The organism is Francisella opportunistica (assembly GCF_003347135.1).
Lineage (GTDB): Bacteria > Pseudomonadota > Gammaproteobacteria > Francisellales > Francisellaceae > Francisella > Francisella opportunistica.
Genome location: NZ_CP022377.1, coordinates 692,058 through 1,153,430, shown reverse-complemented (window position 1 = coordinate 1,153,430; position 461,373 = coordinate 692,058). Strand labels below are relative to the sequence as shown.

Sequence of the window (461,373 nt, the reverse complement as noted above, 5' to 3'; positions counted from 1 at the left end):
ATATTCCATACATTCGTTTAAATGATCAATCTTTAGTTCAGTTTGGTTATGGTAAATATCAACAAAGAATTAGGGCAACAATTACTGGTAAAACAACTAGTATTGCTGTTGATTTATCATGTGATAAAGAACAAACTAATAAAATATTAAGTAGCTTAGGTTTGCCTGTACCAAAACAAAGAATGGTTACAACAGAAGAAGGTGCTTTAAGAGCAGCTAAAATCTTAGGTTTTCCTTTAGTTGTTAAGCCATTAGATGGTAATCACGGTAGAGGTATTTCGATAAACCTTAAAACAATGGAAGAAATAAAAGAAGCATTTGTTGAGGCTAATAAAGTTTCACGTTATGTCTTATTAGAACAATACATAACAGGTTTTGACCATAGAATGCTTGTTGTTGATGGTAAGCTTGTAGCAGTTGCAAAGAGGGTGCCTGGGCATGTCGTTGGTGATGGTAAGCACACAATCGCAGAATTAGTGGATATAGTCAACGAGGACCCGCGTAGAGGTATTGGACATGAGAAAGTGCTAACAAAATTAGAGTTAGATTACCAAGCAAGAACATTATTAAGAGCAGCTGGTTACAATGAAAATACTGTTCTTAATGTGGGTGAGGTATTTTACCTAAGGTCTACAGCTAATTTATCAACTGGTGGTACTGCTATAGATGTGACAGATATTGTTCATCCAGATAACAGAGACATGGCTGAGAGAACTATTAAGGCAATCGGTCTAGATGTTGGTGGTGTAGATTTTCTTATTGATGATATCTCACAATCGTATCACGATATTGGTGGAGCAATTTGTGAATGTAATGCTGCTCCAGGATTTAGAATGCATGTAGCTCCAAGTGAAGGTAAGCCAAGAGATGTTGCTGGTGCTGTTATTGATATGCTTATACCTAGAGAGTATGGCAATGCTAGAATCCCTATCGCTGCAATCACAGGTACAAACGGTAAAACTACAACTTCACGTATGGTAGCGCATATGTGGAAAAATGCTGGTAAAGTTGTTGGTTTGACAACTACTGATGGTGTTTATATCAACGGTAAACTTACAGTAGCAGGTGATACTACTGGACCAGCTTCAGCACAAATGGTTTTAAAAGATCCATCTGTAGAAATGGCTATTCTAGAGACAGCAAGAGGTGGCCTATTAAGAAGTGGTTTAGGTTATGACTATTGTAATATCGGAGCTTGCTTAAATATTTCTGCTGATCATCTAGGTTTGAAAGGTATTAATACCTTAGAAGATTTAGCTAAAGTAAAAAGTATAGTTGTTGAGGCTGCAAAAGATGTAGCTGTTTTAAATGCTGATGACCCTAATGTACTGAAAATGTCAGCTAAGGTTACAGCTAAGCATATTTTCTATGTGACAATGAATCCAGAACATGCTTTAGTTAAGCAACATATCCGTGCTGGTGGTAAAGCATGTATTATTGAAAAGGGTGTAAATGGAGATATGATTACAATCTTTGATAATCATATACACATACCGGTATTATGGACACACCTAATTCCAGCGACTATGGAAGGTAAAGCTATCCATAATGTTCAAAATTCGATGTTTGCTTTAGCTATATGCTACAGTATGGGAATGAGCTTAGATGATATGCGAGATGGCTTAAGAACTTTCGTAACATCATTCTACCAAGCTCCAGGACGTATGAACTGGTTTGAAGAACATCCGTTCAAAGTACTAATGGATTATGGCCACAATCCAGCTGCTATCAAGCTAGTTAGTCAGATGATTAGTAATATGGAATTTGCTGGTAGAAAAATATGTGTCTTAGCTTCTCCAGGAGATAGAAGAGATGAAGATATTGTCGAATTAGCAAAAACTGCAGCGCCTTATTACGATTACTTTATTTGTAAGTGTGATGATGATACAAGGGGTAGAGCTCCAGATGAGGTACCGAGAATATTAAAAGAAGCATTAATTGAAGCAGGTATATCTGCGGTTAATATTGAAACTATAGAAAGTGAAAAAGAAGCTGTAGATGCGGCATTATCTATGGCAGAAGAAGGTGACTTAGTAGTAATATTTGCTGACAAGCTAAAAAGAACTTGGAAGCAGATTATATACTTCAACAAGGACCAAGAGTTCGATAGTAAATATAAAAAACTTGAAAAACAAAAACTTGAAAAACAAGAAATGTTTTCTGCTTCTGTAATAGCTCAAGACCCTAGTTTATCAGAAGAAATATCACAAGTGATAAAAGCTGGGATAATTTCAGATGATAGTGGTGTTAGAGTGGTGTATCATGAAGAAGATAATGATTAATAGTCTTTTTTAGAAGGAGACTTGTATGATTCCTGAGGGTTATTCACGTAGACTTGTTGGTCCTAATTTGTTCTTTAAAGAAACTGGAACAGTATTAGATGTACCTTTAGTAGAGAATAGAGATGAGCTGACAAAAATTTTTTATCAAGAAGCTAATAGAATTTTATTAGCTCTCGATTGGCAAGATATTAAAATCACTCATAAATTTTTTAATAATGGGGTTAGATTTGCAATGACAGCTCCTGTAGACATAACTATGCCTGCTTGTGACGTTATTGATTTTATCTGGTTATCCACTCGAGAGGGTTTTGAAACTGGTGTTTTTAAAACTATTGAAGAGGCAAAGCATAAGCTTATTCCATTGATAGATGAGGATAAAAACCTTAGGTATCGTGAGCTTTATGAGCTAGCTAAATCTAAGGGTTTTAATGCCTTTAGAGATAAGAATAAAGCTTTTATTGGTTCTGGTAGAGGCTGCTATGAGTTTGATTTAGATAATGGCTCGATAGATAATATCCCGTGGCAGGATATTTATGATATTCCAGCAGTTATTGTTACAGGTACAAATGGTAAGACTACTACAATTAGACTTACAGATTATATTTGTCGTGTAGCAGGTAAACTTACAGGATATACCTCTACAGATTGGGTAAAAGTAAATGATGAGCTAATTGATGAGGGTGATTATTCAGGTCCAACTGGTCATCAATTTGTTCTTACAAATAAGAAAGTTGAAGTAGCGCTTTTAGAATCTGCGCGAGGCGGCCTACTAAAAAGAGGTTTGATAGAAACCTATGTAAATGCTGCAGCAGTGACAAATGTGTCAGCAGACCATTTAGGTGAGGATGGTATTGAGACAGTTGCGGAGCTTGCCGAAGCTAAATCAATAGTTTTTCGTGCTTTAGGTGAGGGATCACATGCTGTTATTAATCTTGATAACTCATATATGAAACAAAGATTTGATAAACTTAGCTGCGCAAAAATAGTAGTTACTCAGAATCCACAACAGCACGATATGGACTATTATTTATCAAAAGCAGATTATGCTTGTATAGTCGAAGACGGTAATTTTGTCTGGGTTGAAGCGAATTCTAAAAAAGTAATATTACCAATTATAGAAGCACCATTAACTGTTAAAGGCTTTGCTAAACATAATATTGAAAATGCTATGATAGCTATAGCTTTATCATTTAAGTTAGGTATTAGTTTTGATGTTATAGAAAAAGCGCTTAGAAGCTATTCGAATGATCCAAAAGTTAATAGAGGTCGAGCTAATGTTTTTGAGTGGGATAATAAAGTTGCTGTACTTGATTATGCTCACAATGAAGCTGGAATGGAAGCTCTCTTAAGCATGGTAAAGGCTTATGATAAGGGTGGTAAGAAATATTTAATGGTCGGTACAACTGGTGATCGTAAGTATTTAATCTCTGGCATTAATGATATAGTTCTTAAACATAATTTGGACTTTATCGTTATAAAAGAGACAGAAAAATATTTGCGTGGTGCTAAGCCTTTGGAGCTACCATTATTAATTCGTAAGGATTTAGCAGATAAAGGTTATGATATTTCTAAAACATATATTTCTCATGGTGAACTTGAAGGTGTTAAGTATTTAGTTGAAAAGCTAGAAAGTAACGATATAGCAATTTTCTGCTGTCAAGCTGAACTTGAAGAAGTAGCAAATTATCTTGAAGAGTGTACAAAAAAATAACTATTTATCTGTACAACAAACAAACAGCGTGGGTTGCAATACCTTCTTCTCTACCAATAAACCCTAATCTTTCAGTTGTAGTTGCCTTAATATTTATTTGGCTGATTTGTATTTCAAGAATATTTGCTAAGCATGCTTTCATTTTTTCAATATGTGGCAGCATCTTAGGTGCTTGAGCAATTATAGTACAATCAATATTGCTTATGGAATATTGTTTTTCATCAAGCATTTTTTTTATTTCAGTTAAGAAAAATTTACTATCAGTATTTTTGTATTGACTATCGGTATCAGGGAAATGTTTACCGATATCACCTAGTCCTAAAGCACCAAGAATCGCGTCACAGAGAGCATGTATTAGGACATCGCCATCAGAATGTGCTTCAAGGCCTAGGTGGTAAGCAATCTCTATTCCGCCAATAACAATATTCTGCTTTGCTGAGGTAAATTTATGGACATCATAACCATGACCTATACGAAATGACATTTTTTTCTCCTTCTTAATCTTGAGAAATTGGATAGTTATTAGCTAGCCAACCTTCTTTGATTCCTCCACTCATAGAATAAACATTCTTATAACCCATTTTTTGCAAATTAAAGCCAGCTAGTAATGATCTGTAGCCGGAGCCACAATAAAGATAAATTTTTTGCTCTTTATTTGGAATAAGGTTTTCAATTTTAACTTCAATTTGTCCTTTGCTTAAGTGTGTAGCTCCTGGAATATGGAACTGAGCAAATTCAGAATCTTCTCTAACATCAATAACAATACCATCAAGGTTATTATTTTCATACATGCTATAAAGGGTCTCCGCTGAGATTTCAGGGACTTGATGCTTAGCTTCATTAATTAGGTTTATATATTGCGTTGGTATAAAATCTTTTGGTTTTTGAATAGGATAGCCATTTGCATTCCATGCTCTCCAACCACCATCAACGGAAATAACATTCTTATAGCCCATTTTCTGTAATAGGTCAGTAACCAAAGCAGATCTAAAGCCACCACCACAATAAAAATACATTTTTTGGTTTTTATTAGGTACTAGCTGCTCAATGCGACATTCAATTAGCCCTTTACTTAGATGAATGGCATTTGGGATATACCCATTAGCTACTTCTGATTCTTCACGAGTATCTATAAGTAAGCCATCAAGTGTTTCTGTCTCATTCATTTTTTGAATATCATCAACAGTACACTCTTGTATTCTAGATTTTGCATCATTTACTAATTTTAAAAATCCTGATGAGTGTTGCATAATTTTCACCTTATAAATTTTATGGTTGTATTATTAAATATTTTATATTTTTATCTGCTTAAAGAGAATAATTAAAGGATATAATCTACAATTTGAAAGATAATTATTATGATTGCGCTAAAAACTATTGAGTTTACTATTTTGCATAGATTTGTAAATCATTTGATAGTTGCGTTTACGTAAAATTCTAACCATATAATAAAGGGCAAGATACAAGCAGAGACTGTTGATTTAATATTTGTTCAAACCTAAAAAAACACAGTCATCTTCGTGCTTGACACGGAGATCTCTATACTATTTAAAAGTTTCCCAACTGCGTGAGAATGACAATAAATATTAATTCAACAGTTTTAAGCATTATCAGCGAGAATAAGACAATGCTTATAAGTTTGAGTAATGTAAAGCATATAATTACAAGATTATAAAATAATAAATCAATAAATGTTACCAAGCTGGTATAGCAGCATCATTTGGATAAAGTTTTTCAGCTAATTTCTTAACTTGATTAGTGTTGAATGCTTTGACATATTCTTTAAGCTTAGGGTTATCTTTTTGAGAATCTTGAACAGCAATTACATTCGCAAATGGAGAATCTTTAGGCTCAACAAAAAGAGCATCTTTTAAGCTTAGGCCAGCTTTAGGGATGTAGTCATTGTTAACTACGCCGATATCGACATCACCTAAGTTGTTAGGTATCTGATCTGCTTGTAGAGCTACTATTTTTAGATTATTAGGGTTGCTAGTTATGCTATCAGGAGTTGCTTCCCATGTGATGCCATCCTTTAGCTTGATTAAACCGGCATCTTGGAGGATCATCAAAGCTCTACCTTGATTTGTAGGATCATTAGGAATCGCGACAGTTGCTCCAACCGGAATTTCTTTAATGTTATTATATTTCTTTGAGAAAACCCCCATTGGATATAAGAAAGTTTTACCGATATAAGTTAGCTTATAGCCGAACTGTTTGATTTGATTCTCTAGAAATGGAATATGTTGAAATACATTTGCTTGCAGTTCACCATCATTAAGAGCTCTGTTAGGGATATTATAATCACCAAAAGTTACTAAATTTACATCGAGATTATACTTTTCTTTAGCTATTTTTTTAGTAAGCTGCATAATCTTGTCTTGTGGTGGACTTGTGATATAGCCTACAGTTATTTCATTAGAGCTAACTGTAGCTGCAGCATTTAGATACAATTGAGTAGCGCTAGCAACTAGTAAAATAGCGGTGATAATCCAAAGTGAAGTTAGTTTTTTGGCTAAAACAAGGTAATTACCAAAAGATTGTGTTAGTTGCACAAGTATAACTAGCATAATTACACCACCTAATAGTAGCGTATAATTACCGTAGTTATAACCTTTAAAATAGGTCAAATCACCAAGACCACCACCACCGACAATACCAGCCATAGCAGAGAAACCAATTAGTGAAATACATGTCAAAGTAGCAGCATCTATCAAGAGGTTTTTTGATTCTGGTAATAGTACTTTGAATATTATCTGACTTTTAGTTGCTCCCATTGCTTTTGCTGCCTCAATAAGCCCATTATCAACCTCGCGTAGAGCTGATTCTGTCAAGCGCGCATAGAATGGTAGGGCTGCTATAGCAAGAGGTACTATCGAAGCAGTAGTGCCTATTGTTGTTCCCACAATTAATCTGGTTAAAGGATATAGTAAAATCAGCAGAATAATATACGGGATACTTCTAGTAATATTTATAATGACACTAAAAGTTTTATTAAAGCCTTTAACAAGTACATTTTTACTATCTTGAGTGATATAGAGCAAAATACCTAATAATATGCCACCGATTACAGCTACTAAAGTGGCAATGAAAACCATAAAAATAGTTTCCCAAGTTGATTGAGCTATCTGGCTAAGCTCATGTAAACTAAATATTGTCTGCTGTTGCATAACCTAGCACCTTTAAATTAACATCTTGATTTGAAAGAAATTTTAGCGCATTTTCCCAGTCTTGGCGTTCACCTGTAATATGACAAATTGCAATCCCAACAATTTGATCTTGGATAGTCTCAATATTAGCTTGGATAATACTTGCTGTGGCATTAAACTGGCGAGAAATCTCAGCAATAATTGGCATTTTACCTTTATCACCATAAAAGGTTAGTTGTACTACAGGATAAGTATTATCATAACTATAAGGATTATCATGAAGTTTTTTGGCAATAAAGTCAGGAACTTTTGTATGAATACTTGTCTCAACAAATGATCTAGTAACAGGTGCTTGAGGATTTAGGAAAACATCTAAAGTTTTGCCCATTTCTGCAATTCTACCTTTATCAATAATCGCAACACGATCACAAATTTTTCTGACTACATCCATCTCATGAGTAATTAAAACTATTGTTAAACCAAGCTCTTTGTTTAGTCTTTTAAGTAGAGCAAGGATTTGTTTGGTAGAAGTTGGATCTAACGCAGATGTTGCCTCATCAGATAGTAATACAAGCGGATTTAAAGCAAGTGCTCTAGCTATAGCTACTTTTTGCTTTTGACCACCACTGAGCTCTGTTGGATATGCATTTGCTTTATTTGGTAGCTCAACTAGTTCTAAAAGCTCAAAAACTCTTTTCTTGATCTCGGCCTTTGGTATACCTTGGATCTCAAGTGGTAGAGCAATATTCTCAAAAACATTGCGTGATGATAGTAGATTAAAATGTTGAAATATCATCGCTACTTTTTTACGAAATTCACGCAGCTGTTTTGAGTTTTTCTTAGTGATATTCTCATCAGCTATAAAAATTGATCCGTCAGTAGGCTGCTCAAGTAAATTTAAGCATCTTAAAAGAGAACTTTTACCAGCGCCACTATGACCAATTATGCCAAATATCTCACCTTGTTTGATTTCTAGATTGATGTTATCTAGAACAAGGTTACTAGTGTTATTTGTTTTATATTCTTTCTTTAAGTTTTTAATTTGAATCATTTTTTGCCTTTGCTTTGTCACCAATTTTACTTTCTTGCCCACTAATTAGTCTTTGGATATTTCCTCTATGCTTTACAAGTATTATTATTGCTATTATAAGAAATGGCACAGCTACTTGTAATTCTGATGTAAATATTACTGAGAAGCTTGCTATAACAGTAGCTACTAAAGCTGATAGTGATGAATAGCGTGTAATTACAGCGACACATAACCAAGTGATTACAAAGATTGAACCTAATATCCAGCTAAAACCAAATAGTGTACCTATAAGTGTTGCAACTCCTTTACCTCCTTTAAAGCCGAAAAATATCGGAAAAATATGGCCAAGAATTGCATAAAGTGCTGTACATGCAGTAATAAACTCATTGTCTGTTAGGACTTTTGCGATAACTACTGGAGCTAAACCTTTGAGAATATCAAATATTAGCGTAATTGCAGCTGGAACTTTGCCACCTATTCTAAGAACATTTGTTGTACCAGGATTACCAGAACCAACACTCCGAGGTGATGGCAACCTAAATATATAACAAACGATAATAGCGCTATTTATAGAGCCTAATAAGTAAGCAAATATTAGGATACTAAAATTTAAAAAGTTCATAATCTTCCTTTACGATTCTAAAATTATTTAAACTATTATAGAAGATAATACTATCTAGACAATATCTTAGCTAGCTATTTTTGTTGCTTTATTATAGGATTAATAGCTTAAAAAACTTATTGGTTAATTTTTATTTTAAAAGGTTGGTTTTTATGACGGTAATGAAGTTTGAATTGATTAAGAAAGAAGGTAAAGCTAGAAGAGCAAAAATAAGTTTTCCTCGCGGCGATATTCAAACACCTGCATTTATGCCAGTAGGTACGTATGGTGCTGTTAAGTCACTATCTCCTGTCGAGCTAAAAGAAATGGGGGCAGAGATTATTTTGGGTAATACATTTCACTTATGGTTACGCCCAGGAACAGAAATTATCAAAAAACATGGCTCGCTGCATGGATTTAATGGTTGGGATAAGCCAATCTTGACAGATTCTGGGGGTTTCCAAGTATTTAGTTTAGGCAAAATGCGTAAACTTACCGAAGAGGGTGTAACATTTAAGTCACCAATTAATGGTTCTAAAGTATTTTTATCGCCTGAAATATCAATGCAAGTACAAAGAGATTTAGGCTCTGATATTGTAATGTGTTTTGATGAATGTACACCATACCCAGCTACTGAAAAAGAAGCTAAAGAGTCTATGGAACTCTCAATGCGTTGGGCAAAAAGATCAAAAGACGCTCATGGTGATAATCCATCGGCGTTATTTGGTATTATTCAAGGTGGTATGTATGAACATTTACGTGATGAGTCATTAGCTAAGTTAAAAGAAATTGATTTTGATGGTTTTGCTATTGGTGGTTTATCTGTAGGTGAACCTAAAGAGGATATGATTAGAATACTCGATTATACTGCTCACCAAATGCCTGAAGATAAACCAAGATACCTAATGGGAGTGGGTACACCAAAGGATCTAGTTGAAGCGGTGTATCGTGGTATAGATATGTTCGATTGTGTTATGCCATCACGAAATGCGCGTAATGGCCATATCTTCACATCACAGGGCGTGATTAAAATTAGAAACACTAAGTATAAAGATGATACCTCACCATTAGATCCAAATTGTGGCTGCTATACTTGTAAAAATTTCACTAAGAGTTACTTACATCATCTTGACAAGACTAAAGAGATTTTAGGTTCTAGATTAAACACTATTCATAATTTGACTTTTTATCAAAACCTTATGAAATCTATTCGCAAAGCTTTGGATGAAGGTGGATTTGCAAAGTTTAGAGAAGATTTCTTAGCAAATTATGAATAGTATTAACTATCTAAAAATGAAATTAGTAGCTGTTTTGCTTTTATAAATAAATCTGATTCTGAATTTTTTGCTAGTAAGTAGTAAGATCTTTCTGTTGGAGGCTTCTTCTGATTTGAAATATATAAAAGGTTATTTTGGATATATTCTTCTATTAAAAGTTTTTCCGTTACAAAAAAGCCAATTCCTGATAAACAAGCTTTGATTGCTTGGAGTGAATTTTTAAAGATAATTTCTTTTTTGTGCTGATATTTTTTATCTATATTATTGTATTTACGCCACTTGCTATAATCATTAATACGAATGTTATCATCAACATAAATTAGATTTTGGTGGGCTATTATTTCAGCAACTGTTTTCCCTCTATAATTGTTGCTGCATACTAGAACTAATTCACCATCAGTGAGCTTATACTTACTTAAATTATTAAAATCACTTTCAGTACCATATTCAATACTTAAATCTATATCATCAATATCAAAATTAACTTGCCTTCCTATTGTTATTAATTGTATCTCTATATTTTCAAAAGTTTCTATAAAGCTATCAAATCTTGGTATTAGCCAGTTTGCACATAAGGTAGTCATACAGTTTATAACTAATTTTTTTGTTTTTGGTTCTTTGAAAATTTTTGTTGAATGATATATTTCAGTTATTAAAGGTTCAATTTTTGCATAATATTCTCTAGCTAAATTAGTGATAACAAGATTTCTTTTCTCTGTTATAAAAAGTTTCTTATCGAGGTGGATTTCTAATTTTTTGATAGATTGACTTACTGCTGAATGAGTCATAAAAAGTTTCTCTGCTGCCTTGGTATAACTTTTGGTTTTCATCACCGCTATAAAAACAGGTAGCGAATTTAATGGAGGTAGGTCGTTTCTTTTTATCATATCAACTGTAAGTAAAACTTACTTTTTATGTAAGAATAATACATTTTACATAATTATGCAATGTTTGTATTATTCACCATAATTTTTCAAAAAATGGTGAAACTATGATTTCTATAAATAATTTTATAAGTTTAGTTTTAATGATATTATCAGCAACTTTGATTGCCTTTGCATCTTTTGCTATGAAATATTTAGTTGCGGGTGTTGGTATTTATTTATCGATGTTTATTAGCTTTATTGGTGGCAGTATCTTAATGTGGTGGATTGTAAGTATTTCTTCCTTTACAAAAATTATTCCCAATGGCTGGAGATCAATATCTGCTAGAGTAATATTTTGCTTTTTGGCGCAAATATTCCTTTTTGTTAGCTTAAGTAAAGGGTCATTGTTAATCACAATATTATTATTTAATACTAGCCCACTATTTATCCCTGTTATACGTTTTATATTTCTTAAGCAAAATATTAGTCATTTTAATTTTATTTGTATATTAGTTAGTTTCTTAGGGATTTATCTGATTTTAGGAAATGGTGATGATAGAGTTAATATATATGCATTGACTGCTCTTTTTTCTGGTATATTAAATGCAGCTTCTCAAGTTGTATTACATAATGGTAGTCAAAAGGAGGATGTATTTATTATGAATCTTTGGATATATACATTTATAGGATTAATAATGTTAGTATTCTTACCATTTAATATATCTTCTATAGCTAATTTAAATAATTTATTGACTCAACCTTTAATAATATGGATATGTATAGCTATAATAGTATTTAGCATTAGTGCACAGATATTCAGAGTAAAAGCTTTTAAGTATACTAAAGATCCTTCTTTGGTTGCACCAGGGATGTATTTTTCAGTAGTGGTTGCGGCAATATTAGATATTGTTTTTTATAATACATCAATTGGTTATTTAGAAATGTGTGGAATCTTAATGATATGTATCTCTAGTATATTATCGATAATTAGAAAATCTTAACTTGGAGAGTAAAATGGAAAATACATTTGTAATAGTTGCTGATTTTATAAATGAAATTGTTGATGAAAAAGGCGCTTTCGGTGCTCATAATGCTCAAAGAATTAAAGAGGATAAAACTATACAAAAAGCAAACAAGTTAATAGCTTGGGCTAGAGCAAATAGTATTCAAATAGCTCATGTACGTGTTGGTTTTAGTAAAAATTACCAAGAATGCTCTAAAGTTTCACCAATGTTTAAACTAGCGCCTAAAAATAAAGTTTTAGAGCTTAGTACTTGGGCGACCCAGTTTCATCCTGATATCGATATTCAAGATAATGATGTAATTATAACAAAACATCGTGTAAGTGCTTTATATGGTACAGATCTAGAGCTTATATTACGAGCAAATAATGTTGAACATGTGGTTGTTTGTGGTGTCTCTACTAGTTATGTAGTAGAGTCTACTGTCAGAGAGTTACATGATCGGGATTATAAAGTTACTGTAATAGCAGATGCATGTAACGCTGCGAGTCAAGAGGTACATAATGCTAGTCTAGCAAACTTAAGCAGAATTGCTGATATCGTAAATATTGATGATTTTATTTTATGCTAATTATAATGTGAATAAAACTCACTATTTACACTGTATCATAGTATAATACAATGCATCATTAAAATAATAAAAAAATAATAAAAAGCGAGAAATCATGAAAAAGAAAATTGTAGTTTTCATGGCAGTATTGATATCAATGTTACTATTTAATTGTTGTTACTCTTTAAATGATACTGAGAATTTATTGTATTTGCAGGCTTATTTTAATAATCGTAATGTTAAGAAAGTTAATGATTATCATCAAGAGATGAACCGTTATCCTGCAAATTTAAAGATGAGTCGTTATTCTGCAAATTTAAAGATTAATGATTATAAATAGATTTTGTTTTGCTGTTCTTTTGATATATTTTTGTTAAATCACAATTGACCAGATTAATCTAAAAATATAGTATCTTAGTAATGTAATTACTGACTCTTTAGTATCAGTGCATCTTGTGCTAGATTCTAAGAAGTTATATTAATTAAGGATTTTAATGGCTCGTGTGGATATATCAGCGCAACTTAAGAGAAGTTTGTTTGATACTGATTTAGATCGTAAAAAAGCACTATTTTTGACATTTGTAGCATTTTTGTTTACGGGGGTTCAGTGTGCAATATACGGGATGTTGACAGTACCAATTTCAGCGCATTTTAATATTGATTCTAATACAATTATATTCTTTGATGGTTTTGGTCTGTGGGGTCAAATATTAGCAATGGCAACAGGTGGTATTATTATCAAAAAAATCAAAGGTAAGAACACACTTATATTAGCTGCTATATTAATGATTGTTGGTTCTATGCTATCTATATTGGCTCCTGATATTTATGTATATACTGCGATGACTTTTATTTGCAATATGGCGGTTGGCTATGTTTTAGTTTCTTGTAATTATATTGTAATGGGAACAGTTGAGAAACAAGGAGAATCAGAGGGTAAACTCAGTCTTTTAAATGTATTTTTCAGCTTAGGCTTTTTGTCTAGTGCTTTTATAGTTGGGAATATTATTTATTATGCTAGTTGGCAGGTAGTATTTATCATGATTATGATATTGTTTGTGATTTTTATAGTATTTCTATTATCTCTTAAGATAGATGAGAAGGTTGAGCAGGGTGTTATAAATAAGCACAAAAATACTACCAAGACTAAATTTATATTTTTACGTAAACCAATAATCTTAATGGCGATAGCACTATTTTGTATAGTATATACCGAGCAAATTATGAACTATTATAATCAGCCTCATTTGCATTTTGATCTTGGTTTTAATATGAAAGATGTTGGATTTTAGTCGCTATTTACACTGGTTCACAACTTTTAGGGCGAATATTTTTTGGCAAATTCTTGTTGCCTAAGGTGAGGATTGAACGTTATTTGATAGTATCAGGATTAATATTTGCTGTTGCTATATTTGTATTCATATATATAGATTCGTTTATGCTTGTTGCGATCTTAATGGTTGTATTAGGCTTAAGTGATTCATGTATATATCCTTCTGTACTGGGTTATGCTATGGATAAGCTGCCATATGTTTCAAGTGGAGCAACGTCATTTTTAGTAACAATAGGTGCTATTGGTATTCCTCTTGGGACATCTTTATCAGGGATGCTAGGAAATTTATTAGGGCGTCAAACTGCAATGCTAGTTGGACCAGTTATGCTCATAGTATTAGCAATTTTAGTTATCGTAGTACATAATTCAAAAACTCTAATAATAAAGAGGCCAGTATGTCTAATATAAATCAAATCAAAAAATTTATCGCAAGCTCAGAATATAATTGGTACAGTATTGAGATTCCTGAGGGTGGTAAAGTTAACTATAGTAATAAATCTTTAGAAATCTATTTAAGTAAAAAACTCACTTCAGCACAAGCGTTAGCAATACTCCAGCAGTTTCACAAGACTTTTGATATAGCTTTGACACAAACAGGTTTTGCCAAAGCGGCTGAAAGAGATATAGATGATGATACTACTAATTATGATGCAGTTTGGGTTCGTGACGCTGTATGGGTTTATTATTATTTGAGTGAATTTAATCAAAGACAAGCCAAAGTCTTGATTAATAAGCTTTTTGCTTATTATGATTCTCCGCAACAGAAACAAAGGTTTGAAGCTGTTATCAAAAATCCAAAAATTGCTGAAGATAAGATGGCTGTGCCACATGTTCGTTTTGACAGTACAAGTGCTAATTATGATGATGTAATCATAAATGGTAAGCCACAGGTTTGGAATCACAAACAAGTTGATGCGTATGGACTATTCTTATTAGCTTTAGAAGATGCCTATCAAAAACAAATATTAGATACTAATGACTCACAATTATTAATTTTTCTAGAGAGATTTTTTAGTTTCTTTAAGTCAATAAATTATAGTGAATATGCTGATGCTGGTGCTTGGGAAGAAATCGATAGAGTTAATACTAGTAGTATATCCCTAGTAGCTAATGCATCTAAGCGTTGGAAAGATAGCTTAAGCAAAAAAAATCTTAAGCTAAAAGTAGACTTAGAATTACTTTATACGCAGGGAATTAACAAAGTTAAGAATCAAATAGCTTATGGTGGAGAGTCACCACTTTATGATCTTAATGATATTCGTTATCGTCAAAGTGATGCTGCAATGTTGCACATTTTTACACCATACTTTATAGAAGGTCTTGATTTTGCAGAATATCAAAAAAGTTTAGCATATATAGATGCTTTAATTAGAGATTATGGTGTAATTCGCTATGTAAATGATAGTTATCAAGCGGCTAACTTTTGGCTTGATAATAGAAATATCGAAAAAGAAAGTTTAACTGATGATGCATCAACCCCAGAGCAATTCATACAGAGAGCAGTAGGTCAGTTAAGAGACTCAGAGGCTCAATGGTTCTTTGACAGTATGATTGCCTTAGCAATGATGAATTTATATGATAAATATCCACTGCAAATTGATAAAGTTAGCTTTTTTAATAAGATTGTTTGGCATCTAAAAAGAGCTCTAGCGCAGATGACAGGTGAAACAGCTATCGCAGCTGACGGTCATGCTGTAGCTGCAGAGCTGCTGCCAGAGAGTATAAATACTGTTATATTTGCTGATAAAAAATATTTTTTAGCTTCACCAATTACACCACTAAATTGGGCAAAAGCTTCATTAGCTCTAGCACTCAAGAAGTTTAGTACTTATACTGAGTAAGCTAATTGGAGTTTTTATTTTTTTTAAAAAGTCTGAAAGTTAGAAGTACTTTTATCAGCTTATTACTAGTCTTTAATTGATAAAGCATTACTACTAAGGTAAAATTCTTACGTTTAAAATTTAAAATCTTTAGGAGAAAAAATGAAAAAATTATTATTATCACTATCTGCAATTGTATTATTTGTATCAACTTCATTTGCACAAGAGGCAGAGCAAGGTGTTGGTAGCCCATTAAGCTCAATTTTAATGCTTGTGGTATTTTTTGCTATATTCTGGTTCTTGCTAATTAGACCTCAGCAAAAGAAAAACAAAGAGTTACGCAAGATGCTATCTGAACTATCAAAAGGTGATGAGGTTGTAACTAATGGTGGTATGGTAGGCAAAATCGCTAAAATAGATGAGACATTTGTTGATTTGGAAGTTGCAGAGAATGTTACTATAAAAATCCAAAGGAATGCTGTAGCAAATATTTTACCTAAAGGTGCTACTAAAGCTTAATTAACTATTCTACAAAGTCTTTTTAATTTTTTCTTTTTATATAAAGGAATTTTCAATGAGTAATAACAGAAGTCTACCTATAAACCAGTTCCCAATGTGGAAAAATCTTTTAATCGTAATTGTCTTAGCATTAGCGATCTTTTATGCTTTGCCTAATATTTTTGGTAAAAGTCCAGCTTTGCAGATATCGCAAAAAGATGGTGATGTGACTACCCAATTATTGGTAAATATTGAGAAAACACTATCCGAAAATAAGATTAGCTATCAAAGAGCTAGTACAGCTGATGATAAAAGTAATATTGCAATAACATTTAAAGATGTACAAGAGCAGCTAAAAGCTAAAAAAGTACTAAAAGATAATTTAGGTAATGACTATATTATTGCGATGAATATGCTCTCGAACTCACCAAGTTGGTTAGCAGCATTAGGCGCTAACCCTATGAATCTAGGACTAGACCTACGTGGTGGGATGTATTTGATGCTAGAAGCTGACACAAAAACAGCTATCGATGCTCAACTAGATAATTCCTTAAGTATAGTTCTAAGTGCTGCTAAAGATAATGGTATAAATATATTAAGCTCAACAAAAGCTGAAGAAAAATCAACTATTAAAGCACCACAAAATTACCTTGATAATGGTTTTGTGTCTATAACTTTAGCAACTTCAGCAGTTATTGATAAGCTTAAGCAGTATTTAAATACTGATTTTACTAAGACACAAGATCCTAATATAATCTACACCAACAAAGATAACACAGTATTTATTTCTTATAACAGTGCTAAGATTCTCCAGCTCAAGCAAGATGCAATATCTCAGGTTGTAACAGTTATGCGTAATCGCATCAACGCTTTAGGTGTGGCCGAGGCATCTGTTGCACAGGCAGGTGATAATCGTGTTGTCATCGAAATACCGGGTCTGCAAGATGCTACCCAAGCTAAGCAAATCTTAGGAGGTACTTCTACAGCGAGTTTCTATTTAGTAAGTCCTGTTGCAGATAGATTAGCAGCTGAAGAGCAGGGTTATAAAGTTTATGCTTTAGATAATGGTAGAGGCTATCAAAGCTACTATAGCCTAAAAAGTGCTGCTGTTGCTGGTGGTGCTGATATTATCAGTGCTAGTCCATCTATTGATCGCCAGACGGGGACACCGATTGTAATGGTTGAGCTAGATAGAAGTGCAGCAAGTCATTTTAGGCAGATTACAGCCAAGAATATTGGTAATCCAATGGGTGTAATGCTTGTTAATACTACTTATGAGAAAGTCAAAGATAAAGATGATAAAGAGAAGAATGTAGTTACTAAAACAGAGAAGCTAATCAATGTTGCTACAATCCAATCTGCACTAGGCTCACAATTCCAAATCACTGGTCTAAATCAAAAAGAAGCAAATAACCTTGCCTTAATGATTAAATCAGGAGCGTTACAAGTTCCTGTACATATAGTTCAAGAGCAGCAGATAGGTCCTAGTCTAGGTAAGGACAATATCGAAAAAGGTATTCTATCTATCGTGGTAGCACTTATCGCTGTTATAGTATTTATTTTAGTTTATTATCGCGTTTTTGGAGTTATAGCTAATATTGCGTTAGTGTTGAACTTAATCTTAATTGTAGCAGTGATGTCTATTATTCCTGGTGCTACTTTGACACTACCGGGTATTGCTGGTATCGTCCTAAACTTGGGTATGTCAATAGATGGTAATGTACTTATATTTGAGCGTATTAGAGAAGAGATTCGTGCTGGTATGCCACGCCAAAGTGCGATACATATTGGTTATGAGAAGGCGTTTACAACAATTGTAGATTCAAATATTACAACTTTGATTGTTGCGGTAATACTTTTCTTCATCGGTAGCGGCGCAGTCAAAGGTTTTGCGATCACATTGATGATAGGTATTGTCACATCTATGTTTACTTCTGTTACTGTTTCAAGAGCGATGACAAATTTTGTTTACGGTAAGAGAAAGAAACTAGAAAAAATCTCTATAGGCATATAATTTTAGGTTGGGTTTATAATGGAATTTTTTAAGCAAAAGACAAACATAGATTTTTTAGGAATTAAGAAATATACAACTGCTTTTTCTGTAATAATGATTGTTGTGTCATTATTTTTTATCTTTACTAAAGGTTTAAATCTTGGTTTAGATTTTACAGGTGGTTATCAAGTACAAATTCAGACATCTAAGTCACAAGACTCTGAGACAATGACAAAAAAATTAGCAACGGCTGGATTTGAGCATACAACGATTACAACTTTTGGTGATAATAATAATTTTCTTATTAAGTTTGCGCCTGATGAAGTTAATATAAAAGCAAAAAATTTAGAAGATGCGCAACAATATCTCAAACACCAAGTTGAAAGCTCGCTAGATGCAAAAGCTCAAAGTGTTAACTATATTGGTCCACAAGTTGGCAAAGAGTTGGCAAGTAATGGTGTCTTAGCGATCATAATAGCTATGGTATGTATCTTAATATACATAAGTGCTAGATTTGAGATGAAATTTGGTATTAGTGCTTGTTTGGCGCTCTTGCATGATCCAATTGTTATTTTAGGTGTGTTTGCGGCGTTTCATTTAGAGTTTGATTTAACTGTGTTAGCAGCGGTATTAGCTGTGATCGGCTACTCATTAAATGATACAGTTGTGATATATGACAGAGTTCGTGAGAACTTCAGAAAAATGCGTAATGCCAGTGTTGTAGAGGTAGTTAATAGAAGTATTAATGATACTTTATCAAGAACTATATTGACTTCTGGTCTAACAATGTTGGTTGTAGTTGTATTATATCTATTTGGTGGTAGCTCAGTACATAACTTCTCGTTAGCTCTAATCTTGGGAATTATAGTAGGTACATACTCATCTATATATGTTGCTGGTGTGGTGGCTGTTGCCCTGGGTTTAAATAGAGAATCTTTACCTCCAAAGCAAATATCTAAAGAAGATACTCCTATCCTATAAATCATTATTGTGGCTGCTAATCACTAAATAGTGTATAATTAAAATGAAGAATTAATAAAAGGAGTATTAATGAAAAAATTAGTTTTAACAGGTTTTATGCTTGCTTTTGGCGTAAGTTTTAGTTTAGCTATGTCTGATAGCAAACCAGTAGAATCTCCAGCACAAAAGCAACATGCTGATCACCCACACAAGTTAGTTGATATCTATATTAAAGATGATCAGAATTCTAAAATATTTGGTCAAATAACTCTTAAAAATCAAGATAATTATAATATCTTTTATTGTAAGCAAAATAACTGGTGTGAAGTTGTTGATAAAAATAATGGTAATACTGGTTGGATAAGCTTAGATAAACTAAAGCAAGCTCAAGAAAAATTTGCTAAGTACATACATAAGCAAAATACAATAAAAAGGTTAGAAGAGTATACAAAGATTCAAGATCAAAAAATAGCTCAATTACACGCTATGATGATGCAGATGCACCAAGAATTTGCTTATGCGTTAGAGCAGCAACAAGCTCAGATTAATCAGCTAAAACAAACATACTATTATCAATAGTGTAAGCTAACCATAGGAGCCATATGGCCAACAAAAAATTATTACCAGCTACGAAAACGAAAACTCTACCGGTTGTATCTGATAATAATCTCAGTACGTATTTAAACTTTGTTAATACCTTACCGGTATTATCACTTGAGCAAGAGCAAAATTTAGCAAAACGCTATAAATACAAAAAAGATTTAGATGCTGCACAGCAACTTGTATTATCACATTTACGCTTTGTCACTAAAATAGCGAGAAACTTTTCAGGCTATGGACTTTCGATAGCTGATCTTATTCAAGAGGGTAATATTGGTCTTATGAAAGCTGTAAGTAAATTTGATCCTGATCAAGGTGTCAGATTAGTATCATTTGCAGTTCACTGGATCAAGGCGGAGATGCATGATTATGTCCTTAAAAACTGGAAAATTGTCAAAGTTGCTACTACAAAAGCACAGCGTAAATTATTTTTTAATCTTAGAAGTAGCAAAGGTAAAGTTGGTTGGTTAAGCTCGGAGGATATCAAACAGTTAGCCGAAGAGTTAAGTGTCAAAGAAGAGACTGTCATCGAGATGGAAAAAAGAATGTGTCAGGGCGATGCAAGTCTTGATTTACCATATACAGATGATGATGGTGAGCAAACTTCGCAGCAAAGTTTATATTTAGAAGATAAATCTTCAAACATTGAGCACCAAATTGTCCAGCAAGATTATTATGATAACCTCAAAGCGGTTGTCAAAGGTGTTTTGAGCAGTTTTGATATACGCACAAAGGATATTATCATGTCACGTTATCTACTTGAAGAGAAAGCAACTCTCCAAGATTTAGCCGCTAAATATAATATCTCAGCTGAAAGAATACGCCAGATTGAAGAGGATGCTCTAGCTAAGCTTAAAAAAGCTATCAAGAACCGCTCTTAAATTTTAGCTTTTTAGTTAATTAATTATTCAAAAAAATAGTATTAGTTATGTTAATATAAACATCAATGTAATTTTTTGAACTAAATAAATGAAAGATTTTATCCCACAAATAAAATCAAAGATAAATCAGCAAGTATATTTAGATGGCTCAAAGAGTATCTCAAATAGATCGCTGATAATCGCAGCTATGGCTCAAGGTCAAACAAAGTTTGAGAATTTGCCAAATAGTGCTGATGTATTAACTTGTGTTGCGGCTTTAAAAGAGCTAGGCTGTCAAGTTGAGCATAATCAAGCAACTAAATCGCTGCTTATCAACGGTTGTGCGGCAAAGTTTAATAATCATGACGCAAAGATATTTTGTAACGAGTCAGGTACTTTGACGAGATTTATAATACCAATGTTAGCAGTGCAGCCTATAGGCAAATATTATGTTTATGCGAAACCAAGAATGATGAATAGACCCTTAGCAGATCAATTAAAACCACTTGAAAAGTTAGGTATGACAGCAAGCTACCACCAAAAGGATCATACTATGCCTTTGACGATAGCGGCTAAATCTTTAAGTGGTGGTAGTATAGAAGTAGATGGTGAGAAAAGCTCGCAGTTTGCTTCAGGTTTGCTGATGGCAGCACCTTTTATGCAACATGGCCTGAGATTAAACTCTATCACAGATCATAAACAGCCATATTTAGAGATGACGACAAAGGTTATGGCAGAGTTTGGCGTGATGGTTGATGTTGATGAAAATATCTATATTGCCAAAAAATCTCAATATATCTCACCTAGTAACTATGTTGTTGAACCAGACGTTTCGACAGCATCGTACTTTTGGGCATTTGCGGCTATTACAGGTTCAACTATCAAGGTTATGCATGTTACTAAAAAGTCTAAGCAAGGTGATATCAAATTTTTAGAAATACTTGAGAATATAGGTTGTCAAGTTAACTACTTTGATGATGGTATAGAGGTTATAGGTAGTGATGAGCTTCATGGTATAAAAATTAATATGCGTAATTTCTCTGATACCTTTATGACACTTGCAGCTATTGCTTGCTTTGCTAAGGGTGATACATATATCTCAGGTCTTAGTCATACACGTGGTCAAGAATCAGATCGTGTCGCAGCTATGGCAGAGGGACTTACTAAGCTTGGTATCTATGTAGAGACTACTCAAGATAGTATCTTAATATCTCCTGAGAGAAGCAAATTTAAGCCAGCTGAAGTTGATAGTCATAATGATCATCGTATCGCTATGTCTTTAGCGCTTTTAGGGTTAAAATACCAAGGTGTAATAGTAAATAATGCAGCGGCTGTAAGCAAAACTTGTCCTGATTATTTTGATAGAATGAGAGCATTGGTAGAGTAGTTATGATAAAAAAAGAGCGCGTTATAACCAGGTATTTAAGTCAAAGATGGTATAAAAAAGCTCTTATTATCACAGCTACTGAGAGTAATTATTTTCATAAGATAAATGTCCTAAAACTTGTCGCGTGCTCAGGATATTTGAAAGTTGATTCACCTTTGGGATGTATTTTTGATATTGAGGCTTGGCCTTTTGAATATAAGTACTTTGATCTTATTATTCTTGATGAGAGCTTTGTCAGTTGTCCAAAGCAGATGAAGGCATTGTTTAATCAATTACATTTCTGCCTGGCAGATGATGGTGAGGTTATAGTAGCATGTCTTGGTGGTATTAGTCTATATGGGTTATTATCACGGTTTTTAGCGAATGGCTTTAGTAGTAAAAAAGTTAGGTTAATAAACTACACTAATAACTTTATAGTAAATATGCTCAAGAGAATAATTAGTAAAAATTATGTTGTAGTCTTTAAGAAAGATAATTATTTTAGAGTTGATGCTTTGAATGTCAGTGAACTTGTCAATGAACCAATAAAAGCTAAAATCTATAGTGGTGGTTGTGCTAGGAAAGTGTATGGAAATTTTCAAAAAGAGAAATAGTGTTATTGCCTACACAGATGGTGCTTGTAAGGGTAACCCTGGAGTTGGTGGCTGGGGAGCTATCCTTAGTTATAATGGTGTAGATAAAGAAATATATGGTAGTGAAAAAAATACTACAAATAATAGAATGGAGCTAATGGCAGCAATCAAAACGCTTCAAGCACTTAAAAGAAAGTGTGATATAACTATCTATACTGATTCTAAATATCTACAAAACGGTATTAATCAATGGCTAGCAAACTGGAAAGCTAATGGTTGGAAAACAGCTGCTAAGAAAGAGGTTAAGAATAAAGATCTCTGGCAAGAGCTGGATATTCTGACAAACAAACATAATGTATCTTGGGGCTGGGTAAAAGGTCATAGTGGTAATATTGGTAATGAAAAAGCAGATGAGTTAGCAAACAAAGCTATTGCTGAGCTAATGGGAAAATAAAATGGAAAATCGTGCTCATAAAAAAATTCTAATTTTATATACCGGTGGTACTATAGGTATGGTTAGTACTGAGCAAGGGTACGATGTCAAACCAGGCTACCTTAGCAAAACAATTGAGGGTATTAGAGATTTTTATCATTATAATATGCCGCAATTTGAGATTAAAGAGTATAGTAACCTTATAGATTCATCAAATATCAATCCTAAAAAATGGTTTTCTTTAGCTTTAGATATTATTAGAAATTATCAAAATTATGATGGTTTTGTAATCTTACATGGTACAGATACCCTTGCTTATACCGCTTCTGTATTATCATTTATGCTTGGTGAAATTCAAAAGCCAGTAATTGTCACAGGGTCGCAAATTCCGATATCAAAGATTAGATCAGATGCAATATCAAATATTCTTAATAGCTTAATATTTGCATGTAGTGAAGTTATTAAGGAAGTGTGTGTTTATTTTAATCAAAAACTAATGCGTGGTAATAGAACTACAAAAATATCAGCAACTGATTTTGATGCTTTTGCATCCCCAAATTACCCTACTTTGGCTAGAGTTGGTATAGATATAGTTGTTAAACAAAAAAGGTTATGGCAGCGAGCAGATGTATTTAGTCAACTTAAGTTAGAGACTCTTGGTGTGCCAAAGATTGCTATTTTGAATGTCTTTCCTGGTATGGGTAATGATATTCTAGATGCTGTACTTGAGCCACCATTACAAGGATTAATTCTCAAGACTTATGGTTCTGGCAATATGATTAATGATCCAAATATTCATGCTACGCTAAACAAAGCCAATGATAGGGGCGTTGTGATAGTCAACTGTACTCAGTGTTTGTATGGTAGTGTTAAGATGGATGCCTATAAAGCTGCTAGAGGACTTATTAAAGCGGGTGTAGTTTCTGGTTATGATATGACAGATGAAGCAGCATTAGGTAAGCTTTTTTATTTATTAAGTCAGCCGAATATGACACAACAACAAGTCAAAGATGCATTTAATGTCTCTTTACAAGGTGAAGTAACAATACAAGAGAAATATGAATAGATAAAAATTTGCTTATCGCTCCATATTAAGTTATTATATGAATTTTAATATATGAAAAAATATTCATACAATTTGTGAGAGAGATCAAATGAGCAATATTTCCGAGTTAATAAAAGGTAATAGGCAATGGGCCGAAGAAATCAAAAAAACTAATCCAGACTTTTTTGCAACATTATCGAAGGGACAATCGCCTGAATACCTTTGGATAGGCTGCTCAGATAGCCGTGTGCCAGCAAACCAAGTTTGTGGTTTGATTCCAGGTGAAGTATTTGTGCATCGTAATGTTGCCAATGTCGTTTCACTTACAGATTTAAACTGTTTGTCAGTGCTACAATTTGCTATCGAGGTTCTTAAGGTTAAGAAAATCATAGTTTGTGGTCACTATGCTTGTGGTGGTGTTGAGACAGTCGTCAAAGATAAAAGCTATGGTCTAATCGATAATTGGTTAACATCTATCCATGAAGTTAAAGAGCAAAACAAGCAATTTATCGAAGAAGCTTTAGTATGTTTTAAAGATAATCAAGAAGAGTATATGAAGAAAAAAGTTGATATGATGTGTGAGTTAAATGCGTTACATCAGGCTCTAAATCTTTGTAAAACTACAGTTGTCAAAAATGCTTGGGCAAAAGGTCTTAAGTTTACTATCCATGCGGCTATTTACGGTGTTAGTGATGGTAAGCTTTATGAGATTGGTGGTGGTGTGGGTTCTCGAGAAGAGATGGATGCTACTTATGCTCAAGCTATCAAAGATATCAAATCTAGATATTGTCAAAACCAATCTTGATCACTATAACTTTTAATTTTCTATAGAAAAATCTCACCATTAATCATATTATTAGAGTATATATGTTTAAAGCTATTTTAAATGTCGTATTCTGAAGCAGATACCAAAGCCAAACTTATAACTCCAAAGCTACGCCAGAGCGGTTGGGATGAACGCTATATTACACGTGAAAAGTACTATTTTACTGATGGACGAAAGCAGGCAGGTGGTGCTAGAGGTGAAAAAAAATATGTCGATTATTTATTACGTTATCAAGATATAAATTTAGCAGTAGTAGAGGCTAAAAAAGAAGATGTAAACTATAAACAAGGTTTACAACAAGTTATCACCTACGGTAAAGCCTTAGATGTAGAGTATGTCTACTCAACTAATGGTCATAAAATTTTAGAGTATCATATCCCAACTGGGCAAAGTAAAGATGTTGAGGATTTTCCAATGCCTAGAGAGCTCTTTGAACGAAAGTACCCAAATATTAACAAAACTAGGCAAAATGTAGTAACTCAAGGTTTTTTTGCTGATAGTGTTAAAACTCCACGCTATTATCAAAAGATAGCTGTACAAAAAACTATAGATGCGGTTAGTAGCGGTAAAGAGAGGATACTGCTAACACTTGCCACAGGTACTGGTAAAACATATATAGCATTTCAAATAGCCTATAGACTACTAGAAGCTAGATGGCGAAAAAATGATATAGGGCAGAAAAAGCCAAGAATTTTGTATCTAGCAGATAGAAATATTCTAATAGAACAAGCCATGAATGAGTTTAACCCTATAGAGAATGATTGTAAGAGATTACAAGGCGTATCGATTAAGAAAAATGGTGGTAAAGTGCCACTTAGTGGCAATGTCTTTTTTGCGATATATCAAGCAATCTCAGATAACCAAAATCGCCAATATCTTGATGATGAAAGCTTAACAGCCTACTATAAACAATACCCAACAGATTTTTTTGATTTGGTGATTATAGATGAATGTCATCGAGGCAGTGCAAGTGATGATAGCTCTTGGCGAGATATTATTGAGTATTTCTCAAGTGCGGTACATCTTGGACTAACAGCTACGCCAAAGAGAGATGTCAACGGTGATACTTATGACTACTTTGGTGAGCCGATTTATGAGTATTCGCTCAAAGATGGTATAAATGATGGTTTCCTAACACCATACAAAGTCAAACGCATAACTACAAATATTGATGAATATCGACCTAACACACATGATAGAGTTGACGGGGATTTGCCAAATAAAGTCTATGGTATAGATGACTGGGAAAAAACTATCACATCTTTACAACGTCATGAGCTAATTGCAAAAACTGTACTAGATAACATCAACAAGATGGATAAAACTATAGTTTTTTGTAAAAATCAGCCTCATGCTTTAGAGTTAAAGCTAGCAATAGATAACTTTAAAAAGGTCAAAAACCCAGATTACTGTGTGCGTGTAACATCTGATGAAGGGCAAATAGGTAGAGATTATCTAGAGCAGTTTCAAGATAATGACAAGGATATTCCTGTAATTCTAACATCATCAAAGATGCTAACTACTGGTGTCGATGCGAAAAATGTGCGTAATATCGTACTAACAGCACCGATAGAGTCAATGATAGAGTTTAAGCAGATAATCGGACGTGGTACACGTATTTTTGAGGGTAAAGATTGCTTTACGATTTTGGACTTTGTAAAGGCTAGTGATAAATTCTATGATAAAGAATGGGACGGTGTCGCCGATGTAATTACAGATGTCAAAGCAGATGGTAAGCCCAAAGAAGATATAAAAGAGGTCAAAGAAGTAGACCCTATAGAAAACCTCAACGATGAGAAAGAGTCAAAAAAGCAAGAGCCAATCAATATCACTATAAAAGGGCGTAAGCTTAAAGTTCTAGATATAGAAACTAGCTATGTTGGTGTAGATGGGCGACCGATTGCAACACAAGAGTACCTAGAGCAGTTAATCGGTGTATTAGCTAAGTATTGTCAAAATAATGAACAGCTTCTAAAAGATGCTTGGGCAAATCCACAGTATCGACAAACACTACTAGACAAGCTCGAAGAGATGCTAAGCTTTGGGCAAAACATCGACAATATCAAAGCGATATTTAAAGCCAAAGATAGTGATATCTATGATGTACTAAATCATCTAGTTTTTAGTAAAGATATCCTAACGCGTGAGCAAAGGGCAGTTGCTGCAGAGTCCTCAGAATTTATGCAACAGTTACAAAATGCTAAGGCTAGGGAGTTTCTGTTATTTGTCTTAGACAAGTATAAAAAAGATGGTGTAGTTGAACTAGAGCAAAAAAGGCTACCATCATTAGTTGAGTTAAGTGGTCTTGGGACAGTTTCGGAGCTTGCTAATGATTTTGGTGGTATGGCACAGTTAAAAGAAAGCTATTTGCAGTTGCAAAGGGAGATTTATAGGTGAGTGATTTAAAAGAAATTTTTTCATATATAAGTCTAGAAAATATTTCTCAAATATCATCAATTATATTAGCAATTGCTTCAATTTATATATTGTTGTTGACTCATTGGATAAAAAGGATAAGAGTAATAAATATCACTAAATTTAAAGATACTATAAAAGGTTTTGGGCACTCTGTAAAAATAGAAAATACTTCATTAAATGATATTTATATTTCTAAAATCTATTTGGTTGATAATGGTAAGTATATAATTTTATTTAAAGATGAAAATTTAGATAGCTTGAAAAAACTATCATATAAAGAGTTTACTCTTTATCATAATAAACTAGGTGTTGAAAAAGAAGATAGATCTATTTTTTTAAGTAAAAAAGCTTACTGTTTAATAGGTATATTTAGAAATGGAAAAGAAATATTTATTAAATCAAAAAAACATTCAAATTTCATAGATAAAATACTAGCAAGCATAAAAATAGTTGTATTAGGTTATAATTGGAGTGGCTCAGTAAAGTCAGTACTATATAATTTTGTACTAAAATGTATATATCTATATGCAGTTGTTAGAAAGGATGATTATCTAAAACATAGAATAAAAGAAAATTCTTTTTTTCTTTCTAGAGCTTTAGAGAAAGTAAGTATGGAGCAAACTGTTTGTAATAATCAAATTGTTCATCAAAGCACATTATACATGATTGATATCCCTATTTTAGAATTGCAGATTCTTTTAGGAAAAACAAATAAGAAAAATCTGTATAATTCTTGGGGTTTGCTAAATAAGAAAAATATATGTGAAATAGATTTAAAGATAGAAATTGATTTATCAAAAGACAGAAGTATAGAAGAACAAAACAAAAGCATAGAAAAACAAATCAATAAATATATGTTAGAAAATTATTCAGGATTAGAATATCAAATATATAAGGCGTCTGTAAGACATGTATTTTATTAATATGAGGTAAAGGTCGAATCCATTTCGACCCTAATTTAAAAATGTGTGGAATATAATTATAAAAGGGCAGATATAGAATCTGCCCCTACAATAAAACACTACCCCGTCAGTCTAGCGACTGCCACCCCTTCAATATTTTGAAGGGGAATTGGCTAGTAGCTAAAATTTGGGTTATTCCCCTTCGAGTGTCGAAGGGGTGGGCTGCGAAGCAGGTCGGGGTAGTTTGACAAAAGCTATACCCCGCGACAAGTCGCAACCCTCTCAAGAGGGGATTGTAAAAACAAACATTTGTCATACTACGGCACCGACCGTAGTATCCATGGACAAAATGATAATGTGGGTATAAAAAAATGGATTCTATGGTCGAGCCATAGAATGACGATGATTTTATGTAGGGGTTGACCTGTGTGTCAACCTATTATGAAATATAAACCAAAATGTAGAAGAGGGCTAACACATAGGTTAGCCCCTACAATAAAACAAAAAAAATACAGTCATCCTGAACTTGTTTCAGGATCTCAATGGGATTGAGAATATGGTGAGATGCTGAAATGAATTCAGCATGACGATAAAATGTTATGGAAAAAACAGAAAAATGAGCGAATTATATAAATTGCCAGCAGGGTGGGAGTGGATTGAGTTAGAAAAAATATGTGGTAAAGCTTCATCAAATTTATCTTTAAAAAAAATAGAAAATGAAGAAGGCAAGTACCCTCTATATGGAGCAAAAGGATTTATAAAAAATATTAGTTTCTTTCATCGTGAAGAGCCATATATCTCAATAATTAAAGATGGTGCAGGTGTTGGTAGAATAATGATGCTAGATGGTAAGTCATCTATTATTGGAACTTTGCAGTATTTATTACCAAAAGATAATGTAAAAATTAAATATTTGTATTATATGCTTTTAGTAGTTGATTTTAGTAAATATATAAGCGGAACAACAATACCTCATATCTATTATAGAGATTATAAAGAACAGTTAATCCCTCTCCCACCACTAGCAGAGCAAAAGCGAATAGTTGCCAAGCTAGATAGTCTTTTTGAGAAGATTGATAAGGCGATAGAGCTACACCAGCAAAATATCACAAATGCTAATACTCTAATGGCTAGCACCCTTGATAAGACTTTTAAAAAGTTGGAGGGGGAGTATAAATCTAAATTGTTATCGCAACTTACTAAAACAACTAGTGGTGGAACTCCTAAAAGAGATACTAAAGAGTTTTGGGGCGGTGAAATTGGTTGGCTTAAGAGTGGAGAATTAAATGATTCATACATAAATGATGTTGAAGAATTTATAACAGAAGAGGGAGTAAAAAAATCTTCAGCAAAGATACTTCCTAAAGGTACTCTACTTATGGCCATGTATGGTGCTACTGTTGGTAGGTTAGGAATTTTAAATATTGAAACAACTACTAATCAAGCGGTGTGTGCAATATTAAACAATGAAAATAATTTTGAGACAAAGTATTTATTTTATTTCCTAAAAAATATTAGAAAGGATATGCTTAGAGATTCCTTTGGTGGAGCTCAGCCTAATATAAGTCAGACATATATAAAAGCAATTGAAGTACCAACCCCACCACTACAAATCCAACAACAAACCGTAGAGTATTTGGATAGTATTGCCACAAAGGTTGATAAGATTAAGCAATTAAATGAGCAGAAATTAGAGAATTTAAAAGCACTAAAAGCCAGTATTTTAGACAAGGCATTTCGTGGGGAGTTGTGAATCTCCTCTCTCTTGTGAAGAGAGAGGTAGGGAGAGAGTTTTTAAAATACTCCTCCTAACCTCCTCTATAATAGAGGAGGGATGAACTACGGTAATAAACTTAGTATCCATAGACAAAATAGTAGTACAGGGATAAGAAATGATAAACGCACAAGAAGTATTCATAAAATTTTCAGAAGATAAAATATATGAACAAGGTATAGCAGATATAAGAAAACTTTTAACTAGGTTTGTAAGTAATAACAGGTTGTCTTTATCTGACTTAACATTTTTGGCTTCAGTAGCTAATTACTATATGCAGGCATCTATAGTAAAAATGAACAAAACTATAGATCCTTTTTTTAATGAAGAATCAGATAGCCCATTATTAGATAGTTGTGCAGAGTTTAGACATTTATGTGATCTGCTAGAGTATCCAACTGATATTAAATTTATCAAAAGCTTAGCAAATGGTAAGAGAATATCATCTAAGAAAGTTTTCTTAAATCTTAATGCAGACCAAAATATAGATGAGTGTATAAGCGAAATCAGGTCAATTTTAACATTATTCAAAAAGTCTGAAATGATATCGTTATATGATATTTGTGTGCTAAATAGAGCATGTAATTATTTATTAGCAAATAGTGTAGTAATGCTAAGAACTTTATTAAATAACTCATTTGATGAAAAAAAAGAAAAGTGCCCAATATTAGAATTATTAGTAGAATATTCTATGTTGTGTGAATATTTGCTAAATATTGATTCTGTTCTTGAAAGTATGCCAGGTACAGATGAAGAAGAACCTGTACAGTCTAGTTTGACATTGCACTAATAAAAAAGAGAGAACAAAAATGCAATCAAAAATAAATAGAATAACAGACATACTAAGAAGAGATGACGGAATCAGTGGCGCGATGCACTATACCGAGCAAGTCAGCTGGATACTTTTTCTAAAATTTCTTAATGACTATGAAAATGAAAAAGCTTTAGAGGCGGAGCTCATAGATCAGGACTATACATTTGTTCTAGATAAAAAATACCGCTGGAATACTTGGGCAGCTCCTAAAGGTGCAGATGGCAAGCTAGATATTAGTGAGATTAATAGTGGAGCTGATTTGCTAAATTTTGTTAATAAAGAGCTTTTTCCATATCTTAAATCGTTTAAATCTATTGATGAAAATGTCAAAACGCTTAAATATAAAATTGGAGCTGTATTTGAATATATAGATAACCGTATTGCTAGTGGTCATACTTTGCGTGATGTTATTAACGAGATTGATGAGCTGAATTTTAATAAAAAAGAAGACCTGTACCAACTATCGCAAATTTATGAAAATCTGCTTAAAGAAATGGGCTCTGATGGTGGTAATAGTGGTGAGTTTTATACACCTAGACCACTGGTTAAAGCTATCGTAGATGTAGTTAACCCTAAGGCTGGACAAACTGTCTATGACCCAGCAGCTGGGACTTGTGGCTTTTTGATAGATGCTTATGAACACATGTATAGCAAAGAGCTATCTACGACACAGCTTAAATTTCTCAATGAAGAGGCTTTTTTTGGTAAAGAAAAAACGCCATTATCGTATGTAATGGGTATGATGAATATGATTTTGCATGGTATCACATCACCGAATATTACCAAGGCAAATACACTTGTAAAAGATATTCGTAGTCTTGAGGAAAAAGACCGTTATGATATTATCCTAGCCAATCCACCTTTTGGCGGTAAAGAAAAAGCAACTATTCAAGCTAATTTTCCAATTAAATCAAATGCTACAGAGTTACTATTTTTACAACATATTTACAAAAGTCTAAAACTGGGTGGTAGATGTGGTGTGGTTGTGCCAGAGGGCGTGTTATTTCAAACCAACAATGCTTTTAAAAATGTCAAAAAAGAACTATTAGAAAATTATAATGTTCACACTATAGTTTCACTTCCTGCTGGGGTGTTTTTGCCATATAGTGGCGTTAAAACTAATGTGATTTTCTTTGATAGAGATGGTAGCACTACAGATATTTTCTACTATGAAGTAAACCCCCCATATAAACTCACCAAAAACAAACCTATTCAGTTTGAGCATTTTGCTGAGTTTTTAGAGATTTGGCAATCGCGTAAGCTTACAGAAAACAGCTGGATAGTAAATGTCGCGGATATCAAAGACTATGATATATCAGCAAAAAACCCTAATAAAGTTGAAACTATTGAGCATAAATCACCACTTGAGTTAGTCAATGAGATTAAGCAAAATACTGCTGAGATAGATAAATTAATAATAGAGATTGAGAATATTATTCAATAAGCATCAATATATGCTGAGCATTCCTGACACCTAGTTCAGCAGCTTTTTTGTAGTAGTACATGGCCTTTTCTTTATTAAATGGTACGCCATTTTGCTCCTCATTATAGTATAGTGAAGCTAATTTGTAGTATGCTTGACCATAACCTTTATCAGCAGCTTCATTGAAGTATTTGAGTGCTTGTTTATATTCTTTGATATTGTAATAATATTCGCCTGTATAGTAGATTGCGTAGACATCACCAGCTTTTGCCGCTTGCTCAAGTTTATAGAATTGCCTAAAATCTCCTTTTTGGGCAAATACCTGCATTCTATGGATTTTCTCCTCATGTGTTAGTTGGATTTTTTCAGCTTTTGATTGTTTTTTCTTCTGCTGCTGTTTTGAGGAGTCAGCTTGTTGAATAGCCTTTGACTGTTTTACTGGAGTCTCTAGCTCATCATACAATTTAGGTAATAGCGAAGAGGCTTTAGGTTTGTTATTTTTGATGATAGTTGCCAATAGATCTTGGCTAACTTTATCTTTGCTATTGTAATAGTAGTAGACTATACCTTCGTATTTATTGTTGTCAGCTTTATCAGCAAAATCAAATCGCAGTGATGATTGATTGTTTTTGAGTTTAGCTAATATCAAAAAGTCATCAATATAACTATTATCTAGATTCTCACCTGTTTTTATAAAGTTTGTATCAACTTCAACCCCAAGAATATCTTTATAGAATTGCTGAAGCTGACCTTTATTAGCATTAAAAAGGTTTATATATATCAAACCGTTCAGATTGTTAAATTTTTGCTTAGGTGTTGATAGCCCAATTTCTTTCTTTTGCTCAATTTGATCAATTTTTTTAGCTTGTTCGATTAGCTTTTGGCGTTGTTGCATCTGCATTTTTATTTGTTGTTGTCTTTGCTCTTCAAGCTCTTTTAAACGCTGTTGTTTTACGCGGTTTTCAACGGCAACAATTTCTTTCTTAGCAAGTTCTGATACATTAGGGTTAGAGCTGTATAATAATGTTTGCCATAGCATTAGTGCTCTATAGTTATCACCAGCTTGGCTAAAATCACGTGCTTGAACAATTATCGCTGGTTCATAACCCTCAGCGGCGGCAGTCATAAGGTATTTATTTGCCATTAATGAGTTATCAGTATCAGTAGCGATAATAATGTCATCTTTGTAGCCTAAATATATATCGTACAAAATTTCTGGTTCGACTACCGAAATTATGTGGTTGTTAGAATTAATAAGATCAGCTAATGCTATTACAGAATCTTTGTAACCAAGATCATAAGATTTCTTAAAATACTCTATGGCTTTTTTATCGCTTTTATTAACACCTAAACCATCTCTATACAAAGTGGCTATTTGATAAAAAGCTCTTGGGTAGTTTGCATTAGCTGCTTTTTTATAGTTTTTGTAAGCATCATAGTAATTTTTTTCTGTACCTAAGCCGTATTGATAAATATAGCCTAGATAAAAGTAGTCTTTAGCTGTAGCTTGATCGTCTTCGGCAAGTCCTTTGAGAACTTCAAAAGCGTTTTTATAGCCACTTTTGTTTTGGTTTTGGATATCTGCAAAAGCCGCAGCATAGCGCTCTAAGAAAAGCTGATGTCTATAGCTTAGATAACTATTGATACCAAAAGCACAACTACCAATCACAGCGACTGAAACTAAAGCTTTGATAATATTTTTTTTAGTAAGCGCTATAGGACCAATTTTCTTTGGCTGTTTAGGGATATTTTCTTGCTCAGACATCAACTATATTTTTATAATAAGATATTTACTTAGATTATATAATAGTTTTAGCTTAGATTTAAGCCAATTAGAGATTTTGTTATAGTTGTTGTTGCTCGAGCAGCATTTGTTCTTTCTCAGCTTCGATGGTTTGTGGATTTTCTAAAGATAGTTTGCCAAAGTGCCCAGCACGGAAATCATGGACTATATTTTTAGCAGCTTGTTTGATGTTTGAATTAGTTTTAGCAGCTGAGATATCTTTGAGAATCTCTTGAGGGTACTTTTCTAAAAAATCTTTTTGGTTAATGAAATTATAGCGAGCTAGGAAATTTTTTGTATTTTTTTCTTTAAAAAAATTTAGTAGATAACAAGCTGTACCTTCATAATCCATGGCAGTATCACGGATAGAGCCGATAGATGCGATTCTAAAAGCGCTACTTTCACTTTTGGGACTAGGAAACATAATCCCTGGAGTATCAAATATCATAAAAGTTTTGCTAATATCGATGCGTTGCTGTAGTTTTGTCACAGCTGGCTCATTTCCCGTCTTAGCTACTTTACGACCTGCTAGTTTATTTATCATTGTAGATTTGCCTACGTTGGGTATCCCAAAGATAATTGCTCTAATTGGTTTTAGCACTGTACCTCTATTTGGACATTTTTTTTGAGCTAAAACAAGAATTCTTTTGACAATATTTTTATCCTCAAGGGTATTTAACGCGATAGCACTACCTTTGTAGAAATCTAGCCACTGTTTGGTAATCGTAGTATCTGCTAGATCATTTTTTGAGAGAATTTTTATAATCGGTTTGTCACCAACGATTTGTTCTAAAACATGATTGCTACTAGAGTCTGGTATGCGTGCATCAACTATCTCAATAGCGATATCAATCGAAGCCATTTTTTTGCGAAATTCTTTAGTAGCTTTGTGCATATGCCCAGGAAACCAATGTAACATTGTAGATAAAAATTATAAATTTAGTTAATATAGGACAAGATTTTACCGATTAGGGCTGATATATGCAAAGCTATATTCTAAAAGGTGGCAAAATTTATGCTCAAAATGTTTTTGAGGCTAAGGATATTGTCGTCAAAGATAATGTTATCAGTGCTATAGTTGAGGATGCCAAGGCAGCAGATTTTAATTTACCTACGATTGAGCTAAGTGGTGATGATTATGTGATACCTGGTTTTATCGATATCCATATCCATGGTTCAAAAGGAGCTGATGTGATGGATGGTGATGTTGATGCTTTAGAGGTGATTTCAAAGTCACTATATGGTCAAGGGGTTACTAGCTATCTTGCAACTACAATGACAGCAGCAAATGAGCAAATACTCAAAGCAATGCACGCTATCAAGAATTATAATTCTCAAGCTCACTTAGATAGTGCAAAAATCGTTGGTGTTCATCTTGAAGGTCCGTTTATATCATCAGGTAAAATTGGTGCACAAAACCCGAACTATCTCCAACAAGTAGATATTACTAAAATGGTAAATTGGCATAATGCTTGTGATGGCTTAATCAAAAAAATTACCATTGCGCCAGAGATTAAAAATGCTAATAAGTTAATCAATTTTTGTAATTCTAAAAATATAATTAGCTCAATAGGCCATACTAGCTGTACTATGGCTCAAGCTCTAGAGTCGATAGAGCAAGGTTGTTCACATGCGACACATTTATTTAATGCGATGAGCCCGATTGAGCATCGTAACCCTGGAGCTGCAACAGCTTTATTAATGTCAAAAAAAGTTTTAGCAGAGTTGATAGTCGATGGCATACATCTGCATCCCGATATGGTTAAATTTACCTATGCAATCAAGGGTAGTGATAATATTGCGCTAATCACTGATGCGATGTCTGCCCAAAGTGCTGGTGAAGGTGTTTTTGAATTAGGTGGTCAGAAAGTCATAGTCAAAGATGGTCAGGCAAGATTAGAAAACGGAGTGCTTGCAGGAAGTGTCTTGACGATGAATAAGGCATTAGAAAATGTCTTGAAATTTACAAATTGTAATCTCTATGATGCTGTGAAAATGACAAGTACAAATCAAGCTAAATCACTAGGACTAAAAAAAGGTCAAATCAAAGTAGGCTTTGATGCTGAGTTTGTAATTTTAGATAAAGATTATCAAGTTAAACAAGTTATTGGTTAGAAAATGAATTTTTTAGTATTAGATACATCAAGTAAATCTTGCTCGGTGGTGTTATCAGCCGCGGGTAAGCTATATAATGATACACGTGAGATACCACGCCAACACAACAAATATCTACTCCAGATGATACAAGGTGTGTTTGCTAGAGCAGCAGTAGATATCAAAGCCTTGGATTTTATAGCTTATGGCGTTGGCCCTGGTAGTTTTGTCGGTGTTAGGCTTGCTGCAGCAGTTTGTCAAGGTTTTGCTGTTGGTTTAGATATACCAGTAATTGGCTTTTCTAGTATGTTTGCTCTGGCAAAAAGTGTCACAACGGTATCTCAAAAAGTAGCTGTTATCCTCGATGCGAAGATGGGTGATTTTTATCTTGGGCTTTATGATAAAGATACAGATCAGGTAATCAAAGAAAATGTTTATAAACTAGAGGAATATTCTCAAGATTTATATGCTGGTTATCAACTAATTGGCGAGTCTATCGCAGAACTACAAGTAGAGAATAATGATTTTAAAATAGATGTTGCTAATGTAGTAGAGTATGTCTACGAGCAATATCAAAAACAAAAATACAATGGTACTTTAACCCAAGAAACATTTCCGGTATATCTTAGAGGTACTAGTCATTGGCAGGCTAAAAAGGAGTAGGCTATGTGTAGATGGCTAATGTATCATGGTGATAAAATTAAAATTAGTGATTTGCTCGTCGATCCAGAGAACTCCTTAATACATCAAAGTATTCACTCATCACAAGGAGCAGTACTAGTTAATGGTGATGGTTTTGGTATCGGTTGGTATACAAGCTTGCACAAAGAACCTGGAGTTTATAAAGATCCTCTTCCAGCTTGGAATAATCAAAATCTAATATCATTAGCAAAACATATTAAAAGTAAAAATTTTATGGCACATGTGCGTGCTAGCACTATTGCACCAACTGCTAATGTAAATTGTCATCCATTTGTATTTAAAAATCATCTATTTATGCATAATGGTTCAATTGCTGATTTTGATGATATCAGGCAAGAAATTGAGCGGTTGATAAAACCACAATGTTTTAAAGCTAGATTTGGCTCTACTGATTCAGAGGCGATGTTTTTGCTAGCAGTATCAAATGGTCTAGAAAATGATCCAAAAGTAGCAATAGTAAAATCTATCGAACAGATTAATAAAATTCAGGCGAAAAATGGTTTCAAAGAAAATATTAAAGCAAGTATTGCCTACTCAAATGGTGAAACTTCGTATTCGCTAAAAATCTCTACCATTGGTAATGAGCCATCGTTATACTATATTAGTTATAAAGATATTATAGAAACTCTTGATTTAAAAAAGAAAAATAAATTAAAGAGTGGTTTTGTGGTATTATCAGAGCCGCTAGTGGCATCTGATTTGTATAATTATATAAATAATTATACTTGTATTGAAATTAAGCAAAATGAATTTAGAGTAGAAAAGTTATAAGGAACAAAAATGGCATCGCTTAACACAAAGATTCAAAATGTTTCGACTTCACCAACTAATGCTATGGCAGCATTAACAAAGCAAATCAAAGATCAAGGTAATGACGTAATCTCTCTTGCTATCGGTGAACCTGGTTTTAGTACGCCAGATATTATCAAAACAGCTGGTATAGAAGCAATAAACAAAAATATCACCAAATACACAAATGTCGATGGTCTTAAAGAGCTCCGTGAGGCTATAGTTGCTCGTTATAAGCGTGAGTATGGCGTTGAGTTTGCTGCAGATCAAGTTTGTGTTACATCAGGAGCTAAGCATGGTTTACATAATATTTTTAACTGTATTCTAGAAGCAGGTGATGAGGCAATTTTCTTTGCACCATATTGGGTATCGTATCCAGATATGATTGCGCTTACAGGGGCAAAACCAGTAGTTGTAGAAACTAAGTTTGAGAATAACTTCGAGATAGATGTTACAGATTTAGAAAAGCATATTACAGCAAAAACAAAAGCTGTGATTATCAACTCACCTAATAATCCTACAGGCTTGATTTATTCAAAAAAATGTATCGAAGATTTAGCAAATTTACTTAGAAAATATCCGAGTATCTGGATTATTGGTGATGATATTTATGATCAATTATTTTTCAAAGATAGAATTACACTAATAACTGAAATTGCACCTGATTTAGCTGATAGATATGTAATTGCCAGTGGTGTATCAAAAAACTTTGCAATGACTGGTTGGCGCGTTGGTTTTACAATAGCACCAAAGCTTCTAAACGATGCCATAAAGAAATTTCAGTCGCAATCGGCTACTTGTGCTTGCTCTATATCACAATATGCTGCAATTACTGCTATGAATATGCCAGCACAAGATTTACAGTATTTTGTAGATTCTTATAAACAAAAAGAGCAGTTTGTTACTAAGTGTTTAAAGGCTATGCCACATATTGATGTTAAGAGTGCTGATGGTACTTTCTATCTTTTTCCAGATCTTAGAAAACTACTTGAGCATACTAATTTTAATAGTGATATCGAGCTATGTAATGCATTGCTTGCAGAAGAGTATGTAGCTATGATGCCTGGTGTGGCATTTGGTTTATCAGGTTTTGCTAGAATTAGCTGTGCTAATGAGATGCCAGAGCTTGAAGAGGCTATGACTAGAGTAGCTAGGTTTATTGATAGACATGTTTCAAAGTAATACATTTTCGTTGCTTACTGCGTAAGCTATAACGACATACTTTTTTCATGGCATCCCTTTGGCTTTAACCATTTGTTTTAATAATTACTAATCGCTAATGTGTTTGCTATAAATTTATCAAATATAATAAATATTTTCGACACAAAAGCAGATAGCTGTTACAATCAATAATTATTTCTCTTTATAATTTTTTTATGAAAAAATGTGGCTACATCTCAATTATAGGTAGACCTAATGTCGGTAAATCTACTTTATTAAATAATATACTTAAATACAAGGTAAGTATTACTTCACGTAAACCTCAGACAACTAGACATCAAATTACTGGTATTAAGACTGTTGGTGATACACAGTTTATCTATGTTGATACTCCTGGTATTCATATCAAAGAGCCTAAAGCTATCAACAAATTTATGAATAAAGCAGCAACAACAATGGTAAAAGACATTGATGTAATCTTATTTATAGTCGAGTTAGGTAAGTGGACAGAGCTAGAGGATAACATTGTCGAAAAGCTTAAATATTCGCAAATGCCAATATTTTTGGTAGTTAATAAGGTCGATAAGAAAAAATCACTAGAAGCAACAATGTTTATCGAGTCTATTAAAGAGAAATTAAGTTTTTATGATGTGATTTATGTATCTGCTAAGCAGGGACATAATATCAACGAACTAGAATCAAGAATTGAGAAGCTTTTACCAGAGTCTGAGTATTTTTTCTATGAAGAAGACCAAATTACTGATAGAAGCATTAAATTCATGGTAGCTGAAATTATCCGTGAGAAGATTATGCGTACTATAGGCAGTGAGGTACCATACCAGATAACTGTAGAAATAGCTAGCTATAAGATTGATGAAGAAAAAAACATTGTCGATATCTATGCTAGTATCCTTGTTGAGAGAGAAAGTCAAAAAGGTATTGTCATAGGTGCTAAAGGGGCCAAACTCAAAAAGATTGGTATAGACTCGCGTATAGATATCGAAAGATTAGTTAGTATGCAGGTTAATCTTAAAACTCATGTAAAAGTCAAAAGTGGTTGGTCAGATGATGATCGAGCTCTGAAATCACTTGGTTATGATCTAATCTAAATACAGCTTTATCTATGCAACTACTAGAACTCAAAAAATCACTAAGATATCGCAACTTAATTTATGCTGGTTTAGTTTTTTTGACTAGCTTTATTGTAGCTATTTACTTTCATGATAGCGTTATTATTTATCTTGGCTTTTTACTAATCTTGATATCGATATTCTTTGCAATAATAGATGATAAGTTTTCTCTTGAAGCTATCATCATACCGGATCAATTAGAGAATAATTCTTTAATATTTATAATCAATGGTAACGAAACTGATTTTTGGATTATTAGAAAACACATCATCATAAATAGCTGGGTATATTTATATGCTATACAACAAGGTTCAAATAAAAAAATAAGAGTGTGGTTGCATAAATCTAATTTCAAAAAACAAAATGATATTAGAGCCTTGGCTAGGTATATTTTATTTAACCGAAAATAATTAATCTTTGGTATGTTGTTATGTATACTTTCAAGTAGTATATATCAAAAAAATTTTTAATGCTAAATACGTTTAAAGCTAAAATAACTAACTTTTTAGCGCAGCAACAAATTGTTGAAAATGAACTGTTAAAGTATGCATATTCAACGGATGCTAGTCTATATAGAATGGTCCCTAAACTAATACTAATTGTCAAAAATGAAGTTGAAATCATAAAGATTATTAAGTTAGCTAATCAATACAATATTAAACTAACTTTCCGAACAGCAGGAACTAGCCTCTCCGGCCAGGCTGTGACTGATCAAGTATTAGTGGTTTTAGCAGCAGATGCTTGGTTAGATTATCAAATTATTGATAATGGCAACAAAATCAAGCTTGAACCAAGTATAATTGGCGCACAAGCTAATAACTATCTTAAAATATATAAGCGTAAGATAGGTCCTGATCCAGGTTCAATTAATAGTGCTAAAATAGGCGGTATTATTGCCAATAACTCAAGTGGTATGTGTTGTGGTATAGCAAAAAATTCTTATGCAACATTAGACTCAATGCGAGTAGTTTTTGCTGATGGTAGCTTACTTGATAGTGCTGATACAAATAGTGTCGAAACATTTAAAAAAAATAATAAAGATTTTATAAATTCAATTTTAGATATTCATCAACAAATAATCCAAAATCAAGAGTTAGTTGATTTTATCAAAAAGAAATTTGCGATAAAAAACACTAGTGGCTATAGTTTAAATGCCTTTTTAGATTTTACTGATCCTATCAAGATTATTGAAAGGTTAATCATAGGTTCTGAAGGTACACTTGGGTTTGTTAGTAATGTTACGCTAAATACTGTTGTGGATTATAAATATAAGGCTTTAAATCTTATATATGGTAATTTAGATGAGTTGATAATTCTAACAGCAAAATTACAAGCTTTTGCTCCCTCATCTGTTGAATTACTTGATTATTTATCATTAAAATCAGTGTCTGGAATAGCTGAGTTACAACCTTTTCTGATTAAGCTTGAGGATACTAATATAGCAGCAATAATGATTGAGCTGGCTGAGGATAGTCAACAAAGCTTAGAATCACAGTTAAATGCTGTAAATCAATGTATCGACGCTGCAAATATACTTCATCAAGTTGGCTTTAGAAAAGATGAGCAGCAAATGCAAACTCTTTGGAAAGCACGTAATGGTGTACTGCCAACTATCGCGGCTCAAAGACCTAATGGCAGTAGTGTACTAATTGAAGATATCGCTGTAAATATCCTAGACTTACCTAAGCTTATTAGCGACGTCAAAAAGCTTTTTGTTAAATATCACTATACAAACGCGGCTATTTTCGGCCATGTTTTAGCTGGCAATATTCATTTTGTCCTGACTCCTGATTTTAATGTTCAAAAACAGCTAGTTGAATATGATGAATTTATGCATGAGCTTACTACACTAGTAGCAAAAAAATATAATGGTTCTCTCAAGGCAGAGCATGGCAGTGGACGTAATATTTCAACATTTGCAATAGTAGAGTGGGGTGAAAAATGCTGGGATATTATGTGGCAAATTAAAAACCTTTTTGATAAACAAAATATCCTAAATCCAGATGTCAAGCTTACTAGGGATACAAAGTTACACATCAAAAACCTCAAAGAGCTAAATAGTGTTGATGAGCAAATAGATAAATGTATGGAATGTGGTTTTTGTGAGCCGGTGTGCCCGTCAAGAAACCTTAGTCTTACACCACGACAACGCAATACAGTTGCCCGTAAAATCCAAACTCTTGATGACCAGCAAAAACAACAATGGCTTAAAGATTATGAATATTACGGTATCCAAACATGTGCTACCACTAGTTTATGTAAAATGCGTTGCCCAGTAGATATTGATACTGGAGCATTTATTCTTAGTAAAAAAGCTCCTCAAGATAGACTAGTTAATCATAGTAAAGCAATAAATATCGCTAAACAAAAAGTTAGGCTGGGAAACTTAACTGCTAATATTATCGGTAAGCACAATTTACACAGTATGACCCAAAGCTTGCATAGTAAGTTTAAATCTATACCAGTTTATTTAGAAACTATGCCCAAAGTACAGAGTTGTAGTTTTATTAATTCAAATGTTGCTACAAAGCAAAAAGTGCTGCTAATCCCAGCATGCCCAAACAGAATCTTTGCTGGAAGTAGTAAGTATGCTAAATATCCTAGTCAGTTAATCCTTGAAAAGCTTGGATTTGAAGTTAATTACCCAACTAAGGTAAATAGTCAATGTTGTGGTCAAATGTATCATTCTCAGTCAAACTATAGCCAACAACAGAATTCTCAAGAGTTGCTGCAACGAAGTATTGACCCTACTAAATATAGTTATATTGTTACTGATAATAGTTCTTGTGCTAATTTTGTCAAAGATCAAAATCTTAGTATCACCAATATAAATAATTTAATTATCGATAACTTAGTTAATTTAAAGTTAACCAAGAAGTTTAGCAAAATTGCTTTGCATATAGATTGTTCTACGCGTAAACAAAATATTGATAATAAATATATACAAGCATTACATAAATGTTGTGATAAGGTAGTAATTCCAGAGCAGATATATTGCTGTGGTTTTGCTGGTGATAAAGGTTTTACAATCCCTGAATTAAATGCTACTAGTTTAGCGCCACTAAAACCACAAATCAAAGACTGTCAAATAGGCGTTAGCTTTAATCGTAGCTGCCAGATTGGACTGTCTTACCATGGCCAGTTAGAGTATATATCTTTTATAGAATTATTATTAGAGTGTTTAAAATAGAAAAGGCTGTTGAATTAATATTTATTGTCATTCTCATGCAGGTGGGAAACTCTTAAATAGTATAGAGATCTCCATGTCAAGCACAAAGATGACTGTGTTTTTTAGGTTCGAACAAATATTAAAATCAACAGACTTAGTAATTATTTAAGCTGGTCAAAAATATCTTGAGATACTTTTTCGACAGCTTGTTCACCATTTATCTTAATGTATTTTGGTGTTTTAGTATTAGCTGATGAAAAATTTCTATAAAAATCAATTAACTTAGCAGTTTGAGCATGATACACAGTTAGTCTTTGTCTAACTGTATCTTCATTATCATCTGTACGAGTTATTAGCGGTTCACCAGTTATGTCATCTTTATCAACTACTTTAGGTGGATTAAACTTAGTATGATAAGTTCTGCCAGAAGTAGGGTGAACTCTTCTACCTGTAATCCTCTCAATAAGAAGACTATCAGCAACATCTATCTCAACTATGTAGTCAATATTAACACCTAGTTTATCTAGCTCTTGTGCTTGAGGTATAGTTCTAGGTACTCCATCTAATAGGAATCCATTTTTACAATCATCTTTTGAAATTCTGTCTTTAACAATTTTTATAATAAACTCATCTGAAACTAGCTGTCCAGCATCAAGAACTTTTTTTAGCTCTTGACCAAGCTCACTACCTGATTTTATAGTCTCTCTTATCATGTCTCCAGTAGAGATATGAGCTATATTATATTTTTGTTCAATTATTTTTGCTTGAGTTCCTTTACCAGCTCCAGGTGCACCTAAAAGTATTATACGCATTATTTAATTAACCCTAACGTTTTAAAACTACAGTTTACTTAATGTGGATTTAATTATAAAATAAACAACGTTATATATCTAGAAATAGAGTATCTAATTTTTGAGCTATAATATACAAAGAAGAGTTTTATGATATCGTTATTACTTGAGAAAAGACGCAAACAAGCACAAAAAACAGTTTTAGGTATTGAGTATGATAAGTTCTCACTTGCTGCTGTTAAACTTAATAAAAAGGGTGAAAAATACTCGTTAGTTTGTTGTGATAGCGATTTTTTTCCACCTGAAGCATATTTTGAGGATGAGCTAACAACTGAATATGTTGGCAGTGTGGTTGCTAATATCGTCAAAGAAAATAACCTTGGACGTTTCGTAAAACTAGGATTTACAAGTTATAATGAAATAGATGTTGCAAAAGAACAAATTGTCTGTGATAAGAGAGCTCTTGAAATAATTGAAAAAGAGGGGGTACATTTTTATATTAGAGAGAATTTTCTAAAAAAGCGCTTTCCAGAAAATTATCCTGATATAGCTTATGATTACTATGATGAGTTAGAAGAAAAAGGAACTCTGACTATGTATTATATATCTGATAGTTATAAGGTTAAACAATTATATAGTATCGCAAACAAAGCCAAAAGAGCGTTGTCAGTATGTACTCTAGACACGCTGGTTATTAGTAGTTTTGTTTCAGAACTTTTCTTGTCAGAAATTTCTCAGTATTCTAGTGATAGCATATTTTTAGGACTATATTCTGATAAAATATCTGTATATAGTTTTTCTCCTCAGGGCGAGTTAAAAAACTACGAGTCTGTCAAAATATTTGGTACAAATATTATTGGGGCTAGTTATGTTGATGAGGTTATACAATTATTGCTAAGATTTATGGATTTTATGTCATTAGATTTTAGCGGTAATGATTTTGATAAATTTGATGAAGTCCAAGATAATAATGTTTATATCTATGGTATTAAACAAGACTTTGAGAGTATTTTTGTATCGATAAAAGAGCTATCACAAAAAAATTGTAAAATACTTAATCCATTTATAAACATTGATATTGAAAAAAATGGCAAGATAGAAAAACCTTACCGATATGTTTTACCAATAGCAATAGCTATGAGGGAGGCATTATAGTATGAAAGAACTTAATTTTATACGTGGTAGATGGAGAAAAAAACAACTAACATATATCGGTATAGATCTAGGCTTCATGGCTTTGGTTGCTTTTATATTAATGTTTATTCTGTCGATAATATTCTCTTGGTCTAGTGAAGAAGATATGAAAGTTGAGAGTTATATACAGTCTCAAATTACTAAACTAAATAAACAAGTAGCAGAATACTCAGCGGTCAAAACACAGAGAGATAAGCTACTAGATATGTCAACAGATTTAGCAAATATTAAAGCTAGCCAGTACTATATTTTATTAGGTATAGAAAAAATTTCACGTGCGATTACTGATCAACTTTATATTACTAATATCAAATATGTATCTAGCTCTGATACTATAATTCTTACCGGAGAAGTTAAAGATTTAAGGCTTCTTTCGATATTTATGAAAAATTTAGAAATAGAATTTAGAGTAAAAAAAGTAGAACTTAAAAATTTAGGTTCAGAGAAAAATGGACAAAGGAGCTTCTCTTTAGAGTTTAAATTTGGAGAGGGTAATGCATTTAAGGGAGAGAGTGTTAAATGGTAGATAAAATACAAGGCTTTTTATCTAGTAAGCACGTAAACAAAATTATAAATGCGCCCTTAAAAATTAAAATACCAGTAATGATAGTGGTATTTGTATTATTTGTGTTTATTTTTTATGGTATGTTGGTCGGACCAGTCCTTTCAAAAGCAAATCAAGTACAAAACCATATTCAGACAATGGAGGCACAAATCCCAAGACTTGTTAAAAAAGACAAAGATTTAGCAGCATTAAAAGAACAAGTAAAGATGCTAGAGCAGCATAATGTTGAAGAAAGATTTAGCATTCCTGAGCGCCATTCGGTGCCAATCTTTTTATCTGCGCTTAATGAGGCTATTAGTAGTTCAGATGTAACTATCATAGATCTATCGCCAGCTGGAGTTGAGAAAAATAAATATTTAGACTTGTATGCTTTAGATTTCAAGGCAAAATTATCTGGAAATTTCTCACAATTAATTAAGCTCTTCGTTGCTTTAATTGATATGAAAGATATTACTGTAATAAGAGATATAAGTATCAAAAAAGAGTCTGATGATAAATTAGTTACAGAACTAAACTTGCAGACCTATTCACGACAACGAGTGGGGGCTTAGTTTAGATGATAAAAAATCAAAAATTTAAAAAAATATTTTTTATAGTATTAATTAGTAGTTATAATTTAGGCTTTGCTAGTTATGATTCGAGGGTAAATGAGGTAAATCAGTTAATTCAGGCAAATATGAAAAGTGTTAAAAGTACGGAAAAACTTGATATACCTGAGTATAAAGGAGATATATTAACTTTTGAAAGATTATCAAAAATCCGTAATGTCTTTAATATAGAGCACTATTTACCATTTGAAAAGAAAGTACTAATTATTAAATCGCAACAAAATAAAAAAATTGAATTAAAACCAATAATAATACCTCCTGAGTTACAAAAGATTATGGATACGAAAGCTACTGGTTTGCAGCGTTATCCACTAGATTCTTTCAAGTTCAAGGGGGTTGTTTACCAAAATAACCAAAAATGGGGAATTGTTGAGAGCTCATTGGAGAACAAGCCTATGTATTTAAAAAAAGGTGAGCTGATTGGTCAAAATTATGGTAAGGTTGAAAATGTTACAAAAGAAGGTATCGTTGTTGATGAATGGAAGAAAAACGACCAAAAGAGAATCTGGGAAAAGATTCAAGCTGTTATACATTAGTAAGGTAAAATGATGTTTTTTGCAAAAAAGAAGTTATTAGCTGTTCTAACAATACTAGGTGGTGTCCTTGGCTATGATGTTTCATTAGCTGATTCTAAAGAAACCCAAGTGTCATCTACTAGTCAGTCGCAGACCTCAGAGCAGCCTGAAGCTAAAATTATTGGAAGAGAAGAAAATAAAGATAAAAGTAGTGGTAAACATATAAAAGATCTTGAATTTCATCGTAGTTTAAATGGTAGTGCAGTCTTTGAAGTTGCTTTTGAGGAGAATATAAGTAGTTCCTCAGGTTACAAAACTAAACTATCTCAAGATGGTTATACATTGACGATAACTTTTAGTGATACCACCATATCTGATAAATGGGTTAGCAATATTGATACTAAAGTTTTCAATACGATAGTTGATTCTATCAAGGTTTTTAAAGAAAATGCTAACGTAGTCTTTGTAATTCATTCTCTTGATAGGATTTCTCTAAGTGACTTTAAAGAGGGCAACGTATTTAAGTTTAAAATTGATAGACGCAACAGTCGTGTTGAAGGATTTAATGTTAATGAACCAATTTCAATATCCTTCAAAGATGCTCCAGTACAAACTGTGCTACAAGTTTTATCTGAATTTGCAGGTTTAAACCTTGTTGTTAGTAGTAGTGTGCGCGGTAATATTTCTATTGATTTAAAAAATGTACCGTGGAATGAGGTAATGAATATCGTTTTAGTTAGTAAAGGCTTAGCTACGAAAAAAATGAGTAGTATCCTGTATGTAGCTACTGCAGCTGAAATTGCTGCTCAAGAGCAATTAGAGTTACAAACAAAACGATCGTTAGAAAATAATGCTACTTTAGTGACTGAATTTATACCGCTAAATTATACTACTGCTCAATCTGCACAAACGGTTATTACTTCGATGGCAAAACAAAATGGTGGTATTATGTCACCTCGAGGTAGCATTACTTCTGATGCGCGGACAAATACTTTAATAGTAACAGATACTGAAGAAAAGATGCCACGTATCAAAGAGGTTATCAATGAAATTGATATTCCCAATGATCAGGTTTTGATAGAGTCTAGAATCGTTGAGGTACTCAGAACAAGTAAGCTTGAGTTAGGTTTTAATTATGGTGTTAGTGATTCGGCCGGAAGGGTAAATGTTGGTTTAGATACTTTCAATAGTGGTACCACACCAACTCCACCAACTCCTCCAGGGCCAACCCCAGCAACATTTATCGGTACTACTGCTGAGTTAGCATATACTCTAGCTGGTGGGGTTAAGTTGAGTATGGAAATTAGAGCTCTAGAGAGTGAGTCTCTAGCAAATGAGGTAGCATCACCACACCTGGTGGTTGCAAATAACCAAACAGCTTTTATTAAAGATGGTTCAGATGTTCCATATAATCAAGCAACAGCTTCTGGTGCTGCTGCTATTGCTTTCCAAGAGGCAGTTTTAGAATTACAAGTAACACCACAAATTGCTCCAGATGGTAATATTATTATGGATATCCTTGTAACTAAAAACTCAGTAGGTGCCTCTCCCGGAAAGACTCCTGATGGAGGTGACTTACCACCAATTATCAAAAAGAGAGAGATAACTACAAAAGTTATGACAAAAGATGGTGACACTGTAGTAATTGGTGGTATATATCAAAAGATTCAAAAAGAAGAGCGTAATAAGATTCCGTTATTAGGAGATATTCCTTATCTAGGTTATTTGTTTAGCTATACAAAAATCGATGATCAAGATTCGGAGCTTTTGATTTTTATTACCCCAAAAATCATTGAGTCACGAGTCCAAAAATGATAGCAGATAATAGTTGCAAAAATATGAATATTTAGGTATCTTATAGCCTATAATTTTTTATGTACAAGGGGTGATTAGTAACTAACTATCACAGTGTGTAATCAACTTACAATTTTGAGTCAAAAATGATAAGAACAAAAAATATTTTCTTAATTGGTCCAGTTGGTGCTGGAAAATCTACTATTGGTAAGCAGTTAGCAAAACAATTGAAATTAGAATTTGTCGATTCTGATGATGTTATTGAAAAAAAATGTGGCGTTGATATTAACTGGATCTTTGATTTAGAGGGGGAAGAAGGTTTTAGAAAGCGTGAAAGAGAAGTTATTGCTGAGATTTTAGCTGAAAAGCAAAATATAGTTTTAGCTACAGGTGGTGGAGCTATACTTGATTCAGATACAAGATCATTGCTATCATCACGCGGTAAAGTTGTGTATCTTGAAGCGACAATCGAACAACAACTTGAAAGAACTTCTAAAGATACAAAAAGGCCTTTATTGAGAGTTGATGATAAAAAACCTGTTCTTGAGCAGCTAATGATGGAGAGAGAGCCGCTATACAGAAGCATTGCTGATGTGGTTGTAGAAACTAATGGTGCAACAGTTAAAAATATTGTTAATAAAATATCGACATTCTTAGTAGAAGAAACAATTCTGTGATCAGTAAGTTATTGGTGAATCCTACTTTTAGTGCTAGTTATGATATCGTTGTTGATTCGGCACTAGATTTTTCGCATATTCTTGCAGCTGTCGCAAACAAACAAGTTCTAGTCGTTACAAATACCACGGTAGAAAAACTATATTTAGCTAAGCTTTTAGCTGCTTTGCAAGGTGATTTAAATGTCAAAACTTGTATTCTAAATGATGGCGAGCAGTATAAGTCACAACAAAGTTTAGATAAAATACTATTAACTTTATTAGAGAATCAGTTTACGCGTAACTCGACAGTTTTAATCGCTTTAGGAGGCGGAGTAATAGGTGATATTACAGGTTTTGCTGCTGCTATATATCAGCGCGGTGTTGATTTTATCCAAATACCTACAACTTTGCTTTCACAAGTTGACTCATCAGTAGGTGGTAAAACTGCTATAAATCATTCGCTTGGTAAAAATATGATAGGTGCTTTTTATCAACCTAAAATTGTTTATACTTCAGTAGAGTTTTATAAAACTTTGCCGCAGCGTGAGTATATTGCTGGTATGGCTGAGGTTGTAAAATATGCTTTTATCTCAACGGATTTTTATACTTGGCTTGACTCAAATAGAGATAAAATATTAGCAAAAGATAGTAATACTTTGATAGAGATGGTAAAAAGAAGTTGTCAGATTAAGGCTCAAGTTGTTGCTGCGGATGAAAAAGAAATAACAGGAGCTAGGGCTATACTTAACTTTGGTCACACATTTGGCCATGCTATAGAGAAATGTCAGAATTATCTTGGTCTAAAGCATGGTGAAGCTGTAGGTGTTGGTATGGCTCAGGCTATTGATTTTTCTTATTTTTTAGCAATGATAACAGTTCAACAGGCACAAAAGTTTAAAGACTTTATTTGTAGCTTTGATATATCTATAGAGTTTCCTAAGGATATTGATAAATCTGAATACCTAAATGCAATGTTAATAGATAAGAAAAATAGTAATAATCAACTAAAGTTTATTCTGATTAGTGATATAGGAAACTTAGAATTACTGGCACAACCTAAAATTAAGTTAGAGTCATTTTTAAATACTTATTCAAGTTTAAATTGAAATTAATTTCAACCATATGATAATTTGTCCGTACATGACTTTTAAGCATTAAAGTTTGGTGAATAGTAAAATATTAGTTAAAGGGCATTGCTATTTGCCTTAAGAAGCTATATCACAAGTAAGATATGCTGTAGTTAGATGATAAAGGTACAAAATACCAACCTGTGATAGTTTGAAAATAAAAAAGATAATCAAAATCGATTTTAATAGAGCGATTTTCTCAAAGTGTAGAAACCAAGAAGTTTTTTCTTATATCGGTGGAAATTTTAGACATAGAGAAAGTTAATGGATCTTAACTTCTATTATCAATTAGGTTACGAGTAGCTTTTTTTAGCTCATTCCTGTAGTAGTCTAGATTTTTTGCAGATTCAACTTTTAAATCTTTAATTTGTTGAGTTAGAAAAGTAATTTGGCTTTCTAAACTTTCCTTTAGATCAGATATTCTTTGTTTAGCTTGCTCTTGGACAAGATCACAATATGATTTAGCATCTTTAGCTAATCTTTCGGCTGTTTCACGACGAATACTTTCTTTAACTAAAGCAGAATATAATTTTTTGATTTTAATCTCGTCATCAGATTCATTAAGAAGAGTTGACCATTCATCTGAGATGTTGCTAAATAAATCTAGCTCATCAATATCTTGAAGTATTTTTATAACATTTTGACTAATAGCCATTAGATTTTAATCCTTATAATATTTTTGTTTGAAAAAATTATTTTAGATAAGCAATAGTGTTTTGAATAAAACTATAAATTCTAACGCAAATGATACCGGATTGTTTAGTCAATTAAAAGAGTATTTTTTCAAATAATTTATAGAAGTATATTGGTTGTCTTAAGCGTATAGTATAAACTAATGTAATTCTTATATTTATGCGGCTGTTAAATATGTTAATAAAGAATGATGATCTTATATTTAGTTCGGTTGAGAAAATAAAGTACTCTGCACGCAGAGGTATGCTAGAGCTTGATATAATTTTAGCGCCATATTTAAATAATTGTTATTTGCAGGAGAATCTTGCCGGTAAAAAGCTTTTTGTTGAGTTTTTAACGAGTGAAGATAGTGATATGTTTGACTGGCTTTTTAAGGGAGTTACTCCTCCGCAAAGATATCAACAACTCATAGTCAAAATTATCAAAGAAAAGAAAAAATTTAATCAAAATAAATTAAAGTAAGATAAAAAGGTGTTATATGAATAACTTATTAAATCACTCAGGAGAATATCCTATTTCTAAGGAAATAATGAATATATCTAAATATTGGCTTATTGATGAAAAAGAAGCTATGACAAAGCTTGTTGAAAAAGTCCATTTGTCAAGTGTTCAAAAAGCACAAGTTAGAGAAAGAGCTTATGGTTTGGTAGAAAAAGTTAGAAAAAGTAGACTCAAAAAATCTGGTATTGATGCTTTTATGATTGAGTATGATTTATCCTCAGAAGAGGGAATAGTGCTGATGTGTTTGGCTGAGGCACTGTTAAGGGTACCTGATAAATATACTATTGACCTACTTATTAAAGATAAGCTTACAAGTGCTGCATGGAAAAGCCATGTTGGTATGGAAAAGCATTTATTTGTTAATGCAGCAACATGGAGCTTGATGCTAACTGGTAAAATTCTCAAAGATCCACATCGCTCTTATAGAAAAGTTTTTCAAAACTTTCTTAAGAAAACCAGTGAGCCTGTGATTCGTCAAGCAATGAAACAAGCGATGAAAATCGTTGGTAAGCAATATGTACTTGGCGAAACTATTGAAGAAGCTCTCAAAGTATCACAACTTAAAGTAGCAAGAGGCTATAGTTATTCTTATGATATGCTTGGTGAAGCTGCGATGACGATGGATGATGCTGAATATTATTATAGTCAGTATCTCCATGCAATACATGAATTAGCTAAGTATGCAACAAATACAGAAATCAAAAAAAATCCAGGGATTTCTATTAAACTATCTGCTTTACATCCACGCTATGAGATTATAAAGCACCAAAGAGTTCATACAGAGTTATATCCAAAGCTGCTTAAGCTTACTCAATTAGCAAAAGAATATAATGTTGGTATGAATATCGATGCTGAGGAAACAGAAAGATTACAAATATCATTAGAATTAATCGAGAGACTAGCTCATGAACCATCCCTGGATGGATTTAATGGGATTGGTATTGTTGTTCAAGCATATCAAAAAAGAGCTCCTTATGTATTAGACTATTTAGTAAATCTTGCTAAGAAAACTAATAGAAGATTTATGATTCGTTTAGTTAAAGGGGCATATTGGGATGCTGAGATTAAGCATGCTCAAGAGCAAGGTTTAGAAGGTTATCCAGTATTTACACGTAAGTATCACACGGATGTGTCATATCAAGCATGTGTCAAGCAGCTTTTTGAGAATCATCAATATATTTATCCTCAGTTTGCAACTCACAATGCTCAAACTGTAGCCGTAGTTTTTGAGTTAGCTAATGGCAATAAAGATTTTGAGTTTCAGTGTTTACATGGTATGGGTGACCCTCTATATGACAATGTTGTTGGTAAAGAAGGCTATGAAGATATCCCATGTAGGATATATGCTCCAGTAGGTGGGCATAAGCATCTTTTAGCTTATCTAGTAAGAAGACTACTCGAAAATGGTGCTAATAGCTCTTTTGTTAATAGAATTGTAGATGAGAATTTACCAATTGAAGAGTTAATTGAAGATCCAGTTAAGAAAGCTATTGATCATGGTTGTGGCCAGCATCCTAATATCCCATATCCAAAAGATATAGTCGCACCAAGGTTAAACTCACAGGGTCATAATACTAATGATTTTGCGGTTTTGGCTGATATGTACAAGCAAATAGAAAAATATACGCTTAAAAATACATATAAAGCAAAACCTATAGTTTCTGGTGTTGAGCTTGATAAGACAATAGCTGAAGATGTTATAAATCCAAATACTAATGAAATTATTGGTAGCGTAATTAACGCTGATGCTAAAATTGCTAAAAGAGCGCTAAAAAATGCTCAAAGTGCTTTTGATGATTGGAATAATACACCTGCAGCAGAAAGGGCAGATATTTTAGAAAAGTTTGCTGTTTTATTAGAAAGAGATACTAACAATTTTATTGCTATAGCAATGATTGAAGCTGGTAAGACTTTAGCTAATGCTATAGATGAGGTTAGAGAGGCAGTAGATTTTTGTCGTTATTATGCAGCGCAAGCTAAAAAAGAGTTCAATGGTGCTATTGAATTACCAGCTTTATCTGATCATCTTAAGCAGATAGAGTTTACTGGTCGTGGAGCTATGGTATGTATTAGTCCTTGGAATTTTCCATTAGCAATATTTTTAGGACAGATTACCGCTGTATTAGCAGCTGGTAACACGGTAGTTGCTAAACCAGCTGAGCAGACATCAATAATTGCTTACAAAGCAGTCAAGCTTTTATTTAAAGCTGGTTTACCTAAGAATGTTTTACAATTTACACCTGGTGATGGTGCAACAGTTGGTAGTGCTTTAGTTAAAAGTCCAGTATGTAAGGGTGTGATTTTCACAGGTTCTACAGAAGTTGCGGCTATTATAAATCAGACTTTAGCAAATAAATCTAGTGAAATAGTACCATTTATTGCTGAAACAGGTGGACAAAACGCTATGATTGTCGACTCATCATCACTTCCTGAGCAGGTTACAGCAGATGTGATACGTTCAGCTTTTGATAGTGCAGGGCAACGCTGCTCGGCATTGCGTATTTTATGTCTTCAAGAAGATATTGCTGATAATTATATCAAGATGATAGTTGGTGCAATGAAAGAGCTCAAAATAGGTGATTCTAAATACCTTGATACAGATGTTGGACCTGTGATTGATAAAGAAGCCGCTGATAATCTAAATGCCTATATTGAAGAGAAAAAAAGCCAGTTTAAGCTTATATATCAAGTTCAGCCTAATCAAGATACGCAAAAGGGTACATTCGTGATGCCTACTGCTTTTGAGATAAGTAAAATATCTGACTTAGGTAGAGAGCAGTTTGGTCCAATTTTGCATATATTGCGCTTTAAGGCTAATCAACTAGATAAGCTTATTAAAGATATTAATGCTACAGGATATGGTCTGACAGCTGGGGTGCATAGTAGAATTAATGAAGTAATGAATTATGTCAAAAACAACATCAAAGCTGGTAATGTTTATGTAAATAGAAATATTGTTGGAGCTGTTGTTGGTGTTCAGCCATTTGGTGGACAAGGTAAATCTGGAACAGGTCCTAAAGCTGGTGGTCCTTACTACATGCACCGTTTAGCTAATGAAAAATTATCAGGAGTTGGGGCTATTGAAGAGATTTATAATCCTGAAAAAATAGCTGAAGATGAAAAACACACTAACAAGCTTATCAAAGATAAATATACTATTACAAATATTGTCGCTGGTGAGAGAACTAAAAAAGATAAATATATTAATCTTAAGTCAACTAATGGTAAAACGCTTGGTAAGAAATATATAGCTTCTGTAAATACTGTAGATACCGCTATAGAAATAGCTAGCAAAGAAGCAGAGCTATGGAATCATGTTAATGCTGAACAAAGAGCTGCTATTATTGAGAAGTTTTTGGAACTATTAGAGAAAGAGCGTCATCTGATAGCTTCATGTCTTGTTGTAGAGTCGAATGTTTCAGTAGAAGATGCACATATCCAAATAGATAAAACTATTCAGCAGGTAGCATACTACTGTCTTCAAGCTAAAAAAGAGTTTGCTCACCCGCAACTTTTACCTGGACCTACAGGAGAAATTGATGAGTTAAGCTTAAAAGGACGTGGTGTTGTAGTAAGTATGTGCTCAAGTTCTGATTTACTCATCAGATTTGTTGGTCAGACAACTGCAGCTTTATTGGCAGGTAATACTGTAGTAGCTAAACCAGCATATACTGGTAACTTAACTGCTTATAACATTGTTAAATTAATGCTAAAAGCTGGGATGAATCCTAAGGCTCTTCATTTAGTTTTATCAGATGATGAAGAGATAACATCGGCATTATTATTTAATAGTAAAGTTGCACTAGTTGCCTTCTCTGGTAGTGTCTCTGCGGTTAAACAGGTTCATCAGGCTTTAGCATTGCGTAGAGGGGCGATTATACCTTTTGTTGCTGAGAGTGTGGCTAAAGATGGTAAGTGTACAAGCTTAGCTATAGAGACAGCTTCGCCATTATACTTACGCAGGTTTGTTGTTGAAAAAACTGTAAGTGTTGATACAACCGCTTCTGGTGGTAATGCTTCTTTAATGAGCTTAGAAGAATAAGGTACAAACTAACAAGAGCTAGGGCTTAGATAACTTTAGCTCTAGGACAAGTTTATCTAATTAAAATTATATCTAAAAATTAGAAATTTTTTCTCAATTGTGAGATTCACAGCCACGGTTTCAACTTCTCATATTTATAAATGCTATTTATAACAACAAAATATTGCAAACTTATTTTCTTGATGATAATTTAATTCTTGTGTTATTAACTTTCTACTAATTTTAAAGGTTAGTCATTATCAAATAATCACAATGAAAGCAGAAGTATAAATACCCGTACTTTCATCTAATTTAAAAATTAATATAAGGAAAGAAAATGAGTGATAATGTATCTGTTAAAAAGATGTCGTTGTTTAGTGCTATTCTTATTGGTATTACATCAATGGTTGGTTCTGGCTGGCTCTTTAGTGCGCAAATGACAGTTAGGAATGCTGGTAATTGGGCTTTTGTAGCATGGATTCTTGCTGCAGTGATTATTGTGATGATTGCACTTTGTTTGGGCAAAGTCGTATCTATCTATCCAGTTCGAGGTGCTACTACTAGATCTAGTGCAATATCGCATAACAGTGTTTTTGCGATGCCATTTGCCTTTGCAAACTGGTTTGGCATTGTTGTAGTGATTTCATCTGAAGCTTTAGCAACTACTCAATACCTTTCTGGTGTGAAATCTATGGGCTGGTTGATGCAAGATGGTATCTTAACTAATTCAGGTACAGCATTTTCTTTATTTGTATTATTTATATATCTTGTAATTAATTTCTATGGAGTTAAGCTTCTAGCGGGAGTTAATAATGCTATCACTACTTTTAAAATGGCTGTACCAGTTATTATTGTTTTGATATTTATAGCATATGCACTTATGCATAGTTCTGATCATGTGAGTATCTTTTCGGCTGATATACCAAATAATAGTCAATTTGGCTTCTCATCAGCATTGACTGCTATAGTTGCAGGTGGTTTGATTTATACATTTAATGGTTTTCAAACTGTTGTGGCATATGCAAGTGAAGTCAAAAATCCGGGTAGAAATGTACCATTAGCAATTATATTGGCTTTAATTTTAGTATTGGCTTTGTATCTTGGTTTACAATATGCATTTATGCAAGCTGTGCCACACCAGTATTTAGTAAGTAAAGGTGGGTGGGCTGGCTTAGATTTTGATTCACCTTTATTACAATTAGCATCCTTATTAGGGCTTGGCTATATCTCTTTTTTACTTATTATTGATAGTGTAATTAGTCCATCTGCAACAGGATATACTTATTTAGGTGCTTCTTCGAGAATGTTATATGCAATGTCATCAGAAGGACAGATGCCAAGATATTTTGCTAAAATTACTCCAATTGTTAATATTTCACGCAGATCTTTACTTGCTAACTTTATCTTATCGGTAATATTTTTATTCTTCTCTGATAACTGGGCTGGATTAATGTTAGTAGTGACAGGTTTTCATATTATAGGCTATATGGCTGCTCCTGTTAGTATGGGTGCATTAGCTCCACGAACTAGAGTATTTGGGTTAGTTGTATTTGTGGTTTTAACTTTATTACTTAATACCGTACAAGTAGAAACTCAGATTAATATGAGTATTATACTAATAGTGTTAATGACTATATATGGAAGTATTGAATATAGAAGAATAGGTATCAAAAAACTTTTAATGCTTATATTGCCATTTATAATCTTTGTATGTTTAGTTACTCCGATAACAAACTATATTGCTGATGGAATTGTTGGAGCAATATTCTACTGGTTTGTTACAGATAAGCGTTATGTCGCATTTTGTAGATCTACAGCAAATGAGAAAAATATTATTGTTGATTAATGCTTATTATGTATAGTCTTTAAGTTTTTATCTATTTATAATACAACTCTAATATTATCAATTTTTTTTCAAACAATGAAAAATACAAAGTGGATTTTAGTTATTCTCTGTTTGGGATATTTTATAGATTTTTATGATCTGACAGTATTTAGTGTTTCTTATGTTGATCTATTAAAACAACAGTTTGGAATATTTGATTCTACTAAAATTCAACAAACATATTACCTGATAAGTAATATTCAGATGACAGGTATATTAGTAGGGGCGATTTTTTTTGGTATTTTAGCCGACAAATTTGGGCGTATTACAGTTATCAAGTATAGTATATTACTTTATTCAGTAGCAACAATATTATGTATCTTTGTAGATAATATTTATGTATTTATGCTATTAAGGTTTTTGGCATATCTTGCTTTAGCGAGTGAATTTGCGGTTTCAAGCGTTTTAATCGTTGAGTTTTTTCCAACTAAAATAGCTGCTTGGGGCATGAGTCTTTTATATATTTTAGGTGTTTTAGGTGGTGTGGTTGCAACACTTTTTGGTGTATTTTCTTATAAGGCGATGTTTATTTTTGGTGGATTTGCTGGCTTGGGTATATATGCCTTTAGAAGAGTTCTCGAGGATTCCCCATATTTTATCGAGTTGTATGCATCAGATAGATTTAAAAATGCTGGGAGTATAGTTTTTCTTTTTAGAAACTATAGTAAGCCCTTGATATTAAATTTTCTAATTACATTACCTTATTTTTTTGTAATCACAGTAATGTTTGCTTTAGTCAAGTTTATTGCTTCTGACATTGATTTTGCTAGTTTAGTGAAGATATTTTTGTTTGGCTTTTTTGCAGGGAATATTATTAGTTGCATTCTCAGTGGCATTTATAACCAGTATTTCAAGTCACCAAATTTATTTTTCATCATAAATATTATTATATTCTTAATAAGTATTTTTGCTTATAGATATATATCGAGTAATTTTATCTTCTTATATGGAATATTTATTGGTTTAATTGGTGGTGGTTATAATATTATGTGGGCTCAATATGCCGCTACTGAGTTTCCGACAGAGGTTCGTTCATTAGCTTGTAATATGATATTTGCCTTAGGTAGGACAAGTAGTATTTTCTTTGGAATTATTTTTGCATCTTGGCTTGCTAGTGAAGAACTGTTTAGACAAAGAGTTAATATTCTTGCTATTGCTGTAGCAATTATGGTTTTATTAATTATTTTCTTTTATAAAAGAAAAAAAGTTTTAGTTAAATAGAGAATAATATTTATGGCAAATAGGATTTTGTTTGGAATTACTGGGAGTGTGTCAGCTTTTAAGACAGTAAATCTAATCCGTCTTTTTATAAAAAACGGTACTCAATGTAAGGCTATTATTACTAAAGGTGCGCAACAATTTATCAAAGCTGAGCTTTTAGTAGCTTTAGGTTGTGATGTTTATACAGATGAAAAACTAGAGATGTTTTGTTATCAGCAAAGTATGGCACATATAAATTTACCACGCTGGGCAAATAAGATATTCATAATTCCAGCATCAGCAAATACACTAGCTAAACTAGCTCATGGCTTAGCCGATGATTTACTTAGTCAAGCTATCCTTGCTAATAATAATAACTCTAAGGTATATCTTGCTCCAGCTATGAATGTAAATATGTGGCAAAACCAACTAACTCAAGATAATGTCAAAAAACTTCAAGCTCTAGGATTTAATTTGATATTCCCTGATGAAGGTCTTCAAGCTTGTGGCGATAGTGGTGATGGTAGACTGCATGAGCCTGAAGAACTTTTTAAGTTGTTAGCTACACCACAAGACTTCAAAAGTAAAAAAGCTCTTATAACATTAGGGGCAACTATAGAAGATATAGATGGCGTTAGGTATTTATCAAACTATAGCTCAGGTAAAATGGGCTTTGCTTTAGTTAAAGAACTCCTTGCTAGAGGCGCAAATGTGATTGTGCTTAAAGCTAAAACCTCAATTAATTTTGATATTAATCATAACCAGCTAAAAATAGTTAAAACTCTAAGTGCTGATGAAATGAATCAAGCAATGTTAGAACTAGCAAAAGATAGTGATATCTTTATTGGTTGTGCTGCAGTTGCTGATTATAAAATCAAGAATAAATTTACTAATAAAATTAAAAAAACAGCTGATAATTTAACTTTAGAGCTTATAAAAAACCCTGATATTTTGGCTAATTGTAAGCAGCATTATCCACAAATTTTTGCGATAGGTTTTGCTGCTGAATCACAAAATATACTTGAATATGCTCAAGCTAAGCTTATCAAGAAGAATCTAAATATGATTGTGGCAAACTCAACGAATGTTTTTGGTAAAGATGATTCTTCTGTGACAATATTATCTAAGCACCGAAATAAACAATATAACAATAAATCGAAGTCAGAAATAGCTAAGTTAATATTAGATTTTGCTAAGGAAATAATATGAGTGTTAGAGAAGTTTGTATAGCTGGTAAATGCAATAACTTGATAACATTAAAAAATGATAATATTGAGCTGACACTTTTGGATTTAGGTGCAGCTGTTTATTCACTTAAAACTCAAGATAAACACGGTAAGTTTGAGAATATAGTCTTACAGTATCAAGATATAACAGAATATTATCATAATCCATCGTATTTTGGTGCGACTGTAGGCAGAGTTGCAGGCAGAATCAAGGATGCTAAGATTGTACTTGATGGTAAAACATATTATCTAGAAAAAAACTATCAAGATAAACATACCCTACATGGTGGATTTAATTGTATCACACATCAGAAGTTTGCTTTTGAACTTATAGATACTAGCAAGGTTAAGTTTACAGCTACACAAAGATCTATAACTGATAAATTCCCAGCCGATGTAACTATAAGCGTGACTTATGAGCTTTTAGAAAATGCTATAGTTATCTATTTTAATGCTGTAGCTACAGCAGATACAATCTTAAATATGACTAATCATTGCTATTATAATCTATCAGGAGATTATAAGACAACAATTGTTAATCACCAGCTTGAAGTTCCAGCAACACAATTTGTCAATGTAGATGTTAATTTGATACCAACAGATATACAAAATTTGCCTCAAGAAATGGATTTTAGACAAAAATCATGTATTGGTGATAAGTTAAAACATCACGATTCTAAATATTTCCGTAAAGGAGGCATTGATCATTGCTATATTGTCGATGGCATGGTAAAGCTTGAAGATAGTAATAGCGGCAGGAAGTTAAAACTTTCAAGTTCATACCCGGCAATGCAGATTTACACCTGTAATGTTAGTAGGGGTCATACTCTTTCTAATGGTAAAATACTCAAACAATATGGTGCAATATGTTTTGAGCCGCAATATATAGGTGCTTTTGATGGTAATTATGATAATCATCCAGCAAAGTTGAGAAAAGGTCAAGAATACCAGCATTTCATAAAATTAGAATTCTGATTTTTTTAAAAAACTTTAAATAAATTAGTAATAATTTTTTGTTAAACTTTTAGATAATAAGGCTCTAACAGGACACTAGAAGTATATGATAGAAATTCACAGTTTCAGACTCATTTTGTGTAAATAAATTGTGCTCTCAAACTAGAAATTCTGCTTATAAGTACTTGATATGATTACTTTTGATACCATTTTCCTGTTTGTTCATCTTTATAATATTTTTTTTTGACAGCTGACCAAGCTACTTCATGTGCTATAGTTTCAAGGTCATCATCTGTTCTTCTCTTACTTTTATCTTTGTATTCTTCCCAGGCATTGTTAAAAGCTGCTTGGTATATTTCTTGTGCATGATATGGTAACACATTTTTTACCCCTTTGGGTAATTCAGCTAGCTTGTTATAAGGCATCTTATTTCTCCTTAACCGTTTACTATTTCTCCGCCATTCGGATGTAACACTTGACCTATAAAATAGTTACTTTCTACATTATTAGCAAGAAATACATATGCCGGAGCTATATCAGCTGGTTGTGCTGGTTCTCCCCACAAACAACTCTCACCAAAATGCTCCACTTTTTCTTTACTAAAACTAGATGGTATTAAAGGCGTCCATACTGGTCCTGGAGCAACAGCATTAACCCTTATACCATCTTTTATTATATTCTTAGCTAGTGAACGAGTAAGTGCCACAATTGCTCCTTTAGTAGATGAATAGTCTATTAAATCAGCTCTACCTTTATAAGCAGTTACAGAAGTAGAATTTATAATACAAGCTCCTTTTTTCATGTATTTAAGAGCTGCTTTTATCATGTATACATAATGATAAAAGTTTGTTTCGAATGTAATTTTTAGTTGTTTAGTTGATATATCAGTTACATCCTCTTTTGGAAACTGAACGGCAGCATTATTTACTAATATATCTATGCCTCCAAAATGATTATATACTTTATCAACAAACCCTTTACATTCTTCATCATTTTTAAGTTCAACCTCAATTGCTAAAATATCCATGGTATTTTCAGTTAATTCTTGAAGTTCTTTTAATGTTTTATCAGCGTCTTCTTTTTCTCTTTTATGATAAGTAAAAGCAACTTTTGCTCCTTCTTTAACATAATGAAGAGATATTGCTTTACCTATGCCACTATCTCCTCCCGTTATAATTGCTACTTTATTTTTAAGCTTATTAGCTGGTTTATAACTTTCATAAATGTGGATAGGCTTATTTACCATCTCTGAAGTTAAGCCGGGCTGATTTTCTTGGATATTTTCTTTTGACTTTTCCATATTTTCCCCTTTTTCTTCAATTTGATAAAAACTTTTAGATTATTTTTTTAAGTAAAAAATTGCTTAAAGCTTTACTTATTCCAGTAACCAGAAGAGGTAGCAGGCTAATTATTTTTATCAAATTCAGTTGCTTCTTTTAACTCCTCTTTTGATTTTCTAAGTTTAACTGTGCATTTGAGTTTTAACGTTGAAAGCTTTTATTGCAAAAGCGAATAACTTATCTCCTATTCCTAAAAAAACCATAGGATACAACTACATATGCAACTTTATCAGTATTAGTATTAAGCATAATCTCTTTTACTTGTTCTAGATTCACACTATCATAATTGGCAATATTGTCAGCTATTATTGTATTTGCTGATAATACTAAATTTTTCATAATTTGCTTCCCCTTATCCATGTAATTAAATTATTAATTAACTTTTTCTATTACAGCGCATCATTTGCTTTTGTTAATTTATCTGCAGGGTCCGGTGTCATTGCATCTTTGGTTTTATAGTATGCTTTCTTTGTTTTAGTAGCTGCAGCATCTCCAGCATCACTTACTTTTTCTTTAACAGTGTCCCAGTTTGATGAGATATCTTCTTTGCTTAAAAATGGTCTAACAGCTAGTATCACCACTAAGCATACACCTCCTACTACTAATAAGATGATTGCTAGTTTTTTGGGGTTAACTTTTTTCATAAATCTCCTTCTCCTTTTTTCTTAGTTTTATATAAGATATCGAATTATTTTTTTAAATATAAAATAAATACTTGCTTAAAGTTTTTTACTTATTCCAGTAATCAGAAGAGGTCTCTGGCCAATTGTTTTTATCAAACCCAGGCGCTTCTTCTAACTCCTCTTTTGATTTTCTAAGTTTAAATTGCGCATTTGCCGTATCAATGTTGAAAGCTTTGATTGGAAAAGCAAATAACTTATCTCCCATTCCTAAAAAACCTCCATAAGATACAACTACATAGGCTACTTTACCTGTATTAGGATTAATCATAATCTCTTTTACTTTTCCTAAGTTTTCACCTTTGTAGTTAACTACCTTTTCTCCTATAAGGTAGCTTGCTGGTAAAGCTAAATTGGCTACATTTTGTTCATTATGGTTGGCAGTTTTTAACATTGAGGTACTACTGTTTTCATTTGAATAACTGGAGCCTAAACCACCAACTAATAATATACTCACTAGAATTAGTTTTGCCTTTTTCATATTAAACTCTCCTTACCATTTTTGACTTTATAGTACTTAGTACTTATTTTGCTAAATTTAGCAAAATAGTTATCTTTATTATTTATTTGTAAAATTCCCTTATAAGATTGTCTTTCCAATATTCCGAATTAGTCTCTGGCCAGTTATTTTTATCAAATCCAGGTGCTTCTTTTAACTCTTCTTTTGATTTATCAAGTTTGAATTGTTTGTTTGCAGTATCAATTTCGAAAGCTGTCATAGGAATAGCAAATAATTTATCACCCAATCCTAGAAACCCACCGAATGATACAACTACATATTCAACTTCACCGGTGTTAGTATTAAGCATAATCTCTTTTACTTCTCCTAGATTCTCACCGTCATAATTTACAACATCATCACCTATAAGTGTAGTTGCTGATAATATTAAATCTTTCATAGCTTATTTCCTTATTGGTTTATACATTGTTTACTTTTCTTGCATTAGATTAAATCTAATACTACTAATCATTTATTTCAGAGATTTCCTCTGAAGGGTCAGGTGTTATAGCATCTTTAGCTTTATAATATGCTTTCTTAGTTTTAGTAGCTACAGCATCACCAGTATCACTTATAGCATCTTTAGCTTTATAATACGCTTTCTTAGTTTTGGTAGCTACAGCGTCACCAGTGTCACTCATAGCATCTTTAGTTTTGTAGTATGCCTTTTTGGTTTTAGTAGCTACAGCATCACCAGCATCACTTACTTTTTCTTGAACAGTGTCCCAATTAGATGAGCTATCATCTTCAGCTGAATAACCTGCAGAAAATAGACTAATAGCTAATGCTACGATTACAAATTTTCCTATTCCTGAAATGCTTTTTGACTTGGTTTTTTTCATAAGTCTCCTCCTTTCTTCCACATTTTAGGGTGTTATTTTAAGCTTTTCACTCACTTCAGATTTGACAACCATTTGTGTAATCTCCTCTTTTTTTAACGATACTTTATATACATCCTAACAGTTATAGAATGTTATCTAAACTTTTTATACAGCATATTTTAATTATTACAAATTTATAATTAATAAAAAATATATATAGATTTAAATAATTGATTGTAGTCGTACAAAAAAATTTATATAAAAATTATTTATTTCTCTGCTGAAAACATCTTATTTCATGTAGCCATTTTAATTAATTTACTTAACTTAAAGTTTAAAGTTAAATTCTTTAATTTATAATTATACTTATAATTATAAATTAATTTAAAAATTTATTTTTAGTATATCTAAATTTTAAAGCTTAAAAATCACAGATACCTTTATTAGACATTTAGGACTATTTTTAATAATAGCCACTAATCATAAAGGTTTATTGACATTGCTGTAGAAACTATAAAAATATTGTTCTCTATGTTAGAGTTTTCCTTGAAAATATAAATCAAAATTAATAAATGATTTATATTTTTTAAAGAAGTCAATAAACAAGAGAAGGGGGATTGGTTATGGCTTACAATGAGAAAAATAGTTCAAATAGAGCTAAAGAAGCAGCTCAAACCAGAAAAGAGCATGATCCTAATGCATTTTCTGAAATGGGTAAAAAAGGGGCTCAAGAGCGACATAATAAATCTGCTGAAGAGGAGAGCAGCATAGCTAAAGAAGCGGCTCAAACTAGGAAAGAGCATGATCCTAACGCATTTTCTGAAATGGGTAAAAAAGGGGCTCAAGAGCGACATAATAAATCAGCTGAAGAGGAGAGCAGTATAGCTAAAAAAGCAGCCCAAACCAGAAAAGAGCATGATCCTAATGCATTTTCTGAAATGGGTAAAAAAGGAGCTCAAGAGCGGCATAATAAATCTGCTGAAGAGGAGAGCAGCATAGCTAAGAAAGCAGCTCAAACCAGAAAAGAGCATGATCCTAATGCATTTTCTGAAATGGGTAAAAAAGGAGCTCAAGAGCGACATAATAAACCTGCTGAAGAAGAGAGCAGCATAGCTAAGAAAGCAGCTCAGACCAGAAAAGAACACGATTCTAATGCATTTTCTGAAATGGGTAAAAAAGGCGGCTCTGCAAATAAAAAAAGTTGATAAAAAACTCTTCATAATTTCTAAACTAGAATTCTAAAACAAGCTTTAATTAGTAAATACAGCTAACTACATATAAAAAAGTCATGCTGAATTTATTTCAGCGTTTCACTATAAGTATTGATTTTATTGAGATCCTGAAACGAATTCAGGATGAAAGAATGTACTATTTTTATTCCTAGTAGGCTATATATAGCCTAATAACAAGTTCCTTAAACTTGTGATATTTTTTAAGAAAAGAAACCTCATAGGAGGTAGCTAGAATTACTGTATTTGATTATGTAGTTGCAAAGCTCTGTCGCGAGATTTTTTGAGATCTACTATTGGTTTGGGATAATTTTTACCAAGGGTTATATTAGCTTCTTGTAGAACTAACTCGCTTACTTCCCAGGGTTTAGCAATTAGTTTATTAGGCAAAAGCTTTAATTCAGGTACATACTTGCGGATATATTCATAAGCTTCAAATTTTTCAGCTTGTAGTACGGGATTAAAAATCCTAAAGTATGGTGCTGCGTCTAAGCCACAGCCAGCTACCCATTGCCAGTTAGCATTGTTACTTGCAAAATCAGCATCAAACAAAGTATCAAAAAACCATTTTTCACCTTGTTTCCAGTGGATTAGACAGTTCTTGATAAGAAAACTTGCTACTATCATACGCACGCGATTATGCATATAACCAGTTTGCCATAGTTGGCGCATACCTGCATCAACTATAGGAATTCCAGTTTGACCTTGCTGCCATTTTTTAAGTAAAATAAGATTATTGTCCCATGCAAAATTATTGAACTTTTGATTAATATTTTTATCATGTAACTGTGGATAATAGTACATCTGATAGTATGAAAAATCACGCCACACCAGCTCTTTGATAAATTGCTCTTCATTTTTGCCGATATGCTCTAAATTTTGTACGGCATTGAAGATTTGATTTGGAGATATTTCACCAAAATGTAAATAGGGTGATAGAGTCGAGGTTGCATCTATATTCATATAATCACGAACAGTCTTATAAGCTTTAATCTTAGTAGTTAAAAATTGCTCAAGTAACTGTGCTGCGGCTTGTTCACCAACTCGCCATTGTTTGATGATGTTTTGCCAAGTCAGTTTTGGTTTTAGTAGCTTTAGCGAATCTAAAGTAGCAGAGCTAGCTAATTTTACTAGCTTATTAAAAACAGTTTTTTTGAGATTTGGTTGATATTTTCTAATTTTAATAAGTTCTTTGTAAAAAGGTGTATAGACTTTATAATGACTACCATCACCTTTTTTGCATTGCCAAGGTTCTATAAGCAAACTGCCATTAAAACTACTGACATTTATATTTTGCGCTTGAAGAAAATGTTTAATTTGAGTATCTCTATCTATGCTATATTTGTCATAGCATCTATTCCAATAGAAATCAGTGATATTATTTTCCTTGACAAGTTTTTTTATAATCTCTAGAGGATTTCCTTTGTAAAAGTTTATTTTTTCAGCCAAAGATTTATTTAGATTAGCTAAAGAGTGATGCAGCCAAAGTTTACTAGCACCACCAATATCTTGGTTTTCATCTTGAATAAATATTGTTATAGTTTCATCAGCTTGGCTAGATTGAGTAAGAGCTGGATTATCAGCTAAGCGTAAATCTTGGCGAAACCAGTGTATTGCTATTTTTTTAGACATATTTCCTCTTTTAGTATGTTATATAGCATTTCAACATGTGTATCAGAGTCATTTAAACACGGTATTAGGCTAAAATCTTTGCCACCTTTTTCAATAAAGTTACGTTTTTCTGTAATTGCTAATTCCTCCAAAGTTTCTAAGCAATCAACACTAAAACCAGGAGCTATGACAACAACTTTTTTATTTTGTTTTGCTAGCTCCTCAAGCTTAACTTTTGTATATGGCTCTAGCCATTTTTTAGGACCAAAACGCGATTGAAAAGATAATATAAATTCAATATCAGAGTATTTATATTGAAGAGTCTCTTTAACTAAGCGGTAAGTTTTATGACAATGGCAGTAATAAGGGTCACCATTGTCAAAATATTGTTGTGGTAAACCATGAAAAGAAAAAACAACTGTATCAGGCATATAGTTCAAACCATTAATATGGGTGTCAACTTGTTGGCTAATGGTTGATATATGATATTTATTATCGTAATAAGGATTTGTACCTTTAATAGTTGGTTGCCATCTTAATTTAGTTAGAACTCTATAAACTTCATCATAAACTGTAGCTGTAGTAGTTGCGGAGTATTGTGGATATAATGGTAATATTATAATCTCAGATGCTCCTTGATCTTGTAAAATTTTGATCTTAGTTTCGATACTTGGATTACCATAGCGCATTGCACAATTAACCATATAACTATCTAATCTAGCATCTAACTTTTTTGCAAGATTTTCGGTATAGAATAATAGCGGAGATTTATTGTGTTGTTTATCCCAGACTGCTTCATAAGTATGAACATTTTTTTTAGATCGGATTGGGAGGATAATTAGATTTAAGATTAATTTCCATAATATTGGATTAGCTTCTATCACTCTACGGTCAGATAGAAATTCTCTTAAGTATCTTTTGATTGATTTAGCATCATAATTGTCTGGAGTACCAAGATTTACTAATAAAATAGCTCGTTTGTTATATTTGCCACTATATTGTTGCATGATTTTACTAAGTTTAATCTTAATCTTAGAGTAATTTTAACAAATAATTTGATTTCTAAAGTTAAATTTTTTTCATATAAGCTTATAAACAGGCTATAATGAGGTTAGACTAATAAGTCTTTCTAAGGAGATTATGATATGAAAAAAATAATTTTGGTAGCAGTTGGATTGTTAAGTGTAGTTATGAGCTATGCTTATATGCGCCCAGCAAACCCGTATACTATGTATTATGGCCCTGAGGTTGAGGAAGAACGAGCTCAAGGAGCTGCCTATGTGCCGCCTGATAGAGAGTTTATTAACTCAAGATATGGTGAGTATATAGACAACAGGCAAGTAGAGTTTAGCCCAGGGGATGATGCAAATAGATTATTCTGGTCTTATAGCCAGCCATAGTTTTAGGGAGACTAAGATGTTAAGAAAAAGTATTGTTTTTACTGTTTTCTGCGTATTTTTTGGATTTGCAGTGGCTTGCTCACATGAAAGTGGCAAGCATTTTAGCTTTAATTTAGATATAAAAGTCAACGGTGATAAGAAAGAACTCTATATTCAGAAATATAAAGAAATAGAAGACTATGTTAAAGAATTTAATGATAAAAATGCTACAAATTATCAAATAGAACGAGTGGAATTCTCTAAATCTTATCAATATGAAAACGTTGAGACCGCATTAGTAACTTTAGTAGAACCTTCTGCAAACAGTGGTAATAAAGATAAATGTAAATGTCATCATCATAATAAAAATTCAAATTAAAATTATTCTACATGCTTAAAGTATTAGCTATAAATCATTATCGTTCATTATTTGACTTAGTGATTCCTTTGAAAAATCTTAATATAATCACAGGAGCAAATGCCAGTGGTAAGTCAAATTTATATAAGGCTCTAAGGCTTTTAGCTGAGACTGCTCAGGGAGGGGTGACGCATTCTTTAGCTAAAGAGGGAGGTCTTAATACGACTTTTTGGGCAGGTCCTGAGAAAATATCTAAACAGATGTTAAAAAGAGAAGTTCCTATACAAGGAGGACCGAAACAAAGAGTTCCTAGATTACGTTTAGGTTTTGCAGATGAGGTATTTGGCTATTCAATATCTTTGGGTTATCCTGAACCACCGTCATCATCAGCTTTCTCACTTGATGCAGAGATAAAAAGGGAAACTATCTGGACAGGTGATGTATATAGAATTCCTTCCGCTTTAGTAGATAGAATCGGTCCTTTAGTTAAAGTCAAAGATGGACGTAAATGGGAAGTCATTGAGCAGTATAATCCAGTGTTTGAAAGTATATTTACTCAGGCCATGTATATTGATAAAACTCCAGAAGTTATCCAATTACGTGAAAAGGTGAGAAGTTGGAGATTTTATGATCATTTTAGAAGTGATAAAGAAGCTCCTGCAAGATTGCCTCAGCTAGGTACACGTACACCTGTATTAAGCCAAGATGGACATGATTTAGCAGCTGCTCTACAAACTATTATTGAAATAGGAGATAGACAGGCATTAGAAGAAGCCATAGAAGATGCTTTTCCAGCAAGTAGACTAGAGATAAAAAAATATGAGAATGGTCACTTTATAGTTGAATTATATCAAGAAGGGCTTCTAAGACCATTATCTGCTTCTGAGCTTTCAGATGGAACTTTACGCTATTTATTGTGGGTTGCTGCGCTTCTAACGCCTAGACCTCCTGAATTAATGGTCTTAAATGAGCCAGAGACTAGTTTGCATCCTGATCTGTTACCAGCGTTAGCAAAACTTATTGTTAAAGCCTCTGAAAAGACTCAAGTATGGGTAGTTTCTCATGCAAATAGATTAGTATCAGCTTTAAAAGAAGCTTCAGAAAGTAATTTAATACAACTTGAGAAAGAGCTGGGTCAAACCAGAGTGCTAGGTCAAGGTTTACTAGATAAACCAAATTGGCATTGGCCAGATGTTAAATAATTAATTTAATGTAGCTGTTAATTACTATATTTAGTATTATTTTATAGTATATAAAATTTTAAGTTTTTTTATAAAATGCAACAATGGCACCAGTTAGAGTTTACGCTAAAATCTAAGTTTTTTGATATTGTTGAAGATTATCTTTTTAATAATCATGCTGGATCTGTAACAAGAATCGATAAGTCTGATGATATAGTGAGTATAGTAGTACTATATGAAAATCATCATAATATAGAGCTTATTATTACAATTCTTGAACAAGAGTTTAAAGATATCTTAACAAGTCAGATAAATTACGAAGTTATCAAAGATCAGCAATGGGAAGCTGCTTGGCTATATGATTATGAGCCAATAGAGATTGGAAAGAATATCGTAGTTTATCCAAATTGGCGTCAACCGCCTCAAGATAACAAGCATACATATATAATAGTTGATCCAAGTATTGCTTTTGGTTGCGGTAATCATGAGACAACTAAGATGTGTCTTGAGTGGTTAGAAATGTATGTAACAAAAAACTCAACAGTCTTAGACTATGGTTGTGGCACTGGAGTTCTAGCTATAGGCGCTGTTAAGCTAGGAGCAAAATATGCCGAAGGTATTGATATCGACCCAAACTCTATTGAGTCATCACAAAAAAATGCTCAAGAAAATGATGTAACTGAGAAAACTCAATTTAGTGATAATCCACCAACACAAAAGTTTGATCTAGTAGTAGCTAATATCTTCTCAAATGTATTGATAAGCTTAGTCGAGAATATCACAACTAGTTTAAAACAGGGTGGCAGGCTAGCTTTATCTGGAATCATAGAGAACCAAGTAGATGAAGTCCAGGAAGTATTTACTAAGCATGGTATTTCATTTGAGCAGCCTAAACAGTTAGGGCAATGGTTCTTATTAGATGGAATAAAAAATGGGTTTTAAAATTGCAGATATAGAAATTGAAAATAATGTTGTACTTGCACCGATGGCAGGTTTTTGTGATAGTGCATTTCGTACTATATGCAAAGAGCATGGGGCAGGGCTAATATATACTGAGATGGTGAGTAACAAAGCTGTAGTAGAGCGTAACTGGGAAACTATGGAAATGCTCTATATGGAAAATAGTGAAAAACCATTAGGTATACAAATATTTGGTACAGATCTTGAGAGTTTTGTTGAGGCTACAAAATATATTGCTGAGAATACAGAATGTGATTTTTTAGATATAAATATGGGTTGTCCAATGCCTAAAATTGCTAAGAAGCTACAAGCTGGAGCGGCACTTCTAAAAGATGTAGATAGAATCCATGAGATACTTACAGCAGTTGTTAAAGCAGTACATAAACCAGTAACTGTAAAAATGCGTATCGGCTGGGATGACCAAAATATAAATGCCGTTGAGATTGCTATGGCTTGTGAAGATGCTGGCGTAAGTGCTATAGCAATTCATGGACGTACTCGTGAACAAATGTATACTGGTAAAGCAAATTGGGATATTATTAGAGATGTCAAAAAAGCCGTAAATACAGTTGTAATTGGTAACGGGGATGTGTTTTGTCCACATAGTGCTAAGGCTATGATAGAACATACAGGTGTAGATGCTGTAATGGTAGGACGTGCTTCCCGTGGTAATCCTTGGATCTTTCGACAAATTGCTGAATATCTAAATACAGGTGAGTTAATACCACCACCGACACCAACTGAGCGAGTTGAGGTATTAGGTGAGCATTTAAGACGCCTTATAAAACTAAAAATCGCCAAAGTAGCTGTCAAAGAGATTCGCACACATGCTAGTTTCTATCTTCAAAATTTACCCAGCTCAAAAGAGTTTCGTATGAAGTTGAATCAATTAGAGAATGAGAATGAGATTTTTAATTTGTTGAATAATTATAAGGAGTATTTAGATGAAAGAAGTATTATATCTAATTTTAGCACTTATTATTGAAACTATCTCTATGAATCACACAATTTTAAGCAATCTTCTTTAAAAAATTCTCAACAAACTCTATTCTTTGTTCTGCAGTTTTTGTTGCTTTTATAATTAGCAGATCTTGCTCTTTAGTGAGTCTAAAATCAGCAGGCTGTGATTGGATAAGTTTTATTAGTTTTTGTGGTTCAAATTTTGCACTATTTGAGAAACTAATTTTACCAGATGTAGCAAACATTTTTATTTGAGCAATTCCTAGTGCTATTGCATCTATTTTTATATGTGCTACTTTTAGTAGATAAAGAACTTCTAAAGGTAGTTTACCAAAGCGATCAATTAGCTCAATCTTGATATTAACTAGCTCTTTGTGATTAGCTTTGGAGATGCGTTTATAGATGTTCAAACGGGTATTGACATCATTAATATAATAATCAGGAATTAGTGTTGGAATATTTAACTCAACTTCGCAGATTGTAGAGTTAATAACCTCTTCAATATTAAGTTCTTTACCAGCTTTTAGATTTGCAATAGTTTTATCAAGTAAATCAATATATAGATTCAGACCAATACCATCGATATTACCACTTTGTTCCTCTCCAAGTATTTCACCCGCACCACGAATTTCTAAATCATGATTAGCTAAGGTAAAACCACCTCCTAATGATTCAGTGTTGCTAATAGCTTCAAGCCTTTTTAGCGCATCTTTGGTGATACTTGCTTCATTAGGTATCAGCATATATGCGTAAGCTTGGTGATGTGAACGTCCAACTCTACCTCTTAGTTGGTGAAGTTGAGCTAAACCTAAGTTATTAGCATCTTCTATAATTAAAGTATTTGCATTTGGTATATCTATGCCAGTTTCAATAATTGTAGTACATAGTAATATGTGATACTTATTATGTTTAAAATCAAACATAACTTTCTGGATTTCTTTTTCGCTCATTTGTCCATGAGCTATAGCTATCCTTAGGCGCGGGAATAATTCTTGAAGAATTTCTTTTTTCTTTTGAATAGTCTCAACTTTATTATAAAGATAAAAAACTTGTCCACCACGAATAGTCTCACGACTTACAGCTTCACGAATTATATTATTATCATATTCTTTGACAAAAGTTTTAACTGATAAGCGTTTTGCAGGCGGTGAAGCGATAATTGATAGGTCTCTTAATGCGGAGAATGCCATACTTAAACTACGTGGAATAGGGGTTGCAGACATAGTCAAAATATCTATTTCGGCTTTTAGAGCTTTTAACTTTTCTTTTTGTGCAACGCCAAAACGATGTTCCTCATCAATAATTAGTAAACCTAGGTTTTTAAAATCAATTTTTGATGAAATTAGTTTATGGGTGCCAATAATTATATCTACACTACCTTTTTTAAGGTTTTCAAAAAGTTGTTGCTGAGCTTTTGGCGTTTTTGAGCGAGTAATTACTTCGATATTAACAGCGGTATTGGCAAATCTATCTTTGAAACTATTGTAATGTTGTTGGGCTAAAATTGTTGTAGGTACTAAGATTGCTACTTGTTTTTGATTTTGTGTGGCTAGAAAAGCTGCACGCATCGCGATCTCTGTCTTACCAAAACCAACGTCACCACAGATTAGTCTATCCATAGGTTTAGTTGCAATCATATCTTTAAATACATCATTAATAGCTAAAAGCTGATCAGGAGTTTCTTCATAAGGAAAATCTGCACAAAATCTCAGATATTCCTCCTCATTTAAGCTATTGCTAAAACCTTGGCGCATTTCTCTTTTTGCATAAATTTCTAGAAGATTTGCTGCTATATCAATGATCTTTTTGATAGTTTTTTCTTTTTGCTTTTTCCATTTATCTGTACCAAGCTTATTTAGTGCTATTTTTTCATTGAGTGAAGAATTATAAATAGAGATTAGATTTAATGACGTTATAGGCACATAGATTTTGGCGTCATTTGCATATCTGAGCAATATAAATTCATCTTTTTTGCCATTTAGTTCAACACTTTCTAAACCTTCATATCTACCTATACCATGATCAATATGCACAACATGCATTCCTGGTTTTAAATCTGTTAGATCTTTAAGATCAATAGTAGGATGGTAATCATGCTGTGAAACTTTGGAGGCATTATAAGTATGCTCAGGGAATAAATCTGCTTCTGTAATTAGAACTATCTTTTTATCTATAATTACACCTTCTTGAAAAGGTGAAACTATTAGGCAGAATTTACCAGTTACTTTTAGAGCCTCACTAAAGCTTTTACAGCTTTGTATATTTAGATCAAGCTTACTTAAATGCTCTAGAAGTACTTCAGCGCGTCCATTTGAATCAGTTGAGAAAATAACTTTATCGAAGTTAGATTTATCAAGAAGTTGCTGTAAATCTCTAAATGGATTTGCCAGCTTGTAGTTTGCAGAAACCTTTTCTAAATGATCTACTTTGAGTGTTTTAGATTTCGATTTTGGCTGCTGAAACCATTTGATATTTTTGTATTGCTCATAAATACCTTTTATCTCTTTTTGTGAGTAAAAAATCTCTTGGTAAGGTAGGATTGGTCTATCACTATCATGCTTAAGCTCATTATACCTAAATTTTACTTCTTCAGAAAAAGCCTCAATCGAATTATTAATATTATCAACTAAGTGAATATTTGTTGATTGTGGTAGATATTCATAAAGACTGGTAAGCTTGTCATAAAACAAAGGTAAATAAAACTCAATCCCACTGAAATATTCGTTATTTTGTATATATGTTGCAATTGTTGAATTAAGAGCTTTCTCACCACATAATCTCTCAAGTTTACCTAAAGCAAAAGCAGTATTTTGATGGTTATATACTAGCTCATGTGATGGCATAATGTTGATAGATTGTATTTCATTACCAGAGCGTTGTGTTTCAGTATTGAGCTCTTTGATACTATCAACCTCATCATCAAAAAGATCTATCCGAAAAGCAATTTTTGAGCCGATAGGGTATATATCGATAATACTACCACGAATACTAAATTCACTTTTCTCAAAAACATTGTTTACTAAGGTATAACCTGCTTCTGTAAGGAGCATTTTATATTTGCTGATATCTAATCTATCACCTGTCTTGAGTATAAAACTATGCTCTTTTATAAAGCTTACTGGAGCAAGTTTTCTTAGTGTATTTGATATACTCGTGATTATTAGAGTATTTTTTGGTCGATGTGTCATTTTATGTAGAATCTCTTGGCGTCTAGAGATGATATCTACAGCAGCTGAGAATCTATCATAAGGGAGAATTTCTAAGTTTGGAAAAAATAAAATCTCTATCTTTGATTTATCTTTATTGAGATATTTTAATTCTTTGTATATTTTATGCGCCTGTTGTGAATCTTCAGTAACTATTATATTAAACTCGTTATTTTGCTTGAGGTATTCATTAAACAAAATACTAAAAGCAGAGCCATAAGCATTAGATACAATAGTATCTTTAGCAGATATCTGGTTATTAAGCATTAGAATATTGTTAGATTAGAAATTTTAAGATAAATGATAATATAAATTAGTCTCTATCGCCAGCTACAGCACCAAAGATTTGTAATAGAGTTATAAAGATGTTAAATAAAGAAACATAAATGTTTACAGTAGCTAAGATGTAGTTAGTTTCCTCACCTCTTACGATAGCATTTGTCTGCCATAAGATAAAGCCACCGGATATAAATGCAAATACTAGTGATATAACTAAAGCTAAAGCAGGAAGCTGTAGGAATATATTAATAATTAGAGCAACTAATGCTACAATAGCACCTATAGCACAGAATGACCCCAATCTGTTAAAGTTTCTCGCAGGACTCATCGCAACTACAGATAAACCAAGAAAGATAAGACCTGTAGTTCCAAATGCCATCATGATTAGCTCAGCACCGTTTTTAAACATAGTAAGATACATGTTTAATATAGGACCTAATGAATAGCCTAAAAGACCTGTTAGAGCAAAAGTTAAAACTATTCCCCATGGTGAGTTTTTAGTAGCATTAATACCAAATAGTAAACCAATATAAACTACTAGCATTAATAGTGGATTCATGATGGTTGCGCCTGTGCTCATCGCTATAAATGCTGTAAAAGCACTAAATAGTAGTGTCATAGAAAGCAACCAATATGTGTTTCTAAGAACTCTGTTTGCTCTTAGTACAGACTCTTGAGAGAGTGAGTTTATTACACGAGTGTTATTACCAAAGTTATTCATTTTTTCTCCTTTAAATTTGTCTTGTATAGTCAATAAAAGTTTATTTGCAATTAATTATAGCATAATTTATAGTGTTAAATATGGGGCATAAAGCTAAATTTACAAGAAAATTATTTATAAACTAATAGAAATATCATATAAGAAAGATACAAATATTAGTGATGAGAATATTAGATAGAGTAGCGTTGTAGTGATAATTTCATTTTTGCCACCTGCAAGTATTTTGCCAAGTGAGAAATATATTGGCACGATAAAAATATTTAAAGTCAAAGCTAAAAGTGTAGCGATTATAAGGATTATATTGCTAACTAGGATGTTATTTGTAAATATTGCTATCATCAAAATAAATACTCGGATAGCTTCGATATAAAGCATGGTTTTTATAATATGCGAGTTAGTGATTGATTCAACACGTAGAGTTATAAACTTAAACCTCCAACCAAAATACATTATTATGCATAATAAATAGCCAGCTAATAAAAATAAAAAAGTACTTATTGCAGAGTTTAGATATATTGTATTTACTACATGTTCATACCTGAGGAAACTTAGATAAAAGACTTTATTTATAACTATAAGTGCTAAACTAAAGTAGATATATTTTAAGAGATTTTTACCATTTTCTTTGTTATTAGAAACTGTAAGGATATGTAAGTATATCAGCGATAGAGGAAGGATAACTAAGTTTAAACTACTAAAAACATTTAGATTAACAAGCAAATAAAAAAGTATAAAAGCAAATATAAAGAAAATCAAAAGTACCCCATAAAAGCTTAAGTTGACTCTTTCTGTTTGGCTTGTTAATGAGGTATTGAGCTTATAGCTATTTTTGAGGAAAAATAATAATAAAAAGATAACTATAAAAAGATAAAAAAATTTAAAATAATACATATCCTTAAGTACAATAAAGTAGATAACAATACCTATAGCAATTCCAAGTAAAGCACTTGAATATACCCCAATAAAACCATATATTCTGCGGATATCTGTCTTAAGATAAAAAGCACTTAAGTTAAAAAGTAGATTAACAATAGCTATAGCTAGTCCAATCCACAACACAGCACAACTAAATAGAACCATATTGTGAATAAAAGATAAAATAATCGCTATTATAATAAACTGTAGACCATGAATAATTGACTTGGTTGAGCCAAACATATAATTACTAATACAGCCAAAGATCCCAGCAAAAAATATTACAAAAAGATGGTCATTACGATTATAGAAGAAGTTAATATCACCATAGTCATTCAATATAGTTATAAAAGGGGTAAAGCATAAGCATAAGCAAAAAATCATAAAAGCAATAATATGTAGGCCTTTAGGTTGCTTAAAATTAATATTTGCTTTTGAAATCTTTATAGAATTTCTCATTATATAAGTACTAATTTTTGTAGTTTGATTAAATAGCTTTGTTCATCTGGGAGAATATTATATTTCTGTGATTTCCACATCTCCTCTGCGAGATAGTCTATCATAAGATGATGTACTTTATGTTCATCATTATTATATTTCTTAAGAAGTTGCTGATAAACATTATTTATGCCAAAGGGGCGGTTTGTCTGAACTTGTTCAATAATAGCTAAATGCAGGCTTATGTGCAAAAAAGGATTAATTTGCCCCATTTCTAGTGAATAGTCTTTATCAATGTTATTAAGAGTAATCTGTTTGTGATATTCTGGATGTAGCTCTATAATTCTAGCTATTTGCTCTTCTAAAGCTGTCAAAGGCTTGTTGTTGACAAACTTATCCCAGCTATCGATAAAAAGTTTGCGCAGTTGGTATCTATCTTGAGAGAGAATCATCGATATTTTTCCTTATCTTTAAATTCACAGTAGTCATAAATTATACAATTACGACACTTAGGTCTCTGTGCTGTACAGATATAGCGACCATGCAATATTATCCAGTGGTGAGCATCATGTAGATATTTTTTAGGAATCACTCGCAGAAGTTTTTTTTCAACTTCATTAACGTTTTTACCCTTAGCTAAAGGGATACGATTTGCAAGCCTAAAAATATGTGTATCAACCGCGATTGTTGGTTGACCAAAAGCTGTATTAAGAACTACATTTGCAGTTTTTCTGCCTACGCCTGCTAAAGATATCAGGTCATCAAAATTATCTGGTACTTTACTACCAAACTTTTCAATTAAATCTTTACATGTCGCTATAATATTTTTAGCTTTGGTTTTGTAAAGTCCAATAGATTTTATATACTCAGCTAATTTTTGCTCACCTAAGGTATATATTTGTTCTGGAGTATTAGCAACTTTGAACAATACTTTAGTAGCTTTATTGACACCAATATCAGTTGCTTGAGCTGATAAAATTACTGCAATTAGAAGTTCAAAATTAGATGTATATTCAAGTTCTGTTGTTGGTTTTGGATCATTTTTTTTCCAAGTCTCAAAAATTTGGATTCTTTTTTGCTTATTCATTGGTTGGTGAAGATTTCTTTTTATTTCTAAACTTGGTTAATGAAGCGGCGATATAGGCTTTTTTATCGATTTCTTGAGCTGTAGCTATATTCTTATAAGCTTCTCTTTGTTTAGCTTTTATTTGACTTACTCTTTGCTTATGATATTCGTATCTACCACGATAGTGATTTTTTTGTGCTGTATAAATATTATCACTTAGGTTATTAGGTTGTTTATCTGCAGCTAAATCCACCAAAGATATACAGTCCATTGGGCATGGCTCTACACATAGCTCACAGCCTGTACATTCTACTTCAATCACAGTATGCATGAGCTTTTTTGCGCCGACTATAGCATCAACAGGACAGGCAAGTAAGCATTTCTCACAACCAATACACATTGATTCATCAATCTTTGCAACAGCACGGAGTTTTTCTTGTCCTAGTGAGCTATCTAAAGCTATTTCAGTTTTATTTAAAAGTTTCATTAATTCTTTTAAAGTTTTCTCTCCACCTGTGATACATTTATTATGCTTTTCGCCATTTGTAATTGCTTTAGCATAGCTATAACAGTCAGGATAACTACATTTTTGGCATTGTGTTTGTGGTAATACTTTATCAATTGCTTCTATGGATATAATCATTTTAGTATAATTCTATGTTTGTTTTAGCTTCGATATTTTTTATATAGTTAGTAATATTTGCTGGTATTTCAAGCAAATCCCTAGCCATTGTTAAGATAAAAAATATTGGAAAAATATTTATATCATCCCAAGAAAACTTCTCACTATTAATAAAAGGAGTTTTTACAAAAGGATCAATTTTTGCAAGTATTTGGTTTATTGCTCTGATTGAGTCATAAGGAGGATTTCTAAGTAGAGCATCAAAATCACCAATATATTGCGTTTTTTTATTTATAAAATATTCTTTAGCACTTTGTGTTGGGAAGTCACATTCATTACGCGGATGATGAGGGATTCGTGGGTATACAATTCTGCGATAATGTGGTGCTAGTTCAGCAATACAATCTTTGACAAAACTATCAATAGTTGACTCTGCAATTTCAAAATTCTGGGTTTTGGCAATAAACTTACAGATTTCATCACTTTCTTTGATAAATGTGCCATCATCTTTTTCTAGAAATGGTACTTGTTTCGAGCCAATTCTATCAATATGAGCTTTTTCATCGTCATTTGCTAAGATTATCATCTGATAGTCTAAATTGCTTAGGTCAGCAACTAGTCTTACTTTTATGCAGTAAGGGCAATGGTGATATAGATATATTTTCATGATTGTTTATTTATACATTTATATTTTGCTTAATTATATCATTTCTTGAGATTAGATAAACTTGTTTAGTTAATCAGATGCTATGTTAAAAAATACAAAATTTGCTAATTTTTTATTTTTATTTCTCACAAAAGACATTAGTATAAAATTTATTACCTTTAGGAAATACTATGTTAAAGGATCTAAAATCAAAACAAAGTTTCACAATTGCTGCAATTACATTCTGGGGACAGTTTGCAACTTATAGTTTCAATGCTATCTTAATTCTTTATCTCACAAAATCTGTTATGGAATATGGTATTGGCTTCTCTGAGAGTTATGCCTATTCATTTCAGGGTATATATAAAGCTATGAATTATGCAATTATTATGTTTGGAGGTTATATAGCAGATCGATACCTTGGATTAAGAAGGTCAATATTTTTAGGAAGCTTATTACTTGCTTTTGGTTATTTAACTGTGTTTTTAAGTGGTTTTTTTGTTAAAGTAAGCAATGAATTCTTTATTTTTGCTTTTGCACTAATCCCAGTATGTGGTTCATTGCAAATGGGTACAGCCTCTGCAATGGTCTCTAAAATATATAGTGAAGATCCTGTAAATGCTAAGGGTGCTATGACATTGTTTTATATATCGATTAATTTAGGCAGTTTATTAGCATTTATTATTGCACCTATGTTAATTGGTTATAAATTTGGTGCTTTGGCAGTGTTGAGTGTAGTGTTTGTTGGTAAATTACTAGCAATAACTAATTTTGCATACCGATATAAAATATATAACAATGTTGTTGATGAGATTGATAAAAATCCAATGACAACTATTGCTAAACAAATTGTTATTAGTTACTTGATTATAGTCTATATTTTTACCCTTATTTGTTATCACTATCCAGACTATGCAAATATTGTTGTAGCTGGTATAAGTATGTTGTGTTTAATACTGTTTTTATTGAGAACTATATTTTTCTTAGGCGGTGATGTACGTATAAAACAAATAGTAGGGCTGATATTGATAATTGTGGCTGTAGTATTTTTTGTTATTTATAATCAAATGGAATCAACGCTTGTTATGGCAGCAAAAAACAACTCAGATCTATTAATGTTTGGCTTTAAAGTTAATGCTGCGAGTTATCAGATGGTTAACCCGATTTTGATAATATTTGGTGGTATGCTTTTAATAAGAATATATCCAATGTTTCCAAGATTTTATATACCATATCAATTTGCAGTAGGAGTTTTATTAGCTGCTGCAGGTTTATTTATAATGTACTACGGCTTCTCTGTAGTTCGTGATGGTATTGTAAATGGTAACTATATTACATTCTCATATGTTTTAATTTCTATTTCAGAGTTATTTGTAAGTGCAATAGGTCTTAGTATGATTGGTATATATTGTGATAATAAAACTATTGGCTTTGCAATGGGAGCATGGTATATATCCTCTTCTATGGCAAATTCTATAACAGGGCTATTAAATCAAGTAGTTGCTCTCCCAAAAGATGGAGTTAGTGCTTTAGAAAGTGCTAATATGTACCAAGCTTATTTCTTTGATACTAGTGTAAGTGTTATGTTAATCGGACTTTTAGTGCTGATATTAGCGTACTTCTTGATAAGATTTATGAAAATAAGAAATATAGATTTTGTATAAGATTAACTTAAACTAGGAGCATTAAAGTTTCTTTTAGCAGCTTCTTGATCTAATAGATATAAACCACTGTCTTTGACAAGTTTGATTTTATTAATCATATCGCCAATTGTTGCTTCTTCTTCGACTTGTTCATCGATAAACCACTGTAGGAAACTCTTAGTAGAGTGCTCTTTCTCTTCTAAAGCTATATTCATTAAGTTGTAAAAGTTAGCAGAGACTTCTTGTTCATGTGCAAGAGTTGCCTCAAAAACTTCAAGTAATGAATTAAAACTATTTTGTGGTGCCGCAACAGATTTGACTTCAATACGGCCATTTTTATCATTTATAAACTTCATGATTTTTTTTGCATGAAAAAGTTCCTCTTCATACTGTGCCATAAACCAATTAGTAAAGCCTCCAAGACCAAGGTCTGCAGTATAACCAGCCATAGCTAAATAAATATTTGCAGACTCTAACTCGTAGTTAAACTGATCATTTAAAGAATCTAATAATTTTTTTGATATCATAGGATGTCTCCTTATTTTTTATACTTTATTAAAGTCTAAAGGTTTTTCAGAGTATCTGCAAATTTATAATATTATAAAAAATTGTTTGATAGAGATATTAGATTATAAAAAGATTTAGTAATAGAGACAAACTTAAACTAATTATTTATAAATAGGAGTTTATCTTTTATAATGTAGGGAAATTATAGCTTAAATAAATATGCTAAAAATTATTATGAAGGAAATATCTAGTATAAAAGTAAAAGTCGAAAGTGGCAGTAAATATACTACAGATCATGGTTTTTATGCTGTTAAAGATGGGGTCAGAAATAAGAAAGAGAATTCTGTGCATGTGCGTAAACCAGATTGGTTAAAGGTGCAAAGACAAGACTCTAAAGAATATTTAAAAGTTAGATCTATAACAAAAGAACATAAACTTTCGACAGTTTGTGAAGAAGCAAAATGTCCAAATATCAATGAGTGTTGGTCTCATGGTACAGCAACAATTATGTTAATGGGAAGTGTATGTACCAGGGCTTGTAAGTTTTGTTCTGTAGACACAGGTAATCCAAAAGGTTGGTTAGATAAAGATGAGCCTCTAAATGCTGCAGAGAGTGTCAAGCTTATGGGACTTGAGTATGTAGTGCTAACATCTGTAGATCGTGATGATTTAGAAGATGGCGGGGCTGGACATTATGCAGCCACTATTACAGCTATCAAAAAACTTGATGAGAATATCAAAGTAGAAGCATTGACTCCGGATTTTGCTGGCATTAAAAAAAATATTGATAAAATTATAAATACAAAAGTAGATGTAATTGCACAAAACATCGAAACTGTAGAACGTCTGACTCATTTGGTGCGTGATCCACGAGCAGGGTACTGGCAAACATTAAACTTCTTAAAATATGTTAAAGAAAAAATACCAAATGTGCTTACCAAGACTAGTATTATGGTTGGTTTAGGAGAGACTGATGAAGAGATCTACGAGGCTATGGATGATGCGCGAAGTGTCGGTGTTGATATAATTACTCTTGGGCAATATATGCAACCAACAAAGCATCATTTGAGTGTTGAGAGATTTGTGACTCCACAACAATTTGAAGAGTATCGCAAAGTAGGTCTTGCAAAAGGTTTCCTAGAAGTAGCATCAGGTCCTATGGTTAGATCAAGCTATAGAGCTGATAGAGTTTTCAAAAGAAATAACCTAGATTTGTAGAATCAAAAAATATAAAGGTGAATAAAATGATAAAAGTAGCGGTAGTATTATCTGGATGTGGTTATCTTGATGGTTCAGAAATATACGAAACTGTACTGACAATATTAGCATTAGAAAAACAAGGTGTAGTATGGCAAGGTATTGCGCTAAATAAAGATCAAAAGCAAGTAATTAATCATTTGCATCAATCTGTAGATAACAAAGCTTCACCACGTAATATTCTCGAAGAATCGGCACGCCTAACAAGAGGTAATGTCATAGATATAACTGAGGCTGATAGTGATGACTACGAGGCTGTAATTTTCCCAGGAGGTTTTGGTGCAGCTAAAAATATCATGGATTTTGCTTTTGTTGGTGATGATAGCTATCAAATGGATGAGGAAGTTTTAAAATTCGCGCGAGCTTTTTATTTAGCGGATAAACCAGCTGGTTATATTTGTATAGCTCCATTGATGATACCTTTGGTATATCCGGAGGGCACAAAAGCTACTGTTGGTACTGATGAAAACACCACGGCAATTTTAGCAAAAAAAGGTGCTGAAGCTATAATTATGGACGCCACAGACATTTGTGTTGATGAGGGTGTCAAAGTTGTATCAACTCCAGCATACATGTGTGCGAGGAATATCTTAGAAGCTTCTCAAGGAATTGAAAAATTAGTAGAAAAAGTAGTTAGTTATATTTAGGTAAAAGGTGTAAAAATGGCAGGTCATAGTAAATGGGCTAATATTAAGCATAAAAAAGCAAAAGAAGATGCAAAACGTGGCAAAATTTTTACAAAGCTAATCAGAGAAATAACTGTTGCTGCAAGATTAGGTGGTGGCGATAAAGATGCTAATCCACGTCTAAGAGCTGCAATAGCAACTGCTTTGGCGCACAACATGAGTAAAGACACTATTGAAAGAGCAGTAGTAAAAGGTGCTGGTGGTGATGAAAGTGCAAATGTAGAGGAGGTTCGTTACGAAGGTTATGGTCCAGGAGGTGTAGCAATTATTGTGGATTGTATGACTGATAACCGTAATCGTACTGTTGGCGAGGTTCGTCATGCATTTACAAAAAGTGGTGGTAACCTCGGTACAGATGGTTCTGTAGCATATATGTTCACTAAAAAAGGGATCATTTCATTTGCACCAGGTTTAGAGGAGGATGCCTTGATGGAAGTTGCTTTGGAAGCTGGTGCAGAAGATATAATCACTCATGAAGATGGTAGTATAGATGTATACACAGATCCACATGACTTCTCTGATATACAAGAGACTTTAATTAAAAAAGGTTTTAATTCTGAAAGTGCAGAAGTTACTTTTGATGCTGAAACAAAGGCAGAATTAGATGCAGAAACTGCAGAGAAAGTTATGGCATTGATTGACAAGTTAGAAGATTTAGATGATGTACAAAGTGTTTATTCAAATGCTAATTTTACTCAAGAGCTAATCGAGCAATTTGGTTAGATTTTCTTATTCGACTATAATTAATGATATTGATAGTTTTCTATATATTCGTATTAATTTATAGTAAAATCTTGTAGTCATAGGATGATAATAAGTATTAAATGGTTATTTTAGGAATAGATCCAGGCTCAAGGATAACAGGTTTCGGAGTCATAAAAGTCCAAGAAAATAAAATCTATTATGTCGCAAGTGGCTGTATTCGTATTACAGAAGCAACTACCGCAAGAAGGCTTAAGCAGGTTGCTGATGGTATAACACAAATTATAAGTATTTATGCACCGACTGAGGCTGCTATTGAGCAAATCTTTATGTTTCAGAACCCTATGGGGGCTATTAAGCTAGGTCAAGCTAGAGGGGTGGCGATGTGTACGCTAGCAATTAACAATCTAGAGGTTAGCGAATACTCAGCCAAACAAATCAAACAAGCCGTAGTAGGTACTGGAGGTGCTGCTAAATCACAAGTCCAGCATATGGTACAATCTTTGTTAGGGTTGAGTAAGAAACCTCCAGAAGATGCAGCAGATGCCTTAGCAATAGCAATATGTCATTATCATAGTAGTAAATCATTGGCAAAAATCTCTGGAGCAAGTCGGGTTTCTCAAAAGAGAGTTAAATAAATATCAAAAAAATCATTTGTCTAAGTTCGGTGGCAAACTTATAATAGCCTTATCATAAAAATTTAGCAGTGTTTTTTTATATGGGCACAAAGTATTATATTAGAGCTTGTACAGTATGGCTTATTGGCGCTACATTTTTCTTTTATGAATTTTTCCTAAGAGTGTTGCCAAACTCACTCCATCAAGATATAGTTGTTAGTTTTCATGCAACGGCTTTTAGTTTTTCGTTATTTGGTGGAGCTTTTTATTTGTGCTATTCATTATTACAGGTGCCGGTAGGATTTTTATTTGATAAGTATGGTATAAAAAAATCACTATTTTTTGCAACCATCACATGTGCTTTAGGAGCATTACTTTTTTCGCTAACATCTAGTCTATATGTTGCTGTTTTTGCAAGATGCTTGATGGGCATTGGTGCAGCTTTTGGTTTTTTAGGTTTATTAATAATATCAACACAATGGTTCCCGATGAGATATATGGGAATTTTATCAGGATCAACTCAGATATTAGGAACTATGGGGCCAATCCTTGCTGGTGGGCCATTGTTGTTTTTTGTAAATTACTTAGATAGTTGGCGATTGGTAATATTAATTTCTGCTATTTTAGGAATTTTGTTAGCTGTATTGATTTTAGTTTTTGTCAAAGAAGGTTCAAAAGCTAAACAAACTTTAACTAAGCAAGAATTAACTAGTGATATAAAAGATAATCTTTTAAACAAAAAGCTAAATAGTATATATTTTTACGCTTTCTTTATTTACTGTTCTATACCTACATTAGGAGCTATTTGGGGAGTGAACTTATTACAAACTAAAGGACTTACTATTACTCAGGCATCTTATTCTGTGGCTTTTTTATGGCTAGGGCTTGGTATCGGTAGTCCTTTTTTTGGTTTAATGTATGATAAGTTTAAAGACAAGATCAATATGCTATTTATAGTTTCTCTATTAGGTCTTATCTGTGTTTCTTTATTATTATTTTTACGGTTAAATCAAATGATGAGTATGATAGTGTTATTTTTAATTGGTTGTGCTGCTGCTGGTCAGACACTTTCATTCACTGTAATAGCAAATTATAGAGGGCAAAAGCCTAAATCCATATTTTTTGGTATAAATAATACTGTAGTAATGTTTTCAGGTTTTATTGTTCCCCTCATTGTTGGTCTATTAGTTAATAGTTTTAATCTAGATATTTCTCTAGCTCTTTCAATTCTTCCTATCGCTTTTTTAGTAGCACTTATAGTAAGCTTAAAATTATCAACAGTTCAAAGGAACTAAGGGAATATTATTGATGATAAGTTTTATAAAAGGTGTATTGATAGAAAAAGATCCAACAGCTTTACTTATTGATGTAAATGGTATTGGTTATGAGGTTTTTGTACCAATGACAACATTCTATACACTAGGTGAAATTGACAGTCAGGTTTGCCTTCATACACATTTTGTCGTTCGTGAAGATGCTCAGCAGCTCTATGGATTTAAATCAAAAGTTGATAAGAAAGTTTTTCAAGAACTAATTAAAGTAAGTGGGGTAGGAGCTAGAACAGCTCTTGCTATTTTATCTGGTATGGATTCAAAAACTCTGTTACATTGTATCGAAAACAAAGATTATACCTTATTAGCCACAGTGCCGGGGATTGGTAAGAAAACAGCAGAGCGCCTGGTTGTTGAAATTTATGATAAATTATTGAAAATGGCTAATGAGATTTATGCTCAATCTACAGGTTCTAGTACAGCTACTCTAGGTTTACAAGCACAACAAGTATCAACACCTACAGTGTTAGCAAACTCCATATTTAACGAATCTGTCGATGCATTGTTAGCTTTGGGTTATAAGCAAAAAGATGCCGAAAAAATGATTCGCTCTGCTATGGGAGATGCAACTACAGCAGCAGAGGTAATTCGTAGAGCTTTACAAGGGTCAATAAGATCAAAAAGATAATATTTAGAATATAAAGGGGGGAAGATAATGATATTAACTATAGCATTAACAGTGCTATTAATTACTTTTGGTATAATATTTTTTTTAATAATTAACAAAAAATCCACAGAAGTTGGTAATATTCGCCAAGCATTTGAGCAATACAAAAACTCCACACAGCAAGAGTTGATAACACTGCGAAGTAAAGAAGTAACATTTGATACACTACTAGATCAAGAAAAACAAAAGAACGCAGAATTAAAGCATGATAGCGCACAACGCATAGATGAGTTAAAACTAGAGTTAAAATTAGAGAGAGATAAAGCATATAACTATATTGATGAGATAAAAAATAATAAATCGCAAATAGCAATGCTTGAAACTCAACTCAAAGAGCAAAATAATGCGCTGCGAGAGAAAATAGAGTTGTTACAAAATAGTGAAGCAAAGCTTAAAATTGAGTTTGAAAATTTAGCTAATAAAATTTTTGAAGATAGTTCTAAGAAACTAAATGAACGAAATCAACAAAGTTTAAATAGTGTCTTAAATCCTGTTAAAGAACAACTAAGAGATTTTAAACAAAAAGTTGAAGATGTTTATGATAAAGAATCTAATGCTAGAAGTGCGTTACAAAATGAGCTTAAGACTCTTAAAGAACTCAATCAAAAGATGACTACAGAAGCACATAATCTCACCAATGCCCTCAGAAGTAGTACTAAACAACAAGGTATATGGGGTGAGATGGTACTTGAAAATGTTCTTGAAAAATCGGGACTTAGAGAAGGTTTTGAGTATTTTAGAGAGAAGCAAACTACAGATGATCAGGGTAAAGTATACCGACCTGATGTGGTTGTCAAACTACCTGATAATCGTGATATTATCATAGATGCTAAGACCTCACTATTTGCTTATAATGACTATATGGCGGCTGATGATGATCACAAACAGTCTCACCTAAAAGCTCATATTAGATCAATCAGAGAACATATCAAAGGTTTAGCAAATAAAAGCTATGAAAATCTAAAAGGTATAAACTCATTAGATTTTATCTTTATGTTCATACCAGTAGAGGGGGCTCTGTTACTTGCTCTTGATAAAGATACAAGATTATATGATGAGGCATTCAAACAAAAGATAATCCTAGTAAGCCCTACAACCCTGCTTGTAGCATTACGCGCTGTTGAAAATACTTGGCGATATGAAAAACAAGCTCAGAGTATCTCAGATATATATACTAGAGCAGAGGAACTATACAAAAAATTTGTTGGTTTTGTTGAAGATTTAGAAAAAGTAGGTAAGTCTATAAATGATGCTAATAAATCTTATGAAAATGCTTTTAGTAAACTAAAAACTGGTCGTGGCAATCTAATTAGTCAAGTTGAAAAACTTAAGCAAGTTTCGAATATAAAACCAAAAAAGGAACTTGATAATAATTTAGTTGATAATGCTATGAGTGATAGCTAAATATATATTTATATATTAGCTAAAGTTATTAACTCTTAAAGTAAAAATATAAAATACGATTTTTAAAAAACTATATTTTTTCTTAGAATCATTTTGGCAATACTTAGGTCAGTCGCAGGATAAGAATTTTCATCGTCTTTTATATATAGCTATAGCTGTTTTGGTTATTATTCAAATTCTTAATAGTAAAGACTGTTAATTTAATGTTTGTTCAAACCTAAAAAAACAGGGTCATCTTCGTGCTTGATACGGAGATCTTATACTATTTAAGAGATTCCCACCTGCGTGAGAATGACAATAAATATTAATCAGCAACCTTTAGTAATTTTGTGCATATTTGTTATGGTCTTAATTTTGGGGCTTATATACATATCTGTGGTGGTGTGCTTATCGTTGTTTTAATAGAGTTGTATATTTATGCTCATGTTTTTATGGGTGTAGTATATTACCTGATACCAAGATAACTTACTGGATTTATGAGTAAAGCTAAGAATTAGTATGTATAGTGATAGAGTGATAGGCAAAATTTATTAAAATGAATTTTTCATTGCAAGAGGTTTTAAGAAATCATCAATATTACAATGACTTTCGATAGGATGCCTAAGCTTTTTGTTTTTATTGATAGTATAGTGATTATTTCTACCAATCTTTGTGACTGTTAGATAGGCTGTCTCAGTTAGGTCACTTAGAATATTTAAGACCGCTCTTTCAGTGATTCCAACCTTGATAGCCATATCTCTAATAGTGATGTTTGGGTCACTATTGATGAGACATAACACATGAGAATGATTAGTTAAGAAAGTCCAACTTTGTTGTTTATTTGTAGGCATTAGTATCATTTTAAAAGTTTTATTTTATACTTATTATACTGGAGTATATGGCAAAGATGAATGGTGAAGTACGATTTGTATTTCATCTTTATCATTTGGTTTGAATCCCATTGTGTAGTTTGCTATTACCTTGTTACCATTAGTTTGAGTTAGATGTTTGTTACCCATAACTATACTTATATTGTCTTGAACTATATATCCAGCATTTTCAAATTCTAAGTTTGCCCAAGGACCGATAGCAAAGCCATTATCTTCAGGGTATTTATCATTGCCTGCAACAAAATAAGATATCGCACCCTCTAATTCACCTCTAAACATCTTTTTAGAAGCTAGAGTCGGTTTAAAAAGAACTTGACTATTATCATAAGCATACATCTCTTTAATAAAATCATGAGCTAATTTCTTATAGTCTCCTCCTTCCCTATAAGTTTTAGAAATCTTTAATAAACCATTTTTCCACTTAATTAGTGCATTATCTATATCTTGTTTAGTCATATTTTTCTCCTCTCTTAAAATACGAACTTATATATATGTATTAATATTCACGTATTTTAATTCATAAAAATTATTTGTAAAGCTTTTATATCAAAAATCTTTTAAAAATTTTTGTTAAGATAGATAATCTATTAAGGCAGCTATGAAGGATATTATTAAGCTATGGATATAATAGATTCACATATCCATTTTTGGGATATAAGAAATGGTTATAACGATTGGGTTAAAGATACAAACTTACCAGAACTAGTAATACCAGAGCATCTGAATGCTAGTGCATTTGTACATATAGAAGCTCATAGTGAAAAATTTGATCCTTTATGTGAGTATAACTGGTTAAAATCTAAATTTAATAATAAAAATATTAAAATAGTAGCTTTTGCTGATTTTAATTTAGAAATTTCTCAGTTTGAAAAAAAGATTACATATTTAGCTAAACACAATGATATTGTTGGTATACGCCAAATTATGTCAAAAACATATAAATCAAAATATAGTCCATTTGAAAAGTCTATACCAAAAGATTTAGAGCAAAAGTTAAAAATTCTAAAGAATAATGATTTTATTTTTGAAGCACAAATGTATCCAGAGCAGTTTTTACCTATTTTAGAAAAAATAAGTAATTCTAATGTGAAAATGATGGTAGAACATTTTGGTTTACCTCTATTCGGACGTGATAATAACTTGATAGAATGGCATAGGTTTATAAAAGAATGTGGGCAAAATACTAGCTGGAATCTTAAGCTTTCTGGATTTGATTTAAATAATGGTATGTCAAATGTAGAAAAAGCACTAGATTTTGTTTTTGAGAATATTTCATTTCATCAGTTATGTTATGGTTCAAACTTTCCTGTGTCAAATCGCGATGATTATAATTATTGGCAGAAATTTTTATATAAATACATTAATAATAATGAAATATCTAAACATATCTTTAAAAATGTAGCACGTAGGGCTTATTTCAAAGAGGGGTAATATCTTCTGCAAACCTTTTAGCCTTAGAAAAGTCTATTTTATCAGGATTTCTTATATCGAAAATTAATTCTAATAGCATTTGCTTAGTTAGCTTAGGTAAACAAGTTATTGTCGCTTGGTTTTTATATTTAGGCATATGCCATTTATCAAATATTTTTTTGTCAATATCCTCTAGAACTATAGTAATTGCTTGTGGGTTTTTCCATGCTTTTATGTTGTTTTTCTTTAGAATTTCTAGGAAATTTTTACTTTTATCTAGACATTCTTGGTACCTTTGCGTAAGTCCTTTTTTAGACCCTAAAGATAGAATTCTATTGTACAATAATACTGCTGATAAACCATTTCTACTGCCTCCTATAGTCATATCATCATTGTCGATGTATTCTATATAGTTTTGTGAAATATATTTTTTCTGTATTAGTAATATTCCCGAGGGCATAGGGCCACCTAGGAATTTATGCCCACTAATATTTACTGATTCAAAATCTTCTCCAATAATATAAGGTTCTTTTAAAGGTAGGAAAGCTCCATCAAATGCGCCATCTAGATGTACATAAAAATTATCTGTATATTTCTTTAAAATATTTCTGGCTTCTTTATGCTTATCTAAAGAAGATGTTATAGTTGAACCAATAGTTGCAACAAAAATATATGCCTGATTTTTTTTATTATTTTCTTTTAAGAAATGCTCTAATAATTCTAGATCAATCTCTCCATTACTACGAGAACCTATAACTTTATTTTTGATCCCTAATATGTTTGCGGTTTTATTTATACAATAATGAGCGTAATCACTATAAATTAAAGTTACATCATAAGTTTTAAAATAGTTCCTAGCATTCCATACAGCATATAATATAGCTTCTGAGCTACAGCTTGCTATATACCCCCAAGAATCATTTGTATTAGTCATATATAAGCTAAGAAAAAAGTTTATAACAGCTCTCTCATGGCCTAAAGTACTAAAAGGAGAGCCTTTACTATATGGATTACCAATATTATTAAAATGTTCAGATACCAGTTCTTTACAACTATCATAGTTAAAATCTGTAGCAGTGGGATAACCAATATATACTTTTTTATTGTGTGCTAGCCTAAATTTTAAATTTTCAATATTCTTCATTTATTATATTCAACTATCTATAACTTTTTGTTAGTGTCTTAAATACTTCAAATTCTAAATGGCAAGTATTTATTTTGGCAAATTGCGCTGCAGTTTTTTGACATATTTCTTGAGGAATTCGTCTAATTTTTTGTCCTGTAGCTAGAGTTTTTACTTCAAGTTCAATAGCCTGTTCAAAATAGTAGTGCTTGTAAATTGCTTTTTCAATAGATTCTGCAGTTGTGATAATTCCGTGATTATCTAATATCATCATACTATTTTCTTCACCAAGACTAGCTGCAATGGCTTTACCTTCATCATCTAAAGCTAATCCAGCATAATAGTGATAGGATACATCGTCATAGAATCTTAAAGATTGTTGATTAGTAAACTGCATGCCGCACTCTAGGGATGAGAGGATTACTGCATACTTACTATGTGTATGAATAATAGCATTAACATCCTTTCTAGCCTTATATGTTTCTAAATGGATATTAGCAGCTTGTGGCATTACTTTGTAACCATTATCTGAAACTATTTCTCCATTAGGTGTTATTGTGACAATATTTTTCTTAGTAACTTTATCAAAGGTTACATTGTGTGGAGTAATAATTATGTTTCCATTTGGAAGCCTTGCTGATATATGTGTAGCGAGGAGGTCATCCCAACCATAATAATGTATTAGATGGTGACAAACTGCTAATTTTTTTCTGAGAATTTTTTCTGTAGACATAATTTAATAATTTACTTATAAATTGCATATCTTAATTTTATCACTGAGATCTAAATTTAATCTAGCTTTTAATGATTATATGACTAAAGATTATTTCCTAGATACAAAACTACTATCTTTGACATAGAACCTATATGGCATATCTTTTGCCTTTGATATACCTATTCTTTGTGTTTGTATTATATTAGTATCATCTATCAACTCACTATTATATCTAAGATGAAGAGGGCTACTTATATCAAGTAGGTCAATACCATTATCTTTTAAAGTAATATTTAACGCTTGTGTTAATTTTGCTGGACCTGAACATAAGTCTGTTAAACTTATTTTTGATCTATTAATCCGCATTTGCTCAATTCCAGCTATTGGTTCGAGTGCTCTTATAAGTACGGCCTCGCCAATACCCAAATCTGATGTCACAACATTGATACAGTAATGCATTCCGTAAGTAAAATATACATAACTAGTACCTGCTTGTGCATACATCATTGAATTCCTCATTGTTTTATTGTTATATGAGTGGCAAGCAGGATCATTATGTAGGTATGCTTCAGTTTCAACTATTTTCCCTACTAATATTATATTATTATGTTTACTTACTAAAAAATGTCCTAGTAATTTCTTTGCAACATCAATAGTTTCAAGCTCAAGGATTGCTTCTAAATTACTCATAAGTTTTAAATTAATACTCTCTATTTATTATAATTTTAACAAATCCAAAGATATTATATTGATTAAGCTGCAAGAATTATATAGTATCTACTAAGATATAACTAAGTAATCATGGTATATATGTCTAAATTATTAGTTGTCATTGATATGCAAAAAGGCTTTGACTGCACTGAAGCTAGAGCTGTAATAGCAAATCTCAATAAGTCTTATTCTTATTTTGACAACGTCAGTTTTGCGATATTCGAAAACAGAAAGAATTCACTTTTTGAAACACAACTAAAATGGGTTGATTTTCAAAATGAAGAAGATAGAAGGCTTATTGATGGTGTAGAAGTACCAGAAAATGCGTATTTTACAAAACATCATAATTATACGGTATATAATGATGAACTTAAAGCCTTAATCAGAAAGCTTAAGCCGACAGAAATTTATCTCGGTGGGCTGTTTTCAGATGTTTGTTTACTAAAGACATCTATGGATATGTTTGATGATGGAATAGTACCATATATTATCAAGGATCTAAGTGGATCGCCACATGGCATTGTCGCACAGGAAGTTGCATTTGCAGCTATGAAAGAAGGTTTAGGTGATGATCGTATTGTAATGACCAGTGATCTTAAATAATTTTATTACAAGTTTTGAGCTGTTTATTTTATTGAATAAAGTTAAATCATCAAGTAGTATCTTTCTAAGTTTTAATATCTAAACCTGAGTAAAATTATTAATGTCTAAGTTATTGATTGTTATTGATATGCAAAAAGGCTTTGAATGCCCGCAAGCAAAAAATATCGTTGAAAAGTTTAATAAAGCTAGCGAACTTTTTGATAATGTTTGTTTTGCAATGTTTGAGAACACAAAAAATTCATTATTTGAAAGACAATTAAAATGGTTTGGTTTTCAGAATGAAGCTGATAAGGCGCTAATTGATGGTATACAAGTACCACAAAAAGCAAGTTTTGTTTGGCACTCAACTTATACTGTTTATAATCAAAAGCTTAAACAACTGATACAAAAAATCCAACCAACAGAGCTATATTTATGTGGCTTATTTTCTGAGGTGTGTCTTTTAAAAACAACCATGGATATGTTTGATGACGGTATGCTTGCCTATGTTGTCAAAGATTTGAGTGCTTCACCACGTGGTGATGGTGTGAGTGATGTTGCCTTTGCAACTATGAAAATGGCTATAGGAGCTGATCGTATAATATCTACTAGAGAGATAAGCTAATGGAAAGTATATATCACTGGTTAGTATCATCATTTTATGACTACCAATCATATTTTGAGTTAGTCGCTGCTGCAACTGGCGTAGCTGGAGTGTATTTTTCGTATAAGAGAAATATTTTGGTATATATCGTCAGTTTTATATCATCAGCAATATATGTATGTTTATTGTATGATTGGGAGCTTTTTGGTGATATGTTACTGAATTTTTATTATTTAGTAGCAAATGTTATAGGCTTTTTTGCCTGGATAAAGCACTTTGAAGGCGATAGTAAGATTCATGTTTATGTAACAAAAGCAAATAAACATCAGCAAAAAATTTCTTTGTATATATTTATAATTACTTTTATTATTACACCATTTATTTACACACTGCAAAAACAAACTTCTATTATAGATTTACCTTTATATTCATTTATAGATGCATTTGTTACAGCAATATCTTTTGCTGGAGTTTATTTGCTGATAAAAAGAGCGATAGAGAGTTGGTATTTGTGGGCTATAGCAGATATTATTTCGGTACCTTTATTTATTTATAAGGGTTATAATGTCACTGCTCTGCAATATGCAATATTTTTAATATTAGTCTATCTAGGCTATAAAGAGTGGTTGCGTGATTATAATCAAAATAAACAAGCACTGAATAATAAATAATTTAGAAAAAATTAATTGTCTTAGTGTAATTTACTCGATATATGCAGTATCATTATTGTAATTAATTTCAGAATATATGAGTATGCATAACGAACCTCTAATTCCAATTTTTGTTTTTGTAATGCTAGGTATTCTGGTAGTTACAATTGTCTTGAAAAAAATAAAGCAACCATGTGTAGTTGCATATCTATTAACAGGGGTTTTACTAGGACCATATGGTTTAAAATTGATTCAAGACCAAGAAAATCTTGCGAGGTTAGGGGAAATAGGGGTTATTCTATTACTATTTTTTGCAGGGATGGAGATTTCACCACGCAAGTTTGCTGAAAACTGGAAAGTTCCAACTATTGGGACAATGCTGCAAATGCTCATAACAAGTCTAATTGTTTCTATAATTGGTGTAGCTTTAGAGTGGAGTCTTGCAAAAATATTACTTTTTGGTGCTGTTATTAGTTTGAGTAGTACTGCCGTTGTGCTTAAATTATTAAATGATAGTGGCAGTATGAAAACGCGTCTGGGACAAAATGTACTTGGAATTCTTCTAATTCAAGACTTAGCAGTAGTACCTATGCTTATCCTTGTAAGAATAATAAGTGGCGAGCAACCATCAATTAGTCAAATAATAATTCAAATTTTAGGAGGTATTTTTGTAATATCTATAGCAGCATTTATGGCAGTGAAAAAGAATATTAAAATATCTTTTATTTCCGTTTTAGGAAAAGATGAGGAAATGAGAGTTTTTGCAGCTTTAGTAATCTGTTTTGGTATGGCAGCACTTACTGAGTCATTAGAACTTTCATCAGCACTTGGCGCTTTTGTCGGTGGTATGATTGTTTCTACTCTTGAAGAGACGGAATGGGTTGGCCATAGTCTTTCAACTGTTAAGACAATATTTATGGCACTGTTTTTTATTTCTGTAGGAATGTTGATAGATCTAAAATTGTTTTGGGAGCATATTTTCTTATTTATGGCACTTTTATTAGTGATATATTTTTTAAATACAACTATTAATGCCTTGATATTTAAAGCACTTAGACAAAGAACAGAAGAGGCGTTGATTGGTGGAGCGATGTTATCGCAAATAGGAGAGTTTAGCTTTGTACTGATTTCTATGGGTTATGTTTCTGGAATTTTAAGTGCGACAATGTATCAGTATTGTATTACATTAATATCTTTATCGTTATTATTTAGTCCATTATGGATTAGTGGAGTTAATTTTTACATTAAAAAATTTATCAAGAAGAGAGCTCAGAGTTAATTTCTTTAATAAGCTCTTGGGTATAGAGTTGTTCGATTTCTTTTTTATGTTCGACATAACAATAAAAACTAGCTTGAACATTTAGAATATTTTCTTTATCAGCCAAAGTTTTTACTTCAATATACGGGGTGAAATCATGAATGCCACAATTCTTGAGTTTATTTTTACTGATAACTGAGCTTTTTGAGAAATCACTACTAAAAAAATATTTATCGGCAATAATTCTTTTAATTAGTTGCTCAAGCTTTTTAGCAATCTCGAGAGGATTTTTTTCTGCAGTAATAAGCCAAGGCACTTTATGCAAAGCAATATTTTCATCACTAGTAAAAGTCGTAATAATACTAGTAATTACTATAGCATTAGGAAATTTTAAGAGTTTTCCAGTTGGTCTTTTATCGCCATGTTCAATAGTTTCATACATTCTAAAATAAAATAGTTTTATCTCAGTAACATAACCGTGGTAATTTTGTACTTGGATATAGTCACCCTCAGAAAATAAGCTACGCCAATTGATAATAACCCAGCCAACTAGATTCATAATAGTTTCTTTATTAACTATTATAAGACCGGCGGCAACTAAACTTAGCATAGTAAGTAGATTAGCGATTCCACCAAGCCAAATTTTTATAAGAGCTAGGAAAAAAACAATTATACTTACATAAATTACGCGTGATTTTATTTTTTTGATCTGTTTAGTGGATTTTGCACGCTTTTTTAGTAAGTAAAAAGCTAAGCTAGCGACTATAGTTATCAATATTATATTGATAATAGTTGATATTATGTTGAAAAGCATTTCATTATACAAAGGCATATATTAATTTCAAAACTACTAATTACTGCTTACTATATTATAACTTAAATTGTAAACCTTAGTGATTTAATTAGTAGCAGTGATACCTGTATTTTATAAGAATTTAATTGATTGGTGCTCACGCATATCTAAAAATATTTTTCGGGCAAAAACTAGTTTTACTTGCCACATCACCATGAAGCCAGAGTGGTAAAAATGTCTTAGAGATTGCTAAAAAATCAGCACAAATATTTAATGGACAATTATGTTTTGCTATACCATTTGCAAATTTTTATAATAGTTTTGAGAATTAATAAACTAGTAATTAAGATATCAAACAACAGCTTTTTGCTCAGTTGGCTAATTTAGGCTGAAAATTTCTGTTATTTAATCGCAAATTAGGATAATTTTCTATATCCTATATAAATATCGATTAGATAATATTTTCTATATTAATACAACATGAAGACTACAAAATATAGTCTAGTCATAGGTTGGGGTATTTGGTGTATTGCTGCAATTTTTTATGGGTTAGATTATTTTCAACATACTGCACCAAGTGTTTTAGTTAAAACGATAGCGTCAAGTATGCAGGTAGGAATAGAAGATATCGCCTACGTTATGGGCATATATTTTCCTATTTATGCGGTATCGCAAATTCCAGCAGGTATTTTACTTGATAAATATGGCTCAAAAGTGATGTTATCAATATCATGCTTAGTGATGAGTTTAGGGATACTGCTATTTAGCTACGAACCAAGTCTAGCAACTATGCTTATAGGTAGAATTCTTATAGCTGTTGGATCTGCTGTAGCCTTTATTGGTACGTTAAAGGTAGCCGCGGATATTTTACCTGAAAGAGTGTTTCCAATTGCCGTTGGTCTTACAAATAGTGTAGGAGTATTAGGTGGAATATTTGGTCAGTTATTTTTGAATTATCTTGTTATGCAGCATGGTTGGCAGTTAGCTTTAGCATTGATAGGATATTTTGGTATTTTTTGGAGCATTGTAATTATTGTACTGTTAAAGTCTCCGGCGACTGGTGTTAGTGATAGTAGTAATTATAAGTTTAAATATCTAAGCTTTGCTCAAAGTTTAAAATTATTATTAAATAAAAAACTTTGGCTCTTGGCTGTATACGCTGGCCTAATGGTCGGTATAGTAGTTAATTCTTTTTCTGAGTTATATGATGTGTTATTTTTAGAACAAGCTTATGGTTTGTCACAGCATCTAGCAGCTAAAGTAAGCGTTATGATGTTTATAGGTATAGCAGTTGGAGGGCCAACTCATGGTTTTATTGCTAGCTTATTTGGTGAGAAAAGGGTATGGATGCTAGTTTGTAATATAATTACAATAGTAGCATTTTCAGTAGTAATAATTTTTGCTGATATTATTTCAGCAGATAATTTATATATAATCTTTTTTGTAATTGGCTTTAGTGTATCAAGTATGCTTCTGGTATTTTCAGTGGTTGAGGAAATATTCCCCCCACAGGTTAAAGCAACTGCATTAGCTATAGTTAATATGGTCATAGGTCTTTGTGGGGCTATTTTTCAATATCTAATCAGCTATATTAGTGTATATCTAAATGATGGGCCTTTGACTGGAAAAATAAACATTGATGTTTTTGACCGAGCTTTTATATATTTGATAATACCACTTTTATTAAGCACTATTATAATTTTGGGTATTGTAGTACAAAAATATAGAACTAGGCAAATTAGTATTGATAACTTAACTAATTTATAGAATATTTACTGCATCTTACCTAAAAATATAACTTCTTTTGTTGAACGGCAGAAAGTTTCTTTAATAAAAAATACACTAATTAAGATACCTAAAGCTGTAAATCCTAGGAGGATACTTAGGCTGGTTTGATAAGCGTGGATTGTTGGTGTTTTACTTTGATTTGATACTAAGTCAAAAATGCCACTAATTATAGGTGAGCCAATACCCACCGATAACATAATCAAGAAATTATTGACTCCAAGAGCAGCAGCTCTACAACTAGATTTAGATTGCTCAGCGATTATTGCAAAACCAATGCTTTGTCCGCTAGCACCTATACCTAGACAGATAAAAGCTAAATAGAGTACACCTTGGTTGATTGGTAAAAATATTATTGTTAGTAACGATATAAAACTTAGACAAATTGCAAAAATCATCACAGGTTTTCTTCTTTTTATACGATCAGATATCGCACCTAAACTAGGGCAACCAATACCATATCCAAGCCAAGCTAGAGTTATCAAATATGAGCTAAATTTTGCATCAAAGCCATTTAACTGTAAAAAACTTTTAGTAGCATTTTCTGATAAATATTCAATTGCTAAGTAAGTTGTCGCTGAGAAAGTTGCAATTAACCAAATTTGTTTGTTAGCGAATATACTTCTCATTTCAGTTAATAGTGACTTTGGTGTTTGTAAAATGATAAATTTGGTTTTACCAGCACCATTTGACTGATCATTATTTCTAACTATTAGTATGGTTATAGCAGCTAGAACTATACCAATAATTGCTAAGGCAACGAAGACATAGCGCCAGTCTACACCACCAGCTTGAGAGAGTGATTCTAATGGTCCTGCTGCTAACATTGGGCCTAGTACTCCGATAAACTGTGATAGTCCAATAAATAGACCTATATGCTGATGTGGCAACCAGTCATAAACAGCAATCAGCAGACATAAAAAGCCAAAAGAAGCACCAAAGCCTATCATTACTCTATAGATTAATGCAGCAGCAAAACTATTGCATAAGCCAAATAAGCCAACTCCTAAAGTACAAACTAATATCGCTAGAGTGAGAGCTTTTTTTAGCCCTAATTTATCAGTGATTATGCCAACGGGAATTTGCATAACCCCATAGGTTAGCTGATATGCTGTAGAGCTTAAAATACTAAACGTTAAGACGGTTAAATCTAGATCAGATATTATTTGGTATTCAAATGTTCCTAATATTGTTCGAAGCAGGAATTCGTACATAAAAAATGCAGCGCATGTGAACCATATAACTATCGCTAAAAAAGATAATCTATTATTCATCACTGAAGTTTTCTTTTGTTATTTCTTCCCAATCTTCTATTTTTGCTTCTGCTTTTTCATCGTCTTGGAAAGATGAAACTTTAAATACTAGGTCCCCTTCTTTAATCATCGGATAGTTATTTATACCGAGTATAATGCCATCAATCGGCGATTTTAGATAAATACTGTCATCATTGCTAAACGGGTCTATTAGTTTACCTATTTTCTGGCCTTCTTTGACTCTTGTGCCAAGTTCTATTTCTGTTCTAAGTATCCCTGGTTTATCAGAGACTGTCCATTCAGTATCTTCTGATACTAATGGTTTGACTTGTTGGAGAAACTCTTGATCTTTTAGCAGGTCTATTTTACGCATAACATTTTGTATTCCGGCAATGCCAACATTAATAGCTTCTTCATCAAATTTATTCGCCTCACCAGCTTCATAGCAGATAAAAGGAATATCTAAATCTTGGTGAATTTTACGAATACTTGATTGATTCATGTTTACTGCGGTAATTACTGGTGCTTGGAAAGCTCTAGCCATTTTTATAGATTCTTGATCTTCACCGTTGAAATATACTTGTGGGAGTATTTCGTGATTTATAGCTCCTGTTTTAATTTGGATAGAGTAGTTGGCTTTTTTTATAATTTCTTGGGTTATTCTATAAGCATAACGGTGCATATATGAACCATTCTCATCACCTGGGAAAGCTTGCTCTAAGTTAGGGTTATGCTTGATACTATGAACTAAACCAAAGACGTTTAGTACAGGGATTGCTACGATTGTACCATTTAGTTGTTTAGGGTTAGTTTTTTCTAAAAGAGAGTTGATAATTTCAATACTGTTAAATTCATCGCCATTAACCATACCAAAAATCAATATACAAGGACCTTCATTGACACCATTGAGAATTTTTATCGGTAGGTACATTGGTGCACAAGAATATTGACTTGGTAATGGCATTGCTAAGGTAGCCATTTCTCCAGGTTGAAAAGTATTGTCAAAAATTTTAAATTTCATAAGTTTTAATATTTAGATTTAAATTATCTGATTTAAAGGTAACGATAGTATAACAAAGCGAAAATATTAATTCAAAAAGCGCCACAGCCTGAGTATTGCTACATAGACCCTAAAATAATTGCCGAAATATTCTATTTAGGCTTTTTAAAAATTGAAAAAAACATTAAAATTAGTATTTTGTAGGGTGTGTGAATTTAAAGGTTTATGAAATGTCAGAAGATTTGATGATTTTTAGTGGTAATGCTTCTAAAAAGCTTGCTAGCGAAGTAGCTAAAGAGCTAGGAGCAACTCTCGGTAATGCAACAGTTGATAGGTTTAAAGATGGTGAAATACATGTTGTACTAAACGAGAATGTGCGTGGTAAAGATGTTTTTGTGATTCAATCAACTTGCCCACCAGCTGATAATCTAATGGAGCTTATTCTATTGATAGATGCGCTTAAAAGATCATCTGCTGAGAGAGTAACGGCGGTGTTACCATACTTTGGTTATGCTAGACAAGATAGAAGATCAAAATCAGCAAGAGTACCAATATCTGCTAAAGTTGTAGCAAATCTTCTTCAAGCAGTTGGCTTAGATAGGATACTATCGGTAGATATCCATGCCGAGCAAATTCAAGGATTTTTTGACATACCTTTTGATAATGCTTTTGCTACTAAAATATTTTTAGAATATGTGCGTAAAAATCCAGAAAAATATCAAAATATTAAAATAGTATCACCTGATATGGGCGGTGTTGTAAGAGCTAGATCTGTAGCTAAAAACTTAGGTGTTGAGATTGCTGTAGTTGATAAAAGAAGACCTAAGCCAAATGTTGCTGAGGTTATGAACATAATTGGTGAGGTTGATGGTAAACATTGTATACTAGTTGATGATATCATGGATACCGGTGGAACAATGTGTCAGGCAGCACAAGCATTAATGGAGAAGGGTGGAGCTGCTAAAGTATCAGCATTTTGTGTACATCCATTACTCTCTGGCGATGCAATCAAAAATATCGCAAGTTCAGCAATTGATGAGCTTATAGTTACTGATTCTATACCTCTTAAACCTCATGCTGAAGCGTGTAGCAAAATTAAGGTTATAACATTAGCACCATTACTTGCTCAAATTGTTGAAAAAACTAATGGTGAAGAATCGGTTAGTGATATTTTTCGTACTGATGGTTTAGTTGATTAATTACTTGCATTAATAAATATAATTTAATACAATACAACAGTTAATCTAGGGTCGCATAGATTAAATTTATTTGTTTAAAAATTAATAAGGAATCTAACAATGGCAAATTTTATTCTTAAAGCTGAAAAGAGAGAAGACTTAGGTACTGGTGCGAGCCGCCGTCTAAGAAGAGCTGGTAAAATTCCAGCTGTTATATATGGTGGTGACAAAGAAGCGGTATCTGTAGTACTTGATCATGATAAAGTTCTACATTCAACAGAAGATAAGGCATTCTTCTCAAGTGAAATAACTTTAGATATCGATGGTAAACAAGAGAAAGTAATCATCAAAGCTTTACAAAGACATCCATATAAAGTTAAGCTTATTCACGCTGACTTTATGAGAGTATAATTATTTTATCTTTACATTTATTTCCTATATATTTTTCTATTCGAAAAATTCTTGTGTTAAACTAGTATTTAGTTGTAGCTATACATTGATTAAATGAGCACTTATACTGTAGTTATTATTATATTTATACTTATTTGTACATCTGCTTTTTTCTCAAGCTCTGAGACGGCTATGATGGCATTGAATAAATATAAACTTAAACATTTAGCTAAAAAAAATCATCGTGCCGCAAAGAGAAGCCTATCTTTAGTACGCAATCCTGAGAGGTTGCTGGTTGCTATTCTTATTGGTAATACTTTTGCAAATATCTTTGCCGGAACTGTTATTTCATCTTATTCTGAAAATCATTTTGGTGATATTGGTCTGCTTATTGCAACTATTGTTGTAACTATTTTAGTTTTAGTTTTTGGTGAGATAATCCCTAAATCTTTTGCAGCGATTTACCCACAAAAATTGGCTTTTCCTTTTTCATTACCCTTAAAAATAATCATGTTAATCTTATACCCAGCAGTAATATTTTTAAGTATGGTTTCAAAAGTGACATTAAAACTTTTTGGTGTCAAAATAGAGGCTGTGAATAATGAGTCTTTGGATAAAGAAGAAATTCAGACAGTTGTCAATGAGTCAAATGCAAAACTTGGAGCTAAAAATAAAAATATGCTCTTGGGAGTTTTGGAGTTAGATAAAGTTTTAATTCAAGAGGTAATGACGCATTTCAATAAGGTTGAATATATTGATTTAAGCAATTCAATTGATAAAATTTTAGCCAGAATTGCAAAAATGAGATCATTAAATATTATTCTGTGTGAGAATGGTGTAAATAATATTATTGGAGTTATTAGGTTAAAAGAGATAACTAACCTATTAATCTCATTAAAAAAAGATCAGATAACCAAAGTAGCATTACGCAAAATTGCCCAAGAAGCATATTTTATCCCTGAAACTGTCTCGTTACAAACACAACTGCTAAACTTTCAACAAAAAAGTAAGCGCTTTGCAATTGTTGTCGATGAGTATGGTGATGTATGTGGTACGGTCACGATTGAAGATATTATGGAAGAGATAGTTGGTGAATTCTCTGATAGGTTTGATGTCAATAATAATATCCGTAAACTCGAAGATAATAGTTATCTAATAGGTGGTAGTGCTACCTTAAGAGAGATTAATCGTCATATTGGTATAGAATTTGAAAGTGAAGATGCTAAGACTTTATCTGGACTTATAATTGAAGAGATAGAGAATTTACCATCAGGACCTTGTTGCATCAAATATAATAATACTCTACTGGAGATAACAAATATTAGAGATAATAAAATAGCCTCAATAAAGTTGACTAATATTTAGATTATTTCTTTTGAATTGTAGAGTTTTAGAAATTATACTGAGTTAGTAGCTGAAATTCCTAGATTTAATTTAGTGTTAGTTGTGATATTAGCAGCTATTATATATGTATTTTTAGGTTTTAGTAGTTTGTTAGTTTTTGTAAAGCTATAACTATTAGTGTATAAATTATTATCTATAATCTATACATTCATTCTGTTCCAGTTAATATTTTGCATAAATGGACTTGGCTGAGTAAATCCGGTTTCTTTATAATATTGACCTTGATAAGTATAAGGGCTAGTTTCCATTTGCTCAACGCTCTGTTGAAAGTAGCTATGAATTAGGTCATCTTTATTATAATCTGGATTATAATATGTACCACTTAATTGATAGTTAGGTAGTGTAAAAGTAGTATTACAACCTATAATACAGCTAAGCACTAACCAAATAAGTCCACTATGAATTATTTTATTAGCCATATAAAAGTGAATTAGACATTAAATCTGAAGTTAACTACATCACCATCTTTCATGATATATTCTTTACCTTCAAGGCGAGCTTTACCAGCCTCTTTGGCACCTTTCTCACCATTATATTTAATATAGTCATCGTATGCGATAACTTCAGCTCTAATAAAACCACGCTCAAAGTCAGTATGAATTACCCCAGCTGCTTGTGGTGCAGTTGCTCCTACAGGAATTGTCCATGCTCTTACTTCTTTGACACCTGCTGTTAGATATGTATGTAAGTTTAGTAATGCATAACCTGCTTTGATTACTCTATCTAATCCAGTTTCTGATAGACCCATATCAGCTAAAAATTCTAGTTTTTCATCAGGTTCAAGTTGAGAAATTTCTTGTTCCATAGCAGCACAAACAGGCACAACATTTGAGTCCTCTGCTTTAGCATACTCTATAACTTTATCAAGAAGAGGATTATTTTCAAAACCATCATCAGTAACATTAGCAATATACAATACAGGTTTGCTAGTTAGTAGAGGAGTTTGCTTAAGCCACTTAGCTTCATCATCTGTTAGCTCAAATGTTCTAGCAGGTTTTTCTGATTCTAAATGCTCTTTTAGTTTAGTGTAAAAATCTGCTTTAGCTAAAGCTTCTTTATCACCAGATTTTTTCATTTTAGCGAATCTTTGAACTGCTTTATCACAAGATTCAATGTCAGCTAATATCAATTCCATATTGATAGTGTTAATATCATCAATAGGATCAACCTTTCCACTTACATGAATAATGTTATCATCTTCAAAACATCTGACGACATGAGCTATAGCGTCTGTCTCACGGATATTTGCAAGGAACTTGTTACCTAAGCCTTCGCCTTTACTAGCTCCAGCTACAAGTCCAGCAATATCTACAAACTCCATCGTTGTTGGTATTATTCTTTCTGGCTTAACAATTTTTGCTAATTCGTTAAGTCTTTGATCTGGTACAGAAACAATACCAACATTTGGATCAATTGTACAAAAAGGGTAGTTTTCTGCATCGATTCCTGCTTCTGTAAGAGCATTAAAAAGAGTCGATTTACCAACATTTGGCAAACCTACGATACCACATTTAAATCCCATTATTTTATTCCTTATATATTATTGTGTATGTAGCTTCTGCATTACAGGCTCTAATTTGTAGTTTATTATATCATCTAAAAAACAGATACCATTATCAATAGCATCATCTATATCTTTTTTCTGAACTATAGATGGGTTTGATAATACATAGTTAGCTACTTTTGATTTATGTCCTGGGTGACCAATACCAATTCTAAGGCGTAGATAGTCATTAGTACCTAAGTGTTGGTTAATACTTCTAAGTCCATTATGGCCACCGTGCCCCCCACCTTTTTTTAGGCGGATTTGTCCTGAGTCTATATCAAGCTCATCATGAACAACGAGTATTTCTTCTGGCTGAATTTTATAAAAACTAGCAACTTTTGTTACAGCTAAACCACTATTATTCATATATGTCGTAGGAAATACTAGTATCACATTATTATAATCAATACTAACTTTAGCTAGTTTACAATTAAGTTTAGGATTAGAGTTGAAACTTTGATTTTTATCTTGAGCTATTTTAGCAATAAACCATTCACCAACATTATGGCGTGTATCTTGATATTCTTTGCCTATATTACCTAGGCCAACAATCATTTTTATTTTAGGCATTTTTCGTAGTATTATTTAGTTGTAGTCTGTCTAGGAGTATCTTAGTTACTTCTCTGAGAATTTTACTGTTTGGCTTAGCATTTTTCTGTGACTGGGTATAAAAAATTGCCATTATAACAGCTCTATTATCATCAGGCCAAATAATAGCAACATCGTTTGTTGTACCATATTGACAAGTTCCAGTTTTATCACCAACTTCCCATTCATCAGGTACTTCAGCAGCGATACGATTGTTACCAGTACTACTAGCTATAAGCCATTTTTTAAACATTAAGCGATGTTTTTTATCAAGTAGATCATTACTAAAAGCAAGCTTATTAATATCTTTAGCCATAACTTTTGGTGTAGTTTTATTCTCGTTTGTCGTTAAGCTAACATGATTGACTTTAGGTTCTAAATTAGCAATTTTTGTCGCATGATCTTGAAGCGATAAAATAAACTTATTGAGATTTTTCAAACCACCTAGTTTTTCGATGAGAATATTTGTTGCAGTATTATCACCTTGCATAGAAGCTTTGCAAAGTTCTCTGACAGTCATTGTTTGGTTGATATGTTTTTTTGTAATAGGGGAATAGCCAACAATTTGATTTTTAGAAATTTTTACTTGTTGATTGAGTAATTTATTATCAGTCATACTTTGTTTAAGGAGTGCACCAACTACAAGAAATTTATAAGTACTACATATTGGAAAATAGAAACTAGCATTAACTGCAAAGTTACTCCCGTCATTTCTATTTATGGTATAGACACCAATTTTACCACCATATTTTTTTTCTATATTTTGAATATCATTATTAACTTGGATATCTACTTTGGTAATAGCAAAGCTCAAAGTTACAATTAATATACTAATTATTAGAGTAATTATTTTTTTCATATCTTAATTTAGAAGTTATTTGAGGTTAAAAGTAAAAACTCGTTAATTTTGTTGATATTGTCTTTTGCTGCTATAGTAGCATCTGTGAGTGGAAGTTTGTTACCACCTGAGATTTTTAAAGCTCCTTGAGGTGTTTTATAAACAATCGTAGGGAACCCTTCAATATCACTTGATAATCGTAAGTTATTTGCAGCTTTTTCATTTTGCTGCGTCAAGTTTTGGTCATATGTTTTTGTTTTGTGATATTTAATCAACGCTTCTAGAGGGTCTTTTGAGTTAAGAATACTTCTAACAATCTCTGGACTATTGCGAAGTACACCTAAAGGAATCCAGCGTACTGCAAGTTCTCCAGAATTAATAGCTGGTTGGGTTGCATCAAATAGACGATTACAATAACTACAACTAGGGTCTATGATAGCATAGAATTTATGTGGAGCATCATTACTACCTTGTTGGATGTATGTAGCATACTTTTTGATATCTAGGTAAAGATTATTTGCTTGAGGTGAAGATGTGAAATAGTTTGCATAAATATTATTTAAACTAGTTAACTTGTTTTGACTTCTATCCCAAGCTAAAAGTTCACCATTAACAATTACACCACCATCTCCACTAGTGAAAGTTACACTATGTTTGGTAGGGTCTTTTTTGTCTTGTAGAATATATGCTTGTAGATGAATACCTGTATCAAAAGTTTTTATCACTTTATATTGTGGGAAGGCATGCTCAACAAGATATAACCCTTGTTTGTTATCTGGTGAGATTTTATTAAGGTTAGTAGTGCTAAAAATATACAGCACAACTAATAGTATAACCACAAATAAAATTAGAATAGAAAAACTTTTTTTTTGCATTAGCTATAATTAAAATTGAATTAGCATAATGTGATTATACCATATATAGATATTATCTTTAGTTAGTAGATAAAAAAATGTTGCCAAAATTATTGCAGGTCCAAAAGGTATGACATTAGTGCGCTTAGCAATAAGGTTTATAATAATAGCAATTAAAATCCCAAAAATACAACTAATAAAAATTGTATATAATAGCATTGAGTAACCAAACCAAGCTCCTACTGCTGCTAAGAGTTTAAAATCACCATGGCCAAAGCCTTCTTTACCTGTAAAAATTTTATATATCCAAAAAACTGACCATAGTGAGAGATAGCCAATTATAGCTCCCCATACAGCTTGCTCTAGAGTAGTAAAAACATTGTAATAATTAAGTATTATTCCAAGCCATAGTAATGGCAGTGTCAACGAGTCTGGGAGAATTTGATGTTTAGCATCGATAAAAAATAGCGGTATAAAAAAAATACTTAAAATTACTAGGGCTAAACTCTGAAGTGTAAAACCAAAATAATAGAAAATAGCTACGAATAAGCTAGCACTAATAAACTCTATTAGTGGGTATTCAAAAGATATTTTTTCTTTACAGAAGAAGCATCTACCTCTGAGTAAAAACCAACCAATTATCGGAATATTATGACGGTATTGTAGTTTATTATGACATTTTGGACATTTTGAGGGTGTTAATAAACTAAAATTCTGTGAAGGTTGTTGCTTATCAAGCCCAAGTATTTCTCGAGCAATAGCTTGTTCATCGGAAAATAGTTTATTAGGCACCCGATATATCAAAACATTTAAAAAGCTACCGATAGCAGCACCAAACAGAAATATAAACAAGAAAATTATATAGATATCGTAGTGCATATATTAGTTATGTTCTGGTACACATTGCTTATTTTTAGGTTTAAGTTTATTAACACCATCAATAGCAGCTATACGATAAGCCTCAGCCATAGTAGGGTAGTTAAATGTAGTGTTCAAAAAGTATCTGATGGTATTATGCTTACCAGGCATTGACTTGATAGCCTGACCAATGTGAATAATTTCAGATACCCTATGACCAAAGCAGTGGATGCCGAGAATTTCTAGAGTCTCTTTATGGAAAAGTATCTTTAGCATCCCTGTTTCACTTCCTGAAATTTGTGCACGAGCTAGATCTTTAAAATAAGCTCTACCAACTTCGTAAGGAACATTCTCAACCGTTAATTGTTCTTCAGTTTTGCCGATACAGCTGATTTCTGGGCGAGTGTAGATACCTGTTGGAATATCTTCGACTAATTTATCATTACAAGAGCCATCTATAATATGTGTAGCTGCAAATCTGCCTTGATTAAAAGCCGATGAAGCAAGTGAAGGAAAGCCAATAACATCACCAACAGCATAGATATTCTCTTGAGTAGTTTGGTAATTGTCATTAATTTTGACAAGACCTCTTTGTGGATCGTACTCAACACCAATCTTATCTAAATTAAGACCATTTGTATTGCCAGCACGCCCAAGAGCAAATAAGACATAATCTGATTCGATAATTCTACCTGAGTTAAGTGTAGTGACTACTTTATCGCTTTTTGGTTTGATGCTTTTATAAGTTTCATTGTGCATCAGGTTAATTTTCTGGTTAACCGTGAAGTGATTTGTTAATGTTTCGATAATTTCGTCATCAAGAAATGACATTAATTTGTTCCTAGTATTTATAAGATTCACTTGGATATCAAGTGTTCCAAGTATAGAGGCATATTCACAACCAATTACACCAGCACCATAAATGGTAATTGATTTGATATTTTTGTCTTTTAATTCTAGAAGTTTATCACTATCTAAAATTCTTGGATGAGTAAAGTCAATATCATTGGGCTGATATGGGCGAGAACCAGTGGAGAGAATGAACTTTTTCGCGGTAATGATTTCTGTGGAGCCATTTTTGCGTGAGATTTTTATTTTGTGCTTGTCGATAAAACTAGCAAAACCATAGAAAACGTCAATTTCATTATTAACAAAACGGTTTTTCTTAATTTCTCTTTGTTTGATAACTATTTCATAAGCAGTATCAAGCATCTCCGGGAAATCGAAGCGTTTTTTGTTATACCAAACTTCGCGTGATAGTTGTCTTAAAGCTTTACTTGGAATTGTTCCCCAGTTATTACAACCACCGCCAATAGCATCATCCTCAATTATAGCTACTTTTTGCCCGTTTCTAGTTGCTTTCATTGCAGCCCCTTCACCACCAGGGCCACTGCCTATAATAATAATATCGTAATTATATTCCATGGTTTTACTCCACACTCTATTTTCTTAAAAAATCGGCAAACATATTGTTAAAATAATAACATAGTATAAGTTTATATTGAGTAGTTTTAGTTAAACTATTCATATTTTATTAGCATTTCGGCAATTTTCTTAGTAGGTGAGACGATTTGATCAACACCAATATTGCTAGCAATATTTATGCTTTCATCTTTATCAAGCTTGACTGAAATCTTAGGTTGATTAGTATTTTGGTTACCTTGTTTAAGTACTTCTTTAATTGCTAGAAGCGTTAGGATATTATCAGAATCTTTTTCATTAAGGATAAAAATGCTTTTTGCTTTACTGATATTTGCTTTTATAAGCGCATCGTAGTCATGTGATTCTGCATCAATGAAATGTTTTCTTTGTTCTTCATCAATATTAATAAATTTTTGCTGATAATTTTTTTCGATAACAATAAGATTATCAATATGAGATTTTAGGTAGTCTTTGATTAGGCATTTAGTAATTTCGGTATAGCCACAAATTATTATATGATCCTTCATATACGAAACTCCGTTTTTTTGTTTAAATTTATCAGTAACTTTATTTATGATACTACCAGCTAATACAGTAATTATTGTTGCAAATAAACCGATACCTACAATCATAATCGATATTGTAAAGAGTTTTGCCTGTTGTGTAATAGGGTGAATATCACCGTAGCCAACGGTACTAAAAGTTACGATAGTAAAGTAAACAGCATCAGAGATATTTTTAATACCCTCAAACTCATCTCTTAAATAGTACAAACCTAGTACGCTATAGCTAATAGCTAACAAAAATGTAATAGCAACAACAAACTGGTAGAAGCTAAGGTTTTTGGTATTTTTTTTGTTAAAAGCTTTCCTAAAATAAAGCAACAAGATAATTTCTAAAGCATGGGTTAGGAAAGTTATCTTATCGGCTATGTGTTTATCCTGAATATAATCACCGACCATTGATAAACTGATAAATATAACTGCTAAAAACCAAAATGTTCTTTTTCTTTGATAAATACCTTTAGCGATGATTATCATAAAGTAGCCAAGAACCAAAGGTATTATCACCCCAAGCCCAGAGTTATATCTCATACTTATGTTATAGACATCAGAAGGTATTTCAGTATCAATGTTTATTGAAAAGATTTTATTAATAATTGGTATTGCAACAGCTAGTATTGTAATAATACCATTTAATGTCATTGTAATGGATATAAAAAGAGGAATATAGTTGGAGTATTTTTCTCTAATAGTCATTGATAAATGATATTAAGATAATTCAAAGAATGAGTAGATTATAAGGTATACGCTAAAGAAAATATAGCTATTATTTGTTTAGATATATGCAAGTTTTCTAATTTTTGGGATTATCAGATACATAATAAATGCTGCAACAGTAGCTACTAGCGTTAGGCCAGTAAACAAAGTTAAATAGCTGGGGTTTGTCTCAATAGGTGTAGCATTAATATCTGGTGATGCTACTAATATTGATAGTAAGCTGGCAATAACTCCAGAAGTGCTTCCTGTAACAACCATCCAAGATCCCATCATTAAGCCTTGAAGCTTTGGTTTAGCAAGTTTACCAACCATAGCATAGCCAGTAGGGCCTATGAGTAACTCACCTATAGATTGAAATACATAGCTTAGGATTAGCCAAATTGCAGCTGTATAGCCATAACTATTAGCACATAGTATACCAATGATGAGCGTAGCAAAACCAATTGCTATAAAAATAAGGCTAAAGCAAAATTGCATTGGAAAGGAAAAGATGAAGCGTTTGCGTATAATTAATAATATACTTGGAAGCAACATACCACCTACAGCTATAACAATTGTATTTACATTCTGAAACCATTGTGTTTGTATTGTAAAATTTAATAAGTGCTTATCTACATTTGCCTCAGCAAACACTGTTAGAGCCATTGGTGCAAGTTGATATGCTGACCAAAATACTAAGCCAAAAGTTGCTAATATTATATAAGCATAAACCTTATCCTTTTGCTCTTTGATATTTTGAGCTTTAGCAATTGGAATAAACATTAATAGGAGTAATATCCCAATAACAAGAGCAATATAGTTTGTATTAAGTGGATATTGTAGCGCAACAAACAATAATAATACTGTTATAAAAATTATCAAAAATGCGAAGAAATTATTTTTGAGTAATATGCTATTGCCCTTTTGCTGGATTTTCTTAACTAGAGGGGTAGTTCTATCAGCGACTGTCTTCCAGCTAGTTGCTAAAAGTACAAAGGCAATAATATTTGTAAGTGTTGTTATAAGAAATAGCGTATTATAACTTTGTTTACCTTGATATATCCCAGCAATTGTAAAACCGATAAAAAAGCCAATGTTCATACCAGCATAATTCCAGAAAAATGCTTTTTCTCTAATGCCATCATTGTTCTCAAACTGTTGTGTTAACATCATGTTTATACAAGGAACATTTAAACCACAACCTGTTAGAAATAGTGCTAAAGCTATATAAAGATGCGCTGTTGATGGAAATGCTAAAAATAAACACGCAAATATTTGTAAGACCATTCCTAACAAAAATAGCACTCTATAACTGATTAAGCGACCACCAATATAGCCGCCTAAGATATGTAGACCATAATTAAAAGCGACAAAAACACCCATAACAGCGCTAGCTTTAGTGACAGTAAAGCCAAGTGCTTGTGTCATAAATAATACTAAGGTTGAATATAAAACAGCGAAACTAACTGTTGAAAAAAGCTGAGTTATTAGCAAAAGTCTCGAGGCTTTTTTAAACAAAGTAATACTCATAGGCATTTTAAGTTAATCAAATAGTAAACAAGATTTTATCGCTAGAACTTAAGAAAATATATAATCTAGGCGTAAAAAAATTATAAAATCAGTTTCGAGCTTATAGGATATATTGACTTAAATCTTTATTTTTAACTAGATTTCCTAGTTTTTCATTGACATAGTCTGTAGTTATATTAATATTTTTGTCTGTTAGTTCTGGAGCGTCAAAAGAGATTTCCTCAAGAAGTCTTTCCATAACAGTATGAAGTCTTCTAGCACCAATATTTTCAACTTCTTCATTAACTCTGTAGGCAATTTCAGCAATTTTTCTGATTGCATCTTCTTCAAAGCTTAAATCAACTCCTTCAGTTTTCATCAAAGCAATATATTGTTTAAGAATAGAGCAGTCAGGTTCTCTCAAGATTCTCACAAAATCTTCTATTTCTAGAGATTTTAGCTCAACTCTAATCGGTAACCTACCTTGAAGCTCTGGTATAAGGTCAGAAGGTTTGGCAACATGGAATGCACCAGATGCTATAAACAGTATATGATCTGTTTTGATCATACCATATTTTGTTGATACTGTAGAACCTTCAACTAATGGTAATAAATCACGCTGTACGCCTTCTCGAGACACATCAGCACCAGAATTATTTGATTTCCTACATACCTTATCAATCTCATCCAAGAATACGATACCATTTTGCTCAACAGCTTCTAAAGCACGAGCTTTGATATCTTCTTCATTAACTAGTTTTGCAGCTTCTTCATCTTGAGCTAGTTTGATAGCATCTTTGATGCGCATTTTCTTATTTTTTTTCTTATCACTGCTTAAACTAGAGAAAAGATCTTGTAGTTGACTTGTCATATCTTCCATACCTGGAGGGCCCATTACACCGATAGTTTTCGGGGCAATAGCTACTTCAATTTCAACCTCTTTATCATCAAGTTCACCATTTTGGATTTTCTTTCTAAAAATTTCACGGGTTTTATTTTCTTTTTCTTTTTTAGTAGCAGCATCTTCTGTTGGTTCATTTGCAAAACCGACTTTTGATTCTGAAGCCCTTGCAGGCGGGATTAGAACATCTAGGATTCTATCTTCTGCTAATTTAACTGCTTTCTCCGTAACTTTCTTTTTAGCTTCTTCGCGCTTCATCTTCACAGCAGTTTCTACTAAATCACGAATAATAGATTCGACATCCTTACCAACGTAGCCAACTTCTGTAAATTTAGTTGCTTCAACCTTGATAAACGGAGCATCTGCTAATTTTGCTAGTCTACGCGCGATTTCTGTTTTACCAACGCCTGTTGGACCAATCATAAGAATATTCTTAGGAGTTACTTCTTGACGCATCTCACTATCAAGTTGCATTCTGCGCCATCTGTTACGTAAAGCAATAGCTACTGCTTTTTTAGCATCATTTTGACCAATTATGTGTCTTTCCAATTCGTGTACAATTATTTTTGGAGTCATTATGTGTGTCATTGTATAACTATCCTTTTTTATTTTCTAAACTTTGTATCGTAAAGTTATGATTTGTGTAAATACAAGTATCAGCTGCTATTGTAAGGCTTTTTTTGACGATATCTTCAGCTGATAAATCTGTATTTTCAACAAGGGCAGTTGCTGCAGAACGAGCATATGTTGAGCCTGAACCAATAGAGATAATATCATTTTTATCAGCTGCCATTACATCACCAGCACCTGATATTAACAATGAAAGCTTCTCATCAGCGACAATAATCATAGCTTCAAGTTTACTTAGCATCCTATCTAGACGCCATTCACGCACCATCTCAACAGCTGCTCTTTCAAGGTTACCTTGATAGAATTCTAATTTTTGTTCAAACTTTTCAAATAGTGTAAATGCATCGGCAGTTGAGCCGGCAAATCCTGTAAGTACTTTACCATTATTTAATTTTCTAACTTTTACTATATTATCTTTTGCTACTGTATGTCCGAGAGTGGCTTGGCCATCACCACCGATTACTACTTTATCACCTTTTCTAACGCATAGAATAGTAGTTCCTTTCATTGCTTCCATAATTATTCCTTTATTAGGAGTTGTTAAAATAATTTGTTTAATATAATTAAATGGTATTGATATCAAATTTTACAAGTTTTTATTATGTTTTTTTATATTTTTAAATATTAGATTGGATTTTATAGCACAAAAATAACAACTTTTATGTTATATTTTAGCTTGTTTCATTTTATTAACTGAGTGTTTTAAATATGAGTAATTTAAATTTTAAAGAAACTATTTCTCAAGCAGCAAGTATATATAAGAGAGCTTTTAAGATAACTTTTGCATTAGCCTTTATGCTTTCATTTATCTCTGAGTTTTGTTTTGTCTACTTGATGAATCATGGAATGGATAAATTTATCCAAAGTAATGGTGAGGTTGATGTCTCCCAGCTACCATCTGCGAATATTTTAGTAGTTATGTTTTTGATAATTATGATCGCTACAATATTTGTTTATGCGATGATAATTAGCTTACAAGGAATTATGATCAAGCATGAGCTAAAAGTATCAGATGCGCTAAAAATTGCTCTACAAATATTTTCCAAACGAGTTTTTGTGTTTGTTGGTGCATTTTTGCTCTCAATGATTGTAACGGCTATATTTACGATGTTTTTACAATACATTGGTATCTTTTTAGCAATATTGCTGTTCTTAACAGTTATGCCTTCGGTACTTTTAACGCAGAAGGGCGTTTTTGAATCACTTTCAGCTAATTTTTATATAGTAAAAAATAATTTTTTCTATATGTTTAGAGTTTCAATAACGATATTAGCATTTATGATTATCAAGCCATTGTTAACATTTGGCCTAATATATATTCTAAGAAGTTTAAATGTCGAAATGAATTCGTTAGAAATGTCAGTACAAAATATCGTTGTAACAGTAGTTGACGCTTTTATTTTACCTTTTATTTTTGCTATCAGTGTGGCAACATTTTTTGCGACAAATTCAAAATAAAAGAGCGTAAAATTAAAGATTATCATGCATATGTAATCGAGTTGAGGTTCTAAATCAACTTTTAAAATTGGTTAACGGTTTATTCTTCTAAGATTTTTTTTAAGAAATTAAAATCATAACTATTTTCAAAACGAATATTTTTGTTAGCAAGATTTGTATTTTTATAGACATTGTTGATCTCTGTAATAATTCCAGATTCAATTTTGATTTTGATTTCTTCACCACCTTTTGTATAAGTTTTTGTAAAAGGTAGAGTTTTACCAAAACGCCATTTCCAATCTTTTAAGTTTTCAATTTCTTTGGTTATTAGCTCTTTATTCACTAGTGGTGTGTCTTCATTAATCAAGCTTAAGTTAACGCTTCTAAAACTTTTGATAAAGGATCTAGTTATATCCTGAGTTTGTATATCTGCTTTGAGTTGGCAAAGGTTAATAACTTTTGAACGATGAGATTTGACTCCTTTGGTATCAAGGGATTTATCTATTGGCTGATGAAGGTAGTCATAGAGTTTTTTTGTATTGGCATTAATCAAAAATGTACCATGATGAAATGCTCGATCTTTCTTCTCCCTAAAAGCACTACCTGATATTTTATAAGTGTAGTTATGATGATCAACAACAATATCATTTCTTTGGTTAGCATAGACTTCGATACCTAGCTTTCTAACAGTATTGCAAACTAATTCTAAGTTAGCTTGGATATCATGATCTTTTTTAGGTGAAATAATCGTGTAATTTAAATTACCAAAATCGTGATAAACAGCGCCACCACCGCTTTGACGTCTAACCATAGGAATTTTATCTTGTTGCATTGCTGTGAGATTACATTCAAGCCAAGGATTTTGGGCTCTACCTATGACAACACAAGGAGCATTTTGCCATAAAAATAGAATTTTTTTATCATTTAGCTTTTCTAAAAAAAGCCAGTTTTCAAATGCTAAATTAAAATAAATATCATTGCTTTGAGATATATATATATTCATCGACTATTAAATATTTTTAGTTTGTAACAAGTATAAGGTTTTATTGGTTCTATAAAAGAGTTTTGTGCTATAATTTTGCTTTATTGAATGAAATTTATTAATACAAAATATAATGTTGACTATACAGCAGACTTTAGAAATTATTAAAAGAGGGGCTGAGGAAGTCCTAATCGAAGAAGAATTAATCAAGAAACTCGAAAAAAATACACCTATGGTGATTAAGTTTGGCTGCGATCCAACAGCACCAGATATTCATTTAGGTCATACTGTGGTTATTAATAAGCTAAAACAATTACAAGATTTAGGCCATGAGATCCATTTTTTGATCGGTGATTTCACTGCACAGATAGGTGATCCTAGTGGCAAAAATGCGACAAGACCACCGCTAACAGCAGCAGAGGTTGCTGCAAATGCTGAGACTTATACTAAGCAAGTATTTAAAATTCTTGATAAAGACAAAACTATCATTCGTCGTAACGGAGACTGGTTTAATCAAATGACTGCTAGTGATATGATTAAGCTTGCTTCTAAATCAACAGTAGCAAGAATGCTTGAAAGAGATGATTTTTCAAAAAGATACAAAAATGGTCAATCGATATCAATCCATGAATTTTTATACCCTCTAGTACAGGGTTATGACTCTGTAGCTATGAATGCTGACATTGAGCTAGGCGGTACAGACCAAAAGTTTAATCTACTAATGGGTAGGGAGTTACAAAAGCAACAAGGTCAAGAACCACAAGTTATAATTACAATGCCACTTCTAGAGGGTTTAGATGGTGTCAAAAAAATGTCTAAATCTAGCCAAAACTACATTGGTATCGAAGAGCCAGCAAATGAAATCTTTGGTAAAGTAATGTCGATTTCAGATGAGCTTATGTGGCGCTATTATGAATTACTAAGCTTTAAAACACTAGAAACTATTGCTAATTTAAAGCAAGATGTTGCAAATGGTACTAATCCGCGTGATATTAAGATAGAGCTTGCTAAAGAGTTAATCGAGAGATTCCATTCGAAAGTCGAAGCTGAAAACGCTCACCAAGATTTTATTCAAAGATTCCAAAAAAATCAGATACCTGATGATATAAATGTTGTAGAATTAAACCAAGAACTACCTATAGCAAACTTGCTAAAAGAAGCAGGCTTAGTTGCAAGTACTTCAGAAGCTAATCGTATGATTCAACAAGGTGCTGTTAAGATTGATGGTGAAAAGATTAGTGATAATAAGGCTGTTTTTGCTAAAGGAACAGATAATGTTTTCCAAGTAGGAAAACGTAAATTTGCAAAAATTATTATAAAGTAAGGGGTTTTAAGAATGGATAAGTTTTTATCAATATTTGTAGGCGTATTAATTATAGTAACTATTATAACTGTATTTATTCATCTGTTTCCAATTGCTATAAAAGTATGTGTTATTTCGGCGATTATTAGTGCAATAATTTACGTTGTGCTTAAAATGATTGAGAAGTTTAGTAATTAGATTGCTTGAATTTACTAGTAAAAATAAGTCTGTTAAGAATTTATTATCAAGATATATACAAAGTAAAGAGTTTATCGTTCAAAAAGCAGAGAACCTAAGATTTTATATGGCTTGGAAAGGTTTTTTTAATAAGTATTTAAGGTAGAGTTATGAAAATGAGAACTCTAGAGTATGTGATTGCATTATATGAAACAGGTAGTTTCAAAGAAGCTTCTGAAAGATGCTTTGTATCTCAACCAGCCTTAAGTATGCAAATAAAAAACTTAGAAGAATGGTATGGCGTAAAAATTTTTGAAAGAACAAAGAAAAAAGTCTATACAACAGAAATCGGAGAGAAAATAGTTGGACAAATATATATTATTTTAAATGCACATAATAGTTTAGATAGGCTTATAAGAAACTATCTAAATAACGATAAAATACCTATATCAATAGGTGCTTTCTCAACTTTATATCCTTATCTTATGCCTAAAATTATTTCTATAATTAAAAAAAATTATCCTAATTTTGAAATTTCTGTAATAGATAACAACTCTGATAAGTTAATCGATATGCTCTATAAGGATCAAATTGATTTTGTTTTTTTAGCAGAGCCTATAGAAGATATTAATCTTCATATTGAAAGAGTTTTTAAAGAGAGATTTTACTTATCAGCAAGTGTTGATAATCCAATATCACAGAAAAAAACAGTGACATTAAAAGAGCTTTTACAAGAGAAGTTAATCTTCCTAGATAGTGAAATGGGTCTGAAAGGATGGATTTTAGAAACTTGTAAGTCAAATAATATTGATTTTAGTTTCATCAAGGGATCTAGCTTACTTACAATAAGAGAAATGGTTAGAATTAATGAAGGTGTAACTCTTGTACCAGAGCTTGCATGTGTCAACATAGAGGGATTGGTGTACCTTACTATAGAAGATATAGATTTTTATAGAAATATTTGTTTAGCCAGGAAAAAAAGTAACGTATCAAGAGAAGAATATTTAACTATAGTCAAATTAGTGAAAGAGAAGATTAATTTAGAAAAGTAGATTTTATTATAATTTCTTATTCAAACTAAACTTAAATATTTATCATAAAAGAAACTTATTATAAACATAAGATTAAAGTATTTCACTTAGTTATTTGTTTCTTGTATTCTGATATAAGTTGTTATTTTTATTAGCTTTCAAATACGGGAAAAATAACTATGAATATAAAAAAAGTTTATGATATTACAGATATACACAAAGCATCACAGAAAAGATTACCAAGAGTTTTTTTAGATTATATTGATAGTGGTTCATATCAACAACAAACAGTGTATGAAAATGAGCAGGCATTTAAAAAAATTAGAATAAATCAAAGTGCATTTAAAGATTGTAGCAAGAGAAATCAGTCTAAACAGATATTTGATTTTAACTCTAGTGTACCATTTGCAATAGCTCCGACCGGTATGGCTGGTATGTTTTGGCCAAAAGGTGAAATAGCATTAGCTCAAATAGCTGAAAAGGTTAGTATTCCATATGTTTTTAGTACTATGGCTATCTGCTCTTTAGAAACTGTAAGAAAAGAAGTTAATAATCCTTTTTGGTTTCAACTTTATCTTATGAAAGATAGAGGCTTTACCAAATCATTAGTTGAAAGAGCAAAATTAGCTGGTTGTAAGACAATTTTTGTTAATGCTGATTTACCAGTCAATGGTATTAGATATAGCGATATGCGTAATGGTTTGTCGATTCCGCCAAAATTTAGGTTTAAAGACATTATTAATATTACCACTAAGCAAAGCTGGTTATGGGGATATTTACTAAGTAAATACAAACAGTTTGGTAATTTAAGTGGACACATTCCAACTGGTGAAAAAGGGATGAAAAGTGTCATAGATTTTATGGATTCACAATTTGATCCGAGTGTTACTTGGAAAAACGTAGAATGGCTGAGAAAAATTTGGGATGGTAATCTGGTTATAAAAGGAATTTTAAATACAGAAAGCGCTGAAAATGCAGTAAAAGTTGGCGCTGATGGAATTGTTGTATCTAACCATGGTGGAAGACAACTTGACGGTGTTTTGCCAACTATAGAAGCTTTGCCAGCAATAGCTGAGAAAGTAAAAGGGAATACAAAAATAATTTTAGACAGCGGTATTAGATCGGGTCAAGATGTCATAAAAGCTTTAGCATTAGGTGCAGATTTCACTTTAGTTGGTAGACCATTTTTGTATGGATTGTCAGCATTTGGTCAAAAAGGTGTAGAAAAAGTTTATGATATTCTCAAAAAAGAGATAGATAACACAATGGTTTTGGCAGGAATTTCAGATTTAAATAATATTTCAGTCGACGTTGTGATTTAAATAAATTAAAGAGGTAAATTATTATGGAAATGATAACAGTAAGTGAGTACTTAAGAAGAAGATTAAATGAGTTGGGAATAAAAGATATTATTGGTGTTCCTGGGGATTATAATTTAGATTTTGTTGAACAAATTGAGCACGATAATAGATTTGAATGGCGCGGTGACTGTAATGAACTATGTGCTAGTTATGCTGCTGAGGGTTATGCTAGAACTCATGGCATTAGTGCTATGGTCACTACTTATGGTCCTGGAGAATTAAGTGCTATAAATGGTATAGCTGGGGCCTATGCGGAAAATTCAGCTGTGATTAAAATTGTAGGATCTATTGGTTTAGCTAAAGAGGAAAAACAACTTCCAGCTCACCATACACTGCTAAATAAAAAATATAGAGAATTCACAAAAATGTATTCTCATATAACAGTAGACCAAGTTGAACTTGATTTTTATAATCCTGGTGAGCAGATAGATCGAGCTATTAAGTCATGTTACTATCATAAACTTCCTGTGTATATTAAGCTTCCACAAGATATTTTAAATTATTTAGTTGCTGCTCCACATGGAAAATTAGATATAGCTTTACCTAAATCAGATGCTAAGCTGTTGGAGAATACTTTTGCTACTATAAAGGAGCGTATCAATACTAGAAATAGCTTAATCATTGTGGGTGAAATGGCAGATAGGTATCATGTTTCTGATAAGTTAAATAAGTTTTTAGAAGAAAGTAATATTCCTTATATGACTATTTGGGGTGCCAAAGGTGCTGTAAGAGAAGACTTACCTAACTTTATGGGGACTTATGCCGCGGTATTTTCTAATCAAAATATAAATAAGATATATAATGAAGCTGAAAATATTATTTGTCTTGGTGTTAAATGGTGGGAAATTAATGCAGGCATATATACTGTTAATCTAGATCCTAAAATAGTAATTCAAGTTGATCCAGAAAGTATCACAGTGGATGGAAAAACTATTTTTGGAGTTACATTAAGTGATATTTTAGAAAAAATGTTTAGCTCTAGTATTAAATATACAAAAGCTATTCCTCAATTAACTGTTACAAATGGTATTAAAAGAGAGCAACTTAAAAAAGGTGAAATAGAACATAATAACTTGATCTTCCATTTAGATAGATTTCTAAAAGAAGATGATATGGTGGTAGTTGATACTGGTACAGTTTTAATGGATTGTGGAGAGTTTACGTTACCAAAAGGAGCTAAAATTATTAATGGTGCTGTATGGTCATCGATAGGTTTTGCAGTTCCAGCAGCAAATGGTGTAGCTTTAGCAAATAAAAAGGGTAGAACTATAGTTTTAGTTGGTGATGGAGCTTTTCAGATGACAGCTCAATCACTATCAACTGCTTTTTATTATAACTTAAAGCCTATAATTTTCCTAATAAATAATGATGGCTATACAATTGAAAGGGGTTTTGTGGGAATGCATTCTAAGTATAATGATATTAATGCATGGAAATATTTAGATTTAGTAAAAGCATTTAATGGTGAAGCATTTACAAAAACAGTAGTAACGGATCAGGAGCTAGAAGCCGCAATGGAAGAAGTAAACCAAAATTTAGACAAGCTTTGTATGATTGAAATTATTATGGATAAGTATAAGCAACCGGAACTTTTAAACAGATTGACATCATTAAGTAAAAAGGTTTAGTAAGGTTTTGTGTATGAATTATGATTTTTATATTTATCTAACAGTTTTAATTTGTTAATATGAGAGGAATCGATGATAGACGATGAAAAAAAAGTAAATGGAGATAATAAACATAAATAAAACTCATAAGAAAAAGAAAAAAATGGGTAATGTCCTTATTAACAAAAATGACAGATAAAAGTGGAGATATTAGTTTATCTGGGAAAAACGATTCTAAATTCGAGTTCACTAACCCTTTTGTAGTTGACACGGGTCATGCTTCATATATAGTAATCAAAAAAATATTTAGAGATAAATTTGTAGCTGACATCTAAATTCTCATCAACCCATTTTTGAGGGCTTTCTAATAGTAGAACTTGTGAGATAGGTTTAAGTTATCATTCTGGATTAACTTACTCTTATGCATTTGATTTATCAGATAAGCATTCGGTAGTTAAATAAGGTTTAAGGAACACATATGAATAATTTTATACTTTACAACCCTACACGTATATTTTTTGGTGAGGGTGAAATATCAAAGCTAAAAACTGTGATCGATAAAAAATCAAAAGTTTTGATAGTTTATGGTGGAGAGAGCTTTAAAAAATATGGAGCATATCAGCAAACTCTAGAGGCCTTAGCAGGATATAGTATTTTTGAGTTTGGTGGTATTGAGCCCAATCCTGATTATAGTACCTGTCTGAAAGTTGTTTCATATATTAAAAAGCAAGATATTGATTTTATCTTAGCTGTTGGTGGAGCATCTGTAATTGATGCTGTTAAGTTTATATCAGCAGCGGTATATTTTGATGGTGAGCCGTGGGACATACTAGCTAAAGCAGCTGCAATTAGTAAAGTTATGCCTTTGGGTACTATTTTAACAATTGCTGCAACAGGTTCAGAAATGAATTGTGCATCGGTAATATCAAGAAGAGAAACTGGTGAAAAGAGAGTATTTTTTAGTGATAAGGTATTTCCTAAATTCTCTATCTTAGATCCAGTTGTAACTTACACTTTGCCCAAAAAACAAATATCAAATGGTGTGGTTGATGCGTTTGTTCATGTTATGGAGCAATATATGACGTTTCCTCAGCATGCCGACTTACAAGATGGCTTTGCTGAGACAATTTTAAAAAGTTTAATAAATAATGGACCAAAAGCTTTAGAGAATCCAGAAGATTATAATGTGCGTGCTAATATAATGTTTTCAGCGACTATGGCATTAAACGGTTTGATAGGTTCTGGAGTTGTACAAGATTGGGCAACTCATCAGATAGGACACTCTTTGACAGCATGCCATAACTTAGATCATGGTCAGACTTTAGCGATAGTCTATCCAAGTGTACTTAAATATAAGAAAGCTGAAAAAGCAGATAAATTAGTACAATATGCTGAAAGAGTTTTAAATATCGATAGTAGTTTGCTAAAAGAGCAAAAAATAGATTTAGCTATAGCTGAAACAGAAGAGTTTTTTAATATTATGGGGCTTGCTACCAAACTAAAAGATTATAGTATTACTCAGAAAGGTATCGATGCTTTAGTTAATAATGTTGCTAGAAATTCAATTTTACCATTAAGTGAAAGACAAGATATTTATCTTGATGATGTTAGAAAAATATTAGAAATTAGCTTATAAAATTAATCATTTCTTTTAAAATCAATTATTTGCCTACGTTGCTTTTTAGTTGGTTTTGCTGGACTTAGTAAGCTAACTGTTTTTCTAAGTAGTGCTTCTTTTTCTCTAGCTTGTATACTTTCTGAAGTTTCTATATAGAGTTTTTGTGCTTCTATGGCAGATTTTCTGACTTCATCTAAGGCTTGGGCAACTATCGTTTTTCGAGTATGTGATTGTTGTACTTGATAGATATCTCCTATATTTACTGTTTTGCTAACTTTAGTTTTTTGCCCTTGAAAATGAACTTTGCCACCTTCAATAGCTTTTTTTGCTAAAGCTCTAGTTTTATAAAATCTAGCAGCCCACAACCATTTATCTAGTCTTACATTCATATTTAGAAAAAGTTTATTCTTTATATTGTATAACTAATTTATCATAAAAATGATATAGGTAGAATCCTTCAGTCATCCTGGACTCGCTTTAGAACTTAATAAAATTGACTCCTATAATGAGATGCTAAAATAAATTCAGCATGGCAATTTTATGATGGATTTGATTATAGCTAATAACATCAAGCATTTTAACTGGTTTTAAAGTTTGATATTCTAAAGGCAGTTTAATCTATTTTAAAAAAGTACAAAATGAATAAAACTATCAATTTGCATAAAATGAAAACTTCTCTAGATGTAAGAAATAATGCCCTGTATGAGATAGAAGATATTTGTCTAAATGATTATATTGGTCAGAATTTAAAACTTGAGTTTTTAAATGAAATTAACTGTGTCGCCTGTGGTGCTAATACAAAAAAAAGTTATTCACAAGGATATTGTTTTATGTGTATGCGTAGACTACCTGAATGTGATATCTGTATCGTTAAGCCGGAGTTATGCCACTTTGCAGCAGGTACTTGCAGAGACTCAAGTTGGGGTGAGCAAAACTGTATGAAAACGCATATAGTATATTTGGCAAATACTGGTGATATTAAGGTTGGTATTACTAAGCTGAAAAATATTCCATCACGTTGGATAGATCAGGGTGCTAGCCAAGCTATACCAATTTTTGCTGTTGAAAGTAGACTAATATCAGGTTTAGTTGAGGTCGCTATCAAAGAACATATATCAGATAAGACAAATTGGCGTAAAATGCTCCAAGGTGAACCTGATAATAATATTGATTTTGTGAGTCTAAGAGATGAGCTAATTCAAAAATCTAGTCAAAAGATAGTTAAGATAAAAGCTAAATATGGTGATAATAGTGTTGAGCCAGTAGAAGGTAAGATACAACACATAAATTACCCAATGCTAGAATATCCACCTAAAATAAAACCACTCAATCTAGATAAAGATCGCATGATTGATGCAAAACTTATGGGCATAAAAGGTCAGTATTTAATATTTGATAGTGGAGTTATAAATATTCGTAAATTTAGTGGTTACAAATGTAACTTATTGACAGAGAAAAATGCAAAGTAGTAAAAATCAAAGATTTAAGTTTGGTAGTACAAATTTGAAATATTTTCCATATGCTTGATGTTGAGCAATGGGCTTATAATCTAAATTTACCTGAACTTGTTGGTAAAAAAACCTAGATGGAGAAGAAAAGGTTGATAAACTCAATCTGATCTGACAATAAATACTTGTCTAAAACAGGTAATTGTCGCATCAGGTCTAGACTTTTATATTACAACCATATTGTGTCCTTTTATAGCAAATTATTAAATTAATTTATAATAATAAATAATCTGCTAACTAATCAACACTTTTATGATACTCTGTATTGTAAAGTGATACAATAAGTTTGGTTATTTTTAGTCAAAATGTGTAAACTTAAACAAAATTAATTTTTATGAACAAAGATAAAAAAATCCAAGTAATTAGTAGAGCTATAAATGTACTAAAAAGTATAAGTAATGAACCAGGTGGTATGAGCCTAGGGGATATTGCTAAAAAGGTTGAATTACCACGCTCTACGGTGCAAAGAATAGTTGCTGCTTTAGAGGCAGAGGGCTTTATAAGAAGCGAAGGTGCTGGAAAATCTTAATTGGATCAGAAGTATTTAGGTTAGCCTCATCATCTTATGCTGATATTGTATCTTTGACACAAAGATTATTAAGAAATTTAAGTGAGAAAACACGTGAGACAGTGGTGCTAACACAATCAGATAAAGCTGAACTTATTGTAGTGCATCGATTTATCGCTAATAGAGAATTACAAGTAATACCAAGAATAGGAGTTCTTGAAAAGCCTATTTATGATACAGCTCCAGGACGGGCACTGCTAGCTTTGTATTCAGATGATGAAATTATTGAAATATTAGGTAGGGAAATTTCTAATAATAAAGAATTATTTAAAAGATTAGCACAAATAAGAACTAATGGTGTGGGGTATGATCATGGTAAGACTATAGAGGGTATAGTTAGTACAGCAATAGCGGTAAATACTTTCTTAGGTAGTTTTGGAGTTTCAATACTTGTACCACAAAATCGTTATGATGAAAATAAGGTTTTTTATATAAATGAACTCTTAAAAGTAAAAGCCCAAATCCTAGCTGAAATTGGTGTTAAAGATTCTAAAGACTATTAGGACATTTTGATGATTTAATACTGGTCATATAAAAAAAACAGCTTATTGAGATTAAAGATTTGTATTTAGAAGCTATAGCTCATTGAATTTTTAGCATTAAATTTATACTTTTTTCATTCAACTATTAGCAACTTCCTAGAGTAAGTTTCTAATTTTTAGAGAATATTTTTATTTAAAAAATTGACAATTTAACGCTATATGAGAGAATTGGTAAACATTTTAAATAAATTCTGCTAACAACACAGTAAAATTGAAAGCAAATATATGTCTAGTAATGATTGGAAAAAAGCACTCAAAGAATCTTTCCACTCACCTTTAGAATTATTAGAATTTCTGCAAATAGTTAGTGATCAAGCTAGAGTTTCACTAAATATAGCAAAGAAGTTTAAGATGATTGTGCCTAGATCTTTTGCTAATAGGATGCAAAAAGGTAATATCAATGACCCTCTCTTAAAACAAGTCTTACCGACTGTAGATGAGGAAGTGATAGATCAAAACTATACTTGTGATCCATTGGAAGAAAAAAACTATAATAAAGTTCCTGGCTTATTACATAAATATCACGGTAGAGTTTTATTAATTGCACAAACAAGTTGTGCCGTACATTGTAGATATTGTTTTCGTAAAGAATTTGATTATAAAGATAATATTCCAGGTAGAAAAGATTGGTTGAAAGCTTTTGATTACATAACAAATGATAAAAGTATTGAGGAAGTTATCCTAAGTGGTGGTGATCCTTTATTAAATAATGACGAGATCTTAGAATTTTTCTTAGAAAACATCCAGCAAATACCTCATATCAAACGGCTTAGAATTCATTCGAGGATACCTGTAGTACTACCAGTGAGGATAACTACTAAGCTATTAAAGATTCTCTCAGAGCATAGATTAGATACTATATTAGTTATACATGTAAATCACCCAAATGAGATAGATGATAATGTTATCAATGTTTTAAAAGAAATACATAAATTTGGTATAATTATTTTAAATCAAAGTACGTTACTAAAAGATATAAATGATGATGCTGATGTGTTATATGCTTTAAGTACAAAGCTGATAAAAGCTAAGGTAATTCCATATTATATACATTTATTAGATACTGTTTCAGGAACTAAGCACTATAATGTTGACAATGCTAGAGATATTATGAAAAAACTTTCAGAAATTTCATCAGGATTTATGGTTCCTGTCTTAACCAAAGAAATTCCAGGCTACCCATCTAAAAAGTGGCTATCTTTCCATGAATAAAGTTTTCATACTTTAGATTCCATGAACAAAAATTTACCTTAACCAAATAAAAGTGCTGTCTAAGTATATAAAATCTAAGCAAGTTTTATCAAATCTAGAGAATACTCTTCTAAAGTGTTTAATTTTAGAAAAGAAATTTTCTATAAGATGCTTCTCTTTATATACATGCCAATCAATAAGAATATTGATTTAATAATTTTTTTAATAGAAATAAGCTGGCTGAGTGTAAGTCAAAGCTATTACATATTTTACTTAGATTGAAAAAGACATTTCGATAAGCTTAATGATCTTTTTCATATTAAATCAACAGTCTCTTAGATTCAGATATGTAGAATTTTATTATTACTTGATGTAGTTATTTAGCTTCAGAAACTATATTTAACTACATCTCGTATTATTTATAAATAATTTCGTTCACGGAACTATATTAGATAGATTTAATATTAATAGCAGCTATTTTGCCTCTGTTTTCTTCAGTTTCAAAGCCTACTTTTTCACCTTCGCGTAAAGAGCTTAAACCAGATTTTTCTACTGCACTAATATGAACAAATACATCTTTACCACCATCTTGAGGTTGTATAAATCCGAATCCTTTAGTTGTATTAAAAAATTTAACAGTGCCTTGTCTCATTATTTTATTTCCTTTTGTTTGTTGTTTTATAGAAGTTAAATCACATTGGTCTTAGTTTTAAACTTTAACGATTTAGTTATAAAGGATAGAATATTGGAAATAAACTTCTGATATATTTAGTCTCGTAGTAGTCAAATAAAGTTACAATATAAATAACTATTACTAATAATATAGTAAGAAAGGATTATTTGAAAGCTTTTTAGTGAAAATTAGGTATTTTAGTTAAATCAAAATCATTTTCATATTTATCTATGTTTTTTATATATAAGCATAAATCTTGAAAATCTAAACAACTTTCTATCATTGAGGATTCTTTACCATCATTATAATCGTTGTCTGTCATGTGATTAATTAAATTAATGAACTGCTCCATGATTTCTGTATTTAATATGCTCATCTCTGCTGCTTGAGCCATACTTATTTTTTTTGATTTTTTTATTTTCTTAACTAAACTGGCTATATCATTAAAAATAATTTCTAACATTTTATTGTTTTTAAAATCAATAAATTTACTCTTTGGATCAATCATTTAAATGACCATTATTAACTAATAAAAGGATATTATACTCTTAAATATGTCAATATTCTTAGCTATATTCATCTATCTTGCAGATATTTGATAAATATAATATCTTTAATAGCTAATTTGTATTACTATTAGTTAGGTATAAATAAAATAAAGCCTCTAAATCATTCTTTAGATACTTCATTCATTATTTTGCTAATAATCATTTTTAACCTAAAAAGAACTTAAATGTTCTTAATATTCTAAAATTAAGAGAGGATAATATGCCGAGAATAATAGTTGATCCCAAAAAGCCTTTTGATATTAGTCTAAGAAACTTTAAAAGAGCTTGTGAAAAAGCTGGTATTAAACAAGAACTTAGAGATAGAAAAACTTTTATAAAACCAACAGAGAAAAGAAAAATTGCTAAAAGGGCTGCTATCAGCAGAGCTAAACAAGCAGCAAGAAAAACTTATTCTTATTAATTTTTTTATTTTTTAATAAATAGAAATGCAAAGATAATTATTGGTTTGGTTTTATACATGTAAATTTGCAAGTCAAATTAAACTTAGCTGATTGCCAGCACTTTCAGAAAAACACAGTTTCCAATTTGGCTTACACGTTATTATGCTATTAGTAAAAGTCTTTTTATCTAGGTTCCATGAACAAAAAAATTGAATAAAGCAGTTAAGTATATTTAAATAGTTTTGTGAAACAAAAAAACATACTTAACATATATGGAATATTACATATCAGAAACAAATTGGTCAACTATTTTAACTTTTCTAACAGCTCAAAAAGGATTGCATACAAAAGATGTAGTTAAGCTTAGAAGATTCATAGAAGCAGTATTTTTTATCCTAAAAACAGGAGCTCAGTGGAAATATCTTCACAAGGATTATGGTAATAGTAGAGCCATCCATAAGCGTTATAAATACTGGGCTGACAAAGGTATTTGGAATAATCTAATGACTTATGTTTCAGACATTGATTCACAACAGTTCATGATAGATTCACTATCTGTTAAAGCACATGCGTGTGCTAGTGGTTATGAGATAAATGGTAATGAAATCAATGCTTTGGGTAGAAGTGTTGGAGGTTTAACAACAAAGATTCATACTCTTACAGATGCTTTAGGAAATCCTGTTAGATTTATAATAACTGCTGGTAATGTCCATGATATTGTACCCTCACAACAACTCTTAGAAGGAATAACAAATGCTTATATTCTTGCTGATAAGGCATATTTCTCTGAAGAAAATATAAAATTCCTTGAGGAAAATAAAAATAAACCAGTCATTCCTGCTAGAGAAAACTATACCAAAGGCCATAATGTTGACTGGCATATTTATAAGGAAAGACATTTGATAGAGAACTTTTTCTCTAAAATTAAGCATTTTAGAAGGGTTTTCTCTAGGTTTGATAAGACTTGTTCTGCTTTCCTCGGCTTTATAGCATTAGCAAGCACCTTTATTTGGCTTAGATGATTTTTTTGTTCATGGAACCTAATCACTCAATTCTTTAATTTTTGATTTTTAACATGTGAGTATATAGTTAAGAAAAGAAGCCCAATAATAATAGAAAAGCCAGAAGCTAATAATATAGCAATTTTGATACTATTCATAAATTGCTCCGTTGAAGTTAAATTGGTAATAAACAATGCCATTGTAAATCCAGTACCAGCTAATATTGCTCCTCCTATTAAAAGTCCCCAATTTAGATCAGATGGAAAAGTAGCAACTCTTGTAACTACAGCAAGCCAACTAAATGATAATATACCAATAGGCTTACCTAATACAAATGCCACAAATACAGAAAATATAAGATAGCTATTTATATCTTTAAATGAGAGATTTATGCTTGCATTTGCTAGTATAAAAAGTGGAAGTATAACAAAATTAACCCATGGATGAAGGGCTACTATCAATCTTTCTATAGGTGATAAAGATTCACGGATAGCTATTTCGGCCATATATAAGGTATGCCTATCTTTAGTATCATAACTACTTTGTTTATTTGTAGGATGAGAAGTTACATTATTAAGAATATTATATAACCTTGTATCATCAATCCATCTTCTAGAAGGAGTCATTAAGCCTAAAATCACTCCTGCAATCGTAGCATGAATTCCAGAAGCATCAAACAAAACCCATGTTACACATCCGATGACAAGGTATATTTTTAGATTACGAATACCAGCTAAAGTCATTAAACGAATTATTATTAATACTCCTATCGCTAGTATAATTACCAACCAATATAAATGATGACTATAAAAAAAAGTTACTACAAGTATTGAACATACATCATCGACAATTGCTAAAGAAAGAAGAAAAATACGTAAGCTGTTATTAATTCGTGAACCTAATATTCCCAAAGCTCCAACCACAAAAGCTGTATCTGTCACCATTACAGTACCCCAAGAGGATACTTCCGAACTATCTCGCAATAAAATAACATAAAATATTACAGGTATTAACATTCCACCAAATGCTGCTAAGGTAGCAAACATTCCTTCGCGAAACTTAGCTATTCCCCCGAAGGCAAAATACCTTTTCAATTCTAATGATATAATGAAAAAAAACAGAGTCATTAACCCATCATTTAGCCATTCTTTTATTGATTTTGAGAAACCATAAGAACTTATATGAAACCCAATTTTTACTTCCCAAATTTTCCTGAAATCATCAGCCCAAGGAGAATTAGATAAAATTAAAGCTATTATCATAGAAAGTAAAAGAATTAATCCTCCTATAGCTTCTATATGTAAAAAGCGAGATACTGGATTTGTTAATTTATTTATAAATTCTTTAGGTAAATGTGCTAACTCTACTTCAAATTCATCTTCTTTATTCATGTTAATAGCCCTTAATAACATAGTTATTAGTATATATAAGGACTCAAATGCTAGATTTATTACTTTCTAAGTGCCAATCGAAGTTTTTATAATTAAGTCTTTAATTCTCTTACATAATCTTTTGTTTTTCTTAAACCTTCTGATTGATTATTACATACTTCTGGTCTCATATTTTGATCCTGTGCATCCATCTCTAAAGAGCAATCTATAGCATTTGTTCGAGTGAATATATTTTCCTCTTTTTATTGATTCCATTCTGTATATTAGATTTTGCTTCTTTAAGCATATTCATTTGATTACCTAATTTAAATTATTTTATTTAGATAATCTTTCAAATAAAAGATTGGTTTCCTTTGTTATTAGAATCATTATGACATTGTATTGCTAGATTAACAAATAAACTTCACTGCAAAAAAATAAATAAGTTTGTATTTGTTGAACTTATATCGAATGTTTAGCAGATTCATCTACGCTAGATGCTGAAGAATAGGCTATTCATGATTATGAAGATTTTGTTAACTTAGGTTTATCAGAGTATTAAAGCTTAGAAACTATTTCCAAAGTGGCTGAAAATATAGTGGAACTTGGGGGGAGCTTTTTATAGAAGTTTTAAGTATACAAATAGCATTGATGAAGCAATCGAAATAATAGATGATCATTTTATAGGTTTACATGATTCAATTGAAGATTATGCAAAAGAAAAAACTGATATTCCAACAGTTCCAGAATATCTAAGATACTATATCGACTTTGAATCTTTAGCTAGAGATATTGAGCTATCAGGTGAAATCACAACCTTTGAAATTGATAATCAGATAGCTATTTTTATTCTATAATTAATAAACATTCACTACAAAAGGGCAATCGAGATGCTCTGTATATTAACAACTAAAGTTGCTTAAATAATGAGTAGGATATTTTAAATACTAATAATTTTATTTAATTGCATAGTTGACGTAATCAAATGACCTTCTATATTTGAATAATAGTAATCCCTAAATCACATAAGCTATCTTTACAATTAACTAACTTTTTCATTATCAGAAAAACAATAAAGTTCTCACATTTAGTTTTTTAATTGAAATAAAAACATTATCTAAATTTGAAAGTGGTCCTTAGCGCACATAGGTTCCAGAGTCCAGGATATAATTATCAAAAAAACATATTTTTAAATGTATGAAGTATAATAATGGGACTTAATTCAAGGCAGTATGTGCAATCAATCATTCTTACCAATATTTGCGATAGAAACTTTAAATTTCAATGGGTTTTATTTACTATATAAATCGTTTCCTGAAATTAAATTAGTTAAATCTATGTTTATTAAATTGAGTAATTTAAAAATAAATTTTAATATTAATTATGGATATAATTAGTGAAGTGTTTGAGCTTGAAAAATTTAAATCTATAAAAATTTGTAATCAGCCAGTCGATTTAGGACTATTTTTAAATAGTTTTGATATTGGTGATATATCTATAATTCCTAGTGAACAGAAAAATGATATATACAAATATACAAAACTCGAGGATAGAAATAAAAGGCTTATTGCTAGAAAAAAATTGTATCTATTTTTGAAAGAAAAGTATGGGTTGCAGTATTTTAATTTTCATTTTAATAATTACAATAAACCAAAATTTAAACATCATGAAAGTATTCATTTTAGTTTTTCTTATGCCAAAGAATATATATTTACTGGAATATCGAGTTTAGAAATAGGTATAGATATCGAATATATAGATAAATCCTTAAATGTAGGAAAATTAGCACATATAATAATGCACCCAACTGAGTTTGATTATTTTAGTTCTCTAGCTCCAAAACAAAAACAAGAATTTTTTTTTAGAGTCTTTAATATAAAAGAAGCTATTATAAAAGCGATAGGAATGGGACTTTATTATGACGTAAAGGCTATAAATGTCTTAGATATTGGTAAAGATCATACTTATTGCTTTGAAAATTACAAATTGAATATTAGAGAATTTGAACATATTAGTGGATTTAGGCTATCAGTCTGTTTAATTAATGTGTAGCTGAATCCATATAGAAGTTAGTACGTATAACGTTCTGTTACAAAGCATTTATGTTTTCTAATGAAAACCTTTTTCTCAGCCCATTTATTCTCTATTGGATTCAAATCTGGAGAATAGCAGGTAAAAACTCAATAATATGTCTGGCATCTGTAATAAGCTGTAATACATCTTTGTTTTTATGAAAAGTAGCATTATCCATAACAACAACAGTTTTTGTCTTTAGGCTAGGAGGTAAGAAAAGCTTAATCCAAGTACTAAATATATTTGCATCTATATTACAGTTAAACAATCCAACTGCAAATAAAACCTTATTAATCAGAGCCTATAAAATTAGCACGACCTTTAGCTCTCCAGTCACATAATCCATAACATCTTGTTTTGATTTAACTAAATCAAGGTTGGTATTAGGCTTATTTCTTGTACCTTTAGGTAAATTGCTCTTTAACCATTCTTGAATACTTCTTACACTTATGTTAAATTTTTTGGTAGCTTTAGAAAACGAATTTTAATGCCTTATTCATAAAATGATGAGGATACGAAATAAAAAAGTTAGTGTACTAATTTTACCTGTATTTAGCTATAGTATTTTATATCAAAAGTAGTAATAACCCAATTATTCTATATATGGTTTTATATCAGGGTAGAAACAAAAAAGCCCGCTACAAAGTAGACGGGCTCTATGTTCATGGCGGAGAAAGAGGGATTCGAACCCCCGGACCTGTTACAGTCAACGGTTTTCAAGACCGCCGCTTTCGACCACTCAGCCATTTCTCCGAACTAATGAAGTATATTATACAAATATTTATAAGCTTTGCAAGGCAATTTTTGTCAAAAAATTAAAGATATTTATAGTAATTTTGATAAAAGATGGTATATCATCGGTACAAAAGTATCTTAAGAAAGTTTATGTGATGTTAGATTATTTGGCGAGAAATCAAAATTGGGCAAAAATTACGCCATGGGCTGGTATACTATTTTCGATATTATTATTTACTAATTTTTCTGTATATGATCCACATTTTTGGGGTTTGATTAATATTCCGTTATATCTGTTTCATCAAACTGAAGAGCACTATGTTCCTGGTGGTTTTAAAAATTTTATGAATCGTGTAGTTATGGCATTACCAGTAAGTCAAGAGAAACTAACAGATATTAAGATCTTTTGGATAAACATCCTTATGGTATGGCTTGCATTTGCGATTTTTGGTATTTTGAGCTTTATTAATTTAGGCTTTGGCTTATTGATTATAATTTTTAGTATTATCAATTGCCTGACACATATTGCTGAAGGATTTAAGCATAAAAGTTGGAATCCAGGTTTAGTAATGGCAAGTATACAGTTTATGTTATCTTTATTTGCAGCATATTATGTTACAGCTCATGGTTTAGATAATCCTATAGCATGGTGGTTAGGCACTTTCATATTTTCAATAGTTGCACATATTCTATTATTTAATTTAGTTATGACTAGAGATTAGTTATATTTTTACTATTATCAATAGACTTTATTTATTCTAAGCATTATCATCTTGTTAAAAATCTATTTATAACCTGATATGAGGTTAAAAATGTCAGATAACAGATATCAAATTTCCAAAAAGGTTACTCTTGTTGGAATGTTTATAAATGCTTTGCTTGCTATATCTAAAACTTTAATAGGTATAATAGGGTGTTCACCAGCATTATTTGCTGATGGTATACATTCGTTTTCGGATCTTTTAAGTGATTTCATGGTTTTATTTGCAGCTAAGTATGCAAATAAAGGTGAAGACCATAATCACCCTTACGGACATGAGCGACTAGAGACTTTAGCAACACTGGTATTATCAGGATTGCTGATATCTATTGGTTTTATGATCGTGTATCATTCTCTAGGAAATTTGCTTAGTGGTGAGTATGTTATACCAGATAAATTTACTGTTTATGCGGCTATTTTCTCAATTTTAGGTAATGAATTTATTTACCAATATACAATGAGAGCTGCGAATAAGGTTGACTCTGATATGTTAAGAGCTAATGCTTGGCATAGTCGTTCTGATATGTGGTCTTCAGTAGTTGTATTAATCGGTTTAGTTGGAGCTTTTTTAGGCTTTGCTTGGATGGATGCTATAGCTGCATTCATCGTCTGCTTAATGATTGTCAAAATGGGAGTTAAATGGGGTTATTCAGCGGTAGCAGAACTTATAGATGAAGGAGTTGATGATCAAACGCGTCAAGATATCAAAGCAATAATTGCAAAAACTCAAGGTGTTGAAGACTTTCATTATCTTCGCACTAGAAAAATGGCAGGAAAAATTGTCCTAGATGTACATATCTTAGTAGATAAGTTTAGCACTGCCTCAGAAGGTCACTATATCGCTGAGGTAGTTAAAAGTAATATTTATCATAATATTGATAACATAAAAGATATAACAGTGCATGTAGATGTTACAAACCATGAAAGTGGAGTTATTAAACAAGATAATTTTGAGCCTTCTAGTGTTGAAATATTAAGTAAAATAAAAGAGATTTTTGCTGAAAATAATATTGATGAAAGTGTTATTTTAAATAAAAAGATGTCGATATATTATTTGGATGATGAGATTTTGGTAGATCTGTATGTTAAAAGGTCTAATGATTTAAAAAGGCTCTCAAAGGCATTGAGTAAAATTTCGTTTAAGGATTATAATATCTGTGTCACATTATATTGTAACCTAGCTAATAGCTAATCCAAAGGAGCTAAAATGAAAATTAAAAAAGCAGTGTTTCCTGTGGCTGGATGGGGAACTAGATTCTTACCAGCAACTAAATCATGTCCTAAAGAAATGCTAACAGTTGTTGATAAGCCTTTAATCCAGTATGCTGTTGAAGAAGCTATAGAGGCAGGCTGTAAAGAGATAATATTTGTTACTAGCTCAAATAAAAAATCTCTAGAGGATCATTTTGATAGAAACTTTGAGTTAGAATATTCTTTGGAAAAAAAACAAAAGTATGAACTATTAGACTTAGTAAAAAATATAATTCCCAAAGATGTAAGTTTTTTCTTTGTGCGTCAGCCAGAAGCTCTAGGACTAGGCCACGCAGTTTTATGTGCAAAACCATTGGTTGGAATTGAAGATTTTGCCGTTATACTTCCTGATGATTTAATCTATAATCATGATTGTGGTACTGGTACGCTAAAGCAAATGGTTAAAACGGTAGAAGGCACTGACATTAGAGGCTGTATCGCAACCCAACAAGTTAAGAAAGAAGAAACAGATTCATATGGTATTGTTGCAAAAGATAATGATAACCTTATAAAAGCAATTGTTGAGAAACCAGCTCCACAAAAAGCACCATCAACTAATGCAGTTGTAGGCAGATACTTATTACCAAATAAGATTTTTAGGTGTTTAGAATCAACCTCAGAGGGCGCAGGTGGTGAGATTCAACTAACTGATGCAATCGCTAAATTATTAGATCAGGATGAGAAAATTTTATCTTATGAATTTAAAGGCACACGTTATGATTGTGGTAGTAAATTAGGTTTTTTAATTGCTAATTATGAGATAGCCTTACAGCATAAAGAGTTAGGTCATAAATTCAAAGCATATTTGCAAAATAGATAGTACTTATCAAATATTAATCATTGTTGTTAAATTATTAACAATTTTTATTTAGTAACAAGATATTACAATTTTAGCTGAATATGCTAATATGAGATTTAGTATAAAATTTAAAGACAAAGTGTATGCCATACTCAAAGTTTCAAGTATCTCAGGATTTTATTGATCAAGCGCATATTAATTCCGAACTATATGAAAAACTTTATAAACAATCTCTAGAAAATCCAGAGCAGTTCTGGGCTAAACAAGCGAATCGTATATATTGGCATAAACCTTTTACTAAAGTCTATAATAGTAGTTTTGCTCCGGTTGATATCAAGTGGTTTGAGGATGGACAATTAAATGTATGCTATAATTGTGTTGACAGGCACTTACCAGCTAGGGCAAACCAGGTTGCTTTTATATGGCAGGCTGACAATCCAAGAAAATCTAAGAAAATAACCTACAGAGAGCTATATCATCGTGTGTGTGAAATGGCTAACATACTTGAAGCTAATGGAGTTAAAAAAAGTGATGTTGTAACTATCTATATGCCTCTAGTGCCAGAGTCGATATATGCTATGCTAGCATGTGCGCGTATTGGTGCGATCCATTCTGTAGTTTTTGGTGGATTTTCAGCAGAGTCGCTAAAACAGCGTATTGTCAACGCTAAGAGTGATTTTATTATAACGGTTGATGAGTCTGTCAGATCAGGCAAAAGAATAGCTATGAAAGCATCCGTTGATAAAGTTGTTGCTGAAATTGATTTTATCAGAAAGGTCTTAGTTGTGCGTAACACTGGCACAGATAATATTAGCTGGAATGATAATAAGGATATTTGCTATACACAAGAGCTAAAAAAAGGTTCAAATGAGCATCTGCCACAAGCTTTTGCTGCTGAAACACCTTTGTTTATGCTCTATACATCTGGCTCTACAGGTGCTCCTAAAGGCTTAGTGCACTCTTCAGCTGGATATTTGGTTTATGCAAGTATGACACATAAACTTGTTTTTGATTATAAAGATCATGATGTATATTGGTGTACTGCAGATATTGGTTGGATAACAGGGCACACTTATGTTGTTTATGGGCCTCTTGCAAATGGCGCAACATCAGTGATATTTGAGGGTGTACCTACTTATCCAGATGCTTCAAGATTATGGCAGGAAGTTGACCAACATAATGTTAGTATTTTGTATACTGCACCAACTTTGGTAAGATCTTTGCTAAAGGTTGGCGATGAGTTTTTAGCTAATACTCGTAGAAATTCTTTAAGGGTATTAGGCTCAGTTGGTGAGCCAATAAACCCAGAAGCTTGGAATTGGTTTGTTGAGAAAGCTGGTAATAACCAAGCGCCACTTGTAGATACATGGTGGCAAACTGAAACTGGTGGTCATATGATAACCCCGCTACCTGGTGCACATAAACTTAAGCCTGGTTCGGCTTCTAAACCTTTCTTTGGCGTTGAAGTGGCATTGCTTGATACTGATGGCAATGAGATAACAGGAGTTGGTAAAGGTGCTTTATGTATAAAAAGAGCAACACCTGGTATGGCAAGAACAATCTACGGTGATCATGATAGATATCTTCAAACTTATTTTTCTAGTTTTAATGGTTATTATTTTTCAGGTGATGCCGCGCGAAGAGATGAAGATGGTTATATTTGGATTGAAGGGCGTATGGATGACGTTATTAATGTCTCTGGGCATAGGATGGCAACTGCAGAGATTGAAGCAGTGCTAAACACTCATCCAGATGTTGCAGAGAGTGCAGTGGTTGGTATGCCACATGAGATCAAAGGTGAGGCCATATATGTTTACTGTATACTTAAACAAGGTAAAAATGGTACTAAAGAGGCTTTAGATGAAGTTAGAAAAACTTTGGTTAAATACGTCAGACAAGAAATAGGTCCAGTTGCGACTCCAGAGTTTATCCAATTTACTCCAGAGCTACCAAAAACTCGCTCAGGTAAAATCATGCGTAGAATCTTAAGAAAAATAGCTGCAAAAGATTTCGAAAATTTTGGCGATACCTCTACACTATTAAACCCAGATATAGTAGAGTATCTGATAAAAAATAGATAACCATAAAAATCATGAATTCTTCATTAGTAAAAGGCTACACTAAGATAGTTCTAGCTTTGGTGTTTTGGGCAAGTTTATACCATATAGCTCCTTTACCACTTAGATATGTGGATATATATCTGGTTGGCCTGATTCGTTATGCTTTTGCATCTTTGATTTTTATTGTAATTCATTATTTTTTTACAAAGACATTTTTTCCACGCTTGAATCTAAAGCAGTGGGCATATGTTATTGCTGTAGGTTTTTTCGGCGTTTTTTTATATAATATAACATTCCTATGGGCTGAGAAATTAATCTCAGGAAATATTGTAGCTATTATTTATGCTTTTACCCCTTGTCTGATAACGATTTTGTCTAGCTATATTTTTAATCTCAAAGTAAATCAACAAGCCAAGATCGGTATACTTGTAGCATTGCTTGGTACGATTGGCGTGGTTTTATTCTCTAATGGTGCAGCAGAATGTTTAAATGGTATCCAGATTAATTTAGGTGAAGTATTAAGTGTTTTAGCTGTGGTATGCTTTGCAGCTTATGCAATCTTAGGCAAGTGTTGTGTCAGAGAAGGCGTACATATGATTACGATAAACACTTATGGTGCTATAGTCGGTATGACGATGTTTGCTATTGTAAGTTTATTTAAAGCGGATTTTTCGCAGTTAGCGCATACAGATTTTAAATTCTGGGGAAGTATGTTTTATATAGCTACTTTTGCAACTGTAGTAGCATATGTATGGTACTTAGGAGCTCTTGAAGAGATTGGTGTATATAAAACAGCAGTGTTTCAAAATACGTTACCATTTTTAGTTATTTTTATTGGTTTTCTTTTCTATGGTGAAACTATTTCAACTTTATCTTTATTATTTGGTGGGGTAGTATTTTTAGGTGTTTACATCACTAATGCTGCAGTTAATCGCAAGTCTAGCAATTAGTTTTATAGTTTATTACGAAAATCTGCCCTATAAGGTGAATATGTAAAGGCTAAACTGTCACGATTATGGACTTTAACTAGCTTTGAGTGTAGTTCAGAGCTAGTTGATGTTTTTTTATGATATTTATTCCATAAATTATTTTCATAGGCATCTATAGATGAACAAGATGTTAGCATAATAATCAAAGATAAAAAGGTGGTGATTTGTTTAAGCATATTTAGATATCAATAGGTTAGTTTTAAGTTATATTTTTCAAATAATATTTTATCAGATTAAATAGGTAATGATTAGAGATGTTTTATGGTTTTAATTGTTGTAAATACCTCTTATCAAGTAATATTACACAATTATTATATTTAATAGCTTGATAATTTCTACCTTTATAAGTTGAGGCAATATTAGAATATAGTTTATCACCGCTATTTTTTGAAACTTTTAATATCATGATTTTGTACATCATTTAATTTTGTATCATATATTTGCATTTGTGATTTAATATATTGTTTGATTTAATAACTAATAGGACCATAGGGAACGAATGAACAGAAAGTTACGGTTTTATAAAATTTTGTAAAAAGAGTTAATAAATTATTGCTTTGTTTCTATGAAGGTCATCATTCCAGAATGCATGTGATATAGCATATGGCAATGTATAAACCATTTTCCTAATTGATCTGCTTTTAATGCTATTGTTACACTAGACTTAGGTGCGACATATATAGTATCTCTAATAACACCATCTTTTATAGGTTTATCATTTATATCAATCAACTTAAATACATGACCATGAATATGTATAGGGTGAGACATCCCTGTATCATTCTCTATTTTAAATAAATAAGTTTTTCCATACTTTAACTGTATTGGAGATATATTTGGCCAAGTTTGTCCATTGATTTGCCAAATATAATCTTGCATATTCCCAGTTAGTTTCAGATTTATAGTTTTTTCAATTTTAGAGCTATTTATATCATTATTTTTAGCATGTAATTTTCTTAATTGCTCATAATTAAATGCTTTAGAGTTAGAAGTAGCTTGCTTTTCTATAGTTAAGTTTTTATCATCGTTTTTAACATCTGTGGTCAGAATAATCCCTGTTTGCTCTTTTTCTCCTTCAACTTGTCCTATGATAGGAAAAATTCCAGAACTAGGTATTGTAATTTCTATATCCATTCTTTGTGCTATTGCTAGTTGAAAAAGACTACCTTCAAATGGTTTAACATCTTGACCATCTACCGCTAGAACTTTACCTTTTAATTTGCCTAAGTTGATCCAAAAGTTAGTTGCTGAAGAACCATTAATAAATCTTAAACGATATTTTTGCCCAGGAACTACTTTTTTAATTTCTGGATCATCTGTATTCTTATAGTTTGTTAAAAATGCATCATATTCGACATCATTTAAGTCTGGTTTCATTTCCTCACCCATTGTCATAGCCATGTTATGCATATGGTGCATATAATGATTTTTAGTACCATCACTATGTTTAAGATCATTCATTATTTTTTCTGGAGCCTTATAGCTAAAATCTTGAAACATTATTACAATATCATTCTTATTATCATAGTTTCTTGGATAAACTATAAAAGGTGCCTCAAGAAGGTTTTGTTCTTGAAAACCATAGTGAGAATGCATCCAAAATGTCCCGCTATGTTTTAATTTGAAATGATAATTATATGATTTTCCTGGATTAATATTTTTTTGTGTTAGTTCAGTACCATCATCTTTATTTGGTAGTATTAAGCCATGCCAGTGTATAACAGTTGGATCTTTTAATTTATTTTCAACTGTTACATTGAAATCACCTCCTACAGTTCCATAATAACCCCAAGTACCATCAGCTTGTTCAATTGTATTTACAGTTACATTTTTGCCATCAACTTGAATATTTTTATTAGTAACTTGCAACTTTATGTTTTTCTCATTAGTGTTTTTATAATAAAAAAATGTTATAAAAACTAACGTTATTACTAATATTATAAAAAAGATTGCTTTTATTTTTTTCATTTAGTCATTTCTCCAGAATATAAGAAACTTATTTATGCAAATAGCATCCAGACACCCATAATTATCATCATTATATTTTTAGTTAATGATAAAAAACAAGAGGTACTTTACTGTTTCCACCAACACAAGCACATTTTAGCTCACGTTTTTGAATATATACCTCATAATAAACAGAAATAGCTCCTATAGAAAGGGGTTGTTAAAAGCTTATCTAATTTGCGTGTTTAAAGTTTAATTCTTTAATGCTGTATATCTTAGGCCACTATTCTAAAGTTTTTCTTTATGTTTTATTAATATTTCCGATATTTGGATACACGTATCCTAGTTCAAGCACAAATTGAGGGGTTCAAGCACTACAGCATGCTCTTTAATTTCTTAGCAACTTTTTTTTCATAGTTTTAAATCCTTATAAGATTTATATTTCTAATATATAGCTATCTGAATCAATAAATTCATCAATTTTATTTTTTTCTGTAGTTGTTATAAAAACTTGTGATTTAAGTTGTTTAAGATAATTAAATAATGTTTGTGTATGAGTATTATCAAGTTCAGAAGTTATATCATCTATCAGATAAATACATTTATTATCATTTTCAGAGTTATGAATTTCTCCTTGTGCTAATTTTAGTGCACAAATAAGTAATTTTTGTTGTCCACGCGAGAAAATATCTTGGATAGGTTTGTTATTAATAGTTAGAACTATATCGGCTTTATGTGGGCCATGATTAGTGACTTTATATCTATTATCATAGTTAAAAGATTCTTCTAGCACTTGAGATAGATCTTTATGTAAATTCCAGCCTCGAAAATATTCTATATCTAGCTCTAGCTCGGGATTAAACTCAGCTAGAATTTCATAGACTTTTGGTTTGAGTTTTGCAAAATATGTTTGTCTTTTGTAATCAAGTATTTCAGCAAACTCACAAAGTTTTTTGTCTATACTGAGTATATAGTTATAAGGGTAGTTCTGTTTTAAAGCAGAGTTTCTTTGTTTTATGAGAAATTTAGTTTGTTGCCATATTTTTAAGAAGTTTTTATCAAGGTAAAAAGCTCCCCAGTCGAGCACTTTGCATCTTTGTTGTGCTCCAGAGTTGATGATGTTGAAGCTCTCAGGGTTTATTAGTTGTATAGGGAGATTACGCGTTATTTCAGTATGATTTTTCTGTATTTCAGAATTAAATTTAGAGATATTATTAGTATTTTTTTTGCGTGACAGCGATATAGTTATCTCATTAGGATTATAAGCTTTAGTATAGATTATAAATTCATCAGCATTCTGATTAACAATCCTGTTTAACTGCGAGCTACGAAATGAGCGACTATGTGATAAAAAATATATTGATTCAAGAATCGACGTTTTACCTGAGCCATTTTTACCAACTATAAAATTTAAACTATTTTTAAACTCAAAGCTTTTAAAAGGTATATTTCTAAAATTTTGTAAGCGTAAGTTAGATATATACATTTTCTAGATAAATTCTAAGCTGGTAGTGTAAATTTGTTGTTTTAGTATATCAGGATTTGTTTGATAAATATTGCTTATTAGCTCAAAAATCTTAGGGATATTTTCTGGAGTATTAATATTATCACTACTATTGTAAAGCTGCATATCTGGTGAGTCTGTTTCTAAAACAATATTTTGCGGCTTTATTTTTTGTAGAGTCTGTTTAAGTTTTGTTTGGGGATGAGAGATTATTCCACCAATTCCTAATTTAAAACCAAGATCTATATATTTTTGTGCAATATCATAATTTGCATTAAAAGCGTGGATAATTCCACCATTTTGAAATTTTAAGTCTTTAATAATTTTTATTATCTCATTATGCGATTTTACAGCATGAATAATTACTTGTTTATCAAGGTTTTTAGCTATTGTTATTTGTGCTGAGAAAAATTCTAACTGTTTGTCAAAATTTTTAAGTCTTTTATCTAGACCAATTTCGCCAATAAGTTTTGTCGGGTAATCTAGGCTATATGATTCTAAATCTTTTAAGTTAGTATGAGTATGTTTATCAATAAACACAGGATGTAAACCAAAACATACGGTAATTTTGCTAAACTGTCTATTAATCTCTATTAGCTTGTTCCAATTACTTCTTTGGGTAGCAGGATTTATAAAGTAGTTAACACCTAATTTATTACAGTTTTGCAGTATTTTTTGACGAGTTTTATCAAAAATATCAAAGTCTAAGTGACAATGTGTATCAATAAACATCGAAGTCTAGTTAAATTCTTTAGGTTATTAAGTTATAATACACCAAACTATTTAGACATTAAAAATAAACATCTATTTATAAGGTTTGTAAATGAGTAAAGTTACAAAAGATTTTTTATTTGAGTTAGGTACAGAAGAGCTACCACCAAAAGCATTAAGAAATTTAGCACAGTCTTTATTAACTAGTGTAGAAAGTCAGCTAAATGAGGCAAAAGTTAGTTTTGGTAAAACTAAATGGTTTGCCTCACCAAGAAGATTATCGTTTATAATCAAAGGCTTAGCTGCAGCTCAAGCAGATATAGTAGTAGAAAAACAAGGTCCTTTAGTAAGTATCGCTTATAAAGATGGTGAGCCTACGCAGGTAGGGTTAGGTTTTGCAAAATCTTGTGGTGTCGAGCTTGAGGCATTAGATAGGGTAGCTACGCCAAAAGGTGATAAGCTTTTTTATAAAATGATACAATCTGGTCAACCAACGGTTAATTTATTGCAAGAAATTATCATCAAAGCACTTAAGCAATTACCAATTCCAAAGATGATGCGTTGGGGAGCTTCAAATGTTGAATTTGTAAGGCCTGTGCATTGGGCGCTAGCACTATATGGTAATGATATTGTTGATATCGAAATTTTAGGGCATAAAGCTGCTAATATTACTTATGGACATAGATTCCATCATCCACAAGCTATAGTAGTTGATAATATTGCTGATTATGTGAAATTATTAGCAGAAGCAAAGGTTTTTGTAGATTGGCATCAGCGCAAGCATATATTAGTTGAGCAAGCTAAAGATATTGCCAAAAAAAATAATTATCAGGTAGTTTTAGATGATGATTTAGTCGAAGAAGTTTGTGCTATAGTTGAGTATCCAAATGCAATACTATGTAGTTTTAATAAAGATTTTCTAAGAGTTCCTCAAGAGGCGTTAATATCAGCTATGGAAGAGCATCAAAAGTGTTTTGCTCTTTTAGATAAACAGGGTGATTTAGTCGCTAATTTTATTACAATTTCAAATATCGAAAGCAAAAAGCCGGAGTTAGTAACATCAGGTAACCAAAAAGTTATGAATGCTAGGCTAGCAGATGCTACATTTTTCTATGATACTGATTTGAAGACTCCTTTAGAACAGCTATTACCTAAACTTGAATATGTAACATTTCAGAGTAAACTTGGTAATATGTATCAAAAAGCTCAAAGAATAGCTAATACAGCGCAAAAGTTAGCTAAGGCGAGTAATGTTGATTCACAACAAGCATATAGAGCTGGGCTTTTAGCAAAGGCTGACCTAATTTCAAATATGGTGTTTGAATTTACGGATTTACAAGGAATTATTGGTAAATACTACGCAAAAGCTCATGGTGAAACAGATACAGTAGCAGAGGCAATAGAGCAACAATATTGGCCAAAGTATTCTGGAGCAGAGTTGCCAAAAACTGATGTTGCTGCATGTGTTGCTCTAGCTGAGAAATTAGATACTTTAGTTGGTATATTTGCAATTGGTCAGAAACCAACAGGTAATAAAGATCCATTTGCGCTAAGAAGATCAGCAATAGGTATCTTGCGTATATTAAGAGATACAAGTGTTGATATATCTCTAGAAAAGGTTATTGATATAACTCTAGAAAGTTATAAAAAAATTAATAATTTAGAGTTTAAAGCTGATGTAAAGATAGAACTAATATCTTTCTGCCTAGATAGACTAAAAAATCTCTATAAAGAAGAGGGTGTCGCTGTAGATATTTTTGAAGCTATTAGTAATACTAATTATGATTCAATTAAGGATTTTGCGGCGAGAGTCCAAGCTGTAGCTAAGTTCTATAATTCAGATAAAGCTCAGAGTCTAATAGCTTCAAATAAGCGTGTAACTAATATTCTTAGTAAGAATGCTATAGATAAAGCTTACTGTTATGATATTGAACTTGCTAAAGCAGTGGGTAATGAATATGAGCTAGCACTTGCTTATAGTGTTGAAGAAATTACTCCTGATCTTGAGAAGTATCTCAATAATCGAGAATATACTTATGCTTTAGAGTTATTAACTTGTCTTAACAAAGTAATTAGTGAGTTTTTTGAAAATGTAATGGTAATTGATGAAGATATCAAGATAAGAGAAAATAGGATTGCTTTGCTTGCTAATCTACATATGATGATTACAGATGTTGCTGATATTTCTAAATTATAGTTTTATTGGTAAATCATTAATAAATTGTTTAAAATTAACTAAGGTTATAGTTTCTGGATATTTTTTAATAAAGGAAAATAAATAAATGAATAAAAAAGATGAATATATAGAAATAAATGTGATGAGTTTCTTCATTTTTTTGTATAAAAACCTGAGAACATTAATTTTATCTTTTATCTTGTTAACGATTTTAGCTACGGTTTTTTTGTATCATCAAAGCACCACTAGTAAAGGAGTTGTATTAAAGCAGATGATACAGGCCCCCTCATATTTTGATGGTAGTCAAACTCTTCATGTAATAATAGGCTATGATAAATTAAATCTAATTTTGCAAAATATTCTTAGTGAGCTTAAACAAGCTAATCCAAAAGATAAATTATTACAGAATGTAACTCTACTTTATCCATTTGACAAGTATGAAATTGGTGATCAAAAGCAATTTGTAACGGCAAATGGTCAAAATAGTGTCGAAACAAAAGCAGTTGTTAAAAATGCCAATTATAAATTAAAGAAAAATTATGATGATCAAAAAACATACTTTACCTTACTAACTCAATCAAAAAAAGCTGATAATAAAGATATAACGCAATTATACCAGGATATAATTAAGAATTTTTCTGAATCAACTCTTATAACACAAGAGACACAACTTTGGAAAAAAAGTATCGAAACAAATATACAACAATCCTCTGAAAAGCTAGTTGAATATAATAGATTACTAAAGCAAGATGAAATAACTTTAAAAGATCTTATGGCTAAAAAGTCTAATGATAATGTTGTAAATAGCCAGACTCAAGCAATGATAATAAAGTATATAACTATGGTGAATGACTTAAAGATGCAAGTGTTCTCGTTAAAACAATCTATAGACACTAATAAGCTATGGCTTAGTACAGCGAATCTGAAAATAACAGATTTTGGTGGTGTCGTGGCAGAGCCAATGATATCAGGAGTGTCCTATAAGTTACTTTTAGCTGTTTTACTGTTGATTGTGTTTGGCTCATTATTTATAACAATGATTATAGGTTTATTAAAAAAAGTTGCGATTGAAGCAAAAAAGCAATCTTAAGTAAATTCTATAATTATAATATTGGTAGCCCTAGATAACTCTATTTCAAATGGTCTTAAATATTATCGACAAAGTGTTTATAATGAATACAGTTATAAAGTTATAAAGATCTTGATTCTTTAGTAATAAACTCATATAATATGAACCCTACAACAAAGGAAGCATAAAATATGAGTACCGGTAGTAAACCCTTAAAAAAAAAATGGTATCTGCCAATTCTAACTATTTTGAAAAACGACTCAACATACGAGATAGAAGGCAAGAACTTCAGTCCGAGCTTCGAAAGGACTTTTGGTGGGTACGAACCACCATCCGGGCCTTCTTAAATTAGCATTTTGTGTCTGTATTCAAACAAAGTATTTAGAGACAAATTTGTAGTAACTGTTGAAGTGTTTTATTTGTTTGGTAATAGATTATATAATTTGTATTTCTAAATCAGTATCCGTATTAGATTTATTTATTTTTATAGTCTACTAGGCATAAAAGTAGTACATTCTGTCGTCCTGAACTCGTTTCAGGGTCTCAATAAAATCAATATTTATAGTGAGATGCTGAAATAAATTCAGCATGACATTTTTGGGGCTGTTGAAAGCTTACCCAATTTGTGTGTTTAAAGCTTAATTCTTTAATGCTGTGCATCTTAGGCCACTATTCTAAAGTTTTTCTTTATGTTTTATTAATATTTCTGATATTTGGATACACTTATCCTAGTTCAAGCACAAATTGAGTGGGTCAAGCACTACAAGTCGCTTAAGATTGAAGCAAATAGATTTCATCAGTTCAGCAAAGTGATTTTTTGAAACTCCTCTATATCTAACACGTTTATCCTGATGAGCAAACACTCTTTCATAAGGTGAACGTATAGCACTAAACCAACTGTCTTGATCATGATTTTTACCAAGCATATTATTCTTCTTTATGGCTTTAAGGTCACAACAGTTATCCCTGGCAGTTTTGTTAGCATATTTTGTACAGTATCCCTTATCAGCATAAATCGCACCACCATCAGGGCAAACATATTTTATACCCTTTGCATCTGTAACGTTGGCAGGTGTCACAGCTACTTTATTAATCAGTCCACTCTGCATATCTACACTAGTATGTTTCTTATAACCATACCAAAATTTATCTTTACCTTTACAGCCTATACGTGCTTGCTTATCTATAGCTACTTTAGGAAGTATTTCATTATTTAACTTTTCATATTTCTCTTTGATAGCTTTATCTCTTTCTTTCCAAAGATTAGCTTTAGCTATTAAGTGACTAGCATCAACAAAACTAAAGACTTCATTGATAAATCCTTGTTGTTTTAATTGCTTTCTTAAATCATTAAAAATTTCCGATATAAAACGAGTACCTATATTCTTTCTAAATTTACAAAATACACTATGATCGGGAGTTTTTTCTAATAATGTAAATTCACAAAACCATTTTGCTGCGTTATTTTCTTGCAGATATTTCTCTAATTCTCTATCGCTAAGATCTTCCATAAATTGTAATAGCAAACATTTAAATAAACGTAGCATTCCATAACCTTTATAAGGGTTATCTTTTTCAAACTTCTTTAATTTCTTAGCAACATTTTTAAAATCCCAAATCGATACAAACTTACGATATATATGATTTCTCGGTACTAAGTCATTAAGACTTATCATCTCTAGTTGATTCATCAGATAAGCATATGAAAATTAATATAACTATATTTTAACAAATATTATTCTATATATAGCTAGTTTTCAACACGCCCTTTTTATATGTAGTTAGCTGTAATTTTGTCTTTTATATTTACTACACGCTAAGAGAGATTTTGCTACCTAGGAATTCAAAAGTTTTAGCATTAGGATTAAATATTTTTGTACTTTAAATATATTAAGATTCTCTTAATGGTTATAGGTAGTAATAATATCTTCTACTATATTGATTAACTTTTCAATTTGAAAACCAAATTTATTAGCAGGTCTGATAATCTTGTATAAAGATATATTTTTAGCAAGTTGGCTATTTAGTTTAAAAAATTGTTGTTGATATCCCATTCTTTTGACATAAAATTTACGATAGGTATGTTTTTGCAGCTCGCTTAGTTTTGCTATACTTTTTATTTCTTGTATTTCAAAATTATTATGTTGATGATTTTCGAGTAAAAATATTGCTGTAATAGGTTTAGGATTTAGACAGATATTTTCTTCAATAGGGTATGAATATTTATCTACAAGCAACCTTATTTGATTAAGGTCTCTTGTATTAATATTTAGCTGATTTGCAGTATCCTGCCAGATTTTAAGTCTTGGTATTCCAGGTTCTACTTCGAGTTTATTATTTATAACTGCTAGATCATCAGCTATAAAAGAATATCCTTTTTTATACATAGCTGTTGCTAGTGTAGATTTACCAGCTCCTGAGTCGCCTGTGAAAACTACACAACCATTATTGGTTTCAATAGTATTACCATGAATTATGGCTTTGCCTTGTTGATGAATCAAAGCACCAATTCCTGAGCCAAATAGATATAGGCATATAGTTTGTAAATCTGCATTTGCGAGTAATTCAACTGTAATGTATTTACCATCATGTATATGTATCCAAGCATTTTCTTTTATATGTAGCCAGATATTATTTGGTTTAACAAAAGTATGTTTATTTAAATCCTTAATATCATTGGGTAAGTATTTTCTTACTTCATCAAATTTTATGAAAACATTTGCTTGATTTTCAAGTTCTGGCTTTTCTTGGCATACTGGTAATTGTATTTCACTAGCTATTATTAGTCCAAAAATTTTATAAATATGCATATTTGTAATTTTACCTTTAAAGATTTTCTAACCATATCTTTGCAATATGATCTTTTTGATTATAATTAAAAGCTCGATATAGTATTTCTATATCCCAATTATAATTTGCTTCTATAATCACTACCTCATTTGGTGATATGATGATATCAAAAGCTATTGCTCGCATACTTAACTGTTTATGTGCTTTGATACATTTATTTATGGCAAATTTTATTTTTTCTTTGAGAGGTTTTGGTATTTGTATATTTTCAAATTTTGCTTTACTTTTGAATGGGGCTGTTGAAAGCTTACCCAATTTGTGTGTTTAAAGCTTAATTCTTTAACGCTGTGCATCTTAGGCCACTATTCTAAAGTTTTTCTTTATGTTTTATTAATATTTCTGATATTTGGATACACTTATCCTAGTTCAAGCACAAATTGAGTGGGTCAAGCACTACAAGTCGCTTAAGATTGAAGCAAATAGATTTCATCAGTTCAGCAAAGTGATTTTTTGAAACTCCTCTATATCTAACACGTTTATCCTGATGAGCAAACACTCTTTCATAAGGTGAACGTATAGCACTAAACCAACTGTCTTGATCATGATTTTTACCAAGCATATTATTCTTCTTTATGGCTTTAAGGTCACAACAGTTATCCCTGGCAGTTTTGTTAGCATATTTTGTACAGTATCCCTTATCAGCATAAATCGCACCACCATCAGGGCAAACATATTTTATACCCTTTGCATCTGTAACGTTGGCAGGTGTCACAGCTACTTTATTAATCAGTCCACTCTGCATATCTACACTAGTATGTTTCTTATAACCATACCAAAATTTATCTTTACCTTTACAGCCTATACGTGCTTGCTTATCTATAGCTACTTTAGGAAGTATTTCATTATTTAACTTTTCATATTTCTCTTTGATAGCTTTATCTCTTTCTTTCCAAAGATTAGCTTTAGCTATTAAGTGACTAGCATCAACAAAACTAAAGACTTCATTGATAAATCCTTGTTGTTTTAATTGCTTTCTTAAATCATTAAAAATTTCCGATATAAAACGAGTACCTATATTCTTTCTAAATTTACAAAATACACTATGATCGGGAGTTTTTTCTAATAATGTAAATTCACAAAACCATTTTGCTGCGTTATTTTCTTGTAGATATTTCTCTAATTCTCTATCGCTAAGATCTTCCATAAATTGTAATAGCAAACATTTAAATAAACGTAGCATTCCATAACCTTTATAAGGGTTATCTTTTTCAAACTTTTTTAATTTCTTAGCAACATTTTTAAAATTCCAAATCGATACAAACTTACGATATATATGATTTCTCGGTACTAAGTCATTAAGACTTATCATCTCTAGTTGATTCATCAGATAAGCATATGAAAATTAATATAACTATATTTTAACAAATATTATTCTATATATGGCTAGTTTTCAACACGCCCTGAATTCAGGGATATTAGTTAAATCGATGTCTAGAGTATTTATATTTAGCGGTAATATATTATAAAATTGTTGTTTGTTATTATTTTCTAATATAGGTATTTCTAATTGAGCATATATGGCTTGTGGTGCTAGTTTACTTGTTTCTATCGAAGCTGTGATTATACGCATAGTTGTAGTGTCAGTAGGGTGTTGTGACAAGTTTTTGATATAATCAGCATCTTCGAAAAATGTTTCAACTAGTATTTCTTGGTTTTTTGTGTAGTAGTTTTCTAGAAATTTTAATATTGCAGATCTACCAGTTACGATTTTTTTATCGACAAGAGTTATAAGTTCATACTCTGAATTATTGTAGTTAATACATAGTGCTCCAGTTGAGCGATTTGCTATATTAGGTTTACAAAAAACTTTTTGATTTTTAAATATTATCTCAGGATGCGCTAGTATTTCAGTAATGCTAGTTTTATGACTATAGTTTATTTGTATATTGTGTTTTTCAAGGAATTGTAAAAAAGCATATTTATCAGATATTAGCTTTGCATATTTTATTGAATTATCAATATTTCTATCGCTATATATATGTAGAGGAGTATTTTCTTTAGCGTAGAAAAATTCGAATGGATTATATTTATATAATTTATACTTAAAGTAGTATTGAGGTGCTATAAAATTTACTAAGCTTAACTTAAGTAGAGTAAAGAATAGAAAAAAGCGATTTTTGATAGCTGCTTCATTTAACCGTTCTGTTGTTGTATTTTTAGCAATTTTATAACAACTAATCCAAGCAAAATAGCCAACCCATCTAAAGGTAGCTAGTATATTGATAACAGCTAAATGTAGCCGTGAGAAACTTTTTAAAAATATAGCTCGATGTGTTTTTATATAGTTATCTTTCGGTTTTATAAGATATTTATAGCTAATAATAAAACTAGGTTGTCTCGTAGCTATAATCCGAGAAATTATATTTCTTATTTTCTTCTGTATCATTTTATTGTCAAATTAAAGTGTTTTAGCCATCGGTTTATATTATTAATAGCAGCAATATTTTTATTTATAACTATACTAATATTCTTATCAGTTTGGATTGAATCATTATAATTACTTATTTGAGTTTTTAGTTTGTCTATATCAACTAATTCGCTTAATTGCGGATAAAGGTTTGTATCTAGTTCTAATTTAGACTTAATGCTTGTTTTGGTTGAAAAAGGTTCGCCCATATATTTACTCTTTTTCCAAATGATTTTCTTAGGAACGATTTTTTCTACTGCTTTTCTATGTAGATATCTGCCGTAACCATTGTGAAATTTTAGAGTATTTGGCATTGATAAGAAACTTTGAATCAATCTAACGTCGAGTAATGGCCAAAAATAATCAATACCATAGGTAGCAGCCATAAGAGAGCAATTATCCATACGCGTAGGCACAAAGCTTACCCATCTTTTCTCTAGTGTAAATTTATCTAAGTTAGTATAGCCATTATCAAAATTACCTACTTCAAAATATCTATCTTTGAGATGATGTTTTTTGACAAACTCATCCTTAACACAAAAATATGGCCAGCGTGATTTAAAAGCATTAAGCATTTTAAAGCTTTTTTTTCCACGTTTAATATTATTTTTTACTAAAAAGCGTAATATTCTTAGAGGTTTAGTAATTATGTTACCACCAAAATGTTTGCATATTCCTCTGTAATCTTTATTGGCTAATAACTCAAAAGCAACTAAGTCCCCGTGGATAGATGTGACAAATTCATCACCACCAAACCCAGAGAATAAACTTTTGACACCATTCTCGGAAGCATTTTTATAAAATATTTCATGGAATGTAGCATTTCCATGCTCAACGGGAGCTCCTAAAATATCTAAAGGATTTTTGCAACTGTTTTCATCATAGCTATTTCCAGAGCAAATGAAAGCATTTGGTAAACCATAAACTTGATTTACAAGCAAAGCATATTCTGGTTCCTGATCTAGATGAGTAAATCCGTATGTATAAAGATTACTTATAGGTTGATCAAAATATTTAGCAATATATGCAGTAACTGTTGAAGAATCTATACCGCCACTTATTTCACTACCAATAGGGTGTTTGCTATTAATAAATCTCTCAGTGATTGCTTTTTTGACTTTCTTTTCATATTCTTCAAAATATTGACTATCATCATTTAAAAAATTTTTTTCTATAGAAAATTCAAAGTATTTTTGTTTTTGATAACTATCACTAGAAATTTCTAAAAAATGAGCTGGAGGAATTTTAAAAATCTCGTTATAAGCAGTTTTTTTGAAATCCATATTTGTACCACCAGCTAGAAATCTACATATCCATTCTTGACTTGCTGAGACATTTATTATATCTAGTATGTTGAAGAGAACTTGAGAAGTAGAAAAAACAAAAATTTTTTCGTCTAAATAATAGTAAAATGGTCTAGTTCCCATATGGTCTCTAACACATAGAGCTTGATTATTAAAAGTATCAAAAACCACAAAAGAGTAATCGCCATGTAGATATTTTGTAAGTGAACTTCCATATTCCTCGTATAATCCTGCGATAAGTTCTTCGTCAGAGACTTTATTAGAATGTAATTTTAGCTGTGACAAAATTTCACCTTGATTATATAGCTTTATCCAACCTACAATAATAATATTTTTTTGTATATAAATACTTTTATTTGAATTTTTTTCTAATGCTTGAGCAAACCAGTAGTTATTATCATATATTGTTTTAATTATTTTTCTTTGAGGATCTATATTTAGTTTTTGGTTTGATCCATCAATTATTTGCTGTGGAATTTTCTCTAAATTACTATCTTTTCTGAAAAAAATGCCGTGAAACACGATTAATCCTTGTTAAGCTTTTATTTTAAAATTAATTGATGTGATGGTGCAATTTATACTATAGTTTTTACAACCCTGGCCATCCCCGCCAATAACTATGTTATCACTAACTTTAACCCATGCATGGCCTAAAAAAGATTTATTTTCTTGATCAGTTTTTATTATGCCAATGTGAATTACATATGGTATTTTGTAATATCTTAATAAAGTTTTTACCATAATCGCTTCGATAAGACATTTGGATTCCCATGGTACATATTTTGATACTAATGTAGCTGTTCTACTGATTTTATATGCTAGTATTATTTGCTGCTCATCAGCAGGAATAGAAAGTTGTTTATTCTCATAAATATAACCTAAATACCAAAATATTTTTTTAAAGCTTAATGTTAATGATGCAAATCTAGCTATGCCACTAATCGGGTAAAGTATTATAAACCAGATTTTCCTTTTTAAAGGCATCTTAGTAGCTGTGCGAAGTTTTCTGAATGCTTTTTGTATGATCATTTTTTTACTCGTATAGCTTTTTTATCTAATAATTGATTTAGGAAATTTATTGTATCTTGTTGACATCGTTCTACAGAAATATCATATTCTTGACACAGTTGTTGGCATATATCCTCACAACTAATTTCAAACTCTAATAATTCCCAAATTCTATTGCCAATTTCTCCAGTAGTATAGAAATTATTATTACTAATATCCATCATTATTAGTTCATTATCTATCTCTGAAGAGTAAAAGTCATTATTTCTAGATATTTTATCTTTTAGATTTATTTTATTCATATATGTTCTCCTAAATATTTTGTATTATTATTAATTGAAAAAACTTTATTAAATTGAGAGTCTGCAATACTACTTAACTTTTGATAGTTTCCTTGTTCAATAATTTTACCACTGTTCATTACAATGATATTATCTGTAGCTCTTAAAGTTGATAATCTATGAGTTATAATGATAATAGTTATTTGCCCTTTAAGTTTTTTGAGAGTTTCGTATATTAGTTCTTCATTTTGTATATCAAGAGCACTAGTAGCCTCATCTAATAATAGCACTTTGGGTTTTCTTAGTAGCGCTCTAGCTATAGCTAGTCTTTGTTTCTGTCCACCTGATAAATATACACCTCTATCTCCTATAACAGTATTTATGTCATTAGGTAGTTTGACAACAAAATCATACAAAGCAGCTAATTTTAAAGCTTCATGAATATCTTCATCAGTAGCTTTTGGAGCTGCCCATAATAAGTTGTCTTTGATACTCTCATTAAAAAGATATGTATCTTGGGGAACATAGCTTATTAATTCTCGCCAGCTATACATATGCTCTTCATCAAGTGTGATATTATCAATTTTTATATATCCACTATCGGCACTTAAAATACCTAGAAGAAGATCAGCTAATGTACTTTTACCAGCACCAGATTCACCTACAATAGCTACTGTTTGATTTGCATATATGCAGCAGTTTAGATTTTTTAAGACTTTATTATTTGCATAGCAAAAATCAACATTTTTAAGTTGAATTTTATCTTTTAGATCTATTTTGAAATCTTTATGTTGAGTTTCTTTATTTTTCTCAAGTTCAGCAATCATATCTTTTGTTTGTATATATATAGGCACAATATTTAAGATGCGAAAATAATTTTGTTGTATCGTTGTTAGATTAGGTAATAGTCTTGCAAATACCAACAAAAGTGCAATCATTGATACTAACTGAATTTCAAAAATTACCAAAGCTGCATAGAAAAATATTGCCATTATAATAGCTGAGGATATTTTTACAAACAAAGAAATTCTCTTTTGTGAATTGATAAACTCCATTTGTAAAGCTTCACTTTGTTTATTTAAGATATCAAAATGCTCAATATAATTATCTATAGTGTTGTAGCTTTTTGCTAATTTTACGCCATCTAAAAAAGAGCTAAAAGCAGAATGTATCTTTGTATGGACAGCAAAATTCATTTGACCGTTAATAATAGGATTAAATTTATGTGTTATTGTAAAGATTATCAAAGATAAAAATATTGTGATTAAGGTTAAGCTTGGTGATATTATTAACGCAAATAAAATATACATTAAGGCAATAAGTATAGCTGATATAATTTGAAAGCTAAACATAGTCAGAGTAGATATTTGTGCTAATCCACTAGAGAATAGATGTTCAATATCTTTAATTTTATTTCTTATCAAATATCCCCAGCTAGCATGAGCAATTTTATAGTTAAATTCTTTCTTTAAGCTATAAAGATAAGATTTTTTGAAAGAGTTTGTTACAGTGGTATTTACATAATCTATCACTGCTGCAAAAACTATCAGTACTAAAAATAGCAATAAGACAATAAAAATTGCTATTTCTTTGGGAAGTTCAGAGAGTATGCCTAAGTGTATATTTGTTAAAGATTCACTGTGATTATTCCAGCCAAAAAAGTGTAATAAAGGTATAAGTAATAATAAACCAATACCTGCACAAAATGTGTTGATAATAGTTAATGTACACCCCAATACAAATTTAGAGGGCGAGTGCTTTATCAAGTCGTTGATGTATAGGTAAAAGTAATATATATTTTTTTTAGTATTTTTCATTAAATATTAGTCTCTATTAACTCTACTAATTCCGGTATAGTTGTCTTTGCACGGATATTAAGAATTTTAAAAAAACTTGCTTGTGCTGCTAACTTAAATGATATTTTTGCTTTCTCCAGTTTAGTTCTACTATCAACTGATATTAGTTCATCAGCAAAAATATTATTGTGTATTAACGCAATTTTATCAATCCCATTAACTTTTTCTAATAGGCTTTGACTTTCTAGATTTTGTGTCCTAAGTTTAAATACATTTTTTACTAGTAGTTTTTTATTACAAAATGGTGCTTGCCAGTAAAATCTTTTTAATTTCGGTCTAACTTTTAGTAGGTCTTCGTTATTTATTTCGAGTAGTTTGGTTGCTTGAAGCCAAAGTTTTATATATCCAAAAGCAGATTCAATATATACTTTGTCATCGATTAGCGACAATACACAAAATTGATCAGCTAATATCTTATAATCTTTTTTAGCAAGAGCCGCTAAAAGAGTAGATTTTCCTACACCTGATTTTCCTAACAGCAAATTTGCTGTCTCACCCTCTCTACTAAAGCTGCAGCCTCTTAAAATAATCTTACCTTGCTTTGCTAAAAAATATGGTATAGCAGCACTGACTAAGAAATTAACTAAAGTTTGACTGTCAGTATCACCATAGGTCTTAATGACTATTCTATCATCACTAATTTTGTAGCATCCAATTGAGGGTATATCTAAAATTACATTTTCTTGAGTATCTATACCTACTCCCATACTAATTTGCTTTTTAATTGTAAAAGATAGGTCATCTACAAGTTCTATGGTAACGATTGGCTGTTGTGAATCAAAACTTTTAACTATATTCAAGAATGGTATAGTTAGTTGAGAATTTATATTTATTCCATAAAACTTGTATTTACGCATTAGTTAAGTTTATTTCATTTGATTCTTAAATTAGTATATGTTTATAATAGACATTATTCAATCTCCAGATGAAAATATTTTAATGCTAGAAAAAATTAAATATAAAACTGTATGGTTAGCATCTTATCCTAAATCGGGCAATACTTGGTTTAGGATTTTTTTAACTAACTATATTAACGATTCTGAAACGCCTGCTTCAATTAATGATTTGGAACGAACCCCTATCGCTAGTTCGAGGTGGCATTTTGATCAACTCTACGGTATTGATTCTGCAGACTTATATCTTGATGAAATAGATAGTATGAGACCTGCGTTGTACGATAGCTGGAAAGAAAATGAAAATATGCAGTTTCATAAGGTTCATGATGCATATACTTATGTTGGTGATCGACCTATATTAGGTAATCCAACTAATCAGGCTGCAATATATCTTATCAGAAACCCTTTAGATGTAGCTATATCATTTGCTCATCATAGTGGCTATGAAGATATCAATAAGATTATAAAAGAAATGGCTGATGATGATTTTACACTTTGTGGAACTGACAAAACTATGCGAAATCAACTTAGACAAAAGCATCTTAGTTGGAGTAATCACGTCAAGAGTTGGGAGAATGCACCAATTGATAAGCTTTTTCTCAGATATGAAGATATGGTAGCTAATCCTATCAAAGAATTTGGAAAAGCTATAGAATTTTTAGGTATGGAACTAGACCAAGCAAGATTGGAGAAAGCAGTTGAGTTTAGTAGTTTTGAAAATCTTAAAAAACAAGAGCAACAAAATGGTTTTCAAGAGAAAGCTCCAAATGCAAAAAGCTTTTTTAGAAAAGGTAAAGTTTCTGATTACTTAGAAACTTTAACTCAAGAGCAAATCAATAAAATAACCCAAGATCATAAAGAGGTAATGCTCAAATATGGCTTCATTAAACTATAAAACAGACATTACCTTTCAATTCCTACTATATCTAATACGAAAACATATTCATAAAAGCAACCAAGATTATGTTGATGAATTTGATATACAAAAGATTGAGCAGGTTGATTTTGATAGGTTATTTAAGCTTATAACATATCATAAAGTCGAGTTAATAGTCTTGCCAATTATAAAAGAGATTAATATCCCAAAATTTGATTATAATCGATTAAGTTTAAGAGCTAAAAAAATAGTTACTAAGCAGTTATTAATGGAGAAGTTGCTATCAGATATATTATCTAAATTCACTGAGCATAATATTGAAAACATTGTTCTTAAAGGATTACCATTAGATAAAAAGCTTTATGGCAATAACAGTAAAAGGGTTTATAAAGATATAGACATTTTGACAAAAGAAGATCAGCTAAGAGTTGTACATAACATACTCTTAAATATTGGCTTTGATATAAGCAAACATAGTCGTTATAGTCTTGAGTTTATTGAAAAACATCCTCTATGTAAGAGAGGAATAAAAGATCTTACATATATACATAAAAAGTTTAAAATAGTATTAGAGTTACATTGGCGAATAACTATAGTAAGTGATTTAAAAATAATCTTTGATCAGAAATCTTTTTTCAAAAAGATAGTTTATAATTCAAAAGAATATAACACACTGATAGATGAATATGAGCTTTTATATCTTATCTATCATGGAGGTATGTCTGGCTGGCATAGGCTAAAGTGGCTTATAGATATTACTGATTACCTAAGTCTAGTAAATGTAGACAAAAAAGCTTTCTATAAATTAGTAAATACGACTAAATGTCATAAGTTTATTATAGACTTAAATGAAGTAGCTAAAGAGTATTTTCAATTAGAATTAGCTGTATTGGGTTCACCAGAAATATTAGATTATAGAATATTTAAATCTTATAGGCATCAGTATATTTTTGAGAAGAATTATTTTTCTGATTTATCTATTAGACAACTGTCTATTAGAGACTTATTGTATCTTTTTATAGTATCGCCGAATAAAATCAAATATTTGCAAACTTACATGATAGGCTATTACTATAAGAAAAAAGCTATTAAACTTTTAAATAAAATATAATTTATTGAGGTGAAAGGTGCAAACCCATCTAAGAAAACTAGAAAATGAATCAATACAGATATTTAGAGAAGTGGTAGCTCAATTTGAGAATCCAGTAATGCTTTATTCTGTTGGTAAAGATTCATCAGTTTTGCTTCATTTAGCTCGCAAAGCTTTTTATCCAGCGAAGATACCATTTCCATTACTTCACATCGATACAATGTGGAAGTTTAAAGAAATGATAGAGTTTAGAGACAAAACGGCAAAAGAATATAATTTTGAGTTAATAGTACATATTAATCAACAAGGAGTTGAGCAAGGTATAAATCCTTTTTCTCATGGTAGTGCCAAACATACTGATATTATGAAAACACAGTCACTTAAACAAGCCTTAAATAAGTACAAGTTTGACGCAGCATTTGGTGGTGCTCGTCGTGATGAAGAAAAGTCTCGTGCTAAAGAAAGGGTATTTTCATTTAGGGATAAAAATCATCGCTGGGACCCTAAAAATCAACGCCCCGAATTATGGAGTATTTATAATTGTATGGTCAACAAAGGAGAAAGTATCAGAGTTTTTCCGCTCTCAAACTGGACTGAGTTAGATATCTGGCAATATATTTATATGGAGAATATTAAGATTCCGAGTTTATATTTTGCCAAAGAAAGACAAGTTGTTGAGTATGATGGGATCTTAATGATGGTTGATGATGATAGAACACCTGAAGAGCTTAGAGAAAAAGCACAAATGAAAAAAGTTCGCTTTAGAACATTAGGTTGTTATCCATTGACTGGTGCTATTGAGTCTGAAGCAAATACCTTACCAGCTATAATACAAGAGATGTTATTGACAAAAACTTCTGAGCGACAAGGTAGAGCTATAGATAAAGACAGTAGTAGCTCTATGGAAAAGAAAAAGATTGAAGGGTATTTTTAGTATTTAACCTTAACATCTATAAAATATAAACCTGTATGCTTACCATAGTTATTTGATATAAATGTTATTAATGGTGACATTACTATATCTATTAATTCTACAAAACGGTTATAAGATGGCGCTGTAGGAAAGTAATGCTTCCAGTAAATTTTTATAAACTCAACATACTAAGTTTTAAAATCTTTAAATCTAACAGCTTGATACATAACCAAAATAATCATTATTTCGCTTAAAGATAAACTTGTTTTTAAACCAGCTTTTTTTGTAATTAATTGACTTGCTTTGTAATTCTTTATGATAAATAAAAAATCGTCTATACGGCAAAAGGTTAAGATAAGTTGATCTATCATTATTGTCAGAATTTAAAGGTTTTTCACTTATTTTAACCTAAAAACACCACTAAACCCCTTATACTACAAGGCTCTAAATCCCAAACTGAGGTTAACCTAAAATTACTCTTAAACCTTTAATTTACAACTCTTTTAATTCCGATCTGAGGTAACTTTAGAAGGTTTAATTTTAGCTTTATATTTTTTTTGTAAAAAAACTATTTTAATTTTTAAATTATCCTGTATAATAAAAATATGTAAATTAAGAAATGGTGCATCAAATAATGTTAAAGAAAGAGTGGCAATGCCCAATATTAAAACAATTTAAACCAGAATCCTTGAATGAAATTGAGGGAAAACCTAACCGTTATCCGCTTGAAGGGTTGCCAAGTACAGATCCTGATGGATTATCATAAAACCCAAAGATACTTTAACTATGTTAAATTTAACCTGTATTTTTGTTTTAAAAGTATATAAAATAACTACATATAGAAATATAATTTTAAGTTTTCTATTATATTACTATAATTTATTTTATTACTTTAATTAGTTCTAGTTTAGTTGTATATTATATTTTATAGGTTAAAAACCTCTACATATTAGTAATTTTACATTTATTGACTAAGGATATAATAATAAATGTCACATCAGTCAGATTTGATTGCAACAAATATCCAAAAGTACTTACGGCAACATCAACAAAAAGAATTGCTTAGGTTTATCACATGTGGAAGTGTGGATGATGGTAAGAGTACATTAATAGGTAGGCTTTTACATGATAGTAAGTTAATTTTTGAAGATCAATTAGCCTCAATCGTAGCAGATAGTAAGAAAATCGGTACTCAGGGTGATAGGTTAGATTTGGCACTGTTAGTTGATGGTTTACAATCTGAAAGAGAACAGGGTATTACTATTGATGTTGCTTATAGGTATTTCTCAACTGATAAACGAAAATTTATTATTGCAGATACTCCTGGTCATGAGCAGTATACCAGAAATATGGCTACAGGAGCTTCAAATTGTGATCTAGCTATTATACTTATAGATGCTAGAAAAGGACTACAAACACAAACGCGTAGACATAGTTTTATCTGTTCATTACTTGGTATAAAGCATGTCATAGTTGCTGTTAATAAGATGGATACTGTAGGCTATTCTCAAGAAATTTATAAATCTATACAAGATGAGTATTTGAAATTAGCGGGAAGTTTACAAATTCCAGATATTAGATTTGTACCTATATCAGCTCTTGATGGTGATAATGTAGTTTCAAAAAGCACAAAAATGCCTTGGTTTAGAGGTTCTCCACTAATGCATTATTTAGAAACTATAAAAATAGATTATGCTTATACTGATGAGTTTCGTTTTCCTGTACAGTTAGTTTGTAGACCAAATTCAGAGTTTAGAGGATTTCAGGGAACTGTAGTATCAGGTTCTGCTAAAATAGGAGATACTATTAGGGTAATGCCTAGTGGTAAAATTACTACAATAAAGTCAATACTAAGCTTTGATGGAGAGTTAAACGAAGCGGAGGCTGGTCAGTCTATAACTATAACTACCTACGATGAAATAGATATTAGTAGGGGGGATATGATTGTTCATAAAGATGCGATATCACATGTATCATCAATGCTTAGAGCAAATATTGTATGGATGTCTGAACAACCTTTAATAGAGTATAAAGATTATTATATTAAATTCTTGACAAAACAGGTTATAGGTAGTGTAAATAAATTTAATTATAAAACCGATATAAATACTCTTAAAGAGGTAGCTTGCGGTACGCTTGAGCTAAATGAAATAGCAACAGTAGAACTAAATCTTTCTGAACCTGTTTGTTTTGATAGCTATCAAAAAAATCGAACTACAGGAGCTTTTATAATTATAGATCGACTCACCAATGTTACCGCTGGAGCAGGTATGGTTATCAAGCCGCTAGCAGCTAATGATAAAAAAGATAGTACTAATGATTATTCAGAGTTTGAACTAGAACTAAATGCACTTATTAGAAAACATTTTCCACATTGGGATGCTAAAAATTTAAGGGAATAGTTTCTTTTAAGAGGTTAAAATGAGTGATAATATTATATGGCATAAAACTAGTGTTTCAACTGAAGAAAGAAGCTTGCAAAAAAAACATAAGCCGATAGTTTTATGGTATACAGGGCTTAGTGGGGCTGGTAAATCTACTATTGCAAATGCTGTTGATATAATGTTGTACGAAAGAGGTTGCCATACTTATATAATAGATGGCGATAATATACGTCATGGTCTTAACCATGATTTGGGTTTTGATGAAATAAGTAGAACAGAGAATATACGCAGGGTTTCAGAAGTAGCGAAGCTTTTTGTTGATGCTGGTTTAATAGTTAGTATAGTTCTGATATCGCCATTTATTTACGATAGAGAACAAGCGAGAAAAATTATTGGTGATAATTTCATAGAGATATTTATAGATGCGCCTTTGGCAGAGTGCGAAAGAAGAGATCCTAAAAAATTATATAAAAAAACCAGACAAGGACAAATTGCCAACTTTACGGGTATATCTTCGCAATATGAAAAGCCTATAAATCCTGATATACATATTACAACTACAACAAAAACAATTGAGGAATGTGCTGCTAAAATTATAAACTATCTATTTGACAAAAATATAATTACTAAAATATAAACTATACTTTAATTAGAGTTTTAAAATCATTTTATTTAAATTCGTTGATATAGTGTACATAAACTTTCCCTGTTTAAAAAAATTAAAATTTATATATTTGTTTAGTTATTAAAGATAGCTCATTAATTACTTCAGTAAGCCTGGCAATCACTTGTCGAAATACCTTTTTTAATATTTGTAAAATAAATTATGAACTTTTGCTTAACCATCTCATTTTTAACTTGCTTTACAACAAATTAAAATTAATAATTTAATTAGTTTATTTTTAATAATAGACGTTTGCCCGAGGCAAAACAAAAATTAAATAAATGTAGGAGAAATATAATGGAACAAGATAAAAAAAAGAAAGAATGGCAAACACCGATATTACACAAGTGGGAGCCAGACACTTCAAATGAAATTGAGGGAAAGCCAACCCACGATGCTGGAGAGGGTACAATTTTTCCTAACGAGGGCCCGTCTTAGTATATAACATAGGATCTTTTACTTAAAGAAGTAATTAGAGAGAAATTATAGTAGTCCTAAAATTTATTTCTAAGTTTTCGTCAATAGGTACCATATTATAATGTTAAGCAAAGTTATGATTAATATAAAATAATTAAAGCAAGTTTGTTAATCCAGAATTTAGAAATGACATTTTAGTAGTTGTATCGAAAAAATAATGATCCTGATATAGTGCTCTGCGATGGTTAGAAGCATAACGAGGTGGTGTGACTCCGGAGATTGTGCTCGAATCAAATCATTAATTAGCTCTTGATGTAATCAAAAAATAGAATTTGTATGAGAAGGCTTATTCTAATCTAATGCTTAGCTAGATTGTTGTAGTTTTGCTTTTTGATTTAATCTATATATACCAAATAGTATCATAATTGTAACCAGCGCAAAACCTAGCTGAGCATACGGAGATGCTAAAACCAAATCTCTACCGTGATAAAAGCTTACAATATAACTACCAGCAGCTGCAATCATATTTTTTACAAAGTTTACAATTGAGTTTGCGGTACCAAAACTATGGTCTATTTGATCGATAGCAAATGCATAGATAAGAGTTGAGCTAAAAGAAACATTACCACATAGCACAAACATTGTTAGAGTGTAGATCAGAGCATTATCTAGATTTAAGCTATTAAATATTATTAAAGTAATGCAGCTTAGAGTGATTAACGCAACACTATAATATAAGAATTTTAATTGTTGTACTCTGTTTGAGTATCTCTTTATGAGAATATTTGCAAAAATAGCACTAACGCAACATAAACCATAATATAAGCAGTACCAGAAAGAACCAGTTGTATAATTATCAAGGTATATCAAAGCTGATGATGATATATATATAAATAATGCTGCAAAAATAGTACCACTAGCAACAGTTGCTAACATAAAACTAGGATTAGTGATATGCTGGAAGTAACTAGGTATTAGCTTTATTAGACTTGATTTTCTATCTTTATGCTCTAGAGTTTCTTCGATTAAGCAGGCACATATAAGCATAATCACACCGTAAACAGTGAGAAAATGAAATGTACTTTGCCATGTGTGAGTTAGCTCAGTAAGTATCGTACCGATTATTGGTGCTATAATAGGTGCTATTAATAATATTATGATTATAGATGCAACTAAACTAGTAAGTTTGGCACCTTTGTAGCAATCACGCGCAATTGAAAAAGCAATTACAGCACCTACAGAGTCAGATAAACCTTGAAGTAGACGCATAATCTCAAGCATTTTAAAATTATAGCTATAAGAGCATAGTACAGTACTTATAATGTAAATAACGCTGCCGATGATGATAACTTTCTTGCGACCATATTTATCAGATATAGCCCCCCAGAAAAGCATACCAAAAGAGAAGCCAATAAAGTAGGTCGCAAAAGTTGTCAAAACTGTACTATTGTTGACACCAAAATCACGAGCTAACATGGATATCGCTGGCGCGTAGGTGTTTACAGCTAGAGGTGGTAAAGCAGCAAATAAAGCTAAAATTATAGGGAATAATTTAGAATTTCTAGTTATAAGTTTCATAGATTTAAAGTGTAGTTTTAATAATCTTATTTTATGCTATCAAGTATATACTCTTTTAATTTTTTACCAACTATTTTATATCTCCAACCAGCAAGGAGTTTATTATTTGTGTAGTTAGTATCAATACTTAGATTATATGCTAGTGAGCGAATATCTTTTCTTGAGGCGATTATACTAGAATCAAATTTAAATTGTTTGGCCTGAATATCAAAAAAAGCAACTATCTTATCATTTAGTTCTGCAGCTAACTTACTACCACTTTTTTGCTCTAGTATTACTTGGTCCAAGCTTTTAGTTGAGCTAAGCGCGGTAATAACACCTTTTTTAATCCAAGGTTTTAATCTTTTTAGCTCATCATGATCAAAAGAGTTAAGAGATTTAGGGTTTGTATGAGCAATAATGTATAAGATTTTATTGTTAAAAATAAACCTTACGGGAATATTTTTTTCTTGAGCAATCATTTCTCGCCATTGTGCTATTAAAATAGCATTTTTTTGCGTTTTTTCATCAAATTTTTGGATATTACCTATTTTGTTATAAATACTTTCAATAGAGTTAAATTGTGCTTTTTGTATTTCAACTAGTTCCTGCTCAAAAAAATCTTGATATTGACTTTTAGCTAGTTGTTGCTGCAAAAACTCTTTTAATTGTATGAGGTATTTAACATCTTTGATAGCATAGTCAAGTTGCTTTTGTGATAAAGGTCTATTGCGCCAATCTGAAAACTGAGATTCTTTTTCCATTTCAATATCTAAAATTTCTTTTAAAAGAGTTTTTAGCGATGATTGTGTTTGAAATCCAAGAAAGGCTGCTGCAAGTTGGGTATCAAAAATATTATTAACCTCACAGTTAAAAAACCTTTTGATAATAGGGATATCATTGGTTGCGGAGTGAATTATTTTTTGGATATCCTTAGCTGCAAAAATATCTTTTAACTTACTAAAATCTAGTTCCTTGAGTGTATCTATTAAAAATATCTCATTTTCAGTGGCTATCTGTAGCAGACAAAGTTCAGGATAGTATGTGCGCATCCAATAGAACTCAGTATCTATAGCTAGCTGTGATGTATTTCTAAGAGTTGCTATAACATCATTTAATTGCTTGTTTGTATTAATTATCATCATTTTTTTAGTTAAAATATCTCAAGAGATTTAAACTTATCTATTTAAATTAGTATAAAAGTTTATATATGTTAACATTTTTCATAAACTCAGTGTTTAATAAAATTAGATGATTACAGATAATTCTAAAGATTTTGATTTAAAAAGCTTTTTAGCTAATTTAACTACGCATTCAGGCGTTTATCGTATGCTTGATAAGCATGGTGAAATAATTTATGTCGGTAAGGCAAAAAATCTTAAAAATCGCGTCAATAGTTATTTCTCAAAAGGAGCTAAAGATAGTAAAACCTTAATGATGGTTGAGCAAGTTGCTAGAATTGAGATAACTATCACCCCAAGCGATTATGAGGCGTATTTATTAGAAAATAATCTAATTAAGCAACATCGCCCTAAGTACAACATTCTTTTTAAAGATGATAAAAGCTACCCATACTTAGTTATTTCACGTGATAAGTTTCCACGTGTGTCTTTTTACCGTGGTAAATCGGCATATAAAAAGGGACAATGTTTTGGACCTTATGTTTCTATATCGTCAGTTAAAAATACGCTAAATATTATCCAAAAAATATTTCCAATTCGCCAGTGTGAAAATTCATACTATAAGTCTAGAGTTCGACCATGTCTACAATATCAAATTAAACGCTGTTTAGCGCCATGTGTTGGCTTAGTATCTCAACAGCAATATGATGAACAATTAGCGATACTGAAGAAGTTCTTAGCCGGTAAATTTAGCAGTGTTTTAGAAGAAATCTCTGCAAAAATGTATCAAGCTTCTGAAAATATGGAGTACGAGAAAGCTCAATTTTATCGTGATCAATTAGTAGTATTGCGCAAATTACAGCAGCAGCAGATAGTAGATATCCAAGCTGATAAAACTTTTGATGTAATTGGTATATATATGCAGGGTAACTATGCAAGTATAGCTTTATTACAGATCCAAAATGGCGATGTTGTTGCAGATAGACATTGGAGTATAGATGCAAAAAGCCAAGATAAAACTTCAATAATGCACGCATTTTTATCACATTTTTACTTAGGTGATGAGATTCGTAATATTTGGCCTAAGAATATAATCTTATCAAAAGTTGATTTTGCTGTTATTACAGATCTTATGAATAGTATTTCGCAAAAAATTGGTCAAACGATAAACTGGATAGTTGCTCCAGCTGCTGATAATCTCAAGTGGCTGAAGTTAGCCGAAGTGAATGCCCGACAAAAGCTAAATATCTATACAAGTTCAAAATCACAATATCAAAAGCGTTTAGAATCTTTAAAAGAATTTGTTGGCCTAGAAAAAGATATTAAGCGTATCGAGTGTTTTGATATTTCTCATTTTCAAGGTGAAGCAACAATAGCATCATGTGTAGTATATACAGATAAGGGTGAAGATCGCAAATCTCATCGTAGATATAATATTAAAGATATTAAGCCAGGCGATGACTATGCAGCAATTCATCAAGCAGTATCTCGTCGGGTTAGTTCTGGATTAGAGGTAAATAATCTACCAGATGTAATGATAATTGATGGTGGTAAAGGTCAAATTCATCAAGCAGAGGCAGTTTTTAGAGAATTTGGAATCCAAGATAAAGTTCAGCTTGTCAGTTTGGGTAAGGGTGTTGAGCGGATAAGTGGTAAAGAAAAAATCTATAAAGGTTTTGATAATACTGAATATAGACTAGATGAGCATCATCCAGGGTTTTTACTGTTACGCCAAATTAGAGATTCTGCCCATGATCATGCTATCAAAGGACAGCGTAAAAAAGTAAGCTCAAATAGACAATCATCAATTATAGAGGAAATTGAAGGAGTTGGACCAAAACGCCGTAAAGCTTTAATGATGTATTTCGGTGGTTGGCAAGAGTTATCTAGAGCATCTGTTGATGAGATTGCCAAAGTTAAAGGAATTAGTAAAAAGTTAGCCCAAGAAATTTGGCAATGTTTTCATTAAAAAAAAACTAAATTATAGCTAATTAATCCTGTAGAATGTTGATATTTCAAAAAATATAAAGTCTAAAAATGACTAAAAAAAGCTTGTTATTTATTATTTTAGGGATATTTTCAATATTCTTTTGCTACTTCTTTGTTGATAAACACATAGTATGGTTTTTGCACGAGCATAACTCAAGACAATACACAATTATGAAATTCTTTTCTGATGATATGGTTTCTTTTCTAAATATGTTAATTTTTGTATTTTACATATATTATTTTATTAAGCTTTTATACAAAAAAGTATCTGCTTTTGATGCAAAGTTTTTGCTAGTTGCGAACGCTGTAGTTATAGGTCAATTTATCAAAGAAACATTAAAAGGTATCTTTGGTAGATATTGGACAGAGACATTTAGAAATCATAACCCTTCATTAGTTAGGGATAATCTTTATGGTTTTAACTGGTTTAAGTTTAATGGCGATTATGCCTCATTTCCTTCCGGTCATGCAACTTTTATTTTCTCATTTAGCGTGAGTATGTGGATTTTATTTCCTAAGTATAGATGGCTTTGGGTATTGCTAATATTTTTAGTAGTAATTACTCAGTTATTACAATATTTTCACTTTGCTAGTGATCTAATCGCTGGTGCGATGCTTGGCTCAATCGTCGGCTACTATACCACACGGACATATCAACAAAAGCGTTAATTTTTATCTTTAAAAACTTATAACTTTAACAAAAGTATAGTTATAAAATACCGATATGTTAAAATTATTACAAATATTTAATTTTTAATTTTATACAAAATAGGGTAATGGAAAAAAAACAAATTAAAGCAGTATCACTTATTTCTGGTGGCCTTGACTCAATGCTGGCAACAAAAATGATGCTTGAGCAAGGTATCCATGTTGAGGGAATAAATTTTTTTACCGGTTTCTGTGTCGAAGGACACACACATGCAATAAGAAAACATGATAAAGAAAAACAAAAGCGTAATAATGCTCTTTGGGTTGCTGAGCAATTAGGCATAAAATTGCATATTATTGATGTGATTGATGAATATAAAGATGTACTAATAAACCCTAAGTACGGCTATGGCGCAAATATGAATCCATGTTTAGATTGTAAAATTTTTATGGTGCGTAAAGCTAAGGAATGGGCTATAGAAAATGGTTTTGATTTTATAATTACTGGTGAGGTTATTGGTCAAAGACCAATGTCTCAACGTAAAAGTACTATGCCTGTAGTCCAAAAACAATCTGGTATTGATGATTTACTTCTTAGGCCTTTAAGTGCTAAGAATTTACCTGAAACAAAACCTGAAAGAGAGAGCTGGGTTGATAGATCTAAATTAATGGCAATTACAACAGGTAGGGGTAGAAAAGATCAAATGAAAATGGCTCGTGAATGGGGAATAGAAAATTATGCTTCTCCTGCTGGCGGCTGTTGTTTCCTTACTGATAAACAATACTCTGATAAATTAGTTGATTTATGGCAAGCGCGTAATTCAAAAGAATATGAGTTTGATGATATTATGTTACTTAAGATTGGTAGGCATATTCGCTTTAAGCCTGAGTATAAGCTTATAATTGGCCGTGAAGAGGGTGAAAACAACTACCTAAACGGTTACAAAAATCAATTTATAAATGTTTATTGTTCATCACATACAGGCCCTTTGACTTTGATAGATGGTGATTTTGACAAAAATGATGAGCAATATACTGCGCAAATTTTAGGTAGGTTTACGCAAGGAAAAAATGCTAATAATGTAAATATGATATTTAATTATTTAGATGGTACTAGTAAGGAAGTAACTGTCGAGCCTATGCCAGCTGATGAGATTAAAAAGGAGTGGTATATATAAATGCAACAGTTAAATTTAGAAAGGCTCCTTTGCCCTATGCCTGTTATCAAAACACAAATCGCCCTGAAAAAGATGCAAATAGGTGAGCAGTTAAAAGTACTTTGTACTGATCCTGGTACTATGCATGATATCCCAGCATGGTGTAAGATAAATGATTATATACTTGTCAAAGCAGAGCAAGTAGCAGATAAATATGAATTTATAATAGAGGTGAAATAGTGGATCATTCAGTTTTAAATGTATTGGTTTGTCCCATTTGTAAAGCAAACTTACATTATGATAAAGAAAATCAAGTTTTAGTTTGTAAAGCGGATAAACTAGCTTACCCGATTCGCGAGAATATCCCTGTAATGTTAGTTGAAGAAGCCAAAAAGCTAACTCTTGAAGAGGTAAAAAAATATGGCTAATATCCATATTGTAATTCCAGCAAGGCTTAAATCAACTCGTCTACCGAATAAGATGCTAGCTGATATTGCTGGTAAGCCAATGATCCAGAGAGTATATGAACAAGTAGCCAAATCAAAGTTTGATAGTATAATAATAGCTACAGACTCTCAAGAAATAAAAGATATAGCTAAGAGTTTTGGTGCAAAAGTAGTTTTGACAAGAGCAGATCACGAATCAGGTACAGATAGAATAGCAGAAGCTGTCACTAAATTAGGTTTTGCTGATGAAGATATTGTTGTAAATGTTCAAGGTGATGAACCTTTGATACCTGTTGAGAATATTGAACAAGCGGCACAGTTATTGATAGATAAACCAAAAGCTGTAGTCTCGACATTGTGTGAAAAAATCACTGATGTAGAAGATATTTATAATTCTAACAATGTCAAAGTAGTTTTTGATAAAAATAACTATGCTTTATATTTCAGTAGAGCGCCTATCCCTTTTGAGAGAGGTTTTTCTGAGAATCTGCAGGTTAATATTTCAGAATTTTTTAGACATATTGGTATATATACATATCGAGTGGCTTTTCTAAAACATTATGCTGAACTTACAGTTTCACCAATTGAGAAATACGAAGCATTAGAGCAACTTAGAGTTCTATATAATGGCTATAAGATTGCAATAGCTCAATCATCTAAACCAACTCCAGCAGGTGTTGATACACCGCAAGATTTAGAAAAAATAAGGAGGCTTTTTGATGTTTAAATTAGATTCTCGCTTAGCAGCTGATACTTTTGAAGTTTGTGAGCACCTAGACTGTAAAATTCTAGTAATGAATAACGCTATTGTACCTTGGTTTATAGTTGTACCTTTTACAGATAGAACAGAGTGGTATCAGCTTGATGACCCTGTTCAATACAATATAAATACTATTATCAATAAACTCTCTAGATTTATATTAAAAGAATATAATGCTGATAAGTTAAATATAGCTACTATAGGTAATGTTGTTAAGCAAATGCACCTACATGTAGTAGGACGTTTTGAAAATGATCCGGCTTGGCCAGCTCCAGTATGGGGTAATATACAATCTAAACCATATACTGAGCAAGAAAAAAACAATTTACTAGAAAAAGCCCGAAGTATCTTTTAAATTCTATGAGTGCCTTGGCAAGCCTTTGAAATATAAAATATTGGTTTTATATTAAATTTTTCAAAATAGTTTTTCTCTAAGTAGCTGGTATAATCTTTTAGAAGCTTTTTAGGTAAAAGATGTATTGTAGAACCACCAAAGCCACCACCAGTCATTCTAGCTCCATAAATTCCAGCAAAATTTTGAGATAATTCAACTAGGTAATCAAGTTCATCACAGCTGACCTTATAATCATTTTTTAGTGAATTATGCGACTGATACATCAGCTTACCTAGTTGTTGCCAATCTTTAACTGCCATTGCTTTAGTAGCATCTATAACTCTTTGATTTTCTGTAAATACATGTAATGCTAATTTATAATCTTCTTCAGAGAAGTTTAACTTTGTATATTCTAGCTTTTGAGAATCTAATTCACGCAGTGATTTTATCTTATGGAATAAAGCGATATTTTCACAAACTTGGCGGCGCTTATTGTAGGCAGAGCTTGCTAAATTATGCTTGATATTTGTATCACAAATTAGCACTGATAGACTATCAAGTTCAAAAGGAATGTTGTCACAATGATTATTATTACAATCAATCATTGTTGCAGCATTTTGTTGTGAAAATAAGCATGCCATTTGATCCATAACTCCACATTTTGTACCAATATATTGATGCTCTACTTTTTGGGCAATCTTAGCAAGCTCAAGCTTAGAAAGATTTAGTTGATAGATTTCATTATAGGCATAAGCCAAAGCTGTATTTAATGAAGCAGATGAGGAAAGACCTGCACCAAAAGGTAGATCACTAAATATATAAATATCTGCTCCTTTGATATCGTTAGAGAAATCTTGCTTGATGATATTTATAGTTCCTTTTATATAGTTTTGCCACGTATTAGCTAATTGTTGCTTAATTTCATTTATGCAAAACGATGTGGAATCATCAAGATTTTCACTATATACATTTACAATACTATCATCTCTAGTTGCAATAGATATAAAAGTACCTTTGTTGATAGCAAATGGCATTACAAAACCATTATTATAGTCGGTGTGTTCACCGATTAGATTGACTCGACCTGGTGAGAAAAATACTTTAGGAATTTTATTATAAAGTGTGGTGAAACGATTGGATAAATTATCTCTGATACAGTCCATCATGATTATAACTCTCTTAAAAGTTGTGCTGCTAGCTCTGGAGTAATATCTCTTTGCGATTCTCCAAGCATTTCAAAACCAACCATAAATTTTTTAACTGTTGCTGAGCGCAGTAAAGGTGGGTAGAAATGTGCATGAAGTTGCCAGTAGTTACACTCTGTAGCATTTATTGAACCATGCCAGCCCATAGAGTATGGGAAAGAAGTATCAAATAGTTTATCGTATTTTACTAACAAAACTTTTAGAGCGTTAGCTAGAGTTTTTCTTTGCTGATTATTTAAATGATTTAGATGTGAGCATTTAAATTTTGGTAGTAGTAAAGTTTCATAAGGCCATGTTGCCCAAAATGGTACAACAATTAACCAATCATCATTTTGGAAAACAATTCTATCTTTCTCATTAATCTCACGATTTACATAATCTAGCAGCATATTAGAACGATTTTTTTCAAAGTATTCTAGCTGGGTTAGATGTTCTTTTTGAGCTTCTGTTGGTAAGAAATCACAAGCCCAAATTTGTCCATGTGGATGAGGATTTGAGCAGCCCATGATAGAACCTTTATTTTCAAAAACTTGTACCCATTGATATTTTTTGCTTAACTCTGCCACTTCAGTTGCCCAAAGATCTACTACTTTAGTGATATCATCTTGTTGCATTGACGCCATTGTAAGATTATGTTTTGCAGAGAAGCAAATAACTTTGGCAATACCAGTAGCACCACTTAGCTGAAATAAATCATCATTTATCTCAAGATTTTTGTCTATTTTTTCTTTAGAGAGAGCAGAAAAATCATTCTCAAATACAAAAGTCTCTTTAAAATCAGGATTAACTTCTTCATTAGCTCGAGTATTAGTTGGACAAAGATAGCACTTGTCATCATACTCCGGAAGAGTATTTTTTTGAGTATCTTCAGACTGACCTTGCCATGGTCTGCTAAGCCTATGAGGCGATACCAAAACCCACTCATTAGTTAAGATATTCTTACGACGATGCGAGAATTTGAGCTGTGATATTGTGGCTGAAATATTCATTTATAAATCAAAAAATAGTTGTTTTGTATTTTAACTATAGTATATCATGAACATTTTGAGTTATTTAGTAAAAATTAACATAAGGAGTTTACAATGCAAAATAAAAAAAAAATAAATTTTGTAGTTATCCGTGTGGCTATAATAGCAGCACTTGCTGGGTTACTTTTTGGCATGGATATTGGTTATGTCAATGGTTCGTTATATTTTATATCACAAACATTTAATCTTAGTGTTGCTGAAAGTGGTCATGTTTCAAGTGTATTATTGCTTGGTGCTGCTTGTGGGGCGCTATTTAGTGGTTTTTTATCAAAGCATTATGGACGTAGAAAGGTTTTGCTTATAGCAGCAGCTATTTTTTCTATTTTTACAATAGTCGGAGTTATGGCGCCCAATTATCAAATTTTTATTAGCTCAAGGTTTATTTTGGGTACTGCAGTAGGGATTGCTTCATTTATTGCTCCTTTATATTTATCAGAAATCGCCCCAAAAGAGTTTAGAGGTGCTTTGATTGCTTTATATCAGTTAATGATAACTATTGGTTTATTTTTGGTTTTCTTAACCAATTCAGCTCTAGAAAGTACAAGTTCTTGGAGAATTATGCTTGCAGTGCTTGCAATTCCATCAGTAATAATGTTCTTTGGATGTTTAACATTACCTAGAAGTCCAAGATGGCTTGTTTTAAAAGGTAATGATGATGAGGCTGCTATTGTTCTTAAAAAAATAAGATCCAGCGAAACTGAAGCACTAGAAGAGCATAATGAGATTAAGCAGACAACACATAGAGGTGTTAGTGTTTTTTCTTTGCTTAAGCAGAAGTTTTTTATAAAAGTAGTACTTCTAGGTATAGCTTTGCAAGCATTCCAACAGTTTACTGGTATGAATGCATTTATGTACTACTCGACAGATATCTTTAAATTAGCTGGATTTACTAACCCTTCGACATCAACAATAGTGATTGGCTTACTTAATATGCTGACAACCTTTTTGGCAATTAAGTATGTTGATAAATTTGGTCGTAAGCCAATTTTATACTTTGGTTTAAGTTTGCTGATAATCTCATGTATTGTTGTTGGCTTTATCTTTAAGACACATTTTGTATATGGACAAGCAATGGTTTTATCACAAACATTACAATGGGCTGCTTTGATATTTTGCTTATTATTTATCTTTGGATTTGCAATATCAATGGGTCCGGTGATTTGGATTCTATGTTCAGAAATCCAGCCAATTGAGGGAAGAGATTTTGGGGTAACCGCATCTACTATGAGTAACTGGATTTGTAATGCGATTATAGGTAATTTTGCGCTTACTTGGCTGACATTCCATCCTGATAGCACTTTCTTTGGTTTTGCGATATCTTGTATAGTTTGTATATTATTTGTTAAGTTTTTTGTCCCTGAAACAAAAGATGTTTCATTAGAAGAAATTGAAAATAACCTTAGGGGAGGTAAATCTTTAGCAAAAATCGGTCGTTGTCAAACAGTATAAAGATAAATAGTGAGATATTTCGAGGCACCAAGAATATAGAAAGTTTATCTAATTATTTACAAAGAATAACACTAGAAGTTTATTATTTAGACTAAATCAACGATTTATTGTAAAATTGATAGTTGTAGCGTACTCGAATGTGATAATGGGTGCAGGAGCTTGGGGTAAACCGATGATATTTGTTAGTTATGCTCTTTTCTGTATCATTGCAATAATATTCCTAAAGCTTTTTGTTCCTGAAACAAAAGGTGTTAGCTTAGAGAAAATAGAAGATAACCTTATCTCAGGTAAAAAATTACGTAATTTAGGCCAATAACCGCTTTTTAATATAAGTTGTATATTTTTACTAAATAATGTATCCTTTAGAACTGTAATTAGTAATAGTTAAATCAAAAAATAAGGAACCGTAATATATGAAAGCTTCAGCTAGACATTTGCTAGTACAATCAGAATCTGAATGTCAACAAATCAAAAAAGACATAACTGAAGGTAAAATAAATTTTGAAGAAGCAGCTAGAAAGCACTCTCTATGTCCATCTGGAGCTAGAGGTGGTGATCTAGGGACCTTCTCCCAAGGACAAATGGTTCCTGAGTTTGATAGAGTTGTATTCAACGATGAGTTACACAAAGTTCATGGTCCAGTACAGACTCAGTTTGGTTATCATCTATTAGAAATTACATCACGTGGATAATTTAAATTTCTCATAATTTTCAAATTATTTAATAAATTTCTCATACAAAAATTTACGGACAAAAATGAATTCTGAAACTAAAAAAGATTTTAGTCAGTTAGGGCTAAATCAAGATATCGTAGATACTGTTATCAAATTAGGATATGAAAACCCTACACCAATTCAACAGTATGCTATTCCATATATCTTATCGGGTAGAGATGTGCTAGGCCAAGCACAAACAGGTACAGGTAAAACAGCAGCATTTGCATTACCTTTAATAAATAACATTGATTTAAAATCTAAAGATAAAGCACCGCAAGTGTTGGTATTAGCTCCTACTAGAGAATTAGCTATACAAGTAGCTGAGCAGTTTGAAGCATTTGCCAAAAATGTGCCAAATTTAGATGTTGCTTGTATCTATGGTGGTCAAGAATATGGTTCACAAATTAGAGCATTAAAAAAAGGTGTCAAAGTAGTAGTAGGTACCACCGGGCGTGTCATGGATCATATTGAAAAAGGTACGCTAGAGCTTGATAACCTAAGAGCACTAGTCTTAGATGAAGCTGATGAAATGCTTAGAATGGGCTTTATTGATGATGTAAGATTTGTCTTAAGTCATGTCTCTGATGAGTGCCAAAGATTACTTTTCTCAGCAACAATTCCAGTCGATATTGCTGATATTATCCAAGAATATCTAAGAAACCCTTGTAAGATACAAGTAAAAGCTAAGACAAAAACTGCCAACACAGTTACACAAAAATTTATTGTAATAAAAGGCTTTAGAAAGATAGATGCTTTAGATAGATTGCTTGAGACAGAAGAAACTGATGGTGTTATTATCTTTGTTAAGACTAAAACTAGCACGATTGAAGTAGCAGATAACTTAAAGGCGCTAGGCTACAAAGTGGCTGCTATAAATGGTGATATGCAACAATCGCAGCGTGAATATATTGTTGATCAATTTAGAAGTGCTAAATCAGATATCCTTGTTGCTACAGATGTAGTAGCTAGAGGTATAGATCTTGAGCGTATTAGCCATGTGGTTAACTATGATATGCCTAATGATACAGATACTTATGTACATAGGATTGGCCGTACAGGGAGAGCAGGGCGTGAAGGTACATCAATTTCTTTAGTACCACTAAAAGAAATGAGATTCTTGCGTACCCTTGAGAGATTTACTGGCTCACCAATGCAAGAAGTATTTATGCCAAGTGCCAAAGATTTAGCCCAAAGTAGGGTAGAGCACTTCAAAGCTAGAATAATTTCAGCATTAGATAAAAATAAATCTTTAGATAAGTATAAAGATATTATTACCGAGATCCGTGATCAGTTAGAACTTGATTCGGAAGAACTTTTAGCTGTTCTTACGCTATTAGCTCAAGGTAAAAAAACTTTCTTCCCAAGAGAGATCCAAGCTAAAGAAGAAAAGCCAACTCGTGATAACAGAAATTCTAGAGATGGCAGACGAAATGAAAGGTCTGAGCGTAGAAATGATCAAGGCGAGAGAAGTAAGCGTTTTGATAGAGCAGATAGAAAACCGCGTCGTGCTGTAAATATTGATCTAACTACATATAAGCTAGATGTTGGGCGTGGTAACGATGTTCAACCGAGAAATATAGTTGGAGCTATAGCTAATGAGGGTAATATTGACAGTAAACATATCTGTAATATTTCTATCCAAAAAGATTATACATTAGTTGATTTACCGGCGAACCTTTCACCAAAAGTTATAAATCATCTAAAAAATGTTTGGGTTGCTGGTAAGAAGTTAAACCTTACAGCTCAATAATCTTGTTTATAAATTTTTATAGATTCAAATAATTAATTTTTAGCATATTATTCTATTTATAGCCCTAAAGTTGTATAATTGGTCGGACTAACTATTTAATTATGATTTTTACAAATGAGTAACTATATCTTTATAGTTTCTGCGCCATCTGGTGCTGGTAAAAGTTCTTTATTAAAAGCTTTTTTAGCAACTAAAGTAGGTAAAGAGAATTTCACTATAGCAACATCTCATACTACTAGAGAGCCTCGAACTGATGAGGTCAATGGTAGAGAATATCATTTTGTGACAATTGCTGAATTTGAACAAATGCTTAACCAAGATGGCTTTATCGAGTATGCCAAAGTTTTCAAAAACTACTATGGTACCTCAAAAGCTGAGATTGATAGCTTACTTGCAGCTAATAAAAATATAATCCTTGAGATTGATTGGCAAGGTGCACAACAGACACGTGCTATTTACGGTGATAGAGCTAAGAGTATATTTATACTGCCGCCATCTTTAGATGAGTTAAGAAAACGCCTAGAAAAAAGAAATACTGATTCTAAAGAAACTATAGATTATCGTATGGAGCAAGCAGAGACAGAGATTTCGCATGCCACTGAATATGATTGCCAGTTAGTTAATGATGATTTTAGCCAGTCATTAGAACAATTATGCCAATACTTCGCAAAAAATATCCAAAGTTAAAGACTAAGGAGAACATTTAAATGGTAAATCAACAACTTATAAAAGGTAAAATATCACAAGCTAGACAACATCTACCAAGCTTAAAAATCGCCGCTACAGAAAAACAAAAATATATGCAGGAAATCCAAGAGTTATTAGAACAAAATAATGCTTGTTTGGTAGCGCATTATTACGTCGATGCGGAAATTCAGGAATTAGCTGAAAAAACGGGTGGGTTTGTCGGTGATTCACTTGCTATGGCTAAGTTTGGCTTAGAAAGTAACTGTGATACTCTAGTAGTTGCCGGTGTTAGGTTTATGGGAGGCTCTGCAAAAATTCTTAGTCCTGAGAAAAAAATCCTAATGCCAACTTTAGAAGCTGAATGCTCATTAGATTTAAGTTGTAATAATGGCGAGTTTGAAAGATTTATAGCGGCTCATCCTGATAGAGAAGTTGTTGTATATGTCAATACTTCTGCAGAGATTAAAGCCTTAGCTGATTGGACTGTTACTTCTTCAAATGCTTTGGAGATTTGTTCTTATTTACATAAGCAAGGTAAAAAGATTCTTTGGGGACCAGATAGATTTCTTGGTGATTGGATTGCTAAGCAAACTGGTGCGGATATGGTACTATATAATGGTAGTTGTATTGTGCATGAAGAGTTTAAGGCTCAAGCTCTAGATGATTTAATACTTGAGCATCCAGATGCTGCAGTTTTGGTACATCCTGAATCTCCGGCAGAGATTATCAACAGAGCTGATGCAATTGGTTCAACATCTCAATTAATAGCAGCAAGCCAAAAGCTTAACAATAGTAAATTTATTGTTGCTACAGATACTGGTGTATTCTATAAAATGAAACAGCTATCGCCACATAAAGAGTTTATTCCAGCACCTACTGCTGGTCGTGGCGCAACTTGTCAATCATGTGCGAAATGTCCATGGATGAAGCTAAATCAGCTTAAAAATTTAAAAGAATGCTTAATCAATCAAACTAATGAGATATTTATTGATAAAGAGGTGCGTCAAAAGGCGCTTACCCCATTAAATAGAATGATAAATTTTTAGGAAATAGTATGTCTGAAGTGATGTTAAATACTAATCAAATTAGTAAAGTTCCTGATAGTGTTATCACAAGGTTAGTTAGAGAGTCTTTAGCAGAAGATATAGCAACTGGAGATATCACAGCACAGCTAGCTGAAGATGTTGATACTACAGCATTTTGCATCACTAGAGAAGATATGATCTTATGTGGTCAAGATTTTGCTAATGAAGTAATTAATCAGCTTGATAAAAGTATACAGATAACTTGGTTATATAATGATGCTCAAAGAGTACCAGCTAATGCAAAAATATTTGAACTTAAGGGTAATGCTCGAAGCATCTTAACCACAGAAAGAACAATGTTAAATTTTATCCAAATGCTTTCTGCTACTGCTACAGCAACAAATAATCTAGTCAAATTAATTTCTCAATATAAGACAAAGCTACTTGATACACGCAAAACTATCCCAGGGTTTCGCTTAGCACAAAAATACGCAGTTAGGTGTGGAGGAGGCTTTAATCATCGTATTGGTTTATTTGATGCTTATTTAATCAAAGAAAATCATATTCGCTCAGCTGGTGGTATTGCCAAAGCTGTTACAAAAGCAAAAAAAATAGATAGTAGTAAAGTTGTTGAAGTTGAAGTTACAAATTTAGATGAATTAAACCAAGCGGTAGCTGCTGGAGCAGATATTGTAATGCTCGATAATTTTAGCAATGCTGATATTGATACAGCTGTGAGACTTACTAAAAATAAAGTAGCATTAGAAGTCTCTGGGAATATCGATAGTAAATCTATAGTTGCTATGGCCAAAACTGGCGTTGATTTTATCTCTGTTGGAGCAATTACTAAACATATCAAAGCAATAGATTTATCGTTGCAGGTTCAGTTGTAGATATGATTATAAAAAAGCATGATGTGGCTATAATAGGTGGTGGTTTAGCAGGTATAGTTGCTGCTATAGAGCTAGCTGAGCATAATTTAGATTTGGCTATTATCTATGATCAAAAAATTAATCATTGTGCTAGCTCGTATGCTCAAGGTGGAATTGCTGCTATAGTTTCTAGTGATGATAGTATTGAGTCACATGTTGAGGATACGTATATCGCTAGTGGCAAGCTTGCAAAGCTTGAGAGTATTACTCAAGTTGTCAAAAATTCTAAAACTGCAATAACATGGCTAGAGAAGCACGGCGTTGAGTTTGATAGAAAAACAAATGGTGAGTATAGCCTCCATCTAGAAGGAGGACACTCCCAAGCAAGAATACTACATATCAAAGACTATACCGGTAGGGCAGTTATTGCAAAGTTATATGAGAATCTTGATAGTTTTAAAAATATTAGTATATATCCCGAACATAATGCTATAGAGCTAATAAAAAAAGATAATAAATGTATCGGACTATATAGCTATGATAGCAAATATCAAGTTACTAAATTTATCACAAAAAAAGTCATACTTGCTTCAGGTGGCGCCTCAGGATTATATAAGTATGTGACTAATGCTACAGCTGGTAGTGGTAATGCGATGATTATGGCGTATGATATTGGTTGTCAGCTTGAGAATCTAGAGTTTACTCAATTTCATCCAACATGTTTTTTTGCTAGAAGTGTTGCACCATTTTTAATCTCAGAAGCTATTCGTGGTAGTGGTGCTGTGCTAGAAACTGCCAAAGGTGTCAGAATTATGAAGTCAGTTCATCAGCTGCAAGATTTAGCTCCAAGAGACATTGTCGCCAGACAAATATATATAAATATGCAAGCAGGTAGAGAGGTTTATCTTAATGCGACGCATCTAAATACAAGTCAATGGCAGCAAAAATTTCCATATATTTATGAAAAGCTACTAGAGAATAACATTAATCCAGCTAATGATAGAATCCCAGTAGCTCCAGCTGCACACTATAGTTGTGGCGGTATTAGTGTAGATAATAATTCTCAGACTAGTATTGCTAATCTGTATGCTGTAGGTGAGGTTGCTTGTACTGGATTACATGGCGCTAATAGGTTAGCAAGTAACTCATTATTAGAGTGTATTGTCTATGCTTTAGCAGCTAGTGAGGATATTTTAGCTAATATAGATGATAGCTTTACTGAATGTAATCAAAAACTAGAATTATTTAACTCAAGTAGTGATTATTTACAACAACTAAATCAGATACGCCAACTAATGTGGGATAGTGTTGGCTTGGTTAGAAGGCAAGCAGAGCTTAGAAAAGCATATCAGCAACTTTACCTATTAGAACAATCAATAAATACAAACACGGCATTAGGAAGATATGACTATAAACTAGAGGCTTATAGAAAAATAGTTAAGCTAGCTAAGTTGACGCTCGAGCAAGCTATCAAACGCAAACAAAGTGTTGGTAGTCATTTTTTAATTCAAAATGAGGAAGATAATGAAAGGTAAAATTTTTTCAATACCAAAAGTTGTTTTACAAGTTCATCTTGATGGTGGCTTGCGTGTAGAGCTGCAAGAGCTGCTTTTATTAATGATGATAACAAACAAAAAATAATCGCGAAACTAAAAAATTTTGCTAAAGCTGAAGAGTACTATGATCTTATTATAAGCTGTTTGATTCTTACAGCTATTACAGCTATCAGCATTGCATAGATAAAATTGATAATTACTGGTACGATATAGCCAAATATTGCAAAATATACGCCATCAAGGTAGATAAGGGCTTTTTGTGGTGTTTTATCAATATAACTAGCAGCCCACTGAATGAAGTCTTCATTAAAGAACAGTTGCGGGGCGATTTGGATTTTTGTAGTAAAAACAATATTGCATAATGCGCCAACAAAAATCCCTGGATTTGTAAGTAAATGCTGATAATCTATATTGCTAATCTTAAATGATTTAAAGTAGACAATCTCTAAGTGGTTATACTCACATAAAATAAAGATTAGTAAAAAGACTACTATATAAATTCTAAAGTTCAGTGGTGGTAGTTTATTTAGTAAATACAGCTTGATAGCTAAGGCGACTAAAATCACAAAAGTAAATGCTATTAAAAATATTCGCGCATTTAGATAAGAGCTTAAAACTAATATAAAGGCACAAAATATTAACCAATTAAATAATTTCCATAGCTTTGGCTTGATGATAGTGCTAGTGGTATCTTGATCATTATTTTCGAGTTCTAATGTGTCAGTAGATTTTTTGTTTTTAAACAACATAGGGTTAGATTTATTTGTTTTTTTATACTATTATGGGGTTTAAAAAATTTTTGTAAAACATTATATTATTAAAATCACAGCCTAATAAAGTTGAATGTATGAAAAAATACATTATAGTGACACTTTGCCTTGCTTTTTATAGTTCATCATTTGCGATGGCACAAAATAACGCCGCTAAACCTTCAGTAGAGTGCTATAAGACTAAAATCATAAATGCCGATCAGCAAATTATACAACTAATTGCTGAGCGTCGTGGTTTAAGAGATAAAATGCTAAAGCTTGAGCAAAAGCAAAATTTACCAAGTTATGATCCATTTAAAGATCAATCACTAGTAAATACACGCACATCGTTTGCGTTACAGTACGATGTTTCTCCAAAGTTAGTTGCTGAGATTTTTGATATTCTAAATAGCAAAAATTTACAACCAGCAGATCAAAGTTTTTAATAAAAAATGTATAAGAGGTGAAAATAACATGTCTATTTATGATTTTAAGCTAACTGCGAATGATGGGTCGGAATATAATCTACCTAAAAATAAAGTGCTTTTGATAGTTAATGTCGCAAGTAAGTGTGGCTTTACTAAGCAATATCGTGGTTTGCAGCATTTGCATAAAATATATCCAGATTTAGAAATTGTGGCATTCCCTTGTAATTCATTTGGTGGACAAGAGCCTGGTAGCGATGAAGAGATTAAAAACTTTTGTGAAACTAACTATAATGTTACGTTTCCTATTATGAAAAAAATCAAAGTAAATGGTAAAGAAGCTGAGCCATTATTTGAGTATCTTAAAGAAAGAGCAAAAGGGGTATTAGGAACAGAAAGGATCAAATGGAATTTTACTAAGTTTTTAGTATCAAAAGATGGTGAGACTGTGGTAAGGTATGCACCTAAAACTATCCCAGAAGATTTAATCCCAGATATCGATAATTTTCTAAAAGATTAAAGATAATATATAATTGTGAGATTCACAGAGACATACAATTACTTAAAGCTCTTGATAGTGAGTTTAGCAAAAATATCAGCTTTAGATTTGATGCTAAGGATGTTGGGCGTGTTATTGCTGAACGAACTTGTAAATATGATAAATATTAAAAAGTGGTGGTATCCTAGAGGCACAGAAAATCAAGAAACTAGCTGATAGTGCAGGTATCTCATCTACGGTTGGCTGTATGATGGAGTCGCCAACTTGGTATCTTAGCTACGGCAAGTTTTGCTTTAGCTGAAGGCATTACGGTAGCTGACCTTTGATCCATTAGGTTGGGTGACTAAAGATAGCTGTGATTATATAAGCTTTAATAAGCCGAATATTATCTTAAAAGATAATCTAAAAGGATTCGGTTTTAATTTATAAAAAATACAAGGTATATGAACAAAGATAAAGTTATAGTTCTAGTGCATGGTTTCACCAAAAATAGCAAAGATATGCGTAGTTTAGTGAGCTTTTTAAAGCAGGATTATAATGATATTATAGCTGTGGATTTGCCAACTACTTTTGCAACTATTGATGTCGCAGTTACTAAACTTTGCCAAGTTATACAAAATACCCCAAAGACAAAGTCTATCACCTTTATAGCACATAGTATGGGTGGTATATTAGTTTGTAAGTGTATAGATAAGCTACAACTTGAAAATATTGATAAATGTGTATTTATAGCGACACCATTTACAGGCTCAAAAATTGCTGATTTTGGCGATAGAATCCCATTTTATTCTAAGATACTAAAACCAAATAAAGAGCTAAAAGTAACTGATGACTACCTTGAAATTTGTAATAAAGTTACAGCTAGGATCCCAGTTGGTCTAATTGCTGGTAATAAACATTCAAAACTTAATCTTTTGGCTAGATTTTGCCTAAAAAATGAACATGATGGCTTAGTTGAAGTAACTTCTGCTTTTGCAATAAATAGTGCTGATAGAATTGTCTTAAATAAAAATCATCGCAGTATTCATCATGATGATGAGACACTAAGTAAAGTAGCTTGCTTTTTACAAACTGGTAAATTTTTAAGCTAATCTGTGCTTATTTAAGCAAAATAAAATTAGCTGTAATTAAGCTAAGATAAAGTCTTGTGTTGGGAATGAAGCATTATTTGTTGAGTTTATTTGGTGGGCAAAAGTAGCAAAGCTTGTTGTAGTTAGGGTGATTATAAGAGTTGTTGCTAGTGCTAATTTTTTCATTTTATTACCTTTTAAATTTTTTAATCTTTGAAATTTATGTGACTATTATTACATCAGTTTTCATATATGTAAAATTAATGGTTTTTATAATAAATATCAGTTTAATTTATATAAATATGGATTTATGGCTGATTTATATTGAGAGTAAATATTGTTTTATTCTATTATAGAGATATATTCAGTAATATAAGCCGAGTTTATTATGGACTTTCTAACACAAAAACAAAATCGCCAAATTGAAGAATACGCTATTTCCCAAGGTTTAAATTTAATCGAAAATGCATCTGATGAGATTGTTAAGCTTATTTCCAATAGATTTAGTAGGCAAAATAAAATTTTGGTAGTAGTTGGCGCTGGTAACAATGGCAGTGATGGAATCGCAGCAGCTATTAAGCTATTTAATATAGGTTATGATGTCGATATATACAGAATCTTCTCAAAAGGTAATCAAGATAATCAAAGCTATTATGAAAAATTTTCTCAGCTAAAAACTCCTATTAACTCTCTAAAGCAAAGAGACCACGTCATTCCGGACACCGATCCGGAATCTCTTAAAAATACTCAAATAGCTTCAATATGTGATTATGATGTAGTAATTGATGGAATATTTGGTATAGGACTAGATAGAAATTTACAAGGAGATGTTTTAGAACTTGTCAAAACTATAAATCAAAATGCTAAATATACGCTTGCTATAGATGTACCAAGTGGTTTAGGTGCTTTTAATGCTAAGGTCTATGGTGAGGCAATCCAAGCTAATGCTACAATTACATTTCTCGCTGATAAGCAAGGTTTGCATAGTGGTGAGGGTTTAGATTATGCTGGCGAGGTGATAGTTGCTGAGCTTATTAGTCGTGATAATATTAGGCTTAGCAAGCCTGAGTATCAAGCCTATAAAAATAATATTCAAGATATAAATCTAGATAATATTCTTAGGAAAAAGAAAAATACTAATAAAGGCAGTTATGGCAATCTTGCTATAGTTGGCGGTAATGTCGGCATGAATGGCGCACTTCAACTAGCTGGTAAAAGTGCGCTATATAGTGGTTGTGGTAAAGTCTCGATGATATCTTTGGATAAAGATTTTCGTGCGGATATGTCTATACCTGAGCTTATGACTACATCATTAGAAAACGTTCCTAAAAATTTAAATACTTTTTCAGCTGCAGTAATTGGTATTGGTTTTGATACTATTCAAGAATCTCAGCAAGTCCTAGAAATGATAATTGAAAATCTAACTCAACCAGCTATCTTTGATGCTGATGCGCTAAATATAATTACTATAAATTCACAAATTAGGCAAAAGTTTATTAAATTAGAAAATAAGGTAATAACACCACATCCAGCAGAGGCTGCTAGACTACTTGGTTGTACTACTCAAAAAATCCAAGCTGATAGATTTGAAGCTGTTAGGCAGCTTACCAAAAAATATAATGCTGCAGTAGTACTAAAAGGTGCTGGTAGTTTAGTCTGTAAAGATGATGAAATCTATATAAATCCTACAGGTAACCAAGGAATGGCGGTAGCAGGGCATGGAGATATTTTATCTGGAATTATAGGAACGTTTTTAGCTCAAGGTTTAGATACTCTATCAGCAGCTAGATTAGCTGTATATATTCATGGTTTAGCTGGTGATAATCTTGCCGAAAAGCTTGGTGGTTATATTGGGGTGCTACCGAGTAGGGTTGCTGAGGAGGTTTGCACGGTTTTAAATTATGTAGATAAAACAATATAACAAAATATTTTTAAGAAGTAGCTTGATATATGATTTTTATATGTTATATTTAATTATCGACAAAATAAAATATAAAATATGTATCTAAAAGATTTAGCTGAAGTATATGTAGGTGTACCAATAGCTCGCTACAAATATAATGAAAATAAAGATGCTCAAAAATTTAACTATCAGCTTTTTAGTCAAAATATGCTAAGTGATACTGCAATTTTTAGGAATGCTAAAGCAGAAATTTTTTATGCAAATAAAGATTTATCAAATAGCTGTACTAAGCAAGACGATGTTATTTTTGGTTTAAGAAAGCCAAACCAAGCAATATTTATAGCTGATAATGCTACAGATCTATTGGTGCAATCTTACTTTGCAGTTATTCGTTGTGATAAAAGCAAAGTTCTATCAGAGTATTTAGCATTTAAATTAAATACTGTAGAAGTGCATAATCAACTATTCAAAAATATTCAAGGTGGAGCTATTCCTCTTGTAAAAATTCAAGATGTCAAAAATATTAAGCTAAAACTACCGAGTCTTGAGCAACAAGCTAAAGCAATTGAAATGTTAAAAACAGGTTATCAAGAGATAGATGTTTTGAGAAAGCTGATAGAAGAAAAACAAAAGATACTAAAAGTGATAGTGTAAATACTATTCATGAAAAAAATAGTCATTCCGGACTTGATGGTAAAACAAACAAAACCAGTCATTCTGAACTTGATTCAGAATCTCTTAAAAATTGGATAGAACTACAAAGATTCCGTGTCGTAGCACGGAATGACGGAGAAAAGAGAATATAAATAAAAAGGTAAAGAAAAATGCAAAAGACAACACAAAAAGAAATCAACCAAATAGTTTGGAATGCTTGCGACAGTTTTAGAGGATCTATAGATGGCTCAGTATACAAAGACTATATTTTAAGTATGCTATTTGTCAAATACTTATCTGACTTTTATAAAGAAAAAAAACAGCAGTTATCACTAAAATATAATGGCGATGAATCAAGAATAGAAAGAGCATTACAGAGAGAGAAGTTTACTTTAGATGATAGTTGTACTTTCGATTATCTATTAGCTAACAAAGATAAAGAAAATCTTGGTGAAATTATAAATGCTGCTCTAGATAGAATAGAAGAGGATAATCCTATTAAACTAACAGGTATTTTTAGGGGTGTTGATTTTAATGATGCTAAAAACCTTGGAGATACTAAAGAGCGAAACAAAATTCTAAAGCATTTATTAGAAGATTTTAGCAATCCAAAGTTAGATTTATCTCCGAGCAAATTAGAGGGTAATGATGTCATAGGGGATAGCTATGAGTATCTGATAGCTAACTTTGCAGGTGATGCAGGTAAAAAAGGTGGAGAGTTCTTCACACCTAGTCAGGTATCATTACTTTTAGCTGTGCTAGCACAAGCAAAAGAAGGGGATGAAATTTATGATCCAACTTGTGGTTCTGGTTCATTATTGATAAAAGCAGCTAAGGAAATAGGCTCAGAAAACTTTGCTCTATATGGACAAGAGAAAAATAGTGCTACGCATTCATTATGTCGTATGAATATGTTTCTGCATGATATAAATGATGCAAATATTCAGCTAGGCGATACGATTAGAAATCCTAGAATTTTAGAAAATGATAAACTTAAAAAGTTTGATGTAGTTGTAGCAAATCCACCATTTAGTTTGGATAAATGGGGTGCTGATGATGTCGCAAGTGATGTATATAGCCGTTTTGAGTTTGGTATACCACCTAAATCAAAAGGTGATTATGCGTTTATCCAGCATATGCTAGCTAGTCTAAATGAGTCAGGTCGCATGGCTGTAGTTGTGCCTCATGGGGTGCTTTTCCGTGGTGCTGCAGAGGGCAAAATTAGACAGCAGATTATAGACAACAATCTCCTAGATACTGTGATTGGCTTACCAAGTAATCTTTTCTTTGGGACTTCGATACCTGCTTGTATTATGGTGTTTAAGAAGCAAAAAGATAGTAAAGATGTACTTTTCATAGATGCTAGCAATGAGTTTGAGAAAGGTAAAAATCAAAACAAGCTAACCGATGAGCATATCAAAAAGATAGCAGATACATACAAAGCTAGAGCAGAGCTAGACAAATATAGTCATATTGCAAGTTTTGAAGAAATACAAGAAAATGACTACAACCTAAATATACCTAGATATGTAGATACTTTTGAGGAAGAGGAACCTGTAAATATAGAGGCGACTAAGCAAGCTATAGCAGAGCTAGAAGCAAAAAGGGAAGCTCTAAAAACTAAAATGGCTGAGTATTTAAAAGAGTTGGGTGTTTAACTAATTGAAAATTGATAGTGGACAATTGAAAATGAAAAAAACACTAAAAGGTTGGAGTAGCTACCAAGAGCAGCTGAGAATACTTGATAGCAGAGGTATGCAAATAGCTGATACTGCAAAAGCCGATAAATACTTGCAAAATATTGGCTATTATAGGCTTAGTGGTTATTCTTATGTTTTTAGGCAAAGTCTTGATAATGGTGAATATTGTTTTAAAGAGCAAACTAATTTTGATGATGTAAAAGAGCTTTATGTTTTTGATAAAAAACTAAGAATACTAGTTTTAGATGCTATAGAAATAATAGAAACCTCTCTTAGATCTAATATGTCTTATATTTTAGGTGAGGTAGATGTACAAGCACATTTAAATCAAGACTTTTTTGATTTAAATAATAGCTGGAGAAAACAAACTTTTATTGATCTAAAGAATAAGATAAGCAAAAATATCGAAGACAGTAAAAAAGAGGATTTTATAAAACATCATTTAGATAATTACGATGGTATCCCAATTTGGGTAGCTTTAGAGGTTTGTACTTTTGGTAATTTATCCATCATGTACTCACTATTAAAACCAGAATATGCCGAAAAGATTGCAATTGAATATGGTTTTAATACTAAAAAGATGTTTGAAAATATTCTAAAGTCATTATCGTTGATTAGAAATATTTGCTCTCATCATGGTAGGCTTTGGAATAGGCAATTTTATTCTAGTGCTCAGATATACCCTGTTATAAAAGATTCATCATACACATCAAATCTTAGGTTTTATTACTTTAGTATAATTATTGACTATCTTTTAAAGCAGATATTACCAAAAACACAATGGAAACAAAAATTAGAAAAACTAATAAAAAACCTAGAAAAAGAAACATCTCTAAATAGAGGGTTTATAAAAAGTCAAATTGGGAAAAAATAAGGAATTGCTTCCATCGCCTACCAAAGGTAGTGATGGATAGCTTAGTTAATAACTATTATAGTCGACTATAATAAAATTGCAAGGAGATAAACAGTGAAAAATAAAAATATAATGATAGTTTTAGCGGTATTTTTTGACTTGTTGTTGAGTTTTATAGTTATGGGGTTTGAGGGTTGTGCTGACAATAATGTAGTGTTGTGTGTTATGACTTGTAGTTTAGCTATGACTCATGTTTTAAAGGAAAGTTTTATTAAAAGTAAGAGATATAATATGTTGAGTTTTGTAATGTTTGTGTTGATACTTCCTACAATGATTGCTGCTGTAATTATTGCTAGATATGGATTTGTTAAATTAGAGATTTTCCTGTTTTTTATAGGTATTATTTTTTTCTTTTTGCCAATTTTATCTTTAAAAGATTTGATAAAAAAAGATTTTAATAATGATTTTGGTATTGCCTTATTCGGAGTTAATGAACATTTTCAAAAAGTAATATTTTTCATTAGAGAGTTTTTTGTGATGTTAGCTTATAAAGACTTCGGCTTAGTGCTTAGGATAGCTGAGCAAACAACTACTAAAACTCTTAAATTTGGAAAATAAAATGCAAAATACAAAATCTAAAAATTCCCCTTCAAGGCTTGAAGGGGTGGGCTGTGAAACAGCTCGGGGTAGTGTGAATTATACCGAATCTCCTAAAAGAGTCCCAAAACTAAGATTTAAAGAGTTTAGTGGGGAGTGGGTGGAGAAAAAGCTTGGTGATATTTCTACAAATATATCGTATGGAATAGGTAGTTCAGCAATTGAATACGATGGCTTTAATAAGTACCTAAGAATAACAGATATTGATGAGACAACTAGAAAATTTATTCCAAATCCGTTAACTTCGCCATCTGGAGAAATAGAAAATAAATATTTTTTAGAGAAAGGAGATATTGTTTTTGCAAGAACAGGAGCAAGTACAGGTAAATCTTATATATATAATGAGAGTGATGGCAACTTGGTTTATGCTGGGTTCCTTATAAAATTTCATATAAATAAAGCTGTTCCATATTTTGTTTATTTAAATACTTTAAGTGATGCTTATTATAAGTGGGTTGGGGTTATGTCAGTTAGATCTGGACAACCTGGCATAAATGCAGAAGAGTACAAAAAATTTAAGCTAAACCTCCCAACCTTCCCCGAACAACAAAAAATCGCAGACTGTCTAAGCACATGGGACGAAGCAATTGAAAATTTAAAATTACTAATTGAAAATAAAAAGCTCTACAAAAAAGGCATGATGCAGAAAATCTTTAGCCAAGAGCTTAGATTTAAAGCAGATGATGGTAGTGATTTCCCTGAGTGGCAAGAGAAGAGGTTGGGGGAGGTTGCTAAGATATCAACAGGGAATTCAAATAGAGAAGACTCTTCATTAGATGGAGAATATACATTTTTTGATAGGTCTGAAGATATAAGAACTAGTAGCATTTATTTGTTTGATGGTGAAGCCGTAATCGTTGCAGGTGAAGGTCAACGATTTATACCTAAGTATTTTATAGGTAAGTTTGATTTACATCAAAGAACTTACGCAATTATGGATTTTAAAGATGCTTGTGGTAAGTTTATCTTCTATAAGATATATACAAAACAAAACTATTTCCTAGCTCAAGCCGTAGGCTCAACAGTCAAATCTTTACGATTACCTATGTTTATTAAAATGCTTTTAAAACTGCCTTGTCTTCAAGAACAAACCAAAATAGCTAACTTCTTATCAGTTATGGATGATGAGATAGAACTACTGGAGCAGGAACTAGAACAGTTACAGCTTCAGAAGAAAGGACTAATGCAGGGGATGTTTGTTTAAATAATTGAAAAGGGAGAATTGAGAATTGAAAAGGAAAATAAAAAGAGGGAAAAACCAATTTGTAGTTAAGCATCCCGATGGATGGGCAGTAAAAGGAGCCAATAATAAAAAAGCTACTAAAGTAACAAAAACACAAAAAGAAGCTATTGAGAAAGCTAATGAAATAGCTAAAAACCAAAAGTCAGATACAAAAATACAAGGAAGAGACACTAAGTTTAGGGGAGGAAACAGTTATGGAAATGATCCATATCCTCCAAAGGATAAGAAGTAGGTTATTAAAATGAAAAAAAATCTCTGTGAAGAAGTTATAGAATTTATACAAAATCACACTAGGCCAATAGCTATAGCCGTAGTAGTACTAGTTTTTATATTATCTATTAAGCAAGTAATTTCTATTACTAATTTGATAAGCACGATTATTGTATGTTTATTCGTATATTTTTTTATTGAAGATTTTATTAAGTCTTTTATAAAATCAAAGATTGACAAAAAAGAATCCTTAAGAACGAAGGTTTCTATAAAGAAAGGTGTTCAAATTATTTTAGGAGATTGGGGGGCTGGTAAAACTCACTACTTTAATAATGTATACATAAATGAAAATAAATTTCATGAGTCAATAGTAGAAAGAATTAGCTGTTTTTCTTATACAAGAGAAGAGTTCATTAAACAAATTGTAGCGATGAGCTTCTGGAATAGATGGCTTTCTCTTAATGGGATGTTGTCAGGATATATATCTTTCAATTGGCATAATATGCTACCTAAAAATAAAGTAATATTTATCGACGATTTAGAAAGGTTGCCATGTAATAATAATATGGCTAATGACTTTATAGGGATTATAGAAAAGTTAAAAAAATACAATCATGTAGTTATCGCTTGTAGCCACTTAAATATTAAGCAAGAGGCTATTAGTCAGTATTTAGAAAAGATGGCTGATTATATGCCTATAGAAATAACTCTTGAAAAACAAATGGAATCAAAAGCAATTATTAACACTATAAAATCAACTATTAATAATATAAGTGAAAGAAGCTCTTTAATGAGAGAGATCAATAGGCTCATTGAGAAACTCCAGCTAGATGATGGAGTTTATAAGAAACATAAATCGTTGGTCTACTTTTTTACGAAAAATTATTCTTTTAACGATAGTGAAGCTATAAATTTGAGAAACATTAAAAAAGTTTTTGAAAACATATATATACAACAAGAAGCAGATAAAATTATAGAGGTAATAACCAATTTAATAACTGAAGAACTGCCTAGAGAAATGAATATCGAAAATATAAAAAGTTGTTGGAGATATTATAAAATAAAAGAAAAAATCCAAGAGTATTTAATAATTTATGAATTATTATTTGCTTACCCCAATTTAAAACCTATAATTCAAAAATATAAGCAAAAAGATAAAACTAACAATAGTGAATCATTCAAAAAATATATTAAAGACTATGTTAAAGATAAACATCTTAGAAAGTTAGAAATATTAAACTTTGACCATGGTTTAGAATATTTAATTAACTTATCATTTTATAGTATAGGTCAGCTTTTAGCAGAAATTAATGAACTAAGTGAAGTAAATGATGATGATTTTTTATCAGATATTTTGGCTATAAATAACATTACATTTATAAAAACTGAAAAAGATTTCTTTAAAAAGGAAAGTGTTCGTGATATTTATGGGTTTTATAAAAAGCAAGCACTACAACACTTAACTAAAGATAATGAGTTAAATTTTAATGCTTATTTAAGGCAAAATACATATGTAGGATATGAAGGTCAGAAAGAGATTAGACTATCATATAAATCCTCATCTTTAGGGGGATTACTTTGTGAAAATTCTGATTATATTAATAGCTTATCATCATTTTGGAATGAAATAATGATATATCTTATATCGAGGTATGAAACTATAGAGGCTTTAATAAATAAAGCTTATCAACTTATAAAAGGGCAAGAAGATGATTTTTCTATATACAATAAATATGCTACTAAGATGAGGTTTCTTACTCTAATAGAGTGGTATTGCAAAAAAGAGAATATTAAACCAAATATAAGTGATGAAATAAAAAAATACTTTTATGAAGAATATAATCGCACAAGCGAATATTTAGAGAATCCTGGGAATCTTAAGGATGAACTATTTCTATTTGACCTTTTTATTAACTACGATACTAATATGCAACCAACTATAGATGATGTCAAAGAAGCAGTAAGGCTACACAATAAAGGTGAAGATTATAGTGAACTGAAAGAAAAAATAGAGCAAAATTTCTATTCTATGTTTACAAAAGTTGAGCCATCTGTTTTTAAAATAAGAGAGAATAAAGAAGTAGAGCAATGAACAATAATTTACCACCTAACACATCCGAAAATAGCCTACAACAAAAAAGCCTAAAGCTTTTACAAAAACTAGGATATAAGCTTATAACCAAAGAGCAAAATCGAGAGCTTAGAAATAATAATCTAAACGATGTTATCTTAAAAGATATTGCTGCAAAGCAACTAGCTAAGATAAATAGCTATACCCACAAAGGTGAGAAGTTTGAGTTTTCAAAAGCTGATATTGAACGACAAATTTATAATCTCAATACTTTAGTAGCTGGTGGCTTACTTGCTACTAATAAGAAAATCACCGAAAGCCTACATTTAGGGACATCTATAGAGCAAAATTTGCCTGATGGTTCTAAGAAAAGCTTTAGCTTTAAATTTATAGATTTTGATAATATTGATAATAATATCTTTCATGTTACAGAAGAGTTTCCTGTTGAGAGAGTTGTCAAAACTGAAGCTGAAAAAACTCGCCGTGCTGATATAGTGCTATTTATAAATGGTTTTCCTATCGTGATTATAGAACTTAAAAAATCAGATGTAGAAGTCTCTAAAGGAATATCTCAACTTATTGAATATCAAGCAGATAAAGAAATCCCCAAATTATTTGAGTTTGCCCAACTTCTAATCGCTGCTAATAATCATAGCCCACAATATGCTACTACTGGGTCACCTGCCAAGTACTTCTTAACTTGGCAAGAGGAAGATCAAGCACTGATACAGCAGTTAGATAGCCCAGTTACAAATAGACACCCTAGCCATTTGGATAATTTACTAATATCGCTATGCTCAAAATCTCGATTGATAGAGATGTTTAGATTTTTTATTTTATTCGATAACAACATCAAAAAAATAGCTCGCTATCAGCAGTATTATGCAATTAGTGCAATTATGGAGAATATTTCTCATTATGAAGGAGCTAGTCGCAAAGGTGGTTTAGTCTGGCATACTCAAGGCTCAGGTAAATCACTAACTATGGTTATGGCTACGATGTACTTACAAAAGCAAGTTAAAAATGCCAGAATTGTTGTAGTTACAGATAGGAAAGATTTAGATAAACAAATATCGGATACTTTTAAAAATTCAGAAGTCGAAGTTGTCAAAGCTACAACAGGTAGAAATCTTATAGATGAATTAGAGAAAGGTACAAGTGTTATAACCTCAACTATTCATAAATTTGAGACAGCAGTTAAGCAAAACTGTAGGCTTGAGAGCAGCAATATCTTTATACTTGTAGATGAATCACATCGTACCCAAAGTGGTGATTTACACCGTGCAATGAAAAAAATTTTTGTTAATGGTTGCTATATTGGTTTTACTGGTACGCCGCTTCTAAAATCACAAAAAAGTGACGGTTCAATCACAAAATTTAATGGCTTAATCCATAAATATACAATTGATCAAGCGATAAAAGATAAGGCTGTGCTACCGCTACTTTATGAGGCTAGAATGGTTGATCAATGGATAACTGATGAGACAGCACTCAATAGGCGTTTTGCTCGCTATACTCAAGATTTAAACGAAGATCAAAAAAAAGACCTAGAACAAAAGTGGGTAAACTTTAGGAATGTAGCATCATCTAAACAGCGTCTAGAGGCGATAGTCTTTGATATTGAGGATCATTTTACTAAAAATGTCAAAGGGCAAGGCTTCAAAGCAATGCTAGCGACAAATAGCAAGATTGAAGCAGTTCGCTTTAAAAAACTCTTTGATGAGGGAGAACGAATTAGCTCAGCAATATCTATATCAGCCCCTGATGTTAAAGAGGGTAATGATGAAGTAAACGATACTAAATTAGAAGTCCAAACATTTTGGAAAGATATCTTAGCAAAATACGGTTCAGAAAAGGCTTATAATGACCATATAGATTCTGAATTTAAAGATGAACATGGAGATATCGAGCTTTTAATAGTTGTTGATAAACTTTTAACTGGTTTTGATGCTCCTATTGCTCAAGTACTATATATCGACAAAGAGTTAAAAGATCACACACTTTTGCAGGCTATAGCTAGAGTAAACAGACTCTACGAGGGCAAAGATTATGGTTTGATTGTAGACTATCGTGGATTATTTGAAAATCTTGATAAAGCTTTGACTTCTTATGGAGCATTAGCTGGATATGATGAGATAGATGTAAAAGGCACATTTGCAGATGTCAAAAAAGAGCTACAGAAGCTTAAAACTAGTTTTAGTCAACTACAGGATATATTTAAATCAATAGTGCATAAAAATGATCAAGAGAGTTATGAGGTATTTTTAGACACCAAAGAAAAACGCCAAGAGTTCTATAAAGCTTTAAATAATTTTGCTAGGGATTTAGCCTTTTCTTTAGGATGTGATTTTGTCAATCATGTCTATAGTGAGGATGATTTAGCTAACTTCAAAAAATGGCTAAGATTCTACAACACTTTGAGAAAATCATTAAGAATTCGCTACGCTGAGAGTGTTGATTTTGCTCAATATGAGCAGAGAATGCAAAGCCTGCTAGATACTTATATTGGTACTGAGGGAGAGGTTTTTCAGCTAAGTGCTACTGTTGATATGTTCTCACAAGATTTTAAAGATGAGGTGTATAACCTGACATCTGATAGAGCAAAAGCTGATGCTATTATCAGTGCTACAACTAAGTATGCAAAAGAGAAGATGGAAGTAAACCCAGCGTTCTATGATAGAATCGCACAAAAGATAAAAGAGATTATCCAACAGTACAAAGAGAAACGCTTATCTGAAAGAGAATTTTTAGCAGAGGCTCAAGGAGTTTATACAAAAGTCAAGCAACATAACGATGCTATACTTGCCAGCTATCCTAATCAAATTAGTACCAAACCAAAGCAGTCTTTTTATGATTCATTAAAAAAATATTTTAGTGATAATTCAGATGCTAAGTTTGTCGAGATAGTTTGTTTTATCGATGAGCTTTTTGCCAAATTTATCAAAAAACCAAATTGGAAAAATAATATTGATGTTAAAAATCAAATTGAGCAAGAGATAGATGATTATCTTTTTGATCAAAATATTGATATGGTAGAGCTAGATAAATTTTTACAAAAGGCGTATGAGTTAGGTGTTAACAATTATGATTGACTATAACTATAGCGTAGTTCATAAAGATGTCAAAGATGTAACTATTAAGGTTAAACCTAGCTTAGAGGTTGAAGTTGTAGCACCGTTTGAAACATCCGACAACCATATCCAGAAGCTTTTGCAAAAAAGAGATAACTGGATACATAAAAATTTAGATATTTTTAGACAAGCTAAGCAACCTGAGAGAAAATTAGTAAGTGGTGAGGATTTTATATATTTAGGTAGAAGATATCGTTTAAAAGTAATTCTAGCAGATATAAATAAAGCTATTTTGAAAAATGGCTATCTAAATCTATATTGTAAAGATACACAAAACTTTAAATTAAAAAGCTCTATTTTAGAAAGTTTTTATAAAACCAAAGCAGAAGAGCATTTCAAAAAAGCTATATCAAAGTTCAGAGACTTCTATAATAGTGATGTGGTTTTTAGAATTAGAAAAATGAAAACTCGTTGGGGCTCATGTAACCCTGCAAAAAGCTATATAAATCTAAACCAAGAACTTATTAAAAAGCCTAAAAAAGCTATAGAATATGTAGTTTTTCATGAGATTGTTCATTTGAAGCATCATAACCACGATAGAACTTTTTATAACTATATATCTGCGTATATGCCAGATTGGCGTGAAATTAAAAAGAAACTAGATTTTGGTTAAAATTTATAGGCTATTATTTTTTGGATTCATTTTAGAAAAATAATAGATAAAATAGTATATAGCTAACAGTATTATACCAAATAACCTAGCTACTGAAATTTATTAGCATTCTATCAAGGTAAAAGAACTCGTAATAGAGCTTTGCTAGAGCTATTTTTAACAGCTTTATACGTTTTGTTTAATGATTATTTGTTATAATAACTATCAACAAGATTATATTTCGTATTGGATTAAGATTTAGTGAAACACCAACTTAAATGGATGGCATGGGAAACAACAAGGCGTTGTAATCTCAAATGCGTACATTGCCGTTCATCTTCTGAATGTGAGGTACTTGGTCATCCTGATTTTTCAACAGCAGAAGGTTTTAAAGTCATCGATAACATCGTAGCATTTGCTAATCCTGTTTTGGTACTATCAGGTGGAGAGCCACTACTACGTGCTGATATTTTTGAATTAGCAGAGTATGGAGCGAATAAAGGTTTGCGTATGGCACTAGCAACAAATGGCTCTCTAGTAACTGATGAAAACTGCGAGAAAATCAAAAACTCAAGCATAAGTATTGTATCTCTAAGTATCGATGGTGCTACAGCAGCGACGCATGATGATTTCAGAAGCCAAAAGGGTGCTTTTGAGGCAACTGTAAATGCCGCTAAGCTTTTCAAAAAACATGGGATACCATTTTTGATAAACTCATCATTTACCAAGCGTAACCAGCATGAGATCAAAGATGTTTATAAACTTGCTAAATCACTAGAGGCTACAGCATGGTATCTATTTATGATCGTGCCTACAGGGCGTGGTGAAGAGCTGATGCAAGAGTTAATTGATATTGATGGTTATCAAGATATTTTAAACTGGCATTATGATATGGAGGCAGATGAGCAAGATATGCTTGTACGTCCAACTTGTGCGCCCCATTATTATCGTATCCGCTTTGAGCGTAATAAACACGACGGTGCCAAAGTTCGCTCAAGAGCTCTTAGTTTTGGTACTGGGGGTAGTAAGGGTTGTATTGCAGGACAAAGTATTTGCCTACTTGATGTCGATGGCAATGTCTATCCGTGTAGCTACCTACCGGTGAGTGCTGGTAATATCAAAGAGAAAACTTTTGCTGAGATTTGGCAAAATAGTAAGGTGCTAGAGGATATGCGTAATTTTAGCGCTTATGAGGGTAAATGTGGTGCGTGCGAATTTATCAAAATATGTGGCGGTTGTAGAGCTAGGGCGTATAATATCCATGGTAGTTATCTAGCAGAAGAGCCTTTTTGCAATCACCTGCCTATTAGAATGAGAAATACACAGGAAAAACAAAGTCATGAGTAATTTTAAAAGTATAGTATTATATCGTATGGTTACACCAGAGAAAATTTGTCCGTATGGTTTAAAGGCGAAGGCACTTTTTGAACAAAAAGGCTGGAGTTTTGAAGATAATCAGCTAAAAACTCGTGCTGAAACAGATGCCTTCAAAGCAAAATATAACTTACAAACTACACCATTAATTTTTATAGATGGTCAGCAGATAGGTGGTTACAGTGACTTGCTTGAGTTTTTAGGTGAGAAATGAATCAACAGTTAAAATACTTTGTCCTATCTACCCAAGTATTGCCTGAGCATATTGACTCGAATAAGCATTTAAATAATATCGTTTATTTACAATGGATGCAGGATGTAGCTATAGCACATGTCAAGGCTAATGGCGTCTTTGAACTAACAGAATCCAATGGACTTACTTGGTTTGCTAGAAAGCATACTATAGAGTATCTATCACAAGGTTTCTTAGGCGATGATATTGCTGTGGTTACATGGGTAGAGAGTATCACCAAGATTTCTACATTTAGAAAATATCACATCTATAGAAAATCAGACAAAATGCTATTATGCAAAGCTGATACAATATGGGTTATGGTAAATGCTCAAAAGGGTAGACCTGCTAAAATTCCTACAGAACTAGTTGAAATTTTTGATAAATACAACAGTTTTGAGATTGATGATATCAGTTCGTTGATTTAAGAAAAAATTATAAAGCCTATTTTTGCTGACAATTATTTCACAAAATGAATAAAACTAACAGCAAAGCTAATTTATTAGTTTTTGTCTTAAACCTTCAAATAAATATATTGTTGCAGCTTGAGCTACATTTAACGACTCTATATCACTAAGTGTTGGTATCATAGTTTTTTCACCTACAGAAAAATCTTCGATACCATTAGCTTCTTCACCAAAAACTAAAATGCTATTAGCAAGTTTAAATTCTTTAGCATAGCATGATACTCCCTGATGTGGTGTAGTCAACCATATCTTGCGCTGTTGTAATTTTTGGGTATTTTTTAGCTCAGCAAGATTTTCAAGATAGCCAAATTTGAGGCTAAATTGTGCCCCCATACCAGCTCGGATTGCTTTGGGGTTAAACGCATCAACAGTGCCATTGATTAAGATTACTTCTTTTAAGCCTACAGCTATAGCAGTGCGTAGAATTGTGCCGATATTACCAGGATCTTGGATTCTATCAAGTACTAAGATAAAGTCATCATTAAAACTAAGCTTTTGAAATTTGGGCTTTTCGGCTAAGATTAATATTCCTTGTGGATTTTGTGTTTGTGATAATGCTTCAAAATCTTTTTCGGTAACAATATACTTTTTATCTACAGCATAAATTGGACTATCAACTTTCTCAGTTACTAAGATCGCGATTATTTGTTGTTGCGCCAGTCTTTTGAGTGCTTCTTGAGCACATCTAAGTCCTTCAATGACATAATATTGTGACTTTTTTCGTCCCTGAGAACTATGAAGTTTTTTTATTTCTTTATAGAGTTTTTGACTAAGATTTTTCATTAAGTTGATTAGCTAGCAATTTTGCTAATTATTGTATGATTTTTAGCTAAACGTTTAAATAGCTTTAGTGTGCATTTTTGCTATAACTAGTCAGAAATGTTAAGGGAATATATTACTAATAAATCTCTAGAATTTAATTACGTAAAGAAAAAAGTGCTTATGCACCGGTTTTTTATCCTGCTATTGTGATAGCAAGCATATTATTATAGCTAACTATACTAAAAAGTAGTACGTCATTCCGTCAGGCTTGACCACGGAATCTACTGAAATAGCTTGGTTTTAAGCTATTTCAATTAGTACTACTTTTATGCCTAGCAGGCTATATCATGACAGTGCTATTTTAAAAGCTAAGACAATAAAATCAGTTTTGTTTTTAGTGCCTTGATTTTAGTCAATGACGTCATTTCAGAAATTAAAGATACTATTATATACCAAAATTTTAAATTTATAAGGAAATCGAATCATGGACTTATTTAATGCTAAAAAAAATATTCCGGTCTCTGTTGGTCATCAAAAACACAAACCATTCTGGTCATTGCAAAATGAACTCAATAAAGCGCTGGGAGACATTTATGGTTGGTTTGAGCCGTTTAATTTTCCAAGCGAACGTTTTGAAAACCTATCACTCAGTCCGGCAATCGATATTGTTGATGATAAAAACCAATTTAAAGTCGAAGTCGAAATGCCAGGAATGGGAGAAGACGATGTTAAGGTATCTATCGATAATGGTATCTTAACTATTAAAGGCGAGAAAACGACATCAAAGCAAGATAAAGATAAAAATTATATGATGCGTGAAATTAGCTACGGCAGTTATGAGCGTAGTGTCTCTTTACCGGATACCGTTGATGTTGACAAAGCCGAAGCTTCTTTTAAGAAAGGCATGCTCTGGGTAATTTTACCTAAAAAACCAGAATGTGCTAAAAAATATCGTACGCTTGATGTTAAAAAAGCCAACTAGCCTATTGCTAAGCAGTGTGTTAAGTAATCGTGCTATAATGGGTTACCCCGCTGAGAAGCTTTTCATAGTGAGCCTTCATGAAGCAAAAATTGAAACAATATTTATCCAGACGTAATTTTCATAATCGTACGCTTGATGTTAAAAAAGCCAACTAGCCTATTGCTAAGCAGTGTGTTAAGTAATCGTGCTATAATGGGTTACCCCGCTGAGAAGCTTTTCATAGTGAGCCTTCATGAAGCAAAAATTGAAACAATATTTATCCAGACGTAATTTTCATAAAACACCAGAACCTAAAGGTGAAACTGTTTTAAAAAGTGATCCTGACAAGCCTTTATTTGTGGTACAAAAACATGCTGGTCGGTCATTGCATTATGATTTTCGTATTGAAATTGACGGTGTATTAAAGTCATGGACAGTGCCTAAAGGACCTTCACTTAACCCCAAAGAAAAACGCCTGGCCATTCTCACGGAAAACCATCCGCTGCAATATGCACAATTTGAAGGCATAATACCCGAAGGTGAATATGGCGCAGGTAACGTGATTGTCTGGGATATTGGTTATTACCGTAACGTCAAGGATACAAAGGAAGGTCCAGTATCAATGAGCTCCTGCTTTAGTCAAGGCAAAATTGAAATTGAATTGCATGGACAAAAACTCAATGGTGTTTTTGCTTTAGTGCGTACCAAAATGCGAGGTAGCAATAAGCATTATTTACAATGGTTGTTGATTAAGAAGCAGGACAATTATGCACAACAAAGAGATGTAACTTGTCAGGATCGATCTGTACTATCCGGCAAAACTCTGGAAGATATCAAATGACTTTGGATATTAATGTGATCGTTGAAATGGTAAAAGAATAAGGCAAAATGTGGGTGATTTATAGAAAGAGACAGTTATTTATGTACTACTACTATTTCAATGATGCTATTAACAAGGCCTTTTATGGGCGTGTTGAAAACTAGCTATATATAAGAATAATATTTGTTAAAATATAGTTATATTAATTTTCATATGCTTATCTGATGAATCAACTAGAGATGATAAGTCTTAATGACTTAGTACCGAGAAATCATATATATCGTAAGTTTGTATCGATTTGGGATTTTAAAAATGTTGCTAAGAAATTAAAGAAGTTTGAAAAAGATAACCCTTATAAAGGTTATGGAATGCTACGTTTATTTAAATGTTTGCTATTACAATTTATGGAAGATCTTAGCGATAGAGAATTAGAGAAATATCTACAAGAGAATAACGCAGCAAAATGGTTTTGTGAATTTACATTATTAGAAAAAACTCCTGATCATAGTGTATTTTATAAATTGAGAAAGAATATAGGTACTCGTTTTATATCGGAAATTTTTAATGATTTAAGAAAGCAATTAAAACAACAAGGATTTATCAATGAAGTCTTTAGTTTTGTTGATGCTAGTCACTTAATAGCTAAAGCTAATCTTTGGAAAGAAAGAGATAAAGCTATCAAAGAGAAATATGAAAAGTTAAATAATGAAATACTTCCTAAAGTAGCTATAGATAAGCAAGCACGTATAGGCTGTAAAGGTAAAGATAAATTTTGGTATGGTTATAAGAAACATACTAGTGTAGATATGCAGAGTGGACTGATTAATAAAGTAGCTGTGACACCTGCCAACGTTACAGATGCAAAGGGTATAAAATATGTTTGCCCTGATGGTGGTGCGATTTATGCTGATAAGGGATACTGTACAAAATATGCTAACAAAACTGCCAGGGAATAACTGTTGTGACCTTAAAGCCATAAAGAAGAATAATATGCTTGGTAAAAATCATGATCAAGACAGTTGGCTTAGTGCTATACGCTCACCTTATGAAAGAGTGTTTGCTCATCAGGATAAACGTGTTAGATATAGAGGAGTTTCAAAAAATCACTTTGCTGAACTGATGAAATCTATTTGCTTCAATCTTAAGCGTCTTGTAGTGCTTGACCCACTCAATTTGTGCTTGAACTAGGATACGTGTATCCAAATATCAGAAATATTAATAAAACATAAAGAAAAACTTTAGAATAGTGGCCTAAGATGCACAGCATTAAAAAATTAAGCTTTAAACACACAAATTGGGTAAGCTTTCAACAGCCCCTTTATAGGGTATTTATTAGAACTTATGAGGCATCAACTAAATTTACTTAAAATTTTTTCTCAAAAAAATAAAAAAATGAGTCTTTAGAAAAAATATCCTTAATTTATATAATACTAAGCATGTACTTTTAAAAAGCTAGAAAAAACTAATTATCAAAAGTAGGGTTTATATCTAATACCGCGGCACCCTCAAATTTCCCATTGCGTAAATCTTCCAAAGCCTCATTAGCTTGGTAAAGCTTATAATGTGTGACTACTGTTTTAATCGGAATTTTTGGAGCAATTTCTAAAAACTCTATCCCATCTTGACGAGTAAGGTTAGCAACAGAAACAATTTTTCGCTCTCCCCATAAATCTTTATAAGGAAATGAAGGGATATCACTCATATGGATTCCTGCACATACCACAATACCTCCCTTTCTAATATGTTTTAATGCTAGAGGAACTAAATAGCCGTCTGGTGCAAAAATTATAGCCGCATCTAAAAGTACATTAGGAGTTTCAGCTATACTACCAGACCAGATGGCTCCCAATTCTTTTGCAAAATACTGTGACTTTATATCACCTGTTTTAGTAAAAGCATAAACTGATTTACCCTGATATTTACATAACTGAGTTAAAATATGTGCAGAAGCTCCAAATCCATAAAATCCTATTTTTTCTGCATCTAATGTTTTTCTTAAAGCTCGATATCCTATAAGTCCAGCACAAAGTAAAGGTGCTACTTGGTCAGGCGCATAATCAAAAGGCATTGGAAAGCAAAAATCACTATTAGCTACACAATATTCAGCATAACCTCCATTAATTTGGTATCCAGTATAAACAGCCTTATCACAAAGATTTTCTAAATTATTTTTACAATAAAAACAATTAGAGCAAACCCCTCCTAACCATGGAACTCCAACTATATCTCCTAATTTAAATTTTTTTACTAAAGAGCCTATTTTTGCTACTTTACCAACAATTTGGTGACCTGGGATTAAAGGTAGTTTTGGATCGTTTAGCTCTCCATCAATTATATGTAAATCTGTACGACAAATACCACAATTTATAATTTTAATTAATAATTGGTTTTCATTAAATTCAGGAGTTGGTAGATCAACTAGACGTAGAGGAACCCCTATTTTTTCTAATATCATTGCTTTCATCATTAAACCTTATTTAATCATGTTTGATGAGTAACTTATTATTTATTTTGTTATAGTTTGTGTGCAATTTTATTGATTAAAATCAAGGAATATACATAATAAATTGGTTAAACTTTTACTAAATTAACTACACAAAAGAGTAAGAATTATGAAAGTTTCAAATTTTATGACAAAAGAGCCTGTAACTTTAAAAGATAAAGCTACAGTATCAGAAGCAGTAAAGAAAATGGAAAAATCTGACTGTGGTATTTTACCGATAATTGATGATGATAAAAATATCAAAGGTGTTGTCACAGATAGAGATATTATAGTTAGAGCTGTCGCAAAAGATAAAGACTTAAGCCAGACATCAGTTACTGATATTATGAGCAAAAATGTTATATTTTGTGAGGATAATGATTCATTACAACAAGCTGTATCTCAAATGAACCGCCATAACATACGCCGTGTACTGGTGAAAAATAAAAATGGTGCTTTTTCTGGGATTATATCTCTTATAGATGTAATACATCGTGTAAAAGATAGATCCTTATTAGCTGAATTATTCAAAGAAAACACTACAGATTAAATTTTATTTGCTACTATTTTACCTTTAACTTGAGTGTATTAATCAATAGGTAAATTGCAAGGAAATGTTTTTGAACAGTGCTGACAAACATAACAAATTAATTTTCTAGGATTATTAATGGAAATATATTCTCCATTTATATCTATACCACACCATTTATGGAGCTTATTAAGAGCTCGTGAGAAGGTTTCAGGTCTCATACCTAGCTTTAAGGCTAGTATAACCTTATTATAAGGTAGATGTAACACAATAGGTGCGTTATAATTTCTATTTGTATTATTACTTAATCTTAATAAAAAACATCCAATACGTTGTATAGCATTTTGAATAGATAAATGTTCAATATGAGCATTTAATAAGAGTTGTTTTTGTGACATAGCTTGTAAAAAGCTAAGAGCTAAGCCATTATCATATACCATTAATTGTTTTAATTCAGCGAGAGGTAAAGTAAAACCTTCAATATTTGAGAGCGCATATGCCATATAAACTTCTTCTTTAGAAGGATTAAAAATAAGTGACTCGCCACAGTGATGATCTTTAGAAAGTACATCAATAATAATTTCTTCACCATCAACACTTACTTTACATAACTTTAACCACCCAGCAGTGACATACAGAAAATTTTGTATACTCTGATCATAATCTAGCACTAAAGTATTTTTCTTATAAAAAAAATCTGACGCAAGATTCGAGAGTTGATGAATAGTTTTTCTTGAAGCAGTTGAAAATAGCTCTATGGCTTGAAAAGAACTAGCATACATATAACACCTATTTACATTATAATTATCCTACTAATTTTTTATTTAATGCTCACACATAATATATCTAACTTTGAATAAATATTATTGATTAAAGTCAAGTATTAAAATATATTTTATAGCAAAACTTAATTTTAAACTCACCTTACGTAAAATTTACAAACTTTGGATTGGTTCTTTTTAACTCCGTTAATTTGTTAAAAAATCCCACTGAATTTACATCAGTTATTGTGGATTATAATATACTTTTTCTAAAGTTTATATCATAATTATTAACATTATTTAATAAGATAATAAGTTAAGCAAGATGCTAAAAACCAAGAGCCTGACACCACATCAATATGATATTATCATCAATAAAGCCACAGAAAGACCTTTTACAGGTAGATATAATGATTTAGATCAAAATGGAGTGTATATTTGTCGCAATTGTGGCATACCCTTGTTTAGAGCTGATAGTAAGTTTATCTCAACTTGTGGTTGGCCAAGCTATGATATCCATATTGATAATAATGTAAAACAACTTCCTGATCAAGATGGTAGGAGAACTGAGATTTTGTGTAATAATTGTGATAGTCACCTTGGACATATATTTCATGGCGAAGGCTATACAAATTTAAATACCCGCTACTGTGTCAACTCTGCTTCAATAGATTTTATCCCAGCAGCTGATTTTGGTATTACTGAAGAGATTATTGTTGCTGCAGGGTGCTTCTGGGGAGTTGAATATTATATGAAAAAACTTCCGGGGGTAGTATTTGCTGAGTCAGGTTATTGTGGTGGTGATCAGCCATATCCTGATTACCAAAAGGTCTGTGAAGGTGATACCGGCTATCTTGAGGTTGTCAGAGTTATATTTGATACTAGCAAAGTTTCATTGCAACAAGTTCTTAAATATTTCTTTGAGATCCATGATTTTGAGCAAGTTGATGGCCAAGGTCCGGATATTGGCGAGCAATATAAATCTGCTATTTTCTACTATGATAATAAGCAAAAACAAGTCGCAGAAGATCTAAAACAAATATTAGCACAAAAGGGTTATAAAGTTGCTACGCAAATTAGAGCAATGAAACCGTATTATGTAGCCGAAGATTATCATCTTGATTATTATATGAAAAAGGGTACTTTGCCTTATTGTCATACCCATAAAAAAATCTTTTAATTGCGCTAATTTGAAAAAAGTTCTTACAGCCAAATCTATCTGACAGAGCTCCCTAAAGAACATCTCAAAACCAAAACCTAAAAGATACGAATATTACTACGAAGAAAATAAGGAATTTACTACCTTTTCTAATTTCAAGCGCAATTATTATATAATTAATTTTGATAGTTCATTTTAGCAGATAAACTGTTATTTAAAGTTTAATAAATTAAAACAAATATTAAAATTAGTAAGTTTTGACAGAGTTATTTTTATAAACTAAGCTTCAACACTACCATTACCTTGGCTTTGTTGTACTGATTGGTCTGTGCTACCTGAAGCTACTTGAGCTTCATCAGTAACTGCGGAAATATTTTCTTGAGATTGCGTAGTATCAGTTTGATCAGTGTTGCTAGTTGTTACAGTAGTTGCTGCAGATTTAGCTTTGTTAATTGCAGCTTGGACACCATCAGCATCAGTATAACCACCAATTATAGTAATATTAGCGGCTGTAGCTTCTTTAGCAGGAGCTATAACTAGGAATGGTGTACCCTGGATTCCAAGCTCATCAAATCCCATTTTTAGCGTAGCTTTAAGATGATCAGCTATTTTATCATCTTGGATAGCTTTTTTAACTTTAGTCATATCAGCACCAGCCTGCCTAGCTACATTGTCAACAGTTGAGTTCTTTAAGCTACCTTCATCTTCACCTGTAGCAAATATACCATTATGATATTTAACATAAGCATCAGCACCATATAGTTTATAAATAGCAGTTCCAACCTCTGCAGCATACTCAGAAGCTGGTGCTTTTTGACCAAATATTGGGAACTCAGCAAAGACTACTTGAACATCGTTATTATCCTTCATGATTTTTTCTATTTCAGGAGCAAGCTTAGAGCAGTACATACATTGATAGTCAAAGAATTCATAAACAACTACTGCAGGGTTCTTGACATCAGACTTAGGTGTCAGATCAGAGTTATAGATACTATCTTTGACACTTAAAAAGCTAGTTACGGCTTTTTCATTGATTTGCTGTTGCATCTTATCGCGTAAAGTATTCATGTTATTTGCGATATCTTGTATTGGAATAGCTGGTTTTTTAGCACTTATAGCGTCTTCAAATCCAGCTATAATTTTATCATTGTTTAAACTAAAGGCTTTAATATTTTTATCAGCTGCTATGCTAGAACCCATACCATAACCAATTGTATAACTTGCATTAGCTGTAACATCAGTTTTATCAGCAGGAACTAAAGCTGTAGCTACAGAAGAACCTGAGCTAGAAGTAGTACTTGTAATTGAAGATTCATCACTACTAGAATTGTTTGAACAAGCTACTAAACTTGTTGTAATAGCAGCTACAAATAAAGCTTTTAAAAGTTTTTTCTTAGTCATTATAAATTTACCCCTCTAACTATTTCTTTTGAGCAGCCATAGCTTGTTTTTGGAATTCAATCATAGCATTTTGCATTTGATCTGGAGTTAGTTTTGATTGTTTACCAATGATACCATCTTTTAGACCATCAACCATTTCTTGGTTATCTGTAGCAATATTGTTTTGATCCATTTGATTTTTCAATGTTTGTCCCATTGTATATCCAACAGAGTAGCTTACATCATCTTGGCTATCTGCCGCAGCGAAACAAGAAGTGATTAAAGTACCTGCAACTAGCGGCGCTATAAGTAGAGTCTTAGCTAATTTCATTATTTAGTTTCTCCTATTGTTTGGATAATGAATACTTTCTCTTAATAATTCTAACAAACGGTTTATAAATCACAATGTTTTATCCCTCTGTTACTTAATTTTTTTTGTTTATTAATCGCCCAATCAAGATGCTCTAAAATTAATTGATTATCGATAAATTCAGATTTTTTTAGCTCTAAAGCTTGTAAATTCGCGTGGCTAAACGGTGAGTTACCGACAGCTATAGCTATATTTCTTATCCACGCAGCATATCCTATTCTTCGAATAGCTGAGCCTTGGCTATATTTATCAAAATCTGCTGGTGACCATGCTAGTAGTTCAAGAAGCGGTCTATTTACCAAAAAATCACGCTGCTGAAAATCTCTTTCTATTGTTATAGGTGCATAATTGTTAAAAGGGCATACTAGCTGACAATCATCACAACCATAAATGCGTGTGCCAATTTTATCTCTAAGTTCTAATGGTATAGTACCTTTATTTTCAATAGTTAAGTATGAGATGCATTTACGTGAATCAATCATCTTGCCAGCTTGTATTGCACCAGTAGGGCAAAGTTTGATACATGCTTGGCATTTGCCGCAAGAATCTTGGTGCTTGGGTAAATCAGGTAGTTTAGACAAATCAAGATTACTATAGATTACTCCGATAAAAAAAAATGAACCTTGGATTTTATTCAATAACATCGAGCTTTTACCTTGCCACCCTAGACCAGCTTTCTCAGCGAGAGGACGCTCCAAAACTGGAGCACTATCAGTGAAAACCCTAAATTGATGTCCACCTGTTAGTTCATCAATAAACTCACCAAGTTTTTGAAGTTTTTTTTTCATTACTTTATGATAATCTCTACCATGAGCATATATAGAGATATCTGCAATATTGCTAGCTGTTCTAATCCTTTTGAGCTCTGATTTAACATTAATTGGGCGATTAAGATAGTTTAGAGTAGCTACCATGACACTATTAGTACCAGGGGCTAATTCATTGGGGACAAATCTTTTTGAGCCATGTTTTACCATGTAATCAAGATCAGCATGATAATTATTCTCTAGCCATTTGTTATAATAAGGAATATATTCTGAAATATCGCAGTCAGCTTTTGAAATTGAGGAGAGATTAAGATTTTTTATTGCAAAATCTTTTACTTGTTGCCACTGTTGCAAAGAAAGCTCAAGCTTCATGATTAATTATCTGTACGTTTGATATCCCATAGTTTTTCTAGAGCATATAAATTTCTAGTTTCTTCAAGCATGATATGAACAACAATGTCACCAATGTCAACTAAAACCCAGTCAGATTTATTATCACCTTCAATACCTAGTATGGTAATTTCATTATTTTTTAATTCTTGTTCTAAATTTTTTGCTAAAGCTTTTGCATGAGTTGTCGATGACGCAGTTGAAATTACAATTTTATCCATCATATCTGTTAGATGCTCTACATCTATAGCTTGGATATTGATAGCTTTTAAGTCATCAAGAGCTTCTAAAACAATCTCTAGTCTTTGATTTGTTGTCATGAAATTTTAGTATTAAAGTTTTATAAATTTGGACTAAGATTATAACATAAGTTAATCTAAATAATGATATCATTAATAGAAACAAAAGTTTTTAGGGGTAAAAAATGAAGAAAAAGAGTTTATTTCTATTTATGTTTTTAGTTATTTTGACTGTAATAGTTCTAGTGCTATTTTATAGATTTGCGCAGTGGTATGAGCAAATAATGGGGACTATATTTTCATATATAGTAATGATTAGTTTTATATTATTTATATTTGCACCATTTAGGTTTATTAAGGACAAAAAAGCAAGTATTAGTTCCTTTAATTACTTTAAGTATATGGGTGTAACTCTGCTAGCTTTAGGGAAAACAATAATTAATATCTGTAAGCAGGCGATTTTGACAGTTGGTTATGTGGTAACAAGATTATTTACAAATGATCAATCTCAGCACAAGTAACCAAGAGCAAATAATCATAAATAATCAATGCAATATACAGTAGAACAGCAAAAAATCATTAATCATGATATTAACAAGCATGCTTTAGTTTCGGCAGTAGCAGGTAGTGGCAAAACCCAAACTTTAATAGCACGAATCGAGTATCTGGTTAGTAATCAAGTAGCGCCAAATAAAATACTAGTTTTAATGTATAACAAATCAGCACAGCTTGATTTTGCTACACGACTAAAAAAAGTTCTTAAGCCGGAAATTGCCAGGTTAATAAATGTCCGCACAATGCATTCTTTGGGCAATAGTTTTCTCCAAACTTTTGCTAAAGCTGGTTTTGTTAAAGTAGATAAAATTCTCAAGGAATATGAAGTAGATACTGTCATTGTTAAACTACTAAAAACTTATCAAAAAGAATTTAAAATAACCAAAGATATTGATAATGAACGAGTAGAAACATTTAAAGAATATATTTCATTACTAAAGTCAGATTTATCTTTGAATAATAGCAAAATAAAAGGGTTAAATTCAAAAGAGAAAAAGTTATTAGATAAAATCTTTAACCAATTTAATCAAGAATGTGAAAATCAAAAAGCTATAACTTACGATGATATGATATATCTACCAGTAAAGCTTTTTGAAAAAAATAAAACCAGTGTTGCTCAAGCAAGTAATTTGTATTCGCATATAATTATTGATGAATATCAAGATATAAACCAAGTTCAGCAGTTTTTTTTACAATGTTTGGTTGGACAAAATACTTATGTTATGGCTGTTGGCGATGTCGATCAAACTATCTACCAGTGGCGTGGCTCGACACCTTATTATATGTTAGAGGGTTTTAAAAAAGATTTTAAAGATGTCAAGCAATATACACTTTCATACACTTTTCGTTATGGTGACCTAATATCTTTGATGGCGAATAATATTATTGTCAATAATAAAAAACGCCATAACAATTTATGTATAACTTATCCTAAACTAAACAAAACAACCGATATAAGTATTTTAGATAGTAGTGACAAAGTAGTACTAAAACTAAAAGCGCTAATAGAAAGTGGTGTTAAGGCTAGCGATATCGCCATACTGGTGCGTAAGTATAATTCAACTACAGTTTTTGAGTTAAGTTGCCTATATAATGACTTAGCCTATAATATCGTTGCTGATAAAAATATTTTTAGTGAGAATCTTTTCAAAGCTATCTATGGTTATCTAATGTTGATTAACAAAGGTTATGGTTTTGACAAGCACACCCTTGAACAGCGTGTAGAATTTATCAAATCAATGTTAGATTATCCTTCTTTATATCTTAAAAAAGAACTTAAGCTAACACTAGCCACAGCAATTGCTAATGATGTCTCTCAAGCTGCAAATATTATCGCAGCTATTAGCCAAACAGTTGATAAAACATTTAAACAAAAAAATATCTTAGCAATATCAAGTAGTTGGCGTAGTATTTTTAATAATACACGCATAAAAAAATCTGATAAAGCAATTGATTTTATATTACAAAGTTTAGATTTAGAGAAACAAATCTCTAAGGCTTCAGGGGAAACTTATTCAAGTAAATCTAAACTACAGATTATTGAGGGAATGGTTAGTTTTGCTAAGGGCAAAAAAAATACCCTGACAGAATTTATTGAGCTTTTGTATCAGCTTTATATTAGATCAAATCAGCAAAATCACAATAATCCTAATCAAATTCAAATTATGTCGATGCATCGAGCTAAAGGTTTAGAGTGGGAGTATGTTGTTGTTCATGATGCTACAGAGGGGGGATTTTTTGGTGATAAAAACAACAAAGTCTGTAACGAAATCATAGAAGAAGAGCGTCGTTTGTTTTATGTTGCGATTACACGAGTTAAAAAGCATCTATTTATAGTTTCATCTGATGATATACCACGTTTATCCTCTTGGTATCAGATCAAAAAAAACACTTATCCGCATGATTTAAAATGTAAAAATAGCCTTAGGTTTTTGTATGAAGGAAATTTAGTCGAGTGTGAAAAATATTTGAATAAACTTGATTGTCAAGACAAAACTAAATTTGAAAATATAATTTTTAAAAGATACCATGAAAAAATCACAACTGGGTTTGGTTAGCTTTGTGATTGAGAACTACTATCCTTAGTAACTTGTTTAACAGATGGAGCTTTGTCTTGTAATTCAAATGGTTTGTCAGCAAAATACATCGATGGATGAGCTATAATCTTGCCATCTTGGGTTTTACTATACCATTTTCCATCAGTATCAGCACTTGCTGCAAAACTATCTAAAATTTGGATATATTTTTTCCAGCATTGTGCTTTAAACATAGGTTTTTGGCCACTGTTGATATTAACTTTGTGCCAAGTTCTGCCATTATCAGCTGACTCTTGATAAGTAATCAAACAATAGTCTGTTGGTTTTGGAAGAGCAGCTTCTTCTTGAGCTTGTTCTGCTAGCTCTTCTTGTACAGCTTGATAGTGAAAATAGTAAGCAATACCAGAAGCTACTGCAATAACACTAACAATAACTGCAATAATAATTATTTTTTTTTTCATTTTACAGTCTACGAAATGACAACTTATATATGATTATATACTTAAATGTGTTTAAATGCGATTGGTAGAGTTTATTTTGTTTGCCAAAATGGTTTATAATACTATCTGTTTTGAATTTAATAAATCTGTAGCATGATTACTACTAAAGAGTTACGTAATAAATTTATAAATTATTTTGAGTCTAAAAATCATTCACCTCAACCTAGTTCGTCTTTGATTCCGTTTGGTGACGATACTTTATTATTTACAAATGCTGGAATGGTGCAGTTTAAAGATGTTTTTCTTGGAATTGAAAAGAGAGATTTTTCTCGCGCGGTAACAGTTCAAAAATGTTTACGGGCTGGTGGTAAGCATAATGACCTTGAGAATGTCGGCTACACGGCTAGGCATCATACTTTTTTTGAGATGCTAGGTAACTTTAGTTTCGGTGATTACTTCAAAAAAGAAGCTATTAGGTTTGCTTGGGAGTTTTTGACTAAAGAAATAAAACTCCCAGTAGAGAAATTATGGGTAACTATATATGCTAGTGACGATGAGGCTTTTGATGTCTGGCATAAGCATATTGGTTTAGCTAAAGAGAGAATTATCCGTATCGATTCAAGTGATAATTTTTGGTCAATGGGAGATACTGGGCCATGTGGTCCATGTACTGAAATTTTTTATGATCATGGTGAAGAGGTTGCAGGAGGATTACCTGGTACTCCAGAACAAGATGGTGATAGATATATTGAGATTTGGAATATTGTATTTATGCAATATAATCGTCATGCTGATGGCTCTACTACAGATTTACCTAAGCCATCGGTTGATACCGGAATGGGCTTAGAGAGAATCTCAGCTGTGTTACAAAATGTCCATAGCAACTATGAGATAGATTTGTTTCAAGCTTTAATCAAAAAAGCCCAACAAGTAACAAATACTAAGAATATAAACTTACCTTCACTAAAAGTTGTTGCTGACCATATTCGTTCATGTGCTTTTTTAATTGCTGATGGGGTTTTACCCTCTAATGAGGGACGTGGTTATGTTCTAAGAAGGATTACTCGTAGAGCTATTCGCCATGGCAATAAACTTGGAGCAAATCAGATATTTTTCTATAAATTAGTTGAAGAGCTTATAAATCAGATGGGTGAAGCGTACCCACAATTAATTGATAAAAGAGATTTAATTGAAAAAACACTTATAAAAGAAGAAGAACTTTTCTTGAAGACAATTGAAAATGGTATCAAGATATTTGATGCTGAAATAGAAAATCTAAAAGGTGATACAATATCTGGCGAGCTAGCCTTCAAGTTGTATGACACTTATGGTTTTCCTTTTGATTTAACTGCAGATATGGCAAGAGAAAAAGACTTAAAAGTTGACGAAAAAGCGTTCTTAGAGCACATGCAGGCCCAAAAACAAAGATCAAAAGAAGCTGGCAAATTTAATATTGATTATAATAGTTTGATTAACTCACAAATTAAATCAGAATTTAGAGGCTACTCAACACTAATAGAAGATGCAAAAGTTTTAGAAATATATCAAGATGGTCAATTAGTTGATAGTATCGCTGAAGAGGCACCAGCAGTTGTAGTTTTAGATAAAACTCCTTTCTATGCAGAATCAGGTGGTCAAGTAGGTGACAAAGGTACCCTTGAAGGTGTTGGCTTTGAGTTTATAGTTGAGGATGTACAAAAGTCTGGTGAAGCAATCTTACATATTGGTAAATTAGTAAAAGGCCGATTAAATATAAATGATGAGCTAACTGCACAGGTAAATGATCAACGCAGACTTGCTACAGCAGCTAATCATAGTGCTACACATTTATTACATAAAGCTCTGAAAGTAGTTTTAGGCAAACATGTTGAGCAAAAAGGCTCACTTGTTGACGAAAATAGACTAAGATTTGACTTTACCCATGATAAGTCGATTTCTCGTAGTGAAATAGAGCAAATAGAAATTTTGGTGAATCAGCAAATACGTGCTAACTATCCAGTAGCAACTATAGAGACATCACAACAAAAAGCTAAGTCACTAGGGGCCGAAGCATTATTTGGCGAAAAATATGGAGATATCGTACGTGTAATATCTATGGGAGATTTTTCTATAGAGTTGTGTGGTGGTACGCATGTTGCTTATACTGGAGATATCGGTTTATTTAAGATAGTTTCTGAAGGTGGTATCGCCTCGGGAATTAGAAGGATAGAAGCAAGCACAGCTGACAAAGCTATCAGACACACTTTTGCAACCGAAAATAAAATCATAGCGCTTAAAGATAGCCTCAAAGCCAACGATGCTAATTTGATAGATAAAATAAGGTCAGTGCTTGAACAAATAAAAAGTCAAGAGAAACAAATTGCTAAACTTAAAAAAGAGCTGTTATCAGGCTCTAGTAGTGAAATCAAAGAGAGCAATATCAATGATATAAAAGTTGTTGTTGCGAATATCAATGGTGTTGATGTCAAAACCTTGCGTGATAAAATTGATGATTATAAGTCGAAGAATAATAAGCTAATTGCAGTTTTAAGTACAATTAACGCTGATAAGGTACAGTTTGTAATTGGGGTTAGCAATGCTATGACAGCTTTGATTAAAGCTGGAGATATTGCCAAAGAGCTAAGTGGTCATATTGATGGTAAGGGCGGTGGTCGTGCTGACATGGCTCAAGGTGGTGGTAATAATTCTGCAAATATAGATCATGCTTTATCTCAAGTAGAACAGTTCATTTTAGACAATATAAAAAAGTAGTAGTGGTACCTTGAAAGTAGTGCGTAGTAGATATTTATCAATATCCCTGGGTATATTTGGTTGTTGTATTAGTGGTATAGCTAATCCTGTAGCTGACTATACTAGCACTATAAAGCAATCAATAAATAACTCACCGCAGTATAAATTTATTGGTTTCCAGCTTAATTCAAGGCAAATGAGTCCAGCAATACAGCTGGGTCGATTATTACCAAGAATAGATATAGGTGGTTCCATAGCAGCGACTAATATTATAGATCAAAAAACAAAAGCAGGTGGTGACATTGCTGGTGGTCGATTTAATTCGATTCAAGGCTTGTTAACCCTTACACAGCCTTTATATGATTATGGTGCATACAAAGATTTACAATCAGCTGAAGAAACAGCACAGTTTGCCCAACAAGATTATAGGACAAGTTATCAGCAGTTTTTATATGATGTAAGTTATGCATATTTTAATTTAGCTAGATCTATAAAAAATGTCCAGTATAACTCATACAACCTAAAATCAAACAAACAAAGCTTAAATGAGCTAGAAAGTAAATTTAGGGCTGGTACTGCAGACGTTGCTGATTATGAGACTGCAAAAGCTAACTATTATATAGCTGAAGCTGATTATGCTGCCGCTAAGAGAGAGGAAAAAGTTACACGAGCTGAGCTACGTAAATACACTAATAACGATGATGACGTCGTCTTATATAGCAATGAATTTAAAGTCAAAGAACCATCACCTAATGCGGAAGAGGGTTGGGAAGAGCTAACTATGCGTAGCAGTCCATCATATTTAGGCTCGATGCATACTAAAGAGAGTAAATACTATAGCTATCAATCAGCAACAAGCTCATTTATGCCTAAAGTTAACTTCGAAGTTAAGTATTCACCTGGCTTTAATAATGTTAGTTCACTTGGTAATCCAGTATTTGATAATTTTTTACCTTCTAAAGGCACTATAAATGCGTTTTATTTTGGAATTAATTTAACATGGAATATTTTTGCTGGTGGAACAGATTACGCTGAATTAAAAAAAGCCGCTTATGACTATCAATCCTCAGAGTTTAATATGATTCAAACTGGTAGGGTTGCTCAAAATGATGCAATGTATGCTTTTAGATTTGTACAATTAAAGAAAAAGGAAATCGAAGCGTTGCGTAAATCTGTTGCTAGTGCGAAAATTGCATATGAGAAATATAAAGAACGCTATGAGCAAGGTACAACAACGATTACACAGTATTTCATTATTTTAAATCAATACTATCAATTCATTATCCAGCTCAACAATACAGAGTTTGATTATATTATGGGATTTCTAAGTCTATATAAAACCGCTGGTATTTTAACAGCAAAAACGGTGCAAGATTTTAATAATTGGTTACTATTAGGTCAAAATGTGGAGCTATAAAATGCATATATCAACTAAATTAGAGTGTTTTACACACTATAAAGAAAATAATTCTCTGCCAATTTTTGTGATTAATAAGGGTAGTTTCACAGATTGGCTTAGTAGCCAGGATAGTTTTTTACAGAATTTTGTCAAACAGTTTGATGAAAAAAGAAAGATTATAACTATTCCAAATATTTGCGGAAATATTCAAAAAGTAATTTGTCTTGTATCTGAGGATATGTATGGTATTGCAGATCTACCAAATCAGCTACCACAAGGAAATTATCACATTGAATATGCTGATATAGCTGATTTAACACTTTACTATATAGGCTTTGCTTTAGGAAGTTATAATTTTAAAAAATACAAATCTAAACTACAACAGTCAAAAGTAAAATTATTTTTGCCAATAGAATATCGGCATATATTAGCAACTATAGAGGCTAATTATCTAGTTAGAGATATGATTACTACTCCAGCAGAAGATATGGGACCAGCTGATATCGCTAATGTGATACAACAAGTAGCCAAAGAGTTTGCTGCTGATTTTGAAGAAATTGTTGGTCAAGAGCTTGTAAAGCAAGGCTATATGGGTATCTACACTGTGGGTAAGGGCAGTCATAGAGCTCCTAGACTTGTACGATTAAATTGGGGGGATATAAATCATCCTAAAGTATCAATAGTTGGTAAGGGTGTGGCTTTTGATACAGGTGGTTTGGATATCAAACCATCATCAGCAATGCAACTAATGCATAAAGATATGGGCGGTAGTGCCAATGCTATCGGTCTTGCGTATATGCTTATGAAGCATAAATTACCTATCAGATTGAGCTTAGTAATTCCTACAGTTGAAAATGCTATAGATGCAAAATCATATCGACCAAGTGATATTATTAAAATGAAAAATGGCACTAGTGTACAAGTTACCAATACAGATGCTGAAGGACGGCTAATATTAGCTGAACCTCTATATGAGGAAGCACAGAAAAAACCAGATTATTTAATTGATTTCTCAACTTTAACAGGAGCAGCTAGGGTTGCTGTAGGACCTGAGATCGCGGCATTTTTCTGTAATAATGATGATGTTGCTAGCCAAGTATATAAATATGCTCAAGCAACTCAAGATCAAGTTTGGCGACTACCATTAGCCAATTGTTACAGAAAGAACCTAGATACTGAGTTTGCCGATATTTCGCATTGTGATTTATCACCATTTGCTGGAGCAGTAAAAGCGGCATTATTCATGGAGCATTTTGTTGGTACAAAAGATGCACCGACTTGGATTCATTTTGATATGATGGCTTGGAATATCACATCTACACCAGGTAAACCTAAAGGTGGTGAAATGATGGCTGTGAGAGCTATGTTTGAGATGCTCAAAGATAAGTTTGCAGCCTAACTTAACCAACTAATATTCTTATATTATTTCTCTCTAGATTATTATTTTTTAGTAAATAAACATAGCGAGTTTGTTTACTAATATGCCTGAAGTTGTATACTTTATATAAAGAGTGTACAAATTATTAAAATAACCATGCAAAAATCAGTATTAGAACAGCTTAAACAAGTAACAATGGTAGTTGCTGATACAAGTGATTTTGAGTTAATTCAAAAATACAAACCTGTTGATGCTACGACAAATCCTAGTTTAATTCTCAAGGCTGCCAAAGAACAAAAATATTCTAAATTAGTGATAGAAACTATCAATAAAGTAAAACAAACTTATCCAGATCTTAAGCTTGAAGATCTTGTTAAAGAAATAGCTATTGAAATCTTGGTTAGCTTTGGTATCAAAATACTTGATGTCATCGAAGGTAAAGTATCAAGTGAAGTAGATGCAAGAGTATCTTTTAATACCGCAGCAACTATTGACTATGCCAAAAAGATTATTGCAAGATATGAGTCTAATGGTATCTCAAAAGATAGAGTTTTAATAAAAATTGCTGCGACATGGGAAGGTATCAAGGCTGCAAAACTACTGCAAAAAGAAGGTATTAACTGTAATCTTACACTTATTTTTGACAAAGTCCAAGCGCAAGCATGCGCCGAGGCGGGTGTACATCTAGTTTCACCATTTGTAGGTAGAATTACAGATTGGCAAATGCAACAAAATAATTTAAAAAGTTTCCCCGAGATTGAACATGATGACGGTGTTAACTCTGTAAAAGCGATATATGAATTATATAAAAGTCACGGCTTTAAGACAATAGTTATGGGTGCTAGCTTTAGGAATGCTGAACAAGTTATCGCTTTAGCTGGTTGTGATGCTTTGACTATATCTCCGGCTTTACTTGAAGAGCTTGAAAATCGTCATGAAAAATTAGAAGTTAAACTAACAAAAAATGATGATGTAGTTACTCAAGAACCGCAAATTAGCGAATCAAGTTTCCGCTGGCAAATCAATGAAAATGCTATGGCTACTCATAAGTTAGCAGAAGGAATTAGATTATTTACAAAAGATACAATTGAGTTAGAAAATATAATTAAGCAAAGTTTATAATAAATAAGAGGTATTTTTGATGAAAAAGCTTATATTGACATCTATATTAAGTTCTATATTTGTGGCTTCAGCATTTAGTTTTGACAATGCTAATGATAGTGGACAGCTTGATAATACTCTTACCAATATGAGTAATACTGTCCCAAGAGCTGCAAATGTATCACAAAAATCTATGCCGCATGATTCAGTGCGTAATATGCAATCTCATCGCCCAATTATAAATCAAATAAACAAACAACAAGCACCACAAATAGCTAAAAGACATTTAGGCAGTATATCAGAGGAGAATTTACAAGCTTCTCGAGTAACTAGAAAATATCCTAAGCAGAATCCAGCTAACAATAAACCTAATAAAGAGACGGATAAATCTAAGAATGATTCAAAAAATATAGATAAAAACAAAGAGGATGAGAATCTTAATCTAGATAACTTAACTACTCCAGCACCAAAAAATATTAAAGATAATCTTAGAATCAGCGATGAAGATAAATCTCTTAATAGACAAATGATGATGGATGGCCCTCAGGAAGGTTTTCAAAATAACCAGCCAAGAGGTATCGGTGGAACTAGCACTAATTTCTATGCTTAATGTAATATAATAAAAATATTACACAAATAAATCTTATCGATAGACCAAATTCTTTTGCATAATTTTAAGAGCAGAGCCTTTAAATCCTTTTCCAAAATGACTTAAACAAAAATCTTTCAAAATTTCAATATCATAACCTAAATCAAAACCATCAAATGCTGAAGCTAAAACACAAGCATCAATATCTATACCAGCTAGATAGATTTTATTAATATTTTTTTCTTTAAAAAAATCTAACATTGTAGATTTAAATATTGAATAACTGTTTTTCTCAAAAACATTTTTACTATTGGTAAATTCTAAAAGTTCTGCATGAATGTCAATATCAGGAGATTCTTGGCATTCATGCCACTTGAGTATTTTGTAATGATTACTTTTTAAATTATTTACATATTTACTAAAAACAATATAATCAAAATCAGTAGTTTGTATAAGTTTTCTAATTTTTTTAGGTAAAATTTTAGTATGTTCATTTACAAAATAATTTTGAACATCAACAACAACTAGAGCATTTTTAGGCATTTTATTACTCGCTTATTTGGTAAATGTTATCAATTAGGGACTTTAATATTTTCTTGTTCCTTCAATATAATTTGCCATTTTCTTAGTGTAAAGCATACAAGAGTTAAAAATATGGTATATTGAATTGCAGTAATTCCAGCACCTTTATAGATAAATAAAGGAATATATAGAGTATCTGCAGTTATCCATAGATACCAAGCGTTAATACTTCTAGTAATTTGAAAATATAAAGCAGTAAAGCACGTTGCTGTTAGAAAACAGTCAACATAGCTATATGCCGGTAAATTTGAAATAGCAGCATCTTTTTGATATGCATAAAGAAAAGGGGTTATAGATATAGTCAAAATAAATATCAATAAAGCTTTCTTTTTTTCACTGGAGGCTGCTCTTTTGATGTTTATAATAGTTTTACTATTTTTTTCAAGGTGTTTAAGCCATACAAAGAAACCTGCAACATTAGCTAAGAGAAAATAACAGTTTAAAATCATATCACCAAAAAGCTCCCAACTATATAGTAGGTAGATATATATTAATGCTGATATAAATCCAAATATATATACAAAAACACTGCGTTTATATGCACATATAACACTAGCAACACCTATTGATGCTGCAATAGCTTCTAGATAAACCATATAAACATCATAATTATGATATGGCCTAATCAGCCACTCGTAAAGATAATTCATGATTTGACATCACTAATTGATATTATTTTATCTTCGCCTAACGCTAGCTTCATATTATAAAAAGCATTTTTGTGAGCATCAAGGCCATGGAGTGAAGTACTTAAATCTTCAATAACATATGCAATAACTCCATCATCAAACATATCTATAGCGATTTTCAATAAACACACATCAGAAAATATTCCTGCTAAATAAATTTGCTGTGGATTTAAGTTGTTAATTAGTTTTTTCATATCAGCATTATAGACTGTATAATTATGATGATTTATAAAATATGAATTTTTTGGAATTTTTGTTTTTTCAATTAGCTTCCTATCCTCTTGATTTTGAAAGCCTACCCATTTTAACTGTTTCTCAAATAGTGAACCTTTTCTATTTTCAAACATACAAAAACAAACATGATCAAATTTATTATGGTTGTTATTAAATCTATTTATTATAGAATCAAGTTCTTTGCAGTTAAATCCTTTCTGAATATCAATTATAATTAGTAACTTAGACATTATATTTAGATTTTCTTAAGATTTAATTATTTTGATACTAATGTTTAAATTAAATTATTTCAAGGTCTTATTTAGCATTTTAATTAAATACTTATACACACTTATAACCTCGGTAATAATATTTTAGCAGAGCTAAATGAATTGCTAAGTCAATTTAATCATAATTAAATATGCTAATATATATATTTTTAGCAAGCTTATTAAAACTTTCAAATTTAATTAGCAGTGCTCTTAAAAAATTTAAACATATTTTGCTATCACGTTTTGTAAATTTAATAAAGTTATTATATAAACTGAGATCCTTTGATAACTACAAGGAAATACTATAAAATCTACTAGTTAGATTTTTACTAAAGTGGTTTGTATTATGACTTTTCAATACACTAATTTTAAAATTTTAGAAGTAAATGGTGTAGATACTAAAAAATTTTTGCAGGGGCTAACAACAGCAGATTTAAGTGGTTTATCAGCTGATAATGATATTTTGCTGACAGCTTTTGCCAACTTAAAAGGGCGTATTATTTCACTATGTTTTGTCAAATTTATAACTAATGAAAAACTACTCCTTTCAGTTGAGCAAGAGGTTCTTGATGATCTACTAGCGTGGCTGAAAAAGTATGGAACGTTTTCCAAAGTTGCTTTTAGTATTAATGATGATTATGCCTTATTTTTTACGCAGACTGGCTTTTTAAATCACGATATTTTAGCTAAAGATTCTCTAGCTTCTAAGATGACTCTTGAGCAGGTTCAAAAAGAGAATATCTTTAATAAACTAGCAACTATAAATGCTGCTAATTTTGAAAAGTTTCTTCCTGCTGAGTTGGATTTAGATAATGTTGATAAGGTGGTTTGCTACACCAAAGGCTGCTATATGGGCCAAGAAGTTATAGCTAGAATGCACTACAAAGCTAAACTAAAGAAAGAACTAGCAGTATTTAAATCTCAGTCAGATATTACTGATTTTGATTTAAAGGATAGTCAAGGTAAGCCCCTAGCAAATGTTGTTAATAAAGTATTTGTTGATAATCAATGCTATATGTTAGTTGTATTTCATAAACAGGCACCTGAGCAACAATATCACTTAGATAATGGCAAAATTATAACTAAATGCTAGATCATCTTAATCAACAGCAGCAACAAGCTGTCAAATATATAGCAACGCCTTTGCTTGTATTAGCAGGTGCTGGCAGTGGTAAAACTAGTGTAATTATAGAAAAGATTTCTTATCTTATTGAGCAACTTTTATATCCAGCTAAAAGCATTTTAGCGGTGACATTTACCAATAAAGCAGCTAAAGAGATGCAAGAGCGTGTCAAATCGCGGCTTGATAAAGAAGAAACAAAAGGATTGATGATATCTACATTTCACTCGCTTGGTTTATCTATTTTAAAAAAACATTTCACCGAGCTAGGCTATAAGAAAAATTTCACACTTTTTGATAGTCATGATTCTCTTGCTTTAATCTATGATATTGCCTACGATGAATATCAACTATCTAAGCAGAATGCTGGTTTCATCCAAACAAAAATATCTTTTTGGAAGTCAGCATTACTTACTCCTGAACAAGTAGTACCTAAAGATGATTTAGAAGAGCAGGCGGCTTTTATTTATCAAGAATACCAAAGATATCTAAAATCATACAACTCTTTTGACTTTGATGATTTGATATTTCAACCAATTCAGTTATTTAGAAATCATCCTGATATCCAAAAACTTTGGGCAGATAAGTTTAGGTATATATTGATAGATGAATACCAAGATACTAATGAGTCACAATACCAACTGTTAAAATATCTGACCCAAGTTAAAAATAAATTTACTGTAGTAGGTGATGATGATCAATCTATATACGCTTGGAGAGGTTCAAGACCTGAAAATTTACACCATTTACAAGAGGATTTTGCAGATCTAAAGGTTATCAAACTAGAGCAGAATTATCGTTCTACAGGTAGAATTCTAAATGTTGCTAATAAACTTATAGAGAATAATAGCCATATTTTTGAAAAAAAGCTGTGGTCTAATAAAGACTATGGTGAGCAGGTTAAGGTAATTAGCCTGGTAAATGATGAGGATGAAGCGCAATTTATTGCTAGTGATATATTTTTTGATAGAATAAAAACCAAATCTAAAAACTCTGATTATGCGGTTTTAATTAGAAGTAATTATCAAGCTTATCTACTTGAAAGATATATGCAAATGCACAAGATTCCTTATACTATCAGTGGTGGCAGCTCATTTTTCTCTAAAGCGGAAATTAAAGATATTATTTCGTATTTGAGGTTAATTGTTAATCCAGATGATGATAGAGCTTTTTTACGCGTGATAAATACCCCTAAGCGTGAGGTTGGTAGTGCAACTATTCACAAGTTAGGTGAGTATGCAAGCCAGCATCATTGTAGTTTTTTTTATACCTTGCATAATTTAGAAAACTTTGAACTGCGTGATTTTACTAAGAGAAATCTAGTATCTTTTAAGAATATAATACTCAATACCCAACAGCAAATAAACTCAAGTATCTCAGTACAAGAGCTAAAAAATATAATTAATACTTTTATTGATAATATTTCGTATAAACAATGGCTAATAGATTCTAGCTCTTCTGAAAAGCAAGCTGAATTTAGGTATACGAATGTTATTGAAGTTACTAAATGGATTGTAAATCAACTCGAAGACGAGTCATATAATGGCCTTGAGTCATTAGCAACCGTATTAAATAAAATGCTTTTGATAGATATTTTAGATAGAAATAATGAAGATAAAAATGATAATCAAGTCCAGATTATAACTATGCACGCCTCAAAAGGTCTAGAATTTAAAAAAGTCTATATTATGGGGATGGAAGAGGGGATATTACCGCATCAACAAAGTATTGAGGATGATTCAATAGAAGATGAACGTCGCCTTGCCTATGTTGCAATTACTCGAGCTAGAGAGAATCTTACCATCACTATGACTAAACACCGTAAAAAGTTTGGGGAAAAACAAGTTTCGATCCCAAGTAGGTTTATTGATGAGCTACCAGAAACAGACTTATACTGGGTTGGAACAGAAAAAGAATGTGCAGAAACTCGTAAAGAAAATTCAAAACAAAATATCTCAGCATTAAAGGATATGTTTGGCTAGTTTGAGCAAATATATGATATGATTTATCTGCTTAAAAATATCAAAGGTAACTATTTTGATTTCAATTGGAAAATATCACAAATTAAAAGTTCTTGATAAAAGAATTAATTGGCTAATTTTAGATGCTCTAGAGCTTAGTGAAGCAAAATTACCTATATTTGAAATTGATAACCTTATTAAGATCGGTGATTATGTCGAAGTATTTTTGTACCATAATTCTAAATCTGAGCTTATAGCTACTACAAAAAAAGTACCAACAGTGGGAGAGGTCGCTTATTTACAAGTTAAAAATCTTACCAACATAGGTGCATTTCTCGATTGGGGTTTGGAAAAAGATCTTTTTGTGCCATTAGCAGAGCAACATCGTCCTTTTGAAGTTGGTAAGTCTTATATTGTTTATCTATATCTTGATAAGATTAATGGTAAAATTACAGCATCAGCAAAAATTAATAAGTTTATAAAAGATTATGCAAGTGATGAACTAAAGCCTAATCAAGAAGTAGATCTTATAATTGCTAACTCAACAAACATAGGTTATAAAGCAATTATCAATAATAGCTATTGGGGTATACTTTATTCTTCAGAAGTCTTTAGAAGGTTGAGTTTTGGACAATCTACCAAAGGATATATTAAAAACATTCGTGATGATGGTCGTATAGACTTGTCTTTACAACTAGTGCATAAAGATTTAGATAAAAATGCTGCACTTATCGAGAAATATCTTATAGCTCATGATGGTTCAGCACCATTTAATGATAAATCTAACCCAGAAGATATCGCACGCGAATTTGGTATTAGTAAAGCAGCATTTAAGCGTGCTATTGGTATACTTTTAAAACAAAAGAAAATTGTAATAAGAGATAGTGGTATCTATTTGAATGGTTAATTAATAGAAGTTTATTGTTGAGCTTTTTTACGAGCTGCTTCTTTAGCTTGTTGTTTTTTTAGTTTATTAAGTTCTGCAAGTTTTTTTGCATCATCGCCAACATGAGAGAAACCTTGCTGTGCTGCTAATTGAGCTTGCTTTTCACGCTCAGCAAAGCGAGCTTTTTGTTTTTCAGTAACTTTATCATAGCAATGATGACAGCTTATACCTTTAACATATTCATGGCGTTTTTTGTCCTCTTCTGTGATTGGCATACGACAAGCAAAACACTGATCATAGCTACCTTTTTCAAGATCATGGTTTACAGCAACTCTTGAGTCAAACACAAAGCATTCACCTTGCCACATAGATTTTTCTTTCGGTACTTCTTCTAAATACTTAAGAATACCGCCTTGTAAATGATAAACCTCATCAAAACCTTTGGCTTTAAGTAGTGCTGTAGATTTCTCACATCTAATCCCACCAGTACAAAACATAGCTACTTTTTTGTGCTTTTTAGGGTCGAGTCTCTCATCGACATATTGAGGAAATTCGCGGAAATTTTCTGTATGAGGGTTGATAGCATTTTTAAAGGTACCAATTTCTATCTCATATTCATTGCGAGTATCAATAAGCACGGTCTCAGGGTCAGAAATCAATGCATTCCAATCTTTAGGTTCGACATATTTACCACAAACTTTGTTAGGGTCAATTTCATCAACACCTAGAGTAACAATCTCTTTTTTAAGCTTTACTTTTGAACGATAAAAGGGCATTTCTTGATGATAAGACTCTTTATAATCAATATCTATTAGGCGTGGATCTGTTTTTAAATAAGCTAGTAGACCATCTATACTTTTACGTGTTCCTGCAACAGTACCATTGATTCCTTCATTAGCCAAGAGTAGTGTACCTTTGACATTATTTTTTATCATCGTATCTAGAAGAGGTTGGCGCATAGCCTCAAAATCTTCTAATGTAACAAATTTATACATTGCGCAAACAACTATCTGTGACATATATATTTCCAAACAAGTTAGTTATTAACTAAAGACAACATATTATACATTATGTAACAAATATTGGAATGTTTTTGCCAAAGTCATGAAGGTAATCTTTAGATTTAATCCTAATTTTATGTATTTAGTATTCTACTTTTAGATTAGACGTTTTATCATTTTGGAACAATTTATTAAACTGAGTAACTACTTATGTTCTTTAAAAACCTTACAGCATTCAAAATTACAGATATTAATATAGATATATTTGAAGATTCTATGAATAAACTAGCATTTATTGCATGTGGTAATTCACAGCGATCATCGCGTGGTTTTATAAATCCATTTATTAAAGATGAAAAATGTCTATTTAGATTTAATCATTTAGCAGCATTTTGCTTAATGAATGAAGAGAAAATTCTACCAGCTCAAGTAATAAATCAACAAGCACAAGAGTATATAGAAGAGCTTGAGCTAACTAGATACGTAAGCAAAAAAGAAAAAACACAAATAAAAGAGGATATGGAACAGAAGCTATTACCATTAGCTTTCAGTAAATTTAAAAAAACTTATGGCTACCTAGATCTGACAAATAATTATCTAGTTATAGACAGTATATCTGAAAAACAAATTACAGAGGTATTAGATTTACTACAAAGATGTGAAGCACGATTTGAATCTATAATCAAAGAAGAAACAGATATTTTAACAGAATGGCTTGTAGATAATGCTTATCCAATAGATGTCGAAATCGCTGAAAAGTGTAAGCTTACTAGTGCTATTGGTGATAGTATTGCAAATATATCATGTCAAGGTAGTTCTATGCTTAATGATAATATCAAAGCATTTATAAAAAGTGGTGGCTACATCACAGAATTAGCGATAATCTGGCGTGAGCAACTTGTGATGACCGCAAATACTAAACTACAATTTAAAGCAATTAAGTTTTTAGATGGTATTAAAGATTTAAACAAAGAAGATAATTCTGGGCATGAAGTTGACCTACTTCTGATGGCAGATATTTTTGCTGAGCTTATAAATGCTATGCAAAGCTGGATAGTAGAAGAATTGTAGCAGGTATTTTTCTAATAGTGAGTTACTTTTATTAAAAAAATTTTAGCTATTAAAAAAACTATATATTTACTAATTAATTTACCAATAACAAATGTAAGTAATAGAACTATTTAAAAAAATAGTAAACAACTTAATGTAACAGCTAATGCATGATTACTGATGGTATCTAAGTATTACCTTTAAGTTAGATATTGTTTTGGAACAAAAAATTATTTTGGAGTTTATTTTTATTGTGCAGAATTCCCATCAGAATCAGAATCAGAGTCTGCTGTTTGAGATATATTTTTACTTGGTAATAAAGCAGCAATTTGAGTGACCATATTATTAACTAGTTGCCCTTCAAGGTAGGTATATATCCTATCTGCTTGATTATTTTGCGCAAGCTGTGTACCTGCGTTCGACTGCCAGAATTGTTGAGCACTTATAGATTTATTTGGTATTACAGGAGTCTTCTTATAAGGCTTAACAATGTTATAAGTTATTGTATATATTAACTGGTAGGTATTGTTTGATGCACCACCAATAATACTTGTTAGTTGAGACTCTTGTTTAGCATCTTGAATATTTATAATATAGTCAGCAGATTTTTCATCGTTAACAATAATTGCATTGAAGTTTGTTAGATTACGTTTTAATGAATTAGCTAAATTAGCGTAATTATCAGCTTCAATATAAAACTTAGTGCCCGCTAAGCTATCAAAGTTGCCTGCATTGCCATCAGTCAAAACTCCACGTGGATGAAAGCCACAGCTAGCTAATATGACTGTTGCAATAAATAAAAACATAGTATGGATATATTTTAATCTCATCATATTTACCTTATTTGATTACAATATTAATAAGTTTTTGTGGTACATAAATCATTTTGATAATTTGTTTGCTATCTATAAATGATTTGACATGTTCATCAGCTAAAACTGCTTCTTCAACTTGATTTTGAGGTAGTGAAGCATCTAATTCTAACTTAGCTTTTAGTTTACCATTAATTTGTACCACTAAGAGGAATTCATCTTTTTCTAGAGCATTATTATCAACAGTTGGAAAGCTAGTGTGAAGTATATCTTTTCCTAGATTTAATTGTTGCCATAGGTGATGACATAGATGTGGCGTAAATGGTGCTAACACTCTTAGCAAAACACTAAATCCTTCGACTTTAACACTTTCAGAAAGATTGTCATAGTGATTTAGGGTATTTAAAATTTTCATACAAGCAGATACTACGGTATTAAATTGACTTTTGTCAAAGTCAAAAATTGCCTGCTTTAGATTAGAGTGTATTTCAAAGCGTGCTTTTTTATCTTGTTTTGTCAGCTTTTCACACTCTAGAAATATATTTTTGGCAAATATATCTTTATTTAATTCAGCATAATTAAATACTTTACGCAGAAATTTATTTGCTCCTTCAACACCTGTTTCTGACCATTCAAGTGATTGCTCAGGAGGTGCGGCAAACATACTAAATAATCTTACAGTATCAGCGCCATACTTATCAATAAGCTCTTGGGGATCTACAGTGTTACCTTTAGATTTAGACATCTTAGCACCATCTTTTAGCACCATTCCTTGTGTAAGAAGGTTCTTAAAAGGTTCATCTGAACTAAGTAATCCCTCATCACGCATTAATTTGTGAAAGAATCTAGCATAGAGTAAGTGCATGATAGCATGCTCAATACCACCTATATATTTATCTACCGGTAGCCAATAATTAGCTTCTTGATCAAGCATTTGCTTAGCAGTAGGGCAAGTATATCTTGCATAATACCAAGATGATTCAAAAAATGTATCAAATGTATCAGTTTCACGCTTTGCTGGTTTGCCACATTCCGGGCAAGCTACATTTAGAAACTCTGGAATATCCTTAAGTGGTGAGCCTGCCTCTGTTAAGGTTACATCAGTAGGTAATATCACTGGTAAGTTGTACTCTTTTTCTGGTACTATGCCACAGCTATCACAATGGATCATCGGAATAGGACAACCCCAATATCTTTGGCGTGAAATACCCCAATCATGAATTCTAAAATTAGTAGTTTCATAACCTTTATCTTGCTCTATAAGGTATTTCTTGATTGCTTGATAGGCATTTTTGAAGTTTAAACCATCAAATTCTCCTGAATTTATTAGTATGCCTTTTTCAACAAAAGCAGCCTTTTGTAAATCAATTTGTAGTTTTTTATCATTAGACTGTATGACTTGTTTTAATGATATACTATATTTTTGGGCAAATTCCCAGTCTCTTTGATCATGAGCGGGTACAGACATAACAGCACCAGAACCATATCCCATAAGTACAAAATTAGCTACCCAAACATCTACTGTTTCTCCCGAAATAGGGTGAATTACTTTAATTGATGTCTTAAAGCCTTTTTTCTCTTGAGTTGCTAAGTCTGCCTCCATTGTTGATGATTTCTTACATTCATCTATAAATGCTGCTAGCTCTGGATTATTTTTAGCTTCTTCAACAGCAAGAGGGTGCTCAGGTGCTATACCAAGATAGCTTACTCCCATTAGTGTATCAGGACGAGTTGTAAAGACTTGTATATCTTGATTAGAATCTTTAATTTTGAATTTAACTGTTAGCCCTTTGGATTTGCCAATCCAATTAGTTTGCATTATTTTAACTGCATCTGGCCAGCCATCCAATTTGCTTATATCTTGCAAAAGTTCATCAGCATAGTTAGTAATCTTTAGGAACCACTGAGGAATTTCCTTTTTCTCAACTAAAGCACCAGAGCGCCAACCTCTACCATCAACAACTTGTTCATTTGCTAAAACTGTTTGGTCAACTGGATCCCAGTTAACAACTGAGTTTTTACGATATGCTAAACCTTTTTTGTATAGCTGAATAAAAAACCATTGTTCCCATTTATAATAGTCTTGATCACAAGTTGTGACTTCTCTTGACCAGTCAAAACTAAAGCCTAAAGAATCAAGTTGTGATTTCATGTGAGCAATATTACTTTTTGTCCATTCATATGGCGATTTTTTATGCTTAATTGCGGCATTCTCTGCAGGTAAACCAAAAGCATCCCAACCCATAGGGTGAAGGACATTTTTACCTTGCATTTTTTGATATCTTGCAATCACATCGCCAATCGTATAATTACGCACGTGCCCCATGTGTAGCGTACCACTCGGATATGGTAGCATCGAAAGGCAGTAAAATTTTTGTTTATTTTTGTCTTCTACAGCTTTAAAAGAATCATTTTTACGCCAATAATCTTGGGCGGATTTTTCTATATCGCTAAAATTATATTCATTCATTTGAAGTTAAGACCTAGATGTAGATTATAGTTGAATAAAATATGCTAATAATTTTAAGTGAAAATATCATAAATATCTAGATGTTTTCTATTTACTAAAAAATGCTCTCTCAATAAATATTTAATCTTAGAAGTGAGGCGCGTGCCTTTTTGATAATAATTAATTCTCTGAACTATGCTTTAAATTGAACTTTAAAATGACAAATAGTTTTTAGTTTTTTGAATCAAATTATTTTCGAAATTTAGTTAACTCTTAGGTTTTGAATACAAATCATTATCATATATTAATCTCATCGCTTCTATATTACCACTTTGAGCAGCTTTATTAAGCCAGAAAAAAGCTTTTTGTGGATTAGTTTCAATATAGTATGGCTGATTATTGGCCACATAAGATTTTCCTAAAAAGAACATAGCTTCAGCATTGCCAATTTCAGCAGATAAAGTTAAATATTTATTTGCTTTTTCCATTTGCCCTTTAATTTTATAGATGTATGCAAGCGCTAAGTATGCATTAGCACGATAGTGGCGTGGTTGTTTATTATTATTTTTATCAAGAAAAACATCAAAATATTTTATTGCTAAATCCAAATCTTGCTTAACACCAATTCCATAAGTATAAAATATACCTAAGAAATATGGGGAAGTGGGACAGCCTTTTTTGTATAGCTCCATAAAAGCCTTAACAGAATCACTATAATCACTATTTCTATATAGAGAATAAGCCTTAGTATATTCATTTGAAATACAAGCATATGATAGTTGCATGCTTAGAGTTAAGAATATAAAAGTTACCACTAAGATGATTTTATTTTTTAAGCTGCGCATAAGTATTCTCAGATCATGAATTTTAATAAGCAAATAATTACAGTCTAATTAAATATTGTCAATATTATACAACAGCAAATTAAATGTATTATTAAATTAATTTTCAGACATCCATGTTTCTAAGATCACACAGGCTGCTAGAGCATCTACCTTTATATGAGAAACTTTTTTACTTTTGACTTCCTCCAAACGCCATCTAGCTTCACGAGTTGAGTAAGCTTCATTAATAAGATGGATTTTTCTTTGGTATCTTTGCTGCATTTGTTTAGCAAAATCCTTAGCAGCCTTAGTAATATCAGTTTCAAAATCATGGGTGTCTAATGGTAAACCAATAATAATATCTGAAGGGTTCCAGCGTTTGATAATTTTATCAAGCTCAATCCAGTTAGGTATACCATCATAAGCTTCGATTGTACCTATCGGCGTTGCTGTCTTTGTAATCATTTGGCCACTAGCTAAACCGATACGCGCTTTACCATAATCGATAGCTATCAAAGACTGAAACATTAGCAGTTACCTGTATTTTTATTAAATAATGCATCAAGGCTTTGCAAAGTATAGCCAGCATGTTCTAAATGATTTTGCCATTTTACCTTGTTTTCATGATTAAATAAAATTTTCTTACTAAGCTTATTGGTTACAATCCAATCATTTGATTTGATTTCATCTGTAAGCTGATTGGTAGTCCAACAGCTATAACCAACAACTGGCAAGAAATATTCTGGCAAAATATTGTTGGCAAGATCCTCTAAAATATCCATTGAAGCTGTTATTGCTAAACCTTCATCTAATTTTATCGTTGAAGTGTAATTCCGACCATTTGTTGTATGCAATATCATAATTTTATGTGGGCTTATCGGACCGCCCATATAAAGAGGGTAATCTAAAATTTCTTCAAAAGTATTATTATGGGGTATATACAATTCTTCAAAAACATCTCTCAATGTGTCTGTAAGAGGTTTATTTATTATCAAACCCATAGCGCCATGGCGATCATTTTGACACAGGTAAATTACTGATTTAGTAAATACTGTATCATCTTTTATAAGCGGTGTTGCTAATAAAATTTCACTTTTATGATTTTGGTACATATTATATATTTCTTAGTACTAATTAACTTACTTTTTACAAAAATGGCACAAATTAATGCCGCAGTGGCGATAATTTTAGATGAACATAACGCTAAAGTCTATATAAGCCTAAGGCAAAAATTTCAGACATACAGTGATTATTGGGAATTTCCAGGGGGTAAGCTTGAAAAAGATGAAACTTTTGCAGAATGTATTAAAAGAGAAATTAATGAGGAAGTTGGTATAACTGCAAATGTAGTGAAGCCTTACATGACTAAAAAACACATCAATAAAGATAAGATAGAAGTAAACTTACATTTTTTCATTATTGATGATTTTGAGGGTGTTCCATATGCAAAAGAAAATCAACAACTAAAACTTGTAAAAATTTCTGAGCTTAATAATTTTAAATTTCTTCCTGCTAGTTTAGACATAATCAAAAAACTACAACAAGATTATTTATAGTTAATCCAAACAAACTTATTAATCAAAAAATAAATCGGCAAAATTAAATAGTTAAAAGGGCTTATCCACAAGAATAAATTATGTTTTCACACATTTAATTAATTTAACATAATATATATTATGCGAATGTTTATAAGTTTGTGAAAAAAATTGAATACTTTGCAAACCATTGATTTTAAAGGCTTTTATGGTGAGATTTGCAAAATAAATTAGATGTTTATGTACTTGTGTTCAAGTTTTAGATTATTTGTAGAATTAAAATTTATAACTGCTGTTTCATCATTAAGTTCTGTCTTAATAATAAAATTCATGTCTTTGTTTTTTTTATAAAGTCGATTTATAAAATTTTTCTTACAATTATTTTCAAGTAATCTGATTTCTTGGCCAGCTATTGTTTCTAAATCTTTCCATGCATTTCTTACTAAAACTCTAATATCTGGATTAAAAATTCTGTTAAGAACATGTTCTAGATTTACCTCTTGTAATGAGTCTTTATTATCTGAATAATAATTTGACTTAATTATTGATAATAAAGTCCTCATCTTTTGATTTTCTTTTATGACACAATATCTTCTAGACATCTTAGATTCTCCTTAGTATATATAAAGTTACTAACATAAACAGATTAATTAATATGATGAAAAATAATTTTTTTACTAAATATTAATGTTAATTTATTATTTTCCATCATCATCAAACCCACTTAAACTTTCTGTTTTTAATAAAAAACTTTATATAAAAAATACTAATAAAGAAAATCTTCTAGTATGAGGTTCATAAAACATAATGAACTTATTTACCATAATAGCTATTAAAAAAGAGAAAAAATAGTCTTGCAAAATAGCAAAAAATGCTCTCAATATTGGAAAATATCGCTTTTATCATTTATAAGAAATTCTTATAGCAAAAAATCTTGATTTGTATATAATCATCATATCTATTAGCTAAATATATTGAAAATACTAACTTTTTACTAACTTAGTAGTATGATTTATTATTCAAATAGCTTATTAGTTGACAAAATAATCGCTATAAAAAATCTTTTATATTTATGTGGGCCGATGTGATTTTTTATAACTTATTTTGATAAATTAAATTAATTTTCTAAGTTATACTTATTAATATTAAATTTTTTTGTAAAATCATTCGCAAGAAGTATAATAATTTTAAACCATATCAAAACTATGTAGATGTTATGAAGAGATTGCCTTATTCTGAAATTATAGAAGTTTATGCAGCTTTATTACCTTGGAGTGTTATCAATGCCTAAGACTAAATATGAGCTTTTAAAAGAGAATATAAAAGAGATATCAGATAATTGTGATTGGGGAAAAGGTTATTACGATAAATTAAGCCTGCCTAGTGGTTTATGTTTTGGTCTAGCGTATATGTGGGGACAAGCTGCCTTAGCTAAAGATCAAAAAACTTTCTATGACCGTCTAGAGATCTTGACAAAAGACTATAGTAAAAAAAAAGTAGAAAACTTAGTGAGACTATAAAAGAATATACTAAGCTAAAACGTGGAGATAAGTATGATCTAATTTTATCAATAAGAGCATTTTTAGACGGTTTACTTCTTTACCATAACCCTTTTAAAACTTATTTTTTTTCTGATCGAATAAATTCTAATTTAGTTTCTCAGAATGGATATGAGGCTTCTAAATATATTATAAATAATAGTTTATTTCAAAAGGACAGTATCTATGATGCCTGTAGTTTGCCTTTATTAGAAATATATAATAAAACCATATGCTGGCAATCAAGATGACCTTGCGAAATACCTTGAGCCACTAATAACTAACTTGAAAAATAAGTTATCTAAAAATCCGTTAACTAAAAACCCATATTTAATTATTTTTGATTCATATAAGCATACTACAGCTTGTATTACTCAATTTAATTGTCTTGCTAAATGCCTTGAAGTTAACTATTTTGATGCTAACTACCTTGAAGATGACTTCCTAAGAAAAAACTTTCCTTATTATGATAAAAAATCAGCAGATAAACTTGCAACGCAATTATTTGAGTCATTTTATACTGAAAATGAAATATTCGCCGTAAATGTTACTATATTTGTTGCCCCCACACAGATAGTTGATTTTGATATGATAACTTTTAAAAAGAGACTTGCTGAACAACTTTCAAATAAGTTTCATCATTTTGGACTAAATATTGGACTAAAAGGCTACTATAACTATAATAATGAGAGACAGAGTTTTTTTGAAGAATATGATAATGAGAGACAGAGATTTTTTGAACAATATAAAAACCATATTTCTATGAATCTTAATAGCCATCTTAATAGTCGGTTCAACAAGCTAAATAGCATAATAGTAAATTGTAAAAATATTAATGAATTACTATACATTCTTTTAGAAGAAAAGATTTTTTTATCTAAAGTAATAGATATTAATCAAGAGTATACTAAGTTTGTATATTCTCTACTAAAGCAAATACAATCAAAATTTATTAGTGATGTTGAGGAAAATTACAAGGGAAACTTAGATTATATTTACAAGAAAAACTTAGAAGATATGGTTAAAAAAGGATACCACACAAACACTTTCTTACTATACATAGCTTCTATAAAAAATCATACTGATGTAGTTAAGTTATTACTATTAGAACAAGGAACTGGAGTAAATCAGGCAAATAATAATGGCGTTACCCCGTTGTGGATAGCTTGTCAACGTGGTCATATAAATATAGTTAAGTTATTACTATTAGATTCAAGAATTGAAGTAAATCAGCCAATAAATGATGGCACTACCCCTTTTATGATAGCTTGCCAAAGGGCTCATATAAATATAGTTGAGTTATTACTATCAAATTCAAGAACTGAAGCAAACCAGGCAAAAAATAATGGTATTAAATGTTTGAGTAATAATCTCCTATTAGAAGCATCTAATTCTATAGCAAGCTATTTTATAGCGGGATGTTCCAATAGCTCTAACAATCTTATCTTAGATAAATTAAAAGAGAATTTTCCCACTCACGATATTAATACTGCGTGGAAAATGCCTTCAGGCGAACTATTAACTCCTTTAATACAAGGGTGTTATTTTATGTGTAATAGAAGTATTAACTGGCTTTTAGATAATTATGAGGGTAAATTAAATAAAGAGGCAGCTTTCAAGAATAGTAATGCTTTAAAGTGGTATACCTCACATAAAGATGAGGACGGATATGATAAGGAAATAGAAGAAAGATTAAGACAGCTGTAAGCGCCTTATTCGAGTACGGTTAAAATTAGATCTACTTCTCCAATTTGTGGTACTTTTGATGCTTGAGCAACCTTCTCAGCCTGTATCATATTTGCCATATATTACAAGCTAATGATTTGTTGCAATAAAATTAATAATAAGGATATTTTTGCAAAATTAATATAATTACTACAATTATATTCTCAGAAGTTTAGTATTTTGATTTGACGAATTAACTATTTGCTTTTGGGATAATATTTTTTTTCTATACGTTACATCCTGTGCTATTCCAAGTATACCAATAACGTTATTATTTTTATCGAAAATTGGTATTTTCTCTGTCTTTATCCATAAAAACTTTTTAGCTATAGGAAGTAAATATTCTGATATATGAGTTTTTCCAGTATTTAAAACGAATAAATCATCATTTCTAAAAGTATCTGCTTGTTCTTTACCCCAACCAAAATCATAATCAGTTTTTCCTAAAGCTTCATGATAATTTAAATTACTCAAATTACACATGTTTTTACCTAAAAAAACGTATTTAAGATCTATACTTTTGACATAAATAAAAGTATTTTTACTACTTATACTTGCAATAGCTTTAAAGATTGGTGAAGATATATACCTAGATATGTTATTGTGCTCAGATTGATTGATTATTTGCTTTTGTGGTAACGCTTCTTTCTTATAGATTGTTATATCTTGTGCTATTCCAAGTATACCAATGATGTCATTATTTTTATCGAAAATTGGTATTTTCTCTGTTTTTATCCATAAAAATTTTTTAGCTATAGGAAGTAAATATTCTGATATATGAGTTTTTCCAGTATTTAAAACGAATAAATCATCATTTCTAAAAGTATCTGCTTGTTCTTTACTCCAATCAAAATCATAATCAGTTTTTCCTAAAGCTTCATGATAATTTAAATTAATCAAATTACCCATGTTTTTACTTAAAAAAACATATTTAAAATCTATACTTTTAACATAAATAAAAACACTTTTACTACTCATATTTGCAATAGCTTTAAATATCGATGAAGATAGATAATCAGATAAGTTGTTGTTATTGTACATGTTAGATCCTTAGTATATTCTTTAAATTAGCTGTTAATAATCTTACATCGTTTAGATTCATGCCTTGCTGGGAAAGTAATTTTAATATTGCTTTAGACTTTTTTATAAACAGTATAAACAAACATATATTATGCATCAACACTACTCTACCCTGCTCACCAAAAGCTTTAGTTAATGAAGTGTATATATCGGTACTCTCTCATTTAACTTCTAATAGAGCTTCCGGAGTAATTATTTTTTGATACAGAATCTAGTCCACACTAAAAATATATAGGTATAACTTATTAATTTATATATATTTTAGAAAGCTCTTTTGTAGTCTTGCTTATATTGGTCCATACTACTATAAATAATACTAAGCTTGCAATAATAGTTACTATATTAAGGATAGGCACAAGGTTTAATATTGTCAGGCCAATGTACCAGTATACAAATCGAGCTTTGAAATTGAGCTTTTTTGTATATTTATTCTGGTATATTTTACATTGTTCATCTAGTTTGATAGCTGTAACTAATAGAGCAATATATGTCCATATAGGAATTAACTGTGTCCACAGCCAAGCATTATGAATCTTAGGAGTATTATTAGCTTCAACAATAGCATTAGCTAAATTTTGTTGGGATAGTATAAATAATACTGAGACTATAAAAGATACAATAATTATAACTACAAAAGATATTTGCATAATTATTGCTATAGTTTCTGTTGAAATTGAATTTGTCATATTATTATTAAATTTAACTGCTATGAATAAATGTATGTATTTAGATATATCACTGTATGTTAATCACTGTACATAATGTCTTGATTATCTATTATAAGATTGATTGCCGCAGCTAAGCCTTCGATAGCAAAAATCTCTAAATGTAAATTAAGTGAATTGATTATATCAGGCGTGAGGTAATTTGTTATAAATTTATTATTAGTATGGTTATTTTCTGTGATAAGTTTATGCTTTTCGCCTGCCCTATTTATCATTAGCCTAATTGTATTATCATCGATGTTTATTAGAATTTTCTCTCTGAGAGATTTGTTTTTATATAATTCGATGAAACATAAGCAAATAATTAAATAGATGTAGTATTTAGTTTTGACTTTTCCAGTACCAATGATTATTAATTCTCTATTATCGATGAATATTGAAAGAGTTTCTTTGAGCTGTTTTTCTAGATTTATAGCATTGTGGAGTTGTTGCTCATCTTTTGTTACTAGTTCACAAGATAATTTCTTAATGAATGAATTTCTGATAAATGAATACTCATCATATATATTGGATTGATTCTTGAAGTTGTTTCTTATGTATTCTTCAAGTAGTTCTAAAACAATAACTGCAGGATTTCGACTTGCTACAATTGAAGTTTTAACGCTAGGAGCTTGTCTTGGTTGCAGCATCTTTTGGTAGGATATATTTTGTGCAATTCCAAGGATGCCAATGGCTTCGTCATCTTTATTTAAAATTGGTATTTTTTCTGTTTTTATCCACAAGAATTCATCGCCTTTAGGTATCAAATACTTAGATATGTGAGGTTTTTTATTATTTAAGACAAATAAATCATCATTTCTAAAAGCATTTGCTTGTTTCTGGCCCCATTTAAAATAGCTATCATTTTTACCAATAGCTTCTTGGTATTGAATGTTGTTTAGGTTGCACATATTTTTACTTAGAAATACATACTTCGAATCTGTGTCCTTAACGTATATGTAAATATTTTCGCTAGAAATATTTGCCACCGCTGCAAATAGTGGTGAAGATATGTACTCATTTAAATTGCTATGCATTTTTCATTCATTCCTTAACCTTAAGATATTTTTTAAATTCTTTACAAGCAATTTAATATCACTATATTCATGACTTGCTGAGAGAGTGATCCTCAAAATTGCTTTAGACTTTTCTACTACAGGATAAACAGCACATGTTACAAGTATACCTTGTGCTTTTAGCTGTTTATAGTATTTTATAGCGTCTTCTTCATTACCGATGTATATAGTTCTGAATGGTACAAAACTGTTGCGGAGTTGATTATATTTCACATCGGTAATTTCTTGGTCAAAGTAATTTAAATTATTGCGCAGCTTTTGCTGAAGTAAGTTGATATGTGTAGATAGATGAATTTCACAACTTTTATTTATTACTTCTAAGCTTGGTACTGATAGTGGACCTGAAAATGTGTAGGTAGTACAATATTGTAAAATAAAGTCTATTTGCTCTTGATGAGGCATCAGCACAACACCACCTTGTCCACCGAAGCCTTTAGATAATGATGCCGATATGAAGACTCTGTCATTTAATTTATAGTTGAGCTCTTGTAGTACATATCCGCTACCATGCTTACCGATTATTGACATTCCATGAGCATCATCAAAGTAAACATAGCCACAATACTTATTGACTAAATCTATTATCTCTTTGATAGGATAAATTTTTCCCATAGAGCCAACGCTGTCCATTATTATAAATGGTATCTTATTATCTTTATGAATTTGCTTTAAACTCGTAGAGAGTTTTTTAATATCTGTATTATCTACAAACTCGACTTCACAAAACTGATTTATAATTCCGATTAAAATTTTCAGGGATTGGTGAGCATATTTATCCATTATGCAATGTATTGGTTTACCTTGGTCCATTCTTGGGAATATACCGGAAAGTAGTAAAGGTATAACTCCAAGGTGTGTGGTGTGTAAATTTTGGAATAATACAGGCGAATATGGTGAAAAAATTTTTGCAAGTTTATCAAGTGCACTTTTCTCCTCTTGAGATATTACTCTTGTTCTTGAGCTTGAAAACATGAATCCTTGTGTTTCAAGGGCTTTACTTTCTTTGACTGCATTGATTATTTGCTTGTCGTTGTGTAACCCTAAATAAGAACATGAGACAAATTCTAAGTAATCCTTATTGTCGACTAAAGTGATATTCTTTTTTTCAGATTTTTTGAAAATATTACGAGCACAACTATAACTTGACTCTAAAAATTTTTCTGTACGTTCAAATCTTTTTGTAAACCAGTTTTCATTGATTTGCATGTTTGTTGCTAAATATTTTGATGTTTATTGTAAGCACAAGATTCTGCCATATATGTATTACCTTTTAAAATAGTTTATACAGCAAATTAAAATAAGTTTGATTATAAATAAATACATAAAATATTAAATATTAGTTATAATTAATTAAGTTGTTATGATTGTTTAATATTTTACCGTTTATCGCAAGAAAATATTTCTTTAAAAATATCGACTATGGAACCTATTCTTTTTAAAGTTAGTTTTTATAATAACTAAAAATTCTAAAAAAACATCGTTACCACCCTTCTGTTAACTCTTGTGGCAAAAAAGCATATATTTATATGATGTAATTCTAAAAACCATATTTACAACTATAATAGTACTATCTCTATATGGGGATATGGGAATTATTTAGCGTTCTCCTGTGTATATATCCTTAGGTCTTATGTATAATCTATTTGGAAGATTTTCATTAGAGATTATCAGAAAAATCTCCATAAGTTATATTCTGATTGGTATTATTTCATATTCTTTGTTAAGAATTACAGCGACATTTATTGGCAACTTACGCTGATATATTTAGGTATAGATATATTTAGGTATAACTTATTATTTATGGATAAAACACTAGAAAAAAATAGGTAAAATATGCTGAATGATATATTACATCAACCAATTAGAACAAAAATAATTACTTATTTATATTCGGTAGACAGTGCTACATTTAAAGATATAAAAACTTTATTAGAATTAACTGATGGTCATATGAGTACACATATGAAAGTTTTTGTTAAAAATGGTTATATTGTAAACAAAAAATCTTTCAAATCTGGCAAGCCAACGACAACTTATAAAATTACAGATAAAGGAAAACAGATTTTCTTAGACTATGTTGCTGAGTTAAAAAGAATTGTTAACTTTGTATCAGCAAATCCTAGCTAAGAACCCGCCTACTTCAATAAGCTTCCTTTTTGCTGGTTCACATTTACAAACATAGAGAATATCACCAATAACATAGTAGATAGCATCTTGAGAATATTCTTGACCAAGTTCACAAGCACTATCTAAAGATTCAGCATTAAACATAAAACCATTTTCTTGGTGCTCCGTAGTTTTATCAAAACCGTTGATTTGATATACCCAATTATACTTTCTAGTTAATTGGTGTTTTAAAAGAATATTTCTAAAAATGTTTTCTTGATCAGTTAGTTTTTGGTTAAGTGGGTTGTAAGCAGTTATAATAGCAAATTCGTCAGGAAATTTATTTGGTTTGACAGGTATTTCAAAAAGCGTCTTAAAATACCATTGGCATAAATCTTGAGACTCAGACTCTTTACTCATATGCTTTTAGCTTTTGTTCTAATTGAGAGCCAGTGTGAACACCTGTTAGAGTTCCAACTTGCTTACCATTTTTAAAAATAAGCAAAGTTGGAATACTTCTAATAGCAAATTTAGCAGCTAAATTTTGATTGTCATCAACATTTACTTTGACAATCATAGCATTTGGATAGTCTTTTGAAAGCTGATCAAGGATTGGACCTAGTGTTTTACATGGTCCACACCAATCAGCATAGAAATCAACCAAAACAGCCTTGTTTGTACTATTAATAAGTTTTTCGAAGTTAGCTTCGTCTGTTTTTATAACATTACTTAATGACATAGCTTATTTCTCCATAAATGTAACATTTGCTTTAATATTAATATCTTGAGAGACAGCTACTGGGCTATGGCTATTTGAGCTTGCATCACCACTGTAAGCTGTTTTCATTAACATTAAATTATTTCTAGATTGGTAACCATCTACATCTATATATTGTATAGAGTGGATAGTATATTTACTATTAGTTTGTTTATTAAAGTCAGCAAGATAATCTTTGGTATCATTAAAAAGTTTAATCATTAGCTTTTGTTTTGCTGCTTGTATATTTTTAGCAGGAGGATTGTAATCTAATACATCGACAACTAGTCTTTTACCTGTAGATTTATCTTGATTATCAAATGCTCTTTGTAGCTTATTAAGATCACTTTGTGATACCCTAGCTTGTAGTTTGATAGTGATATTAATTGCACCACTATTACTAATAGTTTGTTCAATATCTTTGACTTTCCAGTCAGATTTAACAATATTATTGATATTATCTGAAATTTGTTTTTCTACACTATTTTGTTTTTCAAGTGTTGTTGTCGCATAGCCTGTGACCTGAACAAGTATACTATCACTTTTGACTGTAGTTTCAGCCTGAGTAGAATACGTGATTGTATTATAATTATGATGATCACTGCCACATGCCGCAGCAAAAGAAATCGTTGCAAAAAGGCTCACTAAAGTAATTGGGATAAACTTTTTTTTCATAAATTAATAACTCCTCTACAAATAAACTCATTATTGAGTTTAACAGATATCTAAATTTTAATTAATTAGATTTGTCAGCAAATATTTATTATTAAACTAACTTAAGAGTCATACACTTAATGCCACCACCTGCTTTTCTAAATTCACTGACATTGATAATAATAGGCTCTATATCAAATTTATATAACTGTTTTCTAAGCTTATCATCACAACCACTAATGATTAGTTTACCACTTGTATAAACACTATTTGCAAATTGATTAGCAACTTGCTCATGGGAGAGTTCTATAGCATTTGGAAGTTGTTTGAGAACTTCTTGGCTTTGCGGTGCATATGCTTTTGGGTAGTACATTACAGCTCTATTGCCTAGTGGACAAAATGTTAAATCAAGATCATAAAAGAAAGGATCAACAATCTCTAATTGTACTGCTTCAATGTCAACTAATTTAGCTAATTGTTGACTTGCCTTTAAACTACTGCGGTATCCATAGCCACAATAGAGTTTATTGTTATATTCTAGAGCATCTCCTTCACCACTATGGTAGCAATCAAGAGTTTCAATCTGATAACTATTATCCTTAAACCATTTTTGGAATAATACTTCTTCAGGTTTTCTTTCTACAGGGCGAAAATTACTTGCTATAAAAGTATTTTTTCGTACAACTCCAGCATTCGCTGTAAAAACCATATCCGGAACATCTTCACCCTGCTCAATTAAATTAATTTTTAATTCAAGTTTTTGATAAGTATCATAGAGATTTTGCCATTGCTTTAATGCTAAAGTTTTATCAGGTTTATTATTAACCTGCATCCATGGGTTTATAGCATAAACAACATCAAAAGCCGTTGGTCGGCACATCAAAACTTCTTTCATAAAAATTTATTCAAAAAACTAAACTAAATAATAGCTTTAATTTATCACATAACAACAAAATAAATAAGAACTTATTGTTGGTTGGTTTATTATTAAATAATAGCATGGAGGATATCATCTAAAGACTCAATTATCTCTTCTTTAATTTCATTTTCAAAAGGAAAATCATCAGATGTTAGCTGAGACTTTACAAAGCTTTCTAAAAGTAAAATCTGGGCATCATGAAGTTCTAGTCCTCTAGATTGTAGATAGAATAAAGCATCTTTATCTAACTGCCCTATTGTAGCACCATGAGTACAGACTACATCATCAGCAAAAATCTCTAATTCTGGCTTAGTGTTTATTTCAGCTTTGTTACTTAATTGGATATTTTTGTTATTTTGGTACGCTTGTATTTGTTCAACACCTTTATTAACTATCGCTTTAGCATTAAACCAAGCTTTAGCATTGCCATTAGCAACACCACGGAAGTTGACATTACTAAAAGTATGCGAAGCGTTATGATTAACTAAAAAACAAGTATTAGCAATAGCATTATCATTTACTAAATATAGCCCTCTAACATCAAATCTTGAATGAGGCTTATTTAGATTAACTATAAAATCGCTTCTTAATAAAGCATCTTTATTAAGAAGATTAAATCCATTAAACTCAGCAGCTCTCTCTAAATTTATTAAATAGTTTGCTGTTGTTATCAGCTTAGTATTATTTGGATTATCAGCATTATTTGTAAAATTGATTTTTGCAGCCTCAGCAAGATTTATATCTAGAAATAAATTTATTGCAGAATTTTCAGCAAGGTTTACAAAGTCAACATTTAAATCTAAGCTAGCAAACATATCGACACTAAGTTTTAGTGATATATTTGTTAATTTATCCTTAGCCATCTCAGTATTTATAAAGATTAAACTCAAGCAATCTTTAGTATCTTTAGCTATATTAATACCAAAGTGTTTAGAATTCTCTATCGCTAGCCTAGACATATTTCTATCGTCTTTGTGTAATTCCAAGGCGCTGATATGATTTAATTTTTTGTTATAATCAATAGCTAATACACCATCAAGGATTATTACAACATTCTCTTGTGTATCAAACTTAAAGCCTTCAAGATAGTTTTTAGATTGTGGTGATTCTTTTAGTAATTCTTTGATATTATTTTTATCATAAATAGAAGCAATATTTGTATACTTCCAGCTTTCTTGTTTAGTTGTAGGTAGAGATTTATTATCTATTAACATTTTTAGCAACCTTTAGCTGTTTAACCAAGAATATCCTTTCTCTTCTAATTCAAGAGCAAGCTCTTTGCCACCAGTCTTAGCTATCTTGCCATCTGCTAAGACATGAACAAAGTCTGGTTGAATATGATCTAGAAGTCTTTGATAATGAGTAATTACTAAGAAACTTCTATCTGCAGATCTCATACTATTTGCACCTTGGGATACTACTTGCAGAGCATCAATATCCAAGCCAGAATCAGTTTCATCTAATATTGCTAACTTTGGTTCGAGCATCATAAGCTGCAGCATCTCATTACGCTTCTTCTCACCACCAGAAAAGCCTTCATTGACACCACGCGACATATATTTTTGATCAATTTTTAATACTTGCATATTTTCTTTTAGTTTTTTCATAAAAGAAATCGCATCAATTTCATCTTCGCCATTTTGCTTTCTAATGCTATTTACAGCAGTTTTAAGGAACTGGACATTACTAACCCCAGGAATTTCAATTGGGTATTGTAAGCTTAAAAAAATACCAGCAGCAGCCCTTTCTGAAATACTTAAGTTATTTAAATCTTTACCGTCAAATTTAATAGATCCCTGGGTAATTTCATAACCATCTTTACCCGCTAAAACATTACTTAAAGTGCTCTTACCAGCACCATTTGGTCCCATAATTGCATGAACCTCACCTTTTTTGACTGTTAAGTTTAATCCTTTTAATATTTGTTTTTTTTGCTCACCAACACTTACATGTAAATCTTTAATTTCTAATAACATTTTTAAACCTTTTTATCAAATTATATAGCTTATAGCTTAACCAACCGCACCTTCTAGACTAACTTCCATAAGTTTCTGAGCTTCTACAGCAAACTCAAGAGGAAGCTTCTTAAATACTTCTTTACAGAAACCATTTACAATCATAGCGACCGCGTCCTCTTCTGATAGCCCTCTTTGTTTACAATAAAAAAGCTGATCTTCAGAAATCTTAGAGGTTGTAGCTTCATGCTCTATCTGCGAAGAGTTACTTTTGTTTTCTATATATGGATAAGTATGCGCACCACAATTATGACCAATCAACAAAGAATCACATTGTGAGAAGTTTCTTGCGTTAGCAGCATTTGGTGAAATTCTCACTAACCCTCTATATGCTTGTGATGCTTTGCCTGCAGATATACCTTTAGAAATAATAGTACTCTTGGTATTTTTGCCAAGATGAATCATTTTTGTACCTGTATCTGCCTGTTGAGCATGACGGGTTAACGCCACAGAATAGAACTCACCGATTGAGTTATCACCACGCAAAACTACCGATGGATATTTCCATGTAATAGCAGAGCCTGTTTCAACTTGTGTCCATGAAATTTTTGCATTTTTGTGACAGACACCTCTTTTGGTTACGAAATTATAAATTCCGCCTTTACCATCTTTATCACCTGGGTACCAGTTTTGTACCGTAGAATACTTAATTTCAGCGCCATCTAGTGCTACTAACTCAACAACTGCGGCATGAAGTTGATTTTCATCGCGCATCGGAGCGGTACAGCCTTCTAAGTAACTGACATAACTACTCTCATCAGCAATAATTAGAGTTCTCTCAAACTGTCCAGTATTCATGGCATTGATTCTAAAGTATGTCGATAATTCCATGGGGCAAGTTACACCCTTAGGAATATATACAAACGAGCCGTCACTAAATACTGCTGAATTAAGTGCAGCAAAGAAGTTATCGCCTTGAGGAACAACCGATCCGAGATATTTTTGTACAAGTTCAGGATACTTTTGCACTGCTTCTGATATTGGACAAAATATTACTCCAGCTTCAGCTAATTTTTCTTTGAATGTTGTCACAACAGATACTGAGTCAAATACCGCATCTACAGCAATATTTCTCACACCTGCTAACATCTCTTGCTCATGCAAAGGTATACCAAGTTTGTTATAAGTTTCGATAATCTCTGGATCAACCTCATCTAAGCTTTTTGGATGATCTTTTAGCGACTTAGGCGATGAGTAATAGCTAATAGCCTGAAAATCTATAGAAGGATAATTTAAATTGGCCCATTTAGGAGACGTCATTTCTAGCCATTTTTTATAAGCCTTAAGACGCCATTCTAATAAAAATTCAGGTTCATTTTTTCTTGCTGATATTAGACGAATCACATCCTCATTTAAACCAGCTTCGATTGTTTCTGCTTCAATATTAGTAACAAAACCATGCTCATAGTCTTGCTCAATGATTTTATCTAAATTTTCACTCATTTTTTTTAACTCTTGTCTTTGTTGTTGACAATATCATAAATTGATGTTTTTGATAGTAAACCAAGTAGTTGGCTGTTTAAAACTCTCCAATAGCCACTCACCATACAGTTCCCTAAACTACATTTTTTTTGCAAATCGCAGCACTCGGTTAGATTTACATCTTTCTCAACACATTTAACAATATCCAAAACAGTAATCTCTCTTGGATCGTTGACTAAGGTGTACCCACCTTCGATACCTCGCTTTGAGGTTACAATATTTGCCAAAGAGAGCTGATTTAGTAGCTTTCTTACCGTCGGAATATTTAGACTTGTAGATTTAGCAATTTTTGCAGCACTATATGGATTAGAATCATTTTGTGCTATTGTAACAACTACTAGTAAACCGTAGTCGAGTAATTTACTTATCTTAAGCATAATTACCTTTAATCTATACTAGTTTAGTATCATATATCTATATAATAATATTTATAAGGCTGAATGTAAATTAAAAAATTGATTATTTTACTGCCTTAGATTAGTATGTTTAAATTCACATACTATATCGAAGTATTATAACAATTAATTATGAGAATAGCTATTTTAGGTGCTGGGCAATTAGGAGTATATTTGACTCAAAGGCTCAGTTTAGACCATCAAGTTTCAGTTATTGACTTAGATGAAGAAAAACTTGGCTTTATTTCATCAGCATTTGATGTGCAGACAATCATTGGTGATGTTACAAAACCAAATATTATGATGGAAGCTAATTTTAAAGATACTGATATGATAATAGCTGTGACATCAAATGATACTACAAATATAGCTGTATGTGATATGGCTTACAAGTTATATAAAACGCCTTATAAAATTGCACGAATCCGCGATACTGAATATAATAGATTTCCTAAACTACTTAATAATATCGATTTAGTTATAAAGTCATTTTTTGAAACCACAAAAAGGCTAGAGCAATTAATTTTTTTATCTGGTGCATATTTTATATCAAGTTTTTTTGATAAGCGTGTTCAAATAGTTGGTGTTGAGGTGTCATCAGGCTCCCCTCTTGTAGGTCTTGCTGTTAAGGATATATATTTAGGTCTAGGTGATATTAAGGTTGATATTATCTCTGTATATAGGGGTGGTGAAAAATTAGATATTGATGATATTGATGTCTTAGTCAAACCTGGTGATAGAGTTATGTATCTTTCAGAAAAAGTATATTCATCACAGATATTATCAATATTTCAACCTAAAAAAGACAACATAAGAAAAATATTTATAGCAGGTATAAACTATGCAAGTATCACCTTAGCAAAATCTTTGGAAAGCAAAGGATATATTATCAAAATGATAGATCCAAGTGCTGAAAAATGTGAGTTTGCTTTGAGTGAGTTATCTAAATCAACAATTTTACATTATAACCCAGTTAATAATAATTTATTAGTTGCTGAGGGTATTGATGAAGCAGATATGTTTTTTGCTTTAACAAATTCTGACGAGATAAACATTATGTCATCAATTTTGGCAAAAAAACTTGGAGCTAAGAAAACAGTTGCTACAGTTAATAGTGCTGAATACTATGATATTACTAGAGATCTAAAGCTTATTGATATTTCTATTTCACCGCATAATTTCTCATATACAACAATTAAAGCATTTTTAACTCAAATTGATATGCTTAGGATGTACGAGATTGAAGATAGTGAAGAAATGCTTGTTGAGCTTAAAGTACATGGCCAAGAAAATATGTCTACTGTTATAGGTAAAAAGATCTGTGACTTTAAATTACCTCACGGTATAGAAATACTTGCGATAATGAAAGTTGATAATATTCCAAGGTTTTTTGCCGATAATTTATTAATACAAGATCAAGATAGATTAATAATCAAAGTTGATAATAAAAACGCGTTGCAAACCTTAGAGAAACTTTTTCAAGTAATGCCACTGTACATCGCATAAATGTTTGCCAATTTAGATATCCTTGAGTTATTATATACTTTAAAATGTCCATCAATATACAACTATGGCAGCAAATGCATCAGCAAAAGAAAAAATAGGCTTAATCTTACTAGTATTATTAATGACAGGAGCTATTGATAATATCAGGAATCTTCCCTCCACAGCTACTTCAGGTACATATATATTTTTCTTTTTTGCAGTTGCTGTTTTTTTATTTTTAGCGCCAGTTGCACTAGTATCTGCGGAGATGACAGCAACATATACTGCCAAGGGTGAAGAAGGAGTATACGGTTGGGTTAAAAAAGCCTTTGGTCCTAATGTCGCGATGCTAGCTGTGTGGTTTCAATGGATAAATACCCTTATATGGTTTCCAAGTATTTTAACTTTCCTAGCAGGAACAATCGCATACTTATTTAATCCTGATTTTGCACAGAATATAAAGTTTACGATTATATTTATAACTATAGTTTTTTGGTCTTTGACTGTACTTAATCTTAAAGGTCTAAGAGTATCAGCAATCTTTGCCAGTACTTGTACTTTTTTTGGTATGGTAATACCTATGTTATTAATGGTGCTATTTGCATTAATTTGGCTGATTAATAGCTATAGTCTAAACATCCATTTCCATTTAGATAACTTAATTCCTAGTTTCACATCTACAGAGTCCTGGATGGGACTAACAGCTATTATAGCTTCTTTCTTGGGACTTGAGTTAGCAACTGTGCATATTAGAAAAGTCATAAATCCTAAAAAGACTTTTCCCCTAGCACTTTTAATTTCGGTAATATTTATAATCTTTACAATGGTTCTAGGCGCTTTAGCTGTTGCAATTATATTTCCACAGTCACAAATTGACGTTGTCCATGGTACTATCAAAACTTTTAAAGTTTATTTAGAAAGTTTAGGAATTCCAATGTTTTTCTACTATCTCTTAGGCTTGATGGTTTTTGTTGGTTCAATAGGGTCAATGATTAACTGGATGATTTCACCAGCAAGAGGATTGCTCCAAGCTGCTGATGATCATTTTTTACCAGATATGTTAGATAAAACAAATAAACATGATGTTCCAAGTGGTATACTAATACTTCAAGCTATAATTATGACTATAATATGCCTGCTTTTAGAGTTAGTGCCTTCGGTTCAAGCTTATTATTGGCTTCTTACTGCTCTTAGCACACAAATATATTCCTTGATGTATCTAATGATGTTTTTTGCTGCTTTAAAACTAAAGTTAACAAACAGCCAAACTCGAGGAAATACAGAAGATTTTCATATTCCTGGTAGAAAATTTGGTATGACAATTGTTTGTCTTTTAGGTATTATAGGTACTACCTTGTGTGTAATTGTTGGTTTTGTCCCACCAGATAATTTGTATAGTAATCCATTAGAATTTATTCAAATGTTATCTATATGTTTTGTACTGTCAATCATACCTGTAGTGTTGTTTATTATATATAGAAAAATTAAGTTAAAAACTTACTAAGATACCTTTGGATTAAGTTAGTTGACTATGCAGCTAATACTGCTATGGATTTTGTCTTCCTGTAATTAGAAATAATTAAGGTAATAAAGTAGTGCTACTAGCTATAACTATTGAGCTTATGCTTACAATAATAACGTCTGCTTTATTAGTCTTAGAAAATAAATTTTTTAGGATTAATAAAATATTAAGAGTTTTGAAGATTATTATTTGCTGCGGAACTTAATACGACCTTTAGTTAAATCATAAGGAGTAATCTCAACTACAACCTTATCGCCAGTTAATATACGGATATAGTTTTTTCTCATCTTACCTGAGATGTGAGCTGTTACTACATGCCCATTTTCAAGTTCAACTCTAAACATTGTGTTTGGAAGTGCTTCTAAAACAACACCTTCCATTTCTATACAATCTTCTTTCGCCATATTGGCCTCTTCTCCAGTTAATTAATTAGTTTTCAATAGTTACACAAAACAGCATATATTTTAAAAGCATTTAAGTAAAAACACAAATTTTTTGAATAAATAGTTGTTAAAAAGGTTATAATCTTGCTATCAGAACTTAGTATTCGAAAATTTAGGCATGGAAAAGTACTTATTCTTTGAATTAATAATTTTTATTGTTGCAGTTTTAGGTGGTGGTATTGGTGCTGTCATTGGCTTAGGTGGTGGCTTAGTAATTACCCCACTGTTGACCACAGTGTTTGGAGTGCCTCTTCATTATGCAATAGGAGCATCATTAGTAGCTATTATCTGCACCTCAACAGCAACATCTCTAGTTTCGTTAAAGTCACATGGATTAACTAAAGAGAAATTAGGCTTATTTTTAGCATTAGCAACAGCCGTAGGAGCTATATTCGGCGCTAAACTAGCTGTGATGCTTAAAGCTAAAGTATTATTTTTGGTTTTTGGTGGCATACTTATTGTGGTTGCAATCTTAAGTTTCATCAAGAAAAAATCAAGCGCTGAGACTAAACCACCAAAGCAGTCTTTTATAGCGAATAAATTACAGCTTAATGATAGTGTTATTATAAGTGGTCAAAAGCAAAATTATAATGTTAACCATCCTATCCTTGGTTTTATTTTTATGGTTGGTGCTGGTTTTATTGGTGGTTTACTTGGTATTGGTGCGGGGATATTTAAAGTTGTAGCTATGGATAAAATTATGAAAATACCTTTTAGAGTCAGTGCCTCAACAAGTAACTTCATTATGGGTATCACTGCATTTGCTGCAACTTCAACTTATTACTTTGCTGGATATATAGATAGCTTTATCACAGCACCTGTGACATTAGGTACTTTATTAGGTGCGTCAATTGGTTCAAAATTAATGCCACATATCCCTACTAAAGCTCTTAGATTAACCTTTTTTGTGGTTGTATTTATATCAGCAATACAAATGATTATTAAGGGGTTAATATGATTAAATATGATGTTATTTATAGAGCTTTAAAATTAAATTTATTTATAGCTATCTTGATCATAGCTATTGGAGTACTAAATACCTTTTTAGGGAATTCCAATACTACAAAAAGTATCCTAAGTATTGGAATTTTGTTAATAATAATTTCGCCATTATTAAGAATTCTTCTCGAGCTAATATTTTTTATAAAAGATAAAAACTACACTTATATATTAGTCTGTATAGTATTATTTACAATAATAGCTATAAGTATTGTTTGTTAGATAGTATATTTTTTTTAAAAATGTTAATATTCTGCTTATTATATAATGTACTCCTAAGAGTTAGAAACTTATAGCGATATGTTTACTAGTTTATCAGAGAAATTACAATCATCTTTTAAAAAGATAAAAGGCCAAACCTCTCTAACAGAGGAGAATATTCAATCAGCGCTACGTGATATTAGAGTATCACTTTTAGAGGCTGATGTTGCCTTACCAGTGGTCAAAAAGTTTATAACTAACATCAAAGAAAAAGCTATTGGTGAAGAAGTCAAAAAAAGCCTTACACCAGACCAAACTTTTATTTCTTTTGTAAAAAAAGAAATCGAAAAAGCACTTGGTGAAGAAGCTGTACCAATAAATCTAAAAACTCAGCCACCTGCTGTTATTTTAATGGCTGGTTTGCAAGGTGCTGGTAAAACAACATCTACAGCGAAGCTTGCTAAATACCTAAAGGAGCAGCATAAGAAAAAGGTCATGGTAGTCAGTGCCGATATCTATCGCCCTGCTGCTATAGATCAGCTAAGAACTTTAGCAAATAGTTTAAATGTGGAGTTTTTTGAATCAAATGCTTCACAAAGGCCTCAAGATATCGTAACAGCTGCAATAAAAACAGCAAAAACTAAACTTATAGATGTGCTTATCATCGATACGGCAGGTAGATTGCATATCGATAATGAGATGATGGATGAAATTAAACAAATCCACAAAATTGCTAATCCAATCGAGACATTCTTTACAGTTGATAGTATGACAGGTCAAGATGCTGCAGTAACAGCCAAAGCATTTAATGATGCTTTAGAGTTAACTGGTGTGATTTTGACAAAAACTGATGGTGATGCTAGAGGAGGTGCTGCTTTATCAATCAGAGAAATTACGGGTAAACCAATTAAGTTTTTAGGTGTCGGTGAGAAGACTGATGCTTTAGAGCCATTCCACCCTGATAGAATTGCTTCTAAGATTCTAGGCATGGGAGATGTTCTTAGCTTGATAGAGAGTATAGAGCAAAAAACAGAAAAGAAATCTGCTGAACAACTAACTAAAAAACTTAAAAGTGGTAAGAGCTTTGACTTAGACGATTTTAAGAGTCAAATACAACAAATGAAAAAAATGGGTGGTGTAGGCTCAATCATGTCTAAACTACCAAATATGCCAGCAAACCTACCAGGTAATGTTGGTGATGATATGTTCAAGAAGATTGAGGCTATGATAGATTCTATGACCCCGCTTGAACGCAAAAAACCAGAGCTTATCAAACATAGCAGAAAACAAAGAATTATTAAAGGATCTGGAACTACAATTCAAGATCTTAATAAACTGCTTCAGCAACATACGCAAATGAAAAAAATGATGAAAAGCGTTATTGGTAAAAAAGGTGGTATGGCAAACTTAATGAAACGCATGTCTGCTATGCAAGGTATGGCAAATATGCCCGGTCTTTTTGGTAAAAGAAAATAAGTATATATAAATATAAGGATATCTAAATCAATGATAGGTGATAAAAACTTTGATAAAGTTTCTAATATAAATATAAAGAAGGAAAAAGTATTGATTCCTGCAGAAGTTCTAATCCAAGATATACCTCTTTTAAAGACTTCTTTTGAAACTGTGAGAAAATCTCGTAAAGAAATAGCTGATATTATCCATGGAAATGATGATAGAGCAGTTGTTGTTGTAGGACCTTGTTCTATCCATGACCCTGTTGCTGCAATCGAATATGCAACTAAGCTAAAAGAGCAAGTTAAAAAATTTCATAAAGATATACTTATCATAATGAGAGTATATTTTGAAAAACCACGCACAACAATTGGTTGGAAAGGATTCATCAATGATCCTGATCTTGATAACTCATATAATATCAACAAAGGCCTACGACTTGCACGTAATTTATTATCAGATTTAACTAGTATGGGGCTGCCATGTGCAACTGAGTTTTTAGATGTAATTACTCCTCAGTACTTTGCTGAATTGATAACATGGGGAGCAATTGGTGCTAGAACTGTCGAAAGCCAGGTGCATAGAGAATTAGCTTCTGGTCTTTCTGCATCTATTGGCTTCAAAAATGCTACTAATGGTGATGTTCAAGTGGCTGTAGATGCGGTTAAATCTGCTACTTATTCGCACCATTTCCTAAGTACAACAAAATCTGGTTCAACAGCAATATTTGCGACTAAAGGTAATCAAAATGGCCATGTAATTCTGCGTGGTGGTACATCTGGTCCTAACTTTAGTAAAGAGCATGTTGATGACTGTATTGCTAAACTTAAAAAATCTGATATTAATACTAAAGTAATGATTGATTGCAGTCATGGTAATAGTCAAAAAGATCATACTAAGCAAATTAGCGTATTAGCAGATATTTGTGAACAAATAAAACAAAGTAATGATGTTTTTGGGGTAATGATTGAGAGTAATCTTGTTGCTGGCAATCAAGATATCAATAATAAACCTCTTACATATGGACAAAGTGTTACAGATAAATGCGTGGATTTTGAAGAAACACTTAAGATGCTAGAAATGCTAGCTGAAGCTGTCCAAATAAGACGAGTTTCTAAAGCGAAACAACAAGTAAAAGAAGAATCGCAATTCTCTTTACTATAAACATTTGTTATTACTATTTGGCTTAGCTATTATTCAATTACCTAAATTTCTAATCTACTAATTATTAAGCGATTAAAAATCGTTTTATTGTTCTACCAAAATCAGTAGCTGAGTGTGGTTTTTGTGCAGTTAAGATTTTGGTATCACTTTTTATATGGGTTTGCCATTATTGAGCTATTATATTTAATTTAGTACCTGATTTATTTATACTACTCTCGAGTGAGAATGGTACAATTAAGCAGATGACTCTGTGATAGATCTGCTAAATATTGATTAAGTGCACTTTTGAATGAACAAATTCTTTCTTACCATTGATTATAAGTTTTTTTCATTTATTTGTTTGTTCCTAGAGTTTAAATCTTAGATAACTGCCAAATTAATCAGCTGACTACCTTGGCATACAGCACCTGTATTATGAATACTAATTACAACACCGCCAAATGGCATTGTTAATGATTTTTTTTGCATCGTTGAAGTTTGAATGTATTGTCCTATTATCTCGCCTGCTTTGAATTGATCACCTGCTTTGATAAACCATTCATATAAGCCACCTTCTATAGCCTTGATATGTTTGTAATTAACACCATAAGTATGATGCCTAATATCGGTATTTAATAAGTCAGTTTTAAAAGGTGAATCTATGACATTTTTGAATTTTAGATAGTTAAGGATACCTTGAGTTTGCATTTTAGCATCAGCAAAATTTATATACTCTTCTGAGCCTAATTCTAGCGTATAGCCTTCTTTGAGGACTTCTTCGTTTCTACCCTGCTTCTTAAATTCTTGAGCCAAATGCCACCATGGGCAAAATATAGCCTCATCAAGAGCACCACCAGCTTTATCATTATCGATAATTAGCATATCTTTATAGCCAAACTTCTCTGCTGTCTCTTTTGCAAATTCGGCGGTATATAAATAAGTAATAGCATCTGTATCTGTATGTAAATCTAGTACATAATCTGCCTTTTGAGCTTCTTTTTGCATAAGTAAATTTAATCTTTTTGCTCTAGATAGTTCCCACTCATTTACTAATTCTTTTTCTAACTCTTGTTGTAGTAACTTTTCAAAAGCTTGCTTATACTCTGCTGTAGTCGAGTTGATATGCTCTTTAACAAATGCTGAATAGTCAATTTTAGGATAGAAATAATATCTATTAAAGTTATCTCCCGTTGCCGAATCAAATCTACCCTGATGCCCTGCTCCTATAAATACATCTTTACCAATTGGATTACATTGAGGAATCAGATAAACATCGCCTTTTGGTTGAAACTTTTTAAAATACTCTAAAAGCTCAATCATCACAGTATTACCTTGTAATTCTGAAGCGTGCATACTTGCTTGCATATACACACTTGGTGCTTTTGGATCACTTCCTTTGATAGTAATTTTCTCTACATAAATATCGTCACCTGATGATGATTGACTTACTTTGATTTTTTGTTTTGAAATATAGTTAGACATAATTCGTCAAATAATTCTTTGCAGTGCTATAATTATACCAAGTTAATAATTCTTCTGAAAAATATTTACTATCAAAAAGTTTTATTAATTCGGTAAGTAATTGCTATTACACAGCTAGTGCTAAAATGCTAAAATAATTCTAATAATTTTAAAAAACAAAAATAACTCAATGATAAAAGTAATGACGTTTAATGCGAATGGTATTCGTGCAGCTGCGCGTAAGGGTTTTTGGGATTGGTTTAAAACTCAAGATATTGATTTCTTGTGTATTCAAGAGACAAAAGCCCAATTTCATCAACTTGAAAAAGACAAACAGCACTTCCCTGATGGCTACTATTGTGATTTTAAAGATGCTATCAAAAAAGGCTATAGTGGCACAGCTATTTATGCCAAAAAAAAACCTCTAAGAGTTATCAAAGAACTTGGGCTAGATTGGGCAGATGATGAGGGTCGTTATATTCAGTTTGATTATGAAAAATTTAGTATAGCTAGCTTATACCTACCAAGTGGCTCTAGCGGTGATGACCGTCAACAATACAAAATGCAGTTTCTTGAAAAATATAAAGAAGTACTCAAACAGCAAATAGAATATGGTAAAGATTTTATAGTTTGTGGCGATTTCAATATTGTGCATAAAGAGATAGATATCAAAAACTGGAAATCTAACTATGGTAAAACTTCTGGGGTATTACCAGAAGAGCAAGCTTGGTTAGATCATATATTTGATGATTTAGGTTGGGTTGATACTTTTAGAGTTATTAATAATGAGTCGTTGCAATATACATGGTGGTCAAATCGCGGCCAAGCTAGGGCAAATAACGTTGGCTGGAGAATTGATTATCATATCTCGACACCTGCATTAAAAGATAAGATAATACCTGAATCAGATTATATCTATAAAGAAGTTTGGTTCTCAGATCATGCTCCTTTAACAATTTGTTATGACTATGAGGTATAAATGTTTATAGAAATAACACAGGCAGATAATTTTAATTGGATTTCAGTATTAGTAACCTTTGTAACTACGACAATATCTGCTGGATTAGGTGCATGTCATATATTTTTCTAACTTATCAAGACAGAAAAAACGCAAAAAATAAGGAAGTAATAGAGAATAACTAATATGCCAAACGCTTATATATTCTCAGGTCTGCCAGGAGTAGGTAAAACAACTTTAGCTAAACAATTAGCCAAAGCTATACCTAATACTGTCTACTATAGAATAGACACTGTCGAATATTATCTCAAAAAAGCTTACTCTCAAGAGCTAACCAAACAAGGCTATGAGTTAGTCTATTATCAAGCTAAAGAAAATCTTGAGCTAGCAAAGAATGTAGCCGTAGATTGTTGTAATCCTATTACTGAAACTAGAAGTTTATGGAATAAGCTTGCAGATATAGACTCTACTAAAGTTATAAATATTGAAATCATTTGTAGTGATAGACAAGTACATCAAAATAGAGTAGAAACAAGATATAAAAATAATCCTAATAGATACCCTACTTGGCAAAATATCTCAGATAGAGATTATCAGCCTTGGCTACAAGGTGTTATTAGTATTGATATAGCTAAAGCTAATAATGCAGAATCCTTTCAAACACTTATGAATTATCTAAAGGAATACAAATGAATCAAAAAAGATTTTTTTATAAACTATTAATCGCATTTACATTTCTATTTGTAATATCAAATAGTTTCGCTGAGAACTTTAAACAATATAATGTCTATCTAATTCCCGCAACCACAGCCGATAATTATGTTAAAGAATTTGATGATTCTTTAGCAGAAACAGATGTATTAGAAAAATACAAAACCACACCTTTTATAAAAAATCACCCTGTACATCTGACGTTATATTTGACAAGTTTTCAAAGCGAGTATATTCAAGACATTGAAAATCAATTAGCACAAATTGCTGATAATACTAAACCATTCTATATAAAAACTATTGGCTTTAGTGCTGGAAAAAGTGGCTTTGTAATGTTAGATATTCAAAACTCGCAAACACTTCAACAACTATCAAATATAGTTATAAAAGATTTAGCTAAATATAGAAATAAAGACTACCCTGCTCCAAGTTGGGTAAAATTTTACCCAAGTAAATTAAAATCTTTTGAAAAATATGGGTCGCCGAATGCTTTTGCTGAGTTTAATCCTCATCTAAGTATTCTCACAGCAGATTTACAAACTGATAATGCACGAGAAGGTTTTGACAAAGATTTTAACGAGATTATCAAAAATACAAAATTAAAACCAACTAGCTTTAAGATTAAAGCAATAGGTTTTGGTGAAGTAGACGAAAATGGACAAGTAACTAAAACTCTACATATTTATAAATTAAATGGGTAAAATTGTAGGCATAATTTAAAAGTAAGGAAATATAATGACTAATAATCACTTTGATGTAATAAGTTTAGGTGGTGGTTCTGGTGGTATAGCATCTGCTGTACAGGCTGCTAAGTTTGGTAAAAAAGTTGCAATTATTGAAAAGCGTGAGCTTGGTGGTACATGTGTAAATAGAGGCTGTGTGCCCAAAAAAGCTATGTGGTATGGTGCTAACCTTGCCGAAGTTCTGAAGCATGATGTCGCAGGCTATGGTTTTGATGTTGAAGTTAAAGGCTTTAACTGGGCAACTTTGAAAGAAAAGAGAGCTAAATATATTAGTAATATTCATGGTTTCTATGACAGATTATTAGATAAATGGAATATTACTTTATTTAATAACTGGGGTAAGTTCAAAGATAACAAAACTATCATATTAGATGATGGTACTGAGCTTACAGCTGATAATATCTTTATATCGCCAGGTGCTTACCCTATTGTTCCAAAAAATATCGAAGGTGCTGAATTAGGTATCACATCTGATGAGTTTTTCGAGCTTGATGAAACACCTAGAAAAGCGCTAATTGTTGGTGGTGGCTATATAGGAGTTGAGATTGCTGGTGTCTTGAACGCCCATGGTACAGATACAACTATCATGGTGCGTAGAGATAAACCATTAATGGATTTTGATAGTGATATTAGTGACACTCTAGTTGAATGTATGGCTATGACTAATCTAAAACTAATTAACCATACAAATATTACTAAAGTTGAAAAAATTAGTAACACTCTAAAAATCACAACTGATACAGGCAAAATTATAGAAGATGTTGATACTCTAATCTGGGCAACTGGTCGTGCGCCAAATACATATAACTTAGGAATCGAAAATACTGATATCAAGATTTTAGATAATGGTATAATCCTTGCTAATGAATGGCAAGAAACAAATGTTAAAGGTATATATTCTCTAGGTGATGCTTCTGGTGGCGCTCAGCTAACACCTGTTGCTATTGCTTGTGGGCGTAGACTTGCGCGTAGACTTTTCAATGGTGAAACAAACCTAAAACCAAAACTTGAGTATATCCCAACTGTTATATTTTCTCACCCGGCTATTGGTACTGTCGGCTTATCTGAAAAAGATGCTCGAAAAAAATATGGTGATGAAAATGTAAAAGTTTACAAATCTCGCTTTACAGCTTTATATTGTGCTATCTCTGGCCATAGAATGCCTACCGTGATGAAGTTAGTTGTAACTGGTGAAAATGAAAAAATTGTAGGTTGTCATATGATTGGTTTAAATGTTGATGAAATGCTGCAAGGATTTGCAGTAGCTATCAACATGGGTGCGACTAAGCGTGATTTTGATGATACTATAGCTATCCACCCTACTAGCGCTGAAGAACTTGTAACTTTGGTTTAGAAAATAGCTAATTCAACATAAATTGTCATGTTGAATTTTTGAGTTTAAACAAAAAAATTAGGAAAACTTATGATATTAACCACAGCAGACACTCTTGGTAAAAGAGAAATTATAGAATATAAAGGTTTAGTCACTGGAATAATTGTTAGAACTCCAACCATAACTCAAGGAATTTTAGGAGGACTTAAAAATATTATTGGCGGTAAAAATATTTCTTATACAAATGTTTGTAAAGAAGCTAGATTACATGCTGAGCAAGAAATGATAAATCAAGCCAAAGAACTAGGTGCTAATGCAATAGTTGCTATCCGCTATGACTCAAGCAGTCTTGGGGGTAATACTAGTGGCACCGAAGTTTTTTGCTATGGTACTGCTGTGGTTGTTAGATAATCATTTAAACATTAAAATTTATAAAATATAAAATATAATTCTTAGTGTCTATTTCTAATTGTTTTTATGCTCTAAATATTCTATGATGAATTTCTAGACTTTTTTCAAAGGCAACTTAATTGTTTGTTAATCTTTAGCTTTTGGTTTTCTAACACTTTTATTCGCTTGAATTTTTACTCTAATTTTTTTAGCAAAATCTTTATTATGATTAGCAGGCTTTTTATTATTAGCTTTATTTGCTCTTTTAGCTGCAATAATTTTTACTTCATCTATTTTATTAGCTTTGGTTTTTCGAGTCATGCTAGTTATAGGTACATTATGTTGAACTTCAAAGCCTTCAAGCTCTTCACGAGGTAACAAATGTCCTATTAGATGTTCGATATTTGATAATGATGTTACCTCATCAGCACTAACTAGAGAAATTGCTAAACCATCTTGTCCTGCTCTAGCTGTCCTACCTATTCTATGGACATAATCTTCAGCGACATTTGGTAAGTCAAGATTTATCACGCATGGTAGTTGAACAATATCAATTCCACGAGCTGCTATATCTGTAGCAACTAGGACATTTATTTGTTTAGCTTTAAAATCTGCTAAGGCTTTGGTACGCGCAGTTTGGCTTTTGTTACCATGAATAGCACTACTGCTAATACCAGCATTATTTAACTTTTCTGAAATTTTATTTGCGCCATTTTTAGTACGCGAGAAAACTAGTACTTGATGCAAGTTTTGTTGCCTAATCAGCGCAATCAAAGCATTTATTTTGTTAGATTTATCTAAAGTATAGATTTTTTGGATTATTTTTTTCACAGCAGTATTTACAGCATCTACCGAGATAAATTGCGGATCATTAAGAAATTCATTAGCTAAATTTTTTATCTCTGGTGAAAATGTTGCCGAAAACATTAGTGTTTGGATTTTTTTAGGTAAAAGATTATGAATCTTTTTTAAATCATTAATAAAACCCATATCTAGCATTTTATCTGCTTCATCAAGAACTAAAGTATTTAAGCTATCAAACCTAATTGCATTTTGACTATATAAATCAAGTAATCTACCTGGAGTGGCTATTAATATTTCCACACCTTTACGTAACTTCATCATTTGAGGATTGATACTTACACCGCCAAATACTACTGTATAACGAATATGCGTATTTTCAGCATATAAACTGACTTGCTCTTGGATTTGCGCAGCCAACTCTCTTGTTGGAGTTAAAACTAAAACTTTAATTTTATTTGCTTGTGCTTTTGGCTGATCTAAAAGATTTTGAATAATTGGTAGCGTAAAAGCTGCGGTTTTTCCCGTCCCTGTTTGCGCTGATGCCATAACATCACTACCCTGCAAAATAGTAGGTATAGCTTTTGTTTGGATTGCTGTTGGGCTTGTGTAACCTTTTTTAACTAAAGCACTACATATTGAAGGATTTAAACCTAAATCTGAAAATTGCATGAATATTTTGTTTCCTGTATTTATAAACCTAGCTATATTAACACTAATAACTGGCATTTACTCTATAAAGATGATTTATTAAATAATATAATACAGCGTAGCAACTTAGTTACAGCGCGATTTTAATAATGAAAGATAAATACTGCTCTAAATTAGGTAAAAGTGTCCAGCAACATCTTATCAAACTAGGTCTAGAGCAACCCAGAGAATTTAAGCTTGATAATGATACCAAAATAGCCACAATAGCCAAAGCATATCGACAAATCTTAGACGCTCTTGGCTTACAAACACATGAATTTGCAAAAACTCCTTTTAGAGTGGCAAGAATGTTTTCTCAAGAAATATTTAATGGTCTTGATTATGCTAATTTTCCTGCCTGTGCTTTATATGAGAATCAGTTTAATTATAGTGGGGTTCTAACTCAGAAAAATATAACTATTATGTCATTTTGTGAGCATCATTTTGTACCATTTGAAGGCACTGCTGAAGTTTCTTTTATTCCTAAAGATAATACTATTATTGGGCTGTGTCGTATTAATAGCATTTGTGATTTCTTTGCCAGACGCCCGCAAATTCAAGAGCGAATGACCGCACAAATATTTGAGACTTTAAAATTTATTTTAGCGACAGAGGATGTGAGTATAAAGATTAAGGCTAAGCACGCTTGTGTTTCATTCAGAGGAGTCAATAATCAAGATTCTCAAACATATACACAAATGGTTGGTGGTTTTTTTGCTAAATAGAAATGATGTTAAAATGAGTAGTTTATTAGATATTGGATGTTTGTTTTTGATCGCCTTGATTATTGCTTGTATATTTTCAAAAGGCTATTTGAGGCATTTTATTGTAGCGCTAACGATTATTTATTATCTTATAGGTAATGGTGTCTTAGGAACCATTTTAGCACTACCGCTTAAATCAGAACCCACCGATGTCAAAGCTTGTGCAAACACCAAAGGAATTATTCTCTTAGGAGCTGGTATAAATCAAGCTTTTGGTAAATTAGAACCAGCTTTGAGTGCCTATGATCGGATACTTAAGGTTGCAGAATTATATAACCAATACCCACAACAAATTATTATAAGCGGTGGAACTCCTTGTGGTGAAAAATTATCAGAAGCTGAAATTTATGCTACAGTGTTATATAAATTAGGTATACCAAAATCAAAAATCATCCTCGAGAAAAAATCTAAAAACACTTATCAGAATGCCGAGTTTATTAAGAAAATCTTAGCAGATGATAAAGATACTTACTGTTTAGTTACCGGAGGAATCCATTATAAAAGAGCAAAAATTATTTTTGATAAATTTGCTATAAATACGATTAGCATAGCATCATCAAAGTTTGTCCCAAATATAAAAATACTTCCAAATGCTTATAACTTCTATATAACGCAAATTATAATTCATGAGTATTTAGGAATTATAAGAATTTATCTATCATCAATTTAATTAACAAATTACTAGTAGTAGGGTCACAACTGATTACCCTTGTTACGAGAATTTTATACAAAATAGTTGTTATAAGATTCAACAAAGAGATATAATATTAAAAATTATTTAACTAATGTTAAAGAAAAATTATGTTTTTTAAAGATATCTTTTTTAAAATTACAATTATTTTTAGTATGGCAATCGCTTTTTTATTTATATTTTTAGATACTTCTAGTGCCAATGAAAAAAATAATCTTCAGCCTATTTTAGAAATTGTCTCATTTGAAACTGCTAAAAATATTACTGCTCAAGAAGTATTTCAAGCATCAAATAAAGTAACACAAGATTTACAAGCATCAACCGGCTTTATAAAAAGAACTTTAACTCAAAATACAAATAATCCTAATCAATGGGTTGATATTATTGAATGGCAATCTATCAAAGACGCTCGCTCATCTATGAAAAAAGCTGTAGAAGACAAAGATGTACAAACATTTCTTAAGTTGATGAAAAATGGCTCAAGAATATATCAAACAAAATCGGAGTATTTAAGTATTAAATCTCAAACTAAATACAGCTAACTACATATAAAAATGTCATGCTGAATTTATTTCAGCATCTCACTATAAGTATTGATTTTATTGGATCCTGAAACTAGTTCAGGATTGTAAGTTAAATTCTTAGTATAATGTGTTTACCAAGGAGTTAAATCAAGACTATTTTAATAGTTTTGATTATAACCCAAGCGACCGGTTCAGGATAGATTTAAACAATCGTTGTCATCAAGGTACTTGGGTTATCTCCTTAATACGTTTGTATAGTTGCTTGGTTTTAACGACCGCTTACAATCGCAAATATTTGTAAACATACTAAGGAGATATTTAAAATGTATCATAATTTCATCGGTATTGATATATCAAAGAATGATTTTGTAGTAGCAATTCATGGTAAGAAAAAGACTTTTAAATACCTTAATAACTTAACTGGCTTTGATGAACTTTTATCAGATCATCCTATACTCAAGGATAAATCTTTTGTAGTTGTTGAAACTACCGGAGGCTATGAAAAAGCTTTACTTGAATATTTAATAACTAAAAATATAGTTGTTCACAGAGCTAATACTAGAATAGTTAAACATTTTATTCGCTCTACAGGTCAATTAGGTAAATCAGATAATATTGATGCTTTTGGACTAGCTAAGTATGGGTATGAAAGACACCGTGACCTAGAATTTTATCAACCTAATGATGATAAAATGCAAAAGCTTATAAAATATATTCTTAGAAAACAAGATATTAAAAAACAGTTAACAGCTGAAAAAAATAGATATCAAGCACCAGACCAAAAATATACAAAAGATTCTCACCAAAGAATGATAGAGTTCTATAAACAAGAAATTATGATTATAGAAAGCCTTATAAATGAGTTAGTCGATGATTGCCAATACTTAGCAAAAGCTAGAGATCTATTAGTTAAAGAGGTTACTGGTCTAGGAAATGCTACAGCCACATCTTTACTTGCTTTGATGCCTGAGTTAGGAAACTTAAACCGTAAACAAGTGGCTTCTTTAGCAGGAGTAGCTCCATATCCGTATGAAAGTGGCAAGAAAGTTGGCTATAGAAAGACTTACGGCGGTAGAGCTGATTTAAAACCTATATTATTTATGTCAGCATTAACTGCTGCTAGAAGTAAAGGTAAACTTGGAATATTTTATAGAGACCTTGTTGAAAAGGGTAAAAAGAAGATGGTAGCCCTTGTAGCTGTTATGAGAAAAATTATAGTCATTGCTAATGCTAAAATTAGAGATCTAAAAAGAGATTTGAAGATTTTATAAATAAATTAGCAACATAGTTGATGACAGAATGTACTACTTTTATGCCTAGTAGACTATAATTTCCAAATCAAATACCAATCAAGTTTAGTGACTAAATCAATAAATTTATAGTATCTACTAAGATACTAATTCATAAAAATTAATAGTTGTTGTAGCTATTATGATATTAAGAAGTTATTTGCTATAATCATGACAAAATCAATCTTTTAGAGTAATTTATGAAATACACTAAATTAGGTAAGACTAATATTGATATTAGTAGAATATGCCTTGGTACTATGACTTGGGGTAAACAAAATACTCAAGCTGAAGGTTTTGAACAAATGGATTATGCTCTTGCCCAAGGAGTTAATTTCTGGGATACTGCCGAGATGTATGCTATCCCTCCTACTGCTAAAACATATGGTAAAACTGAAGAAATAATTGGTAATTGGTTTAAAGCAAGACAAAAGCGTAACGAAGTTATTTTAGCAACTAAATTTTCTCCAATGCCATGGTCTAGAAATGAGAAAAATCCTATAACTAATAAAGCTAATATTATTGATGCTGTCAATAATAGCCTAAAGCGTTTACAAACTGATTATATTGATCTCTACCAATTCCATTGGCCGACAAATAGACCTCATTATCATTTTGATAATTGGTGGGATTTTGAGCCTCTAGTTGGTCAGCAAAATAAACAACTTATAGTTGATAATATCCATGAGATTCTCGTTACATGTGGTGAGCTAGTTAATGCAGGCAAAATCAAACATATAGGTTTATCAAATGACTCCGCTTGGGGTATCAATCAATTTGTTAAACTTGCAGAAAAATATAATCTACCGCGCATTGAGAGTATTCAACATGAGTACAATCTCAATCGCCGTAGAGATGAGACAGATATAATGGAAACTTGCGCTTTAGAAGAAATCTCTTATTTAGCATGGTCACCACTTGAACAAGGGATCATAACAGGTAAATATCTTAATGGTGCTCGCCCTGCTGGAACAAGAATGTCTGCTGAGGTTCTCAATGGTCAAGAAGATCGCTATGCTTTTAGATTTGCTACTAATGAGGATGCCGTTACAGAATATATTAATGTTGCTAAAAAACATAATCTTGATATTTGCCAGATGGCTATAGCTTTCACAGTTAGAAAGGCATATATGAGCTGTAGTATAATTGGCGCTACAACTATGAAGCAATTAAAAACAAATATCGCTGCTATCGACTTAGAGTTATCTGATGAGGTTTTAGCAGATATTGAAAAAATCAGAAGAAAATATCCAGTTCCTTTCTAGAAAGCTAATAAATTTCTTTAAGTTTGAGGAAGATTATAGATAAAACATACTAAAATCAAAAATTCGATTAAGTACTTCAACTACATCAATAACTACTTATCAAAATGTTTTTCAATAAGGTTCTATACATCAAGGTTTCGATGATATAACTTGAATATATATAAAAAAGGCTATTGAATTAATATCTTATTGTCATTATCACGCAGGTGGGAATCTCTTAAATAGTATAGAGATCTCCGTGTCAAGCACGAAGATGACCGTGTTTTTTAGGTTTGAACAAATATTAAATCAACAGTCTTTATAAGTCTATTCAAATCATCACTCTACTAATTATTATTTTGTATTAAATGATAAGCTTTTTTGGAGTAATCAACTTCTGTAAAATTTATTACAAGCATTAGCTTTATTTTTCTGACTTATTGTTAGAAACTGGCAATAGTTAATTTTTATTTAACTCTATAATTTTTAATATAAAGAAAATTTAAATTATTTTTTATAAATTAATTAAAATTTAAATTATATAGCAGAAGTTATGATAATATGCAAAATGCATTACTACTATAAAAAGGAGTAGCAACAATGGTAAGAAGGATTATCACTTCAACTAACCAACAAGGCAAGTCTTATATTATGGAAGATTCCACAGTTTCAAATGTACAAATTCCACTTGCAAATATAGACTCAAACCTCAAATTTCATAATCTGTGGGTTACTAATGAAATGCCTGTAAAAATTAACCTTCAGCGTGAAGAAGATCCCACTAAAGATGTTTATGTATCAACCTCACCTCAGAAAAATGGATCTATGTTTAGAATAGTAGATTATCCACCAGAACATAAACTGATTGATACAGTTCGTAACTTTTCTAAAGAAGAACTTGAAAAATTTGAAAAGCAGGTAGGAGTTAAACTTGATTATGAAGCAAACCATCCTTTTATGCATTCAACAAAATCCATAGATTTTGGCATAGTATTATCAGGTGAGATCTATCTCATTCTAGATGAAGAAGAAGTTTTTTTAAAAGCAGGAGATGTTGTTATTCAACGTGGAACAAACCATTCTTGGGCTAATAGATCAGATAATATTTGCCAAATGGCCTATGTTCTTCTAGATGCTGAATTAATCTCAAATAAACATTAACTTGTGAGATTCACAGATCATTGTTAAACATGAAACTCTTGGTTTATTTATAAATGATTGTATATCGCTTCAATATCTTTATCATCAGCAATACACTCTTTCTTGGCTAAAAAAGAAAGTACAGTGATTGGCTTATTAAGTTGTGATGCTGAATATATCTTGTGATGACCATCTACAATGTAATGTGTTAAACACCAATGTTGAGGGTAATTGGTATTTTCGTCATAGTCTGCTGGCTCTTTAATGTCTAGAACAGACAAGCATAAAGCTGTTGGCTTGTTACCGTTAGAAATAATTGATTTATACTTCTTTATTGTTTCTTCTTCTAGCCAATTTACTGGAAATGTAGGAATTATAAACTCAAAAAGCTTTGAGGTATTCGTCATTTCTTTAGTTAAACTTCGATAATATTTAACTTTTGGATAATGTGGTAGGCCCCAAAATCTATCTAACCCCCATACTTCAACTTGTTCATTTGAGAAGTAATCAGATTCCTTCCCTAACTCAATAAACTTTGGATTAACTTCTATTAGGGACACTTCATAATCACCACTAGGTAAGATTAGTGAAACATCTGAAATAAACTCATTATCTAAGTGCATTAGACCTTTTTGAAAGGCTTTGCTTATATTTTTAGGAGATACTCCTTGATTGCTACCATTTGCACCAACTAACCTTTCAAAGAAAAATTGGCATGTCCCGCATATGTTTCCTATATGAAAAGCCTTTTTCCCTTCTATACACAGATATCTGTCCCACTTCTCCCAACCACCTCCACCAGTTGTTTCAAATGAGATTATTGAATTTGATTTATTAATTGACCTAGAAGTTCTATCAATAACTTTACTCATCAAGCACTACCATGACTTATTTTCTCTTATTATATCAAGTTAAAAGTACGATTGATTCAAATTTAAACAATAGTTGGGGAATAGGTGTATTAACTTTCATGAGTGAAAAAGCAATAAGTTGTAATTCTGTAAATCTCACACATTAACCCTTTATCAGCTTATATCCATGAGACTTTGATAAATTACATTTTTTACTTTTATGAGCTATACAGCTAACTACATATAAAAATGCCATGCTGAATTTATTTCAGCATTTCACTATAAGTATTGATTTTATTGAGATCCTGAAACGAGTTCATGATGACAGAATGTACTACTTTTATGCCTAGTAGGTTATAAATTAGCTTATAGATTGTTTTTAGTTTTATTAGCTATTACTAACATTTTGAGTTTTTTATATAAAAATACAAAGAATATAATTAAAGATTTAAAAAATTCTTTAATGTTGCTAAGCCATATTCTGTTAAATAAGCTTCTGGATGATATTGAACGCCAAAAATCTTTGCGCTTTGATGAGCAAAAGCCATAATCTCATTATCACTAGTTAATGCCAAAGTCACCAAGGGATCTTTAATCTCATCAACAATTAGTGAGTGATAGCGTGTTACAGCAAATTTTAGTGGATGATTTTTATATAATATTGATAATTGTAACTGTTTAATTTGACAAAGTTTACCATGATAGATTTGTTTAGCTTTTATTATTTTTGAACCATAATATTGAGCAATAAGCTGATGACCTAAGCAGATTCCTAATAAAGGTAAATTATTTTGTTGACAATACTCGATAATTGGATATTTATCTTTTAGTTCATCTGGATGCCCTGGACCTGGTCCAATGATAATATGTTGAAATTGCTCAATATTCTTTATTTGTTGATCGGTTTTTATTACAGATACTTGATAGCCAAGATAAGTTATATAATCAACAATAGTGTTGCTAAATGAATCATAATGATCAATATATAAAACCATTTAAATCTCCAAATATGCAGGTATCAAGCCTCGGACACTATTGATAAGATATACTTTATCAGCAGTTTTCAAATCATCTAAAGTTAGGCTTTTTGCTTGAAGTTTAGCTTGTTGAATTAAAGATTTCCTCGCTACACCTGCCAAGACGCCATCATCTAATTGCGGAGTGTAGAGTTTATTATCTTTTTCGATAATGATATTATAAAATCTCGTTTCAGTAATATTATTTTTCTCATTTAAAAAAATAAGCTCGCAATTCTTGTCTTGATTAATATATTTTTTGTGCATTTTAGTATAAAAACCTCGTGTCGAGTTATGCGTGGTTTTATGTTGAAATAATTTATTAGCTGAATTTGTTTTCTCAGGGCAAACTACTAGCTTAATAAGCTGTTGCTTAGTGGTATCAATTTGAGTGTGTTCAATAGTTATAGATTTATCATAATGATATTCAACACGGATTTTATATTCTTTATCTCTAGCTAATTGTTGTGCATAGTGTTGTAATTGACTGCTAACCTTTTGGATATCAATATCAAAAAATAACTGCCTAGCTGAGTTCTCAAGACGCTCTAAATGCAGTTCTAAATCCCTAAATTGATTATGATAATAAAGGCTTTCAATTAAACAAAAATCTGGCTGATATATCTGACGAATAAAATTTATTTTTGTATTCATTTCTTGCCATTCTGATTGCAGATCTGAATATACTGTGATACCACCACCAACACCAATTTGTAAGCTATTTTGATATTTCTGTATGGTGCGAATAGCAACATTAAAACACATATCATTGTTCGGCAAGATATAGCCAATAGTTCCGGTATAAACTCCCCTTTTATCTTTTTCAATTCGTTTTATCAACTCAAGAGTTCTTTTTTTAGGTGCACCTGTGATTGAGCCACATGGGAACAGCCCATCTAAAATTTTTCTAAAAGATATCTGTTTATCAATTTTTGCAGCTATCTGTGAAGTCATTTGCAATAGAGTTTTGTATTTTTCTATTGAAAAAAGCTTATCCACCTTAACACTATGCGTTTTTGCTATAGCTGATAAATCATTGCGTAATAGATCTACAATTATTAGATTCTCTGCTCTATTTTTCTCACATAATGCTAATTGTTGATATATTTCTAAATCCTTTGAAACATCACCTGTTAATTTAGCGGTGCCTTTCATTGGTTTTACAATTAAATCATCAGCATTTTTCTTAAAGAAAAGTTCGGGTGAAATCGATATTATATCAGGGTTTAGAAATGGTAGATATGCTGCATATTTAACTGATTGTTGCTGTTTGAGCTTAGTGTAGAGTTCTTGACTACTAAATCTAGTAGTAGCTATAATATTTTTAGTTAAATTAATTTGATAACTTTCACCGTTAATAAGCGCTTGTTGGACCTCTGTAAAACTTTTTTGATAATCTGCAAAACTAAGACTATCTATCATTAAATCTATATTTTTATCTGAATGGGGATAACTTGGTATCTCATTACAAAAATTCTTAAAAGCAACGAAATGAAGTAACTTTTCAGTAGCAGCATTGCGTAAATGTCGAAGATTATCAGTAAGGTAATAGCTAGCTTCGTAGCTTATAAACCCGGCTAAAAATAATCCCTGTTGTTGAAATTTTTCTAACTCATAAAAAGCTAACTCTAGTGATTCTTTATCATTAGCTACAACCTCCGCAATAGGATTATAGAAATAATAATTTTGCTGTTTGGTCAAAGTATCTTCAAAGATTGCAAATTGTGGTAATTGATAACTACTCATGGTTAATCATTTCTTTTAATTTCTTTCTATCAGTTTTACCTGTTACTGTTAATGGAATTTTATCAATATAGACAATACCATCTAATTTTTTATATTCAGCTAAGTATTTACTTAGTTGGTTATTTATAAAATCTAAACAATACTGCTTTGGTGTGACTAGATATGCCCAAATTGTCTCTCCCCATATTTTATCGTGCTTAGAGGTGACAATACAGTCGTTGATACCAGCTATTTTTAAAATTGCAGTTTCTAACTCAAGCGGTGAGATATTTGAGCCACCTTTGATAATTATATCTTTACAACGACCATAAAAACTAAGCTCATAGCGTTGGCTATCAAAACTACCGATATCACCAGTTTCTAACCATGGTGTCTGGTTATTTAAAGGTAACATATTATTTTTGATAAAAATCTTACCGTAATTGACATTTGTAAACTTAGCTATTCTTACTTGGGTATCTGCAAAGATTTTAACTATGTTAGTAGTAGCACTAGCTGAGATATTTTGACCATAACCAAAAACTTCTGTCATACCTATACCATTTAATAATGGTAGGCCTAATTTCTCTTTTACAGCTGTTGCTAAACTTGGGTTTGCTACATCTCCAGCAACACTTAGATAGCGTAAATTATTTTTGTTACTAATATCTTGCTCTATTAGAAAATAATACATCGTTGGTAGCAATGCTAGAGCTGTTACATCAGCTTGATTAATAATTTTTGCCACTAATTTAGCTTCAAATTCACGCATAATCGTTATATCTAACCCCATAGCTAACGCTGGTAGAATTTGATAAGAAAAAGCAAAAGCATGGTTTATCGATAATGCTACCAGCAGATGATCATCTTGTTTGAGACCTAAATCAGTGACTCTATTTTTAGCGTATTTAATAATTTGCTCAATATTATGAAGATGTTTTTGATAAAATCCTGTCGTGCCTGAGCTTACATGTGCTGTCAGAGCTTTAGCATATATTGTAAAGTCTTCTGTTTGAGCAAGTTTATCAAAGAAATCTAACTCATTTTCGATATATAGTGTCTTAATTTGTAAATCACAAATTTTATCAGTTATAAATAAACTATCATCTTCTACTATTGCTGCTAACTCATTAGTTACTAATCTTGGATTGATCGGTACAAATAGATCTATATCAGCTATCCAACTAGCTATGTATAGGCTAACTGATAATGGTGAATTTTTGAGATTTGAATATATTTTTCTATATTGATAAGATTCTAAAACTCTTGCTAAGCGATATGAGCTTTGGAGAATTTCAGCATAGTTATATCTTCTATTCTCAAAGAAAATATAATTATTTTTACCATAATTTTTAATATTTGCTAAAAACTCACTAAGCTGTTTCATTTTTATAGCAATTAATTATCTAAGTATTTACTGATATAATATCTTAAATATAAAAATTTACCTGTAAATTTATCTACAAAATGAAACAATCTTTATTTTTAAGTGGTGTTGAGATATATGTAAGTTTAGGCTGCTCAGAACAAGAAAGAGCTTATAAACAAAAGATTACTCTCGATTTAGAGCTAGAATTTAATCAAGATTATATTGCTAGTAATAGTGATAATCTTGAAGAAACTATTTGTTACTATACTCTAAGAAATAATATCCAGCAATTTTGTGATGGTATTAGCTGTAATCTTATAGAATACTTAGCTAAACAAATTTATCTATTTATTGAAAAAAACTATAGTGATATAACTATCAAATACTTGAAAATTATCAAAAAGCCCCCAGTTTCACAGATATGTTCTGCTTCTTTTATTATTAGGAATTAATGTGCAATATATTATAGGAATTGGAACAAATATTGGTTTTGTACTTGAAAATATCCATCTAGCGATAGCTGCACTAGCCTCACAGCAAAATATAAGAATTATAAGAAAAGCAAGCTTATATAGTAGTAAGGCTGTTCTTAAGGAAGGCGCTCCCAAAGAATGGGATATTAGATTTTTAAATACCGCTGTGAAAATTAGCTCTTCACTAAAGCCTGAAGAGCTTTTAGTAGTTTTAAAAGATATAGAAACAAAAATAGGTAGAGATCTTGATGCTCCTATATGGTCACCTCGGGTAATTGATTTGGATATTCTCGCCGCTGAAGATTTAATTCTAGAAACAGATAAGCTTACAATTCCACATAAAGAGTTAATTAATCGGAATTTTGCTTTAGCGCCTTTATTAGAATTATCTAAAGGCTGGCATCATCCTAAATATGTCGAATGGGATCTTAATATAAGGTTAAAAGAACTGGGGGAGATAGTAAAACTTAAGCAAACTCTTGCAAATACAATGCGTATGGGTATTGTTAATCTGTCAAATCAATCTTTTTCAGATGGTGTTTTTGATGATGATCAGCGTAAATTAAAACTTGATGAGCTTATAAAAAATGGCGCTGAGATTATTGATATCGGTGCTGAATCAACTAAACCTGGTGCTAAACCTATAATGATTGGAGAAGAATTTGATAAATTAGATAAATTCTTAGAATATCTCAAATCACAACTTACAAATTTAACTTATAAACCATTAGTTAGCATTGATACACGCAAGCTAGCTGTAATGCACCAAATTCTCGCAAAGCATCATGATATTATCTGGATGATAAATGATGTTGAATGTAACGATATTGAGCAAAAAGCCCAATTAATTACTAAATACAATAAAAAATATGTTATAACTCATAATTTAGGTATCGCAGCTAGAGGTCAATACCTTGCCAAAGACAATGCTATAGATAGCGTTTGTGAATATATAGAGCAAAAGCAACTTGTACTTCTAAATCAAGGAGTGGCAAAAGAAAATATTTTCTTTGATGTTGGCTTTGGTTTTGGCAAAAAAGCAGATACAGCTAATTACTTATTAGAAAATATAGTTAAAATAAAACAAAGACTAGATCTAAAAGCATTGGTTGGTCACTCACGCAAACCATCCGTTTTAGGTTTAGCCAAAGATAGTAATCTAGCAACCTTAGATCGTGCTACAAGAGAACTTTCGCGAAAGTTAGAAAAATTAGATATTGAAATTATAAGAGTACATAAAATTTAATAGGAAATACAATGCCATATCATCCAAGTTTAGCAGCATTATTAGATACCCCTGAAATCAGAAAAATAAAAAACCTTGATTTAACTGAGCAGCGTGAATTTTTTACTAACCTTTCTGTCGAACAGATTAAGCGTTTACCACGCCCTGATATTATCGAAGAAGATATCAAACTAGAGAATAATACAATCTTAAGGCATTATCAACCTAAGAAAGCTAGTGATAAAGCGGTACTTTTTATCCACGGTGGAGGTTGGTGTTTAGGTTCGATAAATACTTATGATCATGTCTGTAGGTATCTATGCGATCAAGGTAATTTTAATATCTTCTCACTAGAGTATGGTTTAGCTCCTGAGCAGAAATATCCAGCAGCAGTTGAGCATGCTTTATATGCTTATGACTGGTTATATCAAAATACCAACAATTTTAATATAGCAGCTGAAAATATTTTTGTTATGGGCGATAGTGCTGGAGGCAATCTTGTAACTATAATCTGTCATGAACGCCAACAAAATATACCTAAAGCACAAATTTTGGTTTACCCTGCTGTTGATATGTATACTAAATATAATAGTAATAACAAATTTGATGAACACAAGTATCATCTAACTACGCAATGGTGTGAATTATTCCTCAAAGCCTATATAAGTGAGGATATTATGTCAGAACCTAAAAAACTTAGACAACCTACTGTATCTCCACTGTTCTATGAAAACACAAAACAGCCTGACACTTTAATTGTAGCAGCTACTCATGATATCTTAATAGATGGTATCTATGCTTATGAAGAAAAGCTAAAACAACAAGGAACTTTAGTTGAAACACATTATGATGATGAGATGTTCCATGGTTTTATGGGGATACTTGGTATTAGTCCGTTACCAAATCCTCAAATTGCTTTAGATAAGGTGATTGAATTTATTAATAAAAGATAACAATACTAGTAAGGTTATGACTCCAATTTTTAAAACAAATAAAAAGGCTGGTGAACGATCAGAACAACTTATTAAAAGATTTAACGAATTACCTGCTTTTGTAGTAACTGGTGGCGAGATAGTTTTTGTATCAGATGATTTTCTTGAAGTACATTTGAAATTTAATCTGACAGAGAATACTAAAAATTATCATGGTACCGGCTTTGGTGGTGCGATATATTCCTCACTAGATCCAATCTATCCATTACAATTGTGTAATATTCTTGGAGATGGTTATGTTGTCTGGGACTTATCAGCAAATATCGACTATCTTAAGCCAATTACAAAACATGTCTATGCAAGATTTCTATTATCGCAACAAACTATCACTAAGATAAAGCAAGATGTGATAACTAAAAACAAGTCTGTGATTAGCCTACCAGTTTGCTATGAAGATACTGATAATAATATTTATGCAAAAGCGAATAAAACGATATATATAGCTGATAGAGAATACTTTAATAATAAAAAGAAATAATTTTTACTAAATTTTTTTAAGAGCATTTATAATAGCCTGTTTGGTAACTTGCTTGAGTGAATCAATATCTTCTAATGTGCTATTAAGTGGAGGTAACCAATAGATTGTATTACCTAACGGTCTAAGCAATACTCCTAACTGTATAGCTTCTTTATAGACATCAAAGCCAAATCTATTTTTTGTGACATTCAAATCAGTGGCAATTATTCCACCAAGGTTACGAATATTCTTAAAAATATTAATTTGATTATTTATTTCTAAAAATGCTGCTAACATATACGATTCTAATGTTGTAACATTAGCTAAAATGTTTTGTTGTTCAAATACATCTAAAACGCTATTTGCTGCGACTACACCTAAGACATTACCACTATGAGTATGCGAATGTAAAAATGCCTCTGATACTTTATCGTTATAAAACATATCATAGTAGTTATTTTTTGTTAGAGTAACACTAAAAGGTATCACTCCAGATGTTATGCCTTTTGAAATACATAAAAAATCAGGATTAATATCTAAATAATCTAAGGCAAATAATTTACCCAATCGCCCTACTCCAGTCATTATCTCATCAAAAATAATGTAGATATCATTATCTCTGCACCAATTGCATAATTTGTTTAGATAATCTTTACTATACAATAACATACCACCTGCACCTTGACAGATGGGCTCAACTATTAGAGCATTTATAGACTCCTTATGCTGCTCAAGATATTTTTTTGATTTTATCCAATGATTCTCAGCGTTTAACCATAAAGGATCACTCTTGCCAGTAACATAAGGGATATTCTTTAGTTTTAAGCTATCAAATAATAACACCTTATATGGCTCAGAGTACAGTCCACAGTCACTAACACTCATAGTTGCCAAAGTTTCACCATGATAAGAGTTTTCAAGAGATGCAAAGTTTATTTTATCTGATTGTTTACGTAACTGTCTTAGATGTATAGTCATCTTTAGAGCAATTTCAACTGCAGATGAACCATCAGCAGCATATAAGGTTTTATCCATTGCTGTTAATTTGCATATTCTTTTGCTAAAACGCTCAACTTCATCATTAGTTGTATTAGCAAAGATAGTATGCTCAAATTTATCCAACTGTTGCTTTAAATTATCTATGATATATGGATGACGATGCCCTAATGATTTACACCACCAACTAGATATAGCATCAAAAATTTTGTGACCAGCTTGAGTATATAAATAATTACCTTCGGTTTTAACAATGTGCAATGGTGGAACTTTTTCAAAATCTTTCATTTGCGTGCATGGGTGCCAAATATTTGTACTATATTTCATTGTAAACCTATTTGCTAGTTTTAAGTTGACATAAATTGTATACAAGTTATAGAATACTTTACAACTACAAAATACACCTAAAAAATAAAAATGAGTTTACAACAAATCAAAGAAATTTATACTAGACCATTAACAGAACTAATTCTAAAAGCTTTAGAAACCCATAATAAAAATTTTGGTAATGATATAGAACTTTGTTCATTAAAGAGTATCAAAACTGGCGCATGTCCTGAAGATTGTAAATACTGCCCTCAAAGTGGTCATTATAATACTAATATTGAAAAGCATAAACTGCTTGATACTGAAACTATTATAGCTGAAGCAAGGCAAGCTAAAAATAGTGGTTCAAAAAGATTTTGTATGGGTGCAGCTTGGAAAAATATTCCTAAAAAAGATTTAGATAAAGTTGCTGAAATTATTACAGCGGTAAAAAAACTTGGTTTAGAAACATGTGTAACTTTAGGCAGTATCAATGCTGATGAAGCAACTAAACTAAAAAAGGCTGGGCTAGATTATTATAATCATAATCTAGATACTTCAAGAGAATTTTATCCCGAAATAATTACCACACGTAAATTTGATGAAAGAATTGAAACTATAAGAAATGTTGCCAATGCTGATATAAATGTCTGTTGTGGTGGCATCTTAGGTATGGGGGAATCTTTAGATGATAGATTTAATTTATTACTAGAGTTATTACAACTACCTTCACCACCAAAAAGTATTCCTATTAATACTCTAATACCTGTCAAAGGTACACCTTTAGGAGATAAGTACGCTCAGGCTCAGATCGATAGTTTTGAGCTAGTCAGATTTATCGCTACTACAAGGATACTCTTTCCACAAGCTCGCCTAAGGCTATCTGCTGGTAGAGAAAATATGTCTATGGAAACTCAAACACTTTGTTTCCTTGCTGGTATCAACTCAATATTTTATGGTAATAAGTTACTTACAGAAAATAATGCTACGGTTAACTCTGATAACTTTTTATTGGCTAAACTTGGCTTAGAATCTAATACTGAATTATGCTAAATTTACAAGATAAATATATCCAATATCAAAAAGATAATTTATTAAGAGAGTTAACTCCTTTTGTAAAAGATGACTCTATTATAGATTTTACGACTAGTGATTACCTTAACTTATCTACAGCTAATAATCTAAAGCAAGCAATAATGACTGGATTTGATAAATATGGTTTCGGTAGTAAAGGATCTAATATCGTCTGCGGCTATACCGATGAAACTCAACAATTTGAGCAAGAATTTGCAAAATTTGTTAACTATCCTAGGGCTATATTTTTTAGCTCAGGTTTTATGGCAAACTTAGCTATTTATGCAACTTTGTTTAGTAAATACGATACAATCTTTGCTGATAAGTATATCCATGCTTCTATCCTTGATGGTATCAAACTTTCACAAGCTAAACTCAGAAGATATAAGCATCAGCAATTAAATCAGCTAAAAGATATTTATGATGATAAAAGTTTTATAATTACAGAGGGGGTCTTTAGTACTTCTGGAACAATTACTCAATTAGATAAACTAACAAGAATTACTACTGATAAACTAATAGTTGATGAAGCACATAGTTTTGGTGTTTTGGGTAAAAATGGTAGAGGTGCTATTAATAAATATCAATTAAGTTATAAAAGCTGTCCTATTAGTGTTTTTCCCTTAGGTAAAGCATTTGGCGGAGTTGGTGCTGTAGTCTGTACTACACAGACAATTGCTGAGTATTTAATCCAGTTTGCTCGAAACTATATTTATACCACGGCACTACCACCACTAATCTTAAAAGCAGCGATTTTACAATTAGAAAATCTAGCTAACGCTGATATTAATAGAACTAAACTCTACGAGAATATCGAACTTTTTAATGACTTATGTGACGTAAAAAACCTTAAACTAGTATCTAAAGATTTCTCTGCTATTAGAAGCATATCTATAAATGATGCTAATTTAGCAATACAACTAAAAAATAAACTCTATGAAAAGAAAATAGTAGTATCCTGTTTTAGATACCCTACTGTTGCTAAAAATCAGGCAATATTAAGATTTTCACTTCACAGTAATAATACTTTTGAGCAGATAAAACAAGCTTTAGAAATTATCTCAAAAGAGGTTCATCATGAATATATATGATCAAGTTAAAAGTAACTTTTCAAAAGCTTATGGATACTCTAAAAATTCTACGGTCCAAAATCAGGTTCGCCAGTTACTTTTAGTACAAACAATTAATCACTCAAAGTTAGTTAATTATAACCATACTGATACAATTCTAAATTTGGGCGTGCGCGATTTTTCTGAACCATTAGAGTTAAGTAAAATTTTTTGCGCTAATAAAATTGATGTTTGTGATATCGTATTACCTAAAAACTCAGCTAATATCGATAACATAAATACTTTTAAGCTTAATTTTGATAAAGATTTGGAGCTGATTAGTGGTAATTATGACTTAGTCTTTTCAAATATGTCATTTCAATGGAGCCAAAATCTTGAACTACTAATTAAAAATATCTCAAACAAATTAAATAATCGTGCCATTCTTGCATTTAGTATTGTCCTTGATAATAACTTCCATCAAATAAAAGATATTTTAAGAATAAATAAAATGCACAATATCAATGATATTTTAGATTTTATCAAAAAGGCTAAGCTAAAATGTTTATATCAGCAAGATTTGTATTTAGATATTAATTTTAACAATTTTCGCGAGTTAGCCAAGCATTTAAAATCTACTGGTGTTAATACTTATATTGGTGACAAAAATAAGCAGAATTATAAAAGTATAAAAAAACTCTGCTTAAATCCAAGCCAGTTTAACCTTAGCTATCATGTCGGCATATTTATCTGTTTTAAGGAATAATTTATGAAAAAATTTTTTATTATTGGTACAGATACAGAAGTAGGAAAAACATACATTTCAACTAAGCTTATCAAAGCCTATGAATCACAAAATATCCAGTCACTTTGCTTGAAGCCTGTAGCATCTGGTAAAAGTCGCTTTTCAAATATTTGTGAAGATGTAGAAAACATCTTAAAAGCTTATAATAACAAATTCTCACCTCAAGAAATAAATCTAATATCGTTTGAACAAGCTGTTGCTCCTCACATAATCGCGGCAAAAACTGGTGTAGATATTTCTATCGCAAAGCTTAAGCAGTTTATCGAGGATAAATATAACTATAATCTAGATATTATTCTTATTGAAGGTGCTGGTGGGCTACTAACTCCATATTCAAATCAATTAACTCAACTTGATTTGATAAAGGCACTTCAAATACCAGTAATACTTGTATCAGCTATCAAAGTTGGTTGTATTAATCATATGCTACTGACAATTAATGAGCTTAATAGACACAATATTAAACTAGCTGCTTGGATAGCTAATTGTAGTAACCAAAACATTGAATTTATAGATGAACAAATAAAAACTATACAAGAATTATCAAATTATAAATGTAGTGTAAAAATAGCACAAAAAGCTGACTATTTAGATTTTATAGAATTAGCTAATATGCTGATATCTCCTGATGAAAATGATTGACTTCCTTGTTGATTTTCAATAATTATCTCTCCACGCTGAGATAAACCTAGATATTTGCAATTATCAAAATTTTTATCAGCTAACTTTAATGAAAACTGTTTATTTTTTAGATAATTGAATTTTTCAAACTCTTGTTTAAAATAACAAAAACCCTCTTGAATAAAGATAGTTAAATCCTTTCTGATAGCTTTTATTAGCTGTATAAGTAAATTAGTCCTATTAGCATGTTTTTGAGATTCTAGCTTTATTGAAGTCCATTTTTTAGAGATTTCTTGATTATATTGCATATTGACATTTATACCACAACCTATAAATAACTTAGCTCTATCATTTACCTCTGCTGAGATATTTATAATTACTCCAGCTATTTTTTTATCATTGATAAAAATATCATTTGGCCATTTTAATTTAGCATCTAAGTCAAGTCTTTTTAGTATTTTAGCTATGCTCATCGCAACAACCAAAGATAATCCATTTAGTTTTGATATATCTAGTTCAATCACTTCAAGCAAAGTGCAATAAATATTTTTACCAAATGGTGAAACCCATTTTCGGTTAAAACGCCCAAATCCATCTGTTTGAAATTCTGAGATAAAAATCTCATTATTACAAAAATTATTTTGGTGCTCAATAGCGTATTTTGATGTCGAATTTATAGAGTAAAAGTAATTTACATTTTCAAATACTTTAGTTAATTCATCTACTTTTATTAAATCTAGTTTTTCTTCTAGTAGATAGCCAACCTTCGGATTGGAATAAACATTTATTTGATAATTATCTTTAAGTGCTTTTATATTCTTTGAAACAGCCGCTCTAGATATGCCTAATTTTTGAGCAATACTCTCACCACTGACATATTTTTTATCATCCAAAAAAGTTAATATTTGGCTTTGAGTTTTATTCATCTGCAAGCTCTATTATTTTTTAAAACATTTTTAAATTACAACAAATTCACCTTTAAAATTTACTAAATTTATAATGATATAAACTAGAGCTGCCCCATAATCGGTACGTATATCACAACTTAACAATAGCTAATAGTTTTAAATATCAATATAATACATATTCAAAATTTATTCTATCTTAGATATTACAAAAAATATAAATAATCGCTAATAAATTGCTTCTTCATTGTAGTATCTTATTTTTGTTTATTACTAAAAAATAATTTACAACATATAATGTAATATGAAAGTAAAATCATTTTGGAGAAAAAATGAAGATAAAAGATGTTAAGAAAAATGTTTTTTCGATGCCACTAGTATCACCTACAGCAAATAGAATTGCATATAAATTTACAAATAGAGAATATTTTATAATTGATTACATTGCTGATATCGAAGTTCTAAAAAAATATGTTCCTGAACCGCTTAAGCCAACCGGTCTGGTGAAATTTGAATTTATGAAAATGCATGATGCTAATGGTTTTGGCAGCTTTAATGAAGCTGGACAACTTATCGAGGTTGAATATGAAATTCAAAAAGGCTTATATTCGCATATAATGTTGTTAGACAATTTACCATCTATTGCCGCAGGTCGTGAGATTTGGGGTTTTCCAAAAAAATATGCTCACCCTACTCTAACTGTAGATTCAGATACATTATTAGGTACAGTTAAATATAATAGTGTAGATGTCGCATTTGGTACTATGGGTTATAAGTATCAAGAGCTTGATAAACAAGCTATTAAAAAAGCTTTAGAAGAAACACCAAACTTCTTGCTTAAAACAATCCCTCATGTTAATGGTAAAGATGTCAGTATTTGTCAACTTGTCAAATATCATGTCAAAGATGTAACTGTCAAAGGTGCTTGGACTGGTCCTGTTGATTTACAAGTATTCAATCATGTTCAAGCTGCACTACATCATTTACCAGTTATAGAAATTGTCAAAGGCTCTCATTTTATCGCAGATGTGACACTTGGTTTTGGTGAAGTGGTATTTGATTATCTTAAATAAAATATTTCAAGGAGAATTTAAATGTCTGTAAAAAATAAAGTTACCTTAATCACAGGGGCTGCATCTGGTCTTGGTTTAGGAATGGCTACAGAGTTTGCAAATCAAGGTGCAAAAGTTGTAATTGCTGATTTAGACTTAGACAAATCACAAGCTGTGGCAAAAGATTTAGCAGCTAAATATGCGGTAGAAACCCTAGCTGTACAAATGGATGTCACAAATGAAGAGCAAGTAAAAGCTGGGGTAAATGAAACTGTCAAAAAATTTGGTCGTATTGATACAGTTATTAATAACGCAGGTATTCAGATAATCTCACCTATTGTTGATTTTAGTGTTGCAGCATGGAGAAAATTGTTTGATATCCATATGACTGGTACTTTATTAGTAACTCAATCAGCTATGAGACATATGATTGAACTAAAAACTGGTGGAAGAGTTATCATTGTTGGTTCTGTTCATTCAGTTTTAGCATCAAAAAATAAGGCGGCTTATGTTGCTGCAAAACATGCTCAATTAGGTTTTGTCCGAGCACTCGCTAAAGAAGGTGCAGAAAATAATATTTCATCAAACTTAATTTGCCCAGGTTTTGTATTAACTCCACTAGTAGAAAAACAAATTCCAGAACAAGCTAAAGAGCTAAATATTTCTGAAGAAGAAGTTGTAAAAAACGTTATGCTTGGTGGTACAGTTGATGGTGAGTTTACTACTGTCCAAGATATTGCAGATACAGCTATTTTCTTAGCTGGATTTAAGTCAAATGCATTGACAGGTCAAAAAATTATAGTCAGCCATGGCTGGGGAATGTAAACAAAAATAAACTATCTATGCTATATTAGTTCTCATATTAGCAATATCTTTTAAATTTATAATGTCTATTAGAAAAAAACTAGGCCAACTTATAATGATGGATTTTCGCTATTGGGATGAAGATTCGAATAATAAGCCTATCCCATTTATAAAAACAAATCAAACAATTAACAAAATTTTTAAAGATTATAATCTAAGTGGTTTTATTCTCTTCAGGGAAAATATCCAAAGTAACCAACAAACCATCTCTTTATTGAGGGAGCTACAAGCAAATGTCTCTACTCCATTATTTTTCGCTACTGACCAAGAAGGCGGTCGAGTGAATCGTCTTCAGCAAGGTACTAGTGGTTGTGGTAATATGGCGTTAGCAGCGACAAATAATCCTAATAATGCTTACACTATAGCTAAGCTAATTGGTGATGAGCTGTATTATTTAGGCATAAACACCAACTTTGCTCCGGTAATTGATGTTAATTCAAATAAAAACAATCCTATTATTGGCGTTAGGTCATACTCTGATAATCCAGAAGTAGTTACTGAATATGCGAAAAATGCTATAGCTGGCTATCGTGATGCTAAAATTATAGCTTGCGTCAAACATTTCCCCGGTCATGGTGATACCGCGATAGATAGTCATTTAGGTAATGTAATATTAGCTAAAAGCCTTAATGATTTAGAAACTACAGAATTATTACCTTTTAGAAAACTCGCTAATAACTATAGTATGGTTATGACTGCACATATTAGTGTGCCAGCCTTAGATGACACTCAGTACAAATCAATATCAACTGGCGAAAATATTTACGTGCCAGCTACACTATCTTATAAAATAATTACAGAGATTCTAAAACAACACATTGATTTTAAAGGATTAGTAGTTTCAGATGCTATGGATATGCATGCTATAGCTAAACATTTTGGAACTATTGAAGCTGCAAAATTAGCAATATTGGCTGGTGTAGATATTGTACTTATGCCAGTTCGGGTATGGTCAGAAAAAGATATTTATAAATTAGAAGATTTTTTCAGTAAGCTAGAAAAAGAGTATATTAGAAATGCCAAATTCGCTATAGCAGTTGATAAGGCTTATGACAATATTATCAGCTTTAAAAAACAACATAAACTTGATCAAAATTTGATATTTACATTATCTGAAAATGAGCAGCTTAAACTAGCTGATCAAATAGTTAACTCTTATGAGCATCAAAAAGTAGCTTTAGAGTTAGCTAAACAAAGTACAACTGTAGTTAGAAATTCAGGGATTATTCCATGTAAACTTAGTGAGCTACAAAATATCTTAATTATCGATACAGACAATCAACGTTTAGCAGACTTTTGTAATGAATTGCAAAAAGTAGTAATAAATAATAACTCAAACACTAATATTAGCTGCGAAAATATTAATAATGAAAATATTGAAAACAGCATTAAAAATGCTGATGTAATTTTACTAGTTTCAGCAAATCTACGTGAGTATAGCAACAAATTTAGCTATCTAACTTCTATAAAACCGAAGCAAACTATAAATATCGCAGCACTTGCTCCTTATGATATCAACTATATTGATAATATAAAAAATTATATTTGTATCTATGGTGCAACCTCTATGGATCAGACTAATTATACAAAGACATCACTAAAAATTAATATTCAAGCTGCATTAGAAAATATTTTTGGAGATAAAAAGATTATGGGAAAACTACCTGTAACTATCTAAAGATTTAAGCAGCTTTAGAACCAAAAAACTCAAAATGAATATCTTTTTCATTAATTCCATTTTTTAATAATTTTTCATGTATAGAAAGCATAAAATCTTGTGGGCCACAGAAAAAATATTGTGAATTATTTTTATCATCTTTAAGATACTCATAAACTGTCTCTAGGCAAACTAAACCTTGCTTTGCATTAGTTCCTGCGATATTTTCATAGAAAAAAATAGTTTCTAGCCTTGGATTTTCCTTTGACAATTTCTCTAATAAATCTGCAAAAGGATGTTCTTTCTTACTTTTTTTACCACAAACAAAAAGTATTTTTCTTTGATTGGTTGTTTTTAATTCTGATAGCAGCATACTCATTAGAGGTGTAATGCCAATACCAGCTGAGATTAAAACTAATGGCTTGTCTAGATTTTGATTTGTTTCTAAGAAGAACTCTCCACATGGAGGGGCTACTTCAATTTTATCACCAACTTTAATCTCATCAGATAAATATTGAGATACATAACCTTGGTGTTCTTTTTTTACGGTAATTCTTAGATAATCTTCACCTGTCGCAGATGAAATACTGTAATTTCTCATAGTTGTTGTTCCATTATATGGAAATCGTACTGTTATATATTGACCAGGTCTAAAATCAAATTTATCAAAAGAACTATTTTTTAAATAAAAAGAATATGCGTTTACGCTTTCATTCTCTTTTTTAACTAACTCAAGCTCTTTGAAATTATCCCAACCATAATTTTCTAAATTTTCTTTATAAATATCTTTTTCACGATTAATCAAAATTTCTGCTAATAAATTATAGGCCTCTGTCCAAGCTATAATAACATCATCACTATCAGATAAACTCAATACTTCCTTAATTGACTCTATTAGATTAGTTCCAACAATAGGATAATGTTCTGCTTTAATTTGCAGAGATGCATGTTTTTGAGCTATTAACTCAATTGCTTGACCAAGTACTTCAAGATTATCAATATTTTTTGCGTAAGCTAAAATTGCTGCAGCTAAAGCCTCAGGCTGTGAAGAATTTTGTTGTCTTGAAAGATTAAAAAATTTTTTAACTTCTGGATTATGTGAAAACATTCTCTTATAAAAGTATTTTGTTAAGACAACACCATTTTGTTCTAATATAGGAATTGTTGTTTTTATTGTGTCTATATTTTTTTGGCTTAGCATAATTGATCTCCAAACTTAAAATTATAATATGCATTATATATGCATATTATAATAGATACAAATTTATTTTATACTTTAACAATAAATTTTAAAAAAATATTTATATGAACTTGACCTCTTTTACTGATTATTCATTAAGGATTTTAATAATCTTGGGGTCAAACCCTTCTCAAAAATACAAAACAAAAGACCTCGTTAATATATTAAATATAAAATTAAATCATGCTACAAAAATTATAAATAAATTATCAAACTTAAATTATATAAAATCATATAAAGGTAGATTTGGAGGTATATCAATTTCTCGCGCTACTTATAGTATCAAATTATCTGAAATTATAAGAAAATTAGAACCAATGAATATTGTAGAATGTTTTAATAAAGATACAATTACATGCCCGCTAATACCAAACTGTAAACTCAAATTTATATTAACCCAAGCTAGTAATGATTTTATAGCTAGGTTAGAAAACTATACTTTTGCAGATATTTGTAATATTTCACCACAACAGCTAGAATATGATAATTAAAAGCTAGATCTTTATATCTTCACTAGCAACTACAGTTACACCATCTTGACTAGAGAGGACGTAAAACTTATATCTTTAATTTTATTTATTGATGGTACTTATTTAGTTCTGGTTCTCTTGAAAAAAATTTTTAGCAAGGTAAATAGTTTTTTGGATATCTTCATCACTATGAGCTATTGAAATAAAACCTGCTTCATAAGCTGATGGCGCCAGATATACACCATTATCAAGCATATATGCAAAGAACTTATTAAAGACCTTAAGGTTTGTTTTACCTAAATCTACAAATGTATTTATCGCAACTTTGTCACTACAGAAAAATAAGCCAAACATTCCTCCTAAGCATTTTGCATGAAAGTTAAAGTCATAAGCTTGGGCTGATTGATTTAAACCATCAACTAACCTTTGTGCTTTAGCTCCGAGCTCATCAAAGAACCCTTGTTGTGAAATTTTTTCTAAAGTTTTAATACCTGCTGCCATTGCAATAGGATTTCCTGATAGCGTTCCTGCTTGATATACTGGCCCTGCTGGAGAGACTTTTTGCATAATTTCTTTACGCCCACCAAAAGCTCCAACTGGCATACCACCACCAATCACTTTACCCAAAGTTGTCAAATCTGGTTTAACATTATAAACACTCTGAGCACCGCCTAGAGCAACTCTAAAGCCAGTCATTACCTCATCGAATATAAGTAAGCTACCATTCTCATCACAAACAGTTCTAAGCTTAGCTAAGAACTCATCTTGTGGGAAAATCATATTCATATTACCAGCGATAGGCTCAACAATAATACAAGCTATCTGATCTTTATATTTTTCAAAAAGCGCTTGGATAGAATCAATATCATTAAAACTAGCTACTAAAGTATCTTTGACAACATCCTCAGGCACACCTGGAGAATTTGGTTGACCTAAAGATAATGCACCGGAGCCAGCAGCTACGAGAAATTCATCTGCATGTCCATGATAGCAACCTTCAAACTTGATGATTTTGTTTCTGCTTGTATATGCTCTTGCAAGTCTAATTGCGCTCATAGTTGCCTCTGTACCTGAGTTTACAAATCTTATTTGCTCAATACTTGGCATCAGCTCAATTATCTTTTTAGCAAGTTCAACCTCTTGCTTACAGGGCGCTCCATAGCTTAGACCATTTTTAAGTTGACACTGTATTGCTTCTAAAACATCATCATCACCATGACCTAAAATCATCGGACCCCATGAGCCGATATAGTCTATATATTTGTTCCAATCAACATCATATAAATAAGCACCTTTTGCAGATTTTATAAATCTTGGAAACCCTTGATCGACACTCTTAAATGCTCTAACCGGAGAGTTGACCCCACCTGGAGTATACCGTTGTGCTTCTTGGAATAAAATTTGAGAGTTTAATTTATTCTCCATTTTCATCTTCCTGTCTGAACTTATTTATTTTTATCTCAACTGCTTGCATTAGTAAACTAGCAGCATTTATTTTTGTAGCTTTGTATATCTCTTGGATACCTGTTGGACTAGTAATATTAACTTCGGTTAATTTATCACCAATCACATCAATGCCAGCAAACATTACGCCTTCTTTTTTGAGCTTTTTGGCGACCTTTTTGGCAATCTTATAGTCGCTATCTTGGAGTTCTCTAACCTCTGCTGTAGCGCCAGCTGCTAGATTACCGCGATTATCACTATCACTAGGCACCCTAGCTAAGAGATACTTAATTGGTTCACCATTAACTATGAGAATTCTCTTATCACCTTCTTTGATAGCTTTTTGGTAATCTTGAACCATTATATAACGACTTTGATGCTGTGTAAGTGTTTCTAGTATTACATTTTTATTTTTATCACCATCTTTAATCCTAAAGATAGAACTACCACCCATACCATCTAGAGGCTTGACAATGATGTCTTTGTGCTTTGCATAAAATTCATTAATCTGTTTATAGCTTCTAGTGATCAAAGTATGAGGTGCAAATTTAGGATAATTTGCAATAGCTACTTTTTCATTAAAATCTCTAAGCGCTTGAGGATTATTAACTATCAAAACATCATTTTTTTTGGCTAGATCTAGCATATATGTGACATAAATATATTCCATATTAAATGGCGGATCTTTACGCATAAAAATACAATCTAGATCCAATAATGAAAAATCATGATGTTGCGATAAAATCTCATACCAAGCTTGTTTTGCTTTATGAATTTTTATCTTAAGTGCATCACCTTTTGGTTTACCATTGATTATTGATAAATCATTGAGATAAAAAGTATAAATCTCCCAGTCTTTATCTTGAGCTGCCTGTAGCATCATATAGGTACTATCTTTTGAGATATTAAAAGAATTTAAATTATCTATTATAAATCCAACTTTCATTATCTAACCTATTTTATATCCAATATATTTACCTAAATCTTTACCATTTAAAATATCTACAATATTAAGCATTTTTTTGTTAGGAAATTGTAATTGTTTAAAACTGATTACTTTATCATTTGTCGCAATATCAAAGCCATTTTTACTAATAGCTATAATTGTACCTGGTTGTTGGTTATCAGCTTGTTGCTCAATTATCTCAAAATCGCCAACTTTTACTGACTCGCCATCTAAGATAAAAAATGCTGCAGGCCATGGCGTAAATGCTCTAATATGACAACTAATTTGCCAAGCTGTTTTTTTAAAATCAATCAACCCCTCTTGCTTAGTAATCTTATGCGCATAACTAGGCTCCCCTTGTTGCGGCTGTGGTTTAATAGTAGTTATATTTTCTAGAGTTTCAAGTAATGGTTTAATTGATAATTTAGCAAATTTATCATGAAGTGTCTGAGAGGTATCAGTACCTTGTATATCAATTTCTAGAGTATTTAGAACATCTCCGGTATCAAGTCCAGCATCCATCTGCATTATACAGATACCTGTTTTTGCATCTCCAGCTTGGATAGCTCTTTGAATAGGTGCAGCTCCACGCCACTTTGGCAGTAATGATACATGGATATTCAAGCAACCATATTTTGGAATATCTAAAAACTCCTGAGGTACAATAATTCCATAAGCCATGACAACTATTACATCTGGTTTTAGCTTTTTGATTCGCTCAAGAACTTCAGGATTTTTTTTAAAAGTTAATGGTTGAAATATTGGCGTATTATTTGCTAGTGCAACTTCTTTAACAGCTGAGAACTGTACTTTTTTGCCGCGACCTTTTGCTCTATCTGGTTGCGTAAGTACAGCTTGGATATTATGTTGTGATTGATATAAATCCTTTAAAACTTGTGCAGATATGTCAGGAGTTCCAGCAAAAATTATATTTAATTTTTTCATTTACTTAATCTCTAAAAGCGTATCCACGTAATTGAACACTGCTTAACTCATTGATTTGTCCTTCTGGATAAAGGCAAACATACTTTATCTCATGAGCTCCATGTTGCGCTGCTAGTTTTATAGCTTCTTTAAGATCTTTATTACAAAGTTTTTGAAAATCTTTTTCATTACTAACATGAGTTGCTGTTCTAACTTGACCAATATTTCCTTGTGTATTACTTTGATATTGTAAATTATATACTCTGACTTGACTTGGATCTGTTGGCGGCAGTTCAGCACTATATTTAGGTAAAAAAACTCCCTTTGTTTCAGGTTCATTATTAGAAGTAAAGAAATAAACACAAACTACGAAAATTATCACCAAGATAACTGCATACATTAGATTTTGTTGAAATCGTCCCATTTAATTAGTTATAATTTTTTTATTGCTACGCAAATTTTATCACAGATAGACTAGCTTAGCTAAAATATTACAGACTTTAAAATACTAGATTTTGAGATAATATCATTTATATTTAATTTCCCAACAATTATGAATATTCTTATTAGACAAGAAATCACGCGATAAACAGATTTTATCAATATTTTCACAATTAAATTTTTCTAATATCTGTGGCGATATCTTAAAGCGTCTATAATTGTTTGAAAAATACAAAACACCATCTTTCTTAAGCGAATCCATTGCTAAATTTATCAGCAACTCATGATCTCTTTGAATATCTAAAATATCATCCATACGCTTCGAATTTGAGAAAGTTGGTGGATCTAAAAATATCACATCAAATTTATCTTTATTGATTTTTAACCAACTTATACAATCTGCTTGAATAAAATTATGCTTTTTGGCATCAATATTGTTTAGAGTAAAATTATTTTTACCCCACTCAAGGTAAGTATTAGACATATCTACACTTGTAGTTTTAGCACCTTTCAAAGCAGCATGAACACTGGCTGTGCAAGTATAGCTAAACAAGTTTAATAAAGTTTTGTTTTTTGCAGCTTTTGCAACTAGCTGTCTAATTTTACGGTGATCTAAGAAAATACCTGTATCTAAATAATCATCAAAATTGACATAAAACTTAGCATCAAATTCATTGATAATATGGAATTTATTTTTATCATTTTCTTTTTGATACTGCTCTTTGCCCTTTTGGCGCTGGCGCACTCGTGTATGAATATTTTCATACTTGATGTCAAGAGTTTTATGTATCTGATATATAGCTTGGTAAAATCTTTGCTTAGCAATATTTTGATCTATAGTTGCATCAGCACGGTATTCTTGTAAAAAAACATGCTCACCATATACATCAACTGCAACTGCAAAAGTTGGAATATCTGCATCATAGAGACGATAACACTCAATAGCTGTTTGCTTTAACCATGGTTTTAAGCTTTTGAGATTCTTTTTAAGCTTATTTGCGAAATCTATATGTTCATCAGACTTCTGTACACTTGCTTCAGCAAGGCGAATATTTTTCTCAAGCTGGCTTTCATGTTTAAACTTAGCGTGTTCATTTATCTCAAACTGATATAATACTGTTTCAATTGCACCATTATAAAATTTATTTCGCTTGGTAGTACGTAGTTGCATCTCTTTGATCGACTCAGCAAAACTTGTCAAAATTGCTACTTTCCAAGCATAAAAATCTTGCGATAACCTATCACCAAAACCATTAAAAATATCTAAAAGCTCATCAAGCTGATCACCATATAAACGCTCACCATATGGCGGATTTGTAACTATTAAACCTGCACTCTCAAACTCATTTTCAAGGTCACGAATATCTTGGCGTTTGATAGTTATAATACCCTCAACACTAGCTTGATAAATATTTCTCTGTGCTTTATCTAAAACGTTGTTATCAATATCAAACCCAAGGATAATTGCATGGGTAGCTTTTTGTGAGTCTTTAGCAATTTGTAGTAAACTATGCCATAACTCCTTATCATGAAACTTTGAGTTAAATATTTTAAATTCTTTATTAAGCAGCACCGGAGCGATATTTTTTGCCATAAGAGCAGCTTCAATAAGTATAGTCCCAGAACCACACATTGGATCAATCAATATTGGTTGCTGTTTTTTTAGCTCTTCTAACCACCCTGCTTTGATAAGTATCGCTGCAGCTAATGATTCTTTCAAAGGAGCTTGTCCTTGAAATTGGCGATAACTGCGTTTGTGCAAGCTATCAATATTTAAGCATAAAAATACATTTACAAACTGTTTGTGCAAGTGAAGTTTAATGACATTATCAGGCTTTTCTGTATCTACATTTGGACGTTGATTTGTAGCGTTTCTAAACTGGTCAACGATAGCGTCTTTGGTTTTTTGAGAAACAAACATTGTGTTGTTAAAATCATAATGTTTACCTGATATTATAATTTTGAAAGATTTATTAACCTCAAAATAATCCATCCAGTTTATAGATGATATAAAGTTATATAAATCTTGTTGATTTGTAACCTTATCAGTAGCTATTTTTAACATAACTTGGCTAGCTAAATAAGAATATATACACACCTTATAAGCGTCTTCAATAAAGCCTTCAAATTCCACTCCAGCTAGTTTTTCTTGTGAAGATATACCTAATCTGTCTAATTCATCTTTGAGTATTAGCTCAATACCTTTGGCACAGCTGACAAAAAATGTAAATTTTTGCATGAGAAAATATAAATTATAAAATATGTCTTAACATAATATATTAATTGATATAAATAACAATCAGTATTAGAAGCTACTCTTTTTGTTTTTCTTTAGTCTGAAAGACTATATCCCAAATCGGGAAAGCTACAGAAAAATTCACATTAGGGTTCTTATGATGCGTCGCATGATATCTTTTGTACCAATATAATATCGAGCCCTTCTTAGCTCTAACGTGATGTGTAGTATGATGAATTATAAAATAAAAAAGCAAATCCAATAAAAACGCACTAAAGATAACGCTAGCATATTCTAGATTTAATATAAAACATAACGGTAAAAAAATACAAAACATATATACCGGTAAAGATACATAAGTAGGACTTCCTATAAGCTCAATAGGTTTATCATGATGTAATTGATGTAGTTCTTTAAATACAGGACAATGGTGAAAAATAACTCTATGAATAAAATATTCAATAAATGAACCAAGAACAATACCAACTAAAAACAATACAAGTATGATTTTTAGATTAAAATTAAGTAATTTAGAACCATAAATAAAAAATGCAACTGCAGCTAAAGGATAAATATAAAAATCACTCCAATAGCCAGTACTAAGGAGCTTCTTAAATTTAATAACGTTCATAAAATATAGTAAAATTTAAATATTAAAGATTATTGTAAATCATTTAATTAATCATATGAATGAAATTAAGCAAATTAACTAAAAATACTATTGATTTTAGAGCATATAAAATTATAATATTGTCTTACATACTCGCATAGCTCAGTTGGTTAGAGTACTACCTTGACATGGTAGGGGTCACTGGTTCGAATCCAGTTGCGAGTACCACAAACTCTTCTTAAATTTTCCCACGCATCCACAAAAGCCAACAAAGTCAACACTTTAGAGCTATTTGCTTTCCAAGTAAATCTTAAGTATTTCTAGCAACTTCTGAGCTAAATGATATACACAATGACACCAACAATCAGCTTTAAAAAATTATGTATATACCCTCTCAAATTAGAAGTATTTAAATAAACTCACCTATACTTCTTAAAGTTTTCAGCTTGCTCAAAGATCTCTTTGAAAACTTCATCTTTTGTAATTGGTGGATAGCCATGTTTTGCCAAGAGCATTATTAGATCTACTTTCAGTTCGGCTTTGATATCCTCTCTAATATTCCAATCAGTATACTTTGATTTATCATCGACTACTTTTTTGACTTCTTTTGCCAAGGCTATAAGCTTATCCTCTGGATAATCAAACTCATATCGAATAGCTATATCTTTTAAGATGTCATAAAAAGCTTTTTCTTCAAAATCGATACCCAGATCACCAAAAGATTCTTTTTCTTTTTTTAGAGCATGATATAAATCAACAATCTCATCTGTAAAGTCATTTAAAACATCACTAACTAACACATCCTGCTCTTTTCGCTCATTGTATTTCTCTACAAGTGAGTTAAGCTTTTTAGAGAAGTCTAATGCTTTGACTTTGTTTACCTTTTTAAAATCTTCTAGAGCTTTTACTAATAGCTGTTGTAAAAGCTTAATCTTAGTATTTGGAAGTTTTACTTTATTTATTTTGTTTAGATAATCTTCATCAAAAATATCAATTTTTGATTCGTCATCACTACCAAGTTTAAATATCTCCTCAACACCCTCACTTTTGATAGCCTCTTCTATCATATTGGCTACCCTTTTGTTCATCTGTGCGGTATCTGGAGCTTCGCCTTTGGTAAGTTTGACAACTATAGAGCGGACAGCTAAATAGAAATGAATAAGATCTTTCTCATGGTCTGAAAAAGCATCAGCACCACAGCAAATATCATAAGCTGCTTTTAGCCTCTTGACGATATACATAAACCTATTTTCTAGCTCTTTTGTTAGCTGGACATATTCACTAGCAAAGTTTAGACAATTTAGTTGCTCAACTGGTGAACCTGAGAAATATTTACTATTATCAAATGTATGAAAAAGTTTTGCTAATAAATCTAGCTGATCTTTGACAACAACTATAGATGCCTCTATGTCCTCAAAGTTTTGGCTATCAATACTAGAGAATTGTTTAAGAGCTTTATTCATCGCGGTTTTCATGCCGATATAGTCAACTACTAAGCCTTTATTTTTACCTGCGTATTTCCTATTAACACGCGAAATAGTTTGGATAAGATTATGCTGTTGGATTGGCTTATCAATATAAATAGTATCTAAAAATGGCACATCAAACCCTGTAAGCCACATATCAACTACGATAGCTATTTTGAAGTTAGATTTTTCATTTTTAAATTGAGTATCTAAAGTCTTACGATACTCTTTTGTGCCTAGTAGATTATATAACTCCTCACAATCATCTTGGTTACGAGTCATAATCATTTTGATTTTCTCTAGTGGAAGTATCTCTTTCTTTTCTTTATCTGTAAGTTCTGCGGTATCTTCACAAACTTTTTTGATATTTCATTCTGGACGCAAAGCAATGATTTCTTTAAATAAGGCATAAGCTATCTGTCTACTACTAGAGACAAACATAGCTTTGCCTTTGATAGTAGCACCCTCTGAGACTCTCTGTTCATAATGCTCAACAAAATCTTTTGCAATTGCTCTAATTCTATCAATATCACCAAGTATGACACTCATGTTTGTCATAGCTTTTTTGCTTTCTTCTATTTGGTGTTCATTTGCTCCAGCTTCGGCACATTCTTGATAATATTTCTCAATCTCTTGAAGTTTTGAGCTGTCTAGCAATACTTTTGCAGCTCTACCTTCATAGACTATTCGAACTGTAATTTCATCTCTAACTGATTCCGTCATAGTATAGCTATCAACGACATTACCAAAGACATCTAAAGTTGCATCTATCGGCGTACCTGTGAAACCCACATAAGTAGCATTTGGCAATGAGTCATGTAGATACTTAGCAAAACCATAGGATTTTTTGATACCATCTTTTGTAAATTTAATCTTTTGATCTAGGTTTATCTGGCTTCTGTGTGCCTCATCAGATATACAGATAATATTAGTTCTTTCACTGAGAATATCTAAATCTTCGGTAAACTTATGAATAGTAGTTAGAAATACACCACCACTTTCACGAGCTTTTAGCTTAGCTCTTAGGTCTGCCCTGCTCTCGACACTGACAACTGTATTATCACCAATAAACTTTTTAGCATTTGCAAACTGCTTACCAAGTTGGTCATCCAAATCTGTCCTATCTGTAATAATCACAATAGTAGGACTTGAGAAATGAATACTTTTCATCAACATTCTAGTTAAGAAAAGCATTGTAAAACTTTTACCGCAACCAGTCGCACCAAAGTATGTACCACCTTTACCATCGCCATGAGGTTTTTGATGTTGGATAATATTTTCATAGAGCTTTTTAGTAGCATAATACTGCGGATAGCGACAAACTATTTTCTCTTCTTTATGCGATTTATCAGGTATATAAATAAAATTATGGATAATGTCTACTAATCTCTCACGGTTAAACATCCCTTGAACCATTGAATGCATTGAGGCGATACCATCCACATCAACTTCATCGCCTGTGATTCTTCGCCAAGAATAGAAAAACTCATACGGAGCAAAAAGAGAACCAGCTTTATTATTGATACCATCACTAATGACACAAAAAGCATTATATTTAAAAAGCTCTGGTATATCTCTCCTATAGCGGACTGTTAGCTGATCGAAAGCATCTTTGATAGTTGCTTCTTCACGGATAGCACTTTTGAACTCAAAGACTACTAGAGGCAAACCATTTATATAAACTATGCCATCTGGTATGCGTTTACTGAACCCCGCAATCTCTAGCTGGTTGACTACCTTGAAGTTATTAGCATCGACATTTTGATAATCTATAAAATGAATACGAATATCTTTGGCTTTTGGATCTTCTCGTTTGAAATCAAAGCCACTAGTTACTAGTTCCATAGCAGCCTTGTTAGTATCATATAGATCACTAGCTGGATAAGCCTCCAGCTTACGGATAATAGTTGTAATCTCGTTAGCTGTGATATTATCATCTGCATATCTAGTAGCTAAATATTCACGCAAATCATCTTTGAGAAGTACATCTTTATCATCACGGATTATCTCTTTACCAAACTGATAGCTAATACCCTGCTCTTCAAGTAGCTCAATAAATGCAAGTTCTAGTTTTTCTTCTGTGAATTTGTTCATTTTTCATGTCCTGCTAATATGAAAAGATGTTAAACTCTTCATTACTAATAGTTTTTCCAATATTCTCTAAAATTTCATAATTGACTAAAGGTGATTTTTTCAACTCGTCTATATACTTTTCATCTACCCAATCAAAGTTCCATAAAGATATTTGTTCTTTATCTACTAGCTTACAGAGATTTTCTTTAAAGCTTATCGTTTCTTGAAAGTGCTTAACACAAGCTCTTTGTAACCAAATATCTAAATATCCTGTATTCGGAAGCCTATTAAATTTAGATATAATTTTTCCTATTACTGCACTTTTTTCATTGTCATCCAAATAACTTATTAGTTGACTAAGAACTGCCATAGATACGGAATATGTTCTCGGGTTATTATAGGCAATATCTATAACAATGCTAATTAGAACAGTTATACTTTCATGTTCAAGCTGTTTTTGGGTTGTTTTATTTAATAGTTCCCACACTTCTTGTAAATACTTTAAAGAAACTCCACTATTCTTATTTGTCTGAAGAAAATCATGAAGTATTAGTAATTTTTTTTGTAAAGTTTTAGCATCTTTTTCTTTAGAGAGCCACTCTAGTTTATCTGCTTTAATAGCTCCTAAAATAACATTCTCACAAACAATAGTTTTAGTTGCATTTAATTTAAACCCAAAATCAATCATTAATTTAGACAACTCTTTTAGTGCGTTTTCTGCTAGAGTCTTATCATTTGTAAAAATTCTATAGTCATCTCTATATCGAAGTATTTTTAACTTAGAAAAAACTTTTATACCATATATTCTTTTCAACTGAACTGTAAAACAAGCATCAATATATGTTAAAACGAATTCGGCAATCAAATCCATTAGAACACTACCTTGAGGAATCCCGTTAGTTTGACCCAATGACATATTTTGTATATGTGTATCTATCTTATCCCCAATTAATCCTTTTTGTCTTTTTGGATTTTTAGAAATTCTCTTAGAATGTAAAGACCACGGTATAGAGTGCGTATATAATGATCCATAACAGTTGGTTATATCAGTATGGTATAAATATTGATACTCCAAAGCCAACTCTATTGACTTTTGTTCTATAGACTCCCACCAATTAAAAATCTGAACAGCTTTATCTTTTTTCTTATTTTCTGATACTGCTGAATAGCTTAAACATTCAATTTTACTTATTTTAGATAGTTTATTTAGTCTCTTTTTTATAAAATCCCATTCATTCGAAATCTCCAAAACAAGAGAGGTATATAATATTGGATTAATCAGTTCAAATTGCCGCCAATCTAAATTACCATCTTTATTATGGAACAACTTATAATTAACATATTCAAATATTTTAGGTGATAATTTCTTACCTTCTTTATTTTTTTTATAAATATCATTTATGGATTTAGTGCCTCCACTCTTTGATATAAAAATTTTTTCAGATTGTTCGAGAATTTCAGAAAATGTTATATATGGAGGTAAATCAACATTAACATAAGATTCATGCTTCAACATAAAGTTTTTAAGCTCTTTACTATCTAAATCAAAAACAGTTTTGCTCATACTACTTCAATTCCATACATGTATTTTTTATAAGTTCTTTTGCTAAATCCAGTCTATATTTTTTTATAATCTCATCAAAAGCCTCTTGAATAAAGTTAGCTACCCAATATTGAGAATTTTCAGGAGGAGTCTCTCCGAAATCTAAGTAATCAATATGGTCGTCTGAAGCCATTAAAGATTCATTAATTGAAAACATCCAAACAAAGTGCTTAATAAAAATTTCTCTAATACACTCTTGTAATAAATCTAATGACTTTATTCTATTATCTAAATTTAATTGATAATCATTAAGCATCATAAATTGGAAGTAATTATAGTGGGTATGATCATTTAAAGTACCCCTTACATTTTTATAGTTACTCTTAGACAAAAGATCGTTTATATCATTTAAATCTTTATGTTTTCTAACATACTCACTCATCTCTCGATATTGTGGTAACTTTTCTTTACCTCTGAGCCAATTATTCACTTTCTCTACAATAAAATTTTCTAAACTAAAATTATCCTTAATATATAGAGATGTATAGCAATGTATTACTATTGAATCATAGTATTTTCTAGTTAAAGAATAGGCATCATTTATTGTGCCAAACTCAAGTAGTTTCTTAACAGATTCTAGGGTTGATCGTATCGAAGATACTAGATAAGTTTCGTAATTTAATGCTTGAGTACCTTTGTTAATAAATTTCAAGACATTAAAAGCCAATAAATCATAAAATTTAATATATTTATTGAGGTCATTAAATATATTATGTTTTTTATATTCATCTGTGAGCATTGAATGATTTGATTCCATCACCCCTCCACAGTTACCATTTTTGATAGTAATACCTCTTTTAAAGCTAAAAGTTTTTTATTTTCTTGAGATTTCAAATAAATAGTTTCAAATAATGGTTCTGCTACTTTATGAAAGTCAGACATTTTATTTATGCTTATTGAAACCTCATAATCTTTCAAATAATCAGAATGAACTCTTTGTCTTCCTGATGATCCAATCATGCTACTTATTGCATAAGCTCTAAAATTCTCTTCTCTTGCTAAACAGTATACCCAATAAGGACTTATTTCTTTCTTAGCTCTCATAACTATAAATTCTGTTGAGCCAAAAGCTATTTCCTTATCACTAAGCCCTTTTACAAATGCCGTTTTACCATTCTCTAAGCATGGAGTAATCCTTGCTAACAAAGTATCATTATTTTTAAACTTTGAACCATTAGTAAATGGTCTTTTTATGATATTTTTAATACTCATAGATGTTTCTTGTAAATCTGCCATCTCAATATAGCTTGTTACAACATTCTTTTTGATAGAGTGCTTAGGATTAAATTCTACAAGACTATCAAGTGAAATTATTTCACCATTTTCAAAATCCACAAACCACTCTTTATAGATAGCTTGAGCTGTTTCTTCTAGCTTTTGGTTTAGTTGCTCATTTAGTTTGATTCGATTTGTAATAGCATAATACTCTGCTACTATCTCACGCTGTTTTTCAATTGATGGAATATTTATTTCTATAGAACAAAAATCATTCCAAGAAATACTTCCTCTAACATCTGCTCCACTTTTAAACCACAAGTATCTATCATTTTCACTTCTAGACAACCACATCATCAAGTAATCACTTAAAAGTTCATTCTCATTTTTAACTTCAAATACATAATATGCTGAAGAAATAATAGCTTTTTCGTAATCTTTCATTAAAGATATAGGTAGTTTGCCATCTCTGCCAACGCTCATTAACTTGCAACCAAACTGACCTTTTTTAATAACTTTATATTTTATTAAATCAGTACCAACAATATTTGCAACTGATGGAATAAATTTCTTTTCTAGATTTACCCCAACTAGCATATCAACTTTACCGTCAGTATTCTTAATATTTACTTGTCGGATATAGTTACCAAGTTTTTTATAATTTGATCTCATAACCCAACTCTTTAAATACTGTTAGAAGCTCTTGTTTTGATTGCTCTTCTTTCTTTAGTAGTTCACTAAATTCAGCTTGGAGATTTTTCATCTTCTCATCAAAATCTATATTTTCATCTCTATTTACAAACTCTATATACTTACTTGGTACTAGTGAGTAATCTTTAGCAATGACTTCATCTATAGTCACACTCTTACAATACTCTGGAATGTCTTTATACCCCAATTCTCCTCCCTTGGAGGAGTACCTTGCTTCGCAAGGGGAGGTGGTTTTATTTTCAGCTTCATCAACCACACCCCGCCTATCGGCACCCCTCTCGAGAGGGGAATTATTTAAAGACTGCCACGCATGATAAGTATCTGATATTTCTTGGATATTTTCTTCATCAAACTGGATAAACTTTTTCTCAAATGGCACACCCTTTTGGCGTAAATCCATAAATAAGATCTCTTTAGTTCTATCTCTATGGCTCTTTTGCTTACCATTTTGCTCAAATTCTCTTTGCTTCTTATTAGCATTAAGTATCCATATAGTCACACTAATATTTGTCGTGTAAAACATATTTTGTGGAAGAATTAAAATAGCTTCTACTAGATCATTTTCTATTAGCTTTTTACGGATTTTGTATTCTTCCCCACCACCACTTAGAGCACCATTAGCTAGGATAAAACCAGCTACTCCATTTTGCGATAGCTTAGAAACTATATTGAGTATCCAACCATAGTTTGCATTTGACTTAGGTGGCACATCATAACCAGCCCAACGCGGATCATCTAAAAGCTCATTTGCTCCACGCCAATCTTTTTGGTTAAATGGTGGATTAGCCATTATAAAATCAGCTTTTAAATCAGGATGCTGATCCTTGAAAAATGTATCTGCTGGCACATCACCAAGATTTGCTGAGATTCCACGGATTGCTAAATTCATCTTAGCTAGTTTATATGTAGTACCTGTGTACTCTTGCCCATAGATTGAGATGTCTTTTTTATTACCCTTATGAGCTTCTATAAACTTGATAGACTGGACAAACATACCACCCGAACCACAAGCTGGATCGTATATTTTACCCTTGTATGGTTCTATCATATTCGCTATTAGATTTACGATAGATTTTGGCGTGTAGAACTCACCTTTACCCTTACCCTCTGCTATGGCAAATTTACTCAAGAAATACTCATACACTCGCCCTACTATATCATTACCCTTATCGGCTATAGTGTTGATATTATTTATAGTATCTATCAAGCTAGATAACTTACTTACATCTAGCCCAAGCCTTGAGAAATAGTTATCTGGTAATGCACCTTTTAGACTAGGGTTGTTTTTCTCAATAGTTGATAGAGCTGTATCTATCTTGAGAGCTATATCATCTTGCTTAGCATTTTGCTTGATATATGACCACCTAGATTCTTCTGGCAGATAGAAAACATTTTCCATAGTATAGAACTCTACCATATCGATAAATGCTTCTTTACCCTCTGTGATTAATTGCTCTCTGCGCTCCTCAAAAGTATCACTTACAAATTTTAGGAATATCAACCCTAAAACTATATGTTTGTATTCGCTAGACTCAACTGAGCCTCTTAATTTATTTGCACTATCCCAAAGGGTCTCTTCCATAGGCTTGGTATTTGCTTTGTTTTTTACTTGAGTCATTTAGATGAAAAATATTTATAAACCTATATAAAAGATTATATTTAATTGATTTTGCTATTACTAGAAGTATTAAAATTTATAGTATTCAAACTTTACTAAAAATAGTTATATATACACTAGCTATAAAAGTAGTACTTACATAAACAGCTTATTCTAAGCTTAAATTCCCAATCTAACTTGTCATATTCTTCTTTGACTTCAGGATTTTTAAATACCTTAGCTTTTAATTTATCTAGACTCATAACAACTCCTTCATCCTTTGCTCTGCAATATTCAAATCTTTCTTAGGTGTTTTTTGTGTTTTCTTTATAAACACATGTAAAATTATTACTTTTTTACTTTTCATATAACAATAATTACTTCTTGCTATACCTTCTTGAGCCTTTGCCCTAAGTTCAAAAAGTCCTTTTCCTAGTGAATCGGTATGAGGCTTTCCAAGCTGTGCTCCATGTTGTTCGACTAACTCTAATAATCTAAGCATTTTAGCTTGTAGCTTTGGAGGTAATGAAAGAATATTCGGAGGTAATGAAAGAATATCATTTTCAACCTCTTCACTATAAAAGTCTATTTCCCATTTCATATTATATTAAAATGCTTATATGTATCATATATGATACTTTTTTGAAAAAATCAATTATTTGCTATATCGAGGATTAAATTTAAAAGAAAATAACTATTTGATTATCAATTGCAAAAGTTGTGATATCACCTGATAGTTAAATATCTCTAGCTAAAGGTTCAAAGTCAATATAGTATCTTAGATATTCTGGAACCGATGAAATATATAGAGTTTTCTATCTCTCCCTCAAACTATTATCTATACCTCTAGTTAATGGTTCGGTGAAGAAGTCTAACACTCTTCTTGTTCCTGTCTTAACCTCTGCTACTACTGCCATACCTGAAACTATCTTGTATGTTTCACCACCTTTGTGTAGAGTATTGTTATTTAAACTTATCACTAACTTGTATACCAATCCAAGTCGCTCATCTTCTATAGCATCTCCGGAGATTTTCTCTACAGTCCCATGTAGTACACCATATTCTGCAAATGGAAATGTATTTACCTTCACTTCAGCTGTTTGACCTTTTCTTAGGTAACCAATATCTTCATTTTTAACATATACTTCTGCTTCTAACTTTTGATCGATCGGTACTATCTGCATTAGTACTTGTGCTGGAGTTACCACTGCTCCTATAGTATGAATTTGCATTTCATGCACCACACCATCTATTGGTGATCTAATTATATTCTTACCATTTAATGTAGTAGCCTTATGTAATTCTTGCTCGGCACTAAAGAGATCTTTTTTATCTTGGCGGATTTTCTCCAGCGTTTTTAAATATGTTTCTGATTTATAAGATTCAAGATTACTTCTTGCCTCAGCTATTTCTGCATCTAATTGTAAGTCTTTCTTCTTCTCAGTTTCTAACTCGTAATATGTATTAATAAACTTCTCTCTAAATTCTAAATACTCCATCCTTGCAACTGCTTTTTTCTTATATAGTTTTGTATAAGTTTCTAGCTTTTCTTTTATTATTTTGATTGTGGCCTGTAACTGATGCGTCTTATTTACACTAATTTCCTTTTCTTGCTCCTTTGAAAGCAATGTAGCTTCTAATGTCATTAGCTTAGCTATTGTTGATTGCCACTCTTGCCAAAGTAGTTGTCTTGATTGTTCTATATCTAACTCATCTGTGACAACTTTGGGAGGTGTATAATCAAGTTTCTCTAATGGTATTTGCTTGTTTAAACCACTATTAAGCATTTTATAGAAAGTTTGTTCTCTTGAGATCCTTAACTTATAAAACTTGATATCTTCTTTGAGTTTACTAATATCAGATTCTGTATACTCAGATTCTAAAACTACTAATACATCACCTTTTTTGACTATCTGACCACTATCTACATTGAGTCTAATTACTGTTCCTTTCTCTGATGATTGGATTGTCTTAACATCCCCAGCTGGAATGATCTTACCCTGACCAGCAGTTATGATATCTATCTTACAAAAGTAAGCCCATACTACTGTAAAAACTATCAAAAAAATCAAACAATAAAGTACAGTTCTAAGTAATGGATGCGGTGGTTTGTCAGTAACTTCCAAGACTCCTGGTAAAAAGCTATATGCGTCTTTTTGAGCATTTCTTTCCTCTCCCAAAGTTTTACGATTTTTCCAAAACTCTTTAACACTTGTAGCTTTTTTAACTACTTGAGGTAAGCGCGTTTTATATTTTTGTGGTAGGTTTTGTTTAGCTTGGTTATCCATTACACTTCACCTCGATGTTGTGCATTATATAATGAAGCATAATGACCATTCTTAGCTAAAAGCTCTTGATGTGAGCCGTCCTCAATAATTTTACCTTGATCCATATAAATAATACGGTCACAATTTTGTACTGTAGATAATCTATGCGCTATTATAAATACTGTTCTACCTTGTGATATTTTTGCCATATTATTCTGAATAATTTTTTCTGATTCATAATCAAGCGCTGAAGTAGCTTCATCTAATATAAGTATCTTGGGATTATTCATCAATGCCCTAGCTATTGATAACCTTTGTTTTTGGCCACCTGAAAAGTTTGAACCTCCTTCTTCGATAACTGTATCAAAACCATCTTTGAGGTCTAATATAAATTCTTCTGCACCTGCAAATCTAGCAGCAGCTACTACTTGCTCCATACTTGCACTTGGATTTGTCAAAGCTATATTTTCTCTTACCGTACGATTAAACATAAAGCTCTCTTGTAAGACAACCCCTATATTTTGCCTTAACCATGTAGTATCTACTGTTGATAGGTCAACGCCATCAACAAGTACCTTCCCTGATTCTGGCCTATATAGTCTTTGGATTAATTTAGTAAGTGTGCTCTTACCACTTCCAGATCTACCTACAATACCTATAGTCTGTCCTGCTTGGACTTCTAAGTTCAACTCATTAAGAATTAGCTTGGTATCAGCTGAATACCTAAATTTAACATCCTTGAATATAACTGCTCCCTTAAACAAAGGAAGATTACTTTTACTAACCTTATTATAAGATTCTGTTGGATAATTAAGAATATCTCCCAATCTCTTTAAAGATACACCTGCTTGCTGGAATTCTTGCCATATATTGACTAGTTTAAGAATTGGTTGGGTTACACGCCCTGCTAACATATTAAATGCAATCAATTGACCTATTGTCAGTCTTCCTGCCATTACCATATGAGCACCAATAAATATAATAGCTATAGTTGTAAGCTTACTAACTAACTCAGCTGTTTGACCTGCTATATTACCTAAATTCTGTGATCTGAAAGATGCTTTGACATATTCAGTAAGATTATCCTCCCATTTTCTTTGCATCTGTGGTTCTATAGCATTTGCTTTAATAGTCTGAATACCTGTAATTGACTCTGTAAGAAATGATTGATTCTTTGCACCTGTTGAAAAAACTTTATTTAATCTATGTTTGAGTATTGGTGTGATAAAAATTGATAATAAAAAATATATTGGGATAGTTCCAAGCACTATTAAAGTAAGCTGCCAACTATATAAGAATAATACTGCTATAAATATAAAGGTAAATGATAAATCAATTAGTAAAGTAAGAGCTGTACTAGTTATAAAGTTACGGATACTATCTAACTCTTTAACTCTAGCCACATTTTGCCCAACTTGTCGAGCTTCAAAATACTCTAATGGTAATCGCATCAAATGACTAAAAAGCTTCGAGCCAAGCACCACATCTACTCTAGAAGTAGTATGACTAAACAAGTATGTCCTAATCATACCAAATACTACTTCAAAAATAGCTACTACTAAAAACACTATTGCCAATGTATTTAAAGTAGTAATACCATTATGCATAATCACCTTATCCATCACCACCTGAAAGAAAAATGGTGTCATAAGTCCAAATAGCTGGATAAATAATGAAGCAATAATTACATCTTTGAAAATATGCTTATATTTCCATAATGCTGGGATAAACCACTTAATATTAAAACTTTCATTTGATTTTTCTACTGCACCTTTATGCGTAACCAAAATTGCTTTACCTGAATATACCTGTGAAAGCTCTTGTTTGGTTAAGCTTTGGATATCTTTTTGCCCTTGGACTATAACCAAGTATTTTTCCTGATTGATAGCTGCTAAGACAAAATATTCCCCATCATTATCTTTAAGAATAATAGGAAATGTTCTTGAATCTAAGTAATCTACTTTGATATTAACTGATTTTGCCTTAAAACCATTTGCTTTAATAGCTCTTAAAAAGTTGATTTCACTAATACTACCACCAGGATCAGCATATTCATGAGCAATCTGTTTAGGGTCAATAGCTATCTTATTAAAATGGGCTATTTGATACAAAGAGAATATACCACTATGCATAACTAAGCAATCTCAGATTTAGGAGCCCATATATCTAGTAATTCAGAATTACCTACTTGAGTGGTTACTTGACTGCCACTAATTGCTCCTCCATCATCAATGTCATTTACTGCTTCTTCAGCTTCCATCATTGCCTTGAGTTGTCGCATTTGTTCACCAAAGTTAGGGATATCTGTAAGTGCATCAGCTGTTTCTATTTGTATATTATCAGCATTTTCATTTGCCTCATCATAGAAATTATTGACAATGACTTTACTAATTAGATCACCACTATTACCTCTTAGTAAGATAGCTAAATCATTATCTTGAACTTCAAACCCAACATCAGAACTGTTAACTCCCTCAAGTCTTATAGTATCAATTGAATTATCATTTGAAGACATATCTATAGTCTTAGTACCTGTATCATTAACATTAATTACATAAGTATCCGCTCCTTCACCACCTCTTAGATAATCATTACCTGAGCCAGTTATAATTGTGTCATCACCACCATTACCTACTATTATATTGTCATTATTATTACCTACTAAAACATCATCTGATTCTGTACCTACTAAAATATCTGATCTACCTAGAACCGTACCATCTGCAAATTCTAATCTATTTACTTTAGATTGATATGTCTTATTAGTTGAATAAAATCCTTCAACTCTCATTCCATTAGCAGAATCCTCACCTACTTGGATAATAAGATCATTTCCTTCTTTATTAAGCTTTAAATCCTCTTTAGTAATCCCTTCTCCAAATAATATCTTATCATTATATACCTGCTCATAACGTCTGCCCCATGCATTACCATCTCCTTGACGTGCTACTAAGTCAAATCCATCTCCTAGATTATATTTAATAGTATTCGTAGACCTATAACCTGTATATATCCGGTCATCACCCTGACCTCCTTCTAATGTATTTGTAGAATACTCATCCGCCCATAATCCATCCGAGCCTTCTCCACCTCTTAATGTACCCTCGCCTTGAACCCAGTCATCTCCTGATCCGCCATCAAGCACATTACTTCCTTCATTATCTACTAGATTGTCATTTCCTTCTCCACCTAACAATATATCATTTCCTGAATCTCCTCTTAAGGTATCGTCACCTTCTCCCCCAACAAGCTTGTCATTACCAAGTCCTCCTCGAAGAATATCATTTCCACCCTTACCATCTATAACATCATTCCATTCAGAACCAGTAATATCATCAACTTCTTCTGTAGTCTCAAAGTTAGGATTAAATATAGCATCAACCCCTCTTCTTAATACTGTACCATCTGCAAATTCTAATCTATTTACTTTAGATTGATATGTCTTATTAGTTGAATAAAATCCTTCAACTCTCATTCCATTAGCAGAATCCTCACCTACTTGGATAATAAGATCATTTCCTTCTTTATTAAGCTTTAAATCCTCTTTAGTAATCCCTTCTCCAAATAATATCTTATCATTATATGCCTGCTCATAACGTCTGCCCCATGCATTACCATCTCCTTGACGAGCTACTAAGTCAAAACCATCTCCTAGATTATATTTAATAGTATTCGTAGATCTATAACCTGTATATATCCGGTCATCACCCCGACCTCCTTCTAATGTATTTGTAGAATACTCATCTGCCCATAATCCATCCGAGCCTTCTCCACCTCTTAATGTACCCTCGCCTTGAACCCAGTCATCTCCTGATCCGCCATCAAGCACATTACTTCCTTCATTATCTACTAGATTGTCATTTCCTTCTCCACCTAACAATATATCATTTCCTGAATCTCCTCTTAAGGTATCGTCACCTTCTCCCCCAACAAGCTTGTCATTACCAAGTCCTCCTCGAAGAATATCATTTCCACCCTTACCATCTATAACATCATTCCATTCAGAACCAGTAATATCATCAACTTCTTCTGTAGTCTCAAAGTTAGGATTAAATATAGCATCAACCCCTCTTCTTAATACTGTACCATCTGCAAATTCTAATCTATTTACTTTAGATTGATATGTCCTATTAGTTGAGTAAAACCCTTCCACCCTCATTCCATTAGCAGGATCTTCACCCACTTGAATTATTAAATCATTCCCCTCATTACTTAACTTTAGATCTGATTGGCTAATCCCTTCTCCAAATAATATCCTATCATTATATGTCTGCTCGTATCTTCTGCCCCATGCACTGCCATCTCCTTGACGTGCTACTAAGTCAAAACCATCTCCTAGATTATATTTAATAGTATTCGTAGACCTATAACCTGTATATATCCGGTCATCTCCCTGACCTCCTTCTAATGTATTTGTAGAATACTCATCTGCCCATAATCCATCCGAGCCTTCTCCACCTCTTAATGTACCCTCGCCTTGAACCCAGTCATCTCCTGATCCGCCATCAAGCACATTACTTCCTTCATTATCTACTAAGTTGTCATTTCCTTCTCCACCTAACAATATATCATTTCCAGATTCACCTCTTAAAATGTCGTCTCCTAAGCCTCCATCTAACAGATCATTTCCTCCTTTGCCATACAACTTATCATTACCATCATTACCATAAATTGCATCAGCAGAATCAAAACCACTTAAATTATCATCTCTATCAGTACTTAATATTATTTGTTTACCATCTAACTTAAATTCAACAGCATTAATAGACACTACTTCTTCAGCTGTAAAATTTGCTTCTCCAAGTATTGAACTATAATCCCAGCCATCTTTAAGAAAAGTAACATCTTGTACATCTATCACATTCTTATAGAAATTTAATCCTGTTACTGGATCAGCCTTAATCTTCTCAACTATAGCTTCATTAATCCCCTCAAAACTAAGAGCTATTTCTCCAGCTTCATCTAACTCAAATGAAAGATTCTCTAATAAAAATGGCTGTATCTCTCTAACTATGAAACTTGTCTCTACTGACTCTTTAATAGAGTTAAAAGCACTTGCATAACCTTCTGATATATGTGTAGCTCTAGCATTATCTGCTAATCTGTGAAAAAACCAGTCATTTGTGGTGGTTGTGCCTCCTTTAGCTACTGTTCTTGTTTCCCAAAATGACTCTGAACCTGTTTGGGCTGATATCGTATAGCTACTACCGTTATTCTTAATGTTATAACTTAATAACCTCTCACCATTTAGAGCTTCTAATATCGCTGTCTTCTCAATTACTGTTCTAACTCTATCTGATATACCAACATTTATCTGTGTACCATCATCCAATGTTACTCCGTCTAAAATCTCTAGTGAGGTGCTAAAATTATTCGCAGTCTTAGCCCACTCTAAAAGTACTTCATGTACCGCTGAATCTGTAACTGCTGTAGCTCCTGAATATAAACCTTTGAGTAACTCATTAAGTTTAGGCGACTGACTAGCTGACTCATGTAAGCTTCTCAAAGCTCCTTGGCCTGCTACATTGATTGAGTTTTGTAAATCTTGTGATGTCTGTAAAATCTCTTCAAACTTACTATAAAATTTATTCTCAGCAAAATCCATAGCACCTATTGTAGTAGTGCTACCATCTGTATTTGTAGCTGTACTAGTCTTACGTAATATACCACCTGCGACACTTTGATTTACAATCTTTGCATTTAGATCAATACTATCTATACCAGCATCTGATAAGCTTATAAGTTCTCCATCATCTGATACACCATCTTGGTCTTTATCTTGCCAAATCTTAACCTCATGAAATGCCTCATCATTAGCATCAAAAATACCATCATTATTACTATCCAAATCCCTCAAAGCATCAAATCCATCTGTTGCCTTAGTGCCATCTGACTTGATAGTATTATCTCCAAACAGCTCTCGACCATTATCTATAATGCCATTACCATCTATATCACGAACCAACAAGCCATCATCTTTATTGACCCAACCAGTACCAGTTCTAACTCCATCGGCATTATGATCAAATAATACACTACCATCAGCCTCACGCGTCTCGATACCATCACCATCTAAATCGACTACCAACGGGTCGCCATAGCGTTGGGTGTTGGCTTGGATAAACTTGTCTAATACTAGTTTGTCTACCGATTGAATTCCAAAACTACCATCTGTACCTAATACAGCATCCATTACAGATTTAACTATAGCGCTATCTGCAAGTGACTCTACAAAAGCTTCTTTCTCTTCAACTGACTTAGTTACAGCTGCATCTGCTACTTTATCAAGCACTGCCTGGGCTTGTTCACCGCCAAGGGATTCTGCCACCGTTTCTTGTATAGAAGATATACTTGCATAGTTAGCTTTAAACTCATTATACCCTTCTACGTTACCTAGCAATCTATCTAAACTAGCTTTAGCTTGTTGAATTGATTCTAACCTGGCATATGGATTATCAGCTCCAGCAACACCTAACTTATTTGCACTATAAGCCATAGCATTATCCCAAGTATCTAAGCCATCTATCGCTGCTTTTGCTTCTGCTAACTGCGTATCTAAAGATGATAAGACTTGTGCTAAATTCTCTGTGACAATTGCACCATCTTTTGACAGTAAGGTAGTATTAAAAGTAGACTGATTTGCATCTGTAAAGTATGTAATACTATGACTAGCTGGACCTCCATCAGTATTACTATACATCATAACCTGACCTATAACATACTCTTGCCCTGAAATATTACCAGAGCGACTAACTACATCGCCTACCGTAATATGTGAGTAAGCAACATTGTTAATCGAGTTTGCAACTTCTGAGCCATACTCAGAGCGAATATACTCTCCTGCTTGTGGAGCATTAAAAGTATCTACTTGGGTTATAGTTACTCTATCAGCAAAAGTTTCTTGCGTGCTTGCTGCCTGTACTTGTGCCAAATAACCTCCTAATGAATGGCCTGTAAATATTGCTTCTGTTATATTTGTATCTGCAAGGACACTCTTTGCAAACTCATTAGCTGAAGTAACTTGGGCATTTGATGTCTCTATTGGACTATATTCATTTACTGCCAAGATAGCATCTGCTACCAAATCATTTATCTGAGATGGTTCTGTACCTCTACTGGAAAAGATTACTTCTTTAGGAGTTTTCTCATTAGATATCGCCATACCTGTAAAGCCATTTAATGAATTACTTTCTGTTGCAACTATATTGTAATCTTTAAGTGAGTTTACTAAGGTTGGATTATCCATTAGGTAACTTGCTGTACCAGCATCTAAGCCATTTCGAATTATATAACTACCATCTGTATTTGTGACAAAATTTCCTTTTGCATCTGTTTCATAAAATTGCTTACCTAAAGGAAGTGGGTTACCATTTTCATCAACTTTAATATTGCCCTCAAACACATTTGAATATATTAGCCTATCAAATACCGCATTCTTATTGCTTGTAGTTTGTATTGCATCATTAAGATTTATTTCTAATTGATTTGTATTGCTCATAGTATTTCCCTCTTTATTTATTTTCTAATTGTAAAATTTGTTTATATAATTGCGTGTCTATTAGTGGAGTGTACACCATATTTTGCCCTCTCCATGTATACATAAATACATCTTTTCCTTTATGTTTATACTGATGCCACATCGTTTCTTTACCTGGATCTTTATACAAATGAAACTGTCTAGCTATATCAGCTAAATTATGGATACGGTCTGCTGATGTTCTTTGGTTTATTAGCTTAGTATCTAACTGATCTGTCTCAACTCTATTTTTATAAACCTTATAGGTATTACAATACTTCTCTATACTATTTTTCTCACAGCCATATAGGCGTAGCCAACCCCAAGCATACTTTTGGATATCGCCATCATTTGTGAATTTTAACATGCTATAGTCAACATCTTTATCTACAGTATCATCTATATACTTGTCAAAAGTTAAGCCTTTAGGTAAATCATATACTGTTACTTCTAATTTGTAGCTGTATAATTTTAATGACCTGAAATAATTATTAATATTCTCAATCATCTCTAAAACTTTAAGCATTCCTTCTGCAGTTTTTGGAGCATTTACATGAATAGTTGCTTCTGTCCTGATATAATTATGTCCCTTGGCTATTTTCTCTTTCATTGTCAAATTCGGCTTTGCTAACAATTCCCATGTCTTCATCATATTATCTGGTTTATGGTCTTTCTGTTGCTTCTCCTGCCAACCAACTTCATTAGCTCCATCTATATTTGGCACAATTAGATTATTGGTACTTACAGAATCCACATAGGGTTTAAATAGTGCTTTCCAATCTAAATTTTGTTTATATTGACCAAAGTTATCTACTACCTTATTAGATTTTTCATAGTATGAGCCACCAGACTCTAAATCTTTATAGCTTAAATCTTTAGCCTTAAAATTATATCCACCCAAATTACTTGAATAGCTGACATCCCAAACTTCAAATTTATCACCAGGATACTTTTCTTCAAGACGTTTCTCTATCTTCTCTCTAACCTCTGGATAACCAGTTAGCCAGTCTATAAAGCCACAGTAGCCCATCACTGGGATCGCCAGTATTATTGCTAGTAATAGTTTTTTCATATTTGAATCCTAAATAAAAATTGACGTGTTTAACTCCATCTTAAAATCTGAAAATTCCAAATACAATAAAAAATTAATATTTTATGCACATTAGCGGTTAGTAATTTTTTGAGTTTCATTCCCTACTCCATATTGTTAACTAAAAATTCTCCCAAGTGTTGAAGGGGTGGCAGTCGCTAGACTGACGGGGTAATACTTTTAACTTTTGTAGTTTACCCTCTAAATAAAATAATACTCCTTCGATATTAAATTTAACATCTTCATCTAATATTCTCTCAACATGTAAACCTAAACTTTCTAAATAAACTTGCCTCTGTTCATCATATTCAAATTTATCATTGTGACTAGAACCATCTACTTCTATTACTATATTCAAACTAGGACAATAAAAATCTACTATGTAATTACCTATTATTTTTTGACGATTAAAGTCTAAATTTAATAACTGCTTATTTTTAAGTTTATTCCACAATAATACTTCTGATAAATTGCCTGCTTGGCGCAATTCTTTTGCTCTTTGCTTTAATTTGGAGTTATAAGGTAATTTGGTACTCATATATTAAAAACTACCCTCTCTGTATTAACTAAAAATATAGACTTTAAAGTAACTACCCCGTCTTGCTATGCAAGCCACCCCTTCAACACTTGAAGGGGAATTGTTTTGTCTCTTACACTTTGATCAACTTTAACCTGACCATCAAATACATTTGAATATATTAGCCTATCAAATACCGCATTCTTATTGCTTGTAGTTTGGATTGCTTCATTAAGACTAGCGGTTAATTGCTCTGTAAAACCAGTTGTGCTCATCTCACTATCTCCTACTTATTTATTAATTTTTCTAATTGTGGATAATATTTACTATTTTTTAATAAAATATTTGCTCTAGACCTTGTGTCCCACCTACCATAACAACCAAGTACTGGATGACATTTATCAGGCTGACCAAACTTATCTACTAACTTAAATTCATTTAAACTATTTATCCTATCTGCTGTTGTATTATCATCAACTATCTTCTTTCTTCTTTCTAAGTTAGGATCTTCATATTGAGTATTACAAGACTTTTCAAATTCAGATATTCTGGTACATGATTGAATCTTTAAATATCCCCAAGCATACTTTTGAATACCTTCATCAAACCACCAGTCTATACTTGTATGAAAATTTGGTGCTATTTCATCATAATATTTATCTATATCAAACCCTTCTGGCACATCATAAGTTATGACCTCTAAGTTATAACTATATAAATTCATTGAGCGCAATTTATTATTTGCAATAGTAGGTGTCTTGTTATGATCAAAATCATTTTTTATAAAAATATATTTTTAGTATTTGTCTAATTATCTATACTATAAAATAAAGACCATTCAATAAAATTCTCATTATGTTTTATAAAAACCTAATTTTTATCTCATTACTTATTTATACTTTTAGTCTTTTCGCTAAACCAATTATTTATTATTGTCCCACTCCTGAAGATTTTATAAATGAAAATAATAAACTCGTAGCTAAAACAAAATATCATCAATTTGAATACACTTGGTTAGCACAAGACATAACCCCATCTCAATTTCCAGAATATCCCCTAACTTTCAAAGGAGCTAATTTAGTTAATTGTAAAGATAGCTTATGTGATTTAGAATGTTACTATTATTCAAATATAGAAGGTCATCTGATTACGTCAACTATGCAATCAAATCAGAATATTAGTATTTATAAAGATCCTAATCATTATCTGAAAAATTTTAGTTGCCAATATACAGAGCATATCGATTGCCCTTTTGTGGTGAATGTTTATAATTAAATAACTTTCATTTTTTAGCATTTAGGTAGTGTAACACCAACTTGACCTTGGTATTTACCACCTTTGTCAGCATAAGAAGTTTCACACTCCTCATCAGATTGGAAGAATAACATTTGAGCCACGCCTTCATTTGCATAGATTTTGGCAGGTAGCGGCGTTGTATTTGAGAACTCTAATGTCACATAGCCTTGCCATTCTGGCTCAAGAGGAGTGACATTTACTATGATACCGCACCTTGCGTAAGTGGATTTACCTAAACAGACTACTAACGTATCTCTTGGGATTTTAAATTTCTCAACTGTACGCGCTAAAGCAAAAGAATTTGGTGGAATTATACAAACATCGCCTTTGAAATCGACAAAATTTTTATCATTAAAATCTTTAGGGTCAACTATTGAAGAATTTATATTTGTAAATATTTTAAACTCATCTGCACAACGTACATCATAACCATAGCTTGAAGTTCCATAAGAAACAATTTTTTGGTTATTAACAACTTTTACTTGGCCTGCCTCAAAAGGCTCTATCATCTTATGCTCTTGAGACATTTTTTTTATCCATTTATCTGATTTTATCGTCACGTTTTTTCTCGCTTAATTTTCTAATTTAACACCAATAGAATCTAAACTACTTGCTTTAGGTAATTTCTCAATTTCATTTAAGATATTTTCAGCTACAACCATATAACTCGTATTTATAATATCATCCTTGTCTAAACTAACATAAGGTTTACCATTATCAGCATTCTCACGAATATCTTTATGTAACGGTAAATTACCTAAAAATTTAATATTATTTTTGCCACATAAAAGATGAGCACCATCCTCACCAAAAATATGTTCACTGTTACCACATTTAGGACAAATGTAGTAACTCATATTTTCTACTACACCCAAAGTTTTGATATCAACTTTTTGAAACATTGCTAAAGCTCTCCTTGCATCGATTAACGATAAATCTTGAGGAGTCGTAACAATCACAGCACCTGTCACTGGCATATTTTTTGATATAGTTAATTGGATATCACCCGTTCCAGGCGGTAAATCTAAAAATAAATAATCTATATCACCCCAATCTGTATCATTTAAAAGTTGCATTAGCGCTCGAGATACTATAGGGCCACGCCAAATTATTGCTGATTCAGAGTCTATTAGATTACCGATAGAAATCATCTTAACTCCGTAACGCTCTAGTGGAATAATCTTTTTCTTATCCGTAGTTTGTGGATTTTGCTTAAGATTTAGCAGAGTCGGCTGGCTTGGACCATAAATATCTGCATCTAAAATACCAACTTTTGCTCCCATTTTTGCAAAGCTAACTGCTAAATTTGCTGTTACAGTAGACTTACCTACACCTCCTTTTCCAGAGGCAACTAAGATAATATTTTTGATATTAGGTAAAAGTTTTTGTACTTGTTGAACTTTTCTCTTAACGACATTTTCAATTCTTACCATATTAAACAACTAGCTTTTTATAATTTATTCACTATTATAAAGACAATTTAACTGTAATTATACTTAATTAAAGATGCTTAAAAAAGATGATTTTAAAACGATTTTACTCACAAGTATTGGTGGAATGTTAGAGTTTTATGATTTTGTAATATTTGGCATGTTTGCTATCATACTAGGCAAAACATTTTTCCCTCACGAAGGCTCACCAGCATTACAAGCACTTTCTGCCTTTACAGTTTTTGCTGTCGGATACTTTGCTAGACCGTTTGGTGGTATTATTTTTGGACATATTGGTGATAGATATGGACGTAAAAAATCTTTCCTACTAACAATACTACTTATGGGATTGGCTGCTTTTACTATAGCATTGTTGCCTTCTTACCAAAGTGTTGGGATAACTGCAACGCTGTTATTTGTCGTATTAAGGATTATTCAAGGTGCTGCAATTGGCGGTGAAATTCCAAGTGCTGTAGTATTTGTCAAAGAGTCACTATTAAAGCATGGTGGCTTAGCTTGTGGAATTATATTTTGTTTTATCAATTTTGGCATATTCTTTGCAGAAATCACTAAAATAATAACCACATATTTTCTAACTGATGATTATGCTTGGCGTGTAGCATTTATGTTTGGTGGCATTGCAGCTATTATTAGTTATTTTTTTAGAAAAGAAATTCATGAAACTGCTATATTCTTAAATGAAAAAACTCATTATAAAGTCCCTATAATTGATTTATTTAAAACAGAGAAATTAGCAATAGTTAAAGCTGTCGCTGCTATTTCAATTTTTGCAATGGTAGTTGGATTTTTCTCACTTTACTTGCCAACATATTTCCAATTAAATCACATCGCAAATAGTTCAAGTTTGATACTTATTAACTTATTTGTTTTTTCTGTAGTCTCTATCCCAGCAGGTTTTCTTGCTGATAAATTTACACCACTACGTATACTCTTTATCGGCGCGATAGGTTTAGTGATTTTTGGAAGTATTTTTTACTATAGTGTCGTTATTAACTCTAAATATTTACTCATCATAATGCTGATCAATAATATTTTTATGGGACTAGTTGTAGGAGTCGCTTCTAACTATGCAAGTACCCTTTTTAGCCCTGGTGTGCGAGCTAGCGGTTTAGGTTTTAGTTATAACATCAGCTTTGCTATTTTCAATGGTGCTTTTTTAGCTTTGGCAAGTTTAGGTATTGCTAAAGGTTTTATATTTACACCATTATACCTAATTTTAGTAGTGATAATTATCTCTGCTATTATCCTAATACTTATGCCTAATACTTCACAAAACACCTCTACCTAGAATACTAGCAGTGTGTTAAAATTTTTTAAAAAGATTCTTCTATTTCATGAGTAATGGAAAAATTTTCATCAAATTTAATATATATCATAGAAGCCAATGCAATTTTATTTATTTGTCAGGTTTTTACTATTTTTATCGTATTAAAACTTATTGTTGATAAAAGATCAGCATCAAATATCATAGCTTGGGTTTTAGCTATATTATTTATTCCTTATATCGCAATTCCTTTTTTCTTTATCTTTCAGCGTAAAGATAAACGCAAATTCTGGCAGAAAAGCACGATGAATATACAAGGTCTGCAACCTTTAGCAAAAGCAGCTATAAATAAAAGTACCTATAAAGATTTACCAATAAATGTAATAAAAACTTTTACAAATCTTGAGCTACCTACCCTTACACAAAAAAATACTTTTGAAATATATACAAGTGGTACTGAATCCTTTAAAGCTTTTATACAAGCTATAAAATCAGCAAAAACAAGTATATATATTCAAACATATATCATCAAAAATGATACAACCTCTAAGCTAGTGATTAATGCTTTAGAAAAAAAGGCAGCTGAAGGTTTAACTATAAAAATTATGATAGATTCTTTAGGCTCTTTTTATGTCTATCGCCATAATAAAAGAATTTTTAGAAATCTACGTAAATTAGGTGCTAAGGTAGTATTTTTCATGCCGGTGATATCTAACCCTTTGCGTAATTATATTAATTATAGAAATCATCGTAAAATTTTTATTTTTGATAACAAAATAGTTTTTAGTGGGGGTGTGAATATTGGTGATGAGTATATGTCACCTATTGCCTATGATGGTATGTGGAGTGATTTACTCTTTAAAATAGAAGGACAATCTTTAGTTTATTTCTTAAAAATTTTCTATTCAGACTGGCATTTTGCAACATCTGAAGAATTAAATCTTAAAATTGAAAATACCATACAAGATGAGTGTTTTACTCAAGTAGTTCCCTCAGGGCCCGATATGCAAAAAAATCAGCTATATGCTGGCTTAATTGCTGCTATTAATTCTGCTCAAAAAAGACTATGGATTATCACACCATATCTGATTCCATCACTTGATTTACTTCAAGCTATACTGCTTGCTAAATATAGAGGCATTGATGTAAAAGTAATTACTCCTAAAAATTCAGACCATAAAATAATTAATAGGGCTAGATCTAGCTACATTAGAGACTTACTTGAGTGTAATATAGAGGTTTATTTTACAAAAAATATGTTACATGCAAAAGCTATACTTATAGATTCTAATATTGCTATACTTGGCTCTATAAATTTAGATAATCGTAGTTTATTTTTAAATTATGAACTTGCTACTTTTATATACACTTCTAAGCAAGTAGAAAAGTTATATAAATGGGCAGAAAAACTTATAAAAGATTCTGATAGAGATGCTTCACACTTACCAACTAAACGCAGTAGTTTGATTGTTGAAAGTATCATGAAGGTACTTACACCACTAATGTAATAACATAGCTTAAGTCGAAATTTCAGATAGCTACCTAGAATAACTATCTGTGTGTTACAATTTAGTATAATATAAGCTCAAATCTATTATAAATGGAAAAATTTTTATTAAGTCTACTCTATATTCTTGAGGCAAATATTATCTTATTTGTCTGTCAAGCACTGACAATATTTATCGTTCTGAAACTAATAGTCGACAAAAAGTCTGCATCTAACATTTTAGCTTGGCTTTTAGCAATATTATTTATTCCTTACGTTGCAATTCCGTTTTTCTTTATCTTTCAGCGTAAAGATAAGCGTAGTTTCTGGCAAAAAGAAGCTATGAATATTAGTCAACCATCATTAGAGTTATTGTACCTGAATAAAAGCGAGAACTGCAAAAATTTACCCAGTGAAATTATCAATGTTTTTGCTAACATGAAGTTAAATACTCTTACAAGTAAAAACTCTTTTGAGATGTATTCTGATGGTGTTAAATCGTTTCAAGCTTTTATACAAGCTATAGAATCTGCTAAACAAAATATATATATCCAAACATATGTATTTAAAAATGATACTACATCTAAATTAGTAATAAAGGCTCTAGAAAAAAAAGCTGCCGAAGGTGTTGAAATCAAGATGATGATAGACTCTTTAGGTTCTTTTTATGTCTATCGCCATAATAAAAGAATTTTTAGAAACCTACGGAAATTAGGTGCTAAGGTAGTATTTTTCATGCCTTTAATAGCTAATCCCTTACGTAACTATATTAACTATAGGAATCATAGAAAAATATATATTTTTGACAATAATACAGTATTTAGTGGTGGTATGAATATTGGTGATGAATATATGTCTCCTCTGGAACATGAAGGGATGTGGGATGACCTACTCTTTAAAATTCAAGGTGAGTCATTAGTATATTTTTTAAAGATTTTTTGCTCTGATTGGCACTTTGCGACAAACCAAAAACTTGAATTTAATATCCAAAATGCAACTACACAAGAAGGTTTTGTTCAAGTAATTCCATCTGGTCCAGACTTAAAAGAAGATCAATTATATTCAGGTTTGATTACAGCTATTAATGCAGCTAAAAAAAAATTATGGATTATCACTCCCTATCTAATACCTTCAGCAGAATTATATCACTCAATAGTTTTAGCCAAGAAAAAAGGTGTTGAGGTTAAGATTATTACACCAAAGAACTCAAATCATAAGGTAGTTGATAGAGCCAGAGTAAGTTATATAAGAGATTTTTTAGAATCTAATATTGATGTTCATTTTACAAAAAACATGATGCATGCGAAAGCTGTATTAATTGATAATAATATTGCAATGTTAGGCTCGGTAAATTTAGATATTCGTAGCCTGTTCCTAAATTATGAAATTGCTACATTCTTATATAGCAGAAATGATGTTGCAAAAATGTATCAATGGGCTAGCAAAATCTTGGCTGACTCTACCCGAAATACCGATCATATGACTACAAAACCTAGTAGTCTAGTTGCAGAAAGTATACTTAAAATACTTACTCCTTTAATGTAAAATAAAAATTTAACAAATTTTTGTTCATGGAACCTATTAAAAGCTAATAACAAGTTTAGAATTATCTAAAACGATTTATTTGATTATATTTAAGCTCTTTGCTCAATATTAAATTTAGATTTCAATGTTTCTAGGATTTTATCTGTACTTTCAATAATAACTTTATCATCTAAAGTTTGTAAGTTATCTTGGAAAAGCATGCTTAACGCTATACTCTTTCTTTGATCATCCTGATTTTCATAAACATCAAAGATACTAGCATCTTTTAAGATATTTATATCTAAAGCTTTTATAGCTTTGATAATATCTCCAGCAAAGACAAACTTATCGACTAAGAATGAGATATCTCTTGTTACTGATGGGTATTTAGAGATTTTCTCAAAACTTGGTATTTGTTTTTTAATTAATACTGCTAAATCCAACTCAAAAACTATTGGTGCTTTTGCCTTGATTTGGAAAGTTTTTATTAGTACACTTGGATGAATCACCCCAATTACTCCAATCCTGCTATCATTAGCTAAGATATAAGCAGATTGCCCTGGGTGCAGCCAATTGATATCATCACAAACTTCAAAGCTTAGATTAGTAATATCACTACATAATGCTTCAACGTCTGCTTTAACATCAAAAAAGTCTACTTTTTTAGAATTAGACCAGTTAATATTTAAAAGCTCACCATATGCTAAGCCTGCAATTCTATCAAACTGGCTTCTTTGGTTATTTTGTAGTTTAAAACAAGCACCACTCTCAAATATTCTAATTCGATTTTGCTGGCGCGATGCATTTGCCTTAAAAGTACTAATCAAACCAGGTATCAAAGATTGTCTCATTATAGATAAATCTTGTGAAATAGGATTTTGAATTGCAATACCTCTATCAGCAAAGAAAAACTCGTCATATTTTGGATCTATGAAACTATAATTAATAGCCTCATGATAACCTCTATCTATCAAACGCATATTTATCTTAGCTAAAGATTGGCACGTTTCAGAGATATCAGTTTTAGCCGCTGCATATTTAGGCATAGTTTCTGGAAGTTTTGAATAACCATAAATACGTGCTACTTCTTCAATTAAATCTTCTGGTATCTCCATATCAAAGCGATATGATGGTGGTGATACTTCTATATAATTACTGTCAAAAGTCGCTGCAACATCCATATGTAATGCTTGTAATACTTCTGTAATATACTCCAGACTAAAATCTGTGCCTAATACACGATTTAGTTTCTTAATAGAAAGATTTATTTTGACTTGTTTGTTTAAGCTCTCTAACTCCTCAGCTCCATAGATTGGTGCAACATCACCAGCTGCTATTTGTGTTATTAGTTGAATAGCTATTTTCATAGCCTTTTTAGTTAGCTTTGGATCAACTCCTCGCTCAAAGCGATGAGAAGAATCAGTATGAAGGTTATATTTACGTGCTTTACCAGCAACCATTTCAGGTACAAAAAACGCACTTTCTAAAAAAATATTAGTAGTATCAGCAGTTATTGATGAATCTAAGCCACCCATAACACCAGCTATTGCTAGAGCTTTTTTATCATCTGCTATTACTAAAGTATCAGAGTCTAATTTAACTTGTGTTTGATCTAGAAGTATTAGCTCTTCATTATCTTTTGCATAACGAATATTGATACTACCCTCTAGTTTATCAAAATCAAAAGCATGCATTGGTTGACCAGTAAGTAGCATTACATAGTTTGTTACATCAACAAAAAAAGATATGCTACCAATACCACTTCTTCTTAGCTTTTCAACCATCCATAAAGGTGTTTGGACTTTATTATTAACATTTTTGATGATACAACCATAGTATGACTTACAAGCAGCTGTGGCAATTATATTTACTTGTTTAGTATCATCTATCGCCACTTTAGGTTCTATGATTTCTAAATCTCTAAGTTGAGCCTTTGTTAGCGCTGATACTTCACGAGCTATGCCATAGACGCTTAGGCAATCTGCTCTATTCGGTGTTAGATCAACTTCTATAATGTTATCATCTAAGTTTAAATATTTATTGATATCTGTACCTACTGGAGCATCTGCTGGTAAGTCCATCAAACCATCAGCTTTGTCAGCTAAACCAAGCTCCTCTTCCGAACACAGCATCCCAAAAGATTCTTGACCACGTAGTTTAGATTTTTTAATTTTAAAATTACCTGGTAATACTGCTCCGATTTTTGCAACAGGAGCTTTCATACCTTCATAAATATTGCTAGCACCGCAAACTATCGTTAGCAACTCCTCTTCACCAGCATCAACGCTACAAATATTTAATTTATCTGCATCAGGATGCTTTGCGATAGTTTTAATTTGCCCAACTACTACACCACTAACTTTCTCTGCAACAACCGGCTCAATGGCATCAACTTCTAGACCTGCCAAAGTTAAGGTATCTGCTAAATCTTGGCTAGTTTGAGTATCACTTAGATATTCATTTAACCAGTTATGTGAAAATTTCATCTATAAACCTCAATAATATTAAAACTGTTTTAAAAATCTCAAATCATTTTCAAAGAACATTCTTAGATCATCAATACCATATCTAAGCATAGATAATCTTTCTACTCCCATACCAAAAGCAAAACCTTGGTATTGTTGCGGAGCAATATTGCCTGCTTTTAGAACTTTTGGATGTACCATACCACAACCCAAAACTTCTAACCAACCAGTATGTTTACATACTCTACAGCCCTTACCATCACACATTACGCATTCGATATCTGCCTCTGCAGATGGCTCAGTAAATGGGAAATATGATGGCCTAAAGCGTACTTTTAGGTCTTTTTCAAAGAATGAATTTAGAAACGCATGTAGTAGACCTTTCAAATCAGCAAAAGAAACATCCTTGTCTACAAGTAAACCTTCTACTTGATGAAACATCGGCGTATGAGTAATATCTGAATCACAACGATAAACTCTACCTGGAGCTATCACTCTAATTGGTGGCTGTTGTTTTTCCATCGTTCTAATTTGCACCCCAGATGTGTGCGTTCTCAAAACATGAGTCTCATCAATATAAAAAGTATCATGCATAGCACGAGCTGGGTGATGCGAAGGGATATTTAAAGTTTCAAAGTTATAATAGTCACTTTCAATCTCAGGTCCAAATTCAATTGCAAAGCCATTTTGTTTGAAAAATGCTTCTATTCTATTTAAAGTTTTTGTTACAGGATGTAGTGAACCTTGGTTTTGCCCTACACCACTTAATGTCACATCAATCTTTTCTTGAGCTAGTTTTTCATTTAACTCTTGTTCTTCAAAATTAGCTAGTTTTAGATTAATTGCTTCTTGTAAAGCTTGTTTTGCAATATTTACCGCTTGGCCTAGTTTTGGTTTCTCATCATTAGGTAATGTCGCTATTAGCTTCATCATACCTGTTAACTCACCCTTTTTGCCAAGATATTTAACTCGAATGTCATCTAGAGATTTTTTATCTTTGACAAGATTTAGCTCCTCGAGAGCTTTATCTCTCATTTGCTCAACTATTTGCATATTTATCCTTTATTTCAAAACTTGAGAGATATTATAGACAAAAAAGATTTTTATTAAAATGTTGCGAGTGACAAACTTTGAAGGTTTTAGTTAGATTCCATCAACAAAAAATCATCTAAGCCAAATAAATGTACTTGCTAAAGCAATAAAACCTAAAAAAGCTGAGCAAGACTTGTCAAATCTAGAGAAAACCCTTCTAAAATGCTTAATTTTAAGGAAGATTTCTCTATGAGACGCCTTCTTTTATAAATATGTCAAATCAATATTATGATCTTTTGTGTGTAAGCCTTTTTGTTTTGAGCTGTAAGAAAAGTTAAAATAGTTGACCAATTTGATTCTGATATATAATATTCCATTTGCATTAAGTATATTTACCTTTGTTCGCAAAACTATTTAAATATACTTAATTGCTTTATTCAAAATTTTTGCTCATGGAAACTAAACTTAATGGAGTGATAAAAAATGAAAAAATTACAAAGAATGACTAAACTATATAAATGGCTTTTATATCTTATTTTTCCTTACGAAGTTATCATGTACATTTGGGTCTTCTTATATGGAAAATTTACAGTTTCTAATGGCAATACAACTATTTACCTTACAACCGAAAATTTTTCAGAAAAAGTTGTACTAGTTATAAAATTATTATTACTGCTAACAGATATGATACCTCTTGCTTTTTTTCTATATATTATAGCTTTGTTAATTAAAATTTTCGATTTATATACGAAACTGGAAATATTATCATCGAAAGTTATTTCTTTATATAAAAGACTAGGTTGGACTATAATATCTTGGACTATAGCCGGATTAATTATTTATACACTACAATCATTCATAGGTAATTATTATATGCCAACTGACCGTCATATATCCTTTTATATAAATACCGATGATCTATGTAAATTCATGTTTGGTGGCGGAGCTATTATAGCTGCATACATAATGCAGAAAGCTAAAGAAATATTAGATAAAAATAATTTAAAACTAGATGGTACTCTTATATAAATATACATTTTTTTCCTTGTATGTATACTGTCTTCAGTGATACTCTTAAAGCTTTTGTAAATATCTTAATTGTCAACCAAGAGAGATATCTTAGCTTATAAAAAAATAAATAATATTGAATAATTTAGATGTACAAAATAATTATATATGTTGATACAATGTACTTTAAATAAAATTAATTTTAAATACTTTAAAACATGTCCGATCTAAAAATAAATAAATATTTTCTTATATTAGGTTTGTTCTTTGCAAATATATGCTTTGCGACTTCAGGAAAATATCATTTAGAGACTGCACCACTAGTTAAAACAGACAATACCAAGCCTGATTTTAGAAATATAAAAAATGTTGCAGAAAAAAAGAAAACTTTTATAGATTTTATGTCAAAAGAGATAGATGAAGCAAATAAGGAAATATGTAAAGAAAGAGAGTCAATTTTAAACATACAAAAACTGCTTAATAATAAACAGAATTTAGATAGTCAACAACAAGCTAAGATAAAAAAATATACTAGCTTCTATAAAGTCTCAGGAGATAAAACTCCGCAACAACAGTTAGATGAGCTAGTACTCAAAGTTAATATAGCCCCTAAGAGTCTTGTAATTGCTCAAGCAATCCTCGAAACAGGTTGGGGAACTTCAAGATTTGCTGTTGACTATAATAATTATTTTGGCTTACACTGCTTTGAAGAAAACTGTGGCGTAAAAGCCAAAGATTCTGATGTCCAAATCGAAACTTTTAAAGATGTTGGTGATAGTGTTTTAGGATACTATTATAAATTAAATACTGTAGGTAAGTTTGCTAAGTTTAGGAGTGTCCGCGAATTAAATGGTACTGGTGAAAATGATACAGATCAGCTAATAGATACTCTAGGAGATTATGCTTCATTAGAAGGTCAAGAATATCAAAATAGAATAAAAGATGTGATTAAATATAATAATCTTGATAAATTTTCTAGCTCTTGCTAACCATAAGCTAGTTAAATCTTTTATAATCTACAGAAAATTTTTATATTGACAAAGTTTGTTGCTGATCTGCACTTAAATTATCAGGAATTTTTAATTTAAAATGATTATATGCTATTAAAGTAGCTATACGTCCTCTAGCTGTACGCATAATGTAGCCTTGTTGAATTAAATAAGGCTCAATAACATCTTCGATAGTACCCTTTTCCTCACTTAGCGCAGCTGCAATAGTATCTAAACCTACAGGCCCACCAGCAAACTTTTCCATTAAAGTAAGTAAATATCTATGATCCATATGATCAAAACCAACTGGGTCGACTTTAAGCATAGTTAAAGCTTTATCAGCAATTTCAAAAGATATTTTTCCAGAACCTTTAACTTGGGCATAGTCTCTGACTCTGCGTAAAAGTCTATTAGCTATTCTAGGTGTTCCTCTTGAGCGTTTTGCAATTTCCATAGCACCATCAGCAGTGATATCTAAATCCAACAGCTTTGCTGAACGATAAACAATTTTCGATAAATCATCTATCGAATAAAACTCTAAACGCTGAATAATGCCAAATCTATCGCGTAACGGTGAAGTTAAAAGCCCTGCTCTTGTAGTTGCTCCAACTAATGTAAACGGTGGTAGATCAATTTTTATAGATCTCGCAGCTGGGCCTTCACCTATCATTATATCAAGTTGATAATCCTCCATAGCAGGATAGAGAATCTCTTCTACAACAGGACTTAAACGATGAATTTCATCGATAAATAAGACATCATTCTCTTCAAGGTTAGTCAACAGTGCTGCTAAATCACCAGCTTTTTCGAGAACAGGTCCACTTGTTTGTTTGAGCTCAACACCCATTTCGTTGGCAATAATATTTGATAAAGTTGTTTTACCCAAACCAGGAGGTCCAAATATAAGTGTATGATCAAGTGCATCATTACGCGCTTTTGCTGCTTGAATAAAAATTTCCATTTGTTCACGTACAGCTGGTTGTCCCTCATAGTCTGCCAAAGTCTTTGGTCTGATAGCCCTATCTATGACATTTTCATCACTAGTTTGAACTGCATTAGCTGAGATTATTCTATCTGTTTCGAGCATAATTTAGTTTTATAACAAAATTTAGTAGCAATTATAACACTTTTATCTTGTATGTTGACAATACTATTGCGCTGTATAGCCACCATCTATAGGAATTAAGCCGCCAGTCATAAACTTACTCTTATCACTAAGTAGAAAAATTACTAATTCAGCAATTTCTTGAGGTTGCGCGATTCTATTTAAAGGAAATTCTTTTTCTTCCCGCTTTTGTGCTTCATCAAAGGAGATTCCAACATTATTTGCATACTTTTGTAGCAAATTTCGATACAAATCTGTATCAACAGTACCAGGACAGACAGCATTAACTCTAATCTGGTATTTAGCTAAATCTAAAGCCAATGATTTAGTCATTTGAGCAATAGCGCCTTTACTTATGGTGTATGCAAAACTATTTGGTTTTGCAATAAAGCATTGATCAGAACCGTTAAACACTATTGAGGCACCAGTGTTAATATTTTTTTCTAAACCCTTGATAAGATAAATACTTGACCAGATATTTAAATCTAATACCTTTTTGATACTTGGAATATCTATATCAAAGATAGAACCTTTTATCAAAATTCCTGCATTTAAGAAAATTCCATCAAATTTGATATCTTTGATAAAATCTAAAGCTTGGAAAATATCTTGTTGTTTAGTTAAATCTGCTTTGATAGATTTTAGGTTTTTAGCAATAAAACTTTCTTGTATATCTATATTAATAACACTATTAATTTCATCTTGTAAAAGTAGTTCAATAACTGCCTTACCTATACCCTTTGAACCACCTGTGACTAAGTAATTTGCCATACTTTACAAACTAAATCTCATCATCTAATAAATAATATCTGATAAACTTTGAAAAAGACAAATATTTTGTCTAAAATCTAATTATCAACTCGATATTATATGGAGATAATTCCTGTGGATCTAAAAGACTTTAAAAAGATAGAACTTTCTCACTTTACAGGTGCCAAATCAGTCCGTTACCTAAGAGATGATGTTAATCATCTTTTATATTTAGATAGCCCAGCTTTAGAGGTGTTTCGTGATTTTAAAGAACATAATGCCCTAGCTGTTAAAGCAGATGAAAACTTAAAAGATGTAAAAACCAAATTAATAGATAACCATAAAGATTTTGCCCTTGTAACTAATGGTGAAGATAAAGTTATCGGAAACATAGCTTTACATTATATAGAAAGTCAAAGATTACAAGAAAGAGCTAGGAGTACTGGTGTCAAACCTGCGGATCTAACTGCAAATGATATTATGTTACCAATAGCTATGGCAAATGTCGTTTCATACTCAATTATTGAAAATTCAAAAATAGGTCATGTTCTTAACACACTGATTAATTCAGACTATCACCATATCATAGTTTATGATGAAGATAAAAATAGTGAAAAATATATTCGTGGCTATTTCTCTTTACCTTATATTAGAAGGAAACTTAGCCTTGATATATATCATGTTTACCAAAAAGAAGGGATTTCAAATTTAAACAAAGGTATATAGTAATACCTTTATTATTTTTGATTTAGATATTTATCAATAACATCATAGAATTGTTTTGCCATAATTTTATAGCCTTTTGCATTAGGATGTACTGCATCAATCATTAAATCTTTATCTCCGATCAGTCCTGCTAAGACATTTGGCACTAGTAAACAACCATTATTCTTAGCAAACTCTAGATAGTCTTGTGCATAATCATTTTTATAATACGGAATATCAATACCTCCAATAACTACTAAAGCGCCATTTGCTTGAAGAATATCGACTATCTGTTTTAAATTATCAAAGGTCTCACCTGCAGGAATTTTCTTTTTAAGGTCATTACCACCCAGGGTAATAAGAGCTATCTTAGGGTTTTGAGCAATTACTTTATTAATTCTTAGTAATGCTTGTTGAGTGGTCTCGCCAGATATACCCATATTTATCACTGGCTGATTGAGCATTTCAGCAAGCTGCGATGGGTAGTTATCTTTTTTATCGATGCCATATCCTGCTGTAAGACTATCACCAAGAGCTACAATAGTTTCGCCTTGAGGTTTAGCATTAACTATTGGCCAGTTGTTATAATTTTTAGTAAAAAACACATAGTAAACTAAATATACTAATACTACTATTATACTAGCTAAGATTACTTTTCTCATTTGTTCAGTTGAGTAATTAAATTAAACTGCTTCAGTATAAATCCAAGCATTGTTGCCAGAATCTAAAGTTACTTGCTTACGAACATAACTATCTACTTCATATTCATCAGAAAGGCTAACTTCATCACAGTTTAGTTCAAAAACAGTTCCGTGAACTTTATCTTGTAGATTACCCGTTTCTTTAAGAATTGGATGAAATCTTTTTCCACTAATTTCAATTACTTTTTGATCTAAGATTTCTACTTCTGAAACTATATAACCTCTTAAAATATCTTTTTGACCAACAAGTTTTCTACCAAAGGTTAAAAGTTGTACCTCTTCTTGCTGTAAGGTCCCATATGAAAATAATAATTCCATATAAAATAAGCCTCTTATTAAATTAGTTTATCAATCTCTTGAGATATCTTTTCAACACAAAGATTACTTTGAGCTAATAATAAATCTTTTGTGCCATGATTGAGAAACTTATCTTGAAGACCAAAGTTTCTAACAGTTATTTTTTTGCTAAGGTCTTTAGCTACAAGATACTCATTAACAGCAGAGCCTGCCCCACCAGCAATAGAATTTTCTTCTAAAGTTAATAATATATCATGAGATTGAGATACTTTATCAAGCATAGCCTCATCAAGTGGTTTAACAAAACGCATATCTATGACTGTGGCATAATATTTCTCAGCTAGTTGTTTGGCTATAGGTAATAATGTCCCAAAATTTAAAATTGCAATTCTTGAACCTTCTCTAACTAGTTTTGCTTTACCTAATTGTAAATCTAACTTATCAGTTATTTTAGCACCAATGCCAGCACCACGCGGATAACGCACCATAGCTGGGCCATTATATTCATAACCAAGTTCTAGCATATGGTAAGCTTCGTTCTCATCACTTGGAGTCATAATCACATGATTAGGGATACAGCGCATAAATGATATATCAAAACTACCATCATGAGTTGCACCATCAGCACCAACTAGACCTGCTCTATCTACAGCATATAGCACATCTAAATTTTGCAATGCTATATCATGTATCACCTGATCATAAGCTCGTTGTAGAAATGTTGAATATATTGCCACCACCGGCTTTAGTCCTTGACACGCTAAGCCGCCAGCAAATGTCACAGCATGTTGCTCAGCGATAGCCACATCAAAATATCTATGTGGATATTGTTGCGAAAATCTAATTAAATCAGACCCCTCTTTCATCGCTGGTGTGATTCCAACCAAACGCTTATCTTTGGCAGCCTTTTGACAAATCCAATTACCAAAAATATTCGAGTAAGTTGGTTTAGAAACTTGGGCAGTTAAATTCTCACCACTATGAAAACTTGGCGCAACATGGTGAAACTTAATCGGATCTGATTCAGCTTTTGTATAACCTTTACCTTTTTTAGTAATCACATGTAAAAGTTTTGGACCCTTGTGACCTTGTAGTATTCTTAAAGTTTTGACCAACTCAGTAACATCATGACCATCTATAGGTCCAACATAATAAAAACCTAAATCTTCAAAAAAATTTGCTGGTACAAACATACCTTTAGTTTGAGTTTCAACCTTTTTGACAAACTCAAATATTGGCGGAATATTTTTTAATACTTCCTTACCTTTTTCACGTATAGAATTATAAAAACCGCCAGAAATAATTTTACTAAAATGTGCAGAAAGTCCACCAACATTATCAGAAATCGACATCTCATTATCATTAAGAATAACAAGAATATCTTCCTTGATACCACCAGCATGGTTTAAAGCCTCAAAAGCCATACCACCAGTTATAGCACCATCACCAATAACAGCTACAGTATTAGAGGGTTTACCTTGTAGCCTGTCTGCTATAGCCATACCTAAAGCAGCACTTATAGAAGTACTTGAGTGACCAACCCCAAAGGTGTCATATTCACTCTCACTGCGTTTAGGAAAGCCTGAAATTCCTCCATCTTTTTTAATTGTGACAAGTTTATCTTTTCTACCAGTAAGAATCTTATGGATATATGTCTGATGCCCTACATCCCATACGATATTATCATATGGCGCATTATAAACATAATGCAAAGCAACAGTTAACTCTGTAGCACCAAGACTACTTGCAAAATGCCCGCCACTTACATCTAATGTATCAACTAAGAAAGCCCTTAGCTCAGAAGATAAGATTTTAAGCTGGCTCTCGGGAATTAGCTTAAGATCAAATGGTGTATTTATTTTATCTAAAATAGTATATTTTAACATAGCTTTTTAATCGTTTTATTTGTCTGCAGGATGATTATTTTTTCCATCTAAATATTTAATGTCTTTAAAATTCTCTATATCTACACCATCAATACAAGCTACATTTATACCATATTCATTAGGATTTGATCTTCTTTTATGATGAGTATATATTCCACAAACTGAGCAAAAATAGTGCTCTGCAGTATGTGTACCAAATGTATACTTGGTGAGCATATCCTCACCTCTAATAATCTTAAGATTTTCTAATGATACCGAACTTACTACTGCTCCTTTTCTACTACAGATGGAACAGTTACAACGCCTTAATTTTTCTAAGCCATTTGGCAAATATAACTCTAATTCTATAGCTTTGCAGTGACATGTAGATTTATACTTTTTACTCATTTTATTCCCATTCAATAGTTCCAGGTGGCTTTCCTGTCACATCATACACAACTCGCGATACTTGTTTTACTTCATTTACAATTCTATTTGAAACTAGCGATAGAAAATCATAAGGCAAATTTGCCCATGTTGCTGTCATAAAATCAATACTTACTACAGCTCTTAGAGCTATTACATACTCATATCTACGCTGATCACCAACTACACCTACCGATTTAACAGGTAAAAATACTCCAAAAGCTTGAGAGATATCATGATATAAATTATGTTTATAAAGTTCTTCTGTAAAAATAGCATCGGCTTTCTGTAAAGTTTCAACATATTCCTTTTTAATTTCACCTAATATGCGTACACCTAAACCAGGACCAGGGAATGGGTGTCTGTAGAGCATATTATATGGTAAACCTAAACCTAAGCCTAGTTTGCGAACTTCATCTTTGAAAAGCTCTCTTAATGGCTCTAAAAGCTTAAGCTTCATTTCTTTTGGTAAGCCTCCAACATTATGATGTGATTTAATCACATGTGCCTTAGATTGGTTATTACCAGCTGACTCAATTACATCGCTATAAATAGTACCTTGAGCCAACCATTTAGCGTTTTCTATCTTAGCTGCTTCTTCATCAAAAATATCAACAAAAAGCTTACCTATAATTTTACGCTTTTGTTCTGGGTCACAGATACCTCTTAGCGCATTTAAGAATCTATTTTTGGCATTTATACGGATAACATTAATATCCATATGCTGTGCAAATACTTGCATGACCTGATCACCTTCATTAAGGCGCAGTAAACCAGTATCTACAAATATACAAGTCAATTGATCACCAATCGCCTCATGTAATATCGCAGCCACAACAGATGAATCAACACCACCAGATAGACCTAAAATTACTTTATCACTACCAACTTTTTGTTTAATCTCTTTTATATCATTTTCGATAATGTTTTCGATATTCCACAGAGTATCACATCCACAGATATTAATTACAAAGTTCTCAATAATTTGCTTACCGTTCTCTGTATGGGTTGTTTCAGGGTGAAACTGCACACCATAAAAAGGTTTAGTCTTATGTGCAACTGCTGCTACCGGAGCATTTATCGAAGAAGCAATTATCTCAAAGTGCTCACCAGTTTGAGTAACTTTATCACTATGACTCATCCAAACTAGCTGCTCATGCTCCATATTTGAAAATATATTATTTGTCGAATTTAGGATATTAATAATTGCCTTACCAAATTCACTCCGATCAGCTCCTTTAACTTCACCACCATGCTGCATTATCATTGTTTGCATACCATAGCAAATACCTAAAATAGGTACACCAAGCTCAAAAACTATCTCAGGAGCTTTGGCATCAGAATCATAAACTGACTCAGGACCACCTGATAAAATTATACCTTTTGCTTGATAATCTTTGATAAAATCAGCCGCTACATCATGAGGAAAAATCTCGCAAAAAACCCCAACTTCTCTTACTCTACGAGCAATAAGCTGAGTATACTGTGAACCAAAATCTAAAATCAAAATCTTATGATTATGTATATCTGTCATTTTTGTAAAAATAAAGATTTTCTTAAAAGATTATTTTATCCTAAATGAAGTTGATTGTAATTAGCTTTTAATGATAAAAAATAATATTTAACTACTTTTAAGATTTTTAACCTCTGACATTATATCTTCGATATTTTTTTCAATATCTTTAGTAGCAGCTTGGGTAATAATAAATATTTTGAGAAAAATAATACTCGCAATTGCAACTAATAAATTATCGTAAGGAAAAGTTACTAAGTTTAATTCATGGATATATGAAATAGCCCACAAGCATATAATATAAGCACAAACAAACCATGTTTGTTTAAGTACTTGAATAAAATATTGGCGCATAAAAACAAACCAATATATTAAACATGTCAATGCTACTAGGATTACTAAACATAATAAATTAAAAGTTCCTGACCAATATATAAAGTACGAGCAAGATATAAAACCTAAATAACCAAATAACTTGTAATAAGGTAGCTTAAATTTTCTCTCGATATCAGAAAACTTATCTCTAAATATAATCAACACTACAGGGCCTGATAAACAGCTAAATAAAACTAAAGATGATAAGAAATTTACCAAAGCTGTCCAAGTAGGAAATTGAAACAAGAAAACTAAACCAACAAAAAAATTAATCCAAATACAATAGATTGGCACATGATTTTTGTTTAACCTTGTCAGAATTGATTTTTTGAAAAACTCTAAACCAAATGCCTGCAGAACTCTACCAGTAACAGCTGTATAAACATTACCAGTACCAAGAGGTGCTACAATTGCATCAATAAAGAGTATCGTATAGATAATATGTAAACTAAATAAACTTAGTAAGCCTAAAAGCGGAGCTACCCCAGCATTGAAACTATTTACTGATTCAGGAACACAAAACATAAATAACAATGATAATGATATATACATCGTTAAACCAACCACAACTGGAGCAATCAAAGATAGAGGTATCGCTAATTTAGGATTCTTAGCAGAATTTGCAACTATTAGACCATTTTGGAATCCTGAAAATGCAAAAGCTAAGCCCGAACCTGTCACTGCTAATAAAATATGCTCGAAATTTACATTTATATCAGCAGTATTAGCATAATAGTTTTTAAAAGACCCGTAGAAGGCTAACATCCCTACGGCAATAGCTATAGGCAAAAATATCTTCCAAATACTCACAATCGAATTTATCTTTGCAACATTTTTTAACTGATAAGTATTTAGATAAGTCAAACTTAGCATAATTATAAATGCAACAAAAACCCCATAATATGATAAGAATACACCAGTAGAAACTGATACAACTAAATTTGGAAACCAAAAGCCTAAATATTGTACTACAGATTGCGCCTCTAATGGTAGATACACAAGATAACTGATCCACCCCAAAGCAACGAATAAAAAACCTAAAGTTCGCGAATGGGTAATACGCAAAAATCTCATTGCTCCAGAAACTATCGGTAGCATTGAGGCTACTTCAGCAAAACATAATGCTACAAGTAATGTCAGCAAAGCCGTGATAAACCAAGAAATTATCACTCCTTGGCCAGCTGTCTGAAAACCATAATATGGCGAAAATAGCCAGCCACTACCAATCATTCCTCCAGTGGAGATAAACACTACAGCCATTGTAGATAGTTTTTTCATCGCTATCCTTTGTTTATAATTTATATCTATTTAGTTATTATTATCAGATTAAACCTAACAACACAAATTAATTATTTGCCGTTTGAAACTAAACGCTGGATATTCAACACCGACAAAGTACAGACCATGTGCTTTAGCTGTCTCTGCTGCTTGTGTTCTATCTCTGGCTTCTAATAGAGATTTAATCCAATTAGCAGATTCAAAACCCAAACCTACCTTTAATAATGAGCCCACAAAGTTTCTAATCATGTGATGTAAAAAAGCATTACCAACTACTTCAAAGACAATAAAACTACCCTGCTTGATAACCTCGGCTTTTTGAATATTTCTAAAAGGTGTATTTGACTGGCATTGTGATGATCTAAAAGAACTGAAATCTTGCTCACCTAATAGATATTTACAAGCTTGATTCACCTTGCCTATATCGAGCTCTCTATTCACCCATAAACTATGCTCAGCAAAGATTGGCGAACTAATTGGTGAATTATAGATAAGGTAATTATAAGTTCTATTTAAAGCAGAAAACCTCGAGTTAAAATCATTATTAACCTCTTTGGCAGCTAATATTTTTATATCTTGAGGTAATATCGCATTTGCACCACGCTGCCATGCACTTAAGGATCTATCAGCATCTGAATGAAAATTAACAATTTGTGAAGTAGCATGCACACCTGTATCTGTACGCCCGGCACAAGTAACTTCTATATTTTGGTTTGCAATTTTTGATAGAGCTTTTTCAAGTTCTGCTTGAATACTTGGCGAGTGAGATTGTCTTTGCCAACCACAATAGTTTTTACCAAAGTATTCAATTTGTAATAGGTAGTTTTTCATAATTAACCAAGAAACTTCACAACCCTAGAATGTAAAACTTCCATTTCTTTAGGAATAAGTTTTGAGAAATTGATAAAGCCATGTACCAAACTATCAAAATGATAGTGCTGTACCTCAACACCATGCCTAATAAGCCTTTCAGCGAATAATAGTCCTTCATCTCTCAACGGATCGTAACCTGCTGTCATAACTAAAGTTCGTGGCATATTATCTAACTCTTTTATATAAAAAGGTGAAACTTCAGGAGAACGCTTATCAATACTTTCAGGAACATATAATTCAGAATACCACATAGTTTTTGCCTTAGTTAAAATATAACCACTAGCAAAATCTTCTAGTGATTTAGTGGGCATATGTGATAAATCTACTGATGGATATAAGATAATATTATTAGCAATTTTTACACTACCTTTTTGGAGTAAATTATATGTCGCTAAAACTGTAAGATTAGCTCCAGCACTATCTCCCATTAGCGTAAATTTCTTTTTAGAAACTCCAAATTTCTTTGAATGTTGATAAATATGTTCAGCAACAAACTCAACATCATTTAGACCTGCTGGAAACTTATGCTCAGGAGCAAGGCGATAATCAATAGAGAAAACCACCCTATTCGTAGTTAGAGCAAGTTTGCGACAAAAAGCATCAAATGAATCTAAAGTCCCAGAAACAAAGCCACCACCATGAGAGAATATAATTACTTTTAATTTCTCATCAACTTTGGGATTATATACTCTAATTGGAATACTATGTCCACCATCATGAAGTATTTTGATATCCTCCACTAATTGTAGTTCAACTTTAGGATAGCTATATAGATCAAGTGAGGCAGCAGCTTTTCGTGTTGCCTCTAAATCTTTTCTATTTCCTTCACGATCAAATTTACCGATAAAGGTCAATAAATCTTGCAATTTTGCTGGTATAGCTTTGATACCGCCATATAAATCTGGTACTTTCTTTAAGACTTCTGCTTCAAGTGCTTTTTCATGCTCAGAATTATCTCTAGCGATAACTTTTAGCCATGCTTTTTTATTTGGTGATAATGATTCTATTGGTGTTGATAGATATCTAGCAATACCAAGCTCATGACAATCATTCTCAGCATAAAATGGTAAGTTATTTACTAGCCATTTAACTAATTTTTCTGCTTTGAGATTGTTAGTCTCTCTAATTTCCAAGACATTGTATAAATTCCTAACATCATATGACCAAGGCACATAGTCAACGATGAAGTTACAGCTAATATAATTCAAGCCAGACTCTCTTGCCAAAGCAAATTCTGGAAATGCTGTCATACCTATAACTCCACCACCCATACTCTGGAAACATTTAGCATCAATTATAGTAGGGAACTGTGGACCTTCAATACAGACATAACTTTGCTTAAAGTGAATATCAAAATCAAATTCTTGTTTCTTTGCTCTAATCTCTTCGGCAATACTCTCTGTTATAGGTTTTGAGAGCGAAACATAATTTAGCGATCCTTGCTCGCAAAATGTAAACTCCCTTAGAGATTTAGTTCTATCAATAAACTGGTATGGAATAACCATATCCCCAGGTTTTAACTCTTCTCTCAAGCTTCTAACAGATGATAAGGCAATAACAGAAGTAGCACCATATTTTTTCAGAGCATAGATGTTGGCTTTGTAGTTAATTTGATGTGGTAATATATTTTGTCCTAAACCAGTTCTATTGAGAAATAATGCTTCTTTGTCTTCAACTTTTATTTTAAATAAACCATTAGAACACAAACCAAAAGGTGTTTCTCGTGATAATTCTTCTATAATCTCAAAGTCATCAAAAGATTCAAAACCACTACTACCTACTATTGCCCACATATTTTATATATACCTAAAAAGTTATTGCTAAAATTTTTTTATCTTTACAAAAAAGTTCTATTTTAAATCTATCACCTATATTTACTATTCCAACTCCTTTAGAAGTTCCTGTCATTAGCAAATCATTTTCACAAATTGAAATTTCACTTTGATGCAAAAAGTCTATAATTTGCAGCGGTTTATAAATCATTAAATCATAACTACCTTGCTGAATCAGCGCATCATTTTTATAAGCTTTGAAATTTAAAAATGCAATCTCAGCATTAGTTATTGAAACAAATTCACTAACTACAGCACTATTATCAAATGATTTAGCTAATTCCCAAGGTAAACCTTTTGCTTTAAGTTTTGACTGCAAGTTTCTATCAGTTAAATCCAAACCCAAACCAACTGCTTTTATATTTGAATTATTATCAAAAGCAAAAACTATTTCACACTCATAATGAATCTCTCTTTTTGAGGATAACTTTAGGGTTTTAGTTATACTTGAATTAGGTTTTATGAAAATAACTGGATTATCAGGAAATTCATTATTTAACTCATGGATATGCTCAACATAATTTCTACCGACGCAAATTACTTTTGATTTTGTTAGATCAAACTGCATTTTTGGCTTTCCTTGACAAATATATGACTAAATTTTCTATAATTTAAAATCTTCACCTAGATACACTTTTCTAACAGTTTCATCAGCTAGAACCTCTGCTGGAGTACCTGCTGCGAGCATATTACCAGCATTAACAATATACGCTCTTTCACAAATATCTAATGTCTCACGTACATTATGGTCTGTAATCAAAACACCAATACCTCTATCTTTAAGATGACGCACAACTTCTTTAATCTCTATCACTGACACAGGGTCAACACCTGCAAATGGTTCATCAAGTAGAATAAATTTAGGATCCATTGCTAATGCTCTAGCAATCTCTACCCTTCTACGCTCACCACCTGATAAGCTCATACCTAAACTTTTACGGATATGTTGAATACTAAATTCATCTAAGAGCTCATTAAGCTTTTCTTCAATTTGAACTTTATTCAGGTCTTTACGAGTCTCCAAAATTGCAACAATATTATCTTCGACACTTAATTTTCTAAAAACAGAAGCTTCCTGAGGTAAATAACCCAAGCCTCTTCTAGCTCTCAGATGAATAGGCATTTTTGTTACATCCTCTTGACCCATCCGCACTTTACCACGCGTAGCTGCAACTAGGCCTACAATCATATAGAACGATGTTGTCTTTCCGGCTCCATTTGGACCTAAAAGACCAACTATTTCACCAGTTGAAACTTTCATAGAGACATTATTTACAACCCAGCGTGAGCCGTATTTTTTGCCTAACCTCTTAGCTTCTAATGTGTATTTTTCCATTTTTACCTACATCTCTAAATCTTTTTATTTGCTAATTGTTACTCTATTTACGAACATTTAGCCTTAACAAACTTTTACTTTGCTTACTTTTTGTACTGACTAATAGGCGTAAGACCTGTATCAATTTTCGATTGATTTTCAAGACCATCTAATATTATTGTCGACCTTCTATCCTCACTACCAGGTATAGATATCAAGTCATGAGTAATATCAAAAATTACTTTTTCACCTCTATATACATTATCATTTTGAAAAGCTATAGCTTTTTTATAAAGCTCTAAATGTTTATCAGTAACATCATAAACAATCTTTTTAGAACTTCCTTCAACAGGTCCTCTAGTTACTGTTTTTGACTTAGTGTAATCAGGATTTGAACTAGTCGGGAATGTATAAAACTGTGATTTTTCATGACCTTCAGAAAGCATTGTAAAAGTCTTAATTTTTTTATCTTTATCTAACTTTATAACCAATTTCTGACCAGAGATAAAATTACACTCTCTCTCTTGAGAACATAATAATTTTGCTTGCTCTAACCACTTTTGTTGTAATTGTTTAAATGACAAACTATTATCTCTTATGAAATAGCTTACACCTTTTTTTGAGTTATTAGGCTGATGGCACAAAATATGCTTATTATGAATTTGCATTACAAAAACATTACCTAAATAAGTTAATATCCCTTGATTATCATCATAAACAGCATTATTTGCACAAATAGTTACCGGACCATACTCTTTCAAGTTATTATCATCAGAATTATTTTCTTTTTCTCCATCTGTTGCATTATCCTCCTGTAATGAAGAATTATATATAGGAGAGCTATAGTCAATTTTATCTTCTTCAACGTTTGAAAAAGCGTTTGAGACAAGTAATAGTGAAATTATAATTAATAGCCTAGCTTGTCGCATAATAGCTCCTTACATTTTGGCTTAATTTTATAATCTTAGTCTCTGAATTTCCTGTTACACCAGTTCCTGTAGTATTGTTACCAGTTTTAGGATCATACATTTTGGTAAATCTACTATTATAAAAATCTTTAGAACTTGAATTATAGAACATTTCAGAACTTTTTATATAAATCTTATTTGGAGTAGTAGAATCCTCTTGAGAAGCTTTTTGGTTATTATCAGTTGTTTTTTTTGTAATCATAATTGCATTAACACCATCGTATAAGTGTATCAAATTCTGATCTGCTAATTGCTGTCCATGTTTTGCTTGTACTTGCCACTCAAGTTTTCCTGTTGTTTTATCATAGCTCTTTTCGGTAAGTTCAGTCATGTGCAAATCTTGATTAAGATAGCGTTGTAACTCTTTTGCAAAAAAGCTCATTACTAGATTACCGTTTTCATCATACTTGTTGTAATTAAAATCAAATGCTCTTAATTCGACACGATTTTTTTGCGGTATATTTTTGAGCGGCCTACCACCATCAAGAGCATTATAGCTTATATATAACATTGATAAGATAATTATGATTATAGAGAGTACATTAGCAAATAAGGAGTATTTTGTAAAAAACTTCATTGTTTATTTATCTCACTCCACCACTTTCGATATAGTCACTAACAACTTTGTCATACAGGTTTAAATGTTTTATGAGATATTCACAAAACTCTCTTACCGCTCCATTGCCACCATTATTTTGGCAAACATAATCAGCATAGTCTTTGACAACTTTTATAGCATCTGCTGGTGTTGCTGAGATAGCTACCTTATTCATCAAAACTAAATCTGGCAGATCATCGCCCATATATGCTATATCATCCTCATTTAGCTTATACTTAGTTTTGAGAAACTCATAAGCTTTTAGTTTATTTTTTTGACCTTGCAAAATATCTTGAGGATCTAATCCTAAACTTATAAATCTATTAACGACAATTTTTGATTCTTTACCTGTGATAATAGCAACTTTAATTCCTAGCTTCTGCATAAGAACAATGCCTAAACCATCTTTGACATCAAAATTCTTAAGCTCATCACCATTATTAGTTATTATTATTTTGCCATCTGTTAATACGCCATCAACATCGAGTATCAACAGTTTAATATTTCTTGAGTGATTTATTTTCATTACTAAGTTTAAAAAGAATTATTAATTTCAATCAAAGATATTATCACAAATGATAAAAAGACTAAAATATATTAAAAACAAAAGGACAAACTATTTATAGTTTTTTACAGATTTTTCGATTTCTTTTTTTGCAAAGGCTGCATTATCCCAACCTTCTACTTTAACCCATTTACCCGAGTCTAAGTCTTTGTAATGTGTAAAGAAGTGCTCAATTTTTTGCTTTAAAGATAATGGTAAATCATCAACATCGTTAATATGATCATATTCCTTAGTTAGCTTAGAGCTTGGCACAGCGATAACTTTAGCATCAACGCCACCATCATCTTCCATTTTAAATACACCGACAGCTCTACAGTTTATTACGCAACCAACTGCTAAAGGATATGGTGCTAAAACCAACACATCAATAGGATCACCATCATCATAAAGAGTATTTGGTACAAAACCATAATTACAAGGATATCTCATAGTAGATGACATAAATCTATCGACTACAATCATGTTGCTACCTTTATCAAACTCATATTTTATAGGGTCGCTATCTTGAGGTATTTCTATTACAACATTAAAATCATTAGGAATATCTTTTCCACAAGGTATATTTTTTAGCATCGTAATTTCTCCTATATATTTTGCTAAACTATTAACTACCTAACACACTAACAAAGAGTCTATCACAAAAAACTTTGTATTTATAACATATAAATATTAAAATACTTAAAGATGTAAGCTTAAAATTATTATACTTTATTAAATTTAAGAGGAAAAATAATGAAATTAACAAAAATAGCTTTATTGACAGCTGGTTTAACAGCAAGTAACGTTTTTGCAGCCCTTAATATATCTGCTGGTTCCGACCCTTATTTTAACAGCGGTAATGGTATAATGCAAAAAGATATTATTGTAAGACCTGCAAATATCGAGCTAGATGCTCCAGCATGGGTAGCGATGAATTATCGCACTGGTGATATCGTTAGTGAAAAGAATATGGATGTCAGAAGAGCTCCTGCAAGCTTAACTAAAATCATGACTTCTTATATAGTTGCTAGTGAAATAAAAGCTGGTAATCTAAGCTGGGATACTATGATTCCAATTAGTGAAAATGCTGCTTCTACAGGCGGTTCAAAAATGTATGTCAAAGCTGGTGCTAAAGTCTCTGTAAAAAATCTAGTAACTGGCATGGACGTAGTTTCCGGTAATGATGCTACTATTGCTCTTGCTGAGTATATCGGTGGCACTACAGCAGCATTTACTGATTTGATGAATCAAACAGCAAAAGCTATTGGTATGAATAATACTCATTTTGCTAATCCAGATGGTCTTCCAGGTGGCGAGCAGTATACTACTGCTCACGATATGGCATTACTTGCAAGATCATATATATACAATTTCCCAGAAGCGTATAAAGTATATGATGATAAAGGCCTAGTTTGGAATGCTACAAAACAAGACTCAGTAAGCATCGCTGACCGTAAACAATGCTTACCTAAATTTGATCGCTCTAGTGGAAATGTCATAGAGAGCTACACAGCCACAGATCTTGATGATCAAACTAAAGATAAGTGTAGTAAGCTTTTCCCTAATGGTGAAAATTTTGTGTTACAAAACAATAGAAACAGATTGCTATTCACAGACGAAGATGTTGAGGGTATGAAAACAGGTCATACTGATGAGGCTGGGTACTGTCTAGTTTCCACTACTAAAGAATTTATTTTTGTAGTTCTTGGCACTAGTAGTGCTGCTAAGAGAGATTCAGAGTCAGCCAAGTTAATAAGATATGCGCTAAGCAGATATGAAAATGTACTTTTATACAAAGCGAACTCGCCAGTTACAATTAGTGCTGATAGCATCTCAAATGCAAAAGCTGGACAAAAGATAACTGTAGCTTCAAATCAAAACATTTACAAAACTGTACTTAAAACTTATGTGCCTTATCTAAAACAAGGTATAGAATTTAACCCAAACTTGAAAGCACCTATTAAAACAGGACAAGCTGTAGGCAATTTAGTGATTACGTTAGATGATACCAAAGAGAAAATTGCTAGTGTTGCTGTAATAGCTATGAATGATATTTCACAAAAAGGTTGGTGGTAATAATAACCATAAAATTTATAATTGAGGATTTAAAATGTCTGCAAATACTAACCACAATCAACAAGAAACTTTTTTTGAATTCCCTTGCCAGTTTCCAATAAAAATAATGGCAAATCCTCACAAAGAGACTGTTGAATTTATTCTAAGTGTTTTTGAGAAATATGTAACAAACCATAGTAAGATAGATTTTAATACCAAAGAAAGTAAAACCGGCAAATATATTTCTATAACTGCTACTTTTATTGCAGGTAGTAAAGAACAACTAGACAATATCTACAAAGAAATTTCTGCACATCCAGAAGTTCATATGGTTTTATAATATTTTTTGTCATGAATATTATTTATCAAAAAGATTTAGGTTTGCAAGAATACACTAAAGTGTTTGAGGATATGCGCAAGTTCACTTCTACGCGAACATCTGAAACTAAAGATGAAATATGGTTAGTTGAACATCCTGCTGTTTTTACTCAAGGCAAACATGGTAAACCAAAACATATTCTAAATGCACATAACATCCCAATAGTTGCAACTGATCGTGGTGGTCAGGTTACTTACCATGCTCCAGGTCAAGCAGTGATATATTTTCTCCTTGATATCAAGAGAAATAAACTTGGTGCTAAGAAATTAGTATCTATAGTTGAGCAAGCTTGTATCAATATGCTTGATAAATATTATAACCTAAAGGCTCATATTATTGATGGTGCGCATGGTATATACATTAATAATCAAAAGATTGCTTCATTAGGGTTAAGAATCAAACAAGGTAAAAGCTATCATGGTATTGCCATAAATACCAATATGGATCTTACACCATTTAGCTATATCAATCCTTGTGGTTATAGCGGTCTAAAAATGTGTCAGATAGCTGATTTTTGTCAAGAGGTTGATGTCAAGAAAGTACAACAACAATACACAACTGAGCTTCTTAAATTAATATAGTCCCAAATCTAAGTATTTCTATAGTTAAGGATAGCTCATGGTAATTTAGAATATTTTTAGTAATATACTTTCTAATGGTTTAGAAAATCTTCAAAGCTATTTACCTTTTTTAGATTCTTTAAGTTTTATGAATTCAATAGAGCCTATTCTTTTGCAGATGTAATAACTTAACCAATTAAAGCTAACTACAAACTTATTTCTTATACTAATTAAAAATGCTATATGTACCCCTCCCCATATAAACCAACCTAACTTTCCTTTGAATTTCATTCCAAATATATTAGCTATAGCTTCATGCCTTTTAATGATAGCCATGGTTCCTAAATCTTTATACTTAAAATTTTTATATTTCTTATTTTTTTCTCTTTTAATTATAGTTTTCGCAATATATTTTCCTTGTTGTTTAGCTACTGATGCTAAACCTGGTAAAGGTTTATTTTTAACATAAGAAATATCCCCAGCAAAGTATATATTTTTAAAATCTGGATGAGTTAAGTCACCTAAAACTGATATCTTACCTTTTTCAATTTGATTACTCATCCAATTTCCTAGTCCTTTACCTTTTAATGTAGTGCTCCAAATAATTGTAGCACCTTGATAGCTATTTTTTTCGGTAGTTACAATGTCCTTTAAAATATTAGTTACAGTCTCTTTAAGGTGAATATTTACTTTTCTTTTTTTTAATGAGTTATAAGCATGATTTGATAACTCTTTTGGAAAAGCTGAAAGAATATTTTCACCTCCTTCAATTAAGTGAATAGAAATATCATCTATTGAAAAATTATGATAAGTCATTAAAAAATCTGTATGTAAAAGATCTAACAAAGCTCCCGTGATTTCAACACCAGTAGCTCCTGCTCCAATAATAATAAAGGTTAAATAATATTTTTTCTCTTCACTAGTCTGTGCTACTTCCGCTAACTCAAATTGATTAAGGATGTGTGATTTAATCTTCTGGGCATCATATGCACTTTTTAGAGAAAAAGTATACTTTCGCCAATCATCATTACCAAAATAATCATACTGTATTCCCGTTGCCACAATTAAATAATCGTATGAGTATAAATTATTTGCTGAAGTCTCAACTAGTTGCTGGCTAGGTAAAATATCTACAACTTCTTCCATCTTGAATTCGATATTCTTTTGAGTAAATAATTTCCTTATAGGAACAACAACATTATTTAAAGGAATAAAAGCTGTAGCTGCCTGATACAGCATAGGCTGAAAAACATGATGATTATTTTTATCAAACAAAATAATATGATATTTGTTTTTACTTGATTTAGCTATCTTACTAAGAAAATTAACTCCAACGAATCCAGCTCCTATAACTATTATTTTTTTCATACCCCCTTCTCCTACTTACTTAAAACAGTATAACAAAGCTCAACGCTGTAGATAAGAGCAGAATAATAATTAAAAGAGAAAAATAATTTCAAAAAGCTTTAAAAAAATTAAGAATATAAAACTACAAGAATGATTTCAAAAAAGCTGATCTAGAAGGATGCTTAAGTTTTCTAAGCGCCTTAGCCTCAATTTGCCTAATACGCTCTCTAGTAACAGTAAACTGCTTACCAACTTCCTCTAAAGTATGATCGGTATTCATACCTATGCCAAAACGCATCATCAGAACTTTGGATTCTCTCTCACTTAATCCATTTTCAATTAGCTCTTTTATTGCTTCTCGTAAATTTTCTAGGTTAGCTGCCTCTATTGGAGAATAGTTATTTTTATCCTCAATAAAATCACCTACTGTAGAATCTTCATCATCACCAATTGGGCTCTCCATTGAAATTGGAGTATGTGAAATATTGAGAATCTTTTTAAGTTTCTCTTTAGTCATATTAGGAGTATGTTCAATAATCTCCTCTTCTGTAGCTTCACGACCCTTTTCCTGTAGAATCTGGCGTTTAATTCTATTTACCTTATTAATTGTCTCAATCATATGTACTGGTACACGAATAGTTCTAGCTTGATCTGCAATCGAACGAGTAATTGCCTGACGTATCCACCAAGTAGCATATGTCGAGAACTTAAACCCTTTGCGATAATCAAACTTATCTACAGCTTTCATTAAGCCAATATTTCCCTCTTGGATAATATCTAAGAAATGTAAGCCTCTATTAGTATACTTTTTAGCTTCAGAAACAACTAACCTTAAGTTTGCTTCTATCATTTCTTTTTTAGCCTGAGTAATCTTAGCTTCACTTCTTGCAATCTCAAGATTTACCTGTTTAAGCTCTTCGATATCCATCATCATTAAATTTTGGAATTGATTAATTTGCTTAGTAAGGTTATTTATTTCTCTGATAGTGTTCTCAGTAAATTTATACTTTTTAGTTAATCGCTCTAACCATTCTACAGAACCAACTTTATAAACCTTAATAAACTCTTGGCGTGGTGTTTTTGATCTCTCAACACATAGTCTTAAAATTTTTCTTTCGAACTCTTTAACTCGAGCATAAGGTAGCCTAATATAGTCAACTAGCTTTTGTAAATGTGATGTTGATAACCTTAAATTATCAAATTCCTTAACTATTTTACTATAAAGTTTTTTATTAGGCTTGTCTTGATATTCTTCAAACATTTTCTCTAAGTTTGTAAAAAACTCATAAGCTCTTTGAGTATCAATTTTTTCCTCATGATCATCTTCAGCAACTTTTTCTTCAGTTATATGTTCATCACTAAAACCAGCCATAATCTCATTAAAGCGAATATATCTAGCCACAGGCTCATCTTCAATATCTTGAGAACTCATATAGTCTATAGCTTTTTCTTCTAGCTCACGGAAACGCTCAATATAAGTTTTAATTACTATCGGATAACTTAAAATCGTACTAAAAACTTCTGTAGTACCTTCTTCAATCCTAATAGCAATATCAGTCTCACCTTTTTTATCTAAAAGATCAACAATACCCATTTCACGCATATACATACGAATAGGATCTGAAGTTTTACCTTTTAGATCATCAAGATTAGCTTCACTAACCTTTCTTTCATCATCTTCTTCTAGCTGAGGAGTTCTATCATAGACATCAATACCCGCGTCAATAAGTATAGCCTCAATTTCTTCATATATTTTAGGATCCTCTGAAACATCTCCTGGTAGAGCATCTAAAATATCGGCTCTAGTTAAATATCCTCTTTCCTTACCATCAACTATTAAGTCTTTTAGGTCAGAGAGTAAATCTTCTTTTGTCATCTAGTTCTCCAATACAATTTTATCTTATATTATTTATTACCTAATTTCGCTACTAAATACTTACGTTCCATTTCCTGAACATCAGTCCTAAATGGTAATGAACCTAAGTATTTTAATCTTTTTTTTACACTAGAGTTTTCTACTCTTTTTAGCATGTCGAGCATTTGTTCTTGATACTTATCTTCAGCATATTTTTTTTGGGTATTATGTATGCCATAACTTAGCAACTCAAAAAAATACTCTCTATAGTCTGGATAATCCTCTGCTAATAGCTGTATAAGCATAACCGCCTCAATTTGATTAGATGGGTCTTCTTTTAAAATTTTCAAGCTTTTCGCTAAGATATCAAGGTTTTTCGAAGTAGCAAATATTTCAAAATCATTTCCGTCTTGTAAAATACGAAAGTCTGCAAGATTGACAAATAGTTCTGCAAGAACAACCTCTTCAAGCAAGAGATTCTTTGCCAGTCTTTTTTGCTGAATATTTTGCTGCTTAGTTACATTCAACGAAGTTTGCTTACGTATCTTAAGTAAATTCTTAAGTTGCTCAACTTTTATACCAACTTTATCAGCTAAAGTAGCAGTAATACTTTCTGAATAAATGTTATCTGCCACATCTAATAAAAAGTTTTTTAAATTCTCTAAAACTTCTGCTTTTGATTCTGCTTTGGTCAAATCTTTACCTTGAACAAGATTGTCAACTATAAACTCTGATAACGCCAAAGAATTATCCAAAGCGGTATAAAAACCTTCTAGACCGTATTGCTTAATATAATCATCTGGATCATCTCCACTTGGTAGAGTTAGAATTTTTAGCTTTTTATTACCATCTAATATTGGCAATAAGATTTTTATGGTTCTAATCGCTGCTTTTTGGCCTGCTTCATCACCATCAAAACATAAAATCACAGAGTTAGTTTCACGAAATAAAATCTTGGCATGATTTGGTGAAAATGCCGTACCTAACGCAGCTACAGCAGCATAAAAACCATGCTGTGCTAGCCCAACCACATCCATATAACCTTCAACTACTACGAGACTTTGGTTTATCAACTCTGGATATTGTTTTTTTCTTTCACGGTACTCATAGAGACCATATAAGATATTATTTTTCTGAAAAACAAAAGTTTCCGGTGAATTTATATATTTAACTGCTTGAGAATTATCTATTACCCTACCACCATAAGCAATCACATTGCCCTGAATATTCCTAATAGGAAACATAATACGTCCACGAAAACGATCATATAAATTTCCCTTATCATTTTTTATTGCAAGCCCAGTATCAACTAATATCTCCTCTGAGACATTTACTGATTTAGCTAGTTCAGTAATATTATTCCAACCCTCAGATGAATATCCTATACCAAAGAACCTAGCTAAATCACTATCTATACCTCTTTTCTTAAGATAGTTTATAGCTTTATCTTTAGTGACTGAGTTACCCAAATTCCAACGATAATACTTTTGCGCAACCGCTAAAAAGCTGATACATTTGTTATAAAGCTGTTCTTTTTGGATATCTTCTTGAGAATAATTTTCATATTCAACTGGCTTGCCAATAATTTCAGCAAGGGTTTTTACAGCCTCGATAAACTCAAGATTATTAATTTTTTTAATAAAAGTCAACGCATCTCCAGATGCTTGACAGCCAAAACAGTGATAAAATTTTTTTTCTGGATTAACAAAAAATGATGGAGTTTTTTCATTATGAAAAGGGCAACAACCCTTGTAGTTTTTGCCTGTTTTTTTTAAATTAACGTATCTTGAAACAACATCAACTATATCAGCTGTAGCCACAAGCTCTTTTATAAAAGTATTTGAGACTTTTTTCGCCATACTGATTAAACTATGACCTTAAGCTAGGTTAGATTTCACAATAGCACTTACTTTGCTCATATCTGTCCTGCCAGCAAGTTCTTTTTTTACACTTGCCATGATTTTACCCATCTCTTTCATAGATGTAGCACCAACAGATTCTATAGCCTTCTGAACTATCGCAACAACCTCTTCATCACTTAGTTGCTTCGGCATATATTGAGTTAGTATCTCTATCTCTCTTTTCTCACCTTCAGCAAGCTCAGCTCTATCTGCTTTAATGTATTGCTCATATGAGTCTTGTCTTTGCTTGATCATTTTTGTAATTACAGCAATTACAACCTCATCTGTGATCTCTATTTTTTCATCAATCTGCTTTTGCTTAATTGCAGACATAGCCATACGAATTGTTGTTAATCTATTTTTATCTTTATTTTTCATAGACTCTTTCATATCAAGAGTCAACTGATTAAAAATTTGTGACATTTTAAAAAAGAATTCCTAGTGAAAGGGAGAGTTAAAACTCTCAACGGTGAATTAAATTTAACTACCTTTTAACTATTATGTTGCTCTTATGAGCTCTTTTAACAGCAGCAGCTTTTTTTCTTTTACGCGCCCAAGTTGGCTTTTCAAAGTATTCTCTACGACGTAGTTCAGACACTATCCCAGCCTTCTCGCAAGATCTTTTAAATCTTCTAAGAGCAACGTCAAAAGGTTCTCTTTCTTTAACTCTAACGCTTGGCATACCCTCTCACCTCACTTAAATGCCAGTTTATTACGTTTAATAAAAGGACTTAATGTCCATTACTAATTTATTTCAATAGCCAATGATTTTATCATATTAATATTTAAATGCAAGCTAGTTATTTAGTTAGAATTAACTTATAGACAACTAGAGCCTAAGATTAGATAATATACTATAACTTACTGTATTTATAAGAGATAAAGTGCTATTATCTCAATTTAGGGTTCTTTAGAAATTTATATGGTTTAAAGTTTTGATAAGAAAAACTAAGCTTTTTACAGCATTATCTATATTAGCTGTAAGTATAACTACTATTCAAGCATCTACTCGTAGTGAAATTCAGTATCTTGTAAAAAAGTATAATCTTTCTGATGCAAAGATTGCTATAGCAACTCAAAGAACTATGAATGGCAACGAATTATATGCGTATGCTCAAAATAGAGCAATGAAGCCGGCAAGTAATAATAAAGTCTTTACAATAGTTGCAGCGCTTTTTGCGATACCTAGTGATTTTAGTTTTACAACATCAATAATGTACCCTGCGGATAGGATAAAAGATCATACACTATATGGAGATATGTACATAGAATTCACTGGTAATCCTGCGCTCACTGGTAGTCAGTTAGCTGCATTGATTAAAAAAATAAAAACTGAAAAAGGCATATATAAAATAACTGGGGATGTTTACCTTGTTGGTGTTTTCTCTGGACCATATATCCCTGACGGCTGGTCTAAAGAAGATAGTACATTTTGCTATGGTGCTCCAGCATCAAGCTTCACATTTAATAGAAATTGTACAGTCATCAAACTAGTCAAAAATGCTAATAGCTTAACAACACGAGTTGTTGAGCTAAGTAACGCTAGTAATATCACTATAAAAAATACTGCAAAATATACTAGTGCCTCAAGTGCAACTACGATAGCAATGAATGATGACAATGTTCTATACATTGGCGGATACTTATCAAGAGCTGCTGAGAAAATGTTCAATTTAGCAATTAGAAATCCAGCACTTAAAGCACTAAATACTGTAAATGACTTCTTAAACTCTGATGGTATTAAACATGGCAATGTTATCATAGCTGGTAATGTCCCTGCTGGTTATACTGAACAGATAACCGCAAGATCTGCTACTATTGGTCATTTTATTGATCAAACACTTAAACATTCTGATAATTTATATGCAGAGACTATCTTAAACACTATAGGCTTGAAGAAAAAAGGTATTGGCTCAACTAAAGCAGGCACAGAAGCTGTTGAAAGTATACTTTATTCAAAACTAGGTTTAGATACATCAGCGTTAACAATGTATGATGGTTCAGGCTTGTCACATTTAGATAGAGTAACTCCCGAGTTTATGGTCAACTTTTTGACTAAAGTTTATAATAGTCAGATCGGTAAAGAATTCTACAATTACCTACCAGCATCTGGTATAAGCGGTACAATCTCATATAGAATGGGTGGTAAACTGCTTGGACGAGTGCATGCTAAAACTGGTACGCTTTCTGGAGTTTCAACATTATCAGGCTATGTATTAACAGCTAAAAACCATCGTATTAGTTTTTCGATCATGCTTAATGATCTTAAACCATCTGATCGTTATAATGCACGCAGATTCCAAGATAAAGTAGTTGATGTCTTTTACAGGAATTTATAAATGAAGGAAATAATTAAACTAGCAATTTTAATTATCGCAATAATGACTCTCGGATCTTGTGCTACTGAGACTCCAAGAAATATAAACAATGCTTGTAGTATAATTCATCAGTTTCCAGAATGGTATTATGATATGCTTGACTCGTATGAACGCTGGGGAATACCAATGAATGTACAAATGGCTTTCATCCGTCAAGAATCATCATTTAGAGCTGATGCTAAGCCTTCAATGCAATATTATTTTGGTTTTATACCAAAAGGTAGAGCCTCAAGTGCTTATGGATATGCTCAAGCTTTAGATGGCACCTGGGAGCATTATAAAAAAGAAACTAAACAATCTTTCGTCTCAAGATCAAACTTTGCAGATGCAACAGACTTTATTGGCTGGTACTTAAATAATGTTCACAATAAAACAGGTATTAGCAAAACAGACACTTATAATCTATATCTAGCATATCACGAAGGTATAGGTGGCTATAAGCGTGGTACACATAGGAACAATTCATTCCTAAAAAATTATGCTCGCAAAACTTCCGAATTAGCTCAAAAATACTCTATTCAATTACAGAACTGTGAAGTCCCACGTAAACCGTTACTATCATATATATTCTAAATTTGAAGGTAAAAAATGAAATCTAGTGTATTTAAAATAATAACTAACATCCGTTGGTCTGATACTGATAAAAATGACCATGTAAATAATGGTAAATATTTTGACTATTTTGAAGAAGCAAGAACAACTTGGGCATATGAAAATACAAGATTAATGACTTGGGCTAAAGAAAATTCAATTCAATTAGTAATTACAGAACAAACATGCAAATATATTCTTCCTCTAAAGCATCCGAATAAAATACAAGTAACCCAATATATTGCTAAAATAGGTGCTGCTAGTATGGAATTTGAATATGAAATCCGTATACTAGGCAGTGACGAAGTTATCACTAAAGCAAAAGCAAAACTAGCCTGCTATAATGCTAAGACAGGTAGGTTACAAAAAATTCCAGCTCAATTAAAACAATTAATCCTAGAAGAAAATGACTGATACTAATAAACAAAATTTAAAGAAACTTGAAAGGCAGATACTAAGAAAAACTGCTCAAGCAATCAATAAATACAACATGATTGAAGATGGCGATAAAATTATGGTATGTTTATCTGGAGGCAAAGATTCTTATTGTCTGCTTGAGATATTATTGTTACTCCAAAAAAAGGCGCCGATAAGCTTTGATATCATTGCAGTAAATCTAGATCAGAAACAGCCAGGCTTTCCTGAGGAAGTATTACCTAGCTATTTAAAAAATAAGAACATAGAATTTCATATTATTGAACGTGATACTTATAGCGTCGTCAAACGTGTAATTTCTGAAGGAAAAACTACCTGTGGTTTATGCTCGCGTTTGCGTCGTGGCATATTATATGATTTTGCCGAAGAGAATGATGTAACTAAAATAGCTTTAGGACATCATCGTGATGATATTATCGAGACATTCTTTTTGAATCTTTTCTATAATGGTTCAATTAAAGCTATGCCCGCTAAACTACTTAGTGATGATAAACGCAATATTGTAATCCGCCCTCTTGCTTTTGTAAGCGAAAAAGAAACCTTAGAATATTCTCAATTAAAAGAGTTTCCAATAATACCTTGTAATCTATGTGGATCACAAGATAATTTGCAAAGAGTGTTTATAAAAGATATGCTTAATAGATGGGAACACAACAATCCTGAAAGAAAAAATGTAATATTTAAAGCTCTATCAAATATTTCTCCATCACAGATGTTAGATAAAGAGCTTTTTGATTTTTTTAATATCTCAAAAGATGATATACAAAGGTAATTAAGGAGAAAAGATGAAGTTAAAGAAAATAGTAGCAATTATGTCATGCTCATTATTAGGACTAGCTATAAGCTCATGTTCAACAAACAAAGATGCTACAGATACCGTCAATGCTCAGCAAATGAGTAAAAATGCTGCAACTATGCAGCAACAAAACAATAAGCAATATTTAGCTACAACTGTACAAACTAAACAAATTGATGCTACAAACAAATCAGCACTTCAAGATAATTCAACAATAAAAATGGGGGCTAATGCAAGCTATGTGGTAGGCTACCAAGTAGGTTCTGGTATAGCTAAACAAGATTTTGGCTTATACGATAAGCAAACAGTAGCTGGATTTGCGGATGCTATTAATGGTAATAAGCCAAGAATCTCCGAGAGTCAAATCCGCAAAAATATGGAAACTCTTAAAGATAAAATGATTAAAAAGCAATTAGATACAGCTAAATTAAATAAAACAAAATCACAAGAATTTATGGCACAAATTGCTAAAATGGATAATGCTATAAAAGTTGATGATGGCATCTACTATCAAATGATTAAACAAGGGGGTGGCAAAAAACCTAATGCTGATAGCCAAGTTACGATAGCTTACAAAGGAACTACGCCAGTTATAGCTTACGAAGATGATAAATCAAAACTAAACGAGGTCAAAGAAGCTAAACTAATTGGTCCTACATTTGACTCAAGTGATAACGCAACATTCCCACTTAGAAACTTAATCGAATGCTGGAAAGACGCTATTCCTAAAATACCTAATGGTTCAACAATAATCTTATACTGTTCTCCAGACAAGGCGTATGGAACTAGAGCGCCTGCTGTCATAGGACCTAATCAAGCCCTTTCTTTTGAAATTACACTCAAAGATTTTAAATAAAAAGTTTTTTCTAAAATTAATTCTTTCTTTTTACTGCTAGATCACACAATAGAATCATTGCTTGCTTATATTCCGAATCTGGTAAAAAGTCTATTTGTAGCTTAGCTAAATCAGCATACTGGCAAGCTACTTTATATGAATAATCTACAGCCCCGCTGTCTTTTACCATAGCTATGATTTCCTCAATGTTGTATTGACCTTTTTCAATTGCTTTTTTGAGAACTTGTTGCTTTTGTTCAGTAACGTTAGCTAATGTATAAATTGTTGGTAATGTCATCTTACCTTCATCAAGATCATCACCAATATTCTTGCCTAAGCTTTCTGCATCAGAAACATAATCTAAAACATCATCAGCAATCTGGAAAGCATTGCCTAAATAAACACCGTAATTTTTAATATTATCTTGATACTTAACATAACTTTGTTTATCTAGACTAATTACACCAGCTAATTCGCAAGCAGCCTCAAATAATTTTGCCGTTTTGCAATATATCACTTTAATATATTCTTCTTCAGTAAGTTTGGTATTTCGTGCATTTAGCAGCTGTAATACCTCTCCTTCAGAGATTATATTAGTTGCATCAGCTAATATTTGCATAATTTGCATATTACCTAAACTTACCATCATCTGAAAAGCTCTAGAGTAAAGAAAATCCCCAGTTAAAACACTCGCAGCATTGCCAAAGACATTATTTGCTGTTTGTTTACCACGACGCAATTGTGAATCATCAACAACATCATCGTGAAGAAGTGTCGCTGTATGGATAAACTCTATAATTGCTGCACATGCTAAATGTTTATCTCCAGGATAATCTAAGGCTCTAGAAAATAACATTACCAACAAAGGTCTTAACCTTTTACCACCACTATTTATTATATAATGGCTAATCTGATTAATAAGCACTACATCTGAGCAAAGAGAATCAATTATAAATTGATTATTATTCTGTATATCCTCTTTGATAAGGGTCTGAATTTCTTTTAGCTGTTGCATTATTATTTTATTGATAGTATTTAACTAATTAGGTTTAAGAATAAAGTAGCAGAATATATTTATCAATATATATTAGTAAATAATCTAACTAATTATCCTCACCATCACGAGATATTTTAAAATGCTTTAATATTTGTTTATCTTGAGCAGTAAGGTTTGTATCTTTAGCATCAACACTGTTATTAAAACCTTTAACAAACTCTTGGCAATTAGTTTTATCTACTGCAACCATTTTTTTCAATCTTACTTTATACTGCGCCGCGATAATCATCCCTATTTCATATGAGTCTTTATCTGAGATTTTATCAATATCCGGCTTATGCTCTAAAAGAGTATCATCAAAGCCTAAAATGAAATCTTTTTTGACTAATTCTTGGTCCATAGCGGCAAAACTTTTATGAGAAGCTTTACCTAATGCCTGACCAATAGTATATGCATTATATGGCTGTTGTGCTGCAAAAGCCTCAACTGAGAAAATCAATGCTGCTAAAAGCAAGGTAAAATTATTGATATTTTTCATTACTTATAATAATCCCAAGATAATAGCAATAATTCTAACACAAAGAGCTTAGAAGTTTATATGCTTTATGATAACGCTTTTATAATCATTCTTTTATAATAGAAATATTGAATTATTTGAGTTAACACCAACATAGATAAACAACTAGAAACAAGCACAGATACCAACGGCCAACCTAAAAATATAGCGCTATTGATATCACAGATAATGCTGATAAGTGAAAGGCCTAAATAAAAAATACTGAAACCTTGTGCTTGTTTCTGACGGTAATTTTTATAAATTTGTGGTAACCAGTAAAGGTTATAAATAACGCCACTTATTGAACCACACCACAATAAAGTCTGATTGCTTAACTTAATAAAATAAATCATAGCAATTACTAAAGACAAATATAGCAATATAAAAACTGTATGTATAAATATATATTTTTCTCTTCTATCACTTAGGATTTGAAACTGCTGGATAGTTAGAAAACTCAATAAAATAACATCCACTAAAATATACTGCCACTGCATATTAAAACCAACAGCATAGATTAAATCCAAAGAGTTCGCAATTATCATCAAAGAATGGGTCCATAAACTAATTTCAAATGTCTTATGTTTGAATTGATTATGGATAGTTTGTGGTAAAAAATGTATAAAATAGATTATTAAAGATATATTTAATGTTATGTAACCAAAATTTTCCATTATTAATCTCCTATTATTTTAACCAAATAATAAGAGTTTGTATGATGCTCCTTCAGAAAAAGATAACCAAACAAACTCCCTACGCTAATATTACTTAGATCAGGTACAAAGGGTCATTTCTCAGCCATTTTTAGATAAAAATAGCACCCCTGTTGTCTTCAAGGCATAACTATAACATAATTGTAGTTAATCCACCATAAAAATGTCATGTTGAACTTGGTTATTGAGTATCACTGATATAGCAATCTCACCATAAATAGTGATTCGATTGAGTTTTTGAAACAGTTCAGGATAATGAGTAAGGATTGTTTATACTACTTTTATAGCGAATTAGCTATATCTTGTAGTTTTATATCTTTAATTGGTAAACAATAGCATCACTTTGACTACCATCAGCTTTTTTATAATAATTCTTACGCAATGATATTTTACTAAAATTAAGCTTGTGATAAAGTTTGATAGCGCTATGGTTATTAACATCTACTTCTAGAAATATTTCTTTGATTTGCTGCTTAGAGAGATAACAAATTGAGTTTTCTAAAAGCTTAGAGCCTAAGCCTTTATTATGCTTAGTCATGTCAACACAAATATATAAAAGCTCAGCTGTTTCGAATATTTTGCTAAAAATAGCCACAGCTAAAAGTTGTTGATTTTTAAATAGACCTAAAGCTAAATCTTTGTTCAAAGATTCTAAAATTTGCTTATCTGACCAACTGAAATCTTTATCAGAAAGTCTTATTAACTCAACAACTCTAGCAAAAAAAATATTACTTAGAAGAGAAATCTGCATACTCATATAGCTTTGATAATATATATTTCTTATTTTGGATGCTTAATAACTCCGTATTATCACTAAGCAGGTCTTTTTCACAGAGATTAATACCTTCAAGCTTCTCAAAAAAACTAATATCATTTGACTTATAGATACTAACTTTTGAATTAAAAAAAAGACTATTAACAATATTTTTTAGAAAAGCTAAATTTAACTTAGCTGATAAAAGAATATTTATAATTTTAGAACTTGTAACTTCATTTGAATAGATAAGTTCTAAATGATTTTGATTGGCTGTAATAATTTCATCTTGTTGTTGAGTGTCATTAGTAGCTTGATTTTGTTGCATAGCTTTATATTGCGGCTTTAACTCCCACATATCTATACCAAAAACTTCTTCTATCTGACTTACAAAGCTCATTATTTTTTCTCTAATCTTTCAACTAATTTTTTAGGAAAACTATACTCTTTTAACTTAACAGATTTTCTAAGTCGATTAACTTCTGAAGGATTAAGCTCTAGTGTTTTGCCACGTGAAACAAATTTAGGAAGTACTATATCACCAAATCTAATTCTCGTTAGTCGACTAACTGTAACCCCTACCGCTTCAAACATTCTTCTTACTTCTCGATTACGTCCTTCAGAAAGTGTCACATAATACCAAAGATTAGCACCCTCACCACCTGAAAATTTTATACTATTAAACTTAGCCATACCATCCTCTAGCTGTATGCCCTCTTTAAGTTTATTGATAGTTTCATCAGATAATTGTTCACTAAATACACGCACAGCATACTCTCTTTCAATTTGATAAGAAGGATGCATCAATCTATTTGCTAAGTCACCATCTGTGGTAAAAAGTAGTAAGCCTGTAGTATTAATATCTAAGCGCCCTACCATTATCCAGCGCGACTTTGCTAATTTTGGTAATGAATCAAAGACAGTCTTGCGATCTTTTTCATCTTTACTAGTACAAACCTCACCTTCTCTTTTATGATAAATTACTACTCTTGGTCTAGTCATTGGCTGACCATATGAGTGTAGAGCCTTGCCATCAAAACTAATCTTGTCACCTTCGGTAGCTTTATCTCCCAAAGTAGCAATTTTACCATTTACTTTAACTCTACCTTGCTCAATATACTCTTCTATTTTTCTTCGTGAGCCAATACCATACTTTGCTAAAAGCTTTTGTAATCTTTCAGGATTTTTGTCATTGTTTTGCTTTGCTCTATGCATTTTTATCGATATCCTCTTGATCTGCTGCTGAGAAGAATTTTTGAATGTCTTCATCATTATAGTTGTTAGAAGATAAAATTAGTCTTACCTCTGCAGCTTGATTTTTATTATGTGCATATTCAGCTAATTTTAATCTTAAATCCAAAATACGCTTGTTATTAAAGAATGCTGAATCATCTTTCATACTATAAATAACTTTATAGCAATTTTTATAATCTTTTCTTTCAAAATACATTTCTGCTAGTCTTAACTTAGCAGCTCTGTAATTTTGTCTAAATCTATTAGCTCTTTCCATATACACAAGTGCCTGGTCTTTTTTACCTTGCTTATACATACACTGAGAATACAAAAATAGTGTCTGAGCCATATCATTATTATTAGGAGTATACAAAGATTTATCAAAGAGTTTTTGTGCTTCAGCATAGTTTGATTCTTGACCACATAGGTATTGCGCATAAAAATTCATTGCTTCAAAATCCTTGGGATGATTATACAAAGCATTTTGATAATATTTCTTAGCAATTGAATTTGCCCCTATACTTTGATAATAGTACCCTGCGGCATAATCAACAATAGCAAGATTATAGCCATGTTGTTTTGATAAATCTTGTGCTTTGATAAGCTTACTTTTTGCTCTATCTAAATACCCCTCTGTTGAGTACACGATAGCTAATTCTGCATTTAAAATCGTGGCCTTTTTATAGTCAGCTTTACTAATTGTAAATTCATCGGGTGAAGTAAATTCGGCGCTATTTGCACTAAGATTGTCTTTTAAATTTTTTTGCTGCCTTTGAGAACTACCTTGAACAGAATTACGAGCAGGCTTTTCTGAAGTCATACATGATGATAAAAGAGTTGATAACACAACAACACTTATAATTTTTTTTAAACTAATTTGCATTAGTATCTCCAAGCTTCTTTAGGTATCTTTGCTTTCTATTAGTTTTATCCATAACATCACCAGCTAACTGACCACAGGCAGCATCGATATCATCACCACGAGTTTTTCTCACAGTAGTAACAAAACCATTATGCTGCAAAAATTCTTTAAACCTATGAATACGATTATTACTTGGTTTTTTATAAGGTGTACCTGGATATGGATTAAACGGTATAAGATTAATTTTAGCAGGAACTTCGCAAGATTTTAATAACGTCGCTAACTCTTCAGCATCAGATAAATTATCATTAACCTCTTCCATTAGAGTATATTCAAATGTGATGTGCTTGTGTGGACCTTTCTGAGCATACAGCTTACATGCTTCAAGAAGCTCACCAATGTTATATTTTTTATTGATAGGTACGATTTCATTACGCAGCATATCATTTGGCGCGTGTAAAGATACTGCTAAAGATACTCCTGACTGCTCCAATAAATCATATATTCTCGGAACTACACCAGATGTACTTAGAGTTACTTTGCGTCGAGATAATCCATAAGCTAAGTCATCCATCATAATATCCATGGCTGGAACAACATTGTCAAAATTCAACAATGGTTCACCCATACCCATCATAACAATATTTGTCACTGTGAAATCATGTTCACCATTAGTTTTTGATAATGTTCTAGCTGCTATCCATAGCTGTGCAATAACTTCTGCAGCTGATAAGTTTCTATTAAATCCTTGCTTACCAGTAGAGCAGAAACTACAATTCAAAGTACAGCCAACTTGTGAAGATACACATAATGTCCCTCGTCCTTCTTCTGGAATAAATACTGTCTCAACTGCACTACCACCTACATCGATTAACCATTTATGCGTGCCATCTTTCGATGCTTTACTAAATACTACTTTGGGGATAACTATCTCCGCCTTTTCTTTAAGTTTGTGGCGTAAACTTTTACCAAGGTCTGTCATAGCATCAAAATCAATAACACCCTTTTTATGAATCCACTTAAAAACTTGGCGCGCATGAAACTTTTTTTCACCTATAAAAATAAAAAAATCTTCTATAGCCTTTTGATTTAATCCAAGTAAATTAACTTTATCTTGTTGCATGAAATTTCTCTTTTAGTCTTATATGAATATTATTCGTTATACCCTATGTCACCAGGTAAAATATGATCATTTTCATTGGTTAAATTAGCAAAACTAACAAATTGACCATCGAATCGCACATGCACAGTTCCTATAGGGCCATTACGCTGCTTGCCAATTATTATTTCACCTAGATTTTTATTGTCTTCTTTATCTTTATTATAAACTTCGTCGCGATAAATAAACATAATCAAGTCAGCATCTTGCTCAATCGCGCCAGATTCTCTTAGATCTGACATCATCGGTCGTTTATCTTTACGGTCATCAACAGCTCTATTTAACTGTGATAGCGCTATAACTGGTATATCTAATTCCTTAGCTAAAGCTTTAAGCGATCTAGATATCTCGGATACTTCAAGCGTTCTATTAGTCTCATAACCTGGGATTTTCATAAGCTGTAGGTAATCTATCAAGATCATTGCTAAACCACCATGCTCATTATATAGTCTACGCGCTCTCGAGCGCAACTCTGCTGGAGTTAGACTTGATGTGTCATCAATGTATAGTGGCATTTCACTTAAAGTTTTCATTGCGCTAGTGATTTTGACCCAATGGGCATCATTTAACCTATTGCATTCTTTAAGAAGATTCATCTCTACTCGAGCTTGGCTAGCTAGCATCCTCGTTACAATATCTTCTGATGGCATCTCAAGACTAAAAACTAATACTGGCTTATCAGCAACTTTTGCAACATTTTGAGCTATATTGATTCCTAAAACAGTTTTACCCATAGATGGTCGAGCAGCTATGATACCCATATTTGCTCTTTGTAAGCCTGATGTCATTTTATCAAGATCTATAAAGCCTGTTGATATGCCAGTCAAACCGCTACTAGAATCCACTATAGCACTCATTCTATCTACAAGCTTTGGAATCACAGTCTTTATCGACTCTGGGCCTTTGGTAAGTATTTCTCGCTCTTTAGCTACATCAAGTATTCTACTCTCAGCATAATCAATAACTTCATCAGGATTTTTTGAATCTGCTGAATATATCTTTTGAACAATATCATTTATGCTATTTTGTAAACTTCTAAGCTTAGCCTTGTCTTTTACGATATTAGCGTACGTCTTAATATTTGATATTGAAGGTGTATTAGCAGCTAAATTTATGATGTAAGTCTCGCCACCGGCTTCTTCTAAAAGACCCTCCGTGGCAAGATATTCACTTAATATTAGTACATCAAACGGAATGTTTGCTTGATTAAGCATAACAATCTGTTTATAGATGGTTTTATGTCTTTTATCAAAAAAATCATCAATTAAAAGAAAATCTTCTACCAACTCTATATTTTGATTGTATAGCAATATATTCCCTAAGATAGCTTTTTCTGCTTCTAGAGAATAAGTTGTTTCAGCAGCTTTAAACTGATAATCCATAGACATCAAAACCCTTGCTTTAAATACAAAAAAACCATGTCTAACACATGGTTTTTATATTTATTAGAATACAGTGTTAGTTTGTATATTATAAAACTAAGCTTCAGCAGCTACAACATTTACTTTGATATCTGCATCTACATCTGTGTATACATGAACTGTAAGTTCGAATTCACCAAGAGTTCTGATAACACCTTCTGACATACGCACTTGGCTTTTCTCAATTTTCTTACTAGATTCATTAGAGATTGCTACAGCAATTTCAGCTGTGCCTACAGAACCAAATAATTTACCACCTTCACCTGCTTGAGCAGCTATAGTATAAACTTTGCCTTTAATTGCATCAGCAACAGCAATAGCTGCTTCAAATCTAGCTTTTTCAGCCCTTTCTAACTCAGCTTTTTGCATCTCAAAAGCTTTAATATTTGCTTGAGTTGCTTGGACAGCCTTACCAAATGGGATAAGGAAGTTTCTTGCGTAACCTGGTTTTACATTTACGATATCACCTAATATACCAAGGTTTTCAACTTTTTCTTTTAAAATAACTTGCATTGTAATCAACCTCCAGTATTAGTTAAAGTGACGATCACAGTATGGTAGTAACGCCAAGAATCTTGCTCTTTTGATAGCTGTTGATAGCTGTCTTTGATACTTAGCTGATGTACCAGTTACACGGCTTGGTACGATTTTACCAGTTTCAGTAATATAAGCTTTTAACTTATTAACATCTTTATAATCTATTTCTTTTACACCTTCTACAGTGAAACGACAAACTTTACGACGACTCATCTTATACAATTCCTCTATTAAATTACTTCTTTCTCGTTTGATTCCATCATTACAGATGGCTCTATTACAGCTTCTTTTTTAGCGATAACTAAACGACGTAAAATAGCATCGTTGTATCTTAAAGATTCTTGAAGCTTCTCTAGAGACTCAGTTGGACACTCAATGTTAAATAGTACATAGTGTGCCTTGTGAAGTTTTTCGATAGGATAAGCTAATTGACGACGCCCCCAGTCTTCAAATCTGTGGATTTTACCGCCTTTTTCTTCGATTATACCACGGTATTTACCAAGCATTGCATCTAACTGATCTGATTGATCAGGGTGAATCATTAATACGATTTCATAATGTTTCATTTTATAAACTCCTTCCGGTTTATCATTTGATTATTTTTTACTGATAAGCTATACATATATTTTGTATAGCAAAGAGCAAGAAAAAATTATACTATTACAGACTAATAATAGCAACTATTTATTAACTAATTCAACAATGCACTCTTCGGGCATTAAATTTTGTGCTATTTTTTTGTTAGTAGTTACTAAACAATCCCAAATTATATATGGATCTTCTGTTTTAGTTCTTGATTTGACATATGGCGTCATTATTATATTTCCTTTGCCTAAATATCTATCATCAAATTTTAGTGATATTTCGCCATTATCCTTAATTAGAATATTGCTAGAACTATAATCATGAACTTTTTTGTCAGATATATTTGCTAGTTCATAGAGGCCATTTTGTGACTTTTGTTTAGCAATATGACCATTACCGTAATTCAATTCAGCACTTACTTGTGTCTTTATCAGCTTTAATTTTGACATCTTATTTGAAATTCGTGTAGTGTACTTGTGTGTCACATAGATCGAATATATTGAGCTAGCAATAATTATCGTAAAAACTAGTAGTAATACAATTTCAAGAATTGAAAAGGCTTTATTTTTTACAAGCAATTTTACTTCCCTACTGCTAAAATAGTATTTATTAATTTCAACTTCTATTTACCTAAAATAGAATTTAAAATCAAAGGTTATAATATCTTATGCAAGAAAAAGTTTCAAAATTTGAAGATTTTCTAACACAACTTCAACAAAATATTACCACAGCTCTAGAGCAGTGTGAAATAAATGCTGCAAAATTTATCTCTGACAAATGGCAAAAACCAAACACCTCAGAGCAAAAGCTTAAGGGTTATGGTAACTCTATGATTATAGAGGAAGGTGAAATATTTGAAAAAGGTGTAGTAGCTTTCTCTAGAGTTCATGGTAATGAGCTGCCGCCATCAGCAACAGCAAAAAGACAAGAGTTAGTAGGTAAATCATTTATTGCTACAGGTATCTCATTAGTTATACACCCTCGCAATCCTTTCGTGCCAACATCACATGCTAATTTTAGAATTTTTATTGCTGGCGCTAATACTGATAATCCAATATGGTGGTTTGGCGGTGGTTTTGATTTAACTCCATACTACCCTTTTAAAGAAGATGCAATTCACTGGCATCAAACAGCAAAAAATGTTTGCGATAAGCATGATCAAAGCTACTACCCTAGATTCAAAAAATGGTGTGATGAGTATTTTTATCTTAAACATCGTGATGAGTGTCGCGGAATTGGTGGTTTATTTTTTGATGATTTAAATGACAAATCCTTTGATGAATGCTTTAACTTTGTGACAGATTGTGCAAACTCGTATTTAGATGCTTATATTCCAATAGTAGAGAAAAGAAAAAACATCCAATACTCACAAATGCACAAAGATTTTCAACTATATCGTAGAGGTAGGTACGTTGAATTTAATCTAGTGTTTGATAGAGGTACAATATTTGGCTTACAAAGTGGAGGACGAACTGAATCGATACTCTCATCATTGCCACCAATGGCGACTTGGAGGTATAATTGGCATCCTGAGCCAGGCTCTGAAGAAGAAAAAGTCTACCAATATATAAAACCTAGGGATTGGATTAAATAGTAAATATTATAAGATTAATCATGAAAAAAATAACCGATATCTTCATGCTATACTTTATAACTATAGCATTACTCTTTGCAAAAGATTCATACCATTCCAAACAACTCCTATTAACTAATACAAATATTGTGTTTGCTGCGGATATTATCAGACATGGTGCTCGCACTTCAACACAATATGACCCTAACCTAGAATACCCTCCACTGTGGAATATAGATAACATCCCAGCTGGCCAGTTGACTCAATATGGATTTGATATGGAAAGATATAATGGGGAGTATTTTAGCAAAGAATATCATAAACTTTTAGGCACTGAATATCGCCGCGAAGATGTTTGCATTGTTGCTGATGGTACTAATAGAGATATCGCTAGTGCTCAAGCAGCTTTATTAGGGATGTTCCCTCGTATAAAAAACTTAGACGTTATTGAGATTATACCTAAAGCTAAAAATCCGTTGTTAAGTATGCATAAAAATATCAAAAATATTGATTCTGCACCTGGCTGGCTTGATAAATGGCGCAAAATAGAATATTTATCTGAAGTTTTAACTAAAAATAATTATATATCTAAAGATGACTACTGTGATAGTCCAGTTTCTACGCCACAACAGGCTTATAAATGTATACAACCTATTGCTAAATTTGCAGCCCAACTCATACCACTAAAAGACTATTGTTCAAAATCAGGTTGCTCAATATTCAAGACATATAAAGCTCTTACAAACTCAGATATAGATAACTTAATAGATGTATTTAACTTTAATAGCTATCACTCTACTATTCCATCAGAAATAGATGGTTTTGCTGGTTTTACAAAAGATTATTTACAAAATTCGATTAACTCTAATGGTGCTGTGGTAATTAGTCAAATAATTTTTGATATAAAACAAATTATCTCAAATCCAAACAACAAAAAATATCCTAAATATATTCTATTTGTTGGACATGATACTGGTATTAAATTTAATATCGCTTACTTACTTAGTAAAGCTAATAAAGTAAAAACCATACTAACAACAAACCCAGGATATGGTGCTGATCTATCTTTTAGAGTGTATAGAACTAATAACAAATACTACATAAGAGTTTCTTATAGAAATTCATATAATTCAGATAAAAGCGTTATTATTTTTGAAAATTCATTTAGTAAATTTGAAAAAATATACTTTGATAACTCTCAACTTCTTAAACAACAGTATAAAAATTGCTCTTCTTTTCAACTTTACTAATATTTTATTTATAACAAACTAGTTGAGTCTGATAAAATATAGCTACAATTATTATATAGAGATTATTGTTACTATGAAGATTAATTTTTGTGCAGGTCCGGCAGTTGTGCCTAGCTCAATAATACAAAAGCTACAACAAATGATGTCAAACTATAAAGATACAGGAGTATCGTTATTATCGATTTCTCATCGTGATAATGTTTTTGAAGAAGTCCATGCTTCTATTCAGAAAAATCTAAGAAACTTACTTAATATCCCTGATGATTATGCTGTACTGTTAATGCAAGCTGGAGCTACTGCCCAATTTGCTGCCATCCCAATGAACTTAGCTGATAAATATAATAAAGCATTATATGTATGTAGCGGTCAATGGTCAGAAAAAGCAGCTAAAGAAGCAGCTAAATTTATAGATGTAAATGCTGTTAAATATGATGATGATATTGCACAAAGTTTTGAAGCTGATAAATATGATTATATATACTATACTGATAACGAAACTGTAGATGGTTTTCAGATTAATAAACTTGCTAAGTCATGCAATACCGAAATAGTTTGTGATATGTCATCAAGCTTTTTATCAAAACCTATCAATGTTAATGATTATGGTTTAATCTATGCAGGTGCCCAAAAAAATGCAGGCATCCCAGGATTAACTATAGTCATAGTCAAAGATTCTTTAATTAAAGAAAAAAGTACTACTCCTATAGTTTTTGATTATCTGACTACAAAAAAATCAAACTCAGTCTATAACACACCTTCTGTAATCTCATGGGTTACATTTGAGTTAACGCTAGAGTACTTAATTGAAAAGTTCGGCAATCTAAACATCGTTGAAGAATTTAACAATCAAAAAGCTAGCTTACTTTACTCAACTATTGATAACTCAAAAATCTATAAAAATGATATCAAACCTAAATACCGCTCCAATATGAATGTAATATTTCATTTACCCACACAGGAGCTGACAGATAAGTTCCTAAACTATGCTAGTAAGGCTGGCTTCTATGGTCTTAAAGGGCATCGTATTGTAGGTGGTTGCAGAGCAAGTCTATATAATGCAGTAAGCCTAGAGGATGTCAAAAAACTTGTACAGTTTATGCAGGAATTTGAGAATGAACAATTCTAAGATTATTACAATTGATGGACCAAGCGGCGTTGGTAAAGGTACTTTAGCGAAGGCTCTAGCAAAATACTACGATTTTAAGCTATTAGATAGTGGCGCTATTTATAGACTAGCTGCGCTACACTGTTTCAAAAATAATGCCAATCTTGAAAACGAAGGTGATGTTTGTAAGACTTTAAAAAATTTAGACATCAATTTTAAAATTGAAGATGATTCGGTTAAGGCATTTCTATCGAACCAAGATGTAACTAAAGAGATACGTACTGAGCAAATAGGAATGCTTGCTTCCAAAGTTGCTGCTTACCCTACTGTTAGAGCTATACTTTTAGACAAGCAAAGAGAGTTTGCTACTGAACAAGGGTTGGTTGCTGATGGTAGAGATATGGGAACAGTAGTTTTCCCACAAGCACAGCATAAATTCTTTCTCGATGCTAGTATTGAGATTACAGCAAAACGTAGATACGATGAACTAAAGGCTAAAGGTCAAAATCCTGACTTTGAAAAAATTTTAGCAGATATTCAACAAAGAGATTTTCAAGATCGTAACCGTAAAGTAGCACCACTAAGACCTGCAAAAGATGCTATAATAGTAAATACTTCAGAACTCTCTATAAAAGAAGTATTTGATACTGTTATTAAACAAATAACTCTTTCAACTTAATATATAGAATCACATTAAAAAATAAGCGATATTTTCAGTCAACTTAAACTTGTTTCAAGCTCACAAAAAGATTAATACTCTTGGTAAAATACTAAAACTTAATTAAGTTTTAGATTCTATGATAGAAACTGAAGAAATAGCATCCCACTATATAGCTAATATATAATTAAAATCCTACTTTTATAACTTCACCATTAGCTATTCCAGCTACAGACTTAAGGTAAGCATTTGCTACTTCTTCAGCCTTGACAGCTTTATAGCCAACAAAAAACTGGGCATACTTATCAAGAGCTTCTTCAACCACAGTTGGGCTTACAACATTAATGCGAAACTTGCTATACTCTAAAGATGCTGCTTTTACAAACCCTTCCAATCCAGCATTAACTGTAGCAGCTATACTACCCATAGCTATTGGTTCAACATTTAGTATTCCTGAAGTAAGCGTAAACGAACCACCCTCATTAATATATTTTGAACCAATTTGTACTAAATTGATTTGTCCTAAAAGTTTATTGTTGAAGCTTAAATGCCAGTCTGCTTGAGCTATTGCTGTGACATCTTTAAAAACTACTTTTCCAGTAGTTGATACCAAAGCATCAAAACTACCAATTTCAGCAAATAAACTCTTTATAGACGCAGGGTCTTGGATATCTACAGCAAAATCAGTTTTCTCACCAGAAAAACTCACAGAAACTACCTGGAAGTTAGCATTGCTGAGAGATTGTAAAGTTGCTTTACCAATAGTTCCGGTCGCACCAACAACAATAACTTTTTTCATAATTACTTAGACTCTAAATACTTCAATAAGTTTTCTGGAGAAGACTCACCATAAGGATCATCATCTGCATTATCACGCTTACCTGGCTCTACAAACATTTTTTCAATTTCACCATTATTTACGATCATTGCATAGCGCCAAGATCTTTTGCCGAAACCGATATTTGATTTATCAACAAGCATATCTAAAGCCTGAGTGAATTCGCCATTACCATCTGGAATCGGTTTAATATTTTGAATTCCTTGAACCTGAATCCATTTGTTCATAACGAAACTATCATTTACAGATAAAACATAAATCTCATCTATGCCTAGCTCTTTAAATCTAGCTGCATTGTTTTCAAAACCTGGTAATTGGTAGGTTGAGCAAGTTGGTGTAAATGCTCCTGGTAATGAAAATACAATTACTCTTTTATTATCAAAAATATCTGCTGATGTAATATCTTGCCATCTAAATGGATTTGAGCCACCGATACTCTCATCTCTTACTCTAGTTTTAAAAGTTACATTAGGTACTCTTTTAGCCATGTCTAACTCCTTTGGTTTGTTATGCTACACTGTTTATTGTATTACTCTTGAACATAATTTAAAATATATAATATTTATAGTAAGTATAAACTTTACTTATGAATACCCGTACTCTTGAATATATCATTTCTGTATATGAAACTAAAAGTTTTATTACAGCGTCAGAAAAATGTTTTGTCAGCCAGCCTGCGCTAAGTATGCAAATAAAAAAATTTGAAGAGTACATTGGTATTCAAATTTTTGAGCGTGGCACAAAACAAGTCTTGATAACTAAATCAGGGATGAAAATTGTTAACCAAGCATATAAGATTCTTGATGAAGTAAGTAATCTTAAGAAAATTTCTGAACTACTTTTAGATAATGGTAAAATTAGCATTTCAATCGGTGCTTTTCCAACTTTATGTCCTTACTTAATGCCCAAAATTCTCCCTGCTATCAAGCAAGAATTGCCTAATCTAAGTATTGCGATAGTGGAAGAAAAAACAGACATTCTCGTCAAAATGCTTGATCAAGGTAAAGTCGATTTTGCCTTACTAGCAACACCTACAGAAAACTACCAATTCAAAAGAAAAAAAGTCTTTGATGATAAATTTTATGTAGCTGTAGCAAAGACTAATCCATTAGCAAAAAATAAGAAAATTTGTGTAAAAGAGATAGTTAAACAAAACCTTATGCTTCTTGATGAAGGTCATTGCCTTAGAGATCAAACTCTTAAGCTCTGTGCATTAAGTGAGTTTAATAATAATGACTTTAAAGGCAGCAGTCTAGAGACCCTAAGACAAATGGTATCTATCGATGAAGGTATAACTCTAATTCCTAAGATTGCTTGCACTAAGGCTGAAAATGTCAAATATATTGATATTGACAATAGGGATTTCTATAGAGAAATAGATTTAGTGATGCGCAAAAGCTCAATATATGAGGATTTATTTGCCAAGATTGTTAAAATAATTTCAAACAATTATTGACTCACATCAAAACCATCCAAATACCCATAGCTATCATCATTATATTCTCTGTTAAAGACAAAAAGCCTAAAGGAACATTACTATTACCTCCTACACAAGCACATTTCAGCTCACGCTTTTGAATATATACAGCATAAAAAACAGAAATAGCGCCAATTAAGCCTATCAAGACTGCTATCACTGCAGCTAGAATACTAAAAATTGATGCGACGATAGCTATACCAACAAAAGCTTCTGCAAATGGATAAATATATGCATATCTTAGATAGCGCATTGCTAACAAATCATAAGTAATAAACTGATTAACAAAACTATCTAAATTTTGAAACTTCAATGTCGCTAAAAAAGCAATACTTAGCCCCATAAACACTTTTATGGTTAATAAACCAAATACACTGCCTAGAATGAAATAACTAAATGCTAGCGCTAATAAAAAAGTCATTGCAAAAACTGCTACTACAGGCTTATATGATTTTGCTTGTTTATCTTTTGCTAAACCCAAAAATTTAACTAAATCATCATAGCCGCCAATTCTATTTCCATGTATAAATATTTGTGGAGTGGTCTTGACATTATATTTACTTTTAAATTCATCTACCTGTTGTCTATCTTTAAGATGAATATCTTCTATAAGATAGCCTTTGCGTCTTAGCAAATCCTTAGCTTTAATACCAAAAGGACAAACATGTTTATCTGTCACCATTCTATAAATTATTGCTTGTTGCTTACTCATATTATTTTCCCTTATTGATATTTTTTTAGAAGTTTCATTAATTGTGCTATTCTTTGTTGTAATGATACTTGATAATCTAGCTGGTAAGATTCCTCTAGACAAGATTGGATATGCGTCTCCAAAATAGCTAACTCAATTGATTTCAAAGCACTCCTAGCAGCTTTAACTTGAGTAATAATATCGACGCAATAACGCTGATCATCAATCATTCTTTTGATTGCTTCTACTTGACCAGCTACTCTATTTAGTTTACCTAAATGTTTCTTATGACAAGGGTTTGACATTTATAACTTCTTCTAAATATACCCTATATAAATATATAGTAACAAAGAAGTTTATTGAAAAAAAATAAGCTTGATACAGCAATTTATTTAGTGTTTGTGCTTTCAAATATTTTATCTGCAGATTTAGCAACGAAACCTTGATATAACTTACCAGAACTATCCGGATATCTCTTAGCAAATTCATAATAACATGATGGAATTTCTCGCTTACCATCTTTGAAATTAACCTCAGCTAAACCTGACATAGTACTTGATTGTTCAAGTAATTCTTGTTTTGAACCTTTGATTTCGCCTCCTGATGAGTTAAGTCTAAAACCATTTTGTTTAAGAAAACTATTTACTTGAGAAACCTCATCAAATTTTTTCAAATCATTGATAAATACAGTAAAATGGTTAGCCCTAAAACCAAAAGCATAGAACCATGCCGCATATTCAGACTCTTTAAGCAGTTTTTTGTATGTAGTATAATCGATTTGCCAACTCACACCAGATAATAATAACTTTTCAGGGTTATCAAGTAACTGCTGTGGTATTAGATCAACACATTTTTTTAATGTCTGTTGTAATTCATCAGAGAACTCTCTTGTTAGAAGCTGGCTAATAAATACTTTAGGTTGATTATCATCACTATGTTCAAGATGAATCGCCTTAAGTTTTTTTACTGCAAAATCATAATCATCACAAATACTATAGCCTTTATTAATAAAAACTTCTGCCAACTTATAGATATTTATCCTTTCATCATCTAAGGTTCGCAAAGCAATATGGTCATTTATAGGATTTTCGCCATTTTTTACAAACAAATCATAAATTTCTTTTGCGTGAGGATTACCACTAATATATTGCTCCCATAACTTATCTAAAATATCAATACTCATAACATTACTCCCCTAGATTAAATTTAATTCCTTGTGCTAATGGTAAATCTTTACCATAGTTGATAGTACTAGTTTGGCGACGCATATATGCTTTCCATGCATCTGAACCAGCTTCTCGCCCTCCTCCAGTATGCTTCTCACCACCGAAAGCCCCACCAATCTCTGCTCCTGAAGTACCAATATTTACATTAGCTATACCACAATCACTACCTAAACTAGACAAGAACTTTTCAGCATTTTGAAGGTTATCGGTAAATATAGAGCTTGATAAGCCGTATTTTACACTATTGTTTAGCACTATAGCTTCTTCAATGCTTTTAAAAGGCATTATGTATAATATTGGACAAAAGTTTTCTTCAGCAACGATTGGCATATTTGCATTAGCCTCGATAATAGTTGGCTCGACAAAAAAACCAGGCTTTGCGATACTCTTACCACCTGTTAGAATTTTACCACCTTGATTGACAGCTTGCTCTATAGTTCTAGTAAAATTATCAACTGCAGCTTGATCTATAAGAGGTCCCATTAGATTAATTTGATCGAGAGGATCACCAACTTTGACTTGCTTATAAGCATTAATCATTTTCTCTTTGACTAAGTCATAGATCGACTCATGAACAAACAATCTTCTTAATGAGGTACATCTCTGCCCAGCAGTACCAACAGCACCAAAAACTGCTGCTGGAATTGCAAGTTTCAAATTCGCAGACTCATCAATAATTGTAGCATTATTACCACCTAATTCTAAGATTGACTTAGCAAATCTTTTGGCAACTTGCTGACCAACATCTTGTCCTACTTTTGTCGAACCGGTGAAAGATACTAGATTAACTCTTTGATCATTAACTAATGTTTTTGACACTTCAACATCTTTAGAAATCACTGTGTAAAAAATTTCAGGGTAACTATGCTCTTTAATTACCTTTTGGCAAATATTGTGTACTGCAATAGAACACAAAGGTGTTTTTTCAGATGGCTTCCAGACTACTGTATTACCACAAATTACTGCTATAAAAGCATTCCAAGACCATACTGCTACGGGGAAGTTAAAAGCCGAGATAACCCCAATAACACCTAAAGGATGCCATTGCTCATACATTCTGTGATTATGACGCTCAGAATTCATCATAACACCATATAACATGCGTGACTGTCCTACAGCAAAATCTGCCATATCTATCATTTCTTGAACTTCTCCATCGCCCTCTTGTTTAGATTTACCCATCTCGAGAGATACTAGACTTCCTAGATGATTTTTATTTTTGCGTAACTCTTCACCTATTAGTCTAACTAATTCACCTCTTTTAGGTGCTGGAATTTGGCGCCATTGCTTAGCAACTTTAGTAGCTTTTATGATAGCCTCTTGCATATCTGCCACACTTTGATTTTTAACTTTAGCTAAAAGCTCACCAGTTGCGGGATTTAGGGTCTCTATAATATTAGTAGTATCATTAGTGATATATTTCTCTAAGCCCAAATCTAATTCTTTTAAAATACTCATGCTTCCTCCTATATTAATCTGCTTGTATTAATAGTCCAGATTTCTTATAGTATTGACCAAATCTATTTTTATAAAATTTTTTTAGACATATCGATTCTTGATTTATAAAACCTTTAGGCTCACCTTTACCATCAAGTAAAAGATCTATACTAACGCATAAACTAGTTGCAGTTGTTAGTTGTAAAGCTGAAAAATACTTACCAAACATAAATTTTGATGGATATTTCTGGGCGAAATGGCGTTCAGCTTTTAGACCTTTACGGATACCATCAACAGAGACATAGATAAGCACAATATCTTGATTAATACGCGGCAAAGCTTTCTCCATAATTTTAACCATTGTTTCTAAATCTTCGCCAAGCTTCATATCCTGCATTAGGAACTTCATTTTCTCACAATGCCCTGGATAGCGAACACTTTTATAGTTTATATTTTTAACCTTACCAGCGTAAGTCTCTATCATCGAGCCAATACCACCAGAGGTATTAAAAGCTTCATAAGTAAGACCATCAATCTTTATCTCTTCAATATCTGCTAATGGCGCTAAAGTTCTTTTCTCCCCATCAACGATACCCTCACATGGCTTAGCATACTCATTTACTAGTCCTTCAGTTGACCAAGTTAAAGCATATTGAAGCGTATTTGATACATTTAATGGCAATGCTCCTACTCTCATACGCACGGTATCTATTGATTCAAATTCTTTCATGAGATTGTTTGATACTATACTGATAAATCCAGGTGCCAAACCACATTGAGGAGCAAAAAAATTATTTTTAGCATTCTTTGCAATGCTTTTAATATAGCTAGTAACTTCAACATCTTCTGTTAAATCAAAATAATTAAGCTCAAGTTCACCAGCTAATTTAGCAATACCCTTATTAAGAAAAAATGGCAAACATGAAACAATTGTTTTGATATTGTATTCTTTTACATAGTTTTCTAAATCTGTAGGACTTGTAGCATCTAATTCTACATGCTTTAAATTATCAACATTTTTTTCTAAAACTGGTTTATCCTCAGGAATATGTTTATCAAGCAAATGAACTCTATAATTACCACTTTCAACCAATAAACAACTTACAAGTGAACCGACTCTACCGGCACCCAAAATTATAACATCCTTCATAAATACCTCTTTTTTCGTCTCCTATAGATTTATTTATATCACTTGATTTAACACGAGTAAATATAATTCTCTGTTGATTTACTATCTAACTAGCTTTTACGCAAATATATTATTGTTCAATAAAATTTCTACAATAATAATAAAAATATAATAAATGTGTTATTTGTATAAGCATTCAAAATAACAATGAGCGTTAGTTGAGCTGCTCAATTAAAAATCTTTTTATTATTTTTAAATAAAAGATTTAGATCTTTATTTTATTAGCTATATGCCAAATAAATTAGAAAATAAAATAATAGACTTTTTTTAACTTGCCAATATCAACGATCCATAAAAGAGTCGTTTTACCTTGCTGAACAGCAATTTTCTGACGAATATTGTTGACTTGAATCATATAATTGCCACTATCAAGTTGTTGCTCAAATAAATCAACACTATTTGGTAGTAATAACCAACTTCTTAAATCTGCTCTCTTAGGATCCGTTTTTGATAAATCAAACTTCAAGGTACTACCTAATAAACCTCCTAAAGCAAAATTCTTTTCATAATCATATTTAAACGCCTCAATAACAACATTTTGAGTTATAAATTTCGAGTATGCTTCTACCAAAGATTTCATTGCAAACAAAGTTGTATCTAACAAAGTCTCTGTGTATGTATCAGTTACAATGGTATCACCTGCTGAGATTATAACTCTCTTTGGATCAAAGAAATTATAATCAGTACTATACACCGGTAGATCAATCTTTCTGACACCTATATTACCAAGATCTAGACTTGCTTGAGCAGATCTACGCGTATATACAAGCCCCTGCTCATAAAATACTACTACTCTTCCCATACCCATTGCAAATGGCGATGTCTGGCTTATTATCGCTGACCTAAACTCATTAGCAGTTTGGTCAAGGTGCTTATTGCCAACAGTGTACTGTTGTGCCTCTTCAATATCTGTCAAAGACTTTTGGTAATCTTTTGAAACTGCAGAATCAAGTAATGCTTTGAGATAGTAGCTCATTGGATTACCATATGCATTGGGAATTCTTTTTGAAAACTCAAGCATTTGTGTTAATGCTTTAAAGTTTCCTAAACCTAGATTATCACTTGTTATCTCATTTCTAACTAAGTCTTTTTGCCCAAGTTGCTTCATCCCTTCAGCAAGAATTTCTTGCTCATCACGCCATATTTTAGCCTTATCAAGGCTATTAAGTACTTGTATTGCCTCTTTAATATTATTTGTTTCAAGATAGTTTAAAGCCTGATAAGTATACAAAAAAGTAATTGCGTAATCTGGGATATTATATGCAGTTTTAATATCATAATAATCATATGTATTTCTGTTTAGAAGTATTTTTTTGGCTTGATCTAAAGACTGTTGTTGATTTTTAGGTAGCGACTCTATGACTTTGTTATAAGCTGTTATTGAGGCTTGATAATCACTATTTAACTGTGTTAATCTTCCAGATTCTAATTGATTAAGACTTTTAAGCTGTCTAACATTGCCGATGCTATTATTTTTTTTGATTGCCTCAGTTACATCACCTTGGACAAGTTCTTTACGCACAGAGCTAAATATCCAAGGATAGCTACTAGAAACAAACTCCAGTTTTGTGACATCTTTTTTTGCTGTACTACAAGAATTTAGCAATATTATAAAAACACTTATAAATAAAAATCTATTAACACTTTTCATCGTGGTAACACCAGTGCCATGGCTCATATACAAATCCATAATCATTATTACGCGGAAAACTCAGCTTAAAGCCATATTTATGTGCATTTTTAGTTAACCACTCAAAAGCATAAGTTTTCTCGAAGCTCTCTGTCAAAACTTCTTTTTCATCTCCAGTTGTTAAATCAATAGCCTTACCAGTATGATGTTCACTCTCTCCTGGCAAAGCGTTTACTTTCATAATTTGTTCTAAAGTCTGGCCATTAGCAAGTTTTCTATCTATGATTTTTTGCTGGTATTCATAACTTCTAAAGCCAGATACTATAAATAAACTAACATCATCATTACTTGCTGCTTGTTTTAGAGCTAACCAAGCTTTATAAGTATTTTTCTCCAAAAATAGATCTCGAGCAAAAAAATCTTTACCAGCTAAAATAAGTTCATGTTCTTTTGCTTCTGGAAAAATTATTTTTTTTACCATTTGGCGTCTTCTTCTAATTTTAGTAAGTTTGTAAGATAATTATGATGTGCAGAAATATCGCTAATACTATCATTAGCCTTGCGTAAATTTAATTTATTAATATCAATATCAATACTATTTTTATTTACTGTTTTGACTGTTTGAAGGCTTAGGTTAGTCTGCCCACCCGTCATAGCCAGATAAACATCAGCTAAAAGCTCACTATCTAATAATGCACCGTGAAAAGTACGATGATCATTTCTAATTTGATATCTTTTACATAGAGCATCAAGGTTATTTTTCTGGAGAGGATGTTTTTTTCTAGCTAGCTCAAGGCTATCGATAATTTTAGCGACATGTTGCTCTAATGTTCCATACTTATTATTTTTTAAAAGGCTAAGTTCCCAATTAATAAATGGCACATCAAAAGCAGCATTATGAATTATAACTTCAGCATCTTTTAGAAAATCAATCATTTCATCAACTTTATCTTCAAAAAGAGGTTTGTCTGCGAGAAAATCATTTGTAAGACCATGAATAGCTAAAGCTCCAGCTTCAACTTCATAGTTTGGATTGCAGTAAAAATGTAGTGTATTTCCTGTGATTCTTCTATCGATAACTTCAACTGCACCAAACTCAATAATTCTATTACCAATCTTATAATCAAAACCAGTAGTTTCAGTATCTATAAAAACTTGTCGCGACATTTTAAAAATTCTTATTAACTTTACTAAGTATTTAATTATAGCAATAGATTACTATAAATATAATGTATAGTTTATAGAAAGATAGTTCTGTTTTTCACTAAAATTAGTGCTACGCGAATTTATGTTAGTGTAATCAAATCCTAACCAGGAATCATAAAAGATATTAAATCTAAAGCCAGCACCATATTGGTATGAGTAGTTTTTTAGCAAATGCTCGCTTCTCATTATCAGTTAATGCTTCACCCTCTTTAACTGCTAAATCTTGAATAGCTTGTTGCGCAGCTTTTTCAAATTGTTCTGAGCTTAAAGGGACATTATCCTGTATAAGCCTCATTAGGGAAAACCCTTCTAAAAGCATTAGATTCAAGCTTGCGGACACTCTTCTGGGAAATAGTTATTATTTACAGACTAGAAGAATCTAAGTGCTCAGTTGCTTAATTAGTACTAGCTATACAAAATGCAGATATTATAAAAATACTTGCTAGAGCAACTAACTTTCTAAACATCTACTATAATTCTTCTGTTGAAGCACTATTATTTTGAATTATATTAATAATTTGTTGTTGACTAAGTGCCTCACCATCTTGGATCTCTATATCATCAATTGTATTTGCTACTTTTTTGCTAACAGTAATTTTTTTACCATTATCTTTGACATAATATGCATAACACAAACTACAAATTGATATAAAAATTACCAAAAATAGTAGCCTTTCAAACTTCATATATTTATATTTTTTTTACAAACTGAGACTTTAATTTAATTGCCCCAAAGCCATCAATCTTACAATCAATATTGTGATCGCCTGTTACTAAGCGAATATTTTTTACTTTAGTACCAACTTTTATAACTTGCGAAGAACCTTTTAGTTTTAAGTCTTTTATTATAGTTATCGAATCCCCATCTGTAAGAAAATTTCCATTTGAGTCTTTAACTACTAACTTATCAGCACTAGTTTCACCAGCCTGCCACTCATAACCACACTCGGGACAAATTAATAATTGACCATCTTGATAGACATATTCTGATTGACACTTTGAACATAATGGTAAATTAGACACCTGCATTCCTAGAATTTTTTTAATGTGCTTAATATACCATTATAGTAATTCAATTACTATCTATTATAATATTTATCTTTGTTAGGATAAGATAGCAAAATATACTCAAATAAATATCCTTAAATACATAGCCAAAATGTTATCTTGCTGATCAAAACTTTTAGCCTGACCTTTGATATATGTATAACTAAACCCAAGCCAGCCATCAGCAAAAATATTATACCTAAAGCCACTAGTTATAGCTGCTGAATAGTTATCTGCTGCTTGCTGGATTTGTGAATAGCTAACAAATGGCACTAAATCTTTATTGTAAAGATTAGCAGTGTAGTCAAGTTGCGAAGACCAGCCAAAAACATTACCACCACTAGTTAAAAAATCATTAGTATTTAGATCAGGAAATATCGATGTTGCATACGCTTCCCTTAAATTAAAACCTCCAGAAAGATTAGTAGTTTTGGTAACACCTTTATCAGTAAAAACAAATTCATTAATAAACTCAAATTTATTAATGTTCATACCAAAATTAAAATCTGCAACACCTATATTATCATTATGCTCATTTGTAAAGCCAGAAACATTTGAATAGGCAGCACCAAGATACCAATAATCACCAACGCTTTGTAAATCTTGGGTGTACTTCATATTTACAGAAAAACTTAATTTAGCATTACCATTATAAGCATTAGCAACTTGCAGCAGAGTACTCTTAGGTGATGCTAAAAAGACGAAATTTGCTTGTAGTCCATCTTTATTATAAGATAGATTAACGTTACCACCAGATTGCATAAAATATATACGCGTTAAGGTTGGTATAAAGTTAGTTGTCTCATCAAAATTACCAAAATTGACTGTTGATAGCGCTGCATATGTATACACAGGTAACTTATTTAAATTACCAACAATAAAGTACACACCACCTGGAGTAGCACTCCATTGCCCACCAATTGCATAAGTATTTAGCGAAGCAAAAATAGATGTCCATTCACCTAAAGTACTTAGCATGTAATATTCTAAACTGTAATTATTGATAGAATTTGAGGAAATATTATTTTTAGTATCTATACCCCAACTTGGATTAAATGAGGCCATTCCACCTAAATATAAATAATCATCTTTTAGAAGTCCATTTTGTCGTGACAATAAAATAAACTCAGGGTCACCAGTTTGTTGTTGAGTATTAAGCATTGCTTGAGAAAATATTACATTATTATCGATGCCATTAAAAAATGGTGGTTTGATTTTATCCGCATCAGTTATTTTCAAAAGTGTTTTACCAACATCAAAAGTTTTACCTGCAACTATAGACTCTCCTTCATATTGCTCAACGACATCAACTGCTGAGCTATCTGTTTTAATTGCTTGCTTAGCTTTATCAGTCTGAATAAGTTGTTTTTGCGTATTTATATCAGAAATTTGATCGGCTGCATAGCTATTATAAGTAAGCAAGAGCAAACTTATCAAAGTTATAAAAATATTCTTCATCTATACAGCTTAAAATACCAAGAATTTTTAAAGGTTAGAAATATTTAATATAATGAATAAATTTATTATAGATCTACAACATGTTCAGAGAGGTATTCAGCAACACCTTGAGGCGAAGCTTTCATACCTTGATCACCTTTCTTCCAACCAGCTGGACAAACTTCTCCATGCTCTTCATGGAATTGTAAAGCTTCTACCATTCTGATAACTTCATCCATATTTCTACCTAATGGTAAATCATTAACTACTTGATGACGTACTACTCCAGACTTATCGATTAAGAAAGTACCTCTAAAAGCCATGCCACCGGCAGATTGCACATCATATGCTTTAACTATTTCTTGGTTAATATCAGCAATCATAGTATATTTAACTGGACCGATACCACCATCTTTTATTGAAGTATTTCTCCAAGCATTATGAGTAAAATGTGAATCAATTGATACAGAAACAACTTCTACACCAAGCTCTTTAAGCTTAGCTGTTCTTTTATCTAAAGCGATGAGCTCAGAGGGGCAAACAAACGTGAAATCTAATGGATAGAATACCACAACAGCATATTTACCTTGGATAGCTTTTGCAAAATCATAGCTATCAACAATCTCACCATTACCTAAAACAGCTGGTGCATTGAATACCGGTGCTTTTTTACCTACTAATACCATAATTTCATCCTCCATTTAATAAAGTTTTATGGTTAATTTATCTAAATTAGCGCTTGTAATTTTGCTTACTAATTGCACTTATGTCAACTCTATTTATCGTATATAATACCGCTAATAATATAATTTCAGAAAATAATATGCTTTTACCTGTTCATAAAAATACTAAACTACTAATTTTTGATTGTGATGGTACTATCGCAAATAATATGGGTGTTCATATAAATGCATGGCTTAATGTTTTGAAAAATACAAAAATTGAAATTGAATCGGTAGACTTTGATAAATATAATGGCCTGCCTAGTGAATATATTCTAAAAGAAGTTTTTAATTTTGATGATAATCAAACACCTAAATTAGCTGATAAAATCAAAAAAACCTCTTATGAGCTATTAAGTCAAACAAAACCTATCAAACCTATAGTTGATTTGATCAAACATTATCATAGAAAAATACCTATGCTAGTTATATCTGGTGGTAAAAAGCTAAATGTATATAAATCTCTCGATGTAATTGGGCTTAGAGGTTTTTTTGATGAAATTATTACTGCTGATGATGCTCATCCAAGCAAAAACACTCCAGAGGCGTTTACTTTGCTTGCAGATAAATATAACCTAAAACCTCGAGAGTGTCATGTTTTTGAAAATGGTGTTCCAGGACTTATTAGCGCTTTACAAGCTGGTATGACTGTTACAGATGTCAGAAATATTGAATTAGATTAGAAGATTTATAAAAAAATAATTGCTAAAATAGTAACTTAAATTTTTAAAGCTAGTTTTAATTATGAAAAAAACCGTATTATTAAGCTTAATTCTGTTTTGTTGTTTGGGTCATAGCAATGTTGTAGACACAACTACTTGGAAAACAATAGATGTAATAAAAGACTTCAAAACAAAATACTTTTGTAATGAAAACCTCTCTCAACAAGATTGTGACAAAAATATTAACAATATTAAACAATATGGTATTGATATTAATTCATTAGGAAATACTAATATCAAAAATATTCAACTTGATAAAATAGCTTATCAAACAACAAATACCTTTGCTGCCACAGGTAAAGTTACCTCAAAAGTATCTGGACTTCTAATGCTACCTGATACTGATTCACCTAAAGGTGTTATCTTATACTACCACCCTACTGTATTTGATAACGCTGGCGTACCATCAAACTTTAGTAAGGATAACCAAACAAGCCTTATTTTTAATATTAATTACGCTGCAGTATATGCTGCAAATGGCTATATTGTTGTTGCACCAGATTATATCGGTCAAGGCGATGACTACAAAAATTATCATCCATATGTTTTATATCCTACACAGACCGTAAATACAGCAGTAGATTTACTAAATGATGTTAGTAACGAAATCCGTAAAAAATATAAATTAGATACTAGCGCTAAAATTAATCTTTTCTCAGTAGGCTATTCAGAAGGCGGTAGCTACTCAATATGGAGCGCTAAGTGTTTAGAGCGGCAAGGTAATTGCCAAGGGGTCAATAAATTAGAAAAGCTATATAAATATAGAGCCGCGGCTGGTTTAAGTGGTGCATATGATATTAGTCATACAACTCTAGATTTTATGATTGATAATAATGATTCACAAAAATATGCCCTACATAGTAAGCTTGTCACATCGATGCTAAAGCCAGGCTTAATGGCTAATACATTGATGAGTTATCTACACTATAGCAATGTAACAAAAACAATATCTATAAATGACTTTGATAAAGGTTTCTTTGAAATGCAATGCTCTACTTTGCCACAAGAAAATTGTAACATCGCTGGCAAGCATTATACTTTCGACTCACTATTCCTACAAAAACACCTCCCAAATAAAGATTTTGCTAATGCTGTATTTAATAGTGCTTTATACAAAAAATATCCTCAACAACAATCAGCTTCTCATTATGCTATACCAACAGGTAATAACTCAATGTATGATTTATTTGATGAGAAAATTTTCTCTAATCCAGAGCTTATTAAAACTATGCAAGCTGCCGATATAGTTAATTTTGGAGAAAAGACTAGGACTCCTTTATACTTATTTGCTCTCAAAGAAGATTCTGTAGTTACTCGACTTAACTATGATAAATTTATGAAAAATGCTAATGCGATTGTTGATAGTTTTGTTTTAGATAATAATAAAATCCTAACTAATACTACAGATTGGCTACCTGTTCAACTTGATATAAATGAAGTCGATCATGTCACAGCTGAGCCTTATGCTAATCTATTTGCCTATAATTACATAAACGATTTGAACAAGGTATATTCATAAATCATGATAAATGCTATTACACAAAGAACAGCAATCTTAGTCAATAATAGTGGTCTAGAAAAACTCGAGAATGCAAATATCTTTATTGCTGGTTGTGGCGGTGTTGGTTCTTTTGTAATCGAAGCACTTGCTAGAGCTGGGATTGGTAAGTTAACAATCGTTGATATGGATGTAGTTGATTCATCTAATATTAACCGTCAGCTTATTGCGCTACACAGTACTATAGGCATACCTAAAGTACAAGTTATGCAACAACGTATAATAGATATCAACCCACAATGCCAAGTCAATGCGCTGCAAACATTTATAAATCCTGATAATAGCCAAGAATTACTTACTCAGCAAAGCTATGACTATGTCATCGATGCTATAGACACATTAAACGCAAAAGTAAATTTAGTCAAAACTGCTCATCAATTAGGTATCAAAACGATATCTAGTATGGGCGCAGGTGGTAAAACTGATCCAACTCAAATAAAAGTAGCTGACATCTATAATACCGATGTTTGTGCTCTAGCACGAGTTATGCGGACACGCCTAAAAAAACAAAAAGTAAAAAAAGGCATTAAGGCAGTATTCTCAACACAGAAAAATATCGCTCCTTTACCGCCAAAAGATCCACAACCTAACCAACAAGGTAGATCTAGAGCAACAAATGGTACCCTTAGTTATATGCCATCTTTATTTGGTTTGACCATAGCAGGGATTGTAATTAAAGAAATAATTGGTAATGACTTTAATTATTAAAAGGGGTATAAAACACTAGAAATAGCTTAAGTTATCTCTTACCCTTTATAGTATCAAATAATTATTTTTTAATTTTTTATGTTAACAAAACTTAGCTTTAGATACTTTATCATAAGCCTATAAAAGAGCTAAATTAAAATCTATACGCAAGAGTAGTCATTACTTTTGATTGTAATTTCATCACAGCTTTTACAGCTTTGGGTAATTTTTTACCACCTGCTTTTTCTGCCTCAACAGCATGTTCTGACTCATCAATATACATCTGCTTAAGAATCTGTCGTGAGCGATTATCATTCACAGGTAAATTTTTCAAATGTGAATCAAGATGCTTCATTACTTGCTTTTCAGTCTCAACTACAAAACCATAACTTAAGCTATCACTAATAGATCCAGCAACAGCGCCGATACCAAATGATGCCCAATACCAAAATGGATTAAGTAAACTAGGTCTAGCTCCTAGCTCTTGGAGTCTCTCTCCACACCATGCTAAATGATCATACTCTTCATCAGCAGCATGATATAAATGCTCTTTTGTTTGTACTGATTTTGCTACACTCGCTTGACCTCTATATAAACCTTGTGCACAAATTTCACCAGTATAGTCAACTCTCATTAATCCAGCTGAATGTTTCTTTTCAGCTTCGGTTAAATTACCATCTATAGTATTACTACTAGGAGATTTTCTGTTTGGGTTTAGTCGTGCTTTTGTAAATCTAGCATAGCTGTCAAACTCTTCAATAACCCTGTCTAAAAATGATAATTTTCTCATAATTTAAATTCCTAACTAGTAAAAAATCAAACAATGCGTTAGCCGCAACAAGCGCAAACAGTATATTAAGTATTAGAAATACCCAACCAACCGTGTAGCCTTCTTGGATAGAAAATACTGCATAAATTGCCAAAACTATTCCACACACTACCATTGGTTCATTTCTACCTAAAAGTATACCAAGGCATAGCGCAATTAATCCTATAAAAGCAAATATTCTAGCAATATTAAGCTTATGTCTAGAAAAGTAATAAATAGCAAACACAAATGCTAAAAATATAAAAACTAACGAATTATATATCGCAGCTAAATTATAAAAAATCATAATGGCACTAACAAATACTATACCTTGTAAACCTGTAAAAAAAGGCTCTTTTTGAATAGCTGCTGACAAAAACAACATGAAAGTGGCAACCAGAACTATGAGGTTTTTTTGTGCTAGATTAGTTTCTGATAGGCTAAACATAAATATAACTAATCCAATAAAACCTATAGCCAAACCGAGATTATTTATGATTTTCTTGAGCATCAATAAATGTTTAATAAGTTTATTTGAATACAATTATAATTATAAACTATAAAGCTTACAAAACTTTTCATTGAATAACGACTAAAGTATTAGTTATAATGGTTAGCATCTACTTTGATTCAGTTTTTAGCATAAAGGGAGATTTTAATGGCTAGAAAAAAAATAGCACTAGTCGGTGCTGGACATATCGGTGGTACTCTTGCTCATTTAGCACTTATTAAACAACTAGGTGATGTGGTTCTTTTTGATATCGCTCAAGGTATGCCTCAAGGTAAAGCACTTGATCTATTACAGACTTGTCCTATTGAAGGGGTTGATTTTAAAGTTAGAGGTACAAATGATTACAGAGACTTAGAAAATTCTGATGTTGTAATTGTAACAGCTGGTGTTCCAAGAAAACCAGGTATGTCTCGTGATGATCTACTAGACATTAATATCAAAGCTATGCAAACAGTTGGTGAAGGTATCAAGCACAACTGCCCTAATGCTTTTGTGATATGTATCACTAATCCGCTAGACATTATGGTAAATATGTTACAAAAATTCTCAGGTGTGCCAGATAACAAAATAGTTGGTATGGCTGGTGTCTTAGACTCTGCTAGGTTCAGAACATTCTTAGCAGATGAGCTAAATATATCTGTACAGCAAATACAAGCTTATGTAATGGGCGGTCATGGTGATACTATGGTTCCTCTAACTAAGATGTCTAATGTTGCTGGTGTATCATTAGAGCAGCTAGTTAAAGAAGGTAAACTTAAGCAAGAGCGCTTAGATGCTATAGTATCCAGAACTAGAAATGGCGGTGGTGAAATCGTTGCTTTGCTTAAAACAGGGTCTGCATACTATGCTCCAGCCGCTGCAAGTATTCAAATGGCAGAAAGTTTCTTAAAAGATAAAAAGATGATTTTACCATGCGCTGCTAAAGTAAAAGCTGGTATGTATGGTCTTGATGAAGACCTATTTGTTGGTGTGCCAACTGAAATTTCTGCAAATGGTGTCAGACCTATAGAAGTAGAGATTTCTGATAAAGAAAGAGAGCAATTACAAATATCTATAAATGCTGTAAAAGATCTTAACAAAGCAGCTGCCGAAATTTTATCAAAATAATTTTTGAAGATAGTTGGACAGCAAGCATTGTGCTGTCTACATTTCATAATTGATTCAACAAAGTCAAGCACAATATTTGATTTTTTAGTATTCTAAAATTTGAAAAAATTGATAAAATTTCACTAGGAAATAAACAAATTATACTGGTTTAGTATAGTATAAATTAAGTTAGTATAAAGCATTTTAAATAGGGTTTTATTATGTCTAATGAAAAATACCTTGGCATTAATATTGATTTATCAAGAGATCATGAGCTTTCAAAACAAGCTCAGCAATTACTGACAAATTATTATTGCTTACAAAATGAACCCTCTCCACAATATGCTTTTGCAAGAGCTGCGGTTGCTTACTCTTTCGGAGATATGAATCTAGCTCAACGTATTTATGATGCTGCAGCTAAAAGTTGGTTTATGTTTGCTTCACCTGTACTTTCTAACGCCCCTCTTCCAGGTGCAAAAGTCAGATCTTTGCCTATTAGTTGTTTTTTATCTTATGTGCCGGATTCATTAGAAGGACTTATTGAGCATTCATCTGAACTTAGATGGTTATCTGTAAAAGGTGGTGGTGTAGGTGGACATTGGTCTAGTGTGCGCGCGGTGTCTGATAAAGCTCCTGGACCTATTCCATTTATGCATACAGTTGATGCTGATATGGTTGCCTACAGACAGGGTAAAACTCGTAAAGGCTCATATGCTGCATACATGGATGTATCACATCCTGACATAATTGAGTTTTTAGGTATTCGCGTACCTACAGGCGATGTTAATAGAAAATGTCTAAACCTCCACCATGCTGTAAACCTCACTGATGACTTCATGCAAGCAGTTGCAAATGATCAAGATTGGAAACTTATTGACCCCGATGATAAAACAGTAAGAGATGTAATCAAAGCTCGTAGAATTTGGGAAACAATATTAGAGACGCGTTATCGTACAGGTGAGCCGTACCTAAATTTTATCGATACAGCCAATAGAGCTTTACCAAAAGCTCAAAAAGATCTTGGTTTGACAATCAAAGGCTCAAACCTATGTAATGAAATTCATCTAGTTACAGATGAAAAGCGTACAGCCGTATGTTGCTTATCCTCTGTAAATTTAGAAAAATATGATGAATGGAAAGATACCTCACTTATTAAAGATCTAATTAGGTTTTTAGATAACGTATTACAATTTTTTATAGATCATGCTGGTGATGAGATTGCCAAAGCTAGATATAGTGCTTCACGTGAAAGAAGTCTTGGCCTAGGAGCTATGGGTTTTCACTCTTATTTACAGCTTCATCACGTTCCTTTTGAATCTCAAAAAGCAAAAGAAATTAATGAAGAAATATTCAAGCGTATCAAAGAACAAGCAGTAGAAGAAACTCTAATACTTGGTGCTGAGAAAGGTGAAGCACCAGATATGGTTGGAACTGGACGTAGAAATGCGCATTTACTCGCGATAGCTCCTAATGCAAACAGTTCACTTATCTTGAATACTTCTCCGAGTATTGAGCCATGGAAAGCAAATGCCTTTACTTCTAGAACACGAGTTGGTTCACATCTAAACAAGAATAAGTATCTAGAGCAAGAGTTAGAAAAAATTGGTAAGAATACGGAGGAGGTTTGGTCAGATATTATTACTAATGGAGGTTCAGTTCAACAACTAGATTTTCTTAGTAAAGAGTTAAAAGAAGTCTTCAAAACCGCTATTGAAATGGATCAAGACTGGTTAGTCTATTTGGGTGGCGAGCGCCAAAAACATCTATGTCAAGGACAGTCATTAAATATATTTTTCCCGGCTGGAGCTTCGCGTGGATATCTCCACAAAGTGCACTTTAATGCTTGGAAATATGGTTGTAAAGGATTATATTACCTAAGAACAGAGACTTCAAATAGAGCTGAAAATATCTCTAAAAAAGTCGAGAAAAAGAGGCTTGTTGAGTTCTCAGAGCTTAAGCAATCTGAAAATGAGTGCATCGCTTGTGAAGGATAAAGTATGAAAGTAAAAATATATACTAGAAATGGTTGTCCATTTTGTGTTTGGGCAAAGCAATGGTTCGAAGAAAATGATATAGCTTTTGATGAAACTGTAATCGATGATTATGCTCAACGTGCTAGATTTTATGATGAAATGAACCAAAGTGGCAAAGTTATCTTTCCTATTTCAACTATGCCACAAATATTCATAGACGATGAACATATAGGTGGCTTTACAGAGCTTAAAGCTAATGCCGATAAAATTTTAAACAAAAAATAGGTTAATATGGTCGAAGTAAAAATATACACAAAAACAAATTGTCCATTTTGTGATCTTGCAAAAAGTTGGTTTGGTGCTAATGATATTCCTTTTACACAGATATCTCTTGACGATGATGTCAAAAGAGCTGAGTTCTATGCTGAAGTAAATAAGAATATTCTACTTGTAGAAGAACACATCAAAACTGTGCCGCAGATATTTGTTGGAGATGTACATATCGGTGGTTATGATAATCTTATGGCTAGAGCTGGTGAAGTCATTGCGCGTGTCAAAGGTTCATCATTAACAACTTTCTCAAAGACATATAAACCCTTTAACTATCCATGGGCAGTTGATCTTACTGTAAAGCATGAAAAAGCTCACTGGATAGAAGATGAAATTGACCTTTCTGAAGATGTCACAGACTGGAAAAATGGCAAAATAACTAAAGTTGAGAAAGAGTATATTACAAATATTCTAAGACTTTTTACTCAATCCGATGTTGCAGTTGGGCAAAACTATTATGATCAATTCATACCAGCATTTAAGAATAATGAAGTAAGAAACATGCTTGGCTCTTTTGCAGCGCGAGAAGGTATTCATCAAAGAGCTTATGCATTACTTAATGATACTTTAGGACTTCCTGACTCTGAATATCATGCATTTTTAGAATACAAAGTGATGACAGACAAAATCGACTTTATGATGGATGCAGACCCTACTACGCGTCGTGGTTTAGGATTATGTCTTGCTAAAACTGTATTCAATGAGGGTGTGGCTTTATTCGCGTCTTTTGCAATGCTACTTAATTTCCAACGCTTTGGTAAGATGAAAGGTATGGGTAAAGTAGTCGAATGGTCAATTCGTGATGAGTCAATGCATGTCGAAGGCAATGCAGCATTATTTAGAATTTACTGCCAAGAAAATCCTTACATAGTTGACAATGAGTTCAAAAAAGAGATTTATCTAATGGCTAGTAAAGCTGTAGAACTTGAAGATAAATTTATTGAACTAGCTTATGAGCTTGGTACTATCGAAGGTCTCAAAGCTGATGAAGTTAAGCAGTATATCCGTCATATTACTGATAGGCGCTTAAATCAGCTGGGTTTGAAAGAAATCTATAATATTGAGAAGAATCCTTTAACATGGTTAGAATGGATATTAAATGGTGCTGATCATACCAACTTCTTTGAAAACCGTGTCACCGAGTATGAAGTAGCTGGCTTGACTGGTAACTGGGATGAAGCTTATAGTGCCTAAGCTTGATTAATAATTTCTAATTCTTCGAGTGCTACAAACCACTCTAATTCAACTTCTTCGATTTTTGCTTTTAGTTGTGAATGTGCCGCTAAGGTTTGCTGGAGCTTTAGCTTATCATTATATAAGCTTTGATCTTGTAAATTTTGTTGCATTTGTATATCTTGCTGTTGTAACTTCTCTAAAGATCTTTCAATTTTTTTAATCTTATCTTGTAATGGCTTTAGCTGCTTCCTCTTTTCAGCTGAGAATTTTCTAGTTTGTTTTTTAATATCTGTAGTTGGCTGTGATGATGAATTTGTAATTTCATTTTCAACTTTCTTAACTTCAAGTATATACTTATAATAGTCCTTCATATCACCATCAAAAGCCTTAACTTCACCTTTACCTACAAGCATATACTCATCGACTGTTGACTCAAGCAAAAATCTATCATGCGAAACAAGAATAATCGCACCTTGAAAACTTTGTAATGCTACAGTCAAAGCTTCACGCACGCCAATATCAAGATGGTTTGTGGGCTCATCAAGTAAAAGAAAATTAGGTTGTTGATAAATTATCATTGCTAAGGCTAATCTAGCTTTTTCACCACCTGAGAAAGTCCCAGCTTTTGCTAGAGCCTTATCACCAACGAAATTAAAACTTCCTAAAAACGTTCTAAGTTTTTCTTGTGTAGCTTGGTAATCTAGGCGTTGTAGATGTAATAATGGCGAAGCTTGTAAGTCAAGCATATCTAATGAATGCTGTGAGAAATACCCTACTCTTAAATTTGGATGTTTGTCAATCTTACCTGCTAAAATAGCTATTTCACCTGCTAAAGTTTTTACCAAAGTTGACTTACCAGCGCCATTTAAACCTAAAAGACCTATACGCATTTCGTTATAGATATTGAGTTTGACATTATTTAAGATTTTTTTATCACCATAACCAAGGTCTGCATTTTGTAAACTGACTAAAGTACCACCAAGATGTTCTTTGACCTGCTTAAATTCAAAACTAAAATCTGATTCTGTTTTAACTGCTTCTACACACTGGATTTTCTCAAGCATTTTGACACGGCTCTGAGCCTGTTTTGCTTTCGATGCTTTTGCCTTAAATCTATTTATAAAGCTCTCTAAGTGAGCAATATGTTTTTGTTGTTTCACAAATTGCTTTTGCTGAAGAACTTTTTGCTCATAAACTTGTTTTTCATAAGATGAATAATTACCCGTATATGTTGCTATATTTTTATTATCAATAAGAAAAATTTGCTTAACAACATTATCCAAAAATATTCTATCATGAGAGATAAGTAATAAAGAACCTTTATACTCTTGTAAATATTCTTCTAGCCATAAAACTGCATCTAAATCTAAATGATTTGTTGGTTCATCAAGTAGCAAAATATCAGATTCTTGTAATAACGCTTGTGCTAGATTTAGACGAATCTGCCAACCACCTGAAAGCTCTTTTACTTTTTGTTGAAGCTGGCTAATACCAAACCCTAAACCAGATAACAATTTACCAGCTTGAGATTCTATTGCGTAGCCTCCTAGAGATTCATACTCTTCATGATACTTCGAGTATTCAACAAAATTTTCTGTTGCCAGAGAATTGTGCATTTTAATTTTTAGTTCTCTTAAAGATTCTATGCCATTGACTACATAGTCAATTACTTTGGCTTCAAAATCATCAACTTCTTGTTTAACGGTGACTACGCGAGTATTTTTAGCAATTTCAATATCACCTTTATCCGGTGTTAGATTACCTTGTATAAGATTAAAAAGTGTCGTTTTGCCAGTACCATTTTTACCAACTAACCCTATTTTTTGGTTAGGGAAAATTGAGAAATTAATATTATCAAAGAGTTCTTTTATCTCAATCTGATAAGAAACATTTTTAAAAAATATCATTTAGTTATACTTTTTATGTTTATTAATGATAATTATATACTCTATAATTTAAATATAAAAATAGCTTGTTTTACTGTATTATCTCTAAATAAAATTTAATGCAAAAAAAAAAACATGTTAGAAATAGTAACTATCTTATATGATGATTTTGAAACCCTAGATGTATTTGGCCCAATTGAAGTCCTAGGGAGTTTTAAAGATTTTTTTAAACCAAACTATTATTCGATTAATGGTGGAATAGTCACTAGTAGTCAAGCAGTAGAAATAAATACTAAAGATTTCTCTAAAATAACTTCAAAAGATTATATTTTATTTGTACCTGGTGGTATGGGTACTCGCAAGCTAATTCATGATAAGAAATTGATAGCTGAACTTACTAAACTAGCAAATAATGCTAAATATATATTTACAGTTTGTACTGGATCATCTTTATTTTCTCAAACAAAATTACTTAACGGAAAAAGAGCTACCTCAAATAAAAAAGCTCTTAACTGGACCAAATCAATCGCGCCTGATGTAATCTGGATAGATAGAGCAAGATGGGTTAAAGATGATAACATTTACACTAGCTCAGGAGTTAGTGCCGGCATAGATATGAGTCTGGGCTTTATCGCAGATTTGCTAGGCTACCAGGTAGCTAAGCAGAAAAGTATCGAGATAGAATATTCTTGGCAGCAAGATCCAAGTATTGATGAGTTTGCAGATTTTTATATCTAAAATTATATTACTTATTAGCAAATAGTTTTAAAACACTTTCAAACTCTGGTTGCTTGATATTCCAAAATATAATATCAGCTCCAAGATAATTCTTATCGAAATCATATAGTTCTTCTGGAGTAAATTTCTTAGATGTGTGTGGATTAATATAAGTGTAATCTGGCTCTTGTACTGCTATAGCAATAGTATCAAGACTAGATTTATACTTTTTAAAAAAAGAATAGCTATTTTTCATCTGCATTTTTCTATATGGTATGGTATCTGGGTTACCTAAACCTATTTTATTTTTGCGCGCGGTACTAAATATTCTCTGCATGTAACCATGATCATTATTCCACTCACATGGTAAAAAGTTAACATATTGAATAGCTTTACTTTTTTTAAATTGTTGTTTTAAAAAAAGCATATTATCTATAATTGTATCAACATAGATATTACAAAACTTATGATTAAAAAATTTTTGATTAATATCTATTGCAGTCTCTGGTAAATTCACACCTGCTACTTTACCATCAAACTCTTTTGCCAATTGCTCTATGAGTTTATGAAATCTAGCTTTTACATTTGGGTTCCATTGTTTTGTTACCCAGCCTGCTCCTATTGGTTGACCTTCTCCAGCAAAATCCGTTTGCTTTACAATACCTCCATCATATTTATTTGACTGTAAATATTTTGGTACAGGGATATTCTTTATATCAAAAGATCTATCCTGCAGCTGAATAAATAAATTTTTCTTATACTTCTCTAAAATTTTATAATCATCTTTAATAGCTGAAAAATCATACTTGTTTTTTTCTGGTTCTAATCTTTTCCAAGAGTAAATTATCTGAGCACCTTCAACTTCTGGATTGACTAATTCTTTAATATGATCCTTTGCAGAATCTCCTCCTAGGAATAAATATAACTGTGGATTTTTAGCAAAGCATAAATTAAAAAATATAACACTAAATATAAATAAAATTATTTTGTATATATACATGGGCTTAATTAAATACTAAAATTTATTAAAGTATAATACAAGTTAATAAAGCTTGGCTAATAGATAATACAGCAACGGATTTATACCATGGGCAAAATAAGCAAGATAATTCATATAGATATGGACTATTTTTTTGCTCAAATTGAAGAAATAGAAAAGCCAAAACTTAAAGGTAAACCTTTTGCTGTAGGAGGTACCAATCCTAAGCGTGGTGTAATATCTACCTGTAACTATATCGCACGCAAGTATGGTATACACTCCGCAATGCCAACATCGATAGCCTTACGAAAATGCCCAAACCTTATATTGTTAAATACAAATATTGCAAAATATAAAGCTATTTCAGAAATTATTCGTAGTATCTTCTACTCTTTTACAGATAAGGTTGAGCCACTATCATTTGATGAAGCATATCTAGATGTAACAGAAGTAGCTGAATATCACAATAGTGCAACTCTAATTGCCCAAGCGATTAAAACACAAATTTTTGAAAAAACAGGGCTTACAGGATCAGCCGGAGTAGCACCAAATAAACTTCTTGCTAAAATAGCTAGCGATATAAATAAGCCAAATGGTCTATATATAATAACACCACAACAAGTTGATGATTTTATAAAGGATTTACCTGTTAAAAAACTTTTTGGTGTTGGTAAGGTATCTCAAGAAAAACTAAAAAATATTGGGGTTGAAACTTGTTCACAACTGCAACAACTAAGTTTAAATACTCTGATAGAAATTTTTGGTAAATTTGGTAATAGTCTTTATAATTATGCTCGTGGTATTGATAACCGTGCAGTTAACCATACACGAATCCGTAAATCTATTAGTGTAGAAAATACTTATTTAGATGATCTAAAAACTCTAGATGCTTGCTTAGAGAAATTACCAAGCTTATACCAAAAACTAGCAAGCCGTATGTCTGAAGAGTATTATAAATGTATAATAGGTATATTTGTTAAGTTTACAGATACTAGATTTAATAAAACCAGCATGACTAAAATATCAAAATCACTAGATAAGCAATCTCTTATAAATCTAATAACCGAACTTTATAAAAAACAAAACAACCCTATTCGTCTAATAGGTATCGGTGTCAGACTTAGCGAGGTTGATAATAGACAGATGAAGCTGTTTTAACACTCAGCTTAAGTAAATTCAATGCTTACCCAAGGCTATTAGACATTGGTCTCGTACCAACTATCAAGCTTTTCTTTAAATTTATCTAGACCCATCTTAGTCAGTGATGAAAATAATTGATATGATATTTTATCTGTAGCGGTAAAGGTTTTTAGAAAACTCTCTATCATTCTATTAGCTTGAGCTCTTTCTTTATTATTTAACTTATCAGCTTTTGTCAGTAATATAAGTAAGTTTAAATCAAAAGATATCGCCATCTCTATCATTAGAGCATCGAATTCTTTTAACTCATGGCGTGAATCTACTAAAAGCACTATACCATTTAAGCATTGACGCGATGTTAAATAATTCTCCATCTCACTCTGCCATTGACGCTTAGTAGTTTCTGAAACTTTGGCATAACCATAACCGGGTAAATCTACCAACCTTTTATTATCACCTAAATCAAATAGATTGATAAGCTGTGTTCTCCCTGGTGTTTTACTTACCCTAGCAAGACCTTTTTGATCTGTAAGAGTATTTAATGCACTTGATTTACCTGCATTTGAACGCCCTGCAAAAGCAACCTCGACACCAATATCTTCTAGAAGTTGCGAGACTTTTGCTGCACCCATTATATATTTTGCTTTATTATAGTTCATAACTTGTACTCTAACTTTATCTTTTCAAAAAGCCCTTGACATGCTGTATCTATCATCAAAAAAACTTTTTCAAAATTATTTTCAAAATATGGATCAGGTACATCTGTCAAAGCAATAGCCGGAGCATACTCTAACATCCTAGAGACTTTTGAAAAATCAGCATTTGGAAACATCTCTTTCATTGTATCAATATTTTCTTGATCCATTGCAATAATATAATTATATTCAGCAAAAGCAGACTCCTCTAATTGCTGTGAAACTTGATCTGAAAGATCACAATCATATTTCTTAGCTATTGCTAATGTGCGCATATCAGCACCGTGTCCCTCATGTCCCCACATCCGTGAGCTTGTACCGCAGGATGCTACATCTATATGCTTGTTTAGCTTGTGTTGCTTGACGATATCACGAAAAATAACGTGAGCAGTCGGTGATCTACAAATATTACCTTTACATACAAAAAGTACTTTTACTTTACTCATCTATTTAGCTTCCTTCATATCTTCGGCAAGCTTACTATTAGGTTCTAATTTAAAACCTTGGAAAAACTTGCTATCTGGTTTAAGCATAAATACAACTTCATTTTTACCATTAAAACTCTCTTTATAAGAGTTCATACTCTTTAGAAACTCATACAATGGTACTGACTTAGAATAAGCTTGTGTAAAAATCTTAGCTGCTTTGGCATCTGCTGCTGCCATTATAGTTTTTGATTCTTTTTCTGCTTCTGCTAGTGTGACTGTTACTTTAGCATCTGCTGCAGCTTTTATTTTCTCAGCTAACTGCTTACCTTCTGCTCGAATAGAAGCAGCTACTTTTTGGCGCGAAGATCTCATTCTTTGATAAATAGAGTCTGTAACCGTATCTGGTAAATCTATCTGTTTAACTCGTACATCGATAACATCTACACCAATCTGCTTAGCTTGTTGTTGGACACTCTTAGTTAAAGCAATCATCAGCTTATCACGATTGTTATTAATCAAGCTTTGAATATCATTATTACCAACCTCTGCTCTTAAAGAAGACTCTAAGAATTGTTTTAATAATGTTTCAGCTCGATCACTACTGCCACTAGTACTTGTGTAGAATGTGGAAATATTACTATTACTTATCTTCCAAACCACATAGGCATTAATCAAGACATCTTTTTGCTCTTTAGTAACTACACGAGCAGAATCTGCTTCTAAAACTCGATTACGCATGTCATAAATCTTTACAGTGTCTATAAATGGAATCTTAATATGTAAGCCTGGCTCATACTCTATAGCTTTGCCATCTTTATCTTTTACGAGCTCACCAAGTCTTAAAATAACTGCTTCTGACCCTTGTTTAACAATAAATTTTGTACTTAATACCACTATAGATAAAACTACTACAAGCACTAAAAATATTTTTAGAAATTTACTCATCTTAGTTTCCTCCTTGTGTATTTGATAACAGTGCTTGTTTTTGTGTATCACTTAGACCATAAAAAATATTCTTAGCACCATCACCATCTATCAAGAATATCTTATTGTGCTGTAGCACATTTGAAATAGTATTAAAATACATTTGATTCATCACGATATCTGGAGATTGTTTATAAATTGGTAATAATTGTTCAAATTGAGCGACTTCACCCTGAGCTTCTAGAACAATTTTTTGCTTATAGGCATTAGCTTGATCTAATATTCTTTGAGCCCTACCCTGCGCCACTGGCACTACTCTATTAGCATATGCCTCGGCTTCGTTTTGCTCTCTTTCACGATCTTCACGCGCTTTAATCACATCATCAAAAGCACTCTTAACTGCATCCGGAGCTTGAGCTGGCTGCATTATTACTTCACTTATATAAATTCCTGAGTTATAGTTTCTGAGTAATGCTTCCATTTCTTTTCTAACTTGCTGAGTAATTACAGCACGATTAGTAGTTAATATTTGCTCTAATTTATTTTCACCAACTACCTGTCTAACAGCACTTTCTAGAGCTTGCTGAAGTAGCTGTGTAGGATTTGTATTAGCAAATAAGTATTTTTCTAAATCAGCAATACGATATTGAACTGTGAAAGAAATATGTACGATATTTTCCTCAGATGTCAACATATCACGCTTTAGAGAAATAGTTTTCAACTCCTGAACATTTTCTTTATAAACTTTATCAATACCCATAGGATGCCAATGTAGACCAGGTTCTACTAGTTTAGAAAACTTACCTAATCTAAGCACTGCTGCTTGCTCAGCTGGTTGTACAACATAAAAACCAAAACCGATCCATGCCAATATAAGCAGTGCCACTATTATTGTAGCTATTTTAGCAACCGGTGGCTTGTTAAAGGTTGTTTTGTTTTTATTAGCATTTCTTGAGTAAATGCTCTCATTATCATCATTGTTAGTTTTGTTCTTTTTTCCAAAGAATTTTTTAATCATTTCTTCTAAATCCGGCGGTCCCTGCTCCGAATTTTTGCTCCAAAACCATTTTTGTTTTAGCTTTTTAATCATAAATTAACATTCCTATACACTTTTTAGAGTATTTTTAACTCACATCTTAATTATTATATATAAAAATTTCTATATTTTTTGTACTATCAGCAAATAATTACCAAATGATTGTTAAAGTTGTATTGAACAACCTAGATATAGCTCTAATAAAGATATTTTTCAATAAGCTAAAAAACGAGAGTGTAAACTAAAAGATAGATAGAGCCATTTCTTGAAATTTATCAAATATATTTTGCTCTCTCAAGTTCACCCAAAGCTTTAATGTTTTTTAATCATTCTCTCACTTCTAGACACTACCTTTGTTTTTCTATTCATTTTAACTAAATTATGTCTAGTATTACTATTATCTCTTTCAATAGCAACAATACCAGATTTACCAATGATACTTCTTTTGTTCGTTAAGGCTTTTGCAAAATCATCCCAGTCATCAGTATAAAACAAACAATTCTTTAAATGATGTACTTTTTATAAAGTCTTCTGAAAGTAGTAGTGTCACGATTGCCTGTAATCCAAGCGATGGTAATACTCCCTAAGGTCCCATATGAGGGTTTTTTATACTTTTACTACTCATTTTTTACCCATTGTTTTAATAAATCAATAATCTCCTGCAAAATTTCCTCTTCCTGATCGCTCGGATATTTAGCAGCTTCTAAAGGAGATATAGCTTTGTTATTTGTAAGAACCCTTGCGCCTTTGTCTAGTAAATATTTTACCAATACAATATCATTCATATGCACAGCGGTCCCAAGAGCTGTACCCCAATTATCATCACCAAAAAGCATTCTTTCTGGTATTTCTAAATTAATATCAGCTCCGTGCTTTAATAAAAATTCTATAATTGTAAAATCATACTCCTGTTTCTCATATGCCAGCTCTGAGCATTGCTGTACCGCATGGATCAAAGGAGTCCAGCCAAAACCACAGATAGAATTTATATAGGCTCCTTGTTTGATTAAATAATCAATAATAGTTACTATTTGATTTTTTGGTATATTTTTGTACCCTAAATCTACCGCTGCAAATAGTACTTCGCTTGTATTGCGATCTTCATAAGGTGTTTTTAGCCAATAACTATTACTATAGTACCAATGCCAGTAATAATTAGAAACATTAACACTAGCACCGCCTTGCTCTATTATTAATTTGATAATTTCTAGATTCGCTGTTCCAATCGCAGCAATTATTGGATAGAAAATATGAAGCCTGAAAGCTGGTAAAATATATGGCAATCGTACATTATAACCTTTTTCAATTATATATTGTTTGATAAAACTGACATCTTGTTTTTTTATTGCGTCAAACAAGGTTTTGATATTTTCCTGCAAATGATAGGTAGTAAATAATTCTTTAACCGGCATAGTATCCACAACAGGATATTTATATTTTTCTGTAAGCTTTCCGCCCCTGGACATCAGCTTATAACTTAGTTCTTTATTCCCTTTCAACATCGCAGCGTAAAGCGGAGTGATACCTGCAGATGTAGTAGCATTTAAAGTTGCATTTTTTTCATCAATTAAAATTTTTACTATATCAACTTGATTAAATAAAATTGCTTCGATCAATGGATAAGTGATGATTTCAATAGCTCCTGTTCTCACATTTTGTTTTATCAATGGTGTATTAACAAGCTCTGGTCTTGAATTTATAATATCAGTGACGGCCCTTAGATCACCAGCGTAGATCTTATCCAGAAAAACATTTAATTCATACGCCTCATGTTTAAGGTAAGCGTGACCATTTTTATATTTTAAACTAACATCACCTATCACTTCCTTTTTATCCTTTCCATATACATATAAATGAAGATACTTATTTTCATTATTTGATATGGGGTTGAATTGCCATTTAAATTTAGAGAAGTTTGCGTAGCCTGATTGTATTTGTTGTAGTAATTTATCAATAGCTACATCTTGATTTTCCACTACTGGGTTAATTACATTATCAACACCATCTGATTTATAGTCTATATATGAAATCTCTACTAAATCTCCTTGGAGAATAAATTCAAACTCTAACTTGCAAATAATTTGATCATCTACTCTATATTTATACCAAACTGGCATTCTGACTTCAGAAGCTGTAACCATTACAGCATAAATTGGTACCATTAAACCAAACCTTAAATCTTCTAAAGATATACAAAAATCCTTATCGATGAATTTACTTTGATTGTTATAAAATACCTCAACAAATACATTTTTATAATTTAAATTAAAATATGAAATAGAATGATTCTCTAGTTCAAAAACCTTATTTATTTTACGCTTTGTTATGTGCCAACAAAGAAGTTTATCAATTAAACGATTGGTGATTTTGTCTATATCAATAGGCTTACTATTTAATGCAATATAATTATTTTCTGGTAGATCAATAATATTAGTAATAAAACTATATAATTCACTACGCTGGGCATATGAGTTAAGCATAAGTAAAATATCATCTCTGTAATACTTCATAGTAGTGATGTAGAACTTATCATTTATATTTTGACAAAATTCAAGTAGAATTTTTACTATTTCCTCTTCATAAGTATCTTTATCTATTAATGTTAAATAATTAATATCATTATCTGCTGTCATATGCACAAAGCCTCTTATTCATTTTTGTGAGATTCACAGACATAATTTCAACTTTCTCTTAGTTAAAAGGCTATTTTTTAATAAAAAATTCTGCTAAATTTAAATCAAGTTCTCTTTTAAATCTCTCAAAATCATCTTCTGATATCTTTATTTGCAGTAGATAATTACCACACTCCGAAATCTCTTCTTTTTCAACAACGCCAAGCTCATACATCTTAGCTCTAGCTTTAGAATACTTAGGTGGTAACTCTAAAGTTTCATTTACCCATGACTTATTAAAGAATGTTGCTAATGCTTGATAAAATTCTGATAAACCATCACCAGTTTGTGCAGATAAGTATACCCTAGCAACAATACTACTATCAGAATCCTCAAGGGGAACAAAACTTGGCTTGATATTTTCTAGCTTATCAATCTTGTTATAGACACAAATCATCTCTTTGTCTGCTATACCAATTTCACTAAGTACTTTTTCGACCTGCTCAATATAACTTTTATGATCTTCATCAGCATAATCTATAACATGTACCAAAAGATCAGATTCTATAGCTTCTTCTAAAGTAGCATGGAAAGCCTCAACTAAATCATGCGGCAGATTCTTAATAAACCCTACAGTATCAGAAAATATAACTTCACCAAGCTTTGGCACAATCACTTTACGCAAAGTAGGATCTAAAGTCGCAAATAGTTGATCTTTAGCTAAAACATCAGCATTGGTGATTTTATTAAATAAAGTTGATTTACCCGCGTTTGTATAGCCAACAAATGAAATGGTTGGGATATTATTTTTCTTACGCGAAGATCTGCTTAAATCACGATGGTGTTTTATTTTTTCAAGCTTTTGCGTAATCTGCTTAATCCTCTGTCTAATTAGGCGTCTATCTATCTCAAGCTGTGTTTCACCAGGTCCACCTCTGACACCGATACCACCTTTTTGTCGCTCTAGGTGAGACCACCCTTTGACTAAGCGTGTTGATTGATAGTTAAGTTGCGCAAGTTCGACTTGAAGCTTACCTTCATGAGTTTTAGCACGTAATGAAAATATCTCTAGAATTAATCTAGTTCTATCCATAACCTTACACTCAAGAAATTTCTCGATATTGCGCTCTTGCGAAGGAGTTAAAGGATGGTTGAAAACAACTAAATCCGCTTCTAGTTCATCGCGTTTGTTTTTTATCATCTCGATTTTACCCATACCACAAAAGTATTTGATATCAGGTTCAGGATGATTAAAATCTAAACTTTGCAATACAACTTTTTCTGCTGCTGTAACTAAACCTTCTAACTCAGTCAAATCAGCATTTAGATCACGATGATACTTGAAATTTATATTTACAAGCAGGCACTTACTACCTGCTTGATAAGATTGGAAAAATTCCATCAACTAATATTACTCCACAATGGAATTATTAAGAAAAAAGAAAAGTTTATATTACTCGTGAATACTACCTTCATTCTCCTGAATTTCAAGATCATCAGAATGAATATCATCTACATTCTCATCTTGCTCTTCATTAGAGTTTTGGTGATATGGATTAAAAGAGCTATAAACCATTCTTACACTTTTAGCTGGTACTATAGTAGATATAGCATGCTTATAAACCATTTGATTTACAGTGTTTCTAAGCACGATACAGAATTGGTCAAAAGCTTCTACTTGACCTTGTAATTTAATCCCGTTTACTAGATATACAGATACACTAACTTTTTCTTTTCTTAAAGCATTTAAGAACGGGTCTTGTAAAGATGATATTCTTGACATTGTCTCACTTCCTTTTAATTATTTTGTTATAGTTATTATTTTATCAAGTTTAACAATTAAACTTCGCGTATATTCTAGCAAGATTTATATTTATCAGCAAATCTTATTTATAACCAAAATATTTTAAAACATCTAACTCTTTAGTTTCGTTCTCCATAGCAACTATATTTATAGGATTCTGCCAATTACGAACCCAAGTAAGCTGGCGCTTGGCAAGCTGACGTGTAGCTACTATACCCTTATTGACAAACTCATCATAGCTAATATCGCCATCAAGGTATTGCCATGCCTGACGATAACCAACACTTCTAATAGCTGTACTATTTATACTCAAATTTGGGTTATCTCTGAGCTTTTGTACTTCAGCTAAAAAACCTTGTACCAACATTTGCCTAAATCTAAGTTCAATATTTTTATGAAGTATTTTTCTATCATTTGGTACCAAAGCACATAATTTTAGCTCTTCTTCTAAGCCACCAATTTTAGATGTTTTGACAAGCTCAGAATATTTCTTACCAGTTATCATAATCACTTCAAGAGCTCGAAATATTCGCTGTTGGTCATTAGGGTTAATCTTTTGCGCTGATGCTGCATCGATTCTATTTAATTGCTGATATAGGTACGCTAAACCTTTTGCTTTTCTCTCTAGTTCAAGCGTTTGTCTTATCTCAGCATGAGATTCTGGTAGCGCAGATAAACCTTCTATCAAACCTTTGAAGTAAAGCATTGTACCACCAACAAGTAAAACTTCTTTACCTCTAGTCCATATCTCTTTTTTAAGAGTATTTACGCTTGATATAAAATCAGCAACCGAAAAATTCTCTATTGGTTCAATAATATCAATAAGATGATGCTTAATACCATCTTGCTCTTGTAGAGTTGGCTTAGCTGTACCAATATCCATACCTTTATAAACAAGAGATGAGTCGACACTAATAATTTCAGCATTGATTCTTTTAGCTAACGATATTGACAGTGAAGTTTTACCAGAAGCTGTCGGCCCAGCCAGACCATAGATTGAATTACTCATTTAGATATTTTTATAATTAACTTGAATTGGAATTTGTTGTTTAATTACCTGTAAATAGAAGTTTAGTTCTTCTTGTTTATAGGCATCGATAATTTGGCTAGGTACTTGAGCAGTTTTATTAGCTATTGATTCAACTTTAGTTACCTTATAGATATAGATATCACCATTATTAGACTGATAATCATGGTATTCATTATTACTATTAAACAATATATAGTCATTGAAATCTTTACTAAACGCTTGTGAATCACTATTTACTGTGGCTTGTTTAAAGCTTGTATCTACCTTCTTACCACTAGTTAAATCATCTAAAAGATTTTGTGCTTGATGTATAGCAAGTTGTTGTGATTTTTGTTCAATATACGCCTTTGAAATTTTATCTTTAATATCAGCTAGTTTTTGCTGAGTAGCTTCGACTGAGTTATCTACCTGATAAACCAAAAGCTGATTATCAGCTATAGCAACACTTGCATATTTACCTGAATTTACAAAAAACTGGCTATTAGCAACATTACCAATTGTCGTATCATTATTATCAATAATTGTAGCTGTTTTAACTTTGCCAAGTTGTTTCTCTAATTTAGCATATTTAATGCTATCAACATCTTGAGTGTACTCATTAAATTGCCCCAAAGCACGCCTATTTTGGATTATCTTTTGGATAGTAGCTTTAGTATTATCGTCAAAATCCTTGAAGAGCTCTTTATGAGTTTGATAATAAGCTTCTAACTCATCGTTATTGATGTTATTTTTTGTTATAAAATTATCTTTTGTAATTATGAAGTAGCTAATCGACTTTTGTGCTGGTTTTATATACTCATTTTTATGAGTATCATAATAGCTTTGTAAATCTTGCTGGCTTGGTTTAATTTGTGATTTAAAATCAGCTGGAGAAATCTTGAGATAGTCTACATACTTACTTACAGAATATATACTTGCAAGTGACTTATTCTCATAATCTGTAGTAAATGATGTAGCTAATATAGTCTTAGGAATTATTGTTGCTTGAATATTTTGAGCTAATATCTGCTCTAACCTATCCATACCACCTAAATATGCTACAACTTGCTTTAGCTTATCAGCAGAAAATTTACCATCTTTATCAAAGAACATTGGATTGGTAAATATTGCTGATTGTAGGGCTAGTTTTGACACTACAATATTGTGGCGTTGTGCATCAGCTAATAGCAAATACTGATCTATCATTTGAGCTAAAATAGCTTTCTTTTGTGCATCTGTAGTAGCATTTTGAGCATACTGTTGAAATTGTTGTGGGCTTATTTCAATATCGCCTACTTTAGCAACATACGCTCTGCTATTACCAATATTTGTAAAAAAGAATGTCATTCCCGAAATTACAAAAATAAAGCTTATTGAAATAACTATAATCCAAGTAAAAGGACCTTTAAGTCTATCATTAAAAGACTGTAACATTTTTTATTAACCTTAACTAATCACTAATTTAATTAACTTGTAAATATTATAGATAAAAAAAAGGCATACTGTTAAAAATATGCCTTTAAAAAAATTACTTTTTTGTAGATTTTTATTATTTCACAGCGTCTTTAAGACCTTTACCAGCTTTAAAGCTAGGAACTTTAGAAGCAGGAATCTTGATAGTTTCACCAGTTTTTGGGTTTCTGCCTTCTCTAGGGCTTCTTTCTTTTACCTGAAAAGTACCAAAACCTACTAGAGTTACGCTATCACCATTTTTCAAAGCCTTAGTTACTGCGGCAATAGTAGCATCTAAGGTGTTGCTAGCAACTTCTTTAGTAACATCTGCTTCTTTAGCTATAGCACTTACTAATTCACTCTTGTTCATGTTTTTAAACTCCTTTATTTTTATACAATTGACAAGTGTCATTTAACTTTATAACACTAAAAATGCGGTGTTTCAACATTTAAACATCAAAAAACTCTATCTAATACCTCTTTTATACTATTTACTGGGGTTATTTCAAGTTTTTCAAGTATTTCTTTGTCAATATCTGCAAGATTTTTGACATTTTGTTTAGGTATCAAAACTTCTTTGATTCCACCTCTTAATGCTGCTAGAAGCTTCTCTTTTAAACCACCTATAGCCAGCACTTCACCACGTAGTGTTACCTCACCTGTCATTGCAACATCATTTCTAACTGGCTTGTTTGTGTATACAGAAACTAAAGCAGTTGTCATCGCAATACCAGCACTTGGTCCATCTTTCGGTGTAGCTCCTTCAGGGACATGGATATGGACATCTTTTTTCTCATAAAAGTCATCTTCTAACTTATAATCCTTAGATATCGAGCGCATTACACTAAATGCTGCATCTATTGACTCTTTCATTACATTGCCTAGACTACCAGTATATTTAACTTTACCTTTGCCAGGCATTGCTAAAGCTTCTATAGTTAAGAGTTCACCACCAACTGATGTCCAAGCTAAACCTGTTACTTGACCGACTTTTGCTTTAGCATTTTTGACACCATAATCATATTGGTGTACCCCTAGGTAATTTTCTAGGTTTTTTTGTGTAATAGAAATTTTACCAGTATTTGGTTCTTTTAAGAGATTCTTAACTGCTTTACGACAGACACCATCTATCTTTTGCTGTAAATTTCTCACTCCTGCTTCCCTTGTATAATATCTAACAATATCGAGAATAGCTTTTGGTGTAAAATTAATTTCACTTTTAGTCAAGCCATTGTTCTCTAATGCTTTAGGTACTAAATACTGTTTTGCAATAGCTTGTTTTTCTATCTCTGTATAACCAGATAGATTAATAATTTCTAATCTGTCACGTAATGCTGGATCTATATCTAACGAGTTTGCTGTAGCAACAAACATTACCTTTGATAAATCGTAATCTATCTCAAGATAATGATCATTAAATGTACTATTTTGCTCTGGGTCAAGCACTTCTAAAAGCGCAGCAGATGGATCGCCTCTGAAATCAGATGAGATTTTATCTATTTCATCTAATAAGAAAAGAGGATTTCCTGTCTTTGATTTAATTATCTTTTGGATAATTTGACCTGGCATAGAACCTATGTAAGTGCGACGATGTCCCCTAATTTCTGACTCATCACGCACTCCACCTAATGCCATACGCACATACTCACGTCCTGTTGCTCTTGCAATCGAATGTCCTATAGATGTCTTACCAACACCTGGAGGCCCTACTAAGCATAGAATTGGCGCTTTAGTATTGCTATCTCTTTTAATCTGAACAGCCAAATGCTCTAGAATTCTTTCTTTAACTTTTTTGATACCATAGTGATCTTTTTCTAAAATTTTTTCAGCCAGGTTAATATCTCTTTTAACTTTTGCTCTCTTACCCCACGGCAGAGAAAGTATAGTCTCGATGTAGTTTCTCGAAACAGCTGACTCTGAAGAAGAAGGAGGCATTGCTTTAAGCTTCTTAAGCTCTTTTAAGCATTTTTCTTTTGCCTCTTTAGACATTTTAGTATGCTCAATTCTTTTTTTCAAAGCAGTTACTTCTGATTCTTCATCAGCTTCACCAAGCTCTTTATAAATAGCCTTGACCTGCTCATTTAGGTAATATTCACGCTGATTCTTATCAACTTGTGCTTTGACTCTATCTTTAATCTTAGCTTCTAGTTCTAATATTTCTAGCTCTTCATAAAGGTATGATAGAAGTAGTAAAGCCTTATTTTTTATATCTTTTGCTTCAAGGATCTTTTGTTTTTTAGCTATTTCTGTATTAAGAATAGTTGCGATTTCATAAATAAACTTATGCGGCTCTTCTGTATTTACCAGCGTAGCTAATGACTCTTTTGAAACTCTACCACTAATATCAACAAACCTTTTAAGTGAATCAGAAACTGATAATAAAATAGCCTTTAACTCTTTATCAACTTGACTAGGATCATAGTTATCGTCAACATGTAAACTAGCTAAATTTGCGTAGATACAACCATCAATCTCTTCATACTTAGCTACTAACCTTTTAGCAATACCTTCAACTATTATTTTCAAACTACCATCAGGAAGTTTCATAATCTGAACAACTTTAGCAAGTGTTGCAATATCATAGATGTTATCTACAACGTCGCCACCACTAGAGCCATTTTTTTGTGTAGCTAATAAAATATAATTATTATAATTATTTGATGCCTGTTTAACTGCCTCTATTGACTTTTTACGCCCAACATTAAGTGGAAGAGTCATCGATGGATAAATAACAACATCTCTTAAAGGAATAACAGGAACGACATCTAGGGCTTCTGACATAAAATTACATCCTCCTGTAAATTTTTAGATTATATCTTTTAATTGTTTTTGCTGTTGTGCTTTTGTCACTAAGATTGGTTGTTGTTGCTCTAGAATTACTTTGTCATTGATAATAACTTTTTCAATGTCTTCAGATGAAGGTACATGAAACATCACTTCAAGAAGTACATTTTCTAAAATAGTTCTTAGTCCTCTTGCACCTGTTTTTTTAACTATTGCTTTTTTAGCTATCTCAGCAAGAGCCTGATCAGTAAATTCAATACTTACATCATCAAACTTAAATAATTTAATATACTGTTTAATCAAAGCATTTTTAGGCTCTGTAAGAATTTTAATTAAATCTTGCTCCTTCAGTTCATTTAGAACTGTAACTATCGGTAAACGACCAATAAGTTCTGGAATAAGACCAAACCTAGTTAAATCTTCACTTTCAATCTTTTGCATTAACTTTTCTTTACCTAGGCTATTTTTTTGTTGAATAACATCAGCATTAAAACCAATACTAACCTTATCCATTCTGTGCTTAACAATCTTCTCAATACCTGAGAAAGCTCCTCCACAAATAAATAATATATCTGTAGTATCTACTTGGATCATATCTTGATTAGGATGTTTTCTACCACCTTTAGGAGGCACAGAAGAGACAGTACCTTCGATAAGCTTTAATAATGCCTGCTGCACACCTTCACCCGAGACATCACGAGTTATAGATGTGCTTTCTGATTTGCGTGCAATTTTATCTATCTCATCAATATAGATAATACCCTTTTGCGCCTTAGCAACATCAAAATCAGCATTTTGTAAAAGACGAACAATTATGTTCTCAACGTCATCACCAACATAACCAGCTTCAGTAAGAGTCGTAGCATCAGCAATAGCAAAAGGTACATTTAGTAACTTTGCTAAAGTTTGAGCAAATAGTGTCTTACCTGAACCTGTTGGTCCAAGTAGCAGTACATTACTTTTTTTAAGCTCAGTATCATCATCTTTTATTAAATTAGATGTGATTCTTTTGTAGTGATTGTATACAGCTACAGATAGTACTTTTTTAGCACCATCCTGACCAATGATATAATCATCTAAATATTTTTTGATTTCTACTGGCTTTGGTAACTTCTCAAATGAAACTTCCTCTGCAGCAGTACTACCAACACTAAGAATTTTTTCAGCGCATTTACTTACACATTCATTACAGATATTACCGTCTCTACCAGAGATAATATTTTTGACTTCCTGCTGTGATTTACCACAAAAAGAACAATATAGAATTTTAGCCATTTTTTAAATTAGACTTCCTTTACTTATTTAATAATTGCTTCACGAGATTCAATCACATGATCAATCAAACCATATGCTTTAGCTTCATCAGCCATCATAAAATTATCTCTGTCGGTATCTTTGACAATATTCTCTAGAGCCTGACCTGTATGGTGAGCTAGGACTTTATTTAGTCTTTCTTTGATACGCAAGATATTTTTTGCATGAATCTCAATATCGGATGCCTGACCTTTAAACCCCCCTAATGGTTGATGAATCATAATCTGTGAGCTTGGTAGACTATATCTTTTACCCTTAGCGCCACCAGCTAATAAAAGTGACCCCATACTAGCAGCCAAACCAATACAGATTGTACTTACATCAGGTTTGATAAACTGCATAGTATCATAGACACCCATACCAGCTGTAACCATGCCACCTGGAGAATTTATATAAAAGTAAATATCTTTATCAGGATCCTCTGACTCTAAAAATAACAGCTGCGCAATCACAAGATTAGCTGAATGATCATTTACCTCACCATTTAAAAAAACTATACGCTCTTTAAGCAGTCTTGAATAAATATCAAAAGCTCTCTCACCGCCAGCTGTTTTTTCAATTACGGTAGGAACCAAATTATTAGTTATCATTTATAACCTCTCTTTAAAAGCTAGCTTAGAAACCGGCTTGTTGAGCTTGCATATTTTCCTTAATAACCTCAAAGAAATCTTCTACTTTCTCTATTACTTTAGCTTGCTCTAATATCCAGTCTGTTAGCTTATTCTCTATAACTAGAGCTTTTAAGTTAGCCATTTCTTTATCATTTTTCTTGATTTGCTCTTTAGTTTTTTCTGGCTCTTCATAAGCTTGTACTAGCTCATTTAATAGGCTTTCAACTTCAGCATTTTCTGCCTTGAACTCTTGCGATTTTATAATGTTATTGAGAATTAGGCTAGTCTCTACTTTTTGCTTAGCATTTGCTTCAAATAAGTTATCTGGTAATTGATTAACATCAAAACCTTTTGCACCACCCATTTGCTTAATTAGATTTTGCTTAGCTGCATCAATTTCTCTCTTAATCAAAGACTTAGGTGTTTCAAACTCAGCAATTTCTCTTAAACCTTTGAAAATTTGATCTTTTACTTTTCTTTGTAGGATGAACTTAAGCTCACGCTGCATATTTTCTTTGATTTCATTTTCGAAAGTATCAACACCACCTTTTACACCAAACTTCTTGACAAACTCTTCGTTTACTTCTGGTAACTCAGCTTGTTGAATTTTCTTAACAGTAATATCAAAAGTAGCCTCGGCACCAGCAAGATCTTTGTTTTGGTAGTCTTGTGGGAAAGTTACAGTAATAGTCTTTTGCTCCCCTTTTTTCATACCGATAATACCATCTTCAAAGCCTGGAATCATTTGACCAGAACCGATGATAACATCTGTGTCATTTGCTGTACCACCTTGGAAAGCTTCGCCATCTTTCTTACCAACGAAATCTATCGTTACTTTATCATCTTTTTCTACTGCTTTGTCAATTTCTGAGAAAGTTGCAAACTGCTTTCTCAGGTTCTCGATCATTTGCTTAACTTCTTTATCAGTTAGTTCAACAACTGGCTTTTGAACTTCGATTTTCTCAAAACCAGTTACCTCAAACTCAGGGAAAAGCTCAAGATTAGCGACAAACTTAAGTGGCTGACCTTCTTTATTTTCTTTTAATTCAACTTCAATACCAGCAACTGCTAGCTTCTCATCTTGAATAGCTTTAGAGTATTTTTGAGGAATAAGATCAGAAATCACTTCCATACGGATTTGCTCGCCATACTTCTTCTTAACCATACCAGCAGGTACTTTACCTGGTCTAAAGCCATCCATCTTGATATTCTTTGCACTTCTATTGATTTCTTTTGAAACTACACTATCAATTTCATTTGCTGGTACTTCGATTAATAGTGAACAATGGATTCCTTCTTTTTTCTCTACAGTAACTTGCATTATTAAGTTTTCCTTTTTAATTATTTAACAATTTTCTAGTAGCAAATTTTAACTATCATCTACCAGATTGTCTATATGTTTATTATTAAATATATGACAAGCCAAAGCATTTATTGTAAAATCTAGCTATTTCCTACAATATTTTTGATGACTTATGGTAACTATAATTATAAGTGTTTGTTTACTAATCACACCTTTCATAATAGCATTTTTGCACTCAAGCATTATCTATGCCAAGCACTATGCAAACATCTACGCAAACTACTTTATAATCAGTAATATAAGTCTTTATACTTCTATCAATAGTTATACTTATTTAGTAGATGGGGATAGCATAAGTAAATTTCAAGGATGGATTTTCACTCCAGCTGTTTTTCAGATAGGAATCTTCCAATTAGCGTTATTTTTATTTTCACTTTTAGTACTATTTAAAAATAGTCAGTTTAAAGCTGCTTGCTTAATATTATTTGCTATTTATACGGTTCTAAATTCGCTAACACTATTTAGTGGCTCTGTATATAATTCAGCTGTTGAGGCGATATTTTTTGTAAATATTGCAGCTGCTGTGATTGCTTATGTTTTGTATAGGATATTAACTAGAAAAGTTTAAGATTTTTTCTAATCAAATATTAGCTTAGGTTATTTACTTCTATTGAAGTGATGACATTTAGGTCGAGATAATTTGCCAAGTAATTCATTACACCAAACAAATTATTTTTTAAAATCAGAATCTACCTAAAGACTCGCAAAATAAACATTTAGTTAATCAAAATATCAGGTTATAAGAGAGTTAAAAACAATGCCCTAAAACAAAAAAGTTTGATCCACTAGAGTTAACTGCTGTTATAGCTACAGAAAATAACCCAACTACAGGTGAAAAGCCAATAGAATGGATACTCTTGACTAGTAATAAATATAAAGAGTAGCTCACAAGCAATAAATATAGTCGAGTATTACTTAAGTAAATGGTGGAATTTTAGCAGAAAGTTCAACAGCTCTATAATCAGAATTATTTCCTTGATATCCTATTTTTAAAAATTTGTCAGCCTGCGATAGAACTCTTTAGCTTGTGAATACAAGAATAAAGCTTGGTAAGTGATGAGCTTTATTTATGGCAAAAAATGTGAAATACTCATCTATGAAAAGACTTTTTTAATAAACGAAGGATTTGCGAAAAGGATAATTTGAAGTCAAAAAAACCACAAAATTTTATGGCTTCATATGAACCTTAAGCTGACTGCAACAGAAATTTTAAAAAGTTCAGCTTTGATACAATCAATAATTAATTTAACATTCCAAAAAAACATGAAAGAAATTAAAGTTTTGGTGATGGGAAGCGCACTTATTTATCTGGGTTTAATTAATTTTAGTTATGGCATGCAAAAAGCCTCAACACCAAGTTATTTACCCGTAAAATCTAATGTTACAAAACTCTATTTTTTGCATGTAAGTATTGTTATTGATTATAGTAATCAAAATAAAGGAAAATACAAAAAACTATCTCAAACACTGAAAACTAAAAGGTCTCTAAACGATATCAATAAGTTTTTACGCCATAATCCAAACATTGATTTGGTTATCGCAAACCAATTGCTTCACAAACTATCATTTATTTCGTATAAAGATTGTAAATCTTTATTTCAATTAATAAAATATCCTGACAAATATACTTATAACACTTTTATCAAAGCTGCTGGCAGAAATGGTGAGTTTAAACTAGCAATACAAACTTTTAATGATGCTAAGCAGAAGAAACAAGTAAATGTGGTGACTTATGCCAGTTTTATTGACACTGCTGGCAAAAATGGTGAGTTTGAACAAGCACTACAAGCATTTGAAGAAGCTAAGGATTATGAACTAGCAAATGCGGTGACTTATGCCAGTTTTATTGACGCTGCTGGCAGAAATGGTGAGTTTAAACAAGCATTACAAGCATTTAATGATGCTAAGCGTTATAAACTAGCAGATGCGGTGACTTATGCTAGCTTTATTAATGCTGCTGGAAAAATGGTGAGTTTAAACAAGCACTACAAGCATTTGATGAAGCTAAGGATGATAAACTAGTAGATGCGGTGACTTATAACAGCTTTATTGATGCTGCTGGCAAAAATGGTGAGTTTGAACAAGCCCAAAAAGCATTTGATCAAGCTAAGGATGATAAACTAGTAGATGCGGTGACTTATGCTAGCTTTATTGATGCTGCTGGCAGAAATGGTGAGTTTAAACAAGCACTACAAGCATTTAATGATGCTAAGCGTTATAAACTAGCAGATGCGGTGACTTATGCTAGCTTTATTAATGCTGCTGGCAAAAATGGTGAGTTTAAACAAGCACTACAAGCATTTGAAGAAGCTAAAGATTATAAACTAGCAGATGCAGTGACTTATAACAGCTTTATTGATGCTGCTGGCAAAAACGGTGAATTTAAACAAGCTCAACAAGCATTTAAAAAAGCTAAGCAGAAGAAACTAGCAAATGCGGTGACTTATAACAGCTTTATTGATGTATTAATGAATTCTAATTTACCTGAAAATAAAAAAACACAAGAAGCAGAGACATTAGCACAACAGTATCTCTACCCTAACATTGATAAATGGTATGAAAGAGGCATAATTGACTTACATGGTCAAAATGAAAGTACCACAGGCTTAATTTTAAGACATTATTTAAAAGAAAAACACTTTACTGGTCAACAAAAAACCATAACATTCATTACTGGCAAAGGTATTCATTCCAAAGATAATGAGAGTATCGTTAGAAATACTTTTTTAAAGTTCTGTAAGGAAAACAAGGTAAAATATATTAAAATTGATAATAATCAAGGGATTTTTATCATCAAGCTTAAAAGTTCTGTCGCAAACTGACAAATGTTTAAAAATTGGCTACAGTTTGTATCATAAAAACAGTTGATTTAATATGAATATATAAAAATCATAAAGAGGCACCATGGCCGAAGTCTTTTTTATCTTAAGTCTTTGTATAACGCTAATGATGAGCAGCTAGTAAATACTTGAAAAAAAATCCCTACTGGCAATATTTCTGTGGAGAAAGATACTTTAAGCATCTAAAAGTTTATTCAACTTTATAAACTTATTATCCTTACCTAATTCCTAAAAAATAAAAAAACCATTTTAAAAAAATATAAATACTTACAATATCTATATTTTATTTCTGGGAGCATTAAACCAATAATCTTTTATTTTTATAAAATTGTGCTAAATTTATAACACATAATGTCATTGTGAGATAGGAAAATTGGGTAATTTTACGGACCTCTATAATAAAAAATCAGCAGAAGCTGTAATAATACAATCAATGAAAAATATTGCTGATGAGCTAAAAAAGTTAGACGAAAGGTTAGAAAAGTTTGAAAAAGATTTTTTTGTAGGTATTCAGATAGAAAAAAATGCCAAAGACCAAAAATATGCTTTAGGTTCAGCCATCGCTAAGATGGCTGCAGCTCCTGTTTGTTTTATCCCTTTTGTTGGACCGATAGTTGGAACTGTATTAAGTGGTGTCGCGGCTTATATTTCTCCGAACAGCTCAAGCTTTAATCTTGGAGCGGATGTTTTTGCTGCAGTAAATAGAGCAGATATAAATAATTTTTCAATGAATAATGTTATAAATCCTCTCTTAGCTCTTATGTCTGGGGGATTTGATAAAAGCAATAATCCAAAAAATTCTTATCTTAGTGAGTCTGTAGGTAGACTAGTATGGATATATGGAGATTCTATTGATGCTGTTGCTAATCTCTATAAGACCGGATTACAAGTAGGAAATTTTCAACAAGCTATTAAATTAATAGGTAAACTAGATGCTGCAACTACAGCTGAAAAATACCAAATAGCTATAGAAGAAAATGTAAAACAGACCACAAAGTCAATGCTTAATGATCGAGCTACTTTCTTGCCATTAATTTTTTGGAAATTATGTGACTCTAAAGATATTAAAGGTCATGGAACAACTCTTATGAATTCACTTGATTTAAGAGAAGATAAAGACTTTGAAAAATGGGTGAAAGTTACTGATGCTAAATCTATGCTTAGTGGATCTGATATTGATACAAAAGTTTTGAGTGATTTTGCTAGACAGACATGGGGGAGCAAATACAGAGGCTTAGCCAAACAAGATTTTCAAGGAATAGAAACCTATAGAGAAATATTTAAAGATAATGAAGATAGAGCTGTAACCCCTATTTATATAGAGAAACTTAGGCTTTTTGCTTATAGACAAAGATTCAGTGAGTCTCTTAAGAGAGATATTGAGAGTAACTTCCTAAAGTTAATAAAACAATATGATAAAAAATATGACTCCTCTGAAAAGCTATTTGACGAAAACTTTTATGCAGATAAAATAAATAAAATGCATGATTGTACGTCACTTACAATATCATCACTCTCGATTACAAGTGGGGACCAATTTAGAAGAAGAATTGTGTACTCGTGGTATTGCTTTCACCAAATATTGCAAATACACTTGGGAACTTTTATAATATCATCTTTACCAACTCTTGGTATAGATGCTGCTGCAGATGTTAGGGTTATGTTTGCAATTATTGATGCAACATCTACAGCATGGTGGGCAACCACTAGAGCATTTAATGCTTCCAAAAGAATAGATGCTAAAAGCCTAGATCCTAGTTTTAGAATACAACCAAAAACTTTATTGAAGTTACCATATATTGGTAAATATTTTGATCCAGTAAATATATTTTATAATTACCTTATTCAATTTCCAGAATACCAAGAAAATTATGAAGAAGCAAATAAACACTTGCAAAATAGCATAGAAAACATTAAAATTAAATTAATTAAAATTTCCATTAATGAACTAATGCCAGGAAATAATAATAACTATATCGAGAATTTACGTGACATTTTTATTAAGGACTACATAGATTTATATTCTAATCTATTGACTAAAGAAAATTATGATAAAGCTATAAATAATATAAATAAAATTACTAACAAAACAGGTATAAGTAGCTACAATAAAGATTTTAGTCAAAGATATGACCAAATACTAAATAAAAACCCAATACCTTCTTCCTCACCAAATGAAGATCTAAAAACTAAGTATTCGAAACTAATCACACCTGATCACAACCCTATAAGTTTTGATGATAATGAGCTTATAGAAAACATAGTAAATATGCATATGGGATCGTTAGTAAATGCTGATTCACCAAACGAGTTTACCCAGGCAGAATTTAATAGATCTGTAGTTAGAGCATTTAAAAGCTTAATAAAATATATCAATAAAAAAGGATCATTATGACTACCTATATTAGTTACTAAATGAATTTATTCTGCATAAAATAATTTTTCTTAGGTTAAGTTCTTTAGTGTTTTTATTGGTTATTTTCAGGCATAAAGTAAAACTTTTTGTGGAGAATGAAAGTATATAACTAAAATTTAAGTATTGTGTATAATTTCGCCAATTATATTATCAAAAAACCAAAAATCGTCATCAACTAAGTTACTAAAACTATTTATTAATAGGTTGTCAAATTCTATATTTTAGTAACTACTATTTTGTAATTATATAGCTATTATTCATACACACCATCTTTCCAATGCTTACGACATACAGAGACATATTTGGTATCTACCTCTTTAAGTGAATCATCATCAACCACTATAGGATTACCTTGTTTTATCGCTTTACCATTCTGCACCATCATGTTAAAACTTGCCTTTTTACCGCAATGACAAATTGTTTTGACCTCTTCAAGAGTATCTGCAATAGCCAAAAGTAGTGCTGCTGTCTCAAATGGCTGTCCCAAATAATTCGTGCGTAGACCATAACAAATCACCGGGATATTTAGTTCATCGACTATATCAGCCAGATGCCAAATCTGTTGTTGAGTGAAAAAATGAATTTCATCTATCAAAACACAATCTACCTTATCTCTACAATTATAATTTTTGACAAATTCAAAGATGTTGTCTCTGTCAGTCAGTGAGTAAGCATCTTGATCTATACCTATGCGTGATTTGACCTTATTCAAACCCGCTCTTTTATCAATCGCTGATGTCAAAACTAGAGGCTTTCTACCTCTATCTTCATAATTATAGGCAACTTTTAAAAGATCTAGTGTCTTACCAGCATCCATTGCCGAATATCTAAAATATAATTTTGCCACTGCTAAAGCCCTCTACTATTCCCAGCTACCATACATCGGATTTGGGAAAATATAATATCTCTTACCAAAAACAGCATACTTATTATTAACAACATTACGCATATTTTTTTGCGTCATCTGAGGAAAATCTTGAATATTATCACCAAAATAAGCTATCACCACATGTGCTGGGAGCTTTTTAGTAACTATGATATCATCAGTGTATTTACCTGATTTGACCGCTTCAAATCTTGAATTTTTGTCCTTTGGATTTTTAGCATTCTCATTATAGAATAAAATCTGATCGTAATAAATGCCTTCTTTAGTAAGGTTTTCTTCTGTTGCTTCGATCATTTTATCATCTAAACCATAGCGATTAGTTACAAAGCTTACATATCCACCTAGTTTATGGACAAGTTTAGTTAATTTAGCAGCACCAGGTAAACCTTTTACTTTTTGCTCAATTACACTTCTTCTAAACTCTTCTTCACTATAATTATAGTTTTTATAATTATCATACTCTTGCCATGAATTATCTAAAGTTGTTTCATCAACGTCTAAGATAACGCCCCATGTACCTTTTTCTAGTTGCTCTTTTTTAACCTGATGCTTTATCCTATGTGCCGCTAAATTATAGATCTCTAGATAGATTGCTCTTTTTTCATCTGAATCATGATACCACTTGACACCATCAATATTTACACTGTCACATCTAGCTGCATAAGCTGTAATAAAACAAAACTGCAGAATAAACACAAAAATTAATATTATTTTTCTCATCGATATTTCTAAGTTCTTTTTCTTATGATATTGATACCATGACGAATAGGTAAGACTAATGTTTCTAGATCATCGCGTTGATTTACATATTTATTAAAATTGTCTAGGGCTTTAGCGCGCTTGTCTTGAGGTTGCAAAACCTCACCTCGCCAGAGGATGTCATCGACTATGATTACACCAGCATCAGCTAGTTTAGTCACTAAAATGTCGAAATATTCTTGTGTCTGTTTTTTATCAGCATCAATAAAAGCAATATCTATTTGATTTGGTAAAGTTGGTAAGATGTCTATAGCATTACCTTGGCAATATTCAATATTTGGATATTTAGCAATGAACTTTTTTGCAAGCTGCTCACCTACCTGATTAGGTCTATCTATAGTATAAACTTTAGTACCTGGCGCAGCCTCAGCCATCGCAATTGCAGACATCGCTGTAAATGTGCCAACATCAACACACACTTTCGCCCTAGTAGCAAAAACAAAAAATTGTAGTAATTTAGTAACTATCTTCCCTGAAAGCATTTGTGCACCGTGAATATTTTCGCGGGTGTAATCGCTTAGCTGTTTGAGATTATCTGATAAATCGCTAGTATGCTCAAGACAATATTGCCAAATATTATCTTGTGTAAATTGATTTTGCCTCATCGAAATTAACATCTTAAAAAAGCTCTGTGTATTTTGCATTAATCAAGCGAATTAGTCTAGTCTCTAAGGGTGCTTTTAGTTAAATTTTGTGGTAGAATTTTGGAGCATTTTACTATAACTAACCTCTTATACCTTCAGGATAAGAGCTTAAAAATATAACTTAATGAAATCGTGCCAAGATTAGCACAAATCAATTATGTGTATTTTTATATATTTTAATAGTAATTTAGCTATACTACAAAAATAAAGGATTTTGAGTAAATGAAAGAACAAAAAAAAGTTTTCATAAAAACTTTGGGTTGCCAAATGAATGAATATGACTCTGCTAGAATGCATGAGGTTTTAAATGAGCATTTTCATACTGTAAAAACAAATGATTATAAAGATGCAGATATCATCCTAATTAATACTTGCTCTATCAGAGAAAAGGCTCAAGAAAAAGTATTCCATGAGCTTGGAAGATGGAAAGGCCTTAAGAAAACTAACGAAGATCTAATAATCGGTGTCGGTGGTTGTGTTGCTTCACAAGAAGGTGAAAATATTATCAAAAGAGCTCCTTTCGTTGATCTAGTCTTTGGTCCACAAACTATTCATAGACTTCCAGAGATGATTAAGCAAAAGCAAAAAACTCAACAATCACAAGTTGATATATCATTTCCTGAGGTTGAAAAATTTGACTATCTACCAGAGCCAAAAGCTGAAGGTGCTAAAGCGTATGTATCTATTATGGAAGGTTGTGATAAATACTGTTCATTCTGTATAGTACCATATACACGCGGCCCAGAAGTAAATAGACCATTTGAAGACGTCTTAGCAGAGTGTGCTATCTTAGCAGAGCAAGGCGTAAAAGAAATCACCCTACTTGGACAGAATGTCAACCACTACTTAGGCCCAATGAAGAATGGTCAAACAGCAGATCTTGCTTTGCTAATTCATTTCATCGCTGAGATAGATGGTATTGAGAGAATTAGATTTACTACTTCACACCCAGTTGAGTTTTCACAAAACTTAATCGATGCTTATGCGACTGTACCAAAGCTTGCTAACCACTTACATTTACCAGTGCAACATGGTTCAGATAAAATTCTTATCAATATGAAAAGAAACCACACCATACTAGAGTTTAAACAAAAAATTAGGAAACTAAGAGCAATCCGTCCAGATATTACAATTTCATCTGATTTTATCGTTGGTTTTCCTGGTGAGACAGAAGAAGATTTCCAAAAACTACTAAACTTAGTAAAAGAAGTCAACTTTGATCAATCATTTAGCTTTATCTATAGTAAGCGCCCTGGTACTCCAGCAGCTGATTTACCAGATGACACTCCTATGGAAATCAAAAAAGATCGTCTTAAGAGACTACAAGATTTACTAAATAGTAATGCTCAAATTATCTCTAGACAAATGGTTGACACCAACCAGAGAATTCTAGTCGAAGGAACATCTAAAAAAGATGATAATATTCTTGCTGGAAGAACAGAGAATAACAGAGTTGTAAACTTTAAAGGTAATAAATCTTTGATTGGTCAGCTTGCTATGGTTAAAATAACTGAAAGCTTACCAAATTCTCTAAGAGGGGAACTTATTTAATCTATGAATAAAACTCAATTTGTTCTTGAACCTTATAACTATGATGCGATGATGCTACTTTGTGGCAACCTTGATGAAAATATTCGTGCTATTGAAAATTATTTTGATGTTGAGATTAGGCATCGTGCCGATGAGTTTGAGATCACTAGTGATTCAAGTGCTAACAATATCCAAGCAAAAAGATTTATCAAATCTTGCTATGCTGAGATTTTAGCTGGGAATACTGAATTAGATTTAGAGCAGATTACAACTATCCTCAATGCTACTGCCAAAGATAAAACAATGGCCACTGCTAAGTCACGCAAAAAAGTTGAAGAAGCTGAAGTCCAGCTAAGAAGTAAGAAACTCAAAGCACGAACACACAACCAAGCAATATATTTAGAGAACATCAAAAATAACTTTGTTACATTTGGTGTTGGTCCTGCTGGTACAGGTAAAACCTACATGGCAATTGCTTGTGCTGTAGCAGCTTACGAGAAAGGCGAAGTTAGAAGGATTGTACTAGTGCGCCCTGCTGTTGAAGCTGGTGAGAAACTTGGCTTTCTACCAGGTGATCTAACCCAAAAGGTTGATCCATACCTACGCCCGATGTATGATGCTTTGTTTGATTTTATGGGAGTAGAAAAAGTCACCAAGCTAATAGAAAAACAAGTTATCGAAATTGCTCCACTAGCATATATGCGTGGCAGAACTATCAATGACTCTTTTATCGTCCTTGATGAGAGTCAAAACACTACAAAAGAGCAAATGAAAATGTTCTTAACCAGAATTGGTTTTAACACCACCGCAGTTATAACAGGTGATATCACCCAAATAGATTTACCAAAAAATGTTATATCAGGATTAAACCATGCACTATCAATCCTTACTGATATTGAGGGTATAGCTATTAGCTACTTAAAATCGGTCGATATTGTTCGCCATCAAATAGTTCAGAAAATAGTTAATGCTTACGCTAAGCATGAAGAGAAAACTAAAAATGGATAGTCTAAATATAAATGTCATCAACGATGATGAACACCCCATACCGAACAAAGATTTACTGCTAAAATGCCTACAACTTGTAGCTGAAAAACATCATATCAGCCATGCTGAAGTAAATGTAAGCATTGTTTCAAAGGTTGAAATTCAGCAGATAAATAAACAGTTCCGTAATAAAAATAAGCCAACAAATATCATCTCTTTTGAGTTTGAGAAACCTCAAGGCTTACCTGATGATATTGCTGATGATTTCTTAGGCGATATCGTCATAGCACCAATGATAATAGAGAAAGAAGCCAAAGAGCAAAACAAAAAACTTAATGATCATTGGCAGCATATTTTTATCCATGGTTTGTTACACTTGCTTGGCTATGATCACCAAGACGATCAAGAAGCCGAAGCGATGGAAAATTTAGAAATCCAACTACTAGCGCAGCTAGGAATAGCTAATCCATATATTGAACAAGAGAGTCAAAATGACAGATAATAATCCTTTTATAAAAAGACTTACCTCAAGTATTTTTAATATAAAGAGTAAAGATGCTCTTATCAATGCTATCAATAAAGCTGCAGCTAATGAGGTTATTGATAAAACAACACAAAACATGCTAATTGGTGCAATGAAAATATCATCACTAGATGTTGGCGATATTATGATATCGCATACAAAAATTGTTGCCGTCGATATGTCTATGTCTATTAGAGAAATTTTAAAAAAGACAATAAACTCTAGTCATACACGCTTACCTGTCTACTGTGAAAACAAAACTGAAATTCTAGGAATTTTGCATTCAAAAGACCTACTAAAACTAATCTTTGAAAAAGAAATTGAATCAGCTGATAATGAAGAATTAAAAGCTGAAGATATCAAAAGTATCCTGCGTCCTGCTATCTTTATCCCAGAAACCAAAAAGCTTAACGCAATGCTCAAAGATTTCAAAAATAGTCAAAACCATATTGCCATAGTTGTTGATGAATATGGTGCTATTTCTGGATTAATCACTATTGAGGATATTTTAGAAGAAATTGTCGGTGATATTGAAGATGAGTTTGATATCACTAGCCAAAACATAGTTAAAATATCAGATGATAAGTTTATATTAGATGCTACAACCACAATAGAAGACTTCAATGAATACTTTAGTACATCAATAGATGACAATAGTGATTATGACACTATTGCTGGAATGATTATCCAAACTTTAGAGTGCTTACCTCAAAAAGGTGATAGCATTGTCATTGATGGCTTGAAATTTATAATACAAGAAGCAGACAATAGAAAAATCATCAAAATTTTAGTCGAAAAGTTTAAGAAATAATGAAAAAGTTAATATTTAGAATAATTCCGCCGCTATTAAGTGGTGCTATACTTACTTTAGCTTTTGCTCCTTTCCGTATCGATATATTAGCGTTAGTATCTTTAGTACTTTTTTTCTATCAACTAAATAAAGCGACTAAAATCCGCAGTGCTTTTTTAACCGCGGCATTATTTGGGATTGGTTTTTTTGGCACTAGTATATCGTGGGTATATATAAGTATACATTTATTTACTGAGTCAATCGCTGCTGGTTTATCCGCGGCAGTTGCTTTAGTAATCTTATTAAATTTTTTGCATATAATACCTTTTGGTACATTTAGCTATATCCTCACGCGCAAAGCCAACAATTCTGCTAAACTATTAATCTACCCTGCTTTGTGGACACTGTTTGAAGTAGTTAAAGCTAATTTACTCTGGGGTGGCTTTCCGTGGGTATCATTAGGCTATTCACAAACCGAATCGCCTCTAATATGGTATGCTAATATTGGTGGTGTTTATTTAGTTAGTTATATTATTGCTTTTATTGCTTGTTTGGTAACTTTCTATATTTGTAATAAAACTACTTTGAAGAAAACAGTTAGTGTAATCTTTATCATAACTGTTTTATATGTAGGTGGTGTCACTATCAAATATCACCAGCCTGAAACTCAAACAAATCAGCCTCAAAAGGTGGTTTTAATCCAGGGAGATTTTGTCCAAGGATTTAAGTGGGCCCCTGATAATTTTGTTAGAATGCAAAAATACTATCAACAAGCTGCTGCTAACTATAAAAACTCATTAATAATACTCTCCGAAAATGCTATCCCTAATTATAGACAATATATGAGCTCATATTTTAGTAACCTTAAAGAGCTAGCTGATGAAAATAATAATGCTATGCTTATTGGCTCACTAAGTATTGATCAAACAGCACCTAGAGCTAAGATTTATAATAGTTCGATTATTATTGGTAAGGGGCAAGGAGTTTATAATAAGCACCACCTAGTTCCATTTGGTGAGTATTTCCCAATCAAATTTTTTGGCTATGTTGATAGTGCCGGCTTAAGTAGCTTCAATGCTGGTGACAAAATTCAACCAATTATGACAGCTTTTGGTCAACCTCTAGCTAATTTTATCTGCTATGAAGTTGCATATCCTGAACAAGTTCGTGATCAGCTACAAGGCGCTAAGCTTATTTCTATCATTAGTGATGACTCTTGGTTTGGTGATTCAATCGCACGTGAGCAACAGCTACAAATATCTCAAGTCAGAGCGATTGAAAATGCTAAATATGTTGTTACAACTACTAGTAATGGTATCACCGCTGTTATCAAACCTAATGGAGAGATTGATAAAGAGTTACCTAAAAATACTCGTGCCACCCTTGAGCAAACCATATATCTAAATGATTATCATACTATCTGGATGAGTATTGGTATGTCGCTAGTTTGGCTATTATTATTATTTAATATAGTGATTGGACTAATTATAAAAGAGAAATACTCAAAATAACTTATAGTAAACCTTTTCTATATACAACACATTCAACACCCTTAAGGGCACCGTCAAGGCAACTGTTCACAAATTATATTAGTGTATAATTATAATTATATCAAAATTATTTTTCTTACTCATTATCTATGCTTACTCAAAAGCCAAAGAGATATCGTTATTCAGCGGAGATTATTAGTTACGCTATATGGATTTATCATAGATTTAATACCAGTTACAGGGATGTAGAGGAAATACTTAGATACAGAAGTATATTAGTTAGTTATAAAACAGTAAGAAGTTGGAGTAATAAGTTTGGCAAATCTTTCGCTGATATTCTTAAGAAGAAAGAATCAAACCCTAAAGACAAATGGCATTTAGACGAAATAGTTGTTAAAGTACATGGAGTTAAGTTTATTTTATGGAGAGCTGTAGACTCTAATGGTCATGAGCTGGATGTATTCTTACAAAAACGTAAGAATAAAAAGTCAGCTATAGCCTACTAGGCATAAAAGTAGTATATTCTTTCATCTTGAACTCGTTTCAGGATCTCAATAAAATCAATACTTATAGTGAGATGCTGAAATAAATTCAGCATGACATTTTTATATGTAGTTAGCTGTATACGCTTTCTTAGTAGATTATTAGGACCATACCCCTCACCTAGAGTGATTGTTACTGATAAACTCAATAGTTATACTAAGCCTATTAAGAATATGACTAAAGTAGAGCATAGAAGACACAAAGGTTTAAATAATACAGTAGAAAATGCTCATCAACCTACTAGAAGGAAAGAAAAGAGCTTAATTAAATTCAAATCCCCAGGTGGATTGCAAAGGACATTAACCCTAATGAGTAAAATTAGAAACATATTTGCAGTACCAGTAGCTAGATATAGAAACTCAGCTTCTATACAAAAACTTAAATTTAATGAAGCTATAAATATATGACAACAAGCAGCTAAAGAGGTATACTGTTTCTAAAATAAGCATATGTGCTTTTTTATACCTCAATTACTTAACTTGACGGTGCCGTTATCAAGCATGGAATTACTGATGCTATCGCAGCTAAACTAAATTTTACATAAAGTGCGAAACTCCTATTTGAGATAAAACGCTTAAGCTATATAATCATGTATTGATTAATTCAAAAAAATGAAAGAGAACCTTTTAGATTTATACACAGATTACTTGATAAGCCAAACAAATCAAGCAATAGTCGTGTAAAAGCTTTGATTTAATCTGACATTAAGAGTAAAATAAGATGTCAAATTAAGGAAGAATAAAATGAATGCTACTCAAAAAATAATCAAACCAAAATTAGGTCTACTAGAATTAGCAAAACAATTAGGTAATGTAAAAGAGGCTTGTAAAATAATAGGCTACTCAAGAGATAGTTATTACCGCTTTAAAGAATTGTATGAAACAGGCGGCGAAGCTGCTCTGCAAGAAATATCCCGTAAAAAGCCAATAGAGAAAAATAGAGTTGAGGCACATATAGAGTCAATATGGCTTATGAATACCCAGCCTATGGACAACATAGAGTATCAAATGAATTAGCAAAACAAGGAATATTAGTCTCAGGAAGTGGAGTTAGATCTATTTGGCTTAGACATGACTTAGAGAATTTTAAGAAGCGATTAATAGCCCTAGAGACCAAAGTAGCTCAAGATGGCTTTATACTTACTGAAGCTCAGTTACAAGCTTTAGAAAAAGAAAAAGCTAAAAAGGTTACTACTGGCGAGATTGAAACGCATCATCCAGGATACTTAGGATCTCAAGATAGCTATTATATAGGCTATATAAAAGGTATAGGTAAGATATATCAACAAACATTTGTAGATACTTATACTAGAGTAGGATTTGCTAAGTTATATACAGAAAAAAATGCAATAGTAGCTGCTGATATGCTTAATGATAAGGTATTACCATTCTTTGAGGAACATGGAATAGATTTATTAAGGATATTAACAGACAGGGGCACGGAATATTGTGGAAAGCTGGAAAATCATTCCTATCAGATGTACTTAAGCATAGAAGACATTGATCATACTAAAACAAAAGCTAATTCCCCTCAAACTAATGGTATATGTGAAAGATTCCATAACACTATGAAAAATGAATGTTATGAGACAATGTTTAGAAAAAAGGTTTATTCAACAATTGAAGAAATTCAGCAAGATGTTGATATATGGTTGGATTATTACAACAATGAAAGACCCCATTCTGGTAAGCACTGTTATGGAAAAACACCTATGCAAACCTTTATTGACTCAAAACCTTTGGCAAAAGAGAAAAATTTAGGTAATATGTTTGAGAAATCTGACACTAGTTTGGAAATGAAATTAGATTCAAACTAATGTGTGACTGTCAGATTATGTTTGAGCTACTACAGTTTAATCTGGCTTTGATTTGAGCTTTCATAATAAGCTAATTTTAACGCTGATTCTTATCAACTTGTAGGTAATATAGATTTTTAATTTTGTTAACATCCATATTTCTTATTTGTTCAATAGTTATATCTAAATTATAAATTTCTTCTTTAATTTTTACATTTTCATTTAGAATCCCTATTTTATCTAGATATTTTAGTGCTAATAGGAATTGGTCTAAAGTTGGCGTATAATGGCCACTTCTATTATCTATATAAACGATTTTACCGCTTTCAATTTTAATATCCCCGCCACATGCTATAGGTTTTGGTATTTGATTTTTATTTTTACAAATAAAAGCATGACATGTCTTTTTAGAATGCTTATTAGTATCTATATAAAAATTACCATATGTATCTAAAACCCATATAAACGTTCCTGAACCATCTATCTTTGAAACTATTCCTTCATTCTTAGCATTATAAATGATGCTATCCTTATCAATATTTTCATAGTTATCTTCGACATTTACATCATCATATATACTAGCTGTGGCTATTAAAAAATCATTTTTTTCATTGAAACTATATTTTTTTTCTTTTCCAAACTGTTCTAGAGATAATTCACTTTCATAATTTATCAGTAGCTCTTCAAGATTATACAAACTATAATTCTCTTTTAGATCAATACCTTCACTGGCTTCTTCATATATTTGATATAGTTGTGGTAATGTATTATTTTTCAAATCATAATCAGAACTATTTTTTAATGCTTTGACACTTATTCTCAGATATTCTTTTCTATTTTTCAAAATGTCAAAAGCTTTTAAAAACGCTCTATCAATTTCATACTTCAATTGGTCTTCTGGCATATTCTTTTCATAAAAATATGAGATGCTATTATAATTAATATTATTTGGATCACTTACAATAGGGTTAACAACCCCATAAGGGTTGAGTGTATCTTTTAATCCTTGAACCCAACTAGTGATTATAGGGGTTCCGACTGATAACAACTCCATAGCAATCAAACCGCAAGATTCTATTTGAGAAGGAATAATAGCCCAATCTGCGGCTGTTCTTAATAAATGTCCTTTTGAAATTTCAACTTCATCGCTAAGTTTTTCTTTCTGATCTTTAATTATGTTGTTATATATTTTTACATCTTCATTCATTTTGTATATATCTTGAAGTTTAATAATATGCGAATCAGAATTAGGATCATATGCTTGACCAGCAAGTACGACTTGCCCTCCTAGTTTTAACCATGAATCAATTATTATCTGAAAAGACTTTATTCCTTTTTCCTCTGAAAATCTCCCTATATATAATAATAAAGGCTTATCCTTAGAGCTAATAATTTTCTCTTTATATAGAATTTCTTTTATTCTTGATTTATTTAAATTAAAATCATCATTAGTAAAAGTATTCTGATCTAGGCTGTATTCTTTATATAGCTCCTTATTAAAAAGAGAGTAATTATTATAATTTATTCCATTTCTGACACCTCTCAAGTAAGTTCCTTTTGCATCTAGTACTTTTTTGAGCCCATAATCAAGTCCATTTTGGTAGTCATAAACTAAGCCTTTAGAGACAAATATTAAAAAATCTGATTCTATTATTTGAGAAGCCATAATATTTAGTTTTTCATTAGTTTTATACTCTAATCCTAAGTACTTATATAAAAGCTGGTCTTGTTCAGTACCTTGTTCTTCATTTAACATATGCACATGAGAAATAACTTTTATTGGTTTTAAGCCTTTTTGTTTTCTTTCAATATTATATTTTTTCTTTATTAGTGGTGCTGCCAAACCAGAGTGCCATGCATGTAAATGTAAACTACTAACATTTAAAAAATTAGCAAAACTTGCTACTGCAGAGTTAAAATATGCAATAGTTAAATAAGATGATTCTTGTGTATATATAGGTTTATTAACCATATCTGAATTTTGCTCATCAGGCTCGATTAAAAACTGTTTATATTTATCGTTATAAAAAATCTTTGTATTCCTATTTTCTGTAAATACTTCATGATTTATGGTAGTTACCTCTACAATATTATCATCCTTATATTTCTCCTTTAAAGAAGAATAATACGGAATTATAGAATAGGTAATATAATTATAGCTACCACTACTATGTTCATATTCATTTAAACTTAAATCTTTAACAACCATTCCTAACCCACCGACTATTGCATTATGACCCTCTAAAGCAGCATGTAGAACGATTTTTTGGTTAGGAGTAGTAATAAACTCATATGGTAGCTTGCTAGCAAAAAGCGAATTTAGCCATAATACTGAGATAAGTAGGAACATGTGTAATTTTTTCATATTTCTAAAACCAAATAGTTGTTAAAATCACTTTAAAATATAGCAAATTTCTCTTAAAAAATTGTTTAAAGTTGTAATTTTTTGTATTTGGTTAGTTCTTGTTATGCGACAGGTATAAGGATCACTTCTTAGAAGGATTGCGCCAAAGATAATAACCATCCTCAGCGACAAATATACTGACCAGTAAAAAGTTTCTATAATTAGATTTAAGTTTAATTCTAATTATAGCGGCTAAGTAATATTCATGAAGAAAAAAGAGATGATAGAAATCAGAGAGGTTCTTTATCAAAAAACGCAACAAGTTACTAATACTAAAATAGCGGATAACTTAGGGAGTTAATGGAAAAAAAATAGGGTCTAAAATATAGCTGTAAGAGCATCGTCAAGTTAAGTAATTGAGGTATAAAAAAGCACATATGCTTATTTTAGAAACAGTATACCTCTTTAGCTGCTTGTTGTCATATATTTATAGCTTCATTAAATTTAAGTTTTTGTATAGAAGCTGAGTTTCTATATCTAGCTACTGGTACTGCAAATATGTTTCTAATTTTACTCATTAGGGTTAATGTCCTTTGCAATCCACCTGGGGATTTGAATTTAATTAAGCTCTTTTCTTTCCTTCTAGTAGGTTGATGAGCATTTTCTACTGTATTATTTAAACCTTTGTGTCTTCTATGCTCTACTTTAGTCATATTCTTAATAGGCTTAGTATAACTATTGAGTTTATCAGTAACAATCACTCTAGGTGAGGGGTATGGTCCTAATAATCTACTAAGAAAGCGTATAGCTGACTTTTTATTCTTACGTTTTTGTAAGAATACATCCAGCTCATGACCATTAGAGTCTACAGCTCTCCATAAAATAAACTTAACTCCATGTACTTTAACAACTATTTCGTCTAAATGCCATTTGTCTTTAGGGTTTGATTCTTTCTTCTTAAGAATATCAGCGAAAGATTTGCCAAACTTATTACTCCAACTTCTTACTGTTTTATAACTAGGTTCCATGAACAAAAAAATTGAATAAAGCAGTTAAGTATATTTAAATAGTTTTGTGAAACAAACAAACATACTTAACATATATGGAATATTACATATCAGAAACAAATTGGTCAACTATTTTAACTTTTCTAACAGCTCAAAAAGGATTGCATACAAAAAATGTAGTTAAGCTTAGAAGATTCATAGAAGCAGTATTTTTTATCCTAAAAACAGGTGCTCAGTGGAAGTATCTTCACAAAGATTACGGTAATAGTAGAGCAATCCACAAACGTTATAAATACTGGGCTGACAAAGGTGTTTGGAATAATCTAATGACTTATGTTTCAGACATTGATTCACAACAGTTCATGATAGATTCACTATCTGTTAAAGCACATGTGTGTGCTAGTGGTTATGAGATAAATGGTAATGAAATCAATGCTTTGGGTAGAAGTGTGGGTGGCTTAACAACAAAGATTCATACTCTTACAGATGCTTTAGGAAATCCCGTTAGATTTATAATAACTGCTGGTAATGTCCATGATATTGTACCCTCACAACAACTCTTAGAAGGAATAACAAATGCTTATATTCTTGCTGATAAGGCATATTTCTCTGAAGAAAATATAAAATTCCTTGAGGAAAATAAAAATAAACCAGTCATTCCTGCTAGAGAAAACTATACCAAAGGCCATAATGTTGATTGGCATATTTATAAGGAAAGACATTTGATAGAGAACTTTTTCTCTAAAATTAAGCATTTTGGAAGAGTTTTCTCTAGGTTTGATAAGACTTGTTCTGCTTTTCTCGGCTTTATAGCATTAGCAAGCACCTTTATTTGGCTTAGATGATTTTTTTGTTCATGGAACCTAACTAATATACCTCTGTATCTAAGTATTTCCTCTACATCCCTGTAACTGGTATTAAATCTATGATAAATCCATATAGCGTAACTAATAATCTCCGCTGAATAACGATATCTCTTTGGCTTTTGAGTAAGCATAGATAATGAGTAAGAAAAATAATTTTGATATAATTATAATTATACACTAATATAATTTGTGAACAGTTACCTTGACGGTGCCCCTGAAAATCAGCAACCTTTTGCATTAGGAATTTTATATACAAATCCTAATGATAAAAATGCGCCAAGTAATGAAGAAATTATTCAACAAGCTGCTAAGTTGATAGCGGAAGATCTAACCAAGGCTTATAAATAAGCAGTACGCCACATTAAGGAGACGTTATTTATAACAGAGTCTCTATCCGGAACGTTAGTCAAAAAACGCAATCCTGTACGTTGCTCAATATCTTTTATAGAAACCCTATAGTTAGCAATCTTAGTCTTTTCAACTCTTGCATTAGGCATTACAAACGCTATTGCTTGATTTTTAGAAGGTACATAAATTATCTTAAAGAAATAATCAGGTACAGCTATCTTATTATCACCTATAGTTTTATGAATTTTTTGTTTTTTGTATATTGGTCCTGTATAGACGTATATACTATCATACATATTCGCCCATATTCGCTCAACTGTCTCTAGCCTTTCCCATCCTTGCCTATTTAGTCCTGCTTTTTGCGGTGACATATTTGATAATAAAAACGATTGATCTGCAGATTTCTTGCTAAAATCCATAGATGCATACGAAGCTAAATGCCCCCTATCATAACCTGAACGAGAATAATCATTTGATGTCGCTCTATAGACAAATGGTACATCATCGTCTTCTTTGAACTTATCATCACGTTTAAGATGATTTGTCACCTTTGACTTTGTCAACTTAAATGCTACCCAGCTTGCCTCTTTGGTTTGATAATTGTAACCAACAACGTAACCATCACGGCATAGGTAAAGATTGGATTGCCCTAAACCTTCAGTTACACCGTAACTAGGGTTACCGTAAGCTAAAAAACCGTGACAATAATCAGTAACTGCTGGTAAAGTTCTAACTGGTGGATACTGCTTGAGATTATCAAATTCATTTGATTGTTGCTGTTGTTTTTTCGCCTCATCACTTTGTGAAAAAAATCTAGCAAAAATGTTCTCGTTATCTTTGACAGTGTAATGCTTTATTGGCTCACTAGTGAAATAGTTATATACCGCATGTCTAAAGTTTATAAATTTTTCTTTTAAGTCAAATTTATCAAAAAAAATACCAGAGAAACCACCACCTATAGTCAAAACTAGTAGTAAAAATATTTTTATATAATTTCTGGACTTCTTAGTTTTTTGCTTTTTGGTACCTTTTTGTTTTGATGTTTTTCTTGTCATAATTAAATACTTTTTATTTTATTTTCAGAAGATTAAAACCTATTAACTTTTTTATAATTAAAAAATCATCCACTTCTGCTTGACTGCCAAAAATGCTAGTATTTTAGCTATTTTATATGTCTTGTTTTGAATAATAAAAACTCTCTAACTTGTGGATCCTCTATCAAAGGTAATACTTCTTTTCTAATTCTACTATAGTAATTATTTATAGTTTTCTTTTCAGTATAAGTTAGCATCCAAGTTTCGATTAGTTTGTATTCATAAGGTACCAAAGTCAGGTCCTCAAAGCAGTAAAATGGACCATGACCTGTAGGTGATTCTTGATTACGCTGTTTTACATAACATAGGTTCTCAATTCTAATACCAAATTCACCAGGAAAATATGCTCCAGGTTCATTACTTAAAATCATCCCTGGCATTAGCTCAACTTTTGAGACTGAGTTTATTCTTTGTGGTCCCTCATGTACTCCTAAGAAGCTTCCTACACCATGACCTGTTCCATGCGCATAATCAACACAGAAATGCCATAAATGCTCGCGTGCTAAGACATCAAGCTGTGAACCTGTTGTACCTTTAGGGAATACTGCTCTACCAAGTCCTAAATGACCTTTTAGAACTAAGGTATAGTACTTTCTGTGTTCTTTTGATGGTTTACCAAAGTGAAGTACTCTAGTAATATCTGTAGTCCCCTCTCTATACTGTCCTCCAGAATCACATAAAAGAGGTGCTTGGTCATCGATCTTCTTCAAATTGGCATCTTTTTTTGCCATATAATGAATAATCGCGCCATTTGCTGCATGACCTACTATGTACGAAAAACTATCTTCAACATAGCCTTGTTGTTGTACACGAAACTCTCTTAGCTTAGCTGCAGCTTGAATCTCATCAACTCCTTGATAGTTATTCTCGATCCAATGCCACCATGATATAAATGCTGCAGCATCTTTACGATGAGCTTCTTTTGCACCGTTAATTTCAACAGGATTTTTTAGAGCTTTGCTCAAACCTACTGGAGAGTCGACCATCAAGAAATAGCAGCTACTATTTTGATTTTTATTGATACTCTGTGAAACTTTATAATTGATATTAGCGCCATCTAATAAATACTTACCTGTAGTTGACTCTAAATCTAAATAGAATTGATAATAATCCCTAATTTGAACATGATTATCATCGAAGTATTTTTTTATTTCCGGAGTAACTTTTCTATCATCAACATATAGAATTATCTCATTTAGAGAAACAAATAAATAACTTATCACTAAAGGAGTGCATTCAACATCCCTACCTCTAATGTTTAATAACCATGCTATATGATCTAATTTTGAATCCACATAAAAATCTGAACTTGTCTGTTTAATTGTACGTCTTAACTCTTCAATTTTAGAAGCAACACTTCTACCAGAGTATTGAATAGCATGCTCTTGTATTGTAGTAGATGGATTACTAGCTACTTGACCAAGCCTTTGTTGAGCTTTATGTACAAGGTTATCTTGATCAAAAACCACATTATAATCATCGCTTTTAAGAAAATCTAATAACTCCAAAGCACTTTTGTAACTAAGCTTAGCTGGGTCTACAGCAATAGTTTTTCCCTTAGCATTTTTCCAAAGCCACTTGACAATTTCAGGTGCAGAATCTGACTGCTTTATTATTTCGAAATCATTTTTGTCTAGTTGTTGCTCAGCTTGGAGAAAATACCTACCATCAGTAGAAAGATATGCTTTATCCATACCTACCAGCACATCGCCAGCTGAACCATCAAAACCACTTATCCAAGCACGATACTGCCAACACTCAGGGACATATTCATTGTTATGATCATCAACAGAAGGCACAATATAAAAATCATAACTTTTTTCTTGCATTAAATTTCTTAAGATTTGTAATTTCTCAGACATATTATCCTCTATTAAAATTTACTCAAACCACACAAATGTAGCTTGTCTACCTGTGACACCTTCTTTACGATACGAGTAGAATCTTTTGTTACTATAAGTGCACAAACCAGAATCAACTATATCAAAACAATGATTATCATTTAATATCTGTCTAGCAACTAACTTCATATCAAAAAGATATTTATCTTCGCTTTTTGAACGAAATGCTTGACCAAATGACTGATGTTGCTCGATAAACTTATCATGAATATCGCTGCCAACCTCATAGAAATTAGCAGATATGCAAGGACCAAACCAAGCTACTAACTCTAGCCCAACAAACTCTTTTAAAGCTACTTCTAGTATCCCTTGTGACAAACCTCGCCAACCTGCATGGATTGCAGCAACTTTTGTTATTTTCTTATCAAATAAGATAATAGGCAAACAATCTGCTGTTAAAACCACACACGCTTGCCTAGGCTTATCGGTAATAAGAGCATCACAAAATTCGCCATTATATTCATCAAAACTTTTGACAATACTAGTATGTTTTTGTCTTAACCATTTTATATCTGCATTAAGGTATGATTTGAATAAATTGCGATTTTTTTCTACAGCTAAGTGTTTATCACCGACATTATCAGCTAGATTAAACTTAGCATATTTTTCTTTACTAAAGCCTTGGGTATTGTTTGTATAACCTAGTTTAAGTCTAGCAAAAGGCGTATTAACAAAAACTACTGACATCTTTTTAAATTTACCTATTTCTTAATATAACGATTTTTAACATAATTCTCTATAATCTCTATAAAATCTTCAGAGATGTTATCGCCCCTTAGTGTGTGAGCTTTTTTACCATCGATAAAAACCGGTGCAACAGGTGACTCACCACTGCCTGGCAGACTGATACCAATATCAGCATTTTTTGACTCGCCTGGACCGTTGACAACACAACCCATTACAGCCACCTTCATTGCTTCGACACCTTGATATTGTTCTTTCCAAGTATGCATTTTTTCATCTAAATACTCTTTTACTTTACTTGTTAATTCTCTAAAGAACGAGCTAGTAGTTCTACCACAACCTGGGCAAGATGTCACACTTGGGGTAAATGTACGCATCCCCAAGTTTTGTAATATCTCACGACACACACGCACCTCTTCTGTACGCGGTGCATTTGGTGCTGGAGTTAATGAAACTCTAATAGTATTACCAATACCTTGCTGTAGCAAAATTCCTAAACTCACAGCACTAGCGACAATACCTTTGGTACCCATACCTGCTTCCGTTAACCCTAGATGTAAAGCATAATCACACTCTTTGGCTAACTTCTGATACACAGCAACTAGATCTTGGACTTCACTTACTTTACATGAGATTATGATTTTATCTTTTGCTAGTCCAAGCTCTTGCGCATATTTGGCACTTTCTAAAGCTGAGGTTATAAGGGCTTTATGCATTATCTGTTGTAAGCTTAGTGGATTCCTTTGCGTATTATTTTCATCAATTAGTCTTGCCAATAGCGCTTGATCTAAACTTCCCCAGTTGACACCAATACGCACAGGTTTGTCATTCTCTATGGCAATTTTTATAATCTCGGCGAACTGAGTATCTTTTTTCTTACCAAAGCCAACATTACCTGGATTTATACGATATTTTGCCAAAGCCTTGGCACATTCTGGATATTTACTCAGTAAATTATGACCATTATAATGAAAATCACCAACTAAAGGCACATAACAATCTTGCTTGGCAAGCTCTTTGACAATCTCAGCAACTGCAGCCGCCGCTGGCTCATCATTAACTGTAATTCGGACTATTTCGCTACCGGCTCTATGTAAAGCTAAAATTTGTTTAACTGTCTTTTCAATATCTGCGGTGTATGTATCTGTCATTGATTGAACAACAACTGGATTATCACCACCGATTAAAACATTTCCAACTTTTACAACATTTGTTTTATTCATATAACAAACCCAAAAATCATATTTATTTTTTTCAAATAATTCTACGAAAAGTATACAATGTAAGATTATATCATTATAAACATCAATTTTCATAAGCTATGCACTTTAAAGAATTAGAAAATTACTTGAATAATTATTTTGCTATCGAACAATTTAAAGATTATTGCCCTAATGGGCTACAAGTCCAAGGTAATAGAGATATCAAAAAAGTTATAACAGCTGTCACAGCATGTCAAAAACTCATCGACCAAGCTATAGCTGAAAATGCTGATGCTATTGTCGTACATCATGGCTATTTTTGGAAAGGTGAAAGCTATCCAATAGTTGGTATTAAATATCAGCGTATAGCTAAACTTATCAAAAATGGTATACATCTTTTTGCTTACCACCTTCCGCTAGATGGTCATAGTGAAATTGGTAATAATATCCTGCTAGCCAAAAAATTAGGCTTAAGTAACTTGGAATTTTTCGAAACAGGATCTAAACCAGATATTTCAGTAATCGGCCAGTGTAAATTAGATTTAGAGGATTTTAGCCAGTTAATAGAAAATAGACTTGAGAGAAAACCTATTGTAGTAGCCGCTAAACAGCAAAATAACAAAGTAGCTATCTGCACTGGTGGCGCTCAAGATTTTATCGAGTACGCCTACCAAGCTGGGGCGGATACTTTTATATCAGGTGAAATTTCCGAAAGGACAACCCATCTTGCTTATGAGCTAGATATAAACTATATCGCAGCAGGTCATCATGCTACTGAAAAAGAAGGTGCAAAAGCTATTGCAGATTTGCTCAAACAAAAGTTTGGTTTTGAGACAAAATTTATAAACATAAATAATCCGGCCTAATTAGTCTTTAATTCTTTCTTTGCTTGATTTATCAAAGCTCTAAAATCATCATTTGCATTTAGAGCAGAAAAAACTACACTACCAAGTAAATATCCTGCCTGTACATCACTAGGCCAATGAGCACCACAGATTATTCTACTTTGGCCATATTCATAGCCTTTTTTAAGAATCTGCTGCTGCTTCGCTGGATTTATTTCTGCAAGTAATAACGCCACAGCCCAGCCTTCAGTGGTATGACCTGAAGGATAAGAGCCATTAACTCTTAATTCTTCTTCGGCTGCTGGATTACAAGTAGATTTATCAAAAAATACAAAGGGTCTTATGCGCATATAATCTTTTTTGGCATAACTTCCTGACTTTGATGCTACTTCGCTAATTAGATCTATTAAATCATATATAATTGGTGCTGTCTGTTTAGAAATTTGCTGACCAAAACTTTCAGAGAAATTTTCTGCTATCTCTTCAACAGTATATCCAGTATCAATCTTTGCCTGAGCATAGCGTTTAGTGTTTTTATTGTTAGTTAGAAATGACAATTGTGATATTGCTTTATCATTCATAAAAGCAATACTGTCAATAGCAGGAGGTGGGGGCAAAAGAGCTAAACTATTTGGAATAGCAATTTTGTCGAGATTTATTAGTTTTTGTGCATATAGGTTAAATGAAGAAATTAGCAATATAACTGTTAAAGTTAGTCGTTTGAGCATTTATGTTTGATATTTTTGTTTAGAACTGGCTTATAATACAATATTTAACCAAAGATTTTTATATATTAAACACTAAAAATTTCAAAAATTATTTCATGAATTCTGCTTCTATATCTTCTAGGGAACGACCGGTAGTTCTTGGCACAAATTTAAATACAATAAAACTATATACTAAAGTACATACACCACATATATAAAACATGCTGCCATGTCCTATGAAATTGTTAATAGGTAAAAATACTGATGCTAATATTGCTGATGCCATACTATTTAAAAATAGCGCTATACTTAATGCCTTACTTCTAATAGCCCCTGGTAATAATTCTGACATAATCACCCAAACATAGGCGCCAGGTCCAATAGCAAAGAAGAAGATAAAGCTAACCATCCCCGCAAGTATTAACCAACCTTGAGTTTCACCAGGAGTAACTAGCGACATAACTAAACCAGTTGCTATTAATGATAATGAAACCATAAAAGTACCAAAAGTGATGGTAAATTTCCTTTCAAACTTATCAGCTATAAATACCGCTATCAAAGTTGCTAAAAAGTTTATCGCAGTGATTGTAACACCTCCAAGTATAGCAACATAGTTAGAGCCAAGACCTGATTCTTTGAGTATTGTTGCTGAGAATTGTAAGATACTATTGATACCTGTCAGTTGTGCTAGAATTGCTATTGTAAAAACAATCAGCATAGGCATTAAGTAGTGTCTATGGCTTAGAGATTTCAAAATACTACCTTCTTGTTTAGATTTCTCAATCACCTCTTTAATTTCACTTAATTCCCTTTGTGCGGCATTTTTCTCAAATATTTTATTAAGAACAATCTCTGCTTCTTTGTCTCTACCTACAGATACTAGCCATCTTGGCGATTTACATAAAAAGATTGAACCGATAAAAAATATTGCTGCTGGAACTAACGCTGATAAAAACATTCCACGCCAATTTGCTGTTGCCTCAAATAAAAGACCAACATAGTTTGAAATTAATATTCCAGCAGTTAAAAAAAGCTGAAAGCATGTCACAGCAATACCCCTAATAGTTCCAGGAACAGTTTCTGTAAGGTATAATGGTACAGTCACTGTCACAAAACCTACTGAAATACCTTGAACTAAACGAGCAAAAAGAATTTCAACGTAATTACCTGACATATAAACCATTATTACTGATATTATAAATATCAAACCTGAGATAATTAATGTTCTCTTTCTACCAATAATATCGGCAATAAAACCAGCTAATAATATTGCAAATGCTCCACCAAAAAGTACTGAACCCCCTAGTAGTGATGTTTCAAATGTACTCATAGGAATATCTCTATTGATAAATAAGAAGGCGCTATTTATCACCCCTATATCATAACCATATAGCATTCCTCCCATTGCAGAGAAAAAAATAATCATAATGACCATGAGTTTTAATTTAATTGAATTATTCATAATTCATATCCCTTTAATATTTATTGATAAAAATTAAACCGTTTCAGTAACTTTTTTTAAGTTACTTGGATTATCTGGATTATATCCCAATGATAATGCTAAATCATTAACCATAAGATAGAACTTTTGTAATAAAACTATCGTTTCTAGTATTGGGTGAATTTTAACATCAATATGTAAATGCACTTTAGCTGTTGACTGGCAGCCAGTTGATGCAAGTACAGTTGCGACACCTAAATCAGTCATTCTGTTAACTATTTGATGAGTACCTTCAGCACTTTCATCATGTTGTAAGATTGTAAAAGTAGTAAAGGTTTTATTCATTAAAGCAAAAGGTCCATGTAGAACTTCAGCTGAACTAAATGCTTCAGCATGGATAGCACATGTTTCCTTAAACTTAAGTGCCATCTCTTGAACAATAGGGAAACCAAAGCCTCTTCCTATTACAAACATATTCTTACTGTTGTGTAATTCTGCTACAGCTGCTGACCAATCTGATTCTAGACTTTTTTCTAAAGCGACTGGTAATGCTTCTAAAGCATCAAGCAAAGCTTTATCTTGATTATACTCAGCTACTATACCAACTAATGCCACCAACGATGTAATAACACTTTTTGTAGCTGCAACTGCATTTTCTGCATCAGCTCTTACTGGTAAAACTAAATCTGCACTTTCTGCTAGAGGGGATTTTTCCACATTAACTATCGCTAGTGTAATACATCCTGCTTGCTTACAACCTTCTAAAGCTAAGCGTAAATCTGGGCTACCACCAGATTGTGAGATAGCTATAGCTAGTGTTTGGTCATCACCAATATTTTTACCATATATCGTCGTTATAGATGGTGGTAATGATGAAACACTAAAACCAAGCTGAGTTTCAAACAAATATTTTGCAAAATTTGCCACACAGTCTGAACTACCTCGAGCAATAGTGATAATTCTTTTGATATTTTTTTCTTTAAGTATTTTAACTATTGATTTAGTGATATCTTTGTTTAATTTTAGCTGATTAGCAACTTTGGCAAAACTACTACTTGCCTCTTGGTGCATAAGTGTTGTCATCTTTACTGTTAAATAAAAAGTTATGATTAAGTCATTATAAGCGTGATTTTTTTGTTTTTACAACAAAAAGTCACATCAATTTTTGAGTGGATATATCAATTTTTAATCAGTCCTAGTAGTTTTACTAATTATATATAGTATACCGATTTAGTAAATTATGTTAGAATTCACAGCTATCAATTTCTATTCTAAAGGGCTTGCGCATGGCAATTTTACTTATAGTTTCTTTTTTAATACTAATATACCTACATCTGAAAAAAATTAGCTTTAATTTCAGAACTATACTTGCTTTAATCATTGGTATCGTTATTGGTATTATCTATAATTCTACTAATTACTATAGTAATAGTTTTATACAAATTAGTAATATCTTAGGTGATGGTTATATTTCTTTACTTAAGATGCTGATTATCCCTATAGTTTTAACATCGATAACTCATTCAATAATTAACCTAAAAAACTATGAAGGGTCTTATGTTATAAGATTTGCGTATAAAACAATAGCTATACTTTTAATCCTAACAGGTATAAGTGCCGCAATAGGTGCTAGTGTTGCTATTATTATGCATTTAGGACACGGCATAGATATTGCATCTATTACAGGTAATGTTACTAAAGATATCAAGATTTCGAGTATATCTGAAACTATTCTAAGCTTCTTACCTAATAATATTTTCCATCAAATGGATAATAATAATGTAATGGCTGTGGTAATATTTGCGATACTTCTTGGTTTTTCTATGCTAATTGCGCATCGTGAAGATAGTAAACTAGCTGCTGCTTTTATTAGCTTTATTGACTCAGCATTTTTTGTGATAAAAAAATTAGCTAGAATGATTATTGCTATCACCCCGTATGGTGTACTTGGCTTGATGGTACAAATGAGTATTGAGCTTGATAAGAACAGTATTTCAACAGTCCTGTATTTTATCTTAACTTGTTATATTGCATTAGTAATTGTTCTGATAATGCACATTGCACTTTTAGTTTTATTTAGAACTAATATTGTTAGATTCTACAAAAGTATTTGGAAGGCTATGCTCATAGCTGCTACTTCTAGATCGAGTATGGGCACATTACCATTATCAATTGATAGTTTAAATAAATATGGTACAACTGGTAGTATTGCTACATTTGCACCAACTATGGGCACAACTCTAGGGATGAATGGCTGTGCGGGAGTATTTCCTGCAGTATTAGCAATCATGGCTATGAATGCTACTGGCGTTGATATTACTTTCTCAACAGTAGTGCTAATTTCGCTAATCTGTATGCTCGCTTCACTTGGTGTATCTGGAATACCTGGCACAGCATTTGTTGCTGCTGGTGTAGTTTTCTCTTACTTTAGCTTACCATGGCAGCTAATCGCTCTAATTATAGGCGTTGATGCTATTATAGATAGTTTTAGAACCCCACTTAACATTCATGGAAGTATGACTACAGCGATTATTGTTGATAAAACTACAAAAGCTTCTTAGAGTCTCTTTTAATGTATTTTCATTTGTAGTGTAGTGACAGATCATTGATCTGTCAAAATTTAGGGTGTTACAGAAGAAGACAGCACAATATGCTGTCACTACATACAATTTAAAAAATTCTCCTTCACGGTCACTGAGTACTTCAGCTCCCCTCAGCAACCACAAATAGAATAGTGAAGGGTTGCCATAAGGCGAATGGATTTTATAAAGATATAACTTTTGCATAAGATAAGTGATAAAATCAACAGTCTTATTTTTACTATTAAGTACCACAAAAAGTAAATCTAACTTTTTCTTCTTCATTCGGTTCTGCCATATATTTCTTAGTTAGACTATTAAATTCATAAGGTGTTTTAAGTGCAGCTATAAGATTATATAAATTACCAAGCTTAGCATCTTCGGCAAATTTAAGCGCTTTCTCTACTTGATGATTGCGAGGAATAATTACAGGATTAGTCTTCTTCATATTTGCAAAATTTATCCCACTATTAATTATATATTTACTTAGCCAATCTCCTAAACCATTACCCTTTAATGTTGCAAAGTTTTTATAAGTTAGATTGTAAAAGGTGTTAGTATAATCTAATTTATATTTGAACATCTCTATAAATAAACCTGAAATCATTTCATCATCGAATGCTTTATCAATACTAAGTCCTAGCTTAGCAAGGAACATTTTTTTCCATTTATTCTTATAAATTTCTGGATAGCTTTGTAATTTATCTTGAGCTAATTTGATAGCCTCCTCTTTATTTTTTGAAATTAGTTCTAGTAAGCTTTCTGCAAGCCGTGCAATATTCCAACCTGCTATTGATGCTTGATTTGCAAAAGCATATCTGCCTTCTCTATCAATAGAACTAAATACAGTATCTGGATCATAACTATCCATAAAGGCACATGGACCATAATCTATAGTTTCACCTGAGATAGTCATATTATCTGTATTCATAACACCATGAATAAAACCTACTCTTTCCCACTCGGTTATTAAGCTAGTTTGTTTATCAATTACATAATCAAGTAGGCTCAGAGCTTTATTTTCACCATAAGCTATATTATGTCTTTTAAGCGTATACTCTAAAAGCTCTTGGCTATATTCAGTACCTAAGGTTGCTGCATATTGAAAAGTTCCAACTCGGATATGACTACTAGCCACTCTAACAGCTATTGCTCCTTGTTGTAGCCTATTTCTTTGAATATTTTCGCCTGTGGTTACCACAGCTAAGATACGGCTAGTTGGTATACCTAAATTATACATTGCTTCACTGACTATATATTCTCTAAGCATCGGAGCTAAAGCTGCTTTGCCATCACCCCCTCTTGAGAACTTTGTTAAACCTGCACCTTTTAGATGAAAATCAGCTAGCTCTCCATTTGGTTTTTTATATTCACCTATTAATATAGCACGCCCATCACCTAGCATTGTGAAATTACCAAACTGATGACCAGCATAAGCCTGTGAGATTGGCTTTTCACTACTATAGCCTAAAAAAAGCTTTAATAATTGTTGCTCTGACTTCCCAACTAAATCTAAACCTAACTCAGCAGCTAAACAATCATTTAAAATAATTAGCTTTGCATTAGGATATTCGTATGTCTCTTGTTGTGTGTAAAATTGTTGTGGTAAGTGGCTATAAGTGTATTCAAAATCAATCATAACAATTATAAACTTTACTAAATTAGTATAATTTTAACAAAATATAGCTAATAACACAGCTTTTAGGTTAAAATAAATCATATAGCTAGCAGAAGGAGTAATATCATGGAATATCTCAAACTAGCAATAGTAGACTCTGAAAACTACAACAATTTTGCACATATATCTGCAGGTAATTTCGATAGAGTAATAGTTTTTACCAATAGCCAAGAACTAGAATCCAACTTTGACAAAACTGAAATCTACCATAATTTCGAGCTAGTGCCAATTATCTACGGTGAAGGTAATAAAGATAATATGGATGGCTATATTTGTACCAAAGTTGGCGAGTATGTTGAAAGATATCGTGATTTTCGTACTTACCTTAGCATTACGATATTTAGTAAAGATAGAATTTTTAAAGGAATAGCCTCATACTATACCCGCAAAGGATTTAATATAGCAACTACCGCGCCTACACAATGTGATACAGGTACTAGCAACACTGATCCGAAGATACGCATCAAAAAATTTCTCGCTTGTCATGAAAGTGTCGTCAACAAAACTTTCAAAAAACATTTTAATGAAAACAATAAAGATGCCTTTTATCGTCTTATTAGAAGGCATTTAAGTAAAGATATTTCTAAACAAATAACTGATATTTTTGTCGAAAATAATATTATATTTTTTTCGAATAAATCACGTAAAATAGGTGTTGACGAATCTAAATATAACCTTTTGTAATGTTGTTATAGATACTAGATATACGACTTTTATAATGCTAAAATATTGCAACTTTTTACTCATTAATTAATTTTTTAGAGTTAGTTATGGAATATAGAAAATACATTTGTATAGTTTGTGGCCTGATTTATGATGAAGCTGAAGGGTGGCCAGAAGATAGTATTGAGCCAGGTACTAGATGGGAAGATGTCCCAGAAGATTGGGAGTGTCCTGATTGCGGTGTTGGCAAAGATGAGTTTGAGCTGCTAGAAGAATAATTTTCTAGATGCTATCCCTATTTCAAAAAATATCTTTTAATAACAAAGATTTTATTGTAATGCGGGATGATCTAAATCATCCTATTTTCTCTGGCAATAAAGCTAGAAAACTTGCTTATCTTCTAAACAGCCCTGATAAATACTCACATATCCAAACTATTATATCTTTCGGTGGCAATCAATCTAACTTTATGTTGGCATTATCACAATTAGCTAAACTTAAAGGTTGGAATTTTCATTACTGGATAAAACCTCTACCTAAGTTTCTTAAGCAAAATAAAAGTGGTAATCTAAAGCTAGCTTTAGCAAACGGTATGCAACTATTTGAAGCCACAAAACCTCTGAATTTAGAAAATCTAAAAACAAATTATCAGATAGATAATAGTCTTTATTTTTTTGACCAAGGTGGTAGAAATGCCCATGCTGAAGAAGGCATAGCAGCATGTGCTCTAGAAATTGACAAGTATTGCCAAACTAACAGTATAGAAAATTATAGTGTTGTAATTGCCGCTGGCACAGGTACAACGGCACTATATCTTGAGAAATATCTAGCAAATAAAGTCTATACAATTCCATGTGTTGGTAGCTCAGAATATCTAAAAGAACAATTTGTTAGTATAGATGCTGAATTAGTCCATCCCAAGATCATCTTACCAAATTTTAAAAATAGCTTTGGTCAATTAGATAGCGCAAATTACCATATTTACTTACAGTTGCTTAGAGAAACAAAGATCGAATTTGATTTACTCTATGACCCGATAGCTTGGCGTACTTTATTAGCAAAATATCATCAACTACCAAAACCAATTATATATATCCATTGCGGCGGGGTTAGTGGTAATCAAACGATGTTAGCAAGATACCGAAGATTTATTAATTAGCCATATTGTGCAACTAAGGTTTTTTGTATTCGCCTTCTAAGCCCAAAAATATTAGTTTTAACTGAATTACATAAATTATAGCTAATATCTAATTTTTGCTTAGCTGAGCAGTTATGATAAAACAATTGTCTTTGAGAATTTTCTAGATCAGATAAAACTTTTCTCGTGCATAGGATATTTATTTTAAAAATTTAAAAATAATAGATTAGTTAAATTTAAATTTTAAATAAGTATTTATATATATACTTACTACCCCAATTGCATTCACTTTTACCTTCTTCAGTAAAACCATAATTTTTTAGAACTTTCATAGAAGCTGGATTTGTTGCAGTTGCATAAATCCCAATATATTGTGAACCATCAAATACTTCTTGAAACACTTCTCCCTGCTCATTTTCCCAAGAATGGTTAACTTTAGTTTTTAAAATATATGGAATATAATTTTCTAATCCCCATTGTAATATACGTGTTGCATTTTTTTGCCCCCAAATGGGATGTATCGAATTTTTAACTCTTTTTTGATCTTCTAATTCAAGAGTTTTATTTTCAAAAGCAATATCTAAATATTGGTTATTTTCTGTATCGTAAGCTGGGTGTGTAATCATAGCACATTCTAAAAACTTAGGCTCGGAAGAGCCACCTAATACAACAGTACCTACTTTAATCCATCTATCTTCTATTAATTGTTCTATCACATGTAAATATCTTGGATCTCCATTTTTAAACCTTGCGAGACTTCTGTCAAATTGTGCTTTAACTTGCTCAGCACTCCTTGTTTTACCATCTCTAAAATATTTACAAACAGATTCAGATGCATGTAAATCGTACCAAAAATCTCGATCTTCTTCCATTATTGGCCTTGTTTTCAAATTTTCTGATTTATACTCTAATCCAATATCTTTTTCTGAGTACATAGACACTGCAATGCAAAGGCTTAAAAAGTATACAAAAAATCCAATAAATAGGTTCCATGAACAAAAAAATTGAATAAAGCAGTTAAGTATATTTAAATAGTTTTGTGAAACAAAAAAACATACTTAACATATATGGAATATTACATATCAGAAACAAATTGGTCAACTATTTTAACTTTTCTAACAGCTCAAAAAGGATTGCATACAAAAGATGTAGTTAAGCTTAGAAGATTCATAGAAGCAGTATTTTTTATCCTAAAAACAGGAGCTCAGTGGAAATATCTTCACAAGGATTATGGTAATAGTAGAGCCATCCATAAGCGTTATAAATACTGGGCTGACAAAGGTATTTGGAATAATCTAATGACTTATGTTTCAGACATTGATTCACAACAGTTCATGATAGATTCACTATCTGTTAAAGCACATGCGTGTGCTAGTGGTTATGAGATAAATGGTAATGAAATCAATGCTTTGGGTAGAAGTGTGGGTGGCTTAACAACAAAGATTCATACTCTTACAGATGCTTTAGGAAATCCCGTTAGATTTATAATAACTGCTGGTAATGTCCATGATATTGTACCCTCACAACAACTCTTAGAAGGAATAACAAATGCTTATATTCTTGCTGATAAGGCATATTTCTCTGAAGAAAATATAAAATTCCTTGAGGAAAATAAAAATAAACCAGTCATTCCTGCTAGAGAAAACTATACCAAAGGCCATAATGTTGACTGGCATATTTATAAGGAAAGACATTTGATAGAGAACTTTTTCTCTAAAATTAAGCATTTTAGAAGGGTTTTCTCTAGGTTTGATAAGACTTGTTCTGCTTTCCTCGGCTTTATAGCATTAGCAAGCACCTTTATTTGGCTTAGATGATTTTTTTGTTCATGGAACCTAATTTACGCATAAAATAACTCCATAACTATAAATATTTTTTAATTATTTATTAAACTAAATGCTTAATTATAATTAAATATTTTACAGCAATATTTTATATTTTTTTAAATAATTATTAAGTCAAAAAATTTATTTAATTAATATTCATATTAAATGTTTATTATCAAAATTAAACAATAAATAATTTTAGATGGATGCTGTTTTATATATAGCAGTTTTTATACTAATCTTCAGCTTAATTTTTGCTATATGTGCTTAACATCTCATGACGACACTACCTAAGAATAGAAAACTAATTTCAAATTAAAGTTCTTAAGTTTTTAGGTACTTTTGCCTTCTATTAGTCTATAATTATCTGTGATTTTATAAAAATAGGTAATACTGAATGATTGAGAATTTAAGAAATATTGCAATTATTGCACACGTTGACCATGGTAAAACAACCCTAGTTGACAAATTATTACAACAATCTGGAACTCTCAAAAGTCGTGGTCCTGAAGTTGAAAGAGTTATGGACTCAAATGATATTGAGAAAGAAAGAGGAATTACAATCCTAGCTAAAAATACTGCTCTTAAATGGAATGACTATAGAATCAACATTGTAGATACTCCAGGCCATGCTGACTTTGGTGGCGAAGTTGAGCGTGTACTTTCAATGGTAGACTCTGTGTTACTACTAGTTGATGCCGTTGATGGACCGATGCCTCAAACTAGATTCGTAACAGAAAAAGCTTTCGCAAAAGGTCTAAAGCCTATAGTTGTAATCAACAAAATTGATAGAGATGGTGCACGCCCTGACTGGGTTGTCGACCAAGTTTTTGATTTATTTGATAGACTAGGTGCAACTGATGAGCAACTAGATTTCCCAGTTATCTATGCTTCTGCCATTAATGGTTGGGCAACTAATGATATCAATGAGAAAAAAGATGATATGACCGACCTTTTCAAAGCTATAGTTGAAAACGTTGAGCATCCTAATGTTAATGAGAACGGTCCATTCCAAATGCAAATATCTTCGCTAGATTACTCAAACTTCACTGGAACTATCGGTATTGGTCGTATCCAAAGGGGTAAAATCAAGACAAATACACCTGTAACAATCGTTAATGCTGCAGGTGAGAAAAGAAGTGGGCGTGTCTTACAAATATTAGGTTATCTTGGACTAGAGCGTAATGAGGTGCCAGAAGCTAGTGCTGGTGATATAGTTTGCGTAACAGGTATGGAAGGCCTAAAAATTTCTGATACATTATGTAATCCAGAGCATGTGGAAGCACTGCCTGCACTCTCTGTAGATGAACCAACTATCAGTATGACATTCCAAGTTAATAACTCGCCTTTTGCTGGCAAAGAAGGTAAATTTGTAACATCGCGACAAATCAAAGAAAGACTTGAAAAAGAACTAATCCATAATGTTGCTCTAAGAGTTGAGCAATTAGATGATCCTGATAAATTCAAAGTTTCTGGTCGTGGTGAATTACATTTATCAATCTTACTTGAGAATATGCGTCGTGAAGGCTTTGAAATTGCTGTATCGCGTCCGCAAGTAATTTTCAAAGATATCGACGGTGAAAAACACGAACCTTATGAACATGCTATTATAGATATTGATGAAGAGCATCAAGGCACTGTAATGGAGAAAATGGGCTTACGCCAAGGTGAGCTTAAAAATATGGAGCCAGATGGTAAAGGACGTGTCAAACTTGAATTTATAATTCCTTCACGTGGTTTGATAGGTTTCTACACAGAGTTTCTAACTATCACATCAGGCTCAGGTATCTTAAATAAAGTATTTGATCACTATGGGCCGATGAAAAAACAAACCCTTGAGACTCGTCAAAATGGTACTTTAGTCTCGATGGTATCTGGTAAGGCTTTGGCTTTTGCTCTATTTAATCTACAAGAGCGTGGCAGAATGTTTATTGGACATGGTACTGATGTTTATGAAGGTATGATTATTGGGATTCATAATAGAGACAATGATCTTGTTGTAAACCCTTGTAAAGGTAAGCAACTTACTAACATCCGTGCTTCTGGCAAAGATGAAGCTGTAACTTTAGTACCACCAATTAAGCTTACGCTTGAGTATGCTTTAGAATTTATCGAAGACGATGAGCTTGTTGAAATTACACCAAAGTCTATTAGATTAAGAAAAAAACACCTAACAGAATCTGATCGTAAAAAAGCATCTCGTGGTACGCTTTAATCTTCAATAATTAATTCTTTATAACTATTAAACTTCTTGCAAAATAATCAGATATTTCATGATTTTTAAAAATTTATCAATGTTTACAAGCTGTAAGAACTTAGCTTTAATCTGCTTGATAATGTATTATAAATTATAAACTATGGAGTTCCTAAAGTATACTAAGATAATGAATAACGAAAAAGCTGATTTTAGTTCTGTTGCAACACTATATCAAAAAGCCAGACCTAGTGTTCCTGTTGAGATTATAAAATTTTTAAAAGAAAAAATACCCTCTAATCAAAAAGCTTGGGACTGTGGTACTGGTAATGGTCAAACAGCAATCAAATTAACTGAGTTTATCAATGAAATCCATGCCACTGATATTAGCAGTGCACAACTAGCTAAAGCTTTCAAACATAATAATATTAAATACTTTAAAGCAGATGAAGCTAATAGTATGTTTGCCGATCAATGTGTTGATCTAATAACGGTTTCACAAGCTGCTCACTGGTTTGATATGACTAAATTTGAAAAAGAATGCTTACGCATACTTAAACCTAATGGCATTATAGCTATTTGGGCATACCACCATAATATCACTGTCAACGCTAAGGTTGAAATTATTTACCAAGAGCTTTATAAAACTATCCGACCATACTTCCCACAAGGCAGGGAACATATTGATAACTTTTACAAAGATATCAATATTAATCTAACCAAGTTAGATGCTCCGGAGTTTAAACAAACTAAACAAATGAATTTCGATAGTTTTATAGAATATCTCAAATCTTTTTCTGCTTATGCCGAATACCTCAAAAATCATAGCAAATGTCCTATAATTGAACTAGGATTTTATCATAAGTTTAAAGAATCATGGGGAGATACTACAAAAGTATATACTGTTATTTGGCCAATTATATTTAAATGTTATATCAAAAATTAGAAGCAAGAAAATATAAAGTTAATACCCAACAGCTAAAGCCCCAGCTCTACGTGGATCTGCTGCACCATAGACATATTGCCCATCAGACATTACTGATTCAGCTGCTCCCATCGCAGCATAAGGTACAACATTATTACCCATTTCTTTAAGTAGCTTTATTGTATCTACAGATATACCCTGCTCCACACCTAACTCATCTGGCCATAATTGACTATGAATACGGGGGTTATTAATAGCTGCTTGAAGATTCATATTAAAATCAATGATATTTAAAATCACTTGCAAAGTTGTTGTAATAATACGGCTGCCACCAGGTGAACCTGTAGCTAAGAAAGGATTACCATCTTTATCTAATACTATCGTTGGAGTCATTGAACTTAGCGGTCTTTTGTTTGGTGCAACTGTATTTGCTTCACCTTGAACTAAACCAAAGACATTTGCCACGCCAACTTTAGCCGCGAAATCATCCATTTCATTATTTAACAAAATTCCAGTACCTGGTACTACAATACCACTACCATATGAGTAATTTAGCGTATATGTATTTGAGACCATATTGCCACCTTTATCGACAATACTAAAATGTGTAGTTTGTAATTTCTCATGTTCTTCTGGATCTATACTACTAATATCTTCGCTAGGAATATGCTTGTCTGTAGTTATCTCTTGAGCAATTTGCTTAGCATATTTTTTTGATAAAAATTTAGCTAAGTCCATCTTAACAAAATCAGGATCACCTAAGTCGGCATTACGGTCATTATAAGCATAGCTCATCGCATTACTCATAAGATTAATAATCTTAGCACTGTTGTTACCATAATCAGCTAATGGGAAATTCTCTAAAATATTCAATAGCTCAATTAAGATTACTCCACCTGAACTTGGTGGTGGCATAGAGTATATTGTATAACCTCTATATGTACCTTTTAATGGTTGCTTCTCTTCAATATTATAATTTTTAAGATCCTCCAGTGTAATCAGCCCACCATTTTTAGCCATACTATCAGCTATCTTATGGGCTATTTTCCCCTCATAGAAAGCTTTTTTGCCTTGTTCTGCGATTAGCTTTAGACTATTAGCAAGTTCTGGCTGTTTTAAAATTTCTCCAACCTGATATGCTGAGCCATCTTTCTTATAAAAGATTTTCATCGCATCAGGAGACTTCTTTAACCATGGTTTCGCAGTTACTAGTGATTGATGAAGATCATAGCTTACAGGGATTCCCTCTTCGGCTAATTTAATAGCAGGTTCAATCACTTGTTGAAGTTTTAATTTACCAAATTTTTGTTGAACACTAATTAAACCTGCAACAGTTCCTGGTACACCAGAGGCACTATATGAGCCAGAAACTTTGCTATAGTCAACATCACCTTTTTGATTAAGAAACATATCACGAGAGGCTTTTGCTGGAGCTTTTTCTCGATAATTAATCGCAACAACTTTACGCTGTTTTTTTAGATAAATTAACATAAATCCACCACCACCAAGATTACCTGCTCTTGGTAGAGTAACAGCTAAGGCAAAACCAACAGCTACAGCAGCATCAACAGCATTACCGCCTTGTTTAAGAATTTCAAGACCTACTTTACTTGCCAGAGCTTCTTGAGAGGAAACCATACCATGCTTTTGCACAACTGGTTGAGCAATCTGCATTTCTTCTTGGATGGGGATAAAATCATAACCAGTTGGTAATGGTGCAGCAATTAAAGTTAAACTTGGAAAAAGTATTAACAATGATATTAAATTTACAAATAGTTTTTTCACTAATAACCTCAGTGTGATTTTTGAAAATAGTAAGCATAAGATAGCAAAAAACAACACATTAAAGAAACAAAAATAATTTTTTAAAGGTTTAAAGAAGCTGAGTTATCAGATTTGATTAAACACCAGCAACTTTGTTCACGCTTAAAAGACTACTTTTAAGAACAGCAGGAGCATCTGGTGATGCTTGAACAAAACTTTCTCCACTTGCTGCTACTTCTGATTTAATATTTTTATCACTAACCCCTAAAACACTTAATAGCGCTTGATTATTCTGTTGTGTTGACTCTAATGCTGGATCTTTTTGCTTAAGGACTTTTGCCATACCATAATCATAATTTTGTATATAAGCATTACGCAAAGCAGTATATGGATCAACAGAAACTTCTTCTAAATTTGAATATGCCGGTAAATATGAAACGCCTTGGTTTGTATAATATAAACCATAAACACTATAGTTAACTGCATACGCAGCAAATGTGCCCACTCCTGGAGCTAAAAATAAATATGTAAGTGGATTAAATAACGCATCAACACTATCACTAATTCCCTCTATAGTTCCAGGACCAAAAATTGGCCAGACTATATACGGTGATGCATAGCCCTTTTTATATACTCCCCATTTATGTAATGTCACAGCAAAATCTTGGTGATACCTCATTGGTAGATTAAACCAACTATTTGCAACATCAAAGAACCCTACAACTCCAAGTGTAGTATTAGCTAAGAAGCGCATACTATCATCACCTGCATAGCTCCATTCACCTTGAAATAGATCATTTACTACTCTACTAGGCTCAAACAAGTTCTGAAAAATATTAAATATCCCTATCTGAACTGCATCAGGAACAACAAAATTATAGGCTTTTGCAGCAGGTGTTAAAAAACTGTATAACTTATTATTCCAATAGAAAATTTTTCTATTATATTTCTCGTAAGGATCACGATCATTTATAGGTGTCTCCCATTTGATCGCGCAACTAGACAATACCATGCTAAAAGTTACTAACAACAAGCTTGTTTTTACTCTTAACTTCATAGTTTTATGATTTAGCTTAAAAAATTTTAGTATTATAGCCAATTATTGTGGTGTATAAATAAGCTTAGTAATAATTTTATAAAAACTTTACACCCTTCTTAAAGCCGCGAATCCAAAAACGCTCTAAAGATAAAGCTGCTAATAATTTATCGCAACATGGTGGTTTTTGATTAGTTATTTGTGCAGTTATAATCTTGGCTGCTAATAATGATGAACATAAACCTTTTGAACCAAAACCTGAAGATACATATAAACCTTGTTGATATTCAATCTTTGGTATTTTTACTTTTGGGTAGCCTTTTGATAAGGGCTTATAAAATTTTTGTTCAAACTTAGTATAATCAACTAGTTTACCAACTAATGGTAAATGATCTGATGTTACACATCTTGTAGCCACTCTTGAATCGACTATATTTATATTCGCTGTGCTGTTATCACTTAACATTTGTTTTATTTGCGTTATATTAAAGTCATTATCCTCTTCTCTGATATCTGCATTAGTATCACTATTATTACGAAAGGTTGCACCAATAACTTGTAAATTTTGCTTATAGTCTGGAATTATATAACCCTTATCCATAATAGTTTTTGTGATATCAAAACTTTTTTGGATAACTGTTAGTTGACCTTGTGATGGATATACTGGGATTTTTTGGAGTTGGGTTATTTGCTTAAATAGTTGGTATCCGCCTGCAAAAATTACAATATCAAAAACTTGGTTAAAATTATTAAATTCTAATTGCCAATTTCCTCTTTGGTTTGTGGTAATCGCAATTAGCTCAGTTTGTAAATTTAATTTCACATTGGCTAATTTAAGCCATAGCTGACAAATACTTTTAGGTACTAGCGCTAAAGCATTCGGATAATAAACAGCACTTTTTGAAGTAGTTGTATTTATAAGTTGAGAAACTTGTGTAGCTGATAGTAATTTAGCCACATTTGAATCTATATCTCTATTTGTAAAAATTTTTTGATATCTGTGTTGCTCTTTTGGATCACTTAGAAGTTGAATTACTCCTTGATTGCAAATTTCTATGTGATTTCTGTACTGATTTATAAAATCTCTTAATAAACTATAACCAAGAGTATGAAATTGGTCTGAAAAGTTATTATCAGAAGTTAAATATGGCGCTAATATACCGGCAAAATTACCTGATGTTTCATCAGCTACTTCACAACTCTTATCAATTATAGTTATATCAAAGCTACCTGATTTACTTAACTCATACGCCAATGAACATCCAGCAAGTCCAGCGCCGATAATAGCTATTTTTTTATTACTCATATTGATTCTCACAATTGTATTTATCTAAATGCCATTTTGCTGGATTATTTTGGATATATTCTCTAATCTTTATTAATGACTGTTTATTTCTAATAATGTGATCATAAAAAGATCTCTGCCATTGGAAGTTTTTAAATCCAAGATTGTTTTTGATATTCTTAGTACACACATTTTTATAAGATTTTATAATTTGAGATAAATTAATCTTTTTATTTGTAGTGACAGCACAGCGTGCTGTCATAGATTCTTTGTCCGTATTAGATAGTACAGAACAATGTTCTGTCCCTACATTAACAATATCATTTTCTATAATAAGTATTGCATGGATATGATTAGGCATAACCACAAACTCATCTAGGAACGCACTATCATAAAATTCAGGTATATTTCTTAGAGTTTCAAATGCTACCCTACCACAATCATTCAAAATCATCTGACCATTTGATGATACTTCTCCAAAATAACTTACTCTATTTTTAGTACAAATAGTCACATAATAGTAACCAGTTTGTGAATAATTAAAATTTTGTAAACGAATATTTTTACGTTGAGGAATTCTTTTAGGCTCCAAAAAGTCTAATACCTTCTTTTTTACGCTTTTGTTCAGCTCTTAGCATGCGTGCCTGCTTAGGATCTATAGTTAGATTTCTATAAATTTCTACTCTATCTCTATCTTTTAGCTGATAATCTAAATCTACTAGCTGACTATATATACCAACTTTCAAATTCTCGATATCCTCTAACTCTGGGTATTTATGTGATATTTTAGACAATTTGAGAGCTTGTCTAACAGTGATAGCTTTATCAACTTCAACAAAAAAAGACTGTTGCTCATTAGCTAAAGCGTAGATAACTTCTATTTTCACTATTTATAGACCTCTTCTGCACGTTTACAAAAAGCGCCTAACATTTTATCTGCTAAACCACGAAAAACTGGACCGAGCGCCATTTCAACAAATTTATTTTCAAAGGTGAATTCCATATCTAATGAGACTTTACATGAGTTTTCATCTATTGGCTCAAACTTCCAATCACCTGTTAAGCTTTTAAATGGTCCGTTCATTAAATTTAGATGAACATGTTCATTTTTGACCATTGTATTATGGGTCGCAAAATCAAGTTTGACAAATCCAGACTTTATTTTCAACGATGCTTTTGTCTCTGTTTCAGTCTGCTCAAAGATTTCAACGTCATAACACATTGGCAAAAATTTAGGGTAGCTTCTAATATCATTTACAAGCTCATACATTTGTGCAGCACTATAATTTACAATTGCAGATTTATTAACCTTATTCATTTATTTAATCTTTTGCGTTTTACTGATAATATATAGCCTTACATTGTATATCTTTTACAAAAAATAATAAAGTTATGAGTAAACATAAGGTTTCTCCAGCAACTATTGCTAAAAATAAAAAAGCCTTGCATGACTATACTATTTTAGAGAAATTTGAAGCTGGAATAGTTCTACAAGGCTGGGAAATAAAAAGTATTCGCGCTGGTAAAGTACAAATGGTTGATAGTCATGTGCATATTAAGCATGGTGAAGCGTGGCTTTTTAATTGTCTAATCACACCTTTGTTATCTGCCTCAACTCATGTGGTTGCAGATGCTGCAGCAACACGTAAGCTACTTCTTAATCGCCGCGAGATTGATAAAATCATGGGTAGAATTGAGCAAAAAGGTTTTACATGTGTACCTCTTGCTATGTATTGGAAAGGTCCACGAGTAAAAGTAGAAATAGCATTAGCTCAAGGTAAAAAAGTTCATGATAAGCGTCAAGCTCAAAAAGACAAAGATTGGGCACGTGAAAAAGACAGATTATTTAAAAAGGCCTATAAATAAATGACAAAGACTGAGAAAAAGCTACGCCATTATATCACCAAAGCTATTGCAGACTACAAGCTTCTTGATAAAGGTGATAAAGTTATGCTTTGCCTCTCTGGTGGTAAAGATTCCTTTGGGCTTCTAAAAGTCTTACATGGTTTAATTGAAGATAAAAATTACGATATTGATCTTCATGTATATACTCTAGATCAGTCTCAACCAGGTTGGGATGATAGCCAACTTAGAGAATATCTTGATAATTTAGGTGTAGCTTATGAAATCGAGACAAAAAACACTTATGGTGTAGTCATAGACAAAGTTTCAGAGGGTAAAACCTATTGTTCACTATGTTCTAGGCTTCGTCGTGGTAATATCTATAGATATGCAAAAGAGCATAAAATGGATAAAATAATTCTGGGACATCATCGTGATGATTTGATTGAGTCTCTACTAATGTCAATACTCTATCAAGGTCAAATTAAATCTATGCCACCTAAATTTATTACTCAAGATGGTGAAAATACTGTAATTCGCCCAATGGTATTAGTACAAGAACGCGACCTAATAGAATTTGCTAAAGAAGAGAATTTCCCAATAATTCCATGTAACCTATGTGGTTCACAAGAAAATCTCAAAAGAAAAAAAGTTAAAAAACTTATCCAAGATTTAGCGTTTGAAAACCCAAAAGTACCAAGTAATATTTTAAATTCTCTTTCAAATGTATTAACTAGTCATTTGATGGATAAGAGTTTGTTTGATATAGATGCTAATTAATAGCTACTCTTCCAACTCAATCCCTCTAGTTTCAGGCATTCTTGCAACAATCACTACAATCACTATTGAAGCTATAATAGCATACAATGCTGGTGCCATCTGACCAAAATATACAATCAAAATACTTGAAACTAATGGTACAGTTCCGCCTAATAGTGCATTACTAACATTATAGCCAGTTGCAACACCACTAAATCTAAGATGAGTCGGAAAGAGCTCATTAATAGCTACTACAAATGTTGCTGTAGCTGCCGATATAAGTAGCATTAATAATGACATTACTATGCAAGATAATATTGGTGAATTCATACTATTTATCACAAATAAACTTGGATAAATTAATATTCCAACTCCTATACAAGATGTCAGTAAGACTTTCTTACGCCCTACTTTGTCTGAAACCATGCCCCACAGAGGTGCTGTAGCAAAATAGCATATTGATGCAACCATAGTTACTAGCATTGCCACATTTGTCGAGTAATGTAATGAGCCTTCTAATAAAGATGGAATAAATGCCGAAACCATATAATAAACAATACCTAAATAACCAGCTAAAGCAAATACCACAAATATTTGATAAGGATACTCTCTAATAGCTGAAACTACTGGAGTATCTTCAAGAAGATTATCCTGTTTTGCTCTTAGATATTCTGGTGACTCATCTTGCCTAAACTGTAAAATAAGCACTAATATAGCCATTACTGTACCAATTACAAAACACAATCGCCAACCATAGCTATGCATTTGAGATGCTGATAAAAAGCTTGAAAATATAAATACTATTACTGTGCCTAAAAATACTCCAAAACCAGAGAAAAATGTCCCAAATGCTGTAATTAAACCACGCTTGTTATCTGGTGCTTGTTCACTTAATATTGCTAGCACACCATTATACTCACCACCAATTGAGAAGCCTTGTATCATCCGCGCAAATATTATTAGAAATACAGAAACTATACCAATTTGCTGATAATTTGGAGTAAGGGCAATAATCGCTGTTGAAATCGCCATTAAAGCCACTGTTATAATTAATACTTTTTTACGCCCTACTTTATCGCCTAGATTACCAAAAAATATTCCACCGATAGGACGCATAAGATAGCCCGCAGCAAACATTCCAAATGTTTTAATTGTTGCCACAGTCGAGTTACTATCAGGAAAAAAAGCCGCTGAAATAAAAACAGTCACATAGGCAAATAGCGCAAAATCAAAATACTCTACACTAGTAGCCAAACCAGCAAAGATTACATTTTTAGGAGATATATTCTTGTGCATTTTTTGATAGATTTTAGTTTAGTTTTCGATATATTATAGAATTAAAATTTAATTTGCAAAAAAGTAGCATGATTAATAATAAATAAGTAATGATTAAGCTAATCTTTTTCAAATTCATCAATAAACTTTTGTGCTGCAGCAATTCTCTCTTTGCATAACTGATAGCTTTTTGAAGCTTGCTCAAGCATAGGTGCTAACTCATCTAGTAATGCTGGATTATCTTGCTGCTCTTGTAGCTTCTCGTTTATCTCCGCTAATATTTCATAGTTTTTTGCGAATTTCTTACTTTGTGTTGCCATTATCTTTCACCTCTACTTGTACTTGGCCATCTACATAAACTATTTCTAAATTCAGGTATTGTTGTGCCTGCTTTTGGCTAGTAACATACTTACCATTTTGTGTTTTAGTTATACTAAACCCTCTTCTCAAAGTAGGCTCAATAGATACCGATAATATCTGTTTATATAAGTATTCACTTGCTTGGTTGTAATATTTTATAACATTTTTAGCAATATTTATTGAGTGATTATATGACTCCCCAAGATTATGCTGCGAGTTTTTTATAAGGTTTTGTGAACTAGAAGCTACTTTATCATATTGCATATCTATAGATTTACCATATAATTTTAACAAACCTCTAGCTATAGATTTAACAGCTTTGTAATTATGCTCAATATTTTGATTAGTTTGATATAAATAATGCTCAATTTTAGTTTTAAAATTATGATATAAACTATCTAGTTGAAGTTTATTTTGTCTTACTAAGCTACTAGTGATCTTAACTATAGCTGCATAATTATGCTGGGCATTTTTAGTATTAGTTATAATTGTATTTGCGATGAAATTTATGACTTTGGATGGTGTATCAAACCTTTTAGTGCATATCTCATCTAAAACTGTAGTATCACGCTCATGTCCTATGCCAACCATTACTGGTATTTTACTATTACAAATACTTTCAGCAACTGCAATATTGTTAAACCAATCAAGATCAGCTTGAGAACCACCACCGCGGGTAAGAACTATCGCATCATAGCTATCAGCTTTATGCTGTATTTTAGCAAAAGCTTCAGAGACACTTTTTGCACATTCTGCACCTTGCATTTTTGCTTCATAAATCTCAAATTGGCACAATCCCAAATTTTGAAGTTTATCAGCTTCTTCAAAAAAATCGCCCTTTCCTGCTGCTGTTTTGCTTGTAATCACAGCAACGCTTGTAAAATCATAAGGCATAGCTAGAGACTTATTTTTTTCTAGGATTCTTTTTTTAGCTAATTTTTCAAGAATTTCTATTTTGTGAGCTTGTCTATCACCAAGTGTAAAAGCTGGATCAATATCGACGATATTTAAGCTAAGTCCAAAACTGATATGATAGCTTACTGTAACTCTTAGTAAGACTTTCATATCTGAACTAAGTTTTTCTCCAGTTGCTAAACTAAACTTGTTATGAATATAATCAGCTTTATTTGCCCAACAATTACATCTGATTTTAGCAATAGGATATTTACTTATACCTTCATGCTCAATAAGCTCACCGTAATAGTGTTTACCAGATTTACGCCATTCGGACAATTCTGCAACTATCCAGAAACCTTCATAGCCAAAGCTCATTTCTATAGTGCTTTTTATAAGCTCAAGAAATTCACTTAATTTTAGTGATTGTTGCATTGTAGTATCTACTAAATATATTATCTAGTAATTTTCACATTCAATCAGTTAATATACAAGATTTATTAACTGGTTTAGATACTATACTAGTATAGTTATAAGCAATTATATTTAGAAATGATTCTTGAAAAAGCAATTTAAAAAAACTAAAGAGCTGATCTTAAAGCACCTCTAATTTTAAAACTACACTCTTGAACAGTTGTTTTTAATTTTTGGTAATTTTCTGGTGAGCAGTTATCTGGTTTTTTTGTTGGTAGACAAGTTATTATCTTCCCTTGGTGTTTCTGTTGTTGTAAACAATTAAGATCGCCACTAGTTAATTGCTGATCTGCTGCATATATTGAGCCTGACATAACTACTAATAATATAAATAAAGTTATTTTTTTCATGTTAAATACCTCATGTTATTTGTTAATATTTAAGTTACCAAAACTATATATTCTAAATATAGCATTATAAGTCAATAAGTCCACTTATCTATTTTTAATAGCCACCATCAAAAATAGACAACTCTTGTGTTTATCTAATTATTAATTAGATAAACTACCAATAAATATAAAAACCATATACTTAATTTTTAAGTTTATGTAATATATAAATATTATATATTTTATCTAAGGAAACTTAGTAATGTTTGATATATCTCTAAATGCCATACAAGAACTACAAAGAATTCGTCAACATATCCACCAATACCCAGAGCTTGGTTTTGATGTATACAATACAGCCGATTTTATCGCTAATGAGTTAGAAAAAATAGGCTTACAAGTCAAAAAAGGGATCGGTAATACAGGCTTAATAGCTGATTTAAAAGTCGCTGGTGCTAAGAGAACTATTGCTCTGCGGGCAGATATGGATGCTTTGCCAATTC

Annotated in this window: 449 protein-coding genes, 2 tRNA genes, 19 pseudogenes and 1 riboswitch (2 of these 471 running past the window's edge); of the genes and pseudogenes, 233 read left to right on the top strand and 237 right to left on the bottom strand. The window is 31.9% G+C overall.

Going from position 1 to position 461,373, the window contains the following annotated elements:
• Positions 1-2,282: the 3' portion of a cyanophycin synthetase gene (cphA, locus tag CGC45_RS05720; protein WP_071629373.1), read on the top strand. 556 nt of this gene lie to the left of the window's left edge; 2,282 of the gene's 2,838 nt are visible here — the last part of the coding sequence; its start codon lies beyond the left edge, outside the window; it ends in the stop codon at positions 2,280-2,282.
• 25 nt (positions 2,283-2,307) lie between these two features.
• Positions 2,308-3,993, top strand: coding sequence for a Mur ligase family protein (locus tag CGC45_RS05715; RefSeq protein WP_071629372.1), 1,686 nt, complete (start codon positions 2,308-2,310; stop codon positions 3,991-3,993).
• Positions 3,994-3,997: 4 nt separating this feature from the next.
• Here CGC45_RS05715 and ispF read toward each other — a convergent pair whose 3' ends face one another.
• From ispF to plsY, 6 genes and pseudogenes are all read right to left on the bottom strand, one after another.
• Positions 3,998-4,477 carry a 2-C-methyl-D-erythritol 2,4-cyclodiphosphate synthase gene (gene ispF, locus CGC45_RS05710; protein WP_071629371.1) on the bottom strand — a complete coding sequence of 160 codons (480 nt, stop codon included), beginning with the start codon at positions 4,475-4,477 and terminating at the stop codon, positions 3,998-4,000.
• A 13-nt stretch (positions 4,478-4,490) separates the two neighbouring features.
• A complete protein-coding gene (locus CGC45_RS05705) occupies positions 4,491-5,243 on the bottom strand; it encodes a rhodanese-like domain-containing protein (RefSeq protein WP_071629370.1) in 753 nt (250 codons plus the stop codon).
• A 71-nt stretch (positions 5,244-5,314) separates the two neighbouring features.
• A pseudogene (locus CGC45_RS09535) lies at positions 5,315-5,463 on the bottom strand (amino acid transporter); the annotation flags it as partial.
• A 224-nt stretch (positions 5,464-5,687) separates the two neighbouring features.
• On the bottom strand, positions 5,688-7,160 hold the full coding sequence (locus tag CGC45_RS05695) for a MetQ/NlpA family ABC transporter substrate-binding protein (protein ID WP_071629369.1): 1,473 nt from the start codon (positions 7,158-7,160) through the stop codon (positions 5,688-5,690).
• Positions 7,138-8,190 (bottom strand): methionine ABC transporter ATP-binding protein, encoded by a 1,053-nt coding sequence (locus CGC45_RS05690; RefSeq protein ID WP_071629368.1) that lies wholly within the window; start codon positions 8,188-8,190, stop codon positions 7,138-7,140. Before CGC45_RS05690 ends, CGC45_RS05695 begins: the two co-directional genes overlap by 23 nt.
• A complete protein-coding gene (gene plsY, locus CGC45_RS05685) occupies positions 8,177-8,791 on the bottom strand; it encodes a glycerol-3-phosphate 1-O-acyltransferase PlsY (RefSeq protein ID WP_071629367.1) in 615 nt (204 codons plus the stop codon). Before plsY ends, CGC45_RS05690 begins: the two co-directional genes overlap by 14 nt.
• Positions 8,792-8,943: 152 nt before the next feature.
• On the opposite strand from plsY, the gene tgt reads away from it, so the two are divergent.
• Positions 8,944-10,047: a tRNA guanosine(34) transglycosylase Tgt gene (gene tgt, locus CGC45_RS05680; protein ID WP_071629366.1), complete on the top strand. Its 1,104-nt coding sequence runs from the start codon at positions 8,944-8,946 to the stop codon at positions 10,045-10,047.
• 2 nt (positions 10,048-10,049) lie between these two features.
• Here tgt and CGC45_RS05675 read toward each other — a convergent pair whose 3' ends face one another.
• Positions 10,050-10,934 carry a LysR family transcriptional regulator gene (locus CGC45_RS05675; protein ID WP_071629365.1) on the bottom strand — a complete coding sequence of 295 codons (885 nt, stop codon included), beginning with the start codon at positions 10,932-10,934 and terminating at the stop codon, positions 10,050-10,052.
• Between the two features lie 104 nt (positions 10,935-11,038).
• Here CGC45_RS05675 and CGC45_RS05670 point away from each other — a divergent pair, with 104 nt between their 5' ends.
• From CGC45_RS05670 to CGC45_RS05575, 21 genes are all read left to right on the top strand, one after another.
• Positions 11,039-11,914 (top strand): DMT family transporter, encoded by an 876-nt coding sequence (locus CGC45_RS05670; protein ID WP_071629364.1) that lies wholly within the window; start codon positions 11,039-11,041, stop codon positions 11,912-11,914.
• 13 nt (positions 11,915-11,927) lie between these two features.
• Positions 11,928-12,506, top strand: coding sequence for a cysteine hydrolase family protein (locus CGC45_RS05665; RefSeq protein ID WP_071629363.1), 579 nt, complete (start codon positions 11,928-11,930; stop codon positions 12,504-12,506).
• Between the two features lie 94 nt (positions 12,507-12,600).
• Entirely contained in the window at positions 12,601-12,825 is a 225-nt protein-coding gene (locus CGC45_RS05660; RefSeq protein WP_071629362.1) for a hypothetical protein, read from the top strand.
• 154 nt (positions 12,826-12,979) lie between these two features.
• A complete protein-coding gene (locus CGC45_RS09360; RefSeq protein WP_232310086.1) occupies positions 12,980-13,777 on the top strand; it encodes an MFS transporter in 798 nt (265 codons plus the stop codon).
• Positions 13,778-13,830: 53 nt separating this feature from the next.
• A complete protein-coding gene (locus CGC45_RS09355) occupies positions 13,831-14,226 on the top strand; it encodes a hypothetical protein (protein WP_335583390.1) in 396 nt (131 codons plus the stop codon).
• Positions 14,214-15,659, top strand: a complete 1,446-nt coding sequence (locus CGC45_RS05650; protein ID WP_071629361.1) for a hypothetical protein — start codon at positions 14,214-14,216, stop codon at positions 15,657-15,659. The genes CGC45_RS09355 and CGC45_RS05650 overlap by 13 nt, the downstream gene beginning before the upstream one ends.
• A 141-nt stretch (positions 15,660-15,800) precedes the next feature.
• Complete coding sequence (gene yajC / locus CGC45_RS05645) at positions 15,801-16,157, top strand: preprotein translocase subunit YajC (protein ID WP_071629360.1); 357 nt, start codon at positions 15,801-15,803, stop codon at positions 16,155-16,157.
• A gap of 55 nt (positions 16,158-16,212) precedes the next feature.
• A complete protein-coding gene (gene secD / locus CGC45_RS05640; protein WP_071629359.1) occupies positions 16,213-18,150 on the top strand; it encodes a protein translocase subunit SecD in 1,938 nt (645 codons plus the stop codon).
• A gap of 18 nt (positions 18,151-18,168) precedes the next feature.
• On the top strand, positions 18,169-19,110 hold the full coding sequence (gene secF, locus CGC45_RS05635; RefSeq protein WP_071629358.1) for a protein translocase subunit SecF: 942 nt from the start codon (positions 18,169-18,171) through the stop codon (positions 19,108-19,110).
• Positions 19,111-19,179: 69 nt separating this feature from the next.
• A complete protein-coding gene (locus tag CGC45_RS05630) occupies positions 19,180-19,668 on the top strand; it encodes an SH3 domain-containing protein (RefSeq protein ID WP_071629357.1) in 489 nt (162 codons plus the stop codon).
• 23 nt (positions 19,669-19,691) lie between these two features.
• The gene (rpoH, locus tag CGC45_RS05625) at positions 19,692-20,570 is read left to right on the top strand and encodes an RNA polymerase sigma factor RpoH (protein ID WP_071629356.1); all 879 of its coding nucleotides are present in this window, start codon (positions 19,692-19,694) and stop codon (positions 20,568-20,570) included.
• An 88-nt stretch (positions 20,571-20,658) separates the two neighbouring features.
• Complete coding sequence (gene aroA, locus CGC45_RS05620) at positions 20,659-21,936, top strand: 3-phosphoshikimate 1-carboxyvinyltransferase (RefSeq protein ID WP_071629355.1); 1,278 nt, start codon at positions 20,659-20,661, stop codon at positions 21,934-21,936.
• Between the two features lie 2 nt (positions 21,937-21,938).
• Complete coding sequence (locus CGC45_RS05615) at positions 21,939-22,529, top strand: class I SAM-dependent methyltransferase (RefSeq protein WP_071629354.1); 591 nt, start codon at positions 21,939-21,941, stop codon at positions 22,527-22,529.
• Complete coding sequence (rnhA, locus tag CGC45_RS05610) at positions 22,504-22,962, top strand: ribonuclease HI (protein WP_071629353.1); 459 nt, start codon at positions 22,504-22,506, stop codon at positions 22,960-22,962. The genes CGC45_RS05615 and rnhA overlap by 26 nt, the downstream gene beginning before the upstream one ends.
• Before the next feature lies 1 nt (position 22,963).
• Positions 22,964-24,007 (top strand): asparaginase, encoded by a 1,044-nt coding sequence (ansA, locus tag CGC45_RS05605; RefSeq protein WP_071629352.1) that lies wholly within the window; start codon positions 22,964-22,966, stop codon positions 24,005-24,007.
• A gap of 88 nt (positions 24,008-24,095) precedes the next feature.
• A complete protein-coding gene (locus tag CGC45_RS05600) occupies positions 24,096-24,791 on the top strand; it encodes a carbonic anhydrase (protein ID WP_071629351.1) in 696 nt (231 codons plus the stop codon).
• Positions 24,792-24,872: 81 nt separating this feature from the next.
• Entirely contained in the window at positions 24,873-27,209 is a 2,337-nt protein-coding gene (gene hsdR / locus CGC45_RS05595) for an EcoAI/FtnUII family type I restriction enzme subunit R (protein WP_071629350.1), read from the top strand.
• Positions 27,206-28,153: a hypothetical protein gene (locus tag CGC45_RS05590; RefSeq protein WP_071629349.1), complete on the top strand. Its 948-nt coding sequence runs from the start codon at positions 27,206-27,208 to the stop codon at positions 28,151-28,153. The genes hsdR and CGC45_RS05590 overlap by 4 nt, the downstream gene beginning before the upstream one ends.
• Positions 28,154-28,748: 595 nt before the next feature.
• Positions 28,749-29,885: a restriction endonuclease subunit S gene (locus tag CGC45_RS05585; RefSeq protein ID WP_071629348.1), complete on the top strand. Its 1,137-nt coding sequence runs from the start codon at positions 28,749-28,751 to the stop codon at positions 29,883-29,885.
• Between the two features lie 139 nt (positions 29,886-30,024).
• Positions 30,025-30,696 carry a hypothetical protein gene (locus tag CGC45_RS05580; RefSeq protein WP_071629347.1) on the top strand — a complete coding sequence of 224 codons (672 nt, stop codon included), beginning with the start codon at positions 30,025-30,027 and terminating at the stop codon, positions 30,694-30,696.
• Between the two features lie 19 nt (positions 30,697-30,715).
• The gene (locus tag CGC45_RS05575; protein WP_071629346.1) at positions 30,716-32,164 is read left to right on the top strand and encodes a class I SAM-dependent DNA methyltransferase; all 1,449 of its coding nucleotides are present in this window, start codon (positions 30,716-30,718) and stop codon (positions 32,162-32,164) included.
• Here the strand turns inward: CGC45_RS05575 and CGC45_RS05570 are convergent.
• Together CGC45_RS05570 and ylqF are read right to left on the bottom strand one after the other, a co-directional pair.
• The gene (locus tag CGC45_RS05570; protein WP_071629345.1) at positions 32,154-33,908 is read right to left on the bottom strand and encodes a tetratricopeptide repeat protein; all 1,755 of its coding nucleotides are present in this window, start codon (positions 33,906-33,908) and stop codon (positions 32,154-32,156) included. The genes CGC45_RS05575 and CGC45_RS05570 overlap by 11 nt on opposite strands.
• A gap of 79 nt (positions 33,909-33,987) precedes the next feature.
• On the bottom strand, positions 33,988-34,845 hold the full coding sequence (gene ylqF / locus CGC45_RS05565; protein WP_071629344.1) for a ribosome biogenesis GTPase YlqF: 858 nt from the start codon (positions 34,843-34,845) through the stop codon (positions 33,988-33,990).
• 62 nt (positions 34,846-34,907) lie between these two features.
• Between ylqF and nagA the strand changes: the two genes are divergently transcribed.
• The 7 genes from nagA (at position 34,908) to CGC45_RS05530 (ending at position 42,992) form a co-directional block, all read left to right on the top strand.
• A complete protein-coding gene (gene nagA / locus CGC45_RS05560) occupies positions 34,908-36,041 on the top strand; it encodes an N-acetylglucosamine-6-phosphate deacetylase (protein ID WP_071629343.1) in 1,134 nt (377 codons plus the stop codon).
• Between the two features lie 3 nt (positions 36,042-36,044).
• On the top strand, positions 36,045-36,683 hold the full coding sequence (tsaB, locus tag CGC45_RS05555; protein WP_071629342.1) for a tRNA (adenosine(37)-N6)-threonylcarbamoyltransferase complex dimerization subunit type 1 TsaB: 639 nt from the start codon (positions 36,045-36,047) through the stop codon (positions 36,681-36,683).
• Between the two features lie 3 nt (positions 36,684-36,686).
• Positions 36,687-37,493, top strand: coding sequence for a class II glutamine amidotransferase (locus CGC45_RS05550; RefSeq protein ID WP_114702087.1), 807 nt, complete (start codon positions 36,687-36,689; stop codon positions 37,491-37,493).
• Between the two features lie 9 nt (positions 37,494-37,502).
• Positions 37,503-38,693, top strand: coding sequence for a pyridoxal phosphate-dependent aminotransferase (locus CGC45_RS05545; RefSeq protein ID WP_071629340.1), 1,191 nt, complete (start codon positions 37,503-37,505; stop codon positions 38,691-38,693).
• A gap of 194 nt (positions 38,694-38,887) precedes the next feature.
• On the top strand, positions 38,888-39,781 hold the full coding sequence (era, locus tag CGC45_RS05540; protein ID WP_071629339.1) for a GTPase Era: 894 nt from the start codon (positions 38,888-38,890) through the stop codon (positions 39,779-39,781).
• 14 nt (positions 39,782-39,795) lie between these two features.
• Positions 39,796-40,212 carry a hypothetical protein gene (locus tag CGC45_RS05535; protein WP_071629338.1) on the top strand — a complete coding sequence of 139 codons (417 nt, stop codon included), beginning with the start codon at positions 39,796-39,798 and terminating at the stop codon, positions 40,210-40,212.
• Positions 40,213-40,271: 59 nt separating this feature from the next.
• Entirely contained in the window at positions 40,272-42,992 is a 2,721-nt protein-coding gene (locus CGC45_RS05530; protein WP_071629337.1) for an FAD-binding and (Fe-S)-binding domain-containing protein, read from the top strand.
• Between the two features lie 140 nt (positions 42,993-43,132).
• Here the strand turns inward: CGC45_RS05530 and adk are convergent, their stop codons facing one another.
• Entirely contained in the window at positions 43,133-43,783 is a 651-nt protein-coding gene (gene adk, locus CGC45_RS05525) for an adenylate kinase (RefSeq protein WP_071629336.1), read from the bottom strand.
• A gap of 129 nt (positions 43,784-43,912) precedes the next feature.
• On the opposite strand from adk, the gene CGC45_RS05520 reads away from it, so the two are divergent.
• The 7 genes from CGC45_RS05520 (at position 43,913) to aroB (ending at position 50,200) form a co-directional block, all read left to right on the top strand.
• On the top strand, positions 43,913-44,917 hold the full coding sequence (locus CGC45_RS05520; RefSeq protein ID WP_071629335.1) for a type IV pili: 1,005 nt from the start codon (positions 43,913-43,915) through the stop codon (positions 44,915-44,917).
• 1 nt (position 44,918) lies between these two features.
• A complete protein-coding gene (locus CGC45_RS05515) occupies positions 44,919-45,482 on the top strand; it encodes a PilN domain-containing protein (protein WP_071629334.1) in 564 nt (187 codons plus the stop codon).
• Positions 45,476-46,072, top strand: a complete 597-nt coding sequence (locus CGC45_RS05510; protein ID WP_114702086.1) for a type 4a pilus biogenesis protein PilO — start codon at positions 45,476-45,478, stop codon at positions 46,070-46,072. Before CGC45_RS05515 ends, CGC45_RS05510 begins: the two co-directional genes overlap by 7 nt.
• A gap of 5 nt (positions 46,073-46,077) precedes the next feature.
• Entirely contained in the window at positions 46,078-46,665 is a 588-nt protein-coding gene (locus tag CGC45_RS05505) for a pilus assembly protein PilP (RefSeq protein ID WP_071629332.1), read from the top strand.
• A gap of 12 nt (positions 46,666-46,677) precedes the next feature.
• The gene (locus tag CGC45_RS05500; RefSeq protein ID WP_114702085.1) at positions 46,678-48,459 is read left to right on the top strand and encodes a type IV pilus secretin PilQ family protein; all 1,782 of its coding nucleotides are present in this window, start codon (positions 46,678-46,680) and stop codon (positions 48,457-48,459) included.
• Between the two features lie 125 nt (positions 48,460-48,584).
• Complete coding sequence (gene aroK / locus CGC45_RS05495; protein WP_071629330.1) at positions 48,585-49,115, top strand: shikimate kinase AroK; 531 nt, start codon at positions 48,585-48,587, stop codon at positions 49,113-49,115.
• A complete protein-coding gene (gene aroB, locus CGC45_RS05490; RefSeq protein ID WP_071629329.1) occupies positions 49,112-50,200 on the top strand; it encodes a 3-dehydroquinate synthase in 1,089 nt (362 codons plus the stop codon). The genes aroK and aroB overlap by 4 nt, the downstream gene beginning before the upstream one ends.
• Positions 50,201-50,492: 292 nt before the next feature.
• Here aroB and CGC45_RS05485 read toward each other — a convergent pair whose 3' ends face one another.
• The gene (locus tag CGC45_RS05485; protein ID WP_071629328.1) at positions 50,493-50,876 is read right to left on the bottom strand and encodes a kinesin; all 384 of its coding nucleotides are present in this window, start codon (positions 50,874-50,876) and stop codon (positions 50,493-50,495) included.
• Between the two features lie 212 nt (positions 50,877-51,088).
• Between CGC45_RS05485 and CGC45_RS05480 the strand changes: the two genes are divergently transcribed.
• The 6 genes from CGC45_RS05480 to CGC45_RS05455 all read left to right on the top strand — a co-directional run bounded on the left by CGC45_RS05480 (position 51,089) and on the right by CGC45_RS05455 (position 60,722).
• The gene (locus CGC45_RS05480) at positions 51,089-51,376 is read left to right on the top strand and encodes an FAD assembly factor SdhE (RefSeq protein ID WP_071629327.1); all 288 of its coding nucleotides are present in this window, start codon (positions 51,089-51,091) and stop codon (positions 51,374-51,376) included.
• A gap of 16 nt (positions 51,377-51,392) precedes the next feature.
• Entirely contained in the window at positions 51,393-55,457 is a 4,065-nt protein-coding gene (putA, locus tag CGC45_RS05475; RefSeq protein ID WP_071629326.1) for a bifunctional proline dehydrogenase/L-glutamate gamma-semialdehyde dehydrogenase PutA, read from the top strand.
• 316 nt (positions 55,458-55,773) lie between these two features.
• Complete coding sequence (locus CGC45_RS05470; protein WP_114702084.1) at positions 55,774-57,282, top strand: APC family permease; 1,509 nt, start codon at positions 55,774-55,776, stop codon at positions 57,280-57,282.
• Positions 57,283-57,357: 75 nt separating this feature from the next.
• Entirely contained in the window at positions 57,358-58,542 is a 1,185-nt protein-coding gene (locus CGC45_RS05465; RefSeq protein WP_071629324.1) for an MFS transporter, read from the top strand.
• Positions 58,543-58,554: 12 nt separating this feature from the next.
• Positions 58,555-59,730, top strand: a complete 1,176-nt coding sequence (gene coaBC / locus CGC45_RS05460; protein ID WP_071629323.1) for a bifunctional phosphopantothenoylcysteine decarboxylase/phosphopantothenate--cysteine ligase CoaBC — start codon at positions 58,555-58,557, stop codon at positions 59,728-59,730.
• On the top strand, positions 59,727-60,722 hold the full coding sequence (locus CGC45_RS05455; protein ID WP_071629322.1) for an aldose epimerase family protein: 996 nt from the start codon (positions 59,727-59,729) through the stop codon (positions 60,720-60,722). Before coaBC ends, CGC45_RS05455 begins: the two co-directional genes overlap by 4 nt.
• Before the next feature lie 173 nt (positions 60,723-60,895).
• Here the strand turns inward: CGC45_RS05455 and CGC45_RS05450 are convergent, their stop codons facing one another.
• The 7 genes from CGC45_RS05450 to CGC45_RS09020 all read right to left on the bottom strand — a co-directional run bounded on the left by CGC45_RS05450 (position 60,896) and on the right by CGC45_RS09020 (position 64,062).
• Complete coding sequence (locus CGC45_RS05450; RefSeq protein WP_071629321.1) at positions 60,896-61,126, bottom strand: ChaB family protein; 231 nt, start codon at positions 61,124-61,126, stop codon at positions 60,896-60,898.
• An 11-nt stretch (positions 61,127-61,137) separates the two neighbouring features.
• Positions 61,138-62,001, bottom strand: coding sequence for an SDR family oxidoreductase (locus CGC45_RS05445; RefSeq protein WP_071629320.1), 864 nt, complete (start codon positions 61,999-62,001; stop codon positions 61,138-61,140).
• Positions 62,002-62,218: 217 nt separating this feature from the next.
• The gene (locus tag CGC45_RS05440; protein WP_232310084.1) at positions 62,219-62,380 is read right to left on the bottom strand and encodes a hypothetical protein; all 162 of its coding nucleotides are present in this window, start codon (positions 62,378-62,380) and stop codon (positions 62,219-62,221) included.
• A gap of 50 nt (positions 62,381-62,430) precedes the next feature.
• Positions 62,431-62,685: a hypothetical protein gene (locus CGC45_RS05435; protein WP_071629319.1), complete on the bottom strand. Its 255-nt coding sequence runs from the start codon at positions 62,683-62,685 to the stop codon at positions 62,431-62,433.
• An 85-nt stretch (positions 62,686-62,770) separates the two neighbouring features.
• Positions 62,771-63,202, bottom strand: coding sequence for a PRC-barrel domain-containing protein (locus CGC45_RS05430; RefSeq protein ID WP_084387444.1), 432 nt, complete (start codon positions 63,200-63,202; stop codon positions 62,771-62,773).
• An 82-nt stretch (positions 63,203-63,284) separates the two neighbouring features.
• A complete protein-coding gene (locus CGC45_RS05425) occupies positions 63,285-63,620 on the bottom strand; it encodes a PRC-barrel domain-containing protein (RefSeq protein ID WP_071629318.1) in 336 nt (111 codons plus the stop codon).
• 64 nt (positions 63,621-63,684) lie between these two features.
• Positions 63,685-64,062: a hypothetical protein gene (locus tag CGC45_RS09020; RefSeq protein ID WP_071629317.1), complete on the bottom strand. Its 378-nt coding sequence runs from the start codon at positions 64,060-64,062 to the stop codon at positions 63,685-63,687.
• A gap of 602 nt (positions 64,063-64,664) precedes the next feature.
• On the opposite strand from CGC45_RS09020, the gene CGC45_RS05415 reads away from it, so the two are divergent.
• On the top strand, positions 64,665-65,246 hold the full coding sequence (locus CGC45_RS05415) for a hypothetical protein (protein WP_071629316.1): 582 nt from the start codon (positions 64,665-64,667) through the stop codon (positions 65,244-65,246).
• Between the two features lie 261 nt (positions 65,247-65,507).
• On the opposite strand, the gene CGC45_RS05410 is transcribed toward CGC45_RS05415, so the two are convergent.
• Together CGC45_RS05410 and hemH are read right to left on the bottom strand one after the other, a co-directional pair.
• A complete protein-coding gene (locus tag CGC45_RS05410) occupies positions 65,508-66,902 on the bottom strand; it encodes a cryptochrome/photolyase family protein (RefSeq protein WP_071629315.1) in 1,395 nt (464 codons plus the stop codon).
• Positions 66,887-67,888, bottom strand: coding sequence for a ferrochelatase (hemH, locus tag CGC45_RS05405; protein WP_071629314.1), 1,002 nt, complete (start codon positions 67,886-67,888; stop codon positions 66,887-66,889). The genes CGC45_RS05410 and hemH overlap by 16 nt, the downstream gene beginning before the upstream one ends.
• Before the next feature lie 138 nt (positions 67,889-68,026).
• Between hemH and CGC45_RS05400 the strand changes: the two genes are divergently transcribed.
• The 5 genes from CGC45_RS05400 to dusB all read left to right on the top strand — a co-directional run bounded on the left by CGC45_RS05400 (position 68,027) and on the right by dusB (position 71,744).
• On the top strand, positions 68,027-68,281 hold the full coding sequence (locus CGC45_RS05400; protein ID WP_071629313.1) for a hypothetical protein: 255 nt from the start codon (positions 68,027-68,029) through the stop codon (positions 68,279-68,281).
• 16 nt (positions 68,282-68,297) lie between these two features.
• Entirely contained in the window at positions 68,298-68,639 is a 342-nt protein-coding gene (locus tag CGC45_RS05395; RefSeq protein WP_071629312.1) for an FPM13 family metalloprotein, read from the top strand.
• A gap of 11 nt (positions 68,640-68,650) precedes the next feature.
• Complete coding sequence (locus CGC45_RS05390) at positions 68,651-69,820, top strand: AAA family ATPase (protein WP_071629311.1); 1,170 nt, start codon at positions 68,651-68,653, stop codon at positions 69,818-69,820.
• Between the two features lie 75 nt (positions 69,821-69,895).
• The gene (prmA, locus tag CGC45_RS05385; protein WP_114702083.1) at positions 69,896-70,741 is read left to right on the top strand and encodes a 50S ribosomal protein L11 methyltransferase; all 846 of its coding nucleotides are present in this window, start codon (positions 69,896-69,898) and stop codon (positions 70,739-70,741) included.
• Positions 70,731-71,744, top strand: coding sequence for a tRNA dihydrouridine synthase DusB (gene dusB, locus CGC45_RS05380; RefSeq protein WP_071629309.1), 1,014 nt, complete (start codon positions 70,731-70,733; stop codon positions 71,742-71,744). Before prmA ends, dusB begins: the two co-directional genes overlap by 11 nt.
• Positions 71,745-71,769: 25 nt before the next feature.
• On the opposite strand, the gene mfd is transcribed toward dusB, so the two are convergent.
• From mfd to grxB, 7 genes are all read right to left on the bottom strand, one after another.
• Entirely contained in the window at positions 71,770-75,192 is a 3,423-nt protein-coding gene (mfd, locus tag CGC45_RS05375) for a transcription-repair coupling factor (protein ID WP_071629308.1), read from the bottom strand.
• Positions 75,193-75,238: 46 nt separating this feature from the next.
• The gene (locus CGC45_RS05370) at positions 75,239-75,925 is read right to left on the bottom strand and encodes a Bax inhibitor-1/YccA family protein (RefSeq protein ID WP_071629307.1); all 687 of its coding nucleotides are present in this window, start codon (positions 75,923-75,925) and stop codon (positions 75,239-75,241) included.
• A gap of 114 nt (positions 75,926-76,039) precedes the next feature.
• Positions 76,040-77,299 carry a hypothetical protein gene (locus CGC45_RS05365; protein WP_071629306.1) on the bottom strand — a complete coding sequence of 420 codons (1,260 nt, stop codon included), beginning with the start codon at positions 77,297-77,299 and terminating at the stop codon, positions 76,040-76,042.
• Positions 77,299-77,730, bottom strand: coding sequence for a DUF1841 family protein (locus CGC45_RS05360; protein ID WP_071629305.1), 432 nt, complete (start codon positions 77,728-77,730; stop codon positions 77,299-77,301). The genes CGC45_RS05365 and CGC45_RS05360 overlap by 1 nt, the downstream gene beginning before the upstream one ends.
• On the bottom strand, positions 77,727-78,365 hold the full coding sequence (nth, locus tag CGC45_RS05355; protein ID WP_071629304.1) for an endonuclease III: 639 nt from the start codon (positions 78,363-78,365) through the stop codon (positions 77,727-77,729). Before nth ends, CGC45_RS05360 begins: the two co-directional genes overlap by 4 nt.
• A complete protein-coding gene (locus CGC45_RS05350; protein WP_071629303.1) occupies positions 78,358-78,987 on the bottom strand; it encodes an RnfABCDGE type electron transport complex subunit B in 630 nt (209 codons plus the stop codon). Before CGC45_RS05350 ends, nth begins: the two co-directional genes overlap by 8 nt.
• 1 nt (position 78,988) lies before the next feature.
• Positions 78,989-79,633, bottom strand: coding sequence for a glutaredoxin 2 (gene grxB, locus CGC45_RS05345; protein ID WP_071629302.1), 645 nt, complete (start codon positions 79,631-79,633; stop codon positions 78,989-78,991).
• A 170-nt stretch (positions 79,634-79,803) separates the two neighbouring features.
• Between grxB and CGC45_RS05340 the strand changes: the two genes are divergently transcribed.
• Positions 79,804-81,276: a peptide MFS transporter gene (locus tag CGC45_RS05340; RefSeq protein ID WP_071629301.1), complete on the top strand. Its 1,473-nt coding sequence runs from the start codon at positions 79,804-79,806 to the stop codon at positions 81,274-81,276.
• A 2-nt stretch (positions 81,277-81,278) separates the two neighbouring features.
• Here CGC45_RS05340 and CGC45_RS05335 read toward each other — a convergent pair whose 3' ends face one another.
• A complete protein-coding gene (locus CGC45_RS05335; RefSeq protein WP_071629300.1) occupies positions 81,279-81,782 on the bottom strand; it encodes a ferritin in 504 nt (167 codons plus the stop codon).
• 214 nt (positions 81,783-81,996) lie between these two features.
• On the opposite strand from CGC45_RS05335, the gene lipA reads away from it, so the two are divergent.
• The 8 genes and pseudogenes from lipA to CGC45_RS09460 all read left to right on the top strand — a co-directional run.
• On the top strand, positions 81,997-82,980 hold the full coding sequence (gene lipA, locus CGC45_RS05330; RefSeq protein WP_071629976.1) for a lipoyl synthase: 984 nt from the start codon (positions 81,997-81,999) through the stop codon (positions 82,978-82,980).
• Positions 82,981-83,006: 26 nt separating this feature from the next.
• The gene (gene elbB, locus CGC45_RS05325; protein ID WP_071629299.1) at positions 83,007-83,666 is read left to right on the top strand and encodes an isoprenoid biosynthesis glyoxalase ElbB; all 660 of its coding nucleotides are present in this window, start codon (positions 83,007-83,009) and stop codon (positions 83,664-83,666) included.
• A gap of 15 nt (positions 83,667-83,681) precedes the next feature.
• Positions 83,682-84,428 (top strand): YebC/PmpR family DNA-binding transcriptional regulator, encoded by a 747-nt coding sequence (locus CGC45_RS05320; RefSeq protein ID WP_071629298.1) that lies wholly within the window; start codon positions 83,682-83,684, stop codon positions 84,426-84,428.
• A 101-nt stretch (positions 84,429-84,529) separates the two neighbouring features.
• Entirely contained in the window at positions 84,530-85,045 is a 516-nt protein-coding gene (ruvC, locus tag CGC45_RS05315) for a crossover junction endodeoxyribonuclease RuvC (RefSeq protein ID WP_071629297.1), read from the top strand.
• Between the two features lie 80 nt (positions 85,046-85,125).
• On the top strand, positions 85,126-86,319 hold the full coding sequence (locus tag CGC45_RS05310; RefSeq protein ID WP_071629296.1) for an MFS transporter: 1,194 nt from the start codon (positions 85,126-85,128) through the stop codon (positions 86,317-86,319).
• 13 nt (positions 86,320-86,332) lie between these two features.
• The gene (gene ruvA / locus CGC45_RS05305; RefSeq protein WP_071629295.1) at positions 86,333-86,983 is read left to right on the top strand and encodes a Holliday junction branch migration protein RuvA; all 651 of its coding nucleotides are present in this window, start codon (positions 86,333-86,335) and stop codon (positions 86,981-86,983) included.
• A 27-nt stretch (positions 86,984-87,010) separates the two neighbouring features.
• On the top strand, positions 87,011-88,426 hold the full coding sequence (locus tag CGC45_RS05300) for a DNA recombination protein RmuC (protein ID WP_071629294.1): 1,416 nt from the start codon (positions 87,011-87,013) through the stop codon (positions 88,424-88,426).
• Between the two features lie 58 nt (positions 88,427-88,484).
• Positions 88,485-88,613: pseudogene (locus tag CGC45_RS09460) on the top strand (cytochrome b/b6 domain-containing protein); the annotation flags it as partial.
• Between the two features lie 343 nt (positions 88,614-88,956).
• Here CGC45_RS09460 and CGC45_RS05290 read toward each other — a convergent pair.
• On the bottom strand, positions 88,957-89,256 hold the full coding sequence (locus CGC45_RS05290) for a winged helix-turn-helix transcriptional regulator (protein WP_071629975.1): 300 nt from the start codon (positions 89,254-89,256) through the stop codon (positions 88,957-88,959).
• A 33-nt stretch (positions 89,257-89,289) separates the two neighbouring features.
• Positions 89,290-89,751 carry a metal-independent carbonic anhydrase family protein gene (locus CGC45_RS05285; protein ID WP_071629293.1) on the bottom strand — a complete coding sequence of 154 codons (462 nt, stop codon included), beginning with the start codon at positions 89,749-89,751 and terminating at the stop codon, positions 89,290-89,292.
• A 162-nt stretch (positions 89,752-89,913) separates the two neighbouring features.
• Here CGC45_RS05285 and CGC45_RS05280 point away from each other — a divergent pair, with 162 nt between their 5' ends.
• Positions 89,914-90,726, top strand: a complete 813-nt coding sequence (locus CGC45_RS05280) for an amidohydrolase family protein (RefSeq protein ID WP_071629292.1) — start codon at positions 89,914-89,916, stop codon at positions 90,724-90,726.
• Here CGC45_RS05280 and CGC45_RS05275 read toward each other — a convergent pair.
• From CGC45_RS05275 to CGC45_RS05265, 3 genes are all read right to left on the bottom strand, one after another.
• Complete coding sequence (locus CGC45_RS05275; RefSeq protein WP_071629291.1) at positions 90,713-91,849, bottom strand: histidine decarboxylase; 1,137 nt, start codon at positions 91,847-91,849, stop codon at positions 90,713-90,715. The genes CGC45_RS05280 and CGC45_RS05275 overlap by 14 nt on opposite strands.
• 13 nt (positions 91,850-91,862) lie before the next feature.
• The gene (locus tag CGC45_RS05270; protein WP_071629290.1) at positions 91,863-92,561 is read right to left on the bottom strand and encodes a class II aldolase/adducin family protein; all 699 of its coding nucleotides are present in this window, start codon (positions 92,559-92,561) and stop codon (positions 91,863-91,865) included.
• Positions 92,562-92,651: 90 nt separating this feature from the next.
• Positions 92,652-93,233 carry a DNA-3-methyladenine glycosylase gene (locus CGC45_RS05265; RefSeq protein ID WP_071629289.1) on the bottom strand — a complete coding sequence of 194 codons (582 nt, stop codon included), beginning with the start codon at positions 93,231-93,233 and terminating at the stop codon, positions 92,652-92,654.
• 120 nt (positions 93,234-93,353) lie between these two features.
• Between CGC45_RS05265 and CGC45_RS05260 the strand changes: the two genes are divergently transcribed.
• The 4 genes from CGC45_RS05260 to CGC45_RS05245 all read left to right on the top strand — a co-directional run bounded on the left by CGC45_RS05260 (position 93,354) and on the right by CGC45_RS05245 (position 96,369).
• The gene (locus CGC45_RS05260) at positions 93,354-93,857 is read left to right on the top strand and encodes an isochorismatase family protein (RefSeq protein ID WP_071629974.1); all 504 of its coding nucleotides are present in this window, start codon (positions 93,354-93,356) and stop codon (positions 93,855-93,857) included.
• 100 nt (positions 93,858-93,957) lie between these two features.
• Positions 93,958-94,461: an isochorismatase family protein gene (locus CGC45_RS05255; protein ID WP_071629288.1), complete on the top strand. Its 504-nt coding sequence runs from the start codon at positions 93,958-93,960 to the stop codon at positions 94,459-94,461.
• Positions 94,461-95,111 (top strand): nicotinamide riboside transporter PnuC, encoded by a 651-nt coding sequence (pnuC, locus tag CGC45_RS05250; RefSeq protein WP_071629287.1) that lies wholly within the window; start codon positions 94,461-94,463, stop codon positions 95,109-95,111. Before CGC45_RS05255 ends, pnuC (CGC45_RS05250) begins: the two co-directional genes overlap by 1 nt.
• 82 nt (positions 95,112-95,193) lie before the next feature.
• Entirely contained in the window at positions 95,194-96,369 is a 1,176-nt protein-coding gene (locus tag CGC45_RS05245; protein WP_071629973.1) for a cation:proton antiporter, read from the top strand.
• On the opposite strand, the gene CGC45_RS05240 is transcribed toward CGC45_RS05245, so the two are convergent.
• On the bottom strand, positions 96,347-97,180 hold the full coding sequence (locus CGC45_RS05240) for a mechanosensitive ion channel domain-containing protein (protein ID WP_071629286.1): 834 nt from the start codon (positions 97,178-97,180) through the stop codon (positions 96,347-96,349). The genes CGC45_RS05245 and CGC45_RS05240 overlap by 23 nt on opposite strands.
• Positions 97,181-97,621: 441 nt before the next feature.
• On the opposite strand from CGC45_RS05240, the gene CGC45_RS05235 reads away from it, so the two are divergent.
• Entirely contained in the window at positions 97,622-98,908 is a 1,287-nt protein-coding gene (locus CGC45_RS05235; protein WP_071629285.1) for an MFS transporter, read from the top strand.
• Between the two features lie 5 nt (positions 98,909-98,913).
• Here CGC45_RS05235 and CGC45_RS05230 read toward each other — a convergent pair whose 3' ends face one another.
• The gene (locus CGC45_RS05230; RefSeq protein WP_071629284.1) at positions 98,914-100,200 is read right to left on the bottom strand and encodes an MFS transporter; all 1,287 of its coding nucleotides are present in this window, start codon (positions 100,198-100,200) and stop codon (positions 98,914-98,916) included.
• Positions 100,193-101,200: a succinylglutamate desuccinylase/aspartoacylase family protein gene (locus CGC45_RS05225; protein WP_071629283.1), complete on the bottom strand. Its 1,008-nt coding sequence runs from the start codon at positions 101,198-101,200 to the stop codon at positions 100,193-100,195. Before CGC45_RS05225 ends, CGC45_RS05230 begins: the two co-directional genes overlap by 8 nt.
• A gap of 209 nt (positions 101,201-101,409) precedes the next feature.
• On the opposite strand from CGC45_RS05225, the gene CGC45_RS05220 reads away from it, so the two are divergent.
• From CGC45_RS05220 to CGC45_RS05210, 3 genes are all read left to right on the top strand, one after another.
• Positions 101,410-102,378, top strand: a complete 969-nt coding sequence (locus tag CGC45_RS05220) for a ribose-phosphate pyrophosphokinase (RefSeq protein WP_071629282.1) — start codon at positions 101,410-101,412, stop codon at positions 102,376-102,378.
• A gap of 99 nt (positions 102,379-102,477) precedes the next feature.
• The gene (gene rplY / locus CGC45_RS05215) at positions 102,478-102,768 is read left to right on the top strand and encodes a 50S ribosomal protein L25 (protein ID WP_071629281.1); all 291 of its coding nucleotides are present in this window, start codon (positions 102,478-102,480) and stop codon (positions 102,766-102,768) included.
• A gap of 93 nt (positions 102,769-102,861) precedes the next feature.
• Positions 102,862-104,112 carry an HlyC/CorC family transporter gene (locus CGC45_RS05210; RefSeq protein WP_071629280.1) on the top strand — a complete coding sequence of 417 codons (1,251 nt, stop codon included), beginning with the start codon at positions 102,862-102,864 and terminating at the stop codon, positions 104,110-104,112.
• 179 nt (positions 104,113-104,291) lie between these two features.
• Here the strand turns inward: CGC45_RS05210 and CGC45_RS05205 are convergent, their stop codons facing one another.
• From CGC45_RS05205 to hslV, 11 genes are all read right to left on the bottom strand, one after another.
• Positions 104,292-104,570, bottom strand: coding sequence for a hypothetical protein (locus tag CGC45_RS05205; RefSeq protein ID WP_071629279.1), 279 nt, complete (start codon positions 104,568-104,570; stop codon positions 104,292-104,294).
• An 11-nt stretch (positions 104,571-104,581) separates the two neighbouring features.
• Positions 104,582-105,673 (bottom strand): redox-regulated ATPase YchF, encoded by a 1,092-nt coding sequence (gene ychF / locus CGC45_RS05200; RefSeq protein WP_071629278.1) that lies wholly within the window; start codon positions 105,671-105,673, stop codon positions 104,582-104,584.
• Between the two features lie 18 nt (positions 105,674-105,691).
• Positions 105,692-106,267, bottom strand: a complete 576-nt coding sequence (pth, locus tag CGC45_RS05195) for an aminoacyl-tRNA hydrolase (RefSeq protein ID WP_071629277.1) — start codon at positions 106,265-106,267, stop codon at positions 105,692-105,694.
• The gene (bla, locus tag CGC45_RS05190; RefSeq protein WP_071629276.1) at positions 106,260-107,144 is read right to left on the bottom strand and encodes a class A beta-lactamase; all 885 of its coding nucleotides are present in this window, start codon (positions 107,142-107,144) and stop codon (positions 106,260-106,262) included. The genes pth and bla overlap by 8 nt, the downstream gene beginning before the upstream one ends.
• Positions 107,145-107,152: 8 nt before the next feature.
• Complete coding sequence (locus CGC45_RS05185; protein ID WP_071629275.1) at positions 107,153-107,998, bottom strand: DsbC family protein; 846 nt, start codon at positions 107,996-107,998, stop codon at positions 107,153-107,155.
• A gap of 9 nt (positions 107,999-108,007) precedes the next feature.
• A complete protein-coding gene (locus tag CGC45_RS05180) occupies positions 108,008-108,856 on the bottom strand; it encodes a prepilin peptidase (RefSeq protein ID WP_071629274.1) in 849 nt (282 codons plus the stop codon).
• 3 nt (positions 108,857-108,859) lie between these two features.
• Positions 108,860-110,260, bottom strand: a complete 1,401-nt coding sequence (gene sthA, locus CGC45_RS05175) for a Si-specific NAD(P)(+) transhydrogenase (RefSeq protein ID WP_071629273.1) — start codon at positions 110,258-110,260, stop codon at positions 108,860-108,862.
• A 95-nt stretch (positions 110,261-110,355) separates the two neighbouring features.
• On the bottom strand, positions 110,356-111,516 hold the full coding sequence (locus CGC45_RS05170) for an ion channel (protein WP_071629272.1): 1,161 nt from the start codon (positions 111,514-111,516) through the stop codon (positions 110,356-110,358).
• A 78-nt stretch (positions 111,517-111,594) separates the two neighbouring features.
• A complete protein-coding gene (locus tag CGC45_RS05165) occupies positions 111,595-113,046 on the bottom strand; it encodes a peptide MFS transporter (protein WP_071629972.1) in 1,452 nt (483 codons plus the stop codon).
• 100 nt (positions 113,047-113,146) lie between these two features.
• Positions 113,147-114,514: an ATP-dependent protease ATPase subunit HslU gene (gene hslU / locus CGC45_RS05160; protein ID WP_071629271.1), complete on the bottom strand. Its 1,368-nt coding sequence runs from the start codon at positions 114,512-114,514 to the stop codon at positions 113,147-113,149.
• A gap of 7 nt (positions 114,515-114,521) precedes the next feature.
• Complete coding sequence (gene hslV / locus CGC45_RS05155; protein WP_071629270.1) at positions 114,522-115,073, bottom strand: ATP-dependent protease subunit HslV; 552 nt, start codon at positions 115,071-115,073, stop codon at positions 114,522-114,524.
• Between the two features lie 191 nt (positions 115,074-115,264).
• Between hslV and CGC45_RS05150 the strand changes: the two genes are divergently transcribed.
• The gene (locus tag CGC45_RS05150) at positions 115,265-116,014 is read left to right on the top strand and encodes a hypothetical protein (protein ID WP_071629269.1); all 750 of its coding nucleotides are present in this window, start codon (positions 115,265-115,267) and stop codon (positions 116,012-116,014) included.
• 79 nt (positions 116,015-116,093) lie between these two features.
• Here CGC45_RS05150 and CGC45_RS05145 read toward each other — a convergent pair whose 3' ends face one another.
• Positions 116,094-116,996, bottom strand: coding sequence for a lipoyl protein ligase domain-containing protein (locus CGC45_RS05145; protein WP_071629268.1), 903 nt, complete (start codon positions 116,994-116,996; stop codon positions 116,094-116,096).
• Positions 116,997-117,108: 112 nt separating this feature from the next.
• Between CGC45_RS05145 and tyrS the strand changes: the two genes are divergently transcribed.
• The 5 genes from tyrS to CGC45_RS05120 all read left to right on the top strand — a co-directional run bounded on the left by tyrS (position 117,109) and on the right by CGC45_RS05120 (position 124,090).
• Positions 117,109-118,299 (top strand): tyrosine--tRNA ligase, encoded by a 1,191-nt coding sequence (tyrS, locus tag CGC45_RS05140; protein ID WP_071629267.1) that lies wholly within the window; start codon positions 117,109-117,111, stop codon positions 118,297-118,299.
• A 326-nt stretch (positions 118,300-118,625) separates the two neighbouring features.
• Positions 118,626-119,507, top strand: coding sequence for a LysR family transcriptional regulator (locus CGC45_RS05135; RefSeq protein WP_071629266.1), 882 nt, complete (start codon positions 118,626-118,628; stop codon positions 119,505-119,507).
• Positions 119,508-119,665: 158 nt separating this feature from the next.
• Positions 119,666-120,808, top strand: a complete 1,143-nt coding sequence (locus tag CGC45_RS05130; protein WP_071629265.1) for an alpha-hydroxy acid oxidase — start codon at positions 119,666-119,668, stop codon at positions 120,806-120,808.
• A gap of 23 nt (positions 120,809-120,831) precedes the next feature.
• Complete coding sequence (locus CGC45_RS05125) at positions 120,832-122,475, top strand: alpha-keto acid decarboxylase family protein (protein ID WP_071629264.1); 1,644 nt, start codon at positions 120,832-120,834, stop codon at positions 122,473-122,475.
• 457 nt (positions 122,476-122,932) lie between these two features.
• On the top strand, positions 122,933-124,090 hold the full coding sequence (locus CGC45_RS05120) for an iron-containing alcohol dehydrogenase (protein WP_114702080.1): 1,158 nt from the start codon (positions 122,933-122,935) through the stop codon (positions 124,088-124,090).
• Between the two features lie 2 nt (positions 124,091-124,092).
• Here the strand turns inward: CGC45_RS05120 and CGC45_RS05115 are convergent, their stop codons facing one another.
• Positions 124,093-124,461 carry an RNA-binding S4 domain-containing protein gene (locus tag CGC45_RS05115; protein WP_071629262.1) on the bottom strand — a complete coding sequence of 123 codons (369 nt, stop codon included), beginning with the start codon at positions 124,459-124,461 and terminating at the stop codon, positions 124,093-124,095.
• A 249-nt stretch (positions 124,462-124,710) separates the two neighbouring features.
• Between CGC45_RS05115 and CGC45_RS05110 the strand changes: the two genes are divergently transcribed.
• The 3 genes and pseudogenes from CGC45_RS05110 to epmB all read left to right on the top strand — a co-directional run bounded on the left by CGC45_RS05110 (position 124,711) and on the right by epmB (position 127,902).
• Positions 124,711-125,541: a DUF2797 domain-containing protein gene (locus tag CGC45_RS05110; protein WP_071629261.1), complete on the top strand. Its 831-nt coding sequence runs from the start codon at positions 124,711-124,713 to the stop codon at positions 125,539-125,541.
• A 373-nt stretch (positions 125,542-125,914) separates the two neighbouring features.
• Positions 125,915-126,651: pseudogene (locus tag CGC45_RS05105) on the top strand (IclR family transcriptional regulator).
• 264 nt (positions 126,652-126,915) lie between these two features.
• Positions 126,916-127,902 (top strand): EF-P beta-lysylation protein EpmB, encoded by a 987-nt coding sequence (epmB, locus tag CGC45_RS05100; protein ID WP_114702079.1) that lies wholly within the window; start codon positions 126,916-126,918, stop codon positions 127,900-127,902.
• Between the two features lie 33 nt (positions 127,903-127,935).
• On the opposite strand, the pseudogene CGC45_RS05095 reads toward epmB, so the two are convergent.
• The 3 genes and pseudogenes from CGC45_RS05095 to CGC45_RS05085 all read right to left on the bottom strand — a co-directional run.
• A pseudogene (locus CGC45_RS05095) lies at positions 127,936-128,088 on the bottom strand (IS5/IS1182 family transposase); the annotation flags it as partial.
• Between the two features lie 241 nt (positions 128,089-128,329).
• Entirely contained in the window at positions 128,330-128,533 is a 204-nt protein-coding gene (locus CGC45_RS05090; RefSeq protein WP_071629260.1) for a cold-shock protein, read from the bottom strand.
• Positions 128,534-128,732: 199 nt separating this feature from the next.
• A complete protein-coding gene (locus tag CGC45_RS05085; RefSeq protein WP_071629259.1) occupies positions 128,733-129,062 on the bottom strand; it encodes a hypothetical protein in 330 nt (109 codons plus the stop codon).
• Between the two features lie 260 nt (positions 129,063-129,322).
• Here CGC45_RS05085 and rpsU (CGC45_RS05080) point away from each other — a divergent pair, with 260 nt between their 5' ends.
• Together rpsU (CGC45_RS05080) and CGC45_RS05075 are read left to right on the top strand one after the other, a co-directional pair.
• Positions 129,323-129,523: a 30S ribosomal protein S21 gene (rpsU, locus tag CGC45_RS05080; RefSeq protein WP_071629258.1), complete on the top strand. Its 201-nt coding sequence runs from the start codon at positions 129,323-129,325 to the stop codon at positions 129,521-129,523.
• Between the two features lie 252 nt (positions 129,524-129,775).
• A complete protein-coding gene (locus CGC45_RS05075; RefSeq protein ID WP_071628410.1) occupies positions 129,776-130,525 on the top strand; it encodes an IS5 family transposase in 750 nt (249 codons plus the stop codon).
• 26 nt (positions 130,526-130,551) lie between these two features.
• Here CGC45_RS05075 and nhaA read toward each other — a convergent pair whose 3' ends face one another.
• A complete protein-coding gene (nhaA, locus tag CGC45_RS05070; RefSeq protein ID WP_071629257.1) occupies positions 130,552-131,895 on the bottom strand; it encodes a Na+/H+ antiporter NhaA in 1,344 nt (447 codons plus the stop codon).
• A 584-nt stretch (positions 131,896-132,479) separates the two neighbouring features.
• Between nhaA and CGC45_RS09345 the strand changes: the two genes are divergently transcribed.
• Together CGC45_RS09345 and CGC45_RS05060 are read left to right on the top strand one after the other, a co-directional pair.
• Positions 132,480-132,731 (top strand): antirestriction protein ArdA, encoded by a 252-nt coding sequence (locus CGC45_RS09345; RefSeq protein WP_232310081.1) that lies wholly within the window; start codon positions 132,480-132,482, stop codon positions 132,729-132,731.
• Between the two features lie 526 nt (positions 132,732-133,257).
• The gene (locus CGC45_RS05060; protein WP_071629256.1) at positions 133,258-133,926 is read left to right on the top strand and encodes a 4'-phosphopantetheinyl transferase family protein; all 669 of its coding nucleotides are present in this window, start codon (positions 133,258-133,260) and stop codon (positions 133,924-133,926) included.
• Positions 133,927-134,026: 100 nt separating this feature from the next.
• On the opposite strand, the gene CGC45_RS05055 is transcribed toward CGC45_RS05060, so the two are convergent.
• Both CGC45_RS05055 and CGC45_RS05050 read right to left on the bottom strand, forming a co-directional pair.
• Positions 134,027-134,215: a transposase gene (locus tag CGC45_RS05055; protein ID WP_162790176.1), complete on the bottom strand. Its 189-nt coding sequence runs from the start codon at positions 134,213-134,215 to the stop codon at positions 134,027-134,029.
• 397 nt (positions 134,216-134,612) lie between these two features.
• Positions 134,613-134,700: transfer RNA gene (locus CGC45_RS05050), tRNA-Ser, on the bottom strand.
• Positions 134,701-134,783: 83 nt separating this feature from the next.
• On the opposite strand from CGC45_RS05050, the gene CGC45_RS05045 reads away from it, so the two are divergent.
• From CGC45_RS05045 to CGC45_RS05025, 5 genes are all read left to right on the top strand, one after another.
• Positions 134,784-135,404 carry an HXXEE domain-containing protein gene (locus tag CGC45_RS05045; RefSeq protein ID WP_157092986.1) on the top strand — a complete coding sequence of 207 codons (621 nt, stop codon included), beginning with the start codon at positions 134,784-134,786 and terminating at the stop codon, positions 135,402-135,404.
• A 90-nt stretch (positions 135,405-135,494) separates the two neighbouring features.
• Complete coding sequence (locus CGC45_RS05040) at positions 135,495-136,634, top strand: cation diffusion facilitator family transporter (RefSeq protein ID WP_071629254.1); 1,140 nt, start codon at positions 135,495-135,497, stop codon at positions 136,632-136,634.
• A 15-nt stretch (positions 136,635-136,649) separates the two neighbouring features.
• Complete coding sequence (gene galU / locus CGC45_RS05035; protein ID WP_071629253.1) at positions 136,650-137,513, top strand: UTP--glucose-1-phosphate uridylyltransferase GalU; 864 nt, start codon at positions 136,650-136,652, stop codon at positions 137,511-137,513.
• Between the two features lie 122 nt (positions 137,514-137,635).
• Positions 137,636-139,573, top strand: a complete 1,938-nt coding sequence (acs, locus tag CGC45_RS05030; protein WP_071629252.1) for an acetate--CoA ligase — start codon at positions 137,636-137,638, stop codon at positions 139,571-139,573.
• An 11-nt stretch (positions 139,574-139,584) separates the two neighbouring features.
• Positions 139,585-140,502, top strand: coding sequence for a DMT family transporter (locus CGC45_RS05025; protein WP_071629251.1), 918 nt, complete (start codon positions 139,585-139,587; stop codon positions 140,500-140,502).
• Between the two features lie 2 nt (positions 140,503-140,504).
• Here the strand turns inward: CGC45_RS05025 and CGC45_RS05020 are convergent, their stop codons facing one another.
• The 6 genes and pseudogenes from CGC45_RS05020 to CGC45_RS04995 all read right to left on the bottom strand — a co-directional run bounded on the left by CGC45_RS05020 (position 140,505) and on the right by CGC45_RS04995 (position 144,724).
• A complete protein-coding gene (locus CGC45_RS05020; protein WP_071629250.1) occupies positions 140,505-140,717 on the bottom strand; it encodes a hypothetical protein in 213 nt (70 codons plus the stop codon).
• 83 nt (positions 140,718-140,800) lie between these two features.
• A pseudogene (locus tag CGC45_RS05015) lies at positions 140,801-141,011 on the bottom strand (lysozyme inhibitor LprI family protein); the annotation flags it as partial.
• A 79-nt stretch (positions 141,012-141,090) separates the two neighbouring features.
• The gene (locus tag CGC45_RS05010) at positions 141,091-142,509 is read right to left on the bottom strand and encodes a multicopper oxidase family protein (RefSeq protein ID WP_071629249.1); all 1,419 of its coding nucleotides are present in this window, start codon (positions 142,507-142,509) and stop codon (positions 141,091-141,093) included.
• A 32-nt stretch (positions 142,510-142,541) separates the two neighbouring features.
• Positions 142,542-142,696: pseudogene (locus tag CGC45_RS05005) on the bottom strand (glutaredoxin); the annotation flags it as partial.
• A gap of 228 nt (positions 142,697-142,924) precedes the next feature.
• Positions 142,925-143,974 (bottom strand): DNA replication/repair protein RecF, encoded by a 1,050-nt coding sequence (gene recF / locus CGC45_RS05000; RefSeq protein WP_071629248.1) that lies wholly within the window; start codon positions 143,972-143,974, stop codon positions 142,925-142,927.
• 3 nt (positions 143,975-143,977) lie between these two features.
• A complete protein-coding gene (locus tag CGC45_RS04995; protein WP_071629247.1) occupies positions 143,978-144,724 on the bottom strand; it encodes a TatD family hydrolase in 747 nt (248 codons plus the stop codon).
• Between the two features lie 91 nt (positions 144,725-144,815).
• On the opposite strand from CGC45_RS04995, the gene glyS reads away from it, so the two are divergent.
• Together glyS and CGC45_RS09455 are read left to right on the top strand one after the other, a co-directional pair.
• Entirely contained in the window at positions 144,816-146,900 is a 2,085-nt protein-coding gene (gene glyS / locus CGC45_RS04990; RefSeq protein ID WP_071629246.1) for a glycine--tRNA ligase subunit beta, read from the top strand.
• 85 nt (positions 146,901-146,985) lie between these two features.
• Entirely contained in the window at positions 146,986-147,969 is a 984-nt protein-coding gene (locus tag CGC45_RS09455; protein WP_071629245.1) for a hypothetical protein, read from the top strand.
• 707 nt (positions 147,970-148,676) lie between these two features.
• Here the strand turns inward: CGC45_RS09455 and CGC45_RS04980 are convergent.
• The 10 genes from CGC45_RS04980 to CGC45_RS04935 all read right to left on the bottom strand — a co-directional run bounded on the left by CGC45_RS04980 (position 148,677) and on the right by CGC45_RS04935 (position 158,511).
• Positions 148,677-149,639, bottom strand: a complete 963-nt coding sequence (locus tag CGC45_RS04980; RefSeq protein ID WP_114702078.1) for a transposase — start codon at positions 149,637-149,639, stop codon at positions 148,677-148,679.
• Positions 149,640-149,849: 210 nt separating this feature from the next.
• Positions 149,850-150,758 (bottom strand): phosphoenolpyruvate carboxykinase (ATP), encoded by a 909-nt coding sequence (locus tag CGC45_RS04975; RefSeq protein ID WP_114702077.1) that lies wholly within the window; start codon positions 150,756-150,758, stop codon positions 149,850-149,852.
• Between the two features lie 16 nt (positions 150,759-150,774).
• Positions 150,775-151,053, bottom strand: a complete 279-nt coding sequence (locus CGC45_RS04970) for a hypothetical protein (RefSeq protein WP_257211275.1) — start codon at positions 151,051-151,053, stop codon at positions 150,775-150,777.
• Positions 151,054-151,159: 106 nt separating this feature from the next.
• Positions 151,160-152,122, bottom strand: coding sequence for a transposase (locus CGC45_RS04965; RefSeq protein ID WP_071628504.1), 963 nt, complete (start codon positions 152,120-152,122; stop codon positions 151,160-151,162).
• 66 nt (positions 152,123-152,188) lie between these two features.
• On the bottom strand, positions 152,189-153,184 hold the full coding sequence (locus tag CGC45_RS04960) for a hypothetical protein (protein ID WP_257211274.1): 996 nt from the start codon (positions 153,182-153,184) through the stop codon (positions 152,189-152,191).
• Positions 153,181-155,031: an asparagine synthase-related protein gene (locus CGC45_RS04955; RefSeq protein WP_114702076.1), complete on the bottom strand. Its 1,851-nt coding sequence runs from the start codon at positions 155,029-155,031 to the stop codon at positions 153,181-153,183. The genes CGC45_RS04960 and CGC45_RS04955 overlap by 4 nt, the downstream gene beginning before the upstream one ends.
• A gap of 12 nt (positions 155,032-155,043) precedes the next feature.
• Positions 155,044-155,538: a lasso peptide biosynthesis B2 protein gene (locus CGC45_RS04950; RefSeq protein WP_114702075.1), complete on the bottom strand. Its 495-nt coding sequence runs from the start codon at positions 155,536-155,538 to the stop codon at positions 155,044-155,046.
• Complete coding sequence (locus CGC45_RS04945) at positions 155,535-155,819, bottom strand: PqqD family peptide modification chaperone (protein ID WP_114702074.1); 285 nt, start codon at positions 155,817-155,819, stop codon at positions 155,535-155,537. Before CGC45_RS04945 ends, CGC45_RS04950 begins: the two co-directional genes overlap by 4 nt.
• Positions 155,816-157,615 (bottom strand): ABC transporter ATP-binding protein, encoded by a 1,800-nt coding sequence (locus tag CGC45_RS04940; RefSeq protein ID WP_257211273.1) that lies wholly within the window; start codon positions 157,613-157,615, stop codon positions 155,816-155,818. Before CGC45_RS04940 ends, CGC45_RS04945 begins: the two co-directional genes overlap by 4 nt.
• On the bottom strand, positions 157,615-158,511 hold the full coding sequence (locus CGC45_RS04935; protein WP_114702073.1) for a P-loop NTPase family protein: 897 nt from the start codon (positions 158,509-158,511) through the stop codon (positions 157,615-157,617). Before CGC45_RS04935 ends, CGC45_RS04940 begins: the two co-directional genes overlap by 1 nt.
• A gap of 37 nt (positions 158,512-158,548) precedes the next feature.
• Between CGC45_RS04935 and CGC45_RS04930 the strand changes: the two genes are divergently transcribed.
• The 3 genes from CGC45_RS04930 to cysD are packed head-to-tail and all read left to right on the top strand — an operon-like array spanning position 158,549 to position 161,451.
• Positions 158,549-159,445 (top strand): sulfotransferase domain-containing protein, encoded by an 897-nt coding sequence (locus CGC45_RS04930; protein ID WP_257211272.1) that lies wholly within the window; start codon positions 158,549-158,551, stop codon positions 159,443-159,445.
• Positions 159,426-160,538, top strand: coding sequence for a nucleotidyltransferase family protein (locus tag CGC45_RS04925; RefSeq protein ID WP_114702072.1), 1,113 nt, complete (start codon positions 159,426-159,428; stop codon positions 160,536-160,538). The genes CGC45_RS04930 and CGC45_RS04925 overlap by 20 nt, the downstream gene beginning before the upstream one ends.
• A gap of 16 nt (positions 160,539-160,554) precedes the next feature.
• Positions 160,555-161,451, top strand: a complete 897-nt coding sequence (gene cysD / locus CGC45_RS04920; protein ID WP_114702071.1) for a sulfate adenylyltransferase subunit CysD — start codon at positions 160,555-160,557, stop codon at positions 161,449-161,451.
• A 14-nt stretch (positions 161,452-161,465) separates the two neighbouring features.
• Here cysD and CGC45_RS04915 read toward each other — a convergent pair.
• Positions 161,466-161,801: pseudogene (locus CGC45_RS04915) on the bottom strand (IS982 family transposase); the annotation flags it as partial.
• A 263-nt stretch (positions 161,802-162,064) separates the two neighbouring features.
• On the opposite strand from CGC45_RS04915, the gene CGC45_RS09335 reads away from it, so the two are divergent.
• The 4 genes from CGC45_RS09335 to CGC45_RS09015 all read left to right on the top strand — a co-directional run bounded on the left by CGC45_RS09335 (position 162,065) and on the right by CGC45_RS09015 (position 164,916).
• Positions 162,065-162,196, top strand: coding sequence for a hypothetical protein (locus tag CGC45_RS09335; RefSeq protein WP_257211271.1), 132 nt, complete (start codon positions 162,065-162,067; stop codon positions 162,194-162,196).
• A gap of 223 nt (positions 162,197-162,419) precedes the next feature.
• Positions 162,420-163,832 carry a sulfate adenylyltransferase subunit CysN gene (cysN, locus tag CGC45_RS04910; RefSeq protein ID WP_114702070.1) on the top strand — a complete coding sequence of 471 codons (1,413 nt, stop codon included), beginning with the start codon at positions 162,420-162,422 and terminating at the stop codon, positions 163,830-163,832.
• A 19-nt stretch (positions 163,833-163,851) separates the two neighbouring features.
• Positions 163,852-164,451 (top strand): adenylyl-sulfate kinase, encoded by a 600-nt coding sequence (cysC, locus tag CGC45_RS04905; protein WP_114702069.1) that lies wholly within the window; start codon positions 163,852-163,854, stop codon positions 164,449-164,451.
• 324 nt (positions 164,452-164,775) lie between these two features.
• Complete coding sequence (locus CGC45_RS09015) at positions 164,776-164,916, top strand: hypothetical protein (RefSeq protein WP_162790235.1); 141 nt, start codon at positions 164,776-164,778, stop codon at positions 164,914-164,916.
• 342 nt (positions 164,917-165,258) lie between these two features.
• Here the strand turns inward: CGC45_RS09015 and CGC45_RS04900 are convergent, their stop codons facing one another.
• Together CGC45_RS04900 and CGC45_RS04895 are read right to left on the bottom strand one after the other, a co-directional pair.
• On the bottom strand, positions 165,259-166,473 hold the full coding sequence (locus CGC45_RS04900) for a Bcr/CflA family efflux MFS transporter (RefSeq protein WP_071629230.1): 1,215 nt from the start codon (positions 166,471-166,473) through the stop codon (positions 165,259-165,261).
• Between the two features lie 26 nt (positions 166,474-166,499).
• Positions 166,500-167,594 (bottom strand): ribonuclease D, encoded by a 1,095-nt coding sequence (locus CGC45_RS04895; RefSeq protein ID WP_071629971.1) that lies wholly within the window; start codon positions 167,592-167,594, stop codon positions 166,500-166,502.
• A 109-nt stretch (positions 167,595-167,703) separates the two neighbouring features.
• On the opposite strand from CGC45_RS04895, the gene uvrC reads away from it, so the two are divergent.
• The 7 genes from uvrC to CGC45_RS04860 all read left to right on the top strand — a co-directional run bounded on the left by uvrC (position 167,704) and on the right by CGC45_RS04860 (position 172,928).
• Positions 167,704-169,542 carry an excinuclease ABC subunit UvrC gene (uvrC, locus tag CGC45_RS04890; RefSeq protein ID WP_071629229.1) on the top strand — a complete coding sequence of 613 codons (1,839 nt, stop codon included), beginning with the start codon at positions 167,704-167,706 and terminating at the stop codon, positions 169,540-169,542.
• A gap of 68 nt (positions 169,543-169,610) precedes the next feature.
• On the top strand, positions 169,611-170,231 hold the full coding sequence (locus tag CGC45_RS04885; RefSeq protein WP_071629228.1) for a phosphatase PAP2 family protein: 621 nt from the start codon (positions 169,611-169,613) through the stop codon (positions 170,229-170,231).
• Positions 170,232-170,338: 107 nt separating this feature from the next.
• Positions 170,339-171,388, top strand: a complete 1,050-nt coding sequence (locus CGC45_RS04880) for a tRNA (5-methylaminomethyl-2-thiouridylate)-methyltransferase (protein ID WP_114702068.1) — start codon at positions 170,339-170,341, stop codon at positions 171,386-171,388.
• Positions 171,389-171,607, top strand: a complete 219-nt coding sequence (locus tag CGC45_RS04875; protein ID WP_071629226.1) for a sulfurtransferase TusA family protein — start codon at positions 171,389-171,391, stop codon at positions 171,605-171,607.
• On the top strand, positions 171,607-171,795 hold the full coding sequence (locus tag CGC45_RS04870; RefSeq protein ID WP_071629225.1) for a Trm112 family protein: 189 nt from the start codon (positions 171,607-171,609) through the stop codon (positions 171,793-171,795). The genes CGC45_RS04875 and CGC45_RS04870 overlap by 1 nt, the downstream gene beginning before the upstream one ends.
• The gene (gene kdsB / locus CGC45_RS04865) at positions 171,788-172,540 is read left to right on the top strand and encodes a 3-deoxy-manno-octulosonate cytidylyltransferase (RefSeq protein ID WP_071629224.1); all 753 of its coding nucleotides are present in this window, start codon (positions 171,788-171,790) and stop codon (positions 172,538-172,540) included. The genes CGC45_RS04870 and kdsB overlap by 8 nt, the downstream gene beginning before the upstream one ends.
• Positions 172,533-172,928 (top strand): HIT domain-containing protein, encoded by a 396-nt coding sequence (locus CGC45_RS04860; RefSeq protein ID WP_071629223.1) that lies wholly within the window; start codon positions 172,533-172,535, stop codon positions 172,926-172,928. Before kdsB ends, CGC45_RS04860 begins: the two co-directional genes overlap by 8 nt.
• Here the strand turns inward: CGC45_RS04860 and galK are convergent.
• Complete coding sequence (galK, locus tag CGC45_RS04855) at positions 172,925-174,073, bottom strand: galactokinase (RefSeq protein ID WP_071629222.1); 1,149 nt, start codon at positions 174,071-174,073, stop codon at positions 172,925-172,927. The two genes, CGC45_RS04860 and galK, sit on opposite strands and share 4 nt — an antisense overlap.
• Positions 174,074-174,075: 2 nt before the next feature.
• Positions 174,076-175,101, bottom strand: coding sequence for a UDP-glucose--hexose-1-phosphate uridylyltransferase (locus CGC45_RS04850; RefSeq protein ID WP_071629221.1), 1,026 nt, complete (start codon positions 175,099-175,101; stop codon positions 174,076-174,078).
• Between the two features lie 93 nt (positions 175,102-175,194).
• Between CGC45_RS04850 and CGC45_RS04845 the strand changes: the two genes are divergently transcribed.
• From CGC45_RS04845 to nadB, 8 genes and pseudogenes are all read left to right on the top strand, one after another.
• The gene (locus CGC45_RS04845) at positions 175,195-176,589 is read left to right on the top strand and encodes a sugar porter family MFS transporter (protein ID WP_071629220.1); all 1,395 of its coding nucleotides are present in this window, start codon (positions 175,195-175,197) and stop codon (positions 176,587-176,589) included.
• A gap of 121 nt (positions 176,590-176,710) precedes the next feature.
• Positions 176,711-176,905, top strand: a pseudogene (locus CGC45_RS04840) (MFS transporter); the annotation flags it as partial.
• Between the two features lie 97 nt (positions 176,906-177,002).
• On the top strand, positions 177,003-177,281 hold the full coding sequence (locus tag CGC45_RS04835) for a peptidylprolyl isomerase (protein ID WP_071629218.1): 279 nt from the start codon (positions 177,003-177,005) through the stop codon (positions 177,279-177,281).
• A gap of 64 nt (positions 177,282-177,345) precedes the next feature.
• Positions 177,346-179,055 (top strand): DEAD/DEAH box helicase, encoded by a 1,710-nt coding sequence (locus tag CGC45_RS04830; RefSeq protein ID WP_071629217.1) that lies wholly within the window; start codon positions 177,346-177,348, stop codon positions 179,053-179,055.
• A 114-nt stretch (positions 179,056-179,169) separates the two neighbouring features.
• Complete coding sequence (gene gmk, locus CGC45_RS04825) at positions 179,170-179,742, top strand: guanylate kinase (protein ID WP_071629216.1); 573 nt, start codon at positions 179,170-179,172, stop codon at positions 179,740-179,742.
• A 20-nt stretch (positions 179,743-179,762) separates the two neighbouring features.
• Positions 179,763-180,788, top strand: a complete 1,026-nt coding sequence (gene nadA, locus CGC45_RS04820; protein ID WP_071629215.1) for a quinolinate synthase NadA — start codon at positions 179,763-179,765, stop codon at positions 180,786-180,788.
• Positions 180,789-180,796: 8 nt separating this feature from the next.
• Complete coding sequence (gene nadC / locus CGC45_RS04815) at positions 180,797-181,660, top strand: carboxylating nicotinate-nucleotide diphosphorylase (protein ID WP_071629214.1); 864 nt, start codon at positions 180,797-180,799, stop codon at positions 181,658-181,660.
• Between the two features lie 2 nt (positions 181,661-181,662).
• Positions 181,663-183,174: an L-aspartate oxidase gene (nadB, locus tag CGC45_RS04810; protein WP_071629213.1), complete on the top strand. Its 1,512-nt coding sequence runs from the start codon at positions 181,663-181,665 to the stop codon at positions 183,172-183,174.
• A 143-nt stretch (positions 183,175-183,317) separates the two neighbouring features.
• Here the strand turns inward: nadB and CGC45_RS04805 are convergent, their stop codons facing one another.
• Positions 183,318-183,944 (bottom strand): hypothetical protein, encoded by a 627-nt coding sequence (locus CGC45_RS04805; RefSeq protein WP_071629212.1) that lies wholly within the window; start codon positions 183,942-183,944, stop codon positions 183,318-183,320.
• A 98-nt stretch (positions 183,945-184,042) separates the two neighbouring features.
• Between CGC45_RS04805 and CGC45_RS04800 the strand changes: the two genes are divergently transcribed.
• The 4 genes and pseudogenes from CGC45_RS04800 to CGC45_RS04780 all read left to right on the top strand — a co-directional run bounded on the left by CGC45_RS04800 (position 184,043) and on the right by CGC45_RS04780 (position 185,959).
• Positions 184,043-184,390: a chorismate mutase gene (locus CGC45_RS04800; RefSeq protein WP_071629211.1), complete on the top strand. Its 348-nt coding sequence runs from the start codon at positions 184,043-184,045 to the stop codon at positions 184,388-184,390.
• Between the two features lie 28 nt (positions 184,391-184,418).
• Complete coding sequence (locus CGC45_RS04795) at positions 184,419-184,889, top strand: glutathione peroxidase (protein WP_071629210.1); 471 nt, start codon at positions 184,419-184,421, stop codon at positions 184,887-184,889.
• Positions 184,886-185,297: pseudogene (locus CGC45_RS09450) on the top strand (hypothetical protein); the annotation flags it as partial. The gene CGC45_RS04795 and the pseudogene CGC45_RS09450, both read left to right, overlap by 4 nt.
• 14 nt (positions 185,298-185,311) lie before the next feature.
• A complete protein-coding gene (locus CGC45_RS04780; protein WP_071629209.1) occupies positions 185,312-185,959 on the top strand; it encodes a lipase family alpha/beta hydrolase in 648 nt (215 codons plus the stop codon).
• Positions 185,960-185,995: 36 nt separating this feature from the next.
• Here the strand turns inward: CGC45_RS04780 and CGC45_RS09330 are convergent, their stop codons facing one another.
• Entirely contained in the window at positions 185,996-186,124 is a 129-nt protein-coding gene (locus tag CGC45_RS09330; protein ID WP_257211270.1) for a hypothetical protein, read from the bottom strand.
• A 202-nt stretch (positions 186,125-186,326) separates the two neighbouring features.
• Here CGC45_RS09330 and CGC45_RS04770 point away from each other — a divergent pair, with 202 nt between their 5' ends.
• The 13 genes from CGC45_RS04770 (at position 186,327) to CGC45_RS04710 (ending at position 200,986) form a co-directional block, all read left to right on the top strand.
• A complete protein-coding gene (locus tag CGC45_RS04770; protein WP_071629208.1) occupies positions 186,327-187,859 on the top strand; it encodes a bifunctional ADP-dependent NAD(P)H-hydrate dehydratase/NAD(P)H-hydrate epimerase in 1,533 nt (510 codons plus the stop codon).
• 78 nt (positions 187,860-187,937) lie between these two features.
• Positions 187,938-188,495, top strand: a complete 558-nt coding sequence (locus CGC45_RS04765; RefSeq protein ID WP_071629207.1) for a restriction endonuclease subunit S — start codon at positions 187,938-187,940, stop codon at positions 188,493-188,495.
• 170 nt (positions 188,496-188,665) lie between these two features.
• On the top strand, positions 188,666-190,153 hold the full coding sequence (locus CGC45_RS04760; protein ID WP_071629206.1) for a type I restriction-modification system subunit M: 1,488 nt from the start codon (positions 188,666-188,668) through the stop codon (positions 190,151-190,153).
• 31 nt (positions 190,154-190,184) lie between these two features.
• Positions 190,185-191,069 (top strand): Abi family protein, encoded by an 885-nt coding sequence (locus CGC45_RS04755; protein ID WP_071629205.1) that lies wholly within the window; start codon positions 190,185-190,187, stop codon positions 191,067-191,069.
• Between the two features lie 93 nt (positions 191,070-191,162).
• Complete coding sequence (locus tag CGC45_RS04750; protein WP_071629204.1) at positions 191,163-191,666, top strand: hypothetical protein; 504 nt, start codon at positions 191,163-191,165, stop codon at positions 191,664-191,666.
• 1 nt (position 191,667) lies between these two features.
• Positions 191,668-192,909 (top strand): restriction endonuclease subunit S, encoded by a 1,242-nt coding sequence (locus CGC45_RS04745; RefSeq protein WP_084387441.1) that lies wholly within the window; start codon positions 191,668-191,670, stop codon positions 192,907-192,909.
• 25 nt (positions 192,910-192,934) lie between these two features.
• On the top strand, positions 192,935-193,180 hold the full coding sequence (locus CGC45_RS04740; protein ID WP_071629203.1) for a DUF2188 domain-containing protein: 246 nt from the start codon (positions 192,935-192,937) through the stop codon (positions 193,178-193,180).
• Positions 193,181-193,189: 9 nt separating this feature from the next.
• A complete protein-coding gene (locus CGC45_RS04735; protein WP_071629202.1) occupies positions 193,190-195,250 on the top strand; it encodes a hypothetical protein in 2,061 nt (686 codons plus the stop codon).
• The gene (locus tag CGC45_RS04730) at positions 195,247-198,321 is read left to right on the top strand and encodes a type I restriction endonuclease subunit R (protein ID WP_071629201.1); all 3,075 of its coding nucleotides are present in this window, start codon (positions 195,247-195,249) and stop codon (positions 198,319-198,321) included. The genes CGC45_RS04735 and CGC45_RS04730 overlap by 4 nt, the downstream gene beginning before the upstream one ends.
• On the top strand, positions 198,314-198,973 hold the full coding sequence (locus CGC45_RS04725; protein ID WP_071629200.1) for a M48 family metallopeptidase: 660 nt from the start codon (positions 198,314-198,316) through the stop codon (positions 198,971-198,973). The genes CGC45_RS04730 and CGC45_RS04725 overlap by 8 nt, the downstream gene beginning before the upstream one ends.
• Before the next feature lie 240 nt (positions 198,974-199,213).
• Positions 199,214-200,299: a radical SAM/SPASM domain-containing protein gene (locus tag CGC45_RS04720; protein WP_071629199.1), complete on the top strand. Its 1,086-nt coding sequence runs from the start codon at positions 199,214-199,216 to the stop codon at positions 200,297-200,299.
• Complete coding sequence (locus CGC45_RS04715) at positions 200,292-200,540, top strand: glutaredoxin domain-containing protein (RefSeq protein ID WP_071629198.1); 249 nt, start codon at positions 200,292-200,294, stop codon at positions 200,538-200,540. Before CGC45_RS04720 ends, CGC45_RS04715 begins: the two co-directional genes overlap by 8 nt.
• Complete coding sequence (locus CGC45_RS04710) at positions 200,537-200,986, top strand: acyl-CoA thioesterase (protein WP_071629197.1); 450 nt, start codon at positions 200,537-200,539, stop codon at positions 200,984-200,986. The genes CGC45_RS04715 and CGC45_RS04710 overlap by 4 nt, the downstream gene beginning before the upstream one ends.
• Positions 200,987-201,052: 66 nt before the next feature.
• Here the strand turns inward: CGC45_RS04710 and CGC45_RS04705 are convergent, their stop codons facing one another.
• Positions 201,053-201,808, bottom strand: a complete 756-nt coding sequence (locus CGC45_RS04705; RefSeq protein WP_071629196.1) for a TrmH family RNA methyltransferase — start codon at positions 201,806-201,808, stop codon at positions 201,053-201,055.
• Positions 201,809-202,271: 463 nt separating this feature from the next.
• Between CGC45_RS04705 and CGC45_RS04700 the strand changes: the two genes are divergently transcribed.
• The 4 genes from CGC45_RS04700 to CGC45_RS09220 all read left to right on the top strand — a co-directional run bounded on the left by CGC45_RS04700 (position 202,272) and on the right by CGC45_RS09220 (position 204,756).
• The gene (locus CGC45_RS04700; RefSeq protein ID WP_071629195.1) at positions 202,272-202,769 is read left to right on the top strand and encodes an Hsp20/alpha crystallin family protein; all 498 of its coding nucleotides are present in this window, start codon (positions 202,272-202,274) and stop codon (positions 202,767-202,769) included.
• Positions 202,770-203,001: 232 nt separating this feature from the next.
• The gene (locus CGC45_RS04695) at positions 203,002-203,589 is read left to right on the top strand and encodes a DNA polymerase ligase N-terminal domain-containing protein (protein WP_071629194.1); all 588 of its coding nucleotides are present in this window, start codon (positions 203,002-203,004) and stop codon (positions 203,587-203,589) included.
• Positions 203,590-203,792: 203 nt separating this feature from the next.
• Positions 203,793-204,524, top strand: a complete 732-nt coding sequence (locus CGC45_RS04690; RefSeq protein ID WP_071629193.1) for a transposase — start codon at positions 203,793-203,795, stop codon at positions 204,522-204,524.
• Positions 204,499-204,756: a hypothetical protein gene (locus CGC45_RS09220; protein ID WP_198150407.1), complete on the top strand. Its 258-nt coding sequence runs from the start codon at positions 204,499-204,501 to the stop codon at positions 204,754-204,756. The genes CGC45_RS04690 and CGC45_RS09220 overlap by 26 nt, the downstream gene beginning before the upstream one ends.
• Positions 204,757-205,030: 274 nt before the next feature.
• Here CGC45_RS09220 and CGC45_RS04685 read toward each other — a convergent pair whose 3' ends face one another.
• On the bottom strand, positions 205,031-206,032 hold the full coding sequence (locus CGC45_RS04685) for a zinc-dependent alcohol dehydrogenase family protein (RefSeq protein ID WP_071629191.1): 1,002 nt from the start codon (positions 206,030-206,032) through the stop codon (positions 205,031-205,033).
• 148 nt (positions 206,033-206,180) lie between these two features.
• On the opposite strand from CGC45_RS04685, the gene CGC45_RS04680 reads away from it, so the two are divergent.
• A complete protein-coding gene (locus CGC45_RS04680) occupies positions 206,181-206,600 on the top strand; it encodes a CBS domain-containing protein (protein WP_071629190.1) in 420 nt (139 codons plus the stop codon).
• Between the two features lie 38 nt (positions 206,601-206,638).
• On the opposite strand, the gene CGC45_RS04675 is transcribed toward CGC45_RS04680, so the two are convergent.
• Positions 206,639-207,361, bottom strand: a complete 723-nt coding sequence (locus CGC45_RS04675; RefSeq protein WP_071629189.1) for a Crp/Fnr family transcriptional regulator — start codon at positions 207,359-207,361, stop codon at positions 206,639-206,641.
• Between the two features lie 304 nt (positions 207,362-207,665).
• Between CGC45_RS04675 and CGC45_RS04670 the strand changes: the two genes are divergently transcribed.
• Positions 207,666-208,520, top strand: a complete 855-nt coding sequence (locus tag CGC45_RS04670) for a bifunctional methionine sulfoxide reductase B/A protein (RefSeq protein WP_071629188.1) — start codon at positions 207,666-207,668, stop codon at positions 208,518-208,520.
• A gap of 258 nt (positions 208,521-208,778) precedes the next feature.
• Here the strand turns inward: CGC45_RS04670 and CGC45_RS04665 are convergent, their stop codons facing one another.
• The 4 genes from CGC45_RS04665 to rsfS form a co-directional block, all read right to left on the bottom strand.
• Positions 208,779-209,900: a thioredoxin domain-containing protein gene (locus CGC45_RS04665; protein ID WP_071629187.1), complete on the bottom strand. Its 1,122-nt coding sequence runs from the start codon at positions 209,898-209,900 to the stop codon at positions 208,779-208,781.
• 19 nt (positions 209,901-209,919) lie between these two features.
• On the bottom strand, positions 209,920-210,210 hold the full coding sequence (fipA, locus tag CGC45_RS04660; protein WP_071629186.1) for an infectivity potentiator lipoprotein FipA: 291 nt from the start codon (positions 210,208-210,210) through the stop codon (positions 209,920-209,922).
• A gap of 62 nt (positions 210,211-210,272) precedes the next feature.
• Positions 210,273-211,388, bottom strand: coding sequence for a tRNA epoxyqueuosine(34) reductase QueG (gene queG / locus CGC45_RS04655; protein WP_071629185.1), 1,116 nt, complete (start codon positions 211,386-211,388; stop codon positions 210,273-210,275).
• A gap of 2 nt (positions 211,389-211,390) precedes the next feature.
• A complete protein-coding gene (gene rsfS / locus CGC45_RS04650) occupies positions 211,391-211,726 on the bottom strand; it encodes a ribosome silencing factor (protein ID WP_071629184.1) in 336 nt (111 codons plus the stop codon).
• Between the two features lie 104 nt (positions 211,727-211,830).
• Here rsfS and CGC45_RS04645 point away from each other — a divergent pair, with 104 nt between their 5' ends.
• Together CGC45_RS04645 and CGC45_RS04640 are read left to right on the top strand one after the other, a co-directional pair.
• Entirely contained in the window at positions 211,831-212,166 is a 336-nt protein-coding gene (locus CGC45_RS04645) for a hypothetical protein (RefSeq protein ID WP_071629183.1), read from the top strand.
• 27 nt (positions 212,167-212,193) lie between these two features.
• Positions 212,194-214,257: an ATP-dependent helicase gene (locus CGC45_RS04640; protein WP_071629182.1), complete on the top strand. Its 2,064-nt coding sequence runs from the start codon at positions 212,194-212,196 to the stop codon at positions 214,255-214,257.
• Here CGC45_RS04640 and CGC45_RS04635 read toward each other — a convergent pair.
• A complete protein-coding gene (locus CGC45_RS04635) occupies positions 214,254-214,697 on the bottom strand; it encodes a hypothetical protein (protein WP_071629181.1) in 444 nt (147 codons plus the stop codon). The genes CGC45_RS04640 and CGC45_RS04635 overlap by 4 nt on opposite strands.
• A 132-nt stretch (positions 214,698-214,829) precedes the next feature.
• Between CGC45_RS04635 and alaS the strand changes: the two genes are divergently transcribed.
• From alaS to CGC45_RS04610, 5 genes are all read left to right on the top strand, one after another.
• The gene (gene alaS / locus CGC45_RS04630) at positions 214,830-217,427 is read left to right on the top strand and encodes an alanine--tRNA ligase (protein ID WP_071629180.1); all 2,598 of its coding nucleotides are present in this window, start codon (positions 214,830-214,832) and stop codon (positions 217,425-217,427) included.
• Between the two features lie 10 nt (positions 217,428-217,437).
• Positions 217,438-218,823, top strand: coding sequence for a TolC family protein (locus CGC45_RS04625; RefSeq protein WP_071629179.1), 1,386 nt, complete (start codon positions 217,438-217,440; stop codon positions 218,821-218,823).
• Between the two features lies 1 nt (position 218,824).
• Positions 218,825-220,204 carry a M17 family metallopeptidase gene (locus CGC45_RS04620; RefSeq protein ID WP_071629178.1) on the top strand — a complete coding sequence of 460 codons (1,380 nt, stop codon included), beginning with the start codon at positions 218,825-218,827 and terminating at the stop codon, positions 220,202-220,204.
• 135 nt (positions 220,205-220,339) lie between these two features.
• Positions 220,340-221,305: a transaldolase gene (tal, locus tag CGC45_RS04615; RefSeq protein WP_071629177.1), complete on the top strand. Its 966-nt coding sequence runs from the start codon at positions 220,340-220,342 to the stop codon at positions 221,303-221,305.
• A gap of 19 nt (positions 221,306-221,324) precedes the next feature.
• Complete coding sequence (locus CGC45_RS04610; RefSeq protein WP_071629176.1) at positions 221,325-221,894, top strand: hypothetical protein; 570 nt, start codon at positions 221,325-221,327, stop codon at positions 221,892-221,894.
• A 33-nt stretch (positions 221,895-221,927) separates the two neighbouring features.
• On the opposite strand, the gene CGC45_RS04605 is transcribed toward CGC45_RS04610, so the two are convergent.
• The 3 genes from CGC45_RS04605 to CGC45_RS04595 are packed head-to-tail and all read right to left on the bottom strand — an operon-like array spanning position 221,928 to position 223,608.
• Positions 221,928-222,416 (bottom strand): cysteine hydrolase family protein, encoded by a 489-nt coding sequence (locus CGC45_RS04605; RefSeq protein WP_071629175.1) that lies wholly within the window; start codon positions 222,414-222,416, stop codon positions 221,928-221,930.
• 29 nt (positions 222,417-222,445) lie between these two features.
• The gene (gene pnuC, locus CGC45_RS04600; protein ID WP_071629174.1) at positions 222,446-223,105 is read right to left on the bottom strand and encodes a nicotinamide riboside transporter PnuC; all 660 of its coding nucleotides are present in this window, start codon (positions 223,103-223,105) and stop codon (positions 222,446-222,448) included.
• A complete protein-coding gene (locus tag CGC45_RS04595) occupies positions 223,102-223,608 on the bottom strand; it encodes an isochorismatase family protein (RefSeq protein WP_071629173.1) in 507 nt (168 codons plus the stop codon). Before CGC45_RS04595 ends, pnuC (CGC45_RS04600) begins: the two co-directional genes overlap by 4 nt.
• Positions 223,609-223,975: 367 nt before the next feature.
• On the opposite strand from CGC45_RS04595, the gene ygfZ reads away from it, so the two are divergent.
• From ygfZ to CGC45_RS04580, 3 genes are read left to right on the top strand one after another with little or no spacing between them, the layout of a single operon-like run.
• Complete coding sequence (gene ygfZ, locus CGC45_RS04590) at positions 223,976-224,722, top strand: CAF17-like 4Fe-4S cluster assembly/insertion protein YgfZ (protein WP_071629172.1); 747 nt, start codon at positions 223,976-223,978, stop codon at positions 224,720-224,722.
• The gene (locus CGC45_RS04585) at positions 224,716-226,731 is read left to right on the top strand and encodes a UvrD-helicase domain-containing protein (protein ID WP_071629171.1); all 2,016 of its coding nucleotides are present in this window, start codon (positions 224,716-224,718) and stop codon (positions 226,729-226,731) included. Before ygfZ ends, CGC45_RS04585 begins: the two co-directional genes overlap by 7 nt.
• Positions 226,732-226,786: 55 nt before the next feature.
• Complete coding sequence (locus CGC45_RS04580) at positions 226,787-227,617, top strand: CvfB family protein (protein WP_071629170.1); 831 nt, start codon at positions 226,787-226,789, stop codon at positions 227,615-227,617.
• A gap of 11 nt (positions 227,618-227,628) precedes the next feature.
• Here CGC45_RS04580 and trhO read toward each other — a convergent pair whose 3' ends face one another.
• On the bottom strand, positions 227,629-228,615 hold the full coding sequence (gene trhO / locus CGC45_RS04575) for an oxygen-dependent tRNA uridine(34) hydroxylase TrhO (protein ID WP_071629169.1): 987 nt from the start codon (positions 228,613-228,615) through the stop codon (positions 227,629-227,631).
• 192 nt (positions 228,616-228,807) lie between these two features.
• Between trhO and CGC45_RS04570 the strand changes: the two genes are divergently transcribed.
• Positions 228,808-229,668, top strand: coding sequence for a recombination-associated protein RdgC (locus CGC45_RS04570; protein WP_071629168.1), 861 nt, complete (start codon positions 228,808-228,810; stop codon positions 229,666-229,668).
• Positions 229,669-229,895: 227 nt separating this feature from the next.
• Here CGC45_RS04570 and CGC45_RS04565 read toward each other — a convergent pair whose 3' ends face one another.
• The 5 genes from CGC45_RS04565 to CGC45_RS04545 form a co-directional block, all read right to left on the bottom strand.
• The gene (locus CGC45_RS04565; RefSeq protein WP_084387440.1) at positions 229,896-230,480 is read right to left on the bottom strand and encodes an LPS-assembly lipoprotein LptE; all 585 of its coding nucleotides are present in this window, start codon (positions 230,478-230,480) and stop codon (positions 229,896-229,898) included.
• 7 nt (positions 230,481-230,487) lie between these two features.
• On the bottom strand, positions 230,488-232,929 hold the full coding sequence (leuS, locus tag CGC45_RS04560; RefSeq protein ID WP_071629166.1) for a leucine--tRNA ligase: 2,442 nt from the start codon (positions 232,927-232,929) through the stop codon (positions 230,488-230,490).
• A gap of 245 nt (positions 232,930-233,174) precedes the next feature.
• Positions 233,175-233,693 (bottom strand): tetratricopeptide repeat protein, encoded by a 519-nt coding sequence (locus CGC45_RS04555; RefSeq protein WP_257211269.1) that lies wholly within the window; start codon positions 233,691-233,693, stop codon positions 233,175-233,177.
• Positions 233,694-233,849: 156 nt separating this feature from the next.
• Positions 233,850-234,260, bottom strand: a complete 411-nt coding sequence (ruvX, locus tag CGC45_RS04550; protein ID WP_071629164.1) for a Holliday junction resolvase RuvX — start codon at positions 234,258-234,260, stop codon at positions 233,850-233,852.
• Positions 234,260-234,844: a YqgE/AlgH family protein gene (locus tag CGC45_RS04545; protein ID WP_071629163.1), complete on the bottom strand. Its 585-nt coding sequence runs from the start codon at positions 234,842-234,844 to the stop codon at positions 234,260-234,262. The genes ruvX and CGC45_RS04545 overlap by 1 nt, the downstream gene beginning before the upstream one ends.
• A 42-nt stretch (positions 234,845-234,886) precedes the next feature.
• On the opposite strand from CGC45_RS04545, the gene CGC45_RS04540 reads away from it, so the two are divergent.
• On the top strand, positions 234,887-235,288 hold the full coding sequence (locus CGC45_RS04540; RefSeq protein ID WP_071629969.1) for a (deoxy)nucleoside triphosphate pyrophosphohydrolase: 402 nt from the start codon (positions 234,887-234,889) through the stop codon (positions 235,286-235,288).
• A gap of 209 nt (positions 235,289-235,497) precedes the next feature.
• Here the strand turns inward: CGC45_RS04540 and CGC45_RS04535 are convergent, their stop codons facing one another.
• Complete coding sequence (locus tag CGC45_RS04535; RefSeq protein ID WP_071629162.1) at positions 235,498-235,869, bottom strand: normocyte binding protein 2b; 372 nt, start codon at positions 235,867-235,869, stop codon at positions 235,498-235,500.
• A gap of 681 nt (positions 235,870-236,550) precedes the next feature.
• On the opposite strand from CGC45_RS04535, the gene CGC45_RS04530 reads away from it, so the two are divergent.
• Together CGC45_RS04530 and CGC45_RS04525 are read left to right on the top strand one after the other, a co-directional pair.
• Positions 236,551-236,787 carry a hypothetical protein gene (locus CGC45_RS04530; protein WP_071629161.1) on the top strand — a complete coding sequence of 79 codons (237 nt, stop codon included), beginning with the start codon at positions 236,551-236,553 and terminating at the stop codon, positions 236,785-236,787.
• Positions 236,788-237,090: 303 nt separating this feature from the next.
• Positions 237,091-238,512, top strand: a complete 1,422-nt coding sequence (locus tag CGC45_RS04525; RefSeq protein WP_071629160.1) for an ankyrin repeat domain-containing protein — start codon at positions 237,091-237,093, stop codon at positions 238,510-238,512.
• 174 nt (positions 238,513-238,686) lie between these two features.
• Here the strand turns inward: CGC45_RS04525 and CGC45_RS04520 are convergent, their stop codons facing one another.
• The 4 genes from CGC45_RS04520 to CGC45_RS04505 all read right to left on the bottom strand — a co-directional run bounded on the left by CGC45_RS04520 (position 238,687) and on the right by CGC45_RS04505 (position 242,596).
• Positions 238,687-239,571, bottom strand: coding sequence for a PAS domain-containing protein (locus CGC45_RS04520; protein ID WP_071629159.1), 885 nt, complete (start codon positions 239,569-239,571; stop codon positions 238,687-238,689).
• A gap of 284 nt (positions 239,572-239,855) precedes the next feature.
• Positions 239,856-240,296, bottom strand: coding sequence for a hypothetical protein (locus CGC45_RS04515; protein ID WP_071629158.1), 441 nt, complete (start codon positions 240,294-240,296; stop codon positions 239,856-239,858).
• A gap of 59 nt (positions 240,297-240,355) precedes the next feature.
• Positions 240,356-241,351: a PAS domain-containing protein gene (locus CGC45_RS04510; RefSeq protein ID WP_071629157.1), complete on the bottom strand. Its 996-nt coding sequence runs from the start codon at positions 241,349-241,351 to the stop codon at positions 240,356-240,358.
• Positions 241,352-241,354: 3 nt separating this feature from the next.
• Entirely contained in the window at positions 241,355-242,596 is a 1,242-nt protein-coding gene (locus CGC45_RS04505; RefSeq protein ID WP_071629156.1) for an aminotransferase class I/II-fold pyridoxal phosphate-dependent enzyme, read from the bottom strand.
• Positions 242,597-242,816: 220 nt separating this feature from the next.
• On the opposite strand from CGC45_RS04505, the pseudogene CGC45_RS09530 reads away from it, so the two are divergent.
• Positions 242,817-243,220: pseudogene (locus CGC45_RS09530) on the top strand (hypothetical protein); the annotation flags it as partial.
• Between the two features lie 3 nt (positions 243,221-243,223).
• Positions 243,224-243,517: a winged helix-turn-helix domain-containing protein gene (locus CGC45_RS04500; protein ID WP_071629155.1), complete on the top strand. Its 294-nt coding sequence runs from the start codon at positions 243,224-243,226 to the stop codon at positions 243,515-243,517.
• On the opposite strand, the gene CGC45_RS04495 is transcribed toward CGC45_RS04500, so the two are convergent.
• The 8 genes from CGC45_RS04495 to CGC45_RS04460 all read right to left on the bottom strand — a co-directional run bounded on the left by CGC45_RS04495 (position 243,500) and on the right by CGC45_RS04460 (position 249,700).
• Positions 243,500-243,916, bottom strand: coding sequence for a DUF3293 domain-containing protein (locus CGC45_RS04495; protein ID WP_071629154.1), 417 nt, complete (start codon positions 243,914-243,916; stop codon positions 243,500-243,502). The genes CGC45_RS04500 and CGC45_RS04495 overlap by 18 nt on opposite strands.
• Positions 243,909-244,235 carry a thioredoxin gene (trxA, locus tag CGC45_RS04490; RefSeq protein WP_071629153.1) on the bottom strand — a complete coding sequence of 109 codons (327 nt, stop codon included), beginning with the start codon at positions 244,233-244,235 and terminating at the stop codon, positions 243,909-243,911. Before trxA ends, CGC45_RS04495 begins: the two co-directional genes overlap by 8 nt.
• A 3-nt stretch (positions 244,236-244,238) precedes the next feature.
• The gene (locus tag CGC45_RS04485; RefSeq protein WP_071629152.1) at positions 244,239-244,928 is read right to left on the bottom strand and encodes a hypothetical protein; all 690 of its coding nucleotides are present in this window, start codon (positions 244,926-244,928) and stop codon (positions 244,239-244,241) included.
• Between the two features lie 91 nt (positions 244,929-245,019).
• Positions 245,020-245,802, bottom strand: coding sequence for a dimethylarginine dimethylaminohydrolase family protein (locus tag CGC45_RS04480; RefSeq protein WP_071629151.1), 783 nt, complete (start codon positions 245,800-245,802; stop codon positions 245,020-245,022).
• A gap of 92 nt (positions 245,803-245,894) precedes the next feature.
• Positions 245,895-247,040 carry a Fe-S cluster assembly protein SufD gene (gene sufD / locus CGC45_RS04475; RefSeq protein WP_071629150.1) on the bottom strand — a complete coding sequence of 382 codons (1,146 nt, stop codon included), beginning with the start codon at positions 247,038-247,040 and terminating at the stop codon, positions 245,895-245,897.
• A gap of 12 nt (positions 247,041-247,052) precedes the next feature.
• Positions 247,053-247,802, bottom strand: coding sequence for a Fe-S cluster assembly ATPase SufC (sufC, locus tag CGC45_RS04470; protein WP_071629149.1), 750 nt, complete (start codon positions 247,800-247,802; stop codon positions 247,053-247,055).
• 36 nt (positions 247,803-247,838) lie between these two features.
• On the bottom strand, positions 247,839-249,284 hold the full coding sequence (gene sufB, locus CGC45_RS04465; protein ID WP_071629148.1) for a Fe-S cluster assembly protein SufB: 1,446 nt from the start codon (positions 249,282-249,284) through the stop codon (positions 247,839-247,841).
• Positions 249,285-249,289: 5 nt separating this feature from the next.
• Positions 249,290-249,700 (bottom strand): SUF system Fe-S cluster assembly regulator, encoded by a 411-nt coding sequence (locus CGC45_RS04460; protein ID WP_071629147.1) that lies wholly within the window; start codon positions 249,698-249,700, stop codon positions 249,290-249,292.
• A 150-nt stretch (positions 249,701-249,850) separates the two neighbouring features.
• On the opposite strand from CGC45_RS04460, the gene trkA reads away from it, so the two are divergent.
• Together trkA and CGC45_RS04450 are read left to right on the top strand one after the other, a co-directional pair.
• Positions 249,851-251,224, top strand: a complete 1,374-nt coding sequence (gene trkA / locus CGC45_RS04455; RefSeq protein ID WP_071629146.1) for a Trk system potassium transporter TrkA — start codon at positions 249,851-249,853, stop codon at positions 251,222-251,224.
• A 64-nt stretch (positions 251,225-251,288) separates the two neighbouring features.
• Positions 251,289-252,707 (top strand): APC family permease, encoded by a 1,419-nt coding sequence (locus CGC45_RS04450; protein WP_071629145.1) that lies wholly within the window; start codon positions 251,289-251,291, stop codon positions 252,705-252,707.
• Positions 252,708-252,910: 203 nt separating this feature from the next.
• Here CGC45_RS04450 and infA read toward each other — a convergent pair whose 3' ends face one another.
• Complete coding sequence (gene infA, locus CGC45_RS04445; protein WP_004287780.1) at positions 252,911-253,129, bottom strand: translation initiation factor IF-1; 219 nt, start codon at positions 253,127-253,129, stop codon at positions 252,911-252,913.
• 157 nt (positions 253,130-253,286) lie between these two features.
• Here infA and CGC45_RS04440 point away from each other — a divergent pair, with 157 nt between their 5' ends.
• From CGC45_RS04440 to CGC45_RS04425, 4 genes are all read left to right on the top strand, one after another.
• Positions 253,287-254,126: a sulfite exporter TauE/SafE family protein gene (locus CGC45_RS04440; protein WP_114702064.1), complete on the top strand. Its 840-nt coding sequence runs from the start codon at positions 253,287-253,289 to the stop codon at positions 254,124-254,126.
• Positions 254,123-254,389, top strand: a complete 267-nt coding sequence (locus CGC45_RS04435; protein WP_071629143.1) for a DUF1634 domain-containing protein — start codon at positions 254,123-254,125, stop codon at positions 254,387-254,389. Before CGC45_RS04440 ends, CGC45_RS04435 begins: the two co-directional genes overlap by 4 nt.
• A gap of 78 nt (positions 254,390-254,467) precedes the next feature.
• Positions 254,468-255,844 (top strand): signal recognition particle protein, encoded by a 1,377-nt coding sequence (gene ffh / locus CGC45_RS04430; RefSeq protein ID WP_071629142.1) that lies wholly within the window; start codon positions 254,468-254,470, stop codon positions 255,842-255,844.
• Between the two features lie 30 nt (positions 255,845-255,874).
• Positions 255,875-256,987: a 3-deoxy-7-phosphoheptulonate synthase gene (locus tag CGC45_RS04425; protein ID WP_071629141.1), complete on the top strand. Its 1,113-nt coding sequence runs from the start codon at positions 255,875-255,877 to the stop codon at positions 256,985-256,987.
• Positions 256,988-257,347: 360 nt separating this feature from the next.
• On the opposite strand, the gene CGC45_RS04420 is transcribed toward CGC45_RS04425, so the two are convergent.
• A complete protein-coding gene (locus CGC45_RS04420) occupies positions 257,348-258,448 on the bottom strand; it encodes a M14 family zinc carboxypeptidase (RefSeq protein ID WP_071629140.1) in 1,101 nt (366 codons plus the stop codon).
• A gap of 169 nt (positions 258,449-258,617) precedes the next feature.
• Between CGC45_RS04420 and CGC45_RS04415 the strand changes: the two genes are divergently transcribed.
• The 5 genes from CGC45_RS04415 to CGC45_RS04395 all read left to right on the top strand — a co-directional run bounded on the left by CGC45_RS04415 (position 258,618) and on the right by CGC45_RS04395 (position 262,583).
• On the top strand, positions 258,618-259,406 hold the full coding sequence (locus CGC45_RS04415; protein ID WP_071629139.1) for an exodeoxyribonuclease III: 789 nt from the start codon (positions 258,618-258,620) through the stop codon (positions 259,404-259,406).
• A 165-nt stretch (positions 259,407-259,571) separates the two neighbouring features.
• The gene (locus tag CGC45_RS04410) at positions 259,572-260,078 is read left to right on the top strand and encodes a P-loop nucleotide/nucleoside kinase family protein (protein WP_071629138.1); all 507 of its coding nucleotides are present in this window, start codon (positions 259,572-259,574) and stop codon (positions 260,076-260,078) included.
• Entirely contained in the window at positions 260,075-260,797 is a 723-nt protein-coding gene (locus tag CGC45_RS04405) for a 2'-5' RNA ligase family protein (protein ID WP_071629137.1), read from the top strand. Before CGC45_RS04410 ends, CGC45_RS04405 begins: the two co-directional genes overlap by 4 nt.
• Before the next feature lie 34 nt (positions 260,798-260,831).
• Positions 260,832-262,193: a glutathione-disulfide reductase gene (gene gorA, locus CGC45_RS04400; protein WP_071629136.1), complete on the top strand. Its 1,362-nt coding sequence runs from the start codon at positions 260,832-260,834 to the stop codon at positions 262,191-262,193.
• A gap of 69 nt (positions 262,194-262,262) precedes the next feature.
• A complete protein-coding gene (locus tag CGC45_RS04395; RefSeq protein WP_071629135.1) occupies positions 262,263-262,583 on the top strand; it encodes a YbjQ family protein in 321 nt (106 codons plus the stop codon).
• A gap of 126 nt (positions 262,584-262,709) precedes the next feature.
• Here the strand turns inward: CGC45_RS04395 and CGC45_RS04390 are convergent, their stop codons facing one another.
• Positions 262,710-264,035: a DEAD/DEAH box helicase gene (locus CGC45_RS04390; RefSeq protein ID WP_071629968.1), complete on the bottom strand. Its 1,326-nt coding sequence runs from the start codon at positions 264,033-264,035 to the stop codon at positions 262,710-262,712.
• A 128-nt stretch (positions 264,036-264,163) separates the two neighbouring features.
• Here CGC45_RS04390 and folE point away from each other — a divergent pair, with 128 nt between their 5' ends.
• The 6 genes from folE to CGC45_RS04360 all read left to right on the top strand — a co-directional run bounded on the left by folE (position 264,164) and on the right by CGC45_RS04360 (position 269,726).
• Positions 264,164-264,778, top strand: a complete 615-nt coding sequence (folE, locus tag CGC45_RS04385; RefSeq protein ID WP_071629134.1) for a GTP cyclohydrolase I FolE — start codon at positions 264,164-264,166, stop codon at positions 264,776-264,778.
• A 13-nt stretch (positions 264,779-264,791) separates the two neighbouring features.
• Entirely contained in the window at positions 264,792-265,487 is a 696-nt protein-coding gene (locus CGC45_RS04380; protein ID WP_071629967.1) for a YdcF family protein, read from the top strand.
• A gap of 131 nt (positions 265,488-265,618) precedes the next feature.
• On the top strand, positions 265,619-266,050 hold the full coding sequence (locus CGC45_RS04375) for an EbhA protein (RefSeq protein ID WP_071629133.1): 432 nt from the start codon (positions 265,619-265,621) through the stop codon (positions 266,048-266,050).
• A 305-nt stretch (positions 266,051-266,355) separates the two neighbouring features.
• A complete protein-coding gene (locus CGC45_RS04370; protein ID WP_114702063.1) occupies positions 266,356-267,303 on the top strand; it encodes an IS110 family RNA-guided transposase in 948 nt (315 codons plus the stop codon).
• 218 nt (positions 267,304-267,521) lie between these two features.
• Positions 267,522-268,586, top strand: a complete 1,065-nt coding sequence (locus CGC45_RS04365) for an aldo/keto reductase (RefSeq protein WP_071629132.1) — start codon at positions 267,522-267,524, stop codon at positions 268,584-268,586.
• A gap of 579 nt (positions 268,587-269,165) precedes the next feature.
• Positions 269,166-269,726 carry a cupin domain-containing protein gene (locus CGC45_RS04360; protein ID WP_071629131.1) on the top strand — a complete coding sequence of 187 codons (561 nt, stop codon included), beginning with the start codon at positions 269,166-269,168 and terminating at the stop codon, positions 269,724-269,726.
• A gap of 47 nt (positions 269,727-269,773) precedes the next feature.
• On the opposite strand, the gene CGC45_RS04355 is transcribed toward CGC45_RS04360, so the two are convergent.
• The 4 genes from CGC45_RS04355 to CGC45_RS04340 form a co-directional block, all read right to left on the bottom strand.
• Complete coding sequence (locus tag CGC45_RS04355; RefSeq protein ID WP_071629130.1) at positions 269,774-270,577, bottom strand: hypothetical protein; 804 nt, start codon at positions 270,575-270,577, stop codon at positions 269,774-269,776.
• 419 nt (positions 270,578-270,996) lie between these two features.
• Complete coding sequence (locus CGC45_RS04350; RefSeq protein WP_071629129.1) at positions 270,997-271,551, bottom strand: anthranilate synthase component II; 555 nt, start codon at positions 271,549-271,551, stop codon at positions 270,997-270,999.
• Positions 271,552-273,318, bottom strand: a complete 1,767-nt coding sequence (locus tag CGC45_RS04345; RefSeq protein WP_071629128.1) for a chorismate-binding protein — start codon at positions 273,316-273,318, stop codon at positions 271,552-271,554.
• Positions 273,311-274,684 (bottom strand): class I adenylate-forming enzyme family protein, encoded by a 1,374-nt coding sequence (locus tag CGC45_RS04340; RefSeq protein WP_071629127.1) that lies wholly within the window; start codon positions 274,682-274,684, stop codon positions 273,311-273,313. The genes CGC45_RS04345 and CGC45_RS04340 overlap by 8 nt, the downstream gene beginning before the upstream one ends.
• An 80-nt stretch (positions 274,685-274,764) precedes the next feature.
• Between CGC45_RS04340 and CGC45_RS04335 the strand changes: the two genes are divergently transcribed.
• The 4 genes from CGC45_RS04335 to CGC45_RS04320 are packed head-to-tail and all read left to right on the top strand — an operon-like array spanning position 274,765 to position 277,834.
• On the top strand, positions 274,765-275,118 hold the full coding sequence (locus tag CGC45_RS04335) for a dihydroneopterin aldolase (RefSeq protein WP_071629126.1): 354 nt from the start codon (positions 274,765-274,767) through the stop codon (positions 275,116-275,118).
• A 1-nt stretch (position 275,119) separates the two neighbouring features.
• The gene (folK, locus tag CGC45_RS04330; protein ID WP_071629125.1) at positions 275,120-276,385 is read left to right on the top strand and encodes a 2-amino-4-hydroxy-6-hydroxymethyldihydropteridine diphosphokinase; all 1,266 of its coding nucleotides are present in this window, start codon (positions 275,120-275,122) and stop codon (positions 276,383-276,385) included.
• An 11-nt stretch (positions 276,386-276,396) separates the two neighbouring features.
• On the top strand, positions 276,397-277,317 hold the full coding sequence (bioJ, locus tag CGC45_RS04325; protein WP_071629124.1) for a pimeloyl-ACP methyl ester esterase BioJ: 921 nt from the start codon (positions 276,397-276,399) through the stop codon (positions 277,315-277,317).
• 16 nt (positions 277,318-277,333) lie between these two features.
• The gene (locus CGC45_RS04320) at positions 277,334-277,834 is read left to right on the top strand and encodes a PaaI family thioesterase (protein ID WP_071629966.1); all 501 of its coding nucleotides are present in this window, start codon (positions 277,334-277,336) and stop codon (positions 277,832-277,834) included.
• Between the two features lie 6 nt (positions 277,835-277,840).
• Here CGC45_RS04320 and bioA read toward each other — a convergent pair whose 3' ends face one another.
• The gene (bioA, locus tag CGC45_RS04315) at positions 277,841-279,136 is read right to left on the bottom strand and encodes an adenosylmethionine--8-amino-7-oxononanoate transaminase (RefSeq protein ID WP_071629123.1); all 1,296 of its coding nucleotides are present in this window, start codon (positions 279,134-279,136) and stop codon (positions 277,841-277,843) included.
• Positions 279,137-279,226: 90 nt separating this feature from the next.
• Between bioA and bioB the strand changes: the two genes are divergently transcribed.
• From bioB to bioD, 4 genes are read left to right on the top strand one after another with little or no spacing between them, the layout of a single operon-like run.
• Entirely contained in the window at positions 279,227-280,168 is a 942-nt protein-coding gene (gene bioB, locus CGC45_RS04310; protein WP_071629122.1) for a biotin synthase BioB, read from the top strand.
• Entirely contained in the window at positions 280,162-281,280 is a 1,119-nt protein-coding gene (locus tag CGC45_RS04305) for an aminotransferase class I/II-fold pyridoxal phosphate-dependent enzyme (RefSeq protein WP_071629121.1), read from the top strand. The genes bioB and CGC45_RS04305 overlap by 7 nt, the downstream gene beginning before the upstream one ends.
• A complete protein-coding gene (locus CGC45_RS04300; RefSeq protein ID WP_071629120.1) occupies positions 281,267-282,004 on the top strand; it encodes a methyltransferase domain-containing protein in 738 nt (245 codons plus the stop codon). Before CGC45_RS04305 ends, CGC45_RS04300 begins: the two co-directional genes overlap by 14 nt.
• Positions 282,005-282,007: 3 nt before the next feature.
• Positions 282,008-282,685 (top strand): dethiobiotin synthase, encoded by a 678-nt coding sequence (bioD, locus tag CGC45_RS04295; RefSeq protein WP_071629119.1) that lies wholly within the window; start codon positions 282,008-282,010, stop codon positions 282,683-282,685.
• Here bioD and CGC45_RS04290 read toward each other — a convergent pair.
• Positions 282,628-283,590 (bottom strand): biotin--[acetyl-CoA-carboxylase] ligase, encoded by a 963-nt coding sequence (locus tag CGC45_RS04290; protein ID WP_071629118.1) that lies wholly within the window; start codon positions 283,588-283,590, stop codon positions 282,628-282,630. The two genes, bioD and CGC45_RS04290, sit on opposite strands and share 58 nt — an antisense overlap.
• Positions 283,591-283,901: 311 nt before the next feature.
• Here CGC45_RS04290 and CGC45_RS04285 point away from each other — a divergent pair, with 311 nt between their 5' ends.
• The 3 genes from CGC45_RS04285 to CGC45_RS04275 all read left to right on the top strand — a co-directional run bounded on the left by CGC45_RS04285 (position 283,902) and on the right by CGC45_RS04275 (position 287,163).
• Positions 283,902-284,642 (top strand): acetoacetate decarboxylase, encoded by a 741-nt coding sequence (locus CGC45_RS04285; protein ID WP_071629117.1) that lies wholly within the window; start codon positions 283,902-283,904, stop codon positions 284,640-284,642.
• Positions 284,643-284,663: 21 nt separating this feature from the next.
• Positions 284,664-285,446 (top strand): 3-hydroxybutyrate dehydrogenase, encoded by a 783-nt coding sequence (locus CGC45_RS04280; protein ID WP_071629116.1) that lies wholly within the window; start codon positions 284,664-284,666, stop codon positions 285,444-285,446.
• Between the two features lie 61 nt (positions 285,447-285,507).
• On the top strand, positions 285,508-287,163 hold the full coding sequence (locus tag CGC45_RS04275) for a glycoside hydrolase family 3 protein (protein WP_071629115.1): 1,656 nt from the start codon (positions 285,508-285,510) through the stop codon (positions 287,161-287,163).
• A 4-nt stretch (positions 287,164-287,167) separates the two neighbouring features.
• Here CGC45_RS04275 and hmpA read toward each other — a convergent pair whose 3' ends face one another.
• Positions 287,168-288,343, bottom strand: a complete 1,176-nt coding sequence (hmpA, locus tag CGC45_RS04270) for an NO-inducible flavohemoprotein (protein ID WP_071629114.1) — start codon at positions 288,341-288,343, stop codon at positions 287,168-287,170.
• Positions 288,344-288,447: 104 nt separating this feature from the next.
• Between hmpA and CGC45_RS04265 the strand changes: the two genes are divergently transcribed.
• The gene (locus tag CGC45_RS04265; protein WP_071629113.1) at positions 288,448-288,873 is read left to right on the top strand and encodes an Rrf2 family transcriptional regulator; all 426 of its coding nucleotides are present in this window, start codon (positions 288,448-288,450) and stop codon (positions 288,871-288,873) included.
• Between the two features lie 102 nt (positions 288,874-288,975).
• Here CGC45_RS04265 and hemL read toward each other — a convergent pair whose 3' ends face one another.
• The 6 genes from hemL to CGC45_RS04235 form a co-directional block, all read right to left on the bottom strand.
• Positions 288,976-290,277 (bottom strand): glutamate-1-semialdehyde 2,1-aminomutase, encoded by a 1,302-nt coding sequence (gene hemL / locus CGC45_RS04260; RefSeq protein ID WP_071629965.1) that lies wholly within the window; start codon positions 290,275-290,277, stop codon positions 288,976-288,978.
• The gene (gene gshB / locus CGC45_RS04255) at positions 290,267-291,241 is read right to left on the bottom strand and encodes a glutathione synthase (RefSeq protein ID WP_071629112.1); all 975 of its coding nucleotides are present in this window, start codon (positions 291,239-291,241) and stop codon (positions 290,267-290,269) included. The genes hemL and gshB overlap by 11 nt, the downstream gene beginning before the upstream one ends.
• A 3-nt stretch (positions 291,242-291,244) precedes the next feature.
• Positions 291,245-292,186, bottom strand: coding sequence for a methionyl-tRNA formyltransferase (gene fmt, locus CGC45_RS04250; protein ID WP_071629111.1), 942 nt, complete (start codon positions 292,184-292,186; stop codon positions 291,245-291,247).
• 4 nt (positions 292,187-292,190) lie between these two features.
• Entirely contained in the window at positions 292,191-292,589 is a 399-nt protein-coding gene (gene fvfA, locus CGC45_RS04245) for a Francisella virulence factor A (protein ID WP_071629110.1), read from the bottom strand.
• A 102-nt stretch (positions 292,590-292,691) separates the two neighbouring features.
• Complete coding sequence (gene rlmKL / locus CGC45_RS04240; RefSeq protein WP_071629109.1) at positions 292,692-294,845, bottom strand: bifunctional 23S rRNA (guanine(2069)-N(7))-methyltransferase RlmK/23S rRNA (guanine(2445)-N(2))-methyltransferase RlmL; 2,154 nt, start codon at positions 294,843-294,845, stop codon at positions 292,692-292,694.
• A 73-nt stretch (positions 294,846-294,918) separates the two neighbouring features.
• Positions 294,919-295,473 carry a sterol desaturase family protein gene (locus tag CGC45_RS04235; RefSeq protein WP_071629108.1) on the bottom strand — a complete coding sequence of 185 codons (555 nt, stop codon included), beginning with the start codon at positions 295,471-295,473 and terminating at the stop codon, positions 294,919-294,921.
• A gap of 130 nt (positions 295,474-295,603) precedes the next feature.
• On the opposite strand from CGC45_RS04235, the gene CGC45_RS04230 reads away from it, so the two are divergent.
• Positions 295,604-295,680 (top strand) — tRNA-Val (locus CGC45_RS04230).
• 191 nt (positions 295,681-295,871) lie between these two features.
• Here the strand turns inward: CGC45_RS04230 and CGC45_RS09525 are convergent.
• The 15 genes and pseudogenes from CGC45_RS09525 to CGC45_RS04160 all read right to left on the bottom strand — a co-directional run bounded on the left by CGC45_RS09525 (position 295,872) and on the right by CGC45_RS04160 (position 316,231).
• Positions 295,872-299,012: pseudogene (locus tag CGC45_RS09525) on the bottom strand (type I restriction endonuclease subunit R).
• 13 nt (positions 299,013-299,025) lie between these two features.
• Complete coding sequence (locus CGC45_RS04220; RefSeq protein WP_114702061.1) at positions 299,026-300,555, bottom strand: RNA-directed DNA polymerase; 1,530 nt, start codon at positions 300,553-300,555, stop codon at positions 299,026-299,028.
• Between the two features lies 1 nt (position 300,556).
• A complete protein-coding gene (locus CGC45_RS04215) occupies positions 300,557-301,351 on the bottom strand; it encodes a hypothetical protein (RefSeq protein WP_205334657.1) in 795 nt (264 codons plus the stop codon).
• Complete coding sequence (locus CGC45_RS04210) at positions 301,351-302,481, bottom strand: restriction endonuclease subunit S (RefSeq protein WP_114702060.1); 1,131 nt, start codon at positions 302,479-302,481, stop codon at positions 301,351-301,353. The genes CGC45_RS04215 and CGC45_RS04210 overlap by 1 nt, the downstream gene beginning before the upstream one ends.
• A complete protein-coding gene (locus CGC45_RS04205; protein ID WP_114702059.1) occupies positions 302,465-304,138 on the bottom strand; it encodes a type I restriction-modification system subunit M in 1,674 nt (557 codons plus the stop codon). The genes CGC45_RS04210 and CGC45_RS04205 overlap by 17 nt, the downstream gene beginning before the upstream one ends.
• 116 nt (positions 304,139-304,254) lie before the next feature.
• Positions 304,255-304,380 (bottom strand): hypothetical protein, encoded by a 126-nt coding sequence (locus tag CGC45_RS09315; protein WP_257211283.1) that lies wholly within the window; start codon positions 304,378-304,380, stop codon positions 304,255-304,257.
• Entirely contained in the window at positions 304,377-304,718 is a 342-nt protein-coding gene (locus tag CGC45_RS04195; protein WP_071629103.1) for a type II toxin-antitoxin system RelE/ParE family toxin, read from the bottom strand. Before CGC45_RS04195 ends, CGC45_RS09315 begins: the two co-directional genes overlap by 4 nt.
• A gap of 136 nt (positions 304,719-304,854) precedes the next feature.
• A pseudogene (locus CGC45_RS09520) lies at positions 304,855-304,932 on the bottom strand (antirestriction protein ArdA); the annotation flags it as partial.
• On the bottom strand, positions 304,933-306,405 hold the full coding sequence (locus tag CGC45_RS04190) for an HlyD family type I secretion periplasmic adaptor subunit (protein ID WP_071629102.1): 1,473 nt from the start codon (positions 306,403-306,405) through the stop codon (positions 304,933-304,935).
• The gene (locus tag CGC45_RS04185; RefSeq protein ID WP_071629101.1) at positions 306,405-308,516 is read right to left on the bottom strand and encodes a type I secretion system permease/ATPase; all 2,112 of its coding nucleotides are present in this window, start codon (positions 308,514-308,516) and stop codon (positions 306,405-306,407) included. Before CGC45_RS04185 ends, CGC45_RS04190 begins: the two co-directional genes overlap by 1 nt.
• Before the next feature lie 2 nt (positions 308,517-308,518).
• Positions 308,519-313,882 (bottom strand): SPM autocatalytic domain-containing protein, encoded by a 5,364-nt coding sequence (locus tag CGC45_RS09310; protein ID WP_114702058.1) that lies wholly within the window; start codon positions 313,880-313,882, stop codon positions 308,519-308,521.
• 13 nt (positions 313,883-313,895) lie between these two features.
• On the bottom strand, positions 313,896-314,972 hold the full coding sequence (locus CGC45_RS04175) for a hypothetical protein (protein ID WP_071629100.1): 1,077 nt from the start codon (positions 314,970-314,972) through the stop codon (positions 313,896-313,898).
• A gap of 139 nt (positions 314,973-315,111) precedes the next feature.
• On the bottom strand, positions 315,112-315,528 hold the full coding sequence (locus CGC45_RS04170) for an endonuclease domain-containing protein (protein WP_071629099.1): 417 nt from the start codon (positions 315,526-315,528) through the stop codon (positions 315,112-315,114).
• A gap of 65 nt (positions 315,529-315,593) precedes the next feature.
• The gene (locus CGC45_RS04165; protein ID WP_071629098.1) at positions 315,594-315,782 is read right to left on the bottom strand and encodes a hypothetical protein; all 189 of its coding nucleotides are present in this window, start codon (positions 315,780-315,782) and stop codon (positions 315,594-315,596) included.
• Positions 315,783-315,793: 11 nt separating this feature from the next.
• The gene (locus CGC45_RS04160; protein ID WP_071629097.1) at positions 315,794-316,231 is read right to left on the bottom strand and encodes a hypothetical protein; all 438 of its coding nucleotides are present in this window, start codon (positions 316,229-316,231) and stop codon (positions 315,794-315,796) included.
• A 128-nt stretch (positions 316,232-316,359) separates the two neighbouring features.
• On the opposite strand from CGC45_RS04160, the gene CGC45_RS04155 reads away from it, so the two are divergent.
• A complete protein-coding gene (locus CGC45_RS04155) occupies positions 316,360-316,782 on the top strand; it encodes a hypothetical protein (protein WP_071629096.1) in 423 nt (140 codons plus the stop codon).
• A 14-nt stretch (positions 316,783-316,796) separates the two neighbouring features.
• Here the strand turns inward: CGC45_RS04155 and dcd are convergent, their stop codons facing one another.
• Both dcd and CGC45_RS04145 read right to left on the bottom strand, forming a co-directional pair.
• Complete coding sequence (gene dcd, locus CGC45_RS04150; RefSeq protein WP_071629095.1) at positions 316,797-317,363, bottom strand: dCTP deaminase; 567 nt, start codon at positions 317,361-317,363, stop codon at positions 316,797-316,799.
• Between the two features lie 12 nt (positions 317,364-317,375).
• Positions 317,376-318,236 (bottom strand): Mrp/NBP35 family ATP-binding protein, encoded by an 861-nt coding sequence (locus CGC45_RS04145; RefSeq protein ID WP_071629094.1) that lies wholly within the window; start codon positions 318,234-318,236, stop codon positions 317,376-317,378.
• A gap of 73 nt (positions 318,237-318,309) precedes the next feature.
• On the opposite strand from CGC45_RS04145, the gene CGC45_RS04140 reads away from it, so the two are divergent.
• The 3 genes from CGC45_RS04140 (at position 318,310) to cls (CGC45_RS04130) (ending at position 322,549) form a co-directional block, all read left to right on the top strand.
• Positions 318,310-319,542 (top strand): MFS transporter, encoded by a 1,233-nt coding sequence (locus tag CGC45_RS04140; protein ID WP_071629093.1) that lies wholly within the window; start codon positions 318,310-318,312, stop codon positions 319,540-319,542.
• A gap of 53 nt (positions 319,543-319,595) precedes the next feature.
• On the top strand, positions 319,596-321,026 hold the full coding sequence (gene cls, locus CGC45_RS04135; protein ID WP_071629092.1) for a cardiolipin synthase: 1,431 nt from the start codon (positions 319,596-319,598) through the stop codon (positions 321,024-321,026).
• 92 nt (positions 321,027-321,118) lie between these two features.
• A complete protein-coding gene (cls, locus tag CGC45_RS04130) occupies positions 321,119-322,549 on the top strand; it encodes a cardiolipin synthase (RefSeq protein ID WP_071629091.1) in 1,431 nt (476 codons plus the stop codon).
• 89 nt (positions 322,550-322,638) lie between these two features.
• Here the strand turns inward: cls (CGC45_RS04130) and pheT are convergent, their stop codons facing one another.
• The 3 genes and pseudogenes from pheT to CGC45_RS04115 form a co-directional block, all read right to left on the bottom strand.
• Entirely contained in the window at positions 322,639-325,014 is a 2,376-nt protein-coding gene (gene pheT / locus CGC45_RS04125) for a phenylalanine--tRNA ligase subunit beta (protein ID WP_114702057.1), read from the bottom strand.
• 18 nt (positions 325,015-325,032) lie between these two features.
• Positions 325,033-326,046, bottom strand: coding sequence for a phenylalanine--tRNA ligase subunit alpha (pheS, locus tag CGC45_RS04120; RefSeq protein ID WP_071629089.1), 1,014 nt, complete (start codon positions 326,044-326,046; stop codon positions 325,033-325,035).
• Between the two features lie 111 nt (positions 326,047-326,157).
• A pseudogene (locus tag CGC45_RS04115) lies at positions 326,158-326,300 on the bottom strand (IS5/IS1182 family transposase); the annotation flags it as partial.
• A gap of 208 nt (positions 326,301-326,508) precedes the next feature.
• Here CGC45_RS04115 and CGC45_RS04110 point away from each other — a divergent pair.
• Positions 326,509-327,054, top strand: a complete 546-nt coding sequence (locus tag CGC45_RS04110; RefSeq protein WP_071629088.1) for a hypothetical protein — start codon at positions 326,509-326,511, stop codon at positions 327,052-327,054.
• A gap of 197 nt (positions 327,055-327,251) precedes the next feature.
• On the top strand, positions 327,252-328,022 hold the full coding sequence (locus CGC45_RS04105) for a glucosaminidase domain-containing protein (protein ID WP_232310108.1): 771 nt from the start codon (positions 327,252-327,254) through the stop codon (positions 328,020-328,022).
• A gap of 40 nt (positions 328,023-328,062) precedes the next feature.
• Here CGC45_RS04105 and ruvB read toward each other — a convergent pair whose 3' ends face one another.
• Positions 328,063-329,109, bottom strand: a complete 1,047-nt coding sequence (gene ruvB / locus CGC45_RS04100; RefSeq protein WP_071629087.1) for a Holliday junction branch migration DNA helicase RuvB — start codon at positions 329,107-329,109, stop codon at positions 328,063-328,065.
• 63 nt (positions 329,110-329,172) lie between these two features.
• Entirely contained in the window at positions 329,173-329,898 is a 726-nt protein-coding gene (locus CGC45_RS04095; protein ID WP_071629086.1) for an SDR family NAD(P)-dependent oxidoreductase, read from the bottom strand.
• A 114-nt stretch (positions 329,899-330,012) separates the two neighbouring features.
• Between CGC45_RS04095 and CGC45_RS04090 the strand changes: the two genes are divergently transcribed.
• Positions 330,013-330,603: a CBS domain-containing protein gene (locus CGC45_RS04090; RefSeq protein WP_114702056.1), complete on the top strand. Its 591-nt coding sequence runs from the start codon at positions 330,013-330,015 to the stop codon at positions 330,601-330,603.
• 11 nt (positions 330,604-330,614) lie between these two features.
• On the opposite strand, the gene CGC45_RS04085 is transcribed toward CGC45_RS04090, so the two are convergent.
• The 14 genes from CGC45_RS04085 to ppa form a co-directional block, all read right to left on the bottom strand.
• Positions 330,615-331,244 carry an arylesterase gene (locus CGC45_RS04085; RefSeq protein WP_071629084.1) on the bottom strand — a complete coding sequence of 210 codons (630 nt, stop codon included), beginning with the start codon at positions 331,242-331,244 and terminating at the stop codon, positions 330,615-330,617.
• Positions 331,245-331,265: 21 nt separating this feature from the next.
• A complete protein-coding gene (locus CGC45_RS04080) occupies positions 331,266-331,601 on the bottom strand; it encodes a gamma-glutamylcyclotransferase family protein (protein WP_071629083.1) in 336 nt (111 codons plus the stop codon).
• Between the two features lie 17 nt (positions 331,602-331,618).
• Positions 331,619-333,466 (bottom strand): 1-deoxy-D-xylulose-5-phosphate synthase, encoded by a 1,848-nt coding sequence (gene dxs, locus CGC45_RS04075; RefSeq protein WP_071629082.1) that lies wholly within the window; start codon positions 333,464-333,466, stop codon positions 331,619-331,621.
• A 15-nt stretch (positions 333,467-333,481) separates the two neighbouring features.
• Complete coding sequence (locus tag CGC45_RS04070) at positions 333,482-333,853, bottom strand: GFA family protein (protein ID WP_071629081.1); 372 nt, start codon at positions 333,851-333,853, stop codon at positions 333,482-333,484.
• A gap of 1 nt (position 333,854) precedes the next feature.
• Entirely contained in the window at positions 333,855-335,405 is a 1,551-nt protein-coding gene (guaA, locus tag CGC45_RS04065; RefSeq protein WP_071629080.1) for a glutamine-hydrolyzing GMP synthase, read from the bottom strand.
• Between the two features lie 87 nt (positions 335,406-335,492).
• Positions 335,493-337,037, bottom strand: a complete 1,545-nt coding sequence (locus CGC45_RS04060) for an APC family permease (RefSeq protein ID WP_071629079.1) — start codon at positions 337,035-337,037, stop codon at positions 335,493-335,495.
• 54 nt (positions 337,038-337,091) lie between these two features.
• Positions 337,092-337,868 (bottom strand): tRNA pseudouridine(38-40) synthase TruA, encoded by a 777-nt coding sequence (gene truA, locus CGC45_RS04055; protein ID WP_071629078.1) that lies wholly within the window; start codon positions 337,866-337,868, stop codon positions 337,092-337,094.
• A gap of 2 nt (positions 337,869-337,870) precedes the next feature.
• Positions 337,871-339,703, bottom strand: a complete 1,833-nt coding sequence (locus tag CGC45_RS04050; protein ID WP_071629077.1) for an alpha/beta hydrolase fold domain-containing protein — start codon at positions 339,701-339,703, stop codon at positions 337,871-337,873.
• Between the two features lie 13 nt (positions 339,704-339,716).
• Positions 339,717-340,310, bottom strand: coding sequence for a fumarylacetoacetate hydrolase family protein (locus tag CGC45_RS04045; protein WP_071629076.1), 594 nt, complete (start codon positions 340,308-340,310; stop codon positions 339,717-339,719).
• A 36-nt stretch (positions 340,311-340,346) separates the two neighbouring features.
• Positions 340,347-341,078, bottom strand: coding sequence for an LPS export ABC transporter ATP-binding protein (lptB, locus tag CGC45_RS04040; protein ID WP_071629075.1), 732 nt, complete (start codon positions 341,076-341,078; stop codon positions 340,347-340,349).
• Between the two features lie 83 nt (positions 341,079-341,161).
• A complete protein-coding gene (locus CGC45_RS04035; RefSeq protein ID WP_084387438.1) occupies positions 341,162-341,986 on the bottom strand; it encodes an LptA/OstA family protein in 825 nt (274 codons plus the stop codon).
• The gene (gene lptC / locus CGC45_RS04030; protein WP_071629074.1) at positions 341,973-342,602 is read right to left on the bottom strand and encodes an LPS export ABC transporter periplasmic protein LptC; all 630 of its coding nucleotides are present in this window, start codon (positions 342,600-342,602) and stop codon (positions 341,973-341,975) included. Before lptC ends, CGC45_RS04035 begins: the two co-directional genes overlap by 14 nt.
• 7 nt (positions 342,603-342,609) lie before the next feature.
• Positions 342,610-343,149, bottom strand: coding sequence for a KdsC family phosphatase (locus CGC45_RS04025; protein WP_071629073.1), 540 nt, complete (start codon positions 343,147-343,149; stop codon positions 342,610-342,612).
• Between the two features lie 90 nt (positions 343,150-343,239).
• A complete protein-coding gene (ppa, locus tag CGC45_RS04020; RefSeq protein WP_071629072.1) occupies positions 343,240-343,761 on the bottom strand; it encodes an inorganic diphosphatase in 522 nt (173 codons plus the stop codon).
• Between the two features lie 159 nt (positions 343,762-343,920).
• On the opposite strand from ppa, the gene CGC45_RS04015 reads away from it, so the two are divergent.
• From CGC45_RS04015 to lipB, 3 genes are read left to right on the top strand one after another with little or no spacing between them, the layout of a single operon-like run.
• Complete coding sequence (locus CGC45_RS04015) at positions 343,921-345,243, top strand: D-alanyl-D-alanine carboxypeptidase family protein (protein WP_071629071.1); 1,323 nt, start codon at positions 343,921-343,923, stop codon at positions 345,241-345,243.
• Between the two features lie 34 nt (positions 345,244-345,277).
• Positions 345,278-345,562 (top strand): HP0495 family protein, encoded by a 285-nt coding sequence (locus CGC45_RS04010; RefSeq protein WP_071629070.1) that lies wholly within the window; start codon positions 345,278-345,280, stop codon positions 345,560-345,562.
• An 11-nt stretch (positions 345,563-345,573) separates the two neighbouring features.
• Positions 345,574-346,182, top strand: a complete 609-nt coding sequence (gene lipB / locus CGC45_RS04005; RefSeq protein WP_071629069.1) for a lipoyl(octanoyl) transferase LipB — start codon at positions 345,574-345,576, stop codon at positions 346,180-346,182.
• A gap of 71 nt (positions 346,183-346,253) precedes the next feature.
• Here the strand turns inward: lipB and CGC45_RS04000 are convergent.
• The 5 genes and pseudogenes from CGC45_RS04000 to rpsU (CGC45_RS03980) form a co-directional block, all read right to left on the bottom strand.
• Positions 346,254-347,529 (bottom strand): annotated as a pseudogene (locus CGC45_RS04000) (NAD(P)/FAD-dependent oxidoreductase).
• Positions 347,530-347,650: 121 nt separating this feature from the next.
• Positions 347,651-349,384, bottom strand: coding sequence for an RNA polymerase sigma factor RpoD (rpoD, locus tag CGC45_RS03995; RefSeq protein ID WP_071629067.1), 1,734 nt, complete (start codon positions 349,382-349,384; stop codon positions 347,651-347,653).
• Between the two features lie 29 nt (positions 349,385-349,413).
• The gene (gene dnaG / locus CGC45_RS03990) at positions 349,414-351,222 is read right to left on the bottom strand and encodes a DNA primase (protein WP_071629066.1); all 1,809 of its coding nucleotides are present in this window, start codon (positions 351,220-351,222) and stop codon (positions 349,414-349,416) included.
• Positions 351,223-351,240: 18 nt separating this feature from the next.
• Complete coding sequence (locus CGC45_RS03985) at positions 351,241-351,687, bottom strand: GatB/YqeY domain-containing protein (RefSeq protein WP_071629065.1); 447 nt, start codon at positions 351,685-351,687, stop codon at positions 351,241-351,243.
• Between the two features lie 61 nt (positions 351,688-351,748).
• The gene (gene rpsU / locus CGC45_RS03980) at positions 351,749-351,946 is read right to left on the bottom strand and encodes a 30S ribosomal protein S21 (RefSeq protein ID WP_071629064.1); all 198 of its coding nucleotides are present in this window, start codon (positions 351,944-351,946) and stop codon (positions 351,749-351,751) included.
• 253 nt (positions 351,947-352,199) lie between these two features.
• Between rpsU (CGC45_RS03980) and dacB the strand changes: the two genes are divergently transcribed.
• The 5 genes from dacB to CGC45_RS03955 are packed head-to-tail and all read left to right on the top strand — an operon-like array spanning position 352,200 to position 356,320.
• Positions 352,200-353,603 (top strand): D-alanyl-D-alanine carboxypeptidase/D-alanyl-D-alanine endopeptidase, encoded by a 1,404-nt coding sequence (gene dacB, locus CGC45_RS03975; RefSeq protein ID WP_071629063.1) that lies wholly within the window; start codon positions 352,200-352,202, stop codon positions 353,601-353,603.
• Complete coding sequence (locus CGC45_RS03970) at positions 353,604-354,215, top strand: transglycosylase SLT domain-containing protein (RefSeq protein WP_071629062.1); 612 nt, start codon at positions 353,604-353,606, stop codon at positions 354,213-354,215. It begins immediately after the preceding gene.
• 15 nt (positions 354,216-354,230) lie between these two features.
• Positions 354,231-354,647, top strand: coding sequence for an acyl-CoA thioesterase (locus CGC45_RS03965; protein WP_071629061.1), 417 nt, complete (start codon positions 354,231-354,233; stop codon positions 354,645-354,647).
• Positions 354,640-355,440 carry a tRNA 2-thiocytidine(32) synthetase TtcA gene (ttcA, locus tag CGC45_RS03960; protein WP_071629060.1) on the top strand — a complete coding sequence of 267 codons (801 nt, stop codon included), beginning with the start codon at positions 354,640-354,642 and terminating at the stop codon, positions 355,438-355,440. The genes CGC45_RS03965 and ttcA (CGC45_RS03960) overlap by 8 nt, the downstream gene beginning before the upstream one ends.
• A gap of 13 nt (positions 355,441-355,453) precedes the next feature.
• Complete coding sequence (locus CGC45_RS03955) at positions 355,454-356,320, top strand: FKBP-type peptidyl-prolyl cis-trans isomerase (protein WP_071629059.1); 867 nt, start codon at positions 355,454-355,456, stop codon at positions 356,318-356,320.
• Positions 356,321-356,336: 16 nt separating this feature from the next.
• Here CGC45_RS03955 and CGC45_RS03950 read toward each other — a convergent pair whose 3' ends face one another.
• The 13 genes from CGC45_RS03950 to CGC45_RS03890 form a co-directional block, all read right to left on the bottom strand.
• Complete coding sequence (locus CGC45_RS03950; protein ID WP_071629058.1) at positions 356,337-357,314, bottom strand: polyprenyl synthetase family protein; 978 nt, start codon at positions 357,312-357,314, stop codon at positions 356,337-356,339.
• An 88-nt stretch (positions 357,315-357,402) separates the two neighbouring features.
• Positions 357,403-357,834 (bottom strand): hypothetical protein, encoded by a 432-nt coding sequence (locus tag CGC45_RS03945; RefSeq protein ID WP_071629057.1) that lies wholly within the window; start codon positions 357,832-357,834, stop codon positions 357,403-357,405.
• A gap of 65 nt (positions 357,835-357,899) precedes the next feature.
• Positions 357,900-358,526 carry a PQ-loop repeat-containing protein gene (locus tag CGC45_RS03940; RefSeq protein ID WP_071629056.1) on the bottom strand — a complete coding sequence of 209 codons (627 nt, stop codon included), beginning with the start codon at positions 358,524-358,526 and terminating at the stop codon, positions 357,900-357,902.
• Positions 358,527-358,584: 58 nt separating this feature from the next.
• Positions 358,585-358,687: riboswitch (TPP riboswitch) on the bottom strand.
• A gap of 188 nt (positions 358,688-358,875) precedes the next feature.
• Positions 358,876-359,316, bottom strand: coding sequence for a GNAT family N-acetyltransferase (locus CGC45_RS03935; protein WP_071629055.1), 441 nt, complete (start codon positions 359,314-359,316; stop codon positions 358,876-358,878).
• Positions 359,294-359,719, bottom strand: a complete 426-nt coding sequence (locus CGC45_RS03930; protein ID WP_071629054.1) for a chloroquine resistance protein — start codon at positions 359,717-359,719, stop codon at positions 359,294-359,296. The genes CGC45_RS03935 and CGC45_RS03930 overlap by 23 nt, the downstream gene beginning before the upstream one ends.
• Entirely contained in the window at positions 359,719-360,534 is an 816-nt protein-coding gene (gene rluB, locus CGC45_RS03925) for a 23S rRNA pseudouridine(2605) synthase RluB (protein ID WP_071629053.1), read from the bottom strand. The genes CGC45_RS03930 and rluB overlap by 1 nt, the downstream gene beginning before the upstream one ends.
• Positions 360,527-361,435 carry a pilus assembly protein PilF gene (locus CGC45_RS03920; RefSeq protein WP_071629052.1) on the bottom strand — a complete coding sequence of 303 codons (909 nt, stop codon included), beginning with the start codon at positions 361,433-361,435 and terminating at the stop codon, positions 360,527-360,529. Before CGC45_RS03920 ends, rluB begins: the two co-directional genes overlap by 8 nt.
• Positions 361,425-362,537, bottom strand: a complete 1,113-nt coding sequence (rlmN, locus tag CGC45_RS03915; protein WP_071629051.1) for a dual-specificity RNA methyltransferase RlmN — start codon at positions 362,535-362,537, stop codon at positions 361,425-361,427. Before rlmN ends, CGC45_RS03920 begins: the two co-directional genes overlap by 11 nt.
• A gap of 29 nt (positions 362,538-362,566) precedes the next feature.
• Positions 362,567-363,961, bottom strand: a complete 1,395-nt coding sequence (dnaB, locus tag CGC45_RS03910; protein ID WP_071629050.1) for a replicative DNA helicase — start codon at positions 363,959-363,961, stop codon at positions 362,567-362,569.
• 90 nt (positions 363,962-364,051) lie between these two features.
• Positions 364,052-364,507 (bottom strand): 50S ribosomal protein L9, encoded by a 456-nt coding sequence (gene rplI, locus CGC45_RS03905; RefSeq protein WP_071629049.1) that lies wholly within the window; start codon positions 364,505-364,507, stop codon positions 364,052-364,054.
• 18 nt (positions 364,508-364,525) lie between these two features.
• Positions 364,526-364,744 carry a 30S ribosomal protein S18 gene (gene rpsR / locus CGC45_RS03900; RefSeq protein ID WP_070083940.1) on the bottom strand — a complete coding sequence of 73 codons (219 nt, stop codon included), beginning with the start codon at positions 364,742-364,744 and terminating at the stop codon, positions 364,526-364,528.
• 17 nt (positions 364,745-364,761) lie between these two features.
• The gene (gene rpsF / locus CGC45_RS03895) at positions 364,762-365,097 is read right to left on the bottom strand and encodes a 30S ribosomal protein S6 (protein ID WP_071629048.1); all 336 of its coding nucleotides are present in this window, start codon (positions 365,095-365,097) and stop codon (positions 364,762-364,764) included.
• Positions 365,098-365,211: 114 nt separating this feature from the next.
• Positions 365,212-365,694 (bottom strand): transposase, encoded by a 483-nt coding sequence (locus CGC45_RS03890; protein ID WP_240308763.1) that lies wholly within the window; start codon positions 365,692-365,694, stop codon positions 365,212-365,214.
• Positions 365,695-365,783: 89 nt separating this feature from the next.
• Between CGC45_RS03890 and hemF the strand changes: the two genes are divergently transcribed.
• The 4 genes from hemF (at position 365,784) to cmk (ending at position 369,723) form a co-directional block, all read left to right on the top strand.
• Positions 365,784-366,710: an oxygen-dependent coproporphyrinogen oxidase gene (hemF, locus tag CGC45_RS03885; RefSeq protein WP_071629047.1), complete on the top strand. Its 927-nt coding sequence runs from the start codon at positions 365,784-365,786 to the stop codon at positions 366,708-366,710.
• 20 nt (positions 366,711-366,730) lie between these two features.
• On the top strand, positions 366,731-367,939 hold the full coding sequence (locus CGC45_RS03880) for a histidine phosphatase family protein (RefSeq protein ID WP_071629046.1): 1,209 nt from the start codon (positions 366,731-366,733) through the stop codon (positions 367,937-367,939).
• Positions 367,940-368,012: 73 nt separating this feature from the next.
• Positions 368,013-369,065, top strand: coding sequence for a 3-phosphoserine/phosphohydroxythreonine transaminase (gene serC, locus CGC45_RS03875; protein WP_071629045.1), 1,053 nt, complete (start codon positions 368,013-368,015; stop codon positions 369,063-369,065).
• Positions 369,052-369,723, top strand: coding sequence for a (d)CMP kinase (gene cmk, locus CGC45_RS03870; protein ID WP_071629044.1), 672 nt, complete (start codon positions 369,052-369,054; stop codon positions 369,721-369,723). The genes serC and cmk overlap by 14 nt, the downstream gene beginning before the upstream one ends.
• A gap of 166 nt (positions 369,724-369,889) precedes the next feature.
• Here the strand turns inward: cmk and CGC45_RS03865 are convergent, their stop codons facing one another.
• Positions 369,890-370,501 carry a short chain dehydrogenase gene (locus tag CGC45_RS03865; RefSeq protein WP_071629043.1) on the bottom strand — a complete coding sequence of 204 codons (612 nt, stop codon included), beginning with the start codon at positions 370,499-370,501 and terminating at the stop codon, positions 369,890-369,892.
• A gap of 2 nt (positions 370,502-370,503) precedes the next feature.
• Positions 370,504-371,028 carry a peroxiredoxin gene (locus CGC45_RS03860; RefSeq protein WP_071629042.1) on the bottom strand — a complete coding sequence of 175 codons (525 nt, stop codon included), beginning with the start codon at positions 371,026-371,028 and terminating at the stop codon, positions 370,504-370,506.
• Positions 371,029-371,126: 98 nt separating this feature from the next.
• Here CGC45_RS03860 and oxyR point away from each other — a divergent pair, with 98 nt between their 5' ends.
• Positions 371,127-371,996, top strand: a complete 870-nt coding sequence (gene oxyR, locus CGC45_RS03855; protein WP_071629041.1) for an oxidative stress transcriptional regulator OxyR — start codon at positions 371,127-371,129, stop codon at positions 371,994-371,996.
• A gap of 1 nt (position 371,997) precedes the next feature.
• Here oxyR and CGC45_RS03850 read toward each other — a convergent pair whose 3' ends face one another.
• From CGC45_RS03850 to CGC45_RS03790, 13 genes are all read right to left on the bottom strand, one after another.
• Positions 371,998-372,729, bottom strand: a complete 732-nt coding sequence (locus CGC45_RS03850; protein WP_071629040.1) for a MauE/DoxX family redox-associated membrane protein — start codon at positions 372,727-372,729, stop codon at positions 371,998-372,000.
• Positions 372,730-372,740: 11 nt separating this feature from the next.
• A complete protein-coding gene (locus tag CGC45_RS03845; protein WP_071629039.1) occupies positions 372,741-373,013 on the bottom strand; it encodes a metal-sensitive transcriptional regulator in 273 nt (90 codons plus the stop codon).
• 83 nt (positions 373,014-373,096) lie between these two features.
• A complete protein-coding gene (locus tag CGC45_RS03840) occupies positions 373,097-373,891 on the bottom strand; it encodes a DUF1338 domain-containing protein (RefSeq protein WP_071629038.1) in 795 nt (264 codons plus the stop codon).
• A gap of 4 nt (positions 373,892-373,895) precedes the next feature.
• Positions 373,896-375,392: an L-piperidine-6-carboxylate dehydrogenase gene (gene amaB, locus CGC45_RS03835; protein WP_071629037.1), complete on the bottom strand. Its 1,497-nt coding sequence runs from the start codon at positions 375,390-375,392 to the stop codon at positions 373,896-373,898.
• A 13-nt stretch (positions 375,393-375,405) separates the two neighbouring features.
• The gene (locus CGC45_RS03830; protein ID WP_071629036.1) at positions 375,406-376,521 is read right to left on the bottom strand and encodes a saccharopine dehydrogenase family protein; all 1,116 of its coding nucleotides are present in this window, start codon (positions 376,519-376,521) and stop codon (positions 375,406-375,408) included.
• 280 nt (positions 376,522-376,801) lie between these two features.
• Positions 376,802-378,211 (bottom strand): COG3014 family protein, encoded by a 1,410-nt coding sequence (locus tag CGC45_RS03825; protein ID WP_071629035.1) that lies wholly within the window; start codon positions 378,209-378,211, stop codon positions 376,802-376,804.
• The gene (locus CGC45_RS03820; protein WP_071629034.1) at positions 378,198-378,671 is read right to left on the bottom strand and encodes a M15 family metallopeptidase; all 474 of its coding nucleotides are present in this window, start codon (positions 378,669-378,671) and stop codon (positions 378,198-378,200) included. Before CGC45_RS03820 ends, CGC45_RS03825 begins: the two co-directional genes overlap by 14 nt.
• Positions 378,665-379,357, bottom strand: a complete 693-nt coding sequence (gene dnaQ, locus CGC45_RS03815; protein WP_071629033.1) for a DNA polymerase III subunit epsilon — start codon at positions 379,355-379,357, stop codon at positions 378,665-378,667. Before dnaQ ends, CGC45_RS03820 begins: the two co-directional genes overlap by 7 nt.
• 169 nt (positions 379,358-379,526) lie before the next feature.
• Entirely contained in the window at positions 379,527-379,691 is a 165-nt protein-coding gene (locus tag CGC45_RS09305) for a hypothetical protein (protein WP_232310107.1), read from the bottom strand.
• 175 nt (positions 379,692-379,866) lie between these two features.
• Positions 379,867-380,082, bottom strand: coding sequence for a hypothetical protein (locus CGC45_RS03805; RefSeq protein ID WP_071629032.1), 216 nt, complete (start codon positions 380,080-380,082; stop codon positions 379,867-379,869).
• 4 nt (positions 380,083-380,086) lie between these two features.
• Positions 380,087-380,419, bottom strand: a complete 333-nt coding sequence (locus CGC45_RS03800; protein WP_071629031.1) for a zinc ribbon domain-containing protein YjdM — start codon at positions 380,417-380,419, stop codon at positions 380,087-380,089.
• Between the two features lie 105 nt (positions 380,420-380,524).
• Positions 380,525-381,901: a hypothetical protein gene (locus CGC45_RS03795; protein WP_071629030.1), complete on the bottom strand. Its 1,377-nt coding sequence runs from the start codon at positions 381,899-381,901 to the stop codon at positions 380,525-380,527.
• Between the two features lie 65 nt (positions 381,902-381,966).
• Complete coding sequence (locus tag CGC45_RS03790) at positions 381,967-382,566, bottom strand: peroxiredoxin (RefSeq protein WP_071629961.1); 600 nt, start codon at positions 382,564-382,566, stop codon at positions 381,967-381,969.
• A 137-nt stretch (positions 382,567-382,703) separates the two neighbouring features.
• On the opposite strand from CGC45_RS03790, the gene CGC45_RS03785 reads away from it, so the two are divergent.
• From CGC45_RS03785 to CGC45_RS03775, 3 genes are all read left to right on the top strand, one after another.
• Positions 382,704-383,285, top strand: coding sequence for an HAD family hydrolase (locus tag CGC45_RS03785; protein WP_071629960.1), 582 nt, complete (start codon positions 382,704-382,706; stop codon positions 383,283-383,285).
• A gap of 61 nt (positions 383,286-383,346) precedes the next feature.
• A complete protein-coding gene (locus CGC45_RS03780) occupies positions 383,347-384,843 on the top strand; it encodes an alpha/beta hydrolase family protein (RefSeq protein WP_071629029.1) in 1,497 nt (498 codons plus the stop codon).
• A gap of 3 nt (positions 384,844-384,846) precedes the next feature.
• Positions 384,847-385,590, top strand: a complete 744-nt coding sequence (locus tag CGC45_RS03775; protein WP_071629028.1) for a tRNA threonylcarbamoyladenosine dehydratase — start codon at positions 384,847-384,849, stop codon at positions 385,588-385,590.
• 133 nt (positions 385,591-385,723) lie between these two features.
• Here CGC45_RS03775 and coq7 read toward each other — a convergent pair whose 3' ends face one another.
• Both coq7 and CGC45_RS03765 read right to left on the bottom strand, forming a co-directional pair.
• Positions 385,724-386,359 carry a 2-polyprenyl-3-methyl-6-methoxy-1,4-benzoquinone monooxygenase gene (coq7, locus tag CGC45_RS03770; RefSeq protein WP_071629027.1) on the bottom strand — a complete coding sequence of 212 codons (636 nt, stop codon included), beginning with the start codon at positions 386,357-386,359 and terminating at the stop codon, positions 385,724-385,726.
• On the bottom strand, positions 386,325-386,888 hold the full coding sequence (locus CGC45_RS03765; RefSeq protein ID WP_071629026.1) for an MFS transporter: 564 nt from the start codon (positions 386,886-386,888) through the stop codon (positions 386,325-386,327). Before CGC45_RS03765 ends, coq7 begins: the two co-directional genes overlap by 35 nt.
• Before the next feature lie 147 nt (positions 386,889-387,035).
• On the opposite strand from CGC45_RS03765, the gene mdh reads away from it, so the two are divergent.
• The 4 genes from mdh to CGC45_RS03745 all read left to right on the top strand — a co-directional run bounded on the left by mdh (position 387,036) and on the right by CGC45_RS03745 (position 391,471).
• Positions 387,036-387,995 (top strand): malate dehydrogenase, encoded by a 960-nt coding sequence (gene mdh, locus CGC45_RS03760; RefSeq protein ID WP_071629025.1) that lies wholly within the window; start codon positions 387,036-387,038, stop codon positions 387,993-387,995.
• 200 nt (positions 387,996-388,195) lie between these two features.
• Positions 388,196-389,968 carry a ribonucleoside-diphosphate reductase subunit alpha gene (locus CGC45_RS03755; protein WP_071629024.1) on the top strand — a complete coding sequence of 591 codons (1,773 nt, stop codon included), beginning with the start codon at positions 388,196-388,198 and terminating at the stop codon, positions 389,966-389,968.
• A gap of 3 nt (positions 389,969-389,971) precedes the next feature.
• The gene (locus CGC45_RS03750) at positions 389,972-390,232 is read left to right on the top strand and encodes a glutaredoxin domain-containing protein (protein WP_071629023.1); all 261 of its coding nucleotides are present in this window, start codon (positions 389,972-389,974) and stop codon (positions 390,230-390,232) included.
• 6 nt (positions 390,233-390,238) lie between these two features.
• Positions 390,239-391,471 (top strand): ribonucleotide-diphosphate reductase subunit beta, encoded by a 1,233-nt coding sequence (locus tag CGC45_RS03745; RefSeq protein ID WP_071629022.1) that lies wholly within the window; start codon positions 390,239-390,241, stop codon positions 391,469-391,471.
• Here CGC45_RS03745 and CGC45_RS03740 read toward each other — a convergent pair.
• Positions 391,468-393,360 (bottom strand): ABC-F family ATP-binding cassette domain-containing protein, encoded by a 1,893-nt coding sequence (locus CGC45_RS03740; RefSeq protein ID WP_071629021.1) that lies wholly within the window; start codon positions 393,358-393,360, stop codon positions 391,468-391,470. The genes CGC45_RS03745 and CGC45_RS03740 overlap by 4 nt on opposite strands.
• A gap of 114 nt (positions 393,361-393,474) precedes the next feature.
• On the opposite strand from CGC45_RS03740, the gene CGC45_RS03735 reads away from it, so the two are divergent.
• Positions 393,475-394,077 (top strand): DJ-1/PfpI family protein, encoded by a 603-nt coding sequence (locus CGC45_RS03735; RefSeq protein ID WP_071629020.1) that lies wholly within the window; start codon positions 393,475-393,477, stop codon positions 394,075-394,077.
• A gap of 7 nt (positions 394,078-394,084) precedes the next feature.
• Here CGC45_RS03735 and CGC45_RS09300 read toward each other — a convergent pair whose 3' ends face one another.
• Entirely contained in the window at positions 394,085-395,056 is a 972-nt protein-coding gene (locus tag CGC45_RS09300) for a hypothetical protein (RefSeq protein ID WP_071629019.1), read from the bottom strand.
• Positions 395,057-395,143: 87 nt separating this feature from the next.
• On the opposite strand from CGC45_RS09300, the gene dinB reads away from it, so the two are divergent.
• A complete protein-coding gene (dinB, locus tag CGC45_RS03725; RefSeq protein WP_071629018.1) occupies positions 395,144-396,193 on the top strand; it encodes a DNA polymerase IV in 1,050 nt (349 codons plus the stop codon).
• A 38-nt stretch (positions 396,194-396,231) separates the two neighbouring features.
• Here the strand turns inward: dinB and yihA are convergent, their stop codons facing one another.
• The 15 genes from yihA to tig form a co-directional block, all read right to left on the bottom strand.
• Positions 396,232-396,834, bottom strand: a complete 603-nt coding sequence (gene yihA / locus CGC45_RS03720) for a ribosome biogenesis GTP-binding protein YihA/YsxC (protein ID WP_114702053.1) — start codon at positions 396,832-396,834, stop codon at positions 396,232-396,234.
• Positions 396,831-397,316, bottom strand: a complete 486-nt coding sequence (locus CGC45_RS03715; protein WP_071629016.1) for a low molecular weight protein-tyrosine-phosphatase — start codon at positions 397,314-397,316, stop codon at positions 396,831-396,833. Before CGC45_RS03715 ends, yihA begins: the two co-directional genes overlap by 4 nt.
• Positions 397,317-398,243 carry a protease modulator HflC gene (gene hflC, locus CGC45_RS03710; RefSeq protein ID WP_071629015.1) on the bottom strand — a complete coding sequence of 309 codons (927 nt, stop codon included), beginning with the start codon at positions 398,241-398,243 and terminating at the stop codon, positions 397,317-397,319. It abuts the gene before it with no gap.
• Position 398,244: 1 nt separating this feature from the next.
• Positions 398,245-399,312: an FtsH protease activity modulator HflK gene (gene hflK, locus CGC45_RS03705; RefSeq protein WP_071629014.1), complete on the bottom strand. Its 1,068-nt coding sequence runs from the start codon at positions 399,310-399,312 to the stop codon at positions 398,245-398,247.
• 258 nt (positions 399,313-399,570) lie between these two features.
• Entirely contained in the window at positions 399,571-399,753 is a 183-nt protein-coding gene (locus tag CGC45_RS03700) for an IS1 family transposase (RefSeq protein WP_114702052.1), read from the bottom strand.
• Positions 399,754-399,875: 122 nt separating this feature from the next.
• Positions 399,876-401,891, bottom strand: a complete 2,016-nt coding sequence (locus CGC45_RS03695) for an ankyrin repeat domain-containing protein (protein ID WP_071629013.1) — start codon at positions 401,889-401,891, stop codon at positions 399,876-399,878.
• A 70-nt stretch (positions 401,892-401,961) separates the two neighbouring features.
• Positions 401,962-403,272: a ribosome rescue GTPase HflX gene (gene hflX / locus CGC45_RS03690; RefSeq protein ID WP_071629012.1), complete on the bottom strand. Its 1,311-nt coding sequence runs from the start codon at positions 403,270-403,272 to the stop codon at positions 401,962-401,964.
• 51 nt (positions 403,273-403,323) lie between these two features.
• Positions 403,324-403,653, bottom strand: coding sequence for an RNA chaperone Hfq (gene hfq / locus CGC45_RS03685; RefSeq protein ID WP_071629011.1), 330 nt, complete (start codon positions 403,651-403,653; stop codon positions 403,324-403,326).
• A gap of 103 nt (positions 403,654-403,756) precedes the next feature.
• On the bottom strand, positions 403,757-404,683 hold the full coding sequence (miaA, locus tag CGC45_RS03680) for a tRNA (adenosine(37)-N6)-dimethylallyltransferase MiaA (protein WP_071629010.1): 927 nt from the start codon (positions 404,681-404,683) through the stop codon (positions 403,757-403,759).
• On the bottom strand, positions 404,684-406,117 hold the full coding sequence (locus tag CGC45_RS03675; RefSeq protein ID WP_071629009.1) for a peptidylprolyl isomerase: 1,434 nt from the start codon (positions 406,115-406,117) through the stop codon (positions 404,684-404,686).
• 115 nt (positions 406,118-406,232) lie between these two features.
• Complete coding sequence (locus tag CGC45_RS03670; RefSeq protein WP_003034128.1) at positions 406,233-406,505, bottom strand: HU family DNA-binding protein; 273 nt, start codon at positions 406,503-406,505, stop codon at positions 406,233-406,235.
• Positions 406,506-406,591: 86 nt separating this feature from the next.
• Complete coding sequence (gene lon, locus CGC45_RS03665; protein ID WP_071629008.1) at positions 406,592-408,916, bottom strand: endopeptidase La; 2,325 nt, start codon at positions 408,914-408,916, stop codon at positions 406,592-406,594.
• Positions 408,917-408,940: 24 nt separating this feature from the next.
• Positions 408,941-410,194, bottom strand: coding sequence for an ATP-dependent Clp protease ATP-binding subunit ClpX (gene clpX / locus CGC45_RS03660; RefSeq protein WP_071629007.1), 1,254 nt, complete (start codon positions 410,192-410,194; stop codon positions 408,941-408,943).
• Between the two features lie 23 nt (positions 410,195-410,217).
• Positions 410,218-410,823 (bottom strand): ATP-dependent Clp endopeptidase proteolytic subunit ClpP, encoded by a 606-nt coding sequence (gene clpP, locus CGC45_RS03655; RefSeq protein WP_071629006.1) that lies wholly within the window; start codon positions 410,821-410,823, stop codon positions 410,218-410,220.
• A gap of 25 nt (positions 410,824-410,848) precedes the next feature.
• Positions 410,849-412,165, bottom strand: a complete 1,317-nt coding sequence (gene tig, locus CGC45_RS03650; protein WP_071629005.1) for a trigger factor — start codon at positions 412,163-412,165, stop codon at positions 410,849-410,851.
• 154 nt (positions 412,166-412,319) lie between these two features.
• Here tig and CGC45_RS03645 point away from each other — a divergent pair, with 154 nt between their 5' ends.
• The 5 genes and pseudogenes from CGC45_RS03645 to CGC45_RS03630 all read left to right on the top strand — a co-directional run bounded on the left by CGC45_RS03645 (position 412,320) and on the right by CGC45_RS03630 (position 417,442).
• Positions 412,320-412,775, top strand: a complete 456-nt coding sequence (locus CGC45_RS03645) for a DUF6790 family protein (protein ID WP_071629004.1) — start codon at positions 412,320-412,322, stop codon at positions 412,773-412,775.
• Between the two features lie 695 nt (positions 412,776-413,470).
• Positions 413,471-414,229 carry a pentatricopeptide repeat-containing protein gene (locus CGC45_RS03640; protein WP_162790174.1) on the top strand — a complete coding sequence of 253 codons (759 nt, stop codon included), beginning with the start codon at positions 413,471-413,473 and terminating at the stop codon, positions 414,227-414,229.
• 8 nt (positions 414,230-414,237) lie between these two features.
• Positions 414,238-415,029 carry a hypothetical protein gene (locus tag CGC45_RS03635; protein WP_071629002.1) on the top strand — a complete coding sequence of 264 codons (792 nt, stop codon included), beginning with the start codon at positions 414,238-414,240 and terminating at the stop codon, positions 415,027-415,029.
• A gap of 93 nt (positions 415,030-415,122) precedes the next feature.
• Positions 415,123-415,229: pseudogene (locus tag CGC45_RS09295) on the top strand (transposase); the annotation flags it as partial.
• Between the two features lie 191 nt (positions 415,230-415,420).
• Positions 415,421-417,442, top strand: a complete 2,022-nt coding sequence (locus tag CGC45_RS03630; protein ID WP_071629001.1) for a hypothetical protein — start codon at positions 415,421-415,423, stop codon at positions 417,440-417,442.
• A gap of 274 nt (positions 417,443-417,716) precedes the next feature.
• On the opposite strand, the gene CGC45_RS03625 is transcribed toward CGC45_RS03630, so the two are convergent.
• The 3 genes from CGC45_RS03625 to CGC45_RS03615 are packed head-to-tail and all read right to left on the bottom strand — an operon-like array spanning position 417,717 to position 419,752.
• Positions 417,717-418,310 (bottom strand): thymidine kinase, encoded by a 594-nt coding sequence (locus CGC45_RS03625; RefSeq protein ID WP_071629000.1) that lies wholly within the window; start codon positions 418,308-418,310, stop codon positions 417,717-417,719.
• Positions 418,311-418,325: 15 nt separating this feature from the next.
• On the bottom strand, positions 418,326-419,069 hold the full coding sequence (locus CGC45_RS03620) for an HAD family acid phosphatase (RefSeq protein ID WP_071628999.1): 744 nt from the start codon (positions 419,067-419,069) through the stop codon (positions 418,326-418,328).
• A gap of 8 nt (positions 419,070-419,077) precedes the next feature.
• Positions 419,078-419,752, bottom strand: coding sequence for an O-methyltransferase (locus CGC45_RS03615; RefSeq protein WP_071628998.1), 675 nt, complete (start codon positions 419,750-419,752; stop codon positions 419,078-419,080).
• A gap of 222 nt (positions 419,753-419,974) precedes the next feature.
• Between CGC45_RS03615 and miaB the strand changes: the two genes are divergently transcribed.
• From miaB to CGC45_RS03575, 7 genes and pseudogenes are all read left to right on the top strand, one after another.
• Complete coding sequence (miaB, locus tag CGC45_RS03610) at positions 419,975-421,303, top strand: tRNA (N6-isopentenyl adenosine(37)-C2)-methylthiotransferase MiaB (RefSeq protein WP_071628997.1); 1,329 nt, start codon at positions 419,975-419,977, stop codon at positions 421,301-421,303.
• Positions 421,304-421,306: 3 nt separating this feature from the next.
• Positions 421,307-422,290 (top strand): PhoH family protein, encoded by a 984-nt coding sequence (locus tag CGC45_RS03605; RefSeq protein WP_071628996.1) that lies wholly within the window; start codon positions 421,307-421,309, stop codon positions 422,288-422,290.
• Positions 422,283-422,771: an rRNA maturation RNase YbeY gene (gene ybeY, locus CGC45_RS03600; protein WP_071629959.1), complete on the top strand. Its 489-nt coding sequence runs from the start codon at positions 422,283-422,285 to the stop codon at positions 422,769-422,771. The genes CGC45_RS03605 and ybeY overlap by 8 nt, the downstream gene beginning before the upstream one ends.
• The gene (locus CGC45_RS03595; RefSeq protein ID WP_071628995.1) at positions 422,761-423,603 is read left to right on the top strand and encodes a CorC family transporter; all 843 of its coding nucleotides are present in this window, start codon (positions 422,761-422,763) and stop codon (positions 423,601-423,603) included. Before ybeY ends, CGC45_RS03595 begins: the two co-directional genes overlap by 11 nt.
• The gene (gene lnt / locus CGC45_RS03590) at positions 423,603-425,093 is read left to right on the top strand and encodes an apolipoprotein N-acyltransferase (protein ID WP_071628994.1); all 1,491 of its coding nucleotides are present in this window, start codon (positions 423,603-423,605) and stop codon (positions 425,091-425,093) included. Before CGC45_RS03595 ends, lnt begins: the two co-directional genes overlap by 1 nt.
• Positions 425,094-425,221: 128 nt before the next feature.
• Positions 425,222-426,022, top strand: a pseudogene (locus CGC45_RS09515) (IS6 family transposase).
• A gap of 336 nt (positions 426,023-426,358) precedes the next feature.
• Positions 426,359-427,431: pseudogene (locus CGC45_RS03575) on the top strand (IS481 family transposase).
• A gap of 76 nt (positions 427,432-427,507) precedes the next feature.
• Here the strand turns inward: CGC45_RS03575 and CGC45_RS03570 are convergent.
• Positions 427,508-429,619: a glycogen/starch synthase gene (locus CGC45_RS03570; protein WP_232310106.1), complete on the bottom strand. Its 2,112-nt coding sequence runs from the start codon at positions 429,617-429,619 to the stop codon at positions 427,508-427,510.
• 614 nt (positions 429,620-430,233) lie between these two features.
• Positions 430,234-430,782: an IS6 family transposase gene (locus CGC45_RS03565; protein ID WP_071628990.1), complete on the bottom strand. Its 549-nt coding sequence runs from the start codon at positions 430,780-430,782 to the stop codon at positions 430,234-430,236.
• 74 nt (positions 430,783-430,856) lie between these two features.
• Between CGC45_RS03565 and CGC45_RS03560 the strand changes: the two genes are divergently transcribed.
• Positions 430,857-431,606: an IS5 family transposase gene (locus CGC45_RS03560; protein ID WP_071628989.1), complete on the top strand. Its 750-nt coding sequence runs from the start codon at positions 430,857-430,859 to the stop codon at positions 431,604-431,606.
• Positions 431,607-431,626: 20 nt separating this feature from the next.
• Here the strand turns inward: CGC45_RS03560 and CGC45_RS09585 are convergent.
• Positions 431,627-431,758, bottom strand: a pseudogene (locus tag CGC45_RS09585) (IS6 family transposase); the annotation flags it as partial.
• 82 nt (positions 431,759-431,840) lie between these two features.
• Between CGC45_RS09585 and CGC45_RS03555 the strand changes: the two are divergent.
• Positions 431,841-431,975: pseudogene (locus tag CGC45_RS03555) on the top strand (class A beta-lactamase); the annotation flags it as partial.
• Here CGC45_RS03555 and CGC45_RS03550 read toward each other — a convergent pair.
• The 4 genes from CGC45_RS03550 to ispG all read right to left on the bottom strand — a co-directional run bounded on the left by CGC45_RS03550 (position 431,966) and on the right by ispG (position 436,877).
• Positions 431,966-433,030, bottom strand: a complete 1,065-nt coding sequence (locus tag CGC45_RS03550) for a DNA/RNA non-specific endonuclease (RefSeq protein WP_071628988.1) — start codon at positions 433,028-433,030, stop codon at positions 431,966-431,968. The pseudogene CGC45_RS03555 and the gene CGC45_RS03550 overlap by 10 nt on opposite strands.
• A 107-nt stretch (positions 433,031-433,137) precedes the next feature.
• Positions 433,138-434,931 carry an aminopeptidase P family protein gene (locus CGC45_RS03545; RefSeq protein WP_071628987.1) on the bottom strand — a complete coding sequence of 598 codons (1,794 nt, stop codon included), beginning with the start codon at positions 434,929-434,931 and terminating at the stop codon, positions 433,138-433,140.
• Between the two features lie 18 nt (positions 434,932-434,949).
• Positions 434,950-435,657, bottom strand: coding sequence for a peptidoglycan editing factor PgeF (pgeF, locus tag CGC45_RS03540; RefSeq protein ID WP_071628986.1), 708 nt, complete (start codon positions 435,655-435,657; stop codon positions 434,950-434,952).
• A gap of 14 nt (positions 435,658-435,671) precedes the next feature.
• Positions 435,672-436,877 carry a flavodoxin-dependent (E)-4-hydroxy-3-methylbut-2-enyl-diphosphate synthase gene (ispG, locus tag CGC45_RS03535; protein WP_071629958.1) on the bottom strand — a complete coding sequence of 402 codons (1,206 nt, stop codon included), beginning with the start codon at positions 436,875-436,877 and terminating at the stop codon, positions 435,672-435,674.
• A gap of 98 nt (positions 436,878-436,975) precedes the next feature.
• On the opposite strand from ispG, the gene CGC45_RS03530 reads away from it, so the two are divergent.
• Entirely contained in the window at positions 436,976-437,722 is a 747-nt protein-coding gene (locus CGC45_RS03530) for a Nif3-like dinuclear metal center hexameric protein (RefSeq protein ID WP_071628985.1), read from the top strand.
• On the opposite strand, the gene CGC45_RS03525 is transcribed toward CGC45_RS03530, so the two are convergent.
• From CGC45_RS03525 to CGC45_RS03515, 3 genes are all read right to left on the bottom strand, one after another.
• Positions 437,719-438,429 carry an acid phosphatase gene (locus tag CGC45_RS03525; RefSeq protein WP_071628984.1) on the bottom strand — a complete coding sequence of 237 codons (711 nt, stop codon included), beginning with the start codon at positions 438,427-438,429 and terminating at the stop codon, positions 437,719-437,721. The genes CGC45_RS03530 and CGC45_RS03525 overlap by 4 nt on opposite strands.
• Positions 438,430-438,517: 88 nt before the next feature.
• Complete coding sequence (locus CGC45_RS03520) at positions 438,518-439,870, bottom strand: sugar porter family MFS transporter (RefSeq protein WP_071628983.1); 1,353 nt, start codon at positions 439,868-439,870, stop codon at positions 438,518-438,520.
• Between the two features lie 33 nt (positions 439,871-439,903).
• The gene (locus CGC45_RS03515) at positions 439,904-440,932 is read right to left on the bottom strand and encodes an SIS domain-containing protein (protein WP_071628982.1); all 1,029 of its coding nucleotides are present in this window, start codon (positions 440,930-440,932) and stop codon (positions 439,904-439,906) included.
• Positions 440,933-441,135: 203 nt separating this feature from the next.
• Here CGC45_RS03515 and CGC45_RS03510 point away from each other — a divergent pair, with 203 nt between their 5' ends.
• Positions 441,136-442,410 (top strand): dicarboxylate/amino acid:cation symporter, encoded by a 1,275-nt coding sequence (locus tag CGC45_RS03510; RefSeq protein ID WP_071628981.1) that lies wholly within the window; start codon positions 441,136-441,138, stop codon positions 442,408-442,410.
• A 262-nt stretch (positions 442,411-442,672) separates the two neighbouring features.
• Here the strand turns inward: CGC45_RS03510 and CGC45_RS03505 are convergent, their stop codons facing one another.
• Positions 442,673-444,067 (bottom strand): protein adenylyltransferase SelO, encoded by a 1,395-nt coding sequence (locus tag CGC45_RS03505; RefSeq protein WP_071628980.1) that lies wholly within the window; start codon positions 444,065-444,067, stop codon positions 442,673-442,675.
• Between the two features lie 105 nt (positions 444,068-444,172).
• Between CGC45_RS03505 and CGC45_RS03500 the strand changes: the two genes are divergently transcribed.
• The 3 genes from CGC45_RS03500 (at position 444,173) to CGC45_RS03490 (ending at position 445,928) form a co-directional block, all read left to right on the top strand.
• Positions 444,173-444,790, top strand: a complete 618-nt coding sequence (locus tag CGC45_RS03500; RefSeq protein WP_071628979.1) for a hypothetical protein — start codon at positions 444,173-444,175, stop codon at positions 444,788-444,790.
• 86 nt (positions 444,791-444,876) lie between these two features.
• Positions 444,877-445,047, top strand: a complete 171-nt coding sequence (locus CGC45_RS03495; protein ID WP_071628978.1) for a rubredoxin — start codon at positions 444,877-444,879, stop codon at positions 445,045-445,047.
• 8 nt (positions 445,048-445,055) lie between these two features.
• The gene (locus CGC45_RS03490; RefSeq protein ID WP_071628977.1) at positions 445,056-445,928 is read left to right on the top strand and encodes a 1-aminocyclopropane-1-carboxylate deaminase; all 873 of its coding nucleotides are present in this window, start codon (positions 445,056-445,058) and stop codon (positions 445,926-445,928) included.
• 215 nt (positions 445,929-446,143) lie between these two features.
• Here the strand turns inward: CGC45_RS03490 and CGC45_RS03485 are convergent, their stop codons facing one another.
• A complete protein-coding gene (locus CGC45_RS03485; RefSeq protein WP_071628976.1) occupies positions 446,144-446,842 on the bottom strand; it encodes a GNAT family N-acetyltransferase in 699 nt (232 codons plus the stop codon).
• A gap of 132 nt (positions 446,843-446,974) precedes the next feature.
• Between CGC45_RS03485 and CGC45_RS03480 the strand changes: the two genes are divergently transcribed.
• The 3 genes from CGC45_RS03480 (at position 446,975) to CGC45_RS03470 (ending at position 450,873) form a co-directional block, all read left to right on the top strand.
• Positions 446,975-447,724 (top strand): IS5 family transposase, encoded by a 750-nt coding sequence (locus tag CGC45_RS03480; protein WP_071628410.1) that lies wholly within the window; start codon positions 446,975-446,977, stop codon positions 447,722-447,724.
• Positions 447,725-448,130: 406 nt separating this feature from the next.
• Positions 448,131-449,948 carry a translational GTPase TypA gene (gene typA / locus CGC45_RS03475; RefSeq protein ID WP_071628975.1) on the top strand — a complete coding sequence of 606 codons (1,818 nt, stop codon included), beginning with the start codon at positions 448,131-448,133 and terminating at the stop codon, positions 449,946-449,948.
• Between the two features lie 169 nt (positions 449,949-450,117).
• Positions 450,118-450,873, top strand: coding sequence for a class I SAM-dependent methyltransferase (locus CGC45_RS03470; protein WP_071628974.1), 756 nt, complete (start codon positions 450,118-450,120; stop codon positions 450,871-450,873).
• Between the two features lie 18 nt (positions 450,874-450,891).
• On the opposite strand, the gene ggt is transcribed toward CGC45_RS03470, so the two are convergent.
• The 6 genes from ggt to CGC45_RS03440 form a co-directional block, all read right to left on the bottom strand.
• Positions 450,892-452,637 (bottom strand): gamma-glutamyltransferase, encoded by a 1,746-nt coding sequence (gene ggt, locus CGC45_RS03465; RefSeq protein ID WP_071628973.1) that lies wholly within the window; start codon positions 452,635-452,637, stop codon positions 450,892-450,894.
• Between the two features lie 115 nt (positions 452,638-452,752).
• Positions 452,753-453,673, bottom strand: coding sequence for an MlaA family lipoprotein (locus CGC45_RS03460; RefSeq protein WP_071628972.1), 921 nt, complete (start codon positions 453,671-453,673; stop codon positions 452,753-452,755).
• Positions 453,674-453,749: 76 nt separating this feature from the next.
• Entirely contained in the window at positions 453,750-454,958 is a 1,209-nt protein-coding gene (gene mnmC1 / locus CGC45_RS03455; protein ID WP_071628971.1) for an FAD-dependent 5-carboxymethylaminomethyl-2-thiouridine(34) oxidoreductase MnmC1, read from the bottom strand.
• Entirely contained in the window at positions 454,951-455,529 is a 579-nt protein-coding gene (locus tag CGC45_RS03450) for a transposase (protein WP_071628970.1), read from the bottom strand. The genes mnmC1 and CGC45_RS03450 overlap by 8 nt, the downstream gene beginning before the upstream one ends.
• A complete protein-coding gene (locus CGC45_RS03445) occupies positions 455,519-455,824 on the bottom strand; it encodes an RnfH family protein (protein WP_071628969.1) in 306 nt (101 codons plus the stop codon). The genes CGC45_RS03450 and CGC45_RS03445 overlap by 11 nt, the downstream gene beginning before the upstream one ends.
• A complete protein-coding gene (locus tag CGC45_RS03440; RefSeq protein ID WP_071628968.1) occupies positions 455,824-456,255 on the bottom strand; it encodes a type II toxin-antitoxin system RatA family toxin in 432 nt (143 codons plus the stop codon). Before CGC45_RS03440 ends, CGC45_RS03445 begins: the two co-directional genes overlap by 1 nt.
• Positions 456,256-456,329: 74 nt before the next feature.
• On the opposite strand from CGC45_RS03440, the gene smpB reads away from it, so the two are divergent.
• Positions 456,330-456,803, top strand: a complete 474-nt coding sequence (gene smpB / locus CGC45_RS03435; protein ID WP_071628967.1) for an SsrA-binding protein SmpB — start codon at positions 456,330-456,332, stop codon at positions 456,801-456,803.
• Positions 456,804-457,559 carry a tRNA 2-thiocytidine(32) synthetase TtcA gene (gene ttcA, locus CGC45_RS03430; protein ID WP_071628966.1) on the top strand — a complete coding sequence of 252 codons (756 nt, stop codon included), beginning with the start codon at positions 456,804-456,806 and terminating at the stop codon, positions 457,557-457,559. It begins immediately after the preceding gene.
• 3 nt (positions 457,560-457,562) lie between these two features.
• Here ttcA (CGC45_RS03430) and CGC45_RS03425 read toward each other — a convergent pair whose 3' ends face one another.
• The 4 genes from CGC45_RS03425 to CGC45_RS03410 all read right to left on the bottom strand — a co-directional run bounded on the left by CGC45_RS03425 (position 457,563) and on the right by CGC45_RS03410 (position 460,891).
• The gene (locus CGC45_RS03425; RefSeq protein WP_071628965.1) at positions 457,563-458,834 is read right to left on the bottom strand and encodes an MFS transporter; all 1,272 of its coding nucleotides are present in this window, start codon (positions 458,832-458,834) and stop codon (positions 457,563-457,565) included.
• 98 nt (positions 458,835-458,932) lie between these two features.
• Positions 458,933-459,133, bottom strand: coding sequence for an exodeoxyribonuclease VII small subunit (xseB, locus tag CGC45_RS03420; protein ID WP_066047264.1), 201 nt, complete (start codon positions 459,131-459,133; stop codon positions 458,933-458,935).
• A complete protein-coding gene (gene xseA, locus CGC45_RS03415) occupies positions 459,117-460,502 on the bottom strand; it encodes an exodeoxyribonuclease VII large subunit (RefSeq protein WP_071628964.1) in 1,386 nt (461 codons plus the stop codon). Before xseA ends, xseB begins: the two co-directional genes overlap by 17 nt.
• 146 nt (positions 460,503-460,648) lie before the next feature.
• Positions 460,649-460,891, bottom strand: a complete 243-nt coding sequence (locus CGC45_RS03410) for a hypothetical protein (protein ID WP_071628963.1) — start codon at positions 460,889-460,891, stop codon at positions 460,649-460,651.
• Positions 460,892-461,132: 241 nt separating this feature from the next.
• Here CGC45_RS03410 and CGC45_RS03405 point away from each other — a divergent pair, with 241 nt between their 5' ends.
• Positions 461,133-461,373, top strand: the 5' portion of a protein-coding gene (locus CGC45_RS03405) for a M20 metallopeptidase family protein (protein WP_071628962.1). Its footprint extends 929 nt past the window's final position; the window shows 241 of its 1,170 coding nt (coding positions 1-241); its start codon is at positions 461,133-461,135; its stop codon lies beyond the right edge, outside the window.

Coding starts and splice junctions, on each gene's coding strand:
- CGC45_RS03510 (WP_071628981.1), top strand. CDS start 441,136: ATGGCAATTTTACTTATAGTTTCTTTTTTAATACTAATATACCTACAT.
- CGC45_RS04770 (WP_071629208.1), top strand. CDS start 186,327: ATGGACTTTCTAACACAAAAACAAAATCGCCAAATTGAAGAATACGCT.
- CGC45_RS03500 (WP_071628979.1), top strand. CDS start 444,173: ATGGAATATCTCAAACTAGCAATAGTAGACTCTGAAAACTACAACAAT.
- CGC45_RS03550 (WP_071628988.1), bottom strand. CDS start 433,030: ATGACAAGAAAAACATCAAAACAAAAAGGTACCAAAAAGCAAAAAACT.
- CGC45_RS05025 (WP_071629251.1), top strand. CDS start 139,585: ATGAATTCTTCATTAGTAAAAGGCTACACTAAGATAGTTCTAGCTTTG.
- typA (WP_071628975.1), top strand. CDS start 448,131: ATGATTGAGAATTTAAGAAATATTGCAATTATTGCACACGTTGACCAT.
- gorA (WP_071629136.1), top strand. CDS start 260,832: ATGACTAATAATCACTTTGATGTAATAAGTTTAGGTGGTGGTTCTGGT.
- CGC45_RS04320 (WP_071629966.1), top strand. CDS start 277,334: ATGACTCCAATTTTTAAAACAAATAAAAAGGCTGGTGAACGATCAGAA.
- CGC45_RS04730 (WP_071629201.1), top strand. CDS start 195,247: ATGAACAATAATTTACCACCTAACACATCCGAAAATAGCCTACAACAA.
- rplY (WP_071629281.1), top strand. CDS start 102,478: ATGGCAAATTTTATTCTTAAAGCTGAAAAGAGAGAAGACTTAGGTACT.
- CGC45_RS05135 (WP_071629266.1), top strand. CDS start 118,626: ATGAAAATGAGAACTCTAGAGTATGTGATTGCATTATATGAAACAGGT.
- CGC45_RS05290 (WP_071629975.1), bottom strand. CDS start 89,256: ATGCCTACAAATAAACAACAAAGTTGGACTTTCTTAACTAATCATTCT.
- CGC45_RS05480 (WP_071629327.1), top strand. CDS start 51,089: ATGTTAATAAAGAATGATGATCTTATATTTAGTTCGGTTGAGAAAATA.
- truA (WP_071629078.1), bottom strand. CDS start 337,868: ATGAAAAACTACCTATTACAAATTGAATACTTTGGTAAAAACTATTGT.
- CGC45_RS04930 (WP_257211272.1), top strand. CDS start 158,549: ATGTTTATAATAGACATTATTCAATCTCCAGATGAAAATATTTTAATG.
- lon (WP_071629008.1), bottom strand. CDS start 408,916: ATGTCAGAAGCCCTAGATGTCGTTCCTGTTATTCCTTTAAGAGATGTT.
- CGC45_RS03675 (WP_071629009.1), bottom strand. CDS start 406,117: ATGTTACAGTCTTTTAATGATAGACTTAAAGGTCCTTTTACTTGGATT.
- hslU (WP_071629271.1), bottom strand. CDS start 114,514: ATGACACACATAATGACTCCAAAAATAATTGTACACGAATTGGAAAGA.
- CGC45_RS05395 (WP_071629312.1), top strand. CDS start 68,298: ATGTTAAGAAAAAGTATTGTTTTTACTGTTTTCTGCGTATTTTTTGGA.
- CGC45_RS05225 (WP_071629283.1), bottom strand. CDS start 101,200: ATGAAATTTAAAATTTTTGACAATACTTTTCAACCTGGAGAAATGGCT.
- CGC45_RS04290 (WP_071629118.1), bottom strand. CDS start 283,590: ATGAATAAAACTCAAAGCCAAATATTAACTTTTTTGGATGATAAAAAA.
- CGC45_RS03745 (WP_071629022.1), top strand. CDS start 390,239: ATGGTCGAAGTAAAAATATACACAAAAACAAATTGTCCATTTTGTGAT.
- CGC45_RS04680 (WP_071629190.1), top strand. CDS start 206,181: ATGAAAGTTTCAAATTTTATGACAAAAGAGCCTGTAACTTTAAAAGAT.
- CGC45_RS04505 (WP_071629156.1), bottom strand. CDS start 242,596: ATGCAAATCAATGAAAACTGGTTTACAAAAAGATTTGAACGTACAGAA.
- dxs (WP_071629082.1), bottom strand. CDS start 333,466: ATGTTAAAATATACTATTTTAGATAAAATAAATACACCATTTGATCTT.
- CGC45_RS04595 (WP_071629173.1), bottom strand. CDS start 223,608: ATGTCTAAGTTACTAATTATAATTGATATTCAGAAAGGATTTAACTGC.
- CGC45_RS04380 (WP_071629967.1), top strand. CDS start 264,792: ATGAGTAGTTTATTAGATATTGGATGTTTGTTTTTGATCGCCTTGATT.
- CGC45_RS04940 (WP_257211273.1), bottom strand. CDS start 157,615: ATGAAAAATACTAAAAAAAATATATATTACTTTTACCTATACATCAAC.
- CGC45_RS04675 (WP_071629189.1), bottom strand. CDS start 207,361: ATGTATGCTAGTTCTTTTCAAGCCATAGAGCTATTTTCAACTGCTTCA.
- CGC45_RS05320 (WP_071629298.1), top strand. CDS start 83,682: ATGGCAGGTCATAGTAAATGGGCTAATATTAAGCATAAAAAAGCAAAA.
- CGC45_RS03880 (WP_071629046.1), top strand. CDS start 366,731: ATGAAAAAAATAACCGATATCTTCATGCTATACTTTATAACTATAGCA.
- CGC45_RS04765 (WP_071629207.1), top strand. CDS start 187,938: ATGTATCTAAAAGATTTAGCTGAAGTATATGTAGGTGTACCAATAGCT.
- yihA (WP_114702053.1), bottom strand. CDS start 396,834: ATGAACTATAATAAAGCAAAATATATAATGGGTGCAGCAAAAGTCTCG.
- rsfS (WP_071629184.1), bottom strand. CDS start 211,726: ATGACAACAAATCAAAGACTAGAGATTGTTTTAGAAGCTCTTGATGAC.
- ylqF (WP_071629344.1), bottom strand. CDS start 34,845: ATGTTACATTGGTTTCCTGGGCATATGCACAAAGCTACTAAAGAATTT.
- pnuC (WP_071629287.1), top strand. CDS start 94,461: ATGGAAAGTATATATCACTGGTTAGTATCATCATTTTATGACTACCAA.
- CGC45_RS03750 (WP_071629023.1), top strand. CDS start 389,972: ATGAAAGTAAAAATATATACTAGAAATGGTTGTCCATTTTGTGTTTGG.
- trkA (WP_071629146.1), top strand. CDS start 249,851: ATGAGAATAGCTATTTTAGGTGCTGGGCAATTAGGAGTATATTTGACT.
- CGC45_RS05430 (WP_084387444.1), bottom strand. CDS start 63,202: ATGAAAAAGGCAAAACTAATTCTAGTGAGTATATTATTAGTTGGTGGT.
- tyrS (WP_071629267.1), top strand. CDS start 117,109: ATGTTGACTATACAGCAGACTTTAGAAATTATTAAAAGAGGGGCTGAG.
- CGC45_RS05570 (WP_071629345.1), bottom strand. CDS start 33,908: ATGTCTGAGCAAGAAAATATCCCTAAACAGCCAAAGAAAATTGGTCCT.
- CGC45_RS05445 (WP_071629320.1), bottom strand. CDS start 62,001: ATGGAAAAGTCAAAAGAAAATATCCAAGAAAATCAGCCCGGCTTAACT.
- ychF (WP_071629278.1), bottom strand. CDS start 105,673: ATGGGATTTAAATGTGGTATCGTAGGTTTGCCAAATGTTGGTAAATCG.
- CGC45_RS04140 (WP_071629093.1), top strand. CDS start 318,310: ATGCTTAAAAAAGATGATTTTAAAACGATTTTACTCACAAGTATTGGT.
- rpsR (WP_070083940.1), bottom strand. CDS start 364,744: ATGAGTCGTCGTAAAGTTTGTCGTTTCACTGTAGAAGGTGTAAAAGAA.
- tal (WP_071629177.1), top strand. CDS start 220,340: ATGCAAAAATCAGTATTAGAACAGCTTAAACAAGTAACAATGGTAGTT.
- CGC45_RS05170 (WP_071629272.1), bottom strand. CDS start 111,516: ATGACTATTAGAGAAAAATACTCCAACTATATTCCTCTTTTTATATCC.
- amaB (WP_071629037.1), bottom strand. CDS start 375,392: ATGAGTATTTTAAAAGAATTAGATTTGGGCTTAGAGAAATATATCACT.
- dinB (WP_071629018.1), top strand. CDS start 395,144: ATGGGCAAAATAAGCAAGATAATTCATATAGATATGGACTATTTTTTT.
- CGC45_RS04185 (WP_071629101.1), bottom strand. CDS start 308,516: ATGCATAGTGGTATATTCTCTTTGTATCAAATAGCCCATTTTAATAAG.
- CGC45_RS04975 (WP_114702077.1), bottom strand. CDS start 150,758: ATGCATATTTATAAAATTTTTGGACTAATAATAGCTAGTGAAATACAA.
- CGC45_RS04895 (WP_071629971.1), bottom strand. CDS start 167,594: ATGATAATTAATACAAACAAGCAATTAAATGATGTTATAGCAACTCTT.
- CGC45_RS04420 (WP_071629140.1), bottom strand. CDS start 258,448: ATGTCTAACTATATTTCAAAACAAAAAATCAAAGTAAGTCAATCATCA.
- kdsB (WP_071629224.1), top strand. CDS start 171,788: ATGGCTAATATCCATATTGTAATTCCAGCAAGGCTTAAATCAACTCGT.
- CGC45_RS05660 (WP_071629362.1), top strand. CDS start 12,601: ATGAAAAAGAAAATTGTAGTTTTCATGGCAGTATTGATATCAATGTTA.
- CGC45_RS05310 (WP_071629296.1), top strand. CDS start 85,126: ATGGGCACAAAGTATTATATTAGAGCTTGTACAGTATGGCTTATTGGC.
- CGC45_RS05545 (WP_071629340.1), top strand. CDS start 37,503: ATGGCATCGCTTAACACAAAGATTCAAAATGTTTCGACTTCACCAACT.
- CGC45_RS03735 (WP_071629020.1), top strand. CDS start 393,475: ATGTTAGAAATAGTAACTATCTTATATGATGATTTTGAAACCCTAGAT.
- CGC45_RS04220 (WP_114702061.1), bottom strand. CDS start 300,555: ATGAGCAAAACTGTTTTTGATTTAGATAGTAAAGAGCTTAAAAACTTT.
- CGC45_RS04700 (WP_071629195.1), top strand. CDS start 202,272: ATGGACTTATTTAATGCTAAAAAAAATATTCCGGTCTCTGTTGGTCAT.
- CGC45_RS03775 (WP_071629028.1), top strand. CDS start 384,847: ATGATAAATGCTATTACACAAAGAACAGCAATCTTAGTCAATAATAGT.
- xseB (WP_066047264.1), bottom strand. CDS start 459,133: ATGGCAACACAAAGTAAGAAATTCGCAAAAAACTATGAAATATTAGCG.
- hflX (WP_071629012.1), bottom strand. CDS start 403,272: ATGGAATTTTTCCAATCTTATCAAGCAGGTAGTAAGTGCCTGCTTGTA.
- CGC45_RS03595 (WP_071628995.1), top strand. CDS start 422,761: ATGACAGATAATAATCCTTTTATAAAAAGACTTACCTCAAGTATTTTT.
- CGC45_RS04160 (WP_071629097.1), bottom strand. CDS start 316,231: ATGAATTTATATAGTTATAACTTAGAGGTCATAACTTATGATGTGCCA.
- rlmKL (WP_071629109.1), bottom strand. CDS start 294,845: ATGCAAAAATTTACATTTTTTGTCAGCTGTGCCAAAGGTATTGAGCTA.
- CGC45_RS04305 (WP_071629121.1), top strand. CDS start 280,162: ATGCTAAATTTACAAGATAAATATATCCAATATCAAAAAGATAATTTA.
- smpB (WP_071628967.1), top strand. CDS start 456,330: ATGAGTAAACATAAGGTTTCTCCAGCAACTATTGCTAAAAATAAAAAA.
- CGC45_RS05010 (WP_071629249.1), bottom strand. CDS start 142,509: ATGAAAAAAATAAAAGCAATCTTTTTTATAATATTAGTAATAACGTTA.
- ffh (WP_071629142.1), top strand. CDS start 254,468: ATGTTTACTAGTTTATCAGAGAAATTACAATCATCTTTTAAAAAGATA.
- glyS (WP_071629246.1), top strand. CDS start 144,816: ATGAGTAAAGTTACAAAAGATTTTTTATTTGAGTTAGGTACAGAAGAG.
- CGC45_RS04215 (WP_205334657.1), bottom strand. CDS start 301,351: ATGGAATCAAATCATTCAATGCTCACAGATGAATATAAAAAACATAAT.
- CGC45_RS09305 (WP_232310107.1), bottom strand. CDS start 379,691: ATGAGGCTTATACAGGATAATGTCCCTTTAAGCTCAGAACAATTTGAA.
- CGC45_RS05410 (WP_071629315.1), bottom strand. CDS start 66,902: ATGTCTAAAAAAATAGCAATACACTGGTTTCGCCAAGATTTACGCTTA.
- CGC45_RS05335 (WP_071629300.1), bottom strand. CDS start 81,782: ATGATATCAAAAAAATTATTAGATTCTTTAAATGATCAGTTTAACTAC.
- CGC45_RS05185 (WP_071629275.1), bottom strand. CDS start 107,998: ATGCAAAAAAAAAGTTTTTCTATTCTAATTTTATTTGTGGTTATACTA.
- galU (WP_071629253.1), top strand. CDS start 136,650: ATGAAAATTAAAAAAGCAGTGTTTCCTGTGGCTGGATGGGGAACTAGA.
- CGC45_RS04145 (WP_071629094.1), bottom strand. CDS start 318,236: ATGGTAAGAATTGAAAATGTCGTTAAGAGAAAAGTTCAACAAGTACAA.
- CGC45_RS05020 (WP_071629250.1), bottom strand. CDS start 140,717: ATGCTTAAACAAATCACCACCTTTTTATCTTTGATTATTATGCTAACA.
- CGC45_RS04205 (WP_114702059.1), bottom strand. CDS start 304,138: ATGACTCAAGTAAAAAACAAAGCAAATACCAAGCCTATGGAAGAGACC.
- CGC45_RS05115 (WP_071629262.1), bottom strand. CDS start 124,461: ATGAATGTAAGACTAGATAAATGGTTGTGGGCTGCTAGATTTTATAAA.
- lnt (WP_071628994.1), top strand. CDS start 423,603: ATGAAAAAGTTAATATTTAGAATAATTCCGCCGCTATTAAGTGGTGCT.
- CGC45_RS04705 (WP_071629196.1), bottom strand. CDS start 201,808: ATGAAAAATCTTAGTCAAAAACTCTATAAAGAAATAAAAAAACTTCAT.
- rplI (WP_071629049.1), bottom strand. CDS start 364,507: ATGCAAGTTATTTTAAAAGAAAAAGTTGAAAACCTTGGTATATTAGGT.
- CGC45_RS05390 (WP_071629311.1), top strand. CDS start 68,651: ATGCTTAAAGTATTAGCTATAAATCATTATCGTTCATTATTTGACTTA.
- CGC45_RS04925 (WP_114702072.1), top strand. CDS start 159,426: ATGGCTTCATTAAACTATAAAACAGACATTACCTTTCAATTCCTACTA.
- plsY (WP_071629367.1), bottom strand. CDS start 8,791: ATGAACTTTTTAAATTTTAGTATCCTAATATTTGCTTACTTATTAGGC.
- CGC45_RS05665 (WP_071629363.1), top strand. CDS start 11,928: ATGGAAAATACATTTGTAATAGTTGCTGATTTTATAAATGAAATTGTT.
- rpsU (WP_071629258.1), top strand. CDS start 129,323: ATGCCGAGAATAATAGTTGATCCCAAAAAGCCTTTTGATATTAGTCTA.
- CGC45_RS05150 (WP_071629269.1), top strand. CDS start 115,265: ATGAGTAATTTAAATTTTAAAGAAACTATTTCTCAAGCAGCAAGTATA.
- lptB (WP_071629075.1), bottom strand. CDS start 341,078: ATGGAAAAATACACATTAGAAGCTAAGAGGTTAGGCAAAAAATACGGC.
- yajC (WP_071629360.1), top strand. CDS start 15,801: ATGAAAAAATTATTATTATCACTATCTGCAATTGTATTATTTGTATCA.
- CGC45_RS03670 (WP_003034128.1), bottom strand. CDS start 406,505: ATGAACAAGAGTGAATTAGTAAGTGCTATAGCTAAAGAAGCAGATGTT.
- hfq (WP_071629011.1), bottom strand. CDS start 403,653: ATGTCAAGAATATCATCTTTACAAGACCCGTTCTTAAATGCTTTAAGA.
- infA (WP_004287780.1), bottom strand. CDS start 253,129: ATGGCGAAAGAAGATTGTATAGAAATGGAAGGTGTTGTTTTAGAAGCA.
- CGC45_RS04805 (WP_071629212.1), bottom strand. CDS start 183,944: ATGTTGTTTAAAAACAAAAAATCTACTGACACATTAGAACTCGAAAAT.
- CGC45_RS09020 (WP_071629317.1), bottom strand. CDS start 64,062: ATGAAAAAAACCAAGTCAAAAAGCATTTCAGGAATAGGAAAATTTGTA.
- lptC (WP_071629074.1), bottom strand. CDS start 342,602: ATGAAGTTTTTTACAAAATACTCCTTATTTGCTAATGTACTCTCTATA.
- sufB (WP_071629148.1), bottom strand. CDS start 249,284: ATGAGTGAAAATTTAGATAAAATCATTGAGCAAGACTATGAGCATGGT.
- CGC45_RS03520 (WP_071628983.1), bottom strand. CDS start 439,870: ATGAATAATTCAATTAAATTAAAACTCATGGTCATTATGATTATTTTT.
- CGC45_RS04450 (WP_071629145.1), top strand. CDS start 251,289: ATGGCAGCAAATGCATCAGCAAAAGAAAAAATAGGCTTAATCTTACTA.
- CGC45_RS04900 (WP_071629230.1), bottom strand. CDS start 166,473: ATGAAACTTATAACTAGAAATTCTAAATTATTCCCTATAATTTTAGCT.
- CGC45_RS05130 (WP_071629265.1), top strand. CDS start 119,666: ATGAATATAAAAAAAGTTTATGATATTACAGATATACACAAAGCATCA.
- trxA (WP_071629153.1), bottom strand. CDS start 244,235: ATGTCATTAAGTAATGTTATAAAAACAGACGAAGCTAACTTCGAAAAA.
- CGC45_RS04360 (WP_071629131.1), top strand. CDS start 269,166: ATGGTAAGAAGGATTATCACTTCAACTAACCAACAAGGCAAGTCTTAT.
- CGC45_RS05180 (WP_071629274.1), bottom strand. CDS start 108,856: ATGCACTACGATATCTATATAATTTTCTTGTTTATATTTCTGTTTGGT.
- CGC45_RS04950 (WP_114702075.1), bottom strand. CDS start 155,538: ATGATCATACAAAAAGCATTCAGAAAACTTCGCACAGCTACTAAGATG.
- CGC45_RS09315 (WP_257211283.1), bottom strand. CDS start 304,380: ATGAGTCTAGATAAATTAAAAGCTAAGGTATTTAAAAATCCTGAAGTC.
- CGC45_RS04190 (WP_071629102.1), bottom strand. CDS start 306,405: ATGGATAACCAAGCTAAACAAAACCTACCACAAAAATATAAAACGCGC.
- CGC45_RS04165 (WP_071629098.1), bottom strand. CDS start 315,782: ATGAGCACAACTGGTTTTACAGAGCAATTAACCGCTAGTCTTAATGAA.
- CGC45_RS03790 (WP_071629961.1), bottom strand. CDS start 382,566: ATGGTATTAGTAGGTAAAAAAGCACCGGTATTCAATGCACCAGCTGTT.
- CGC45_RS03940 (WP_071629056.1), bottom strand. CDS start 358,526: ATGGAAAATTTTGGTTACATAACATTAAATATATCTTTAATAATCTAT.
- CGC45_RS04195 (WP_071629103.1), bottom strand. CDS start 304,718: ATGAAATGGGAAATAGACTTTTATAGTGAAGAGGTTGAAAATGATATT.
- CGC45_RS04045 (WP_071629076.1), bottom strand. CDS start 340,310: ATGCAGTTTGATCTAACAAAATCAAAAGTAATTTGCGTCGGTAGAAAT.
- bioA (WP_071629123.1), bottom strand. CDS start 279,136: ATGAAATATAGTACAAATATTTGGCACCCATGCACGCAAATGAAAGAT.
- nth (WP_071629304.1), bottom strand. CDS start 78,365: ATGAATAAGCAAAAAAGAATCCAAATTTTTGAGACTTGGAAAAAAAAT.
- nhaA (WP_071629257.1), bottom strand. CDS start 131,895: ATGAATAAAGAAGATGAATTTGAAGTAGAGTTAGCACATTTACCTAAA.
- cmk (WP_071629044.1), top strand. CDS start 369,052: ATGAACAATTCTAAGATTATTACAATTGATGGACCAAGCGGCGTTGGT.
- CGC45_RS04755 (WP_071629205.1), top strand. CDS start 190,185: ATGAAAAAAACACTAAAAGGTTGGAGTAGCTACCAAGAGCAGCTGAGA.
- cysN (WP_114702070.1), top strand. CDS start 162,420: ATGTCACATCAGTCAGATTTGATTGCAACAAATATCCAAAAGTACTTA.
- CGC45_RS04390 (WP_071629968.1), bottom strand. CDS start 264,035: ATGCAATTTTCAGATTTAGGTTTAAATCCTTCAATATGTAGTGCTTTA.
- CGC45_RS04535 (WP_071629162.1), bottom strand. CDS start 235,869: ATGTCTAGAAGATATTGTGTCATAAAAGAAAATCAAAAGATGAGGACT.
- CGC45_RS03605 (WP_071628996.1), top strand. CDS start 421,307: ATGAATAAAACTCAATTTGTTCTTGAACCTTATAACTATGATGCGATG.
- CGC45_RS04405 (WP_071629137.1), top strand. CDS start 260,075: ATGAATCAAAAAAGATTTTTTTATAAACTATTAATCGCATTTACATTT.
- dnaB (WP_071629050.1), bottom strand. CDS start 363,961: ATGTCTATGGATTATCAGTTTAAAGCTGCTGAAACAACTTATTCTCTA.
- CGC45_RS04605 (WP_071629175.1), bottom strand. CDS start 222,416: ATGCCTAAAAATGCTCTAGTTGTTGTTGATGTTCAAAATTATTTTGTA.
- CGC45_RS04070 (WP_071629081.1), bottom strand. CDS start 333,853: ATGAGTAAAAAGTATAAATCTACATGTCACTGCAAAGCTATAGAATTA.
- CGC45_RS03965 (WP_071629061.1), top strand. CDS start 354,231: ATGAAATCTAGTGTATTTAAAATAATAACTAACATCCGTTGGTCTGAT.
- CGC45_RS03645 (WP_071629004.1), top strand. CDS start 412,320: ATGGTAACTATAATTATAAGTGTTTGTTTACTAATCACACCTTTCATA.
- CGC45_RS04175 (WP_071629100.1), bottom strand. CDS start 314,972: ATGAAAAAACTATTACTAGCAATAATACTGGCGATCCCAGTGATGGGC.
- cysC (WP_114702069.1), top strand. CDS start 163,852: ATGAGTGATAATATTATATGGCATAAAACTAGTGTTTCAACTGAAGAA.
- CGC45_RS05260 (WP_071629974.1), top strand. CDS start 93,354: ATGTCTAAATTATTAGTTGTCATTGATATGCAAAAAGGCTTTGACTGC.
- CGC45_RS05465 (WP_071629324.1), top strand. CDS start 57,358: ATGAAAAATACAAAGTGGATTTTAGTTATTCTCTGTTTGGGATATTTT.
- CGC45_RS09300 (WP_071629019.1), bottom strand. CDS start 395,056: ATGTATATATACAAAATAATTTTATTTATATTTAGTGTTATATTTTTT.
- CGC45_RS03930 (WP_071629054.1), bottom strand. CDS start 359,719: ATGAGCTTTGTAAGTCAGATAGAAGAAGTTTTTGGTATAGATATGTGG.
- CGC45_RS03825 (WP_071629035.1), bottom strand. CDS start 378,211: ATGAAAAGTGTTAATAGATTTTTATTTATAAGTGTTTTTATAATATTG.
- CGC45_RS04415 (WP_071629139.1), top strand. CDS start 258,618: ATGATAAAAGTAATGACGTTTAATGCGAATGGTATTCGTGCAGCTGCG.
- hsdR (WP_071629350.1), top strand. CDS start 24,873: ATGTCGTATTCTGAAGCAGATACCAAAGCCAAACTTATAACTCCAAAG.
- CGC45_RS04725 (WP_071629200.1), top strand. CDS start 198,314: ATGATTGACTATAACTATAGCGTAGTTCATAAAGATGTCAAAGATGTA.
- aroA (WP_071629355.1), top strand. CDS start 20,659: ATGAAAGATTTTATCCCACAAATAAAATCAAAGATAAATCAGCAAGTA.
- CGC45_RS05235 (WP_071629285.1), top strand. CDS start 97,622: ATGAAGACTACAAAATATAGTCTAGTCATAGGTTGGGGTATTTGGTGT.
- CGC45_RS05485 (WP_071629328.1), bottom strand. CDS start 50,876: ATGGCTATTAGTCAAAATGTTATAAAAATACTTCAAGATATTGATGAG.
- nadA (WP_071629215.1), top strand. CDS start 179,763: ATGGTAAATCAACAACTTATAAAAGGTAAAATATCACAAGCTAGACAA.
- CGC45_RS05675 (WP_071629365.1), bottom strand. CDS start 10,934: ATGATAAAAAGAAACGACCTACCTCCATTAAATTCGCTACCTGTTTTT.
- CGC45_RS03865 (WP_071629043.1), bottom strand. CDS start 370,501: ATGAAAAAAGTTATTGTTGTTGGTGCGACCGGAACTATTGGTAAAGCA.
- uvrC (WP_071629229.1), top strand. CDS start 167,704: ATGATTACAGATAATTCTAAAGATTTTGATTTAAAAAGCTTTTTAGCT.
- CGC45_RS03440 (WP_071628968.1), bottom strand. CDS start 456,255: ATGAATAAGGTTAATAAATCTGCAATTGTAAATTATAGTGCTGCACAA.
- ybeY (WP_071629959.1), top strand. CDS start 422,283: ATGGATAGTCTAAATATAAATGTCATCAACGATGATGAACACCCCATA.
- CGC45_RS03490 (WP_071628977.1), top strand. CDS start 445,056: ATGCTATCCCTATTTCAAAAAATATCTTTTAATAACAAAGATTTTATT.
- CGC45_RS04965 (WP_071628504.1), bottom strand. CDS start 152,122: ATGAATCAACTAGAGATGATAAGTCTTAATGACTTAGTACCGAGAAAT.
- CGC45_RS03485 (WP_071628976.1), bottom strand. CDS start 446,842: ATGTACTCAGAAAAAGATATTGGATTAGAGTATAAATCAGAAAATTTG.
- CGC45_RS04495 (WP_071629154.1), bottom strand. CDS start 243,916: ATGAGTAAAGAGTCTGAGTCTCAAGATTTATGCCAATGGTATTTTAAG.
- dnaG (WP_071629066.1), bottom strand. CDS start 351,222: ATGGCGAAAAAAGTCTCAAATACTTTTATAAAAGAGCTTGTGGCTACA.
- CGC45_RS05300 (WP_071629294.1), top strand. CDS start 87,011: ATGATATTAACTATAGCATTAACAGTGCTATTAATTACTTTTGGTATA.
- CGC45_RS04060 (WP_071629079.1), bottom strand. CDS start 337,037: ATGAAAAAACTATCTACAATGGCTGTAGTGTTTATCTCCACTGGAGGA.
- tsaB (WP_071629342.1), top strand. CDS start 36,045: ATGAATTTTTTAGTATTAGATACATCAAGTAAATCTTGCTCGGTGGTG.
- CGC45_RS05575 (WP_071629346.1), top strand. CDS start 30,716: ATGCAATCAAAAATAAATAGAATAACAGACATACTAAGAAGAGATGAC.
- aroK (WP_071629330.1), top strand. CDS start 48,585: ATGATAAGAACAAAAAATATTTTCTTAATTGGTCCAGTTGGTGCTGGA.
- CGC45_RS03695 (WP_071629013.1), bottom strand. CDS start 401,891: ATGACAGCAGATAATGATATTAATTATTTAACATTAATAGATAAAGAT.
- CGC45_RS05230 (WP_071629284.1), bottom strand. CDS start 100,200: ATGAATAATAGATTATCTTTTTTAGCGATAGTTATATGGTTCACATGC.
- CGC45_RS04050 (WP_071629077.1), bottom strand. CDS start 339,703: ATGTGGGCAATAGTAGGTAGTAGTGGTTTTGAATCTTTTGATGACTTT.
- CGC45_RS04275 (WP_071629115.1), top strand. CDS start 285,508: ATGTCTATTAGAAAAAAACTAGGCCAACTTATAATGATGGATTTTCGC.
- CGC45_RS05370 (WP_071629307.1), bottom strand. CDS start 75,925: ATGAATAACTTTGGTAATAACACTCGTGTAATAAACTCACTCTCTCAA.
- CGC45_RS05265 (WP_071629289.1), bottom strand. CDS start 93,233: ATGAGTAATTTAGAAGCAATCCTTGAGCTTGAAACTATTGATGTTGCA.
- dnaQ (WP_071629033.1), bottom strand. CDS start 379,357: ATGTCGCGACAAGTTTTTATAGATACTGAAACTACTGGTTTTGATTAT.
- CGC45_RS05255 (WP_071629288.1), top strand. CDS start 93,958: ATGTCTAAGTTATTGATTGTTATTGATATGCAAAAAGGCTTTGAATGC.
- CGC45_RS05110 (WP_071629261.1), top strand. CDS start 124,711: ATGAATAAAACTATCAATTTGCATAAAATGAAAACTTCTCTAGATGTA.
- fipA (WP_071629186.1), bottom strand. CDS start 210,210: ATGAAATTAGCTAAGACTCTACTTATAGCGCCGCTAGTTGCAGGTACT.
- CGC45_RS04780 (WP_071629209.1), top strand. CDS start 185,312: ATGAACAAAGATAAAGTTATAGTTCTAGTGCATGGTTTCACCAAAAAT.
- CGC45_RS04285 (WP_071629117.1), top strand. CDS start 283,902: ATGAAGATAAAAGATGTTAAGAAAAATGTTTTTTCGATGCCACTAGTA.
- hflC (WP_071629015.1), bottom strand. CDS start 398,243: ATGAGTAAATTTCTAAAAATATTTTTAGTGCTTGTAGTAGTTTTATCT.
- CGC45_RS05040 (WP_071629254.1), top strand. CDS start 135,495: ATGTCAGATAACAGATATCAAATTTCCAAAAAGGTTACTCTTGTTGGA.
- tgt (WP_071629366.1), top strand. CDS start 8,944: ATGACGGTAATGAAGTTTGAATTGATTAAGAAAGAAGGTAAAGCTAGA.
- CGC45_RS04350 (WP_071629129.1), bottom strand. CDS start 271,551: ATGGTTTTATATATTGATCATTATGATTCATTTAGCAACACTATTGTT.
- adk (WP_071629336.1), bottom strand. CDS start 43,783: ATGCGTATAATACTTTTAGGTGCACCTGGAGCTGGTAAAGGAACTCAA.
- era (WP_071629339.1), top strand. CDS start 38,888: ATGAAAAAATGTGGCTACATCTCAATTATAGGTAGACCTAATGTCGGT.
- CGC45_RS05650 (WP_071629361.1), top strand. CDS start 14,214: ATGTCTAATATAAATCAAATCAAAAAATTTATCGCAAGCTCAGAATAT.
- CGC45_RS04835 (WP_071629218.1), top strand. CDS start 177,003: ATGAAAGCTTCAGCTAGACATTTGCTAGTACAATCAGAATCTGAATGT.
- CGC45_RS04015 (WP_071629071.1), top strand. CDS start 343,921: ATGAAATTAACAAAAATAGCTTTATTGACAGCTGGTTTAACAGCAAGT.
- CGC45_RS05695 (WP_071629369.1), bottom strand. CDS start 7,160: ATGCAACAGCAGACAATATTTAGTTTACATGAGCTTAGCCAGATAGCT.
- CGC45_RS04640 (WP_071629182.1), top strand. CDS start 212,194: ATGCAATATACAGTAGAACAGCAAAAAATCATTAATCATGATATTAAC.
- CGC45_RS09220 (WP_198150407.1), top strand. CDS start 204,499: ATGCTAACAAAACTGCCAGGGAATAACTGTTGTGACCTTAAAGCCATA.
- rnhA (WP_071629353.1), top strand. CDS start 22,504: ATGGAAATTTTCAAAAAGAGAAATAGTGTTATTGCCTACACAGATGGT.
- CGC45_RS05165 (WP_071629972.1), bottom strand. CDS start 113,046: ATGAGTATTACTTTGTTTAAAAAAGCCTCGAGACTTTTGCTAATAACT.
- CGC45_RS09455 (WP_071629245.1), top strand. CDS start 146,986: ATGAATAAAAAAGATGAATATATAGAAATAAATGTGATGAGTTTCTTC.
- sthA (WP_071629273.1), bottom strand. CDS start 110,260: ATGGAATATAATTACGATATTATTATTATAGGCAGTGGCCCTGGTGGT.
- CGC45_RS04685 (WP_071629191.1), bottom strand. CDS start 206,032: ATGAAAGCAATGATATTAGAAAAAATAGGGGTTCCTCTACGTCTAGTT.
- CGC45_RS03620 (WP_071628999.1), bottom strand. CDS start 419,069: ATGAGAAAAATAATATTAATTTTTGTGTTTATTCTGCAGTTTTGTTTT.
- gshB (WP_071629112.1), bottom strand. CDS start 291,241: ATGAAAGTTGGATTTATAATAGATAATTTAAATTCTTTTAATATCTCA.
- CGC45_RS04795 (WP_071629210.1), top strand. CDS start 184,419: ATGTCTATTTATGATTTTAAGCTAACTGCGAATGATGGGTCGGAATAT.
- CGC45_RS04035 (WP_084387438.1), bottom strand. CDS start 341,986: ATGCGACAAGCTAGGCTATTAATTATAATTTCACTATTACTTGTCTCA.
- CGC45_RS05415 (WP_071629316.1), top strand. CDS start 64,665: ATGGCTTACAATGAGAAAAATAGTTCAAATAGAGCTAAAGAAGCAGCT.
- fvfA (WP_071629110.1), bottom strand. CDS start 292,589: ATGGGACGATTTCAACAAAATCTAATGTATGCAGTTATCTTGGTGATA.
- galK (WP_071629222.1), bottom strand. CDS start 174,073: ATGATGGACTGTATCAGAGATAATTTATCCAATCGTTTCACCACACTT.
- CGC45_RS05630 (WP_071629357.1), top strand. CDS start 19,180: ATGAAAAAATTAGTTTTAACAGGTTTTATGCTTGCTTTTGGCGTAAGT.
- CGC45_RS04860 (WP_071629223.1), top strand. CDS start 172,533: ATGTTTAAATTAGATTCTCGCTTAGCAGCTGATACTTTTGAAGTTTGT.
- CGC45_RS04170 (WP_071629099.1), bottom strand. CDS start 315,528: ATGAGTACCAAATTACCTTATAACTCCAAATTAAAGCAAAGAGCAAAA.
- cls (WP_071629092.1), top strand. CDS start 319,596: ATGGAAAAATTTTCATCAAATTTAATATATATCATAGAAGCCAATGCA.
- CGC45_RS05210 (WP_071629280.1), top strand. CDS start 102,862: ATGAGCACTTATACTGTAGTTATTATTATATTTATACTTATTTGTACA.
- sufD (WP_071629150.1), bottom strand. CDS start 247,040: ATGTTAATAGATAATAAATCTCTACCTACAACTAAACAAGAAAGCTGG.
- xseA (WP_071628964.1), bottom strand. CDS start 460,502: ATGCAACAATCACTAAAATTAAGTGAATTTCTTGAGCTTATAAAAAGC.
- CGC45_RS04425 (WP_071629141.1), top strand. CDS start 255,875: ATGATAGGTGATAAAAACTTTGATAAAGTTTCTAATATAAATATAAAG.
- CGC45_RS04645 (WP_071629183.1), top strand. CDS start 211,831: ATGAAGAAAAAGAGTTTATTTCTATTTATGTTTTTAGTTATTTTGACT.
- putA (WP_071629326.1), top strand. CDS start 51,393: ATGAATAACTTATTAAATCACTCAGGAGAATATCCTATTTCTAAGGAA.
- bla (WP_071629276.1), bottom strand. CDS start 107,144: ATGAAAAAAATAATTACTCTAATAATTAGTATATTAATTGTAACTTTG.
- fmt (WP_071629111.1), bottom strand. CDS start 292,186: ATGAAAAAATTAAATATAATTTTTGCTGGAACTCCTGACATATCTGCA.
- CGC45_RS04715 (WP_071629198.1), top strand. CDS start 200,292: ATGAGTAATTTTAAAAGTATAGTATTATATCGTATGGTTACACCAGAG.
- CGC45_RS03765 (WP_071629026.1), bottom strand. CDS start 386,888: ATGCTCAAGAAAATCATAAATAATCTCGGTTTGGCTATAGGTTTTATT.
- CGC45_RS04280 (WP_071629116.1), top strand. CDS start 284,664: ATGTCTGTAAAAAATAAAGTTACCTTAATCACAGGGGCTGCATCTGGT.
- CGC45_RS05090 (WP_071629260.1), bottom strand. CDS start 128,533: ATGAGACAAGGCACTGTTAAATTTTTTAATACAACTAAAGGATTCGGA.
- CGC45_RS04010 (WP_071629070.1), top strand. CDS start 345,278: ATGTCTGCAAATACTAACCACAATCAACAAGAAACTTTTTTTGAATTC.
- pgeF (WP_071628986.1), bottom strand. CDS start 435,657: ATGTCAGTAGTTTTTGTTAATACGCCTTTTGCTAGACTTAAACTAGGT.
- miaB (WP_071628997.1), top strand. CDS start 419,975: ATGAAAGAACAAAAAAAAGTTTTCATAAAAACTTTGGGTTGCCAAATG.
- CGC45_RS04340 (WP_071629127.1), bottom strand. CDS start 274,684: ATGAAACAGCTTAGTGAGTTTTTAGCAAATATTAAAAATTATGGTAAA.
- lipB (WP_071629069.1), top strand. CDS start 345,574: ATGAATATTATTTATCAAAAAGATTTAGGTTTGCAAGAATACACTAAA.
- CGC45_RS04670 (WP_071629188.1), top strand. CDS start 207,666: ATGCTAAAAACCAAGAGCCTGACACCACATCAATATGATATTATCATC.
- CGC45_RS05690 (WP_071629368.1), bottom strand. CDS start 8,190: ATGATTCAAATTAAAAACTTAAAGAAAGAATATAAAACAAATAACACT.
- folE (WP_071629134.1), top strand. CDS start 264,164: ATGAAAGATAAATACTGCTCTAAATTAGGTAAAAGTGTCCAGCAACAT.
- CGC45_RS04690 (WP_071629193.1), top strand. CDS start 203,793: ATGAATCAACTAGAGATGATAAGTCTTAATGACTTAGTACCGAGAAAT.
- hemL (WP_071629965.1), bottom strand. CDS start 290,277: ATGGAGAATAAATTAAACTCTCAAATTTTATTCCAAGAAGCACAACGG.
- coaBC (WP_071629323.1), top strand. CDS start 58,555: ATGGCAAATAGGATTTTGTTTGGAATTACTGGGAGTGTGTCAGCTTTT.
- CGC45_RS03545 (WP_071628987.1), bottom strand. CDS start 434,931: ATGTCTGAGAAATTACAAATCTTAAGAAATTTAATGCAAGAAAAAAGT.
- CGC45_RS03460 (WP_071628972.1), bottom strand. CDS start 453,673: ATGAAGTTAAGAGTAAAAACAAGCTTGTTGTTAGTAACTTTTAGCATG.
- bioB (WP_071629122.1), top strand. CDS start 279,227: ATGAGTTTACAACAAATCAAAGAAATTTATACTAGACCATTAACAGAA.
- secD (WP_071629359.1), top strand. CDS start 16,213: ATGAGTAATAACAGAAGTCTACCTATAAACCAGTTCCCAATGTGGAAA.
- lipA (WP_071629976.1), top strand. CDS start 81,997: ATGAAGGAAATATCTAGTATAAAAGTAAAAGTCGAAAGTGGCAGTAAA.
- CGC45_RS04710 (WP_071629197.1), top strand. CDS start 200,537: ATGAATCAACAGTTAAAATACTTTGTCCTATCTACCCAAGTATTGCCT.
- CGC45_RS04735 (WP_071629202.1), top strand. CDS start 193,190: ATGAAAAAAAATCTCTGTGAAGAAGTTATAGAATTTATACAAAATCAC.
- elbB (WP_071629299.1), top strand. CDS start 83,007: ATGATAAAAGTAGCGGTAGTATTATCTGGATGTGGTTATCTTGATGGT.
- CGC45_RS04635 (WP_071629181.1), bottom strand. CDS start 214,697: ATGAAAAAAAAAATAATTATTATTGCAGTTATTGTTAGTGTTATTGCA.
- queG (WP_071629185.1), bottom strand. CDS start 211,388: ATGAAGCTTGAGCTTTCTTTGCAACAGTGGCAACAAGTAAAAGATTTT.
- CGC45_RS04875 (WP_071629226.1), top strand. CDS start 171,389: ATGCAACAGTTAAATTTAGAAAGGCTCCTTTGCCCTATGCCTGTTATC.
- CGC45_RS04355 (WP_071629130.1), bottom strand. CDS start 270,577: ATGAGTAAAGTTATTGATAGAACTTCTAGGTCAATTAATAAATCAAAT.
- nadC (WP_071629214.1), top strand. CDS start 180,797: ATGTCTGAAGTGATGTTAAATACTAATCAAATTAGTAAAGTTCCTGAT.
- CGC45_RS05340 (WP_071629301.1), top strand. CDS start 79,804: ATGTTAAAGGATCTAAAATCAAAACAAAGTTTCACAATTGCTGCAATT.
- CGC45_RS04545 (WP_071629163.1), bottom strand. CDS start 234,844: ATGTACCAAAATCATAAAAGTGAAATTTTATTAGCAACACCGCTTATA.
- CGC45_RS04880 (WP_114702068.1), top strand. CDS start 170,339: ATGGAAAAAAAACAAATTAAAGCAGTATCACTTATTTCTGGTGGCCTT.
- CGC45_RS04265 (WP_071629113.1), top strand. CDS start 288,448: ATGAACTTGACCTCTTTTACTGATTATTCATTAAGGATTTTAATAATC.
- CGC45_RS04585 (WP_071629171.1), top strand. CDS start 224,716: ATGCTAGATCATCTTAATCAACAGCAGCAACAAGCTGTCAAATATATA.
- CGC45_RS04410 (WP_071629138.1), top strand. CDS start 259,572: ATGCCAAACGCTTATATATTCTCAGGTCTGCCAGGAGTAGGTAAAACA.
- CGC45_RS04345 (WP_071629128.1), bottom strand. CDS start 273,318: ATGAGTAGTTATCAATTACCACAATTTGCAATCTTTGAAGATACTTTG.
- miaA (WP_071629010.1), bottom strand. CDS start 404,683: ATGAGTAATTCAATCTATGGTCTGGCTGGGCCGACAGCTTCTGGTAAA.
- rpoD (WP_071629067.1), bottom strand. CDS start 349,384: ATGACAAAAGAAGATTTACTCTCTGACCTAAAAGACTTAATAGTTGAT.
- CGC45_RS03495 (WP_071628978.1), top strand. CDS start 444,877: ATGGAATATAGAAAATACATTTGTATAGTTTGTGGCCTGATTTATGAT.
- CGC45_RS05270 (WP_071629290.1), bottom strand. CDS start 92,561: ATGTCTACAGAAAAAATTCTCAGAAAAAAATTAGCAGTTTGTCACCAT.
- CGC45_RS05515 (WP_071629334.1), top strand. CDS start 44,919: ATGAAAGAACTTAATTTTATACGTGGTAGATGGAGAAAAAAACAACTA.
- CGC45_RS04610 (WP_071629176.1), top strand. CDS start 221,325: ATGAAAAAGCTTATATTGACATCTATATTAAGTTCTATATTTGTGGCT.
- CGC45_RS05530 (WP_071629337.1), top strand. CDS start 40,272: ATGCTAAATACGTTTAAAGCTAAAATAACTAACTTTTTAGCGCAGCAA.
- CGC45_RS04520 (WP_071629159.1), bottom strand. CDS start 239,571: ATGTACAATAACAACAACTTATCTGATTATCTATCTTCATCGATATTT.
- CGC45_RS04845 (WP_071629220.1), top strand. CDS start 175,195: ATGCAAAATAAAAAAAAAATAAATTTTGTAGTTATCCGTGTGGCTATA.
- CGC45_RS03565 (WP_071628990.1), bottom strand. CDS start 430,782: ATGGAACCTAGTTATAAAACAGTAAGAAGTTGGAGTAATAAGTTTGGC.
- prmA (WP_114702083.1), top strand. CDS start 69,896: ATGCAACAATGGCACCAGTTAGAGTTTACGCTAAAATCTAAGTTTTTT.
- CGC45_RS03715 (WP_071629016.1), bottom strand. CDS start 397,316: ATGAGTAAAGTAAAAGTACTTTTTGTATGTAAAGGTAATATTTGTAGA.
- recF (WP_071629248.1), bottom strand. CDS start 143,974: ATGTATATATCTAACTTACGCTTACAAAATTTTAGAAATATACCTTTT.
- cls (WP_071629091.1), top strand. CDS start 321,119: ATGGAAAAATTTTTATTAAGTCTACTCTATATTCTTGAGGCAAATATT.
- CGC45_RS04095 (WP_071629086.1), bottom strand. CDS start 329,898: ATGGCAAATTACTTAGTCACAGGTGGTTCAAAGGGTATAGGTAAGGCA.
- CGC45_RS05520 (WP_071629335.1), top strand. CDS start 43,913: ATGATATCGTTATTACTTGAGAAAAGACGCAAACAAGCACAAAAAACA.
- sufC (WP_071629149.1), bottom strand. CDS start 247,802: ATGTTATTAGAAATTAAAGATTTACATGTAAGTGTTGGTGAGCAAAAA.
- hemF (WP_071629047.1), top strand. CDS start 365,784: ATGCAAGAAAAAGTTTCAAAATTTGAAGATTTTCTAACACAACTTCAA.
- leuS (WP_071629166.1), bottom strand. CDS start 232,929: ATGAATGAATATAATTTTAGCGATATAGAAAAATCCGCCCAAGATTAT.
- CGC45_RS05535 (WP_071629338.1), top strand. CDS start 39,796: ATGCAACTACTAGAACTCAAAAAATCACTAAGATATCGCAACTTAATT.
- CGC45_RS04850 (WP_071629221.1), bottom strand. CDS start 175,101: ATGAATATTTCAGCCACAATATCACAGCTCAAATTCTCGCATCGTCGT.
- CGC45_RS03425 (WP_071628965.1), bottom strand. CDS start 458,834: ATGCACAAGAATATATCTCCTAAAAATGTAATCTTTGCTGGTTTGGCT.
- CGC45_RS05365 (WP_071629306.1), bottom strand. CDS start 77,299: ATGAGAAATTCTATAAAGATTTCAAAAGCAAATATTAATTTTAAGCAA.
- CGC45_RS05585 (WP_071629348.1), top strand. CDS start 28,749: ATGAGCGAATTATATAAATTGCCAGCAGGGTGGGAGTGGATTGAGTTA.
- CGC45_RS04375 (WP_071629133.1), top strand. CDS start 265,619: ATGTTTTTTAAAGATATCTTTTTTAAAATTACAATTATTTTTAGTATG.
- CGC45_RS09310 (WP_114702058.1), bottom strand. CDS start 313,882: ATGAGCAATACAAATCAATTAGAAATAAATCTTAATGATGCAATACAA.
- CGC45_RS03935 (WP_071629055.1), bottom strand. CDS start 359,316: ATGCAGATTTCTCTTCTAAGTAATATTTTTTTTGCTAGAGTTGTTGAG.
- CGC45_RS03560 (WP_071628989.1), top strand. CDS start 430,857: ATGGAATATTACATATCAGAAACAAATTGGTCAACTATTTTAACTTTT.
- CGC45_RS03530 (WP_071628985.1), top strand. CDS start 436,976: ATGCACTTTAAAGAATTAGAAAATTACTTGAATAATTATTTTGCTATC.
- CGC45_RS04830 (WP_071629217.1), top strand. CDS start 177,346: ATGAATTCTGAAACTAAAAAAGATTTTAGTCAGTTAGGGCTAAATCAA.
- tig (WP_071629005.1), bottom strand. CDS start 412,165: ATGCAAGTTACTGTAGAGAAAAAAGAAGGAATCCATTGTTCACTATTA.
- CGC45_RS04515 (WP_071629158.1), bottom strand. CDS start 240,296: ATGACAAATTCAATTTCAACAGAAACTATAGCAATAATTATGCAAATA.
- CGC45_RS03945 (WP_071629057.1), bottom strand. CDS start 357,834: ATGAAAAATATCAATAATTTTACCTTGCTTTTAGCAGCATTGATTTTC.
- CGC45_RS03985 (WP_071629065.1), bottom strand. CDS start 351,687: ATGTCACAAATTTTTAATCAGTTGACTCTTGATATGAAAGAGTCTATG.
- CGC45_RS03795 (WP_071629030.1), bottom strand. CDS start 381,901: ATGAAGAATATTTTTATAACTTTGATAAGTTTGCTCTTGCTTACTTAT.
- pheT (WP_114702057.1), bottom strand. CDS start 325,014: ATGAAATTTTCACATAACTGGTTAAATGAATATCTAAGTGATACTCAA.
- CGC45_RS04510 (WP_071629157.1), bottom strand. CDS start 241,351: ATGCATAGCAATTTAAATGAGTACATATCTTCACCACTATTTGCAGCG.
- ygfZ (WP_071629172.1), top strand. CDS start 223,976: ATGACTTTTCAATACACTAATTTTAAAATTTTAGAAGTAAATGGTGTA.
- CGC45_RS03785 (WP_071629960.1), top strand. CDS start 382,704: ATGCTTTTACCTGTTCATAAAAATACTAAACTACTAATTTTTGATTGT.
- CGC45_RS04555 (WP_257211269.1), bottom strand. CDS start 233,693: ATGCAACTATCATATGCTTGTATTTCAAATGAATATACTAAGGCTTAT.
- ppa (WP_071629072.1), bottom strand. CDS start 343,761: ATGCTAAAAAATATACCTTGTGGAAAAGATATTCCTAATGATTTTAAT.
- nadB (WP_071629213.1), top strand. CDS start 181,663: ATGATTATAAAAAAGCATGATGTGGCTATAATAGGTGGTGGTTTAGCA.
- CGC45_RS04395 (WP_071629135.1), top strand. CDS start 262,263: ATGATATTAACCACAGCAGACACTCTTGGTAAAAGAGAAATTATAGAA.
- CGC45_RS05440 (WP_232310084.1), bottom strand. CDS start 62,380: ATGAAAAATTTAGTATTATCAGCAAATACAATAATAGCTGACAATATT.
- clpP (WP_071629006.1), bottom strand. CDS start 410,823: ATGATAACTAATAATTTGGTTCCTACCGTAATTGAAAAAACAGCTGGC.
- CGC45_RS05615 (WP_071629354.1), top strand. CDS start 21,939: ATGATAAAAAAAGAGCGCGTTATAACCAGGTATTTAAGTCAAAGATGG.
- bioD (WP_071629119.1), top strand. CDS start 282,008: ATGAAAAAATTTTTTATTATTGGTACAGATACAGAAGTAGGAAAAACA.
- CGC45_RS05500 (WP_114702085.1), top strand. CDS start 46,678: ATGTTTTTTGCAAAAAAGAAGTTATTAGCTGTTCTAACAATACTAGGT.
- CGC45_RS04365 (WP_071629132.1), top strand. CDS start 267,522: ATGAAATACACTAAATTAGGTAAGACTAATATTGATATTAGTAGAATA.
- hflK (WP_071629014.1), bottom strand. CDS start 399,312: ATGATTAAAAAGCTAAAACAAAAATGGTTTTGGAGCAAAAATTCGGAG.
- CGC45_RS05580 (WP_071629347.1), top strand. CDS start 30,025: ATGATAAACGCACAAGAAGTATTCATAAAATTTTCAGAAGATAAAATA.
- mnmC1 (WP_071628971.1), bottom strand. CDS start 454,958: ATGAGTAATAAAAAAATAGCTATTATCGGCGCTGGACTTGCTGGATGT.
- ansA (WP_071629352.1), top strand. CDS start 22,964: ATGGAAAATCGTGCTCATAAAAAAATTCTAATTTTATATACCGGTGGT.
- oxyR (WP_071629041.1), top strand. CDS start 371,127: ATGAATACCCGTACTCTTGAATATATCATTTCTGTATATGAAACTAAA.
- CGC45_RS05085 (WP_071629259.1), bottom strand. CDS start 129,062: ATGATTGATCCAAAGAGTAAATTTATTGATTTTAAAAACAATAAAATG.
- CGC45_RS05600 (WP_071629351.1), top strand. CDS start 24,096: ATGAGCAATATTTCCGAGTTAATAAAAGGTAATAGGCAATGGGCCGAA.
- CGC45_RS03845 (WP_071629039.1), bottom strand. CDS start 373,013: ATGTCAAACCCTTGTCATAAGAAACATTTAGGTAAACTAAATAGAGTA.
- CGC45_RS03955 (WP_071629059.1), top strand. CDS start 355,454: ATGAAGTTAAAGAAAATAGTAGCAATTATGTCATGCTCATTATTAGGA.
- CGC45_RS04540 (WP_071629969.1), top strand. CDS start 234,887: ATGGCACAAATTAATGCCGCAGTGGCGATAATTTTAGATGAACATAAC.
- CGC45_RS09335 (WP_257211271.1), top strand. CDS start 162,065: ATGTTAAAGAAAGAGTGGCAATGCCCAATATTAAAACAATTTAAACCA.
- trhO (WP_071629169.1), bottom strand. CDS start 228,615: ATGTCACAGATAGTTGTTTGCGCAATGTATAAATTTGTTACATTAGAA.
- CGC45_RS03470 (WP_071628974.1), top strand. CDS start 450,118: ATGAATAACGAAAAAGCTGATTTTAGTTCTGTTGCAACACTATATCAA.
- CGC45_RS03840 (WP_071629038.1), bottom strand. CDS start 373,891: ATGAGTATTGATATTTTAGATAAGTTATGGGAGCAATATATTAGTGGT.
- ruvA (WP_071629295.1), top strand. CDS start 86,333: ATGATAAGTTTTATAAAAGGTGTATTGATAGAAAAAGATCCAACAGCT.
- CGC45_RS03515 (WP_071628982.1), bottom strand. CDS start 440,932: ATGACAACACTTATGCACCAAGAGGCAAGTAGTAGTTTTGCCAAAGTT.
- CGC45_RS03570 (WP_232310106.1), bottom strand. CDS start 429,619: ATGGTTGTTAAAGATTTAAGTTTAAATGAATATGAACATAGTAGTGGT.
- CGC45_RS03780 (WP_071629029.1), top strand. CDS start 383,347: ATGAAAAAAACCGTATTATTAAGCTTAATTCTGTTTTGTTGTTTGGGT.
- mfd (WP_071629308.1), bottom strand. CDS start 75,192: ATGCTTAATAACCAGATATCTGCTAAAGATACTATTGTATCTAATGCT.
- CGC45_RS05425 (WP_071629318.1), bottom strand. CDS start 63,620: ATGAAAGATTTAATATTATCAGCAACTACACTTATAGGTGATGATGTT.
- CGC45_RS04485 (WP_071629152.1), bottom strand. CDS start 244,928: ATGAAAAAAAAGTTTATCCCAATTACTTTAGTGAGCCTTTTTGCAACG.
- CGC45_RS03830 (WP_071629036.1), bottom strand. CDS start 376,521: ATGAAGGATGTTATAATTTTGGGTGCCGGTAGAGTCGGTTCACTTGTA.
- CGC45_RS03640 (WP_162790174.1), top strand. CDS start 413,471: ATGAAAGAAATTAAAGTTTTGGTGATGGGAAGCGCACTTATTTATCTG.
- CGC45_RS03615 (WP_071628998.1), bottom strand. CDS start 419,752: ATGCAAAATACACAGAGCTTTTTTAAGATGTTAATTTCGATGAGGCAA.
- nagA (WP_071629343.1), top strand. CDS start 34,908: ATGCAAAGCTATATTCTAAAAGGTGGCAAAATTTATGCTCAAAATGTT.
- CGC45_RS04335 (WP_071629126.1), top strand. CDS start 274,765: ATGAAACAATCTTTATTTTTAAGTGGTGTTGAGATATATGTAAGTTTA.
- CGC45_RS04085 (WP_071629084.1), bottom strand. CDS start 331,244: ATGAGAAAAGTAATCTTAGCTAGTATAATAGTAGTATTAGTATATTTA.
- dusB (WP_071629309.1), top strand. CDS start 70,731: ATGGGTTTTAAAATTGCAGATATAGAAATTGAAAATAATGTTGTACTT.
- CGC45_RS04800 (WP_071629211.1), top strand. CDS start 184,043: ATGAAAAAATACATTATAGTGACACTTTGCCTTGCTTTTTATAGTTCA.
- CGC45_RS04530 (WP_071629161.1), top strand. CDS start 236,551: ATGCCTAAGACTAAATATGAGCTTTTAAAAGAGAATATAAAAGAGATA.
- CGC45_RS04665 (WP_071629187.1), bottom strand. CDS start 209,900: ATGACTAAGAAAAAACTTTTAAAAGCTTTATTTGTAGCTGCTATTACA.
- rpsF (WP_071629048.1), bottom strand. CDS start 365,097: ATGAAACATTATGAAATCGTATTAATGATTCACCCTGATCAATCAGAT.
- hmpA (WP_071629114.1), bottom strand. CDS start 288,343: ATGCTAAGCCAAAAAAATATAGACACAATAAAAACAACAATTCCTATA.
- CGC45_RS05360 (WP_071629305.1), bottom strand. CDS start 77,730: ATGATTCTCTCTCAAGATAGATACCAACTGCGCAAACTTTTTATCGAT.
- serC (WP_071629045.1), top strand. CDS start 368,013: ATGAAGATTAATTTTTGTGCAGGTCCGGCAGTTGTGCCTAGCTCAATA.
- CGC45_RS04300 (WP_071629120.1), top strand. CDS start 281,267: ATGAATATATATGATCAAGTTAAAAGTAACTTTTCAAAAGCTTATGGA.
- CGC45_RS05220 (WP_071629282.1), top strand. CDS start 101,410: ATGTCAGAAGATTTGATGATTTTTAGTGGTAATGCTTCTAAAAAGCTT.
- epmB (WP_114702079.1), top strand. CDS start 126,916: ATGTCTAGTAATGATTGGAAAAAAGCACTCAAAGAATCTTTCCACTCA.
- CGC45_RS04105 (WP_232310108.1), top strand. CDS start 327,252: ATGTCCGATCTAAAAATAAATAAATATTTTCTTATATTAGGTTTGTTC.
- CGC45_RS05715 (WP_071629372.1), top strand. CDS start 2,308: ATGATTCCTGAGGGTTATTCACGTAGACTTGTTGGTCCTAATTTGTTC.
- mdh (WP_071629025.1), top strand. CDS start 387,036: ATGGCTAGAAAAAAAATAGCACTAGTCGGTGCTGGACATATCGGTGGT.
- acs (WP_071629252.1), top strand. CDS start 137,636: ATGCCATACTCAAAGTTTCAAGTATCTCAGGATTTTATTGATCAAGCG.
- CGC45_RS05075 (WP_071628410.1), top strand. CDS start 129,776: ATGGAATATTACATATCAGAAACAAATTGGTCAACTATTTTAACTTTT.
- CGC45_RS04760 (WP_071629206.1), top strand. CDS start 188,666: ATGCAAAAGACAACACAAAAAGAAATCAACCAAATAGTTTGGAATGCT.
- CGC45_RS04980 (WP_114702078.1), bottom strand. CDS start 149,639: ATGAATCAACTAGAGATGATAAGTCTTAATGACTTAGTACCGAGAAAT.
- CGC45_RS04440 (WP_114702064.1), top strand. CDS start 253,287: ATGGAAAAGTACTTATTCTTTGAATTAATAATTTTTATTGTTGCAGTT.
- CGC45_RS04935 (WP_114702073.1), bottom strand. CDS start 158,511: ATGCGTAAATACAAGTTTTATGGAATAAATATAAATTCTCAACTAACT.
- secF (WP_071629358.1), top strand. CDS start 18,169: ATGGAATTTTTTAAGCAAAAGACAAACATAGATTTTTTAGGAATTAAG.
- clpX (WP_071629007.1), bottom strand. CDS start 410,194: ATGGCTAAAATTCTATATTGTTCTTTTTGTGGTAAATCACAGCAGGAA.
- CGC45_RS04995 (WP_071629247.1), bottom strand. CDS start 144,724: ATGTTTATTGATACACATTGTCACTTAGACTTTGATATTTTTGATAAA.
- pnuC (WP_071629174.1), bottom strand. CDS start 223,105: ATGAATTATCTTTACGAGTGGCTGATTAGGCCATATCATAATTATGAT.
- gmk (WP_071629216.1), top strand. CDS start 179,170: ATGAGTAACTATATCTTTATAGTTTCTGCGCCATCTGGTGCTGGTAAA.
- CGC45_RS03860 (WP_071629042.1), bottom strand. CDS start 371,028: ATGGCTAAAAGAGTACCTAATGTAACTTTTAAAACTAGAGTAAGAGAT.
- CGC45_RS04945 (WP_114702074.1), bottom strand. CDS start 155,819: ATGAATAAAATAAATCTAAAAGATAAAATATCTAGAAATAATGACTTT.
- grxB (WP_071629302.1), bottom strand. CDS start 79,633: ATGAAAATATATCTATATCACCATTGCCCTTACTGCATAAAAGTAAGA.
- CGC45_RS05470 (WP_114702084.1), top strand. CDS start 55,774: ATGAGTGATAATGTATCTGTTAAAAAGATGTCGTTGTTTAGTGCTATT.
- CGC45_RS03480 (WP_071628410.1), top strand. CDS start 446,975: ATGGAATATTACATATCAGAAACAAATTGGTCAACTATTTTAACTTTT.
- CGC45_RS04620 (WP_071629178.1), top strand. CDS start 218,825: ATGCATATATCAACTAAATTAGAGTGTTTTACACACTATAAAGAAAAT.
- CGC45_RS09330 (WP_257211270.1), bottom strand. CDS start 186,124: ATGAAAAAATTAGCACTAGCAACAACTCTTATAATCACCCTAACTACA.
- pheS (WP_071629089.1), bottom strand. CDS start 326,046: ATGCAAATAGTTGAGCAAATGAGAGATAAAGCTCTCGAGGAGCTAAAT.
- CGC45_RS04745 (WP_084387441.1), top strand. CDS start 191,668: ATGCAAAATACAAAATCTAAAAATTCCCCTTCAAGGCTTGAAGGGGTG.
- CGC45_RS03805 (WP_071629032.1), bottom strand. CDS start 380,082: ATGAAGTTTGAAAGGCTACTATTTTTGGTAATTTTTATATCAATTTGT.
- ttcA (WP_071628966.1), top strand. CDS start 456,804: ATGACAAAGACTGAGAAAAAGCTACGCCATTATATCACCAAAGCTATT.
- CGC45_RS05435 (WP_071629319.1), bottom strand. CDS start 62,685: ATGAAAAAAGTTAACCCCAAAAAACTAGCAATCATCTTATTAGTAGTA.
- CGC45_RS03755 (WP_071629024.1), top strand. CDS start 388,196: ATGTCTAATGAAAAATACCTTGGCATTAATATTGATTTATCAAGAGAT.
- rpoH (WP_071629356.1), top strand. CDS start 19,692: ATGGCCAACAAAAAATTATTACCAGCTACGAAAACGAAAACTCTACCG.
- CGC45_RS04435 (WP_071629143.1), top strand. CDS start 254,123: ATGATTAAATATGATGTTATTTATAGAGCTTTAAAATTAAATTTATTT.
- rluB (WP_071629053.1), bottom strand. CDS start 360,534: ATGCATAGAGCAAAGCAAAACAATGACAAAAATCCTGAAAGATTACAA.
- pth (WP_071629277.1), bottom strand. CDS start 106,267: ATGCCTAAAATAAAAATGATTGTTGGCCTAGGTAATATAGGCAAAGAA.
- CGC45_RS05060 (WP_071629256.1), top strand. CDS start 133,258: ATGGATATAATTAGTGAAGTGTTTGAGCTTGAAAAATTTAAATCTATA.
- coq7 (WP_071629027.1), bottom strand. CDS start 386,359: ATGAGAAAATTATCATTTTTAGACAGGGTTATTGAAGAGTTTGACAGC.
- CGC45_RS05455 (WP_071629322.1), top strand. CDS start 59,727: ATGAGTGTTAGAGAAGTTTGTATAGCTGGTAAATGCAATAACTTGATA.
- CGC45_RS03820 (WP_071629034.1), bottom strand. CDS start 378,671: ATGGTAAAAAAAATAATTTTTCCAGAAGCAAAAGAACATGAACTTATT.
- CGC45_RS03525 (WP_071628984.1), bottom strand. CDS start 438,429: ATGCTCAAACGACTAACTTTAACAGTTATATTGCTAATTTCTTCATTT.
- ruvX (WP_071629164.1), bottom strand. CDS start 234,260: ATGTTTCAGTCTTTGATAGCTATCGATTATGGTAAAGCGCGTATCGGT.
- CGC45_RS04460 (WP_071629147.1), bottom strand. CDS start 249,700: ATGCTTAAGATAAGTAAATTACTCGACTACGGTTTACTAGTAGTTGTT.
- hemH (WP_071629314.1), bottom strand. CDS start 67,888: ATGCAACAATATAGTGGCAAATATAACAAACGAGCTATTTTATTAGTA.
- hslV (WP_071629270.1), bottom strand. CDS start 115,073: ATGGAAGCAATGAAAGGAACTACTATTCTATGCGTTAGAAAAGGTGAT.
- CGC45_RS04885 (WP_071629228.1), top strand. CDS start 169,611: ATGACTAAAAAAAGCTTGTTATTTATTATTTTAGGGATATTTTCAATA.
- CGC45_RS03850 (WP_071629040.1), bottom strand. CDS start 372,729: ATGAGTAAGCAACAAGCAATAATTTATAGAATGGTGACAGATAAACAT.
- CGC45_RS05145 (WP_071629268.1), bottom strand. CDS start 116,996: ATGAATATATATATATCTCAAAGCAATGATATTTATTTTAATTTAGCA.
- rpsU (WP_071629064.1), bottom strand. CDS start 351,946: ATGCCAAGCGTTAGAGTTAAAGAAAGAGAACCTTTTGACGTTGCTCTT.
- CGC45_RS04695 (WP_071629194.1), top strand. CDS start 203,002: ATGAAGCAAAAATTGAAACAATATTTATCCAGACGTAATTTTCATAAA.
- CGC45_RS05510 (WP_114702086.1), top strand. CDS start 45,476: ATGGTAGATAAAATACAAGGCTTTTTATCTAGTAAGCACGTAAACAAA.
- ispG (WP_071629958.1), bottom strand. CDS start 436,877: ATGAATAAAACAAATGTTGTAAAAGTTGGAAATGTTTTAATCGGTGGT.
- ttcA (WP_071629060.1), top strand. CDS start 354,640: ATGACTGATACTAATAAACAAAATTTAAAGAAACTTGAAAGGCAGATA.
- CGC45_RS04210 (WP_114702060.1), bottom strand. CDS start 302,481: ATGAGATCAAATTATAAAAAACTTGGTAACTATATCCGACAAGTAAAT.
- rlmN (WP_071629051.1), bottom strand. CDS start 362,537: ATGCAACAAGATAAAGTTAATTTACTTGGATTAAATCAAAAGGCTATA.
- CGC45_RS04565 (WP_084387440.1), bottom strand. CDS start 230,480: ATGATGAGATTAAAATATATCCATACTATGTTTTTATTTATTGCAACA.
- CGC45_RS04960 (WP_257211274.1), bottom strand. CDS start 153,184: ATGATACAGAAGAAAATAAGAAATATAATTTCTCGGATTATAGCTACG.
- CGC45_RS03970 (WP_071629062.1), top strand. CDS start 353,604: ATGAAGGAAATAATTAAACTAGCAATTTTAATTATCGCAATAATGACT.
- CGC45_RS04080 (WP_071629083.1), bottom strand. CDS start 331,601: ATGGAATTATTATTTTCATATGGGACCTTACAGCAAGAAGAGGTACAA.
- CGC45_RS05240 (WP_071629286.1), bottom strand. CDS start 97,180: ATGCCTTTGTATAATGAAATGCTTTTCAACATAATATCAACTATTATC.
- ruvC (WP_071629297.1), top strand. CDS start 84,530: ATGGTTATTTTAGGAATAGATCCAGGCTCAAGGATAACAGGTTTCGGA.
- CGC45_RS04570 (WP_071629168.1), top strand. CDS start 228,808: ATGTTCTTTAAAAACCTTACAGCATTCAAAATTACAGATATTAATATA.
- CGC45_RS05275 (WP_071629291.1), bottom strand. CDS start 91,849: ATGAAGAATATTGAAAATTTAAAATTTAGGCTAGCACACAATAAAAAA.
- CGC45_RS05450 (WP_071629321.1), bottom strand. CDS start 61,126: ATGCCTTATAACAAGCTAGCTGAATTACCCAAAGGGGTAAAAAATGTG.
- guaA (WP_071629080.1), bottom strand. CDS start 335,405: ATGACAGATATACATAATCATAAGATTTTGATTTTAGATTTTGGTTCA.
- CGC45_RS05670 (WP_071629364.1), top strand. CDS start 11,039: ATGATTTCTATAAATAATTTTATAAGTTTAGTTTTAATGATATTATCA.
- CGC45_RS03410 (WP_071628963.1), bottom strand. CDS start 460,891: ATGAAAAAAATAACTTTATTTATATTATTAGTAGTTATGTCAGGCTCA.
- alaS (WP_071629180.1), top strand. CDS start 214,830: ATGATTACTACTAAAGAGTTACGTAATAAATTTATAAATTATTTTGAG.
- CGC45_RS05205 (WP_071629279.1), bottom strand. CDS start 104,570: ATGGCTAATAAAATAATTCATAGTGGACTTATTTGGTTAGTGCTTAGC.
- CGC45_RS05125 (WP_071629264.1), top strand. CDS start 120,832: ATGGAAATGATAACAGTAAGTGAGTACTTAAGAAGAAGATTAAATGAG.
- CGC45_RS04025 (WP_071629073.1), bottom strand. CDS start 343,149: ATGAAAATAAATCACTCAAGAAATATTAAACTGTTGATACTCGATGTT.
- CGC45_RS05245 (WP_071629973.1), top strand. CDS start 95,194: ATGCATAACGAACCTCTAATTCCAATTTTTGTTTTTGTAATGCTAGGT.
- CGC45_RS05705 (WP_071629370.1), bottom strand. CDS start 5,243: ATGCAACACTCATCAGGATTTTTAAAATTAGTAAATGATGCAAAATCT.
- CGC45_RS09015 (WP_162790235.1), top strand. CDS start 164,776: ATGGAACAAGATAAAAAAAAGAAAGAATGGCAAACACCGATATTACAC.
- CGC45_RS05285 (WP_071629293.1), bottom strand. CDS start 89,751: ATGACTAAACAAGATATAGATAATGCACTAATTAAGTGGAAAAATGGT.
- CGC45_RS04110 (WP_071629088.1), top strand. CDS start 326,509: ATGAAAAAATTACAAAGAATGACTAAACTATATAAATGGCTTTTATAT.
- CGC45_RS04500 (WP_071629155.1), top strand. CDS start 243,224: ATGCTGAATGATATATTACATCAACCAATTAGAACAAAAATAATTACT.
- ispF (WP_071629371.1), bottom strand. CDS start 4,477: ATGTCATTTCGTATAGGTCATGGTTATGATGTCCATAAATTTACCTCA.
- CGC45_RS04235 (WP_071629108.1), bottom strand. CDS start 295,473: ATGAACGTTATTAAATTTAAGAAGCTCCTTAGTACTGGCTATTGGAGT.
- CGC45_RS03950 (WP_071629058.1), bottom strand. CDS start 357,314: ATGCAACAGCTAAAAGAAATTCAGACCCTTATCAAAGAGGATATACAG.
- ruvB (WP_071629087.1), bottom strand. CDS start 329,109: ATGCTCGAAACAGATAGAATAATCTCAGCTAATGCAGTTCAAACTAGT.
- CGC45_RS03505 (WP_071628980.1), bottom strand. CDS start 444,067: ATGATTGATTTTGAATACACTTATAGCCACTTACCACAACAATTTTAC.
- CGC45_RS03920 (WP_071629052.1), bottom strand. CDS start 361,435: ATGCAAATTAGTTTAAAAAAAATTATAAGTGTTGTTGTGTTATCAACT.
- CGC45_RS03740 (WP_071629021.1), bottom strand. CDS start 393,360: ATGATATTTTTTAAAAATGTTTCTTATCAGATTGAGATAAAAGAACTC.
- CGC45_RS05400 (WP_071629313.1), top strand. CDS start 68,027: ATGAAAAAAATAATTTTGGTAGCAGTTGGATTGTTAAGTGTAGTTATG.
- CGC45_RS05350 (WP_071629303.1), bottom strand. CDS start 78,987: ATGATTATATCCATAGAAGCAATTGATAAAGTATTACCACAAACACAA.
- bioJ (WP_071629124.1), top strand. CDS start 276,397: ATGCCATATCATCCAAGTTTAGCAGCATTATTAGATACCCCTGAAATC.
- CGC45_RS04370 (WP_114702063.1), top strand. CDS start 266,356: ATGTATCATAATTTCATCGGTATTGATATATCAAAGAATGATTTTGTA.
- CGC45_RS05120 (WP_114702080.1), top strand. CDS start 122,933: ATGAATAATTTTATACTTTACAACCCTACACGTATATTTTTTGGTGAG.
- CGC45_RS09360 (WP_232310086.1), top strand. CDS start 12,980: ATGGCTCGTGTGGATATATCAGCGCAACTTAAGAGAAGTTTGTTTGAT.
- CGC45_RS04480 (WP_071629151.1), bottom strand. CDS start 245,802: ATGAAAGAAGTTTTGATGTGCCGACCAACGGCTTTTGATGTTGTTTAT.
- CGC45_RS05550 (WP_114702087.1), top strand. CDS start 36,687: ATGTGTAGATGGCTAATGTATCATGGTGATAAAATTAAAATTAGTGAT.
- CGC45_RS05280 (WP_071629292.1), top strand. CDS start 89,914: ATGGATATAATAGATTCACATATCCATTTTTGGGATATAAGAAATGGT.
- CGC45_RS05505 (WP_071629332.1), top strand. CDS start 46,078: ATGATAAAAAATCAAAAATTTAAAAAAATATTTTTTATAGTATTAATT.